A 461,373-nucleotide genomic window follows, 5' to 3' on the forward strand; every position below is an offset into this window, starting at 1 on the left:
CAGTTGCTTTTCTTTTATATAAATGTCGTGCGGTGAGCCGAAATTTGTACGATAATAGAGTGCAGAGGCGTGGTAGCGCTAACATAGATAAAGGGAGGGGCGCCGGATGAAGAAGTTTTCAAGCGTGTTTCGAAGCTTCTTAGTTTCTTATATCGTCATATTAATCATACCCAGCATTGCGGGATTCATATCTTATCGCACCTCCATCTCCGTTACAGAGAAGCTGTCCATCCAGAATAACGTTATACAGCTCCAGAAGAGCAAAGAACTGCTGGAGCGGCGGATGGCAGAGGTCGAAGGTTTCACGAGACAGCTCGCCATCAATCCGGACTTAAGCGTATTGATGAATGAGAAGAGCACAGGCGACCAAACGAATGTGTACGGGATCTGGAAAATGCTGCGCAGTGTCCTGACGTTCGGACAAACCAATGATTTTCTGCAGCAGTTTTATATTTATTTGGGCAACTATAATGTCATCCTGACGCCGGGTTCTGCCTATTTCCGACCGGAGCATTATTATGATAACTTCCGTTACACGGACCAGACGCTCGCCGAATGGAAGCAGACGGTGCTCGGGAAAACGCATCGCAGCGAAATCATGCCCCTTCGCAAATTTAATAATAAGGGTACACCGACTTCTGTTGTAACGTATTTGCAGTCTTTCCCACTCGACAGCTTTAGCGGCTCCTCGCCTGCCGTCGCCGTGGTCATTATCGACGAGAAAACGATCGCGAATTTATTAACCGGTATATCGGACAAATACGGTGGTTGGACGCAAATCAGCGATGCCAACGGACAAACGATTGCTTCGACGGGTACCGGTTTGCCAGATATGAAGGTATTGTCCAACGACCCTAAATTTGATCCGAATCAAACGAGTCAATTTTACGATGATGACCTCGTCATCACGATCCATTCGGAGACGAACGGCTGGGTTTATCGTTCCGGTATTCCGAGACATGCCTTATTGGAAAATGCGAATCAGATCAAGTTCATGACATGGTCAATTACAGGCATTGCACTTGCGATCGGTCTGCTGGTCGGCTTATTGCTGGCTTATCGCAACAGCGTGCCTATTCATAAGCTGGTTTCGGTCGTGAAGGAGCAGTTCGGCAAGGTGGAGACGGCTGAGCGGAATGAATACGATTTCCTGCACGGGAATATTGCCGAAATGATCCGGAGCAGCAATCAGCTGGAGTCTGAGCTGCACCGTCAGCTGCCGCTCATTCGGGATGCCTTCTTGAAACGGTTAATTTCCGGGGAGCTGCAGACAAGGGAGGAGATTTTCGCCGCTGCTTCTCAAGCGAATACCGGCATTTACGGCCATTCCGGGTATGTGTGCATTCTGCATGTGCAGGGTTATACCGGAATGGACAGCGTTGAAGTGCTGAATGAGCTGCATGCCGCACGTCTCATTCTGAAGCAAGCGCTGCTTGATATTGCCGGCTTTATGTTGACAACCGATTGGGGCTCCGACCGCTTCGTCATCGTGTTCGCTTGCAAAGAAGCGGAGACCGGTAATGCGCTCGGACGCCATGAAATCGCCGCGCTGCTCGAGCAGCTGTCACGGCAAGCTTTTGCAGATTACCGCATTACGTTTACGGCTGCGCTTGGCGATGAATTTGGATCGGAAACCGAAGTGAATGTCTCCTACGAGCAAGCGAAGCAGACGCTGGAGCATGCGCTGCACGCGGATCGCAAAGGTGTCGTTTGGTATGATGAAACGAGCATGGAGAGTGCAACTTATTATTATCCGCTTGAACTGGAGCTTCGTTTGATCGGGACGATCCGGGCAGGGGAAACGGACGAAGCAAGACGAATTGTCCGTTCCGTACTTTCGCTTAATACCGAACAGCGCGAGCTGTCGGTCGAGATGTGGCACCAGCTGGTTGGAGAGGTTAAGGGTACGCTCTTGAAGCTGCTCGATCAGAAGACCTTCATGGAATCCGGTATATTCGAACAGTTGAAGGATCGGGTTATTGCCATTCAAGCGCTGGATAAGCGTACCTTCCAGGCGGAAATCGAGGATATTGCCGATGCGATGTGCGCGGTAGTCGTCAGCCGCAAGAATGACAGTCACACGAGAACGGTCGACGGTATCAAAGGTTATATCGGCGAACACTTCTCCGATTCGGAGCTGACGTTATACCGGATTGCGGAGCAGGTGGAGCGGCCTGAGAAATACATTTCGCAGCTGTTTAAGGAAGTGACCGGCTCCAATCTATCCGATTATTTGGAACAGGTACGGATGGAGCATGCCATTACTTTACTGCGCGAGAATCGATATACGGTCGATGAAATATCATCCCGAGTCGGCTATAACAGTTCCCATTCGTTCCGCAGAGCATTTAAACGCGTTACAGGCGTGTCACCAAGCTCGTACCGGCAGACTGCCGAGGGTTGAAAGGAGGATTTGCATTGAAGAAGGCTGCTCGTTCTGTTTGTGCCGCAATTGCACTTTGCGCACTCCTCTTCGTACTTCCTGCCTGCGATTATATCAAGCAGCAGGACAAGTCCGCAGCTAAACCGATCCGCATCAGCGTTTTCGCGCAGCAGGATTCGGATCAAAATTTGAAAACGAATGAGTTCTCGCGAACACTGGAGCAAAAGTTTAACGTCTCCTTCGACTGGAGAACGATTCGCTATGAAGGTGCGAAGGAAAAGAGACAAATATCGCTGGCGAGCGGAAATTATCCCGATGCTTATATCCTGACGAGCTATATCGATCAATTCACGCAGGCGGACGTTCTTCGTTATGGAAAACAAGGGATCTTCTATCCGCTGAATGACCTGATCGAACAATACGCGCCGAATATCAAAGCAGCCTTCGATAAAGAGCCCGGACTTCGCGCGCTAAATACGGCGCCGGATGGCAATATCTATGGATTGGCCGCATTCAGCGACTGTTTCCATTGCTCCTATCCTTATAAACTATGGTTGAACGACAAATGGCTGAAGAAGCTGCATCTGAAGATGCCAAAGACGACCGAGGAACTCCGCGAAGTGCTAAAGGCGTTCAAGAATGGCGACCCGAATGGCAATGGCTTACCCGATGAAATTCCGCTTAGCGGCTCGACGGAGGATTTCGGTGTGCGTGTGCTTCCTTTTCTGATGAACGGCTTTGTTTATGACGACGATCGCACTTATGTCGAAGTGGCCAATGAGAAAGTCAGTTTGGCGGCGGACAAGCCGGAATGGCGCGAGGGACTGAAATACGTTAAATCCTTATATGATGAAGGCTTAATTGACGTAGGTGCTTTTACGCAAAATGCGGATGCATATAAACAGCTCGGCGAGAATGCCGGCGCGCAAATATTGGGAGCGGGGACGGCCATGCATCCGGCGATCTTTGTTGACACGGGGCTTGGCAATAAACGGGGCAACGATTATGTACCTGTTCCGCCGCTTCAAGGGCCGCATGCGTCATACGCGGTTTATTATCAGTCCGGCAGCACGCCTGGTGCTAAATTTGCCATTACGGATAAGGCGAGCCCGGAAGCGCGTATCGCACTCATTCGAATTGCAGATTATCTGTATACGCCCGAAGGCCAAGCCGGTGCGGAAATTGGCAAGGAAGGTCTCGATTGGCGAAGACCGCTGGATGGAGAACAAGCGCTTGATCCCAATATTCCGGCGAAGTTCGCGAGTATTGTCGTGAAAGAGTCCGATGCTCACCATAATACGAGATGGAGCGGGATGGGCCATTTCTATATGCCGAAGTCCTACAGGAACAGCTGGGTGCAGGATATGGACATTTATTCTCCAGCCGGATACGAGAGAAGGCTATATCAGGCGACGGAATTATACGCCGGACATGAGCCTAAAGAATTTTTCCCGATGTGGTCGGTCTGGATCGACTCTTCGAATGCAGATGAAGCAAGTCTGTTGCAATCGAATATTAAACACGAGATTGACGAGAGAGCGATGGCGTTCATAACAGGCCAATTGGATCTCGATAAGGATTGGGATGGATACGTAAACGGGCTTAAGGCACTTGGCTCGAACCGTTACGTTACGATTTTGCAGCAGGCGTACAACCGATGGATTGCTCAAGAAAATACCAAATAATCACTTTAGCCGGCCGCGGCAGATGCGGCCGGTTTTTTTGTGCCTGTTTAAGAGGTAAGGACGCTCAGATGGCCGTTTTATGGGGAAATGTCCCCCTGATTTCGGGATATCTGTACGCTAAAAGACGTAATTGTACCTTCCTCGAGGTGCCGAAAATCACCTATGATCGATTCTGTAGAAAGCGCTGTCACACATCAAGGATGGATTCATAGGAGGGGATTGTTTTGGAAGCCGCTGGCAAACGTCTCGGCGCAAGAAGAAGTTTCGCAAGACATTGGCAATTGTATCTCGTCGTCACGCCACCGCTTTTATTCTTTATTATTTTTAAATACTACCCGATGTTGAACGCTGTTCTTGCCTTCAAAGACTATTACGTGACGAAGGGGATCTGGGGCAGCCCATGGGTTGGCCTTCACAACTTCAGAATGTTCTTTGAGAACCCGGTGTTCAGTACGATCGTGAAGAATACGCTTACGCTTAGCTTCTATCTGCTGCTTGCCGGATTCCCTGTTCCGATTGTACTGGCGCTCATGTTAAATGAAGTACGCGCACAGAAGTTCAAGCGTTTCGTGCAGCTTGTCACCTTTGCGCCGTACTTTATTTCCACGGTCGTCATGGTCTCGATCATTATGCTTTTCCTAGCGCCGAGGCTTGGATTTGTAAACGTATTCATGAATCACTTAGGTCTGGAATCCGTTAACTTCCTGGGTAACCCGAACATGTTCACATCCATTTATGTATGGTCGGATATTTGGCAGACAGCCGGTTATTCCGCCGTTATCTATTTGGCAGCACTTGCTGGGGTTGATCCGACGCTATATGAAGCAGCTAAGGTGGACGGCGCATCTCGCTTCCAGAAAATTTGGAACGTGGATTTGCCGGGCATTCTGCCTACTATCTCGATCATCTTGATTCTAAATGTCGGTAACGTCATGGCAATCGGCTTCGAGAAAGTGTATCTGCTTCAAAATAAATTAAATATCGCCAGCTCGGAGATTATCGCGACATACGTGTATCAAATTGGTTTGCTGAATGCGAATTACAGCTTTGCGACGGCAGTAGGTTTGTTTAACTCTGTCATCAATCTTGTCCTGTTATTTACGGTAAACGCAATGGCACGACGGTTTTTGAAATCCAGCATCTGGTAATGAAGAGGTGTTTACGTGGCTAAGGTAGCGAATCGAATCAAAGAATCATCCGGCGATAAAGTGTTCCTAACCGTCATTTACATCATTCTGGCCCTCGTGCTGGTGGCGGTGCTCTATCCATTAATCTACATTTTCAGCAGCTCCTTCAGCAGCCCGGCTGCCGTATCGGCGGGACGTGTTTGGCTGTGGCCGGTAGATATTTCGTTTAAGGGCTACGAATCGCTGTTCAAGAATCCGCAAGTATTAACGGGCTATGGCAACTCCTTGCTGTATACCGCGGCAGGCACGTTAATCAGTGTTATGTTGACGGTCATGCTGGCATACCCGCTCTCACGGTCAACGTTCTTCGGCCGCAATGTGATTATGATGCTTATTACGTTCACGATGCTGTTCAGCGGTGGACTGATTCCAACTTATCTGGTCGTGAAGAGCATGGGCTTGATCGACACAAGATGGGCGCTAATCATTCCCAACGCGGTATGGGTGTGGCAGGTCATCATTGCAAGGTCGTTCTTCCAGCAATCCATACCTGCAGAGCTAGTGGAAGCAAGCGAAATCGACGGCTGTACGGATATCCGCTTCATTCGCAGCGTGGTGCTGTCACTGTCCAAGCCCATCATAGCCGTTCTCGTTATCATGTATGCGGTCGGCCAATGGAATGCGTACTTTGATGCCCTCATTTATCTCAAAACATCGAGTAAGTACCCGCTGCAGCTGATTCTGCGGAGTATCATCATTCAGAACAACAGCGGCAGTTCCAATATGGACGCCATGAAGCAGGTGGAACGGCAGCAGTTGGCTGAGCTTTTGAAATACTCGCTGATTGTTGTGGCAACACTGCCGGTGCTCATTATTTATCCGTTCGTACAGCGTTATTTTGTCCAAGGGATGCTGGTCGGGTCGGTTAAAGGCTAAATCTGAATGCGGTATTGAAAGGAGTGATGCCGTCTTAAGCGCATCGGTTATCAGGCTGTGCTTGATCTACATGGTGATGGTGAAACAAACCAAGCAGAACAACTAAAAGGGAGCGATTACACGTGTTAAAAAAGAGAATGGTAAGCTTGCTCGCAATTGTCATGATGACGACCATGGTAATGTCGGCTTGCTCCAAAGACAACGGAAGCAGTAATACGACTTCGAACACAGAACCTACAAATGCTGCATCGACGAATACGAACGAGCCTGCTGCAACAAACACGGCTACACCTGCAGAGCCGGTTGATATCAAGCTGTTCGCCGTTCAAGAACAGGACATCAACCTTGAAACAAACAAGTTCACGAAATTCGTAGAAGATAAATTCAACATCAAATTCACGTTCGAAGCGATCCCAGGCGACGGTGCTAAGGAGAAACGTCAAATTTCCCTAGCGAGCGGCGACTTCCCGGATGCTTACATGCTGACGGCGTACATCGATCAATTCTCGCAAGCAGATCTGATCAAATACGGCAAACAAGGCGTATTGATTCCGCTGAACGACCTGATCGATCAATATGCACCGAACATTAAAGCAGCACTAGACAGCAATGCAGACTTCAAAGCATTCAGCGTAGCGCCGGATGGCAACATCTACGGTCTGCCTGCTTACTCCCAATGTTTCCACTGTTCATACCCGAACAAAATGTGGTTGAACACAGGCTGGCTGGAGAAGCTGAAGCTTGAAATGCCGAAAACAACGGAAGATTTCAAAAAGGTTTTGGAAGCGTTTAAAAACCAAGATCCAAACGGCAACGGCAAGAAAGACGAAGTACCGCTCAGCGGCTCGACAGAAGATTTCGGTGTTCGCGTAGTGCCTTACCTGATGGACGCATTCGTTTATGACGACGACCGCAACCATTTGATGATGAAAGACGGCAAAGTGGGCTCCTCTGCTGTAACGGACGAATGGAAACAAGGTTTGACGTACATTAAATCGTTGTTCGACGAAGGTTTGATCGATCCGGGTGCATTCACGCAAAATGCTGAAGCATTCAAGAAAATCGGTGAAAACGGCGATGCGCAAATTCTCGGCGCAGGCGCAGGCATGCACCCGGCTATTTTCTTAAACATCGATCATGGCAACAAAAACTCCAAAGACTACAACCCGGTTCCACCGCTTACAGGTCCAAACGGCGTTTCGCTGGCAACACATGACGGCGGCGGTGTTTCCCCTGGTGCGAAATTCGCGATCACAAGCAAAGCAAGCAAAGAAGCACAAGTTGCACTGATTCAACTTGTTGATTACATGTTCTCCCCTGAAGGCCAAACAAACGGCGCATCCGGTATGAAAGACATTGACTGGAGAGATCCGAAAGACGGCGAAGTTGCACTTGGCGAAGGCGTGAAACCGATGGTTGCTCCGATTCCAAGAGCAGAAGGCGAAGCTCCTCGTAACGCTGGTTGGAGCGGTATGGCTCATTTCTACATGCCAAAAGAATACCGTGACAGCTACGTTCAAGGCACGGACATCTACGATTCCGCGAACTATGAGCGTCGTCTGTATCAAGCTACGCAGCTCTACCAAGGCCATGAGCCGCAGGAGCTATTCCCACTGTGGGCGATCTGGCTCGATCCGGCTGAAGTAGATGAAGCTACAATGCTGCAAACGAACATCAAAACGTACATCGATGAGAATGCACTGCAATTCATTACGGGTCACAAGAGCCTTGACAAGGATTGGGACAGCTACGTGAAAGGGCTTGAAGATTTGAAGCTCAATCGCTACCTGGAAATTTTGCAAAAAGCATATGATTCTTCCACGTTCAAGAAATAAGAATGGCAAGACAACCGGGCGCATTATCGATGCATAGGCGCCCGGTTTTTTTAATGCTAATTATGCAAAGGGGATGAATGATGTGGTTCAGGTTCGGGCAGGCAGAACATTTCGCTTATGGGTGATTGTTGTTTTGTTCATCGTTGCACAGCTTGCCGTAGTTGCACCTAAAGAAAACACAGCATATGCAGCAAACAATGGGCTCGGCGCTAAGCCTTACATGGGTTGGAGCAGTTACAGCATGCAAGTGTACAGTGGTAATTCATCGTGGATCACAGCAGCGCAGATCAAGGCGCAGTCCGATGCCATGCATACGACGCTGCAATCGCACGGCTACGAGTACATCAACATCGATGCCGGCTGGAACGGCGGTATGGACGGCTACGGCCGGCCGGTGCCGAGCACAACGCTTTATCCGAATGGTCTTGGCGAAGTTATCGATTATGTGCACAACAACGGCCAGAAGATCGGGTTATACATGATTCCGGGCTTGGCGCCGCAAGCGTATACCGCGGATCTGCCGATCTATAACGCGCCGGGCTGCTCGATGCAGGATATCGCGGTATTGCCGCTGACAACGGCGGATTACTGGGGTCTGGGCTACAAAATCGACTTCTCGAACCCCTGTGCGCAGAAGTATATCGACTCCATTGCGGATTTGCTGGATTCATGGGGCGTGGACTTCTTGAAGTTCGATAGCGTTACGCCGGGTTCCGGTCATAACGACACGACTATCGATTCCCGCGGCGATGTTGCCGCATGGTCGCAGGCGCTTGCACCGCATGGCATCTGGTTCGAGCTGTCCTGGGCACTCGACCACAATTACGTCGACACTTGGAAACAGTATGCGAATGGCTGGCGTGTCGACTGGGATGTGGAATGCTACTGCACGAATACGGCGCTGACCGCATGGCCGAACATCGCCCGGTTATTCCCGGATGCGGCGACATGGTGGCGGGATGCCGGCCCAGGCGGATGGAATGACTTCGATTCGCTCAACGTCGGTAATGGCGCCATGGACGGGTTGACGCAGGATGAACGGCGCACGGCAATGACGCTGTGGGCGATGTCTTCTGCTCAGCTGTATACCGGCAACGACCTGACGAACCTGGACAGCTTCGGCATCAGCCTGCTGACGAACGATGAGGTCATCGCCGTCAACCAGGCCGGCCGGCCGGCGCATCCCGTCTCGACGGCAACCAATCAGCAGGTTTGGTATGCCAATAACGGAGACGGCTCTTATACGGTTGGCTTGGTGAATCTCGGCAGCGCGGCAGCAACTGTGACCCTGAACTGGAGCGACATCGGCTTGAACGGCGCAGCGAGCGTCCGCGACTTGTGGACGCATACCGATCTCGGCTCGTTCAACACCGGTTATAGTTCAGTCAGTTTGCCGGCGCATGGCTCGCGGCTGCTGAAGGTGAGAGCGGCAGGCGGCTCGGTTACGGCCAATGACGACGATACAGGCGTCAAATATACGGGCAGCTGGCAGCGCAGCTACAACCGCGGACTCGGCGACTACCAAGACGATGTTCATTTTACGCAAACGAACAATGATTATTTCGAATACACGTTCAATGGAACTGGCGTGGAATTGATTACGGAGAAGGATTCTTCTCAAGGCAACATCGATATTTATATCGATAATGTCTTGAAAGGGACGATCAGTACGTTTAATGCTACTCGGCAGCTGCAGCAGACTGTATATGCAATTAGCGGCCTCGCGAACGGCACACATACGCTGAAGGCGGTCAAGAAATCGGGCACTTATATGCTCTTGGACAAATTGCGCTTCAACGTACCGTCCGACATCGCTGTCAATGACACGGATACAACGATTACTTACTCCGGCACGTGGACGTATAACGGCAGCAGAGGCTTCGGCGATTATCAGGACGACGTGCATTACACGTCGACGAATAACAACTATGCGCAGTATACGTTTAATGGTACCGGCGTTGAGCTGGTAACGGAGAAGGAAGCAGGGCAAGGGGATATCGATATATATATCGATAATGTGTTTAAAGGTACTGTAAGTACCTATAACGCAACTCGGTTGACGCAGCAGAGCGTGTATCGGATATCCGGCTTAACGAGCGGCAGCCATACAATCAAAGCGGTTAAGAAATCAGGCACGTACATGCTTATTGACGCGTTCAAGGTCATCTCCAATAAAACGCAAATCAATAATACGGACGCGGGACTTACGTATTCCGGAGCGTGGTCATTAAACGGCAACCGGGGGTTCGGAGATTACAACAACGACGTCCATTTTACACAAACGAACAATGATTATGTCCAGTATACGTTTACGGGAACAGGCATTGAGTACATCACGGAGAAGGAAGCGGGGCAGGGCGACGTTGATATTTACATCGATAACGTCTTCAAGGCGACGGTCAGTACGTATAATGCTACAAGGCTTACGAACCAAGTTGTCTATCAGACTACGGGTCTGACCTCAGGCAGCCACACGTTCAAAGCGGTGAAGAAAACAGGCACCTATATGCTGCTGGATTCACTCCGAGTTACACCTTAATAGAAAGAGGGCGGCTCTTCGCAATTGCGGAGAGCTTGCCTTGTTGGAGGATAAATAATGAATAATATGCTGAATGTAGATTCATATTGTACAGTCCGCGAGGGCTTGCCGCGTTTCCGGAAGAAGCTGAGTCAGAACGAGCCCATTACCGTCGCTTTTCTCGGAGGATCAATTACGGAAGGCTACGGCGCTTCCGATCCCGACCGCTCCAGCTGGCGGGCGCAAACGGAGCAATATTTGCAATCTGCTTATCCTGCTGTGGAATGGACCTTCGTCAATGCTGGGGTTGGAGGAACGAATTCCACGCTCGGCGCGCATCGGTTTCAGGCGCATATCAGGGACGAGCACGACATTGACCTGTTGTTCATCGAATTCGCGGTGAATGACAGTCAGCACCGGGAGCAAACCGCTGAAGGAAGAGCAGAAACGATCCGTGGCATGGAGGGAATCGTTCGTCAGTGCCGCAGGCTTTCTCCACAGGCGGACATTGTGTTCCTCTATTCCGCGGACGAGAACAATCTGAGAGAGAAGGAACCTTTCTTCATCTCTGTTCATGAAGAGGTTGCTGCACATTATGGTCTGCCATCCGTGTCGTTCTTCCGCAGGGTACGTGATTGGCTCTGGGCAGGCGGCGGGACATGGGAGCAGCTTGCGCCGGATCGCACGCATCCGAGTGATGCCGGATATGCTTTCTATGCGGATCTATTGGTGGCATTTCTGGAAGGGGCTTTGGAGGAAAATACAGCTGAAACCCTGGATGTGATTTCATCCAACCTTCCGGTGCCGTTGCTGGAAGGCTCTTATGAGTACGCTGTTATGCGGGATTTGTCCACGGCCTACGATATGAAGCTGCTCCGGAAACAGGAGAGACCGGACAACATGGTCAACTGGCGATATGCTGCCGATCACCTGGCCTCTGATGCACAAGAGGCGGCGTTCAGCTTCGACGTGAATGGGCGAGGAGCGGGATTGCTGCTCATTTGCGGGCCGGATTCCGGTATGCTGGAATTCGCCGTTAACGATGGGCCGTTCCGGATCGTGAATCCGTTTGATGAATGGTGCCCGATGTTTTGGCGTCCAGTGCCGGTGCAGTTGGCGTTGCGTTCGCAGGTGGAACCGATGCGAATTACGGTGCGCAATACGACGATGAAGGATGAGCGAAGCACCGGGACATGGCTGCGAGTGCTTGCGCTGCTGGAGCATTGATAACTATTGTTAAGAAAATATTGACTTTGCCTAAACAATTATGGTATTTTAATAAACGCCGCTTCTGATTTACTGAAGCGACGACAACTGCCAGATGCGGTCGTGGCGGAATTGGCAGACGCGCTAGATTCAGGTTCTAGTGGTGTAACAGCCGTGGAGGTTCGAGTCCTCTCGACCGCACCATCATTCAAACCACAACCCTTCGATTTATTTCGAAGGGTTTTTTTGTCGTTATTTTAGAGATTGCTTCGCGGGCGAAGCAATTACGATCGAGAACAAACTAATAGAGATGGTAGGATATGTTTTTTTTTAGTTTCCACCTGAAAATCCACCGCCATAGCAGCCCTCCGTAAACGAACTATATACCATATTTATATGGAGTAAATGAAAATGAAGTATATCTAATCGTCGAAAATGGAGCGGTTACCTCTTTTTACATCGACTATATTGTCGAATCTATTAAATATTTCCTAAAAAGATATATTCACTATTTACAATTTTGTAAATTAGTCATAAAATGAAAACGCAAACAATTGTCAGGTTATACCTATTTCACATAATCAAGGTATACCTTCAAGCAGAGCGTCCAGAGAGGAGGCCATCCATACTTTAGCAGCTCAGCAAGGGTTTAGATGCAAGTTACTACTTTTTCTAACCAAGGGGAGGACAAAACAAAATGCGTAATGGAAACAAACGTAGTTTGATGGTCTCGGCAGCAGCATTGATGGTAGCTTTTTCGGTAGCAGGATGTGGCGCTAACAACAATACGAATAACACAACGACTAACACAGCTTCCGAAGGAGCAGCAAATACAGACACGGCGGCAACGACGAACGAAACCAATGCCACGAACACAGCTGAAACTGCTCCGGCAGAGAGCGCAGGCGATCTGAAAGGCGCGACAATCAAAATCGGTCTATGGTGGGACGGCGCTGACCCGCGCCTGATGGAAGAGAAAGATCGTGGTCCTGCGGAAGACGAGCAAATCGCGTTAATCGAAGCGGCTGAGAAGAAATATAACGGCAAAATCGAATTCGTGAAGTTCGGCGATTACGGTAAATATGTTGAGAACCTGACAACGACATCGCTTGCAGGCGATCCGTTCGCGGATGTAGTCGTGCTTGAGCTGTTCTGGTCATTCCCGGGTCTCGTAAACAAGAATTTTATCCTACCAATCGACGATATGCTGGATTTGAGCGATTCCAAGTACATTCCTTGGATGAAGAACGGCGGCAGCTACCAAGGCAAGCAATACGGATTCATTGATTCTCCTCCTTCCCCATACGGTATCTTCTATAATAAGAAGCTTGTGCAACAGCTCGGCGTTGAAGATCCATACGAATTGCAGAAGAGCGGCGCTTGGACATGGGATAAATTCCGCGAGCTGGCTAAAGCTGCAACGAAAGATCAAGACGGCGATGGCAAAACAGACGTATTCGGATACATCGGCGATATGAAAGTAAGTACGGAGCAATTCGTTTACGGTAATAAAGGCTCGTTCGATAAAGACGAGAGCGGCAACATGAAGTTCTCGATGGACAGCGCAAACTCGATCCAAGGTCTTCAGTTGGTAGCGGATATGTACAATGTGGATAAATCGATCCTGCAGCCGGCTCCGAAAGACGGCAATGACAAAGCCTTTATCGCTGGAAAAAGCGTCATGTATGGCGGCTTTAGCTGGGAGCTTGGCGGCTTGAAGGACAACATGAAGGATACAGAGCTTGGGTATGTCTTCTTCCCGAAAGCGCCTAACGCGTCGGATTACACATCCTACACGCCTTACGGCAACATGTACATGGTTTCCAAATACTCCAAGAATCCTGAAATCGCTATGAAAATCATGGACGAAATCAGCTTGCACGGCAAAAACAAAGAGCTTGCCGTAGAAAGCTGGAAAAACCAATATACGCCGGATGCACTTGATACGCGTACGCAAATGTACGACAAAATCGATTACAGCGGCAGCTACATCGCCATTCCGGATGCGGACAAATTGGTCGACAGCGTACTGAAGGACATTACGGAAGGTAAAGTAGCGCCTGCTACAGCCGTAGAGAAAGTCAAAAATCAATTTGATGCAGGCATCTCGAAGCTGCAAGCGGATTCGAAGTAACGCAATCAGCATATTTCATGTAATTTGAACGGGACACCCTCAAATCGGCTTTGATTTTCAAATGAAGACGATTTGGGGGTCCGTTTTTGTGAGGGGAACTATGAGGCGATCCTATACCAAACTTATTTCGATACTCGTTATCTTATCTGCCATCATCTATTTTGCGGCAACAACGATAGGGGGCAACTCAGATCGAACGGCTTCCGCCGAAGATCGCCCGCTTGACACTGCAAGTCTAATGAAGCTGTCGTCTTCGTTTAAGAAAGGCAGCTACGATGAATATTTGTCCAAGCACAAAGACATTCCCGAGCCAGAGTCAGACATCCTGATAGAAGCCGAAAGCTTTAATCAGGTATCAGGCATGAATGCATCCGTTGTGGAGAACTACGAAGGCGAGCAAGGGAAGATGGTCTCGACGGAAGAAACGGGATCGATTTCATGGTCCGTGGACGTAGAGCAAAGCGGCTTATATCAGATCGATATGAAGTATTTTACCGTTAAGGGTAAAGATTCGGACATCGAAAGAGGTCTGAAGATCGACGGAGAGACCCCTTTTAATGAAGCGAGAAGCCTTGTCTTCAGCCGCATTTGGAAGGATGAGAAAACCGTTTTTGATCGCGATGATAATGGCAATGATTTGGCGCCTAAGCAGATCGAGGTACCGATGTGGCAGGAGTCGCTGTTTGAGGATGCAAGTGGATATTATGAGCAGCCGTATCAGTTTTATCTTAGCAAGGGGAAACATGAGCTGACGCTGACCTCGAGTAAAGAACCGCTGGTCATCGATTATCTGAAATTAACCAAGCCGAGTAAGACCATAGCCTACGATGAACTGGAGAAGCAATACAAACAGAAGGGCTACAAACCCGTCGAAGGCTCATTTTTGAAAATTCAAGGGGAAGCCTCTTCGCTGAAATCAACGCCAATGCTCCTCCCTTACAATGACCGCTCAAGCCCGGCTGTCGAGCCCTTCCACGCATCGAAGCTGCGTAACAATGCGATGGGTGGCTGGACCTGGCGTATGCCGGGACAGTGGATAGAATGGGAAGTCGAAGTGGAGCGTGACGGGTTATATCAAATCGCCTTCAAGAATCGGCAGAATTATTTGACTGCGATGTCGGCACTAAGAACACTTACGATCGACGGCCAGCTTCCTTTCAAGGAAGCGCAGCGAATCGGTTTCGCATATGACTCCAATTGGCAGATGAAGGTGCTGGGTAAGCAGAACGATAAACCTTATCAGTTTTATATGACCGCTGGCAAACACACCATCCGGCTTGAAGTAACGCTAGGCGAGTTAGCGCCTGTACTGCGGACCGTGGAGAACAGCGTATTGAACTTGAATGCGATGTATCGGAAGGTAATCAGCTTTACGGGCATTGTGCCGGATCAGTTCCGGGATTATGCGCTGGATAAGCGGATTCCTGAAATGTCTACCGTTTTCCGGGAGGAAAGCGATCGTCTCTATGCGATTGCCCGCATGATTCAAGGTCCTGATGATGGAGGGAACGACCGTTCTGCTCTATTGAATACACTTGCCTACCAGTTGAAAGACTTGGCAGACCGTCCGGATACGGTACCAAGCCGAATTGATGCTTTCAAAAGCAATGTTGGAGCACTGGGATCCTGGATGCTGATGATTAACGAACAGCCGGTTGCAATCGATTATTTGATCGTTTCGCAGCCTGGTGCGGAGCTCCCGAGTCCTGAAGCGACGACATGGGCGAAATTCAAATCAAGTCTAGCTTCGTTCACAGCCTCCTTCTATGAGAACTATGACGACTTCAGCAGCAATGACGCAGGGGATAAAGTCATTACCGTTTGGGTGACATCCGGACGTGACCAAGCGCAGATCCTGAAACGATTGGTCGATGATAATTTCACGCATGACACGGGGATTAAAGTGAACCTGAAGCTGGTATCCGCGGATATTCTGCTCCCATCCACGGTTGCGGGCAAAGGACCTGATGTTGCGCTGCAAGTCGGCAACGAGGTCCCGGTAAATTTCGCAACACGAAACGCGCTGCAGGATTTGTCCGTATTCCCTGACTTCCGTGAGATTACCGAACGGTTTAACAGCAGTGTCATGGTGCCGTACGCATATAACGAGAAGTATTATGGGCTGCCTGAGCAGCAGACGTTCCCAGTCTTGTTCTATCGAAAAGACATCATCGAAGATGAACTGCATCTGAAGGTGCCGCAGACATGGGATGATGTGTACGCACTCATTCCGGAGCTGCAGAAGCATAACCTGCAATTCGGTTTGCCGCAGAGAGGACTTAATGCGCAAGGCAATGATGTCGTCACGACGGATATCATTACGCTTCCGCCAAGCCCTACGTTTGCCATGCTGCTCTATCAGCATGATGGAGAATTCTATAAGAATAATGGTATGGCTACCGGATTGGATGAAGAAACGGCGATCGAACAGTTCAAGAAATGGACGGATCTGTATGTGAATTATAAGCTGCCGATCCAGACGGATTTCGCGAACCGTTTCCGTACCGGGGAAATGCCAATCGGTATCGTGGACTATACGATGTATAACAAGCTTTCCGTGTACGCACCGGAAATTAAAGGACTATGGGGATTCGCTCCTGTTCCCGGCACGAAGCAGCAAGGCGGGGCGATCCGCCGGGATGTCGGTACGGGAGGCACGGCGGCAGTCATGTTCGAGCATACGAAGGACAAGGAATCGGCTTGGTCCTTTATGAAATGGTGGACCAGCAAAGAGACTCAATTGGCGTTTGGCCGCGAGATGGAAGTTCGGTTAGGAACGTCCGCTCGTTATCCGACCGCGAACATTGAAGCGCTGAAGCTGCTGTCATGGCCTGTCCAGGATTTAAACACGCTGCTCGAACAAATGAAATGGACGCGGGGGATTCCAGAAGTGCCAGGCGGGTATTTAACCGGCCGGAACATTGATAATGCCTTCCGCCGTGTAGTCGTACAAGGCGAAGATCCGCGAGAAACGATGGATTTCTATGTTCGATACATGAACGAAGAGATTAACGCGAGAAGAAAAGAATTCAATCTTCCCTATGAGAAGTGAGGGGACTCCCAATTAGTGCGATAACGTTTAAGAAACTAAGCCATATCAAGACCGAATTGGTCAAGAACAAACATGCGCTTGTCTTGATGGCGCCCTATTTTCTAATATTTACCGTATTTACGGTCATACCGGTATTCATGTCGGTTATTCTCAGCTTTACGTATTTCAATATGCTGGAATTTCCGCGTTTTGTAGGCTGGGACAATTATGCCCAACTATTCGTCTCCGACGATGTGTTTCTTATTGCAGTGAAGAACACGTTCTTATTCGCCTTTATAACTGGTCCGATCAGCTATGTGGCCTGCTTCTTATTCGCATGGCTGATCAATGAATTACCGCCTAAGCTGCGCGCCGTATTGACGCTCATTCTGTATGCGCCATCCATTGCGGGGAATACCTATTTGATCTGGCAGACGCTGTTCTCGAGTGATTCCTACGGTTTCATGAACTCGTTTCTAATGAAGTGGGGCTTTATTCTGGAACCGATTCAATGGCTGCAAGATCCGCGGTATATGCTTCCGATTCTGATGGCCGTTCAATTGTGGCTCAGCTTGGGTACGTCTTTCCTTGCTTTTATCGCCGGTTTACAGAACGTGGACCGGACCTTATATGAAGCAGGAGCGATCGACGGAATCCGTAACCGATGGCAGGAGCTGTGGTTTATTACGCTTCCGGCTATGCGTCCGCAATTGATGTTCGGTGCCGTCATCCAGATTACATCGGCATTTGCGGTAGCTGAAATTTCGATTTATATGATCGGTTTCCCAAGCGTGGACTACGCCGCTCATACGATCGTTACGCATTTGGTCGATTATGGAACGATCCGTTTCCAGATGGGTTATGCATCGGCAATCGCGACGATATTGTTTGCGATTATGATGATTACGAACTTGATTACGCAGAAGCTTCTGAAAAAAGTAGGTGAGTAAGTCCGATGCCACTGAAGTTCCTATTGAGAAAACGGCTTAATCGCTCCTGGTCGGTCGATATTCTGCTCTTTATTTTGCTGGCAGGTGTCGCTGCGTTTATGGCGGTTCCGCTCGTGTACACGATTAACAGAGCTTTTATGCCGCTGGACGAAATCTTTGCATTCCCGCCAAGATTCATCGTTCGTCATCCGCAAATGAAGAACTTCACGGATTTAGTCGGCATCTTCGCCGACTCCTGGGTCCCTTTCTCGCGGTATGTATTTAATACCTTCTTTATCGCGATAACGGGAACGACGGGACATGTAATCATCGCTTCGGCTGCCGCGTATCCGCTTGCGAAAGTGAAATTCCCTTTCCGTAATGCGCTATTCAGCCTCGTGGTGATGTCGCTTATGTTCACGCCTTACGTGACCCAGGTTCCGAACTATATGACGATCTCATGGCTTGGCATGATCAATACGTATTGGGCGATCTTGCTCCCGGCATTCGGTTCCACGCTCGGTCTTTATTTGATGAAGCAGTTTATGGAACAAATTCCGGATGCATTAATTGAAGCTGCGAAGATCGACGGCGCGACGGAATACCGGATATTCTGGCAAATCGTCATGCCGATCGTGAAACCGGCCTGGATGACGCTCATTATCTTCTCGCTTCAGAGCTTGTGGACGAACGGATCCGTAACGAGCCACAAATATATATACAGCGAACAGCTTCGTACGGTGGATGCGGTCTTCGGTCAAATCGCGAGCGGGGGAATAGCAAGAACAGGACCTGTTGCGGCTGTGACGCTGCTGATGATGTCTGTTCCGATCGCGGTATTCATCTTAACGCAAAGCAAAGTCATTCAAACGATGTCCACATCGGGGCTGAAAGAGTAAGCAGGGGGGAGCCGGATTTTGACAGCCAAAAGAACGATCGTAACGTTAATGCTGGTTATGCTCATGCTCGGTGTATGCGCTCCTGCGTCCGCTGCCTCATCGGATGGGTACAACTACTCCTACTGGGGAGAGGCGGTGCCGGCGCCGGATCCATACCGCGCCGCTGAAGTCATTTACGGGCCGGATTTGAATATCGGGCCGATGGTTTCGCCGCAGGATATGTATATATCGAGCGCGGGCCATATTTATATAGCGGATACAGGCAACAGCCGTATTGTAGTACTCGACAAGAAGCTGGACGTAGAGCGCGTCATTACCGAATTTGATCATGCAGGCAAGAAAGATACGTTTAACCAGCCCGAAGGGGTTTTCGCCGACGCGAAAGGGCATCTCTTCGTGGCAGATACGCAAAATCGCCGAATTATTGAGCTGACTGGCAAAGGCGAGTTTGTTCGTCAAATCAACGAACCTAAGTCTACGCTTATCCGCGAAGGGTTTCAATTTACGCCGATCAAACTGGTCGTAGATAAAGCCCAGAGGTTATATCTAATAAGCCGCGGTTCCTATGAAGGGATCATGGAATTTGATTCAGACGGCGTGTTCAGTGGATTTATTGGAACGAATCGAGTGAAGTTCAGTCCAATGGATTTGTTCTGGAAGCGCATCTCGACCAAGAAACAGCGTGATCAGATGGAACAGTTTATTCCGCTGGAATTCAATAATATCGCCATCGACGATGACGGGTTTATGTATACGACAACGGTGGAAGAAAACTCGAACAGTCCGATCAAGAAGCTGAATCCATCCGGTGTCGATATTTTGCGGAGCAAAGGCTATTTCCCGCCTAAAGGGGATATTGGCACGATGGAAGTGGGAAGTTTCCCGGGAAGCTCCATTTTCGTCGATGTCACGCAGGATGCCGGTGGCATGTATAATGCTCTGGATTCGAAACGCGGTCGCATCTTCACGTATGACAAAGACGGGAATTTACTCTACATGTTCGGCGGATTAGGCGCGGAGCAAGGGAAATTCCGTACTCCTTCGGCCATTGGGTTGCAAGGTGATCGCGTTATCGTACTGGATAAGGATAACAATCGGTTGACTATTTTTGAACCGACCCGTTACGGAAGTTTGATTCGCGATGCGGTTACTTCGCTCTATAACGGGAAAGTGGAACAATCGACTAATGCTTGGGAGCAAGTGTTGAAGCTGAACAGCAATTTCGAGGTTGCGTACATCGGCATCGGGAAATCGCTGCTCAAGCAAGGCGATAACAAAGCAGCGATGACGTATTTCGAGCTTGGCAACAACCGGGAAAACTATTCAGAGGCTTTCAAGCGCTACCGCAAAGAAATCGTCATGGATCGCTTCGGCACAATCGTGCTCAGTCTGGCAGTTGCAATCGGTATTGTTGTTGCGATCGTTAAGTTTGCCAGAAGAAGAGCTGCGAGCGGCTATTACAAGGAAATCGGCCCGCTCAAGAACCCCTTCTACACGATGCTGCATCCGTTTAATGGCTTCTGGGAGATGAAGTTCGAGAAGCAGGGAAGAATCAAGATTGCTGGTTTCATCTTGTTTCTACTGGTCTTGCTCACCATTGTGAAGCGCCAGTACAGCGGTTTTGTTGTCAATTTCAACAATCCCGCCGACCTGAACAGCATCAATGAGCTGAAATACATCATCCTGCCGTTCCTGCTCTGGTGTGTGGCCAACTGGTCGCTCACAACGTTGATGGACGGCGAAGGTAAATTTAAAGAAATCATAATGGCTACAGGGTATTCCTTAATGCCGTTTGTCATTATTTATTTGCCGCAAACGCTGTACAGCAGGGTTATCACGGCAGATGAGAGCTCCTTCTATTATTTGCTCGATACCGTTGCGATTGTTTGGTTCATCGCATTGCTGTTCGTTGGAACGATGACGATTCATCAATACTCGGCTGGCAAGACGGTTCTAACGATGCTGCTCACACTTGTCGTCATCGGGATCATGTTGTTCCTGGGCGTTCTGTTCTTCAGTATGCTGCAGCAGATGATCAGTTTCATCCTATCGCTCTATCACGAGCTTTCGTTTAGAGTACGATGATTGCCGAGGAATCTTGTTTATTTGGAGGGGAACGGTTGTGATTCATAGAAAGCATGTCGTCATTGCTGCCCTCTGCGGATGCTTGGCAGCTGGCACTGCCATTATCAATTACGCTGATGGGGATGCGGCAAACGTCGGCGGCGCGGGAGACAAGTCAGTTAGATCAGCAGCAGCTTCCGGTGGAGAGAAGTCCCTGAAAGGCGAGGTGTCCATAGCCTCTTTGAAGCTAGCTGCGGATACGGCCGTGCACACGACGAATACATCGGAAGAGCTGGCTTTGCTTAAGCAGATGGAGCAGCTGTCGGAGACGGAAACACTTGCCTTGTTCATCAATAAAGAGACAGCAGAAATTGCGGTGAAGGACAAACGCGACGGATATGTATGGTTCTCGAACCCGGTCGGGCATGAGAAGGATTCGTTAGCATCACCGCTCTATAAATCCGAGCTTTCATCGCAGCTGCTGCTTACGTACTATAACGAGAAGGGCCAAGTCTATCATTTCAACAGCTATGATGACAGTATCCAGAAGAAACAATTCGAGATATCGGCTACTAAGAATGGTGTAAGAATCGTCTACCAATTCGGTAAGGCTTCCGGCGGTACCGATAACATTCCGGCCGTAATCAGCAAGGAACGTTTCGAGAAGCTTATCTTGGACAAGCTGCCGGATGACGATGCGCGTAAGCAGGTTACGTATAAGTTCCGTCTCAATCAAGAGAAGCAGGTCTACGAAGTCCGCAATTTGCAGGATAACGTGAAGCAGGAGCTTTCGGGTTATCTGACAGAAGCGGGTTATACGAAGGAAGATGCTGCTCAGGATAATCAAGAGAACGGCGCCGAGGTGGCAGCTTCCGATGAGCAAGCTGCATTTACAATCCCGGTTGAATACGCCTTGGACGCGGATCAATTCATTGTCTCCATTGCTGCGAAGGATGTCCAATACAGTCCGGACTTCCCGCTTGCCTCCGTCCAGGTGCTGAAGCACTTCGGGGCGGCAGATAATAAGAAACAAGGCTATATCTTCGTACCCGATGGTTCGGGTGCGCTCATTCAACTGAACAATAAGAAGTTAAGCGCCGAGCCTTTCAAAATGCCGGTTTATGGTGAGGATGGCAGCTTTGACGTGAAGGAGCGAGTGGTGACAAGCTCGCCTGTACGCTTGCCGGTGTTTGGGATGAAGCAGAATGATCATGCTTTGTTTGGTATCATCGAGGATGGCGACGCGTTGTCGAGTGTGCTTGCCGATATTAGCGGCAGACATGATAGCTATAATAGCGTCAATTCGGAGTTTCAATTTGTTGCGATGGACTATTATACGCTGAGCTCAGGGACGAAGACGAGCTCTGTCCCTATGTTCCAACAGCAAACTTATCAAGGCGATCTTCGTGTCCGGTACAGCTTCCTGTCAGGCAGCGCTGCCGATTATGTGGGGATGGCAGGTGCCTATCGGAATTATTTGACCGACAAGTACAAGCTGAAGAAGCTGGATGAGAAGGCCAATGCACCGTTCATCCTCGAGGTTGAAGGGGCGTTCCGCAAGAAGAAATCATTCCTTGGCATTCCCTATTCGGCAACGGAATCGTTAACGAGTTATGATGAGGCTAGCTCCTTGCTGAAGCTGCTGAATACACAGGGGATCGATGATATTGCGCTTCGTTATGTGGGCTGGTTTAACGATGGCATCCGTCACAGCTCTCCGAAGGATATCGAGCTGGAAGGTGCTCTCGGTGGTAAGAAGGGGCTTCAACGTCTGATCGCTTATACGGAGCAGAATGGAATCGGCCTATATCCGGACGTGGCGTTTCTTGAGAAATATAAGGGAGCCAAAGACAGCGCGGATTTGCTAGATCGCCGCAGTGCAGCCGTCTATAATTACAATCCTGTCATGTATGTGAAGGACAGCGATTCCTTCTCGCATTACAAGCTGTCCACGAACAAACTGCCAAGTACGGTAGATGCGTTTACGGGCGATTTCAAGAAGTTTGGCATAAACGGCTTGTCTTTGCGGGATATGGGGAATGAAGTGAATTCGGACTTTGACCCGGATGCATCGGTTGACCGTCAGGCTGCACGAAATACGATCTTGCATGAAACGGACAAGCTGAAGCAGGAAATCGGCCGGCTCATGGTAAGCGGAGGCAATGCTTATACACTTCCATATGCCGACATCGTCGTTAATGCACCTACATCCAGTAATCGATTGAATATTACCGATGAGGATGTCATGTTCTACCAGATTGCCCTTCACGGTTATGTGGATTTGTCAGGTGCACCGTTCAATATGGATGATTATCAGAATCCGCGCGTATCGATGCTCAAAGCGCTTGAAACCGGTTCGAATATCTATTACGCCTGGTACTATAACGAGGCATCGGTTGTTAAAGATACCGCTTATAACGATCTGTACGCGCTCCATTATGCAGATTGGTTCGATGAAGCGGCGAGCTTATACAACGAAGCAAACCCGATATTGAAACAAGTGCGGAATCAAATCATTACCGGTCATCGCACACTTGCTAATCGGGTTGTCGAGACTACGTTCGAGAACGGCATGTCCATCATTGTGAACTACAATCCAACGGCAGTACAGGTGAACGGCATGGAGATCGGCGCCGAAAGCTACCGGTTAGGCGGTGAATGACGATGTTTAAAAAACCAATGACACTAAAACAGAAAAATGCATGGTTCGGAGTTCTGTTTGCATCGCCGCTCATTTTCGGGATGATCCTGCTGTTCATTTTGCCGCTGATTCAATCGTTTCGTTACAGTTTAAGCTCGCTTGATATGGTAGAAGGCGGCTTTAAGGTTACGTACGAGGGCTTCGATAATTATACGAGCCTATTTACATCCAATCCGGATTTCCCTCGGACCTTGGCGGAATCGCTTGGCAACATGGTGGTGAACGTCCCGCTCATTCTTATATTCAGTTTGTTTGCAGCGGTGCTGCTCAATCAGAAGTTTGTCGGGCGTCCATTCGCCAGAGCCATCTTCTTCTTGCCGGTTATTCTGGCTTCGAGCGCCATTGCGAATCTGGATATCAGCAGCTTTGTCGGCGGTGGCGCAATTCCGTCTGGCAATGGAGGAGACGGGGAATCGAATGCCCTGCAGAGCTTCGAGTTAAGTAAAATGATGATCGAATCCGGGTTATCGCCGGTTATCGTGAATTATATTACAGGTGCGGTCGATCGGATTTACGAGATTATCAGCTCGTCCGGCGTGCAAATTCTTATTTTCTTAGCAGGCTTGCAGTCCATCTCGCCATCCTTGTATGAGGCTTCCAAGATTGAAGGCGCGACAGGGTACGAGAGCTTCTGGAAAATTACGTTTCCAATGGTTACGCCGCTCATTCTTACGAACATGGTCTATTCGATCACCGATACGTTCAGCAGTAACCAGATTAACTTGTTGATCTCGGAAACGGCCTTCAAAGTATTCGATTTCGGTCTTAGCGCCGCGATGTCGTGGGTGTTCTTCCTATGCGTCGGCCTGATTCTTGCCGTTTCAGTCGGCCTAATCTCACGCAAAGTGTTCTACTATGACTAAATGGGGAGGTGAGTCTATGAAATCGTCTACAGCTTATGCCGATTTATTCGTAAGACGGTACAACCCGGTGGAGAAAACGAAAGGTTTCGCGTGGAGACTGATTAGAGCCATCCTCATTCTCGGATTTTGTTTCGTAATCTTGTTTCCGCTATTCTTGCGAATCTCCATCGCCTTTCGCAGCAAGGTCGATATCTACGATCCGACGGTGCTCTGGATTCCCAGACATTTTACGCTCGATAATTTCAAAATCGCGATGGAGTCCTCGCATTACTTGACTTCCTTGCTGCATACGGTTTACATCACGTCGAGTACGACGATCATCCAGATGGCTTCCTGTACACTGGCCGCCTACGCGTTTGCGCGACTGAAGTTTAAGGGCAGCGAGATTCTGTTTGCACTCGTCATCTTCACGATTGTTGTGCCGCCGCAAACGATCATGATTCCGCTTTACCTGACGTATCGTTACTTTGATCTGTTTGGTCTCATTCACTTGTTTACCGGCAAGAAAGGGCTGAATTTGATCGATACGTTCTGGCCGTTTATTATTTCGGCCGGTACGGCAATGGGGCTGAAGAACGGACTCTATATTTATATTTTCCGTCAGTTCTTTAGAGGGATTCCGAAGGAAGTCGAGGAGGCCGCACTGGTTGACGGCGCAGGGGTGCTTCGCACATTCTCCCGCATCATGCTGCCTAACGCCATTCCTGCCATTATCACGGTGCTTCTGTTCTCCGTCGTCTGGCAATGGAACGACAGTTATTACGTCAGCTTGTTCCTGAAACAGGTGAAAGTACTCTCTACGAGCCTGATGGATATGGGCGTTGGCATTAAGGAACCGGACCCTGTGTATACGTCCATGCTGCTTAATACAGGGGTGCTCCTGACGATCGCGCCGCTTATTGCCATGTATCTGTTTGTACAACGGTACTTTGTGGAAAGTGTAGAGCGGACGGGGATTACAGGCTAGCACGTAATCCGTATAAAATCTGTTGGATTAGTAAGACAATAATAGATATACTGAAAAAAATAGAACTAATTAGGCTGAGGTGTGAATTCTGTGCTGAGCGACAATAAGCCGTTATACAGTAAAATACTCGGAGTTTTGCGCGAACGCATCTCTCAAGGGGAATATGTTACCGGTCAGCAGCTTCCGACGGAACTTGAGCTAGCGGAGCAGTTCGGCGTCAGCCGCATTACATCCAAACGTGCATTGATAGAACTCGAAAGAGAAGGTCTGATCTATCGGAGAAGGGGCAGCGGCAGCTTCGTTAAGAAACAAGATGATGTTCGTCCTGAATTGGAATTGAGGGAGGCCTCTCCTTCCAGCCGAATCGTTTCCATGATCCTTCCTTTTGTTACCGCTCACAATACGCTTGAGCATATGCAGGGTGCGGCCAAATACGTAGAATCCAAGGGGTACTACCTCAGTATCCATAATAGCGATTGGAGCAGTGAACGAGAGCGCGAGCTGCTGCATTCGCTGCCTAAGAGAGGGACATCGGGCATTATTTTGTACCCGGTCAGCACGCAGAAGAATTTGGATGTTGTCCATGCGCTTCATCTAAGCGAGTATCCGATCGTAACCGTCGACCAATATTACAGCCTGCTGACAATGGGGAGCGCCGTTTCGGATAATTATGAAGGCGGTTACCAAGCGGCATCTACGCTCATTGAGCTGGGCCATTCACGTATTGCTTTCATATCTACGATCGGCATTCAGTACCGAAGTACAGTACGTGATCGCTTCTTCGGCTATAGTAAAGCGCTAAGCGATCACGGACTTCCTGTGGATATTGAACTGATCTTCAGCGACCTGCCACGGGAAGCAGAGGGTGCTCCGGCGACTCGGCGGGAATTTTACAAGGATTTGTTAGGGAAACTGATGAAGCTGCGCGTGACGGCGATTCAAACCGAACATGACATGGTCGCTTATGATTGTATGAAAGCGGCTATCGATCTGGGGATCAAGATTCCGGAGGAACTGTCGATTGTAGGTTTCGATAACAACGATATGTCGCAGCAAGGCGATATTCCGATTACAACCGTCGAGCAGAATTACGAGGAAATCGGAAAACGTGCTGCAATGATGATCATCGATCAATTAGAGAACCATGTCATCCAACGCGAACGCGCTGTGATTCCAGTGAAATGGATTTCAAGACAGTCGATTGGACCCGGACCTGACCTGAACGATTAAGTCTCGGGTTGCTATTCGCCTCCTAGTGAGCCTAATGCTCGCAAGGAGGCTTTTTTGCGTTTAAGATATACCTTGATCTTGCAGTAATGTTATTTGTTATATCTAATATTTACATATTCTATGTGAAAACGGTATAATAGTTGTGAAAAATGGAATCTGCGTTCGAAGAAGATATAACATAATTCGAGGCTGGAGGCTGGATCAATGAATTTCAGCGGAGTACCGGAACCACACATCAAGAAGTATGCACCGGAGCATTACATGTGCCGCAGAGCGACTGAACCCCTTGTATTGGATGGCAGGTTGGATAAACCCTTTTGGGCAGATGCACCATGGACGGCTGAGTTCGTTGATATCGAAGGCGATTTAAGACCGAGGCCAAGCAAACGGACGCGAGTCAAAATGTTATGGGACGACGAATACTTCTATTTCGGCGCCGAATTGGTGGAAGATCAAATTTGGGCCACATTGACGGAACGGGACTCCGTTATTTTCTACGATAATGATTTTGAAATTTTCATTGATCCTGACGGTGATTCGCACCAATACTACGAATTTGAAATCAATGCCCTGAATACCGTATGGGATTTGCTGCTAGTGAAGCCGTACCGTGACGGCGGGCCGGCCGTTAATGCATGGGACATTGCGGGGCTGAAGACAGCGGTTCACATCGATGGAGAGCTCAACAATCCACTCGCTGCTAATCGCTCCTGGAGCGTTGAAGTGGCCATGCCTTGGAAGAGCTTACTGGAATGTGCTGCTGAGGGGCGTCGCCCGACACCGGGACAATTCTGGCGCGTTAATTTCTCCCGTGTGGAATGGCAGGCCGAAGTGAAAGATGGACGCTATGAGAAAGTAATCAATCCGGCTACCGGCAAGTCATACCCGGAAGACAACTGGGTCTGGTCGCCGATGGGAATCGTCAATATGCATTACCCGGAACTATGGGGATATGTAGTATTTGCCGGTGAAGAGAGCACCGATAGCTTCACGCTGCCGCAGGATGAAACGATCAAGTGGCAGCTGCGCAAGCTGTATTATCGTCAGCGCAATCATTTTGCGGAATTCGGTGTGTTTAGCGGGGATCTGGCCTTGCTTATGGGGGAAGACACGTGGATGATCCAGCCTCATATGGAATGGACTTCACGGCTATTTCAACTATCGGCGCCTTCCATGGATGGCAGCTCAACGTTCTATATTCGAGAAGATGGGAAGCTATGGAGGGAGTGAGGCGGCATGTCCTTAACATCTGCAAGGTTTTCATTAGATGAAGAAACACGCACGACGATCGAGCGCAAGTTCGAGGAGAAGCAGCAGCTTGCCAGTGCGAGGAAGAGAGAGCTGTTCCGTGTATTTGAGGAAGATTTGAGCGCAGAAGAGCATATGGCACTTAAGTTTCTCTACGCCTATATGCCACTGAACGACCTGGCTGATTACGATGGCAGCTTGTTTCTGAGCCACGTTCGTAAGACGTTGGAGATTCGTCGTCGGATGCCTTGGGGCAATCGAGTGCCGGATCATTTGTTCCTTCATTTTGTGCTGCCCTATCGCGTCAACAACGAGAATATCGAGGATAGCCGGGGCATTATGTTCGAGGAGCTCTTCAATCGCGTGAAGCAGCTGTCCATGGAAGATGCGATCTTGGAAACGAATCATTGGTGCTACGAGAAAGCAACATACATCGGCAATGATCCGCGAACGGTCTCGCCGCTGACGCTGATTCGTACAACGCTCGGACGATGCGGGGAAGAGTCGACTTTGGCTGTTGCAGCGCTGCGCAGCCTCTGTATTCCGGCGAGGCAGTGCTACACGCCGCGCTGGGCACATTCGGACTCGAACCATGCCTGGGTGGAAGCGTGGGCGGAAGGCAGCTGGCATTTTATCGGGGCATGCGAGCCTGAGCCGCGGCTCAATGAAGGATGGTTCAGCGCGCCGGCGCGAAGAGCGATGCTTATTAACACGCGCGTACCTTCGCAATATCCGGGGCCGGAATCGATAACCCTCGCGCACGAATGGTACACGGAAATTAATTTGCTGGATGGGTATGCACCAAGTCGCAACATAGTAGTAAGAATTCAAGACATGGATAGTCGTCCGGTATCAGGTGCTGCCGTGTCGTTTCAAGTTTATAATTTCGCGGAATTTACACCGATCGCCAAATTAACGACAGATGCTAATGGTGAAGTATCGCTTACTACAGGCTATGGAGATTTGCTAGTTCGCGCCGTAGACGGATCTATGTGGGGCGAAAGTAAACTATCCGTATCTAAGCAGGACTCGTTTATCCTTACGATTAGTACTCAAGAGCAGCAAGATGGCATCGTCGAGTTCGATATGGTTCCTCCGCCGGAGCTGCCTGCCGATGAAGCGTCAGCTGTATCGGAAGAGGCGCTTCAGCAACATCGCAACCGACTGCAGCAAGGGGCAGCCATTCGCAAAAGCTTCGAGGATACGTTTGTTAGTGAGGCACGCGCGGGTGAGATTGCTGATGAGCTTGGTCTTCCGGCAGAGCGAGTATGGCCTGTTCTTCGCAAGGCGCGCGGGAACAGTCATGAAATCGCAGCTTTTCTGCAGGAGCAGACAGCAACATATGGAGAATGGCCGCTGCGCTTGCTTGAGAGCTTAAACGATAAAGATTTGACCGATACGTTCCGCCCTGCGTTGCTCGATCATTTGAAAGGGTCGCTGCCTTATGCGGACTTATTTGAAGAAGACATGTTCTCGCGTTATGTACTGTGTCCGCGTGTTTTGTTCGAAATGATTGGCCCTTATAAACAATTTTTTCAAGAAATATTGCTTGCAGAAGAGATCGCGGACTATCAGCTGGACCCAACTAAGCTTGTCCGTCATCTGCTTCTGAAGTTTGAAGTTGTCGAGGATATGACGTACTATCAAGGGTCTGCGATGCCTTCCGGCAGCTATCGCCTTCTGAAAGGCGACCGTATCTCACGTGACATTCTGTACGTGGCGCTTTGCCGGAGCATCGGTATTCCTGCGAGGCTTCATCCCAGTGAGCGTAAGCCGCAGTACTGGCTGAATGATAGCTGGCATGATGCTCGTTTCGAACAAGTAAGCACTCTTACTCCGACTGCGGTGATCGGGGAAGTGCTGCTGAAGCGTGATCCGGAAGCTCCGGCTGATGCGGAAGAGGCAGCCTATTTCCGGAACTTCTCTTTTGCCAGACTGGAGAATGGCATGTATCAATCGTTATTTTATCCACATGGTCAAACCAATGTGTACGATCAGCCCTTTGAGCTAGAAGTGGGCCGCTATCGGATGACGGCTGGTACGAGGCAGAAGGACGGTTCCGTGCTCGTTCGCTTTACTTATTTTACAGTACTGGAAGGTGCGCGTGGGGAACTGCCTTTGTCGTTCCGGTATCCGAGTAGTGAAGTGCCGGTCATTGGGGAGGCTGACCCGACTTGGCGATTTACTCGCCAGGATGGAACATCAGCAACACTGAGCGAATTGACACAGGGCAGAAGCGCAGTGTTGGCATGGATCGAGCCGGAGCGCGAGCCTTCCAAGCATTTGCTCCGAGAAATTAAAGAGCTTGTAGGTGCTTATGATGCACTTGGCATGCCTATTATCATGGCTGACGGTGAGGAAGGCCGGACGGCATCTTTTGAACCTGCTTCCTATGAAGGATATCCGGTTGATTTCTCGTTCGTTCACGATCGTGATTTCGTCATCCACCAGGCAAGCGGAAAGCTTCTTGGGTCGGATGCGGCGTCCCTTCCATTCGTAGTGGTCGTAGATAAAGAAGGCGGCATTCGATATGTAACCGCAGGCTATAAGCTGGGGATCGGTAGAGAAGTACTTCAAATAGGGACACGTCTAACAGATGAGAAATAAGGAGGAAAACTAATTATGACATCAACATCCAACTATTATTCGGTTGGTTATGTCGGCGATTCATGGCTTCCGAAACTAACCAAAGAAAATGCATTGAAGCTGACTCATATTAATATTGCTTTCGGCCATGTAGTCAACGATGAAATCTCCATTGGCCATTTGAAGCATTTAGCCAGTCTGCAAACGATCAAGTCCTATAATCCTAAATTAACGATTTTGTTGTCCGTTGGTGGATGGAGTGCAGGCGGGTTCTCCGAAGCTGCTTCTACGCCGGAGGGCAGGAAACGGATGGCTGAAACAGCTGTAGCCATTCTGGACAGCTATGCGATCGATGGCATTGATTTGGATTGGGAATATCCGTGTTACGGCGTAGCGGGGATCGCCTCGAGCCCGGCCGACAAAAGCAATTTCACGTTACTTTTGAAAGAACTCAGAGAGGCATTAGATCAACTTGGCGCACGAAACAACCGACATTATTTGCTGACCATCGCGGCGGGAGCGGACCAATACTACATAGACGGGACCGAGATGGATCAGGTTCAGCGCTACTTGGATTACGTGCAATTGATGACCTACGACATGCGCGGCGGTTTTCAGACATTGACCGGTCACCACACGAATCTGTTTGCCTCAACAGGTGATTTGTTCCGCATTAGCGTGGAGGCTTCTGTTCGAATGTTTATTGCAGCAGGTGTGCCTCGCGAGAAGATCGTTATCGGCGCGGCCTTCTACTCGCGGATGTGGAAGGATGTTCCGAACGTCAATAACGGCTTCCTTCAGATGACTGCTGGAGCGGGTGGCTACGGGCCTGATTTCACCCGTTTGGCTAACGATTATATCGAGAAGAATGGTTATACACGATTCTGGGACGATGAAGCGAAAGCGCCATTCCTATACAATGGCAATCAGTTTATCTCGTATGAGGATGAGGAATCGCTTCATCACAAATGTGAGTTTGTTAAGAATGAAGGACTGGGCGGGGTCATGTTCTGGGAGTACTGCTGCGATACAACTTTCCGATTGTTGGATGCGATCGACAAGGGATTGGGTAAAGCCAGAACGGTTACAAAATAATGCGGTTTCATATTCATGTTTGACACTGCTATTCTATTCATGGTAAAGTATTTTTACTGCTTCAAACAATAGATTGAATCAGGAACTGCCAGATGCGGTCGTGGCGGAATTGGCAGACGCGCTAGATTCAGGTTCTAGTGGTGTAACAGCCGTGGAGGTTCGAGTCCTCTCGACCGCACCATACTTTCAAACTTACCCCAGATGATTCTGGGGTTTATTTTTTTTTTATAACAAAACAAAGTAAAACTGCCGGTTCACAATGAACCCGGCAGTTTTTTAGTTCACATAATGGATGAAACACAACTCGTCCACACCAAAGCAAAATGATTTTCATAGAATAACCTATCTGGTAGGAAAGGAGTTGATCATTCATGGTGAAAATCATTGATTATAATGTTAGTGTACCTGCAGTCGTTACGAACCAAGTGCATATTCCGGTTCCGCAAACACCTGCCAAAACGATCCTAGCAGAGCTTGGTATCTTCATCGCTCCTGAGCACCATAATAATCGTGTTGAGCTGATTGCGACAATTGGCGCAGCAGGAACTGATGGTGTTGCAGAAGTACTGTTCCGTGTATTCCGCGGCACACAAGAAATCTATTACGCGCTGCAAGGCTTCGAAACAGGCTACGAACAATTTGGCGTTGTCACGCTTCAAGTCATCGATATCAACGTGCCTACTGGTGCACACGGTTATTCGCTGTATGTGGAGAAACTTACTGCTTCTAGCGAAGCTGCTGTCGTTGGCCCAATCAATCTTAGCGCAACCGTTTACGCGGTTTAAGAAATTTCAGCATGCTTGAAGGACGAGGACAGCCTCGTCTTTCTTGTTTGGTTCTTTTACATATATTTCCCTTTATTTACAAACAATGAAGGTATGGTAACTACCTTTATGTACAAAAGGAGAAATAAAAAGGATGCAACATAAAACTATGCTGGCGGGGATTATCACAGCCGCTGCATTATTACTGGCTCCAACTACCGGTGCAGCAATGGCGTCTCCGGTAAACGAGAAAAAAGTAGAATTAAAAGGTCATCGGCAGGTAGCGATTGTCATCGATGATTTTGGCAACGGAATGACGGGCACGCCGGAGATGATGGAGCTTCCTGTACGTTTTACCGTTGCTGTCATGCCATTCATGCCGACAACGAAACAAGATGCAGAGCTCGCGTTCAAAAGAGGCGACGACGTGATCGTCCATATGCCTATGGAACCCGTTCGAGGCAAGCCGGAATGGCTTGGGCCGGGTGCGATCACGACAAGCATGAGCGATGCTGAAATCCGCAAACGGGTAGAGGCAGCTATTGCCGACGTTCCGCATGCCGTAGGAATGAACAATCATATGGGCTCTAAAGTAACAGCGGATGAACGTGCCATGCGTGCGGTGTTATCCGTCGTCAAGGAACATGGGTTGTTCTTCTTGGACAGCAGAACAACCTATAAGACGGTGCTCCCAAAGGTGACAGCCGAGCTCGGCGTGCCGCTGTTATCCAATCAAGTTTTCTTAGACGATGTATACACGACGAATCATATTTCCAAGCAGGTTGGGGTGCTTCGTAAATATCTGGAGAGCAATGACAGCTGCGTCATAATCGGCCATGTTGGACCTCCCGGAAAACTAACAGCCGCGGTGCTAAAGGATGCCATTCCGCGGCTGCAGTCTACGACCAGCTTCGTGAAGCTATCTGAGATGGTGGTGCCTTCAGCGGAGAAGGATATAATTCCGCACTCCTGATGAAATCGCCTCAGCCAATTGAAGCTGCATGCGAGGGTTCAGCAGCATACTTCGGTCGCCCTCGTGGCTTAGAAAACCCAGCTCGACGATAACGGCTGGCTGTTTCACGACATTTAGCAAATAAAACGGCGATCCTACACGGGGGAGTTGGTGCGTATTGTGCTTGCGATTTAATGCATCTTGGATGCAAAACGCGAGCAGCGCACTTTCTCCCTCGTTTTGATGAAGAACGAGCGGACCGTGCTCTGTTTTGTCCGGTGCCCAATTGACATGGATGCTGACGAGAATCTTCGTCTGAATTTCTTTCGTTAATTGGCTGCGCTGCGACAAATCGCGCCGATGCCGGGAACGTGATGGGTTCCAACGATTATCATCGCTTAAGGCATAGTCGGCGTCACGATTCATAATGGCGCGAATGCCGTTTGCGCTTAGAAGCAGATACAGCTTCTTTGCTACGGCTAAGTTAATATCTTTTTCCAGAATATCCTCATGGTGGGCGCCGCCATCAATTCCGCCGTGGCCTACATCAATAAGGACTTCGGCGCTCGGAAGCGCGCGTTGATAATTCGGCGGCGCTTCTGTTTGCAGATGGGAATCAGTCGCAGGCGCATCCAGCGGATAGGCTGCCAGTAAATCAGTCGAACCCCATGTAAACGAGCAAATGACAACAGAACAGAACATCAGGAACAACCGAGTCCGCACTCGTTTAGTTCGGCACTCCAGCATGCTGTACCATACCTCCAATTCCATAATGGCTATCGTTAGCGTGGCACAGACCAAGGAAACTCATTCATGTTTGAAGTAAATGATTAACGGGGACACTGTAGGTACACTAGAAATTGTTGAAGGAGATGAAGGACATGGCTGTTGAGAAACCCGAAGAGTACATTAAATTCATGACCGGTAAAATGATCGAAATCATTGACAGGCCGCAGGAAGCGCGGAAAGAAAGACGCAAAATAGCCAAAGCATCCAGAGAGCCTTGGCTGACACGTTGGTTTGGCATGGGAGGATTAGGTGTGATGCAGCTGTTCCGTTCTTCTAAGCCTCGAGAAGAAGGCTAACGACTCAGCCCCGTCAATTATAGAAGCGGCCTTCTTGATTAAGCAGCTCGATCGGGATATAGCGGGTGCCTACGGAATCAAAAGCGACATACAAGCTGTGATTATCCCAGTTATGGTACCCGATCGCCGGATAAACGAACAGCACCGTTTGACGGAACAGCTCAGCGGTAAAGCGAATTTGATTCCGATGGTTAAGCAAGTCAGGCAATTGTTTGATTTGCTCCTTGGACAAAGGAGATTTGGTCAGCCAAGGCAATCGCTCGTAAGGATCGAAACCTTCATTGGCTTTCGCGGCAGACAGTTTCGTAAGGGGACTTGGCGTCGTCTTCGTTGCACCGCTTAATGCAGGCTTGTCCGCGTCCATTGAAGCTATTGTCTTGAGTTGCTCTTGCCATAGCTGGTCGGTAATCGGCAAGGCTTCTCCTGTCCAGGCATCCAAATAATACGTTTCCTGATTGGCCGCCACATACTTCCAAACTGCAAGTACAGGTGATACGTAAAGCCGTTCCAAATGGAGCGGTTTTTTTATGGCTTCCGCGAAGGTGGTGAACAATCCTTGTCGCACCATGGAGCTGTACAAGGTATTAGCGTCGAAAGCGGGATGTTCGCCGGCGCCGTACTCGCCAAGGATGAACCCGCCTTCAGCGGTTGCGTGGACAATCATATAACCAACGGGCAGACGATCGAGTCGAAACGTGACCAGCCACCCATGAGTTCCCGGTCCGAGGGGGATGATGGTAGCGGTCGCTTTCTTCCAGGATTGGAATTGAGGCTGAGCCGACAAGGCATTCGCCCAGAATTGAACTTGCTGCTGGAGCTTAATCGCATGCTGCTCGCTCGGGGCTATTTTGAAAGAAAGTGCGGCTGCTGAGACCTGTGTGCTCGTCAAGAGGAACGCGGCTGCTAAGACAAAAATCGATATTAGCCTTATGTGCATCATCTGCATCACCTGCTGCTTCCTGTAGAATGGGAAAGCCGTTTCACCGTCATTGTACCTTACCTTCAGTTGAAAAGGATGTAGGAACGTGTCAAGGGATTGGGACAAGCTCCGTTCTATTTTTGCCGGATAAAGAGAGATCTTGTTAGCCAATGCCTTGGAGATAGAAAATACCGCAGTTAATGGCAGAAGCCGTGACGCGAGGCTCATATTGCCAGCGGATTTCTTCTTGTCTGCGCTCGAACTGTTCGGTAATGAGCTGCTTATTCTCTTCTTCGGCCGAGGCCAGAAGTGGTTCATAATAATGATTGATGGTCGACAGCTCATCGGCCAAACGTTCAGCTGCTGCCTGTGCCCAAGAGTAATCATAGGTGCGAAGCTTGCGTTCCAGCGTTTGCTCGGCAATCGTAGCCGCCTTATTAAGGGAGAGGGCGTTTTTGGCGGTATGCACATTAGGCGGCAGCTTCGGAGTCATCCGATGCGTCATGAGCCGATCGTGGAATTGCTCGATACATTGCCCTGTTGCCAGCGAAACGCCGAACGAATGGATTTCTTCGCGTTTCATGTCGCATGCGAACTCTACTTTCATATTAACCCCAAGCCAAGCGCTGTAAGCAGTGGAGTGAAGCGGGTGAGCGCTTCGTTTCTCCGGTTCTTGAAACAAACACAGGTAGCTGCCGCCGCTGCGGGCAGACTCGAACAGCTGATTCAATCGGCGTGAGCCATAATACAAATCCTCGCGAGGTACGCGTACATTCGTATTCAACGTGCCGTGAATATGGCCGAAGGAGCGGCTTAAAGCAGCATCTGCCGCTGTGTTCGCCGCATTAGGGGCAGGGGCAGGCGGGGCTGCTGCCTGCGCCTGCTCATATTTCTGCTTGTCGGTCACGAGCAGCATGGACATCGTTTCCGGATCGGCTCCCGTTCGATCGACGAAGCTCCAATAGTAAGGACGATTCGTTAGATCGCGATCGGCCCGCGGCGATAGCTTAACTTGAAAATGGGCCGGCGATTTCTCGACAATCTGGCAGTTGGTCGTCTCTAGATAGCGCTGAACAAACTTGTGTATTTGACGTTCATTCATGGTCTCACCTCAATTGTCTGTCCCACGGCGTTCATAACCGCGTTAATGGCGCCCATATCAATCGGCTCCTCCAATTCAACCTCGTCCCGAATGCGGCTGAGTGAATTGCCAAGCTCGTCGATCTGTTTGCGAAGCTGATCCTGATTGCCAGCGGATTCCAGCATCAGGCGGGCAAGCCGCTGTTCCAGCGTTTCGCTTTTCTCAAACCGCTCAAGAATATGATCCAGCTCCCCGATAACGAGCTCGAACAGATTGATTTTCTCATGCAGCAGACTGACGATATGCTCTTCGATTGTGCCGATCGTGCAAAGATTATAGATGCGTACGTCGCTCGTTTGCCCCAGTCGATGGACACGCCCAATCCGCTGTTCGACCCGCATAGGGTTCCAAGGCAAATCGAAATTGATCATGTGATGGCAGAACTGCAGATTGATTCCTTCACCGCCGGCCTCAGTTGCAATAAGCACCTGCGCACGTCCGCGGAACAGATCCATCATCCAATCCTTCTTGCCGCGGTTCATCCCGCCCCGGTAGGGGACGGCAACCATATTGTTAGAGCGGAAATATTGGAGCAGATATTCCTGCGTAGCCCGATACTCCGTGAAAATGATCACTTTATCGTTCATTTCACGAACAAGCTCCATCGTTTTCTCCGCTTTCGTATTCGCCTTAATGCCGCGAATAACTTCAACCAGCTCCCAAATTTTCGCGCGGAGCGGAGAATCTTCCGCCGTCTTCTTGAACATGTTGACGAGCGTTAAGAATACGGCATCACGGCTGCTGCAAACTTCTCTTTGCAACGTGACAAGGGAAAGGAGGCTCGACCAATCGCCTTGGCCTTGGCTCTCATCGACCCGATCCCGAACAAATTTGGTGACGGCATCATATAGAGCCTGCTCCTCTGTAGAGAGCGAGAGCGGTATATTCTTCACGATTCGTTTCGTGAATTGAATGCCGCCGTCGCCGCGACGATTCCGGATCATGACGGAGGATAGCGCTTCGTGCAGCTGCTCTTCGTTCTTCGGTAGACGCTTGTCCACGACGAAGTTCGCGGCAAATTCGCTCTGTCCGCCTAATTGTCCCGGTTTGAGCAGCGTAATTAAGTTATACAGCTCGTCCAAATCGTTCTGAACCGGTGTCGCAGTAAGCAGGAGACAATATTTCTTGCGAAGCAAATTCACGAATTGATAGTTGGTTGTCTTCTTATTCTTCAACTTATGCGCTTCGTCGATGATGATCATATCGTAGTCTTGTCCAAGCAGCTTCTCGCGATGCGGTTCGCGTTTCGCAGTATCCATTGAAGCTACGACAACGTCATAGGCCCAAGAGTGGTCCTTCTTCTGCGCAACTGCAGATATGCCGAATTTGCTGTTCAGCTCCCGTACCCATTGCAGCACAAGGGAAGCGGGAACGAGCACGAGCGCGCGCTTCACAAGTCCGCGCACCATATATTCCTTCAGCACTAGGCCGGCTTCGATTGTTTTGCCAAGTCCGACCTCATCGGCAAGAATGGCTCTGCCGCTCATTTCATGCAGCACCTTGCGAGCCGTGCTGATTTGATGCGGCATCGGTTCGAAAGAAGGGAGGCTGCGCAGGCATTGCAAATCATCGAAGCTCTCAACCAGCTTCGACTGTTCGGCTTCAATAGCCAATTGGTACATCGTCCACTCGTCCCAAGGACCGTTGCGGTCGACGCGTTCTTGCAATTGATGCAGCCATGTGCGATCAAATTGCAAATCTACGCTCGGGTGCAGCTTGCGTTTAACAGCAGAAGCTGAGCCCGGGCTTGAAGCGGGGCCTGAAAGATTTTCTCCGTTTACGGGATCATAGTTCGATTGCATAGGTTGGAGGAGCTCCTTTCTCTGACCGATCGGAAAGCATCGACTTACGGACTTGCAAATGGCAAATGGATATCCTTCGTAGGAAGTAGTATTTCCTTGCAGCAGCAATTTCATAAGATAAAGCTTGAAAAAGGTCGAATTTTCTGTACAACATAAAAAAGAGAAGCCATGAGCCACGGCTTCTCTAAAGATTTTGAGGAAGAATCGCGGACTAGGATTCTTCCTTTTGAATTTTGCCGGGATTGTTAATCTTGTAGGCGACGGGATGTTTCGTCAGTTTCTTGGCGACGATTTTGCATTCGAAAGTAATCGTGTCCCCAACGGCAAGCTCTAGTTTCTTCAGCGTGTTGCTATGGCTGGACCAGGCGGCGCCCAGTTCAAGAGCAGGCTCTGCAATAGACACTTCCTCGTAAATGATAACTTCGTCATCCGTATCGGAGAAATTGTTCGGAACGGTCGTGAACTCTTTAAGCGTTGCTCGCATTTTCACCTTCTCTTCAGGAAGCTCAAGCTTCGGCGCTTTCTCTTTCTTCGGTTTCTTCGCGGGTTTCTCCTCAGACTTCGCTGCCTTGGTTTCGGTTGTAGGCTCTTCAATGGCTGAAGCGGCTGCTACGGTAACAGTTGCAGCCTCGGTTATATCTTCCAGATCAGCTTCAACTGCTTGAGCGGTAACCGCGGCTGCTTCTGAGGCATCATCCGAATAAACGGTTTCATCTTCGATTGCTGTCGTTTGTCTCTGACCGAAGCTTGCCGTTTGCATCTCCTTCAAGTAGGAAGGATGAATGCAGTGCTGTTTGTCATCGAGTTCAAGGACGGCAGTCATTTTGTCGACAAAGCCAACAATGGAGCAGACGGTATGAACACCGTTATTTTTGTAGAGAAACGTTTTCGATTTGGAAGCTTTCTCGGAGAGCAGGCCCCATTCTTTCAATTTCTGTATTTGCTCTTCTTCTTTCTCGAAGGGAGTATATGTAGGGGGTGCGATCAGTTGTGCCATTTTTTCTCCGCCTTTCAAAGTGGATGCTTGTCTCATTTTAACATTTTTTCAGTGCGGGATGAAGTAAAGAAGTATTGAATAATTAAACCTATAATTGTATATTTATACTTAATTTCTTAAGGGGAGTGAGACCATACCATTGAACAAAATGATAGAAGAACTAACGCTCAATGCATGGCCGTCCTTGCAGACGGTTGTATATGACGGGTGGTTGCTTCGGTTTGCAGGAGGTTATACGAAACGATCCAATTCCGTTTCAGTGCTTAACTCTGGCGACGATTACCAATTAGAAGAGCGAATTGCAGCATGCGAAGCGTTGTATAACGAAGCCGGTCAGGATACGATTTTCAAAATAACACCTTTCGTTCCTCCGGACTTCGATCAAATTCTGGCACAGCGCGGGTATGCCATCGCAGACCCATCCCGTGTTATGATAATAGAAAGCTTAGATAACGTGCCGGCACCGGAGCTGCATGGAATTAAGAGAGAAGACGCGATGAGCGAGACGTGGCTTGCTACGATGTGCGAAATGAATAGGATCACAGACACGGATAAACAACTCGCGGCTCAAATTATTACAAGCTCGAAACAGAAGCAAGGTTATTTCGCATTAGAAGTAAACAAAGAGCAGGTCGCATGCGGACTAGGCGTAATCGAACGAGGTTACATAGGTTTGTACGATATCGTAACGGCGGAAGCGCAGCGCAATCGGGGGTATGGGGAGCAGCTGATCCGGCATATGCTTCATTGGGCGAGAGAGAATAGGGCAGCGAAAGGCTATTTGCTTGTCGTCCAGAGCAATGCGTCCGCGAACCGGCTGTACCGGAAGTTGAATTATCAAGAGAGTTATCCGTATTGGTATCGAGTTAAGAAGCGGTAAGCCGTGTTAAGGTGGGATAAGATGACGATTCAATTGCGAGGGCATCATTTATTGTGTTTATTAGGTTTTCGGGGGATGGGGTATTCGGCGGACTTCTCAGCGAATATGACGATAGTGTACAACAAGCTGCGGGATGAACCGGCTTCTCGAATTACCATTGTTAAAGGTCCCGACGATCTTTGCGCATGTTTTCCATCAGATGCGGAGCCGCATTGTCATAATGTCTCCGTTGCGAACCATGACGAGCGCATCTTGCAGAAGCTCGGGTTTGACTATGGGATGGAGCTGCTCTGGTCAGACGTTATTGAGCGGGTAAGGACGAACGTTGTACCCGAAGATATCAATACGCTGTGTTATACCTGCCAGTGGCGAAGCTACGGTGTTTGCGAAGCAGGTGTTCGATTAATTAAACAAGGGGAGTGGCTTCCGCCGCTTCCGTAAATCCACCTATACGGTCTGTTCTAAACAAACCGTTAGGTGGATTTTTTTATGTTAACGGCAGCATCGAGAGGAAGCGATTGGAGGCAGCCGAAAGCGGGACGCCTCGCAAAGTAGCGATGCCGATAAAGCGCTCAGGCAATGGCGGGTGGAGAGGGATTTCAATGAGCTCGCCGGAGGCCAATTCTTCCTCAATATAGTTGCGAATAACGAAAGCAAGTCCGAATCCTCGGATGGCGAATTGCAGAAGCAGATCAATACTGCCAAGCTCAAGCTCCGGGTGAAGCTGGATACCTTGCGCGGCAGCCCAGTCGTTGAGGTGGCGTCTTGTACTTCCTCCGGATTCTAGCATTAACAAGGGATACCGATGCAGCTCTTGCACATCTAGCGGAGACAAACCTGTTATGTCGGCGTACTTCTTGCCGCCTACCAAACAATCCTGCTGGGAGAGACTGCGCTTTATATCGATTTTGGCATTGCCTGCAGGCAGATTAATAATACCGAAGTCGATCTTGCCCTCAGTCAGCAGGTCAATCGTTTCCGGCGTAGTCCGATTGGTGACATGGATGCGTACTTGCGGGAAATGTTGATGAAATTTCTCTAAGTAAGGCATCAGGTAATGCTTGCATAACGTATCACTCGCCCCGATTCGGATTTCTCCGCTCTCTAGGTCGTGCATCTCCGCGATCCGCTTCTCGCCGGATTCGATGAAGCTGAATGCCTGCTCGATATAACGGAATAACACCTCGCCCTCTGCTGTCAGGATAACGCCTTTCGCTGAACGAAAGAAGAGCTGTCCGCCGAGTGCGCCTTCCAGCTGCTTTAAGATATGACTGACCGCAGGCTGCGTAATATGCAGCTTCTCAGCCGCGCGCGATAGACTGCCTGTCTTGGCTGTCCAATAGAAGCTTCGATACCATTCTGAATTAATAGTCATTAGTTCACCTAATATCTGATATTAGTAATATCAATTATTTTGATGCGAGTAGTTCCATTATAATCAAGTCTGCAAGGAAGGATCAACAATTGGGAGGCGTGACTCTATGACGGTAACGGCCATTGTAGGTGCAAATTGGGGAGATGAAGGCAAAGGGAAGCTAACGGATGTACTGGCAGCGCAGTCTTCGTATGTCGTTCGTTTTCAAGGAGGCAGCAATGCGGGGCATACGATCATAAACAGCTATGGGAAATTTGCATTGCACATGCTGCCATCCGGCGTGTTTTATCCGAATGTGACGAATGTGATTGGCCCGGGGACGGCCGTTGACGTGAATATGTTAATGCGAGAAATCGAAGAACTGCAAGCGCGCGGTGTGCCGAAACCGAAAGTGGCCGTATCCGAGCGGGCGCAGGTTGTGGTGCCGATCCATGTGCAATTTGATGGTTTGGAGGAAGAGCGCCTTGGCGAGCGCAGCTTTGGCTCGACTAAACGCGGAATTGCACCTTTCTACGCGGATAAGTATGCGAAGCTCGGCATTCAAGCAGCGGAGCTGTTCGATAAGGAGCGCCTCTATCGGCGCTTGGATCAAATGCTGGCTGCGAAGAACGTGACGCTGCAGCACTTATATGGGCAACCGCCTGTGCAAGCCGATGATTTCATCTCGGAGCTTATGGCGTATGGAGAGAAGCTGCGTCCCTATCTGGCGGATACGACAAGTCTGCTGCATGAAGCGTGGATGAGAGGCGAGTCCATTCTGGTCGAAGGCCAGCTTGGGGCCCTTCGCGATCCCGATCATGGCATTTATCCTTACTCGACTTCCTCTTCTACCTTATCCGGCTTTGCCGCTGTAGGAGCTGGCATTCCACCTTACGCAATCGGCCATGTCATAGCGGTCACCAAAGCTTACTCCAGCTGTGTAGGTGCCGGGCCGTTTGTAGTAGAACTAAGCGGCGATGAAGCACAAGAGCTTCGATTGCGCGGCGGCGACGCAGGTGAATTTGGTGCGACAACCGGGCGTCCGAGACGAGTGGGCTGGTTCGACGCCGTTGCGACAAGGTATGGCTGCATGGTACAGGGGGCAACCGAGGTTGCGCTTACCAACCTCGATGTGCTTGGCTATCTGGAGCAAATTCCGATCTGTACCGGTTACCTGCTGGCGGATGGGACAACGACAACGCGTTTTCCCGTTACAGCGCAGCTTGAGCATGCCAAACCGATCTGGACCTCGCTGCCCGGTTGGAAATGCGCGATATCGGATGCTAGAACCTTCGACGAATTGCCTCATGAAGCGCAGGAGTATGTCCGTTTCGTCGAAGCGTCGATTGGCGTTCGCGTGTCTACCGTGTCCGTAGGACCGCGCCGAGAGCAATTGATTCATCGTTAAGCTGGCAGCATGTGACTACGTCCGGGAGCCTGAACGAGACAAGCGGCAGGAATACTCTTCTGGGAGTCGAAATAGGTTTGAGAATAGACCATGAACATTGTAATTATGTAGTCGATTCGCATTTCATAAGCGGGAGTGTGCGTAGCTGTTATGCAGGATTTCAAAGTAACGAGCCAGCAGAAAGCGTTCTTCGACACGTTCGGGTATTTGGTATTTCGGGGGTTAATGCAAGACCGCATCATGGAGATTACGGAAGAGTTCGATGCTGTTTTTACGAAGCATGGGGGAAACTTCAACGGCAAACCGCATACCTTCAAGAAAACTTCGACGATCGTCGCATTTCTCGGTCACAGCGAGAAACTGGCTTCGCTGCTGGACGATCCGCGCGTGCACACGATTTGCTCCACGCTGCTTGGTGACGACTACAATTATTTGACGAGCGCAGGCAACAAATATGTCGGAGACACGGGCTGGCATTCCGACACCTCCATGGATAAGCATTGGCCGGGTAATCTCAAGAGCCTCAATGTTTCCTTCTACCTAGACCCGGTTACGAAAGAAACAGGTGCGCTGCGAGTCATTCCGGGAAGCCATTATATCGGCGATCAGTTTACAGAAATTTTGAAGGAGCAAATTCACACTTCTGAAATGCAGGCACAGTGGGGTATTGACCGTGCTGACCTTCCGGCGGTGCCGCTCGATATTAGACCCGGGGACTTGCTCGTTTTCAACAATTATATGAAACATGCCGCTTTTGGCGGGGGGAACAATCGGCGCGTGCTGTTGATTAATTTCTCCAGACATTACACGGAAGAACATATGGCTGAGCTGCATGAATATGTGAGTACATTCGCGCCTTATTGGGTGGAGGAGCTCCATGGGGAGGCTGTGCTAAAGGGTGCGAGCAGTGAACGGATGCGCCATCTGCGGCAAATTCAAGAGAATCAAGCGCATTTGCCTGAGCTCGCCAGACAAGCGAAAGCAGCCGCAAGCCTGCCATAATCGTTTCAAGCAAAACAGGCTTTTCCGACTTGTTCGGAAGGGCCTGTTTTGCGCTTCCGTACCTTGCGTTTGAATGTCATAAAGTGTAATATCTCCATTATTATGAACTATGGCAGAAGAGGGGAATGAAGAGGGACACATGGAAAGCAAAGCATCAATCGTCGCGATGTGGATCTCTCTGATCAGCAATGTGCTTCTGACTGGTATCAAGCTAATTGTCGGTATATTGTTTCAGAGTCAGGTTTTAATTGCGGACGGTATTCACAATGCCGGGGACGTGATCGCGACCGCCACTGCGTACAGCTCAATGCGTGTGTCGGGCAAACCGCCGGATGAGGATCATCCATACGGACATGGCAAGGCCGAGGTGCTTGGAGCGGGAATTGTTGCTTTTATCCTCATTGCAGCAGCTTTATATATGGGGTACCATGCCGTTCTCACATTCTTCGAGCCGCCGACGGAAGCGCATCTCATCGCACTTGCCGCCGCGATTGTTTCCTTGGTCGCCAAGCAGATTCTATATATCTATACGATGCGAATCGGTAAGGAATCGAAGAGTAAGGCGATGCTGGCTACAGCCTACGATCATCTTGCGGATGTTTATGCTTCCTTGGCGGCTTCGGTAGGTATTGGTCTGGGTTGGTTAGGTGAGAGAATCGATAGCAGCTGGCTCAGCTACGGCGATCCTGCCGCAGGGGTTATCGTATCGCTCCTTGTATTGAAGCTGGGTTTCGATATGGCACGCGAAACGGCTGATGTCTTAATGGACAAGAGTCTAAGCCCCGAGAAAATCGAGGATATCACGGAGCATTTGCGCGAAGTTCCCGAGGTGAAACGGATAGATCGACTGCGTGCGAGAGAGCATGGTCACTACGTATTGGTGGATGCCAGGGTCGCGGTTCTGGGGACGCTAACCATTCAAGAAGGACATGATATCATCAGAACCATTAAGAAGAAATTGATGGACGCACATCCGGAAGTGGATGAAGTGCTCGTCCACTTAAATCCATGGTATGAGGATGATAATGGATAAACGGATTCGGTCTGGACGATAGCGTCCAGATCGTTTTTTATTTTTTTCTGCAACCTTTCTGTAGATAGGCACGTCTGGAGATCATGTAGGGCCCTACAACCAATAGAATTGATCGCGAAGGGAGCACGAATTAGTGAACAAGAAGAAACTCATCATTGTAGCAACGTTAGCGGGGCTACTTGGAACCACAGCAGCAGTTGAGGCATCCGGATTTATGAAGAAAGTGAATGGATTCCTGCGCGGTGACATTGATGTTACTGTAGACGGAAAAGCAACATCTTTGGAGCCTGTCTTTATTAATGGCCAAGCCTATCTCCCAGCACGCGGCGAAGCGGCAGCGCTTGGTTACGAGCTGCACTATAACGCAAGAGACAAGGTTCTGGAACTTACCTCTAAAGATCAACCGGAGGAAGGCGAGTCGAATTTGATTAATGTGTCCGGCATTATCGAAGATGTTCGTCCTACACAAGACGGTTCTGTACAGATCAGTGTTCTTGGCAGAGGCCAAAACAACTGGATCGTGCTGACTGTCGATAAAGAAACCGTACTTACGAATCAAGAAGGCAAGCCATTTGCCGCTAAAGATTTGAAAGCAGGTTTGGAGCTTACAGCTGAATACGGCCCAATCGTTGCGATGAGCTACCCAGGTCAATCGCATGCAGCGAAGGTTGTAGTCGGTTCTGAGCGCCTGGTTAAAACAGATGTTATTCAATCCGTTGAGAAAACAAGCGACGGCTGGCAAGTGAAATTTGGCGACGGTAAAGAAACTACGCTGGTTCTTAACTCCGGTAAAGAAACAACGATCCGCGATACCGAGCGTCAACCGATTGAATGGTCGGCTTTGAAAGCCGGCATGAAAGTTACGACTTACTACGGTCCTGCAACGACGAAGAGCATTCCGCCGATCAGCGCGCTTCACTTCTTGGTCGTGACAGAGCAGTCTGCTGCATTATCCCCGGCGCAAGTAACTGAATATCGCGAGCTTGCTTGGAAACAGCTTTCCGATGATCAGAAGAAACATGTGGTAACGAAGAAAGACGAAGCAGAAGTAACAATCGTGCCTGCTTCCGATGCAGCACTCTTCCCACAGGATGACAAGAAGAAAGCATACGAGGATTATGTAGCTAAGAAAGGCAACGTAGTGCTTGTTACTTATAAAACAGACGATGACCAGCTTCTTGGGCCGCTAACACTGGGCTTTAGCTCCGATACAAAGGAATACTTCGGTAACCGTATTCGCAGATAGTTGTTGTTCAGAGGAGGATTGTCCTAAAGTCGCCGGAAGGTGACGGAGGGACAATCCTCTTTTTTGTCGAATAGAAGAGAGGAAGAAAAGGATGATTATCCATTAGGAGGAAGTAATTGTAATGCTGCAGCGAATTTGGAAGTACCGGATGGATTATTTGCTCGTAATCCCGCCGTTATTGCTTTGGTTTATTTTCAAAGGAATTCCATTCTTTATGATGCTGTACGGTTCATTCGTCAATTTTGTCATCTTTAAAGGGCTCTTCAGCAGCGACTGGGCTGGGCTGTCCAATTTCCGTTACCTCTTCAATCTGCCTATGTTTACGTCCATAGTTAGCAATACGGTATCCATGAAGCTTGCATATACGGCAGTCGGCGGCATCATCGCGCTAGTTGCGGCTCTCGCGCTAAGCAATATTAGATTTCGCAGGCTCAGAGGCGGATTCACCACCTTGCTTCTGATCCCTTACTTCATTCCATCAGCCATTATCGTCTATATTACGATGCTCTCACTATCACAGAGTCTTTCACCGTTTGGGATCCAATCCATGCCGCTCGCTCATTCGGAGCTGTTTCCAATGGTGCTTGTTGCTGTAGAAGTGTTCAAAACCTGCGGCATTCCCATACTTATCGCACTAACGGCGATCGGCGCAAGGCAAGCGGCGATGGCAAACAGCAGCATTCGCGAACGCAGCAGCTATTTGCACCGCAACGTCATCCCGGCAATGAAGGCAGTTACCGCGTTCATGCTCATGCAGCTAGGTTCGCTTCTGACGATGGATTCGGAGCTGCAGCGGCTGCTGGTCAATCCGCTAGTAGCGGAGACAGGCGAAACCTTGGATAGCTTCGGCTTTCGAACCGTGTTCATGAATGCCGATTACAATCTAGCTGGAGCGTTAGGGGTCTTTCAGTTTGTCGTTCAGTTTAGCTGCTCCTTGCTTGCCTATTTGCTCATTAGAGGGCTGTTTGCACGTGATTTATTTACATCTTCCAGTGGTGCTGCTGCCATCCAATCCACCGGAAAAGGGAAAAATATCGCGGGCATTCTCATCACCATCGTGCTTTCTTCAGCTGTGTTAATCATGTTGTACTTGCTGTTCATTTATCCGTTTACGTTCCACTTGTCCGGTTCTGCACTACATACTTTGTTATCTCCTTACCGGTATATGCTTTATATGGTAATCGACTTAATGGCGGTTATCATCTTCATGCTGATTACGGCGGCGCTTGCATTCCCGCTAACCGTCAAGGATTTGCCTGGCAGGGGGCTGTATAAGCTATTGCTGCTGGTTTTGCTGACAATCAGCAGCTCGACGTTTCATGAATTTATGTTTTATCGAAACTTACATATGAGCAATACGATCTTCCCTTTATTCTTCACGGGTTTCTTCTCGATTCTGCCGATCTTCATCTTGAAGAGCATCTTTAACAGCAAATATAGCAATCGCAGGGAAGAGGCAGCCGCGGCGGGTAGAGGGGAAGCATTCATCTTCTTCAGCGTCTACATCCCTGCGATCTGGAAGCCGCTGCTTGCTTTGGGAGCTCTTCATTTCGTCATGCTGTGGGGCTCTTTCACTCAGGCCTTCATCCACCTGACGAATCCACAGACGTTTCCGCCGCTCATGACGTATGTGAATGCAATGAATGAGATCGGCGAAGCCGGACCCGTGTATTCGCAAGCGGATCTGCTGCTATCTGGCGCCATCCTATCACTGCCACCATTGTTAATCCTGCTGCTTATGCGCAAATGGCTGACAGGCGAGGTAATGGTAGCTACGATGAAGAATTTGTAGGCCATGCAACGACAAAGGCGCTCTGATCTGCAGCTTCAAACCTGCAGCGGAACGCCTTTTATTTACGAGTGGACTGTGCGATATTCGGTCGGGCTTTGCCCTGTTTCTTTACGGAAAAACTTCGCGAAATGATTCGTTTCCTTAAAGCCGATTTGATCCGCGATTTCCTTAATGCTCTGCGTCGTACTCGACAATAGAATCTTCGCTTTATCGACGCGCTTGCGGCTGACGTACTTGAGCGGCGGTACGCCGAAATGTTTCTTGAAATAGGCGATAAAATAATTCGGATGCAAATGGGCTGCCTTCGCCATATCCTCGATTCGCAAATGGCCGGCCATATGGTTGTCGATATATTCCTGGATGAATTGAATCCGCTTCAGATCCTCCGAGCGATGCTGCAAAATCGTAATCGGCACATGCTCCAAATACCGCGCAATAATCTCCAGCATAATCGATTTCTCGCGCAGCCTTGAGATGACCGAATCGCTTTGACGCAGGCTGACCAGCAGCTTGAACAATGCGGTCATTTCTTCTTGATCCGCAAGTCCAATGCGCAAGGGAACGCCGATCCATTGGAATAAGTCGAAGGGACCGATCGATGCCGTGAAGTGGCACCAATATTTGAGGAAAGGCTTCTTTCCTTTAATAACGGAATAGGCTTGTTTAGTGAAAGCGGGCATTAAGCAGAGCTCGCCGGGGGATGGGAGCATCTCCTGGTTGTCTACCTTCAGCCAGCCTTCTCCTTCTACAATATAGTAGAATTTATTGTATTCCGGCACGTAGTCCATATCGACCCACTCGGTGGTCACCTGTGTTTTGTAAGCGGTGATGACGTCGATTTGCAACGCGCGCAAGAGATCGGTTAAGGCGTGATCGGCACGTAATATCGTCATTGGAAGTCTCCCAGCTGTAAGGCATTTGAATGATTTTCTCTTATCATAGAGCATTTCGATGGTTCATGAAACCGCAATCTTAGTTTTAGCACCTTCATTCTTATTTCTAGCCATTACAACGCAAGCGGCATCCTCCTATAATCAAGTTGAAGAAGTAATCCTATAGGAGGCTCAACAGAAATGACGACTGCGCAACCCCTTTTGTTGACAGATGAACAAATCAAATCGTTTATTACAGATGGCTTTCTTATGTTGAAAACCGATTTCCCGCGTGAATTCCACGAGCGATTAGTAGAACAACTAAATACGATTTACGATACCGAAGGCAATCCGGGAAACAACATTTTACCGCGGATCCGCGACTTGCAGCGGGTGTTTGAGAACCCGGTTATCACTGGGGCGCTGACAAGCGTGCTTGGCCCGAATTATTTGCTCCATACGCACAGACACGGTCATTATAACTCCGTACCGAAGCCGGGCGGTTGGCACAAAGACAGCTACTGGGGCTACAACCGTCTGCGCAACCATCACCCATGGTGGGCGATGATTATGTATTTCCCGCAAGATACGCCAATTGAGCTTGGACCAACCGGCGTTATGCCGGGAACGCAATATCAAGACAGCCGCAACTTTGTTTCGGATGAAACGGCAGAGGAAGCAACTGCAAACGGTGAAGCGGGTACTTTCGCGCTGATCCATTACGATATTTGGCATCGCTCGACGCCGAACTTGATCGGCAAGCCGCGTTTCATGCTGAAGTTCGAATTCATGCGCACAGAAGCTCCGCAATCGCCGACATGGGATAATCAAGAGCCGTCATGGGCAGCTGTAGCGGGGGATGAGAGCAACAATCCAATCGCAGAAGAGGTTTGGAACTGGATGTCCGGCCGTACTGCGGCGCTTGCCAACACGAAACCGGCGGAAGCAGCAGAAATTGCAAAGCTAACTGCAAGTTTGAGCGGCGACCAAGAGCCGGAAGCGCAGAATGCCGCTTACGAGCTTGCAACAAGAGGGGAAGAAGGCATTCAAGCTTTGCTTGGCGCGCTTGAGCAAGAGAAGAAAGTGTCCCGTATCGCTTCGTATGGCTTGTCCGTAGCCGGCGAAGGAGCCGTTGAAGGATTGCTTCAAGCCCTTCGCGCCGAGAATGAGGATGTCGTAAACCATGCGATCTTCGCTTTGTCGGAGCTTAGAGGTCACGCAGATCGTGCTGTGTCTCACGTAGCCGCTCAGCTGGACCATCCATCGGCGAAAGTCAGACGAACGGCAGTTGATGCGCTTGGTATCATCAGCGCAAATGCAGACCTGGTCGTTCCAGCTCTAATTAAAGGCTTGCAGGACGAAGATACACAGGTTCGCTTCACAGCAGGGCTGTCGCTTGTTCGTATCGGTAAAGATGCAGCCGCTGCCGTTCCTGCTCTGGCAGAACAGCTGTCGCATGAGAACCGTTATGTTCGCGGTCATGCACTTGAAGCACTGCGCTATATCGGCACGAAAGAAGCGCATGAAGTGCTGATTCACGAGCTGTTCAATACACGCTGGTGTTCGGATACAACGCCTGCGAGCACGTTCTAAACCAACAAAAATCCCTCAGATGAGGGATTTTTTGTTTGTTTGCATCACGATTAGGTTTTAATGCAAAAATCGATTCCCAATAACGATAGATAGCTTCTATCGTTTCATAGAAACAACGATATTGATCAATAATTTTGAATCCCATAGAATGGGGCAACAGGAGCTAGAACTGCTTCGGACGGCGGTATCACTACAGCTTAGATGGGAGGAATAAGAAATGATAGATATAGAGACCCAACAACCAAACCACGAATGGATGAATAGGCTTAGTAAGAATGTAAGGGTAACCGGATCTGAGGCTCTTGTTAGAAGCGTGCTGCTTGAAGGTGTAGAGTGTGTGTTTGGGATTCCGGGAGGGAGTGTCCTAAACCTTGCACTTATCAAAGTAAGTGCGCCGTCCAGAGTGAAACCGCTGCTTATAAGTATTGTTGAATCTTTTCGTGCTTCGATCGTCGATATGGGCATGGATAGTCTGATCGTACAGGTTATTGGTGATCAAGATAAAATTCATTCATTGATTGAACTGCTTAGACCGTATGGAATCTTGGAATTAACCCGTACCGGGGTGACGGCTATGAATCGGGAAGAGGGAAATAACAAGTAATATCGGATTTGCAAGGACATGAAGCCTAGGTGCGGGACTCTACCGAATCTAGGCTCTTTTCTTTCCACAAATTTCACAGCGATCATGTACAATAGAACTAGATTGTGTGAGAGGCGTTTATCCATAGCTGGAGGGGAAGAAGATGAGCATTGAAATCGTAGAAGCAACCATAGCCGATATGCAGGCCGCGATGGAAAACGGTGAAATCACATCCAGAGCATTAGTTCTGATCTACATGGAGCGCATTGCTGAGCACGACAAGAATGGCCTCACCATCAATGCCGTGCTCGAGCTTAATCCCGATGCGTTATTCATTGCAGATGCATTGGACGCCGAAAGAGCGCTTCGCGGGCCTAGAGGCCCGCTGCATGGCATTCCGATTTTACTCAAGGACAACATTAATACCGGCGACAAAATGCACACAAGCGCAGGCTCGCTCGCGCTTGCTGACCTTTATGCCGGTGAAGATGCTTTCATTGTGAAGCAGCTTCGCGAAGCAGGTGCAGTTATGCTGGGCAAAGCGAACATGACTGAGTTTGCGAACTTCATGACAGAGGGAATGCCCTCCGGATACAGCTCGCGAGGCGGACAAGTACTGAATGCATATAATATTTCGGCGCCAACCGGGGGGTCAAGCGCTGGTTCAGGCGTTGCGGTTTCTTGCAATTTCTGTATGGCGGCAATCGGCACGGAAACCTCAGGTTCCATCATTAATCCGGCCAATTTGAGCTCAACCGTAGGAATCAAACCGACTGTCGGACTAGTAAGCCGCACAGGGATTCTTCCGCTCTCCAATAGTCAAGATACGGCGGGACCGATGGCTCGGACGGTAACGGATGCTGTTGTGCTGCTGGACGCGCTTGTGCAGGTTGACGAGGCGGATCCGGCAATGGGGAGCAGTTTAGGGAAACGTCAAACGAAGTATGCCCCGTTTCTTCAATTAGGCGGACTGGAAGGAGCACGAATCGGCGTCCCTCGCGATTATTATTTTGAGGAATTGACGCCGGAGCAGCTGGAGATCTTCGATCAAGCGCTACATACGATGCGCGAGCTGGGTGCCGAGATCATCGATCCTGCCAATATTCCGACTGCCAGAGAAATCGCATACTCCTCTGTCATTCTTAATGAGTTCAAAGCTTCGCTTCATGCCTATCTGTCCGCGCTGCCGGCAAGTGCACCGGTACACTCCTTAGCGGAGATTATCGCATTTAATGAAGCGCATCCGGAGGAAACGTTGAAGTACGGTCAATCCTTACTGCTGCTCGCTCAAAATAACACTTCAGGCACATTAACGGAGACTCAGTATCTCAAGGACCGGCTGACTGATTTGCGGCTTTGCCAAGTTGAAGGCATCGATGCCGTTATGAAAGAGCATCGGCTGGATGCGCTGTTGTTCCCGGCCGACTTTGGCTCACGCATAACGGCGCGGGCCGGCTATCCGTCCATTATTGTACCGGCCGGCTACACTTCCGCAGGCGTCCCGTTCGGCGTGACGTTCTCAGGGAAGGCTTATAGCGAACCGAGGCTCATCCAGTTGGCCTATGCCTATGAGCAAGGCAGCAAGGTACGCAAGGCGCCTTCATTAAAGAGTTTTATATAGGGTTGGGGAGGGGCTGTCTCAAAAGTGCGCTTGGCTACTTTTGAGAGGGTCTCTTTTTTGTTGCGTGGTAGTGATGAGTTGGATTCGGGCAAAAGAGAGGTACTGGGTACCGCTCATGAGCGAGAAAGTAGCTGGTCTAGGGATCTACATTAGCGGAAATGTGGGGGAAACGTAGAAATCAGAGACATGACAAAAGGAGCTAAGCGCGCACCTAAGCCGCTTAGCTCCTTCTCATCAAACAAACTAACTTAAGTTCTGAAGCGTCGGCATGCCGTCCTGTGCGCCGAATACGGTAACGGAGTAGGAGGCAGCTTTTACGGCCAGCGGCAGCGTTTGGTCGAGCGACCAGCCGCTGGCGATGCCGAAGCACAGCGCTGCATTGAACGAATCTCCTGCACCTGTCGTGTCTACGACTTTTACAATCGGGGCAGGCACGGTGACGATGCCATCGGCAGTCGCGCACGAAATGCCATGTTTCCCGCGCGTTACAATCAAGGTTTGTCCGGGGTATTGCTTCTGCCACGCGGTCATGCGCTCGAACAGCTGCTCCTCCGACGTAATCGAAGTGCCGCAATAGAGCTCGAATTCCGTCTCATTTGGCGTAAAATAATCCGCCATCGCAATTTGCTCTTCCGTAAGCGGAAGGGCAGGGGCCGGGTTCAGAACGGTGCGAACGCTGGCTTCGCGTGCAATCCGCAGCGCCGTCTCTACAGCGGGCATCGGGATTTCCAGCTGAACGATCAGCAAATCCGATTGACGGATCAGCTCGGCATGCGCCGTGATGCTTTCGGCGGTATTTTGCCCGTTGGCGCCAGGCACGATTACGATGCAGTTATCCTCTGAGGTGTGCATGATGGTTGCCGTTCCAGTCGAAGCACCCTCCAACACGGAGATCGCCTCCGTCTGCACACCGAATTGCCGTATCCGTTCCATAATTTCCGATCCGAAGGCATCGCCGCCAACGGCTCCGATCATCTTGACCACAGCGCCGAGCCGTGCACAGCCGACGGCTTGGTTCGCGCCTTTGCCGCCGGAGATGTAGTGGATCTCATCGCCTTGCACGGTTTCGCCGACCTTTGGCATCCGCTGCATTTTCAGAACGAGGTCCATATTCAAGCTTCCTGCTACCGATATTTTGGGCTGCTTTGCCACAATGGTCATCCTTTCATGCATAGCTGATGTAAGCGTTTCTATCATTTCCTGAATATAGCATGTGCTAATTTAAAGCGTCAATGCGCTGGACCGACATAAATGCAATAAAAAAACCTTGAGCATGAGGCTCAAGGTTCTCTTCTATAACTCTATTCTATGATACATTATGTATATATGGTCGGGACGACACGATTTGAACATGCGACCCCCTGGTCCCAAACCAGGTGCTCTACCAAGCTGAGCTACGTCCCGCGGTAAGTGGTGCCGGCGATAGGAGTCGAACCCACGACCTACTGATTACAAGTCAGTTGCTCTACCAACTGAGCTACACCGGCGCGTTTTTACCGAAACACAAGACGTATCTTACCACAGAAAAAATAATTTATGCAAGTCCCTTTTTAAAAATTTTTATTGGCCCAATGGATTTTACATTGCTCATCGATTATGAAGCCGAATTTGGTGTAGAAATGACGGAGCCTGTCCAGATGCTCCTTATGTTCGGCAGCCTGCATACGTCCCTCGATATAACGAATATTCTCCTCCACAGCCCGCAGCAGCAGCTGTTCCATCATTAACGAACCGTAACCTTGATTGATTTTCTCCCCCAAGATCCGAATGTACTGTAGAAGCCAAGCACGCTGACCTTCAATCGGAGTGATGTACATATTGAGATCATTAAGATGACGCTTGGTCGCGATGCCTGATGCAAACACAATTCTCCCATGGATATCAAAACCCTTATTCGGGGAGTACAGAATGATGGAATCGCCCTGCCTCGTTTGCACAATTCGATGTACGTAACAGCCGTCGTTTGAAATGAGCTCAATCTGCCTATGAATGCAGTCCTCGATCATCATCAATGACCTCCCGGTATGGATGAGCATGAGCATTACTGTATGTACATATTATTGTCCAACTGAATAAGAAATGACAACCTGTTGCCATATCGACGAAAGAGGCCGAATAAACTGAACTAAGAAGTAGAGTGAGATGGGCGAAGGGGTGGGAAAATGAGCGGCGATCAACCGGTATCCGGCGCGGAGGAGTTGCTTTCGAAGGATCGTAAGTATGTATGGCATCATATTTCGCCTCATAATGACAACCCGCTGATTTTTGTTTCCGGGGATGGCTGCTGGATAACGGATGCAGAGGGCAAAAGGTATTTCGACGGCATGTCGGGCCTCTGGTGCGTCAATGTCGGCCATGGCAGAGAAACGATTGCGCGGGCTGCCTATGAGCAAATGAAAACGATCGCGTATTCGCCGATGATGCAGTCTCATGTTCCGGCGATCGAGCTGGCTGAGAAGATCAACGAATGGCTCGGCAGCGATTATCGTATTTTCTATTCCAATTCCGGCTCGGACGCGAACGAAGTAGCTTTCAAGATTGCTAGGCAGCATTTTCATCAAAATGGGGAGCCGACGCGCCATAAATTTATTGCCAGGCACCGTGCCTACCATGGAAGCTCCTTCGGTGCTCTCAGCGCAACCGGTCAAGCACAGCGCAAGCTGAAGTACGAACCGCTTGGTGCAGGCTTCGAGCATGTACCGCCGCCGTATTGCTATCGCTGCCCGTTTGGACAAACCTATGGCAGCTGTAAGCTGGAATGTGCCGAAGCGATTGAGGACGCGATTAATTGGGAAGGTGCCGATTCTGTCGCAGGCGTCATTATGGAGCCTGTCATAACAGGAGGAGGCATGATTGTTCCGCCGCCTGAATATTTGCCGAAGGTACGCGAAATTTGCGATAAGTACGGCGTATTGCTCATTATGGACGAGGTTATTTGCGGATTCGGCCGATCGGGTGAGCGGTTCGGTCATCACAATTACGGGGTCGTGCCGGATATCGTCACGATGGCGAAAGGGCTGACCAGCGGCTATTCGCCGCTCTCGGCAACGGCTGTGCGTGCGAGCTTGTACGACAGCTTTAAGACGAAGGAAGCGAACAGTCATTTCCGGCATGTGAATACATTTGGCGGCAATCAAGTGTCATGCGCGGTTGCATTGGCGAACTTGGCCATTTTGGAAGAGGAGAGGTTGGTGGAACGGTCGGCGCATTTGGGACGAGAGCTTGGCCGGCGGCTGCAAGTACTGCGGGCGCATCCACATGTTGGCGACATACGATTGTTCGGCTCGGCATGCGGGATTGAGCTTGTGGAGGATCAGACGTCGAAGCTCCCGGCATCCGCAGACAAGATGCTTACCGTCATTGGGGAATGCAGGCGCCGCGGCCTTCTCGTAGGGAAGAACGGCGACACCGTTCCGGGCTTCAACAACATTATTACGCTTTGTCCGCCTCTGATAACATCGGATGACGAGCTGGAATTTATCGCAGGAACCGTGATTGCTGCGATCGAGGCACTAACTTCTGCTACACCAGCAAACTTGTAAGGAAGGAGTCGAGGAAGTATGACAGCATCCGGGAGCTTGGCGATCAACAGCGAGCGATTGCAGCGCAGAATCGATGAATTGGCACAAATCGGCAAGCTTGGCGATACCGGTGTATGCCGGCTAGCGCTGTCGCAGGAGGACTTGCAAGGTGTGCTGCTTGTCAAACGTTGGATGGAGGAGGCAGGATTGCAGACCCGAATCGATGCTTTCGGCAATTTGTTCGGGCGGCTTGCAGGCAAGGATGCCGGGAAGCCGCTGCTCATGGCCGGTTCGCACATCGACTCGCAGCCCTATGGCGGAAGATTCGATGGCGTCATCGGCGTGCTTGGCGGGCTGGAGGCTGTGCAGACATTGAGCGAACAAGGCATTGTGCCGGAGATGTCCATCGAAATCGCGGCCTTCTGTGATGAGGAAGGCTGCCGATTCAATAAAGGTTTGTTTGGTGTCCGCGGCATCACAGGCAAGCTGGAAGAAGGGGAGCTTGAGCGGACAGACGCTGCAGGTGTGACTAGACGGGAGGCGCTGCTTGCTTTTGGAGGTGATCCGGATGGTTTCGAAGCGGCTCGTTATCCTGAAGGCGCTGTTGGCGCATTTCTGGAGCTTCATATCGAACAAGGCCCGGTGCTCGAAGCGATGGGTCGTCCGATCGGCATTGTTAGCGGGATATCCGGACCGCTCTGGCTGACGGTCGAGATGACGGGTTTTGCAGGACATGCCGGCTCCGTGCCGATGCCGATGCGCAGAGACGCTCTTGTTGGGGCAGCCAGCGTCATTACGGCGCTGAATGCGCTGGCTCGCTCCGAGCCGGGGGCTCCGACAGTGGGAACGGTCGGCGCATTGACCGTATTCCCGAACTCGCGCAACATCATTCCCGAGAAAGTAACGTTCACGATCGATCTTCGGGATATCGATATGGAGCGCCGGAGAGAGCGGGAATCACAGCTGCGGCGGATTCTGGAAGAGGCAGCAATGGAGCATGGTTTAACCTACACGGTGCGCGAGGATACGAACAGCGAAGCGAGATATTGTGCGGAGCGAATCAAGCAAGTGATGCATGAAGAAGCGGTTCTACTGCTTGAGCACACGCCGCCTGAGCTGATGAGCGGTCCGTTTCACGATTCGCTGGCGATGTCGCATGTTTGCGATTATGGGATGATTTTTGTCAGGTGCAAGGATGGAATCAGCCATAATCCGCTGGAGTATTCCATACCGGAGGATATCGAACTGGGCGTGGAGCTGCTGTATCGCACGATTGTGCGCATGTCTACGGTCGAAGGGGAAGGGGGATAAGCCTTGTTTATTTCTGCTGAAGCGTTAAAGCGTAATTTTGCCGAAGTTAAGGCGGGCATGCGGCCGAAGGAAGCCGTGGAAGAATCCAATCGCTGTCTCTACTGCTACGACGCCCCCTGCATTCAAGCTTGTCCGACAGGCATCAACATTCCCTCCTTCATCAAAAAAATCGCGACAGGCAATCTGACCGGCTCGGCTCGGACCATTATGGATGCGAATCCCGTAGGCGCCAGCTGCTCTCGCGTATGCCCGACAGAGGAACTGTGCGAAGGGGCATGCGTGCTTAATCATTCCTCCAAGCCGATAAGGATCGGCGATTTACAGCGTTACGCAACCGATTGGGCGATCAAGAATGAACAGCAGTTATTCACTGCCGGCAAGCGTAACGGACGGTCTGTAGCTGTCGTCGGAGGCGGGCCGGCAGGATTGTCGGCTGCGCGGGAGCTGGCTCGGTTCGGGTTTGCCGTGACGGTGTTTGAAGCGAAGGAGCAGGCCGGCGGACTGAATACGTACGGAATCGTGTCGTTCCGGCTGCCGCAGCCGATTGCTCTGTGGGAGGTTGAACAGGTGCGCCGGCTAGGCGTCGAGATCCGCACGAATACGGCCGTCGGCCGCGACATTTCCGCTGAGGAACTACTTGCCAGTTATGATGCCGTTCTGCTCTCAGCAGGTATGGCGAAGGTGCCGATGTTAGGCATCCCCGGCGAAGAACTGACAGGCGTATATGATGCCATTGAGCTGGTAGAGTTAACGAAAGTGTCGCTCACCGCAGAGCTTGGCGGCCGCAATGTCGTGGTCATCGGCGCAGGCAACACCGCGATCGATGCGGCAACCTGCTCCGTGCGAATGGGCGCCTCTCACGTGGAGATCTGTTATCGTCGCTCGCAGCAGGAAATGACGGCGTATGAATTCGAGTATGAGTTTGCCAAGAGCGACGGTGTCGCTTTTCGCTGGCTGACCGCGCCGGTCCGCATTATTGGAGACGAGCACGGTCGCGTGAAAGGAATCGAGTGTATCCGCATGCAGCTCGAGTCCGCTGAGGAAGGCGGTAGGGCGAGGCCTGTAGCCGTACCCGGAAGTGAGTTCATCATTGAAGCAGACGCGGTCGTGAAAGCGATCGGACAGTCCAGACATGTGTCGTTGATCGATCAGTTTGAACTGGCGCATAAACGTGGAATCGTGACGGTGGATCCTGCAACCTATTTAACTTCAAACCCTCGCATTTACGCGGCAGGCGATATTATTTTTGGCGATGGGCAGGGGGAAGCAATGGTCGTTTCGGCGGCTCAGCAAGGGAAGCTTGCAGCCTATGCCATCTATCGTCAGCTAGTGGTGGACAATGGTTGAATTCCTAGGAGAGGCAGGGCGATCGAATGGCTGATTTGCGGATTAATTTGGCTGGCATCGAATCACCGAACCCGTTCTGGCTTGCGTCAGCTCCGCCTACGAATACCGGGTATCAGGTGCAGCGTGCTTTCGAAGCGGGTTGGGGCGGGGCGGTGTGGAAGACACTTGGCGATCCGATTATCAATACGTCATCTCGTTTCGCCGCTGTTCATTTTAACGGACAACGGGTCGCGGGATTCAATAATATCGAGCTGATTACGGATCGGCCGCTCGAAGTGAATCTGAAGGAAATCGCGGAGACGAAGAAACTGTTCCCTGACAGGGCGTTAGTCGTGTCGCTGATGGTGGAACCGAAGCGGGATAAATGGCATGAAATCGTCAAGAAGGTGGAGGCCGTCGGCGTTGACGGTTTGGAACTGAACTTCGGCTGCCCGCATGGAATGGCCGAACGGGGGATGGGCTCTGCGTCAGGTCAGCAGCCGGACTTGGTTGAGAAACAAACCTACTGGGCGAAGGAAGCGGCACGCACGCCGGTAATCGTGAAGCTGACGCCGAATATCACCGATATCACGGCGACTGCGCTTGCGGCCGTTAGAGGCTGCGCGGATGCGATATCGCTTATCAACACGATTAACTCGCTCGCTGGCGTCGATCTCGACACGTGGAATACGATTCCGCACGTAGGCGGGAAGGGCTCGCATGGTGGATACTGCGGCCCTGCGGTAAAGCCGATCGCACTGAACATGGTAGCTGAATGTGCAAGGCATCCGCGTGTCGACGTGCCGATTTCCGGCATCGGAGGAATCTCGGATTGGCGGGATGCTGTCGAGTTTATGCTGATGGGAGCTACCGGCGTGCAGATTTGCACCGCTGCGATGCACCATGGTTTTCGAATCGTCGAAGATATGATTGACGGACTGAACAATTACCTCGACGGCAAAGGGATTGCGAGCGTCAGCGAACTGACCGGTCGTTCGGTGGAGCGCTACACAGAGTGGGGTAACCTGGATTTGAACTATGCCGTGACTGCGAAGATTGACACGGAAGTGTGTATCTCGTGCAACAAGTGTTATATCGCTTGCGAGGATACCTCTCATCAATGTATCGATCGATTAACGGATGACGCGGGCAGAAGTTACTTGAAGGTGAGGGAAGAGGATTGTGTCGGCTGCAATTTATGCGCGATCGTCTGCCCTGTCGAAGGTGCTATCGAGATGGTCGAGCAGCCTGCTTCCGGTATCTCAATGACATGGAATGAACGTCAAGCAGCCATCGCGGCGCTTGGGCGAAAGGAGGCATGAGCAGGATGGCCAAAATCATACAAAACGGCACGATCGTAACTGCAGCGGACATCAGCCGAGCGGATCTGCTTATCGAGAACGGGATCATAACCGCAATCGGCAGCGATCTGCTTCGGTTAGCGCCTCAGGCAGAAGTCATCGATGCGGCGGGCTGTTATCTGTTCCCAGGCGGCGTTGATCCCCATACGCATTTGGATATGCCTTTTGGAGGTACGATTACCGCTGATGATTTCGAGACCGGCACGATTGCTGCCGCTTATGGCGGTACGACGACGATTATCGACTTCTGCCTGACAGACAAGGGGAAGCCGCTCAGCAGCGCAATTCGTACATGGCATGAGAAGGCGCAGGCGAAAGCGGTCATCGATTACGGGTTCCATCTCATGATTAGTGAAATTACGGATGAAGTTTTGGAAGAGCTGCCATCCATCATCAACAACGAAGGAATCACCTCGTTCAAGGTGTTTATGGCTTATAAAAACGTACTTCAAGCCGATGACGGCATATTGTATCGCACATTGCTTAGTGCTAAGGAACACGGAGCGTTGGTAATGGTGCATGCGGAGAATGGCGATGTCATCGATTATTTGATCCGGCAAGCGTTGGCAGAGGGGCATACGGAGCCGATCTATCACGCTTTGACGCGTCCTTCCGTACTGGAAGGCGAGGCGACCGGGCGAGCCGTCCGGCTGACCGGATTTGCGGATTCACAGCTGTACGTTGTGCATGTCACCTGTGAGGAAGCGGTGCGGCAAATTGCGGAGGGGCGGCTGGATGGCCTTCGCATATGGGGCGAGACTTGTCCGCAATATTTGCTGCTTGATATCACATACCTGGATAAGCCGGATTTCGAGGGAGCGAAGTATGTCTGGTCACCTCCGCTGCGCGCGAAGGAGCATCAAGAGGTGTTGTGGAATGCGCTGAAGAATGGACAGCTGCAGACGGTCGGCTCGGATCAGTGCTCCTTTAATTTCAGCGGACAGAAGGAGCTCGGTTTAGGCGATTTCAGCAAAATACCAAACGGCGGTCCGATCATCGAGGATCGATTCAGCTTACTCTATTCCGAGGGAGTCGAGAAAGGCAGGCTCAGCCTCAATCAGTTCGTGGACATCATTGCGACCAGAGCTGCGAAGCTATTCGGGATCTTCCCTCAGAAGGGGACGATCGCCGTGGGCAGCGATGCGGACATCGTCATTTTCGATCCTGCCGTAAAGCGGGTTATTTCTTCCGAAACGCATCATATGAATGTCGATTACAATCCGTTCGAAGGGATAGCCGTAACAGGTGTCCCGGTATCTGTTCTTAGCCGCGGGGAGTTTATTATCCGAGAGCGTCAGTTTGTTGGCAGTCCGGGAAGCGGGCACTATCTGCGTCGCAATAAGTACGGGAGTATCAGTGAAAGCGTGAGCGAGAAAGGGTGAATCGGCACCATGTCGGAGCACAGTGAATTTCTGGCGGAGAAAGCGGCAATCGATGGATATTTAGAACAAGGGTATCACATTACTGGCGTCATCGAGGATTTAAGCGGCGACAAGCTGCTGCTTGTTCCACCGGGTGAGACAGGGAATGTCAAGCCTGCGACCCTCCACTTGCGTAATGCCAATGCACGGAAATATTGGGCCACTCTCTTACTGACCCAAAAACAAGGATAACTTGCGCAGCGTCTCGGATATTCCGAGGCGTTTTTATTGTGCTTTTTTTTCGGACGATTACGGATCCTTCAAGGAATTTGACAACCGACGATCGAAATAGATAGTTATAAGTATGTTCGCAATCATGTATCTCCGGAGAAGGTGATCGATCGTTATGGGCAACATCGACAAAAGGAATCGTCTGGATGAGGAAGTTTTCACCTATCGAGTGACAAAAGACAACAAGGTGTTCATTTCGTACAAGGGAAGGCAGGTTACGTCGTTGGCAGGTAAAGAGGCGGACAAGTTTTTGTCCCGCATCAGCGGGCAGGATTTCAAAACCGCTCAGCTCGTCATGGCAAAGGTGACAGGTAATTTCAAACACGGAAACGAGAAGGACGGCAAACGAGATTAGTTCGGAGTTCTGTCGATACGTAATCGATGTTTTGCGTAAATGTTAAAGCGGTTTCAATAAATACATTGCAGCGCCGAATTTCTATACTTACAAGTAGAAGAAGAAACGATTACGGTATCTTGGGAGGCTGCGGACATGTCGGTAAAAGTGAAAATCGGCGAATGCGAGCTGGAAATGAACGGCCCGTATTTGACGGAACTGAGAGAATCAAACGATATCCTTGACGATGAAGCAAAGCTGCGTGAAAGACTGAAAGAAGACGGCTATCTGTTCATCAGGGATTTTCATAATCGCTCGAAAGTACAGCAGGCAAGACTGGCTTTCTTACAGCGGATCAATGAGCAAGGCAAGCTGATGCCAGGCACGGCGCTGGAAGAAGGAATTATTAATGCAAACAATAAGGCTGCAGGCTTCCAAGGCAGCGAGAATCAACCACAGGAGCTGCTTGATGTCGTGAACAGCGAGTCGACGATGCAGTTCTTCGAACGGTTCCTAGGCGGAGAATGTATCACGTACGATTACAAATGGGTGCGTGCCGTAGAGACCGGCGGGTTTACGGGAGCACATTATGACATCGTCTACATGGGCCGCGGAACGAAGAACCTATATACGCTTTGGACACCGCTCGACGATATTCCGTATGAATTAGGCGGACTTGCTATATTGCTCGGGTCCCAGCATTTTGACCGCATTCGTGAAACGTATGGGCAGATGGATGTGGATCGCGACCGCGTGGATGGTTGGTTTTCATCTGATCCGCTCGAGTTGATTAACAAATACGGCGGACGGTGGGCAACGGCGGAGTTTAGAGCTGGAGATGCGATTCTGTTCGGCATGTACACGATGCATGGCTCCCTGACGAATCAAACGAACCGTTACCGGTTCAGTGCCGATACGAGATACCAGCTTAAGTCTGAACCGGTTGATGAGCGTTGGATCGGCGCTAAGCCGAAAGGTCATTATGGCTGGCATGCAGGCCCGACGGTTAGCATGGAGGATGCAAGAGCAAAGTGGGGCGTTTAGAACCACGAACTAATCTTATAAGAATGTTTTCGGGAATAGAGGAGTTAGGCAGAATAAATCTGCTTAACTCCTTTTCGGTTTGACAAGCGGAGACCGCTCCGTTTAGTATCGAAAGGAGAGTTCTCCGCTTCATACTACAATGGCAACAAGGAGTGTATAACGGATGTCAATACCGAATAAAACTGCTCTATTAGTCATGGATATGCAGAACGGCATTGTATCGCGTTTCGCGGGCAAGGAAGTAGCTCTTGATCCGTACCGAAACGCAGTGAGCGCTGCCCGTGAGCACGGTATTCCGGTCATTTATGTACGCGTCGCTTTCCGCGAGGGCTACCCCGAAATCAGCTCCAGCAACAAGACGTTCTCTGCAATCTCTGGTTATGGGGGCATGGCCGAAACGGACGAAGCGACGCAAATTCACGCCTCCGTGCAGCCGCAACCGGGCGAGCCGCTCGTGCTCGTTACGAAGCGCCGCGTCAGCGCCTTCACCGGCAGTGACTTGGAAGTGCTGCTCCGTGGCCGCCAAATTGACTCGCTCATTCTAAGCGGCATTTCGACGAGCGGCGTCGTACTGTCGACGCTGCGGGAAGCGGCGGACAAGGATTTCAAGCTTACCGTGCTTTCGGATGCATGCTTGGATGCCGATCCTGAGGTTCATCGCGTGCTCACCGAGAAAGTGTTTCCTCGCCAAGCTAACGTGATGACCGTAGGCGAATGGATCGAAGCGCTGCGAAATCGCTGATGACTCCACTTATGCGACTGTCCCTCTTTTCTTGTGTTGCGTTCCTATGGTAAATTAGGGGAAGGCTGCGAAGAGGAGTGAGTACGGTGCCGACATTGTCCTGTCCGGTTGTTAAAGGCTCACTTATCGTCCACGACAGCGGTTGGATCATGGGCGCGCATGTCCATCCTTCCTTCGAAGTCTCAGTTGTGTTGGAAGGACGAGGCAGCTTCAGCTGCGATGGAAAGCATTATCTGCTCGAAGCCGGCAATGTCATCCTCATCCCTGCGGGCTTGTCGCATGATTACACAGGAATAACGGATATTCGATTCGCGGTGCTTGAAGCATTGGATATGCCAAGCGAAACGATGACTCTGTTCCGCCGGCTTACGCCTCAAGCAGAGCCGCGGATTCTGATGCTTTCGCCAATGGTACTGGAACAGTACGAAGGCTTGTATCGGCAGTGGCTTCGCATGATCTCACAGCCGCTGCAGGATGAATCCAGATGTTATACGACATGGATGGATCTGTTGTTGTTATTCCTGCTTCAACATCAGAGCAGCGGCGGATTAAGTTTATCCGTAGCTTCTTCGGCAGATTTTATCAGGGCCAACTTAAGCTCGGAGATTTCAATTAGTGCTTTGGCGAAGCGGTGCGGATTGTCAGAATCGGCTTTTCGAGCGTTGTTCAAAGAATCGTATGGTGTATCTCCCAAACAGTACCAGCAGCAGTGTCGGATCGAAGAGGCCAAATGGCTGCTCCGGTCCACAAGTCGTTCGATTCAGCTGATCAGCGAGCAAGTCGGGTTTACGACCATCCATTCGTTTAGCGCTTGGTTCCAGAAGAAGGAAGGCGCGTCGCCGTCGGATTGGCGTAAATTGCAGCAGGGTCTGTAGGTAAAATAAACAGAGCAAAATATTTGTGAAACGAATGGATTCACTTGTCGTATTAGAGAACATGAACGCATGCGAACACCATTTTGAGGAGGAAACGAAACATGTCTGTATTTAAACGATTGCGGGACCTTACCTTGTCGAACGTATATTCACTTATTGAGAAAGCCGAGGACCCGATTAAACTGACTGATCAATATATCCGCGATATGCAAGAGGATCTAGAGGATGCGGAGAAAGCTGTTGCCTCCCAAATCGCAATCGAGAAACGGTTCAAGCAATTGTATGAGGAACAAGACGCACTGGTTAAGAAACGTGAAGAACAGGCGCACACAGCAGCTTCGTTGCAAAACATCGAGCTCGCAAGACGTGCGCTGGAAGAGAAGAAAGCCGCTGAACAGAAGCGCGATGAATACAAAGTCAGCTACGATCAGAATAAAGCATCCGCGGACAATCTTCGCTCCAAGCTGGGTGAAATGCGCGAGCAGCTGACTGAAATGAAGAACAAACGCGAAACGCTCGTTGCTCGTTACAAAGCAGCGAAAGCGCAAGCTGAGATTAACAAATCGATGGCGGGCTTCAGCTCCGATACGGCGATGTCCGGATTGAAGCGTATGGAAGAGAAGATGCTGCAAGCTGAAGCGCAAGCGGAAGCAAGCAACGAGATGAACAGCAAAGCCAAGTCGCTCGATGATGAATTCGAAGCGCTCGGCAAGAATAAAGCCGTTGATGATGAGCTCGCGGCGCTGATGAAGAAATACGAGAACAAAGAGTAACGGATGGAGCTTTATCCGCAAGTGGCTGCTTAGGGAAGAACGTCTGCCGGCCGGAATCATGCACATTGCTTGATTCCACGCCCTGCGGCGTTTTTTCTTTGCAGAAGGACTGCGGCACAATGGATGACGGAGGAATAATCGAATGACACTGAGTGAGATGGTAGCAATATTCGTATGGACCGGGGCCGGAGCAGTGCTGTTAGTTGTGCTGATGGCGGTGGATTCCTTGTTTACCCGGTATAAGGATTTGGAAGAAATCAAGAAGGGCAACGTAGCGGTGACGAGCCGTTTTGTCATGAAGCTGCTCGCTCAGGCTTATATCCTATCGCAGTCGATCTCGACTTCGAATCATCTCGGAGAAGCGCTGCTCGTATCCGTCATTTCGTTTGTCATCTTATTGCTCGTGGAGAGTATCGTTGAATTCGTACTGCGCTCCACTGCTGGACTTGACTTGAGTGAGGGCACGAAAGACAACAAACTGTCGCATGCGCTGCTGGCCGGTTCGCTCCACGTTGCAGGTGCATTGATCATCGGTTCGTGTCTGTAATCTTGAACAATAGGGAGTTATCGTCATGAGCTTATTCAAACGGATTAAGAATATAATGGCTAAACCGGAGCCGGCGAAGGCGGAGAAAAGCGTCCTGACGATTGGCCCCGGCGATGTAGTCGAAGTGTCGCTTGTTACGTACCAGGTCGTGGGCCGGTTGCATAATCGCCAGCGCAACTTGATTGTATTAACGCTTCAAGACGGATCTGCAATCCAATACTTAACCATTGAAGAGCGGGAACGTACGGAGTATGCTTTGTACAATTCCATTGATGGACGGCTCGATTCGGTTGAGGAAGTGCCAACAGAAATAGAATTGGATGACCGTGTGTTCCATTTGGAGGAGCAGTATTCCGGCCTCGTTACCGCTACCGGTAAGACGCCGTTCGTGCAAGGCGGAGAGCAATATGTATGGCAGTATCAATCTGACGATATGAAGCTGCTGCGTATTGAATGGCAGGATGGCCGATTCATGCTCTATGAAGGTGAAGAATTGCTTCCGGCCGATGTTCGCGTTCTCCGCGGCAGTTAGGAGATGATGAGTGGGATGCGCAAAGCCAGCTATTTAATCAAATTATTGCTTGTTGTAACGCTCATTGTTCCTCTTCTTGCCGCTTGCGGCATAAACAAGACGATAGAAGAGAACTATCCGCTCGAGTCCGTCAACGGCAGCGGCAATGAAACGTCCTATGTGTACCGCGCAACAGGTGTTAGCGTACCTGAAGTGGCAAAGGCGCTCATTGATGAGTCCAAGCCGCAGCAGCAATCGCCTGAGAAAACGGACCATATGTTCCTGGTCTACTCGGACCGAGTTGTCCATCTGCAGCAGGATGCAGCTAAGCCGGAAGATACACTGATCGAAGTGGATTCCAAGGAGTACGTACGCAACAACTATAGCTCCAGTTTTTTGCAAGGCTATTTGATCGCAAGCATATTGGGTGATCTGTTCGATAACGGTCGCTATGGGAATGGCAATTATCGTGGTTATACCGACCGAGATAAGTACAAGCCGAAGGGTGGCACGTATCACGCGCCGTCGGTTCAAGAGAAGAAAGCCGTCCCACCAATGACTGTTAGCCGGACGGGATCCATCTTCAAACGCTCCAAGAATGCAGATTCCAGCAAGGTGGGCGAAGGCGGGCTATTCAATAAAGCTCCCCCCAAATCCGGCAAAATTACGCGAGATTCAGGCGATAGCAAGAAATCGAGCGGTTGGCTTACGCCGCGTAAATCCTCGAAACCGAAGACGAGAGTGGGATTTGGCAGAATCTCAAGGCGACGATAAACGAAAACGAAGAGACCGGCATAAGCAGACGAATTTGGGGCTGCTTATCCGGTCTTTTTTTGCGTATTTGGCATGATCTTACTTTAATTCGATTGCGGCATTAGGTATGATGGAGAGATCATAATGGCTGTTTGTAATAGGAAGGGGAACTAGAATGAAACGTTTGCTGTCACCGCTGAATACGGTCGTACTTACCCAATTTTTGAGCGCATTCGCGGATAATTTGAATTTTTTTCTCATCGTGGGCATGGTCAAGCGACAAGGGGTCGCGAATCCGGATATCGCCGTCAATTACATACAGATCGCGTTCCTCTGCGCCTATGTTATACTCGCTCCGGTCGTTGGTGCTTTTGCGGATAAGAAGGCGAAATCGAATGTGCTGCTTCTAGGCAATGTATTGAAAGCGATCGGGATCGGGCTGCTCCTCTTCGGTCTGCCGCCTGCACTATGTTACGTGTTTGTCGGGATTGGCGCAGTTGTCTATTCACCTGGAAAATACGGTATTCTCACCGAGCTTACCTCGAATGAAAGCGAGCTGCTGCGAGCAAATGCGAAAGTAGAGGGCTCGACGATTCTCGCAATCCTTCTGGGAACAGTAGCAGGTGGTTTTCTCGCTGAAAACTCGGATCTGCCTGCTGTGCTGACATGTATGGGGGTCTATTTGCTGTCCTTGTTCATGACGTTTATGATCCCAGCCAAGGCAGGAAATAATTCCTTGCGCTACAGCAAAGAAGCCGTTCAGTTTCTGCGCGACTTCTCCTTATTGTTCCGTAACGCCCGTGCACGGTTTTCCTTGATCGGCACCGGATCGTTCTGGCTTACGGCAGCAGTGCTGCGCATTGCGCTCATTGCTTGGCTGCCGCTTAATCTTGGGATCGATGATACCGATCAACAGTCGATGATGATCGGCGTTACGGCGATCGGCGTCGTTTGCAGCGCATTCCTAACACCAAGACTGGTGCCGGCTGGCAAGCTGCATCGTGCATTTTACTATGGTCTCTTTATGGTTGCTTCCGTTATGGTGGCGTCGTTAACTTATGTGCTGTGGATGACGGTTCTTCTTCTTTTCTTAATCGGCGTCTTCGGCGGGATCTTCGTCATTCCGCTGAATACGATGCTGCAGGAGGAAGGTAAGGCGCTGATTGGCTCAGGTAAAACAATCGCGGTGCAGAACTTCGTTGAGAACATCCTTACGGTCAGCGGTCTTGTCATTTATTTAACGCTCAGCCAAATGGATGTTTCCGTTAACGGCTCCGTCATCGGGATTGGACTGGTGCTGCTCCTCTTTATTCTGTTCCTCGCAACCCAGCTTGGAGGCATTAAAGAAGTCGGAGAATCAGCTCCGTTAAAGCAACGACATGAGCATTAGGCATACTGCAGGGTCTTTCCTTTCCATGGATTGGAGGGACCCTTCTTATTTGCTGGCGGGATGTCCTACCCAAGTGGAAGTGTATCATTTGCTGATGAAGCACCTGCTTCTAGAGAAGCTTAAATCATACGCTCCGATTCTTGTAGGAACTGTACCGATCGGGATTAACATTGCAGGCAGCGATCTGGACTTGATCTGTGAAGTGACTGACTTTGATGCTTTTGAGACTGCGATGATAGCGGAGTTCGAGCAGCAGCAGCAATTTACGATCGTTCGAAGAATCGCTGCCGGACTTGAACGCATCAAGGTGAATTTCACGCTGGAGCGTTGGCCGATTGAGATATTTGCGCAATCCATTAAGACCAGCGACCAGAACGGTTACCGGCATATGGTTGTCGAGGCACGGATAATGGCATTGTTCGGTCATGCTTTTCAATCGGAGATCATACGTCTTAAAGAGAATGGTTTCAAAACAGAGCCGGCTTTCGCGATGGTGCTCGGGCTGGAAGGAAATCCCTATTTGAAGCTGCTGGAGCTCGCTGATTGGACAGACGAGCAGCTGCTTGCGTTAATAGCGGCTGACTAGATAAACATTTATCAAGAATCGTAGAAAAGATGTATCTCCATAAGCGAATGTCTGTTAAAATATACGGACTCAACACTTTTGCTAGGAGGCCTTACCTTGTCGTCCGAACCGCTGCTCACATTTCTATCTCCGCCGCTGCCTTACTTCATTGAATCCAACCGCGGCTCTTACGGGCCGGGCGGCGAACATCCTAACCGTCGGAATATCGGCGTTTTCGACTTGCTGTTTGTGCATAGCGGAACGTTATACATTGGCGAAGAATCGAATTCCTGGGCAATCGGTCCAGGGCAGATGCTGATCTTAAGACCGGATTTATGGCATTATCCAACGAAACCATGTACAGAAGAAACCGTGTTTGATTGGGTTCATTTTCAAACTGCGGGTCTTTGGGAAGAGTTAAACGACACGAACTGCGGTACGCTTCGCGGCGATTATTATTCTTACGCCATCAGGCTGCCGAAGACGATGACGTTCTCCTATCCGGATGAAGCGATTTCGCTCTTCAGCAAGCTGCATGATGCGGCAATGGGTACTTCGCATGCGGCGTTCTGGCAGCGACAGCAGTGGTTTCTTCACTTGCTGCAGCTATTCGACGAGGGCTGGCGCAGCGATGCGGCGAAAGCTCCGATTGCAGTAGCTGAAGAGGCGGCCGCTTACCTGAAGATGCATTTCCGCACGACCGTGACGAATTCGAAGCTCGGTGAAGTAATGGGCTTGCATCCAAACTATATTGCGCGCTGTATGGGCGAAGTATTTGATTGTACGCCGCAGCAGTACTTGCTTTCTTATCGGATGGACCAAGCGAAGCTGATGCTGATGAAGACCAATTGGCCGATATCCAAAATCGCGGATGAAACCGGGTTTAAACAAACGCCTCATTTCTCGCGCTCCTTTGCCGAGCACGTTGGGATTACTCCGCTTTCCTATCGGAAGCGCTTCACCGGCAGCAGCAGGGATAAGCAAACGATGCTGGATCTGCGCAATCACGCGCTCGATCGAGAGTAATAATCAAACGGCAGCCTGCCGGTCTTCGCTTAATGCGAGGGCCGGCAATTTATTTCTGTTTTGTATTCGATCCTTCGTATATAAGCAGAAAAAGGCTGTCCCGATCCACATCCGATTGGATGGAGCGTTTGGGACAGCCTTTTTGCATGCACTTTATATTACAGCGATAGCTCTAGAATTTGACGAACATCGGTTTCGTTCAGCTTCTTGAAATTGCCAAGCGGTCCGAAAAGCACCGCTTCTTTGGCCATCGTGTCTAAATTATCGCGGCCGATGTCGTAGTAAGCCAGCGTTGCAGGTGCGCCGATACGTGTGAAGAAGGCACGCGTTGCTTCGATGCCTGCAAGTGCCAGTTCCTCGTCCGATTTGTCTCCCCGTTCAATGCCCCATACTCGTTCAGCATATTGCGTGAAGCGGTCAATCCGCTCTTGATACACATACTTCATCCAGTTCGGGAACACAATGGACAGCCCTGCTCCATGCGGGATGTCGTAGATCGCGCTGATTTCATGCTCGATGCCGTGGGAAGCCCAGTCGTTCTGCGTACCGACACTGATCAAGCCGCCGTTCAAGGCCATAGTGCCGCACAGCATTAGGTTCGCACGCGCTTCGTAATTCTCCGGGTTTTCCAGAGCGAGCTCTGTATTCTCGATGACCGTGAGAAGGATAGATTCGCATAGACGATCCTGCAATGGAGCATTTGTCGTCAGCGTAAAGTACTGTTCAAATACATGCGACATAATATCGACTGCGCCGTTTACCGTTTGGTCGCGAGGTACGGAGAACGTAAGCGTCGGATCCAAAATCGAAAAACGGGGATAAGTATGTATGCTGCCGAATGCGCGCTTCTGTTTCGTTTCCCAGTTCGAGATTACGGCATTGCCGTTCATCTCAGAGCCGGTAGCCGATAAAGTCAGAATCGTACCGATTGGGAGCGCTTCGCGAATGACGGCTTTTTGCATCATGAAATCCCAAACATCGCCCTCATAGAGTGCCCCGGCTGCGATAGCTTTGGCTGCATCGAGCACGCTTCCGCCGCCGACAGCAAGAACGAGGTCAACCTTCTCACTGCGGCACAGCTCGATCCCGCGGTTAACGGAAGTCAGACGAGGGTTCGGCTCGATCCCGGACAGTTCCACGACTTTCGCATCGATCGATTTCAATTGCGCCATAACTTCATCATATAGGCCGGTTTTCTTAATGCTGCCTGATCCATAAACGAGAAGAATCGACTTGCCGTAAGCTTCCGTCAGCTTGCCTAACTGACTGACCGTACCGCTGCCGAAGACGATTTTCGTTGGGTTTTGAAAGGTAAAAGAGTTCATATCGCACCTCCATATGTTGGTTACACCATGCTTATCTTATCGATTGTAGAGGAGTGAAGTCAAGGCGACGGCAAACTGCCTGTAAAAGGGTTTGGCACGACACCGCGCGAGTATCGGATAATGTGAATTTGTCCTGATCAGCCCAATTCTGCGAATCTACTAACTGTCTCTAACGAACTGTTTTTATGTCATTTTGCGCCATATTTTTACAAAAGTTTTTCTTGACAAATATGACATCTAGATAACAGGAGGTGAGACGGAGGACGAATCAAAATTTTCTGAAAATAGGATGCCAACTTTAAAAAGAGAGTGTATAATGAAATAAAAATCGCGCCTGCGTTAGTAAACATGACAATACCTTAACAAGTAGCTACACTAGGGGAGGTGCATGCCAATTATGGCTAATGCGGCTGCAATCGGTCTTTCTATGCGCGATTTATATCTTTTTAACAAAGGAAATCTGTTTCATAGTTACCGTACTTTTGGCGCGCATCCGATCCGTCTGGGCGATGAAACCGGCGTTCGATTCACCGTTTGGGCTCCTAATGCCAAGCAAGTGCGACTTGTTGGTTCGTTTAACGATTGGAACGGGTATCTACATGAGATGGAATTAATTGGCGAAACCGGCGTATGGAGCTTATTTGTTCCGAGTATAGGACCCGGAACGGTGTACAAGTACGAAATTCAAACCGGTGATGGCGCAAAGCAGCTCAAGTCGGACCCTTATGCCTTTCAATCCGAGCTGAGGCCAAGCACGGGATCAGTTGTTGCGGAAGTATTCCATTTTAACTGGAATGATGGAGACTGGCATCAGCGTAAGCTAGAAGACAGTCCTTATCACGAAGCGATGCTCACGTACGAAGTCCACCTTGGTTCTTGGCGCAATTGGGGCAAGGAGCTGTTTTGGACTTACGAAGAGATGGCTGGCGCGCTTGTCGATTATGTCGTTGATATGGGGTATACCCATATTGAACTGCTCCCCATCACCGAGCATCCGCTCGACCAATCGTGGGGATATCAAGCGACAGGCTATTATTCGCCAACGAGTAGATATGGAACACCTGAACAGCTTATGCATCTCATCGATCGCTGCCATCAGCGCGGCATCGGCGTCATCTTGGACTGGGTTCCCGGTCATTTCTGCAAGGATGATCATGGATTGCGGCTGTTTGACGGGACACCGATTTTCGAAGGAAAGAACTGGAAGCTGGCTGAGAAACCGTTATGGGGAACGCTGGCTTTTGACTTTAGCTGCACGGAAGTGCAAAGTTTTCTCATTTCCAATGCGATCTACTGGATGGATGTATTCCATATTGACGGCCTGCGCGTAGATGCCGTTGCCAGTATGATCGATCTTCATTTTGACAAACCTCCTGAGCTTTACACCTATAACGCATTTGGCGGCACGGAGAATACCGATGCCATCCGCTTTCTGAAACGATTGAACGAAACCGTTTTTCAGTATTTTCCGGACGCCTTAATGATTGCCGAAGACTCTTCTGCTTGGCCAGCCGTTACCTCTCCAACTTACATGGGCGGCCTTGGCTTCAACTTCAAATGGAATATGGGCTGGATGAATGACATGCTGCGCTACATGGCGCTTGATCCGAATGATCGCATGCGGCATCACAACCTCATCACCTTCTCTCTCGTATATGCATTCTCTGAAAATTTCGTATTGCCGCTTTCACACGACGAGGTCGTTCATGGGAAGCGTTCGCTCTTGAACAAAATGTCCGGCACCTATGAGCAGAAATTCGCGCAACTCCGCTTATTCTATGGCTATTGGATGACGCATCCGGGCAAGAAGCTGCTCTTTATGGGCGGTGAGTGGGGCCAGTTTGACGAATGGAAAGACGCTGAGGCACTTGATTGGCAGCTTCTTGACTATCGCGCTCATGGGAGCATGCACCATTATGTAAAATCCCTTAATCATATATACGGCGAGCAGCCATCGCTGTGGGAACGGGATTGCGATCCCGGCGGGTTTGAATGGATTGACGTACACAACGCCGCGCAAAGCGTCATCGTCTTTATGCGCCGCGGACATGCGAGCAACGAGTTCACGATTGTTGTCTGCAATTTCTCCTATCATCACTACTCCGACTATCGAATCGGCGTACCGGAATCCGGTGAATACCGGATCGCACTTCACAGTGAGGCGGCAACCTTCGGCGGTGTCTTAACGGACATCCCGGAAGTTCTATATAGCAAGCCGACACCATGGCATGGAAGGCCTTGCAGCATTTCGCTTGAACTTCCGCCGCTATCTATTCAATTGCTGGTATTTGCCAAGGGGTCACTTGACCGCAATGATCGCTTTACCACGTTGCACTGATTGACAGCAATCATTACACCTACTGCAGCAAGCCGTTGCAGTAAAGAAGGAGAGTGTGTCCATGGGCAGAAAACGTATGGTGGCCATGCTTCTTGCCGGAGGAGAAGGGAAAAGGCTTGGCGTGCTGACGAAAGATGTGGCGAAGCCGGCGGTCCATTTTGGCGGGAAGTACCGAATTATCGATTTTACTTTAAGCAACTGTGCACATTCGGGCATCGACACAATCGGCGTTCTGACGCAATATCAGCCGCTGGTCCTGAACACCTATCTCGGAATCGGCACTCCTTGGGGATTAGACCGACGCGACGGCGGAATGGCAATACTTCCTCCTTATGTCAAGCAAAAGGGCGGTATGTGGTATAAAGGCACCGCAAATGCAATCTATCAAAATATGGGGTTCATCGATCGTTATGACCCCGACTATGTATTAGTGATCTCAGGCGATCACATTTATAAAATGGACTACGAGCTCATGCTGCGCGAGCATGAGGAACGCGGCGCCGATGTTACGATCGCGTGCATAGAAGTGGGCTGGAAGGAAGCAAGCCGCTTCGGGATTATGCATGTCGACGATGAGGGTGCCATCACATCATTTGAAGAGAAACCGAAAGTGCCTACTAGCAATCTGGCATCGATGGGTGTTTATATTTTCTCCTGGCCGGTGTTGCAGCAGTATTTGGTTCGTGATGAAGCGAATCGGTTATCCGGCAATGACTTCGGCAAGGACATTATTCCGGCTATGCTGCAAGACGGCGTGAAGCTTCAATCCTATACATTCAACGGCTATTGGAAAGATGTCGGCACGCTTGAAAGTCTATGGGAAGCCAATATGGATCTGCTGTCGGAGAAGCCGGCGCTCGATCTGAATGACCGCGACTGGCGCATTTACTCCGTTAACCCGAATCGGCCGGCGCATTATTCGGCGGCTACCGCAGATATCGTAGACTCGCTTATCACGGAGGGCTGCTTGGTAGAGGGACTGGTGCATCGATCGGTATTGTTCCATGGGGTGCAGTCCGGCCTCGACAGTCAAGTGCGCGAGTCCGTTATCATGCCGAACGTTAAGATTGGCAAAGGGGCTCGTATCTATCGTGCCATCATTGGCGAAGGTGCCATCATCGGCGATGGGGTCGTCATTGGAAGTCCGGACACAAGCTCGGTTACGGTAATCGGAAGTGATGAACTCGTTACGGCTACTCATTCGTTGCAGGAGGTAGAGCAGTCATGAACTCCAACATTCTAGGTGTCATAAATCTCATTCACGAATCGGACGAAATGGAGACCTTGACGACAAGCCGCTGCTTGGCAACCGTTCCGTTTGGAGCACGGTTTCGGCTAATCGACTTTACGCTCTCAAGCATGGTGAATTCAGGCATTACGAAGGTAGGCGTGTTCGCCCAAACCAAATACCGTTCGCTTATTGACCATTTGGGTTCCGGCAAGCATTGGGATTTGCATCATCGTCAGAGTGGGTTGTTCATCATGCCGCCCGTTACGGATGATGTGAACGAAGTGCGCCGCGGTGACCTGTATCACTTCTATCAGCACCGTGATTACTTCACGCGATCATCGCAAGAGTATGTTTTGGTTACACGCAGTCATATGATTTGTAATGTGGACTTCGACGCCATGTTGTCCTCACATAAAGCGAGCGGTGCAGACATCACAGTCGTTACGAAAGAACAAACGGAGTTGTTTGGGGGTAAAGCACGCAAGCTGCAAACCGACGAGAAAGGGCGCGTCACAGCTATGCAGGATCATTACGGCCGGCTGGAGAGCGATCTGATCTCGATGGAAATGTACTTAATGCGTAAGGAACTGCTGCTTGAACTCGTGGACACTTCGCTTGCACAAGGGCAGGATCATCTTGTCCGTCATGCGATTATGTCGCGAGTGAACCAGCTCCATATTCAAAGCTACGCTTATGATGGTTATCTAGGCGTTGTGAATACGCTGAACAGCTATTACAAGAACAACATGCAGCTGCTTCGTCCGGAAGTGTGGAAGAGCTTGTTCTTCGAGCCGGGCCCGATCTATACGAAGGTAAAGGATGAGCCGCCGGCTCGCTATGCAGAAGGGGCTAAGACGTCAAATTCACTCGTTGCCAACGGCTGTATCATCGAGGGAACGGTCATTAACAGCATCTTGTTCCGGGGCGTTCATGTACGCAAAGGAGCGGTCGTGCGCAACAGTATCATTATGCAGAACGGCGTTATCGGAGAGCATAGCTTCGTCGATCATGTCATCCTCGACAAAGATGTCACCGTGGAACGCAGTCGTGAGCTGCGCGGTGCCGAAGTATCGCCATTCCTAGCGGTGAAGCGGAAAGTGATCTAATCCAGGCCATTTCAGTCAAACCGTTCTATTACGAAGATAGAGAGATAGAAAGTTGAGTAGAGGTGAAACCATACGATGAATGTATTATTCGCTGCTTCTGAGGCGGTGCCGCTCGTTAAGACGGGCGGCCTCGCTGATGTAGCCGGCGCATTGCCGAAAGCACTGCGTTCTAAAGTCGGCGTGGATGTGCGCGTCATTCTGCCCAAGTACGATACGATTCCGGCTGCGATGGCGGAACAATTCGAGACAATCGCCACATTTAACGTGCGGCTTGGCTGGCGGGACCAGTACTGCGGCCTGCTCAAGGCCGAGATCGACGGCATTGTCTACTATTTGATCGATAACGAATTTTATTTTAAACGCGGCGTTCTGTACGGATATGGGGATGATGCGGAGCGTTTCGTATTTTTCTGTTTCGCAGTGATGGAGTCGCTCTACCATATGGATTTCCGGCCTGATATTATTCACTGCCATGATTGGCAGACCGGACTTATTCCGTTCCTGCTCAAGACCAGATACAAGCATGACCCGGCATGCCGCGACATCGCTTCGGTGTACACGATTCATAATTTGAGATACCAAGGGGTATTCGGCCGAGAGCTGCTGAAGGACCTGCTTGGTTCCGGTGATGAGTTGTTTGGCTCGGAAGGCATTGATTTCTATGGTGCGGGCAACTGTATGATGGGCGGTCTGCGGTATGCGGACAAGCTGACAACTGTAAGCCCTACTTATGCGGAGGAAATCAAAACGGAAGCGTATGGGGAGAAATTGGAAGGGCTGCTGCGTTATCGCTCAGGGGATTTGGTCGGTATCGTGAATGGGATCGATACGGAGCTGTTTGACCCGATGAATGATCCGGCTGTGGAAGTTCCCTACCGAGGATCATTGCCTCGCAAAAGGAAGAACAAGCTGGCGCTGCAGCGTGAGCTGGGGCTGACGGAGTCGGAGACTACTCCGCTAATCGGTATCGTTTCCAGACTGGTCGATCAGAAGGGTTTCGATTTGATTGAAGCGGTGCTCGAGCAAATCTTGAAGGAAGATGTGCAGCTGGTCGTGCTTGGCTCCGGCGATTGGCAGTTCGAGCAAATGTTCCGCCGTGCCGAGATGAAAAAGCCTGGTCAAGTGACAACCTGGTTCGGGTTTAACGATGGTCTGGCCCGAAGAATCTATGCCGGCAGCGATATGTACTTAATGCCTTCGCAGTTTGAGCCTTGCGGACTGAGTCAGCTTCTGGCGCTGCGTTATCGGTCTGTTCCGATTGTGCGCGAGACAGGCGGCTTGAAGGACACGGTGAAGGCGTATAACGAGTTTACGAGCGAAGGTAACGGGTTTAGCTTTACGAACTATAACGCGCATGATCTTCTTTATACGATCCGCAGGGCACTCCAATTCTATCGGGATGAGGAAGTTTGGCAGCGTATCGTGGCTAATGGCGCCAAAGACGATATCAGCTGGACGCGTTCAGCGAAAGCCTATATGTCGTTATATAGCGCGATTGCGCCTAATCGAAAGGAGAGTCATCCATGGCCCGTCATCTCGTAATTGGCAATGGTAAAATACTGATTAATTTGGACCGAAACAATTACATCCGTGACATCTACTATCCATTCGTCGGTCAACTGAATCATGTGGGCGGCCAATATTGTCGATTTGGGATATGGGCAGGCGGGCAGTTCTCCTGGCTGGAAGATCCGGAATGGAAGTTTGAGCTGTCCTACATCGAGGATTCCCTCGTGACTAATGTCATAGCTCGTAATGACCGTCTTGCGGTAGAGCTTCATATGAATGACGGGATTCATCAGCGGGAATGCATCTACATCAAACGCGTAGTCGTACGCAATCTAGGTAACGATCCGCGTGAGATCCGGTTGTTCTTCCACCACGATCTCATGATCGACGGCTCGGAAGTAGGGGATACGGCCGCTTATTATCCGGAGAACCATACGCTCTATCACTACAAACGTTCTTCTTATTTCATGTTTAACGGCTTCTCGGACGAAGGCGGTATCATGCAGTATACGACGGGAATCAAACGATTCCAGTCTGCGGAAGGAACTTGGCGCGATGCCGAGGACGGAACGCTGATGGGGAATTCCATCGCGCAAGGGTCTGTTGACAGTACGATCAGCTTCCGTACCGTAGTACCGGCGGGTGGAGAGAAGACGATTTATTACTGGATGTCGATCGGCAAGAACTTGGAAGAGGTCAAATCGCTTAATCAATATGTGCAGGAGAGCCATCCGGAGAAATTGCTCAGCCGGATCGTCATTTATTGGAAGCACTGGCTCCACCGTGCGGAGAATAATCTGGGCGATCTGAATGAAGAAGCGGCGAACATGTTCCGATTAAGCCTGCTGCTTGTTCGGACGCAAACCGATGAGCGGGGAGCGATCGTCGCAGCCAATGACACGGATATTCTGCAGTATAATCGCGATCATTACAGCTATATGTGGCCGCGTGACGGTGCGCTGATTGCCGATGCGATGTCTGCTGCCGGGTTCCAAAGCGTCATCTCGCCGTTCTTCCAGTTCTGCGCGCAGACGCTGTCACCGGACGGGTATTTGTTTCACAAATACAATCCCGACGGGACGGTAGGGTCCAGCTGGCATCCGTATATCGTGCAGGGCAGCCGGCGTTTGCCGATTCAAGAGGATGAAACAGCGCTGGTGCTGTTTGCCCTGTGGCGGGATTATACACGGCATCAAGTCATCGAGCTGCCGCAGTCGCTGTATAACAATCTGATTCGCAAAGGCGCAGCCTTCTTAAGCCAGTATATGGAACACAGCCTGTCGCTTCCGAAGCCTAGCTATGATCTGTGGGAAGAACGTTATGGCATCTGGACCTATACCGTTGCCTCCGTTTACGGCGGATTAATGGCTGCTGCCTTCTTTACAGAGCTGTTTGGGGATTATGAGCGCAGCGACCATCTTCGCAACACGGCGCAATCCATCAAACACGGGATGCTTACTCATCTCTGGGATGAAGAATCCGGCAGGTTCGCGCGCGGCTTAATCCAGAAGGATAACCGCTGGGTGAAGGATATGACCTTGGAGAGCAGCTTGTTCGGCATCTGGGAATTCGGTGTGCTGCCTGTTGAGGACGAACGCGTCATTAAGACGATGAATGCGATTCGCGATGGGCTGACCATCCGAACAAGCGTCGGCGGCGTGGCACGGTACACGAACGACTATTACTTCCAGCAGTCCGGGGATATCGAGAATGTGCCGGGTAATCCGTGGATTATCTGTACCCTGTGGATTGCGAACTTCGAAATCGAATCGGCGAAGCAGTTAAGCGATCTGGTCCGTCCTCGCGAAACGCTTAATTGGGTAGTTGAACACGCGTTATCAAGCGGGGTTCTGCCAGAGCAATTGCATCCGCTCGACGGCAGTCCGCTCTCCGTAGCGCCACTCACATGGTCTCATGCGACTTATGTGCAGTCGGTGACGCGATATGCAGCGAAATATGCGGAGCTCTCCGCCAAGGAATAGAACGAATGAAAACAGCAGCTATTGCGGCTCATATGCCGTCTTAGCTGCTGTTTTCTGTTTTCTTCCGGATGGGAACTTGAATTTCAAACATGACCTCGCTCGGATTATCGGTAATCGTGATGTCCACTTGCATGATTTGCAATGCATCCCCCGTTATTTCGTAATCATCCTCTTCAAGCTTGCGGCACAGGGTTTCGAGGCTCTCGCTGCGGTTCCACAGCTCCCCGTAGTAACGAATACAGGCGAATGAACCGGCTGGGATGGTTACCAGATTCCCTTTCGGAACAGAAGTTGCCCGCTTGGCAACAACGAAGATCATAGACGGCGACTCGAAACGACGAGCCTCCAAGTCCTCCTGTGACAACAAGACGCCAAGCCTGTTGCTGGCCAGTATCGGTGCGGTCTCCGTAAGCCTGTTTTCCAGCCCCAACACGCCATAGCACAGCTCTAGGTTGCTGTTAATCTTCTGATGCAGCGTGAATAGCTTCCGGCGCTTGAGCTGACGGATGGTGACGGCGGGGCTGCCTACCTCGGCAATAACCTCTCTGAGAAAAGCCAGCTTATCACGGATATTCTCCTCAAGTGCCGTCATTTCTTTCAGCTTATGGACAAGCTCATCGTGTTTGGCTGCCAAGATGTCCGTCGAGTTCTTAATATTGCGCTCATTGAAATATTGCTTCACTTCGTTCGTGTTCATCCCAAGCTGACGCAGCTCTTTGATCGTGCCCAGAACCTCGTATTGAAATATCGAATAGTACCTGTAGCCGGTGTGGGGGTCGACATGCTGCGGCTTAAACAGATCGATTCTGTCGTAATGACGCAGCGTTTCGGCAGAAATCCCTCGGAGCTGCGCCATTTCGCTAATAGACAGCCGTTCTTTCATCGGTGAATCCCCTCACTTTACTACTACTTCACTGCCCATGTTATAAAATATAACATTGCGATTGACTTTTGTGTAGCACAAAGGTTTACAATCGCTTTAAGTTAATCGAGTGGAGGGAACGAACCATGAAAAAGCGTGTATTATCGATCCTTATAACATGCATGATGGCAGGTTTGCTGCTGAGCAGCTGCGCGAGCAACAATGGCGGTGGCACGGAGAAATCCAGCGATCCGCTCAAAATCGGCCTGAATCCGTTCCCGACCTATTTTCTCTGGTATGTGGCGCAAGAGAAGGGATTCTTCGAGAAACACGGCGTTCGTGTAGAGCTCGAATGGTTCCCTAGCTACAGCGACGGCTTGTCGGCACTGAATTCCGGCAATGTAGATGCCAACAGCCAAACACTCAGTGATACACTGCCCCCGGTTGGCAAAGGAATTAAGCTGCAAATTCCGATGATCATCGATTACTCGGACGGCGCAGACGGGTTTGTCGTCGATCCCTCGGTTAAGAGTTTCGAGGATTTGAAAGGCAAGCGAATTGCGACTGAGCTCGGTACGGTGGATCATTTCTTCATGCTGACGGTTCTCAAGCAACATGGACTATCGGAGAAGGATATCAATTACTTCAATATGGCGATTGCGGACGCAGGCTCATCATTCCTGGCGGGCAAAATCGACGCCGCCGTCATCTGGGAGCCATTCCTGAGTGAAACGTTAAGCTCCGGCAAGGGGAAGCTGCTTTTCTCCTCGAAGGAAACGCCGGGACTGCTGATGGACACGATCGCATTCCGCGAAAGCATTATCAAGGATCGTCCGGAGGACGTGAAGAATGTAATGGCAGCTTGGTTCGACGCAGTAAGCTTCTTGAAGGATAGCCCGGACGAAGCCATTGCCATTATGGCGAAACATGCTGAAATTACACCGGAGGAATTCAAAGTCTCCCTTGAAGGTGTGAAAGTATACGATTTGAACGACAACTTGGCATCGCAGAAAGAAGAAGAGGCGTATACGTCCGTGAAATATAACGGCGAGCAGGTAGGGGCTTTTCTGAAGGACCTGAAGTTCATCGATGAGCTTCCGGATATGAGCAAACTGTACAATCCGTCTTTTATCAAGCAGCTGGCAGATGAGAAATAGGGAGGAATAACGAATGAATATTCTAGTAACCGGCGGTATGGGTTTCTTGGGTTCAAATCTGGTTCCGATGCTGAGAGAGCGCGGCTACCGCGTCGTCAGCTACGATCGCAGAGTGAAGGATAACGGGGGAGATGAGTCTCTCACCTATGTACAAGGCGACTTGCTGGATTTGCCTCTTATTCTGGAGACAATCCGCACGTATAAGATCGACCGAATCATTCATACGGCTGCTATCTCTCATCCTGTGACGGCCATAGATATCCCTTATCAGACGGTCATGACCAATGCCGTTGGCACGACGAATATCTTTGAAGCAGCAAGATTATCCGGAATTAAACGAGTGGTCAACCTGAGCTCCGAGTACGCGTACGGCAACAATGCCGAGCTTGGCACGGTGACGGAGGATGTCCCGCTTCATCCGAGCGGGGTGTACGGTGCCACGAAAGTATTCACGGAGAAGCTGGCCTACGGTTATCGCAATCTCTATGGTTTGGAAATCCCATCACTGCGGCCGGGCTGGCTGTACGGGCCGGGACAGTTTATGCAGTGCTACATGAAGGATCTGATCGTGAATGCGATTAAAGGAGTGCCGACGTACCTGAAGGAAGGCCGTGACTATGGGTTCCAGTATGTGCATGTGAGGGATGTGGCGCAGGCTTGCATCTGTGCGATGGAAGCAGAGGATATGAAGAGCTACGTATACAGCATAACGGCCGGCTATAAAACAACGTTCGGCGAGCTGATCGCTTTCGTGCAGGAGCTATACCCGGATGCCGTAATCGAAGTCGGGGAAGGCCGATTCTCGGAGCTGGACCATTACGGCACCTTCGATATTACGAAAGCACGCGAGGAAATCGGCTATGTACCATCGCGGCCATTCTATGAAAGTGTTCGCGAATATGCGAGCTGGCTGGAATTTAATCCTTACTAACCCACTAGAAAAGCGAGGTGCGAGACGATGAACACAGAGACAAAGGGTGCGCCGACATACAGCCACGCCAAATCGCTGCTCCGTGAAATGAGAGAGAGCTTGAAAGAAGGCATTATCCCCGTTGGCATCTTCAATGACCGCGAGCTGTATGAGCTTGAGATGGAGAAGATTTTCACGAAAAAATGGATCTACGTAGGCCACGAATCGGAGATTCCATCCGCAGGCGATTATGTTCTTCGTTACATTGGTGAAGACCCGTTCATCGTCAACCGTGACGAGTCCGGAGAGATTCGCGTCATGCTCGATGCCTGCGTCCATCGCGGCGTTCGGGTATGCCGGGCAGAGAAAGGGAATGCTTCTCATTTTCGTTGTCCCTACCATGGATTTATTTATAAAAACAATGGCAACCTCATCGGAATGCCAGCCCAGCAGCATGCTTACAACGGGCTGAACAAGAAGGATTGGGGGCTGCTGGAGGCGCGCTGCGATACGATTCATGGATTGATATTCGCCTGCTTGGATAAGGAGACGCCGCCTCTAGAGGAATATCTTGCCGACAGCAAGTACTACCTGGACCTGCTGTTCGGGTTGCAGGATGAAGGACTTGAAGTCATCGGCGAACCTCAGCGCTGGATCGTGAATGCGAATTGGAAGGTTGCAGCGGAGAATTTCAGCGGCGATGCGTATCATCTGATCTTCCTGCATCATTCCGCTTACGAAGTGGGATCCTCGCCATTCTCCATGCTGGCGAATATGAACGGTGAGCAAATTCTTGCCGGCAATGGACATTGCGTCGACATATCGCTGGATAAGACCGAACAGGTCATCGAGATGCCGTACTGGAATTTCCCGCAGGAAATCGTCGATACCTTCCGGCTGGATCGGCTCGAGCCGAAAGGACTTGAAATCGTTCGAGACTCGAAGGAAATGCTCGGCAATATTTTTCCGAACAGCTCGTTTCTGCTCATGACCGTCACACCGGAGCGGGATTTGCCTCCCGTGCCGTTCATCAGCATGCGCCAGTGGCGTCCGAAGGGTCCGGATCAAATCGAAATTTGGAACTGGTTCCTTATGTTCAAGAATACGCCGCAGGAATTCAAGGAAGCGTCCTATCGCGCCGGTTCAGCGACGTTCAGCCTGGCGGGAATCTTCGAGATGGATGATTCGATGACCTGGGAGACGATTACGCAGACGGCTGGCAATCGGTTTGCGAAGAACAATTTGAAGCTGAACTTCCAAATGGGCATGAATGGGATGGGCAAGGCCAAACGGGACGAAGAATGGCCGCTTCCGGGGATCGCCTACTATCCGCGATATGGGGAAGGCAATCAGCGCTATTTCTATGAATCGTATGTCAATACGATGCTTGACGATGAAGAATGAATCAAGCATCTGAGGGGAGGATTGGGGCTGTTATGGGAGAAGAAACAGTGATCGTTGAACGTGGGACCGAGCAGTTGTTGCAGGAGGGGCAGCATTTCCTGATCCACGAGGCTGAGCTGCTGGACAACGGAAAATACGCGGAATGGATGGCACTGCTAACGAGCGATATCCGCTATCAAATCCCGATCAGGCTGACTCGCGAACGTCATGCGCCAAGCCCGTTCAGCGATCAAGCCTTTCATATGAACGAGAACCTGGCCTCCATCCAAATGCGGGTGGAGCGGACGTTCTCGGATTACAACTGGGCGGAGGATCCTCCGTCCCGCACGAGACATTTTCTGACGAATTTCCGGTTGGCCGATGTTCGAGAGAGCCGTGAAGGTGCGGTTGAAATGGTCGTCATCAGCAATTTGCTGCTGTTCCGCAGCCGATTTGACAGCCCTGCATACGACTTGGTGTCAGGTGAACGTGAAGATACGATACGGGAATGCGGCGAACCAGGCGGCTGGAAGCTCGCGAAACGGTTCGTACGGCTGGATCATACGACGATGGGCATCAGCAGTTTAGGTATTTTCTTGTAGAAGGGGGCGGCAGGATGTCGGCAGAACAGGAGATTCGAATTGCCAATGAGTTTGCCAGTGTGACGGTTCGTAAGATTAGAACGCGCAACGGGGAGCGGCTGGAGATCATCTCCAACGGGCTAGGCATGCAAGTAAGCCTTGATCCGTTGTCACTGGAGAGCTTGACGTGGCAGCATGCGGACATGTATTCTTCGCTGCTGCAGACGCCGCTTGAACCGTATCCGTTCGGTGCGGAAGAACAGTCGACCGGCGTGAAAAGTGGATGTAAGGAGGGAAGCGAGTCATGCTAACGTATCAATCGGATGGGGTTTCCGTATTTCAAAGTGAGCTCTATCAGACGAACTGCTTTGTCATCGAGACGAAGGATCTTGTCCTGATCGTAGATCCGAATTATTTGCCTTCGGAGCTTGCGGCCATTCGGAAGCATGTGGATGAAGTGAAAGGTGATCGACCGCTGTATTTGTTTTTTACCCACTCTGATTTTGACCATATTGTCGGTTATGGCTCCTTCACGGATTGCAGGGTCATAGCGGGGACGGCTTTTGCCAATCACCCGGATAAGATGGAGCGAGTATCGGTTGTCGAGCGATTGGATGATGAGTTCTATATTAGCCGGCCGTACAACATTGTATTTCCGCGAGTGGACCATGTCATCGAGCAAGATGGCGATCAGCTCTGTATTGGCGAAACGGTACTGACCTTCCGCACAGCCTATGGACATAATAGCGATGGATTGATGTGCTTCGTTGAACCGGCCGGAGCGCTTATTACCGGTGATTATGTGTCGGATATCGAATTCCCCTTTGTATTTGATACTTTCTCGACATACCGGAGCACACTGGACAAAATCGCAGCCTATGCTAGGTCGGTTCCTAATCTGCTATTGCTCCCAAGTCACGGCAGTGTCACGTCCGATCAGGATGAAATCATGCATCGGGTCGAACTTTCAGAGGATTATCTGATGCTGTGCGAAGAGCAGCTTGAACTGGGAGAGCCTTCGAGTCGATTCGAGGACTTTATGGATCTGCAAGACTATCGGTACAAGATCGGGTTCCGGAAGCGCCATGAGGCGAATAAGGCACTGCTTGCGACAGAACATAACTTGTTGCCTAATTTGCAATAATCTGAAAATTATGCGAATACCTCTTGAACTTTGTTCGGATGGACTCTATAATATGGAACACAGCAACATAGCAGGCGAAGACCAAAGACATGATTCCCATACGTCAGGCTGCACAGAGAGAGGGGCGATTGCTGCAAGCTCCTTCTGCCTTGAGATGTGGAGTTACCCCTTTGCAGCCGTAACATTGAACCCGTCGATTCTGTGTCGCGGTTGTAAATGGCACCGATTAATCCCCGTTACCGGATGCTAAGAAGGACCCCGCGACTGATCGCGATCGGCTGGGTCGAATTAGGGTGGAACCACGAGTCTGAACGCACTCGTCCCTTGGGACATGTGCGTTTTTTTGCGTTCAATAATTTGAATGGAGGAAAAATCGTGGAGAATGGGATTAAAGTAAAGCTGCAAGACGGCGGTGTAAGGAGCTTCGAGGAGGGCCTATCGGTTGCTGATGTGGCAAAGGCCGTCAGTTCGGCGCTGGGGAAGAACGCGGTGGCAGGCAAGGTGGACGGTAAAGAGGTCGATTTATGTTATCGGCTTGAAGCGGATTGTGCGGTGGAGATGATTACGCTCGATGGTGATGCCGGAGTGGCCATTCTACGGCACAGCACAGCTCATCTGATGGCGCAAGCGATGAAGCGGATTTACGGCGATGAGGCAGTGCAGCTGGGTGTAGGGCCGGTTATCGAAGACGGATTTTATTACGATGTCGCGATTGAGCATCCGCTTATACCCGCTGACCTGCTCGCCATTGAGAAAGAAATGGAACGTATCGTGCAGCAGAATCTGCCGATTGTCCGGCGAGTAGTTGATCGGGAGGATGCACTTGCTTTTTTTGAAGCACAAGGCGAGTCCCTGAAAGTGGAATTGATTCGTGATCTCCCGGAATCGGCAGAGATTTCGATCTATGAGCAAGGGGAATTCTCGGATTTATGCCGTGGACCCCATCTGCCATCCACTGGCCGGATCAAGGCGTTTAAGCTGTTATCAGTAGCAGGCGCATACTGGCGGGGAGATGCCGAGAATGCGGTTCTTCAGCGAATTTACGGCACAGCGTTTCCGAAGAAGGCGCAGCTCGAAGAGCATCTGAGTATGCTTGAGGAAGCGAAGAAACGGGATCATCGAAAGTTAGGCAAGGAGCTCGGGCTATTCATGTTCTCGGAAGAAGCGCCTGGCATGCCGTTCTATCTGCCTAAAGGAATGACAATTCGTAATGAGCTGGAACAATTCTCGCGGGAGCTGCAGCGAGAGCGCGATTATGACGAGGTGAGGACTCCGCTTATGCTGAACCAACGGCTGTGGGAGCAATCCGGGCATTGGGACCACTACAAAGACAATATGTATTTCACTAAAGTGGATGAGACTGCGTTTGCACTCAAGCCCATGAATTGTCCGGGTCATATGTTAATTTACAAAAACAGCCTGCATTCCTATCGCGAGCTGCCGATTCGGATCGCAGAATTCGGTCAAGTGCATCGCCATGAGTACTCCGGCGCGCTGAACGGCATGATGCGTGTACGGACATTCTGCCAGGACGATGCGCATCTCTTCGTGAGACCGGATCAAATTGAAGAGGAGATTGGCCGCGTCATATCGCTCATCGATGACCTTTATGCCGTGTTCGGTTTCGAGTATCGGATCGAGCTCTCCACTCGGCCGGAGGATTCAATGGGGGAACCGGAGCTGTGGGACCAAGCGGAAGCCGCGCTGGCGCAAGTGCTGGACAATCGCGGAATTGCCTATCGCATAAATGAGGGCGATGGCGCATTCTATGGACCGAAGATTGATTTCCATATTCTCGATGCGCTGAAGAGAAGCTGGCAGTGCGCGACAATACAGCTTGATTTTCAAATGCCGGATAAATTCGATTTGTCGTACATCGGGGAGGATGGACAGAAGCATCGCCCAATCGTCATCCACAGAGCGGTCTATGGATCGATTGACCGTTTCATCGGCATCTTGGCTGAGCATTATGCTGGAGCATTCCCGCTGTGGCTGGCGCCAATTCAGGTGAAGGTGATACCGGTCTCAGGGATTGATCAAGACTATGGCTATGAATTGAAACGAAAGCTCGAACAATCCGGTATCCGAGTAGAGGTGGATATCCGCAGCGAGAAGCTAGGCTATAAGATTCGCGAAGCGCAGCTCGAGAAAGTTCCGTATATGCTGGTGCTGGGGGAAGCGGAGCGCAGTTCAAACACGGTTGCGTTAAGGCAGCGCGGGCATGGGGATATGGGCTCCATGTCAATCGACGCATTGATCGCAAGGCTGAGCGAAGAAATGGCTTCGAAGAAGTAAGTTGTGGCCCAGGGCAAGGCGTGGCGTAATGTGTGTAAGGAGAAGACCATCGGGCCGGCGAAAATAAGCTTGACGGAGCGTTTGCGGGAAGCTAGTCTATTGCTGAACACCAAAGATGGGAAGGTCTCGGCTTATCTCGTGAATGGGGGTATTCTGCTGTGAGTTCGATCGATGATGTACAGGAAGTCACGCTTCCCGAACGGCATTATGTTGGGATGGCGATCACGTCCGTTTTTGCTAATCACGATCCGAAGCGGGTGGAGCAGCACTTGAAAGCTTTTATCGCCCGCCGATTCGAGATCAAGAACCTTGTGGACGCCGGATCTTACGTCTGTCCTTCGTTCGTCAGCGATCAGCTATTCACGTATTTATCCTGTATGGAGGTTCGTTCACTGCCGGCAGTACCTGAAGGGATGATCGGGTTTACGATCCCCGCGCAGCGTTATGTAAAGGTCCGTGTCGATCAGGGTGATCCTTACGAGCTTCTTCACGCTTATATCAAGGCAAAAGGCTTAAGCAACAATAAGCGGGGGCTGGCACTCGAGGTGTATCAGGTGCATAATCCGTTATGGCCTTCTGAGGTGGATGTTTATCTTCCGTTGTTATAGCATGTATGCAAGGACCCAGAAGGGTCTGCGAAGTCACGATAAATGCAAAAACCGGTCTTGCCCGAAGGCAAGACCGGTTTTTGTTTATGGGACTAACGGGATCAATAGAAGCCGCCGCGAAGAACGATAACGAGCAAAATATAAAGTACAAGAATTACGCCTGCACTAGTCCAAAGCACGCCCGGTCCGCCACCGCAACCTACTCCTGCGCCGCCTACACCTTGCATATATCCCACTGTACATACCTCCTGAGTGGTTAATTTGTGATGTTTCATATCACATTTGTAATATATGCCTTTGAGACGGAATCGATTGGACGTTTGTACGGGGTGCATTCGTAATTACGCATTCGCCCAATTGGGACAGTAGTGGCTTCGCAGGGTAAACAGCCTTGCATGGCATCCGCCTACGTTAACATTGGTTTGGAGGTGAGGCAAGGGAGGAGTGGGTTGGCGTCGCGCGGGCATATTGGCGGATATGCTTGACCCTGGATTCCGCTCGCATCTTCAGACCGTTGCCGATCAGCACATTGGCGGCGCTGCTGACGGCTATGATTTCGATACAGCCGACACTGATGGTAGGCTTGAGGTTGGTTGTCCGAATGAAAGTAGGCACGTCATCCGTGGTAATACCAAGCGGGTCCCAGCTCGGCGTCGCACGATCGAAGATGGAATAAGACTCGAAATACACTTTGCCTGATTCGGCATGATCGGCAGCACGTTGAACGGCTAGCGCTCGAAGAGAAGCATTGACCTCGGCACGATCGCCGATCTGCACAACCGAAGCACCGCTTACACTCGTTAAGTACAATCCGCCTAACTCTGATACGCGTACGGGGTAGTCCGATATTTCTTCGCTGTCAGCCGGAAGCGGGGTGTTGCTTCTCATAACCCCAGCTCCTCCAGCTTCTCAAGCGTTTCTGTCTTGAACACATCGGGCTCGCCTTCCGCGCGGCTTGCACCTTGCGGTTCGTCAAGCGGTGCAATCGGGCCAACGATAACCGACTCCGGCGGCGTATCGAACATGGAGATGAGCGTAATCTCCTCGGTATCGCCGATTTGAAGTATCGATGCGCTCGCTACGCCGGTTAGTTGAATGCTGCCGACAGCGAGCACATGGTTCACTACATGCATCTGCATAGATTGGCGGCTCCTTCTTATGAATTTTGCAATCGGGTCAAGTAGCTGCGGAGCGCAGCATGGATGTCACGCGTCGTCTTCCCGATGATAGCCTCTTGGATTTGCGCATCGCTAAGCGTATTGCCGCCTTCAGATGTGGAACTGCTGCCTTTTCCCTCACGTTCCGCGGCTTGAATATAGAATTGGATTCTCGCGCTCATTTGCTTGCGAATATCCTCGATGATGAGTTTGCGGTGATAAGGGTCGAGCGAGATGCCGAGCTCAGCTTCAAGCTCGCTCAGTTGCTGCAGGGCATTCTGATCCAAGTAGCGATCAATCACTAAGCGGATTTCCGGATAGGGGGAATCGGGTAACACACTGCTCGGTCCACCATTAGTAGGATTTACGGGGAAAACGTTGGGCTTGAGGTTATTCACAGGCGGATTGTCGTTATTCGGCTTGTGACCGGGATCGTTGACGACAAGCGTGCTGTTCCCATTCGGCATGACAATTTGGCCGATCTCTTTAATTTGTTCTTCACTAGGAGGCTGCAGCCCGATGTTCAGCGTACCATCGAGCTTCTCGACTTTTAATTGGTCAAAATGATATTGGATCGTATCGATATGATAGCTTGGCTTGGACTCTGCGGCATCCAAGCGAACATTCAGCGCCTCGAGCTGCTTGCTAAGCCGGGTAATCACAGCCTGCTGCTCATCGAGCTGACATTGCAGCTTATGAAAATGCTGGTTAAACGCGTTCCATAGTTGCCAAGGAGTGGGCGGTGTGTTTGCCGGTTGCATACGCTCGGGGCACCTCCTTGTTAATTCGGATTTGGCAGCGGAACGAAGTTCAGCGGATTCTCCGTGCTGAGCTCTTCGTTGAGCATGGGTGCCGGTTCTTTAAATCCCCCGGAGTTGTACATTTGCGAGAGGGAGGAAATCGCTCCAGCCGTCCCAACCTGCAGGACGGAGGAGTTTGCTACGCTGTCCACACGAAGCTGGTGGATCGTAATCGTTTGATGAACAGTAAGCTGCATTAGATGTTCACTCCGTTAGCAACTTCATTTTGCGTATTGTCTTGGACATCCGGATCATTCGTATTCGTCGCACTGACAGCATTGTTCGAGTTGGTCAAACCGCCAGTGAGGAAGGAGCCGGATCCTGCATACGTTTTGGATGAGCTGGACGGAGAGATTTGAACGGAATCACCGAATTGAACGACTGCGCTGGAGCCGACACTGATTACTTTGACAAAGCCAACAATAGCGGGCATGACATCTCACTCTCCCTAGACTGGTGTTCAGCGAGCATTTGTTACATCGTATGCGGCAAACGCCCAGTTGTGACTTTGTGGCACATGTGTCCTTGCCGTTTGATTGGAAATCGCCATTCGGCAGTAGCGCCTATAAAGCTGCCCGCATAAACTAATTGCTATAACGGCGTTAGGCGGAGGTGCGCTTGCATGTCATCGAAATCAAAGTGGGAAGAACTTGAGGATTGGATGGATGGCCAGCAGCTGCCCAAAGGGTTCGACATCTTCCGCCAATCCGACTGGATCGAGAATTACGTCCGCGGCATGATGAACAAAGCACTGCCGGCAGCGACCTCGGCGCTGAATCCTACTTCATCTAATATTGTAGAAACCAAGAGATATGTAATCGTTACGTATCCGCTCGGAGAATCGGCAGATTTATCTGCCATTCGTCTGATCGTGAAGGAAGATCGCGTGAAGCTAAGCGGAATAGCCGGCAAGAGCGATGAAAGCATTAAACTGCCGAAGCTTGTGCTGCCACGTTCCTGCCATGCCGCGTATGATGGTGCAGTGCTCAAGATTAAGCTCCGTAAACGTCCGCCAAGCAAACGCGTGCATACAGCAACAATCCATGGGCTATAGCAATCAGCTTTATTAGAGCAGCCCTATCACTATATAAATGTCACGAATTTGTTCGATCTTCCTATGTTCCCCTGCTGGCTATACGCCGCAGGCTTGGCTATAATGCAAGTAAAGACTTGCATAGGGAGTGTTATTAGTGACTCTGGTTGACGTTAGTGCCATATCTGCGGCCTTGTTTATTACAGGCGCGGTGTTTATTATGCTGATATTTGGATTGCTCAGCTTCGGCATCGTGAAGATGTTCGAGCAGCGAATTCGCGCCGGCGTATACAGCTTTGCCGGAGCCGTTGTCAGTGCGATTTCATTCGGAATTATTTTGAAACAATGGTTTGTCTGACCTGGAAATAGGTGGCATAATTGTACAAAGCAGGCTGTCCCAGCGACTTGATCACCAAGTCTGGGGCAGCCTTTTTGCGTAAAAAAGTTTGTTTGTCCAATTGGGCTCGAAAAGGCGAAAAATAGTCAATAATCCAAGTTGCCAGAACATAAGATGGAGTATAAGATAATCATATGAGAGAATATTCAGAACATTTCGTCAATGAAGCCAAACGGAGGGAGGGATTGCCGATGAACAAAAGTTATGAAGTTGAATACTGCAATTTGGAGCTGCGTTTCGACAGGCGGCAAATCCAAAATCTCATTCGGGATTTGATCCAGGAGGGATATTCGCTTTATTGGAGCGAAACGGACGTCTATTTTCTCATCTCGGTACGCAGCGGGCGCAAGCTTGTGAAGCTTCGGTTTCAACGTGTTCGCAACCGATACAAAATCGTCGGTGATTATCTAATTAAGGATGAGAAGTTGTCGGATTTATTGGAGAAGCTGATTAACGATTCCCGCGGTCATGCAGTTGTCAAACGGTTCAAAGACAGGCAAATTGTCATTGAAAGCATTATGTTTGGTGAAATCATTCGACTTGTGGAGGTGTCCGGCATGGAACATCGCATCATCTATCAGAAAAAACCATTTGTTACGGTAGAGGAAGTCATTCAGGCGTTTCAGTCGAAAAGGGCTGAGGAGCGAGCGTCAGTGCTACGGTATGAGCTTGATTATGAGCTTTCGGTCCTCCATGAAGCGATCACGGAAGGGCGAGAAGAAGACATGTCGCAGTCCAAGGAAAGACTGCAATCCCTTAGAACTGAGATGATACAGCTTGAGCTTTGAAATAACCGAGATTAAAGATAGGAAATAAACCTCCGGGGTGCTAGCAAACCGGGGGTTTATTTTGTTTGTGTGGTAATATATAGGTGGGAATCGACATTTTTCTGATGAAGAAGGTTTTCATTCCTGGTTAAAAGGAGTAAAATAGGATCATTGTATCCGCAAGCGAAGGTACTTGCTTCGCCGTACTGTGTCATTACTATAACAGAGAAAAGGTGTGGAGAATCAAATGTCTAAGCAGCAAATCGGCGTTATCGGTCTTGCCGTAATGGGTAAGAACCTTGCACTTAATATTGAGAGCAGAGGATTTACGGTATCGGTTTATAACCGTTCCCGTGAGAAAACAGACGATCTCTTGAGCGAATCGGCTGGCAAAAACCTTGTCGGTACATATACTGTCGAGGAATTTGTAGCATCGCTTGAAGTACCTCGTAAAATTCTTATCATGGTTCAAGCCGGCGCAGGCACAGATGCAACTATTGATGCACTTGTACCGCTTCTGGATGAAGGCGATATTATTATCGACGGCGGCAACGCTTATTTCCCTGATACACAGCGCCGCAGTAAAGCGCTGGAAGCACGCGGTCTTCGTTTCATCGGCACAGGCGTTTCCGGCGGCGAAGAAGGCGCACTGAAAGGACCGTCCATCATGCCTGGCGGTCAAGAGTCTGCTTATAAACTTGTTGAGCCAATTCTTACTGCGATTTCCGCGAAAGTTGGCGGCGACGCATGCTGCACATACATCGGACCGGACGGAGCCGGCCACTACGTGAAAATGGTGCACAACGGTATCGAGTATGGCGATATGCAATTGATCTGCGAAGCATACGACCTGCTTAACCGCGTTTTGGGCGTAAGCACAGAAGAATTGCAATCGATCTTCACCGAGTGGAACAAAGGGGAGCTTGACAGCTACCTGATCGAAATTACAGCAGATATTTTCTCCAAATACGATCCGGAAACGAAACAGCCTATGGTTGATGTTATCCTTGACTCCGCTGGACAGAAGGGTACCGGTAAATGGACAAGCCAAAGCGCACTTGATCTTGGCGTGCCGTTGTCCATTATTACAGAATCCGTCTTCTCCCGTTTCTTGTCTGCACTTAAAGACGAGCGCGTAGCAGCAAGCAAATTGCTGAAAGGACCTCAGTCGGCTCCTTACCAAGGCGACAAAGCAGCTTTCATCGAAGCAGTTCGTAAAGCATTGTTCGCAAGTAAAATTTGCTCGTACGCACAAGGCTTCGCACAAATGCGCGCAGCAAGCGACGAGTATGACTGGAACCTGCGTTACGGCGACATCGCGATGATTTTCCGCGGCGGCTGCATTATCCGTGCGGGCTTCCTGCAGAACATCAAAGATGCGTATGACAAAAACCCAGGTTTGACTAACCTGCTTCTTGATGACCACTTCAAAGAAATCGTGGAATCGTACCAAGGCGCATGGCGCGAAGTAATCGCAACTGCAGTAACGCAAGGTATTCCGGTACCGGCATTCTCGAGCGCGCTGTCCTACTACGACAGCTACCGCACAGAGCGTCTGCCTGCGAACCTGCTTCAAGCGCAGCGCGACTACTTCGGCGCACACACGTTCAAGCGTGTGGACAAAGAAGGTTCATTCCACTTCAATTGGATTCAATCGTAAGACCCGTTATTACATCCTGTAAGCAGCTTCGCAGACGGTCGGACTCTTGGCCGCATCCGCTGCGCTGCTGCTTAAGCAGGAATAACGAGGCTTCTGCAAAGCTTTGCAATTTTTTTAATAAGAGTGGCTGAGGAAGACTGAGTAATTCAGGCGCTTCGTCAGCCATTTTCTTTTTCATATACTCTAGTGTCCACAGCACATCTTCACGGGAAAGCGGATAATCGGGATTAAAGATTCTGTCCACGCGGTACTGGGCGGAGAAAGGCTCGGGGATTGGAGCCATATCGAGGTCACTCCTTTATGAATTTGTAGGAATCGGTACTATCAACTCTACGGAAGAAACCAATTTTTTATACCCGTTAATCTGTAATAATGATATAATCACTGGAAAATGTTTTTTTGTTAACGTTCAGGTTGGGAAGGTGTTTTAGCCATGCATAAGGAACAACCGCTTCATCATGTCGTTCTCATCGGCTTTATGGGAACCGGCAAGTCGACGGTCAGCAAACAGTTAGCAGAGCTTCTGAAATGCGGAACGGCCGATATTGACGCCGAGATTGTCCGGCGTGAGGGCCAGGCGATTGCGGACATTTTCGCTCAGCGGGGCGAGGTGGAATTTAGGCTTGCAGAGACAGCTGCGCTCGCAGAAGTGCTGGGTAGTTCCGAGCCTCTCGTGATTGCGACCGGCGGCGGCGCAGTCTTGTCGGAGCGCAACCGTTCCATGATGCTTCAAGATAGCATCGTAGTTGCTTTAACTGCAGATCCGGAGCATATTATTGCCCGCGTGAGCGAAGATCCCGCACGTCCGCTGCTTCAAGGCGATGTGCGCGAGCGTGTATATAAACTGCTCGAAGACCGGAAGCATGCGTATGGGTTTGCCCATTTGACGGTTGATACGACGAATCTCAGCGTAGAGCAGGTTGTGGAGCAAATTGAGCACGGCATCAAGAGGCGTTTCTAACACTTACATATAAAGGAGACCGACTAAAGATGGATGTACTCGTAACCCCAACACCGAAGCTGCAAGGCGAGCTTCAAGCGCTATCTTCCAAGAACTACACAACACGTTACCTGCTTGTTGCCGCTCTGGCAGAAGGCACCAGCACGATTTATTACCCCGCACATAGTGAAGACAGTGACGCTATGCGCCGTTGTATTCGCGATCTTGGCGCCGTTATTGAAGAAGATGACGAGAAAATTACGATTACAGGCTTTGGTCGCAATCCCAAAGACGTGAAAGAGCTTGATGTAGGCAATGCAGGAGCTGTGCTCCGTTTCCTTATGGCGATTACTGCCCTTGCTCCGGATGTTACGTTTATTAATCGTTACCCGGATTCATTGGGCAAACGCCCGCATGATGATCTGATCGATGCGCTTGGCCAAATCGGCGTTGATGTACAACATAATAACGGCCGACTGCCAATCACCATTCGCGGCGGCGCAGCCAAAGGCGGCAAAATTCAAGTATCCGGGAATGTGAGTTCGCAGTTCCTCAGCGCGCTGCTGTTCTTGACGCCGCTTCTTGAGGAAGACAGCGAGATTGAAGTGCTGCATGACCTGAAATCCAAGGTTGTTGTGGGACAAACGCTTGAAGTTCTTGCGCAAGCGGGCATCGTGATTGAAGCAAGCGAGGACCTGATGCACTATCGCGTCGCAGGCGGACAACGTTATGAAGCGAAGAAATACGTTGTACAAGGCGACTATCCTGGCTCTGCTGCTGTACTTGCAGCTGCTGCGGTTACGCAATCCGATGTTATCCTTCATCGCTTGGAAGAGAACAGCAAGCAAGGCGAACGCGCGATTGTTGACGTACTGCGTATGATGGAAGTACCACTGACGCACGAGAACGGCATCGTTCATGTGAAAGGAAACGGCAAGCTGAAAGCCGTTGAATTTGATGGCGATAAAGCGACGGATGCGGTGCTTGCTATGGTTGCCGCAGCTGTATTCGCAGAGGGCACCTCCCGATTCTATGATGTCGAGAACCTCCGCTACAAAGAGTGCGACCGCATTACAGATTACTTGAATGAGCTGCGCAAAGCAGGCGCAAACGTCGAAGAGCGCCAGAGCGAGATTATCGTCCACGGTCGTCCGGAAGGCGTAGAGGGCGGCGTGGAAATCAATGCGCATTACGATCACCGCGTTATTATGGCTCTTACTGTCGTTGGTCTGCGTGCCAAACAACCGCTTCGTATTCGTGACGCCCATCATGTGGCGAAGTCTTACCCGATCTTCTTTGATCATTTGAAAGCACTCGGCGCGAATGTCGAATGGATTGAGTAGGAAATTGGCAGTCTAAGCTAAGAAATCGAATGTTAGAAGGGACGGTATACACATGGCCTTTACTAATCCTTCAAGAGATGAAATCAAAGGAATTCTGGAAGCAAGCTCGGTTATCGCGGTAGTCGGTTTATCCGATAAACCGGATCGTACCTCGTATATGGTTTCGGAAGCGATGCAGGCGAAAGGCTACCGCATCATTCCCGTCAACCCTGCGGGGGCAGAAACGATTCTCGGTGAGAAGAATTACGCTTCGCTAAAGGATATTCCGTTTCCGGTTGACGTCGTAAACGTCTTCCGTCGCAGCGAGCATACACCTCCTGTCGCGGAGGAAGCAGTCGCCATTGGTGCAAAGACCTTATGGCTGCAGCTCGGCATCGCAAACGATGAAGCAGCGGCAATCGCGGAGCGCGGCGGACTGCGGGTCATTATGGACCGCTGCATCAAGGTAGAGGACTCCATCTTGCTGCCGCAAGGGAAGCCCAAAGCATAACTGTTTGGCTCATAATCGAATGAAGCGGCGGACCACGGGGTCTGCCGTTTTATTTTGACAAAGACGGTTTCAACCCTTACGATCAGGAGTAGAGGTTTTTTGGGGAATGTCATATTCAAGAGAGGGGGGAACCTATGAACATAATGGGGCATCTGCAGCAGCTTGGCCGTTCATTCATGCTTCCGACGATTGTACTGCCCGGCGCAGCCATATTCCTAAGTTTGAGCGCTTTGCCTTGGGAAGCGATGGGACTTCCCAGCATCCATACGCATCTGCTGACCGCAGGGAATACGCTGTTTACGTTCCTGCCCTATTTATTTGCATTTGGCATCGCAATGGGGATGACAAGCAATGCAGGCGCGGCAGGCTTAGCCGCTATTGCCGGCATGTTTATATATACGAGCATTATAAACGCGAGTCATTATGAGCTGGAGCCGACGGTGTTTACAGGCGTAATAATCGGGATCGTGACCAGTATCTTTAATGAACGATTCAAGTCGATCAAGTTTCCGGAATATATCCAGTTCTTTGGAGGACCGCGGTTTATTCCGCTCATTGTGAGTGTATTCTCTACCATTTGGGCGATCATCATGGTGCAGCTCGCACCTTATATACATAGTGCCCTAATCGAGCTTGGCGAAATTATCGATTCCGGCGGCGGCTTCGGCGTGTTTCTGTTCGGCTTCGTGCTTCGCATTCTAGTCGTGTTCGGGCTGCATCATTTGGTCAGCCACGTCTTCTGGTTTCAAGTCGGGGGCTACAGCACCCCTGAAGGTACTGTTGTTTTCGGGGATTTGCCGCGCTTCTTCGCAGGCGATCCTACGGCCGGCGGATTTATGGCCGGCTTGTATCCGACGATGATGTTCGCGCTGCCTGCAATCGCGTTTGCGATTATTCATGAGGCGCGCGAGGATTTGAAACCGAAAATACGCAAAACGTTTACGACCGCGGCGCTAGCTTCATTCTTAACCGGCGTGACAGAGCCAATCGAATTCGCGTTTCTGTTTGTTGCACCTTATTTATTCGTTGTCCACGCGCTTCTCTCAGGCGCGATGATGTGGGTTACATACGAGCTTGGCATCCGGCATGGCTTCTCGTTCTCAGCAGGAGCGATCGACTTCCTCATTAATGAGCATCTGGCCACCAGAGGCTGGCTGCTCATCCCGATCGGCATTTTGTTCGGTTTGCTCTATTATTTCTTATTCCGCTGGGCGATTCAGCGCTTCCAAATTCCAACGCCTGGGCGGGAAGAAGGTTCACAGCTTGACGAGTGGGCAGGGGATATCCCTTATCGTGCACCGCTCATCCTGCAAGCCATCGGCGGCAAAGAAAACATCGTGCAAATGGAAGCTTGTATCACCCGGCTTCGTTTGAAGGTTTCCAGCGATAAGCTGGTCGACATTAACGCCCTCAAGCATTTAGGCGCCGCAGGCGTCATCCGGCTTGGGGGAGGCAATGTCCAGATCGTATTCGGTACCTATTCCGAGCTGATACGGGAGGAAATGGACAAAGCGATACGAAGGGATATATCTAGAGTTCTGTTTTGTTCCCCTGTTCAAGGACGGATGATGCCGCTCTCCGAAGTGCCGGATCCGATTTTTGCAGGAAAGCTTGTTGGCGATGGTGTAGCATTCATGCCTGATAAGGGGGAGCTCGTCTCTCCGGTTCAAGGGAAAATCATTCATGTGTATCCATCTATGCATGCCATAGGTATTCGCACGCAGGAAGGGCTTGAAGTGCTGCTTCACATCGGGATCGATACCTCCCAGATGAAAGGATATGGCTTCCATGCTGTCGTCCAAGAAGGGGATCAGGTGAAACCGGGGCAATTGCTCATCACCTTCGATATGCAGAAAATACGCAAAGGGAGTAAGTCTCTCGCGACTCCGATGGTGATTACAAACTCTGATTTGGTCAGTTCTTGGAGCTTCGCTCCGTTTAAAGGGGTTAAAAAGGGTCAGGCTTCCGTCATGTCAGTTGTGCTAAAAGAGAGAAGCGGTGGAGGGGAAACAGCGTGATTCAAGGTATTGGAGCATCATCCGGCATCGCAATCGGCAAAGCGTTCGTGCTGCCGAACTGGGAATGGGATCTGCCGGAGCAGAAAATCGATGTCGCTGATCTGGCGCGCGAGTTTGATCGATTATATGAAGGCATTCGCACCTCGAAGGTCGAAATCGAGCACTTGAAGGATGAGCTGCGCGAGGTTGTCGGACCTGAGGAAACGAGCATATTCGATGCCCATCTGGCGATATTGGATGATCCGGTCTTTATGAACGAGATCCAAGGCATCATTCAGCGTCAATATAAAGCAGCGGAAGTGGCAGTGAAAGAAGCCATTGACCATTTTGTAACGATGTTCGATCTATTGGATGACGAGTATATGAAAGAACGCGCGCTGGATATCAAGGACGTAGGGAACCGGCTGCTCAAGCATCTGCTAGGCGCTCCGGAAATTACGCTTCCTTCCGATACGCAGCCTTTCCTGCTCATCGCCAGAGAACTCTCACCGTCGCAGCTGGCGCATTTGAACCCCAATCATGTGCTTGGTATCGCAACGTTGGCCGGAAGCACGACCTCGCATTCCTCGATTATGGCAAGGGCGCTTGGTGTTCCGCTTGTAGTGGGCATTGAATCCAAGCTTGAAGAGACGATCCAAACCGGCGATATGCTCATTATCGATGGCGACCTCGGCGTTGTTCATATGCATCCCGAGGACTCGCTTGTCGATCATTATACAGGCATGCAGCTTCGTCAACGGGAGAAGAAGCAGCAGCTCAAACGGATTGTCAGCGTAAAGCCGGTCACGCAGGACGGGAAGGAATTCGAGCTCAGTGCCAATATCAGTTCGCTGAAGGAGCTGGATGTCGCATTAAGCAGCGGAACCAATGGCGTCGGGTTGTTTCGGACGGAGTTTCTCTATATGGACCGCAACCGGCTTCCGAGGGAAGATGAGCAGTATGATGTGTACCGCTCCGTGGCAGAGAAGCTGGATCATAAGCCGCTTATTATTCGTACGCTGGATATCGGCGGCGATAAGCAGCTGGATTATTTCGAGCTCCCTGAAGAGAGCAATCCGTTTCTGGGTTATCGGGCCATTCGGATCTGTCTCGACAAGAAGGATTTGTTCAAAACCCAATTAAGAGCGATCCTTCGGGCAAGCCACTACGGAAACGTGAAGATCATGTATCCGCTTATCTCTTCGGTCGAAGAGGTGAGCGCCGCAAATGCGCTGCTGGAAGAGTGCAAGGCGGAATTGAAGGCGGAAGGAATCGGCTTTAACGAAAATATCGAAGTCGGTATTATGATCGAGCTTCCCGCTGCTGTGCTGATCGCGGATATTCTTGCCGAGGAAGTCGACTTCTTCAGCATCGGAACGAACGATTTGGTACAGTTTACACTCGCCGTCGATCGGATGAACGAGCAAATTTCTCATCTCTATGAGCCGTATCACCCGGCGGTGCTGCGTATGCTGAAGCTTACGATTGAAGCCGCCAAACGCAGCGGTATCCACGTAGGGGTATGCGGCGAAATGGCAGGCGATCTGCATGCGCTGCCGATCTGGCTCGCCCTTGATGTCGACGAACTGAGTATGTCCGCTCATGCGATATTGCCTGTTAAAGAAAGGCTGCTCTCCTTGAAGCAGCAGGAGTGCCGGGCATTGTTTGATGAGCTGCTCCGCTGCCGAACGAGCGCTCAAATTCATGAGCTGTTGGCAGTTTCGCAGGATGCACCACTTGCAGCGGCTCGTGAACGGTCAGCCGTGACGAAGCAAGTATAAACTCGAACATAGAGAAGGGGGGGAACCCTTGGGTTGCCGCCCTTCTTCTGCGTCATCTATTATCGGACGGTAACTGCCCGAGACTTCCGGCGTACGTGAATCAGTTGCCGCGAAGCGCGTCAACGAAGGCTTTCGCGTAAGGCGGCAGATCCGGCGGGCGACGTGACGATACGATGTGACCGTCTACTACGACCGGCTCATCGATCCAAGTTGCCCCTGCATTCTCCATATCATCGCGAATGCCCGGCGTAGATGTAACCTTGCGGCCTTGCAGGATCTTCGCAGAGATCAGCACCCAGCCGGCGTGGCAGATCTGGCCGATCGGCTTCTGCGCCGTATCCATTTCTTTCACAAGCTGCAGTACCTTCGGGTAGCGGCGGAGCTTGTCCGGGGCCCAGCCTCCGGGTACGAGCAGACCATCGATCTTGCTGCCGTCGACTTCGTCGAAAGACAAGTCAGCCGTAGCAGGAACGCCGTATTTTCCAATATGAGTGCGGCCTTTCTCAGGACCTGCGAACAGGACGGTTGCACCTTCCTCGCGGACACGGTAAACGGGATACCATAGCTCCAAATCCTCGAACTCGTCGTCGAGCAGGCAAATAATTGTTTTTCCTTGTAAGGACACCTGTTTTCCTCCTTTAGCAGTTGCGTTGAAATTTGCGTTTACTAGATTCATGAAGCTCTTATCCATTGTAACGAAGGTGATAGTATGAAGCAAACGACAAAGGGATGGCTTCGATTCCTCCCGGCAGTCATGATTATGGCAACCATTTTTCTGCTTTCCTCACGTACGAACGATCAGTTGAATACGTTTCTTCCGTGGTTCCAGGAGCTGTTTCCGCAGATGACCAGCTTCGATTGGGGACATTTTATAGCTTACTTTGTGCTTGCATTGGCACTGGATTACGGATTCGCCCGTCGAGCAGAGAAATGGATTTTCAAAGTGGTGATTGTGCTCCTTTGTATGCTGTATGGCGTTACGGACGAGTATCACCAATCTTTCGTTTCCGGAAGAACGCCGGATATCGCGGATCTTCGGCATGACGGGATCGGTGCGGCTCTTGCCGTTGTTGTCGTTGCGATTCCCTTTGTCAATAAGCTTTGGCGCAGACTGGTTGCCTTATCCGAATGATGCAAAAATTACAACTAACTTAGAAGCAGGACTTTTTTTGCATATGGTCGAATATCTTTAACGTCGAGCAGCACCTATTTAACACTGTGCGGTGTTGCTGCTGTTTAAGAGAAGGAGTGGACCACTTTGCAAAAGCGCTGTTCTTGCGGCGACGACATGCCAATGAAGCTGCGTACCGTTATTTATTCGAATAAGGTTGAAATCGATAATGTTCCAATCTACTCATGCAAGTCGTGTAACCGCAGTGAAGTGTTTCCGGAAGTGAAACCGGATTTGACCGGTTTAATCGGCAAACTAGGCGCTCATCCAGTAAAACAGACGTTCTTGTTTAACGAATGGAATGAATGGGCAAATTTGTTGGTAGAGGCTTATCACGATCGTAAGCTGACCGATCCCGTTATAATGCGGCGCATGACAGAAGAGAGGATCGATATGCTTCTGGATTTGTTTGCTGTGGCGCAAGCTGCAGGCGACGAAGCATGGACTGCTGAAATACATAAGCGGCTGGCTCAATTGAGCCGTAGCATGCTGCAGTACGGAAGCCGAACCTGAAGGGAGTGAGGGAATGAAGCTGCCCCCTCCGATGACAACCGAAGCGCAGTGGGAAGAAGCGTACAATGGTTCTTTCCAACAGCCTTTGCTAGTGTTTAAACATAGTACCAGCTGTTCGATCAGCAGCGGTGCGTATGACGAATTATCAAACTGGTTGGAAGATGCGATAACGCTTACACTCCGGACGGTGATGGTTTTAGTGCCGGACAATCGTCCGCTTTCAACCCTCATTTCAGAGAAACTCAGCCTCAAACACGAGTCGCCTCAGCTTATATTAGTGATCGATGGCAAGGTGTCCTGGCATGCATCTCACTGGCGCATTACCTACTCAACATTAGACGAGCATCTCGGTACTCATTGCGAAAAGTAATATTTTGTCGTATCATTACGGTAAAGTAATGCGGCGCGAGATAAAAATTTGAACTAATGGAGAGAAGGACTGTGACGGTAACCATTTATGATGTAGCAAGAGAAGCAGGCGTTTCCATGGCGACAGTGTCGCGGGTTGTTAACAACAATCCAAACGTTAAGCCTCAGACACGGAAGAAAGTATTTGAAGCCATCGAACGTCTTGGCTATCGTCCAAATGCTGTAGCGCGCGGCCTGGCAAGTAAGAAAACAACGACCGTAGGCGTGGTTATTCCGGATATCTCGAATGCAATCTTTGCTGAAGTAGCGCGGGGCATCGAAGATATTGCTAATATGTATCACTACAATATTATTTTGTGCAATGCCGATAAGAAGAAAGATAAAGAGATTCGCGTCATTAACACCTTGCTTGAGAAGCAGGTGGACGGTTTGCTGTTCATGGGCGGGGCTGTAACGGACGAGCATTTGCAAGCATTCAAGACAGCCAATGTGCCGATCGTGCTCTGTGCAACGACAGACGAGAATGGAACGATACCTTCGGTTGATATCGATCACGAAGGCGCTGCTTTTGATGCCGTTCAAACGCTTATTAAGAGCGGACATACGCGCATCGCGATGATTTGCGGTACGCTTCAGGATCCATCGAACGGATATGCCCGTTTCCAAGGCTACAAACGCGCGCTTGAATCAGCCGGCTTGCCTTACGATGAAACACTTGTACGGATCGGTAATTATCGCTACGAATCCGGCGTAGATGCAATGAAATATTTCTTGGAGCTGGAAACCGTTCCGACAGCCGTATTCTCCGCAACAGATGAAATGGCTATCGGTGCCATTCACTGCATTCAAGATGCGGGACTTAAAGTGCCGGATCAAATCTCGGTCATCAGCGTGGATAACAGCCGCATGGCATCCATGGTTAGACCGCAGCTTACAGCAGTCGCTCAGCCGATGTACGACATCGGTGCCGTTTCGATGCGTTTGCTTACGAAGCTTATGAAGAAGGAAGCCGTCGAGAACCCGCGCGTTGTGCTTCCTCATGAAATCGTGAACCGTCAGTCGGTAGGGAGTAAATAATGACAGCTTTGTATAACAAGATTGGCATCATGGGTGCAATGGTCGAAGAGATCGAACTGCTACATAAGCATGTCGAGAAGACAGGCTCGTTTGTGAAAGCTGGGATTGAATATGTAGAAGGTACGCTGCACGGCCGCAACGTCGTGTTCTGCAAATCCGGTGTAGGTAAAGTGAATGCTGCCGTATGTACACAGCTGCTTATTGATGCAGGTGTGGATTGCGTATTATTCACAGGTGTTGCCGGTGCAGTTGAGCCTAGCTTGAATGTTGGCGACATTGTCGTTTCGACGTCATGTCTGCAGCATGATATGGATTGTACGCCGCTTGGATTCGCACGCGGTCAAATTCCGTTTCAGGATGTGTGGGAGTTTCAAGCTGCAGCTGACCTCGTAGAACTTGCGAACGATGCATGCGAGTCCTTGTTCCCGGGGCGCAGTGTGAAAGGCAAAGTGCTGTCCGGCGATCAATTTGTCGCGGATCGTGCCGAAGTGCTAAAGCTGCATGAAGAGCTTGGCGGCGCATGTACAGAGATGGAAGGTGCTTCCCTTGCGCAGGTATGCGTAATGAATAACATTCCGTTTGTTGTCATTCGTTCCATGTCCGACAAAGCAGATGGTTCCGCACATGTAAACTTTGCAGAATTTACGGTTCAAGCATCGGTCAATTCGCACCGCATTATTGACGAAATGATTCAGCACATCTAATTGGTGCACGTTAGAAAGGCAGTTCCGCATGATTTCCCGCGCACGAATGGGGGAGGTCAAGCGGAACTGCCTTTTTTGTTATAGCTGCGAGAGTGCAAGCTCCGCAGTGGCTTTATTGCGTGCTTCGATCTCGTTTCTGCGAGGCATAGGCTCCCAGTCCTTCACATGATCCAGCCAATGCGTTGGCAAAGGATCGCTGCTTTGCTTGGCCCATTTGTCCAGCCACTCTGCTGGCAGCGGCTCATTCGCGTCAGAATCGCGCAGGGCGGCTGTAAGCGGGTGATCGGACATCTCCAGCCAGACAAGCGCCCACGCCCGTGGAACGACGCGCCAGAGGTCGTAGCCGCCGCCTCCGATTGCAATCCACTTGCCTGCTGTATAGGCATGCGCTAATTGATGGATCATGGCGGGCATTTCTTGATAAATGCGCATGCTGCAGTGAATGTGCGAGAGCGGGTCATAGGCATGAGCGTCACAGCCATGCTGACTGATGATAACATCCGGTTTAAACACCTCAGCGGCTTTGGCAACGGTTTCACGAAAGCAAGCAAGCCAAGATTCGTCTTCCGTATAGGGATCGACCGGAACATTAATGCTTGTGCCATAGCCTGCATCGATGCCTCGTTCATGGACGAAGCCGGTGCCGGGGAATAGAAACTTCCCGGTCTCATGAATCGAATACGTGCAGACGTCAGGATCGGCGTAGAATGTCCACTGAACTCCGTCTCCATGATGGACATCCGTATCGATATATAAGACACGTGCGCCATACTGCTTGCGAATATGGGCGATCGCGATTGCGGCATCGTTATAGACGCAGAAGCCGGATCCCCGCTCAGGAAAAGCATGATGTAGTCCGCCCGCCATATGATAGGCGTGATCTGCTTCTCCGCGCATCACAAGATCAGCGGCAAGGACGGAACCGCCTACGATTGCAGATGCTGCTTCATGCATTCCCGGGAAGAAAGGCGTGTCTTCTGAATCCAGTCCGTACTGAGCTGCTCGTTTGACGGCTTCAGGAGCCGGTGTGTCGCGGCTTAGCTCGCGTACGGCTTCAATATAATCCGCACGGTGAACAAGCGCGAGAAGCTCGTCTGATGCTGTCTGAGAAGCGATGTAATGTGAAGCTTCGATCGCATTTACGGAGTTCAGTAAATCATGCGTAAGCGTTAAACGAATCGGGTCGAACGGGTGGTCTTTATTGAATTTATACCGTCCTGCCTCGGGATGATGTATGTATACGGTTTTATCCGCCATGATGCGTCCGATCTTCCTTTCCGCCGCTTGCTGCAGCATCATTAATACATAAACCGCTGCCTGAAACGGACACGGTCGAATTGCTCGATGGAGCTGATAGGTACTTCCTTACCGATTCTGACCATTAAACAATTCGCGGGATGGGCGCATATTTCCGGGTCATCGGTTGCTACCCATTCCATTTCGACGGATTTCATCAGCTTCTCCATCATGGCGCGATATTCCCAGACGCTCAGCTTCGTGCCTTCCAAATCCCAATGCCAATAATATTCCGTCGTATACACGATCACGTTCTCTAGCTGTTCTTGTGAGAATGCTAGACGAATCATCCGTTTACCAAGTCCAAGCGAACGATAATCATCGGACACTTCTATCGCACCAAGCTCGATGAGATCGATCATTCCGCCTTCGGACCAGCGTTCCAGCTCATCCGGATAGTGGAAGGTGACGTACCCGACTATAATTTCGCCATCGCGAGCGGTAATAATCCGTCCCTCCGGCAGCTCGGCAATCTCGATGAGTGCTTTCATTTGTTCTTCCGGTCTGCGAAATGCATCCAACTGCGGATGAAGCTTAAGCCGTTTCAGTGCATCCGCGGGCAAAGGCCCTTCCAGGACGATTTCTCGATCATGATAAGGCAATCGCTGCGCTTGCATCCTTTTGCGATGTTCCAATGATGTTGGCTCCTTTCGCGTTCTATTCTACTTATAGCAAAAAAAAGACGGGTTGAAAAGCATGGTTGAACGAGGCCCAGCGTGATATAATATGTAAGCGTATTCCTAAGAGGAAGCCGTTACGGAGGCCGACCTCGCTAGAAAATGTTGCACAATGGGCAGGAGGATGATGAAAGAATGACTAACATGCATCAAGAACGGATTCCGGCTACGGCATCCGGCTCCAACATGACAAGCTACGATGAAACATATGGTAACTTTAGTTTTGAACAGCTTGAACAACAGTTTTCATGGTCTGAAACGGGCAAGGTCAATATGGCCTACGAAGCGATCGATCGTCATGTAGCAGCGGGACGAGGCGGCAATGTCGCACTCTACTATAGCGATAACAATAGAGACGAATCGTATACGTTCCAAGAGCTGTCCAGTCAGTCGAACCGTTTTGCCAATGTGCTGCGCGGACTCGGAATCGGGAAGGGCGAGCGGGTATTTATTTTTATGCCGCGTACGCCTGAGCTTTATTTCAGCCTGCTTGGCTCGCTTAAAGTCGGCGCGGTTGTCGGCCCTCTATTCGAAGCGTTTATGGAAACGGCCGTCAGAGACCGCTTGCTTGACAGCGGTGCTACTGCAATTGTGACGACACCTGCATTGCTCTCGCGCATTCCGCGCGGCGAATTGCCGGATTTGAAGCATATCATCGTTTATGGTGAAGGCTTCGAGGCAGGGGACGGCATCGTTGATTTCAAAGAAGAGATGGCGAAGGCGGCTGATGAAGCTGAGATTGAATGGCTTGATCGCGAAGATGGCCTTCTGCTTCACTATACATCGGGCTCCACAGGTAAACCTAAAGGTATTTTCCATGTTCATAATGCGATGATTCAGCACTACTTCACGGGCAAAGTTGTACTCGATTTAAAACCGAACGATGTGTACTGGTGTACAGCCGATCCGGGCTGGGTTACCGGAACCTCTTACGGTATCTTCGCACCTTGGCTTAACGGTGCAGCCAATGTTATTCGCGGCGGTCGTTTCAGCCCGCAGGACTGGTACTCCACGATCCAGAAATATGGAGTTACGGTATGGTACAGCGCGCCTACGGCATTCCGCATGCTTATGGGAGCAGGGGACGACGTCGTTCAGAAATTCGACCTTTCCAGCCTGCGTCATGTCCTTAGCGTTGGCGAGCCGCTTAACCCAGAGGTTGTTCGCTGGGGGCTTAAAGTTTACAACCAGCGTATCCATGATACATGGTGGATGACAGAAACCGGCGCACAATTGATCTGTAACTATCCAAGCATGGATATTAAACCAGGCTCCATGGGTAAACCGATTCCGGGCGTTCAAGCTGCAATCATCGATGACAGTGGGAAGGAGCTTCCGCCATACCGGATGGGGAACCTGGCGATTCGTACACCTTGGCCTTCCATGATGCGCAAAGTGTGGAATAACCCGGCGAAATACGAAGAGTATTTCCGTATTGAGGGCTGGTACATCTCCGGAGACTCCGCTTATCAAGACGAAGATGGTTACTTCTGGTTCCAAGGCCGCATCGATGATGTAATCAATACAGCAGGCGAGCGAGTAGGTCCATTCGAGGTTGAGAGCAAGCTCGTTGAGCATCCGGCTGTTGCCGAAGCCGGTGTTATCGGTAAGCCGGATCCGATGCGCGGTGAAATCATTAAAGCGTTTGTCGCTCTTCGCGAAGGCTACACGGCATCCGATGAACTGAAGGCGGATATCGCCAAGTTTGTCAAAGAGGGCTTGTCCGCTCATGCAGCGCCTCGCGAAATCGAGTTCAAGGATAAACTGCCGAAGACGCGCAGCGGGAAGATCATGCGCCGCGTACTGAAGGCATGGGAGCTTAACCTCCCGACAGGTGATCTGTCGACAATCGAAGACTAAACTTTGAACAAACAAAAGCCGCCAAGTGCATCGGATGATGCGCTTGGCGGCTTTCTTTGTTCTTATTTAATGCCGACCGGTTTGGAGGTGCTGGATTCGCCTGTCACATTGACCGCGCTCACTTGAAAGTAGCCTGCGGACATTGGAGAGACATATTCGAATCTGGCTTCATCCGTCGAGCCGATTTTACGGTATCTGCCGTTCTCGGTTGTACTGTAGTAAACATTGTATTGGAGCACTTGCTCTGATGTTGCGTTATCAGACCAGGTGAGCTTAATTCCGATATCGGTGCTTTCCAGCTTCACATTCACCGGGACGGACGGAGCGGCTAAGCCGCTATCGCCCGTATTCGTTGTTCCCGGATCAGGAAGCAGTATGCCGCCGGTATCATCGCCTGTACCTTGAACGTCACCTTGATCCGTGAAATCCGGCGTAGGCGGTAGCGGATTGCTGCCGCTTCCGGACGCTACGATGATGCTTGGCGAGGATTCTCTGCCTGCGACATCAACGGATGTAACGTAGTAGCTAAACGTTGCCGAGCCGCTGACGTAATTGACAAAACGGCTTTCCTGTCCTGTCATAACCGGGCTGCCTGTGTAAGTGAAAGGCCCGTCATTGATAGCGCGGTACAACCGATAACCGACAATATCCTTCTCAGGTGCCGGTGCAAATACGATGCGGTAAGCATTTGACTTGCTCACCGTTTCGAGCCGCACATTGGACGGAGCAGAAGGTGCCTTACCATCTTCAACGCGCGGATCGACGATGGATGGAGCATCCTGCCCTGCATCCGGCGGCAGGTACATGTCCATCGGCCTGCGGCTGTCTTCCGGCAATTTGGCTTGTGCAGCCTCGATTTCCTGCATAAGTTCGTCAAGCGGTTTCTCGCGTTTGACGACCGTGAGTTCCTTAATCATATCCGCCGGAGTCGAAGGCTGCGGAATGTAGTTGACTCCGTTGAACGAGATAACGGCCATTTTGACAAGCGCGTCATCGGGATCCTTCGGCAGGAATTTGCTGTTGAACCAATCCGTAACCAGCTTGCCATTGCTCCGTGTAAGCTCAGTAGGGAGCTTGCCGCTAACGCTTGATACAGTCGATTTCACGATACCCGATGGCATGCTGAACTGCTTCGTAGGGAACAGCTCAGGACGTTCGTCGGTTACTTCATTCATAATAAGTGACCAGATGTTTTTGGCATGATTTCTTCCGTTTTTCGATAACGAGTAGGCTTGCTTCTCATACCCGACCCACACCCCAAGCGTGATATCGGGGGTGTAGCCCTCGAACCAAACATCGCCATAACTTTGCGTGGAGCCTGTTTTGCCGACGATAGGGATTTTGCCGTAATTCTTAAACTCGGACATGACCATATGACCGGAACCATTCGGATCGGAAATTACCGTTCTCAGCATATCCGTCATAAGGAAGGCTGATTGTTCAGAGAAGACGCGAAGCGGCGTTGCTTCATGCTTATATACGACTTCTCCGTTGGCATCGGTAATTTTGCTAATCATATAAGCATCATTGAAGACGCCGTTGTTTGCGATCGCACCGTAAGCGTTAGTAAGCTCTTCAACGGAAACCCCGACGCTAAGACCGCCGATTACGCCTGTCTGCGCAACCTCATCGATTGGTTTAAACGAAGTAATGCCGAGCTTCCTAGCGAATTTCCAAGCCTCAGGAATCGTCACGACTTGGTTGAATAGCTTAAGTGCCGGCAAGTTCAAGGAACGGTTTAGCGCTTCACGAGCTGTAACGAGACCATAGAACTTCTTATTGAAGTTCATCGGAATATGGAAGCCCTTCTGTCCGTCCTTCAGCACCATCGGCGCATCATCCAGCACGCTGGCCGGTTGAATTAAGCCTTTCTCGATGGCAGGCAAGTAAGCAGCAATTGGCTTCATCGTGGAACCCGGCTGCCGCGTCATCTGAGTGGCATGGTTCATCTGCTCGGTGTAGAAGTCACGACCCTCCAGCATACCGAGAATGGCGCCGGTCTTATGATCTAGCATAATAGCCGCTGACTGCTCCATGCCTTTCTCTTCGCTGTCCGGATCGTAGTTCTCCGGATTTGTGCCCACTTTATGCATCGCATTGTATACGCGCTTATCAATTGTCGTGTAGATGTGATACCCGCCGCGCAGCAGACGTTCCCTTGCTTCTTCGATAAGTGGTGCGTTTTCTTTCTTGCGGACATCGGCAATCGTCAGGTTGGGATCCTGCTGCATGAGCAAAATCTCTGCTCCTTGGCGTTCCGCTTCGAGCATCAGATACGGGAAGGTAGAGTATGCTTTCTCCGTAGGCTTGGCTAACGAGCCCTTAATATCGAATGCTAGTGCTTCATCATATTGATCCGCGCTGATTCGGCCCGTTTCAAGCATTCGCTTGAGTACGATGTGCTGCCGGTCGAGTGAAAGCACGAATCCGGATTCGTTGAATTTGCCTTTGCTTGTGAATGCCGTATAGGCTGACGGACGCTGAGGCAATCCCGCCAGATATGCAGACTGTGCAATGTTCAGCTGAGTGAGGTCCGTAATGTTGAAGATCCCTTTAGCTGCCGCTTTAATACCGTATAGATTATAGCCGCTGTTTCCTGTACCGAACTGTACCTTGTTCAGGTAAGCTGTCAAAATTTCATCCTTGGTCATAAATCGTTCCAGCCGCAAGGAGAGGAAAATCTCTTTCACTTTACGACTGTCTGTCTTGTCCAAGGTGAGAAACACTTGACGGGCAAGCTGCTGCGTCAGCGTACTGCCGCCTGTTTGTGTTTCTTCGTTAAGTATTTTTTGCTTTACGGCGCGTGCAAGACCATTGAAATCGACGCCGATATGTTTGTAGAAATTGTTGTCCTCCGTAGCAAGGACGGCATTCACGACTTGTGGAGGGATATCTGCCCGCTTAATGAGGCGGCGATCCTCTTGGGTACGCAATTGTCCGACAGGTGTTTGTCCATCATTGAAATAGACAAATCCGGTTATGGCGTTCTCATTAATTTTGGTTTCAATATCAGTGCGAGGGCGTACGGGTTCATCCTTGACGAAGGATGCGACGTAACCAGCGACAGTCGCTCCGGCAAACAATCCGATTAATAATCCGAAAATGAATAGCCATTTGAAGGTTACGAGCGTCACGATTCCAAAAGTCCGCCATTTGCTGTATCCTTTTGTTTTCTGTTGACGGTCTTGATTCATAAAATGATTAGCCTCCTCCGATTAACAGTGCTATTATAGCATAAATCGCCATACGGTTTGCAGGGGAGAAAGCGTTTTTGTCTAAACTTAAGCCTTCTCAGAGGGGAAGTAATGGACAAAATGCAGTCAAATTGCGGTTAAAATGGATTCCCGTTGACTTTAGCTAAACCTGTATGATATAACCTAAACCAAGAAAAGTTCATATTGAAACGTGTTGACAGGCATCAGTAGAACTGCTGATCGACGATTCCAGAGAGCCGGTGGGTGGTGTGAACCGGTACGCGCTGCAGTTTGAATTACCGCCTCGAGCTGATCGGACGAACGAGGGTCTCTTTTAAGTGTTTATTTAGAGAGACTCTGCCAGTAGTCCGTTTCCGGATAGAATCCGTTATGAAATGAAGTGAGAGCCGCCATATAGGCAGCTGCGTCAGTCCAACTGACACTGCCCAGGCGACTCTAACGAGGGTGGTACCGCGAGCAAATCCTTCTCGTCCCTTGAGGACAGAGGGATTTTTTTTATTTCGCGGAGGGAGTCGATCGTAATGGTGAAATGGGAACAGCTTACCACTGAACAGCAGCAGGAAGTAGAAAGACAAATGAACGTCATTCGCCGTGGTGTCGTTGAAATCGTGCCGGAGGATGAGCTGAAAGCGAAGGTAGCGAATGCAGTTGCTGCCAACACGCCGCTGAAAATAAAGCTTGGGCTTGATCCTTCAGCACCGGACATTCATATCGGACACACGGTTGTGCTTCATAAGTTAAGACAATTCCAGCAGCTAGGTCATACCGTTCAGCTGATTATCGGTGATTTCACCGGACGGATTGGAGATCCGACCGGTAAATCCGAGACACGGAAACAATTAAGCGAAGAAGACGTTAAGCGCAATGCTGAGACGTATAAGAAACAAATTTTCAAGCTGCTCGACCCGGCGAGAACAACCGTGTACTACAATTCGGAGTGGCTTAGCCCGCTGCATTTTGCAGATGTGGTAACCTTGTCGGCGAAAGTCACGGTTGCGCGTATGCTCGAGCGGGATGATTTTACGAAACGCTACCAATCCGGACAGCCGATCAGCATCCACGAGTTTTTCTACCCGCTGATGCAGGGGTATGACTCAGTCGCGCTGGAAAGCGATGTTGAGCTTGGGGGAACCGATCAGAAGTTTAATCTGCTCATGGGCCGCACCCTTCAGAGGGAATATGGAAAAAGTGCGCAGGTTGCTATTATGACACCGCTCCTGGAAGGCTTGGACGGCGTGAATAAGATGAGCAAGAGCCTGGGTAATTACATTGGGATTGATGAGGAACCGAACCAGATCTATGGGAAATCGATGTCGATTCCGGATGAGCTAATGGTTAAATACTACGAGCTGGCAACGGATATGAATAATGATGAACTAGTGGCGCTGCGAGTTGGACTCGAAGACGGAAGTGTACATCCTCGTGATGCGAAGATGAGGCTTGGACGTACGCTAGTCCGTATGTATCATGGCGAAGAAGCAGCTGAGGCGGCGGAGCAGCATTTTATTACCGTATTCCAGAAACGTGCACTTCCTACCGATATAGAAGAAGCGGCTCTTTCAAGCAGCGCGCTTGAGGAAGGCGCGATCAGTATTCTTAAGCTGCTTACAACTCTTGGACTTCAGGCATCCAGCAGCGAGGCTAAGAGGAGTGTGCAGCAAGGAGCTGTACGGATAAACGGAGTTAAGATTGAAGATTGGTCTGCTGCCATTTCACCGGAGAACGGCGACATCGTGCAAGTCGGCAAGCGGAAATTTGTTAAAATCGTCCTGCACTAGCAAATAATAAAGGCTCACCTTGCGAAGCGATTTCGTTGGTGAGCTTTTTCTATATTTCGACAAAGCTTGTCTGAGTTGCTGCTGTCAATCGAAACTTATGTGAAGATGCTGCGTAATAAGTACCGGATGTTCTACTAGAAAATGGTTTATTTTATAAATGAAGGGGGGAGTGCTTTGGAAGGATTATTCATGGGCTGCCTGGTTGGCGGCGTTCTATTCGCGATTGTAAGCGTCGTTCTTGGCGATTGGCTAAGCGCTTCGCTCGACGGCATGCTGGATTTCCTGTCGCTGGATGGGCATCCGGTCCTGCAGCCGATGGCAATCGTAGGCGGTATCACGGTATTTGGCGGAGCGGGCTTGCTGCTTGACAGACATACTGGATTAGACACGATAGTCATCTTACTGTTATCGGTTCTATGTGCGATAGCGGCTGCGCTGTGTGTTTATTACTTCTATGTACGTCCTATGCAGAAGACCGAGAATTCGACCGGGTATTCGATGAAAGAGCTTGCAGGGGCGATTGGGGAAGTGTCCATCCCGATTCCGGCGAAAGGGTATGGGGAAGTCATGATTCGAGTAGGCGCAGGTCTCACCAGTCATATTGCCTCAAGCCAAGATGGTGTCCTGATCCCGAATGGTTCACGTGTAGTTGTTGTTCATGTTGAAGGTCATGCCTTAATTGTTTCATTATTGGAGCTGTAATTTACAACCGAGAGGGGATTTTAAACTTGATTCCAGATTATTTGGTCATTCCTGCAGTCGTTGTTGGTGTTCTCATCGTACTTGGTCTTGCATTTTGGGCACGTTACAAAACCGTTGGACCGGATAAAGCGATGATCGTTACCGGTACTTTCCTTGGTGGCCGAAACGCGGCCATTGACGAGACCGGACGCCGAATCAAAATCGTACGCGGCGGCGGCGCATTCATTCTACCTGTATTCCAAAAAGCTGATTTCCTCTCGCTGCTCTCTCATAAGCTGGATGTATCGACGCCTGAAGTATATACCGAGCAAGGTGTTCCGGTCATCTGCGATGGCGTTGCCATTATTAAGATCGGCGGCACAGTAGAAGATGTTGCAACAGCAGCTGAGCAGTTTCTCGGCAAGCCGACAGAAGCGCTGAAAGGCGAGGCGCAAGAGGTATTGGAAGGTCATCTTCGTGCCATTCTCGGCTCGATGACGGTGGAGGAAGTGTACCGGAACCGCGACAAATTCGCGCAGGAGGTACAAGGGATTGCAGCGCTTGATTTGAAGAAAATGGGGCTGCAAATCGTTTCGTTCACCATCAAGGATGTTCGCGATAAGCATGGTTATCTGGACGCGCTAGGTAAGCCGCGTATCGCAGCTGTGAAGCGGGATGCAGACATTGCGGAAGCGGAAGCCGTTCGGGATTCGCGGATTCAGAAGGCGAAAGCAGAAGAAGAAGGACAGAAAGCCGAGCTGCTTCGGGATACGAATATCGCGGAAGCGTCCAAAGCGAAAGAGCTTAAAGTAGCTTCCTTTAAGAAAGAGCAGGATTCCGCTAAAGCGGAGGCTGACCAAGCTTACGCGATTCAAGAAGCGAAAGCGAAACAGCAAGTGGTCGAAGAACAAATGCAGGTTGAGATCGTTCGTAAAGAACGTGAGATCGATCTCGAGGGCAAAGAAATTTTACGCCGTGAGAAACAGTATGATGCGGAAGTGAAGAAGAAAGCAGATGCGGACCGCTATGCAGTAGAACAAGCCGCTGAAGCGGACAAATCGAAGCGAATGCGTGAAGCAGATGCTGCGCAGTACAAGATCGAAGCCGAAGCGCGTGCAAATGCGGAGCAGAAGCGACTTGACGGTATGGCCATTGCAGATGCTGAGCGTGCCAAAGGTACTGCTGAGGCGGAGGTTATCCGGCTCCGTGGTTTGGCAGAAGCGGAAGCGAAAGAAAAGCTGGCAAGAGCGTTCGAGCTCTTCGGCGAAGCGGCCGTTCTCGATATTATTGTAAAGATGCTGCCTGAGCTGGCTGGTAAAGTGGCCGATCCGATCCGCGCGATCGACAAGCTGACGATCGTGGATACCGGACATGGGGAAGGCGCGGCACGTTTAAGCAACTACGTGACTTCTTTGATGGCGACAGCGCCGGAAATGCTCAAGAGCGTCTCCGGAATCGATCTGAACGCCTTCGTTAGAGGGTTAACAAACAAATCGCAGCTTACTTCTGATGCTGCAGCTGCAGCAGCAACGCTGCCAGAAGCCCTAGTTCAAGAAGTGGCGGCTAAGTTAGCTAAACCGACCGAATAACGCTATAGGCATAAAAAAAGAGCGGTCCGATTATTCGGACCGCTCGATTTATTAACGGCTGTAGAACTCGACGATTTGTTTCTCGTCGATCTCTTGTGGAAGCTCAGCGCGTTCTGGAAGACGAAGGAATTTACCTTCAACCGCGCCATCGTTGAACTCAAGGTAGTTCGGTAGGAAGTTACGTCCTGCCAAAGCTTCTTTGATCGATTTCAATGCACGGCTGCGCTCGCGAAGACCGATTACATCGCCGATCGATACTGTGTAAGAAGCGATGTCGACTTTCTTACCGTTTACAGTTACGTGACCGTGGGATACAAGCTGACGAGCTCCAGCACGGGAGTTCGCGAAACCAAGACGGTAAACCAGGTTGTCCAAGCGGCTCTCAAGAAGCGCCATGAAGTTTTCACCGGCAATACCTTTTTGTTTCGAAGCTTTGTCAAACAGGTTACGGAATTGTTTTTCGTTCATACCGTACATGTGACGAAGTTTTTGTTTTTCTTGCAATTGAATACCGTAGCCGCTCATTTTCTTACGTTGACCTGGACCGTGTTGGCCTGGTGGGAATGCGCGTTTCAATTCTTTACCTGTACCGCTTAGGGAAATGCCGAGGCGACGGCTTAGTTTAAATTTAGGACCTGTATATCTTGACATGTGTCGTAAAACTCCTTCTTCAAATGGGATGTTTGAAATGGGTGTTTCGCCGAGTGCTGTCTACGCTGCATTGTACAAACAATGAAGTCCTGACAGGTATGTTCAGCCGCAGACCTGTTAGCGACAGTCTCTTGAGGGTGACACAAAACCGTTCCCATGTATTCAACTATAAATATTATATAAGTTGAGCGGTGAATGTCAAGCAAATCGGATTAGAAAAGTGCTGGGGAATTTCAAGAATCGTGCCGTTTAAATTGGCTGAATCCTAAGACCTAGATATCTAGTGCCAAAAGTAGTGCATTTCAATAATTTTTCAAGTATAGTTGTAGAATGGTAGAAGCAAATATTTACATGGACATCCAATATGGATTGAGGTGATGCTGCGGTGAAATCCATCGATTCTGATTGGACGAGTAAGATAGACAATAAGGCTGACCTTCTCTTGAATACGCAGCAGCCAATGTCATCATTTCCGCAAGGTGATATCCATGATAGTGATGATTCAGCTATCATTTCCCTATTAAAGGAAAGCTTTCAACAGTGGTTGGAAGAAGCAAGGACAATGAATTCGCCTTTGCTTGAATTTGAGCTTGCCTTACTCAGTACTGCGGGACAAGTTATTGCACAGCTTGGGGAATTCGAAGTAAACAAGGCCGATCGGATAGCGGTACCGTTGTTTAATCGATCAACTGAACCGCAATGCATAGCGACATTAGTGCTCATCAAACGTGGCACAAGCGATGTTCTTCAATCTTTGCTGCATACGACCGCGCTCCTGATCCGTCAAATGTTCTATCATCGTTTTGATGTTATGGTCGTCCGGGATCTGCACAACAGGCAGAAGCTCAGCGAGAAGGAAGCCCGGCATCAAGATACGATGTTTAATGTAGCCAAGAGGCTGCATGATCAGAATGACGTATCACTGGTGCTGCAAGTTTTACTGCAGGATATGGCTGAATTATATCCACTCGCTGATGTTAATTTATATTTGTCGCAAGACCATGTTAATAATGATCCGCGGGTCAAACCGCTTATGCTAAGGCATAGTACAGAAGATATATATGCCCGATCCTTTCTTTCCGGGCAGCCGATTGTCAGTAGGGAAGAGAACCGCACGAAGGTAGCCGTTCCGATGAGCGGTAAACAAGCCGTTTACGGTGTTCTAAGCATCGTAATGGAAACGACCCACTGGGAAGACGCCGAAATTCGGGCGCTTGTGATGCTTGCGGATACGGCCGGTTCAGCCTTTGAGAATGCCAAGCTCTTTGAACAATCCAATTTGCTGATCAGTGAATTGCAGCTTATCAATGAATTAGCGAAACGTCTGAACCAATCGCTGCGCCTCAATGAGGTATTCGATTTTGCGATGACGGAGCTGCTGCATATTTTCAAGGCGGATAACTGCCATCTGATCCAATTGACGAATGATAATCATAACTTTCAAATCGCGGCGAGCAATGTGCCTTCTGTGGTGGGGGAGAAGTGTTCCACAGCATACGGATTTTGCGGCATCATTCATAGCACGAAGGAGCCGCTCATCATTTCGGATTATTGGGCTACACGCGTTGTTGATTCCAAGCTCATGGACGAAACAGGCTCGAGGTCGCTAATTGCTGCGCCGGTTATGTCCGGTGCAGATATTTTCGGAGTGATTATGGTGTCCGACAAGAGCGCAAACTACTTTTCCTACGAGAATTACAAGCTGCTTCAGGTTCTTACCACTCACATCGGGCTTGCGATTTCGAATGCCTCCCTTCATGCCGAAGTGAGACGAATGGTCATTACGGATAACTTAACCGGTCTATATGCCCGAAATTATTTGAATGAACAGATTCAGTATCGTCAGCGGAAAGACCCTTGCGGTTCACTCGTATTGGTGGATATCGACCATTTCAAAAAAGTGAATGATACTTATGGTCATCTTATTGGAGACAGCATTCTTGTTGTCGTGAGTGAAGTGATTCGTTCCTGTATACGGGATAGTGATATCGCTGCAAGATGGGGCGGTGAGGAGCTAGCCGTGTATTTGCCTCAAATTAGATCGATGCAAGCCTATCGAATCGCTGAACGTATCCGCAGCATGGTGGAGCTGCATACGGAGCCGAAGGTGACCGTATCCTGCGGATTGTCGGAGTGGACGTTCGAGGAAGAGAAGATCAGCGTCGAATCTTTATTTTATCGGGCAGATATGGCCCTGTACGAGGCAAAAAAGAATGGACGAAATCGTATCATGATTGGATAGCTTAATTTTACGAATGAAACGGCGGCGATACATGGCTGCCGTTTTTTTGTTGTTCCGTTACATAAAGACAGTCGATGCAACAGACGCTAAGCGAGATAGGCAGAACGGTATGGGCTGGAGGCGAATCGCATGCAAGTAATGAAATGGATGACATGTTGTTTAATCATGCTTACGGTTATCGGCTGCAATTCAGCAGTAGACAATAAATCGCCGGGAGAACTGCTTTCCCTATCTGTGTCAGGCTTGTCGGGCGTTGACCGGTATGCTTTTACAGGAGATACGGGTATTGGTCTTACCGGATTATCCCCGATGAAGGCGATGACGTTTCAAGGTACGGTTGAGAACCATAACAATGTGAAGGTAAAAGCAAATAATCCGAATTCGCTGGGCGGATCCATTCATCCTCTGGAGTATCTCAGACAGCTGGAGAACAACGCACAGACTACGGAATTAGTGCCCTCAGAGTCCGGAAATCGAACCGCGGTCTTACGTATTATTTCGAATGAGGCAAAAGCGAAGGCGACGTGGGTGCAGACGTTTCGGGGCGAATTTAACGCGCTTGAGAAGAAAGTGCCTGCAACTGCTAACAGTAAGATGCAAAGCAAACGAGCAGCGGCGGGCACTGAGAGTGCGCTTGAGAAAGAGTGGAACGAAGAACTCAGCCGTTCCAAGGCACAGCTCGAAGCGATGCTGTCCACGCTTCGCGTGCAATCCAGCTGCCGCCTGGTCATCGATCGCAAGAAGCTGCTGCCTCTTCAATTGGAGGAGAAAACAACGCTGCAGTACAAAGCAGAAGGGCAGGATCGGAAGGAGTCGCGCGTTACGAAGATGGTGTTCACGCGAATGGGAGGCGGCCAATTGTAGCCTTCGTGCATCAGCGCTGGAAAAATGGTAGGATAGGTAGTGAATTTATTAACTGGAGGTTATTGAACAATGCGTGATCCTCGAATGCAGAAGCTTGCAGAAAATTTAGTCGGATACTCCATCGATGTACAACCTGGAGAAAATGTCCTTATCGATATGATTGGATCGGAGCGAGAGCTTGCGAAATGCATCATCGAAGAAGTGGCCAAGAAAGGCGGACGTCCATTCGTTGAAACGAGTGACCGTTCCGTATTGCGTTCGATGCTGATGAATGCAACGGAAGAGCAAATTAAACTGTGGGCATCGTTTGACTTGAAACGGATGGAAGCGATGGACGGTTACATAGCAATCCGCGCCGGCGAGAACATTAACTCCCTTGCCGATGTACCTAGTGACAAAATGAACCTGTACGAAAAATATTACCGCCATCCGATCCACTCCGAAGAGCGCGTGAAGCGTACAAAGTGGGTTGTTCTGCGTTACCCGAACGATTCCATGGCGCAGCTCGCTAACATGAGCACAGAGGCGTTCGAGGACTTCTACTTTAACGTGTGTAACCTTGATTATGCGAAGATGGACAAAGCAATGGACCCACTCGCGGAGCTGATGAGTAAAACAGACAAAGTTCGAATCGTTTCCCCTGGAACGGATTTGACTTTCTCGATTAAAGGGATCGGTGCCGAGAAGTGCTCCGGTCAGAAGAACATCCCGGATGGCGAAGTATTCAGCTGTCCGATTCGCGATTCCGTTCAAGGTACGATCCAGTACAACACGCCTTCGGTATATTCCGGGGTAACGTTCGAGAACATTAAGTTTACGTTCAAAGACGGCAAGATCGTTGAAGCAACCAGCAACAACACCGAGAAGCTGAACGAAATTTTGGACATGGATGAAGGTGCGCGGTACATCGGGGAATTCAGCTTAGGCTTTAACCCGTATATCCTGAACCCGATGAAAGATATTTTGTTCGATGAGAAAATCGCAGGCAGTCTACACTTTACGCCGGGACAAGCCTACGAGGAAACCGATAACGGTAATCGTTCCGCTGTTCACTGGGATCTTGTCCTTATTCAAAGACCGGAATACGGCGGCGGGGAAGTTTATTTCGATGATCGATTAATCCGTAAGGATGGACGTTTTGTTATTCCTGAACTCGAAGGCCTGAATCCGGAAAACTTAAAGTAAAATTCCCTTGAAGGAATACAAGAATCGGGTTATGATGAATGAAGCTAGCGAAAGTAACTAAATTATGGAGGGATTCCCATGTCCAATAACGCGGCAATCGTAGATATTTCCCAAACGGCTAACAAATTCCAATCGTCCATTGTACTCCAAGCCGAGAATAAATACATTGACGTTAAGAGCATCCTCGGTCTGTTCACGACACTGGTCGGCGGACATTCCTACGAGCTCCACGTCCATGGTGCTGACGCTGAAGAAGCGAAAGCGGCACTGGCAGCAGTGTTTGAGAAACATAATCTTAAAGTAAACGTAGTTGAATAGCAGTTTATCATAATCACATATAGCGCCCCGCCGAGATATCGGTGGGGCGCTTATTGTTTTGACCTTGTACATTCCGCTGTTTTCGACTAATATAAAGAATAGATAAATGGATTAGTATCACGCATTAAGGAGGAGTACGATGTCTTCATCCGATGTTCTTATTCATCTGCATCAAAAAGCGCTCAATCTCCTTCACGAGGATGCCACCAAAATCGAAAAGTTGATCGAAGTGCAAATGGAAAATTTGGCGACGAGAAAATGTCCGCTTTATGAAGAAGTATTGGACACTCAAATATACGGCTTTTCCAGAGAAATCGATTTTGCGATTCGTGCAGGACTTGTCGGTGAATCCGTCGGCAAAGAAATCATTAACAAATTAGAAAGAAATTTAGCGCAGCTGTATGAAGCGTTAAACGGGTAGCCGCGATTTTTCGCAGCTGCTCTTTTTTTTATGCAACAAAAAAGACGTACCGTCATCTGACGGTACGTCTTTTCTTATGCTAGACCAGGTAGAACGAAATGCCCAGAATGATGTAAACAATCAAGAGCAAAGCGCCTTCATACCAATTCGTCTTGCCGTCCTTCGAGATGGACTTGGCAATAAAGACCGATACGGCAATGGCTGCGAGCTCAATCGGAGTGAATACGATATCCATCGTAGGTCCGAACAGCGTACTGACAAGAATCAGAACCGGTGCAACGAATAGGGCGATTTGCAAGCTGCTGCCAACTGCAATTTCGACTGCAGCTCCGATTTTGTTCTTCATCGCGAGCATGACCGCTGCACTGTGTTCAGCCGCGTTACCGACGATTGCAATGAGGAAGGCGCCGACAAATACTTCAGAGAAGCCGAAATCAGCTGTAAACGTATGTAATGTACTTACGAGCCATTCGCTGACGAATGCTGTCATAACGGTAGCCAGGATGAGGAACAAGACGGATATATTTCTCGACCATGCGGCTTCCTCGCCGTGATCCGGCGTTGTTTCTTCGACATCCTCGAGAATGTCCTTATGCGTGACCATGGAGAAGATCAGCCAGAGCACATACGCGACGATGAGGATTATCGCTATCGTGATGCTGAGGAATTTGGTGCTTTCTACCGAGAAATGCTGATTGGAAATGAAGATCGCAGGAATACCCAGTGCTATGACAGCCAAAATCATTAATGAAGAGTTGTGGCTGGCCAGCTGCACATTGAAGTTCTGCTCTTTGAATTTCAAACCGCCCAGAAAGACGCTGGCACCTAATACGAGTAGAAGGTTACCGATAATGGAGCCGGTGATGCTGGCCTTAACCATATCGAATAGTCCTTCGCGGACAAGGAATATCGCAATGATCAATTCCGCCGCATTTCCGAACGTAGCATTCAGAAAACCGCCAAGCCGCTGACCGGCGTAGTGTGCGACGCTCTCGGTTGCTTTTCCCAAGAATCCGGCAACAAACAAGATCGCGGCCGCTGAAATAATGAATTCAATGGTCGTGCCGAAATGCGCATAATGACTAACCCCGCTTAGTACAAACAACCCGAGAAGCAATGTAAAAAACAATTTCTGATTCACAGTCAAAGGCACCTCGTTCTTCAAGTGGTAATATTGGAAATCTGTTAACACTATAGCTGAAAATGGCGAATGTGTAAACTTGGTAATCGACAATATGCAAAGATGATTGACAACTTCTCGAGCCTCTAATCATGTTGGAATACGATAACAGGTAGTGGAACAGATGAGAAGAACATCATAAGTTTTATACGTTATTCTCACGTAAAGCCGCAGGAATATGCATTGCTGCTATTATGCTGCCCGGAACGCTGCTTATTCCCGGCCACCGTTGGTTGGAATCACGATGAGAAAACGATTGTGATTACTTCCAAATCGGTTCGGAATCATACAAACTTCAAAGTAATTGCCTTGCTTCGGATGTGCCGTTACATTACAATGGAAACATAAGGTGAACGAGGAGTGAGTGGCATGACAGAAGAACTTCAAACCGGCATCATACGTATTTCAGACGACGTAGTCGCCACCATCGCGGGACTGGCTGCACTTGAGACTCCTGGCATTGCTGCTATGTCAGGAGGCATTTCCGAAGGGCTGGCGAAACGCCTAAGCGGGAAGAACGCACAAAAAGGCGTATCGGTCGAAGTGGGCCAGCTGGAAGCCGCGATCGATCTAAGAATTATCGTGAAATATGGCATTCCCATTCAAGAGGTATGCCGCCAACTGCAGGAGAATGTCCGCGAAACGGTTGCGAACATGACAGGACTTCACGTCGTTGAAGTGAACATCAAGGTTGAAGGTGTTGCTTTCAAGGAAGAAGAAGTCGAGGAGCTTGCACGGTTGAAATAAGCATTTGCAACAAGAAAGGCATGCCCCGGCGGGGCATGCCTTTTTGATTTATCTACTGCGCTGTTGCTGTTGCTTCTCTGGCTTATTATACTCACGCGAAATGCTGAGCAGGACACCCATGCTAATTAACGAAACAATGAGCGATGAGCCGCCGTGGCTGACAAACGGTAAGGTTACACCTGTAATCGGTATAGCGCCCGTTACGCCGCCGATATTGACGAGCGTCTGAACAGCGAACAATCCGACGATCCCGACCCCGACGATGGTGCCATAGCTATCCGGACATCGAACAGCAACGAGTAACCCTCGCCAGAGGAAAAATAAATAGAAGAGCAAGAAGAGCAAGCTTCCGATAAAGCCGAATTCCTCTGCGATAATGGAGAAAATGAAGTCACTATAGGGATAAGGCAAATATTTAAGCTTCTGTACGCTGTGCCCGAAGCCCGCGCCGGTAATCCCGCCGTGCCCAAGCGCTTGTAAAGAACGCGATAAGTGAAAGGTACTGTTCTGTTCATCCGAAGTCGGGTCCATAAATGCCGTGAAGCGGTTAATCCGGTATTGCCAGTTGTCATGATCGTTCATAATGGAAATACTGGCCCAGGATGCGACAACGGAACAGATAATAATCCCCGCGAGAAACAATTGCTTCAAGTTGGCGCCGCCGGCGACAATAATAATTAGGGAGCATGCGCCGATGACGATGCAAGCACCTAAATCGGGCTGCATCATGATTATTAAGCAAATGATTCCGATAATGATGAAGACCGGGACAAGCCCTTTTTTGAAATCTCTAAACTTCTCGCCTTTCTTGGCAATCAGTGAGCCTAAATAAAGGATGAGACCCAGCTTGACGAATTCGGTTGGCTGAATGCCGATCGGCCCAATGTAGAGCCAGCTCTGCGCACCGTTTAATTCTTTGCCGATGAAAGGGACCAGAATGAGCGTAATCATAACGGGGATGAAGTAGAGGATGAAGCCTTTTTTGAACACGGTATAAGGGATGTTCATGACGACGAACATCGAGATCGTTCCTAAAACGGCCCACATCAGCTGTCGTTTCGTATAATACAAGGCGTCAAAATTCGAAGCTTTCGAAATTACAGCCGTGTTGGAGCTTGCGCTGAAAACCATAACAAGACCGAATCCGACTAACAGCAGCGTGAGCACCAGAAGCAAGAAATCCGGCCTGCCGCGCAGGCCGATTGTCTTTGTTTTCGTCGATTGTGGCTTCATAGCCAACTATGCAAGCAATTTCTTCAATTCTTGCAGACGCTGAGTTGCCGCATTTAGAATCGGCTGTGGTACAGGCGATTCATAGTCTAGACCATGCGGGAACGTAGCTCGTCCGATATAAACGGATTCCACTTGCAGCACAGCGTGAGAGGACTCCAGCTTACCTTCAATTGCGCGGACATTGAAGCGCAGGAAGTATTCTTCACGGTTTGTGCGGTCTTCCAGCTTCAGGTCGTACGTAGCGCGGTAATATTCCCATTGCCAGCGAACAAAGCCAAGCTTCTCCGCCGACTCGTCAAGGTGCGCGAGGTCGCTAGTCATGCCGTTCAGGCCTGTATTCTCAATAATCATCGGGTGATCCTCCTTCAAGCTTCAGAACAGGTTTTCTTCTTATTCATGATAGTATTTTTCATGGGCCAGTGCAAGCCTAACTCCAGTAGCCACAAGGCGCAAAAAGTGACATATTTACGAAAAATGTTCCCTAAAATCGCCAAAAAACAAATTTCAGTTCACTCTCTCATTCTGGTACAATAGGGGATAAGTCAATTGTGATCGAGGGGGTTTGTAAGCGTGAGTATAACGAGCAAGATGGAGGCACAGCTGCAAACTGTCTATCCGAATATGGTACAGTGGCGCAGATATTTGCATCAACATCCGGAATTATCTTTTCATGAGAAAGAAACAGCACGGTGGATTGAGCAGCAACTAGCGGAAATAGGTTGCGAAGTGAAGACAAGAGTCGGCGGAGGATACGGGTTGGTCGCTTCTATTTATGGCGACAAGCCGGGACCGGTTATCGCGCTTCGAACCGATATCGATGCGCTTCCGATCCAAGATGAGAAACAAACGGCGTACATTTCGACAGTACCCGGTGTTATGCATGCATGCGGCCATGATGCGCATACGGCAACGATGCTTGCCATTGCCCGTTTCTATAGTGATAATAAAGCACATTTTGCAGGAGAGAGAAGATTGATCTTCCAGCCTGCCGAAGAGGTTTCTCCCGGCGGCGCAATGGGGATGATCGCAGGCGGGGCGCTCGAAGGCGTCGATGCGATCTATGGCGTACATCTGTGGACACCGCTTCCTTACGGTTTAGCAGCAACGAAGCCGGGGCCGTTCATGGCTGCGCCTGATGAAATTTATATCGATATCGCAGGCAAAGGCGGACATGGCGGTCTACCTCATGAAACCGTGGATGCCGTCGTGGTCGCTTCGGCGATTGTGCAGGCGATTCAGTCTATCGTAAGCCGAAATGTGAACCCGCTTGATCCAGCCGTTGTTTCGATCGGTTCGATCCACGCTGGTTCGACGGCGAATGTCATTGCGGAGCGCTGCCGGATGACGGGCACGGTACGTACGTTCACCGATGAGGTCCGAGCATTAATTCAGGGCAGGCTGAGAACGATCGTGACGCAGACAGCAGCCATTTATGGCGCTACAGCAGAGCTGGAGTACCGGGACGGGTATCCTCCGGTTGTGAACGATGCGGGCGAAGCGGCAAGATTTTTCAAGGTCGCACCTGAAGTGTTCGGCGCTGATGGCGTACAGGAATCTCCACTGATTATGGCTGGGGAAGACTTCACCTATTATTTGCGCGAAATTCCGGGCTGCTTCATGTTCGTAGGCGCTGGCAACGAAGCTTGTGGAGCTACCTATCCGCATCACCATCCGAAGTTCGATCTGGACGAGCGGGCCATGCTGAAAGCGGCGAAGCTAATGATTACGATGGCGGAAGACTGTGCGGCAGAAGTGGAAGGAACATCACGTTCTTAAATTCATAAAAAGTCGACAAACGGCAACCCTAGTGTTGAAGTCCATGCATGCGGCATCAGCAGCGTGTTCGTGCGATTCATCAAGGAGGGAACTGCAATCGTGACGCGACAAGTGAAGGAATTAATGTCTACCGACTGTGTGACAGCGACACTGCTTGATAATGTTTATGAGCTGGCTGTACTGATGAAGGATCATGATATTGGCTTTGTCCCGATCGTGGATGGGAAGAAATTGATCGGTGTTGTTACGGACCGGGACTTGGTTGTACGGGGCTACGCCGAGAAACATTCGGGTTCCACAGCCGTAGCGGAAGTCATCACGAAGGATGTTGTGACGATCGATGCCAAGACGACGGTGGATGAAGCCGCCAAGCTGATGGCATCCCATCAAATTCGCCGGCTGCCCGTAATCGAAGACGGAAATTTGGTCGGCATTGTTGCCATAGGCGATTTGGCGGTTCGAGAGATATTCGTCGATGAGGCGGGCGATGCTTTGAGCAGCATCTCGCAGGAGATGCTTAACGAGCAGCAATCGATTATCCATTAATGACTGAAGAAGCGATTTGGCGTTCAAGCGCCGAATCGCTTTTTTTGTATGCATAATCCTGAAGGAAACTTTAAATACTGAGGGTAGAAACATTAGGCGACATGCATGCAAAATGAGCGAGTCAAGGAGATGATGGGATGTATAAACGCGAGCTTCGCCCCTTATGCGTCCAGGTTGATTTTACCGTGCTTCTTGATGAACGGCATCAGGATGCGGAAGCAGCCAGGGAGCAGTTAAGCCGGTTTGCCGATTTAGTGAAACGGCCCGGACATCTACATACGTACCGGATCACGCCGATGTCGCTTTGGAATGCAGCTTCTACCGGGATGACACCACAGGACATGATTCAAATACTTTCCGACCAGAGCTGCTATGAAATTCCGCTTCAAGTTTCAAGCGGGATTCGAAAGCTGGCAGACCGCTATGGCAAGCTAATGCTGCAGCAAACCAAAGAAGGAGAGCTGCTGCTCCTGGGTGAGGAAGAACTGCTGAAGCTGCTTAGTGCAAACAAGACGATTGCTGCATTTCTTCTCCCTGCAAGCAGCGAAGAGAAGCGAGAAGTCCGACTGGAAGCCAGAGGATTGCTGAAGCAAGAGCTCATTCGTCTGGGGTATCCGGTAGTGGATTTGGCCGGATATCGGCATGGTGAAGCGCTCGATGTGGAGATTCGGGAGAAAGCCGCGAGCGGCAAAGCGTTTCGCTTGCGCGATTATCAAGAGCGAGCCGTAAATCTCTTCTATCGCCAAGGTCAGGCGGACGGTGGAAGCGGGGTGCTTGTGCTGCCTTGCGGTGCGGGCAAGACGATCATCGGTATTGCAGCGCTCGCACGATTACGCTGCGACACGTTAATTCTGACGTCGAATGTAACGTCGGTTCACCAATGGAAAGCGGAGCTCCTTGATAAAACGACCTTAACCGAGCAGGAAATCGGTACCTATGCGGCATCGGCCAAAGAAGTTCGCCCCGTGACGATTGCTACTTATCAAATACTGACTAACCGCAGGCAAAAGAGCGATGAATACAGCAATATGAGACTGTTCGGAGAGCGGAACTGGGGGCTGATCATCTACGATGAGGTACATTTGCTCCCTGCACCGGTATTTCGCATGACAGCCGACTTACAGGCAACGCGGCGTCTTGGTTTGACGGCAACCCTCGTTCGAGAGGACGGTAATGAGGAGGATGTCTTCTCGTTAATTGGTCCGAAGCGCTTTGACTTGCCTTGGAAGACCTTGGAGTCGCGACAGTGGATTGCTTCGTTATCTTGCACTGAAATTCGACTGCCGCTCGCACATGAGGAAATTGAACGTTATGTTGCGGGTACCGAGAAGGAGAAGGTGAGAATAGCAGGAGAGAATTCGGCCAAAATCGAAGTTGTTCGCCGGCTGCTTCAATTCCATGAAGGGAAGCCGGCTCTGGTAATTGGACAATACTTGACACAATTGCACCATCTGGCTGAGGCGCTGGGAGCCCCGGTCTTGACCGGCGAGCTGCCTCATGAGAAACGGGCTGCACTTTATGAAGCGTTCAAGGCCGGCCTAATTCCGGTTCTTGTCGTATCGAAGGTTGCAAACTTTGCGGTTGATCTACCGGATGCCGCAGTAGCGATCCAAGTATCGGGAAGTTACGGTTCGCGTCAAGAAGAGGCCCAGCGGATTGGCCGAATATTAAGACCGAAGCGCGGGGATAACCAAGCATGGTTCTATACAGTCGTTTCCCAGGGCACGAAGGAAACTGATTATGCAAGCAGAAGGCAGCTCTTCTTGCTGGAACAAGGCTACAGCTATGCACTTAAAGAATGGTCGGAGTTGGAACTGTCATTGCAAGATAATACAAAGCAGTCGATTCAAGGGCTTCGGGAGGCCGCGCTGTGAAGGTACAAGAAATCATGGATCGGCTTACTGAAGCGCAAATCGAAGAAATAAACGCTTGTCCGGTTTGGCGCATGAGTAAAGCCGGGACATGGCCGGAAGTCATGACCAGCCGAACCGAATCTGAGTTAGCATGGTCGATTTTATCGAAGGAAGCTGCGACTGCTTTAGAGGTTGTGCTCTGCGCATTCGGCCCGTTGCCGTTCAGCGAGGAACAGCTGCTGCTTGCTGCTCGCCCCGGCGTGGCGGGAGCGGAGCTGCGCTATGGACTGCTTCAGCTCATGGAAGCCGGTATTCTCTTTGCCGTACGCAAAGGCTGGGGAGAGAAGCAATATTTGCTTCCCAGTGACATATATCTCATCTGGTACGAGGCGATGATCAGCATGCAGCATAAGCGCAGAGCCGATATCATACATGTCCCGATAGAGGTTGAAGCTTGGCATATCGTCTCCATGGAAGAGAACGGTTATACACCGCCGCTAAGCCTCCAATGCTTGCATGTGATGGCAGAGCTGGTAAACACCGGAATGAAACGAACGGCCAAAGGCGTACTGACGAAGCGCACGATTATAAAATGCACGGAGCAGCTTTCAATACAAAGCAACCAGCTGAATGCAGTTGCAGAATTATCCCTTGCAGCACTCGGGGAATCTTATCCGCTGGAGCTGGCCTTTTTCCTTGATATCGCAAAGAAAAACCAGTGGCTGATTGAACTGCAGAATACATACGCACTTCAAGAGGACATTTGGGGCAGTTGGCTCGAAAGGGATCCCATGCTGAGGGAGATGCAGCTCCTTACAGAAATCATCGGCACTTTCATGGAAAGAAGCCCATCCGCTGCAGCAGGTATTGCGCTGCTGTGCATGCTGCCGCCTTACCGATGGTTTCGAATTGCCGATTTGGATGCTCAGCACATGCTTCGTCAAGAGGCTATCGCAAAACCGCTCCCATCCTCTGCCATTACTGCATGGAGCAGTTTGCTAGGTGCGCTAGGGTGGATGGAAACAGCGACAGACGAGCAAGGCGACAAGGTACTCCGTTGGCGCATTCCTCCTCATACTTTACAGCATGAAGACACAGAAGGGCTGAGAACAGACACCTATGAGGGACAAGTGCAAATTACGCCGGATGGCGATGTTTATGTTCCCAGCGATTGCTCATATCGTACGATCTGGCAGATTGAACGGCTAGTGGCTCGGAAACGTACCGACCATATGGCCGTGTATCGTCTGGATGCCCGCAGCTTCAAACAGGACGCACTGCTTCATACGACGAGCGAAGGGGTAATTGATTTCTTAGAGACCCATTCCGGGGAAACGCTTCCCGAAACTGTACAGGCTGTCATTGTCCAAGCATTCGCCACTGCTCCTGGGATCATTCCGAACAGCCAGACCGTTACGGTAGATGCCCTAAACCTAACCGAATACATAGAGCCGTTGCCGCTTATTCAAAATGGCAATGTCGTGCAGACGTATGAACTGCTAACCGAAAGACAGCCTTTAAAAGCCATGTTCGTTGGCATTGAGGATGTGCCTTCGATGTGGCTGAAGCAGTTTAGAGCCTATCACAGCTCCACACGAAGGGAACTGATGGAACTGGCTTTAAGCTGGCGAACTCCGGTTAAACTATGCTGTGAAGGCGCTGTTAAGCCGTTTGTTCCCGAACGTATTGTAGACGAGGATGGCCGATGGAGCGTCCTGGGACATTTTGTTCTTGAGGAGAGTTATGCGCCCGCAAAACTTATGCCAGAGATGTGGCAGGAAATGATGCTCGTTTTACCAACGGATATTGGGAGTTTTTAGCGTCGGGATACGGCCTTCCTCTACCTTTTTCGGTGATTGGTATGGTATGATAACAATTAGGCACTAGCCAAGTGTTCATAAAGGGGCGGATATCATGCAAACAATGCCATTATCAGACCCTATAGAGCTTGAAATGAATGATCATTCCTCGCTTGATATGGGACAGCTGTTATTAAACGCCTACGAAATTGGCGATATGGTAAACCAATCGGCTGAAGTTGCCGAATATGCATATTGGAAGACAGTAGTAGATCAAGATGAGCAGGTGCACTTGCTCGTCAAGCAATTTGACAAAGCGAAAGAGCAGTTTGTCGATTGCGAGCGGTTCGGACGTTTTCATCCGGATTTCAATGCTGCCAAAGATAAAGTGGAAGCGATTCAGCGGCAATTGAACGAGATCGAATGCGTCAGCCGTTTCAAAGCTGCTGAGCAGCAGGTGGATGATCTGCTGCACGATATTGCGAAGCAAATCGCAAGCTCAGTATCGGAAACGATCAAGGTTCCGAGCAATGATCCGCTTCCGAAAGGCGGCGGCAGCTGTGGCAGCGGCGGTTCATGCAGCTGCGGCAGCGGGGGCTGCGGGTAAGCAAAGAGAGGGAGAAACGGGGGAGCTTGCATGTTTTCGGAACGCGTCGGATATATTGTATGGGTTAGTGATCTCAAGGCTGCCCGTTCGCTGGAGAAATACGGCACAGTGCATTACATGTCCCGCAAGATGCACTATGTTGTCATGTACATGAACGCAGACCGCGCTGACGAGGTCGTTCGCAACATGGGGCGCCTGCCTTTCGTGAAGCGAATCGAACGTTCATACCGCAATGAAATTAAGACCGAATATACGCAAGGCGTGCCGGATAAGACACGATTCTATAGTTTGTAAGAGGAGGCCCTGACTGGTATTGCAGTTGGGGCTTTTTCCTATATTTAAACAACCATAAAATTACATTTTTGGGGAGACTTTATTTTAATATTGAAAAATGTGACAGGCATGCTACAATTAAATGGAAAGTACATATAGATCATAAGGCCTACTGCCGGGGAGGAGGGGTGGATCGCGATGAAAGACAAGATGACGGATAGATGGAACACATATGAATCGTTCCACGTCGTACTTGGTGACAAGAAAGTGGCTGATATCGTCATCACGAACCATGCCAAGAGCCGTTGGTCAGATCGCGTGGAAAGCGTGAAGACCGGCTTTGAAGATATTGCGGACTATATGTGGCAATGCTTGAAACAAGGAAGAATAGAGCCTTATTACCGAAATGAGCAGGATGTGTACCTCATTGACGACGATCTCGTATTCGTTGCCGAATTCGCGGTACTGGAGAAAGAAACCGATTTGACGGGGAACCCGCTGCACAAGATGATTGTAGTCACATTTCTCGGACGAATGTCTGAGACTATTGAACTACGTGATTTGAAATCATACTACTCTTGGCTCAGACATTCCAGAAGAATGACATTAATTAAAAATAGTAGGAAACGGAAATAATATTTCTCAATTATAGAAGAAGCATGGGTGCTTGCGCTCATGCTTTTTAATTTGGAAGCGAGTTTTTGCCATAGTTTGTTGTATAATGAATGGTAACAGAAAGGAAGGGATGCCCTTCATGGCGCTCAATTTTCATCAACTCCATATTTTCTATACCGTTGCAGAGCGCGGAAGCTTCTCTGCCGCAGCGCAAGCGCTGCATATGACGCAACCTGCGGTGACGATGCAGGTGCAATCGCTGGAAGACTACTTCGGCACGAAGCTGCTCCAACGATCCACGAAGCGTATTGAATTGACGGAAGCAGGGCGTGCTCTTATGCCTTACGCTCAGCGCAGCATTGATTTAATTCGTGACACGGACATCCAAATGTCCAAATTCACAACACAGCTCAAAGGAAGGCTGCAGCTTGGTGCCAGCTTGACGATCGGTGAATATATTTTGCCTCGTTTGCTTGGTCCGTTTGGACAGGAATATCCGCATATCTCCATAAGCATGAAAGTGATGAATACGGCGCAAATCATGGAAGAGATCGTCAATCATCAGCTGAATTTCGGCTTGATTGAAGCGCCTGTCAACCATCCGGACATGCATATGGAAGCGGTAATGAGCGATGAGCTGCAGCTCATCGTTGGCAAGTCTCATCCTTTGGCAGATGCGAAGATCGTCGAACTGGAGGAAGTGATGAGCTATCCGTTCGTCCTCCGTGAACAAGGCTCGGGTACTCGGCTGGTCATGGAAGAGCAGCTTCGAGTGAAGAACATGGATCTCTCGGAGATGAAGATTGTCATGGAGCTCGGCAGCACCGGAGCGGTGAAATCAGCCGTTGAAGCGGGACTTGGCATTTCCTTCGTATCTAGCTCTTCGATCAAGCACGAGGTTGCGCTTGGTTTAATCAAGGCGATTCCAATTCGGGACGTCCGGTTTAAACGGCAGTTCTATTCAATCTTCTTGAAGTCGGCGCTGCTGCCGATATCCGCGGTAACCTTCCTCAGCTTCTTGAGAGAAAGAGACTTGCGTCAATGGCTGTAATGAAGCTTCGTGCAGATTTGCACACGCATACAACGGCATCCGACGGCATGCAGCGGCCGGCGGACAATGTTGAAATGGCTAAAGCCCGTGGGCTGGGTGCCATTGCGATCACGGACCATGACACCGTGGATGGACTGGCGGAAGCAATGGAAGCGGGAGAGCGGCTGGGAATCACGGTTGTGCCGGGCGTAGAAATAAGTACTGTCGCAGAAGGACGCGACATACATATACTGGGATATTACATTAACTGGGATACGCCTTCATGGAAAACGAAATTAGCATCATTAGGCAATACGCGAGATCAGCGAAATAGTATGATTATCGCCAAGTTATGTGAACTCGGTCTCCCCATAACGATGGAAGAAGTCATGGAAGCGGCACGTGCGCAAGGGAAGGACAGCGGTTCAATCGGCCGTCCTCATATCGCTGCCGTACTCGTTACCAAAGCTTATGTCAGCTCGATGCAGGAGGCGTTCGACCGTTATCTCGGCGAAGACGGCGCAGCGTATGCCAACCCGCCGCGACTGCATCCTTTTGAAGCGTTGGCATGGATTCGAGAAGCAGGCGGAACAAGTGTTATCGCGCATCCCGGTATATACGGAAACGATGTGCTCGTAGAGTCGATCATTAAGCAAGGGGCAAAGGGAATCGAGGTCTATCATCCGGATCACACGGCCGAAGATGAAGAGCGATATCTAAAGTTGGCAGCGCAGTATAATCTGATCGTTACCGGAGGTTCCGATTTTCACGGCGAACGCCATGGCGTCGTATTTCACGGCGAAATGGGTAGCAAAACTGCCCCGATGGACGTACTGGGTCAACTCAATCCTTCACGGAGGTAGATGCCATGATTGACGGGCTTTACACAATCAAAGAAGTCTCCTTATTGACAGGGCTGTCTACGCAGCTAATCAGGAAGTGGGAGAAGAGATATGAGGCGGTGAGCCCGCTGCGTATGCCTAATGGCTACCGCGGTTATACAGCGCAGGATATTGAAATCATTCGTTGGTTAAAGTCCCGAGTCGATGAAGGCAAACCTATAGGCATGGCGGTTGCGGAGCAGAAGCGGTTTCTGGGCAGCAGCTCGGAGGAGAAGAAAGAATTCGCCCGAGGCCATTCGGCAGTTGAACGAGAAGGACCTGTCGACGTGCTTATGCACTACTTGGAACAAGTGGATTTGCGAGGCGCAGATCAGGTGTATAAGCAGGTTAAAGCCCTTCATTCCATGGAACAGCTGCTTTCACAAGTAATCAAGCCCGCGCTTCTTGAGCTCGGAGAGAAGTTCGAGCGTGGCGAATTATACGACTGCAAAGATTGCTTCGGCAGTCAATATATCCGTGAAATTGTAATGACCAGCAGAATCGGAAGAGAATAAGAAAAGGGGTTATCTGAGCCATGCCGGCGAACATGCGGCTGGTGAGATAACCCCTTTTGTTTGTCCTTCTGCAGTCTACGCCTTGATGTGGGAAGGCAGCTCTTTCAAGCGCTGCTCATCCGGCGTGATAAACAATGTTTTCTGATGATCGTAGATCACGTACCCCGGCTTGGCTCCGCTAGGCTTCTTCACATGGCGAATCAGCGTATAGTCCACGGGCACCGAGCTGGATGATTTGGCTTGGCTGAAATGAGCGGCGAGCATGGCGGCCTCTTCAAGAGTTTGATCATTGAAGGTTGTTCCGCGAATGACAACATGGGAGCCCGGAATATCTTTGGTATGCAGCCAGGTGTCATTCGGAGCTGCGGTCTTGTTGGTCAAGAAGTCATTCTGGGTATTGTTCTTGCCCACATAGATGGCTACACCTTCGGATGATGTATAGCATAACAGCGCCGGCTGCTTCGTTTTCTTCTTCTTTGCACCGCGTTTCTCACGAGCGCGCATATACCCTTGTTCGGCAAGCTCATCACGAATTTCGTCGATATCCGACAACGATGCACTTTCGAGCTGCTGAAGCAGTGAAGCCAAATATTGAATTTCCTCGCGCGTGCGCTCCATCTGTTCGGCAACGATCGTGAGGCTGTTCCGATACTTCGTATATTTCTTGAAATACCGTTGAGCATTCTGGGAAGGCGTGAGCTGCGGATCAAGCTGAATGGTGATCATCGGCTGCTCTTCTTCGTAATAGTTGATCGTTTCTATGGAACTGTCTCCGCGTTTCAAGGTATGCAGGTTCGTCGTCAGCAGCTCGCCAAGAATGCGGAGATGATCCGCCTCGCTCGCTTCCCGCAGCGTTTCTTCCAGCTTCTCCAGTTTCTTCTCATTCTTGTTACGCTCATTCTGGAGGAACCGGATAAGATCCGAAACACGCTGCTTCACCGTATCGCGGAGTGCTTTATCGCCATAGAAGGCTTCGAGCAAGGCGCTTACGTTTGGATAATCCGTCTTCTCGCCAGTTACATGGGATAGAGCAGTAACGGAGAAAGAGGCTTTGCCATTGTGCGGCAAGGTGACTAGCTGAGGCTCATACCGATGCTCGGCGAATTGCAGCATCATAGCTCGGAATGACGGCCAGAGCAGCTGCGCCGTTAGTTTCACATCTTCAGTAGGCTCGTTGAAACGGTCCGTGCTGCTGTTCAAGGCGCGATAGACAAGCTCTTTGGCCAGTAAAGGACTGATCCCGCTAAATGCAGCAACAAGCAGCTTATCAGGAGTCAGCGAGCTTGGTGAAAGCGGCTTAGGAGCCGTACCGAAGTGAATGCTGTCCTCGTCCGGAACAGGCGGGTTAAGCAGCGTATCCGCCGCGTTAACCAGCGCCTGGGTGAATCGATCAGCATCCGTGACGACGAGCGGATCTTCCTTCCCTTGTTCAGGAGGCGCTACATAGGCAGTACCCGGCATGATGACGCGGAAGCTGCTGATCGCAGGCGTAACATGATGAATGCCGTCATGGATTGTCTCCGATGCGACGTCGAGCAGAATGATATTGCTGTGACGCCCCATCAGCTCAATGACGATCCGCTTGTAGAACATATCGCCAAGCTCGTCCCGCTGCCGGATATCAAGGTGAATGATTCGCTCGTTTCCGACCTGGCGCACCGCTTCGATGACGCCGCCTTCGCAATATTTGCGAAGCAGCATGCAGAACATCGGCGCTTCCATCGGATTGAGATAGGACTGCTCGGTCCAGTGGACACGCGGATAGGTCGGGTTTGCCGATAGCAGCAGCTTGCCCTGCGCTCCGTTCCCTCGAATTTGCAAGACCAGGTCATGTGAAGTGGGCTGATGTATTTTATAAATGCGCGCACCGATTAAGGTTTGCAGGTCATGTGTGACGGCGCGAGTAACGATTCCATCTAATGCCATGATGCTCTTTATCCCCTTTGTTTCTGTTTCATTTCACTATCATGCCATATTCGAGACAAAAACTTAAGTCCCAAGCTGGGATATTTTGCAGTTTGTCCGAATACATTTAGGCCATATAGGCTGTCCGTCAGGCGGCAAGTAACAGGAGGGAGGGCGGGGCATGGAACAAGGTAAGTGGCACCAGATGGAAACAAGCGAGCTTGCTGAGGCGCTTCAAGCTTCTTTGGATACCGGTCTTGCACCAAGTGTAGCAGCAGAACGTTTGCGTGAAGTCGGTCGAAATGAGCTGACGGAGGGGAAGAAGGTTCCTCCGATTATGCTGTTCCTCGGTCAGTTCAAAGATTTTATGGTGCTAGTGCTCATGGGGGCAACGTTGATTTCCGGTTTGCTCGGCGAATATTTGGATGCGATCACGATTGTGGCCATCATTGTCATCAATGCGATACTGGGGTTTGTGCAGGAATTCAGAGCCGAGAAATCGCTTCGCGCTTTAAAAGCGTTATCCGCACCGTTGGCGAAGACATTGCGCGGAGGCGAGTCTGTCGTCGTGCCCGCAAGCGAATTGGTACCGGGAGACCTCGTTGAGCTGGAAAGCGGAGATCGTATTCCTGCCGACATTCGCTTCATTGAGGCGAACAGCTGTTACGCGGAGGAATCTGCTTTGACAGGAGAATCCGTTCCGGTAAACAAGCACTGCTTGGTGATTAAGGCAGAGGAGCTCCCGCTCGGAGACATGCGCAACTTTGGATTTATGGGAACGATGATTACTCGCGGCACGGCAAAAGGGATCGTAGTTCGAACCGGCATGAACACCGAGATGGGCAAAATCGCTAACCTCATTCAGCAGACCGAGACCATGGAAACACCGCTTCAGCATCGTCTTGAGCAGCTCGGCAAGATCCTCATCGTCGTCGCCCTGGCGCTGACCGTAATGGTGGTTGTTGCAGGTATCTTGCACGGACAACCTGCTTATGAAATGTTCCTCGCGGGCGTTAGTTTGGCCGTTGCCGCAATTCCGGAAGGCTTGCCGGCAATCGTAACCATCGCACTCGCACTTGGTGTTCAGCGGATGATCAAACGCCGCGCCATTGTACGAAAGCTGCCTTCCGTGGAAACCCTTGGCTGCGCGTCTGTTATTTGTTCGGACAAGACAGGTACGCTGACGCAGAACAAAATGACCGTAACGAAGCTGTGGATCGGCGGTCAAGGGATGGATGTTACCGGAGATGGTTACGAACCGATGGGTTCTTGCTTCGAAGGCGGCAAAGCAGTCGATCTTAAGCAGCATCAACCGCTGCGCAGGCTGCTGCAAATCGCGGCCTTGTGCAACAACGCCACTGTCACTCGTATTGATGACGAGCAGGAGGCGAAACGGAAGAAGTCCAAAACAACCTTCGTTCAGGATGAATGGGTGCTTAAGGGCGACCCGACAGAAGGGGCTTTGACAGTCCTTGCAGCCAAGCTCGGAGTCACTTTAAAGTCACTTGACGGACTGTATCAGCGGGTAAAAGAATTCCCGTTTGACTCGGATCGTAAACGGATGTCTGTGCTCGTCAGCCACCAAGGCGGCCGCCTTGTATGTACCAAAGGGGCGCCTGACGTGCTGATGGAGCAATGTTCATACATTCTGTGGGACGGCAAAGTCGTTCCGTTTACAGCAACGTTGAAGCAAAAAGTAAACAATGCCGGTGAAGACATGGCGCAAGCTGCGCTGCGTGTGTTAGGGTTCGCTTACCGTGATTTGCGATCGCATGATGCGGCAGAAGATGAAGCCGATGTGGAGAACCAACTGATCTTCGTAGGTCTCTCGGGTATGATCGATCCGCCGCGCCGCGAAGTTCGCGAATCGATTGCGAACTGCCGCCGTGCAGGAATCAAGACCGTGATGATCACGGGCGATCATCAGCTTACTGCAGAAGCGATTGCCGGCCAGCTTGGCATTATGCCGAGAGGCGGTCTGGCGATCAGCGGACAGCAATTGAACGGAATGAGCGAAGAGCAGCTGGATCGTCTGATCGACAACATTTATGTCTATGCGAGGGTGTCTCCGGAGCATAAACTACGTATCGTAAAAGCGCTGCAGCGCAAAGGCCATGTCGTCGCCATGACAGGCGACGGTGTCAACGATGCACCTGCTATTAAAGCCGCGGATATCGGAATTGCAATGGGCATCACCGGAACGGACGTATCGAAGGAAGCAGCGTCGCTTGTGCTCAGCGATGATAATTTCAGCAGTATCGTGGCAGCGATCGAAGAAGGCCGCGGTATCTATGAGAATATCCGCAAATTTATCCGCTATTTGCTGGCATCCAACGTAGGCGAAATTTTGACGATGTTCCTGGCTATGATGGCCGGACTTCCTCTCCCGCTCGTACCGATTCAAATTCTCTGGGTCAACCTGGTTACAGATGGATTACCGGCGATGGCGCTGGGCGTCGACCAAGCGGAGAAGGATCTCATGCAGCAGAAGCCGCGTTCGGCGAAAGAGAATATTTTTGCAAGGCGGTTGGGCTGGAAAATCATAAGTCGAGGTATTCTAATCGGGGTTTGCACGTTAGCCGCTTTCTGGATCACGCTCCAAATTGCGCCTAAAGATCCGGCTAATCTGATCCATGCACAGACAGTCGCTTTTGCCACACTCGTTATGGCACAGTTGATTCATGTATTTGACTGCCGCAGCTCCCGTTCGATCTTCCACCGCAATATTTTGCAAAATAAATCCTTATTGTTAGCGGTGCTGTCGTCCGTTCTGCTTATGCTCGGCGTGCTCTATATCGAAGCGCTGCAGCCGATCTTCAAGACCGTTCCGCTTGGTTTCCGCGATTGGTGCCTCGTCATTGTGGCAGCCGGCATTCCGACCTTCATGATGGGCATCGGCAGCGTACTCGGCACAACCGAGAAGAAGAAGAAATCGAATTGGCCGCTTAGCGGGCCTAAATCCGTCACTAGATAAGCGAAGGAACCGGTGGATATGCCGCCGGTTTCTTTTTTTGCGGTTAACCTTCACCTAAGGTTATAGTTTATACTTGGTGCAGGAGGCGGAGGATGAAAATCAACGACTTGGCCAAACAGCTGAATATAACACCGCGGGCGATACGATTATATGAATCGAAGGGTCTGCTTAAACCGGAACGCGGGCAAGAGAACGGCTACCGTTATTATTCCGAAAGCGAAGCGTGGCGACTGCAAACGATCTCGTCCTTGCGCGAACTGGGACTTCGCATTGAACAGATCAAAGCACTTATGTTGAGGCTGGATCAAGGGGATTCTGTCACCGTTCATCACTATCTCGAATTGCAGCGGATGGCTCTGACTTCAAAATGGGTGGAGTGGAAATATGCGATCGGCATGCTCGACGAGCTGATTGCAAGGTGCGAGCAGAAGCAGCAGTTGGACACGGAAGATTTGTTTCAATTAACCGAAGAGCTGAAGCTGATTCAGCATAGTCAAGCTACTTGGCTCGATACATGGGACTTCGATCAGCTGGCGGCAATTTATGAACGATCTGAAGCTATGCTGTCGACAGGAACTGTATTATCTCAAGCTGAATACGAATCGGCGCTGGATTTTATCGTACAGTGGGTATCTCCGAAGTCAGGTGAGCAGGGGCTCGATATCGGAACAGGAACAGGTAATTTAGCGGGTAAGATGCTGATGCTTGGAGCTAATATGTCGGCACTGGATCAATCCAAAGAAATGCTGGCCAAATGCAGGGCAAGATTTCCGGCGATGACTGCTAAACTTGGCAATGCGCTGGCGCTTCCGTTCATGGACAGGCATTTTGCATTTGTTGTGTCGGCTTTCGCACTGCATCATCTGAATGAAAAACAGCAGCTTCTCGCGCTGGATCAAATGGATCGCGTGCTGGCGCCGTGCGGGAGAATTTGTATGGCTGGGCTCATGTATGATGGTATATCGAGTCCGAAGCCGGATACCACGAAGCATCCTACGAATCGGCATGAACTGCTTGAGTGGTTCAGAGATCATGACTATATCACCGTGTCGCAAGCAATGAATCCATGGATTCATGTCGTTTACGCGGTGCGAAAACATTGATTTGACCATCACCCTGCGTCAGCCCTTAAGCTAGCGTGGAAAGTCAAATGAGGAGGGAAACGCATGCCAGACCATGATCAAATTTATCAAAGTGAAGCGGAACGCTATGACCAGCTTGTTTCGTTCGAGGATGTAGATCACAATTTGCTGCAAACCATCAAACGAATCGTACCCAATTTGTCCGAAGTGGCCGCGCTCGATATCGGTGCCGGTACAGGCCGATTAACAACGATGCTCGCTCCGATTGTCTCCTCCATTACAGCGACTGATGCATCCGGTGCCATGCTTGAAGTGGCTTCGAGCAAACTGTCAGCTCTTGGGCTATCAAACTGGCGAACCGAGGTTGCTAAGCACGATCATTTACCTCTAGCAGATGATAGTGCCGACCTCGTAACGGCAGGCTGGACCATCTGTTATTCCACTAACAGCGGAGACTCTAGCTGGAGGTCGAATTTGTCCGTGATCATGGCCGAAATCAGCAGAGTCTTGAAACTCGGGGGTACTTTAATCATCTTCGAAAACTTCGGCACGGGCTCTTCGGTCCCTAATCCACCGGACTTCTTGACCGATTATTACGCAGCACTCGAAAACGAATACGGCTTCAACCACGAAGCGATCCGCACCGATTATCGATTCGAATCCGTCGCCGACGCCGTTGCTATAACCGATTTCTTCTTCGGCGAATGGCTCAGCACCCAAGTGAAAGCCACCAACAGCCCGCTCGTCGAAGAGTGGACCGGTGTTTGGTGGAAGACGTTTGATTAGATAAGAGAAAAGAATAGAGCGGATTAGTAGTGGGATTGGCGTTAATATTGGCTTGGTTAAATGGTGTTACGCGATTAGCGTTAGTGTACAGTTGAGTTTGTTTGAGGAAGAAGGGAGTCGCTCAAATAGCGACTCCCTTCTTCATTTCAGTGCCGAGGCAGCCCGCTCATAAGCGCGGGCACTAAGATTGCCAGGCCGCATAGAGGCCGACAACGGCAATCCACCCCAACCAACTTCTCCGCCAGGAAACAGGCGGCCCCAGATTGCCTGGTCGCGAAGACGACCACTGGCAATCCATCCCCACGTCTTTCCCAGCGCCAAAAGTAAAGCGTGTCCCGAACGGGACGAAAGCGACCCTAGCACGCACCGGATCTAATGCGTCTCTAAGGCGGACCGCGTTATGATGGTCCTGTAGGGACACCAGGTGGATAGTAGGCGCCTAAAGTAAAGGCGTGTCCCGAATAGGACGAAAGCGAGGACTAGCACGCATGGAACCCGGGAGCGCTTCTGTGTTGCACAAACGTTATCCAATTCCTGGTGTCCAGAGGGCGGGAGTCCTCGGGGTCCCCCTTTCGAAGGGGGAATTAGGGGGATGCCCTTTTAGTGCAACAAAGTGATGCAATAATGCAAAGATTAAGGTACACTAAATAAATTATAATGGAGTATATGAAAAATTTTATTTGTGTTCGATCGGACAAAAGGGAGTGCGAGTAGATGAATTTTACGAAGATGCATGGACTGGGCAATGACTTTATTGTTGTCGAAGGAGAAACGAAATTACCGGATAACGCAGCTGAACTTGCAGAACAGCTTTGCAATCGCTTTTTCGGCATAGGTGCCGACGGACTTGTTTATATTTTGCCTTCAGAGAATGCCGATTTCCGGATGCGCATCATGAACTCCGATGGCTCCGAAGCAGAGCAATGCGGCAATGCAATCCGCTGCGTAGCGAAATATGTGTATGATAACGGCTTAACAAATAAAGAAACGCTGACCATTGAAACGCTTGGTGCAGGTGTGCAAGAAGTGCAATTGACGGTCGAGAACGGCAAAGCCGTGCTGGTGCGCGTCAACATGGGACAACCGATCCTCGAAGGCTTGAAAGTGCCAACAACCATCGATGCCAATCCGGTCATCAATCAATCGATCGAAGTGGATGGACGAGAGTTCAAATTCACGGCCGTATCGATGGGCAACCCGCACTGTGTGATTTATGTGGACGATGCAGTTCACTTTGATCTTGCTGCATGGGGACCGAAGCTTGAAGTGCATCCGATGTTCCCTCGCAAAATCAATGTGGAGTTCGTGACCGTTCGCTCGAAAGACTTCACGGATATGCGTGTATGGGAACGCGGCGCAGGTCCAACCCTGGCATGCGGAACCGGCGCTTGCGCAACGGTAGTCGCGTCCGTGTTGAACGGGTACACCGACCGCACGGCAACGGTATCGCTGAAAGGCGGAGACCTGTTGATCGAATGGAACGAAGAGAACAACCATGTCTACATGACCGGACCTGCAGCAGAAGTATTCCGCGGAACGATCTAAGGAATCAAAGGATAGTAAGAAGGAGTTTTGAAAATGAAACCGGATTTACGGGAAGCGCTACAAGCGCGCATCTTGACCGGGGACGGCGCGATGGGAACCTACCTCTACGGGATGGGGTTCCCTGTCGGCGTTTCATACGAAGAATTTAATGTATTGCGTCCAGAAGTCATCGCAGATGTGCACCGTCGTTATTATGAAGCGGGAGCACGGGTCATCGAGACGAATACATTCTCGGCGAACCTGGCAAGCCTTTCTCATTATGGATTGGATCATGAAGTTGAAGCGATCAACCGTGCAGGTGTCCGGATTGCAAGAGACGCAGTGGGCAGCGATGCCTATGTTGTCGGCGCTGTCGGTTCGATACGTGCAGGCAAACGCAAGAACATCGCAGCAACCGAGCTGGAGCAGCTGTTTCATCAGCAGATGAGTGCGCTGCTGGACGCAGGTGTTGACGGCATTTTGCTGGAAACGTTCTATGACTTGGAGGAAGCATTGCTGGCGCTTCGTATCGCTCGCAAGCTCTCGGATATTCCGATCATCTGCCAGTTTGCCGTCGAGAAAGAAGCGGTTACCCAAGACGGACAACCACTTGCTGTCGCGTTCGACAACCTGAAGCAAGAAGGAGCGGACGTGGTCGGCTTCAACTGCAGAAGCGGCCCGAATGGCATCATGCGTGCGATCGATTCAATCGTGGGCGACATCGTATTGCCGCTCTCTGTTTTTCCAAATGCAGGTATTCCGGATTATGTGGACGGCAAATATATGTTCTCGGCGACGCCGGAGTATTTTGCGCAATCGGCTCGTAAATTCGCGGACCGCGGCGCTCGGATTATCGGCGGCTGCTGCGGAACAACACCGGAGCATATCGCGGCCATTGCGCAATCGCTTGAAGGGTACACGCCGCAACCGGTTCAGCTGGATGCACAGCAGCTGCCCGTTCAGCAGGAACGTATCGTCGTGCAATCGGCGCCGCAACCGGTACTAACAGAAAGCAGCCCCAAACAAGCGGAACCAACGATTGTGGATTTGGTGAAAGAGCGCCATACGGTAATCGTGGAGCTTGATCCGCCGAGGGATTTAAACATTCAGAAGTTTATGGATGGTGCGAAAGCGCTGAAGGAAATTAAAGCGGATGCCGTGACCATGGCAGACAATTCATTAGCGGTCACGCGGATGAGCAACATTGCGCTGGCGTCTCTAGTACAGCATCAAGTCGGCATTCGCCCGCTTGTGCACATTGCTTGCCGGGATCGTAACTTGATCGGTACCCAGTCGCATATGATGGGGTTAGATGCACTCGGCATCGATCATGTCCTTGCCGTGACAGGCGACCCGGCTCGTTTCGGCGATTTGCCGGATTCCAGCTCTGTATATGATCTGACATCATTCGAAATGATCCGCATGATCAAGCAATTGAATGAGGGCATTGCATTCTCGGGCAAACCGCTTAAGCAGAAAGCAAACTTTATTACAGGCACCGCTTTTAATCCGAATGTCAAATATTTGGACAAGGCGATTGCGCGTCTGGAGAAGAAGATCGATTCCGGCGCAGATTACATCATGACGCAGCCGGTATATGATAAAGAACTCATCGTACGCATTGCGGATGCAACGAAGCATTTGTCGGTTCCGATCTTCATCGGCATCATGCCGCTTGCAAGCGGACGTAACGCCGAATATTTGCACAATGAAGTACCGGGAATTCAGCTGTCGGATGACGTTCGCAAACGGATGGCAGGTTTGGAAGGCGAAGAAGGACGTGCGGAAGGCGTTCGAATCGCGGAGGAATTACTGGATACAGCATTGGAATACTTCAAGGGCATTTATCTGATCACGCCGTTTATGTTCTATGAAATGACGGTGCAGCTGACAGATTATGTTTGGCGACAAACGAATGGAAAAACGGGTTAATCCCGTTTTTCTCCATATTTCAGACCGGATCCAGACCATGCTAGTCCGGCACTGAATATTCTGAAAGAAGAAACGTGCTGCATCGTTTATGAACGGCGCCGGCTGTTTCTTCTTGTGTTTATGCAATAATACTTGTTCGTATTGTAAAAATGAATTAGAATAGTCAATGGATGCACTTGCCATGCCGCTTCGGATGCGATAGAATAGGGGACCTGACTATCGGTACACATCTTGTAAGCAATCGGCTGGCCGAACGTATGCTCCGGACATTTTTCGTCAAGAATAATGCAATATTCTGTCATTAAGCATGAAGGTTCCGGCAGAAGATTCGACTCCATCATTCTTGCGCTTATCTATACATCGTGTTCAATTGCATGATCATGCACGGGAGATACCGGAGGGGAACAGAAATGGCCATTAAGCTCATTAATATCGGTTTCGGAAATATCGTTTCCGCCAATCGGATCATCTCGATTGTAAGCCCGGAATCGGCACCGATTAAACGGATTATCCAAGAAGCACGCGACCGTCATATGCTTATTGATGCAACATATGGACGCCGCACACGCGCTGTTATTATTACGGACAGCGATCACGTTATTCTTTCGGCCGTACAACCGGAGACGGTTGCGCATCGGCTGTCGACTAAGGATGACGATCACGACGAATAGTGACGGGGAGTATTATGAACAGAGGATTGTTAATCGTATTATCCGGCCCATCGGGCGTAGGCAAGGGAACGGTTTGTTCCGAACTTCGGCATAAGCAGGGTGACCTCATTTATTCCGTATCGGCAACCACACGCTCACCTCGTCAAGGTGAGATCGACGGCATTAATTATTTTTTTAAATCAAGAGAACAGTTTCAAGATATGATCGCGAAGGATGCGCTTCTGGAGTATGCGGAATATGTCGGTAATTACTACGGCACGCCGCGTGATTTTGTTGAGCGTACACTTGCTTCGGGCAAAGATATCATTCTTGAAATTGAAGTGCAAGGCGCGTTAAAAGTAAAAGAGAAGTTTCCACAGGGTGTCTTTATTTTCTTGGTGCCGCCTTCTCTTGATGTGCTCAAACAGCGCATTACCGGACGCGGAACAGAGAATGCCGATATTATTGACCATCGCATGACCGTAGCGGTGGAAGAAATGAATCTTATTCATTATTACGATTATGCAGTCGTGAATGATCAGATTGACGCTGCGTGTCATCGCATACAGAGCATCATCGTAGCAGAGCATTGCCGTCGTGACCGATTTATCGCAGAGCTTGAGGAAGTGAAAGAAGCTTCCGAGAAAGCCTAGCATGAGTGAGGTGAAGGAACGTTGTTATATCCATCGATTGATGAAATGATGAAGAAGGTCGACAGCAAGTATTCCTTGGTTGTCGCAGCATCGCGTCGCGCAAGAATGCTTCGTGACGGAAGCAAAACAGAAATTCGTTCCCCAAGATCCCACAAGTACGTCGGGATTGCCCTTGAAGAAATCTACCAAGACATTCTTGTAGTAGAGAGTACGCTGAACAAGAAGGACTAAGAAATTCATGAAGCACAACGATAACAACCCTAGCGGTTGTTATTTTTTTAACATTTTAGGATTTATCCATTCATGATGCTACAGCGTAAGAGGAGTGATCATAGGTGCTGAAAGGAAAAACAATTGTACTTGGCATCTCCGGCGGAATCGCAGCTTATAAAGCGGCGACCGTGTGCAGCCGATTGGTGCAGGCAGGTGCCAACGTACGTGTCATCATGACGGAATCGGCAACGAAGTTCATTGCGCCGCTTACGCTGCAAACACTGTCGCGTCATACCGTATACACCGACACGTTCGACGAATTCGATCCTTCGGTTGTAGCGCATATCAATGTGGCGGACAGTGCGGATTTGGTCGTGATTGCACCGGCAACAGCCAACATATTAGCGAAAATGGCTCATGGCATCGGTGACGACATGCTGAGTACGACGCTTCTGGCAACGACGGCGCCGATCCTAATCGCGCCTGCTATGAACGTCCATATGTATGACCATCCGGCTGTCGCGCATAACATGGCACTGCTCGCGGAACGCGGAGCGCGTTTCGTGGAGCCGGGAACCGGATTACTCGCATGCGGCTATGTAGGCAAAGGCCGTCTGGCAGAGCCGGAAGAAATCGTGCAGGCCGTGAAGCAATGGTTCGAACAGAGCCAAGATTTAGCGGGTAAGAACGTAATCGTTACAGCAGGCGGAACCGTGGAACGATTGGATCCGGTACGTTTCCTGACCAATGATTCATCCGGCAAAATGGGCTTTGCCCTTGCAGAAGCAGCGGCGAATCGCGGAGCGAACGTTACACTTATTGCAGCTCGTACAAGCGCGGAGCCGATACAAGGCGTGAACATCGTGCATGTTGAATCAGCGGAGCACATGCTGCAAGCCGTGCTCGAACGATATGATACGGCAGACTTGGTGATCAAAGCCGCGGCAGTCGCGGATTATCGGCCGGTTGTACGATCAAACCGCAAAATAAAGAAAAAAGAAGAGAAGCTCGTCATCGAGCTTGAGCGGACGACGGACATTCTTAAGACGCTGGGCGAAAAGAAGAAACATCAATTCCTAGTTGGTTTCGCTGCTGAAACCGATCAAGTAGCGCAGTATGCGATGGACAAACTGGTTCGCAAGCATTGCGATCTAATCGTTGCAAATGATGTATCGCAAGAAGGCGCAGGCTTTAACGTCGATACGAATATTGTGCAGCTGTTCGGTGAGGAAGGGCTTGTGGAAGCGATGCCGATGCTTCGCAAACGGGAAGTTGCGGACCGCTTAATGACAATCATTACACAGCGGATGCAAGCTAAGGCGGCAGCGGCCAAGGGGGCCGCTGAATGATTGCCAAAGTCATCGTAGATGTGCCGAGCCGCGCGACGGATCGGCCTTTTGACTATACCATTCCCGCCGGGCTGCTTGGCTGGGTAGAGGTTGGCAGTCGAGTAGGCGTTCCATTCGGGGGCCGCGTTTTACAGGGGTTCGTCATTGGGCTCGCTGATTATGCGGATGTAGATGTAAACAAGCTGAAGCCGATTGCTGAGCTCTTAGATCATATACCGCCGCTATCGCCTGACTTAGTCGAACTGGCCCAATGGATCAGCGAGAAATATTTCTGCGCGCTTACAACTGCGCTTCAAGTGATGATTCCTGCCGCGCTCAAAGGGAAAGCCGACTCTGTCGTAACGATCTCTGAGGAAGAACAGGAGATTTCTTGGCTTCAGGCAGGTGTTGGCGAAGCGCCATGGCTCGCGTTTATTCGTTCTAGCGGCGGTCCGGTTCGAATGGCCGCTTTACAGGAACGTTTTCCGGATGAAGCTGCTGCAATCAAGCAGGCTGTTAAACTGGGAATTTTGACGGAGCAGGTTACGATAAAGGACCGGCTGTCCGTTCGTAAAGTGTTGACGATCTATCCGCCGGATAATGAAGCTTTGGCCCAAGAAGCGTTATTGAATTACTCTGCACGCGCTGCCAAACAGCAAGAGGTGCTCCGCTATATGCTGGAAAACCGTGAACCGATTACAATGACTGCGCTTGTGGAGACATTGTCGACGACATCCAGCACAATTCGAGCTGTTGCAGATAAGGGCTTTATTACACTCCGCGAAGTTGAACAGCAGCGTGATCCGTACGCGGGGCGTCATTTCAAACGTACAGAGCCGCTTCCGTTAACGGAAGGCCAACAGGCTGTCTATGAAGAAATCGCGGAAGCTTTGGACGCGGAGGCGTCTCGCGTATTTTTGCTCCATGGTGTAACAGGCAGTGGCAAAACGGAAGTGTACTTGCAAACGATCGAGCGCTGCTTACAGTACGAGCGGCAGGCGATCGTCCTCGTTCCGGAGATTGCTCTCACACCGCAGATGGTTGAGCGATTCAAAGGGCGTTTCGGCGATTCCGTAGCCGTCTTACATAGTCGGCTATCTAACGGTGAGCGTTACGATGAATGGCGCAAAATTCGCGAAGGTCGCGCGCAGGTTGCGGTCGGGGCAAGATCCGCTGTATTCGCTCCATTCCAGCGTGTAGGCTTAATTATCATTGACGAAGAGCACGAATCTTCCTACAAACAAGAGGAAAGTCCGAAATATCATGCGCGGGATGTTGCTGTTAGACGTGCCAGGCAGCATGGCGCTGCGGTTGTTCTGGGTTCAGCGACACCTTCTCTCGAAAGCTACGCTGCTGCTTCACGCATACTTACCTCCACTTCGGTTTCATCTGATTCAGGAGCTAACGCGTCAGGCGGGGCGGCCCTTCTTCCCATGCCTCATCGGGTCGGCAATCGTCCGATGCCCAAGGTTCATCTGATCGATATGCGTGATGAGCTCAAAGAAGGCAATCGCTCCATGTTCAGTCGCCAGCTCCACGAGGCGCTGCTGGATCGCTTGGAGAAAGGCGAGCAGTCGGTGCTGCTGCTGAACCGCAGAGGTTACTCGACCTTCGTGATGTGCCGCTCATGCGGCTATACGGCGCAATGTCCGCACTGCGATATTTCGCTGACCTTTCATCAGAAGTCGCGCGTCATGCGCTGCCATTACTGCGGTCATGCCGAGCAGGCTCCTGAGAAATGCCCTACTTGCGAAAGCGAGCATATTCGGTTCTTCGGTACAGGTACGCAGCGGGTTGAAGAAGAACTGGCCAAGCTGTTTCCCGGCATTCGTGTCATTCGGATGGATGTGGATACGACGACCGAGAAAGGCTCGCACGAGAAATGGCTGACCATGTTCGGCGAGCGTAAAGCAGATGTGCTGCTCGGCACGCAAATGGTGGCGAAAGGGCTTGATTTTCCATACGTTACTTTAGTAGGCGTCATCGCCGCAGATACGTCGCTGCATTTGCCTGATTTCCGCGCAGCGGAGAAGACGTTCCAGTTGCTTACACAGGTTGCGGGCCGCGCTGGGCGGCATGAGCTGCTAGGTGAGGTTATCGTGCAAACCTACAATCCGGAGCATTATGCGATCGTTTCGGCGCAGCATCATGATTATTCGGCATTTGTGCAGGAGGAGCTGAAGCATCGTCGCTTCATGTCGTATCCGCCATTTTGCAGGCTGATTGTAGTGACCTTATCGGATGAACAGCTGACGCTGCTCATTACGGCAGGCGATAAGCTCGCATCCACGCTTCGGCAGCTAGCCTATGAATCCGGCGTGAAAGGCTGGATCGATAGTGATGGCAGCCGATTTATCGATATTTTAGGTCCGGTTGCGTCTCCTATTCCGCGTATGAAAGATCGCTATCGTTTTCAATGTATGATAAAATATCGTGGATACGTTGGGGCCATCGACCTGTTGAAGCAGGCGATCAGCATGATTTCGGGACCGCAGGGTCAACCGCCTGTGCAGATCAGCGTTGACGTAGATCCGCAAGTGATATTATAAGTTTAAATTTTTATTATAGGAGGTCAAATGATGGCTATTCGACTGATTGTTCAAGATCCGGATCCGGTTTTGCGCGAGCGCGCGGCAGAGGTAACGAAATTTAATGCTAATTTGCATAAATTACTTCGCGATATGGCGGAGACGATGTACGATGCGGACGGAGTGGGTCTGGCTGCACCGCAGGTAGGCATCTCCAAACGCGTCATCGTCGTGGATGTTGGCGATGATCATGGTTTGATTGAAATGGTAAACCCGGAGATTATCGAGGCTGAAGGCGAACAGCTTGGACCAGAGGGCTGCCTCAGCATTGCCAAAATCAGCGGCGATGTTAACCGTGCACAACGCATTAAACTAAGAGGGCAGGACCGTAACGGCGTAACGTTTGAGATGGAAGCGACTGATTTTTTGGCACGCGCTTTTCAGCATGAAGTCGACCATTTGAATGGCGTATTGTTTACGGATATTGCGGTATCGATCTACGATACGGCTAGCCGTCCTCCCCGAAATGAGAGTGAATAAATGCGAATCGTATTTATGGGAACGCCCGAGTTTGCCGTTCCATCATTGGAAGCCATAATTGCCGCAGGACATACCGTTGAGCTGGTGGTTACACAGCCTGATCGCCCGAAAGGTCGCAAAAAAACGTTGACGCCGCCTCCGGTTAAGGAAGCGGCTCTTCTTCGCGGCCTGCCTGTTGCGCAGCCGGAACGGCTGCGTGGATCCGATACGGTGAAGCAGATTGCCGACCTTCAGCCGGACCTGATTGTCACTGCGGCATACGGACAGATCCTGCCGAAAGCGGTGCTGGACGTTCCGCGTCTGGGCTGTATCAATGTTCACGGCTCCTTGCTTCCGCGTTATCGCGGCGGCGCTCCCATCCAGCGCTCCATTATCAATGGTGAGAGCGTAACCGGCGTTACGATCATGTACATGGCTGAAGGATTAGATACGGGCGATATGATCAGCGTAGTCGAGGTACCGATTGCGGAGGATGATACTTCCGGTACGTTGTTCGAGAAGCTTACTGTGGCCGGTGCTAGGCTGCTTGCAGAAACATTGCCGGCTTTAGAAGCGGGAACAGCGAATCGGATCGTGCAAAATCACGAAGAAGCTACATACGCACCAAACCTGTCCCGCGAAGATGAACGGATCGACTGGAGCCGTAAAGCGAGTCAAATTTATAACCAGGTTCGCGGACTTTCCCCGATGGCGGGCGGTTTTACGATCTGGAATGGCGAGCCGTTCAAAGTGTGGGGCTGCCAAGCCGTCGATCGCAGCAATGACAAAGCCTTGCCTGGCACGGTAACGAACCTGTCCGATGACGGAATTCTTGTACAAACAGGTGAGGGTTCGCTGCTATTGACGAATATTCAACCTGCAGGGAAGAAAGCGATGGATGCCGTAGAATGGCTGAAAGGGGCCAGACTTGAAGTGGGCACATTGTTCGGCGGTGGTGAAGCATGAGCGGAGGACCGAACGATCGCGGTAAAGGGTCAGGAGGCGTTGCGACCGGGCAAGGTCGCAGCGGCAAGAAACCGAACGGCGCAGTAAAAGGTGCGAAACAACAGCAGCAGAAGCAGCCGCCAAGACGTAAAACGGCGCGCGAGGTTGCGCTGGATACGCTTGTGAAGGTGGCAGAAGCCGGAGCGTACAGCAACTTGCAATTAAACCGTGCGCTGCAGGATGCGCAGCTATCGCGGCAAGATGCCGGTCTGGCAACTGAGCTGGTGTACGGCACAATCCAGCATCAGCGTCTGCTGGATGACAGGCTGAACATTCTCGTCACGAAAGGCTTTAACAAGCTGACGCCTTGGGTGCTCGTATTGCTTCGCATGAGTGCGTATCAGTTGCTGCTGCTTGATCGCATACCGGCGCATGCTGCCGTGAATGAAGCCGTCTCGATTGCCAAAAGACGCGGCCACAGCGGGATATCCGGCATGGTTAACGGTGTGCTTCGTAATTTGGAGCGCAGCTTGTCCGAACTGAAAGAGCCGATTGAGAATGCGAATCCGGTCAAGCGGATCGGCATCACGCATTCATATCCGGATTGGCTCGTCAAGCGCTGGATCGACAGCTACGGCGAGGCTGTAGCGGAGGAAATTTGCGCATCCGGCAATGAGCCTCCGCACAGCAGCCTGCGCGTGAATCCGCTGCGCTTATCTCGCGAGAAAGCCATTGGCCTCCTTACGGACAATGGGTTAGACGCAACTGCATCGAAGCTTGCCGATGCAGCCATCATCGTTAATGGAGGCGGGAACCTCGCTCAGTCAGAAGGGTATCAGTCCGGACTCTGGACACTCCAAGACGAGAGCTCCATGCTTGTTGCGGAAGTGTGCGCACCGGCGCCAGGTATGAAGGTGCTGGATTGCTGCGCAGCTCCCGGGGGCAAGACGACGCATCTGGCCGAGCTGATGGAAGATCGCGGGCAAGTGTACGCGAACGACGTCCATCCACACAAGAAACAGTTAATCGAAGAACAAGCCGCGCGTCTTGGTTTAAACGCCGTTGAAGCGATAACCGGAGATGCGCTCGAGCTGGCTTCGCGCTTCGAGCCGCAGAGCTTTGATCTGGTGCTGCTCGATGCGCCATGCTCCGGTTTCGGCGTGATCAGACGCAAGCCGGAGATCAAATGGACGAAGAGCGAAGCTGATGTTCACGCGATTGCTGCTCTGCAGACCGATCTGCTTCAAGTGGCCGCGAAGCTCGTAAAGCCGGGCGGTACGCTCGTATACAGCACGTGTACGATCGAACGGGAAGAGAATGAAGGGCAAATCGAGAAGTTTCTGGCGAGTCAGCCTGACTACAAGCTTGATGCCGATTGGTCCTCAAATATTCTGCGGCCGCTTAAAGAAGGCCAAGTTATCGATGAGAACTTCAAAGGTATGGTACAGCTGCTGCCGCAGCAGTTTGGAAGCGACGGGTTCTTTATTGCCCGGTTGAAGCGAGTTAAGTAAGCAGCTGCACAGCATGCAAACGCCCATGACAGCATCAAGTGGCCTGTTATGGGCGTTTGTGGTAAAATAATCAGGGGCACTCTTATCAAGAGGGCTCAGAACATATTTTGATAAAAGAAACAGGTGTAAAAACGATGAAACCGTTCATCTACGACTATACGTTAGATCAACTGCAAGATTGGATGAAAGAGAATGGCGAGCCTGCTTTCCGGGGAACTCAGCTGTTCGAGTGGCTTTATGTGAAACGCGTGAAGAGCTTTGAAGAGATGAGCAATCTCTCGAAGGGTCTTCGCCAGAAGCTGGAAGAACATTTTGCATTCGTTACGCTAACTGAAATTACGAAATTCGAGTCGAAGGACGGTACGGTGAAGTTCCTCTTCGGCCTGCATGACAATCATGCAATCGAAACGGTTATTATGCGTCACAACTATGGCAACAGCATCTGCGTGACGACGCAAGTCGGCTGCCGGATCGGCTGCACATTCTGCGCATCGACGCTTGGCGGTCTGAAACGTAACCTTACTGCCGGCGAAATCGTCGCGCAGGTTGTGGTGGCGCAGCAAATGCTTGATGCAACGAAAGAGCGCGTATCGAGTATCGTAATCATGGGTTCAGGCGAGCCGTTTGAGAACTATGATGCGACAATGACGTTCCTTCGTAATATGATCCATGAGAAAGGGCTGAATATCGGCCAGCGTCACATTACGGTTTCGACAAGCGGCATCGTGCCAAGCATGTACAAATTCGCCGAAGAGAACACACAGATCAATCTGGCGATTTCCATTCATGCGCCTAACGACAAGCTCCGTTCGAAATTGATGCCGGTTAACCGCCGCTTCCCGTTCGAGGAAGTGATGGAAGCTTGCCGCTACTACATTGCCAAGACAGGACGCCGGATCACGTTTGAGTATGCCCTGATCGGCAGCGTGAATGATCAAAGCGAGCACGCTCAAGAGCTGGCTGACGTACTGAAAGGCATGCTATGCCACGTGAATTTGATTCCGGTCAACCACGTGCCGGAGCGCGATTATGTGCGAACCCCGCGCGAGCAGATTTTCGAGTTCCACCGCATTCTAGAGAAGAACAATATCAATGCCACCATCCGCAGAGAACAAGGTCATGACATTGCAGCAGCTTGCGGACAACTACGTGCTAAACATATGGAGTCTACGGCGGGGTGATGAGTTGTGAAAATCGCTTATCGGAGCGATGTTGGGCGTATTCGATCCATTAATGAAGACACAGCTTGGTCGGACTCTTACGAGTTCGGCCTGACTGTGGCGATAGTTGCCGATGGTATGGGCGGTCACAAGGCAGGCGAGGTGGCAAGCCAACTGGCGGTAGACACCTTTCGGGAAGCGCTGGAGGATGTTACTGGCGGGCTGTCCTTGGAAGAGCGTAAACTGCTTATGAGGCAGGCTATTCTGCAAGCGAACGAAGTTATTTTTGACATGGCGTCCAACAACGAACAATTTCATAATATGGGAACGACCATAGTTGCCGCACTTATACAAGACGATAACGGAGTCATCGGTCATATCGGCGATAGCCGGGTTTATAAATGGAGAGAAGGCGTCATGACTCAGCTGACTGAGGATCATACGCTTGTTCAAGAACTGGTTAAATCGGGTCAGATTACGCTGGAAGAAGCGGCGGTCCATCCGAGAAGAAATGTAATTACGCGTGCACTCGGCACGGATGAAGAGGTTGAAGTCGATATCATTTGCACTTCCTGGCGAGCCGGTGATTTGCTTATGTTATGCAGCGATGGTCTAACGACTATGGCAAGCACTTCAGCAATCGTGGAGACTTTAGGGCAGGATGACCTCACATTGGATCAAAAGGCAGATCAACTCGTTCAGCTGGCACTTGATGCCGGCGGAGACGACAATATTACAGTAGTGCTGCTGCATCATGCCGAAGACACAGAGCTCGAGGGGTGATCGACATGATAGGACATGAATTAGGCGGAAGATATGAAATTATTACACGCATCGGCGGAGGCGGCATGGCGCTTGTTTATAAAGCCCATGATATTTTGCTCAATCGTAATGTAGCGGTTAAAGTGCTGCGTCAGCAGTTCGTACATGATGAGGAGTTTATTCGCCGTTTCAGACGTGAGGCGCAATCGGCAGCCTCTCTTTCGCATTCCAATGTCGTCAGTATTTATGATGTTGGACAAGAGGACGACACGCATTACATCGTAATGGAATATGTCGAAGGCAACAATTTAAACGAAATTATTAAAGAGCGTGCACCGTTGCAAACCGAGGAAGCCGTTCGAATCGCGATTCAAATTTGCGACGCGCTTGAGCACGCGCATTATAATCAAATCATTCATCGTGACATCAAACCACATAATATACTCATCGGCAAGAACGGCCGCGTGAAAGTAACCGATTTCGGCATTGCACGCGCGGTAACATCTTCGACGATTACCCAAACAGGTTCTGTGGTGGGATCCGTTCATTATTTCTCACCTGAACATGCGAAAGGCGTCGTAACCGGCGAGAAATCCGACTTGTATTCGCTTGGCATCGTGCTGTACCAGATGGTGACGGGGAAGCTGCCTTTCTTAGGGGAGAGCCCAATCAGCGTAGCGCTGAAGCATTTGCAAGAAACTTTTGCCGAGCCAAGAACGCTTAATCCGTACATACCGCAAAGTGTGGAAAATGTCATTTTGCGTGCGATGCGGAAGAATCCGGCTGAACGTTATGCATCCGCCAAGGAAATGCTCAGCGATCTCGAAACCTGCTTGCAGCCGGAGCGATTGAAGGAACCGAAGATCACATTCGCAAATTCCGATTTTGACGAGACGCGTGTTATGCCTGCGATTCGCGGCAGCATCGTCGATAAGATGACAGATACGATTTCGAATGTGAAAACCGAGCAGTCCGGCACATCGGAGAAAGTGAAAATTTCAGCCGAGCAGCCGCCCGATCAGGATCGTTGGAATTCAAATGGTCTTGAAGAGGAGCCGCGCAAGCGCAGATGGGTCAAGCCTGTCGTGACCGTGGCTTCAACGTTGATTATTATTGCTCTTGTCTATTGGGGAGCCATGACCGTTCTCAGCTGGTTTGATATCGAAGAGGTCGATGTACCGTATGTGGTCAATAAGACTGAAACGGAAGCCCGCACCATGCTGGAGAATGCAGGCCTTAAAGTGGAAGAGCCCTCGATTTATACCGATAAAGAAGGGGTTCCCAAGGACGTCGTTTATGAGCAATCCAAGCCAAATCAACGGGTGAAGGTAGGTTCATTCATTAAGCTGTACGTCAGTAAAGGGCCTAAGCTCGCGACAGCCAGCAACTATGCCGGCAAGTCCTATGAGGATACGGTGGCAGCGCTGGTTGCTCTGGGCGTAGCCCAAGACAATATTACTAAGGATGAAACCTTTAGCGATGAGACGCCGGGTACCGTATTGGAGCAGTCCCCTGAGGTTGGCGCTGAATTTGATCCGAAGACAGTAAAATTCAATTTCACGGTCAGCCAAGGGAAAGAAACCTTCCCGATGCCGAATCTGATTAATAAGACGGAGAAAGAGGCCATTTCGATCTTGAAGTCCAAGGGCCTCAAAATTAACGAAGCGGATATCGTTCGCGAACCTAGCTATAAGGAAAAAGGAACCGTAATTGCGCAGTATCCTTTCGATCCTGATGCGCCGGTTTCCGAAGGAGCACCGATTACGATCACTGTAAGCTCCGGCTTACCGGAAGAAGCCATTGAATACACGTTCAATATCGTGATATCGCCTGCTGTGGCTGGCAAAACAAGCGAAATCCGCATTACGTATACGGATGCCCGCGGTGAGAATATTGAGTGGGGCAAACGGAAAATTAAAGATACACAGTCCTTCCCGGTTAAGGTCGTGCTTGATCCAAACACGGAAGCGATGGTTACGATTTATCGAGACAATCAATTTACCGACACCTTCTCCAAAACGTATGAAGATGTAAAATCAGGTGAAACCGGAGCGCCGGAAACGGTCCCGGGCACCGAAACGCCGCCGGCAGATCAGCCGGCGCAAACTGAGGAGAATCCAACTGATGGCAATACGACCACAAACGAGACCGACCAATAACAAGACCGATTTAACAGGAAGGATCGTTAAAGCATTGAGCGGCTATTATTATGTAAGGCCGCTCGATGCTTCCTCCGATGTGGAGCCGATCCAATGCAGAGCCCGCGGCATCTTCAAGAAACGCGGCGAATCCCCGCTCGTCGGTGACGTCGTTGAATACGAAGAGACGGAGAACGGCGAAGGAGCCGTAAACCGTATCTTACCGCGCAGCTCGGAGCTGATTCGCCCGCCTGTTGTGAATATTGATCTTGCTGTTCTTGTTTTCTCGGTCACAGAGCCGGCGCTGAACTTGCAGCTTTTGGATAAGTTTTTAGTTCATATCGAGCATGCAGGCATCCAAGCAGTACTTTGCCTTAGCAAGCAGGATCTCGCCGAAGATGGCGAGGATTCCGAAGAAGCGCGAGCTGCCATGAACGATGTGCTTCGCATTTATCAACCGATCGGCTATGAGGTGCTTGTGACGAGCTCAAGGCAAGGCGATGGAACTCCGGCACTGGCAGAGCGTCTACAAGGCCATCTGGCGGTGTTCGCCGGCCAATCCGGCGTAGGGAAGTCCTCACTGCTCAACGCGCTCGTACCGGGCCTCACGCTCGAGACAAACGCGATCAGCAATCGACTTGGCCGCGGTAAGCATACGACCCGACATGTCGAGCTTGTTGATATTGGCGGCGGGTATGTTGCAGATACACCTGGCTTTAGTCAGTTGGATTTTGCCGAGCTCGGAATTGAAGAATTGGGCACTTGTTTCAGAGAAATGCGCGAGCTTTCTTCGGGATGTAAATTCCGTGGCTGTACCCATATTCATGAACCGGAGTGCGCGGTTCTGGAAGCGCTGGGACGCGGAGAAATTGCGCCTAGCCGCCATAGCAATTACGTGCTGTTCATGGAGGAAATGAAAGAGAAAAAGCGGAGGTACTGAAATGGCTATCATTGCTCCATCGATACTGTCGGCTAATTTTGCGACACTTGCAGACGAAATCAAAGACGTGGAACGTGCCGGAGCGGATTGGATTCATATTGATGTCATGGACGGTCATTTCGTCCCTACACTGACGTTCGGACCACTTGTCATTAGTTCTGTTCGGCCAGCCACGAAGCTTGTGTTCGATGTTCATTTGATGATCGAGCGTCCGGAGCTGCACATTTCGTCTTACGTAGCAGCAGGCGCTGATCGTATTACGGTGCATGCCGAAGCATGCGTTCATCTACACCGTGTTATTCACCAAATCAAAGAAGCCGGATTGCCTGTCGGCGTCGCGCTGAACCCGGCTACGCCGATTAACGTCTTGGAGAACGTGCTGGATGATCTGGATATGGTTCTAATCATGACCGTGAACCCGGGCTTCGGCGGCCAGAAGTTTATCCCTCAATCGCTTCAGAAGATTCGTCAGCTGCGCACGCTGTTTGAATCGCGCGGCCTTGGTGACATGCTGATCCAGGTCGATGGCGGGATCAATGCAACGACTGCGAAGCTTGTCAGAGAAGCGGGTGCCGATGTGTTTGTAGCCGGCAATGCCGTATTTACTGAACAGGATCGCGCAGCGGCCATAACAGCTCTGCGATAGGAGTAGGAGGACTCAAGATGCCCGAATGGTTAAAGAAAGGCTTACTATGCACACTGTTTAGTTTAGGCTGCGGCCTGATGCTGGCGATCTTTCCGAATGTAAAGACTGGCGTCAATTTTCTGTTCTCCATTCTTGCACTTGTTATTGCAATCTTCTATTTTAAGCGGTTTACATCACTGCGCTCGCGAATCGTATTTGGTGTAATGTCGTTGCTGTTCTTTCTTTTCTTTACCGTTTTGATTGCCGTTGTACTTTATGCCAGGGCGCATCCAATGACTACGGCCTAACCGCTGGCTGATGACTTCGGGTTTGGAATAGGACAATCATAGATCGCATAGGATGGTTACATGAACGAACGTTCTTGTAGCCTTTTTTTGTGTGAAAAAGGCTGAGAGGATCGTTACGGATGTTTATTCAGCATACGAAGAACGTTTTGCTCACGCACACGCACATGCAAAACTAGAGCTTATGCTTATGAACGGTTTTGCTGAGGCAAAACTCTTAGGAGGGGTGGAGCATGAAATTTTACACGATCAAGCTGCCGAAGTTTTTGGGTGGCTTCGTGAAGGCGATTCTGAATACGTTCCAAAAGAACTAGCGGCTGCTAGCAAGGTATGAAGTCGCGCTAAGGAACGGTTCGACATGCAGCATCCTGAGCACAGAGCACAGCATTTGGTCCCTCCTGTGCCTAGACATGCAAAAAAGCACCTGATGGAATCAGGTGCTTTTTGTCCATGGCTTAATGCCGTTATACACGAGTCACTTTGCCGGCTTTCAGAGCACGAGTGCTGACATAAACACGTTTTGGTTTGCCGTCAACAAGAATTCTAACTTTTTGAACGTTAACGCCCCAAGTGCGGCGAGTTTTGTTGTTAGCGTGCGAAACATGGTTGCCTACCCCTGGACCTTTGCCAGTAATGAAACATTTGCGAGACATGAAATACACCTCCCTTGAAGAATCACTGCAAATAAACAGACTCCAATATAATAACATAACAAATCACATTCATCAAGCATTTGAAGATTCCATCCCTAAGGTATATAAAGCGCTTAAAATGCAGAAAATGGTCGTAAAATGGGCATTGGGCTTCAAAATCGTCATTATTTATAGTACAATGTTATTTAGTCCATAATAATAACGGTGAAGGAGTGGTTTTCCATGCCCCTGCAGATTAATTCGGAATTAGGCAATGTATTCATAACCGACCATGTTATCTCCGTTCTTGCCGGCTCAGCGGCACTGGATTGTTATGGACTGGTAGGTATGGCTTCAAGAAAGCAGCTGAAAGACGGAATTGCTGAGTTGCTCGGTCGAGATAATTTATCGCGCGGTGTTGAAGTCCACCGAGAGAACGACTACTTACACATTGATTTGTACATCATCGTTAGCTACGGCACAAAAATTTCCGAGGTCGCACATAATATTCAGTCGAAAGTGAAATATGTGATGAATGAGGTCATCGGCGTCAAGGTAGACGTCATCAATATTTTTGTCCAAGGCGTACGGGTATCTCGGTAGGAAGGGGTAATACGTTTGATTAAACGCTTTATTAACGGCTCAGACTTTACAAGTATGGTACTGAGCGGAGCGGAAAGTTTGCAAAGAAATGTCGAGCGCATTAATGCGCTGAATGTGTTCCCGGTTCCGGACGGTGATACCGGGACGAATATGAATTTAACGATGACGTCAGGAAAACGCGAGCTGCAGAGCAAATCCTCCCCAGCAATAGGCAAAGTTGCGGAAGCGCTTTCTAAAGGATTGCTTATGGGCGCACGCGGGAATTCCGGCGTTATTTTGTCACAGTTATTCCGGGGGTTCGCCAAAAGTATCGTCAACTTGGATCAAATCGATCCGGTGCAGTTTGCTGCTGCGCTTCAGAACGGTGTAGACATGGCCTACAAGGCCGTCGTTAAACCAGTTGAAGGGACGATTCTAACCGTTGCGAAAGATACGGCTAAACATGCGGTATCAATTGCTAAGCGCACAACAGATATGACAGAGATACTGCGCGAGGTTGTAACGAAATCGAATGAATCGCTTGCACGTACACCTGATTTACTGCCTGTACTTAAACAAGTGGGTGTAGTAGATTCCGGCGGTCAAGGACTTGTTTGTATCTATGAAGGTTTTCTGCGTGCATTAACTGATAACAGCGGAACTGCGGATGAAAGTCATGTAGGTTCGGAGGCAGCCTCACCAGAGCTGTTCCCGGCGATGAAGGCTATGCCAACACCACCGGTTCCACGTCCTAACCTGGTGCCATCCAGCGCGCAATCCCGCTTGGCAACCGAGAATATTGAATTTTTATACGATATGGAATTTTTCATTAATCGGAAGCTTGCAGGCCGCAATGCGCTGCGTTTCGACGAAGCTTTGTTTAAAGGCATGCTTAGCAGAGACGGGGATTCGATTCTTGTCATTGCTGACGATGAAATCATTAAAGTTCATGTTCATACACGCAAGCCGGGGGACGTGCTTAATTATGCGCTGCCTTACGGTGAGCTAACTGAAATTCATATTCTTAACATGCGAGAGCAGCACCGTGATCTGCTACATGAAGAAGCGGCACATATGAGCGGCAGTACATCGGCAGCACCTGATGTCCTTGAGGATCCACTGAAGGAAACGGCGATTGTGGAGGAAGCGGCGCTAGGGCTTGCTGTCTCGGAAGTGCTGACAGGCACGCCTGCGGCTTCGATCACTGCGGAATCGGCTCATGAGTGGGCAGCATTCGGCATCATCGCAGTGGCCATGGGCGAAGGGGTCGCTTCGATCTTCATGGATAACAATGTGGATGTTGTGTTATCCGGCGGACAATCGATGAATCCATCGACAGAGGATTTCGTCAATGCGATCGATTCGCTGTCGGCTGAGCATATTTACTTACTGCCGAACAACGGCAATATCATCCTAGCTGCGCAGCAAGCTGCTGAGCTGTGTGAACGAAATGTAACCGTTATACAAACGAAGAATATTCCGCAGGGTCTCGCCGCTGTTCTGGCCTTTAAGGAAGACGGTACTGCGGAAGAGAACACAGAAGCGATGAGCGAAGCCGCTAAGCAGGTACGTTCGGGCCAAGTAACCAATGCGGTACGCAATACTTCGATTGACGGCATTACCATTCATGAAGGCGATTATATCGGCATCATGGAGAAGTCCATTGTGACAGCTTCCCCGAGCTTACAGGAAACTTGCCGGGAGCTGCTCGCCAGAATGCTGGAAGACGGCGGTGAGCTTGTCACCATTCTCACAGGTGAACAAGCAGACGAAGCCGTAACTGCGGAATTCGTACAATGGGCAACCGAAACCTTTGCACATGCAGAACTCGAAGTACATGAAGGCGGGCAACCGCTTTATCCATATCTATTTGCAGTGGAATAGGGGGTGCTGGAATGGGTACAATCAAGATTATTACGGACAGTACGGCGGATATTCCAAAGCGTGTCCGTGAGCAGCATAATATCGAAATGGTACCGCTTAAGGTACTTTTCGGTGAGGACACGTTTCTCGATGGAGTTACCATCACGAATAATCAATTTTATGAGCGATTGGCCAAAGCAGATATGCTGCCTACCACCTCACAGCCCTCTCCGGTAGAGTTTATGGAAGCGTACGAGCGTGTGCTCGGTTCAGGGAAGGACACATCTATTATTTCGATTCATCTGTCCTCTGCACTAAGCGGCACTTATCAATCGGCGGTTCTAGGCTCAACCTTGCTTGACGTGCCCGGCGATATCACGGTTATCGATTCCAAATCCGCCTCTTATGGCTGCGGTATGCTGGCTGTTAAAGCAGCAGAGATGGCAGCTGCGGGTGAAACCAAAGAAGCCATTGTCGCCAAAGTGGAACATATGATTAAAGATCGCCGCATGTACTTCTTGCTGGATACGCTCGAGTATTTGCAGAAGGGTGGTCGAATTGGCAAGGCAGCTGCTTTGTTTGGTTCGATCCTTAACATTAAGCCGATCTTGACGATCGACAGCGAAGGCGAAGTAACGGCAGTGGATAAGGTGCGCGGAACGAAGAAAGCGATGCAGCGCATTATCGACTTGTTCAAGAACGAATTCGGCAATGATCCGATTGAAATGACTGTCGGGTGGACACATAAGAACGAGCTGGCGCTTGAGCTTGCAGCTCTGGCGCAAGGACAGCTTAACATACGCAGCATCCGGCAAACCGAGATCGGCTCCGTTATCGGAACGCATGCCGGTCCAGGTGCCGCTGCATTATTTATTACGCGGGTGTGAGGTAATGGGGATGAAGCTGGATCAAATAACGGTCCGGCAAATGAAAGGCGTGAGTGCTCAGAAGGAATTGGAGCTTCACGCCTTTGGCGTTCATACGATCGCAGATTTGCTGGATTATTTTCCGTTTCGATATGAGGATTATCGGATTCGGAGCTTAGGGGAAACGAAGGATGGGGAGAAAGCGACCGTTGAAGGCAAGATTATGGGCAATCCGCTCCTGCAGCGACTCGGCCGTGCTAAGACTCGCTTAACTTGCAAGATAGTGATCGACAACATATTAGTGACGGCCGTATGGTTTAATCGGCATTTTCTGCAGGATCAGCTGATTCCCGGCCGGGATATCGTTCTGACGGGCAAGTGGGAGCAGCAGCGGCTGCAAATCACGGTGTCGGAATCCGAGTTCCCTGATAAAGGTGCCTCGCGCTCAGGGACTCTCCAGTCCGTCTACTCCGTTGGCGGGAGCGTGACACAGCCATGGATACGCAAAATCATGGCGCAGGCGCTGCTTCAATACGGTCCGATGGTGGAAGAGATACTGCCTGCTGAATTGGTGGACAAGCATGGCCTCATGCTGCGCCGCGATGCGGTGAAGCAGATTCATCAGCCTGAAGATATCGCGCAAGGGCAAGCAGCTCGACGCCGACTTGTATATGAGGAGCTGTTCTTGTTCCAGTTAAAGCTGCAGGCGTATCGCACGATTAACCGTAAGCGGATGGATGGCGTTGCCCATGTGGTCGATGCGGAATCGATCCGGGTTTTCGTTCGTACGCTGCCTTTTGAGCTGACGGATTCACAGAAGAAGGTTGTTAACGAGATATTGATTGATATGCGTCATCCTTCCTGCATGAACCGACTGCTGCAAGGCGATGTTGGTTCCGGGAAAACGGTCGTAGCGGCGATTGCGCTATTTGCCGCCTATAAAGCGGGTCACCAAGGGGCGCTGATGGTGCCGACGGAGATCTTAGCGGAGCAGCACTATCGCTCCTTACAGAAGCTGCTAGGCGGTGTTGGGCTGCAGGTTGCACTGTTAACGGGCAGCTTGACGGAGAAGAAACGCCGCGATGTGCTGGCAGGACTCCAGATGGGACTTATTGACGTGATCGTTGGCACGCAGGCCATTATTCAGGAAGGCGTTAATTTCCGCAGTCTTGGTTTAGTTGTAACCGATGAGCAGCACCGGTTTGGCGTTAACCAGCGGAGTGTATTGCGACGCAAAGGGATGAATCCCGACGTGCTTACGATGACTGCGACTCCGATCCCCAGAACGCTTGCGATTACGGCGTTCGGCGACCTCGACGTTTCCACGCTGCGTGAACGTCCGCAGGGCAGAAAGCCAATTCAGACGAATTGGGTCAAGCATAATATGCTGGACCGGGTGCTCGGATTCATTCGACGCGAGGTAGAGGCTGGGCGTCAGTGTTATTTTATATGCCCGCTCATCGAGGAATCGGAGAAGCTGGATGTGCAGAATGCGATCGACTTACATATTCAAATCCAGCAAGCTTTCCCGGATTTAAAGATCGGACTGCTGCATGGACGGTTAACTACCTCTGACAAAGACGAAGTAATGCGCGCATTCAGTGAGAATGAAGTACATGTACTCGTAGCAACTACTGTCGTGGAGGTCGGGGTCGACGTGCCAAACGCTACATTGATGGTCATTATGGATGCGGAGCGGTTTGGCTTGTCGCAGCTGCATCAGCTGCGCGGGCGAGTAGGCCGCGGCGGCCATCAATCCTATTGTGTTTTGATTGCCGATCCGAAATCGGAAATCGGTCGCGAGCGGATGAAAATCATGACGGAAACGGATGATGGCTTCGAGGTTTCGCGGCGAGATTTGGAGCTGAGGGGACCCGGCGATTTCTTCGGGACGAAGCAAAGCGGCGTTCCGGACTTTAAACTGGCCGACATGGCGGCCGATTTTGCAGTGCTCGAGGAAGCCCGGGACGATGCGGCTGAGATGACGGCGAAGCCGGATTTCTGGACGGCAGCGGCCTATGCCAGACTGCGTGATTTGCTGAAGAAAGAGCAACTTTTTCAAGGGGAACTCTTGGACTAGTTTTTAAAGTGGCTGTCTTAGCATATAGTACAACGAATGGCTTTAAGAAGCCGACGGAGGTGCTAGCCATAAGATGAGCTACACGAAATATGGTATCCGGCCCGAGCTGGTCGAGCGTGTGAAATTGAAGATGAAGAATCCGGTCGTGAAGGATCGTATGAAGATGCTGTTAAATGGTGTGACCAAATATGATTTACAGGATCGCACGAAAGTAAAGAAGCTAGTCAAGACGTCAGCCGGCATCTTGCAAGAGTCACTTACGGAGCAGCAAGAAGAGCAATTAATTGCCTTTATCCTCGGTCAGAAAATCGATCCTTCAAACACGATTCACCTTATCAAGCTATGGGCTATGTTCCGCTGATCCTTGGATCGGCGGTTTTTTTTGCTCTTCTGGTGCATTCAAATAGGTGCGATACATGAAGCATCGTCATTTGCCACACTGCCGACTGTTTTGCCAACGGGATACGCCTCAAGCAGCTCAGACGGGAAGGGGGTCAGCAGCGCATTCAGCTGCTGTTGATCTTGCATTGAGCGGTCAAGCCACATCGCTTCATGCTCTTCGTGGAGGATTACCGGCATCCGATTATGGATCGGGGCCATTAGCTCATTAGGCTCTGTTGTCAGAATCGTACAGGTGCTCAGTTTAATGCCTTCCGGAGAAACCCATGTATCATATAGCCCGGCCATGCTGAAGAGCTTGCGGTCGCGTTTCACGATGCGCATCGGCTGCTTGTCCTTCTCATCTTGTCGCCATTCATAGAAACCATCGGCCGGAATAATGCAGCGTTTGCGGCGAATGAGCTGCTTGAATGCCGGTTTCTCCCATACGGTCTCGGAGCGCGCATTGAGCATTTTGTTGCCAACCTTCGGGCTGTCTGCCCATGAAGGGACAAGCCCCCATTTGAGCTCGCCGAGCCGGTTCTGCGTTCCGTCGCCAACGATGGCGAACACCATTTGACCAGGGGCCACATTATATTTGGGCTGATTATAAGGCACATTCGTGGAAGAAATCCAATAACGTAACATTAGCTCTTCCAAAGATACTGTAATGGTATAACGTCCACACATCGTCTGCAGACCTCCTGCACATATTCGTCCTATTCTCTCCAGTATACTACGGGCGGCTAATTGATTGTAGAGAAGCCCATACTAAATTGTATACCCGTGGACAAGAAGAAACGGATGTCGCCCCATAATGAAAGGAGTGGCGAAGCGCATGGAGCATCAAGGCAGCACGAACCCTTCAGTGATGAAGCGAATCCTATTAGTACTGCGCAGATTGCCTGCACGAATCGTGGCTTATGTAGCGGCGAAGCGGCGGGCGAAACGAGCTTCTTCGAAGCTGGCGCAGCACGCGATTCCAGTGGAGCTCAAGCCGGAGTTCGTCCGGGAGCTGCGAGCAGCTTGGAAGTCACTTGGGGAGCAATCGACAGAATCGCCTAAAGAGCAGCTGTCCGAGTTGTATAACGAGCAGGAACGTGCATTAATCCATCGGATTCGACACGAAACAGAGATCGCCAATCAGAACAACGTGACTCGTACCGAGGCGTATCGCGCCGTTTATTTTCGGAGTCCCGAGCTGCACTGGGCGTTGCTGGCCCATCTGGTTTCCCGTAATGGCGGCTGGAATATGACGGATCTGCAGGGCGAGCTGTTGCCGCGGCTGCTTGATCGCACCTATCGCAAGCAGACGTTTCTGCTGCTGGAACGCGCGAATGCTATAATTTTTCAAGATGCTTATCCCCAGCTGTTACTCTACGAGGCTTCGCGGAAGGAAGGGCGGGAGCTCTTCTCGTTATTGCCTGCCTTTGGCGTGTCCGGTTTCATGCGTCCGGTTTGGTCGCAATTCTGGCGTCGGAAAGATGCAGCCACTCTGACCACCGCACTTATCGTGAATGAGCAGCATGTCATTGAAGAACCGCTGGTTCGCAGTACGTTCTTCAAGGAGCATGTCATTCGAAAGCCTGCCTTCCTATTGCAAACGCCGCTGCAGACGAATGCCGTATTTATGCCGTATGGCGCACCGTACGAAGGGGCTATGAAGCTTGCAGGATTGGTACTTGAGGATTTCCGCAGCTTGGAGGAGCGAATTGAATTCGGGAAACGACTATATGCCATTCTATATGGCGTTCCAGAGGTGCATCAGGGGGTACTGGCATTCGTACGTGCCGTGCATCATACAGGCTCAAGAGCCGATTATGCCCCGCATTTATTTACGAAGCAATTGCGATCCCAATCGACAAGAAGTTATGTGGAGAAGCTGGATGGCTGTAAGTTGAAGCGAGGAGCGAAGAAACTAACTAGTCCGGAGCTGACCGCAGCTTGGCAGGATGTACCTGTAGAGACAGGCAGTCGTACGGATTGGTTTCTGGAGCTAAGTGAGGTAGAGGGATATTTTGAACAGCTTCCGATCCCGGAGGTGTTTGTCATCTCCGAAGAACATTGTCTCGCGATTAACAAAATCGAGTTAGCTGTGCTGGCTGCCCAGCAGCTGAAGCCGAGCACGGCACAAGACAAAAGGCGATAAAGATAAGCTGCACGCAGCTTGCCTCTATCGCCTTTTTCATCTTACTGCTGCATCCATTAAACTTTGCGGTGCAGCAATTCCCAGCGGTATACGTATTCAAACAGAAACTCGAATGCTTCCAGATGGCGTTTCGCTTCAAAGGCATTAGCCCCCCAAGCGTAAATTCCGTGATTTCGCAGCATGATGCCCGGAATACGCGGGTCAAGTCGCTCCGTAACTTCCGGTACAATGCTTGGTATATGTGTGAAGTTAGATACGATCGGGATATCGATATGGGCGTCATCTTCCCAAATATTGAACGCTTTAATGAGTTCAACACCGTCAACCGGGATTGATTTACGCTCCCAGAACAGTTCGGAGACGATGCTGTTATAGACGGAATGGATGTGGAAAATCGCGCCGCAGCCCGTTTGACGGTAGATTTCGCAATGAATCAACGTTTCGGCCGACGGCTTAAGACGAGTTGGTTCACTTGGCTTACCGGCTTGATCGACGAACAGAAAATCCTCCGGCGTCGAGATTGACTTATCTTTGCCGCTAGCCGTAATGGCGAAATTGAATTCCTCCGGCGAGAAGTCGCCTACTCGAATCGAAAGATTGCCGCTCGTTCCCGGAAACCAGCCGCGGGAGGCGAAGAGGCTCTTCACTTCAGTTAGCTCTGCAAGCACTCGCTGCTTGTCTTCTAATGCAATCTGTGCAAATGACATCGTTAGGTAGTCGCCTCCTGCAATTTCAATACATCGATGACGTCATGGAACGTCTTGAACTCGTGATAGGAAAGTCCGAGCTCTTTGCATTTCTGCGTTAAATGAGAGCGTGCGAATACAAGATCAGCAAGCTTCGCTCCTTCAAAATCCGTCACGCTGTCGCCAATTAGAATGCGCTCGTACTGACCTTTAGGGAAGCGGCGAATTATGGTTGTTTTGCACATGCCGCAGTCGGTTTTACATTCGCCTTCACAAGGGTGAGGCCATGTAATTTCGATCTGATCGCCTGAGAAATCACTGCCGTTGCAGTAAATATGATTCTCCGGAATGTTAAACTGCGCTAGAAGCGGGTAGACGAAGAAGTCGATGCCGCCGCTAGTGACGTAGAATTCAATTTGATTCTCTTTGCAGTATTGCAGCAAATCAGCGAACCCGGCACGGATAGTAGCATTGGAAATGGCATAGTCGACAACTTCCCGTTTCATCGAAGAAGGCAGCAGTCGGAACAGCTCGCCAACGCCTTGGCGGATCGTCTTGCGTTGTCCGACGATGTCGTTCACGATCGCTTCCCAGCCGGGCGGATTGAAATGCTTGATGATCGCAACAATGTTATCGTTCTCCGTAATGGTGCCGTCAAAGTCGCAAAAGATAACGCGCTGTGATGATCTGGATGCAGCGTTGCTGTGCATGGTCATTATTCTTTGTACCCCCAGCTGTCAATCGCAGCTTGAAGCGCTTCGTTACCCGGCTTCGCTGCTGCTTCAGGAAGAGAAATGCCTGCTCTTGCGGCTTCAATGGCAATGCGGAAAGCATGTCCGCCAGCGGCTGTTCCCATTGGATGTCCGTGGATGCCGCCGCCTGCATTGACAACGACATCGGTGCCGAAGTCGCGCAGTATAAGCGGAACAAGTCCGGGATGAATGCCGGCAGACGGAACCGGGAAGCTTGGCGCAACCGGCAGCGCTGGATCGATCAGTGCTGCTTGCACCGCTAAGTTCTCTTCACGCGGCATTACAACTGAACCGTATGGTGAAGGGAACAGAACAAGATCCGCGCCGGCAAGGCGCATCAGCTTACCTAGCAGCAAAGGTGCGGCAATGCCGTAGTGCATAGAAGGGTACAATGCGCCGGCCATTGCAGGGTGAGCCGCTATAGGTACTGAAATTTCCGGATCGCTGCTTAGTTCATGCAGGACGTCGTATCCATAGGCAAGCACATTGAATAAGATTGCGTTCGCGCCTGCGTTGATCGCCTTTTTCGCCTGCGAAGCAAGCTTGGACGTTGGGCCGGTCAAGTTCACGGCATACAGCAGCTTCTGCCCTGTAACCTGTTCTGCTTGACGTGCAGCTTCCATACACGCTTCAACCCGTTTCTCAAGCGGGGTAAGCGGGTTCTCGAATAGAATCTCATCGTCCTTGATCAGGTCTACGCCGCCCAGCGCTTGTTGATAGAACTGCTCGCGCAGGTTAGGGAGATCATGTCCGATTACAGATTTGAAGATACTCATCAGCAGTGGGCGCTCGTTAGCGCCTAGCAGCTTCCGAACACCTTCGATACCGAATTTCGGTCCAGGGAAAGCTGAAACAAAATTGCTTGAGAAATCGAGGTTGAGCAGTTTGATTTTGCCATCCATGGACAGCTTACCGAATACAGTAACGAGAAGGGCAGGGAGGTCGCGGCTGAAGTTCACATCCGGATAGGCGATGCGAAGATCGGCATACCGCTCTCCCGGAGCGGAGCCTTCATGAACGTCTACGGAAATAACGCGGCCCAGATGTTTCTCCATCTCCGCTTTACGCGCTTCCGGCAGGTCCGTCCAGCTGCCGACGGTTAAGCCTACAGCAATACCTTGTGCTTTCTTATGAAAATCTGCTTTGTCATCGTAACAACGGTAGGTTGCTATACATACAGCTTGCTCACTCATGATGTCGCTTTCCTTTCAATCTCTGCTCCCATTTCAGCAGCGCGTTCAGCAGCACGTGTTATCGCACTGATAACGGCTTCCGAGAAATGGTTTGCATCTAATTTCTCAATTGCAGCTTGCGTTGTGCCGTTAGGCGAGGTCACTTTGCGGCGCAGATCGGCCGGGTTCTCCCCAGTAGCTTTCACCATATGCGCGGCTCCTAGTACGGTTTGAACGGTCAGCTCCCGAGCGGCGTCCTCAGTAAGACCAAGCTGACTGCCAGCTACAATCATAGCTTCCATTAGGTAATAGACATAGGCAGGCCCGCTGCCAGATAACCCTGTAACGACCTCAAGCAGCTGTTCTTCCACAACCGCCGTTAAGCCGACCGCTTGAAACATCGTTTCGGCCAGGTCACGCTGATTGCCCGTGACAGAGGCGGAGAAGCTGATTCCCGTCGCACCAAGTCCGATTGTGCTTGATGTATTCGGCATCGTACGAACGATCGGCATCGGTTTGCCTAGCAGCGTTTCCAATGTGCGAATAGTCATGCCGGCAATAACCGAGATGATCAGTTGACCGGGATGCAGAAGATCCCTCACTTGACTGATTGCTTCTGCAGCATCCTTCGGTTTCATCATTAGAAATACAATATCCGCTTCCTGCAGCATGACGGATTTCTCCGCTTCCAGAGAGGATGTATTCACGCCGTATCGCGACGTGAGCTCTTCCATCCGCGCAGCGTTTTGTCGATTCATCATACTGATTTGACCCGGCTCGGTCAAGCCGCGGTCCAACAGTCCGCGAACCATCGCTTCGGCAATGGAGCCTGCACCGTAGAAACACATTTTAAGCGAGCCAATTGCAGTTGAAACACTAGAAGATGAAAGTATCGTCATGATCGTGAATCCTCCTGTTCTATCCGCGAATTTGTCCGCTGCCATAAATGCGGAATTTGGTTGAAGTCAGTGCAGGTAATCCCATTGGTCCTCTGGCGTGAAGCTTCTGGGTACTGATGCCGATTTCGGCGCCGTAGCCGAATTCGAAGCCGTCCGTAAACCGGGTGGAAGCGTTATGGTAAACCGCAGCCGCATCGATCTGCTGCATGAATTGATCAGCGTGCTCTTGATTCTCCGTAACGATACATTCCGAATGCATCGTGCCGTATTGGCTAATATGGCGCATGGCTTCATCTATGCCGGAAACGATATGAATATTCATAATGTAATCATTATATTCCGTTTCATAGTCCGATTCGGTTACAGCCTGAGCCTCGGGAACGATGGCGCGCGTTCGTTCGCACCCGCGGAGCTCGACATTGGCCGCGAGGAAGCGGTCGGCCAATTCACGAAGATGACGTTCGGCGAAAGCTTCATGGACAAGCAGCGTCTCCATGGAGTTGCAGACGGAAGGGCGCTGCACTTTGGCGTTGAATGCGATATCCGATGCCATCGCAGGCTTCGCGCTGTCGTCCAAGTAAGTATGACAAATGCCGGCACCTGTTTCAATGACAGGGACGGTTGCATTTTCAACAACATTTCGAATTAATGATGCGCCGCCGCGAGGGATGACGACGTCGAGCAGGCCGTTTAATTTCAGCATTTCATCAACGGAGGCACGGGATGGATCTTCGATCAATTGAAGCGCTTCGGCAGGCATCGAAGTGGAGGCAAGCGCACCGCGAAGCACTTCCACGATACGACGGTTGGATTCAAGCGCTGCAGATCCGCCGCGAAGAACGACTGAGTTGCCAGTCTTCAGACATAAGCCGGCTGCATCGACTGTTACATTGGGACGGGCTTCATAGATCATACCGATAACGCCGAGAGGTACAGTAATTTTGTCGACGCGCAGTCCATTCGGACGTTCAAATGATTCCAGTGTAAGGCCAACAGGATCGTTTAGCTGCACAACTTGGCGAAGTCCCTCCGCAATATCTTTGACACGTGCCGAAGTAAGCGTCAGTCGGTCCAACAATGATTCACTCGTTCCGTTCTCGCGTCCACGTTCAATGTCGATCCGGTTTGCCTCAATAATTGAATCTTGATATTGAATCAAGGCATTGGCCATCTCGAGAAGGGCTTCGTTCTTCTGATTCGTTGTCAATCGGTTCATAATACCCGCAGCCTGTTTGGCAAGGGCCGCTTTCTCCCGCACTTCGCTCATATGGTCTCTCTCCCTCATAAGTCCTGTCGTTTAAGCTCTTAGTGTGACCCACTCATCACGGTGAATGACTTCTATCCGGGTTACTTCAACACGTCTGCGAACTTCTTCCGTACTTAGGCCGGCAACGGCCTGCACCTGCCAAGCGGCATAATTGACGACACCTCGGCCAAGCGATTGCTGCTGTTCATTAAACACTTCGACGACATCCCCGGGATGAAAATCACCTTCAATGGTTCGAATGCCGGCTGGCAGCAGGCTTTTGCCGCCTTCGAGCAGCGCTCGTTCTGCACCGGGATCGACGAAGATGCGGCCTTGCGGCATAGAATGGAAGCCAAGCCATTGTTTCTTTGTCGTCAGATTATGCTGACTCGTTTCGAAATACGTGCCTTTGCCGACACCGGAAACGGCTAAATTCAAATCGCCGGGCTCGACGACACGGCCGATAAATACCGGAACTCCGCCGCGCATCGCGATACGTGCTGCTTCAATCTTCGAGCGCATTCCGCCGGTTCCAACCGATGATCCTGCTCCGCCTGCGACACGCAGAATATCATCGGAAATCTGCTCAACTCGGTCATATCGAACGGCGTTCGGATTCTTGCGCGGATCTTCGGAATAAAGGCCATCCATATCGGTCAAAATAATAAGCCGCTTCGCTTTGACCAGATTGCCGACAAGCGCGGATAACGTATCGTTCTCGCTGAACTTCAATTCATCCGTTGCTACGGTGTCGTTCTCATTCACGATCGGGAGCATGCGCCGATGGAGAAGCTCTTCAATGGTCATCAGCGCATTCTGAATCCGTTTGCGGTTGGAGAAATCGGCCCGGGTAAGCAGAATTTGCGCAACGCCGACACCGCCATTATTGCCATACGACGCGAATGCCTCTTGGTAGGCTTGCATAAGCAGTGCTTGACCGACGGCCGCAGCCGCTTGCTTCTCGTGGACGAGCTTCGGACGAGTGTGATAGCCGATTTTCTTGAATCCGGCGGCGATGGCACCGGAGGTGACAAGCAGCACTTGGTAGCCTGCTTCATGGAGGGCAGCGAGCTCGTGCGCAAAGAAGGCGATTCGTTCCCGATTAATGCCGCCTTCATCGGAGGTTAAGGAGCTGCTGCCGATTTTGACTACAATGGTATCTGTCATATGTCTCCCAAACCTTTCCTGGAAAATAAAAAAAACTCTCATCCTTGTATATACAAAGGACGAAAGTTTCACTTCCGCGGTACCACCTTTATTAACGGCTATGATTGACATGCCGTTCCGCTTTCTTAGACCTGATAACAGCAGGTCGCTGTCCGACTCATCGCCGGCCGTTCCGGGGAAGGTTTCTGCAGCAATAACGGTAAATTCTCACAGCGAACGAATTTACTCTCTGGTCGCATTGCGGAGTGCATACTTGGCCCCATCAAGACGTTAATGGTTTTTAATTAAAGAGAATCATACCATGTTCTGCCTGGTACTGTAAAGCAAAGAAAAGCCCATAAAGACAGGCTTTATGGGCAAAGTGAAGATTATTTTTTGATTATTCGAACAGACCCAGTTTACCGATGCGATGAATCGCTTCTTGCAGCCGTTCTTCAGGGGCAAGAAGACCAAGGCGAACGTAATTTTCGCCATATGTGCCGAAACCGACACCTGGCGCAAGCACGACGTCAGCCTTCTCTAAGACCAGATCAGAGAAGGATGAGGAGGTATAGCCTTTAGGCACTGGCAGCCAGCAGAAGAAAGAACCGCTTGGCTTCGCAGCCTTCCAGCCAATTTCGTCCATCGCGCCGAACAAGGCGTTGCGTCTGCTCTCATAGGCAGCAGCAAGATCGATGACGCATTGCTGAGGACCAGTAAGCGCTGCAGCAGCGGCAGCTTGAATCCCACCAAACAAACTGCAATAGTAGTGATCTTGAATGAGATTGATCAATGAAATAATTTCGGGATTGCCGAGTGCAAAGCCGACACGCCAGCCGGCCATATTGTAAGTCTTCGACAGCGTATAGAATTCAACGCCGACTTCCTTGGCTCCGGGTGTCTGCAGGAAGCTTACAGGTTGTTTTCCGTCAAAACCGATCGCGCCGTAAGCAAAGTCGCTTGCAACGACGATCCCATGTTTGGCGGCGAAATCGACTGTTTGCTTGTAAAACTCCGGACCTGCTGTAGCTCCGGTTGGATTGTTCGGATAGTTGATGAACATAAGCTTTGCTTTATCCGCAATGTCTGGCGATACCGCACTGTAATCCGGCAGGAAAGCATTGTCGGCCGTCAGTGGCATATATTCCATCTTGCCGCCCGCAAGTGCAACCCCGGACCAATAATCCGGATAGCCGGGATCAGGTACGAGGCAGATATCACCGGGATTCAGTAAGCATTGGCTAATTTCGATAAGACCTGTTTTGCCGCCGAACAAGATGGCGACTTCTTTCTCCGGATCGAGGTCAACGCCATAATCTTCCTTATACCGCTGAGCGACTGCTTGCTTGAGAAAAGGATACCCGCTGAATGGCGGATAGCGATGATACATCGGGTTCGGAGCTGCCTCTTGGAGTGCAGCTACGATATGAGGCGGTGTAGGCTGATCCGGGTTACCCTGCCCCAAATTGATGACATCGCAGCCCTTGGCTGCTTGTGCATTTGCTTTGCGGACAAGTCCGGCAAAGAATTGTGCCGGCAAACCGGTCATCCGGTCCGCCGGACTGATTTGAACTGTTTTTATTCCATCCATAGTTATCACTCCACCGTTAATCTAAGCCTAAATGTAGCATAATGTTGGAATGAGTGTCGAGCGCCCGGTTCCTAAAGCGGCGAGGTGGAGTGAAGCTGAGCCGGTGCTTTGCGATTACTTACAGATCCATCGCTTTGAGGAAAGGCTTGATATTGGCTTTGAATTGCAGCAGGTAAGGCTTACGGTTCTCGTCAAAAATAAGCAGCAGCTGCGGTTTCTTCGGACAATAGAACAGGAATACATCCTGCGTCATGACCTGAAGCGCACCTGCTTTCACAGCGGTTGGCTGATCAAGCGGAATACGAAACACATAACCGCATTTGTCTTCGGCCTGCAGTTTAGGCGACATTCCGGTAACGGAATTCAGCCATGATTTCGCGTAACCTTGAAACTCGGCATTGTTCGGGACACTCTTAACAACCTTGCCCGCAACGACATCGAAAGCCTGCACTGGCCGCTGCATAGCACCGCCGTCATCCAGTGCTCCGGCACTGACCACAGCAGGAAGAACCAGAAACAAAAGCAGTGCCAGGGCTGATACAATTTTTGTGCTCCATCTTCTCATTTACGCAGTCTCCTTAATCGGTACAGGATGGTTTCCTCTTTACAGTGCCCATCTTGACAGCGAAGCATGAGACGATATGATTAGGTAAAACTGAGCAATTCAGGAGGCAATCGAATGAGTGAGAGGAAATTAAAGCTTGCAATCGTGCAGATGCACGTTGATGCGGGATATCCCGAGGCGAATTTCTCCAGGCTGGAGGAGAGGCTGAACGAAGCGGTTCAAGGACCGGTTAAGCCTGATCTGATCATGTTCCCGGAGATGTGGAACACCGGTTACGCGCTTGAGCAGATTGAGCAAATCGCAGACCAGGACGGAGAGCGCACGAAGGCGCTGTTGTCGGCATTTGCCCGTGAGCACCAGGTACAAATTATTGGAGGTTCCATTGCGGAGAAACGCGATGGCGGCGTTTATAATACGATTTATGTGTTCAATGAGAACGGCGAAGTGGTGTCGGACTATTCCAAAATTCATTTATTCCGCCTCATGGATGAAGAGAAGCATTTACAAGCAGGGGAGAAGTTGGGAACGCTCGAAGTGGCTGATTCCGATGCAGGCATGATGATTTGCTACGATATCCGTTTCCCCGAGCTGGCACGAAAGCTTGCTCTTGGCGGCGCTAAAGTGTTGTTCGTTCCGGCCCAGTGGCCAAACCCGAGATTGCATCATTGGCGGACCTTATTAACCGCTAGAGCTATCGAGAATCAAATGTTTGTTATCGCGTGCAATCGCTGCGGAACAAGCGGAACGAGTTCGTTCTTCGGTCATTCTTTAATTATCGATCCATGGGGCGAAATTGTAGCGGAAGCGGGAGAAGAGGAAGTTATTATGAGGGCGGAAATCGATCTGGATCTCGTAGACGCCGTCCGTGCCAAGATTCCTGTATTCGAAGACCGCCGTCCTTCACTTTATTAATGTAGCTTTCATCGTTTCAATAAAAGCCTCGGCCGCTCTCGACAGATAGCGGCCTTTACGGCTTGCTATGACGAGTGTGCGAATCGGTGTGGGCGCTGAAATCGGTAAATAGACAGGCGTCCTTTCATCGACTTTATCCCTTATAAGCATCTTCGGCACAAACGTGATTCCCATACCTGCAGCCACGAGGGACTGGATGGTTTCGATATTCGTGCTCTCAAATACGATACGCGGCTCGAAGCCGGCTTGTTCGCATAGTTCCAATACATTTTGCCGGAAGCCCTGGCCTTTCTTCAGTACGATAAAAGGTTCAGCGCTCAGCCTTTCAATATGAATCGGTTCACTTAACTTTGCCAGAGGATGATCAGGCGGAACTGCGAGCACGATTTCCTCTTCAATAATGGGAACCCACTCCAGCGAAGGCTCGAATAGGGGCAGTGCAAGTAAGCTAAGGTCCGTTTGGCCGCTTGCGGTCAATTGCTCCAGCTTGGAAGGCGTGTCTTCGACAAGGACGACTTCAATTTCCGGATACCTTTTATTGAAGATAGGCAGTACAGTTGGCAGCACGTGCGAACCGGTAATGGATAAACTCCCTACAACGAGCTTTCCTTTGCGCATATGAGCAAGGTCGTCGAGCTCCTGCTTCAATTGTTCGATATTGTCCAAAATGTTCTGTGCTTTATCTACAAATACAGCACCTGCATGCGTCAGTTCAACGGAGTTCGTGGTCCGCCGGAATAAGAGCACGCCGATTTCCTTCTCCAGCTTAGAGAGCTGCTGGCTGAGTGAAGGCTGTGCGATATGCAGTTTCTCCGCTGCGCGCGAGAAATTCTTTTCTTTGGCAATTTGGATGACGTATTGCAGTTGGCGAAATTCCATGATTAACCACTCCAGAACCCAGTTTTTACATGTTTTATCTTCATAGGCCGTACCTATTGCTGTTATAGATATTATATCTTAGATCAATGAAGAAAGAAATGATATGATGACTACATTGAATTATTGCTACGAGCAAATGAACTTATGAGGTGAATATAATGGCGAAAAGAACGATGTTTGAGAAAATTTGGGATAATCACGTCATTCATTCGGATGCAGGTAAACCGAGCGTAATCTATATCGATTTGCAGCTTGTCCATGAAGTAACTTCCCCGCAAGCGTTTGAAGGCCTCCGTATGACGGGTCGTAAAGTACGCCGTCCGGACCTTACTTTCGCAACGATGGACCACAACGTACCTACGAAAGATCGTTTCAACATTACAGATCCGATTTCCAAGCAGCAAATTGATACGCTGACGCAAAACTGTAAAGACTTCGGCGTAACGTTGTTCGACCTCGACAGCATCGACCAAGGCGTCGTTCACGTTATGGGACCTGAGCTTGGCCTAACGCATCCTGGTAAAACAATCGTTTGCGGCGACAGCCATACTTCCACGCACGGTGCTTTCGGAGCTCTTGCTTTCGGTATCGGTACTTCCGAGGTTGAGCATGTTCTTGCAACGCAGTGCTTGCAGCAGTCGAAAGCGAAAACCATGGAAATTCGTTTCACAGGAAGCCGTAAACCGGGCGTTACCGCTAAAGATATGATTCTTGGCGTCATTGCAAAATACGGTACGGATTTCGGTACTGGTTATGTAATGGAATTCACAGGCGAAGCGATCAGCAGCCTGTCGATGGAAGAGCGTATGACGGTTTGTAACATGTCTATCGAAGCAGGCGCACGCGCTGGTTTGATCGCTCCTGACGACACTACTTTCAATTACCTGCGCGGCCGTGAATACGCACCGCAAGGCGAAGCGTTCGATCGCGCAATCGCAATTTGGAAAGAGCTTGCGACAGATGAAGGCGCTGAGTTCGATACCGTTCTTGAGTTCGATGTTGATTCCTTGATCCCGCAAGTAACTTGGGGTACAAGCCCGGGTATGGGTACAGACATCACGAAGAACGTACCGGTACCGGCTGAGCTTCCAACTGAGAATGAGCGTAAAGCAGCTGAAAAAGCACTTGAATATATGGGACTTACTCCTGGTACACCAATGAGTGAGATCGACATCGACTACGTCTTTATCGGTTCTTGCACGAATGGTCGGATTGAAGATTTGCGCGCCGCTGCTGAGATTGCCAAAGGCTATAAAGTTAGCGACCGCGTTACAGCGATTGTTGTTCCAGGTTCAGGCCGCGTTAAGATCCAGGCTGAGAAAGAAGGCCTCGATGTGATCTTCACGGAAGCAGGCTTCGAATGGCGCGACGCCGGCTGCTCCATGTGTCTTGCGATGAACCCAGACGTTCTGCAACCGGGCCAACGCTGCGCATCGACATCCAACCGTAACTTCGAGGGCCGTCAAGGCCGCGGCGGACGTACGCACTTGGTTTCCCCGGCAATGGCCGCAGCTGCTGCGATCATGGGTAAATTCACGGATGTTCGCGACTGGAAAATCAAATCCGAAGTATTGAACTAGTAACACTGCAATTGAATCGCTCAAAATATGGGGATTCGATTGCAGTAGCAAGAGAGACGAGAGGAGTTAACGATCATGGAAGAATTTAAACAGCTAACGGGTCTTGTTGCCCCGGTAGATCGTGTAAACGTAGATACAGATGCCATTATCCCTAAACAATTTTTGAAGCGTATTGAGCGCAGCGGTTTCGGCCAATTCCTATTCTTCGAATGGCGCTGGGATGAGCAAGGTAACGTAATTGAGTCATTCAGCCTTAACCAACCTCGTTACCAAGGTTCGGAAGTTCTGATTTCCCGCGCTAACTTCGGCTGCGGCTCTTCCCGTGAGCATGCGCCTTGGGCGATTCTCGATTATGGCTTCAAAGTCGTTATCGCGCCTTCGTTCGCGGATATCTTCTATAACAACTGCTTCAAGAACGGCATTCTTCCAATTCGTCTGAGCGAAGAGCAAGTTGAAGACTTGTTCCAACGCACGGCGAAGACAGAAGGCTATAAGCTGAATGTCAACTTGGAAAATAAAACGCTGACAGATGATGCCGGACTGCACATCGACTTCGACCTCGATGAGCACCGCCGTCAATTCCTGCTCCAAGGCTTGGATGACATCGGACTGACGCTTCAACACGAAGACAAAATCTCCGCATACGAAGCAAGCCGCGTTACATTCTAAATTAAATTGGGCAGCCCCAATCATCCGTTGATGATTGGGGCTGTTTTTTTTGTTTCGGTGTCGTTGCGAGCGTGAGAGTTGTAAAACCGAACTCTCAGCAATGAAGTTACCGAAAGATTGAGTCGAGAGTTCCAAAATCGAACTCTCACCGGTAAAATCGTCGAGAATTCAGACTGATACACCTGATAGTTACAATTTTCCTGATTACGCAACTTTTTCTGACAAACTGCGTCTAATCATTGTCTACAGTCTTCGTCGAATTAGGCATGCTGGCAGGCGAAAAAATAGTTTTAGAGGTGAAAGATGAAGAAGTTTGTGTCCGCTGTGTTGCTGTTGTCACTCTTGATCTCTTTGTTCCCCAGTCTCGTGGGAGCAGCGGAAGCACCAAAGCTTTATCTGAATGGGAAACAGCTTCAAAGTGCCGCTGAGCCACGCATTGTCGGCAGTTCGACACTCGTTCCGATCCGAACGGTGACGGAAGGGCTTGGTTTTGATGTGGCATGGGAGAAGCCGAATGTAACGATCTCCAATGGCGATACGAACATGGTACTGACAATTGGCGATAAGAGTGCCATTGTGAACGACCATGAAGTCGCTCTGGACGCGCCGGCTCTCAATTCGGATGGCTCTACGATGGTGCCGCTGCGTTTTATCAGTGAGCAATTCGGGTTAAGTGTATATTGGGACAAGCTATCCCGTTCGGTTCATCTTTTCCAGCAAACGGTTGTTACACCACCGGTAGTAGATCCGCCGACTGAAACTCCTGATCCGGGAACGAACCCGGGAGATGGAAACGGGGGAGGCCCAGTAACAGATCCGCCGCCAGCAGATATTTCTGCAAGTCTCAAATCAATCGAGTATAATGGTTTAGGCAGTATTTACCTTTCCTATGAAGGCGATTTCAAAGACGTCAAAACAGAGGTGCTACATAATCCGGAGCGCGTTGTCATCGACCTGCCTTATATGAACTTTAGTTCCGCATTTACGCCTGCCTTTACGCAGTTAAACAGCTCCACGAAGCTTGGCGAGATATTGATTGATTCTCATCCTACACTTCAGAAGGTGCGATACTCGTATTATTCGGACAAGCCGGATACGGTCAGGGTGGTGTTGGACCTTCTGGCTCCGACGAATGTTCAGACGGTGAAAGAAGATCATGCCATTCGAATTGATGTCTTGGAGCAAACAGGCCCACCGCCAGTTACACCGCCGGTAACGCCGGGGGATAAGGTTTATAAAGTGGTATTGGATGCAGGCCATGGTGCCAAAGATCCGGGTGCGCTTAGTGTAAACGGCCGTCAGGAGAAAGAATACAATCTTGCAATCACATTAAAGGTAAAAGCGCTTCTTGATCAAGAAGCGAAAATCAAGCCGTATCTTACACGGTCCAACGATACATTCGTGGAGCTTGATGATCGCGCAGATTTTGCAAACAATCTGAAAGCCGATCTGTTTATCTCATTCCATGCAAATAAGACGGAAAGTGCAACGGTTACGGGCTCAGAGACGTATTACTCACGCGGGGACAGTATTGCCTTGGCGAAAGTAATGCACAAGCATTTGGTTGCTGGGACAGGCTTCAAGGATCGTAGTGTAAGACAAGCTGATTTCAGAGTTATCAAGAAGACGACTATGCCGGCGGTATTGCTGGAAGCGGGATATCTCTCCAACAGCGGAGATTCTGCCGTACTCTTCAATGATGCGAAACAGAACAAAATCGCTGCGGAAATCGTAGCGGGCATTAAAGAATATTTAAAACTAAGCTAGGAGAATGCCGATGAAACGTCATATTACTACTTCATTATTATCGGTAATCGTTGCAGCCGCACTTATCGTACCCCTTAGCGCTTGCGGCAATCGGGTTGAACCGCTGACACAAGGCGGAGCCGTTCAAGATCAGCCGGCAGATGGAACTAACAATACCTCTACTTCGGATGAACAGGAAGCTAATAAAGCTAATAATACTCCAACGGAGCCTGCTCAGCCTGAAGAGCCTGCACTTGTAAAAGAGCAGATTTCTGTATTCTATACAGACGACGATATGATGGAGCTTCATGAGCAGAAGTCTGATATCGAGTACGGCGATCCGAAGGATAAGCTGAAAGCGATGTTTACTGCACTCCAGCAGGATGGCTTAAAGGGAGAGGCTTCTTTATGGAAGCATGCCGAGCTGCTTAGCGCGAAACAAGACGGAGCTGCAGTCACTTTAGACCTTCATTTACCTGATGAAGCCAGACTAGGTGCGCCGGGCGAAATGCTTGCTATACAAGCACTTACACGCACGTTTTTCCAGCTGCAGGATGTTACGTCCATTGATCTATTGGTCGATGGTGAAGCAGTCGATAGTTTAATGGGCCATGAAGAAATCGATCATCCCATTACTAAACCATAAGGAGGAGCTCACAGAATATGCCGCAGCAGAAGAAATGGGTTAAAGTGGTTTCATCTATGTTGGTTTTCTCAGTACTTACAGGATTTTCTGCAGTAGGCGGTTCGTTAGCGTATGCGGATACAGCTTCGTCACGATTCAGCGATGTGCCTGCCGGCCATTGGGCAGAGAAGCATATCGCCAAGCTCGCCACACAAGGGATCGTCAAAGGAACGAATGGTGCGTTCAAACCAGCGGATAATGTGTCGCAGCAGGAAGCGATCGCGCTGGCCATCCGTTTTATCGGTAAAGAGCAAGAGGTTAAGGTGGATGATGCCATCGTTTTCCCGGACTCGTTCGAAGTCAGCACTTATTTCAAACCCTATATTATTCTTGCTTTTCAAGAAGGCTTGCTAAATCAGAAGGAAGAATTCGAGCTTGCAGAAGCAAATCCGGGCTCCGCATGGGGCACGCAGAAAGCAACGCGCGAATGGATTACGAAGCTGATTGTGAAAGCGATTGGAAAGCAGAAAGAAGCCGAGGCGCAAGCAAATAATCCAAGTAGCTTCTCCGATGGAAGTAAAGTTGGGGCGGATTACAAGGGTTATGTGAATGCCGCCGTATCCCTGCAGCTGATTAAAGGAATTACAGCAGATCGTTTTGATCCAAAAGGCTTCATCACACGCGCATCGATTGCGACCATCTTCAGCAGAGCCGAAACTCAATTCCCGGTAAATTATACGGGTCAACAAACGGCAGTGATGACTAGCATTGACGCAACTTCTGTTCATCTGTACCAGAACGATAAAGAATCTGCGATTGATATGACGCCGGACACTTATGTGTATCGATTCGATTCCGAGAAGCCTTCAAAGCTCGCAGATCTAGAACCGAATACGAAACTCCTTGTAATATCGAACGGAAATAAAGCACTTTATGTTGAGCAGCTTGACGCTGTCAAACAAGTGGAGAAGCTTAAAGGGACAGTGGATCGCGTCCTAGTGAACGATAGTAAGATCTGGATGTGGATTGGCGATGAGCCGGTTGCCATTACGTATAACAGTGCGACTGTCGTGACAGATGGAGCCGGCGCGGTAATTAAACCGAGTGCACTGGCGAAAGACAGCGAAGTGGAGATTACGCGCGATACATACAGAACGAAACCACAAGCGCTCTCCATTAAAGTACAATCGGCACCGATTAACAATAATGGTCAAGGTACCATTAGCGCGGTTGATACGGCTTCAGCAGCTGTGACGGTGAAAGACAGCGTATCCGGATCCGAGTACAAGTTTAATGTCTCCCCGCAAGTGGATGTCATTTGGCAGGGGCAGATTTTGGATGGCGGATTGTCTCAGCTTCGTGTTGGCGATGCCATTTCGTACGAAGTGAAAAATTCGTTAGTGACCAAAATCACCATTACGCAAACTTCGTCCAAGCTAATACGCGGAGAATTCTACTCGGCGAGCAGCGACGGCAAGACGATTCAATATGTGAAAAATGCAGGAACCGCTCAAAGCGCTCTGGAAGCAAAATTTGTATCCCTATTAGTGGATGTAACAATCGACGGTTTGACAGGCACAACAATTGCTGACCTTGTCAAAGGCGATATCCTTGATATTTCGCTGAATTCGAATGATCAAGTGGTTGCGATCAAAGTTGTAAATCGCAATGTTACGCTGCTGATTGGCGCAACCGTTCGAAATTATGAAAGTGATACGAGGATTTTGGATTTTAAAGATAAAGACGGAAATCCGATGTCGGTTTACTTGACCGATAAAACAAGAATCGATCTGAACGGATCAACGGTTGCCGTAAGTGCTGCTGGCTCACTGCTGTCGAAGAACAGGAAGCTGACCATCGGAGTAACCGATAATAAAGCGGTCCTCATTCAATTCGTATACAAATATAGCGGAACGGTCGCAGCTATTAATTCGAACCAAGTTTCACTCACGCAGAGTAACGGTTCGATCATCACGCTTCCGTTCGAGCTGCCGAATGTCATTGAAATTAACGGTAAAACATCTTCGACGATTGCAGATGTTAAAGTAGGCGATACCGTTACCGCGCTTCTGAATGCAAATCAAGATAAAGTCATCACGCTTCAGGTACAAACATCCATGCAAACGAGTGTATCCTCAACTGATGTTGCAGGCAAACGTTTGAAGGTGAAAACAACGGATGGTTCCATTCTTGATCTGAATGCGAATCTGATGGAGTTTTACAACGAACGCGGTGATAAGATTACACTGGCTGATCTAAAAGCAGGTCAAACCGGCAATGTTCAATATGTTGGCTATAGCCCAGCTTCATTTAAGCTCGTAAAAGTCACTTACGGCAAGCTGACCGCAGTAAACACGAGTTCCATGGCGATCGTTGATAATAACGGAGTTGTTACTAGCGTGACGCTGGGCGATTCTTATACCGTTGTGAAGAACGGGCTGACGGGAAGCTCTGCTGCGGTTCTTCAAGTCGGTGACCGCGTTGAAGTGAAGCAGGACGCTAAAGATCGCGTCGTTGTAACGGTAAACAGCGGGATCAGCAAGAAGTTCTGGAAGTACAACGCTGCTACCGGCGAGCTTTCTGTTAAGCGTGCTACTCTAACCGAGTTGAACACATATGCCGTAACGTCGACTACGAAAGTCACCCAAGGCGACCAGCAAATTTCGATTGCTCAATTGAAAGATGGCGATGCGATTCTGCTGTATTTCTACCAGAACGTATTGGTAGAAATCGCGAAGGTGTAAGTACAACAGGATTGACTGATGTCCCGGTGAAATCGGCCGGGACATTTTTATTTTGCAATTCTGTGAAGTCCTGCACAAATTCAGTCATTTAAGGGTCATTTGCGGTTGATTAATGCGACAATATTCGCTACACTTTGATTCGATGGTTCAAATAGGAGTGAGAGATCGGTTGAAGTCGAAAGAGAAAATGGATCATTTTTTAGGTGTCGTCGACGAGATGTTCCCTGACGCACATTGCGAGCTCCATCACCGCAATCCGTTCGAGCTGACGATCGCAGTTCTGTTGTCTGCGCAATGCACAGACGAAACGGTCAATAAAGTGACGGCGGATTTGTTCCAAAAGTACCAGACACCGGCTGATTATTTGGCTGTTCCACTGGATGAGCTTGAGCACGACATCAGACGGATTGGTCTATTTCGCAACAAAGCTCTGTTTATTCAGAAGTTATGCCGTATGCTCTTAGATGACTATGGCGGAGAAATACCGCAGCAGCATGAGGAACTGACGAAATTGCCGGGCGTGGGCCGGAAGACGGCAAATGTTGTAGTATCCAACGCGTTTGGGGTACCTGCAATTGCAGTGGATACGCATGTGGAACGTGTATCCAAGCGGCTTGGTTTTGCCAAGGCTGATGATAGCGTGCTTGAAGTCGAGAAGAAATTGATGAAGCTTGTTCCCAGAGAACTATGGACAGAGACGCATCATCGATTGATCTTCTTCGGACGATACCATTGCAAGGCTCAGAATCCGAATTGTCCGGTTTGTCCAATGCTAGATTATTGCAAAGAAGGCAAACTGCGTATGAAACCGGCTCTAAACCGAAAGGCTAAGTAATAAGACGTTTGACCCAAAACAAATGGATAAGGATGATCCCACATGAAATGCATTTCCGTATACACGAAAGACTTCGCTCTATTCTCTGATATTTATGAGCAAATCATGGAATCCCCACCGCAAGAAAATGAAGAAATTATTGTGGAAGGCGTGACAGTAAGCGGAGCAGGCGACGTACCGGATCAATATATTGAACGTATGAGACTTAAGCCTGAGTGTGTGGTCATGAAGGAGAAAGAGCGCAACATTACGATTCTTCAGCATGGCGAAGTGTTTGAGATTTGCGTACCTGCCGTACAACTGGTATAACATCTAGTACGTTCAAGTTCGTCTGAATGAGTAGGAAACAGGGAGAGAGAGAAATGAGCCAAACGATTGAAAAAGCTGCTCATTCGCTGGACACCTCGCTTGCAGAACTATCGCCGATCATGGCAGCCGCCGGGGATGCGCAAGATGCAGCGCGGCTGCTTGAGCTGCGAGATAAGCTAGGGAACGGTAAGTTGACCGTTGCCTTCTGCGGACATTTCTCAGCGGGGAAATCTACTCTCGTCAATCGGTTTTGCGGCACGCAATTGCTGCCGTCAAGTCCGATACCGACGAGCGCGAATGTCGTGAGCATTGAGAATGGGGAAGCGAATGCGACCATTAAGAAACTGGTGAACGGGCAGGAGCAAACGCTCGAAGTCCCGGTCAACGAAGTAAACGAGTACTGTAAAGACGGCGAAACCGTATTGTCCATTTCCTTGTCCTATCCGATCCCGCGTCTTGGCACGCATACTGTGCTGCTGGATACGCCGGGCATTGATTCCACTGACGACGCGCACCGGATGGCGACCGAATCGGCGCTTCATTTGGCAGACGTCGTTTTTTATGTAATGGACTACAATCACGTACAGTCTGAAATCAATTTTACGTTTGCCAAACAACTCAAGGAGTGGGGCAAGCCGCTCTATCTGATTGTGAATCAAATTGATAAGCATCGCGAGAGCGAACTGACATTCGAAGCGTATAAACAAAGTGTTGACGAAGCGTTCGGGAACTGGCATTTGGAGCCGAGCGGTATCGTCTATTTGTCGTTGCGTGAGCCGAACCATCCGCACTCGGAATGGCCCGCACTCGAAGGTTTGTTCGAATCGCTCGCTGACATCCGCGGACCGCTTGCCCTATGCAGTGTAGATGCATCCGCTCGTTATGTCGTTCGGATGCATGGGAAAGCGATGGAGGAGCAGGCAGAACCTGAGCGTGAACGTCTGCTTGCAGAAGCAGGCGGCGAAGGCGAAGCAGAGCGAGTTCGCGAGGAAATCGCCGGTCTTGAGGAGCAGCTGCGCGTTCATGCAGCTGAAGCGGAGAGTCTGCGCGTGAAAACGCGCCTCGATGTGCAAAGCATCCTCGATAATGCGAATATTACGCCGGCGGCCACGCGGGATCTGGCACAATCTTTTCTCGAAAGCCGCAAGACGGGGTTTAAAGCAGGACTTCTATTTGCCGGAGCGAAAACCGCTGCTGAGCAAGAGCGCCGGCTTCAAGCCTTCTTCAAAGATTTGTCCGATCTTGTGCAGGCTGGCATCGAATGGCATGTCATTGACCTGCTGCGACGGACTGCAGATCGGATGGGCTGGCGGGATGAAGCCCTTGAGAAGCAGTTGAAGGATACGTTCAGCGGGTTGTTAACGCCGGACCTGTTGATCTCCCTCGTTAACCCTGGCGCTGTAATGGGGAACGAGTACACGATGACTTACAGCCGCGAGCTTGCAGCGGCTGTAAAGGGGTTGTTCCGCAAGAGCGCGATGCCTCTCATCGACGCGCTCGGCGAACGCGCAGCCGCGGCTGGCGAAGCTGCCTCGGCGCCGCATCGCGTACGGCTTAGCGCGCTCGCGCTGCAAGCCGGCGCGCTCGCGCAGCTGGCCGCGCTGCAAGCGCGCGCGGCCGCGCATCTCGCGCGGCTCGCGGCGCTGCTGCCGCCGGCGCCGCCGCGTCCGGCGCTGCCGAAGCCGGTGGCGCTCGGCAGCGGGGCGCACAGCGCCCCCGGCGCCGTGCCGCCGGCTGCGCCTAGCGCCGGCACGGCCGCGGCCGTGCCCGCGGCAACAGCCGCAGCGGGCGCGACCGCCGCTGCGGCTGCCGCCGGCGGCGAAACCCCAGAAGCGCCGGCACACCCCGGCGCTTCGCAAGACGCGCTCGCGCCGCAGCGCCAAGCAGCGGAGCGGCTGAGCAAAGCGGCCGCGCTGCTGGCGCAGCATGCGTCGCTCGCCCAGGCCGTGCACGGCATGCGCGAGAAGGCGGAGCGCCTTCGCAGCAGCCGATTCACGATCGCGCTGTTCGGTGCATTCAGCGCGGGCAAATCCTCGCTCGCCAACGCCCTGCTCGGCGAGGCGGTGCTGCCTGTATCGCCGAATCCGACGACGGCTGCGGTCAATCGCATCGTACCGCCAAACGCGGAGCATCCGCACGGAACGGCTACGGTACTGATGAAGTCCCGCGAGGCGATGCTGGACGATTTGCGCTACTCGCTTAACTTACTGGGGGAAGACGCACAGGCGCTCAGCGATGATGTGCTGCTGCAAACCATTCATAAACTGACACCGGATGCCGTGCATGCCGGCGGACGCCCGCATTACAGCTTCTTGAAAGCCGCAGCCAAAGGCTGGGCAGCCCATGAAGCGCATTTGGGCCAGCGTTTGGCTGTAAGCGGCGAAGAATTCCAGCTGTATGTTGCGGAAGAGTCGCGGTCTTGTTTTGTCAGCGAAATCGAGCTGCATCACAGCAATCCGCTGACGGCGCAGGGTATCGTACTTGTGGATACGCCGGGAGCTGACTCTGTCAATGCAAGGCATACAGGCGTCGCCTTCAATTATATTAAGAACGCGGACGCGATTCTGTTTGTCACCTATTATAATCATGCCTTCTCGCAGGCCGATCGTCAGTTTCTGCTTCAGCTTGGCCGCGTGAAGGATCAGTTTGAATTGGATAAAATGTTCTTCATCGTCAACGCGGCCGACCTGGCAGCGGACGAAGAGGAACGGGACGGCGTACTCGCACACGTGGAACGGAACCTGCAGCAGCATGGCATCCGATTCCCGCGTATGTTCCCGGTTTCCAGCCTTCAGGCGCTGGACGGGAAACGCACGAATAACAAGGCACTCATGGAGCAATCCGGTATTGGCGCGTTTGAAGCCTCTTTCTTAAGCTTCACCAGCGGCGATCTCGGCGCTTTGGCGGTTACAGCAGCGGAGCAAGAGCTTGCGCGTGCACGCAGCACAATTGCGAACTGGCTGGAGGCTGCTTCCGGTGACGCACTTAGCCGCGAGCAGGCCAAAGCGGATATTATCGCCCATGCAGCACGCGCGCGCAGCCTTGTGGATGAACTGAAAGAGCCGCAGCCGAACGCGAAGCTGCAGCAAGAGCTGAAGGAACTGCTCTTCTATGTACTTCAGCGCGTACAGCTCCGATTCGGCGATCATTACAACTTCGCATTCAATCCATCGTCCCTGCAGGACGATGGAAGGGATCTGCGCAAAGCGATGTGGACGTCATGGCTGGAGCTTCAGCGTTTGCTGCAAATTGAGCTTGCTCAGGAGCTTGAAGCGACTTCGCTGCGTTTGGATAACATGTTGGGCAAGCTGGCCGTGAAGAAGTTCACGGAGGTTGCCGCAGAAGCCGGCTCGCAGCTTCAAGGCTTCGAAGCCTCTGACTTCAAGCCGGTACAGCCGGAGAGCCCAGAGGCTCAGCCGCCATGGCAAGCGAAGGAAATCGATACGAAGCTGCTTTGGAGCAAGTTCAAGTCGCCTCGCCATTTCTTCGAAGGCGACGGCAAAGCCGCGCTGCGCGGTGAACTGGAAACGCAACTGACAGCGCCCATGCAGCGCTGGCTGCAGGCTGCCGAGGAAGCGTGGAGCATCCGTTATTCGGAGCTGTGGAATCAAGCCATGATGCACTGTGCGGATACACTGCGCAAGGATTTGGATGCATTCAGTGAAGGTAAGCTTGCTTCCTTGTCCGATAATGCCGATGTAGAAGAACTGCGCAATGTTCATGCAGCGTTACTTTCCATATAAATCCATAACCAACAAGAAAAGAAGCTTATCCGGCGCTCGATCTGAGCCGGATAAGCTTCTTTATTTTGTGAAAATGAAATCCTGCAAAAACAGGGGTAAATGTGCAAAAACGGAGCAATATGCGCATGTTGGCAATGATTTACGACGATATCGGAGAATACCCCCTAAACTTTACCTGAGATGGAAGAGGAAGCGAATATTGTCAACTATATGCCCCAGCACTCTGTTTGCCGTACCGGACTCATGCTGTTAATATTCATTCATATTCATAAAAAGGTTCATAAAATTGCAACAGGGAGTGGGTTACCCATTGGACGTCTTCAGGCAACTTAAACCGTTTTACTGGGTCGAACGCAGAAATTTGATTGCTTCGATCGGCTTTTTGATCTGCGCGACCGCGCTCGGACTAGTCTATCCGAATTTACTTCGAGTACTGATCGACAAAGTCATCGTTCCCAAAACATTTGAGTGGGTGCCTGCATTATCGCTCGCTGTCGTAGGGGTCGTTACCTTAAAGGGTGGTTTTCAGTTTCTACACGGGTTTTTCGGCGGTCGGCTAGGCAACCGCGTCGCATTCAGACTTCGAAATGCGTGTTACACGAAATTGCAATCGCTGTCGTTTCAGTATTATGACACGGCGAAAACCGGCGACTTGATGTCTCGTCTAACTGCCGATTTGGAAGCGGTTCGAAATTTCATCGCATTCGGTTTCGCGCAAATTTTCAACATGTTTCTCATGATTATTTTCGGAGCCGCGATGATGTTCTCCATTCACTGGCAGCTCACACTGATTACGCTTGTCACGATGCCGTTTCTGGTCATTGTGGCACTGCGGTTCGAGAAGCTGATTCATCCGGCGTTTAGAGAAATGCGCCAAGCGATGAGCCATTTGACGACCGCCGTTCAAGAGAATATTACAGGCGTACGTACCGTCAAATCCTTTGCCCGCGAATCGTTCGAAATGGATAAGTTCTCGGCGCGAAGCGCGGCTTACAAACAAAACCAAATTGCCGCATCCGGCTTGTGGGGACGTTTCTTCCCGGTAATGGAGCTGCTGGCAAGCGCATGTGCGGTAATTCTACTTGTGGCCGGCGGAACACTCGTTATCCGGGGTTCGATTACGCTGGGTGAGATGGTTGCCTTCTTCAGTATGCTATGGTACATCATCAACCCGATGTGGGCGATGGGCTTCTTGATCAATAACTACACGCAGTCCAAAGCTTCCGGTGAACGGTTGCTTGAGCTGCTGAACGAGTATGTACATGTGAAAGATGTCGAATCTCCGACAATTTTGGATGAGAGCCAGATTGAAGGCCATGTGCAATTTCATAATGTGACATTTAATTATGCGGATAAAGCGCCTGCACTGACCAATGTGAACATTGATGCCAAACCGGGTATGGTCATTGGGATGCTCGGCGGAACCGGTTCCGGTAAATCGACCGTGATCCAGCTGCTGATGCGTGCTTATAACATCAAGACGGGAAGTATTACGCTCGACGGTGAAGATATTCGCAACATTTCGATTGAGAGCCTTCGCTCCCAAATCGCTACGGTATTCCAGGAAACATTCTTGTTCTCTTGTTCGATTCGTGACAATATCGCGTATGCGATCAAAGATGTCACGATGGATCAAATCATAGCGGCAGCGAAGCTGGCCAAAGCGCATGATTTCATTATGGAGCTTCCTGAAGGCTACGACACGATCGTCGGTGAGCGCGGAATGGGGCTCTCAGGCGGTCAGAAGCAGCGGATTGCCATTGCGCGCGCTTTGATTAAGAATCCGCGTATTCTCATTCTCGATGACGCAACAAGCGCCGTAGACATGGAAACCGAGCATGAAATTCAAGCCGGCTTCAGTGAGCTTATGGCGGGTAGAACAACCTTCATTATCGCACACCGGATTTCGTCGCTTCGTCATGCGGATGAAATTCTTGTCTTCGACAATGGTCATATCGTGCAGCGCGGGCAGCATGAGCAATTAGTTGCACAGACGGGTCCATATCAGGATACGTATAACATCCAATATGCAGACCGTCCCAGCGCCGCCACAGCCGAATTAGCAGCAGAAAGAAGGGTCGCACAGTGAGTGAGGAGCAGCAGCAGAAAGGGCAGCCGCGAGGCAGTCATGAGCGTTTCATCTACAAGGATGACGATGCGATCGAGAAACCGTTTAACTGGTCTCAAATTACCCGTTTATTCTCGTATATGAAACCTTATCGGAAACAATTACTGCCTGTCATTATCGTCATGATGGTGCTCGGAACGCTTACGCGTCTGGCCATTCCGGCCATCATCATCATGGCGATCGATGAGGCGATTCAGCCGAAGGATGGCGGAGATCCGAGTCTGAGCAAGCTTTACCTGTTTGCGGGGATTATGTTGACCCTCTATATTATTCAATGGGCAGCTAACACGTACCGGATTCGATATACGAATGTAATCGGCCAGCAGGTCATCTATGATCTGCGCGAGGATCTCTTTAAACATATTCAGAAGCTGTCATTCCGTTTCTTCGACAAACGGCCGGCAGGCTCCGTATTGGTCCGTATTACGAATGACGTCAATGCGCTTCAGGATTTGTTCACGAACGGTGTAGTCAACTTGTTGATGGACTGTGTACAGCTCGTCGGGATCGTCGTCATTTTGCTGGCTTGGAACTTCAAGCTCGGTATTGCCATCATGATTACAGTACCGCTTATGTTCGTTGTTTCTACGGCCTTGCGTAAACGGATTCGTTTCGCATGGCAGGATGTACGGATGAAGCAGTCGCGAATCAATGCGCATTTGAACGAAAGTATTCAAGGGATGCGCGTTACTCAAGCCTATACGCAGGAGAAGTCCAATTTCAGCTTCTTCACGAACATCAATAACACGAATATTAAAGCATGGAATAAAGCTTCTGCCCTTAACCAGGCATTCGGGCCGATTATCGAAGTCACCTCTGCGATCGGTACGTTGATTCTGTTCTGGTACGGCTCGCATTTGATTCAAGCCGGCGCCATTACGGTAGGGGTGCTCGTCGGATTTGCCAACTATGTCGGCAACTTCTGGGAGCCAATTAACAGGCTGGGCCAAATGTACGCACAACTCCTTATCGCAATGGCTTCCTCTGAGCGGATCTTTGAGTTTATCGATGAGAAACCGACAGTTGGCGAGCAGGAGAATGCAGCCGCACTCCCGCGTATCCGCGGTGATGTGTCGTTCGACTCCATCGTCTTCGAATACGAGAAAGGACGTCCGGCACTTCGCGGCATCTCGCTTGATGTTACAGCCGGACAAACGATCGCACTGGTTGGACATACCGGTTCAGGCAAAAGTACCATTATGAATCTGCTCTGCCGCTTCTATGATCCGGTGCAAGGTGCTGTACGCGTCGATGGCATCGATATTCGCAACGTGAGCATCGAGAGCTTGCGTTCGCAGGTCGGGGTCGTGCTGCAGGATACGTTTATTTTCTCCGGTACGATTCGCGAGAACATCCGTTTTGGCCGGTTGAACGCTACGGACGATGAAATTGTAAAAGCAGCTACTGCAGTAGATGCACATGATTTCATCATGAGTTTGCCGGACGGGTATGACACGGAGGTTCAAGAACGCGGCAACAGTTTGTCGATGGGACAACGCCAGCTGCTGTCCTTCGCGAGAGCGCTGCTCGCTGATCCGCGCGTCTTGATTCTGGATGAAGCAACGGCAAGCATCGATACGGAAACCGAGCTCAAAATTCAAGAGGCTTTGAAGAAGCTCTTGAAAGGCCGGACTTCCTTCATCGTAGCGCATCGTTTGTCCACCATTCGTAACGCAGACCGCATCGTCGTGCTGGATCATGGTCAAATCGTCGAGCAAGGCAGCCATGAAGAGCTAATTCGTCACAAAGGCACCTATAATGGTCTGATTGAAGCGCAGTATCGTTTTTTATCGGCATAATTCTTGATTTTTCGCCAAAGAACCTCCACAATGGAAGAAAACATTTCTTCCAGGAGGTTCTTTTTCTATATGTATGGATCACCGCTTTCATCTACGGCTCGTAAAATTATGCTGCTCGGTTCCGGCGAGCTTGGCAAAGAAGTTATCATTGAAGCTCAGCGCCTTGGCGTAGAAACGATTGCTGTCGACCGCTATGAGAATGCTCCGGCGATGCAGGTTGCACATCGTTCCTATGTTATCGATATGCTGGATCCGGCTGCCCTTCGCGCACTGATTGAGAAGGAGAAACCCGATCTGCTCGTTCCTGAAATTGAAGCCATCGCGACTTCCGCCCTGGTGGAGCTGGAGAAGGAAGGCTATCGCGTTATTCCTACGGCACGGGCTGCTTTGCTGACGATGGACCGCGAGGGCATTCGCCGTTTGGCGGCAGAAACACTGAGCCTGCCTACAGCGCCATACCGCTTCGCGGATACGCTGGACGAGCTTAAAGCCGCAGTGGCAGAACTGGGCACTCCTTGCGTCATTAAACCGATCATGAGCTCATCCGGCAAAGGCCAAAGCGTCTGCAAAACAGAAGGAGATGCCGAAGCTTGCTGGAATTATGCCATGGAAGGCGGCCGTGCGAAGAAAACGCGTGTCATCGTCGAAGGCTTTATCCATTTTGAATCGGAGATTACGCTCCTAACGGTACGTTCGGCATCGGGCACATCGTTCTGCGCGCCGATCGGACATGTACAGAAGGACGGCGATTACATCGAGTCCTGGCAGCCGCATGAAATGTCGGCACAGCAAATCGAAGAAGCCGAAGCCATTGCTCGTGCAGTAACGGAGGAGCTTGGCGGCTACGGTATCTACGGCGTCGAGCTGTTCTTGACGAAGGATGGCGTGCTGTTCAGTGAAGTTTCGCCTCGCCCGCATGACACAGGTATGGTTACGATGGTGACGCAGGATCTATCCGAGTTTGCGCTTCACGCAAGAGCGATTCTGGGTTTCCCGATTCCAACCATCCGTCTGCTGACGCCGGGTGCTTCGTATACGCTCAAAGCTGACCGCGACTCGGAGCATTTCCAAATCGGCGGGCTGGAGCAAGCGCTGTCGGTACCTAATACGCAAGTACGCGTGTTTGGCAAACCGGTTACGAAACCGGGCCGCCGTATGGCTGTTGCCCTCAGTTCAGCCGATGACTGCTCGAAAGCACGCGAGCTGGCTAAACAAGCAGCGCAGTCCCTCACTATCAAGTACGAATAAAATATCGTGCGATAAACTCGCCGAGTATGCTGAATCAACGCCAGCGGTTTCCTTACGGGGGCTGCCGGCGGCGCATACCGGCTTTTTTTGCATCTACAGCAATTGGTGAAATTTGCAAATTACAGCCGAAAGCATTACTTTAAACATTATAGAATTTATTGCGTTTTAAAGGGGCGTTGGAAGCATGAGAAGCGCATCATCAAGCGTGTTATGGAGAACGATTGGGATTTCGGCGCTGGTCTCGACATTGCTGATGATCGGCGGGTTTGGCTATGCGGTGAAGGACATGCTGTATCCGCATGCCGAAGCATACACAGGGGAGCAGGGAAAGCCGGCACTGCCGGAATCAAGCGACCTTGGAAGCAGTAAGGCAATCAACATTACCGCGATTGGCGACTCACTGACGAAGGGGACAGGCGACGCAACAGGCGAAGGTTATGTCAAACAGGTCGTAACGCTGCTTAAGAAGAAATATCCGCTGATTCCTGTCAAATTAAACAATAATTTGGCTGTAAACGGTCTTAGGGCGGATCAGCTCGCTCATTTGCTTAGCACGGACAAGGGTTATCGTTACGCTTTGCAGCAAGCTAATCTAATTGTTTTCACCATTGGCGGCAATGATTTGTTCCAAATCGCAAACGGTCAATCTGCCGGGGAAATGACGGGAGATATCAGTTTGGATATGGTGAAGAAGGAGCTCCCCAATGGCATCGACCGATTATCGAAAGTGATCAAGCTGCTGCACGAAATCAATCCTAACGCACAAGTGGTATACACGGGCCTTTATAACCCTTTTTACAATATTACGGACCTTAGAGACGGCAGTTTGCAGGTTCAGAAGTGGAATGAGGAAGCCTATTCGATGCTGCACCGGTATCCGAACATGACCTTGGTGCCTTCATTCGATATGTTTGAACGTTCGATTGACAGCTATCTGTCGAACGATCATTTTCACCCGAACCACGAAGGCTATGCACAAATTGCGGCACGTATCGTGCAGTCACTGGAATAGGAGACCTGTCTAATGAGTCTACAAACCCTATCGGAAACAGAAGTCGTCCTCTCCGTTAAAGATGTGAAGAAACGGATTGGCGGCAAAATGATCATAAAAAACGTCTCTTTTGAAGTGAAAAGCGGTGAAATCTTCGGTTTTCTCGGTCCCAATGGATCTGGGAAGACGACTACGATCCGTATGCTTGTGGGGCTGATCAAGCAAACTTCGGGCGAGATTCTAATATGCGGCAGCAATGTGCAGCAAGATCCGGAGAAAGCGCTCAGCCATATCGGCTGTATCGTCGAGAATCCGGAGGTTTACGGCTATATGACCGGATGGGAGAACTTAGAGCATTTTGCTCGTATGCAGCGCGGCATCGGTCAAGATCGCATTGCCGAAGTTGTTGCGATCGTCGGCATGCAGCAACGTATTCACGACAAAGTGAAGACGTATTCACTAGGCATGCGCCAGCGTCTTGGCATCGCGCAGGCGCTGCTTGGCAGACCGAAACTGCTCATTCTGGATGAGCCGACGAATGGATTGGATCCGAAAGGGATTAAAGAGCTTCGCGAGTTCGTTCGTATGCTTGCGGACCAGGGAATGAGCTTGTTTATTTCAAGCCATTTGCTAAGCGAAATCCAGCTGATGTGCGACCGCGTTGCCATTATCAGCCATGGGGAAGTGCTTGCTGTCGGTGCCGTTGACGAGCTGGTGAACCAGACCGGCAGCTATGTCGTGTGGCAATTTGACCAGACTGAAGCGGGAAGAAAGCTGCTTGAAGCAGAGGAGAACATTCGGTTAATTCGCGATGGCGAGCATCGGATCGATGAAAGCATATTGGCGGGCTTGACCGATGCCATCATCACTTCAATGGGGGCGGAACGCATTTCAGCCATCGTTGAGAAAGCCGTACATGCCGGGATCGGCGTTGTTTCGGTACAAAAGATCGCACCAACGCTGGAAGAACTATTTTTGCAAATGACGGAGGGTGAGAGCATTGGATAGATTGCTGCCGCTCATTCAGAATGAGACGCTGAAAATATGGAAGAAGAAGCGTTTCTACGTCGTCGTGCTTGTGCTGCTCGTACTTATTCCGATCTTTACGTATGCCCAAATGAAAATAGCGGAAACCAACCGTAAAAACTTTGCGGATTGGCGGAATCAGCTCGTTCAGCAGATCAATGAGTATCAAAATATGCTCTCCAGCGATCGCATTCCGGAGGAGTGGAAGCGCAATCGCCGAATTGCCGTTCAACAGCTTCAGTATTATTTGGATCACGATGTAAATCCTAACTCACCTAATGGTGTAACCTTTACTCGCAGCTTTATGTCGAATGCCGTTACGCTGTTTTATCCGCTGCTGGTGCTTGCCATTGCCTCTGACCTCGTGTCCGGCGAACGTTCGACGGGAACCATTAAGATGCTTCTCACAAGACCTGTAAGGCGTTGGAAAATTTTACTGAGCAAGCTCGTCGCTTTAACGTTCTATGTTTCATTAACCGTTGTGGTCAGCGCCATTCTCTGTTATCTTATATCAGGCGCGGTATTCGGGTATTCCGGCTGGCAAATACCGGTGTTTACAGGATTTGTCATCCAGGGCTCAACAATTGAGAGCTCGTATGTACATGCCGTTCCACAGTGGCTGTTTGTGCTCATGGAAGGTGGACTGATCTGGGTCTCATCCATGACCGTTGCCATTCTGGCGCTCATGGTATCTGTTCTTGTTCGAAGCACGGCGGCGAGTATCGTTACGATGATGGCGGCTGTCATCGCAGGTACGATCTTGTCGAGTATGTCATCATCATGGGAAAGTGCCAAATATGTTTTCGCGGTCAATTTGCAGCTAACCGATTATTTAGCAGGCTCCCCGCCGCCAATTCAAGGCATGACACTTTCATTTTCCTTGATTATCCTTGCGATTTGGTCGGCAATCGGACTTATCGTTTCATTCGGTGTCTTTACGAAACAGGACATCATGAATTAGAATAGCTTGAAGTGAGCGAATCGGCTTGAATGGAAAAAGAATGCAAGGAAGCGCAATTAAATTTATTAGGAGGACCCTATGACTGAGCAGTTAAATCTTGCGGGCGAAGCGAATTTGGGTGCCGACAGCTATGGTGCAGACGACATCCAGGTGCTGGAAGGGCTGACCGCTGTTCGTAAACGGCCCGGGATGTATATCGGCAGCACCAGCACTTCGGGCTTGCATCACCTTGTCTGGGAGATCGTCGACAACGCGGTTGACGAGCATCTGGCAAAGTTCTGCTCTGCCATCGACGTAACGATCCATAATGATGGTTCGATTACTGTAAAGGACAACGGCCGTGGCATTCCTACCGGCATGCATAAGACCGGTATTCCCACGCCTCAGGTTGTCTTTACGATTTTGCATGCGGGCGGTAAGTTCGGCGGCGGCGGATATAAGAAATCCGGCGGTTTGCACGGCGTAGGCGCATCCGTAACGAATGCGTTGTCGGAGTGGCTGGAAGTGGAGATTTACCGTGACGGTAAAATACATAAGCAGCGCTTCGAGTATTGGGTCGACAACGATGGCAAAGAGCATGTCGGCGAACCGGTAACGGGACTTGTCGTCACCGGCAATACAAACCGTACAGGAACGAAGGTAACCTTTAAACCGGATACACGTGTTTTCCACGGTAATATTTCAATCAATTATGATACGCTTTCTGAGCGGCTGCAGGAGATTGCATTCCTGAATTCCGGGTTAAAGGTAACGGTAAAGGACGATCGCAGCGGTAAACAAGACCAGTATCACTATGAAGGCGGCGCGCGGCAGTTTGTTCAGTTTCTGAACGAGGATAAAACTGTGCTGCATGATGTCGTTCATTTTGCAGGCGAACGTGATGAAATCGAAGTTGAGGTGGCTTTGCAGTACAACGACGGCTACACGGAAACCTTGGCCTCGTTCGTAAACTCCATCCCAACACGCGGCGGCGGTACGCATGAGACCGGATTCAGAACCGCGTATACGCGGGTTATGAACGATTATGCCCGCAAGAACGCAATGATCAAGGAGAAAGACAAGAATCTCGACGGCAACGACCTTCGCGAAGGCATGATGGCGGTTATCAACATCAAGATGTCCGAAGTTGAATTTGTCGGTCAAACGAAGGATCAGCTCGGCAGCTCTTCAGCCAGAAGTGCTGTAGATGCAATCGTCTCTGACAAAATGCAGGTTTTCCTGGAGGAGAATCCGCAGGTTGCACAAATGCTGTTGAAGAAAGCGGTTCAGGCATCAAGAGCGCGCGAAGCTGCACGCAAAGCGCGCGACGAAATCCGCAGCGGCAAGAAGAAGAGCGAAAGCTCCAACCTTGGCGGCAAGCTGACGCCGGCACAGTCGAAGGATGTTACCCGGACGGAGTTGTTTATCGTCGAAGGTGATTCCGCAGGCGGTTCCGCGAAGCAAGGCCGCGACTCCAAGTTTCAGGCGATTCTTCCGCTTAAGGGGAAACCGATGAATCCGGAGAAGGCGAAGCTACTCGATATTCTTAAAAACGACGAATACAAGGCGGTTATCGCGGCGATCGGCGCAGGGATCGGACCTGAGTTCGACGCGGAATCGTGTAATTATAGCAAAATCATCATTATGACGGATGCCGATACGGACGGTGCGCACATTCAAGTGCTGCTTCTGACGTTCTTCTACCGTTACATGAAGCCATTGATTGATTTGGGCCGCGTCTTTATCGCGCAGCCGCCTCTTTATAAGATTACGCGTAAATCAGGCAAGCTTGAGACCGTGCGGTACGCTTGGTCGGATGAGCAGCTCCAGAATTACTTGAAGGAGTTCGGCAAGAACTTCGAGCTGCAGCGTTATAAAGGACTCGGCGAGATGAACCCCGAGCAATTGTGGGAAACGACGATGAATTCAGAGACGCGTACGCTGCTTCAGGTTCAAATCGAAGATGCAGCCAAAGCGGAACGCCGTGTTTCCACGCTCATGGGCGACAAAGTAGATCCGCGTAAACGCTGGATCGTTGAGAATGTTGATTTTACCGAATATGTTGAATAACAGTTGAGGAGAGTTTCGGCATGAGTATCCTGGAACAGTTTTTGCCGGCGTTTCTTGAGGAGGTCGTGGGTGACCGATTCGGACGCTATTCCAAATACATCATTCAGGACCGCGCCATTCCCGATGTACGAGACGGATTGAAACCGGTGCAACGGCGTATTTTGTACGCGATGTATGATGCAGGCAACACGCCTGACAAAGGGTATCGCAAATCGGCCAAGACGGTCGGTGATGTAATGGGTAATTATCATCCGCACGGCGATTCCTCCATTTATGAAGGCATGGTCCGTATGGCGCAGCCATGGAAAATGGGGCATATGCTCATCGATGGCCATGGAAACTGGGGATCGATCGATGATGACCCAGCTGCAGCGATGCGGTATACCGAAGCGCGTTTATCGCCAATCGCGATGGAGCTGCTTCGTGATATTGAGAAACGAACGGTCTTATTCAAAGACAATTTCGATAATACGACGAAAGAGCCAGTTGTGCTGCCATCGCGGTATCCCAACCTGCTCGTCAATGGTGTAAGCGGGATTTCCTCCGGTTTCGCGACGGAAATTCCACCGCATAACTTGCGTGAAGTGATCGATGCTTGTAATGCCATGATGGACAACCCGGACATCGAGCTTGCGCAGCTGATGGAGATTGTGAAAGGTCCCGATTTCCCGACAGGCGGACTCATCATGGGTGAAGACGGTATCCGAGACGCCTACCAAAGCGGCAAGGGCCGGATTTACCACCGCTCCAAATCGATCATTGAAGACATGAAGGGCGGACGCCAGCAGATCGTCATTACGGAAATTCCGTATCAAGTCGTCAAGTCCCGCCTTGTTACAGCGATGGAGAACATTCGGATCGAGAAGAAGGTCGAAGGCATCGCTGAGGTTCGCGATGAAAGCGGACGTAACGGTCTTCGCATTGTAGTCGAGCTGAAGAAGGATGCCGATGCGCAAGGTATTCTGGCGTATTTGCTCAAGAAAACCGATCTGCAGGTCGCCTACAACTTCAATATGGTTGCGATTGTGAACAAAACGCCGAAGCAGCTTGGTCTGAAGGACATGCTGACCGCGTACATCGCGCATCAGAGAGAAGTCGTTACCGAGCGTTCTAAGTATGAGCTTGAGAAAGCGGAAGACCGCGCTCATGTACTGGAAGGTTTGGCGAAGGCGCTTAACTTGCTGGATGAAATCATCGCCACGATTAAAGCATCGAAGAATCGGCAGGATGCTCAGCAGAACCTCGTCGCGAAGTTCACGTTTACGGAGCGCCAAGCCGATGCCATTCTGACGCTCCAATTGTACCGTTTGACGAATCTGGAGATTACTTCGATTGAGAAGGAATTGAAGGATATTCAGAAAAAGATTTCGTATTTGCGTTCGATTCTGGACAGCGAGAAGAAGCTGCGTTCTGTCATCAAAGAAGAGCTGCTGGAAATTCGCGAGAAATTCGGCATCGACCGCCGTTCCGGCATTCAAGGCGAAGTCGAAGAGCTGAAGGTGAACCTTGAGGTTATCGTCGCTGCTGAAGACGTACTTGTCACACTGAGTCAAGACGGCTATATCAAGCGGACCTCGAAGCTATCGTTCACACGCTCCGGCGGCGAGCTGGGAAGTGCCGGCGTCAAGGAAGGCGACGTTATTCGCACGCTGATTGATGTCAATACGATCGACCAGCTGCTGCTCTTTACGCGCAAAGGGATGTACTATCAACTGCCTGTCCATCAAATTCCGGAGTTCAAATGGAAAGATACCGGGACAGCCGTAGTCAATGTCGTACCAATGCCGAAAGACGACAGCATTATTAGCGTCATTCCTGTGAAGGATTTTGAAGTGCCGGACCGTACGCTGGTCTTCGTTACGAAACGAGGACAAGTGAAACGGACGGAGCTGAAAGAATATAAATCATCGCGTTCCACTGCGATTGCGGCTGTGAAGCTGGCAGATGGCGATGATGTGCTGCGTGTGTCGCTTAGCGACAACAGTAAAGAGCTGCTGCTCATTACGAAGAACGGCATGAGTATCCGCTTCCCTGAGAGTGAAGTCAATCCAATGGGGCGTGTAGCTGCAGGCGTCCGTGGCATTACCGTTCGCGAAGGCGATGAAATTGTCGCCGCGGAGTGGGTGACGGGTGACGAAGGCGAAGTGCTTGTCCTAACGGAGCTTGGTTATGGCAAACGTTCCTTGCTGCTTGATTATCCGATCCAAGGGCGAGGCGGCAAAGGTGTTGCGACCTTCGAATTTAAGGAAGGCAGCAGGGTCCGCTCGAATGGAGTCGGTCTCATCGGCGGTCTTCACTGCAAAGAAGCTCGTGACTTGGTGCTGTTAACGGCAGCCGGCACGAATCAGATCGTTTCAACGGAGAAAGCGCCGATTGATGATCGAAAATCGACTGGCCGCGCGGTAACAGCGGTCGATAAGAAGGATGTATTAACGACGTTCTTCGTTCGCGCCGATTTGTAAAGCTCAATCAAATGGCTGGTGGGGAGAATCGCGTCGCTCCATCATTTCTACAATAAGTTCAAGCACGACCCACAATGGGGCCGGTTCATCTAGCCGGTCGACCCAATGTGGGTCTTTTTGTATGCCGATCTGCGATAATTTACGTACAAGTTCGAGCTTGCGCTCCTCCATATTGCGGATCACGCTCCATTCCTTATTTCGAGCCGGTACAACAGCCTATACCACCAATGTATGTCTAATCTTGTCAAATGGTTCTCTTTCGTAGCGATTAGTCAGACAAAATATTAACTGCATTAACCTTATATTCGACATTTCGGCATGGTATAATAAGGTATAAGATAAAATCGGACAGAAGGCGGGTGATGGTCATCGTTTCTGCGGAATTTGCCCGGTTGTGGATGAAGATGACGAAGGAATGGAAGTCGCATCTGGAGGAAGAACTGGCTCCCGGATTAACGGAAGGACAACTGAGTGTACTGGAGCTGCTGCTGCAGCATCAACCGATGAAACCCTCGGATTTACTCGGTTATTTGGAGACGACACCCGCTGCTATAACGACGCTGCTTGATCGAATGGAGCGTGGCGGTCTCGTCGTGCGCAATCGAGACGAGGGCGATCGGCGCATTGTATGGGTGACAGTGACCGAGAAGGGGCAAATCGAAGCTGCACGCGGTATTGCTGTTCGCGATGCTTACATCAGTGAAGCGCTCGACCGGATCTCTTCCCATAATCAACAGCTGCTGGTCTATCTGCTTGGCAAAGTAGCCAACTCGTAGGTTGTACATATGTGAACGAATCTGTGCGGTCTGAGAGGGCTGCTGTAATCGAAAGAGTCCTGTGCATCCGCATGTTCCGATGAGGAACTGCAGCGCACAGGCTTTTTTTTTGTTGCAACATTTTTGATTCTAAGCCAGTTAGTAATGGTAGCCGTTGTAGTCCTTAAGCCATGGATATAAAGAAAAAGGACTGTCCCGGAAAATGAATCCCAGTACAGTCGCTTCTTTACGTCTATCTGCCTTAGCCTGTTATTTTGAACGGCTTGCCGGACATCGATTTCAACCGTTTCATGAGCTGGTTGTACATCTGCTTGAGCGACGTGTAATCCGTTCCGGAGAGGTCTTTAAGCGATTTGGAGGCAATCACCTGCTGCAGCGGAACAACGTCGTAATTGGTCACGCCTTTGCTGGTTACCCGGTGCACCCAAGTAGGGAGCGCCTCCACATTCTGAATGGACGTTTTACCTGTTGGACCGTCTTTGTGAATGTTCACTTTATAGACGACGCCGTAATCCTTCGAATCACCGCGTTGATTGGAAATGAAATTACCCATGGAATAAATAATGAGTCCTTTTCTTACGGAGCCGTCCGGTTCAGCAGTTTCAACCATCTCGTAAGGCTGAATGACATGCGGGTGCGAGCCGGCAATGATGTCGGCTCCGGCAGCGATCAGCTTGCGCGCCAGATTCTTCTGCACTTCGTTAGGCTGGGTCTGATATTCGATGCCAAAATGCAGCACGACCGTAATGAAATCGGAGCCAGCCTCGCGGAGCTTCTTGATGTCGCTGATCATCTTAGCTTCATCGATCAAGGAGACGGCGTAGGGCTGATCTTTGGGCAGCGGAATGCCGTTTGTACCATACGTATAGGCGAGCAGTCCCATTGCAATGCCTTTACGATTTGCGATGACAATTCGGTCGGCTTCCGCCCGCGAACGTGCCGTACCTTTCGTTTCGAAGCCAAGTTCCTCGAGCTTCTGAAGCGTCAGTGCAATGCCTTTGGAGCCGCGGTCCAGAGCGTGATTGTTAGCTGTCGTAATGGTCGTAAAGCCGGCATACTTGAGCGCGTCGCCAAGCTCGGTCGGCGCATTGAAGCGCGGATAACCGGAATAGCCAAGCGACTTACCTGCAATCGGCGTTTCGAGATTGGCCAGCGTCCAATCGCCTTGCTCAAGAATCGGCTTCATCGGCTTGAAGAAATGCTCGAAATTATATTTCTTTGTTTTCTCGTTATAGGCACCGGGAAGCTGCGGCATATGCATCATTACGTCGCCAACAGCCACCCAAAGCGCGTCAACCGACTTCTCGGGCGCTGGAGGCGTGCTCTCAGCGCCTTGATTGTCAGGTTTGGATAAATTAGCATCATCACTTGGCGATTGATTAGCAGCGTCACCAGCGTCCTCTGGAGCGGGCTTCGAGTCGGTGTCCGGTGCCGGTGGATCCTCATCCGGCGTCGGCTCCTGCGCGACATTCTCCGGTTGGTTATGATTCGGCTCCAAGTGCGGACTGCTCCCGCAGCTGCTTAGAATGAGCAGGGCGAGGAGGAGTAGGCTGAACAGCAATAGTTTGCGTCTATTCATAAGCCCTACATTCCTTCCAGGGGCAGGATTGAACGTGCCCGGATGAAATCGTCATCGCGAAACCGGCTCCACGGCTCCGTCTTCGGTGGCAGGGCATGAATGGTAAGCCATTCCTTCGTAACCGGATGCGCTACTCCGATGGATGTCGACCATAGGGCAATATCTTGTTCGCCTTGAACGGCGGGAGCTCCGTATTTGCGATCGAATACGAGCGGACAGCCAATCTCGGCCATCTGAGCCCTGATCTGATGCGAGCGCCCGGTCAGCAGCTTCACGGCGATGAGGGAGAGTCCGCCTTGTTTGGCGACTACCGCATAGTCAAGTATGGCTTCTTTCGAATCCTGTATCTGCTTCTGATGCACGGTAACGATGTTTCTGCCTGCATCTTTACGCAGGAAGTGACGCAATCGGCCGGCAGCTGCCGCAGGGGAGCCATGAACAACCGCTACATACAGCTTATCGAATGAGCGACTGCGAACCGACTCCGATAGGCGGGAAGCTGCTTTGGACGTCTTTGCGAACAGCATGGCGCCGCCAACGGGACGATCCAAACGATGGACTAGTCCGACATAGACATTGCCCGGCTTCTGATAGCGGGCTTTCAGATCGTCCTTCAGCAGCGTGACCATATCCATTTCGCCCGTTTCATCGGCCTGCGAAAGGAGGCCCGGCGGCTTAATGACGGCAAGCAGATGGTTGTCCTCATACAGCACAGGCAGAAGCGGGGCCGGCGCTGTAACAGGGTCATTACCCATCTTACTTACCCTCCCAACGTCCCAAGATGCCGCAAGGCAATGTAAGCCCGGAAGCGGAAATCGGGATGCCGATCTCGCCGCAGTGGATGGAGCCGTTATGTTTGCGTCCAACCGTCATGTGCAGCATATTGTGAAGAACTGTCGGCGACAGTCCGGTCGTGTAGGAGTTCACTAGCACGAACAACGGATTCTCTGTAAGAATCGTTGTGCAGAACTCAAGGAAGGGGTAAAGATTTTGCTCCAGCTTCCAGGTTTCGCCGTTCGGTCCGCGTCCGTAGGAAGGCGGGTCCATGATGATAGCGTCGTACTTGCTGCCGCGGCGCTGCTCGCGCTGCACGAATTTGAATACATCATCCGTTATGTAACGAACCGGAGCGGTGCTAAGACCGGATAGCTCGGCATTTTCCTTGGCCCATTGCACCATGCCTTTAGCAGCATCGACATGGCACACTTCTGCGCCGGCTGCAGCGGCAGCGACAGTAGCTCCGCCTGTATAGGCAAACAAATTCAGCACGCGAATCGGACGACCGGCTTTGCGGATCTTGTCCATCATCCAGGTCCAGTTGACGGCCTGCTCCGGGAACAGTCCCGTATGTTTGAAGCTAGTCGGTTTAATATGAAACTTCAGCTCGCCATACGAGATGGACCAGCGTTCCGGCATTTTGGTGCGGAACTCCCATTCGCCGCCGCCGGAGGAGCTGCGGTGATAGTGGCCGTCTGCTGTTTTCCATAAACCGCTTTCGTTCGCGATCGGCCAAATGACTTGGGGATCGGGTCTGCGAAGCACGTAGCCGCCCCAGCGCTCGAGTTTTTCTCCGTTGCCGGTATCAAGAAGTTCGTAATCTTTCCATAAATCAGCGTTGTACATGTGTGTTGTAACCTTCCTTGGCGTTGAATTTGTAGCCTACTCCCCGAACAGTGACGATATAGATCGGGTTTGCAGGGTCGGGCTCGATTTTCTTGCGCAAATTGCTGACATGAACCATCAATGTACGAGTATCGCCCATACTATCATGTCCCCAAACGATCGTGTACAGATCATCGAGTGCAAAAGCGCGGTTCGGTGTTTTGGCCAGACGGACGAGAAGCTCGAACTCCTTGGCCGATAGGAAGACTTCTTTGCTGCCCAGATGAACGGTCCGCGCGGGCAAATCAATTCGTAAACCATCGTATTCCAGCACTTCGCCTACTGCACGGTCGATGGAATATTGACCGATCACAGATTGACGGCGCAGATGTGCTTTAACGCGAGCGACCAGCTGACTTGGACTGAACGGCTTGGTCATATAATCATCGCCGCCTACAGTAAGTCCATGTATAATGTCAGTATCATCGCTCTTACAGCTTATGAACAAAATGGGAACGTTGGAAATCGTTCGGATGTGCTTGCACACTTCGAAACCATCCAAATTCTTGAGTGAGATGTCCAGCAGGATCATATCCGGCTTTAGACCGGCTGCGAGCAGGACGGCATCTTCACCGTTGTCTGTCGTATGTACTTCAAAACCTTCTCGTTCCATATATAAAGTAATCAGCTCGGTAATATCGGCTTCATCGTCAACGACAAGAATTTTGCTACCATTCATCTCCATCTTCCCCCTCTTCCTAGGCTATTATAGCGAATCGAGGGAGGGGTGAGCAATCAACGATTTTTCAGGAGGCTGCTATGATTCGCCGATTATTCCGATCGTTTCTACTCTTTTTACTTCCCATACTCCTGCTCACAAGCTGCAGTACACAGAGCGGCGAGGAGAATCCTGCTGCGAAACAAGGTATTCTTGATCTTCGAAATTGGTCGTTTGATAGGGATGGCGAGCTCCCGCTGACAGGGGAATGGACGTTCTTCAGCGGACAGCTGCTGACCCCTGAGTTAGCCATGAGATATGAGGGTTTGCATGTAACGGTTCCTCGTTCCTGGAACAGCTACCCGGGTAACAGCGGCATTAAGAATGGACAAGGCTATGCCACCTATAAATTAACGGTGCTCATCAAACCGACGGATCATGTGCTTGCCGTGCGCATACCGAACATTTTCAGCAGCTATAAGTTCTGGATTAACGGCAAGCAGCTTGCCGAACAAGGGATCGTCGGAACTAGCAGAAGCTCTTCGAAGGCGCAGCAGTTCCCGCGGATTGTCTCGTTTAATGTAGAAGGTAAGCAGGAGCTGGATTTTATCGTGCAGGTATCCAACTTCCAGCATCGCAAAGGGGGCATCTGGGTTCCGTTCAAGATGGGCAACAGCGACACGCTTGTCGCGAATCAGATGAAAGCATCCATTCAGGAAATGCTCATCCTAGGCAGCTTGTTTATCATCGGGATCTATCACATCGGTTTGTATGCTTTCCGCAGGCAGGAGCAGTTTACGATTCATTTTGGTTTGTTATGCTTATTCATTGCGGCAAGAGCCGGCGTAACCGGCGAAAATTATATTTTACAGCTCATTCCGCTGTCTTGGGAGATTGGGATGAAAATCGAATATATCGCCTTTTCGCTAAGCGCAGTGGCGGGGTATTTGTACGTGTATCGGCTCTTTCCGATGGACGCATCCAAACGCGTGATCCCTTTCGTAATCGGAATCGGGACCACTTTGGTCGGTTTTGTGCTGTTCACACCTGCAATCGTGTACACGCAACAGATATCATGGTTTCAAATTTACGTTGTAGTTGTGAGCATCTATACGCTAATCATCCTGATTACGGCGAAGATTCGCAAACGGATTGGGTCTGCGTTTGTCTTGGCAGGGGTAGCAGTGTTTGTCGTTACGGTACTGAATGACATGCTGTTCTACAACGAATGGCTTCTATATGCACAGCTGATTCCGCTGGGATTGTTCTTCTTTATGCTGATGCAGTCTTTTATCATTTCGAAAAGGTTCTCCAGCGCCATGTATCAGGTTGAGCATGTCTCAAGTGAGCTGAGAGAGTTGAATGTGCATTTGGAGGAGCGTATCGAAGAGCGGACGACCGCGCTGAGTGAGGCGAATGAATCGCTGGCGCAGACGAATCGGGACCTGCATCGCTCGGAGTCGTCGCGAAGGCATCTGATGACGAATATTTCGCATGATCTGCGCACGCCGATTACGTTGCTGCAAGGCTACTTGGAAGCTTTTCAAGATGGAGTGGTCAAAACGGAGGAGCAGCAGCAGCGCTATCTGCGAATGATGCTGGGCAAGGTCGGCGGACTTAATCGGTTGATTCACGATTTGTTCGAGCTGACGAAGCTGGAGGCCGGACAGACGAGGTTCGACTTTGCGGATGTTCCGCTCAGTCATTGGATTCAACAGCTGCATGATCTCTACGAAATCGATGTCGTCAGCAGCGGCATGCGGTTCAGATGCGATTTTCACAGTGCGCACTCCGAACAGGAGGGGCATGCCCATGAAATGGAACAACAGAACCGCATCATTCTGCGCCTGGATCTGCCGCGAATGGATCAAGTTATTGCGAATGTCATTTACAACGCGATTAAACATACGGAGAAGGGGGGCGAGATAGCGCTTTCTTTTTTCTTCGATGAGACAGCAAAACGGACCATCGTAACCGTTAGCGATACAGGCAGCGGAATTGAGGAAGAGCATTTGCCCTTTATTTTCGACCGGTTCTACAAGAAAGAGATTTCCCGGAACTCAGCCGAGGGTGGCAGCGGCTTGGGGCTCGCGATTGCCAAAGAAATTGTGGAAGCACATGGCGGCACAATCGGTGCTGTCAGTACCTTGGATAAAGGGACAATGATCTGGTTCGCGCTGCCTGCAACCCTACGAAGCGTTAGTCAGCTTGCCTGATAACCGCCATCATCCGATCGATGGATTGCTTTCGGCGTTCCTGATCCATGCCGTTTAGAATACGGATAATTTCGATCGCTTCAGGAGTTACAGGCGTTTCTGGTCTTGCAGCCTCTCCGCCGATAATGTAGTCCAGTGATACGTTAAAAAGAATAGCGAGCTTCTTTAACGTTTCATAGACCGGCTGGCGGTTGTTAATTTCGTAATGACTGTAAGCAGAACGGGTAATGCCAATTTGCCTGGCGACTTCTTCTTGTGAAATGTGCTTTCGAAGTCGAAGTTCCCTTAATCGATCTCCCATCGTCATAGTTTCTAGCTCCTTACGTCATTCTTCGCAAACTAGTACTAGTGAAAAAGCTACACTTCGGCCCCACTAATAGTAATTTATGATACAAAGTGTATCAGTGTCAAGTGTTAAGTATAGAAACGTTAATAATTAAGTATTGAAAACAAATCTGCAGGAGCGTACAATGAGTTTGGTAGTAGTTGTACGTACAAGTTTGCAGCTGTACATACTCTGGTCTTTAGCTTGAATTTGGCGGAATTGTCTGTATGAGTACCGATGCGGTGCTTGATTTCGCTATCATGTTCGTACAAGTGATTGATGAATGCAGGATCATGAGGAGGAATATTAACGTGATACAGGTTAAACGTTATCAATTTTGGTTTGTTACCGGCAGCCAGCATCTATATGGACCGGAAACGCTGCTAGAGGTTGCAGATCATTCCCGAATCATTGCAGAGGGCTTGGATCGCGATGAAGCGATTACTTATGAAGTTGTGTTTAAACCGGTATTAACCACGCCTGAAGAAATCTATAGCTTGTGCGCGGCAGCTAATGCGGACGAGCAATGTGCGGGTCTGATCACTTGGATGCATACGTTCTCGCCTGCGAAGATGTGGATTGCCGGATTATCCGAGCTGCGCAAGCCGCTGCTTCACCTGCACACACAGTTTAACCGCGATATTCCTTGGGACTCCATTGATATGGATTTCATGAACTTGAATCAATCCGCTCACGGTGACCGAGAATACGGCTTTATCGGTGCACGCATGGGTATTGCTCGTAAAGTAGTTGTAGGGTACTGGGAGGATGCTGAGGTGCGTGGCCGTATTGCCGGCTGGATGCGCACATCAGTGGCATTCACAGAAGGCCGCTCGCTTAAAGTAGCCCGCTTCGGCGACAATATGCGTCAAGTTGCTGTTACAGAAGGCGATAAGGTAGAAGCACAAATTAAGTTCGGCTGGTCGATTAACGGCTACGGAATCGGAGATCTGGCAGCTTATATCGCGCAGGTGACGGAAGAGCAGCTGAATGCGCTGACGGACGAATACGAAGCGGCTTACGAGATTACGCCTGAAACACGTTCCAGTGCTGAGAAGTGGGAATCGATCCGGGAGCAGGCACGTATTGAGCTCGGAATGAAGGCATTCCTCCAAGAAGGCGGCTTCACGGCGTTCACGACAACCTTCGAGGATTTGCACGGCATGAAGCAGCTTCCCGGGCTTGCGGTGCAGCGTTTAATGGAGGCAGGCTACGGTTTCGGCGGCGAAGGCGATTGGAAGACAGCGGCGCTTACTCGTGTGATGAAGACGATTGCCGGCAATAAAGGGACTTCCTTTATGGAGGACTATACGTACCATCTGGAGCCGGACAATGAACTCATTCTTGGCGCGCATATGCTTGAAATTTGCCCGACGATCGCCGAAGGCAAGCCTCGTCTTGAAGTTCACCCGCTAGGCATCGGCGGCAAAGCTGACCCAGCCCGTATGACCTTCAACGGTCGCAGCGGTCAGGCCGTGAACGCATCGCTTATTGATGTGGGCAATCGTTTCCGTCTCATCGTGAACATTGTCGATGCCGTAGAAACACCGCATGATATGCCGAAACTACCGGTTGCACGTGTGCTTTGGAAGCCGCAGCCATCCCTGAAAGATTCCGCAGAAGCGTGGATCCGGGCAGGCGGCGCGCATCATACGGTGTTCTCGTATGAGGTTACGGCTGAGCAGCTGGTGGACTGGGCAGAGATGACAGGGATTGAGTGTGTGATCATCGATAATTCGACAAATCCGCTCGCATTCTGTAATGAGCTGCGTTTGAACAATATGTACTGGCGTTTGCAGCGCTAATTGAAGTTACTCTATATTTCTAAGCAGTTGCCATTTTCAAGTTACCGGCTTGTGGGACTTTCCGCCGCGCAATTACGTGCGTGCGGAATAGTCCCTTTTTTTCGCGCTTACGAGCTTTAATTGACTGAAGTCGAGCCGCCTCCAAACTTATTGCGGTAATTTGCTAGTGCGAGAAGCGGCCATACTAAAGGGTAGCTCTCATATTTCGTATAGAGATAGCCGGGCAATCCTGCTCCGGTCGGATACTTCTTTGGAAGCGGGTCCTCCGAATCTAATGCACGTAACAGAAAATCGCATGCTTGCTCCATGGCAGGGGAGGTCTGATCGTTAACGGCGACAAGCGCATCGAGCGCCCACGCGGTTTGCGACAGCGTGGAATAGGAGAGCGGGACGTATCGCTTCACATGATCACTGCGACAGGATTCGCCAAATCCGCCATCTGGCAGTTGAATACGGTGAAGCCATTCCTTGGCCTTGCGAATTTGCGGATGATTCGGTGACTCCCCGGCGGCAATCAAGCCGGTGAGCGCAGCCCAAGTGCCATAGATATAGCATACGCCCCAGCGGCCGTACCATGAGCCGTCAGCCTGCTGCGCGCTATAGAGCCAGTCTGCAGCTCGGCGCATGAAGTGACTGTGAGCGGTTGTCAGCCCGGCATGCCTGCCCAAATATTCCAGCGTTCTGCCGGTTAGATCCGGTGTTGATGGATCCGTAGCGGCATCCTCAGCGCCATCGAGCGGTACCCAGCTGATGATTTTGTTGTTCACATTGCGCTCGAATGCCGCCCAGCCTCCGTCGGCGTTTTGCATGGACAGCAGCCATTGCAGGCCGAGTTCACGAGCATGCTGATAGGGAATTTCATTGGTGAGTCCGTGAATAGCGCGCATTGCAGCTGTAGTGTCATCGAGATCCGGATTTATCGTATTCGAGTCAGAGAAGCCCCAGCCGCCTGGCAGCGGATGCTCCACGTTCAGCTTCCAGTCGCCAAGCTTTGAATGCTGGTGCTTCAATAAATAATCGCCCGCGGATCGAATGCTCGGATGATTGGCGCGTACGCCTGCTTCTTGGAGGGCGTGGCTAATTAATGCGGTATCCCATACAGTGGAGGTCGTATTCTGCACAGTGAGATCATGATTATCGCGAAGCAATAGTGACTCCAGCCCTGCAACAGCTTGCATGATAATAGGATGACCGATTTCGAATCCCAGTGCGCGAAGCGCATGAATCATTAGAATGGTCGCACTGGCATAACAGTACAGCGTACCGTCCGCCTCAATTCGATCCAGCATGTATTGCTGCGCGCGAGCTGTACCTTGCTTGTTAAGGGCCGTAAGCGGCGATATTCCTTGCAAAGAGGGGATTCGCATGGATACATGCTGCTGCCAACTGTTCTGCTGCTCTAACAGCTGCTCAAGCGAAGTATCCTCATAGTGGAAGCGAAGCGGTTCGATATGAGGCAGCGTGAAAGCAGGTTTGGTAGATCCGAGCAGCATCATCGGGGCCATGTGAACACGAGCATACCCGGAGAATTGATAGAAGTGAAGCGGCGAGGTCGGAGGCAGCAGCAGCAGTGAGAGTGGTACAGGGAACCAGCGCGGCCATTCATATTGCCCGACAACCGCAAGCAGGAACTTTGTCAACAAGCTATTGATACGTGAGAGTCCTCCGTGCTTGTCGATGCACGCGCGAGCCTGCTTCATTCGGGGATCAGAAGGTGATAGTCCGGCAAATTGTAAGGCAAAATAACATTCTGCCGTCGCGGCGAGATTACCATCCTCCTCATCGGGATAGACACGCCAAGCTCCATCAGCACCTTGCTTGGCTAAGATTCGCTCACATAAGGAAGCGATTAGCGCAGGCTTCTGAATGCCAGCGCTGGTGAACAGCATAACTGCAGCCGCATCAGTGGTCGTTCCGCTATCAATGAATCCAAGTCGCCAACTGCCATCTTGACTTTGTTTGCCAAGCAGGTGATGAACCAGACGGTCAATCCCGCGATCGATGCTGGGATCCATGAGAATCACCTCCATCTGAGACTTGTTCAAGGAATGGTACCTTTTTCACATAAAACTTGCACGTTCTTAGGAAACATTGGGCAAATAAATGGACAAGAGGCGCTGAACTCTTTATTATGGAAATGAAAATAATTCTCAATGATCGCAATCAAGCTATAGGTTTGTCATCCGTGCAAAGGTGGTTTATTTTGAAGTGGACGTTCAATCATCCTCACAAACACAGCAATTGGCCATTCATTCCCGGCCGCTCGCTGCCCTACTTATCCTTATTTTCGGTACACTTGCACTAGTTCTGACTGCAGCTATATCTATTTGTGTTGGAGCCGCTGACACATCCTTATCGACGGTATGGGATGCGCTCTTTCACTTTAATACGGATTTGACTCAGCACCAAATCATCAGGGAGCTGCGTATTCCGCGTGTATTGGCAGGTGCGCTGACAGGAGCGGCTTTTGCCGCAGCTGGGGCGATTATGCAGGGAATGACGCGCAACCCATTGGCAGACTCGGGCTTGCTGGGCATTAATGCCGGTGCAGGCGTTCTGCTGGCGGTATGTTTTGCGTTCTTTCCCGGTATGTCATTCGTGAATCTCATGTTCTTCTCATTCTTCGGCGCCGCTGCGGCTGCTGCACTTGTGTTTGGAACAGGGGCGTTTGTCAAAGGCGGCCTTACACCTGTGCGTCTGGTTCTTGCAGGCGCTGCCGTAACTGCGCTGCTGCTTGCAATTAGTGACGCGATCGCGATTCATTATCAAGTAGGCCGAGAGCTGGCCTTCTGGCTCGCCGGCGGCATGGCAGGCGTGGAATGGGCGCAAATTCGTATCATTTCGCCTTGGATATTGGGCAGTATTGTCGCTGCGATCATGATGTCGCGTTCGATAACGCTGTTAAGCCTTGGTGAAGATATTGCAATTGGTCTTGGGCAACGTACCGGGCTGATAAAGCTGATCGGAACGATCCTCGTGCTTATTTTAGCCGGAGCTTCAGTTAGCGTCGTTGGGGCTGTTGGCTTCGTAGGACTCATCATTCCGCATATCGCACGGTATTTGGTAGGCGTCGATTATCGTTGGATCATTCCGTGCTCTGCTGTCCTTGGCGCGCTCTTGCTTATCGTTGCGGACATTGGCGCCCGTATGTTCAATCCATACTCCGAAACGCCGCTGGGTGCACTTATTGCAGTCATTGGCGTTCCATTCTTCCTGTATCTGGCGATTAAAGAAAGGAGGGAGCTGTAATGAACACCTTTACAGTTACTCCTGCAGAGAAAGCACGGAAGAAGCGGGCATACACAATTATAGGGTTGATGGGCGGTCTCATTATCCTTGTATTCATTATAAGTATGAGTACAGGCACATTGAGGCTCTCGCCTAGCGACATGATACATACACTGCTTGGCAATGGGACGGCTAATCAGGAGCTGATCCTCTATCAGTTCCGCCTGCCTCGGATCGTAATGTCACTGCTGATCGGCGCCGGTTTCGCGGTGTCGGGCTGCATATTGCAAGGGGTTACGCGAAATGCGCTGGCCGATCCCGGGATCCTCGGTATTAACGCCGGGGCTGGACTGATCGTCATTCTGTATATATCCGTAACACCGATAAACCATGCCATTTTTCTGCTGCCTCTGCTTGCCATGGTTGGAGCAGGAGCTACAGCTGCACTAATCTACGGTCTCTCCTATAGACGTCATTATGGCATTTCGACCATTCGACTTCTGCTTGTCGGAATCGCGGTAGCTGCCGGGATTTCAGCCTTTATGCTCGTCTTGACGCTGAAGCTCAACCCGGATCAATTTAAATTCGTTCAGGTTTGGCTGGCTGGCAGCATGCTTGGGATGGACTGGCGTTTCGTCCTGGCGTTATTACCTTGGATCGTCGTGCTACTGCCCTTTGTCTACTACAAGGCACGCGTGCTGGACGTGCTGAATTTAGGGGATCAGACGGCTTCCGGCCTGGGTACGGCACTTAACCGCGAACGGTTGTATCTGTACGGGGCAGCCGTTGCACTAGCGGCTTCCTGTGTAGCGGTTGGCGGCGGAATCGCTTTTGTTGGGCTGATCGGACCTCATTTGGCACGCAGGCTTGTTGGTCCACAGCATACGTACTTATTGCCAGCTTCGGCAGTTACAGGCGGTCTGCTGCTCATTATCTCAGATACGCTTGCTCGTATGTACGATGTGCCAACAGGGATTGTGGTTGCCATTATCGGAGCACCGTATTTTCTATATTTGCTCACACGGGCCAAATAATCATTCATCAGCAGTATCAACAGTAAGGGAGGGTATTTCTCGCTATGCTTAAACGCTTCATGACGTACTACAAGCCCTATAAAGGGCTGTTCTATCTGGATTTCTGCTGTGCCATCTTCGCAGGCTTTCTGGAGTTGGGGTTCCCCGTTGCGGTCAATCAATTCGTAGATAAGCTGCTGCCAGGGAAAGACTGGAGCCTGATCGCTTGGGCGTGTATCGCCTTGCTTGCCATTTATGCATTTACCGCGTTTCTTAACTATGTCGTAACCTATTGGGGGCATATGCTGGGCATCAATATCGAAACCGATATGCGCCGCAAGCTGTTCGATCATATTCAGAAGCTCTCATTTCGATTCTTTGATAATACGAAGACAGGTCATTTGATGTCCCGGCTTACCAATGACTTGCTTGAAATCGGTGAAATGGCCCATCACGGGCCGGAGGATTTGTTTATTGCCGTTATGACGCTGGTGGGCGCATTCACATTAATGATGCTGATTAACTGGAAGCTGGCGCTTCTCACCTTTGTTGTTGTACCGCTCATGGTATGGCTGGCCATCGTCTTCAGCAAGAAAATGACCAGGGCGTTCCATCAGCTCTTCAGCGATATTGCGGACTTTAATGCGCGCGTAGAAGATAATGTTGGCGGCATGCGCGTTGTTCAATCCTTCGCGAACGAGGAGTTCGAGAAGGAGCAGTTTCAGGTCAACAATCAGCGTTTCCGCTTAACCAAGCTGCTTTCTTACAAAATCATGGCGGCCAACGTTTCGCTCAGCTACATGCTGAAACGTTTTGTGACCCTGTTCGTTATGGTCTGCGGCACTTGGTTCGTTATTCAGCAAGAGCTGACAATTGGGGAGTTTGTCGGATTCTTATTGCTCGCTAACGTGTTTATCGGGCCAATTGAGAAAATCAATGCGGTTATCGAGAGTTATCCGAAAGGTTTTGCAGGCTTCAAGCGATATATCGAGCTGCTTGAGACCGAACCGGAGGTCGCAGATCGGCCCAATGCAATCGTAGTAGAGAACCTGCGCGGCAATATCGAGTTCACAAACGTCAGCTTCGGTTACGAAAATGAATCTAAAGTGCTCGAGCATATCAACTTAACCATCCAAGAAGGCGAGACGTTCGCGTTCGTCGGTCCTTCCGGAGCCGGGAAAACGACGTTATGCAGCTTGCTGCCCCGTTTCTATGACGTTGATGCAGGAAGCATTACGATCGACGGCCGCGATATACGCGATATGAAGCTGAATTCACTGCGCAAAGGGATCGGTATCGTCCAGCAGGACGTATTCCTGTTCTCGGGAACGATTCGGGATAATATCAAGTATGGCAAGATGGATGGGACAGACGCTGAATTGATGCAGGCTGCGAAACGAGCACAGCTGGAGTCATTTATTCTGTCCTTGCCGGAGGGGCTGGACACGATCGTGGGCGAGCGAGGCGTTAAGCTGTCCGGCGGTCAGAAGCAGCGTGTTGCGATTGCACGGATGTTCCTCAAGAACCCGCCAATTCTTATTCTGGATGAGGCTACTTCTGCGCTCGATACCGAGACGGAGTCCGCAATCCAGCAGTCGCTTGCTGAACTGTCGCAAGGCCGTACGACGCTCGTTATCGCGCATCGTCTGGCAACAATTAAGAATGCCGATCGCATCGTCGTAGTCACTGAGGATGGCGTGTCGGAGCAAGGAAAACACGAAGAGCTTCTTGAAGCAGGCGGCCATTATAGCAGACTTCATCATGCCCAATTTCAAATGACGTAAGTTAGGAAAACACTTGAACGGTGACCCGAAGTTGGTCGGCCTTTCAGGTGTTTTTTTGCATCTGCCAATCACGCGCTGGTATAATGGGAATCGGTATCAGGGTATAGGATTTGAGGAATTACCCCTACATAAAGGAGTCGATCAAATGAAATCATTCCAACATCGTCTGGAGCAATACGCGGCACTTGCCGTAGAGGTCGGAGTTAACGTTCAGCCCGGTCAGAAGCTCTGTATTATTTCGCAAATCGCAGCAGCTGATTTCGTCAGAGAAGTGGCGAAACGTGCCTATGAAATAGGAGCAAGCTATGTACATGTCGACTGGAGCGATGAGTTAATTACTCGTACGCGCCTTGAGAAATCGCCGGAAGACGGACTATCCTATTACCCGGAATGGCATGCGAAGGGAAGAGTGGCCTTAGCGGAAGAGGGAGCAGCATTCCTCTGGGTCGTTGCCGAGAACCCGGATCTGCTGAACGGAATCGATGCATCCCGGATCGGTCTTGCGACCAAATCCCAGCAAGCTGCGCTGCAGCCGTTCCGTAAGTTTACGCTGAGCAATGAAGTATCGTGGTCGATTGTTGCCGTACCGACGCCGGAATGGGCGGAGAAGGTGTTTCCGGCACTTCCGGCTGTAGAGCGCGTAGATGCCCTATGGGAAGCGATCTTCGCAGCGACGCGGGTGGATGCAGCCGATCCGGTTCAATCATGGCGCGAGCATGCCGACAATCTTCGTTCCAAGGCTGGCCGTCTTAACGAGCGCAGATACAAAGAGCTGCGTTATCGCGGTTCGGCAGGAACCGATGTGACGATCGGACTTCCGGAAGGTCATATTTGGGTAAGCGCGGGTACACGTAACGGGCAGGGAACAACCTTTATCCCGAACATGCCAACGGAGGAAGTGTTCACATCTCCGCTGCGTACTGGCGTGAACGGAACGGTTGTCAGCAGCAAGCCGCTTAGCTATAACGGCAATCTAATCGACAACTTCTCGATCACCTTCACAGAAGGACGTATTACGGCGTATCAAGCTGAGGTAGGTTACGAGGCGCTTAAAGGGCTGGTAGAAACGGATGAAGGCTCGCACTATCTGGGCGAGATTGCATTAGTGCCTTACCGTTCGCCGATTTCGGATACGAACCTGACGTTCTACAACACTCTGTTTGATGAAAACGCAGCTTGCCACTTGGCCATAGGCTTCGCGTTCCCGTTCTGCGTGGAAGGCGGCTTGTCGATGAGTAAAGAGGAGCTTGCAGAACGCGGCTTGAATCACAGCTTAACGCATGTGGATTTCATGATCGGCACCGAGGATTTGGATATCGACGGCGTTCTCCAGGACGGCACACCAGAACCGCTGTTCCGCGGCGGCAATTGGGCATTCTAGCAGCTCAGTATTTCGAACCTCTTTTTCACTTGAACAGAGCACCCTGAATCAAGTAAGGTGGCAAAAGGGTTAAACCTTTTGCCACCTTTTTACCGTTCTAACGAGTCGCCTAGCCCCTAAATAGCCTCCCGTACAGTTACGCTGCAGCAGCCCCACGCCAAGCGATCCCAGTCAACTTCTACAGCTTTTCTCCCCTCTCGCAGCTCTAACTAACCGTAGAGGCCCCATTTTGGAGAAATGAGCACCTCTAAAATTCTAACGAACCACAGAGGTCTTATTATGGAGAAATGAGCACCTTTAAAATTCTAACGAACCACAGAGGTCTTATTTTATAGAATTAAGCAGAAAAGCACGGGCTTTGGTGCAAATAAGGCGTGTAGGATCCGTTAGAATTTCAAATTGCGTTTTTTGGGGCAAATAAGGCCCCTACGATTCGTTAGATTTATAAGGATTGTAACCTCTAGGTTGTCGCTTGATATCCCTCGGTGATAATCGCTCCCCAGCCCTAACTAAACTCCCGAAAAATCCCTTTGCAGCAGCCCCTCGTCAAGCGTCCCAGTCAACTACTTCAGCTTCTCCCAAGCCTCGCAGCTCTAACGAACCGTAGAGGCCTTATTTTGGAGAAATAGGCACCTCCCAAATTCTAACGAACCACAGAGGCCTTATTTAGCAGAATTAAGCTGAAAAGCACGGGTTTTGGAGCAAATAAGGCCTGTAGGATTCGTTAGAATTTCAAATCGCGTTTTTTGGAGCATATAAGACCCCTGCGATTCGTTAGATTAAAGGGTACGTAAGGTTTGTTAGATCTTCCAATGCCGTCATTTAGCTGGAATAAGCCCTCAAGGGTTCGTTAGCGCGAGCGTCTGGTCCTGCGTGAGGTAGAGTAAATGTTGCGGTTTGGTCAGCATTTGACCATGCTTACCAACTGAAAGGGGTGAAATGATGCCTATCCTGCAACTTTTAGTCGCCCCCAGCCGGTTCCGAGCAAAACAAAAGCTGCCTCAAAAGTGGTATACACTTTAAAGGCAGCTTTAGCATTACTAATTAGTTATAAAATTTCTCATACAAGCAGAACCCGCTAGGCGAAGTTCCTTTGTAGGTATAGCCGAGCCCGCTGTAGAACGCGTTCAGCTTCTCATTGTTTGCAATGCAATCGAGTCGGATGCGATCTTTCCCTGGGAACGATACGCCTTCCTCGGCCCAGCGAACAATGTCTGCTCCCAGGCCTTGGCCTGCGTATTCACGGTTGATCGCCAAGCGGTGCAAATAGACGATCGATTCATGGCCATCCTTGCCCCATAAGCCATGATCCCACTCTCCGGGAACTTGCATCAGCAGGACCATACCGGCAAATACATCGCCATCTTTGAAGAGGAACAGCTCGCCTTTGTCGATATGACCGACTACATTATGGTGATCGTCACCGTTTAGTAGAGCGCTCCACTGCTTGGAGCCTTTACTCTTGAGCCAGGTGGCTGCGCCGACAAGCAGTTCCATGACGGCAGGGGCATCCGCTGCTACAGCTTGGGATGCCAGAATACGTGCGTTGGCTTGATTGTTTTTCATGATGTATGAGGGCATATGCGATTCTCCGTTTTACGTTTTTGATATCATTGTAGCATCCTGCGCCAAGAGCGATCAAATAGGAGGGCGTTTGGCGTAGTAATGCATACTAAGCGGCCACCAGATGACTGCGAATATAGGATAGATCGCCCAGATATGATCAGGAGAAGTAACGGCGTTCAGTGTAATGAATAAAGCACTGGTAAGCAGTGAGGCACAGAGGGCAAACTCAAACCATCTGCGGCTGCGGCTGAAATAAATGGACATCGGCCACCAAAGGGCAGCGTAAGCAGGGAAGATGATCCATGGAAATTGCGGTGAGAGCAGCAAATTAAGCGCTCCGTACGAAACGATGATGCAGAAGCTGCCGATCAGCGCCATCCGGAGTGTCCCGGCGAAACGGCCGGCATACATAATGATCGGCCACCAAATAATAGCGAAAGCCGCATATAAGAACCATGGATGTTCAGGACTCTGCGTAATATTTTCCACGATGAGGTACAAGATAATCAGCAGGCTGGTAACTGCGGAATAGGCTTTGAGCCTGCAGGAAGCGGCAAAGTACATCGCAATCGGCCATTGAATAATGGCAAAAGCGGGGTGAATGACCCACAGATAACCGGGCGAAGTCAGATGGTTCACGAGAATGAGGAAAGCTACGCTCATCAGACTGCCCATCACGGCGAAAGCGACGCGGGGACTTGTCATCGTATGACCTCCTTATTTCCAGCCGAGCCACTTGTAGAACATCACAAGCGGCCACCAAGCGACGGCGAATGTAGGATAGACGAACCAAATCGTGCCCGGCGTGTAATATATGTTGATAAACACCATGAGGGCAACAATTAATCCGCTTCCCCAGAGCGAGAAACCCAGATGCAGTCCAAATTGCTTTCGTGCTGAAACCGGATCTTTGCTGGTGGTGCCGAATTCCAATTTAATGTCGGAGATATCGCCGAACTCTACGATGGCTTTATTGATCGCATCCTCCTCGGATTTGCCGCGGCGCATCAAATCGTACACTTTTTCCTCTAAATTTTGCGTAATTTCCTCTTGCATGGACTGCTTCTGTTCGCTGTCCGGAATATCCTGAAACCATTCCTCAACATGTGCACTAATCTTCTTCATCCTACAATCCCTCCATGAAAATATTAACGATCTCTTTGATTTCCAGCCATTCTTCAACGGTTTCCTTCAAATAAGCCTTGCCAAGCTTGGTGATCTTGTAATAACGCCGCTTGCTGCCGTGCGAAATATCGCCAACGTACGATTCGATCAGCTCTTTGCGCTCCAGCCTTTGAAAGACCGCATACAGCGTGGCTTCCTTGATTTGAAAACGATCCCCGGTCCGCAAACTGATTTCTTTGGAAATCTCGTAGCCATAGCGGTCTTCTTCATAGATCAGCCGCAAAATAATCGCATCGAGATGTCCGCGAATGATATCACTTCGAATCATGTATGGTCCTCCTGTACAAAATAAATAGATCTGTCATTTACTCTGCCACATAGTGCTCTATCTGACATAGTTCTATCTGATGGAGTAAATTTATCACAGATTACTCTACGTGTCAAAGCAATAATAAATGGTCCCTCTTAGACAAAGAAAAAAGCGTCCATATGGACGCTCTACATCGCTCTTATTTCACTAGTTTACTTAACCAAACGCCGCTCAGCCCGCTAGTCGTCCCGTTGTCCGGACGTGGCCCTTTTTGGATGTTTTTGCTGCGATTCACGGCGTTCTGACCGCCTTGGTTGGCGTTAAATCCTACGTACCTGTCAGGTAGTTGATTGCCTCAATTTATGAACGAAAAACGGGACAGCCCGCAGAGGCTTGTCCCGTTTCATTATCGATGTTATAGGCCTAGGTTAAACTGCCATGTGATGCCGAATTTATCTGTTGTGATGCCGTACAGCTTCGTCCAGAACGTTTCTTGAAGCGGCATGCTGTTCGATCCGCCTTCGCTTAGTTTCGCGTAAATACGTCTAAGTTCGTCGGCATCTTCTCCAACGATTGCAAGGCTAATGTTGTTGCCCATTGTAAATGGCATACCTGGGAATGTATCTGAGAACATGAGGTTGCTTCCGAGTACATTCATGCGGGCATGCATAATGCCATTCTCCATGCCTGGAGGCAGCGGATGATCAGGATGCGGCGGGATTTCGCCAAATGTCGTCAAATTCGTAATTTCAGTATTGAAAACTTCCGCGTAAAATTCAATAACTTCACGGGTATTTCCTTGAAAGTTCAGGTAAGCATCAACTGACATTCCATTCACTCCTTCAGTGGTTTGGATGAAGAATTTTGGTCTTCATTGCCATATTGTATCATTTACCGATGGAATAGAAAACATGAGTATATTCGAACATTTATTGAGCTTTTATGATGATGTTTGGAGGAGAACTGTGCAGAATAGATGAATCGTGTTAGAATTACGTGAAAATCGCTAATGACTTAGGAGAAAATATGAAAAAGCCTATTTTCTTTACCTTATTTGTGGGCATCTGCCTGGTTGCGTTGACAATAACGTTATATTTGATGTTATATCGTAACGACGATCTCGGTATGTCCGGCAACATGGAAAGTGCGGGCAACCAGACTGCCCCGCATATTGTCATCATATCGCAAGAGCAGGGCAGCTACGTGATGAACGAAATCCAGAAAGGCGCTCGGACGGCAGCCGCCAGTCATGGGATGTTGATTGACTTCTGGGGGGTATATCGTTCGAATGTCGAGGAGCTCATTAAGCAGGTTGATATTGCAATCGCTTCCAAAGTGGATGGCATTATTATTGAAGGCGTGGACCGGCCTGACTTTGTGCAGATCGTGAATAAAGCGACGTTTCGCGGGATACCGGTTGTGATGATTAATTCCGACGCGCCGGGGAGCTTGCGGAAAACCTACGTCGGTTCGGATCATTACCAAGAAGGCATCGTAATGGGGAAGCATATCGCCGAAGCTTTAAACGGGCAAGGGACGGTTGGCGTCATTACGAACATGGAGAGCTCGGATACGGACAAACTGCGGCAGAAGGGTCTGCGTGAGGTGCTGGCCCAATACAAGGAGATTCAATTGGTTTACGCTTCAAAGGATAACGAACATGTGCAGGCGAATGCGCAAACCAATGATATTCTGAATCATTATCCGAAGGTGAATGCTTTCATCGGACTACCGACTGATTCTGGGAAGAGCATCGTTCAAGCCGGCGACTCCCGTTCACGCATGCATGAATATGACGTATTCATGTTCGACAATTCGCCACAAACGGTCAAATTGATCAAAGAAGGACTGATCGAATCAGGACTGTCGCAGCATTATGAGGAAATGGGGCAGATGAGCGTCGATCTGATGAAACGGTGGCTGGATAGCGACAAGCTCCCGCTGAACAAGCGATACTTTACACCGATCAGTGTTGTGGCCGCTTCCGATGACGGAGGTGGGGCGAAGTGAATACGATCCGTAATAAAATGATGCTGCTGTCCATTCTCATCTGGATCATCATGGCCGTCATTTGGCTGTCGATGAGTTTGTTTAATCAGCGGACGGTGGAGAAATACAACGAGATTTTGCAGCGGTATTTATTGATGAACCAAGCCTCGGAGCAAAGCCAGCAGGCGCTTACTTCGCTTAACAACTACAGAATGTCGCTGTCCCAAGAGAGCCTTGAGCAGTATTTCGACGATAATAATAAACTGCTGCACACCAAATCGGAGCTCAATTGGCTTCGGAATTCGAACAATGCCATGCTGCTCGACAACTTTCAGCATATGTTGGAGAGCCAAACGGAAGCGATGGGGTTAGTCGTTCGGTTTCAGAAGGACAACAATGAGGACGAAGTAGCGAAGAAGTTTGATGAGGCATCCAATATTTCCAAATATATTTCGGAAGCGACCCTGACGCTGATCAGCGGAGAACAGAAGACTTATGATGCCTTCTACCGCAAAATCATTAAGCGCAGCGACGATTTGCTCAAAATGGGCTTCTGGACGCTTGCGCTTGTATCGCTCATGCTGCTCATCTTCTCCTTCCGATTCGTGAACAGCGTGACACAGCCGATCCTTAAACTGACGCAGTCGGCTAGGGAGCTGTCGCGGGGGAATTTCCACAAGCCCATTGAAATCAATAACAATGATGACATGTCGTTCCTAGCGAAAACATTGGATACGATGCGTTTGAATATTGGGAATTTGTTCGATGAAATTCAGAGCAAGGCGCAGCTGGAATATGATCTGCACAAACATAAGCTGATGCTGAAAGAGAGTGAGCTGAAGAGCTTACAGAGCCAGATCAATCCGCATTTTCTATTCAATACGCTTAATATGCTGTCGAAGGAGGCGTATTTGGCCGGCGCTGACAAAACAAGTGAGTTGATCAGCTCGGTTGCCGGGATGCTTCGCTACAATTTGCGTCGGATGGACAGCAGAGTGACGCTCGGGGACGAGGTTGAGGTGCTGGAAGAATATTTGGCGATTCAGAAGGCGAGATTCGGGGATCGGCTGAAGGTCGTGCGTGAAATTGATGAAGCCGGGCTCGATATCGACGTGCCGATTCTCATTCTTCAACCGCTTGCGGAGAATGTATTTATTTATGCCATTGAACCGTCAGAAGACGGCGGCACGCTGACGCTTCGCGTGAAGAGTCACGAGGAGCATGTCACGGTAGAAGTGTCCGATACGGGGCAAGGGATGGACGCCGAACAGATTGAACGGCTGCTGGCCGATACGGATAATTCCATCTATAAAGGTCATTCCACCGGCATCGGAATTCGGAACGTGCTGCACAGACTGCAGCTGTTCTACGGGGTTGAAGACATTATACACATTGATTCGAAGATCGGAGAAGGAACATGCATTACGTTAACGCTTCCGAGGAGGCCCAAACTATGATTCGGATATTGATTGTGGATGATGAACCGATCGAGCGTATGGCGCTCCAGCGGATCATTGAAACGAGCTTCACGGAGGTCGAAATTGTCGGACAAGCTGCCAACGGACGAGAAGCGATCGAAATGGCGGAGCTGCTCAAGCCGGATCTGATTACGATGGATATCAAGATGCCCGGCATTAACGGGCTTCAAGCGATTGAACAAATCAAGACGTTTAGTTTAACGGTTAAATTCATTGTGGTGACTGCGTTTGATACGTTTGAGTTCGCCAGATCGGCGCTGCAAATGGGCGTTAGCGACTATTTGCTGAAACCGAGCAAAACATCGGTTATCCAAGAAACGATCGGGAAAGTCGTGCAGGAAATACGTGCGAACCGGATGGAATCGGAGCATCGGCGTATGGATTCGGAGCGCTTGCGCAAAATGCTTCCCATCGTTGAGGCGGATATCGTATCTCAATTGTTATTTGACGATGCTCCGTCTGTGCATCTGAGCGAGATGATTGCGTTACTGGGGCTGCCCGCGACGAAAGGCGGCTTCGTCATCAATCTGCTGCTCTCGGAATCGGCATCTGAGGGCAGACATGAGCACGGCCGACACGAGGAGCTGGAAGGACTTCACGCCGTAATTGTGAAGCAGTTGGCCGATTGGAATGTCCACTGCTGGATCGGTAAAATTACCGGCAATCAAATCCCGGTTATTCTATTCATGGAAGGCGAGCAGTCCTACCGCAGCTACGCGGTCATTATGGGCAGGAAGCTGGTGCAGGCTGCCTTGCGTCATAGCGGCTACGAGCCTTTTGCCGGAATCGGTGGTTTATACAGTGACTTGAAAGAACTGCGTAAATCGTATCATGAGTCCATGCTTGCATCCGTTGATCTGTCATTACCTGCGCGATTCTGCCTGTATGAGGATTTGCCTCGTCATGAAAGCAAGTCCATTAGCAGACTGACGATGGATTTGGAGAAAAATGTGCTTGAAGATGTTCGCCGAGGTCACTTTGAGGCTGCGAACGATCTGGTTAGGCAGATTATTGACATTTATGAAGGAGCGGGAGAGCGCGTTGCAATGGCGCAGCAGCGCGTATTTGAAGTCTTGATCATCGTAAGCCGGATGCTGCAGGAAATGGGCGTGGATATCCAAAAGCTTTATTATCAAGGTCAAACGACTAGCTATGTGCAGCTTCGCACGGAGACGCGAGTGCTGATTACCGGCATTGCGGAGGCTGCGGCACAGAATAATGGCGAGTTGGAGTCCGGCTTGCTTCTGAAGCTGAAGCATTATATTAAGGATCACGCCCATGAGGACTTGTCTTTGGAGCGGCTGGCTGCTGTAGTGGATCGAAACCCGTTCTATGTGAGCAAGCTGTTCAAAGAACATTTTGGCATGAATTATATCGATTATTTGACAGAGTGCCGTATGGAGGCTGCCAAGCAGTTGATGCTGGAGTCGGAAATGAGCTTGAAGGAAATTACGTTCGAAATTGGGTATAATGATCCCAATTATTTCAGCCGCGTCTTCAAGAAGATTGTGGGGCACTCACCGACGGATTATCGAAAGCAGCTGCTGCGTCCGGTGAACAAGAAGCAGCCCTAGTTGAATTCGGATGAGGAGGTTAACCGTGAGGCATCGTTGGCGACGAAATCAATTTCAAGAGAAGCTGCTGTTCAGCTTATTAGGTGTTTCGCTGCTTCTGTCTGCTTGCTCACTTGGCGGAGCCGGTGCCGGTACCGGTGTCCGAACGGGAGCCGGGCAAGATCCGAAACAGCAAGTTGGCGATACGCAAGCAGCAGCCAAGACGGATAATGATCATCAAGTGGTCGTTGGCTTGTCCCTTGATACTTTAGAGGAAGAACGCTGGAAGAAGGATCGGGATTTATTTAAAGCAGCTGTTGAACGGCTAGGAGCAGAGGTAGACGTTCAAGCGGCTAATGGCGATGATGCCAAACAAATTGCCCAAGCGGAGAATATGATCTCCCATGGTGTGGATGTTCTGGTAGTCGTGCCCCATAACGCCGAAGCCGGAGCAGCTATTGTCGCTAAAGCACATCAAGCGGGCATAAAAGTAATTTCGTATGATCGGCTGATCTTGAATGCCGATGTCGATCTCTATATTTCTTTCGATAACGAGAAAGCCGGCGAACTTCAGGCCAGAGCTATCGTGTCTAAGGTGCCAAAAGGCAACTATGTGCTGATTGAAGGCGCGGATACCGATAACAATGCGCACATGTTCAAGAAAGGGCAGATGAAGGTGCTTAAGCCTTTCGTGGATCGGGGAGATATCCGCATTGTCTATGATCAATTCACGAAGGAATGGATCCCTGCAAACGCCAGAGCGAACATGGAGGAAGCGTTGAAAGCCAATCATAATGCGATCGACGCCGTTATTGCAGCCAATGACGGAACGGCAGGCGGCGTCGTCGCGGCGCTGGCCGCCCAGCAGATGGCCAGCCAAATTCCGGTCTCCGGGCAGGATGCCGAGCTCGCAGCCGCGCAGCGGATCGTGGAAGGAACCCAAACGATGACGGTCTATAAGCCGATACCGAAGCTTGCGGAGGCTGCGGCAGACCTGGCGGTTCGAATGGCGAAGGGCGAGAAGGTGAGCACGGTTAAGACGGTATTCAACAAGAAAATCGATGTGCCTGCCATCTTGCTTGAACCCATTGCGGTGGATCGCATGAACATGGATGCCACGATTATTGCCGATGGCTTCCATCAGCGGGCAGATATTTATCGGACGGAGAAATAAGAAGAAGCGGTAGATCAGCGAAGGAGCTGGTCTACCGTTTTTTTTGTACCCGAAACGATCAGGAAGTCAAAATAGTGCAGATGGTATGAAAAAAGTGCTATACGTTAGCGCTTTCATAATGTTTAAGCGGTGCTATAGTTGGCTTTGTAAACGCTTTAGTATATTGAGAGGGGAAAACAAATCATGAAAAAAGGTTTCAAATCAATCGCACTGGTACTGGTCATTATGCTCTTCGCTGCAATCGTCGCAGCCTGCGGCGACAGCAAAAAAGTAAGTGTAGGTATCGTATTGCCGACTAAGGATGAGCCGCGTTGGGTGCAGGATGAGACGCGTTTTAAAGCCGCACTGGACGGCACGGATTATTCAACGGAAATTTTGTTCAGCCAAGGTTCTTCTGCGAAAGAGAAAGAGAACGTGGAGACGCTGATCAATAAAGGCATCCAAGTCCTTATCATTTGTCCACAAGATGGCGACGCTGCCGCAGCTGCAGTAGAAGCAGCTAAAGATGCCGGCGTTAAAGTTATCTCCTATGACCGCCTAATCACGAAAACAGATGCTGTTGATTACTACGTAACATTCGATAGCATCGCAGTTGGTAAAGCACAAGCGCAATACCTGGTTGACCACGCTAAAGGAAACGGCGAGCCGCTTTACCTGTATGCGGGTGCTGCTTCCGATAACAACGCTTTCTTGTTCTTCCAAGGTGCTTGGGAAGTGCTGCAGCCTAAGATCGCTGACGGTACATTCAAAGTAGCGAACTCCAGCGAAGCTGAAGGCTTGAAGGATACAGCTGAACTGTCCCGTGATCAACTGAGCAAAATCATTGGTCAAGTAACAACGAACTGGGATGCAAACGAAGCTAAGAACAAAGCACAAACCCATTTGACTGCAGCAGCAGCTGACATGAAAGGCGACGTAGCGATCTTGGCGCCAAATGATGGTACTGCTCGTTCGATCGCTGATGTATTCGCTTCTGATAAAGCGGTTACAAGCTTCGTAGTAACAGGTCAAGATGCGGAGCAAGCTTCTGTTCAATATGTAATTGACGGCAAACAATCCATGACGGTCTTCAAAGATGTTCGTAACTTGGTTAAAGACGCAATGGGTATGGCGATCTCCATCTTGGACGGCAATACGCCTGAAACGACCGGTTCGTACAACAATGGCAAGATCGATGTACCGGCAAAACAAACGGACGTTATCGTAGTCGACAAAGCAAACGTAAAAGAGAAGCTGATCGATTCCGAGTATTACAAAGCATCAGATTTCCAAGGGCTGTAAGTTAAGCAGATCATCAGCAAGCAACGTGGAATAGTGATAGCAGCGTCTATCACTATTCCTTGCTTGTAAGCCTTGTTTGGGTAAGGAGCGACAGACATGAGTGAATTCATATTAGAAATGAATGGGATTTCCAAGGAGTTTACAGGCGTTAAAGCACTTTCGAATGTTAGCTTTAAAGTCAAGAAGGGCGAGATCCATTGCTTAATCGGAGAGAACGGTGCAGGTAAATCCACGTTGATGAAGGTGTTAAGCGGAGTTTATCCACATGGTACCTATCAAGGGGATATCATCTTTAATGGCAGTGTACAAAGCTTCTCGAAGATCAGCGACAGCGTGAAAGCCGGCATAGCCATCATTTATCAGGAGCTGGCACTATTTCCGGATTTGACGGTGTATGAGAATATTTTTGCAGGCAACGAAGTGAAGCGTGGCGCGTTCGTGGATTGGAATCAAACGATCGTCAGAGCGAAAGAAATGCTGAAAAAGGTGAAGCTGACTGTGAACCCGGAGGTTTTGATCAAAGATCTGGGTGTCGGGAAGCAGCAGCTTGTCGAAATCGCCAAAGCGTTAAGCAAAGAAGTGAAGCTGCTCATTCTGGATGAGCCTACGGCTGCACTCAATGAGGATGACAGCGAGAATCTCCTGCAATTGCTGCGTGAGCTGAAGAACCAAGGCATTACATGCATTATGATTTCACACAAGCTGAAAGAAGTTATTGCGATCGCAGACAAAGCTACCGTGCTTCGCGATGGAAAAACGATTTGCACGCTCGATGCGTCCAAAGGCGAAATTACCGAAAGCGTCATCATCAAGAATATGGTTGGTCGTGAGATCGACGATATTTATCCAAAACGGGCTGACAAGCAATTCGGAGAGCCAATACTGGAGCTGCGAGATTGGTCTGCCTATGATCCGAAGCTGGGTCGAAGCGTTGTGAAGAACGTTCATTTGCAAGTTAAAAAAGGAGAAATCGTCGGCATTGCCGGCTTGATGGGCTCCGGACGAACGGAATTGGCACAAAGCATTTTCGGTAACCCGAAGTCGTATAAATTGCAGGGCGAGATGTATCTGGACGGCAAACGAAGCGTATTCAAGCATCCGCAGGATGCCATTACTGCAGGTATCGCTTATGTGACGGAAGACCGCAAGGGGGATGGTCTCTTCCTGATTCAAGATATTAAGAGCAATATAACGGCTGCGAATCTTCATGAGATTTCATCGCGCGGATTTATCAACAGCAATGAAGAAGTGAGTATCTCGAATAGCTACAAGCAGTCGTTAAATATTAAAGCCCCTTCCATAGAGCAAATCGTCGGTAACTTAAGCGGCGGAAATCAACAGAAGGTATCGCTCGGCAAATGGCTGTTTGTCGGTCCGAAATTGCTGATCCTCGATGAACCAACTCGTGGGATTGACGTCGGTGCCAAATTTGAAATCTATACAATCATGAACAAGCTGATCAGCGAGGGAATGAGCATCATTATGATTTCTTCCGAGCTCGGTGAGGTATTGGGAATGAGTGATCGCATCTACATCATGGCAGAAGGCCGCATGAAGGGCGAGCTGTCCATAGAAGAAGCGGATCAGGAAAAAATCATGCATTTTGCAACGCAATAGGGGGAAGACTTGTGAATTTCTATAACGAAGCAAAGTCGTTAATTAAAGTAAATATTCGTGAATATGGCATGTATATTGCCTTGTTCGTCATCATGCTCACATTCTCTATCATGACAGACGGCCTATTCATGTCATCACGGAATATCAGTAATTTGCTTGATGCAACCGGCTATATCGCAGTTCTCGCTGTAGGGATGACACTAGTCATCGTCATTCGGCACATTGATCTATCTGTCGGATTTGCAGCCGGGTTTCTCGGTGCGATCGCAGCGATTTTCTTAACGCAGCTAGGCGTACCCTTCTATCTGACCATTCCGATCATCCTCGTATTGGGGATTGTAGTCGGTCTGTTTAATGGATTCCTCGTAGCGCAAATCGGTATTCCTTCCTTCGTGGCTTCTTTGGCGGGAATGTTGATTTTCAGAGGCGCACTGCTTAACGTAACCGAGAAAACCGGGACCATTATTATCAAAGATGAGCATTTCAACGCAATCGGGAACGGATTTATCCCTTCGATTGTGAAGATTAACGGACTAAACCTACTTTCCTTGATCTTCGGACTATGCATTATTCTGCTTTATATTGTGATGGAAGTTTCTAAGCGCAGAAACAAACTTAAATACAATTTTGAAGTAACCTCCAAGAACATCTTCATGGTGAAGCTTGTGTTCGTATCAGCGATCATTGCTTATATCACATGGATTATCGCGGGATATAACGGCTTCTCCTGGACCGTTATCATTATGCTGCTGGTTGTCGTTATCTATCAGATTCTAACGTCCAAAACAGTGCTCGGCCGCCATATCTATGCAGTCGGCAGCAACCCGGAAGCCGCGCATTTGAGCGGTATCAGCGTGAAGAAGATCACGTACATCGTTTTCGGTTCGATGGGAATGTTGTCCGCGCTGTCCGGTATCTTGTTCACGGCACGCTTGCAATCGGCAACGACAACGGCAGGGACATTGTTCGAGCTTGACGCAATTGCAGCAGCCTATGTAGGCGGCGTATCCGCAGCAGGCGGGGTTGGTAAAGTAACGGGCTCCATTATTGGAGCGATTGTTATGGCTTCCCTTTCTAGCGGGATGAATTTGCTCGGTGTTGGTATTTCGTATCAATATATGATTCGCGGCGCCGTACTGGCAGCAGCCGTAATATTCGATGTTATGACTCGTAAGAAGAGATCCTAGAAAGTAGTGCCGCTTGGTCCGCGAATATATCGTGGATCAGGCGGTTTTTTGCTGTTGCCGCAAGGAATTGGCGGGTATCCTATTCTTAGGAAACGCGAGCATGAACACGAGGTGGACGATGTACTTACAGAAAATAAACGAGAAATGGTCGGTGCATGCGAAGGCATACGGCATCGATGCGCAAGTGAGGATTACAAATACGACGAAACTCAGTGGCTGTCCGGGGATGTACATGGCCGAGTTCCAACATGAAGGGAATCGCTATCATCTGTATCATGACCTGGGGAAGCCGGATTACGAGCTGCGGATCGTCGATGAATCGTATGCCGTGATTAGCTTTGAGGCGGCTTTTGACTGCGGAAAAGGGCAAGACATTGTACGTATGATAAATGCTTTTATGCTGAGAAATTATGAGGGTATTCAGACATCGGTAGATTGCAGCAGTGGACTATCGAAGGCAAAGCAGGAGATTTATCGAGTCCGCGGTGCAGGCGAATGAGGAGGAGACGCATCACCCCGAAATGTGGTAAAGTCTAGGAGATTACACGCTACCCATGAGGTGATAACATGACAATCTCCGCAGTATATAAGCAAACCAACTACACGGCGCGATTTGAATGGGGATATGAAGGCGTGCGCGCTTTAGCGCCTGTCTCGGACCTCATTGTCATCATAGACGTGCTATCCTTTACAACTTGCGTAGATATCGTTCTCAGTCGCAAAGGTATTGTCTTCCCCTATCGCTTCAAGGATGCGTCTGCAGCAGAATATGCTCGTGAGAAGAACGCCTTACTTGCCGGAAAACGAGGCGAACCGATATCGTTATCGCCAGCTAAATTAACGCTCCTGGAAGAAAAAAGCCGCATTGTGCTGCCTTCGCCTAATGGCGCTACCTGTTCTTTCATCGCAAAAGACAGCCAATGTGAAGTCATCGCTGCAAGTCTACGTAATGCGAGTGCAGCTGCGCACTATATTCGTATGCGAGGCGGAATTGTGACGGTTATCGCTTCCGGAGAGCGGTGGAGCGACGGGAGTTTACGACCTAGTTTCGAAGATATGCTGGCAGCCGGCGCTATTCTTAATCAACTTGATGCACTCACGTTATCACCTGAAGCGAGAAGTGCGGCGGCGGTGTTCGAAACATGCCGCAGCGAGCTGACGGCAATGGTTATGGCATGCAGCTCAGGCCAAGAGTTGATAGCAATCGGATATGAGCAAGATGTTAAGCTGGCTTCGGAGCTTGATTCGAGTTCAGTCATTCCCATACTTGATGAACAAGGCGCATTCGTTGATCATTCTACAAGATTACATAGATAAAGCACATCCTGCATAATCGTGCACGAATAGTCGGACTGCACGTCGCTCATTCTGCTAATTTAAAGTTGTAGGAGGGAGGAACTCATGAATTTGCTAGCAGACATGAATGGTGCCATTGCCTATATAGAGGACAATCTGAAGGAGGAGATTGACTTCAAAGAGGTCGCAAGGCTGGCGATGTGCTCCGAGTTTCATTTTAAACGGATGTTTTCATTCCTGGCAGGGGTGTCGTTGTCCGAATACATTCGTCGAAGACGACTTACACTTGCGGCATTCGAGCTGCAAAGCAGCAATGAAATGAAAATCATTGATATGGCCGTTAAATTCGGGTACAACTCACCGGATGCATTCACGAGAGCATTCCAAAGCTTGCATGGTCTAACGCCGACGGAAGCGCGAACCAAAGGTCAAACGTTAAAAGCGTTTCCTAGAATGACATTTCAATTAACGATTAAAGGAGGAGATGAAATGAATTTCCGTATCGTAGAGAAAGAAGCTTTCCGCATCGTAGGGCTGATGAGAAGAGTGCCTATTATTTTCAACGGCGTAAATCCGGAAATTGCGGCGATGTGGGGCAGCTTAACCGAAGAGAAAATTCAGATGCTGAAGAGTCTGTCTAATATATCTCCACAGGGCATGCTTAGTGCATCGACGAACTTCTCAGAAGAGCGTATGGAGGAAAAAGGCGAGCTCGATCATTATATCGGCGTCGCTACAACGCTCGAATGTCCGGAAGGTATGGCGAAGCTGGAAGTGGTTCCAAGTACATGGGCAGTGTTCGAAGCAGTCGGACCATTCCCTGACACGCTGCAAAATGTCTGGGGACGGATCTACTCCGAATGGTTCCCGTCATCGAGCTACGAACAAACGCAAGGTCCTGAGCTGTTATGGAACGAAAGTAAGGATATGACGTCACCGACCTTTAGAAGTGAGATTTGGATTCCGGTGCATAAGAGACGATAACTTGAAGGTTACAGGCGGATAGCACACATGCTATTCGCCTTTCTTGTTTTCATTCGTCCTCTCAAACCATGCAACTTTTAGCTGCCCGTTCACGTACTATGTGCATGTAAAAAATTAGAAAAGAGGAGGTGGAGCAGTTGTATATACCTAAATATTTCGAAGTGACGGACATTCCGGAGTTGGTTTCGTTCATCGACGCCCATAGCTTTGGCACGTTATTCTCGCAGACGAATGGAGAACCCTATGCGACACATTTACCTTTCCTAATCGAGCAAGATGAAAACGGCCATTATTATCTTCTTGGGCATATGGCGAAGACCAATCCACATTGGACTTATATAGAAGGCCAAGTGTTAGTTGTCTTTCAAGGTCCTCATACGTACATTTCTCCGACCTGGTATCAAGAGAAACGCACCGTCCCTACCTGGAATTATACAGCTGTTCATGTGTACGGCGAGTATATACCTGTCACCCTTCAAGATGAGCTTGCTGGGATCTTGAACCGAACCATCGCCAACTACGAAGCCTCCATGGAAAAACCGTGGACCACAGATATGCAGTCCTCCTTTAATGAGCAGCTCATGACTATGATTGTCGGATTCAAGATCAGAATCACGCGGTTTGAAGGCAAATGGAAATTAAGTCAGAATCATTCAGCGGAACGAAGGACGAAAGTGATCCAAGGGTTGAGACAATCATCGGATGTAAACGCGAATCGGATCGCGGACTTGATGGAGCAAAGGTTGTAAGTCCTTACCACAATACTGGAAATGGAGCGTGGCGCTGTTGCAAAATCAATCGCGTACCTTTGAAATCTCGGAAATCGCATCATGGTTTGGACCCTATAATGTTCAGGTGCATGATAATCCTTATCCGTTCTACAATTATCTACTCGAACACGAACCGGTTCGTTATCTGGAATGGCATAACTTCTGGGTTGTTTCCCGCTATGAGGACGTCAACCGCGTCTTGAAGGATCCGCTGTTTGTCCGCGAGAATCGAAATGCGATGCCTCAGCATCAGCAAGAGGAACAGCAGCCGCAGTCGCAAAATTCGCCTTGGGAGCCCGTTAATAACCTTCTTGATAACTGGATGCTGCTTCGTGACGCGCCAACACATACTAGACTGCGAGGGCTTGTCAGTCACTCCTTCACGCCTCGTTCCATGGAGCGGCTGAAGCAGAATATCCGGTCCATTGCGGAGCATCTTGCCGAGCAGATGGCCGAAGAGGATCAACCGGACCTCATCCATTCATTCGCTTTTCCATTACCGGTTATCGTCATTGCCGAAATGCTGGGGGTACCTCCCGAAGACCGCGAGATGTTTAAGGAATGGTCGCATATATTCGCAAGAATACTCGAAGGCGGCGGTGATCAAACCCCTGATTTCGCAGAGCAAGCGGTGCGAGCGGCTGTCGAAATTACAGACTACTTCCGCTGCTTGATTGCGGAACGAATGGTTTCGCCGCGCGAGGATATGATCAGCGATCTGCTTGCCGCAAAAGAACAAGCAGATGCGCTAACGGAGCAGGAGCTGATTGCTACTTGCGTATTGCTGCTGGTAGCCGGTCATGAGACCACCGTGAATTTGATTGGGAATACGATGCTTGCGCTGTTGAACCATCCGGAACAATATGCGCGGTTAATTGAACAACCTAATCTTATTCCTTCTGCGGTAGAAGAAGGGCTGCGTTATGAAAGTCCGGTGCAGATGACTTCACGACTTGCATCTGTCGATTACCAGCTCGGCGGGCAGACAATACGTCAAGGACAGGTTGTACAAGTGATGCTTGGTGCGGCGAACCGCGATCCGGCTCAGTTCGCGAATCCGAATCAATTCGATATCGGGCGTACGCCAAATCGCCATATGGCGTTTGCTTCGGGAGCTCATTTCTGCTTAGGTGCCCCGCTTGCTCGATTAGAAGGCGAAATCGCGCTGGCTGCGATGCTGAAACATTATCCGCAGATGCGTTTTGCGGATGCTGCTCCGAATTGGCGCCATAATGTGCTGTTCCGTGGCATGGGTACGATGCATGTACGCTGAAGTGGGAGCGGGTTCACAGCATGCCCGGTATGAAAGTATACGAATAACGCTGAATGACATGTTGAAGTCAGTAGATAGCGCAGCGTTTCGGGAAGAAGCATGCACGTATTTGCATGGTGTGTCTACTTTCGCGTCAGTCCTCGCATTAAAGAGAGGGTATAATCAAGAGCTCGCTGCAATTGCAGGTCTGCTTCATCATTATTATTACTACAAAACCGGCATTTCTGACTTTCCCGGCGTTAATAGCGCTGAAGCCGTAAGGCCGTTAATTCGCGATATGGGTTTGTTTAGTCAGGAAGAGCTGCATACCATCATTCATGCGATTTGTTACCACGGCGAGTGGGGTCAGGTCCATGGACCCTATGACGAAATCGTCAAGGATGCAGTCGTATTGCAGCGGTATTTTCAACAATCAAGTCGTGCTATCTCGGGCCGGCAAGGTGGGACACGGCTTACACGGGTATTAAACGAGCTTACGCTTCCAAATGGGAATGTGGCCGTTGAGGTTGGTACGCCTATAGAAGCGGTTCTTGGCGGCGATCTGGATAAAAGAACCCTACTTGCTGATATTGCCGAACAGCTGGCTTCTCAACATGTTATCGGGGTACCGGGTGATCGAAGCTACCGGGAGATTTGCCGGTATTGGCCGGACGCGGATATTTATAACGTGCTCAAAGGCAGCTGGTGTGCGGCTTTCGTGTACCACTGCTGCAGGCTTGCCGGAATTCTGCTACCGATTCGTTACCCGAATAGTGTGTGTCGGTTCGCCGGCGTAGGGGCGTGGCTGGAATGGTCACAGCTGCCCGAGAATGAGTTTTTCTATCGCGAAGGGCAAAATGGTTTCACACCTCAGCGGGGCGATATCGTCATCTACGAGAAGCTGCTGTCTGAACATGCGCATGATCATATCGGGATTGTACTCGCATGTGATGCTGATGAAATACTTGTAGCCGAAGGGAATCGGGACAATCAGAATTACTCCTGCGTGTTCCGTAGGGATCGCGCGGTGTGCATCCTCGGTTATGTCCGAATCGATAATCGCTATTCGTATCATTATGAAGGAGAATTTGACCCTCTGGGTTTACAGAAGAAGAAAAATAATCCGATTCCGGGATAGAAGCCGTCCGGACTTCCCATTCTAAGTGTAGCTGTTTATTTCCGCGCCGGAGGCGTTACACTTAGGGGGAGCTCATTTGCACTTAACATCGGAGCAGCGCATTACGCTGCATGGCTTTAACAATTTGACCAAATCATTAAGCTTCAACATGTATGATATTTGCTTTACAAAAACGAAAGAAGAACGTGAATCGTATATCGCTTACATAGACCAGCAATATAATGCGGATCGACTGACCTCGATATTGAAAACGGTAGCCGAAATTATCGGCGCCCATGTGCTGAATGTTGCCCAGCAGGATTATGAGCCGCAAGGGGCAAGCGTAACGATGCTTGTATCGGAAGGTCCGCTCGAGCAGGCGACACATGAATCGTTCGAGGAATCGCCCGGACCGGTTCCAAATGGCGTTGCCATGCATTTGAATACAAGCCATATCACCGTGCATACGTATCCCGAGTACCATCCGGATGAAGGCATCAGCACGTTCCGTGCAGATATTGACGTCTCCACTTGCGGTGAGATTTCCCCACTTAAAGCGCTGAACTATCTCATTCGCTCGTTTGATACCGATATTATGATTATCGATTACAGAGTAAGGGGATTTACGCGCGATATCCACGGCCACAAGCTGTTTATCGACCACGAAATCAGCTCGATTCAGAGCTATATCCCGGAAGAAATTCAAGACTTGTATCAGATGATTGACGTGAATGTGTATCAGGAAAATATTTTTCACACGAAATGCAAGCTGCGGGAATTTGATCTGAACAACTACTTGTTCGGGTACACGAAGGATACGCTTAGCAAGGAAGAGCAGCTGGAAATTGAGAAAAGCGTCAAGTGGGAAATGGACGAGATTTTCTATGGGAAAAATATGGTGTTTGCTTAGCTGCAAATGTAATGGCGGGATAAATGCAGGATATGGCGCGGGGTAGTAAGGGTAAGCAGTGACTGGGCAGGTGCAGAGTAAGGCGGTTGCTGAAGCGAGGCAGAGAATAGGTGAATGCAAGCAATAGCGGAGTTGAAGCTTGCCACATAGGTGGCAGGCTTTTTTTGTTGTGGCTTGTTAAATAGCCAAATTTTGTGCTCCACAGGCTTGAGTACAAGCGATGAATGATAATGACCATTTACTAGTAATAGAGAAATTTTAGAACTAGTAGATTGTTTAGGTAAAGGGGACGGAGGGACAGAAATCATGCCAAACGGAAACTCTAAATCGGGCGACGTTTACCTAGAAAGCGCGCTGCGCAGACATTGTTCCTGCTCAGGCTCTTCTGTTTTGAGCTGCAATGGGCTCTCGAATGGAGGAGGCGGACAATGCTGCCCGATATGTCCGACAGGGGCGACAGGGGCGACAGGTGTGACAGGGGCAACGGGAGCAACAGGTGCGACTGGAGCGACAGGTGCGACTGGAGCGACTGGAGTGACGGGAGCGACGGGTGCGACTGGGGGGACAGGTGCGACAGGGGCGACGGGAGCAACGGGTCCGACGGGAGCGACGGGAGCAACGGGAGCGACGGGGGCGACAGGAGCTACGGGAGCGACAGGGGCGACAGGGGGGACGGGAGCGACAGGGGCGACTGGAGCGACGGGGGCGACAGGAGCTACGGGAGCGACAGGGGCGACAGGGGCTACGGGAGCCACGGGAGCCACTGGGGGGACGGGAGCAACAGGTGCGACGGGAGCGAATGGTGCGACGGGTGCGACTGGAGCGACAGGGGCAACGGGAGCGACGGGAGCAACGGGAGCGATGGGTGCGACAGGGGCGACTGGAGCGACGGGAGCAACGGGTGCGATGGGTGCGACAGGGGCGACAGGAGCTACGGGAGCGATGGGTGCGACGGGGGCGACGGGTGCGACAGGAGTGACGGGAGCAACGGGAGCGATGGGTGCGACAGGGGCGACAGGTGCGACAGGGGCGACGGGTGCGACAGGGGCGACTGGTGCAACAGGGGCAACGGGTGCGACGGGAGCGACGGGGGCGACTGGAGTGACGGGCGACACAGGGCCGAATTTTGCAGCAACTGGCTTTTCTGCGTTCTTAGCTACGCTTTCTATAACGACCAGTACGCAACTTACGAACTGGTCTATCGCGAGTCCTTATTATGGAAATGCAGCCTTTAACGCGACGACGGGGAATTTCACGGTGCCGGTTACGGGCAGATATGCGATCAAAGCAACCATCAACTATATTACAACTGCCGCAGTTTCCGTGACCCTTGGCGCTGGCATCAATCCTTTTTTTGCAGTGCAGCGTACTGCGCCGACGGCGACCAATTTAGTAAGCGGTCTTCTCCCCGTGCTAAATGTGAACGTGGTTTTGGTGTTAACTTTAAGAGCTGTACTCGGAAATGGTGAGATCACGCTGGCAGGCGACGTCGCGCTTACAGCCGGCGATGTCGTGGGATTATTTTACAATTCCGATGGGTTAACGATATCAATCAATATAGGAAGCGGGGCTACGCGAGGCGTTGTTTGGTCGATGCATGAACTGACCTAACAGAAAGTGGAAATAATATCTGCTTACGAATGGCAATGAGTGGAGAACAGGCATTTAATATCAGAAAGGCTTCTTAATTTAGGTTCCGGAAAGAGGGGAGTATGCTGAACAGGACATTATGTCGCAAGAAGCAGCCCTCTAACCGTATAAGAAAAAAATGTGAGCCACCCAAAAAATGCATTCATCGGCACAGAAGAAAGTGGCGATCGCACCCATCGCCTTTATGTCCGCCGCAAACCAATAATGTCATCCTTCCGCAGCCGCCTTATGTATATCCTCAGGATCCACCTACGAAGAAAACATCCTTCAGCTTAGAGAAAGAATGCTGTGGAAGCCTAATGGTCCAAGGAGAACAGCCCGAATTTCAACTATGGGAGCTGGATGTGGTCTCTTATCTTACGGTGACCCAAATAAGCATTTTCTCAAGCGCCAGCAGCACGCAAGCTCTTGAAGTCGATATTGAAGGGGTAGAGACAAAGCGCATGACCGTGCCGCCTGGCAGTACGGTTAATTATATCGGGCAAGTAATTAGAGCGGTTCGTATTCCAACACAAGGCAATGAATCCACGTATATTGAGGGGAAATATGTTATATCGACTACACTTTCGCTCTCAAGCTGACAATGAAAAAGGCGGTTCTCCAACATAAACTGGGGAGCCGCCTTAAACACGTTAGAGGTTGTAACGGATGGTGATACAAAACTCGCCGGTCGCCGCTGCTGTTGCCGTTAAGGTAATCGTATCAAAACGACCTACAGTAAATGATGTACTGCTTCCTGCAGGTATAATGATCGTTTGAATGGTAGCCGCATTTCGGAGAAAGTTGACCGTGATCGGTCCTGTACTGGATTCGATTTTGACATACCCCGTGCCCGTAATGATCTGAGATAAATTATCTGCATAAACGGTTTGGGTACCGGCAGCCGTAAACTGCCAGTTCGTACAAACCTTATCTTGCACCATGACTTTGTCCGAACAACAACTAAGTGCCGAATTGCACATTTACATATCCCTCCTCTAGTTGAAAACTCTAAACGGTATAACGGGTAGTAATACAGAATTCACCCTGATAATTACCAGCGGTTGTTCCCGGTAATGTTAGCCGGATAGAACCGAAACGGCGGTAAGTAAAAGCAAAACTCATGCCAGGAGTAAGGGTAATGGGGGTAATCATCGGCGCACCTGCGCTATTAAGTACATCTAAAACGATGTCATCCGGTCCAACATCATATTGGATATAACCGGTTCCCACCAAATTTTGACTTATATTATTGACATAGATGATGAGCAACACATCGGTTGCTACGACGGTACCGCTCCATGGGGTACATACTTTGTCTTGCACATATTCATCATTCGCACAGCAGGTTAATGCTGTTACAGAATTATCGCATGCCATAGTTAGAAACCTCCGATCCATATTTCTAACTAATTAATGCACGCTTTAGCCTGCTCGCTTGGACATTTGTCATAGGAACTTCTAATATATGGTTTATGTTCAAGAGATGAACATCACAAAAAAGCCCCCTGACCCAAGCGTCTTTACGCTTCAATCAGGGGGCTTCATGGATTAGTTCATTACCGCAGACATATGCGCTTCCGTAATGGACCAATGGGATGCAGTCCAATATTTCGCTTTATCCTTGATTAGGATTACCTGCGGGGATTCATGCTTAACCGAAGTATCTTCCGCAATTTGGTTCGACACCGGACGGGATTCAATGACCTTGACCAGAACAAAGTCCGTGTCAGCTGAAGCAGCCTCGTTATTCTTCAAGTAATTCGAGAACTCCGTGTACGCATTAGCGCTTACCGGACATGTCGTACTGTGCTTGAACACGACCAATGGACGTGAGCTGGATGCTTCAAATGCCGCATTCCACTCATCGAGGGATTGTATTTCTTTTAAATTGGACATACAGCAGTCTCCTAACGGTTATGAAGTGAATGGCCGAACAAGATCTTCAATATCATACCATACCGAGATACCGAAGTACCACTTGGCCAGTCGCTTCTACTTGAGCTGGAGGAGCATGGTCCACAAATCTGCTTGCTCGTAACCGAGACGCCATGCGGCAACGCCGGCTAAATCGTATTTCTTCGCAATGTTGACGCGTGCCTTCACGGTGTCGGCAGTTTCTGCCCAGAATACATGCGTATATCCATCTTGATCCATATATTGGTATTTCCATTGACCAGCTGTAGCATCAAACGTGCGAGTAGCGCCTTGTTCAGCGATGATACGGGGCAGCTCACTCATATAGATGGCTTTGTTGTCCACCAGTTTACCTGTTGCATCAATACGCCATTCCCGCACGTAGAACGGGATGCCGAGCATCAGCTTGCTGCGCGGAACGCCATAGGCAAGAAATTGCTTAACGCCATCCTCAACCCAAGTCAATTCAGCAACGGATCCAGCTTCATCGCTGCCTTTCCAGTGTTGGTCATAGGCCATAACCATAATCATATCTACAATTTCGGCGAGAGCACGGTGATCGTAGGCGGTTTTGGCATCCCAGCTTACGTCGCCTCTTGGCAAATCGATGGAAACCGATAAACCGGCTTTGTGCGCTGCGTTTGTAAGCGTACGAACGAATTCGGTGTATAAGTCACGATCTTTACCCGCCATGCCTTCAAAATCGATATTAACACCATCGACACCAAGTGCAGCTAGCTTACTAACGAGGGTGGTGATGAATGTATTGGTTGCTGATGCATTCCGCAGAAATGCACTTGTCAGTGCCGCGTCAAACTGATTGCTTACGAGAGGAGTCAGCTTGATTCCGGAAGCCTTCATCGTTTGAACCAATGCCGGATCCGAAGTGTCCGTAAAGGTACCATCAGCACTCGCAAGCTCAAACCATGATGGAGAATCTACATCAAGTCCTTGTGTTTTGCTGACTTGATCCAGTACGGTCGCTGTACGGGACGTTCCGTTCCACCCGACAAGCTGGAGCGCTTTCTTATTGTTCCAGATTGGTCGGAGGTCTGTTGTCATTACCGTTGAACCTGCATACGAATTGGCAAAATCGATTGCACCTTTGCGCGTGTGGAAAGCGCGCAGCTTCTGGTCGCCTTGATAAACCGCCAGATAAGGAACATTCGTCCACCATGTGAGTCCGTTTTTCACTACAGACGCGCCGGACAACGATTTGGCATACTGAATCGCACTTTGAACGCTATAGTAGGAGGCCAGAACCGGTCCGGATTGGACGACTGTAAAAGTTGGGATATTGCTATGTACGATTTGACCTGTAGTTGTATTTACCACACTGCTCCGTGATACTTTGAAAGAAGCACGGATCGCATCTAACAAGAAGCTGTAAGCCGGTGCGCTATCTTGAACGCTGTCAGTTACAATGCTGTAGGTTAGCGGCGCTTTGCGCTGAGCGGCTTTCTGTGCTTCAGTAAGGTTATCCCATACCCACTGATTGGTTGCCAGCTCGATAATATGGATGTTGCCGTAAGGTTTTGCTGCTTTCTTCGCATCGGCTAGGGTCACGAACGACCAGTTCGCCAGCGTTTTATCGCCTTGATACATTTGGTAGTTTGGATAAGTGCTTTGAATGAATCCGGGCTTCTCTAAGTCGCGGATTTGTGCAAAACGAGCTTTGCTGGCAAAGCGCTGCGCTTCAGTCAGTGTACGGAATTCCCGACCGCTTGATGTAACACCGTTCTCGTAAACCTTATACCTCGGAAGATTGTCCCAAACCCATTCCCGATTCGCGATTTTTTCCACATGTGTGTACGTAAATTGCTTAGCGTAAGCAACAGCGCTGCTCTCGGCAGCAAATTCCTTCATGGCAGCATCGTTGTGGTAGACACGAAATTTAGTCGTGTTGTCTGCGGATGCACCGGCAGCATCACTATTGGTCGTTGATATCGTCGACAAAATAGCTTGAATAGCCAGAACAGCGGCGATAATAAACGTCCATTTGTTACGAATAACCATCTGCTTATCGAACACTCCTCTCTGAATCTACTCTATTAGACGTAGAATAGGGGAGGAGGTTGCGAAGAAAATGACATTTTCCGATATTTACAAACAAAAAACGGGATTCGGCGCTTCCGCGCCAATCCCGTTTCGACTAATCCTCAATATCCGCCCAAAACTCTTCATCCGCATCCAATGTAATCTGCGATCGGAATTTACGAAGCTGATACTGCTTTAACAAATATTGCTCAATGGCTTCCAGCAAGTTCGCTTCCACCAAATATTGACTGCGTCCCTGAATCCAAACCTCCGCTGTATAACCGTATTCTTCATCCCATGACAGCTGTACTTCAACATCCGTCGGAGAGACGCCTCTACGTTCTGCCATATGGAGGCAAACAGCGTTAATAATCTCATCCGTATAGATTCTCATCGCTTAGTAAGGTCTCCGCTGATCGGGATGGGAGGGTTTGTTGCGATTCTTGAAGTAATGGAATATACCCCGTATCGCGACAATGATAATATAGATAGCTATCACATTAATGATTAATCCGAACATGTCTCCGAGGAAACCGAGATTGCCGAACATACCGCCGAACAACAAACCTGCAAGTCCGCCAATCATAAGTCCCTTCATAAAGCTGCCGCCGCTGAAGAAACCGCGTTTGCCTGTAGTGGATGCTGCCCCTGATTTCGTCGTCCCGCTTGTCCCGCCTGTACTTTTCGTAACATTGTCAGCAGGTTTGGAAGGGGTTGACGTGTAACTCTTCTTCGGTGAAGAAAACTTGCCCCGTGGCTTCGCATCAGCTGACCCTGCGCTGAACGCGAAAAAAAGCGTGAAAGCCATCAGCAATAATAAACCCTTTTTCATCTGTGTGTCTCCTCCTGATTTGCTGCTAAACAGCTTATATTGCCATTCAGTACAATTACGTCTAATATAATCAAAGGTTTCAGTTTTCATTCTCTTTTTACGAATGATTTTACGGAAATGGGGGATATACGTGCAATCGAAGCAATATCCGGCGGCATATGAGTCGTTTCTATACGAGTTTCATGCAACTCGAGATTATTTTGAATGCCATGAATTGCTCGAGGAATATTGGAAGGAGCATACCGGCGACCAGTTAGACTCGACGTGGGTTGGGCTCATTCAGATTGCAGTCGGATCCTATCATCATAGAAGGCAGAATAATCGAGGTGCGCTGAAAATCTTGCGTCAAGCCGAGCAGCGACTTAACGCGCAGCAGCTGCATGAAGTTGGTTTGAACGGCGAGCAGCTGATCGCGATGATTGTTGAAAGAATCCAGGCCATCGAAGGTTCTGAGCCGTTCGTAGATATGAATTTGCCGTTTGTTGATCCGGAATTGCACGCACGATGTGTGAGGGCAGCGGAGCGGGAAGGGTATGTGTGGGGAGCGACAAGCCGTATGGATGAAGCGCTTATTAACCGCCACACGCTTCGTGATCGTAGTGACGTAATTGCCGCGCGCGCAGCTGCAGCGAAGGAGAAGAAACGGTAGCATGCCAATAGAAAAAGCTTAGCCATCAAGCGCTGCGCATAGTGCGGCAGTCTTGGCGGCTAAGCTTTTTTGATATCGATGAATTATTCGGCAGCAGGCTCGTAGCCGTTGACAATCAGATCCAGTTTGCCTGTCTCCGGATGGATAATCAAGCCATGCACCGGGGTATGAGCAGGCAGCAATGGATGATTCTTAATGATACCAACGCTTCGCTCAACGCTCTCCTGTACGTTATCGAAGCCGGTCAGCCAGCGTTCCAGGTGCATACCCGAATTGCGAAGCGTGCGAATGGTTTCGTCGGTTACACCGGCATCAAGCATATGTGAAATCACCAGTTCGGGGTTGAGACCCGTCATCCCGCATTCGTGATGTCCGATTACGACGACCTCATCGGCGCCCAGCTCATATACGGCAACGAGAATACTCCGCATAATGTTGCCGAAGGGCTGCGTCACGATGGCACCGGCGTTCTTAATAATCTTCGCATCGCCATTACGCAAATTTAGCGCCTTCGGCAGCATCTCGGTAAGTCTAGTGTCCATACACGTTACGATGACCATCTTCTTGTGCGGGAATTTATCCGTCAAATATTTCTCGTACTCGCGATTGGCAACAAATTGCTCATTAAAGGCTAGAATGTCATTAATATTACTCATTGGTTTCCCTCCTACCCAAGATAAAAAAATGCTTTCTCTATTTGTAAATCATTTTACACTTTCATGAACCGCAAGTTGGCGGTATAAATCTGGCTGTCGCTCTTTAAGCTGAACGAATGGCGTGCTTCATTATAATCAATTTTGAGGTTGGGCTCGAAGAACACCTCATAACGGGGTTCGTACCATACGGAATAGGGAGTTCCGCTGCCTAATCGATCGTCCGGATGTGCTTGATCGAGAAGCTGCAAGGTCGGGACGCCGCTGACAACGCAGCCGCAGCCTTCCGTGTCGTACAGTAGCTTAAGATGCTTACCGCCGCCTTGCATATAAGGAGACAATTGCTCGATAGCTGATGATGTAAATGAAAATTGCATGTCAAAACTCCTTTCATAGAGGTTGCGTACAAAGCCAGGATTAGGTTGATTATACGGTTTGCAAAAAGTATGATCAAGTAGTAGCGGGTAAACGTTATGGAAAGGTGATGACAGTTTGATGACAAATAGCACAGCAGTATTGGAATTGTTTGTAGAACGGATCGGACTTATCAAAAGTTACGAGGAGTCACTTGCACTGCTCTCGTGGGATTTACGTACCGGCGCTCCGCGCAAAGGTATGGATGTTCGATCGCAATCGATCGGTAATTTGTCCGGTCAAATGTTCAAGCTGGCAACTGCTCCGGAGCTTGGCGAATGGCTGACAGCACTGGAAGAGCCAAGTGCATATGAAGGTCTGAATGAGGTTCATAAGCGTCTGGTGACTGAGACCCGTAAGGAATATGACCGCAGCGTGAAGATTCCGCCTAAGATGTATCAGGATTACGTGGTGCTTACCTCGCAAGCGGAAACTTTCTGGGAAGAGGCCAAAGCGAACAACGACTACGCGTCGTTTGAACCCTATCTGGATAAGATCATTACATACACAAATCAATTCATCGACCTATGGGGCGTTAAAGGTACACGCTACGACACGCTTCTGGATATGTATGAGCCGGGAATGACCACGGAAGAGCTGGACCGCGTGTTCGGGGGACTCCGCGAGAAGCTCGTACCGCTATCTGCCGCAATTGCCGCTTCGCCGCATCAGCCGGAAACGGGTTTCTTGAAGCAGACGTACGCGAAGGATGCGCAGAAGAAATTCAGCAAATTTATTTTAGATCAAATGGGCTTCGACTTTAACGGCGGCAGACTTGACGAAAGCGCGCATCCGTTTGCAACCGGTCTTAATCCGGGGGATGTGCGGATTACGACGCGTTATCTTAAAGATGACGTGACCAGCGCGTTGTTTGGTACGATCCATGAAGGCGGACATGCGCTATATGAACAAAATATTCGCCAAGACCTGATCGGTACAACGCTCTGCACTGGGACGTCGATGGGTATCCACGAATCGCAATCCCGCTTCTGGGAAAATGTGATCGGCCGCAGCTTAAACTTCTGGAGCCGTTACTACGGTGATTTGCAGGAGCATTTCCCGAATCAGCTTGAAGTCCCGATGGAAGATTTCTATCGCGCAACGAATGTCGTGCAGCCGTCTCTCATTCGGATTGAAGCAGACGAGCTGACGTACAACCTGCATATTATCATTCGGTATGAGATGGAGAAGCTGATCTTTAATGAAGGTGTGAAAGCATCCGAGCTTCCAAAGCTATGGAATGAGAAATATAAAGAATACCTAGGCATTGAACCGCCAACGGATGCAGAAGGAGTTCTTCAGGATGTGCACTGGTCCGGCGGGGCATTCGGTTACTTCCCATCCTATTCCCTTGGCAATATGTATGCTGCCCAAATCACAGATACTCTTGAGCGCGAAATGCCGAACTTCTGGGAAAATGTCGAGAAAGGCAATCTGCATCCGATTAAAGACTGGCTGACAGATAAAGTATATCAGTACGGTAAGCTGAGAACGCCGTCCGAGCTGATCAACGACATTACGGGTAAACCGCTTGATCCCGATTACTTGGTTAAATATTTAGAGAAAAAATACGCTGCAATTTATAAGCTGTAACAATCGGCGTAGAAGAGAGGCCGCTGCTTGCGAGAAATCGCAGGCAGCGGTCTTTTTCTATAGTGGAGCGGGTGCTATTCGGCAGATTCCTTGGCCATCAGTTGCTCTAACTTCCACTCGGTCATGGAATCCGGTGCCGGGGTATAGATGCTGCAGCGCAGGTCGGTTTCGCCATGTACCTGCAGGGACGTAAGCTGAAAGTGCATCTTGCCTGCCTTGGCATGCCGAAATTCGATTAGAACTTCCGGAGCGGCACTTACCTGGCTCTTCTCCCAAAGTGCGGCAAAGTCTGATTGGGTCTGTTTCATTCGGCTGAGGAAATGCTCATACCATTCATCGTCCACATACTGTCCGTAATATGCACGGAAAATAGCAAGAAAACCGCTGACGAAATGCTCCCAATTCCCTGCCAGCCTTCTAAATTCCTGACGTTCAAACAGAAGCGCGATCATATTGCGCTCAGAGGGAGGAAGCTGCTCGAAATTCATAAACACATGTGAGGCCGCCTCATTCCATCCGACGATCTGGCAATGCCGATCCGAAATTATAGTAGGACAGCTGCGAAGCTCCTGCAGGATGCGGCGCAGTGAAGGGCTGATTTGCGCTGTTTCTTCCAATATGCCGCTTGGACCTGTTCCGCTTTCGAGTGCTAAGGCGTATAGATATTTTCGCTCATCGGAAGTTAGGCGCAGTGCCGTCGATATTGCATCAAGCACAGACATGGACGCTTTAATATCTCGTCCTTGCTCAAGCCAGGTGTACCAGGTATGGCTAACACCTGCCAGCTGCGCGACTTCTTCTCTTCGCAAGCCCGGTGTCCTTCTGCGTCCGCCGGCTGGTAATCCTACTGCTTCAGGGGAGAGCGATGTTCGCTTTGCTTTGAGGAACGACGATAGCGCCTGGAGCCGGGATCGATTGTTCAATGTTCATCACTCCGTCTTCAAGGATGCTTCTAGTATGGTGTTAATTATACTAGGATAAACGACAACTTGTAATAGGATAACGAATATGACACCATAGCATCACAAGAGAGAAGATTCCAAGGAGGTAGGTAAACGATGGAAAGAGTAGTTGTAACCGGAATGGGGATTATTTCGCCGCTAGGGTCTGATGTGGATACTTATTGGGAGGCATTGAAGAGCGGGCAGTCCGGCATAAGGCCGATAGATCGGTTTAACGTTACGCGCCATAAGGCGAAGATTGCCGGTACCGTGGTAGATTTCGATGCGGAAGAGTTGTTTGGGCGCAAAGAAGCCAGACGTATGGATCGATTCTGTCAGTTCGCGCTGGCAGCTGCAGATCAGGCTTGGGCGGATGCCGGCCTTCAGAAGGAAGAAGTGGATGCGGAACGCATTGGCGTCTACGTGGGCTCGGGCATCGGCGGCATCGAAACCCTTCTTCAGCAGGATGCGATTCTGCAAGAACGCGGCCCGGAACGCATTAGCCCAACGTTGGTGCCGATGATGATATCGAACATGGCTGCGGCGATGATCAGCATCCGTTACGGTACTCATGGTCCGACGCTATCTCCGGTAACCGCATGTTCGATCGGCAATACAGCCATTGGGGAAGCCTTCCGACTAATCCGAAGCGGAGCAGCGGATATTGTGATTGCGGGCGGTGCAGAAGCGGCTATAACGGAAATCTCTTTAGCTAGTTTCGGCAACGCGACTTCCTTGTCGACACGCAATGAGGAGCCGCACAAAGCAAGCAGGCCGTTTGATCAAGGGCGTGACGGCTTCGTGATGGCGGAAGGTGCGGGGATTGTGATTTTGGAATCGGAAGCCCATGCGAAACGTAGAAATGCGCGCATTCATGCAGAGGTTGTCGGTTATGGTGCAAGCTCAGATGCGTATCATATGGTAGCGACTCATCCGGAAGGATACGGACCCTATCTGGCTATGAAGGCAGCACTTCGCGAGGCCGCAGTCGATTCTAATCAGGTAGATGTCATCTTTGCCCATGCAACGAGCACACATATTGGGGATTTATCGGAGACGATTGCGATTAAACGAGTATTCGGAGAGCAAGCCGGCCACATTCCGATTTCCGCGATCAAATCCATGACAGGTCATATGCTGGGCGCTGCGGGCGGCGCACAAGCGATTGCGTTGATGAAGAGCCTTCAGGAAGGCATCATCCCGCCGACGATCAATCAGGAGAATCAAGATCCGGATTGCGATCTGGATTATGTACCGAATCGTGCAAGGCAGGCTGACCTGCAAATTGGCGTGAGTAATTCATTTGGTTTTGGCGGACATAATGCCGTCGTTGTGTTCAAGTCTTATAGTTGACTCGCCTCTTAGGAGAGGGGTACGATAGTGCTAAAATAAGCTGGGACTCTCTCGTCCGCCACATCTCATCTCGTTCGTGCTGGGAGCTGCGTGAGCGTAGAATGTCAGTTATCGGCTATCGTACTAAGGAGCAATTATGGGAATCCGCGTTATCAAAACCGCTATAGCGGCGCTTGCTGCACTTTATACGGCACATTATCTCGGTCTGAACCCGCCGCTGTCTGCGGGCTTGCTCGCCATTCTGGGCGTCGAAGTCACCCGCATGAAAGGGTTGCGAAGTGCCTTCGACCGATTCATGGCCTCTGTGCTCGGTTTATTCTTTGCTTCATTATTATTTATGGTGCTCGGCTTCCATCTCTGGACGATCTCGATCTTCGTCCTGTTCGCTTTTCCGATATTATCACGGTTTCATCTTAAGGATGGTATCGTCACGAGCGCGGTAATCGTCTTTCATATTTATGCGAAGGAAGAAGTTACAACTGCGTTGATCGGCAACGAAATTATGCTGCTGCTGACCGGCTTGGGCTGGGCAACCGTCATTAATTTGCTCTATATGCCGAAGGAAGAGCATAAGCTAGTTGAACTCCGACATGTGACGGAGGAGAAGTTCGGCCGGATCTTTCAAACGATGGCTGCAACGCTGCGCTCGCCGTCACTTGTATGGAATGGAGAAGAGCTGCTCGAAGCGGGGCAGGCGATTGAGGAAGGCATCCGGCGTTCGGAGATCGCCCGCGAGAATCGGGTATGGGGGCAAGACAGTGTGTACGGCCGCTATTGGCCGAATTATTTTGACATGCGTCAGCAGCAGCTGGACTCCATCAGTTTGATGTTAACGCAATTGGCGCTAGTCTATGAATCGTTGCCGCAGGGCGAGCTTGTCGCAGAGCTGTTCGAGCATTTGGCTGACGATGTGAAATCCGAGGTGTACGAGGGAAAAGTCGATGAGATGCGATTGCAGCTGAAATCCCGCTTCCCTTCCATGCCGCTTCCCGTAACCCGTGATGAATTCGAAATGCGTGCGGCGCTATTGCATTTGGTGCATGAGCTCCAGCGCTATCTCTCGATCGCAAAACGGCTCAAAAAACAGAAAAACAGCCTGAAGGCTGCCGCGCGCGAAGCAAACGTTTAATGGAATTCTGCTAATAATATGAATTAGCCTATAAAATTTGTACATGTCAAAAAGAAATAGTCACCCTAGACGAATGTCCTGCATACACTTTAATTGAATGATTGTATGGAGGAGGTTAGATCGATGGCTTATGCAGATAAACAGCTTAAGGCTAGAGAAATTATTACCAAAGCTGTCTGCGGCAAAGGTCGTAAGTTTTCCACAGTAACTCATAACGTTACGCCGCCTCATCACCCAACTAGCATCTTGGGCGCTTGGATTATTAATCACCAATATGAGGCGGTCCGTTCCGGAGACGGGATCGAAGTTATCGGTACTTACGATGTCAACATCTGGTATTCTTACAACAAAAACTCGCAGACTGACGTAGCGAAAGAAACATTATCCTACGTCGAACATGTGCCGCTCTCCTATCTCGATCCGAAGCACCGGGCTTCGACCGAGGAAGTATCTGCGGAGTCAACGCAAGAGCCTAATTGCATTGAAGCTAACATTTCGTCCAGCGGCAACAGCGTCGTCATTCGCGTGGAGCGCGAGTTTGCGGTCGTTCTGGTTGCTGAAACGAAGGTGTGGGTAGCTACTTTGCCGGGTGGTTCGGATGACGGCAAAGATTACGATTACGGCGATGATGGTGACTTTGAAGATTTGGATCCGGAGCTGCTCGACGACGAACTGTAATTTTCGCGGGTTACAGTTAGGTTAGTGTATCGTATGCGAGAGCGGGGAAAGATTCGAGGGCGAGAGCCCTCTTTTTTTTCGAAAAATAGCGGAGTACGTTTGTTCATTGCAAAAGAGTGCGATCGGAGTGGGCGGCGATGGCTGGCAGGGTCTGGTTGAGCAGTGGAGCAGAAGTCGTCCCTTTCGGAGGTAGCACGGAAGGGGCAGGTTGGGATGGCAGCCCCGACGCCGAGGATGCCGTCCTTGTGGGGCGTAATGGGCTAGGCTTGGCTTCCAGGTGGCGCGAAATGGCCAAGCAGCCGCTTGTTATCAATGCAGGCGCTGCGGCTTTCTCCGTTTGGGACGAGGAGGAGGTGCGCAGGCGGATCGTTCGTGCTGGCGCGGCGATATGGCGAGATGAGCAGGGAGAGAATCGAATCCCTAGCTACGAAGTCTCGATGTTCCAGCTGCTGCCTATCGCTGTGGAGAGGAAACGAAAACGGCTTAGCGGCCAAGCTGACGTGCTGCTGGGTGAAGTGCATAAGGAAGTTCTGCCCGAGGACGCGAGATACAAACCTTTCGTCCGTTTAGCGGCTCGGGCACTCTATGCTTGCGGATTAGATAATGGCATCGTCGAGCTTGCTGAGGGGGAGCAGGGGCGGTGCTTTGTCGCGCGCATTACGCTTCCGTCGCTGGCTGACTATCGGCAAGGGTATTGGAAGGAAGCGGTGCTGCGATTAGAGCGTGAGTTGGGGGCAGGAGCGGGAGCAACTACTTTATCGTCCATTCTGATTGGGGCTGATCCTGAATTTCTGCTTCTTGACGGTGAGGGCAAAGTGGTGTCTGCTGCCCGCTACTTGGAGGGCGGGCATGGAGCCGGCTGCGATGCCGTTGTGGTGCGAGGGCAAATACGGTATCCAATCGCCGAGCTCCGGCCTGCTCCGGCCGCAATGCCGGATGAGCTTGCGCGGAACATCCGCATGCTATTGCAACAGGCCTCGCAGCGAATCCCGAGCGAGCCGGTGCTGCGCTGGGCGGCAGGGGGGATGCCTGCCGCAGGGTTTGCGCTAGGCGGCCACATCCACCTCAGTGGCGTCTATATGACGGGGAGGCTGTTACGCTTGCTGGACAGCTATGTAGCGTTCCCGCTTGCCATGATCGAGTCGGCTGGGGAAAAGTCGCGCCGTCCGAAATATGGCTTTCTTGGCGATTTCCGGCTTCAGCCGCATGGCGGCTTCGAGTATCGGACGCTGCCGAGCTGGCTCGTGTCGCCGCTGGCTGCGAAGGCTGCTTTTGCCTTGGCGCTGCTTTGCGCGAGTGAAACAAAAACGCTGAGCTATTGTCCCGCGGAAGAGGAGCGGTATGTCGCCGCCTATTACGCAGGCGACAGCGCTGAGCTGCGCGGCTGTTTGGAGCTGTTGGCCTCGTCGATGACCTCGACGAGTTCCTACCGGGAGCTGGAGCAATGGATTGAACCGCTGCTCATGGCGATTCGCGATGGGAAGACGTGGGACACGGAAGCGGATCTGCGTACGAAGTGGCGGATTCCACTCGGGAGTGGCGAGGATAGACGGCCAGTTACTCAGGCGAATCGTTCGGTTAGGTCACTTGAGTAGGGTGTCACTCGGACTGTAACGAACCATACAGGTCTTATTTTGGTATCAGATAGCCTTTTTCCGCTCTATTTACCTTCAATAGCGCCTCCACGGTTCGTTAGAAAAAATATTAAAGCTTTTTTCGCTTAAATAAGGCCCTGCGGGTTCGTTAGAGCTTAATCGCGACAACAAATGTACGATTGTTGTCGCGGTTAAGCAGTAGCGAGCAACACAATCTAGCGAAAGCGTGGCAGGGATGAATGTGTTGCTCTGGGAGCAATACATTTTCGCGATTAGTTTGGCAGCGATGGATGTGTAGCTCTAGGAGCAACACAATGCCGCGAAGATCGCGCCAGCGTTGGGAGTGTAGCTCTGGAAGCAACACAATCCCACGATAAGTGTGTCGGCGATGAATGTGTAGCTCTGAGAGCAACACAATCCCAAGATGAGCGCGCCAGCGATGGATGTGTAGCCCCCAGGGCAATACATTGGTTGGGATAGGGTTAGTTTAGAGAAAGAGTAGCACCCAGGGCAACACATTGGCGGAAAAAAGGTGAGTTTAGAGAAAGAGTAGCTTCTGGAGCAACACATTGGTGGTGGAACGTCGAAAAGAGCTAGAATAGCGCCAAACTATAAGAAGTATATCTAGAGGTCTACATAGCAGGAAATGCAGCAAATTTCGTACAAGTAGCGCGTCCAGTGATCTACATGGAGAGTAAAGCGGTGATTTTGGTGCAAGAAGCACATCTAGAGTTCTACAAGGTAACCAGTTCAGCAGAAGACTGCCCGAAGAGAGCAGTATTAGAGCAGCACATTGGTGGGCAAGCGACGCATGAATAAGCTATGGGAATGATTAGTTGAAGAGCAAACTTTGGAGTAACATTTGGCAGTTTTGAGAGGTAACGGTTACCGTTCATGCGTTCATGAATGCAGTGATGGATTGTGCCTCCACAATAGAGGTACGTAGTACCGCTCATGGGCAGCTAATGGTGAAATGAGGTCAATGAGAGGTATGTGGTACCGTTCTTATACCTCAAATGGAGATATTCGGGTGGAGAGCGGTACAGGGTACCGCTCTCTTCCCGGCTGAGCAGCCTGGCCGATTGAGCGGCTAGCCACTCCGCATATATGAAAAATGGCCAGACATCAACAGGATGTCGGCCATTCTCAGTTCCTAACTACCATTAATGTGAACCGCACCGGTCGGGGAGTTTTGATTGCTCGACAAGCTCTCGGAACAACACAATCCCGCAAAATTCGCTCCATCGTCGATCATGCTACCCAAGTAGCAACAAGCAAGTCAGTATGACTTACATATGTAGTTCAGACTAGGGCGCTCCAACCGGAGCGCTTTTTCTGTTATAATGAAGGTCTGTTTGTTCATAGCACGCAAATATACGTAAATTCATATAGGAGGGGTCGCATGACTGCATATACCCCGATGATTCAGCAATATTTGGGCATCAAGGAAGGCGCGAAGGACGCGATTCTGTTTTTCCGTCTGGGCGATTTTTATGAAATGTTTTTTGACGATGCGATTAACGCGTCTAGGGAATTGGAGATAACACTTACCGGCCGCGAGGGCGGGGGCGACAAGAAAATTCCGATGTGCGGCGTACCCTATCATTCCGCTGAGGGATACATAGCTCGCTTAATTGAGAAAGGTTTCAAAGTTGCGATCTGCGAACAGGTAGAGGACCCGGCCGCTGCAAAAGGGGTCGTTCGTCGCGAGATCATCCGAGTCGTAACGCCGGGTACCGTGATGGAATCGAAGTCGCTCGCCGATAAAGCGAACAACTTCATTGTGGCCGTGGCAGAGCATGGCGGCGCGTTCGGCGTTGCCGCATGTGATTTAACGACCGGTGAGCTTTATGTCACTTCGTTCTCCGCTGCACAAGAAGCATTGACGGATGAAGTGAACGTCTATCATCCTTCTGAGATTGTCGGCGATGCGGGAGCGATGGAGCAGCTTCGCTCGGCAGCAGCGGTTTGGAACCGTCCGGTCCTCTTCACGGAGCGAATACCGATGGATCCGGAGCGGCTGGCACAGCAATTCAGTCAATTGACGCTGGATGCTCTGGCACCTGCCAGACATCGGGCAGTCAGCTTGCTGACCGGTTATCTGGATGAGACGCAGAAGCGCTCGCTAGGTCATGTCAGACGTATTTCGGTCTACGAGCCGAACCAATATATGATTCTTGATCCGTTTACAAGACGAAACTTGGAGTTAGTCGAAACGGTACGCGACCGTCACAAGAAAGGCTCGCTCCTGTGGCTGTTAGATCGTACTCGCACCTCGATGGGTGCAAGGCTGCTGAGAAGATGGATCGATAAACCACTCCTGTCGAAGTCGACGATTGATGAGCGGCTTGAAGCGGTGGACAGGCTGTATGGCAATTTTATTTTGCGTGATGAGCTGCGCCGCGAATTGAATGAAATCTATGACTTGGAGCGACTGGTTGGCCGAGTTGCATACGGAAGCGCGAATGGTCGTGATTTGAATGCATTGAAGTCGTCCCTTCAGCACGTGCCTGCCATTGCTGCTCTATGTGCGGATTCAGACTCCGAGACCTTGCGTAAGCTGGTGAAGGACGTCGATCACTGCGCTGATCTGGCTGAGATGATCGAGACGGTCATCGTTGAAGAACCGCCTGTTTCTGTTCGTGAAGGCGGATTGATCCGGGCTGGTTATGACCGCTATCTGGACGAGCTTCGTGAAGCGAGCGTGAACGGCAAGAAGTGGCTTGCAGAACTGGAACGCAGAGAGCGCGAGGCAACCGGAATTAAGTCACTGAAGATCGGCTACAACAAAGTGTTCGGCTATTACTTGGAAGTGTCTAAAGCGAACATTGGAAGTCTTCCTGAAGGCCGTTATGAACGCAAACAGACGCTTACGAACGCTGAACGTTATGTAACACCGGAGCTGAAGGAGAAAGAAACACTGATCCTCGAGGCAGAGGACAAAATGGTCGACCTGGAGTATGCCAAATTTGTAGAGCTTCGTGATCACCTGAGCGCTCAACTGCACCGTCTTCAGAAGCTTGCCGAAGTGCTCGCTGCCTTGGATGTGTTTCAATCCCTTGCAACCGTCAGCGGCGAGCAGCGTTACGTGAAGCCGAAAGTGACGGAAGGGTATGATTTTGTCGTACAGGAAGGTCGTCATCCCGTTGTTGAGGCGGTTATGGACGCAGCGTTCATTGCTAATGATACATCGCTTGCGAACGGCGTAGATAAAGCTTCGATGCTGCTAATTACCGGACCGAATATGGCCGGAAAAAGCACTTATATGCGCCAGGTTGCCCTTGTCAGCATCATGGCTCAAATCGGCTGCTTCGTTCCGGCGAAATTCGCGGAAGTCCCGCTTATTGACCGCATTTTCACGCGTATTGGCGCAGCGGATGATCTGATCGGCGGACAGAGTACGTTTATGGTGGAAATGAAAGATATTCAGATCATGACGGAGAAAGCGACCGCTCAAAGTCTGGTGATTATCGATGAGCTGGGACGTGGAACATCCACGGGCGAAGGCATGGCGATCGCACAAGCGGTCATCGAGTTTGTTCATCATGAAGTGGGCTGTAAAGCGCTCGTTTCAACGCATTTTCATGAATTGGCTCATCTGGGCGATACGCTTCCGCGTTTGGCGAATGCCTGCATGGCTGTTCAAGAAACCGGCGACAATGTCACTTTCTTGCGTAAACTAGTCCCCGGAGCGGCCGGAAGCAGCTATGGGATCTATTGCGCGCAGCTGGCCGGATTGCCCGGCAGCATCATCGATCGTGCGTATTCGCTCCTTGAGCTGCACTCGGATCAAGAACACTTAGCAGCTGCGGCCGCGATTAAGCTTCCTTATGTCGCAGAGGCTGCCGCCGCTTATGCAGCACCAACAGCAATGGCGCCAACGGCGGTGGAACCGCCCATTATAAATGAACCTGTTCATGTACCCGAGCCTGCAGCAGCAGCGGGTGTCGTTCAACTTTCCATATTTGAAGAAGCAGCTCCAAGCGCAGGCAAGTCCCGTAAAGGTAATACACGCGCGGAGCAGCTGGCAGAGCAGCTTCGGAAGCTGGATCTATTTAATTTGACGCCAATGCAAGCCATGCAATGGCTGAATGATATGAAGCTCAAGCTAAACGACGAACATTGATAGCTCAGGAGGTGTATGGTCGAGATGAGCAAAATCCGTATTTTGGACGAGCAATTAGCCAACCAAATTGCCGCAGGCGAAGTGGTGGAGCGGCCATCGTCCGTTGTGAAGGAACTCGTAGAGAATGCGGTTGACGCAGGCAGCAGTGCCATCGATATCGTAATTGAAGAGGGCGGTCTAACCCTTGTGCGCGTGACAGACAACGGTTCCGGCATTGAGGGCGATGATATAGAGACGGCGTTCTACAGACATGCAACGAGTAAAATTTCGTCCAGCAAAGATTTGTTCCGCATAGCAAGCCTCGGCTTCCGCGGCGAAGCACTTCCGAGTATCGCCGCTGTAGCCCGCGTTGAATGCGTGTCATCGCCGGAGAAATCCGGACTTGGCCGCAAGCTTGTTATCGAAGGAGGCACGATTACCGCCAATGAAGAAGCGAATGCGCCGCAAGGAACGGATATTAGCGTGCGCGAGCTGTTTTATAATACACCTGCCAGGCTTAAGTATATGAAGACGATCCAAACGGAGATCGGACATATTGCGGATTATGTGAACCGCCTTGCCCTCGCACATCCCGGTATTGCCTTTACATTAAAGCATAACGGCGGTTTGCTGCTTCGCACGCTCGGGAGCGGCGATCGATTGCAAGCTTTTGCGGCAATCTACGGCACGGCGACGGCAAAGGCGATGCTGCCGGTTTCCGGCGAACATCCGGATTATGAGCTGCAAGGGTATATTTCGAAACCGGAGCAGACGAGATCGAACCGCAACGGGATTACCATTGTCGTAAATGGCAGGTACATCCGCAGCTTCGTGATCAACCAAGCGATTATGCAAGCCTATCACACGCTGCTTCCGATCAACCGTTTCCCGCTGGTTGTGCTTGAGCTTGGCATGCATCCGAGCTTGCTGGATGTTAACGTCCATCCTTCCAAGATGGAAGTGCGCTTCAGCAAAGAGGCCGAATTGCGCGAGTTTATTGAAGAAGCCGTCAAACGTGCACTCGGTAAGCAGCGGCATATCCCGGGCCCGGCTGCGTCAAATGACCGTTCGAAGCCGCTATTCGTTCAAGATCGCATCTCTTTCCACCAACCGGATGATACGTTCTCGAAAGCTGCTCCACCGGCAGCCCCATCAAGCGGGCAGTCGGTATCCGCAGCTGAAATCGCCGCGGCTCTGCAAATTGCTGAAGAAGCTATTGCGAGTACAAGTCTAAGCGGTGCTACGGCTCCAGCGCCCCAACAGCCGCAGGGGCGGCAATCATATGAGAATTCCACTATGGCGGATAAGGCGCAGTCGAACGGGAGCAGCAACAATGCCAGCTCTCGCACGCAAGGGGGGCGCGAATTTTATACCCCGGATTGGCAAGCAGGAGTCAACCGAGCTGCCATCCCTAAAGATGCGACCGAACGACTCTATGCGCCTCCAAGTGCACAGGGGGCGATTGCACGGGAATCCGAGCTGGGCTACGCGCCAAACAGCGCGGGAAGCCAAGCGGAGCAGAGCACTGTACCTGCGAATTACGTCTCTGAGCATACACTTGCTTCTAACTCAGAGGTGAACAGCTCCGTGAGCTCGTCAAATGACTTCTCCAGCGCACGTGCTGTGTCATCTAGCTATGCAGCTGAATCTCAGCCTTTGCGTGATCCTGCAACGCCGACGTTTCCCGAGCTGTACTGGATTGGCCAGCTTCACGGCACGTACATTATCGCGCAGAACGAAGAAGGACTCTTCCTAATTGATCAGCATGCCGCGCATGAACGGATCAATTATGAATATTTCTTCGAGAAATTCAGCAGGCCGGAGCAGGCTAGTCAGCAGCTGCTCGTGCCGCTGACGATGGAATTTACGCAATCGGAGGCTGCCGCCTTGAAAGGCAAGCTGCATTACATGCAGGAAGCCGGTGTAGAGCTCGAACCGTTCGGGGCGCATACGTTCCTAGTTCGCTCTTATCCGGAGTGGCTGCCTGAAGGCGAGGAGCACAATGTCATCGAAGAGATGGCAGAGTGGCTCATCAGTGAACGGGGAGCGATTGATATTGGCAAGATGCGAGAGAAATCTGCGATCATGTGCTCCTGCAAAGCCTCGATCAAAGCGAATGACAGGCTGACGCGCGAAGAAGGCGAGGGACTGCTGCGAAGACTTGCTTCCTGCATCCAGCCTTACACCTGTCCACATGGCAGACCGATTGTCGTCCATATGACCACCTATCAGCTGGAGAAGATGTTTAAGCGGGTGATGTCATGATCGTCACTACGCCTCACAAGCCAACACCAGAGCAGACAGCCTATGCCGCAAGTCTGGCAGAAGAGCTTGGAGGGCGCTACGTTCCGCGTAAACAAGACTCGCTCAGCCTACTCAAAACGAAATACAACGACAACCGCCTGCTTGTTGCAGACGACCGAGGACTACGCTATTATGAGGAATCGGAGGAGCCGCTGTATTTTCATCCCAGCATGGCTTATGTTCGCGTAAAACGAATGCGTAAAGGCGAAGCCGACCCGCTCATCTCGCTCACCGGCTGTCAGCCGGGTGATTATGTAATCGATTGTACGGCAGGTTTGGGCTCAGATGCATTGGTGTTTGCCTACGCTGTTGGTGAGGAAGGCCGCGTAACGGCGCTCGAAAGCGAACGGATGCTGTACACCGTCGTTCGCGAAGGGCTGAAGACGTACGAGACCGAGCATGCGGACGTAAACGCGGCACTGCGCCGTATAGAGATGCAATTTACGAACCACATCGACTACCTGGCCGCTTTGCCGGATAAGAGCGTAGATATCGTTTATTTCGATCCGATGTTCCGCAAGCCGATGCATGATTCGTCAGCTTTGCAGCCCTTGCGAGGACTCGCCAACAACGATGCGCTTCAGGAAGAATCGGTTCGTCAGGCCACCCGTGTAGCCCGCAAGATGGTTGTCCTCAAGGAGCACCAAGGCAGCGATGAATTTGAGCGGCTGGGCTTCGAGCGACGTCATATTAATAAAATAGCTTACGGAGTGATTCTGCCAACATGAGCTCAGCGACAACCCATACAGAGAGTAACAAGCCGAAGCTGCTTGTGCTGATTGGCCCGACAGCAGTCGGTAAAACAAGATTAAGCCTGGAGCTCGCCAAAGCGTTCAATGCCGAAATCATATCCGGCGACTCCATTCAAGTGTATAAAGGAATGGACATCGGTACCGCCAAAATCAAACCGGAGGAGCGGGAAGGAATTCCGCACCACTTGATCGATATTTGTGAGCCGACCCATTCTTTCTCAGTCGCGGAATTTCAAGAGCGCTGTGCCGTGCTCATTCCGGAGATTGAGAGCCGCGGGAAGCTGCCTTTTATCGTCGGCGGTACAGGCCTTTATGTGGAATCCGTCGCATACGGCTACGATTTTGCCGAAGTAGGCTCCGATGATGCCTATCGGGAAGAGCAGCGTCTCTATGCGGTTGCGCATGGCGCAGAAGCGCTGCATGATCGGCTTCGCGCCGTCGACCCGGAAGCAGCGGATCGGCTGCATCCAAACGACCAACGCCGCGTCATTCGCGCGTTAGAAGTGCATCATTTGACAGGTACGACGGTTTCGCAGCAGCTGGAAGGACAGAAAAAGACTTCCCCGTTCGAACTCTGTATTATTGGGCTCACAATGGACCGCGCGAAGCTGTATGAACGGATCAATGAGCGAGTCGACGCGATGATGGATGAAGGTCTTGTGGATGAAGTGAAGAGGCTGCTGGCTGAAGGTGTTCCAACCAATGCAGTGTCGATGCACGGACTCGGCTACAAGGAAATTGTCCTTTATTTAGAAGGTCATCTCACGCTAGAAGAAGCTGTGGAACTGCTGAAGCGCGATACAAGACGGTTTGCCAAAAGACAGTTGTCCTGGTTCCGTCATATGGGCGATATCCACTGGATTGACACCGATGAAAATTTTCACAAGAATTTGCAAGCAATTTATGGTATAATAGCAGGAAAGTTTAAGATCGATATTGAATATACTTTTAACCAACCTTTTGACGATGGGGGTAACGCGCAATGAACAAATCAATCAACATTCAGGATACATTTCTGAACCAACTCCGCAAAGACAGCGTGCCGGTAACCGTTTATTTGACGAACGGTTTTCAGATTCGCGGTGTCATCAAAGCATTCGACAACTTCACGATCGTCATTGACAGCGAAGGCCGTCAGCAAATGGTGTACAAGCATGCGATCTCGACCTTTACCCCGCAGCGCAATGTTTCGCTCATGCAGGTTCAAGACAACGAAGCGTAACTTCCGGAGCGCATGTTTTGAAACCTTTTCAGAACATGTAACGTTTAATTGGATAGCGGCACGACAGAGCAACCCTTGCGACGTGCAGGGTTGTTCTTTTTTTGATGGGCAGGAGAGCACGTGATGAAGATGTTTCAAACCTCCTGTTGCCGTTTACTCATATAGGGTATAAATAGAGAGAGTGCACAATTTAGGAGTGACAGAACTGGAGGGGACCTGAGCTTATGGCTGATGGACCACGCAGCACGAGGAACAAGAAGGTAGAGAAGAAAGGTAAGAAAACGAAAACCAACAAAAAACGTAAATGGGCCGTCTGGTTGTTTTTTACCGGAGCGGTTGCCATAGTATGTGGCATCATCGGTTATTTGTTGATTATTTTGAACGGCGAGCGCATTCTTGCCGAGAACCAAGATAAATTCATATTGCCGGAGTCTTCGACGGTTTATGATGCGAAGGGCAATGAAGTTACCAAGCTGTCTCAGGCTGGCGGCAACCGGGAAACGGTGGAATTCGCGGATATTCCGTTGCTTATGCGCGAAGCCGTCATTGCGACGGAAGATCGCCGCTTCGAGGAGCATTCCGGGATTGACCTGTATTCGATCGGAAGAGCGATTGTCAAGGATATCGTTGCCCGCAGCGCGGTTGAGGGCGGCAGTACGATTACCCAGCAGCTCGCGAAGAACTTGTTCCTGACGCAGGATAAAACCTTCTTCCGTAAAGCGACAGAAGCCTCTATAGCGGTAGCGCTGGAGCACAAGAAGACGAAAGACGAAATTATTACGATGTACTTGAACCGGATTTATTTCGGTAAAGGTGCGTATGGGATTAAAGAAGCGGCGAGTTTTTATTTTGACACGGATCTGAAAGATCTGAAGCTATGGCAAATGGCGACATTAGCCGCAATTCCGAAAGCGCCGGGCAATTATAACCCGATTAATAATCCGATTAACTCGCAAGAGCGCCGTTCGGTCGTTCTGCAGCTTATGTTCGACCAAGGCTATATTACGCAGGCTGAGATGGATGAAGCGAAGGCTGTCGAGTATAAGCGTCCGGAAAATCAAACGAAAACTGCGGACGATTCCAACCTAACTTTCATTGATTATGTTGTCAATGAAGCCGTCGAGAAGAGCGGATTAACCGAGGAAGAGCTGCGGGTCGGCGGTTATAAAATTTATACGACGCTGAATACGCAGGCGCAATCGGTTATGGCGCGCGAATTTGAAGACGACGACAACTTCGAGAAGAGTGTCGACGACAAGCAGGAGCAAGGCGCAATGATCATCGTTGATCACCGAAACGGTGAGATTCAAGGGATGATCGGCGGCCGCGACTATGTGAACAAAGGATTGAATCGGGTGGTTCAACCACGCCAGCCGGGTTCGGCTTTTAAGCCAATCACGGTATACGGACCGGCGATTGAGAGCGGCGATTGGTTCCCATGGTCGATTCTGCAGGATGTGAAAACATGCTATGGCTCGTATTGTCCGTCCGACTCGAACAAAGTGAAATATATCGGACCTGTCGCTATGCGTCAGTCGTTGAAAGAGTCTCGCAATGCATCTGCTGTGTGGCTGCTTAACGAAATCGGCGTGAAAACCGGTCTGAAGTTCGCGGACAAAATGGGCTTCGAGCTCGACAGCTCCAAAGACCGTAACCTTGCGATCGGCCTCGGCGGATTAACCAATGGTGTAACTCCGTTTGATATGGCACGTGCATACAGCGCGTTCGCAAATGAAGGCAAGTCAGTAGATCCACATTCTTTGACCAAAATTACCGATAAGAACGAGGAAGTACTTTACCAATATGAAGCTCCTCAATCGGAACAGCTGATGAGTCCGGAAACTGCCTATTATATGACAGATATGATGCAGGCTGTAACCGAGAAGGGCGGTACCGGTACGGCAGCACGTATCGATCGTCCGGTAGCAGGCAAAACGGGTACAACGCAGCATGGTATTCCAGGCTTGAAAACAGGTAACAATCGGGATGCCTGGTTCGCCGGCTATACGGCTGAATGGACAGCGGTTGTTTGGATGGGCTATGATATTACAGATAAGAATCATATGATCAAGAAGAGCAGCGCGCAATCCGCCGCCATGTTCGGGAAAGTCATGAAAGACGCCATTAAAGGCGTGAAGAAAGACAGCTTCGCCAAACCTTCCGATGTTCAGGAAGAGAAACCACCGGTTGGCATTACGAACTTCAACGCGATTTATGATGAGGCGGGCGCGGTTGTGAAGCTGTCATGGTCACCGATTGAAGGGGAAGGCGTACAGTATCGTGTTTATCGCAAGGAAGCGAGCGAGAAAACCTTTACCAAGCTGCTCGATTCTTTAGAATCAGTTGTTAATGACATGAGCGTTGTGCCAGGAATGAGTTACACTTATTATGTAACGGCCTACGATGCTAAGAAAGATATGGAAGGGACACCTTCCGATCAATTGACCGTAGTGATTCCTGAAGCGGAGATTACGCCGCCGCCAACGGAAGAGCCTGGCGGGGAAGTTCCTCCGGGAGATGGAAATGAAACCCCTCCGGGCGAAGAGCTGCCGGGTGATGGCACTACGCCTCCGGGAGATGGGAATAACGGTGGTCAGACTCCGGGCAATGGCGGTGAAACACCGGGTAACGGCGGCGAAACGCCTGGAAACGGCGGACAGCCGACCGAGCCCGGTAACGGGAATGGCACGAACCCCGGGAATGGCACGGGCGACTCCGGCAATACGCCTGGAGACGGTTCCGTTCCTGCGGATGGTCAGCCTGATGCCGGCAACGGGAACACGAACGGGAATGGGGCGACTAATACGCCCCCTTCCACAACGCCTTAACTGAACAAAGCAGCAAAATAATCGACGCTGACTAACATTACGCAACACTTGGAGGATTTTCAGATTATGATGAACCGGACTGCACTCGTATTCATCCTTTCAGCCATGTTAATCGTAACGGCTGGATGTGGAGCCAAAACTAATAATTCGGTTCAAGAGAACCAAGGTACGCCTACTGAAGCGGTAGGTAACAACACGAGCGGCGGTGCTGCCGAAGAAGATGAATCGCCGAAGTCTTGGTCGGAAATGCCTGCTATGGCAATCGACAAAGAGAAGACTTACAACGCGACGTTCAAGACGAACAAAGGTGAGTTTACGGTAGAGCTCTTCGCGAAGGATGCGCCGCAGACTGTAAACAGCTTTGTTTTTCTCTCGAAAGAGAAGTTCTATGATGGGGTGAAATTTCATCGGATCATCAAGGATTTCATGATTCAAGGCGGAGACCCTCTGGGCAACGGAACAGGCGGTCCCGGCTATACCATTCCCGATGAGTTTAACAACGGGCATAAGTTTGAAGCCGGTATTCTTGCAATGGCGAATACAGGTCAACCGGAAAGCGGCGGCAGCCAGTTCTTCATTTGTACCGGTGAAGGCGCTGATTTCCTAAACTCGCAGCCGAATTATACCATCTTCGGTAAAGTGACGAAGGGTATGGAGACGATAACTGCAATTGCGAATACGCCTGTTGGACCCGGTAACGGCGAAGCGACGGACAGCAAGCCGACAGAAGATGTAACGATCGAATCGGTCAGCATTTCGGAGAAATAAGGTAGTCCCATAAGGAGAGCAGCCTGTGCTGCTCTCCTTATTTTTGTGCTCGGACAAGGAGGGCTTGGTTTATTTTCCCGGGTCGCTGGAGATAGACGGTAAGTTGTGGTAAGCTTTTTTTAATGAGGTAATTCTACCCTGCTGCAAGACACTTAGACATGAAATAGTCGTGCAGTTGTACGCGTTCTGCGCCGCAATCTAAGGGCGCGATCCTAACGGAAAGGTCGTTCCGTATGAAACGAAAATTTTCTGACCGAGCCAATTGGCGCCGCATCCTGCGAAGAAGCTATACGTGCCTCGCGATGGACGCAGACGAGTTTAAAGGACTTGTAACGTTCTACCGCATTCACGAATTGCGCGAACCGCTTTGGAAAGAATACAATGGGCGGAAATTATGCCTGGCTGACCGTGGATATTTGTGGATGCAGCATTTTCCTCGCGGTGAACACTTTGTCGTAACGACGATGTTCGATGATAAGAACCGAGTCGTCCAATGGTATATCGATATTTGCAAGACACAAGGTCTGACGGATCAGCAGGTGCCTTGGTTTGATGATTTGTATCTGGATGTTGTTGTGCTGCCTAGCGGTGAGGTGTTTCTTCTTGATGAGGATGAGCTGGAGGAAGCAGTAAGCCAAGGAACGGTGACGAACAAAGACGCCGCGCTCGCGCGCAAGACGGCAGGGCGACTCTTATCCACGATACGTAACGGACGATTCCGTTATTTCACGCTGAGTCTGAAGCATCGGAAGGCACTTGCCCAGAACGGTGAGCTAAGCGAATCATGAAGCAAACGGTCATTTCTAAACGGCCTCATAAGCGCAGTGCCCGCAAACGATCGAACAAATTCGTTCTCCTGTTGCGGATCTGCGCTTGGGTTGTGGCCTTAGGCGCTTTCTGGTGTGCTTATCTGCTGTGGGTCATTAACAGCTACGATATGCCTAAGCCTGTACCCAAAGCGGATGCGGCTATTATTCTCGGTGCAGCGCTATGGTCTGATCAGCCAAGCCCTGGACTGCGCGAGCGTCTCGATTTAGGTTTTCAATTGTACAAGCAGGGCAACTTCAAGTATTTTATTCTGTCCGGCGGACATGATCATAATGGGTCAACGGTTTCAGAAGCGGAAGGCATGCGTAATTACTTGGTGGCCAAAGGGGTTCCGGCTGAACGAATGGTGCTGGAGGAAGATTCCCGAAGCACCTATGAGAACCTGCTGTTTAGCAAACCTTTGGCGATGAAGCGGGGCTGGAAGAGTCTGCTGCTGATCTCGCATGATTTTCACGCTCCGAGAGCTGCCGATATCGCTTCGTATTTGGACTACCCTGCAGCAACTACCGCAATTGGACTGAAGTCTCAAGTCTTGTCTATCACGTTCAATCAAACTCGCGAAGTACTGGCCTTTACGAAGTGGAAAATGGATGAACTGCTGCTCCGAATGGGTGTTAGGCTGCCGAATTCGTTCTAATGTTGAATAGGGTGTTGTTCCCTTTGAAAACTGTTAATATGGCTGAAATCACTAGAATACAATGGATTATACGTGCAGCTTATGCCGATGATTCAGCGAAGGATAGGTGATGAAGCAGATGGACGAACGAGTTGTATCAACAGGAGGGAACGGCAGCGGCAGACCTTCGCGGCAGATCAATGTGGTGCTGCGCAGCAGTGAGCCTTATGCATCCACAAGCAGCTCGGCGCAAGCGCTGGAGAGTGAGCCGGTAGCGGTTGCCAAGCCGTTATCTCCCAATGATCCGTTTCTCGAAATTGGGCGCGAGCTTGATTCGATGGTAGGTCTTGATAATGTAAAGCTGCTTATTTATGAAATCTATGCGCTGCTGCAGATCAGCCGGATGCGTTCAGATGCCGGATTGACAGGCGGTTCGCATGTGTATCATATGATTTTTACGGGGAATCCCGGGACGGGCAAAACTTCGATTGCGAGAATCGTTGCCAAGCTGTTTAACAAGATGGGTGTGCTCTCCAAGGGGCATATGATCGAAGTGGAGCGGGCGGACCTCGTCGGCGAATATATCGGGCATACGGCGCAGAAAACACGTGATTTGGTGCGCAAGGCGCTGGGCGGCGTGTTATTTGTGGACGAAGCGTACAGCTTGGCTCGCGGCGGAGAGAAGGATTTTGGGAAAGAAGCGATCGATACGCTCGTCAAAGCCATGGAGGATCATCGGAACCAATTTGTGTTGATTTTGGCCGGTTATCCCCTCGAAATCGAGCATTTCCTCCTGACCAATCCCGGACTTCCATCGCGTTTCCCGATACAAATCGATTTTCCCGATTACTCGATCGATCAGCTGATTCAAATTGCGGAGCTGATGGTCAAGGATCGGGATTATACGCTCATGCCACAGTCTGTATTTAAGCTGCGGCAGCATCTGATGCTAGAGAAAACGATGACCATGTTTGCGTTTAGCAATGCACGTTATGTGCGCAATGTAATCGAGAAGGCATTTCGGCACCAAGCGGTGCGTTTATTGAATCAATATCCTACAGGATCGCCGGGCAAACAAGAGCTGATGGCAGTTCGACCGGAAGATCTGAAATGGGAAAAGTAACCGGCACGTATGAAGGAGTGGCAATTAACCGATGCGGCAATCTACTTATGATACCGATACGGATTTACAGGACCGAGCGATACTCGTCAGTTTAGTGACACCTAATATTAAACGGGGCTCAAGCGATCCGGAGCTTTCTTTGCAGGAGCTTGTAAGCTTGGCTGAAACTGCAGGCGTAGAAGTGCTTGCATCCATGACGCAGAACAAAGAGAAAGTCGATACAAAGTGGTTTATCGGCAAAGGCAAAGTCGAAGAACTGAAGGCGATGTCGGAGGAGCTTGGCGCGACAACGGCAATCTTCGATCAGGAGCTTTCCGGCGCACAGGTTCGTAATCTCGAAGAAGCATTGGATTTGAAAATCATCGACCGGACGCAGCTGATTCTTGATATCTTCGCACAGCGTGCTAAGACCCGCGAGGGGATTATACAAGTTGAGCTTGCTCAGCTTAGCTATTTGCTTCCGCGATTATCCGGTCACGGCAAGAATCTGTCGCGGCTTGGCGGCGGTATCGGGACACGAGGTCCCGGTGAATCGAAGCTTGAAACCGATCGCCGTCATATCCGGGATCGGATCTCTGATCTGAAGAATGTGCTCGATGAGGTTGTGAAACATCGTACACTTCACCGTGAGCGCAGACGGAAGTCCGGCGTGCAGCAAGTGGCTTTAGTCGGTTATACGAATGCGGGTAAATCAACGCTATTGCGAGAATTAACGCAGGCTGATGTGTATGTTGAGAACCAGCTGTTCGCAACGCTTGACCCTACTTCAAGAAATTTGGAACTTCCGAGCGGCAAAGAAGTGGTGTTGACGGATACGGTAGGATTCATCCAGAATCTTCCACATGATTTGGTTGCGGCATTCCGGGCAACACTGGAAGAGGTATGCGAAGCGGATTTGGTGCTTCATGTCATTGACAGCGCCTCTGAAATGCGCGAGGAGCAGATTTCGGTCGTGAACAGCATCATGCGCGAGCTTGGCGCTGACGGCAAACCGCAGATTATGGTCTATAACAAGATCGATATGTGCTCAGGCGACGATCATCAGTTCATACGTGCAGCGGCGGGCGGTCAAGATACCCTGGTTATGAGCGCGTTCAATAAGGACGATCTGCAAAGACTGCTGCAAACGGTCCAGGATAAGCTTAGCGGAGATACACGCGTATTCAAGCTTCCGGCCGATCGGGGCGATCTGATCGCGTTAGCTTACCGCACAGGCGACGTCATTGAGCAAGCTGTCGATGGGGACATTATTAAGCTGACCGTAGAGCTGAATAAGCAAGATTTCGAAGTGCATGGACATCGGCTGGCAGCCTATGCGGAGCAAGTATAACGAATAAGTTGAGTTACATGAGGAGAGTCAGAGGAAAGTGAAACAGCAAGAGAGTGAAAATTGGCTGGAATTAACGAAGTGGGCGGAGGCTGCAGAGATGCAGGCCGCCCCTGTTTTTCGTTCTATCGATGGAATCAGCGAGCGCAATCAGTGGAAAGTTATTGATGCTTTCCAGAAGCACCGCGTAAGCGATTATCATTTTAACGGATCGACCGGATATGGCTATAACGATCGCGGACGCGAAGTGTTGGATCTGGTGTATGCAGACGTGATGGGCGCGGAGGCGGCGCTTGTCAGGCCGCATTTCGTATCGGGCACCCATACGATCAGCTGCGCATTGTTTGGGCTTCTTCGACCAGGGGACGAGCTGTTATACATAACGGGGAAACCGTATGATACGCTGCATAAAGTCATCGGCAAACCCGGTGATGGAAAAGGCTCCTTGCAGGATTTCGGCATTGGCTATGGGGAGGTAGCTCCGCTAGCTGATGGTTCTATCGATTGGGAAACCGTGGCATCGCGGATGACAGAGCGCACCAAAGTAATCGGGATTCAGCGCTCGCGCGGATATGACTGGCGTGCTTCGTACACCGTTGCTGAAATCGGAGAGATGGTCAAGCAAGTGAAGGCGTTGAAGCCCGATGTCTACGTCTTCGTGGACAACTGTTACGGCGAATTTACGGAAGAGCTGGAACCGACGGAAGTCGGCGTTGATCTTATGGCAGGTTCGCTGATTAAGAATCCCGGCGGCGGTATTGCCCCAACAGGTGGATATGTGGCCGGTACGAAGAAAGCTGTGGAGCTGACGTCGTTCAGATTGACAGCACCTGGAATAGGCGGAGAGGTTGGAGCTACGCTCGGCACGCTTCGTGCGATGTACCAAGGCTTGTTCTTGGCACCGCATTTGGTCGGACAAGCGCTTAAGGGCAGCGTCTTCGGCGCCGCAATGTTCGAACTGTTAGGTTTTGAAAGCAATCCGCGTTTCGATGCACCCCGCACAGACTTGATCCAAGCGATTCGCTTCGAGCGGGCAGAACAGCTGATTGCCTTCGTACAGGGCGTACAGAAAGCATCGGCCGTTGATGCCCACGTAGTGCCGGAACCATGGGACATGCCCGGCTACGAACACCCCGTTATTATGGCTGCGGGGACCTTCATGCAGGGCGGCAGTTTGGAGCTGTCAGCGGATGCTCCGATCCGGGAACCGTACATTGCTTATATGCAAGGCGGACTTACTTACGCGCACGTCAAATACGGTGTTCTGAATGCTTTAACGGTACTAGCTGAGCGCGAGTTGGTTGTAATTAAACCTCACACGACTTGACACGTTTTTGGCACAGCGGTACAATGGTAGCATATATCAGAAACTGGAAGGTTGATGCGACATGGGTGACGAAATACGCAGAAATATGGCGCTTTTTCCGATCGGCATCGTCATGAAGTTGACCGACTTGACCGCGAGGCAAATCCGTTACTACGAGCAGCATGAACTGATAGTGCCCGCTCGTACGTCTGGGAACCAGCGGCTGTTCTCGTTCAACGATGTGGAGAGGCTGCTAGAGATTAAATCGTTAATCGAGAAGGGTGTTAACATTGCGGGCATTAAGCAAGTAATGAACCCTGTATCCAAGGAATCCGAAGACGCGACAGTCGTCAGCGAGCTGTCGGAAGTGAAGCGTCGTGAGCTCTCCGATGCACAATTGCATCGATTGCTTAAGCAGCAGTTGCTAGAGAAGAGACCTGGCAAGGCATCGATGATTCAAGGCCAGCTGTCCCGTTTCTATAACAAAAAGTAAAATGATGCAAACCAACTAGCCTTTAAGGAGATGATTCTGTGAGCTACAACAAAGATGACATCAGACGTATTTGCAAAGAACAGAATGTCCGGTTTATTCGACTTCAGTTCACCGATTTGCTGGGAACGATCAAGAACGTCGAAATTCCGGTAAGTCAGCTGGAAAAGGCACTCGATAACAAAATGATGTTCGACGGCTCGTCCATCGAAGGATATGTGCGGATTGAAGAATCCGACATGTACCTCTATCCGGACCTTGATACATGGGTTGTATTCCCGTGGGTTGCAGAGGATCGTATTGCCCGTCTGATCTGTGACGTATATATGCCTGACGGTACGCCATTTGCCGGAGATCCGCGCGGCATTCTGAAGCGCGTTCTGAAGGAAGCGGAAGAGCTTGGCTTTACTGCAATGAACGTTGGTCCGGAACCGGAATTTTTCCTATTCAAAACAGATGAGAAAGGCAATCCAACTACAGAGCTTAACGACCAAGGTGGTTACTTCGACCTTGCTCCGATGGACCTTGGTGAGAACTGCCGCCGTGAAATCGTATTGACACTGGAAGAAATGGGCTTTGAAATCGAAGCTTCTCACCATGAGGTAGCTCCGGGCCAGCACGAAATCGACTTCAAATATGCGGATGCGATTAAAGCAGCCGATCAAATTCAAACGTTCAAGCTGGTTGTCAAAACGATTGCTCGCCAGCACGGACTGCATGCTTCGTTCATGCCTAAACCGCTATTCGGCGTAAATGGTTCCGGTATGCACTGTCACCAGTCGTTGTTCCGCGGCAACGTGAACGCGTTCTACGATGAGAGCGACAAGCTTGGCCTAAGCCAAATAGCTCGTTATTACATGGCCGGTGTATTGAACCATGCACGTGCTTTCTCAGCGATTACGAACCCTACCGTAAACTCGTACAAGCGTCTGGTTCCTGGCTATGAGGCACCTTGCTATGTAGCATGGTCCGCGAGTAACCGCAGCCCGATGATTCGTATTCCTGCCTCGCGCGGTCTAAGCACACGGATAGAAGTCCGCAGCCCAGACCCCGCGGCTAATCCATACCTGGCTCTTGCTGTTATGCTTAAAGCAGGCCTTGATGGTATCCGCAACAAAACTCCGCTGCCGGCTCCGACTGACCGTAACATCTACGTGATGACGGATGAGGAGCGTATCGAAGAGGGCATCCCTACCTTGCCGGATGACTTGAAAGAAGCATTGACAGAGCTGCTTCGCAGCGAAGTCATTTGTGAAGCGCTTGGTGATCACGCGCTTGCTCACTTCTATGAGCTTAAAGAAATCGAGTGGGACATGTACCGTACGCAAATCCACGAGTGGGAACGCGATCAGTACCTGACGCTCTACTAGAACCGACGAAACCCTTGACGCCACTCGGCGTTGAGGGTTTTTTTGCGTCTATGGGAGGAAGTGTGTCCGCACTTGTACCGCTGCTTTCGCATAGTATGCCACAATAGCCATTCATTAAGGAGGCAGCCTATGTGAGGAAGAAAGCAGCGACAAAAGAGGAGCAACCGTTTCGACTTACCGGGGCGATATTATCCCATGTAGCAGCAACGATGGTGCCGTTCTTTAAGAAAATTGTGCAGAGCTATTCCTATGCGCTGAAGTGGTCGAAGGCTATAAGAGGCGCGGATTTAGATACTTTATCAGCATTGTTTAAATCCGTGGTGCCATCTGCTGATTTGGACGGTTTCTCTACAAACGGGATTGGCTACTTCTTTGATTTCAAGTTTCCGGAACCGATCCTGCAATATTCCGTCGGCACGACGATACCGCCGGGGTCGACCCAATTTACGTTCTCCACCCCGATTCATCGCGCTATTGCTAGAGCGGTCTTGCCTTTCTATCGAGCGCTTTTATCTTCTTCAACATACGCCGCAGCGGTAGCCGCAGCTGTGAACAATAAGAATCGGACTCGATTATCCTATTTGATTCGACAAAAAGTAACGGCGTATGCGCTGAAATCCATTCAAATTGATTTCTCAGGCATTGCTTTAAACTTCAAGTACAAGAGCAGTAAATTCACTTATCGTCAGTTGTTGTTCCGAGAATTGTAGGTTAGCTGACATAACGGAGGCACATCTGCGTGGGGCAGACAGAAAAGGGGCATTTCCGATCGCTGCTGCAGCGATAAGAAATGCCCCTTTGATTCGTGTATTAGTGGATGTCGCGGAAAAGTCCGATGACTTTGCCAAGAATGGAGACGTTACGCAGACGGATCGGTTCCATCGTCGAGTTCTCCGGTTGAAGACGGATATGATCCTTCTCTTTATAGAAGGTCTTCACAGTAGCTTCGTCTTCTTCTGTCATTGCAACGACGATATCGCCGTTCGAAGCGGTTTGCTGTTGGCGGACAATGACGTAATCGCCGTTATGAATGCCTGCTTCGATCATACTTTCTCCAACGACGTTAAGGATAAACACGTTGTGGTCGCCGACTCTGTCAGCCGGAAGGGGGAAGTAATCCTCGATATTCTCTGTTGCTGTAATCGGTACACCGGCCGTTACCTTACCTACTACAGGAACCTTCGCGATGGAGAGCGGGAATGGAATCTCGTTGTCTTCGCCGTCCAAAATCTCGATTGCGCGTGGTTTGGTTGGATCGCGGCGAATAAGGCCTTTCTTCTCCAGACGATCAAGATGGCCGTGGACAGTTGAGCTGGAAGCGAGTCCGACCGCTTCACCGATCTCACGAACGGAAGGCGGATAGCCTTTCTCGCGTACTTCCGTCTTAATGAATTCTAGTATCGCCTGCTGGCGGTTTGAAAGTTTCGACACCGGAATCACTCCAAAGTTTCATTTGTGTCAAATTATAGCACAGAACCGGAGTTCGTACAAACATAAGTTCGAGAAACACAGGTTCGCATATTTTTACGAACAAATGTTCCAAAAACGCTTGACCACAAACAAGTGTTCGTGTTATTCTAAGTTTAACAAATAGAACAAACGTTTGGGGTGCTGGAGAATGATGACAACGATGTCCACTTACTCTTCTAATTATAAAGGTGAAACTCGCAATAGTCGCGCTGTGAAGCGTACTTGGCAAGATAGAAGAACAGAACGTCTATTAATGAGACTTGCTGCAGCAACACTGTTCTTCGTACTGCTCTTCACAGGACTGTCACTGATGACAAGCCAAGCGAACAGCGAACATCCGGCAGCACCTACAGCTTCGGAGCAGATCCTCGTTGTAGGCTCCGGTGACACGCTATGGAACATCGCTAGCAGTATTCGGAAAGAAGGCGAAGATATTCGCCATGTTGTATTCAACTTAAAACAACGAAACAACTTGACCTCTAGTTCGCTGCAAGCCGGACAATCCTTGATTATACCCGTTGAATAGATAGATGCACGGTTTCAGCTTCTTATAGAAGGAATACATACTTACATTACGATCCGGGTGGATCCGCATTCACAAGTCTGAGTCTTCATTGCTCAGGCTTTTTTTATTTCTACCGGCATAACGTAATAATAAGGCGAACCAGACGTGGATAAAGCACAGCCAAGACAGGTCGATTCAAGCCCCAGATAGGGCCATTTCGCCTTGACAATGGGCAATTAAAAATGTCAAAGTAAAGAATGACATGTTGGCCGAATCAGGAAAGGAGCATAATGGAAATGGAAAAGATCATTGCCCGTATTAATGAACTCTCCCGAAAGAACAAAACAGTAGGGTTATCACCGGAGGAACTGGTCGAACGCGACGAGCTTCGCCGTTTATATCTTGAGAATTTCAAGAAAAACTTCCGTAATCAACTCGATACCATTAAATATGTGGAAGATGAAGAGAACGGGGAAGGTACGATCAAGCATTAGCAGCAGTCTATTCGAAGGAGGACATGTAGCATGCAATATCGTTTACTGGGCCGCAGCGGTTTGGCCGTTTCGGAGCTTTGTTTAGGTACGATGACGTTCGGTAACACAACGAGTGAGACGGATTCGATAGAGATGATGAATCGTTTCTTCGAGAAAGGCGGCAATTTCCTCGATACAGCGAACGTATATGTATCCGGGCGTTCGGAAGAGATTGTCGGTAAGGCGATTAAAGACAGACGCTCCGAAGTTGTACTCGCCACGAAAGTGAGATTCGCGACCGCGAATCATCCAAACGGCGTCGGGGTTTCCAGAAAGCATATTATGGATGCCGTCGAAGCAAGCTTGAAGAGACTCGATACCGACTATATCGACCTCTACCAAGTGCATGTTTGGGATCACGCTACACCGATTGAAGAGACGCTTCGCGCACTCGATGATCTGGTTACTTCAGGTAAAGTGCGTTATATCGGCTGTTCCAATTTCTTCGCCTGGCAATTAATGAAGTCTTTGTCTACCAGCGATTGGAATCGGTATGTCCGGTTTATCTCCATTCAACCGCAATATAGTTTGGTTAGTCGTGAGATGGATCGCGAAATGCTATCCTTATGTTTGGAAGAGAATGTTGGCATTATCCCATGGGCACCGCTAGGCGGCGGGTTCCTGACAGGCAGGTATACGAAAGAGGAGCCTGTAAGCGGAAGATTAACGTCCAAACAGGGTGAGAGTTCATGGGCAATTCGGGCAAACGAAGGTAACTTTGCCGTGCTTGAAGCTGTGCTAAGCGCTGCAAAGGAGCTGGAGCGAACACCTGCTCAAGTCGCGCTCTCTTGGCTGCTTCAGCGCAAAGGGATTACTTCGCCAATCTTTGGTGCAAGCACTTTGGAACAGTTTGAAGATAATATGGGTGCGATCGGCTGGACGATGCCGGATTCGGTATGGAACAAGCTGGATGAAGTAAGCGCATTGCCTAGCGAATATCCGAACCGGTTTATTGCGAAATTCGCTAGACCCATTTAACTTAACGCAAGATGATTTACAGCGTGTGGAAGATTATGAAGGAGGAACACCCTTGTCAAGATCGTGGGAACGTAAAGTACAGAAGAACCAAGCTCAAATTAACAAACAACGTAAGAAACATGGAAAGGCACCGCTTATGGCTGCCAAATCAAGTGGCGAGAAGCTCGACACCTTTAAAGGAAGAAGCTATTTGATGCCGGCATTCCTGCTGCTGTTCATCCTTTTCTATGTAATCGTGACGGTTACAGCGGATACGTACAAGCAGACTGGCAACATGTTCTGGCTGACCGTAGCTTGTTATGTCATCCTAGCATTGCTATTCACGCTGCGCCGTCCGTATCTATCGGTTGGCAGTGACTTTATTCGCTCCCGCCGGTTCACCGGCGATCGCTCGATCAATGTGAACAACATAAAGGCCATTACCTCGCAGAAGGGGTACATAGTCGTTGAGCAGCATAAAGGCGGCAACTGGGTGTTCTCGCGTGTGATGAACCGTTTCCCGACGGAGCAAATGTCGGAGCGTCTGCGGACTTTCTCCGCGCAGCATGGGATTTCGTTTACTGAAAAATAATTCAGAAGTGGAGTGCAGACACGATTATGGCTAAGCAAGCAGTCTTATTTGATCTCGACGATACCCTATTATGGGATGACCGCAGTGTGCAGGAAGCATTCGATGCGACCTGCCAAACCGCGGCAGCACAAACCGGAGTAGATGCGAAAAGCTTGGAAGAAGCCGTTCGCCGCGAAGCTCGTGCGCTCTATGAGTCTTATGAAACGTTCCCATTTACCAAAATGATCGGCATCAATCCGTTTGAGGGGCTGTGGGCGAACTTTCTGGAAGGGGAACAAGATGAGTTCCGCCAGCTCCAGCAGCTCGCTCCGGCCTATCGCCGTGAAGCATGGACACGCGGCCTGAAGGCGCTGGGCGTGGACAATGCTGAGCTTGGCGCTCAGCTCGCTGAACAGTTCCCGGCTGAACGTCGCAGCCGTCCTTATGTATACGAAGAGACGTTTGCAATCTTGGATCAGCTGAAAGGAAAGTACAAGCTCCTGCTGCTGACGAACGGATCTCCTGATCTGCAACGTGAGAAGCTGGCTGGCGTTCCGGCGATCGTGCCTTATTTTGATCATATTATTATTTCCGGTGAATTTGGCCAAGGCAAGCCGGCTGCTGCGATCTTCCATCATGCCCTAGAGCGTCTCGGCGTTGAACCAGAGCATGGCATTATGGTAGGAGACAAACTCACAACGGATATTCTGGGTGCCAATACGATCGGCATGACATCCGTTTGGATTAATCGCCACGGCATGACGCGTTCCGATGAAATTATTCCTTCGCATGAAATTAAGCATCTGGAAGAATTGCTGCCTTTGCTTCTCTAATTCGGAGGCATGCAGCACTTATAGAAGCATAACAAAGAAGACCCGTCCGAGGACGGGTCTTCTTATTTCGATACAGGTTATTATGCGAAAGCAGGATCTTCGATATTGTGAGCGACCCAGCCGTCTTTCTCAATAAAGAGGCGAACAGCGATAATTTCGCGGTTGTCCATCAGCGTGAAGAAATGCGCTTTGTTCTCTGGCACAGAGATAACATCGCCAGCTTCGAGCTCAACATCGAAATAACCGGTTTCTTCGTCACCTTTAATAATGAAGATACCGCGTCCGGACACGATGCCGCGGATTTCATCTTCGGTATGGATGTGGATCTGCTCAAACTTCTTCAGCAATTCCTCGATGTTCGGAGTAGCATCGGAGAGCGAGATAACATCCCAAATTTTGTAGCCGCGACGTGCTGCAAGATCGCGGATTTCATCGTCGTATGTGCTAAGGATCGTTTGCTTCTCTTCATCATTCAAGACAAATTTGTTATGAAGTTCCGTTGGAAGCTTGCTTGCGTCCCAGTGCTCATAAAGTACTTCTTGCTTCTCTAGAAAGGCGCGGACGTTCTCTTCGCCGGAGATGCGCTCATCCGTGCTGCGAATTCGAATTTCTGCCATCGAATAATCCCTCTTTTCACAAAAATCGTAATTCCGATCAGAATAATTATAGAACAAAACGATTGACCTGAAAAGGTTCTTTGCACGCGCGGTGAATTCTGGTAGAGTATAGGGAAATGATTTTTGCTGAATCGACCACGCCTAGACTAAAAAAAGGCAGTGAGTTGGATTATCGGAAGGGAAGTGCATCTTTTGACGAAACCGACAATGCAGGACATGCTCGCAAAACGAATTCTCATCCTCGACGGGGCGATGGGCACGATGATTCAACAGGCGGATCTGGGACCGGATGATTTTGGCGGCGAAGACCTGGACGGCTGTAATGAAATGCTCGTTCTGACACGTCCCGATGTGATCCAAGGCATCCATGAAGCTTACTTAGCTGCGGGTGCAGATATTCTCGAAACCAATACGTTCGGCGCGACGAGCGTCGTTCTTGCTGAATATGATATTCCGGGGAAAGCAAGAGAGATCAACCTTGCCGCGGCTTCTCTTGCCCGTGCAGCTGCGGACAAATACTCCACTCCGGACAAGCCTCGTTACGTAGCCGGAGCTCTGGGACCTACTACGAAGACGCTGTCTGTAACAGGCGGAGTTACGTTCGACGAGCTGGTAGATAGCTATTATGAGCAAGCCATCGCACTCATCGAAGGCGGCGTTGACGCCATGCTGCTGGAAACTTCACAAGATACACTAAACGTGAAGGCCGGCACAATCGGAATTCATAAAGCTTATGAAGCAACAGGCATTACGCTTCCTCTCATGATTTCCGGTACGATTGAGCCAATGGGCACGACACTTGCCGGACAGAATATTGAATCCTTCTATATTTCGCTTGAGCATATGAAGCCAATCTCGATTGGACTTAACTGTGCGACAGGCCCGGAGTTTATGCGTGACCATATTCGTTCGCTCTCCGCGATTTCGCACGCTGCCGTCAGCTGCTACCCGAATGCCGGTTTGCCGGATGAAAACGGGAAATATCATGAGTCACCGGAATCATTGGCTAGAAAAATCGCTGATTTCGCCGAACAGGGTTGGATTAATATCGCTGGCGGCTGCTGCGGCACAACGCCGGATCATATCCGCGCCATGGCCGACACACTGGCGAATTACGCGCCGCGTACGAAGCCGGGTGAGCATCCACCGGCAGTTTCCGGTATTGAGACGGTTTATATTGAAGAAGAAAACCGCCCGATTATGATCGGGGAGCGTACAAACATTTCCGGATCACGGAAATTCAAACGACTCATTAAAGAAGAGAAGTATGATGAAGCGTCCGAAATTGCCCGTGCACAAGTAAAAGGCGGCGCGCATGTTATTGATATCAACCTGCAGGATACAGATATCGATGAAGCGAATGCCGTTCATAAATTTCTGCCTGAAGTTGTGAAGAAGATTAAAGTACCGCTCATGCTCGATTCCACCTACGACCATATTATTGAGCTGGGCTTGAAGTATTCCCAAGGGAAAGCGATCATCAACTCCATTAACTTGGAGGATGGTGAATCCAAGTTCGAGAAAATCCTCCCGCTCATACATCGCTATGGGGCAGCGGTTGTTTGTATTCTTATCGACGAGCGTGGACAAGCGGTTTCGCGCGAAGCGAAGATGGAAGTGGCAACTCGTTCGTATGAGCTGCTTACCGAGAAATACGGCATGAACCCGGAAGATATTATTTTTGACCCGAATATGTTCCCTGTTGGATCCGGTGACCCGCAATACATCGGTTCAGCAGTTGAAACTATCGAAGGCATTAAGATGATTAAAGCGAAGTATCCGAAGGCGAAGACGATTCTCGGTCTAAGCAACATCTCGTTCGGGTTGCCGGATGCTGGCCGCGAAGTGCTTAACTCTGTCTATCTGTATCACACGACGAAGGCTGGCCTTGATTATGCAATCGTGAATACGGAGAAACTGGAGCGGTATGCATCCATTCCGGAAGAAGAGCGCCGTCTGGCTGAAGAATTGATCTACAATACGAACGATGAGACGTTGGCGGCATTCGTTGCAGCCTTCCGTGAGAAGAAAGTTGTGAAGAAAGAGAAGATTTCGACATTGACGCTTGAGGAGCGCCTTGCTTCTTATGTTGTCGAAGGCACGAAGGAAGGGCTCTATCCGGATCTTGATGAAGCGTTGAAGAAATATTCACCGCTAGAAATCATCAACGGCGCGCTGATGAGAGGGATGGAGGAAGTCGGACGGTTGTTCAATGGGAATGAGCTGATCGTGGCAGAGGTGCTGCAGAGCGCCGAAGTGATGAAAGCTTCCGTTACGTATCTTGAACCGTTCATGGAGAAGAATGAAACGGCGGTTAAAGGTAAAATCATACTGGCAACCGTTAAAGGTGATGTCCATGATATCGGTAAAAATCTGGTCGAAATCATCTTATCCAACAATGGTTACAAAATTATTAACCTAGGCATTAAAGTGCCGCCTGAACAAATTATTGAAGCCTACCGCAAAGAGCCGGTAGATGCGATCGGTCTCTCGGGTCTTCTCGTGAAATCGGCGCAGCAGATGATCTTGACCGCGCAGGATTTGCGCAGTGCAGGCATTGACGCTCCGATTCTGGTTGGAGGCGCGGCACTGACTCGTAAATTCACGAAGCATCGGATCGGACCTGAATATGACGGTTTAGTGCTCTATGCAAAGGATGCCATGGATGGTTTGGACATCGCCAACAAGCTGATGGACAAAGAACATCGTCTCGTCTATGAGGAGGAAATGGCTGCTCTCAAAGCTTCCGGCTACTTGGAAGAAACGGAGAAGAAGCCGCTCCCTGAGCTGACCCGTGCAGTGAAATCGAATGTTTCCAAGGATGCGCCGGTATATATCCCGCCGGATACAGAGCGTCATGTTCTGCGCAATGTGCCGATTCCGCATATCGTGCCATATATAAATATGCAAATGCTGCTTGGCCATCATTTGGGCTTAAAGGGTAATGTGGACACGCTTCTTGCTGAAGGCAATGAGAAGGCTGTGAATTTGAAGGAAACCGTTGACGGGCTGCTCGCAGATGCTGCAAAAGGATTATTGAAAGCCAATGGCATGTATCGTTTCTTCCCCGCGCAATCATCGGGCAACGATATCATTATTTACGACCCGAGCCAGCCCGGTGTTGAAATCAAACGTTTCACGTTCCCGCGTCAGCAAGTCGAGCCCTACCTCTGCTTGGCGGATTTCTTGAAATCCGTGGAGAGCGGCGTGATGGATTACGTCGGCTTCCTCGTTGTAACAGCAGGTGAAGGCGTAAGAGAGAAAGCAACCGAGCTGAAAGACAATGGCGACTACTTGCGCTCCCATGCCCTGCAGTCTGTTGCACTTGAGGTTGCGGAAGCCATGGCAGAGCGCGTCCATCATTTGATGCGCGATACTTGGGGTTTCCCGGATCATCCGGAGATGACGATGAAACAGCGTCATGGCGCTAGATATCAAGGTATTCGCGTTTCGTTCGGTTATCCGGCTTGTCCGAATCTGGAAGATCAACAGCCGTTGTTCGAGCTGATGAAACCGGAGGATATCGGCGTGCAATTGACAGAAGGCTTCATGATGGAGCCGGAAGCATCTGTTTCCGCAATGGTATTCGCCCATCCGGAAGCGCAGTATTTCAACGTAGAGAAAGCGTAACAGATAGCATAGGTACCCTCCGAACTTGCGTGTTAAGACGCAGCTTTGGAGGGTATTGTTATAGATAGCATAAGGATGGAGATTGGAGGGAGCATGCATATGCAGCTCACGTTTCTCGGTACAAGCGCAGGAAGACCAACGAAAACACGCAATGTTACTTCCATTGCTCTATGTCTCCCTGAACCGCATTGCGGGTTCTGGTTGTTCGATACCGGCGAAGGCACGCAGCATCGGCTGCTGCACGGCGGATTGAAGTTAAATAAATTGGAACGAATCTTTATTACCCATTTACACGGCGATCATCTCTATGGATTGCCGGGCCTATTAAGCAGCAGGACGTATTTTGAAGGGGCAGGTCCGCTTCAGATCTATGGTCCGGCCGGTTTGAAAGACTATTTGAACGTTATTTTCCTCCACAGCGGAGTTCATCTTGGTTATGAGCTTGAAGTGATTGAGGTTACAGCAGGTGAGGTTGCAGCGGATGATCGATTCCTCGTGGAGGCAGCCGAGCTGGATCATCGGTTACCATGCTTCGGTTACCGGATTACCGAGCGTCCGCAGCAGGGGCAGCTTAATCTGGCGCGGCTAACAGAACTAGGCGTGCGGCCGGGGCCATTATACGGCAAACTGAAACGCGGTGAATCCATTACGCTGGAGGATGGTCGTACCATTTCTTCGGCAGATGTAGTAGGTCCGCAGCTGCCGGGACGGATTGTTACCATTCTCGGCGATACAACTCCTTGCGATAATGCGATTCTTCTGGCGAAGGATGCTGATTTGCTTGTCCATGAAGCGACCTTCGCAGGCGGGATGGAGGAGAAAGCGGCAGCTTACGGCCATTCCACGATTCGCCAAGCCGCCGAGATTGCGGCCGCAGCCGGGGTCAAGCGGTTGGTAGTCACCCATTTCAGCTCAAGGTTCGACGATGAAGCAGTAGCGGAGCTGGTTGCCGATGCACGGACAATTTTCCCTCAGACAGATGCAGCGTTTGATTATGCAGAGTTCCAAGTAAAGCGTTCCATCTAAAGCATCTATGGTGGCAAATGAAAGAAGCCGTCCGAGCGCAAGCTGCGACAGGGCGGCTTCTTTCATTTGTTAAAAATAGGGCTTTTTTTATTTGAACGCAAGCGGTTATAATGAGGGGAACAGTCGTTCTATCACGGGGGTTATGATTATGATTCGCAAGAAAAATCTTTCCGAACTTATACAGGAATTAAAAGTGAATGAGAATGTCATCAACTGGCACGAAGTTGAACCAATAGAAGCTAGAACCAAACCTATGCCCGAGAGCGTAGATCCAAGAATTAAAGCGGCTTTAGGGAAACGAGGCATTGAAGAGTTATACAGCCATCAGCACACCGCCTACGAAACCATTCGTAAAGGTGAGAATATGGTCGCGGTAACCCCGACTGCATCAGGGAAAACGCTTTGCTATAACCTCCCCGTATTACAGTCTATTGCCGAGGACGACGCCAGTCGTGCGTTATATTTGTTCCCTACCAAAGCGCTGGCGCAGGATCAGAAGAGTGAACTGAACGAAATTATTGCCGAAATGGGAATCGACATCAAAAGTTTCACCTATGACGGTGACACTTCCCCGGAAATTCGGCAAATTGTAAAGAGTGTCGGCCATATCGTGATTACCAATCCGGATATGCTTCACTCCGCCATTCTTCCGCATCATACGAAATGGATCAGCTTATTCAGCAATCTCAAATATATCGTCATTGACGAACTGCATACATATCGAGGCGTCTTCGGCAGTCATGTTTCCAATGTCATTCGAAGGCTTCAGCGAATTTGCAAGTTTTACGGCAGTGATCCGATTTTCATCTGTACCTCGGCGACAATCGCGAATCCGAGGGAGCTGGCTGAACAGCTTACAGGTAAACCGATGCGCTTGGTTGACGATAACGGTGCGCCGAGGGGAAGGAAGCACTTTGTTTTTTATAATCCTCCAATTATCAATAAACCTCTTAATCTACGAAAAAGTGCAACGGTAGAAGTGAATCAATTAGCTAAGCAATTTCTGGCCAATAAAGTGCAAACGATCGTTTTTGCCCGCAGTCGAGTAAGAGTAGAACTCATTCTAAGTCATCTTCAGGAATTAGTGAAAAATGAACTGGGCGGGAAATCCATTCGAGGATATCGAGGCGGCTACTTACCCAATCAGCGTCGAGAAATCGAACGAGGATTAAGGAACGGGGAAATCGTAGGCGTCGTAAGTACGAACGCGCTGGAACTCGGCGTAGATATCGGGCAGCTTCAAGTCTGCATCATGTCGGGTTATCCCGGCAGTGTCGCGAGCACTTGGCAGCAAGCAGGTCGTGCCGGAAGACGTCATGGCGAGGCATTGGTCGTAATGGTAGCCAGCAATACGCCGATCGATCAATATATCGTGCAAAATCCTGATTATTTCTTCGAACGATCCCCGGAATCGGCGCGCATTAACCCGGAGAATTTATTGATTCTGGTTGACCATTTGCGATGTGCGGCTTACGAGCTTCCGCTCAAATTGGGGGAAGAATTCGGGCCGCTGGAGATCACGGACATACTGGAATATTTGGTAGAAGAAAGAGTGCTTACCCAAGCCGGAGGGGCATTCTACTGGGCGAATCAATCATTTCCTGCCCACGAAGTGAGCCTGCGCTCAGCAGCACAAGAAAATGTCGTCATTATCGACCAATCCGAAAGAGGCAATGTTAAAATTATCGGCGAGATGGACAGATTCAGCGCCATGACTCTCTTGCATGATGAAGCTATTTATTTGCATGAAGGGGTACAGTTTCAAGTAGAGAAACTGGACTGGGAGCATAAGAAAGCTTATGTTCGAGAAGTAGATGTCGAGTATTATACCGACGCCAATCTGGCGGTTAAGCTAAAGGTCTTATCCATCGATTTATCGAAACAAAGGAAATCGACTTCCATCCATTACGGCGACGCGGCTGTCAATGTCATGGCTACGATGTACAAAAAAATCCGTTTATCCAGTTTCGAGAACATCGGATACGGGCCAATCAAGCTGCCTGAGGAAGAACTGCACACCAGCGCTACTTGGGTAGAGATCAATGAGGTTGACCCTACGATCGAAACGAAAACACTGGAACAGCTGCTTATGGGAATAGCCCATGTGATTAGGCACATTGTGCCAGTTCATGTCATGTGCGACCGAAGCGATATCCATGTCGTTTCTCAGATTAGGGCCGAACATTCGCAGCTGCCAACGATATTCATCTATGACCATTACCCAGGCGGTATCGGGCTAGCGGAAGACGTTTATAAGAGATTCGATGATATTAAAGCAGCCGCCAAAAATCTAATACAGAAATGCCCTTGCGATGCGGGCTGCCCTTCCTGTATTGGTACGGAAATCGTAGGCATGAATGCGAAGAAAAAATCGCTGTTCATATTGGAGGGATTATGAGCGGGCTAAGGGATCGATTGCTGCGGCTGAAGAATGCGCAGGTTGCTCAGGAAGAACGATTAGCCGGTATGGTTACGCATGCCGATATGCCTATTGTTGCTGATGGTGAAGAAGCACCTGTCAACCAAAGTGATGAGAAGGCTGAAACTGCGTCTGTCGGGGTTGTCTCAGTAGTTGACGCCGATGATGACACGCTATCTTCGGATTGGGATGAGCTAGGCGTACGCATCGTGCAATCGACGGAAGGCGCATTTCTTGTACGGGAAATCCGCTATCCCTTGACGCATAAGCATGGGCTTCATGAGTTGCTCGAACTCACCGATGCTCAGATCAACCTTGATGCATTTCGCAAACCCGATTCCGTTGACCTTGGTTATACCAATCTGCTGTTTCTTGATTTAGAAACCACCGGACTCGGTGTGGGAGCGGGAAATGTCCCTTTCATGGTAGGACTCGCTTATTTGCAGGATGATGTGTTCATTGTGGAGCAAATGCTCATTCGTCATCCGGCAGAGGAACGGGCGATGATCGGCTATTTATGCAATCTGCTTCCCAGCTTCACCCATTTAGTCACGTACAACGGTCGGACATTCGACTGGCCTGTCTTATACAATCGGTTTATCCTCAACGGCTTCCGCACCTTCAAATGGGAGCCCATCCATATTGATTTATTGCATCCCTCCAGGTCTGTCTGGCGAAACACGCTTGTCTCATGCCGCTTAAGCCATGTGGAAGAAGAACGTCTTGGCATTACCAGACTTGACGATGTGCCGGGTTCTCTTGCACCGGCAATCTATTTTCAGTATTTAGCTGACAGGAAGCCTGAGCCGCTGCTCGGCGTATTTCAACACAATGAAATCGATATGCTCTCGTTGGCTGCACTCGCGATCCGGTTTGGCCACTTGCTTGGCGGAAGAATAGGAACGGGAACGGTTCCGATGCCGGAGGAAGCGGAGGAATTGTTGCGTACAGGACTTTGGCTGGAGAAAATGGGAAAACCGGACCTTGCTGAGCCGCTGTATGCAGCCGCAGCCCAGCATCCTCGTCCAACGCTCAAAGGCTTGTGTTTACTGGCGGAACGAGACAAGAAATGTGGAAATTGGCAGCGTGCTGTGGTATTGTGGCAGAAGGCTGTAGATGAAGCGGCACAGGCCGCTTGGCCGGATTATGAAGCGCATATTGAGCTTGCGATGTATTATGAGCATAAGACGAAGCAGCTGGATGAAGCTCTTATTCTGGCTGAAACAGCATTAGCAATTGCCCAGCGACGCCTTTCAGGCTTGCGAATTAAGGGGAATCGGCGCACAGAGCTTGATGGACTTCGCAAACGGATCGACCGTTTGCGCATAAAGATAAACAAAAAACAATAACAGCAGCAAAGTAGAGGAGTGGACATCCATGAGCGTCAATTCGCTTCGCGGTCTGCTCATTGATTTGGACGGAACGATGTACCATGGCGGCATTATGATTCCGGGAGCAGATGCGCTTATCGCGGCGCTGCGTCGGCTAGACATTCAATTCTTATTCGTAACGAACAATTCATCGGCTACGCCTGAGGCTTTCGCCGATCGCCTAAGCGTGATGGGAATTCAGACGAATCCTTCTGAAGTATGTACTTCGGCGCAAGGGGCTGCGGCTTATATCGCGGAGCGGCAACCAGGTGCACGAGTGCATGTCATCGGAGAGCATGGCCTTCGAACAGCCCTTCAGGATGCAGGCTTGCAGCTGGTAGAAGAAGAGCCGGATATCGTCGTGCAGGGAATCGATAAACAGCTTACCTATGACAAAGTAGCCAAAGCGGTCTCTTTTATTCGCGGGGGCGCAAGCTATATTTTGACGAATCCGGACTTGCTTGTGCCTGCAGAACATGGTCTGGTTCCGGGGGCAGGTTCGATTGGAGCAATGCTGCGTGCGGCATCCGGTGTTGAACCTGTCGTAATCGGGAAACCATCGGCGATCTTAATGGATTTTGCACTGAAACGTTTGGGACTTCAAGCATCCGAGACGTGGATGATCGGCGATAATCCGGCTACGGATATCGCAGCAGCGCAAGCGGTAGATTGTCCGTCGATCCTTGTTTTAACCGGGCTCGCAACAGGCGACAATTATAAGGAACTGCTTGCGTCAGCCGGGTGTGAGGCAACGGTCATTATCGATAACCTACATACATTGCAGCAGTTTATAGGCGATCAGCTGGCGAGTGGTCAGCAGAGCCGTTAGGAAGGAAGAAGCACGATGCCGGAATGGCCGGAAATGGAACATTATCGCAAGATGCTGGCGGAGCGAATCTCTGGTCAGCCGATTATGAATGTGCAGGTGACGCGACAGAAGTCAATCAACGTTCCCGTGGAAACCTTCGAGCAGGAGTTGATCGGGAGAACCGTCTGGTTCGTGGAGCGTCGCGGCAAAATGTTGATCCTGCATCTGGATAACGGGAAACGTCTGCTGCTGCATCTGATGCTGGGCGGTATGATCCGCTTTGAAGCGCGCGGTATCGATCCCGAGCAACGGACGGATCGCACCGTGCAGGTTACGATTGGTTTTCCGCAAGGGGAGCTATGCTTTATTGGATTGCGCCTAGGTTACATCCATCTGCTGACCGTCAAGGAAACGATCGCGCGTTTAGCCGATCTTGGACCGGAGCCGTTCGATAAATGGCTGACGCTGGAGAAATTCAAGGAACGTTTCAAAGGGCGCAGAGGTTCCCTGAAGACAGCGCTTGTCGAACAGCGCGTCATTGCAGGGATCGGCAACTGCTATGCAGATGAAATTGCCTTTGAAGCGAGAATTCGCCCGGATGCGAAGATAGCTGCGATTGAACCTGAATCATGGGAACGAATCTACAACGCTATGCACAAGGTGCTCCAATCGGCATTAGCTCATGGCGGTTACATGGAGATGCCGCTCACGAATGAGGATACCGTAACCGGCGGTTACAATAACCAGTGTCTCGTTTACGATCGCGGCGGAGAGCCTTGCTTGAACTGCGGGGGGACCATAGTTCAAGAAGAGATTAACTCGCGTAAGATGTTCTACTGTCCCGTTTGTCAGAAGGATAGGTAGACGCCGATGCGGACCGGATTTCACGTTTCCACCAGAGGCGGTTACAAGGAAGCGGCAAGAAGAGCGGCAGCGTACGATGCTGTCGCTTATCAATATTTTCCGAAAAATCCCCGAAGCCTTTCCGTCAAAGAGATTGACTACAGTGAAGCGAAGCGGTGTGCAATATTCTGTGAGGAGCGGGGGATTGTATCCATTGCCCATTCTCCTTACCCCACTAACGTGGCGGCCGAAGATGCCGAGCATCGCGTGAGAACCGTAGAGTCGCTGCTAAATGATCTCGCTATTGCCGAAGCATGCGGTTCGCTTGGGGTCGTGGTGCATTTTGGCGTCTATAAAGGACCGGATCCATTGGAGGGCTACCGCAATGCAGTCGTTACTTTAAGCGCGGTTACTTCGCAGTGGAACGGTAAAGCAAAGCTGCTCATCGAGAACCAGTCCGGCGAGCATACCTTCATGGGCACCACGATGGAGGAGCTGGCTCAAATTCGCAACCTATGTGTAGATCCGCACAAAATCGGCTTTTGCCTGGATACCTGTCACCTCTTTGCCAGCGGAGTATGGGATGGAAGTCCTGACGCAGCGTGGATGGACAAAGCTCATGAGCTTGGTGTCATTTCAGAATTGGTTGCCATTCATCTGAATGATTCCGTCTATCCAAGCGGTGATAAGCGAGACCGCCATGCGAGAATCGGTGAAGGTTATATCGGTGAGGCTGGCCTAACTTGGCTGCTGCGTCACCCGCTGCTGAAGCAAGTTCCATTCGTGCTGGAAACGCCATCCGGGGAAGATGGTACGCACAGGGGGCAGCTGGAGCTGATCCAACGGTTAGGAGGGGAGAGCGAAGCATGATTAACGTATATTTAGACGATTATCGTCCGTGCCCGCAGGGCTTTGTCCTTGCTAAGACGGCTGCCGAATGCATCCTTCTGCTGCAGCATGAGGAAGTGGATATCCTCTCGCTTGACTTCGAACTTGGCTGGGGGCAGCCGAATGGACTAGCCGTTGCAGAATATATCGTAACGAGCGGCCGTTATCCGCGATCCTGTTACTTTCACACGTCCAGCCTTGCTGGCAGAATGCAAATGGTGCATTTATTAACCCAGCATGCGCCGCTGGATATTCAAATTCATAACGGTCCAATGCCTGCCTAGAGCAGGCAGCTCAGATCATCTAGATGTGAACTCCTGGGAGGGAAAACCATGATTACGTTGAAAGATATAACGTTTCGCCGTGAAGAAAGGCAAATCCTTGACGGCGTCAATCTTCAAATCAACAAAGGGGAGCACTGGGTTATACTAGGCCGAAACGGCTGCGGTAAAACGACGTTACTGGAAATGATGACCGGCTACCAGTTCCCTTCTTCTGGAACCGTGGATGTACTCGGCAATCGCTTCGGGGAATGCGATGTTCGGGAAGTTCGCAAGCTTGTCGGCTATATCAGTCAATCGGTTATCGAGAAGCTGACGCTGCGTGACCCGGTCTGGGAAGTAGTTGCGACAGGGGAATACGCGTTTCTGCGTTTCTACCAAACAATCGATGAAGAGGTGCGTCAGAAGGCGCTGCGACTCCTAGATGAAGTGGGCTTGCTGTACACGGCAGATCAAACATTGGCCACTCTCTCGCAGGGAGAGCGGAAGAAGGTGATGCTCGCACGTGCGCTGATGTCCAATCCGAAGCTGCTTATTATGGACGAGCCATGCGCGGGCTTAGATTTATACGAGCGTGAGAAACTGCTTCTCGATCTAAACAGACTAAGTGAGCGCGATATTACCGTTGTGTATGTTACGCATCATATGGAAGAAATCATACCGCTATTTACTCATGTGGCGTTAGTGCAGGACGGACGCATTGTAGCTGCGGGTCCGAAGAAGGAAGTGCTTAGTCCGGAGTGGCTAAGCCGTGCGTACGACTGGCCGGTGGCCGTAGAATGGGCCGATGACCGGCCATGGATTCGAGCATTATCAGGAGGCAAACAGCAGTGAGTCATTGGATTGGAACAGCTAATCATGGTTTTGCGTCGCTTGCAATGGAAGAGCTTCGTAGGCAAATTAACGGCATCAAATTTACGCAGCTTATCGCAGGCGAAGTATTCAAGATGGAGGTTCCGTTAAGCAGAGAAGAAATGCTGGATCTTATCCAGACAAATGAACCGATCTTCTTAAGGCATTTACAGCCGATTGATCGCGCATTGCCGATCCATGGAAATGCCGATGATTTGCAGGCGCTGTCGGAGCTGATGCGCAGCGCAAGAATGCGCTGTGAGGAAGGGACGACGGCTATCCATCTCAGACGAATGGATGGAACGCCGTTCATCTACTCTGCTGCTGACACGAAGGCAGTGCTGGATGCTGTGATCATGGAGCTGGGCGGAGAAACGACGATGCAATCCCCGGAGCAAATTTTCTCCATCTTTGCAGCGTCCGAGGAGCTGTATGTGGGCTGGGGTACGCCTGCCGAGCAACTGTCGGATTGGCCGGGCGGCGCGGTACGGTTTCAACGTGAGGAAGGTCAGATTTCGCGGGCGAAGTTTAAACTTCTTGAAGCGGAGCGGGCTTTTAAAGTTTACTTCGAAACGTTCCGTGAAGCGCTTGATATCGGAGCTGCGCCAGGCGGATGGACGCATCTGCTGCTTGAGCGCGGACTGCGCGTGACGGCGATTGACCCTGCAGAGCTGCACCCAACGCTGGCAGCTTACCCGCGTCTTACGAAGATGAAGAAGAACGCGTCGGATGTGAACTTCCCGGCGAACACGTTTGACTTGCTCGTGTGCGATATGAGCTGGAGTCCGATGCAGATGGCGAAGCTTGTATTGGAGAAAACGGATGCGCTCACAGATGGCGCAACGGCGATCATTACAATTAAGCTAATGCATAAGAAGCCGCTGCAGACGATTCGCGACGTGATCTCCAAGCTGGAATCGGCATTCGAGTTGAAGAAAGCGAAGCAATTGTTTCACAATCGCGACGAAATTACGTTATACTTAGTGAAACGGTAGAAGGTACGATAGATCGATGAACGATTACCGATTATCGCTCGCCGATTACCTTGTTTACAACCACACTTAAACATTTCAAGATACGGGAAAGCATCCCGAATGAACAGACCAGGTCTGTACGTTCGAGGTGCTTTTTTGTGTCTTGTCTGGGGGAGGCGATTGGATGAGCACAACAAATAGGAATCAGGATTTGCTAAAGGATGGCGTTATTATCGGAGGTCGATACCGCATTGTCAGATTAATTGGCAGAGGTGGCATGGGCGAGGTCTATGCGGCCGAGGATCTGCGTTTACATGGGAAGCTCCGTGCGCTCAAGGCTTCAACTGCTAAGCTCGAAAATGAGAGCGGAGCAGAAGAGGCGGCACTGCTGATGCGACTGAACCATCCTCATTTGCCATTAATAGTGGATTATTTTCCGTTTATTAAAGAACTGGGCTGTGAAGTTGTTGTGATGGATTACATAGACGGAATCACGCTTCAAACTTATTTGACTTCTCGCGGCGGTGAGATTCGTCTCGCGGATATCGTTGCAATCGGAAGTCAACTGTGCGACGCGCTGCACTATTTGCACAGCCAGCATCCGCCGATCATTCATCGGGATTTGAAGCCGACGAATGTGATGATGGATCGCGGAGGATTTGTGCGTTTGATTGATTTTGGGATTGCCAGAGAATTCAAGCTGGGGAAAGCACACGATACGGTCATGCTTGGAACGCCGGGCTTCTTGGCGCCGGAACAGGAAGGAGAGTATCAAAGTGATGCGCGTACGGATGTATTCGGACTAGGTGCACTGCTCTACTACCTACTAAGCGGTGGTAATCGGTACAACACGAAGGAAGGATCCGTAACGAACAGTTCATTACCGAGCTGCTTTCCCATCAAGATGTCTGAGGTGTTAATCCGCATGCTGGATCCGAATCCAATATGCAGATATAGCACAATACTTGAGGCGAAGTATGCCCTTGAAACATGCTTAGCCAACGAGCCGCCTACAGCACAACATTTCATGGTCCAAAGTATTCATCACCGGAAGAATCACCGTCGGGCCATCATGGTGGCTTCACTTTCACCCGGCGCAGGTGCGACCTTCACAACCCTTTCGCTTGCACATTTACTCGAGCACCAGGGGGTCACATGTACAGCGATCGAACATCCGGAGCTCGAGCCGGAATGGCATGCCTTGTTGTACGCACCGGAATTACAGCTTCGACTTCGGTCTACATCGCAGCAAGCATGGCAAGGCAAATACCGAACCTTCCATTCGCCAGCTCGGCAGCTCAAATGGCATGCACTTGAGCCTGAACGCCGCCCATCTGCTGATGCGGAACCCATACTTAAATATCGGCTTATGTCAGAATCAGCAGACTCGCCAGTCGTTCTTACGGATATCTCCAGCAAATGGACAACTAACTCTGAATTAGCACTGGAATTAACACAAAGTGATGACTTGATATTCGTGGTGGATCCCTCCGTCTATAAATGGACGCCGCAGCGATTGCAATCGGCTGAACGCATTTGCTTCGAACGCTTGAAGTCCGGCCGCAAGACTTACTGGGTTGCAAATAAAGACATATTGTTTCGCAATCGGAGTGAATGGCTGAATGCTATTCCCGAGAAACCGGTTTGTTCTGTTCCTCTGCTTCCGCCCGATCAACTGGCTGATTTGCTCTGGTCAGGCAAGTGGGCAACGTCCCACAAAAATTGGCTAAGCCTTCTGGAACGCGCCTTTCAGCCTATTTTGCAAGAAATAGTTGCAGTCTCCCGGCACATTCCATCACATCCTGTGATACAATGAGTTGCGAGCGCAGCAATTAAGGCGCTTAATTATCATTGGAAAGCGAGCTTGATCATGAGTTTATTGACGATAGAGGAATTATCCCATAGCTTCGGTGACCGCACTTTATTCAAAAATGTATCCTTCCGGCTGCTCGCCGGCGAACGTGTCGGACTTGTTGGCGCGAACGGTACGGGCAAGTCGACGATGATGAATATACTAACAGGGAAATTATTAAAGGACAGCGGAAAGGTCGAATGGACACCGCGCGTCAGATACGGCTATTTGGATCAGCATACGAAGCTTGTCCCCGGCAAGACTATACGTGATGTGCTGAAAGATGCATTTCTTCCTTTGCTGGAGTTGGAACGGGAGCTTAATGATATCGCGGGCCAAATGGGAGATGCCGATCCTGATCAGCTTGAAGTGCTACTCGTTCGTATGGGCGAAATTCAAGAGGAGCTTGAAATCGGAGACTTCTATCTGCTGGATGTGAAGGTCGATGAGATGGCCAACGGTCTCGGTTTGAGTGTCATTGGTCTTGATCGTGACGTCGCATCGCTAAGCGGCGGACAGCGTACGAAGGTACTACTGGCGAAGCTGCTGCTCGAGAAACCGATGGTTCTGCTGCTCGATGAGCCGACGAACTACTTGGATGAAGAGCACATTACATGGCTGACGCACTACTTGAAGAACTATCCATACGCCTTTATTCTTATATCCCATGACACGGGCTTTATGAACGAGGTCGTGAATGTGATTTATCACTTGGAGTTCACGAAGCTGACGCGTTATGCCGCTAATTACGAGAAGTTCTTGACGATGGCGGACATGAACAAAGCGCAGCATATCGATGCGTATGAGAAGCAGAAGGAATACATCAAGAAGCAAGAAGAGTTTATTCAGAAGAATAAAGCGCGTGCTTCAACGAGCGGCCGGGCTAAGAGCCGTGAGAAGCAGCTTGACCGGATTGAGCGGATCGAGAAGCCGGAGGAAGCTGCGAAGCCGACCTTTGTATTCAAAGAAGCGCGCACAAGCGGCAAAACCGTCTTCGAAGCAACAGGACTCACGATCGGGTACAGCAAACCGCTGATTCCGCCAATGAATATGCTTGTGGAGCGGGGAGATAAGATCGCGATTGTCGGCAGTAACGGCGTAGGTAAATCGACCCTGCTGAAGACGATTCTAGGCAAAATCGATGCGCTTGGCGGCACGATCTACCGCGGTGACTATTTATTCCCAGCTTATTTCGAGCAAGAGGTGAAAGCACCGAATTTAACGCCGCTGGATGATGTGTGGAACGAGTTTTCCAGCATGAATCAGCATGAAGTACGCGCGGCCCTAGCGCGCTGCGGCCTGAAGAATGAGCATATTACGCGCGCGTTGAACCAGCTCAGCGGTGGCGAGCAGGCGAAGGTTCGTCTATGTAAGCTGCTCATGCGTGAGAGCAACTGGGTTGCGTTCGATGAGCCGACCAACCATTTAGACATCCATGCGAAAGCAGAACTTAAACGTGCACTCGCGTCCTACAAAGGGACCATCATTCTCGTTTCCCATGAACCTGATTTCTATGAGGATTGGGTAACGAAGGTGTGGGATGTCGAACAATGGTCGTTGCAGCACGCAATGAACTAAACGGGTAGAGTACGAAGCCGCCAAGCTTAGGATTGGCGGCTTTGCTGCTTGCAAAGGCGCTTTTGCTTCTTTATGATAGTGGGAACGGGCTAGTCCTGATTAAGTCTATAACAAAGTGGGTGTACAGCGAGAATGAACGAACGCATTCTTGTCATCGAAGATGAGGACGGCATTGCACGGGTTCTTCAGCTTGAGCTAGAGCATGAAGGTTATTCGGTCGGTCGTGCCGCAGACGGCAGGAGCGGACTTGAACAAGCCAATAACGGCGAATGGGATATGCTCCTGCTCGACGTGATGCTGCCAGAGCTCAATGGAATCGAAGTGCTGCGCAGACTGCGGCAATCCGGCAATCAAATCCCAATTATTTTATTAACGGCGCGTGACACGATCCCAGACAAGGTAAGCGGTTTCGAGCATGGTGCCAATGACTATATTACCAAACCGTTCGCGATGGAAGAGCTGCTGGCGCGCGTTCGCAATTTGCTGCGCATTTTCCAGCAACAGCCGAAGGAGACGGAGAGTCCGGACGTGCTGAAAGCAGCCGATCTCTCGATCGAGCTGCGTACACGCAAGGTGTTCCGCAAAGATTTGGCGATCGAGCTCACCCCGCGTGAATTCGAGCTGCTTGTTTATTTGGCGGAGCATCGGAATGAAGAGAAGTCGCGAGAAGATATTTTGTCCGAAGTATGGGGCTACGATTTCATCGGCGAGACGAATTTAGTGGATGTATACATCCGTTATTTGCGCCAGAAAATCGATAAAGGGTACAGGCATAAGCTCATCCACACGGTTCGTGGTGTCGGCTATATGCTCAAGGAGCCGGATGCATGACGCTGCGTAGAAGGTTTACGTTTTTTACGATTTTTTGGCTCATTTTTATATTGATCCTGTTTAACATTTTCGTTTATTTATTTGTGATAAAAATCACGATTCGCAGTGAAGATCAGCTGCTGACGAATAAAGTGAATATTTTGCTCGAGGATCCCCGAATCGTCGACCCCACGCAGTTAGCCAATGGTGAGCTGCTGCGGGATTTCTATAACATCAGTGAGCTCATCCGCATCGTCGATCGCGGCGGGCGAATAGTGAATTCACAAGGCTCTGACTCCGAGCTGCTTGCGCTGAAGTCGGAGTTTTCCAGTCAGCATGATACCGGAATGTTCTTTCTGGAAGGGCGACGCGTGCTGTTTATGAAGGTACCGCTTTTTCACGACGGTCAAGTGATCGGTACGCTGGAGCTCTACCGGAAACTGACGCTGCTGGACAGCTATTTGCAAGTGCTCGTCATTGCGCTGACAATCACAAGCATCGGCGCGATCCTGTTCGCGATCTTCGGGACCTATTGGTTTACTTCCAGATTAACGTCGCCGATCCAGCACATGGTGCAGACGATGAGGGAAATTGACCGCAGCGGGAAGCTGCGACAGATCGAGCTCGCTCAGCGCGATCAATCGGCTGAGTTGCTTCAGCTTGCGCGTGCGTTCAATCAGATGATCGACCGGCTGGATCGTACGTTCGAACGGCAGAAGCAGTTCGTAGCCGATGCATCCCATGAGCTAAGGACGCCGGTAACGGTTATTACCAGCTATGCAGACATGCTGAAAAGATGGGGACGCGATGATGCCAACATTCGGGATGAAGCGATTGAAGCGATCAGCAAGGAATCCCGGCGATTGCAAAATTTGACCAAATCGATGCTGCAGCTGGCGCAAGCCGAGCAGGAAGATTGGCTCAACCTGGAAAACTTCAATCTCGTGCAGCTGACCGATGAAACCGCGGATATGCTTCATATCACTTTCCAGCGCATGATTCGTGTACATACAGGCAAACAAGATGTTCGCATGATCGGAGACAAGGACAAAATCAGGCAGCTGCTAGTCATCCTCATTGACAATGCAATCAAATACAGTAAAGATCCGATCGATGTTACCCTTGGCGCTAATAAAGGCGTTATTCGGATATCGGTTTCGGACAAAGGAATGGGTATACCCGAGGATGAAATTCCGCATTTGTTCGAGCGTTTCTACCGCGTAGACAGCGCCAGAAGCCGTTCAACCGGCGGTGCCGGACTTGGATTGTCCATTGCAAAACGGATCGTGGATTTGCATGAAGGTCAAATCGATGTATTCAGCAAGCCTGAACAAGGAACAACCATTTCAATTGCGCTGCCATTGCGCAAGTAATATTCAAAGCTAACAAAGGCGGGGGAGAACTATGGGGAGTTTGCGCGTCTGCGCCGTCCAGTACAAGCTGGCGGATATCGAACGCTTCGAACAATTTGCCGATCAAGTTCGGCACTACGTTCGTAATGCATCTGAATACGGGGTTCAATTTATTCTGTTTCCGGAGTTTTTCACGACGCAACTGCTCTCCATCGGGGATGAAGAGGGGCGTCCGCTGTCCATTGAAAGACTACCTGATTTTACGGAACGATACCTCGATTTGTTTAAAGCACTTGCGGCAGAATATCATGTGCACATCGTTGGCGGCACACATGTCATTGATGCCGGGGACGGAAAGCTGAACAATGCGGCGCACCTGTTCTACCCGAGCGGTCGCGTGGAGCAGCAGGCAAAGCTGCATATGACGCCGACCGAACGCGAGGAATGGAATATGTCGCATGGCGAATCCCTGCGCGTATTTGATACGGAGCATGGCACAATTGCGATGCTTACTTGTTACGATATTGAATTCCCGGAAGTGGTCCGGATGGCCCGTGCGAAAGGGGCGGACATTATTTTCTGTCCTTCCTGCACCGATGACCGGCATGGATTCTACCGCGTTCGCTATTGCTGTCATGCAAGGGCAGTCGAGAACCAGGTTTATATCGTGACGACGGGAACGGTGGGGTCCCTGCGCAAGGTTGATTTTATGCGTGCTAATTATGGTCAAGCGGCCGTTATTTCACCGAACGATATTCCATTTCCTCCTGCCGGCATCATGACGGAAGGCGTTATTAACGATGATATGCTTGTTGTCGCCGATCTTAATGTACAGCTGCTCCATGATGTGCGTGCTGCAGGGTCGGTCACGACTTGGCGCGATCGTCGCACCGATTTATACTGTGATTGGTCTTAAATAGTAGGCAATATTACCGGATGAGGGGAGGGTGAGAGATGCGTAAGCAGCTGATTGTTTACCTTATGGGCAAACCAATCGAGATTGTGATTCGCAACTACGATTTCTCTGATATTGAAGGGATGATCGCCATTCAGCGCGAATCCTTTCCACCCCCGTTTCCTTCCGAGCTATGGTGGAATGAGACGCAGCTCCGCGAGCATATCACTCGGTTTCCGGAAGGCGCTCTGTGTGCGGAAATGGACGGCAGGTTAATCGGCTCAATGACGGGACTGCGAGTGAACGAGCAGCAGTTAGAGGGCGAGCATACTTGGGAAGCTGTCACGGACAGCGGCTACATACGCAATCACGACCCTGATGGCTCGACGCTTTATGTCGTGGATCTATGCGTCATTCCGGAAATGCGTAAAGCCGGTATCGGCAAATGGCTCATGCAAAGCATGTATGAGGTTGTCGTTCATCTTAAACTGCGCAGACTGCTTGGGGGCGGTCGGATGCCTGGTTATCATCGGTATTCGGATACAGTGTCAGCCGCGGATTACGTAACAGGTATTACTACGGGGCTGTACAACGATCCCGTGATTTCGTTTCTAATGCGCTGCGGGCGTTTGCCTGTCGGCGTTACGGAGCACTATCTGGAGGATGAAGAGTCCTGTGGATATGCCGCGCTCATGGAGTGGAAGAATCCATTTATACACGAATAGAGAGGACGTTATAAGCTATGGACTACATACGCATTCAATCGATCGATCATCCATTATTCAAGAACATGCATGACTTGATGAAAACGATTTTCCCGAAGGAAGAAGTACTCGCTTATGAGAAATGGGCTGGACCTCTTGAAGATCCGGGCATTCACGTCTATGTAGCTGTTCACGAAGGCGAGGTTGTCGGCACAACAGAATATCGCTATTATCCAGGAATGCAAGTCGCGATGACGGATTTTACAATCGTCGGTCGTCCGGGGCTGGGCGTAGGTCGGTTTCTGATGCGCAACCGTGCACGTGATCTTGAACGGTTGGCACAGCAAAGCGGAACCGAACCGATCGGGATGTTTGCGGAAATTTACAATCCTACCGTAGCAGAATATGAATTTGGCGGCGTCTATCCGATGAATCCGTTTGTTCGTCGTGAAGTGTTGTCGCACATCGGCTACATGAGAATTGATTTCCCTTATGTGCATCCATCTTGGGAAGAGGATGGAGCGGCTGTCGGCGGGCTTGATCTATGCTTCTTGCCTCAAGACGAGAACCGTACTGAGCTGGACGCATCGCTCGTGGTGGCGTTCTTGACGGAATACTATTCGGCACTGCCTAATAAGCCGGATGAATGGTATGCCATGGTCGAAGGCTTGAAAGGACAATCCAAGCTTGCGCTAAAACCACTGTAGAGAGGCAATGTGTCATCAGCGCAGGTAGGAATGGGGGAATCCGTCTTGGCGACGACAATCACCTTCTGGGGAACAGGTGATGCAATGGGCGTTCCTCGCGTCTATTGTTCGTGTAAGGTATGTGAGGAGGCGAGGTCAGGCGGAGTGAATCGCAGGTTGCGTTCGCTCGTTCATCTCGCCGATGAAGAGTTTGGGACGATGCTGATCGATTGCGGTCCGGATTGGCGCGGTCAAATGGAAGCAGCAGGTCTCAAACGGATCGATACCGTACTAATTACGCATGCTCATTTCGACCATATCGCTGGCTTGCCGGAATGGGCAGATTTATGCAGGTGGCTGGGGTGCAAAGGGAAAGCATACGCGATGCCTGATGTTATTCGGGATATACTAACTCGGTTTCCGTGGTTATCTTCGCATATTGAATTTCACCCGATTACAGGACCGCTTCAATTCGGCGGTTGGGATGTGCAGACGTGGAAAGTAAACCATGGCAAGAACGGGTATGCGTACGCGTTCCGATTCACGCATGCTGAACGAGGAAAAGCATTCGCGTATTGCTCGGATTCGATTGCGCTTGAAGGCGATGAGCTGGTCCCGTTGGCGGACTTAGACTTGCTCATATTAGGGACGAGCTTCTATCAAGAGCCATATCCTTTCGAGACGCGCTCCGTCTATGATGTCGTAGAAGCATTGGCTGTGCTCGAGGAGTTAAAGCCCGCTAAGACAATGTTTACGCATATGTCGCATGATATCGATCTACGGCGAGATTACGGATTACCTGCAAATGTAGCATTTGCACATGCCGGACTCTCTGTCATTGTCTAGGCAAATGCCGCTTGACTTGGGACGAATACAGACGCTATTATAAAGTTAACTTTAAGCAGTAAGGGGAAATTTTAATGCGGGTTATGGTTCTTAACTTCTAAATTGGATAATACCCGGCGCCTGAAGCGCAGCCGGGTGCACGGCTTTTGTTAGATCTACAAGTGGACTTTCTCTAATAGGAGTAGGTTTATTTTGCTGCATCTCACAGAAGCGTGGTAACCAATGAGTTAAGAACATGACAATTTCCGCCTACTGGACGGTAAATTCGCGTGCTCTTTCGAGCACGCCTTTTTTCGTTCTACGGGAAATCCGCGTTCTGCCAGCCGGGAGCAGGTTTCTTCGTCGAATCGAAGAGTGAGTTTACTGGGAGTCCATGAACAGGGATGGGATGCGTATGCGTTCCGTCCCTGTTTTTTTGCTTTAAATACAAACACCGAAAAGGATGGGTAACCACACATGAATAACGCGTCATTAACGAAATTGGAATTCGATAAAATTAAAAACATGCTGCTCACTTATACGGTTTCTGAAGCAGGAAGAGCGCTCGCCGAGCGACATGAACCAAGCGCAGAGCCCGGCAGGGTGAAGGCGTGGCTTGGAGAAACAGAAGAGGCTGCAGCGCTGCTTGCCACCGGTGCAAGCGTTCCGATCTCTGCCATGGAGGGGATGGAAATCTTCATGGCGCTGCTAGGCAAAGGGAAAATCTACAGCGAGCAGGAACTCGGCAATCTGGCCGTTTGGCTTACCTCCATCGGACAAATGAAACGATATATGGACAGCAAACGAATGACTGCGCCGACGATCAGCAGCTACGCCGATTCGATGTATGACTGTCCGGAGCTCGCGAAAGAGCTGCAGCGCTGCATCCGACATGGCTCGCTGACTGATCAAGCCTCTCCTGCGTTGGGTGACATTCGCAGGCATCTTGCAGCCGCCGAAGAGCGAATAGAGCGCAAGCTCAATCAGCTGCTGGGGAAATACAAGAATGCGCTGCAGGATCAGTTGGTCAGCAAACGGAACGGCCATTATGTGATCCCGGTGAAGCGCGATCTGCGAAGACAGGTACCGGGTACGGTTTGGGATGAGTCGGCAAGCGGTCAAACGTTATTCGTTGAACCGGTGGATGTGGCTGATCTGCAGGCAGAGTGGCAAATGTGGAAGAGTGAAGAGGAGCGGGAACGCACATTGATCCTCTCGCAGCTCTCCGATCTGGCAGAAGCACAGGGTGAACAGTTGAAATGGAATGTGGAGGCGATGGCATCTTTTGATTTTATATTTGCCAGAGCGAAGCTTTCTCGTACGTTTAACGGCATTAAAGCTGCAATTGTCGACAAACCCTATGTGAAACTGATCGGCGCTAAGCATCCGCTGTTAGGGAGCAAAGCAGTGCCGCTAACGATTGAAATCGGAGGCGATTGGCGTCAGCTCATTATTACAGGGCCCAATACAGGAGGCAAAACCGTCGCACTCAAGACGATTGGGCTATTCGCGCTGATGGTGCAATCCGGGCTGCTTATCCCTGCCGAGGTTGGAACGGAGCTGGGGTTATTCCAGACTATCATGGCAGATGTCGGCGATGGTCAAAGTATCGAGCAATCGTTAAGCACGTTCTCTGCGCATATGGAATGCCTCAGCGACATGCTGCGCAGAGCGAATGCCCGCTCGCTTATCTTGCTGGATGAGCTGGCTGCAGGAACCGATCCCGGTGAAGGCATCGCTTTGTCCATTGCCGTTCTGGAAGAGCTCCTGAAACGAGGCTCCCTCGTGGCCGCAACGACACATTTTAACGAGATTAAACGATTTGCTTCCGTCATGAAGGGCTGCACGAATGCCCGTATGGCTTTTGATGCCGATACGCTTCAGCCGATCTATAAGCTTGAAATCGGGGAAGCAGGGGACAGCTATGCTTTTGCAATTGCGAGAAGGTTTGGATTGCCTGAGCATGTAATCAAACGAGCAGAGGGACGCGTTGTGGCAGCTAAAGCCGCTAGCTCAAACCAACAACAGCCGTTAAACGCTGGGGAGTTTGATGCTAACTCTGCCTTGCAATGGGATGAAGAACTGAAGCGGGTAAGTAACAAAGAAGAGGCAAAGGCTCAAGTTAAACGTAATGAGGAAGTTGCAAATGCAGCGGTCATCAAGAAACCATTCGAAGTCGGGGATTGTGTCTGGATTTATCCGCTCAAACGGACAGGAATCGTTTATCAAACGGCAAATGAACGTGGCGATGTGGTGGTTCAGGTGCAGAAGAACAAGATGACCTTCAACCGCAAGCGGCTGTCGCTCTACATTCCGAGTACACAGCTGTACCCGGAACTGGAAGAGGGCTATGACATGGATATCGTGTTCGATACGAAGGAGAATCGTAAATCTCGCAAGCTAATGGGGCGTAAATATGTCCCGGGATTAACCATTGTCACACCGCCGGATGAACCAAAAGCTTGATTGTGGCGAAAGAGCTTGATAGGGTGGCTTTACCGCAAGCCACCTTTAGTCCCGGCTTTGTATGACGAGCAGCATCCCTTGCTTGATGGAGATTTGACCTTCCTCGCCTAGCAGTTTGTTACTAATGCCAAGGGATTGCCCGATTTCAAGCGTTGCCTCGTGCAGCGGATATTGAAAGCCAGTCAAGGTTATCCCTGTAACACATTCAGATAAGGGCAGCAAGGATACGTAAGTGTAGCTGCCGTTAAATAGTTTTGCCCGATCCGCGGTAAGCTGAATACAGTTGTGTTCATCGACAATGGAGGCAGCGATTCCTTGCTGCTGCGCCATTCGGAGCAGGTGAACATTCGCCAGCGAGTGGTCGAACCTTGTACCGAGGGCACCTGCCATGACGATTTGCTGCGGCTGTTTAGATAGCGCAAGACGCCAGGCGAGCTCCGTATCGGTATAATCCTTGTCGATCGGATCGTAGTCATGCGTTTCACCGCTGTTCTCGCGAATGTATGCCAATTGAGCTGACGTAACGGAATCGAAGTCGCCTAGCGCAATGTGCGGCTTCAGACCGTGCTCGACGAGGAATAATGCGCCGGCATCTGCTCCGATCAGCAAGTCGTCAGGGGTAAGAAGATCAAGCGCCCACCGGCCAAGCCGTCCGCCTGTAAAAATCACTATCCGTTTAGAAATCATAGGTAGACCTGCCTTTACAATCGTTCGTGTCCATTCGAGAACCGAAGCGTTTTACGCCAGTATACTTCCAAGGAGAATCATTGACCAGACGAAATGCTTAGGAAGTGGAAAATGTAACGCTTGAAGATTCGACGAGCCGCGGCTAAAATGAGTAAGGATCATATTGAGCGGAGACACGCGGAGGCATCAAGTAATGAATCTACAGATGGACATGGACATTTTCACCGTATTCAGTATTATCGGAACGATTGCATTTGCGGTCAGCGGTGCGATTGTAGCAATGGAAGAAGAGTATGATATTTTGGGCGTGTATGTGCTCGGACTTGTTACTGCGTTTGGCGGCGGGGTAATTCGAAACCTATTGATCAACGTCCCGATTACGACGATCTGGACGCAGGGCATGCTGCTGAAGACCGCTGTAATTGCAATGACAATCGCATTTGTCATGCCGGTCAAGTGGATCAATAGATGGAAGAAGAGCGAAGCTTTCTTCGATGCCATCGGGTTATCGGCCTTTGCCATTCAAGGGGCGCTGTATGCAACGGGCAAGTACCCGCTAAGCGCGGTTATGGTTGCGGCTATGTTGACCGGTATTGGCGGAGGCATGATTCGCGATGTACTGGCAGGCCGTAAGCCGCTCGTGCTGCGCGATGAGATCTATGCCGTCTGGGCGCTTGCCGCAGGCGCTGCGATCGGGTTGGGGTTTTTCGAATCCCCGGTGGAATTATTAATACTATTCGTCATCGTTATTATTTTCAGAATGCTCTCCGTGCACTACAACTGGCGGCTGCCGAGGCGATCGTTGAAATACGCGCTCGCGCAGTCGGTTTATTCGGATAAAGAGCGCGCTGAAGCTGCCAAGATTGAGCAACAAAAAGGAGAAGAATCATGATTAGCGTATTATTTGTTTGTCTAGGAAATATTTGCCGGTCGCCGATGGCCGAAGCCGTGCTGAGGCATCAATTGAAGGCGCGCGAGCTGGAGGACCGGATCAAAGTCGATTCCGCCGGAACGGGAGATTGGCATCTCGGCAAGCCGCCGCATGAAGGTACGCGCGGCTTGCTGGATCGTTACGGTATTTCGTACGAGGGAATGCGAGCTAGACAAGTGCTTATCGACGACTATCAGACCTTCGACTATATCATCTGCATGGACAGTGCCAACGAGCGGGATGTGCATGCGCTCTTCGGAAGCCGTTCTGATCTGCATGCCAAAGTGTTCAAGTTTATGGATTTGCTGCCCGATGAGTCGAGCGATGATGTGCCAGACCCGTATTACACAGGCAATTTCGATGAGGTCTATGGCCTTGTATCGAAAGGCTGCGAGCATTTGCTGGAGCGAATTCGGCGAGAACATCAATTGTAAACGAAATAAAGAGACCGCACTCCCGTTGAACGATGGGATGCGGTCTTTTTGCATATGAAGCGTCTATTAAGCCTCAGGGTGTAGAAACGTTCGAAGAGCGTTAGGTATGTGCTGCTGCCAGAAGCCCCACACATGACCGCCATCATGCTCGCTGTAATGGGTTGCGGCTCCTTTGGCTTCAAGGATAGCTTTCATCTCTCGGTTGATCGCGACAAAATCGTACACACCGCTATCCGATTTAAATGCCGTTTCCTGCAAACCTACGATCATGAACAATTCAAGCTTGCTGAGATCGGAAGCGTTCTTGGCAATCTCGCGCGAAGCGGGATAAAACGCCCCTGACAAGGAAATAACTTGATGGAACAATTCGGGGTAGGTGAGCGCGATATGCAAGCTGACAGATCCCCCTAAGGAATCGCCTGCGAGGATTCGAGCGTCAGAATCCCGCCTAGCTGCATACTTGGACTCGATAAAGGGGATCAGTTCATCACCGAAGAAGGTGACATATCCGTGATGGCGCTCGCCATTCGGTGCGTATTCCGCTGTTCGCAGCTTAATGTCCACATCAACGCCAACAATGATGAAAGGCTCAATGCCTTCATCCAGAATGAGCTGGTTGGCAATTGTTGCAATGCGGCCAAAGTTGAAAAATTGTTCGCCGTCTTGGCAATAGACGACCGGATAACTAAGTAATTCATTATAGCCCGGTGGTAAATATACCCTTAGATCACGCGAGCCTTCCGGCAGCATTCGACTGGTAATGACATCCTTTACAATCGTTCTTTTCAAATAACGAGGATCGGTCATGAATAAAAACTCCTTTGCCCTTGCATGGTTTGGACGTGTTGTGGGTAAACAAAAGGGAGGAAACAAATGCAGCTTTTGCTAGGATTATGCCCTGTTGTACTATACTGTACTACTAGTTCGATAGTTCTGTTACATATACAATTTAGCAGGCTAATAGATCAAATGTTGCAAAATACAACGGTTTATTGTGCTTTATGCTTTGACCATTTCGGTTAAACAGGTTTATAATCATTCTATAACAGGGATACTCGTTTTTTCAAATATTCAACTGAGGTGAACAATATGAGCAAGCTGCCTTATGAAGTTCAGACGGAGCCGGTAACTCCACTTTCCGTTTTGTCTCCTGAAGGGGAAATTGTCAACGAAGCGCTTATGCCGAATTTGTCGGATGAGCAATTGAAAGAAATTATGTATCGTATGGTTTTCACGCGCACATGGGATGAGCGTGCCGTAAACTTGGGAAGACAAGGTCGTCTTGGCTTCTATGCACCTGTTTCGGGTCAAGAAGCTTCCATGATCGGAAGCGAATATGCACTTAACAAAGATGATTTCATTTGCCCGGGCTACCGCGACATGCCGCAAATCGTATGGCACGGATTGCCTCTGTATCAAGCATTCCTGTACTCCCGTGGACATCAGCACGGTGGTCAAATTCCTGCGGACGTTCATGTTCTTATGCCGCAAATCATTATCGGCGCTCAAATTCTTCATGCTACCGGCGTTGCCATGGCATTTAAGAAAAAAGGCGAGAAGCGCGTTGCTATCACGTATACAGGTGACGGCGGTTCTTCTGAGGGCGACTTCTACGAAGGCATGAACTTTGCCGGCGCATTCAAGCTCCCTGTCATTTATGTTGTTCAAAACAACGGTTATGCGATCACTACGCCATACGCCAAGCAAACCGCTGCATTGTCGGTTGCACACAAAGCAGTAGCTGCCGGTATTCGCGGCGTGCAAGTCGACGGTATGGACGTTCTTGCTGTTATCAAAGCGGTATCCGATGCTGCTGAGCGCGGCCGCAACGGCGAAGGCGCTACGCTGATCGAGATGCTGACCTACCGTTTCCGTCCGCATTCCATGGCGGATGATACAACGAAGTACCGTACGAAGGATGAAGAGGGCGAATGGAGCCTGAAAGATCCGATCACTCGTTTCGCGAAATTCCTTGAGAAGAAAGGTCTGTGGTCTGACGAAGATACAGCCCGCGTGAAAGAGGAAGCGAAAGCGACTGTAAACGAGCACATCAAGAAAGCAGAAGCAACAGAGAAAATGACTGTGAACGGACTGATTGATTCCATGTTCGAGCACACACCTGCTCACCTGGAAGCGCAAAAAGCCGATTTCCAATAAATGGGATGACTATCGAAGTTAGCTAAGGAGGAACTCGCGACAATGGCTCAAATGAATATGAAAGAAGCGATCCGCGACGCAATGCGTGTGGAACTAAAGAATGACCCGAACGTTTACATTTTCGGTGAAGACGTTGGTAAGGTTGGCGGCGTTTTCCGTGCGACAGAAGGACTGCAAGGCGAATTCGGCGAAGATCGCGTATTCGATACACCGCTTGCTGAATCCGCAATTGCAGGTATGGCAGTAGGGATGGGGCTTCAAGGCTTCCGCCCGGTTGCAGAAATTCAATTCGTAGGTTTTATCTACGAAGCAATGGATCAAATGTTTATCCAAGCAGCACGCATGCGTTACCGCTCGGGCGGACGCTACAACTCGCCAATCGTATTCCGTACGCCATTTGGCGGCGGCGTTAAGGCAGCTGAGCTTCACACCGATTCCCTTGAAGGCTTGGCGATTCAAACGCCTGGTATCAAAGTAATCGTGCCTTCGAACCCTTATGATGCAAAAGGTCTTCTGGTTGCGGCTATCCGCGACAACGACCCCGTATTCTTTATGGAGCATTTGAACCTATACCATGCATTCCGTCAAGATGTGCCTGAAGAGGCATACACGGTCGAAATCGGTAAAGCAAATGTGGTTCGCGAAGGTTCCGATGTCACGATCATTGCTTACGGTCTTATGGTTCACACCGCTGTTAAAGCGGCTGAAGAGCTTGAGAAAAGCGGCGTTAAGGCAGAGGTTATCGATCTTCGTACTCTGCTTCCGCTTGATATCGAGACGATCGTTGCTTCGATCAAGAAAACAAACCGCGCAATCGTTGTGCAAGAAGCACAGAAAACATCCGGCGCAGCTGCGGAAATCATTGCTCAAATCAACGAGAACGCAATCCTTCACCTGGAAGCGCCGGTACTGCGCGTAGCGGGTCCGGATACGGTTTACCCGTTCGCACAAGTGGAAGACGCTTGGCTGCCAAGCCCTGCTCGTATCGTCAAAGCAGTAAACCAAGTGTTGAACTTTTAATAGATAACCCCACCATAGAGCAGGTTGTGAAGACTGAGAAGGAGGTCACGGGACGTGGCAAAATTCGAGTATCGTTTCCCGGAGCTGGGCGAAGGCTTGCATGAAGGCGAAATCGTCAAAATGCATATTACGCCAGGCGCTACGGTAACGGATGAAGATATCATCATGGAAGTACAGAATGACAAGGCAATTGTTGAAGTTCCTTGTCCTGTAAACGGTAAAGTGCTTGAAGTGCTCGTAAAGGACGGACAGGTTTGCCATGTTGGCGAGCTTGTTGCCATCATCGATGCAGAAGGCGATGTGCCTGAGCAAGCAGCGCCGGCTGGCGACAGCCACAGTGCACCAGCTCCGGCGGCAGAACCAGCTCCTGCAGCAGCACCGGCACCAACAACGGCAGCGGCTCCTGCGCCGGTAGCACCTGCTGCACCTGCGGAAGCTCCGGCTCCTGCTAAAGCAGCTGGCGGTTTGGTTCTGGCAACGCCAAGCGTGCGCAAATTTGCTCGCGAACAGGCCGTTGACCTTTCTGGCGTAGCAGGCTCCGGCAAGAACGGCCGCATCACACGCGAGGACGTGACTGCAATTGCTGCAGGCGGCGGCACGGCGGCGCAAGCGGCACCTGCGGCTCAAGAAGCTGCAGCAGCACCGGCAGCAGCTGATTCGAAACCAGCAGCAGCAGCGGCTGTAGTAGTCGGCGACCGAGCTGAAGAGCGCGTGCCATTCAAAGGCATTCGCAAAGTGATTGCGAACGCGATGGTTAAATCGGTGTACACTGCACCTCACGTTACAATAATGGATGAAGTGGATGTAACCGCACTCGTTGAGCTTCGTACGAAAGCGAAGCCGATCGCAGAGAAGAAAGGCGTTAAGCTGACTTACCTGCCATTCATCGTGAAGGCTCTTGTTGCGGCTTGCCGTCAGTTCCCGATTATGAACGCGACGCTTGACGAAGAGAAGCAAGAGATCGTGTACAAGAAATACTACAATATCGGTATCGCTACCGATACGGAAAACGGTCTGATCGTTCCGGTTATCCAGGATGCTGATCGTAAGAACGTATGGATGGTTGCTGATGCAATCAAGGATCTGGCTACTCGCGGCCGTGACGGCAAGCTAACAGCTACCGAGCTTAGAGGCAGCACAATCAGCATTACAAACATCGGTTCCGCAGGCGGAATGTTCTTTACGCCGGTTATCAACTTCCCTGAGGTTGCCATTCTTGGTACAGGCCGTATCTCCGAGAAGCCGGTTGTGAAGAACGGCGAAATCGTGGCAGCATCGGTTATGGCGCTTTCCCTAAGTTTTGACCACCGTCTCATTGATGGCGCAACAGCGCAAAACTTCATGAACTACATTAAACAGCTGCTGGCTGATCCGCAATTACTTGTAATGGAGGTTTAAAACCATGGTAGTAGGAGATGCATCACTCGATATTGATTTGCTCGTCATTGGAGCAGGCCCCGGCGGCTATGTAGCGGCAATTCGCGCTGCACAGCTTGGCCAAAGTGTGCTTGTTGTAGATAAACAATATGTAGGCGGCGTATGCTTGAACGTAGGCTGTATCCCGTCCAAGGCGCTAATCTCGGCGTCTCACCAATATGAATCCATTTCTCACGCATCTTCCTTCGGTATCACAGCATCCGATGTGAAAGTGGAGTGGAGCAAGGTTCAAGAGTTCAAGAACGGCGTAGTTAAGAAATTGACCGGCGGCGTAGGGCAACTGTTGAAAGCCAACAAAATTCAATTCTTCGCCGGCGAAGTGATGTTCATCAGCGATACAGAAGCACGTGTATTCAATGAACAAGAAGCTCCGCGCTACCGTTTCAAGAACTGCATCATTGCAACAGGCTCCCGTCCAATTGAGCTGAAAGCATTCCCTTACGGCGGCCGTATCGTTTCTTCGACTGAAGCATTGTCCTTGCCTGAAATTCCGAAGAGCCTCGTTGTCATCGGCGGCGGCTACATCGGTATCGAGCTTGGTCAAATGTACGCTCGTTTCGGAACGAAGGTTACGGTAATCGAAGGCTCCGACACGATCCTTCCCGGCTTTGACAGCGATATGTCTTCGCTCGTGGCGAAGAAGCTTAAAGGCGCGAAAGCAGATATCGTAACAGGTGCTCAAGCGAAGAGCGCGGTTCAAACAGACAACGATGTAACCGTAACATACACAGTCGGTGGCGAAGACAAACAAGTTACAGCGGATTACCTGCTCGTAACGGTTGGACGCCGTCCAAATACAGATGGCGAGCTTGGCCTTGATATGATCGATGTGAAGATGACTGATCGCGGTCTGATTGAAGTCGACGAGCAATGCCGTACAAGCATTCCGCACATCTACGCAATTGGCGATATCATCGCAGGACCTGCGCTTGCGCATAAAGCGATGTATGAAGGCCGCGTTGCCGCAGAAGCAATTGCCGGACAGCCAAGCAAAATCGATTACAAGTGCATTCCGCTTGTGGTATTCTCCGATCCTGAATGCTCTAGCGTAGGCTACAGCGAGAAGGAAGCAAAGGAAAAAGGCCACAACGTGAAGGTTGGCAAATTCCCGTTCAACATCAACGGCCGCGCATTGTCGTTGGGTGTAAACGAAGGTTTTGTCAAAATTATCGCAGATGCGGATAACGGCCTTGTACTAGGCGCTCAAATCGCCGGTATTGAAGCTTCCAACATGATCGCTGAACTGGGACTTGCAATCGAAATGGGCGCAACGCTTGAAGATATCGCCCTGACGATCCATGCACATCCAACGCTCGGTGAAATCGTTCTGGATGCGGTTGAAGTGGCGCTAGGACATCCGATTCACGCAATTGCAAAATAAGAAGAACATTAATTAATAACCAAGGCTTACAGGAATGCAAGAGGTCACGCCGCAGTTGTTCTGCAGCTGGGCCTCTTTCTTCTTTAACATTTAGCCAAGGAGGCTGCCTGCAATGACGAGCGAAGTGTTGAAGAAGACCACGGACGAATCGAGATCAACGATGATGCAGCTGATCTTCCCGTCGGATACGAATTACCACGGAACGATGTTCGGCGGTAAAGTCATGGAGTACATGGATAAGATTGCGGCGATTACGAGCATGCGTCATGCACGCGGACCGGTCGTAACCGCATCGACCGATAGTTTGGATTTTGTTGCGCCAATTAAAGTCGGCGATATGATCGACGTCGTAGCTTTCGTCACATGGACTCGTAAAAGCTCGATGGAAATCTACGTGAAGGTTCAAACCGAGAATGTCTATACGGGAGAACGCAAAACAGCTGTCACCGCCTTTTTCACCTTTGTTGCGCTTGATGAGCATGGCAAGCCGACCCCTGTTCCGGGCATAATTCCGCAGAATGAGGAAGAACAAGCGCTGCATCTGTCCGCACCGGATCGCTACGAACTTAGAATGCAGCGAAAACAGGACAGACAGAAGAGCCTTTAAATGTTAAACTAATAGGAAGCGGTTTTTTTGCAGAGAGATGGAGAGGGGGGAGACGGACGTTGAAAGCTTATTTGGATTTGCTTCAGGATGTCTTGGATAACGGGGTAGTGAAAGAAGATCGCACAGGAACAGGAACAAGATCCGTGTTCGGTCGACAGCTTCGCTTCGACTTGAATCAAGGCTTTCCGCTGGTAACGACGAAACGGATGCATGTGAAATCCATTATTCATGAACTGCTCTGGTTCCTTAAAGGAGATACGAACGTTCGCTACTTGCAAGAGAATGGCGTTCGGATCTGGAACGAATGGGCAGATGAGAACGGTGATCTGGGTCCGGTCTACGGGTCGCAGTGGCGGGCTTGGGAGACACCTGATGGTCGTCGTATAGATCAGATTGAAGCAGTAGTAGAATCGATCAAGAATAATCCGGATTCAAGGCGCCATATTGTCAGTGCGTGGAATGTTGCGGAGATCGACAATATGAAGCTTCCGCCGTGTCATTTTGTATTCCAATTCTATGTGGCTAACGGGAAACTCTCATGCATGTTGACGATGCGTTCATCCGATACGTTCTTGGGGCTGCCGTTTAATATTGCGCAATACGCGCTGCTCACCCATATGATTGCCCAGCAGTGTGATCTGGGTGTGGGGGAATTTATTTACTCCGGTGCGGATGTTCATATTTACAGCAATCATATTGAACAGGTAAAACTACAATTGACTCGTGAACCGCTGCCGCTGCCGAAACTGATCATTAAGCGGAAACCGGAATCGATTTTTGACTATGTCTACGATGACTTCGAAATTGCCGATTATCAGCATCATCCTACGATTAAAGCGGAAGTAGCGATATAAGGGAGGGTGCCAATCATGACAATTGCAATGATTGCCGCAATGGCACGCAACCGCGTGATAGGGATCGACAACGGCATGCCGTGGAGTCTGCCGGCTGAGATGGCGCATTTTCGGCGATCGACATCGGGCAAAACAGTCGTGATGGGGCGTAAAACGTTCGAATCGCTCAGCGGACCGCTTAAGAACCGTCGCAATGTCATCTTGACCCGCAGCATGGATTATAGGCCGGAAGGCTGTGAGGTTGCTCATTCCGCCCAAGAAGTGATTGCTCAGTATGGCCATAATGAAGGCGAAGAGCTTGTTATTATGGGCGGCGCAGAGATCTATTCGCTGTTTATGCCTTATGCGGACAAGCTATGGTTAACGGAAGTCGAAGCGGATGTGGCAGGGGATGCCTATTTTCCGACTTTCGATATGGATGAGTGGACAGTGCAGGATCGAGAGCATTTCTCGAAAGATGAGAAAAATGCATACGATTTTACGATCGTTACATATGTCAGGAACGCTCGCTAGTGCAAACTCGATTTGTTTGGCAAATGCCTAACATTATGTGATAAAGTGCAAATGATTGTACGGAAAATCCATTTATTGCGTTAGGCCAAGTTGCTAAGATATTGTAAATAGTTATCAGGTTTTATATGGTAAAGTTTGATATTGAATTCAATGTCGATTCCCGATATAGTTTTAGAGAGATAACGAACATTCGGTAATGGGAAAATGGATGGAGGAAAAGCGATCATGTCTACACCTACTGGATTTATGGACTACAAACGCGAGCTGCCTGCTGACCGCGATCCGCTGGAACGGATTAAGGACTGGGATGAATTTCATAAGCATTTTAGTGAAGATCAGCTGAGAACGCAAGGCGCGCGCTGCATGGATTGCGGTACGCCTTATTGCCATACAGGTATCGAGCTTCCGGGAGGCGCATCGGGCTGCCCGGTGAACAATCTCATTCCGGAATGGAATAACCTCATCTATCGTGGACTTTGGCGCGAGGCACTGGATCGTTTGCACAAAACGAACAATTTCCCTGAATTCACCGGTCGTGTTTGCCCTGCTCCGTGCGAAGGCTCTTGTACGGTTGGCTTGATCGGTGATCCGGTTACGATCAAAACAATCGAGCAATCCATCATCGACAGAGGCTTCGAAGAAGGCTGGGTCGTTCCGCAGCCACCGCTTATGCGTACTGGCAAGAAGGTTGCCGTAGTCGGCTCCGGTCCTGCGGGAATGGCTTGCGCGGCGCAGCTTAACAAAGCGGGCCACACGGTAACGGTATATGAGCGTGCAGATCGCATCGGCGGCTTGCTCACTTACGGTATTCCAACAATGAAGCTCGACAAGAAAGTGGTTCAGCGTCGCGTGGATCTGATGGAAGCGGAAGGCGTAAACTTCGTTACAAATGCAGAAGTCGGCACAAACGTACCGGCTGAGCAATTGATGAACGAATTTGATGCTGTTGTCCTTTGCGGCGGTGCTACGAAAGCGCGCGAAGTTGACATTGAAGGCCGCGATCTAAAGGGCGTTCACTTGGCAATGGATTATTTGAACGGTACCATTAAGAGCTACCTGGATTCCAACTTGGAAGACGGTAATTATATTTCGGCTAAAGATAAAGATGTTATCGTAATCGGCGGCGGCGACACAGGTACTGACTGTGTAGCAACAGCGCTTCGCCACGGTTGTAAATCGGTGACGCAATTCGGTACAGTTGGTAAAGCACCGCTAGTGCGTGACCAAGAGAAGAACCCATGGCCGCAATTCCCTAACGTGTATACGCTTGACTATGCACAAGAGGAAGCTCGCGCGCTTTATGGTGAAGACCCTCGCGCATTCTCCGTACTGACGAAGAAATTCGTCGGTGACGAGAACGGCAACCTGAAAGAATTGCACACGGTACAAATCCAGCGGACAGTTGATGAAACAGGTCGCAGAATCTATACCGAAATCCCGGGTACAGAGAAAGTTTGGCCGGCTGATCTTGTTATGATTGCGGTCGGTTTCGAAGGTCCTGAGAACACGCTGATTCAGAAGCTTGGCCTTGAGCAAGACCGTCGTTCGAATGTAAAAGCCGAGTATGGCAACTACAAAACGAGCGTTGACAAAGTATTCGCTGCAGGCGACATGCGCCGTGGACAAAGTTTGGTTGTTTGGGCAATCAACGAAGGCCGCGAGGCTGCGCGTGAAGTGGACCGTTATTTGATGGGAACAACGATGCTTCCTTAATGAAGCGAATCGGAATGCAAAGCGCCTACGGGCGCTTTTATTTCGTTTAACGAAGGAGTGGAAGAAAGATGATTCAATACGGTTCCGAGCAAATTACGCAACTGCGATTTATGACGTTTATTCCTCGTATCGAACGACGCGATGAGCAATGGATCGATATCGAGCTGCATATGATTGTGGATCAAGCCACACCTGTACCTGATGGATTAATAGATTTAACGGCATTAGTGATTTGTACGCATAGCGGCGTCATTGCTCAGATTGTACCGCTGGATGAGGGCTGTGATTGCGAGTTCCAGTTCACCTCGGATGAGAAGGAACAGATCACTGCGTATATTGAATCGGCAGAAATCCAAGGGCAGATTGCAAATCTCTCTATCGGTTAAGGTAAGATGTGGTAAAATGAGCTGTAGGTTATCGTTTCTTGGTGGGAGGAGATTCGATTGCGCACCACAGCTGCAGGTGTTCTTACGCCGACGGATATTCATAAAATCAGACATTATGTTCAGCATAAGTTCGGTGACTTGCCTAGCGAACGCCGTGCTGAGATTGTAGCGGATGCGATGCAGCGTATTGTCCTGCGACAATTACCTGCGTTTCCGCAGGAACAGAAGCTGAGCGTTTCGACCGAATTGATGCGTAGCATTGCGGTGCGGAATCAAATTCCCGTTCATGAGAAGCATATTTTTGAAGCATGCCTGAGGCTCGATTATCGTGATCCTCAGCTTTTCCATGCCCTGCACGAATGGGTGGAGCAGCGACTTGGCGTGACGATCGAAACGGATGTGTTCGAAGGGATTATCGATGAAGGCATTCATATTGCGAACTCTCCCCACTTGCAAGTTGAAGCCTGGGATGCTGTTATTGGCACAGTGGCAGGCTATTATCGGGCGCCGGATCGAATGGCAGAAATCATCGCGCTTCCTGGCAGCCGTAATGGCGCTGCAAGCAGCAGAACGAAGACGAGTAGCTATCTGTTCCTTACTGTGGCGCTAAGCGCATCAACGCTGTTCTATGGCTGGTGGACCCTGCGTCCGCCAACTGCTCCTGCTCAGCTCCCTAAGCTTGGACAACCTATCGTTGTGAGTCCGCCAATCCCCCAATCGCCTAATACTATCGTGCAGAAGTATAAGAATGAGCTGCCCGGTGAGCTGAGATATGTAGAAGTAAACAAAGAAAGGCTTGTTCGGTATTTGACGGGAAAATCTTCTTTGCTCGCAGAAGAGCCTTATTTTAGTGCAATCGTAAATGCGGCCAAGGAGCATGATATCCACCCGCTATTGCTGTTTGCCATAACCGGACAAGAACAAGCTTTTGTACCGAAGACGCACAAAGACGCGAAGAAAATCGCGAACAATCCGTTTAATGTGTTTCACAGCTGGAAAGAGTTTAATACAACAATCAGCGAGTCTGCGAAGATCGCAAGCAATACCATTGTACATAAAAGTCAAGGAAGACCTGACGATGTCGACGCACTCACTTGGATCAATACGAAATATGCCGAAGACGTCAATTGGTCGAAAGGCGTTAGAGCGATATTGGATGCGATGAAACGTCAGATTATGTTGGTTAACGAACGGTAAAGAGGCGATTGCTTGAAAACATTGATTATCGCAGAGAAACCCGATATGGGCCGGACAATCGCCGCTGTCGTAGAACCGAAGGCGCAGAACAAACGCGCTTATTTGGAGGGCGAGCACTACATTATTACGTGGGCGATCGGTCATTTGGTCAGTCTCGCAGAGCCGGATCAGTACGACCCTAAGTATAAGAAATGGAATGAAGCGGATTTGCCCATTATTCCGGATCGCTTCAAGCTGTGGCCTAATGCGCGGACGAAGGATCAGCTTGCTATCATTGGCGAGCTGTCGAAGCGCTGTGATCGGCTTGTTAACGCATGCGATGCCGGGCGTGAGGGTCAGCTCATCTTCCATCTCATCCGGCAATATTTGAAAATGCCGCAGCCGACAGATCGGCTGTGGATTTCCGATTTGACCCCGGAAACGATTCGCCGCGGGTTTGACGGGCTGCGCAGCGATCAGGATTATGATGATCTGACACGCGCTGCCAAAGCCCGAAGCGAAGCAGACTGGCTGGTTGGGATGAATGCTTCGCGGGCATTTACCATCCGACACAAAACGCTGTTGTCGGTTGGACGGGTACAGACACCCGTATTGGCGCTGCTTTACGATCGGCATAAAGAAATTACGGCTTTTGACAGTGAGACGTATTTCGTCGTTCAAGCTTCATTCCGTCAGCAGGATTTTACTTATAAAGGCGTCTGGCAAGGTGATCGCATCACGAAACGCGAGCAGGCTGAAGCGCTTGCTGCGAAGGTATCGGGGAAGCCGGCTAAGATTGTCAGCTTTACCGTAACGGAATCGAAGGAATATCCTTACCGGCTCTATGATTTGACGCTGCTGCAGCGCGAAGCGAACGGCAGGTACGGTTATCCGGCGAAGAAAACGCTCGATATTGCGCAGTCCCTCTATGAGAAACATAAAGTGATTACGTATCCTCGGACAAGCTCTAACTATGTGACGGAAGAGAACCTTCCAATAATGGGAAATGTTCTTAACATGCTTAAACAAACGTCTTACGGTGATTTGGCCAATGGTGCGGATCGCAGCAGGGTGCATAAAGGCAATAAGGCCGTTTGTAATCCGGCTAAGGTTGAGGATCACCATGCGATCTTGCCGACGCCGAAGCGTCCCGGCTCCTTAAGCACGGAAGAGCAGAACATTTATGATATGATTGTTCGTCGATTCCTCTCTCATTACTATCCTCCGGCTGTCTATAACAATCATGAAGTGTTGACAGAGGTGGAAGAGGAGCAGTTCCGCACACGTGCGAAGGAACAGCTGGATGCCGGATGGCGAGTCGTGCTTGGCGATCAGGATGACGGCAGCGCGAGCAAAGCAAAGAGCAAGTCGAAGAAGAAATCCGATGATGCGACGGACGATCAAGAGGATGATCTGGTTGAGACCGATCGTCCGTTCTCGGTTGACCCCGATGCGCCGGTGCATTGTGAAGGCGCAGATGCACTTGAGAAGGCGACGAAACCGCCGAAGCCGTATACGGAAGGTACATTGCTCAAAGCGATGGAGAGTGCCGGCAAATCGATTGAGGATGAAGAGCTTCGTGATGCGATGAAGCAAACGGGGCTGGGAACACCGGCAACTCGTGCCGCAACAATCGAGCGGCTGAAGTATGTCGGGTATATCAAGCCGACAGGCAAACGGCTTGATATCACGACGAAGGGCTGCGCAGCCATCGAGCTGATTCGCGGTGCCGGCGTCGAACTGCTCGCTTCGCCGGAAATGACGGGGCGCTGGGAGCAGCGTCTGCATCAGATATCGAAAGGCGAAGCGTCGGATGAGCAGTTCATTGCGAAGGTGAAGCAGTTTGCCGAGATGATTGTCGGCAAAGTGAAGCATCAGCGACAAGCAGATGCGAGCCTGTTCGAAGAGCCTGGGCAAGCCGGCGGGGAAGCTAAAGGCCGAGGCAAGGGAGCGCGAGCATCCGCTTCGGGCGAGAAAAGTACGCGAACATCTTCGAAGGAGAAAGCTGTGAAGTCGAAAGAGGCTGGCTCGAGCTCGGGCTCGGGTCCAGCCGCAAGAGGTACAGCTTCATCTCGATCTAAGTCCGCAAGCAACTTGGCGGCTGGAAGCAGCGGCGCCCAAGCTCGTTCTGCCACAGCCACACGAGCGGCAGCAACTTCGGAATCGGCGGCAAGCACGCCGAAGGTTATTGCAACTTGTCCTCGGCCAGGCTGCGGCGGTGAACTTGTAGAAGGTAAACGCGGTTATGGCTGTATGCGATTTAGGGAAGGCTGTACGTTCGTCATCTGGAAGGAACAACAGGGACGTCTCGTTACCGCAGCTATGGCGAAGGCGCTGGCAGTTAGCGGTACTACTAGATCCTCCACGTTCAAGAGGGAAGACGGAACCAGTGACACAGGCAAACTGGCGCTAGTGAATAACACAACCGGGGCAGTGGAATTTGTACCTGCCCAGTAAGAACGAACAAGAGGCTTGTCCTCACAGGAGTCATTGACTCTTGTGCAGGACAAGCCTCTTCTTGTTTGCTGGTTAGTTGGAACCGCGTTGATTCAGGTAAGTCTGAATACTTGTCGGAACATCCCGGAGCTGGTCCAGTGTGAGGAAGGCGCCTTTCGGCTCCACATCAATTCCGACAATATTGTACGCCCACTCGGAATCAGTCTTCATGTGGATAGCGTGTATGCCCGAAGTTAGGGCGGGAATCACGTCGGTACGAATGGAGTTACCGATCATCCAAGTCGATTTGCGATCGAATTTGCCGTCTCGCAATATGTTCTCCATCGCTTCGATATTCTTCATCGAACGCACATAGATGCGCGGGCCGAAATACCTTTCCAGCTGCATTTGCTTGATTTTACGTTGTTGAATCAACATTTCGCCGCCGGTGTAAAGGTGCAGCTCATGACCTTTGGAGGCCAATTCATCGAGCGTCTCCTCCATGAAAGGATAGGGTTCAACCTCATGATCGTAAACACTTCTTCCTAATTTCCACATCATATCTACTTCTACAGGGGATATTGCTCTCCCCAGTAGATCGGAGAAATGCTGGTAAGTTCCGATAAAGGATTGCGGGAAGTGATCGCTCTTAAAGCCGGATACATGTACGCCGGCAATATCGATTTCGGTTTGTTTGTCACGGATTTCCTGAGCCGAAATTCCATAACCCCTGAACCAGTCTGTCATGAGATCTGTGAATTGATCAATGACGAAGTAAAAATACTTGTTGCAGTAAATAAGCGTATCATCGAGATCGAATAAAATACTTTGTTTCATCTTAGGCACGGCTCCTTCCCCAGATGATTTCCGCTGTGTAGATTCAATCTACCGCATCTTGGGATTCGCCGTCAAATCGAATAGTACTGGGAACATTTACAAATACTGTAGGTGGAGGTGAATGATGAATGCCAACAAATCGGAACAGCAATAAGAAAAACGGTGGAAGTGAATCGGAGGGGAGAAGTTATTCTTCCGAATTAAAGAAGCTGGAGAAATTAGCTAGCAGACCTTCAAGCTTAAACGGCATTAACAAACAGCTGCCTTAATACATACGGCAGGTTAGAAACAGGGAACAGTCTCTATATGGTCAGCAGCCAGAAGGCATCTGAGGACACATATAGAGACTGTGAGTTGTTAGGCATACTTATTTAATTTAGCAGTGAGATCCTGCTTAATATATGCGATTCTCTTACGAACATAGAAGTCGTAGCTTGCTCCTTTCAATTCGCGAGGGCTAATGACTTCATCAGCACTGTTGTCGATAATGGTCAAGGAGCCGTTGGAATAAAACTTAAAAGTTAGATCCCGGAATGGTCGATGCGTTTCGATAAATCGATAGTTTTCACAGTTATTCATGATGGTTAGCCTCCTCACAATTGGCGGGAATTTAGAACGTGTGTTCTTGTTTTTATTATAGCAAACATTTGTTCGTATGGAAACTATTATTTTTTTAACTTAAACTAGATTAATAGCTTACATAGATCACTTCGCATTCAATAGCAAATGCATTCATAAAGGAGCGCCACTCATGATAAAAGTCGATCAATTATCCAAACAAATTCCGGGCGGGCCGAAGGTGCTCTCCGGGATCAGCTTTAACATAGAACCCGGTGAATTCATCGCCATCAAAGGGGCGAGCGGAAGCGGTAAATCCATGCTGCTCCGATGCTTAGCGTTAAGAGAGTCATGGAGCGGCGGCTCCTATATCGTGGACGGCGTCGACATCCTCAAAAAAGGTCTGCTTGGCAAAATGAAAATCCGTCGCGAGATGGCTTATCTCGAAGAGAAGCCAACCTTAATCGGCAAACGGACCGCGCTCAAGAACGTATTAATCGGCACCGCGCATCAAACACCGATTTGGCGCAGGGTAACAGGCATGATCCGCAGCGATGACTATATGGGTGCCATGGATATGATCGAGAAGATGGGACTACTCGAGAAAGCGCATCAGAAGGGCGATAAGCTGAGCGGCGGAGAGAAGCAGCGTATTGCTATGGCGCGCGCTTTGGTACACGGTGCCAAGACGTTGCTCACCGATGAACCGGTATCTGGACTAGATCCGCATGCGGCAGAGCAAGTCCTCTCCGATTTGAAGAAGATGTGCCGGACGCAAGGGATTTCGGTCGTGGCAGTCATGCATCAGGGTGACTGGGCAGAACGGTTCGCAGATCGAATTATCGGCTTGAACAACGGGAAGCTCGTGCTGGATATCAAAGGCAGAAGAATGACGGAGCGGGAGAAAATGCTGCTGTGAGTACTTCCGTAACCTACGAGCTGCGTCCGATTGAACCTCATGAGCTGGATGCCGCACACAAGCTCGAGCTGGCTTGTTATTCAGTTGAAGCGGCGGCAACCCGTGAATCGTTTTCGTTCAGACAAAAACATTTCCCAGGCTATTTCTGGTCCGCTTGGCTGAACAACGAGCTAATTGGACTCTCGTGCGGTGTTCGTACAGCGGAGAGCAGCTGCGAGAGCGATGCGGTCAAGAGTGCGCACAGTGCTGTGAGCGGTGGGAACCATCTCGTGATTCTGTCCGTTGCAGTCGCTACTGAGCATCGTTCCAGCGGAATCGGGACTGCACTTATGAGAGCGCTTATCCAGCAAGCTGAAGCCGATCAGCTCGCTACAATCGTTCTTATGTGTGAACCGCATCTAATTCCTTTCTATGAAGGATTAGGGTTTGCGTATGTAGCTGTTTCGGCATCCACGCACGGGGGCATTGAATGGCACGAGATGAGAAGAGTCATCTAAATAGGAATCGGCATACAATGGAGCATTAACCTAGAATAGGCAGGTGTTCCATCATGGCATTCCAGTTTCCGGCCGTTATCCATGCTTCCCGTGTCACGTTCCCGAAAGCCGAGCTTTGGGTTCCGGTCGTAAGCGGACTTCATAATACAGCGGCCCGCAATACGATTAACGGTAAAATACGCAGAACGGTAAGCGAGCTTGTGCAAAATCAAGGCTCTCTTGAGGATCCGCGCGCTGATATGCAAGGCTATTTTGAGATTAAGACGAACGAGAAGGACATTCTAAGCTTATCGTTGTTTAATTATGCCTTTACGGGCGGAGCACATGGGCTGACGCTTCAGGAGTCTCTAACGTTCGATACGGGCAGCGGCAAGTCATACACGCTGTCTGAGCTTTTCAAACCAGGCAGCAACTATGTCGGCAGGCTTTCCGATATCATCAAGGCTCAAATCGATGAAAGACAAATCGCCACGTTAGAGCCATTCCATTCAATTCGGCCGGATCAGCCTTTTTATATCGCGGATCGCTCGCTTGTCATTTATTTTGCGTTATACGAGCTTACTCCTTATGCTTTCGGGTTTCCGTATTTTCCGATTTCCGTCTATGACCTAAGCGATATCATTAATCCGAACGGACCGCTTGGCCGAATGGATGTGAACAATTAACTGTATTAGAGGAGATCCTTATGATTTATGTTCTCATATTGCTGCTAATCTGCGTTATTCTGACTATTACCCTGATCAGACGAAGACAGCACGAGAATAATAAACCGGTCATTGACCGTAACCATCAAAGCCAGATGTATCAAGTCCAGACTCAGCAAGATCCAGCGGAGCTTAATCGGCCATCGAATGCCGAATCGGATGCGCGAGGTAGCTGGCCGACGTGCAGTATTCTCATTGTTGACGACCAAGCGGCAATCCGGATGCTGCTCCGAGAATTGTTCGAGCTTGAAGGGATGAAAGTCTATGAGGCGATCTGCGGTACGGATGCGATTGAAACCGTTCGTACGACAGCGATTGACTTCATTTTGCTTGATTTGAAGATGCAGGATATGGATGGAATAGAAGCGCTCCATGGCATTCGCCGATGGAATGAACAGGTGCAGGTTGCGATGATTACAGCATTCGGGGATCCGCTTAAAATGGAGGAAGCCAAACAGCTGGGCGTGCAATCGTTTTTCACCAAGCCGTTTGATATCGAGCAAGTAAAGAACCGGGTGTTGAACAGCTTGAGGAAAAAGGATTGCAACGTTGAGCATAACCCTCCAATTGAATAAACATGTAAGATTTAATCCGTCCGGGCAGCTTCGATGCCGGCGGATTTTTTAGTTGTGCTGATGGGATTGCCGCGCTCATAGAGTCAAGTATGGGGGTGGCGACTTTGTTTTTGCTATGGGCTGGTTGTATGATTTTCGCATGTGCATGTGGTCTCGCCCTCTTCATCGCACGGACGGCGGAGCGCGGCGCAAAGCGGTCCTTGCACCAATCCCTGCATCACTTCTCGCCCTATGTGCGCTATATGCAGGATAAGCATGATCTGAACGGAATCGGGTTTGCGCAGCAATTGACTCGGCATATGGGCGGACGATCCTTGTTTGGGCTGTCATTTAGCTCCTTATCTTTTATCGGGGGAGCGGCTCTGCTGCTTGGCCCTGCTTTAGCTGCCGGTGGTCCGGCGGTCATCGGAATCGGTTGGCCGATTCTTACTTTCCTCGGTATCGTGTCGGCAAGCTCTATTGCTGCACTTGCTTCCGCCGTGCCAACTGCAGGCGGTTGTTATCACTGGGCATTATCCGCGGGCGGACGCCGAATGGGCTTATGGTCGGGCTGGCTGCATTTCCTGGGTACGATCATCATGCTGGTGACGACAAATCTGCTGCTGGCAGATTGGATATATAATGTGATGGTTCAGCGTTTAGGTTATGCCGGCGGCGGGGAGTTGTACTATGTGCTCCTTATTGTTCTGTTTCTCACGCAAGCTCTACTGAATGTGAGAGGGGTTCATTCCCTTGGCAAACTAGCAGGAATATCTTCCGGGCTGCAGCTGTTGTTAGGGTTGATGATCCTTCTATTCTTCGTTGCAGCAGCTTGGCCGGCTAACTATCCGTTTCAGATGTTGTCCGGCACGGACCCAATTGCAGGCATCACGGCCAAAAGCCGGCCTGTGATCTTAATCGGGATGCTTATGCTGCAGCGACTGTTTCTGGGCAGCGACTTTGCAGGTCAGATGGCTGAGGAAACGAAGGACCCTCGGATTAACGTCCCGTGGTCGATTTTCTTCTCATCCGTTGCGCTTGGTTTATTTGGCTTTATATTGTTCGTGCTTGTGTTCATGTTTTTTCCGCTCGGTAATGAAGGGTTAGCCGCTTATTCAGACATCAGTACTTGGTTCGTGACGCTCTGGACCAAATGGGGAGCGCTGAGCAATGCAATCCTACTGCTGCTAATTGTTTCGTTTGTATGGATGAATGGAAATGCGTCTATGGCGGCAGCGACACGTACGTTGTTCGCCATGGCAAGGGATGAAGCCGTGCCGTATCCAGGCAGACTATCCGCGGTGTCCGTACTATATCGTACTCCGCTTCGCGCGGTGCTTGTTGTATCTATTGCTGCAGGTATATCTTCTTTGGTGCTCAAAGCGTTAGCAGCCGGTGCGATGACTCCGCAGCACACACTTGCGCAACTGATTTTATTAAGTGTAGGAACGCTGCATATCGCACTGGCATTACCAATTGGAGCTAAGCTATATGGGGAAATAACGCACAGAAATCTTTCGAAGCTAAATGGACCGTGGAACCTTGGAGCGTATGGGAAGTACGTCGATTCGATCGCGATAATATGGCTTGCAGGCAGCGCAGCATCCGCATTTGTATTTCTGGATCCCGTTCTTCTCCTATACTTAGCTTTCGCAGTGTTGATAGGCGGCCTATTCATCGAGTGGAAATACCGTGCTTTGCTCAAGAAGGTTCCGTTCAAGGTTGTGGGCTCGATTCGATTCAGCCGAAGATCGATAGATGAATGTATCAGAATTGAAAGAAAATTCCCGCAACATTAGAAATCCGCAAAGATCCGCTGCTTCACCTCATATTGCGTGGTTCGAAAATGGGGAAATATAGACGCTGTCCACGGAAAATATTTCCCCAAATGCTCGCAACTATTTCCCGGGGAAGCGCATGAAACAACATGAAAGGAGCACTTTCGACACGATCTGTAACAACATGATCGATTAGGGGAAATCGTGTCAAAAACGCTATTATTAACGGCATTAAAGATTGCAAAGCTTCCATATTCCGGCTTATAATTCGTTGTAATATACAGTTCTCGTTGAAGGAGGAGCAGGTTTGGAGCTTGGAACATTGATTTCGATTAATACGGCTTTACCGGAATCCGTACAATTCGGTAAGAAAGATATAAGCACGGGCATCAATAAGAACCCGGTTGGAGAGCAGCCTATTTATCTATCTCGTACCGGCCTGAAGGGTGATGGGCAAGGCGATCTCGTCTTTCACGGCGGCGCGGACAAGGCTGTTTGCGTATACCCGGCAGAACATTTCCCATATTGGGAAGGACGATGGGAGCGCGAAGTTCTCCCAGGTGCTTTTGGCGAAAATTTCACCGTTTCCGCACTGACGGAGCATGAAGTGTGTATTGGAGATGTTTGGAGCGTAGGCGAAACCGTGGTCCAAATCAGCCAACCGAGACAACCTTGCTACAAGCTCGGGATGAAGCATCAATTGCCGGACCTCGCGCTTGAGGTGCAGACAAACGGCTATACAGGTTTCTACTTGCGCGTGCTTACAGAAGGTCATGTAAAGCAAGGGGACAAGCTGCTCTTAACGAGGAGGCATCCGGCTGCAATTACGATTGCAGAAGCAAACCGAGTCATGCACATCGACAAACAGGACAAAGCTGGTATGCTCGCGCTGCTGGCTATCCCGGAGTTGTCGGAAAGCTGGCAGCAAACGCTGACTAAAAGGTTGGATAAACTAGCGGCCGAATAAGAGCATTTGCAGAAGGTTGTCATGGTGACCGACAGGGGGCAGCAGCTTACATGGTTCAAATCATAGAGGGCGAATATGCGGAATACTTGAAAGCTTATACGCTTAATTCCAATCGGAAGCTTGTACAAGAAGAGAGCGGGATGAACAATACAACTCGCATGGTTTACTCCGGTGCGGACAAGTTCGTGCTCCGCATATATGAGAACCATCGTGACGAAGCGCTAATTATAACGGAGCATGCGATATTAAATGAACTCGAGCGGCAGAAGTTATCATTTGAAGTACCTCGACCGGTTCTCAATCGCGCAAACAACTCGATAACGATTGGCTCGGACGGCAAGCTGGCAGCCTTATATCGGTATATTAACGGGAACAGGCCGACACCTGAGCTTGATTCGCATATAGCCGGTCTTGGCCATGCGGCCGGAGAACTTTCTAATGCGCTGGCCCATTTAACTTTGAATCCGGAAACAGTGCCTCAATATAAACCGTATTACGAGCTCGAAGAAAACCACGGCTCGATGACGCGAGATGTTCTAATGGGGTTGTGTGAACGCTCTGAACGACTCTTAAATAGCCGAGAGAAGCTGGATGAACTTCTGCGTGAGCGCGAACAATTAACGGCGTTAAGAGAACAGCTGGCTTCTCATCCGGAGCAATGGATCCACGGCGATATTGTGTTTACGAATGCTGTAGCAGTTGGAGATCAGATAACGGGTCTGCTGGACTTTGAATTTTGCACGATCGATGCAAGAGCCATGGAGCTCGCTGTTGCATTAGCCGAGTTTCCAAGTGAAGACCATGAAGAAGCCCTTCGGCGCATAAAGCTATTTTGCAGCGGCTATGGTGAAGCGGCGAAACTGACGGAAGAAGAAGTACTGATGCTTCCAGCGTTAATCAAACTGCGGATGATCGACGTCTGGCTTCATTTTGCCGGCAGGTTATTCGCAGGATTGGATTCGGACGCTATATGGCAGGAACAGATTAATCGCGCATCTTTCGTTTGCGGATGGGTCGATCGTTGGCATGAAGAGCTGATGAACTCGTTTCGTCGTCATTTGATCTCATAGGACATGTAAGGCCGATCTATCTCCGCAGCGGAGAATGATCGGCCTTGTTTTATTCATATAGATAACATTATAATGTGATATTTCGGAAAACCGGAAGCATTCATGCTGAAGCGGATGGGGAGGCATGCAAATGAAGAGTACGGCTGAGCTGCTGGGTTACGGTCCGAATGATCGATTGTTGATTATAAACGCGGATGATTTTGGCTTGTGTCACTCCAGCAATAAAGGCATTCAGAAGCTGCTTGAGGGCGGAATTGTCTCATCGGCTACCATTATGATGCCTTGCGCCTGGGCAAGAGAAGCGGGGGTATGGAGCGCCAGCCATACGCTCATGGATGTAGGCGTCCATTTCACGCTGACAAGCGAATGGGATGTGATGAAATGGGGTCCGGTTTACCGCGGCGGATCAACGGAGTCACTAGTAACGACGGAAGGGTATTTTCACCGGGATTCCAAATCGTTCGAGCGCAGGGCTGACGCGGAACAGGTGAAACAGGAGCTCATCGCACAAGTTGAGATGGCGCTGCAGATGGGCGTTAATGTGACTCACACGGATAACCATATGGGTAGCTTGTATGGACTGCAGACCGGCAGACATTTTCTGGGGGAAGTGTTTGATGTGTGTGCGGGCTATCGGCTGCCGTTTCGGCTTCCGCGGTTCTTGCAGCTGGAATCGGGCGCACCTGCGCCACCGGAGCTGGCTTTGCAGGCACTTAAACATGCAGCAGAAGCTGATCGCAAAGGAGTCGTCGTTCTGGACTATCTCGTGGCGCTGCCGTTTCAATCGAAGCCCGGGGAAACATATGCTGAGTTTAAAGCTCAGATGATTTCCCTGCTGAAACGGTTAAAGCCAGGCGTATCCGAGCTAATTATCCATCCGGCGCTTGTGACTGACGAGCTGAGCGCATTTCACTCAGAGCCGCTGAAGCGTGGGATGGAAATGGATATTTTCCGTGATAAAGAAGTACAAGATGTGATGCATCACGAGGGAATCAAACAAATCGGCTGGAAGGAATTAAGGCACTATCAGCGCCGCAATTCGCGGCCATGATTCGGGAATGCAGGGCTGTCCATGTCGGAAATGAACAGCTGCTGTGTTAGCTTTGTTTATTGAATTGGGACAAGCTGTACTAGAACAGCATCAGGAACATTCGTCTGTATTACTGTTTTTGCGGTCCTGTTTAGGAAAGAAACGCTATTCGCCACTTCCATGTAATGGTATACTGATAGTTGTGAATTATATAAGTATTCAGTTAATTCGGGAAGGGAGTGGAGCAAGTGGCGGTACTTCCAAAACAGAATGATCTTGGATTCTTTGAAATTCGATTGGAATCAATAGGCGGATTGGGCGCTAACTTGGCCGGAAAGATGTTAGCTGAAGCGGGTGTAGTTGGAAGCGGTTTCAATGGGGTCAGCTTCTCCTCCTATGGATCAGAGAAGAAAGGCTCGCCGGTAAAGGCGCATATTCGGTTCTGCGATATGGAGACGAATATCCGCGACACGACACCGGTCGAGCGCCCTCATATCGTTGGGGTGTTTCACGAGAACTTGTCCAAAACCGTTAATGTAATCAGCGGGATCTACGAGGACAGCATGGTGCTGGTGAATTCTAGCAAAACAACCGATGAATTGAAGCAGAAAATGAAATTGTCCGCTGGTACACTCGCTGTAATTGATGCTACAGGCATTTCGCTCGAAGAGAACAATCGCGTGAACATGGCGATGCTTGGCGCTTTATTCCGACTCTGCACCTTCCTGGATTTTGAGCATATGAAAGGAATTATCCGGAAGTCGCTGGAGAAGAAATATCCGCAGGCTGTCGAACCGGCACTGCGAACGTTCCAACGCGGGTTCGATGAAGTGAAGTTTCAGACGTACGTGCTTCCTGAGGGCGAGAGCATGCCTCAGCCGACACGGTGGGATGTTCCGTCACTCGGCTACGAGACGCAGCCAATGGGCGGGATGATCATTAATCCCGGGAACAGCGTGCTGAAGGATATCAGTATTTCAAGGCAAGGCATGATGCCTCATTTTGACGATGAGAAATGTATTCACTGCGCAGCTTGCGACACTGCGTGTCCGGACTTCTGCTTCGTATGGGAAGAGCAGCCGGATAAGAAGGGTCGTCCGCAAATGTTTCTGCAGGGAATCGATTACCAATATTGCAAGGGTTGCTTGAAATGCGTCGTAGCTTGTCCGACCGAAGCGCTTGCTTCTGAACGCGAGACGGATGGTTACGGCGAACAACACCGAGTGCCGCACAAGTTTGATTGGGCAAAAGCGAATTAACGTCGTGTAGGGTTTGCACGGAAGAGAGGAGCGATACAATGGCCATTGAAATCAACAAAGAAGTGAGCAGAGGTAAAGTAGAGCAGCGTATGGTCTATGAGTCAGGGAATGAGATGGCGGCGTACGCCGCACATCAAATTAACTATCACGTTATGGGCTATTTCCCAATTTCACCTTCAACCGAGGTTGCCCAATTCCTCGATCTGATGAAAGCGAACGGGCAGCATGATATTAAATTGATTCCCGCAGACGGCGAGCATGGTTCCGCAGGAATTTGCTATGGCGCGTCCGCAGCCGGCGGTCGCGTATTTAATGCGACAAGCTCCAATGGGTACTTATATATGCTGGAGCAAATGCCGGTCCAATCCGGTACGCGTTTCCCGATGGTTATGAATCTCGTATGCCGTTCGGTTTCCGGACCGCTCGATATTCATGGCGATCATTCCGATTTGTACTTCGCACTCAATACCGGCTGGCCGATCTTGATGTGCCGCGATCCGCAAGCTGTGTATGACATGAACATTATGGCGCTTAAGCTTGCTGAAGATCCGCAGGTGCGTCTGCCTGTTCTTGTCGCTTCAGACGGTTACTTCACTTCGCATCAGAAACGCCGCGTTCAAACCTTTGCTCATCGCGCCGATGTACATGCTTTCGTCGGCGAGCATTCGCCGGAAGGCTTCAAGCATGTGCTCGACCGCAACAATCCGATCACCGTTGGTCCTTACATGAACGAACCCGATTATATCAACAACTGCTATCAGCAGTCGATGGCGATGTATAACGCAGGCGAGGTGTTCGATCGTATCCGCGCCGAGTATGCGGAACTAACCGGACGCGACTATCCGATTCTGGATCAGTATCGGATGGATGATGCTGAAGTCGCGGTGTTCTTGATGAATTCCGCATCGGAAATCATTAAAGACGTCGTGGATCAGCTGCGTGCGAAAGGGATTAAAGCCGGCTCGATTGCGCCGAATATGATTCGTCCGTTCCCTGCGAAGCAAATCGCCGAAGCATTGCGAGGCGTCAAAGCGGTCACGATCGGCGATCGTGCAGATTCCTATGGCGGCCATGGCGGCAACATGACGAATGAAATTAAAGCGGCGCTGTTTACGCAAGGCGTTCGAGACACGCTCGTCATCAGCCGGATTTACGGCTTGGGCGGCAAAGATTTCTACGCGGAAGACGGGCATCACCTGTTCGAACTGGCTATCGAGGCGGCACAATCAGGCAAAGTCGATGTTCCGTTCGACTATTGGGGCCACACGCCGGGTGATCCGGATAAGGCGCCGAAGCGCGTCCTTGAACCGCTCAAGTATGAAGAGCTGAAGACAGGACTGATTACGGTTGACCGTGATGAGACTACCGGCAAGCTGAAGGTTAAGGTTCCCCCAGTACGCCAGCTGACGAAGAAACCGAAACGGCTTGCGCCGGGTCATGGAGCTTGTCCGGGCTGCGGTATCTTCTCCGGCTTGGAGTTATTCTTCAAGGGGATTGAAGGCGATATTGTCGCCCTCTACCAAACCGGCTGTGCAATGGTTGTAACGACCGGTTTCCCGTACTCTTCGCATAAAGCGACTTATATCCATAACTTATTCCAGAACGGTGCTGCAACGCTGTCAGGCGTTGTTGAGATGTTCTGGGAACGCAAACGCCGCGGCGAGCTGGATCAATACGGCTTGAAGGATGATTTCACCTTCGTCATGATTACAGGCGACGGCGGGATGGATATCGGGATGGGTCCTGCAATCGGAAGCGCGTTGCGTAACCATAAGATGATCATTCTGGAGTACGATAACGAGGGATACATGAATACGGGCGCTCAGCTGTCGTATTCCACGCCGCTTGGACACCGAACTTCTACTTCCAACGTAGGCAAACATCAAGGCGGCAAGCTGTTCCATCACAAGGATACGGCGCAAATTATGGCAGCTACGAACATTCCGTACGTATTTACAGGCTCGGAATCGCTGCCGCAGGATCTGCTCCGCAAAGCGGCTAAGGCGCAATATTATGCGCAGAATGTCGGACTTGTGTATGGGAAAATCCTCATTTCTTGTCCGCTGAACTGGCTTTCGGAGGAGAAAATCGGTCAAACCTTGATCGATGAAGCCGTTAACACATGCTTCTTCCCGATGTATGAGGTTGAAGAAGGCGTCACGACGATTACGTATAACCCGGAAGAAAAGGGGAAACGAATCCCGCTTGGCGACTGGCTTAAGAATATGGGCAAAACCAAACATATGACGCGCCCGGAATATGCCGAAGCGCTCAAGTCGTTCGAGGATGAAGTGGAACGCCGCTGGCTCCGCCTGAAAGCGAAACACGAGAATTTATACTTGTAGGATCTGATAGGCGCGGCGGCGAATAATCGGCCGCGCCTTTTGTTTTGAACTTTACCATGAGAAGGAGAGCCGGAGCACAATGCCCATCGTATTGCGTCATCGCATGACCGGAGAAATCGCATGTGGAATGCTGAGAAATGTGTATGATTTTGCATACTATGGCGCTCTCTGGTGGGAGGATATAAATGCGGCGGAACAGCTTGCCGAGCAGGCCCTTGTCGAGAGGGGTTTCATCGAACCATACGCAGACTGGGATCTTCTTGAAGTGAAGGAAGAGCGGTTAAAGCTGTTTAATGTGAAGCTGAACAATAATCCGGCTAGAAAAATAGTGCTAGAGCAAGATGGAGCCATCACGCTGCTGAAGTCATAGTGTTAGTGTAGGAGGGTAAGAGGCGAATGGATGTGACGGATCATTCCTATTTTCAGCAGATCAAAGGGCTGAGCTCTGATGTGGAAATAGAGGCGTTCGGCCTGGAGCTCAGATCGGGAGGATTCACGGCAATTCGAAGATTTCTGGATGACTTCCGGCAGTATTTACGTGCATTTACCGATGAGGAAGGTGAGTTTGCGCTAGAACTGCTGCGGCGCGGGCAGCTTGCAGTACCCGAGCCAGGCCGGACAAGCCCGTCGTGGACTTACATTTGGCGCGAATTCACAGGCATCATTCGGACTAAGCGGCATGTGTTTGAATCCATATCGGAGGACCAGCGGAGCGGGGAATGGCAGGTGCTGCTCGATAATCCGTTCAGCAATCAGAACATCACGGTTTATCCGGCATTAACCTTCATCGAAGCCGTTTATATGTTTGCGTATTTCCGAACGGAGCTGCTGCATAATGAATATATCCGGCTGCAGAAGATCGCGACGGTGATGACCTTCCAGGGTATCGATGAGGACGGCGTTCAGCCAATCGTGAGTTTATAAAGGTACCAAAAAGGCTTTGAATCTACCGAAAGCGGCTGCGCCGGTTCGGGATTCAAAGCCTCTTTCATTTGCTTAACATAGGCGTCTGTGATTACTACGATAATGCGCCTGTTCGCAAGAGATGCGCGGCGATCTTCCGACCATGGAAACGCCCGGATTCGATAAAGATCTCATTGGCTTCCCGCCGCGAAGCGACAACGCCGGCCAAATAAATACCCGGAACATTGCTCTCCATCGTCTCATCGTTGAAGGTCGGGTAACCTTCTTCCTCGATCGTTACGCCAAAGGAGGCAAGAAATGCACGATCCGGATGGAATCCGGTCAAAGCAAGCACGAAATCATTCGGCAGCTCGTCGCATCCGATGTTGCTTTCGATCGTGACGCTTCGCGGATGGATCGCAATGACGCGGGAAGCGAATCGCATCTGGATGCGGCCTTTCGAGACGAGGCTCTCGAAGATTGGGCGCACCCATGGTTTGATGCTCGAAGAATATTGCTCGCCACGATAAACGACGGTGACCTTCGCGCCAACTCGCTCAAGCTCCAGAGCCGCATCAATCGCCGAATTGCTGCCGCCGATAATGGCGACCTGCATGCCGGTGTAGGGATGGGCTTCGCGGAAGAAATGCGTTACTTTATCGGACTGCTCACCGGGAATACCAAGCTCATTCGGATGATCGAAGTAGCCGGTCGCGATGATGACGGCTTTGGCGTGATAGCGGTGTAACTCGCCGTGACGGTTGGAGCTCTCTAAGACGAAGCTGCCATCATGCTGCGGATGAATTGCCGTAACGGCTTCATACGCATTTATGCGAACCTCACGCCGCAGAGCAACGCTGCGATAGTAGTTGAGCGCTTCAACGCGAGACGGCTTCTCGTTCGCAGTCGTAAACGGTATGCCGGCGATTTCGAGCAGCTCCGGAGAGCTGAAGAAGTGCATGTAGGTCGGATATTGCGATATCGAATGAACGACATTGCGCTTCTCGATCATAAGCGGGTCGATGCCTATAGCCTGCAATTCAATAGCTGCAGCTAGTCCGCATGGACCGGCACCGACGATGATTACTTGTTCGTTATGCATAAGTTCGGGATCAACTCCAATACACATTTAACATTAGGGCAGGGACCAGTCTTATTTTAGCACAGCTTCCAAGCAGTTGCTTCCTGTAAAACAAGCATTTAGCTCTGTGTACGTGATTGGTTATGTTGTATAATAAGCTAACACTTATCAGAGAGAGTTTGACTACAGTCAAACTCCCTATTACAAGGGGGAGATAGAATGCGACGGCGATTTGTCATTGAAGCCGTAATGGTAGCAACATATGGTCATTTGCTCGTACCAAGCCGGCCTGTCGATTTTGTCTTGCCGTATTCGACAATTATGGAACTCTACGATATGAAAGCAGGAACGGATCCTGTTATGGATGATCCCGAGGACGACGCCCATGTGAAAGGTAAAATCGGCGAGCTTATTGCATTCTTCGAGGACCCGTTCAACAAGAAGAAGATTGAGCGCGCGCTACAAATGCCTTGGCGTGAGAGTTCACCGCTGCTGCTGGATGATAGGATCCAATTTACTATCGTGCATGCAGTGGATAACGCGCATTACGGCGAATATTTTGACCCGATCGAAACGGAGCTGCTGCTGACTTCCATGAAGCTTAGCGTGCCTCTGCTGTCGGATCAATTCGAGTTTCAAGATAAGCTCCTGGAGGCTGAAGTGCCTGTCCAGGTATATGATATCGAGGATTTCGAATTCGCGGTTGAACAAGGAATTACGGCTGCGGATTTCGAGCCTTCCAGCGATTTGTAAACGGCTGATACAGGGAGCATGACCGCATTTAGGCTGATTTAGACCGATAATAGGCGAAAATAAATTTCACAAGAGCCTCTTGCGCGCTGCCGGAAGTGGTGTTAAGATTTGGATGTTCCAATTAACGGAAAACGATGAAAGGAGGGCGATGGACATGGTAAACACTTTTGTTGATGTGCGCAATGAAGAATTTATCCAGGTCCATCGGCCCGACTTCTTTCACAGACTGCAGCCTTAAGTAGCTGTATACCCGTCTGTGTATAAGGAGATCTTGAGCCATGTGGCTTGAGGTCTCCTTTTTTGTTGCCGTCATGGAACCTGCGCATGTTTTGTTTAAAGGGGGAATACAACAATGAAAAATTTGGTTCGCTTATTGCGCTATTTACGTCCGAGTACGCGATGGGTCGTCATCTCGCTGCTGATGATGCTGCTCGGAACGCTGATTGATTTGATCGCGCCATGGATGCTGAAGCTGATCTTCGACGAAGGCATCGCCGATAGCAATGTGAAGCTGATCCTTGCTTTGATACTAGGTTTGGCGGGCATTCAAGTCGTAAAAAGTATCGCGATGTTCGTCCAAGGCCGAGCGCAAGAGCTTGTCGGGCAAAATGTCGTCTTTACGCTGAGGGAGCAGCTTTATAACCATCTGCAGCGGTTGTCCTTCAGCTACTACGATAAAGCGCAGACGGGACAGCTGATGTCCCGGATGACAGGCGATATCGAATCCGTGAAGAACTTTATCGGTTTCGGTGCGATGGCAATGTTTACAGGGGTCATGACCTTTGTAGGCACAATCGTCTTCATGGCGTTCATCCAGTGGCAGGTTACGCTGCTCTGTATGGCGAGCGTTCCGCTGCTGCTGCTGGCACTGTTCCAGTTTAACAAGAAGGTTGGTCCGGCTTGGGGCCAGATTAGAGAGCAAATGGGCAAGTTGACGACAACCTTGCAAGAGAATATCTCAGGTATTCGCGTTGTTAAAGCATTTGCCCGCGAGAACGTTGAACAATCCAAGTTCGAGGAACGCAACGATCAGAACTTCGAAACGAATATGGACCGGGCGAAGCTTGAGGCCAAATCGTTCCCGCTGATGAACTTCTACGGAGGTCTTGTCTTTCTGAAGATGGTGTGGGTCGGGGCTTATTTCGTGGCAAATGGTAAAATGTCGCTGGGTACGTTCATGGCGTTTCAGTGGTACACATGGGGGATTATCTGGCCGCTCAATATGCTCGGCTGGCAGATCAACATCATGCAGCAGGCGATCAAAGCCGCGCCTCGCGTGTTCGAAGTGCTGGATACGCCGGTAGATATCAGCTCGGAGTCAGGCGCGAACGAGGATACGGAACGAATCGAAGGGAATGTCAGCTTCGAAGGTGTCTCCTTCCACTTCGCCGATCAAGATCCGGAGCAAGACGCCGGTATTCTGGAGGATATCTCGCTTGGAGTAAAGCAGGGTGAAGTGATCGCCGTGCTTGGCGCAACAGGCTCCGGCAAGAGCAGCTTGATTGCTCTGATGTCGCGGTTCTATGATGTCAGCCAAGGGCGGCTGATGATTGACGGCGTGGATGTACGGGACTATGAGCTTGAAGGGCTCCGCCGCAAAATCGGCATCGTTCCGCAGGAGACGTTCCTGTTCTCTGCGACGATTCGGGAGAACATCGCATACGGGGTGCCGGAAGCGACGCAAGAGCAGATTGAATGGGCATCACGCAAAGCGCAAATTCATGGCTTCATCGAAACATTGCCGCATGGCTATGACACCATTATCGGCGAGCGCGGTGTCGGGCTGTCCGGCGGACAGCGGCAGCGTGTCGCGCTTGCGCGCGCCATTCTGATGGATCCGCCGATTCTCGTGCTGGATGAAGCAACGGCAAGCGTCGATACGGCTACGGAATCCGCTATTCACGAGGAGCTGCTTGAGGTTATGAAGGGACGCACTACGTTCATTATCGCGCAGCGACTATCCTCCGTAAAACGTGCGGATCGTATTGTTGTACTAGACGGAGGCAAGATTGTGCAGCAGGGAACGCATAAAGAACTATTCGAGCAAGAAGGGTTCTTCCGTAATCTGTTCCAGATGCAAGAGGCTGCTGCAGCCAGATAACCGTTACATTAATGGCATAAAAAAATAATCATTAACGTCATAAAGGAGGGAAACCTCAATGAGTCAAGTCGAATGGGATTCGGGCGAAGATTTAGAAGAGAAGCCGTTTAACCGTGAGTACATGAAGCGATTGTTCCGCTATGTACTCCCATATCGCAAAGTCCTTGCCATCGTCCTCGTTATTGTCCTATTCAACATGGGACTTAGTCTCGCGGAGCCGCTGCTGTTAAGGTATATCATTGACGAAGGGATCTTGAAGCAAGACTTCTTCGTCATTAATATGATTGGTTTTACCCTGCTGGGGATTAGAGTAGCAGGCTGGCTGTTTGGCTACCTGCACACCAGATTCATCAACTTTACCGGACAACGAATTTTGTTTGATCTGCGTCAGCAATTATTCAATCATTTGCAATCCTTATCGTTCCGCTTCTTCGATGGCAGACCTGCAGGTAAGATCATGTCCCGCATCACGAACGACACGAACGCGATTGGCGAGCTCATCAACGGTGGATTAATTACGCTGGTGATGGAGTTTACGCATCTGATCGGCATCGTCGTCATTCTGCTCTGGATGGATTGGAAGCTGGCCTTGTTATCCTTCATTACACTGCCGCTCCTTTACTTGGTTGTTGGCAAAATGCAATCCAAAATCGAAGGCTCCTGGTCGCGTTCCCGTAAAACGATGTCCGCAATCAACGGCAATTTGAACGAGACGCTGCAAGGCATTCGCGTCATTCAAGCGTTCTCTCGTCAATCCGAGAACAACAAGCGGTTCGAGAAGCTGAATACGCGCAACAAGAATGCGTTCATGCGGGCTGTGACGCTGGAATCGATCGTATTCCCTTCCGTTGAGATGATCGGGATGATCGGCACCTGCATCGTGCTGTGGTTCGGTGCGCAAGCTGTAATGGATAATGAATTAACGCTGGGCTTCATTATGGCGTTTATCAATTACCTGTGGCGTTTCTGGGGACCGCTCAGCGCGCTCTCCAAAGTATATAGCCAGGTACTATCCGCAATGGCTTCGGCTGAACGGATTTTCGAAATTCTGGACTCTGAGCCGGAAGTGAAGGATCGTTCGAATGCGAAGCCGATGAAGACGATCCAAGGCGAGGTTGTATTCGAGAATGTAGCGTTCCGCTATGAAGCGGATAAACCGGATGTGCTAAAGGATATCAATCTTCATATTAAACCCGGGCAGCGTGTTGCGCTTGTGGGTCCCACCGGCGCAGGAAAGAGTACGATCGTCAATCTGCTCATGCGTTTCTATGATACAACCGGAGGCCGTATTCTGATCGACGGCCAGGAAGTGAAGGATGTTACGCTGGAGTCGCTGCGACGTCAGATGGGGATCGTACTGCAGGATTCGTTTATCTTCTCCGGTACAATAGAAGAGAACCTGCGCTACGGCAACGAGGATGCATCCGATGAGGCGCTGCGCCGCGCAGCTGAGAATGTGCGCATCGACAAGTTTGTCTCTCAATATGCGGACGGTTATCAGACCCAGGTGGAGGAACGTGGTTCGAAGCTGTCCGTCGGTCAGCGCCAGCTGCTTGCCTTCGGGCGGGTGCTGCTCTCAGATCCGCGCATTCTGATTCTGGATGAAGCTACATCTAGCGTAGATACCGAAACGGAGCAGCACATTCAAGCCGCGCTGCACACGATGCTCGAAGGCCGTACAGCGTTTATTATTGCGCACAGGCTCTCCACGATCCGCGACGCCGATATCATTCTCGTCGTTAAAGACGGCCGCATTTCCGAGCAAGGCTCACACGATGATTTAATGAAGCAAAATGGTCTCTACAAGAAGCTTTATATGACGCAATTCGAGATGCAGCAGTCGCTTGCGATGCAAACGGGTGCTTAAGATTCGCTTGGACAGCAGCTCCCGACTTGGGGGGCTGCTCTTTATTTGTTGCTAGATAGGCTCTTAATCGCGAGATTGGACAGAAGTTCACGTTTCGAGCCGTTCCCGCATGGGTAAACTATATAAATGAATTGACATTCGACCGCAAATTTAATAAGCTTACAAGGAATTTTCAAATCTACAAAACAGGAGATTGATTATGAAATTCAATATGAAAATTAAAGATTTTGCAGCTGCAGACATTAATGTAGCAGATGGACTATATCATTTTGTCGTTACGATGTCCGATAACACCCAATGCCGACTGATCTTCACGAAGAAGCCGGATTGGAAATTGATTGGCGTTAACCGTCTTCTTACGGTTCCTTGCCCAATCTGCAGAAGAGATTACTATTGCAACTGCATGACCAAGTATGTAGAAGCATTTGAGCGTGAAGTGCTCGACAAAGAGCTTATTTCTTCCGTTCTGTAATTTTCCAAGCAGTCATTCATGACTGCCCCTTGCATCGCGAGTATGGCTCTGCTATACTAACGAGCAATAAGCACACAGGCCGATGATGAGCATCCAACTCGGAGGCGTTGCGTACAGAGTTTGACGGCAATTCGGTTGCCGTTCCAGGCTCTCCAAGCATTCCGGTACCGCACCGTTATCGGCGGATCTGAGAGAGTCGATCATGCGATTGGCTAATTTGGGTGGCACCGCGAGCGCGTTCTTCGTCCCATTGTTATGGGACAAAAGGAACGCGTATTTTTGTTTGTCTCCATCGACTAAACAAAACAAAGGGAGTGCTAACCATGTTAAACATCACGACGATCAGACAGCAAGCGAAGGAATATCAACAAGCCGCAGATTGGAAAAAGATATCGATATCGATCGAAGAGCTCCTAGAGGTCGATGACCGCAGGCGAGAGCTGCTTCAATTAACGGAAACGCTTCGTGCGGAGAGAAACAGACGCTCGAAGGCGATTGAGCAGTTGATGCTCGAAGGCCGTAAGGAAGAAGCGGCGCCGTTGAAACAGGAAACGACGGAGCTGCTGCAGCGGCTTAAGCAAACGGAGGCACAGTATCGGCAGACTATGTTCCGCTACGAGGATCTAATGCTGCGCGTCCCTAATTTGACTTCGGCGGATACTCCGCTTGGAGCCAGCGACGAGGACAATGTTGAGCTTCGCAGAGTTGGGGACATTCCCGACTTTGCGACTTTCCAGCCTCAAAGCCATGTGGAAATTGGGCAGCGGCTGGGAATGGTGGATTTTGCGCGCGGGGTTAAGATTGGCGGGACACGGCAATATGTGCTGGCCAATTACGGACTTCAGCTGCACCGAGCTGTTCAGCAGCTCGCGCTCGACATGCTGATGGATAAAGGCTTTGACCTGATGGATGTGCCTGCTATGGTGAAAGAGGAAACACTTGTTTCGTCGGGGTATTTTCCGGCCAATCGCGACCAGACGTTCGGCATTCAAGGGGAGGATAAGTGGTTGATTGGGACGTCGGAGGTGCCGCTTATCTCGTTGTATAGCGGGGAGCTCGTTGATCTCACGACTCCGAAACGGCTTGGAGCAGTAAGCCCGTGTTATCGCAGCGAGGTTGGATCGGCAGGTCGCGATGTGCAAGGGCTTTATAGGGTTCATCAGTTTGCGAAAGTGGAGCAGGTTGTCTTGTGTGCTGCCGATCTTCCGCTGGCGTTATCGCTGCTGGAGCAAATGACAGCGACGAGTGAGGAGCTGCTGCAGCTTCTCGAGCTGCCGTACAGAGTGGTTGCGGTGTGCGCCGGCGATATGTCGCAGAAGAATTATAAGCAGTACGACATCGAGACTTGGATGCCGAGCCGCGGCAGCTATGGGGAGACGCATTCGGCTTCGCTGCTGCTTGATTTTCAAGCCAGACGCTCGAATATTCGCTATATGGATGAGAACGGCAAACCGCAATATGCCTACACGCTTAATAACACGATGGTCGCCGCGCCGCGAATTCTGATACCGCTTCTGGAGAACCATCAGCGCGAGGATGGCTCGATCTATATCCCGCCGGCACTTCGTCCTTATATGAGGGGACTTTCGGAGCTTCGCTGACGGTCTTCAATCGGGTCTAGCCTCTCTACTAGAATGGGGGTATACTTGAGAGGATGTACTTCCATTCGCTGGAAAACGAGAGGAGCAGGCAGGATGAGTTTAAGTAAAATCAGTCAAACGGCAGATCGAATTCGTTCCAATGTCAGTAAAGTCATCGTAGGGAAAGAAGATATCGTCGACAAATTAATTATCGCTATTCTAACGTCCGGCCATGTGCTGCTGGAGGATGTACCGGGGACTGGGAAGACGCTGCTCGCCAAAGCACTCGCCAAGTCGATTGACGGCGCGTTCAAACGGATTCAATTTACGCCGGATTTGCTCCCGTCCGACCTGACGGGCATTCACTTCTATAATCAGAAGGCCGGCGAATTTGAATTTCGGCCGGGTCCGCTGTTCGCGAACATCGTGCTGGCAGATGAGATCAACCGCGCAACTCCGCGGACGCAGTCCAGCTTATTGGAGTGTATGGAGGAGCGACAAGTAAGTATCGATGGCACGACCCATACGCTTGGTCGTCCGTTTCTCGTTATTGCGACGCAGAATCCGATCGAGCAGCAGGGGACGTTCCCGCTGCCGGAGGCGCAGCTTGACCGCTTCCTGTTCAAAATCAAGATGGGCTATCCGACTACGGAGGAAGGCATCTCCATCATGAAGCGGTTTATGGCGGACAGCCCGCTTGAGCAGTTGGAGCCGGTTATCGGAGCGGACGAAATAGAAGCCGCCAAACAGCTGTACACGAGCATTCAAGTGAGCGAGGACCTGCTAGGCTATATGCTTGCGATCGTGGAAGCGACCCGTGTACATCCGGATGCGGCGCTCGGCGCAAGTCCGCGAAGCAGTCAGGCGCTGCTGCGTGCCTGCCAGGCGCATGCGGCAATCAAGGGCAGAGACTATGTCCTGCCGGATGATGTAAAGGCTATGGCAGTGCCGGTGCTCGCTCACCGTATCGCGCTGAGAAGCGTACAGCGGATGCGTCCTGAAGCCGCGGAGCAGGTTATCAGCAGCATTCTTGGATCTGTCTCGGTGCCAGCGGATTCGCCGCTTGTCGGCAGGACTTAAGGAAGTCGGCCGTGGAGGGAGATGAAGCATGGGCATTCATTGGTATATTCTAAGCGCGCTCTTCGTCATCGTGGTGCAGCGGTATATTTTCCGCTACTTCGGGATGAAAGGCGTGACGTACTCGCGGACGTTCAATGTGGCGACCTGCTTTGAGGGCGACCGCATTGAGATGGTGGAGCGGTTAGTGAATCGTAAATTAGTGCCTGTGCCGTGGCTTCGTGTCGAATCGTTGCTGCACACCGGATTGAAATTCGAAAGCGATTCCAATTTCGCGGTAAGCCACGGGCAATTTTATCAAAATCATCGCAGCTTATTCAGCCTTATGGGCAATAAACAATTGAAGCGTCGCCACACGGTTCTGGCAGCTTCGAGGGGCTGTTACCGGCTCACCAGCGCTTCGCTGACGTTTGGCGATCTGTTCGGGATGTTCAGCTCATGGCGGTCCGTACCGCTTGAAGTGGAGCTGCTCGTGTACCCGCAGCCTGCTGATCGCTCGCTAATTCAGCTTCCTTCACGGAGCTGGCAAGGCGATATCGCAGTGCGCAGATGGATCGTGGAAGATCCCTTCTACATTAGCGGCGTTCGGGAGTACCGTCCGGGCGATTCTTTCAAAATGATCAATTGGAGCGCCACCGCGCGCACAGGCTCGATGCAGGTCCACCGTCGCGACTACACGGCAGATTATCGGCTTATCGTCTTGCTGAACGTTGAGGATCATGCCGGGATGTGGGAAGCAGTCAACAATCCGGCTCTCATAGAGGAAGGCATCCGTTATGCGGCTGCGATTCTGCAATATGCGACCGAGCAAGGCGTTGAAACGGCCTTCGCGAGCAACGGCCATGAGCTGGACCATCCGGAAACAGTCATGAAGGTGGAACGAGGAAGCGGAAGCGAGCATTTGACGCATTTGTACGGTCAGCTCGCGAAGCTTGTTATTGTGCGTACGCAGCCTTTCGATGCGATGGTGGAGCAGCTCAGCTCCAAGTGGGAGGAACGCTGCGATGTCGTCATCATCTCGGCCTTCATGAGTGATCCCATCGAGCGGGAAATGGCGAAGCTTCGCAGTGACGGCCATTCGGTAGATTGGCTGCCGATTGCGGGAGTGGAGGTCGCTGCCGGATGAGTGCCCAGCATGCAAAAGGAAACGTGCTTCAGCCTATTTTCTCGCTATTCGTATCGGGTTTGATCGAATTGTTGCTGCTCATGCCGATCTATCTTGCTATTTATGTATGGAAACCGCAATTTGAATTGCCGTTGCCTGAGATGATACTTCTGCTGCTTGCAGGCTATATGGCCGGATGCGGACTTAACTTGCTGGTGAAGTTTGCGCATTCGTTTGGCAGAGGCGTCCTTGCTGTGATTCTATCGGCCGCAAGCTGCTTTCTATTGTTTGGTTTGACGGTGGATGCAATTGTTCCGTTCCTTTATTTGACGGCTGCACTGTTTCGGGGTTCGAGTTACGCGGTGACACACCCGTTATTGCGTCACCTGCCGCGAACCTATGTGATGGGGACGTCGTTTTATTTTGCGGGATCAGTCGTGTATCAATTTAAGGATGGCTTCAGCGCGTATCATACCTTTTATCTGATTGCAGGTTTGCTTACGCTTGGCCTGACGCTGTATCAGACGAATCGCAGTACGGTTAGCCGAGAGACGCTCTCCGGAGATGCGAAACCGATCGTAGACTTTACCGTGCGCAGGCATAATCGGCTCTTCGTCGGTGTTGCTGCAGCGGTATCCGTTCTCATTGTGCTCAGCTACCAGCTGCAGGCGATGTTTGGGGCTATCGGCCGAGAGGTCAAGGATCTTCTGGGGGGGCTATTAAGCGGAAGCGGGGACAAATCCGCCGCGCCGCCAACCGGGGCTGAGACTCAGCAAATGCCTGAAATGCCGCCGATCGATGGTGCGTCGAAGGGACTGCCGCTATGGGTAGAGATTATCCTGTACGGCATCGCGGCTATCATGCTTGGATTTGTACTCTGGCTCGTGCTTCGCAAGCTGAAGGAGCTGCCGGAGTGGTTGAAACAACTCCGCAATAAACTCGCTCAGCTGTTCCGCAGGGATGCAGCCCGGACGACAAGCGGATATGTCGATGAAGTGGAACGGATTCGCAGCACCGGCAATCGGTTCACATCATGGCGCAACCGTTCCAAAGAGCAGAAGCTCAAGTGGAAGGATCTTGCGGATAATGAAGCGCGCGTTCGGTACTTGTATCGCCGCTGGGTGGGAAGTTTCGTGAAGAAGGGGTATTCGTTTAAGCCGCATTTGACGCCGAATGAAATCGGTTCGGATGTGCAGTCGCTTAGCAGGATAAATGGCGCTGTTGAAACAATTCCGCTCCTTGCCGCTTACCAACGCGTGCGTTATGGAAAACAACCGATTTCGGATGAATTGCTGGAGGAGCTAGTCCGCCGTGATACAGGGCTAAAGCGCTGATTGGTACGAAATGACATAATCATCCCCGCGAAGGGGCATTCTAATGCGGAATAAGGATACCGCACAGGAGGCTCACTATGGAGATGCAAGGTCAATCGAACATAAACAGTCAACAGCTGAGTTACGAGCAGTTCCAAGAGCAGATCAAGCAAAGACAGCAGCAAGAGCAGCTTCAGGCCCAGCAGGCGCTTCGCAATGCTGGCTTGGACCCTAAATCACAGCAGGTTCAGCAGGTCGTTCAGGAGCTGTACAACATTGAGCGCGAGCTGAAGCTTGCCGAGAATCAGCTGCAAATGCAAATGGATGCGCAGAAGCGTCAGATTCAGCTCATTCAACAGAAGATCCAGCAAGCCATGGCGCAAGTGAAGAGCTCGCTTGGCTCGCAGTCGAACCAAGCCGGCTATTCTCAACCGAACCCTTATATGCAATAAGATTCGCGGATAAAATTGAATAAAACCTTCTCACTGCAACGTCTGGGACGTGCAGCGAGGAGGTTTTTTTTGCATACAATATGTAAATTAACATTACATTATTCTCTTGAATATTTTCATAGAGCATCCTATTATGTTATATAACATGACATTTATGACTAGTTGATGTTTTTCTTCATGATACCTGTATGTGAGATCGAGGAGGTGGCGGCGGTGGATATGACTCCGATATTGGTCGAACTGTCAGATAATCGAAGCGAAGAAGCAGCTGTTCTGGCCACGATTATTCGTGTAAGCGGTCACTCCTATCGCAAAGAAGGGGCGGCTATGTTGTTTCTTGCTAATGGCAGGAGGGTTGGGAGTTTAAGCCCCGGCTGCTTGGAAGAGGATCTGGATGCGAGAGTGGAAGATGTGCTGAGGAGCGGAAATCCTGTCTTAGTGAGCTACAACCTGATGTCCGAGGCGGATGTGATTTGGGGCGAAGCAGTCGGCTGCGGTGGTGAGATAACCGTACTTATGGAGGCTGTGCAAGGTGGATTGCGGCGATTGCTCCAAGAAGCGGATCGGCGCATGCAAATCGGGCAAACGATTGCACTCAGCAGACGGTGGGATGGCAAGCGAATCGAGTATACGCTCGTTGATGAAGGTGGCGTTTGTATTGGCAGTGGTATTGTGATCGTTTCTTTCGAATTAGATACTTGGCAGCGAGGAGGCAGTCTTGTCTGTGTTTGGCCGCCGAAGCCAAGGTTAATTCTATTCGGGGATGGCCAAGATGCTGCTGCAATAGCAAAGGTAGCTATAGATATTGGGTTTCGCATCGTAATTGCTGATTGGCGAGAACGGGGGCGTAACACCAATTATTGCGCTAACGTGACGGTTGTCATCGGGACTCCAAGCGAGTTAATGGATAAGCTTAAGCTCGGAAGCGAGGACTATCTGATCGTGTGCAGCCATCAATTGCGGCAGGATCGCGAAATGCTTAGCCAGGCGATTCCTTTGGGGCTGCGATATATTGGACTGTTAGGCTCGCGATCAAGGGCGGCGCGTTTACTTGAAGGGTTGGAGCGTTCGGCAAATGTGTATGCGCCTATGGGGCTGCCGATCCGTGCGGAAGGGCCGCAGGAAATTGCAATCAGTGTAGCGGCGCAGTTGATTTCAGTGCGTGCTTCAGCGCTGCTTGCCGGGCAAACCATAACAGAGGGGGCGAAACTGGGATGAAAATTGGCAGTATCTATCTCGCTGCAGGTTCGAGCAAACGGATGGGGGAGGCAAAGCTGTCTCTTGAGTTGGCCCCGGGTATCACGATGGGTAGTCGTGGATTACAGGAATTACGCAGCTGCGGATTTCACACTTTGACTGTAGTTGTGCGGCCGGATGATCCTCTTCTTTGGCTATATGATCGGAAAGAACGGCTTGGTGTACTGCCTAAATATCGGATTACTCCATGCAAAGAAGCGCAAGGCGGGATGTCGTACTCCATTCGCAGCGGCATTCAAGCGCTGTTGCCGGAAAATCCGGATGCCGTGTTAATTGCGCTTGCAGATCAGCCGTTTGTATCTGCGACGCTGCTTAGGCGATTGGTGTCGGTGTTTCAAGAAGATCCGACAGTCGATTATGTGGCCAGTGGATATGGGGACATTGCGGGTCCGCCGGTAATTTTCAACAAGTCCATGTTCCCGCTGCTGAGTGAACTTGAAGGTGATGCCGGAGCGAGGAAGCTGCTGAAATCGCCGGAGTATCGGGGGAAAGTTGTTCGATATGCCGCGGAATGGGCGTTCATCGATATTGATACCAAAGATCAGCTGGAGAAAGCAAGGCTAATATGGTCGCGGATGCAATGGAATGCGAAGTAATATACGAGTGATGTTAATGTAATATAAGTTGACGTATTCATGACGTGGACTTATAGTGGAATTACGTCCCAGGCAGAACCTGGGATGAATATAGATAAGGTTTGGGGAGGAACGGTATGAAACTTCGTAACCGGGCAATGACGTTTGGTTTGACTGCCATTCTCGCTTTTGTCATGGTGCTGGCTGGCTGCAGCAGCAAGAACGACGAAGATAAGACATCAACCTCTACTAACACGACTAAGGCAGAAGATTCGAATGCAAGCACGGCGACAAGCACGGACACGGCCACCGCGGAAACAGAAACGAAAGCACCTCGTGTCGCGTTTGTTTACATCGGACCGCCTGGTGATGGCGGCTGGACGTATCAGCATGATCAAGGGCGTAAGTATATGGAAGAACAGACGGGCATCAAAGCCGACACGGTAGAAAATGTACCGGAGAGTGCGGATGCGGAGCGAATCATTACAGAGCTGGCGCAGAACCACGATATTATTTTCACAACAAGCTTCGGTTATATGGATTACACCTTGAACGTGGCGAAGAAATTCCCGAAGGTCATCTTCGAACATACGGCTGGTTACAAAACAGCCGACAACATGGGTACTTATTTCGGTAAAAATTTCGAAGCCAGTTACTTAGCCGGCATTGCGGCAGGAAAGGTAACGAAGAAGAACCATCTCGGTTATGTAGGCGCTTTTCCGATTCCAGAAGTTATCTATAATATCAACGCGTTTGCATTAGGAGCTCAAAGCGTGAATCCGGACATTAAGGTTGATGTCGTATGGTCTAACACTTGGTTTGACCCGAATACGGAGCGCCAAGCGGCCATCAGTCTGCTGGATAAAGGTGCGGATGTGTTGATGGCTTATCAAGATTCGCCTGCTACCGTTCAAGCGGCGGCCGAACGCGGCGCGTTCGCAGGCGGCAACGACTCGGATATGAGCAAATATGCGCCGGATGCTTATTTGACCAACCCCGTTTGGAATTGGGGACCGTATTACACCAGCATCGTGAAAGCCGTGCAGGACGGAACGTGGAAGAACGAACAATTTATGGGTTCGATGGCAGACGGGATGGTCGATCTAGCTCCGCTGGGGGCGAAGATTCCTGAAGACGTAAAGAAGCAAGTGGAGGATGCGAAAGCGAAGGTATTGGACGGCTCGCTGCAAGTGTTTACCGGTCCGATTGCGGATGCAAGCGGAGCAGAGAAAGTGAAAGCCGGTGAAACCATGAGCATGGATGCATTTCTCAAAATGGATTGGTTCGTCAAAGGGGTCGTCGGCACGATTCCGAAGTAATTCGACCGTCGGGAGGCGTTTCGTCATGGAGGGAAGCTTCTCTGTTGAAATGCGAGGCATTGTGAAGCGCTTCGGAAGTGTGATCGCTAATGACGAAGTGGACTTTCGAGCAAGAGCAGGTGAAATTCACGCGCTTCTCGGTGAGAACGGGGCAGGCAAAAGCACCTTGATGTGTATGCTCTCAGGTGTGTACCAGCCGACTGGCGGCGCCATCTACCTCCGCGGCGAGCAGGTGAGAATTCGTTCGCCGAAGGATGCGATGAAGCAGGGCATCGGAATGGTTTTTCAGAACTTCAGACTCGTTCCTACGCTTTCTGCCGCGGAGAATATTGTACTCGGCGAGCAAACTTCCATCTGGCGAGGTGCCGGCTGGATGAAGAGAAAGCAGGAAGAAATCGAGGCCATTGCGGCGAGATTCGGTCTTGCGATTCATGTTGATCGTCCGATCTGGCAGCTCTCCGTTGGCGAGCAGCAGCGCGTTGAAATTATGAAAACCTTGTACCGGGGAGCGGATATCATCGTCTTGGACGAACCGACCTCCGTGCTCACACCGGGTGAGGTGGAGCTTCTCTTTCAGACGCTAGAGGCGATGAAGAAGGAAGGTAAAACCGTCATTATGACGACGCATAAGCTAGGTGAAGTGATGCAGGCTTCGGATCGGATTTCTGTCATGCGTAAAGGCAAGATGATCGTAACAATGGAAACAACCGATACGAATGAACGGGATTTAGCGAAGCTGATGGTTGGAAAGGCGCTCATCGACATGCCGCATATCGCAAACGGGCATCTGCGCGGGGAGCTGCTGCTCTCCGCGCAAGAGCTTGAAGTGATGGCTGATCATGGCCGGACGGCGTGCAAGGGTCTATCGCTTCATATACACGAAGGGGAAATCGTCGGTATCGCCGGTGTGGCGGGCAATGGACAGAAGGAACTGGCGGAAGTGCTGACTGGACTTCGTTCTCTGAGCCGAGGCTCCATCCGTTTTGCAGGCAAGGATATGCGTTCTGCTTCAGTGAGAGACTTCATCGAGGCCGGTATTGCACATATCCCCGAGAATAGGATGCGCAGCGGATTGGCCGGAAGCTTGGGATCAACGGATAATCTATTGCTGAAATCCTATCGTTCCGGTGAAAGGACGAGATTAGGTTTTCTTCGGATCAAACGCAATTTGGCTTGGTCACAGCAGCTTATTGCGCAATTCGATGTAAGAACGCCCGATGTCGACACGCCTGTAAGTCAGCTCTCCGGCGGCAATCAGCAGAAGTTGGTATTCGCTCGTGAAATCCATCAGTCCCCGAAACTGATGATTGCGGTGCATCCGACGCAGGGCTTGGATGTTGGAGCTGCAAACAGTGTGCACCAGCTGCTGTTTCGGCTTCGCAATTCAAGTGGAAGTGTCCTTCTCATCTCCGAGGACCTCGATGAGGTGCTTCGTCTATCTGACCGTATTCTGGTCATAAGCCGAGGAACGATTGTTGGGGAAATGAAGCGGGAGGAAGCTACGCGAGAGCAAATCGGTCTCTACATGGCAGGGGTCCGAGATGAGAGCGGTGAAGGGGAGGAAGTGATATGAACGACCAACCCGTTGTCAGTCATTCACTGCCGCAGCAGGTTGAAACAAAGCGTCGGTTCTCTCTTCGGCTAGTAGTGGAACCGGGAGATTCCGTTCGAAATCCTTGGTGGGTCGTCGTTGTTTCCATCGTTCTGGCGCTTATCGTGTGCGGCGTCTTCATTGCCATGAATGGGATGAACCCGCTCATCGTATATAAGAAGATGGTGACCGGCGCGTTTGGCAGCTCGTACGGCCTGTCAGAAACGCTCGTTAAAGCCATACCGCTCCTCTTATGCGGGATCGGCGTTTCCGTAGCCTACCGAATTTCGTTCTGGAATATTGGAGCAGAAGGGCAATTTGCCGCCGGAGCAATTGCAGCGACCGCGGTTACGGTTTATTTTCCGACATTGCCGATTTACTTGTCCATTCCGCTTATGGCCTTGTTCGGCATCCTAGCAGGTGGAATATGGGGCTTGCTTACGGCTTTACCTCGCATTTATTTTCGAGTTAACGAACTGATTACTTCACTAATGCTGAATTACGTCGCGCTGCTGGCGCTCGATTACGTGGTCTTCGGACCTTGGCGTGACCCGGAGGGCTTTAACTTCCCTGGTACACCCATGTTCACCGCTGCGCAATCACTACCCGTGCTCGGAAATACGCGACTCCATGCCGGCCTCATTATTGGACTCGTCGCAGCTGCACTATATGCCATTACGATTCGTTATACGAAATGGGGGTATGAGCTTAGACTGATCGGAGCGAGCCCGGAAGCGGCAAGGCATGCGGGCATTCCGCTGAGTAAGCATATCCTGATTGTCATGCTGATCAGCGGCGGCTTAGCGGGCATTGCCGGGATGAGCGAGGTGTCGGGCGTTACGCATCGGTTGATGTACGGGATCTCACCGGGTTATGGGTATACGGCGATTATCGTCGCTTGGCTCGCTAAGCTGAACCCGCTCGGCTTGGTTGTCTCTTCCGTCTTGTTCGGCGGGCTGATCGTCGGCGGCTACAGTGTTCAAACGATCGGTTTGCCGTCATCGATCTCGAATATGCTGCAAGGCGCAATTCTATTTTTCCTCATTGCCGGGGGCTTCATTGGCCGTTTACGACTGCGCCGAAACGTGTAACGGGGGAGTGTCGAGCTTATGGAAACGATGATTCAGCTGATACAGGTCGCCATCTCTTCCGGTACGCCGCTGTTGATCGCAGCGCTTGGAGGGATTCTCATTGAACGCTCCGGCATCATTCAGCTTGGGGCGGAAGGATTGATGCTGCTCGGCGCTGTGATGGCGGGGTTGACCTATTTGCATACCGAAAATCTCACATTCACCTTGCTCGCCGTCATCGGGGTAAGCGCTGTTCTTGGTTTGCTGCATGCGTCTTTTACGATATCGCTGCGGACGAACCAAATTGTGACCGGACTTGCGCTGACGTTGTTCGGCTCAGGTCTGAGCGCTTATCTGGGGAAAAGCATCAGCGGCATTCCCATCGCGCATGCCGTCCCTATAATTCGATTGCCTTGGCTTGCGCAAGTGCCGGTGGTCGGTGATGTTTTTGCCCGCTTGGACTTGTTTACTTGGCTTAGTTTCCTGCTTGTAATCGCGATGCATGTGTTCATCTATCGCACGTCTTGGGGCTTGCATTTACGCGCGATGGGCGACAGTCCGGCGACAGCGGATGTGATGGGAATCCGTGTATATGCGTTCCGTTATGGCTGCGTCATCGCGGGTTCGATGCTGATCGGGATTGCAGGCGCTGACCTGCTGCTCGTGTATACGCCAACTTGGACGGAGGGGATGACGGCAGGACGAGGCTGGATCGCCGTTGCTCTCATTATTTTTGCCAGATGGAACCCCATTCGTGCGTTATTCTGCGCGTATTTCTTCGGTTTGCTTAGTACTATCGGCTTCAGGCTGCAGCTCATTGGCGTTGAAATCCCCTCTTATTTTCTGAAAATGATCCCGTACCTCATCACCATTCTCGTACTCATGGCTTTAGGCTGGCGTAACCGCAACAAACCGTCCGGCGCACCTGAAGCGCTCGGCATGCCTTATTATCGGGAACAACGATTCTGATCCGTTTGTTGTTTGGGTAAGGAGGTGATCGAACGATGAGCATTACAGGCAATGACAAGGAGGGCTTCCGTGACAATCCTTCGGTCTGGCATCCGCTGGACGCGGCGGAAGCTTGGCGATTGAAGCAGAGCTTCGGCGATGAAGCAGTGTTTATATCCGGCGGCACTTGGCTCTCCGCGCAATGGGAGAACGGTGCGCCTAAACCGCGGCATCTCATCGATCTAAGCTGCATCCCAGGCATGAAAGGGATCACCGTCAGCTCGAAGGAAACGACAATCGGCGCGCTAACTACCTTAACGACGCTTCGGCGCGACCCGTTCTTAGGTGAGCATTACAAGAGCATCGTAGATGCCGTGACCACGATCGCCGCGCCATCTATTCGCAATGCTGCGACCATCGGGGGCAACATCGTTTGCCAAACCGGCGATATCCTGCCTGCCCTGATCGTAAGCGAAGCTGAGCTGCTCTGGCATGATGGACGAAGCATACAGCGTGAACTGCTGGTCCAGTGGCTCGAGGGGTTGGGTGACGCGTCAGCGCCGCAGGGGCGGCTGTTGACGCAGTTGAAGCTGCAGCTGCCGGAAGCGAACCCGCATGTGAGGAGATTGGAAGTCTACCAGAAGATTGGAAGACGCGAGGCTTTTACGCCATCTGTCGTGACTGTCGCTTATTCTTGCGACATCGCTAGAACGAGCGGTGAAATCGTCCGCATTCGGATGGCGGTGGGCGGAGGGCAGATGGTTCCACATCGGCTGTACGGCGCTGAGAAGCTGTTGCAAAATACCGTCATGAGCTCCGAGCTGATGGAGAAGCTGTATGAGCAGGTTTTGCTGGAGGCGCAGCCGAAGGGAGATGCATTTGTAACAGCGGCGTATCGCAAACGAACGGCTGCCGGGCTGATCTCAGCGTTGTTATGGCAGCAATGGCAGAACAGCGCGATGACTACTTCGAGCTAATAGTTCAACACAACATGACGTGAAATGCGGGAGGGTGATGAACATGCTGCTTAACCGAAGCTCCAGCAAGGAGCGGTGGCGAGTCAGGCCGGACGGTCCCGATAAAGTGACGGGCAAGCTTGCTTATCTCACGGATCGGACTGCGCCGGGCATGCTGATTGGGCGCGTGCTGCGAAGTCCCTATCCTCATGCGCGTATTCTAGCCATTCGCACCGATCAAGCGCAGCAGCTGCCGGGTGTTCATGCGGTACTGACTCATGCGGATGTCCCCGGTTTGAATGGATATGGCATTGCGGTTCAGGATCAACCCGTGCTGTGCTGGGATCGAGTTCGCTACGTTGGCGATGCGGTTGCTTGTGTTGCTGCCGAGACGGCTCAGCTGGCAGAGCAGGCTTTGGCACTGATCGAGGTCGATTATGAAGTGCTGCCGATTATGGACAGTCCTTCGAAGGCGGTGGCTGCGGATGCGGTGAAGCTGCATGCAAAGGGGAATATTTTGCATCAAACTGAATTTGCTCGCGGTGATATCGGGGAAGGCTTCGCAGGCTGCGTCCATATCGTGGAGGAGACTTACTTTTCGCCTCGACAAATGCATACGTACATGGAAACCGAGGGAGGATTGTTCGTTCCGGAAGCGGACGGACGGCTGACGGTTCATTCCCCGACGCAGCATGGGTTTATGGATCGGTTACAGCTCTCGCGCATTACCGCGATGCCGGAGACGGCCATTCGTATCTTATCCAGTCCGATCGGCGGTTCCTTCGGGGGTAAAGATGAGCTGAACGTTCAGCCGTATGGCGCATTGCTCGCCCTCAAGACGAATCGTCCCGTTAAGATTCACAATTCCAGGCAAGAGTCGGTGAAGGCCGGGCTTAAACGGCATCCGATGACGATTACGATGAAAACGGGCATTGATGGGAATGGCAGTATCCTGGCACATCAAGTATCAATAACGGCGGATACCGGGCCTTATGCGACGCTTGGAGCGGAAGTGCTTCATTTTGCCACCGAGCATGTGATCGGGCCTTATCGATATGGAACGCTCGATGTACAAAGTGTTTCTGTTTACACCAACAACGGAATGTCCGGCGAGTTTCGCGGCTTTGGCGGCAATCAGGCGATATTTGCGCTGGAAGGTCAGATGGATCGTCTGGCAGAGGCGTGCGGGATGGAGCCTTGGGCGTTCCGACTGCGCAATATGCGTAAGAAGGCTGATCCGGGGCCATTCGGTCATCCGATAGCACCAACGGACGGTGCGAAGCAGGTATGGGATGCGGTCGCGGCTTCGCCATTGTGGCTGGAAAAGCAACAGGAGCAGCGGTCTGCCCCGTCTGAACCTTGGCTTCATACCGGCATAGGGGCAGCCTTCATTATGCATGGAGCCGGTCTTGGAGCCGGCATACCCGATCCTGCAGGCGGCAGGCTGGTGCTGGCCGAAGATGGCGTCATTGAAGCGCAGTTCGGCTACGAGGAATGCGGGCAAGGGCTATTAGCTTCCCTTGAGCTGATGCTGATTGAGCAGTTTGGCTTCGCGCCGTCAGATCTGCGCCTCATTATCGGCGACACCGATGCAGTGCCGGACAGCGGTTCGACGACCGCTTCCAGAGCGACAACGATGATGTGGAAGTCGCTGCAGCAGCTGCGGCCTCCATTTGTAAGCAGCCTGCTTGGCGCGGCAGCTGAAATTCTGGCCCTTCCTGAAGAGGAGCTGCGTGTTGGCGCCGGTGGTATTTGGAGCAAGTGTGAATCCTGCGGCAACGGTAACGGTAGCGGTAAAATATTGCTCAGCTACAAAGAGCTAGCGGAGCGTGCAGGACGAGAAATCCGTGCCGAGACGAAATTCGCGTTTCCAGCCACGACGTTTCCGCGGACGGGAGCCCATTATCTATACACCTTTGCTGCGGTGGTTGCGAAGGTTGAAGTCAATACGCTGACAGGACGCGTACACGTCCTTGAACAATATCATGCCGTAGCGGCCGGTCCGGTCGTAAATCCGCAAGGGTATCTGGGTCAAATCGAAGGCGGCAGCATCATGGCGCTGGGCTATACGCTGACTGAGGAAGCGCTCATGCAGGAAGGTCGCTATATGACGGCTAACCTCGACAGCTATTTAATCCCGACAATCAAGGATGCTAACGGAGTCGTTCATGTCGAGGCGATTGAAGAGCTGCCGGAAGGAGATGTGTTCGGACCGCGCGGAGTCGGCGAAATCGGTTCGGTTGGCGTTGCTCCTGCCATATTAGCAGCGGTGCATGACGCAATCGGAAGACGTCTGAATAAACTCCCAATCGATCCGCTTGAGCTGCTGGAACGGCCTACATTCACGGTGAAGGCGGTGAAGGACCTATGAAAAATGAGTCCGAGCTTCAGCAATGGTCTTCCACTCCGCTAAGCTGTTCCGTAAATGGCGAAGAAGTGCAGTTGGATGTCCCTGAGAGTAAACGATTGTTAGCGATCATACGTGAAGATCTGGAGCTCTCCGGCACGAAAATATCCTGTGAAATCGGGCGCTGCGGCGCCTGCATGGTGATGGTGGATGGCAGAGCGGTCAATGCCTGCCTGACGATGGCTTATCAATGTAACGGGAAGTCAATTACGACCATTGAAGGCATCGCCGGCGAAGGCTTGCATCCGGTTCAGCAGGCCTTTCTCGACGAAGGAGGCTACCAATGCGGGTATTGTACGCCTGGTATGATCGTTTCGGTAACCGCGCTGCTGCAGGAGCAGCCACACCCGACGCTTGAGGAGGTTGTGGAGGCTTTGTCAGGCAATTTATGCCGGTGTACGGGCTATGGGGGAATCTTTCGCGCGGTACACCGGGTCATTGAACAAGGGAGGGATCAGCCATGAACGAGAAGGAACGGCATTTGTATTATTTGCGCAAAACCATTGAAGTGTCCAAGCAGGCAATAGCTTCAGGCAATACGCCGTTTGGCGCAATCTTGGTCGATCCGTCCGGCACCATCGTTCTGGAGCAGGGCAATGTGGAGGTGACGACGGGCAGCTGTGCCGGTCATGCGGAGACGACCCTCATGGTGAACGCCTCGCGAACATTTTCGAAGCAGCAGCTTTGGCAGTACACGCTCTACACTTCCGTTGAGCCTTGTGCCATGTGCGCAGGTGCGATCTATTGGGGGAATGTGGGCAAAGTCGTATATGGCATGTCGGAGAAACGGCTCATCGAGCTGACCGGTAATGATGAACGGAATTTAACGTTAAATTTGCCCTGCAGAGACGTCTTTGCCTGCGGTCGTAAACCGATTGAAGTGATTGGGCCATTCCCGGAAATCGATGCGGAGACAGCAGCCGTACATGCGGGGTATTGGACATGAGCATAAGTCTATGGCAGCTGAATACGCTCAGTAAAGAGATGTTCGTCGGTCAAATCGGAGGTGTGTTCGAACACTCGCCTTGGGTAGCGGAGAAGGCTTGGGAAGCAAGGCCCTTTCATTCCGTCAACGAGCTGCATGAATCGATGCTGGCTGCAGTCCGATCAGCAGCCGAAGAACAAGTAACCGAGCTGCTGCGCGCGCATCCAGATTTGGCGACTCGAATGACGATGACATCTTATTCCTCTGCTGAGCAGCAAGGGGCAGGGCTGCATGAGCTGTCCCCGGACGAGTTTAAGCGATTTGCTCAGCTCAATGCGGCTTATACGTCACAATTCGGATTTCCCTTTATTATGGCGGTACGCGGCAAAACAAAAGGCGATTTACTGGCAGCCATGCAAGAACGATTGCAGCATTCTGCCGCGCAGGAGCGCAAACAAGCGCTGCTCGAAATTCAGCGGATCACGCAGCTGCGATTGCTAGATTTAATTGAAGAATAAGTCTTGAGGTGAAAGGATGATGCATGATGAAGCTTCGAGATGGACGGACGCTTTATTATGGCAAAGGCGATGTGCTGACCTATCGAACCTATGCGGCTCCGCTTGTCGTAGCGCCGATTCCGGAATCACCGTATTGTGGGGAATCCAATATTATTTTTGCGCATAATGTGACGTTCTCGGTCAGCAGCGAGGTGCTGCTGAGCTCGTTCAGCGAAGGTGACAACACGCATGTTGTCGCTACCGACTCGATGAAAAATTTTATTCTAAGGCATGCTGCGGCGTATGATGGGAGTACGACCGAAGGCTTCCTGGCCTATGTTGCGGAAGCTTTTCTCGCTCAATACCCGCATATTACGGATCTTGAGATTGCTGCCGATCGCATTCCGTTCCAGTCCATTCAGGTTGGCGGGGATGGGGGATTTAATGAGAGCGGATTGGTGTTTCGCAGATCTCACAACGAACATGCCCATGCATCCTTGGCGATGAAGCGCTCTGTCGATGATGGAGTCGTCGTTGTCGGTCAGTCCAGCGGAATTGCGGATTTACAGCTAATTAAAGTGAGTGGCAGCTCATTCTACGGATTCATTCGAGATGAATATACGACTTTACCCGAAAGCTATGATCGGCCCTTATTTATTTACTTGAATCTTCATTGGCGGTATTCGAAGGTTACGGATGCGTTAGATGGAAGTGGCGGCGCGTATGTGGCGGCGGAGCAAATTCGTGATTTGGCTCAGCAGGTGTTCCACGCGATCCAATCTCCCTCTATTCAATATTTGGTCTGTCAAATTGGCTTACAGCTATTAACCAGATTCCCTCAGCTGGAGGAGGTTAGCTTCGAATCCAACAACCGCACCTGGGAAACGATCGTCGATCGTGATCCGGTCACGGGAGCCGGTGTATATACGGAGCCGAGGCCGCCATATGGGTTTCAAGGGTTCTCGCTGACTAGGGCGGATTTGGAGAGTGCTGATTTCCAGAAGGCGATAGCCAATAATACTGCAAAGTCGGTAGCATCGCCATGATGGGTCAATTGACTACACATGTTCTGGACACGTCACAAGGGAAGCCGGCTGCCGGGATGAAGATTCAGCTGTGGGTTCATTCCTCGCTTGGCAAAGCGCCGCAGCTGATCAAAGAAGTACAGACAAACGCGGATGGACGCGTGGATACGCCCTTGCTTAGCCGCGGCGAATTGCATAATGGCGAGTATGAGCTTGTATTTGATGTTGGAAGTTATTTTGGCGATACGCGGTTCCTAAGCCTAGTGCCCGTTCGCTTCATCGTCGAGGATTCGGGCTCCAACTATCATATCCCGCTGCTAGTTGCGCCGGGTGGTTACAGTACGTATAGGGGCAGCTGAACTGGCAGGATTTTGCAAAGCGGCTTGCGCAATGGTAGAGTATAGACTACCTACATACGTGCAAGGAGTGAGCATCGATGACAGAACCGCAGGCGGTCCAAGTCCATCCTTTTTACAAACATGCTGAAGAAGCGTTTAGGCTGCTTCCTGAAGCTGCAGAGAGTTTAGCGAAGCTGAAAGCGGCGTTCGAAGCCGCAAACGAAGAGTTTCTGGCGATTGAGCTTAAACATATGCTGGCGAGGCTGGAAGAGCTGCGCGCATTGTTCGCGGATGGTCCGACAGGTTAGATAGTGGGAAAGAGCTAAGCACTTTGATGTGCTTGGCTTTTTTTTGTAGGCCAATTATGATGAAGGCGATAGTCGGCCCGGAAAAAGCGTACCCAGGCTGATCAATTAACGAACCGTACAAGCCTTATTGGATCAAAAAGCAGGATTTTGAAATTCTAACGAACCCTACAGGCGCTATTTGGCTAAAAGCTCATGCATTTCTGCCTATTTCAACGCAATAAGGTCTCTGTGGTTCGTTAGAATAATTGAGGAGGCATTTTCGCCCCAATAAAACCACTACGGTTCGTTAGAGTAGCGAGAGATTCGGTGCAAAGCAGCTTCAAGACGGGAAGCAATTTGTCGCTTACGCATGGCTGGAACCTGGATTGAAAGCATCAGCTACTTTGTATATTTGGATTGTCACCCAGACGCCTTCATTCATAAATTAGGGATAAAGGAAGGTGATGAAATCATGCGCGTAACGATTACGATGGCATGTACGGAATGCGGGACACGCAACTACATGACGACCAAAAACAAGAAAAACAATCCGCAGCGTCTGGAGCTTCGCAAATATTGCCCGACGCATAAAAAGGTAACGCTGCACAGAGAAACGCGATAATGAGCAAGTGCAATCCGCGGTTTTGATCTGCACCTCACTTGTTAGATGAGTCTAACATATGGGGGGCAGTTTATTTCCGCGGATTTTTTGTAATTCAAATTGCCGGAGGAGGTGGAGGGATGAGAATTACAATTGCGGCAGTCGGGGATTTATTGATGAAGAAGAAAATGATTGCATCGGCCCAGCGTGAAGGCGGATTCGCCCCGACCTTTGCCAAAGTGAAGCCCTATCTGCGTAATTCCCATTTGACGATAGGTAATCTGGAGACGACCTTTTCAGGTGCCGGTTTTCGAGGGGAACGCGGGAAACTGCTGTTCAACTCCCCGGACAAATTCGCCGCTACGCTTCGGAGCTTGGGTTTCAATGTATTGGGCACGGCCAATAACCATTGTATGGACGGGAAAGTGTCCGGTCTAAAGCGGACATTGAATGTCCTCGACCGTAACGGTCTGCGGCATACGGGCACGAATCGTTCAGCTCAAGAAGCTCACAGGAAGCTGATTGTGAACGTGAAGGGAATCAAAGTCGGCATTTTGGCTTATACGAAAGGAACGAACGGGATATCAGTGCCGCAGACGTGGCTGGTTAACCGGCTAAACCGGAAGAAAATGATAGCGGATGTGCGTAATTTGAAGCGGAGATCGGATTTTATTATCGCTTGCCTTCATTTCGGGAAAGAATTTCGACATTACCCCGATCGCAGCCAAATCAGGCTTATGCAACTGTTATTTAAGCATGGCGTGAATGTAGTGCTCGGAGCGCATCCCCATGTGCTGCATCCCATAAAAATGGCTAAGGTAAAGGATATCGACGGACAAATTAGAAATCGGGTATCCGCATCGTCCTTGGGTAATTTCGTTTCCACCGAACTCCCCCAACATACCGCCAGACTACGCGGTACAATCTTGCTGTTAACCATAGCGAAAGATGAAAAAGGGAAGACGGATGTAGTGAAATTATCGCGTGTGGCAACTCGGATCAAACAAAATGTAGGGAAGAACAACGTTTATCGGGTTGTACCTGTTAGATAAATTGAATATGGAGGAAAAAGAGGTGAAGAATGGCTTCACTTCTTTTTTCATGGCAACCCGATACTGAGGGGGGGAGCTAGGGAAACTATCCGAATTCGTGCAGGCTTGCCAGATACATATGCTTCCTTCGTTAATTATTATTATGGACTGAGGGAGAACCTAACGAGCAGTAGAAAGGAGAGGATCGAACATGTCTGCACGAACTCCATCGCAATCATTACCGAACAAAGACGACTTCTCGTTGAAAAAGATAATGCCGCCACTTATGGCCATTATCGTGGGTATGATCATGGTTATTCTCGACAGTACGGTCGTCAATAACGCCATTCCGCATCTGGTGGATTATTTCGACACGGATCTGAAGACCATCCAGTGGACGGTTACCGGTTATACGCTCGCTTTGTCCGCTGTCATTCCGCTTGCGGGTTGGCTGACGGACAAATTCGGCTCCAAGCAGATCTTTCTTCTGACGATTACCTTGTTCACCATCGGTTCGCTCTTATGCGGGATTGCACAAACGCCGGAGCAGCTCATTATTTACCGAGTTATCCAAGGCTTAGGCGGAGGTATGGTATCCCCAATCGGGATGGCGATGGTGTTCAAGCTTGCGCCTCCTGAACGCCGCGGATCGATCATGGGTGTATTAGGCATCCCGATGCTGATGGCGCCGGCTTTCGGCCCAGTCTTGTCAGGTTGGTTAGTGGATTCGGTCAGCTGGCATTGGATCTTTATTCTCAATTTGCCAATCGGTATTATTGCATTCATTCTCGGCGTAAAATATTTGCCAAAGTCCGATCGTCATAAAGCACCTCATCTGGATGTCATCGGCATGCTGCTTGCGCCAATTGCATTCACGATGCTTGCTTTCGGCGTGAGCGAAGGGGGTACAAGCTGGTCATCGACTGGTGCAATTACGGGGCTAACCGTTGGCGGAATCGCATTACTTGTGTTTATATTCGTGGAATTAAGGCAGGAGCAGCCGCTTCTGGAACTGAAAGTATTCAAATCGTCGGACTTTACGCGCGGGATTATATTGACTTGGATCGTGCAGCTCGCGTTGTTTGGCGCCATGTTGATCGTACCGCTGTACCTGCAAAGCGTCAAACATTACACAGCCTTGGAGACCGGCTGGATTCTGATGCCGCAGGCGATTTGCGCAGGAATTGGGATGCCGATCAGCGGACGATTGTTTGATAAAATCGGGGCAAGGCCGCTTGCGTTCTGTGGACTAGCTGTCGTTTCCGCGGCATTGTTTATTTTATCTACGGTATCGGTCGACACCAGTCTGTGGCTCATTATCGTTTCCATATGCATGATGGGCCTTGGCATGGGCTTCTCCATGATGCCGCTGAATACACATGTACTGAACTCGGCGCCTAGGCGATTGGTTAGCCGGGTCACGCCTCTTACAACAGCTGCGCAACAAGTTGTCGTCTCGTTCGCGGTCGCCGGTCTTACCGGGTATCTGACCGCACAAATCACTTCCCATGCTGAAGGCGCAGGACAAGGAGCAAACCCGCTATCTGCAGTAGTCGCGGGCTATGGAGATACGTTCTTCCTGTCCGCATGTATCGCAACCGCGGGTGTCCTTCTTTCGTTAATTCTTCGCAAGCCAAGATTGAAGGAAGAGGATAAAAGAAGCATCGGAGATGAACCGGATGCGGCTATGATGATGGGGCACTGAAGCACCTTGTATTTAGGTTGCCGGATGTTGTACAATTACGACAATTGATACGAAGTTGTATAACCTCAATAATATGGTTTGAGGGTCTCTACCAGGAGCCGTAAAATCCTGATTACAAAAATGTGTATTTCGCTTACACGTTTTTGTGATCGGGATTTTTTGTTTTATTACAAGAACCGAGGTGTGAATGATGGTGCAAAATAGTTCAGCTTTGCGTCCGCGTATCCGAGTCGCGGCCAAACAGGATCCGGCGGATGTGGTCATCCGTAACGGACGAATTGTGAATGTTTTTACAGGTGAGGTTATGACAGGCGACATCGCGATCGTTGAGGGAATTATAGCCGGAATCGGCAAGTACGAGGGAAAAGAAATTGTCAATGCTGGGGGACGTTATATCGTGCCCGGTTTCATTGACGGTCATGTCCACATTGAAAGCTCGCTGCTTACACCGCCGCAATTCGCTCGTGTTTCGCTACTGCACGGAGTCACGACGGTCGTTACGGATCCGCATGAAATCGCCAATGTCGCGGGAACAGCGGGTATTCAGTACATGCTCGATGCTGCCGAAGGTTTGCCGATCGACAGCTACGTCATGCTGCCATCATGCGTACCGGCAACTACGTTCGAAAGTAATGGGGCACAGCTGGACGCAGGGCATCTGAAGCCTTTCTATAGCCATGCCAATGTATTGGGATTGGCAGAGGTTATGGATTTTCCATCCGTTGAACATACGGAGGAACGCATGCTGCATAAACTTGAAGCGACTCATGAGGCAGGCGCTCTAATGGACGGGCACGCTGCCGGAATAAGCCGCGAAGGGCTAAATGTATATATGGCCGCAGGCATTCGTACCGATCATGAGAGCACCAGCTTGCAAGAGGCGCAGGATCGACTCGACATGGGCATGTACTTGATGATCCGCGAAGGGACGGTCGCGAAGGATCTTGATGCGCTGCTGCCTGTCGTCACGCCGAGAAATGCAAGACGCTGCCTATTCGTCACCGATGATAAGCTGATCGACGATTTGCTCAGCGAAGGCAGCATCGATCATATTCTAAGGCTTGCAATGGCGAAAGGTCTCGATCCAATTACCGCCATCCAGATGGCGACGTTGAATGCGGCGGAGTGTTTCCGCCTTTATCGGCATGGTGCAATCGCAGCAGGTTACCAAGCCGATTTGGTGCTGCTCGACGATCTGGAACAAGTTCAAATCCATCAAGTATATAAGCGCGGCCGCTGCGTAGTGGATGCCGGCAAATTAGTGGAAGAAGCTTTCCCGCCAATAGATCGGACGATGGACAGCATGAACCGCAATTTGCCCGGAATTAATGCTAAAGAGGTCGAGCCGGCTCAATTAGCTATCCCGCTCACGGGCGATCGGTGCCGCGTCATTGAGGTCATTCCGAACTCCCTTGTAACAAATCAACTTATTGAACAAGTCATTGCGGATGAGAAAGGGATGTTCTCGCCATCCACAGCCAGCGATTTGCTGAAACTGGCTGTGATCGAACGACATCAGGCGACCGGAAATGTAGGCGTTGGGATCGTCAAAGGCTTCAAACTGCAACGAGGGGCGATTGCAACAACTGTAGCGCATGATTCCCATAACATTGTGGTGGTTGGCGTTTCCGACGAAGAAATATTGCTCGCGATCGCTGAATTGAAGCGAATCGGGGGCGGAGCGGCGGTCGTAGCCGGCCAAGAGGTCCTTTCATCGCTGCCTCTGCCAATTGCGGGTTTAATGTCCGACCGGCCCTACATGGAAGTGAATGAGGGACTCAAGAAGCTGATGACTGCAATGACCGAGATTGGGGCTTCGCAGGATTTCAATCCTCTGCTAACCTTGTCGTTCCTGACACTGCCGGTCATTCCGCACTTGAAACTGACGGACAAGGGCTTATTCGATTTCAAATCGTTCTCCCATATTGCGGTAGAGGTTTAATCAAAGCGCAAAAAAGACCGGCATTTAGCCGGTCTTTTGTATGTGAATGTAAGTGAACTTGATGAAAGGTTATACAGTCAAATCTGCATAAAATGGCGGAACTGCGCCAAGCATGCGGGCATATACGTATAGTTGTCCTTTGTGGTGCGCCTCGTGACCGATTAAGCGGTGCAGCACTTCGACAATCGGTTCCGTAACTTGAAAGGCATCAATGGTAGCGTCTTGCCGTAAATCGGATTCTGAATAGGAGGCAAGCTTCTGTTCATGTTGGGCGGTAAGCTGCTCAACAAGCTGGCGAGCTTCGGCTAGTGTCGACGGTAGCGGAGGGATCATCATGTCCCGTTTCTCGATAGCAGAGAAGAAGAAATCCGGCGTAAATGCAAGATGATGTACCAGCTCAATGGTCGTCATTCCACCATCCCAAGGACGCCAAGATCCGCCTGATTCAGGCAATACCGCGACAAGCTCGAGCAAAGCATTACGGTGCATTTTCCAACGTTTCATTACTTGTTGTCCCGCAGTGAGTTCCATTGTTTTTGTTGTTGTTGTCATTATCTATCACTCCTCGATTCGAAATATTTTTATGAAGCGCAGCGCACTATAACCAAGAACAATTCATCACTTCTGCATGACACTGCCTTGGATAATTATCGTTTCAGACAAAGAACAAAACGACGATGTAGTTGTCGTTGTTTTTGCTGTATCCATACTGTAACACCGCAGACCTGCAGATTGTACTACCGCTATGTTTGACCGGGAGTAACCAAACGTTATGAGGGATGAAGATGAGAATTGAATGGCTGGAGGCCTTTCAGCAGACGGCGGAAACGAAGAGCTTAACGAAAGCCAGCGAATCCTTGCATATCAGCCAGCCCGCTCTAAGTAAGCAAATCCGAAACTTGGAGGTTGAGTTAGGAGCCCAATTGTTGCTGCGCTCGTCCGTCGGCGTATCACTGACAACAGCCGGTCAGATCCTGCTCGAAAGAAGCAAACGTATCCTTAATGAAGTAAATGCGCTGCGACGGGAAATTACGCTTAGCCAGGATGAAGGGAAGGTCGTACTGACGATCGGTTCTTGGCCAAGTATCGCGACGATCTATTTGCCCGGCCGCATTGCAGGCAATCAGCAGGCAGAAACAAAATTGGAGATCAAAGTACGGGTGTTTTATAGCTTTTTCGAGTTGCTGACGAATTTGGAAAATGGCACGATCGATGCTGCTTTTTTCGATGACAGAGGGGTTAAGCACTCTTTCTACACGACACCTGCATTTACGGAGAGGTTCTTCCTGTTCGTGAATGTAAGCCATCCTATTTACGGAAACAAAGAAGAGGTTCAGTTTGAGGAAATTAAGGATGAAACGTTTGTCATGCTGCCTGAGGGCTGCGATGTAAGAATGTTAGTCGAGAAAGAATTTTCCGACAGAGGCAATCAGCTGAACATCGCGTTAGAAATTGAACTCGGACAAAGCATTCTTGGTTTCGTTCATGCCAACCTGGGGATTGCCATTCTGCCCGAAATCTTCATTATTCAGAAGAAGGATACGATTAAAGTCATTCCCATTACGGATTTTGCGACGATACGCCAAATCTCGATTATTACTCGCGAAGAATCCGTCAGCAAACAGTTGTTAGGCTTCATTTAATCGCATTTGCCCATCATCCGTCATAACGATTGGTTATTGCCCACCAAACAGAAACGTAGTACAATCATCCATTTTGGAGTGGTACAGTTACGAAGTACTTATCACAACCACTACCACTGCCGAGAAGCAGTTGAAGGTATAAGGGAGCATACGAATCCATGTACAATTTGTTCAACGACTTTAAAATCAAGGGTTTGGAACTGAAAAACCGAGTCGTCATGCCGCCGATGTGCCAATATGCTGTCAGGAACAATGATGGAATTCCCACAGAATGGCATTACGTGCATTATGTGAGCAGGGCAATTGGTGGAGCCGCGCTTGTGATCATCGAGATGAGCGACATCGAGCCCGACGGCCGGATTACGGACTTCGATTTAGGCGTGTGGTCTGACGAACAAATCGCACCGCTCAAACGCATCGTCGATGCATGTCATGAATACGGAGCGAAAGTGGGCATTCAAATCGCTCACGCCGGACGCAAAGCCGAGCACGCTGAAGTTCCCGTCGCACCTTCGCCGATTCCGTTCGACGAGAAGTCCAAAACGCCAAGAGAGTTAACGACGGAAGAAACGAAGGCGATGGTCGAGAAATTCCGTAAGGCGGCTGAACGCGCGATTGAAGCCGGCGTGGATACGATCGAGATTCATGGCGCCCACGGCTATTTGATTCACCAATTTCAATCGGGCTATACCAATAAACGAACCGATGAATATGGCAAGGACAAGACGTTATTTGGCTGTGAAGTCATCCGTGCTGTCAAAAGTGTGATGCCGGAAAACATGCCGCTTATCATGCGCATTTCCGCAAGAGAATACGTTGACGGCGGCTATGGCCTTGATGAAAGCATTGCATTCTCTAAGGCGTATCGCGATGCAGGCGTCGATATGTTCCACGTGAGCTCCGGCGGCGAAGGCCCGATTCTGGCGCATGGCAGGCCGGGCACGCATGTTGCTTACCAAGTACCGATGGCCAGAGCAATCAAGAATGCTCTGGATGTCCCTGTAATCGCCGTAGGCAGACTGGACGAACCTTCGCTCGCCAATGCGGTCATTGGCAATGAAGACGCAGATCTCGTCGCGGTCGGAAGAGGGATGCTGCGGAATCCGTACTGGACGCTCGAGGCTGCCAGTGTGCTTGGCAAAGAAACGTCGCTTCCGGGCGTGTACGGCATGGGTTTTAGAGGATTGACGAAATAATATGGAGTCATGATCGAGCACCGTTCGGCTGCCAACGGTGCTTTTTTTTGCGAGTAAACTAATCGATCAATAATAACGAAACAAGTGAGGTCATGCGACATGATAAACATACCCGAGAAGATCAAGCAAAATGTCATTTTCTCCAGAGTACAACTGAGTCTTGTATGTCCTCGTATCGTGCTGGAGCAAACGCCAAAGGGCATGCGATATGAATCTGATCTCACTCATCCCCTGTACAACAGTGTGATCGCGTATCAACAACCTTTGTCCGATAAAGGAACCGAGGATGACATCGCAAGCATAATTAAAGGATATAAGGCTCGGGGCGTTCCTTTCACTTGGCTGACTTGGACTCATGACGCCGATTACGGGAACTTAGCACAAACGCTCGCATCGAACGGACTTCAGAAAGTCGATAGCCTGTCAGGAATGTCGCTTTCCTTATTGGATTGGACATACATCTCGCCGGAGATTCCCGGATTGGTCATCCAACCGATCCGAACGCGAGCCGAGATGTCTTGGTTTAGAGAAATTGTGCTGCCTGTATTCGGATTTCAAGGTGAAGCCGGCGATGTCCTCGTTAAATTCAGCGAAGATACCGGTATTGGCGAGAAGGCCGCTTTCCGCCATTACATAGGCTTCATAGATGGCCAGCCGGCCGCAGCGGCAACTGCGATTCATGATGGGGAAACAATCGGAATCTATAACGTAGCCACATTGGAACCCTATCGCCGCAGAGGCATAGGAAGCGCATTGACTGCCCATGCCGCAAGCGAAGGTTATGCCGCCGGCGGAAGGCTTGCCGTGCTGCTGGCAAGCAAGATGGGACAAAGCGTGTATCAGGCGATCGGATTCGAAGAGGATGTCACGATTGACGTTTATTTGGGCTAAATGATCGGATGCAACCGAGCCTGCACAATCTACCAGCACGACATAGTGATATGTCTCGCGCCATTTTCTCTAGCATCTCATACGATAGAGGAATGGAAGAGTAGAGGAGGCGTCCCCTTTGCCGATCTTGGACACTGGACTGCTGATAAATCGAGAACGAAGACGAACGGCGAGCCTTAGAATTACGGTTATGAATCGCGGAAGACAGCAGGCCTCGGCAGGCATACAGGTGTATACGATTGCAACCGAGGCGGCGGCATCAATGGATTCGAATCTAGTAAACGGTGATCAAGTAGGAGGGGGGTACGGCAAGCTTGTTATGCGCAGGCTGGCTATCGTAGAGCTGCAGCCTGTCGGTTATTCCAGCGGCACCTTCACGGTTCAGCATGAGGTCAAAGAGCTGGACCAGTTTGGCGTTAGTATTACGGCAAACGGTCTTGCGGCGGGCGAGGTGTTTGCTACAATGGCGGAGCTCGATGAGAGGGGCGAGATGATCGATCAGCACAATTTGCAGGTGATGTCGTCGCTGATGGATGAAATGATGCACGCATATGTGGCCAACCATACCGGTCACACCGTGACGGTCATTCAGACGGCAACCAATACGAGAGTGGCAACGATCCCGTTTCCGGTTGGCAGCAGTCCGCGTCAGCTGGATTTTACCCCGAATGGGCGAGAAGTGTTAGTGACCTGCCAGGGCGATAAAACGGTCAAAATCATCAACACGCTCACGCATACCATCGCCGGTGAAATTACGTTCCCGGTAGGCGCGGTACCGCTTGCGATTGCCGTGTCGCGTAACAGCGGCAAAGCTTACGTGACGACGATGGTGGAAGATTATATTGTCGTCATCGATACGGAAACACGCTCACTCTGCAAGTTGATCCCGCTCCCACCAGGTAGTGACCCCGTTGCGGTAGCCATCGCGCCGGATGGACAGAAAGCGTACTGCTGCTTAATCAATAAAGGCTGCATCGCAGTTGTGGACACAATCACCCATGCCATTATATCAACGATCAGGCTCCCTCATGGTGCCAAACCATCCGCGATCGCTTTTACTCCGGACGGAGAGCTTGCGTATGTTACAGATGTGCAGTTTGAACGTGTATATGCGATTCGAACTTCTTCGCAAGTAATTGCGGCTACGATTAAGCTGGATACGGGCAATGATCCCCAGAAGCTAGTGATTACGCCGGACGGCGCATTGGCTTATGTGGCAAGTCGAGGTGGCGACGAGATCGTGGTCATCAATCTGTCGCGCAATGAGATCTTAACCCGTATTGAGCTGCCCGCAGGCAGTAATACGAGCGATATCGCAATAACTGCGGATGGTCTGAAGGTGTATGTGACGATACTAACTTTTGGCTACGTTGCGGTCATTGAGGTTGCGAGTCAGCTGCCGATTGCGATTTTGCCAACAGGCAGTTTCCCGTCAGGCGTAGCGATTTCGCCCATTTTACTGGATTAACCAAACCAAACAAAGCCGCGGTCGGGATAGAGCCTCCAAGCTCATCTCTTCCGCGGCTTTATTGTTATTATTCAAGCGGCAGCCACGCAAGCACATCCTGAATGTGCTTGTCCCAATAGCCCCATTCATGCTCGCCCGGTCCTTCCTGATAGGTAAGCGGCAGCCCAAGACTCCGTGCATGATCTCGGAACAGCACATTGTGGCTGTATAAGAAATCCTCGGTACCGCAGCATTGATAGAGCTTCGGAATCGGTTTTCCGGATGCGGCAAGCTGTTCAGCGGCCAGGAACAAATTGTTCGGCAGCTCGTCCACCTTTTCCGGTGAACCAAATATAAGGTTATAATCAAGAGATGAGCGATCGTTAAAGTCTTTCAAATGAAGTGCACCGGATAAACTTGCGGCAGCTGCGAAGGACTCCGGTTTATTCAGAGCGAGCTTAAACGCGCCATAACCGCCCATCGACAAGCCGGCGACGAAATTATCTTCTCTGCGGTCGGACAGCGGGAAGAAGGAGCGGGCGATTGCGGGGAGCTCTTCGCTAATAAAGGTCCAATAATTGCCGCCTAACGCCATATTCGTATAGAAGCTTCGATGTACGGCAGGCATAACAACAGCGATGCCGAGTGCTGCTACATAACGCTCAATTGACGTCCGTCTCAACCAGATCGTATGGTCATCCGACAAGCCGTGAAGCAGGAACAAAGTCTTATGTTTCTTCTGACCGGCATGGGAAGCCATCCCAATCTGTGAGGGAGCTGCCTGTGGTAAAATCACGTTCATCGACATGGACAAGCCAAGCACTTCCGAATAGAAATCACATTGAATAAGAGCCATCCTGTTTATTACCTCCGTTTTATTCGCATTTGGTATTTGGTTGGATCTGACAAGCTACTCTTATTTTACATGCAAGCAACCCATACAGCCAGTAAGAAAGGAACTACTTACACATGGATGTACTGACTTCAGCGTCATCGAATCGGTCAGAGCTCTACACGGACGAACTACGCAAACACCTGGAAACGTGGAAAATAAACGATGTCGTCATTCTCCGAGGGGGCGAGTTGCTCTGGGATTGGCATGACAAAAACATCGACCGAGTAGGCGCGATCTACTCCTGTACGAAGAGTATTCTCTCCGCCTTAATCGGCATCGCCATCGAGCAAGGCCATATCAATAGCATCGACGAGCCGATAGCCGATTACTTTCCCGCGATTATCGAAATAGATGATGAGCGCAAACGTTCCATTCGAATCAAGCATCTGCTGTCCATGACGTCCGGACTGGACTGGCCGGATTTCGATAAGCCGTATTGGAAAATGAAGCGTACAGACGATTGGATCTCCTTCATTCTCTCACAGCCGATGGTGCATGACCCCGGAGAGGCTTTTGCCTACAATTCAGGCGGCTCGCATGTATTATCAGCCATTCTGACGAAAGCGACCGGACAAACAACCTATGCCTATGCGGAGGAGCATTTGTTTCAGAAGCTGGGATTTCGCAAACCGAGATGGAACAGCCACGACGGCATTTATGAAGGCGGAGCAGGGCTTCATATGACTTCCGGGGACATGGCGAAATTCGGTCAGCTTTACTTGCAAGGCGGGCTATGGAACGGGGAGCAGGTTATTCCTCGGAACTGGGTAGAAATCTCAACCTCGGTTCATCACAAAGGACTAGCTCATTACGAGCCGCCAATATTCGGTGAATACGGGTATCACTGGTGGATATCGACGGTGGCGCATAACGGCGTGGTAGACTACTGCTTTGCCAAAGGTTACGGGGGACAGTACATTTGCATCGTACCGTCTTATGATCTTGTTGTTGCCATCCGCAAGGAGCCTGAGGGCAAGAGCAGCGCGATGGCGGCCAAACAACTGCTGTTCGAGCATATCCTCCCGTTCTGTTCATAATCTGTTCAAAAACCGCTGTTATGCTTAATGCATACTTCAGAATAGATACGCAGGGGAAGGAACTGATCACCATGAACGAACAAGCAAAAACAAGCGGCAGCTGGAAACCGCTGCTGCGATTAATCGGTCAAACAAGACCGTCTAAAGGTCTGCTAATTACAGCTATATCAATGAGTTTGATCGGGACATTGATTTCGCTGATCATCCCGTTGTTTACGAAGAATCTCGTCGACGGATTCTCGATTAGCAATCTTAGCTGGCAGCAAATCGCGCTATTCGGCGGCATCTTCGTACTGCAAGCCTTAGCCAGCGGTTTCTCCATGTATATGTTGAATGCGGTAGGACAGCGAATCGTGGCCAACTTGCGCGACAAGCTGTGGAAGAAGCTGCTGAAACTGCCCATTCCGTATTATGACAATCACCGCACAGGCGAGACGATTAGCCGAATGACCAATGACACCGGTGTCGTAAAGCAGCTTATCTCTGAGAATTTAACGAATTTCTTAACCGGCATTATCTCGGTAATCGGATCGGTTGCCGTATTGTTCTACATGGATTGGAAAATGACTTCAGTCATGCTCGGCGTGATCCCGATTGCTGCCGTTTTCCTTGTCCCGCTGGGCCGTCAAATGTACATCGTTTCGAAGGGACTGCAAGAGGAAACGGCGTCGTTCACGACTACATTAACTCAGGTTCTCTCCGAGGTCAGACTTGTAAAATCGATGAATGCCGAGAAACGTGAATATACAGCCGGCAGCACGAGAATTAGCAGTTTGTTCAACTTCGGTCTGAAAGAAGCGCGCATTCAGGCGATGATTGCACCGCTTATGATGTTCGTTATGATGATGCTGCTTGTGGTCATTATCGGTTACGGCGGGATGCGGGTGGCCTCAGGCGCGCTGTCTGCAGGTGAACTCGTTGCCTTTATTTTATATCTGATCCAAATTGTAATGCCGATGACGCAAATTACTTCTTTCTTCACACAGTTCAAGAAAACAGTCGGCGCCACGGAACGAATCATCACCATATTGGAGTCACCGGAAGAAGATCACGAAGGCGGCAAGCCGGTGGATCGTGCGGATCAAGTTATTTCCGTGAATGATCTCAGTTTTAATTATTCGAATGGCGAGCCCGTGCTGACGGATCTCAACTTCCGTGTAGAACCGGGGACTGTTACAGCGATCGTAGGGCCGAGCGGCGGCGGGAAAACAACCCTATTCTCCCTTCTGGAACGATATTATGAGCCAACTGGCGGGGCGATTAAGCTTGGCCGGCAATCCATCGACAACTACAATTTGAGGTCGTGGAGAAGCCAGTTCGGCTATGTTTCGCAGGAAAGTCCGCTGATTGCCGGAACGATTCGAGATAATTTGTGTTATGGCATGGATCAAGAAGTAAGTGACGCCTCGATCGTTCATGCGGCCGAAATGGCCTATGCCCATACTTTCATCAGCGAGCTGCCAAATGGTTATGATACGGAAGTCGGGGAACGAGGTATCAAGCTCTCCGGCGGTCAACGTCAGCGGATTGCCATTGCCAGGGCGCTGCTGCGTGATCCGAAGATCCTGATGCTCGATGAGGCCACTTCAAGTCTTGACAGTAAATCGGAGGTTGTCGTTCAAGAAGCGCTTAAGAATTTAATGGCGGGGCGAACGACGCTGGTTATTGCTCACCGACTGTCGACGGTGGTGGATGCGGATCAAATTCTGTTCATCGAGAAAGGCAAATTGACCGGAAGCGGAACGCATGATGAGCTGCTTGAAACCCATCCGCTGTACTTGGAATTTGCCACGCAGCAGCTTCGGCTCCATGAGAGAGAAACCGTAGAATTAGAGTAGTCAGCATGGACGGGCACGTGTATAGTAAAGTGTGGTAATTTTATTACAGGTATAGGTCTGAGGAGGAACATGACATGCAAACGAAGTTTTTGAAAGCATTGTGGGGAATGGAAGGCACATACCGGGACATGTTTACCCGGATTAAAGCAGCAGGTTTTGAGGGTGTCGAGACACCAATGCCCGAAGCCGATCAAGAAAATGAATTCAAGGAACTGCTGGAAGAGTTCAAATTCGACTTTATCCCGCAAATCTTCACAGGCGGCGCCGATCATGCGGCCAGCTTCGCTGAGCAAGTGGAGCGCGCGGTTTCGTTTAAACCGCTATTCGTGAACTCCCATAGCGCGCGCGATCATATGACATTCGAGCAGCAAGTTAACTTCTTCGAACAAGCTCTTGCCGTAGAACGTGCAACGGGCCTTGCGGTAGGACATGAAACGCACCGTCAACGTGCGATGTTCACGCCATGGACGACAGCTCGTTTGCTTGAAGCGCTCCCTGAGCTTAAGATCACAGCTGACTTCAGCCACTGGACTTGCGTTTGCGAGTCGCATTTGGAAGATAACAGAGCGGATATCGAGCTTGCGATTTCCCGTACGCTTCATATTCATGCGCGTGTAGGCTATGCGGAAGGACCGCAAGTACCGGATCCATCTGCGCCGGAATACGCTTATGAAGTGTCATTGTTCGAAGGCTGGTGGAAAGAAATGATCCAAAGCCGTGCGGCGCAAGGACATGCTGTTTCGACAGTTGTACCTGAATTCGGACCTCCGGGCTACATGCACACACTTCCGCACACGAACCAACCGGTTGCGGATCTGTGGGAAGTTAACGATTGGATCTACAAACGTTTCCGTGAGAACGTAAAGAACTGGCAAGCCTAAAAAATATTTGTAATTTCCATTCTCAATGATAATTATTATCACTGTTGGCTATACTACGGTATAGAGGGACAGGACGAGGACGAGCCGCCTTCTGGTCGAGGCGGCTCGTTGCTGTTTTATCCTGTTTTATTAAACAAACCAAGAACTTACCTTAGATTTTTGCTTCAAAGGTTTTGCAATCCGTCTCTTCGGAATTGTTCGCTTGTTTCCCGCGGTTACTCACCACATAAATGGAAGAAGCGTTGCAATGGTTGCCTGCAGCCCAATGCTTGCAGGAATTAACTTCGCAAAGTACATCTTTCGCCATCTGAACTCACCTCCGTTCTCATTTAGGATGGTCGTTTTGGCATGCCTTTTATACCCTGGCTGCAGAAGTTTATTGCCTGTGTAGCTGTGAAGCGGCTATGATAGGGAGCAAATAGGATGTAAGGGCTGACGATAACGATGACGATCGTGCGTAAGAATTTCATGTGGATGATGTACAGCCTGTTAACCGGGATTGCCGTCGGTTCGGCTGCCGCTTTGTTTCTGGCCGGACTGGAATATGCAACTTATCTTCAGAATTCCTTTTCTTGGATGCTGCTGCTTCTGCCAATCGCTGGAGCTGGAATGAGCTACTTATTTGTGAAGTATGGGGCGAACACCGCTAAGGGTAATAATCTCATAATTGAGCAAATACGACGGAGCGACTTACAGCTGGGCCTCTATGAACGAGTTCCGATTCGCATGGCTCCGCTCATATTGCTCGGTACGTGGATCACCCATTTATTTGGCGGCTCAGCCGGCCGTGAAGGGACAGCCGTTCAGATGGGCGGCAGTATCGCCGACTGGTTCGGAAGGATGTTTAAGGTTAGTGCAGCAGACAGACGAATCCTGCTGTTAGGTGGAATAAGTGCCGGATTCGGAGCTGTATTCGGGACGCCTTGGGCAGGTACGGTCTTTGCGCTTGAAGTGGTCATCTTGGGCAGGAAAATCTCGTATAACGCGATCCTGCCCTGTCTCATTGCAGCATTTGTTGCCGACTATACAACGCTGGCTTGGGGGATTCATCATATTGCATATAGTATGGGCAGAGGTATACCTTCATTTAGCTGGATTGTTCTGCTGAAGGTGCTGATCGCATCCATCTTGTTCGGTTGGATGAGTCTCTTGTTTACAACCGCGATTCATTTCGTGAAACGAATTGCCTCAAGATGGGTTCCACTTGGCTGGATTAGAGCTTTTGTCGGTGGTTTGCTCATTATTGGGTTAGTTTTTGCCGTTAATACCCGTGAATACCTGGGGTTAAGCTTGCCGCTTCTGGTACAATCCTTTCAGGAGCAAGTGCCGGCTTCCGCATTCTTATGGAAAACGATCTTTACGGTCGTCACACTCGGTACCGGATATTTGGGTGGAGAGGTTACGCCGCTGTTTGTTATCGGTGCCGCACTCGGTAATGCGCTCGCGCCACTCTTGCATTTAAGTGTCGCCTTTCTGGCCGGACTTGGCTTGATTGCGGTATTCAGCGGAGCGGCCAATGCACCGCTGGCTTGTGCCGTGCTAGGATTAGAGCTCTTCGGTACTTCCGGAGCCGGCTATATGCTTCTAGCTTGTATAGTCAGCTATATGTTCTCCGGACATAACGGCATTTACAGCTCGCAGTTAATCGGTGTCGCGAAGCCGCGCTATTATGTTAAGGTGCCCGGATTAAGCTTGCTGCATACGAAACTCAAAAAGGGAAGAAACACTCAGCTATGAGCGCTTCTTCCCTTTTCATTCGTTACTAGACTAGGATACGCGGCGTGCTGTAGCGTAGTGATCGCTCCACCAACCGGATTTGATGCTTGAGATCATGACGCCCGGCTTGCCATAGGTATGAATCATTTTGCCGTTACCGATGTAGATGCCGACATGGTGAATCGGTTTATAGAAGAATACCAAGTCGCCTGGCTTCAGATTGCTTTTGCTTACATAAGTACCGACTTTGGATTGGCTCTTGGACGTACGCGGCAGCGTAGTACCATGCTTCTTAAACACATATTTGGTGAAAGAAGAGCAATCGAAGTAGCGAGTTGTTGACGTGGAGACGCCATATTTATAAGGTGTGCCGAGATATTTTTTGGCGGTGCTGATAATGCTGCTTGCTTTCGCAGCTGAAGTTGCGTGAGCCGGTGTAGCTTGCAGTGCTACTGTACCGCCTGCCAGCAAAGAGAAGCTTAATGTGATACTCATAATAAATTTGCTGATTTTAGTGTTCATGATTAAAGTTCCCCCTGTGATGTAGTTCCCATGGTTCATGTTCGCATGGGACAAATGACCTAAAAACACTATAGCACATAATAAAATCCCAACATTTACTTGGAAAGCGGATTCACAAGGAATGACAAGGGTTTCAGCCGAACTATGAGAAATGCATTAGAAATTCTTCATCGAATGAATATTGACATGCGACACCGAATACTATCATGGAATGATGAGGTGACAAAGGGGCGTTCGATCGATGAATTACTTCTATTTCGGTAGCATTGTTGGGGTTGCAGGCATGTCCATCTGGTCGATAATCCGTACATATAGTAGAAGTTCGTTCCTAAGCTGCATGGCAGGAATGATGATTGCCATGACGATTGGGATGATGACAAGCGTCTCCATTGGTACGATCGCAGGCGTTTTATATCCCAAAGATTTGACGTTCCCGACTGCAGCCTCCGTGCTCCTTGGGCTTGTCTGCGGTTACCTGGCAGGGAAGCCGGTTAGTACGATGGCTGCGCTTGACGGCATGCTTGCCGGAATAATGGGAGGCATGATGGGTGCGATGCTTGGCGTCATGATGGGCAAACATGCTGCGATGATGGTGCTTTTCGTCGATGTGTTGTATGTATTCATTCATCTGGTTGTTTTACAGCTAATCCGGGAAGAATCACGAGAGGCGACCACGGAAGCGAAGGGAGACAGTAAGCAGACGCCGATTCTGCATCCGCTCGTATTCGGGCTTGGTATATTTGTGCTTGCAGCCGTGTTTCTGTACCAGGGTTAGTCGACCGAATCGTTGCATGCACGAACGAAGTTTGTTATACCCCCTGGAGGTATGATATAGTAATTGGTATGAAGAGGGGGATTGCGGGATGAACCATAGCGAGCAAGAGCAAAAACAAGAGCATTGCCACGATCACGCCGGTTCAGTTCGGCGCAGTGCACATGCCGATGAAATTAAGAACAGCCTGATTACGCGTTTGAACCGGATCGAAGGGCAAATTCGCGGGTTGAAGGGACTTATTGAGAAGGATACGTATTGCGATGATGTGCTCAATCAGATCGCTGCCGCACAGTCGGCCTTGAATGGCGTCGGGAAGCTGCTGCTCGAACATCATATGAACAGCTGCGTAATCGAACGCATCCAGCAGGGTGATCATGAAGTCGTAAAGGAACTGCTTGTGACCATGAACAAGCTGATGAAATAATAGGCCGACAGACCGAAAATGCAGGCTGTGCGGTCTTTTTTACACCTCTTGTAATACCCCCATGGGGTATGGTAAAATGATTATGAGGATATACCCTCCGGAGGTATATAGATCGAAGAAAGGAATGGATCTATAGTGGCGATTCAGAAGACTACGCTTCAGATTAGCGGTATGACATGCGCTTCTTGCGCTTCTCGAATCGAGAAGGGGCTGTCGAGACTTGAAGGCGTCACGAGTGCCAGCGTGAATTTGACGATGGAAACCGCTCGTGTGGAATATAATGAAGCTGTCATCGCTGTTGGCGATGTGATGAGCAAAGTCGATCAGTTAGGGTTTCATGCTGAGCTACATAAAGAAATGTCGCAGCTCGGCGAACAACGAGAATCCGGATTGAAGCAGCTGAAGCTGCGATTGCTTATTTCAGCGCTGCTCTCCTTGCCGCTGCTGTTAGCCATGGCGGATCACTTCGCTTTTGCATCATTTCTACACATTCCGGCCTGGTTGATGAATCCTTGGCTGCAGCTAGTCTTGGCAACACCGGTTCAATTTGTAATAGGAGCTCCGTTCTATATTGGTGCCTATAAGGCATTGCGCGGTAGAAGCGCCAATATGGACGTGTTAGTTGCGATCGGCACATCTGCGGCTTATTTCTACAGTTTGGCCCAGACGCTGGAATCCCTGGTGCAAGGCATGCATAAGGTTGAACTGTACTATGAAACGAGCGCGCTGCTCATCACCTTCCTGCTTCTTGGCAAGCTGCTCGAGGCGCTGGCCAAGGGCCGTTCCTCACAAGCGATTAGCGCGTTGATCGGGCTGGCGCCAAAGCAAGCTGTCGTTTTGCGAGAAGGAATAGAGGTTCGTCTGCCGATTGAAGAGGTGCAGCCCGGTGATTTCGTCGCCGTTAAGCCTGGGGAGAAGATCCCGGTCGATGGAGTTGTTTTAGAAGGCAGCTCGTCCGTCGATGAGTCGATGCTTACCGGCGAGAGTTTCCCTGTTCAGAAGCAGACAGGCGATCCGCTTATCGGGGCTACGATTAACGGAAACGGCGCATTGGTCATGCAAGCTACGAAGGTAGGCAAAGAGACCGTACTGGCTTCGATTATCCGAATTGTTGAGGAGGCGCAGGGTTCGAAGGCGCCGATTCAGCGAATCGCGGATGTTATTTCAGGCATTTTCGTGCCTATTGTCATCGGAATCGCTGCGGCGACATTTCTGGTATGGTACTTTGCACTTGAGCCCGGGGCATTCCCGGAGGCGCTGCGCAAAGCGATTGCGGTACTCGTGATTGCCTGCCCTTGTGCACTTGGTCTTGCGACGCCGACCTCGATTATGGCAGGCTCAGGCCGAGCGGCCGAGCTGGGCATCTTGTTCAAAGGCGGAGAACACCTTGAACGTGCGCATCTCATAGACGCCGTGCTGCTCGATAAGACGGGAACCGTGACGGAAGGGAAGCCGAAGCTGACGCGTTATCAGATCGAGCCCGGTTTTCAAGAAGAAGAGGTGCTCCGACTCGTTCTTACAGCCGAGAGCAGCTCCGAGCATCCGCTTGGCGAAGCGATTGTCGCCGGTCTTCTTGAGCAGGGCTTCGAGAAGGCAGCGGCCATGGAATCGTTCTCCGCGATACCCGGCTTCGGGATCGAGGCGCGCATCGAAGGAAAGGAGCTGCTTGTCGGCACTCGCCGCCTGCTTGCGCAGCACCATGTCGAGTTTGTGGATCAAACGCAAGTTGAACAGCTGGAGAATGAGGGCAATACGGTTGTTCTCGCAGCTGTAGATGGCGTGTACGCAGGTTACCTTGCGGTTGCGGACCGTATCAAACCGACTTCTCGCGTGGCAGTCGAGGCGCTGCAGGCACTTGGCCTGGAAGTTGTACTGATTACCGGGGACAACGCTTCTACCGCGCGGGCAATCGCTGAACAAGCAGGGATACGTACTGTCCTTGCCGAAGTATTACCGGAAGGTAAGGCGGAGGAAGTGAAGAAGCTTCAAGCGCGAGGACTTAAAGTCGCGATGATCGGCGACGGTATTAACGATGCGCCGGCGCTGGCTACCGCTGATATTGGGATGGCGATGGGGACGGGAACCGACGTTGCCATCGAGGCAGCCGATATTACGCTGATGCGCGGTGATTTAAGCAGCATTCCCGAGGCGATCGCGCTTAGCCGGAAAACGATGAGCAACATCAAGCAAAATTTATTCTGGGCTCTTGCCTATAATGCAGTCGGGATCCCGATTGCCGCAGCCGGCTGGCTCGCCCCTTGGGTGGCAGGGGCTGCGATGGCGCTGAGCTCGGTATCAGTCGTGCTCAGCGCCTTAAGACTTCAACGATTCCGCAAATAACTTTGACTAAGAGGAGCGATTTCAAATGACAACTACCATTCAAGTGAAGGGCATGTCCTGCCAGCATTGCGTGAACAGCATTGAGGGAGCGCTGAAGAAGAACGGCGTAGCAGCAAAGGTTGATTTGCCCGGCAACCGGGTTACGGTCGATTATGAGGAGAAATCGATCTCCTTGGATCGCATCAAAACACTGATTGAAGATCAAGGATTCGATGTCGTGTAAAGCTAAGTGGCAATTCTTTCATCAAGGCTAATCCACGTGATGGATTAGCCTTTTTGAGTGGAAACATGATATGATTACGGTTTGAATGTTGTTCGAAATTGAGTAATGCTGGAGGCTTTGAAACTGGTGAACAAGTACCCTTTTGACTTTGACCCGAAAGAATCCTTCGTCCAGCAAGCCAGCGATTGGATTGCGGATGTCTTCTATGAACGGCTGCCTGAAGCCGGATTTGAACTCCGAGATGAGCAGATCTATATGGCTTTTCAGCTGGAACGGGCTTATAGCGAGAAACAAACGATTTTTGCAGAGGCTGGCGTAGGGACGGGGAAAACATTCGTCTATTTGCTTTATGCCATTAACTATGCACGATATACACGAAAACCGGCCATTATTGCCTGTGCGGATGAATCGCTGATCGAGCAGCTGGTGAAGCCGGAAGGCGATATCGCGAAGCTGGCCCGTTATCTGGATTTGACGATCGATGCGCGGCTGGGCAAATCGATGGATCAATATATTTGCTTGAACAAGCTCGAAGATGCAAGAGGCGGCTTCACGGATACGGAGATTTATCGGGACATGCATGCTGCATTGCCTGATTTCGTCCATAACCCGGGCACGATGCAAGCCTTCCATCCCTATGGCAATCGTAAGGATTACCCGAACTTGACGGACGATCAGTGGAAAGCAGTTGGCTGGGATGTGTTCCAGGACTGCCTGGTTTGCTCAAGGAGACACCGCTGCGGTCAGACGCTCTCGCGGGAGCACTACCGTAAGGCAGCGGACATCATCATCTGCTCCCATGACTTCTATATGGAGCATGTGTGGACGTACGAGGCACGTAAACGCGAAGGACAGCTTCCGCTTCTGCCTGAGCATAGCTCTGTCGTATTTGACGAAGGCCATCTGCTGGAAACTGCTGCACAGAAGGCGCTCACCTATAAACTGAAGCACAACGTATTTGAATCCATCATTACGCGGCTGCTTCAAGGAGAAATCCGCGAGACGCTTGCCGTCACGATCGATGAAGCCATCGAGCAGAGCGAGCATCTCTTCAGACTGCTGGATTCCAGCAGCCGTTCCATTGCGGCGTCGGATCGACGTGAAGTGATAATGTCAGATCGGTTGTTGAAGGAAGTTACTCGCTTCGGGGCAGTGCTTGCCGCGATTGAAGAGGAGCTTGTCTTCGAAAGCGGGATGTTCACGATCGATGCGTATCAGCTCACCATTGTGGAAGAGCATATCGAGATGCTTCAGCTGGCGCTGAATTTATTTAAGAAGCCAAGCGGGTTGATCACTTGGATCGAAGAAGAGCAGGACGGCATTACGCTTGTCATTATGCCGAAGCTCGTGAAGGAGATTCTGGAGGAGCGTGTCTTCTCGAAGCACATGCCAATTGTGTTCTCTTCCGCTACGATGTCCGTCAATGATTCGTTTGATTATATCGCAGATAGTCTGGGTATCCAGAAGGCGTTATCCTTCTCGGTAGCGTCGCCTTATGATTATGAGACGCAGATGAGCGCAGCGGTCGCGCCGATTAGCAGCCAGGCTGGCAAGCTCAAGCTTGCCCTGCAGCGGCTTCAGCAATCGGAAGGACGAGCGCTTATCCTGTTCCCTTCCAAGGAAGAATTGCTGCAGTTCAAAACGGATATCGCCTCGATTCCAGGCTACGCAACTTTCCGGTTCCTATTCGAAGGAACAGCTGAAATCAGTCATCTCATCGAGTCGTTCCAGAGTGATGAAGCCAGTGTCCTATGTGCGGTCACACTATGGGAAGGGCTTGATATTCCGGGCCCGTCGCTGTCGCATGTGCTGATGTGGTCGCTTCCATATCCTCCGAACGATCCTGTTTTCACAGCTAAACGCAAAGATGCCGAGCACCCCTTCGAAACCGTGGACATGCCTCATATGCTGCTTCGGTTAAAGCAGGGCTTGGGACGTTTAATTCGAGGTCGTGAGGATACGGGGATGATTACAATGATGGGCAAAGAACTGGCAGATGCGCGGGTAATGGAGCAGGTAGAACGCATTCTTCCGGCAGGCGTTAAGCCGCAGGTTCTAAGCGTTTGAATGAATTGACATCTAGTATGTCGTTCTCTACAATTTAAATAGAATAGGCTCATAGAAAAGGATGGGAAGCAATTATGTCGCAGCCAATGAAGAAATCCACGTATAAGAGTCAACGTAAAGCCGAGCAAGAGAAATTGGAGAAGCAGCGCAAATTTATGAAGAAGCTGATGTGGGGAACAGGTATCGTTGTTATTCTGGGCATCATTGCGGCCCTGATTTTCACGCCGAAGGCAGATCCGACCGCATTTGATTACGAACAGCTGCCTATTCTGGGGAAAGCGGATGCACCGGTCAAAATTGTCGAGTTCGGCGATTATAAATGCCCGTCCTGCCAAATCTTCAGTCAGCAAATTAAGCCGCAGATCGAGAAAGATTACGTGGAGTCGGGCAAGGTTGCCATCTACTTCATGAATTTCCCGTTCATCGGAGATGATTCGACGACAGCCGCTCTGGCCGCACAATCCGTCTACCATCAGAATAATGACGCTTTCTGGAAATATTTCGATGTTCTCTATAAGAACCAGCAAGATGAGCACACACTTTGGGCTACTCCTGAATATCTGGTTCAGTTGGCCAAAGATAATGCGATCGACGTTGATCTGGATGTATTGAAGAAGGATATCGAAGAAGGCACCTATGCCTCTGAAGTCAGCAAACATAAGAACACTGCAATCGCCGCTAACGTTAATTCCACGCCAACCTTGTTCATTAACGGCGAAGAATTTAAAGGCGAATTCGGTGACTATCCAAGTATTAAGAAGGCTATCGACAACGCGCTGGCCGACGAGGGCAAATGATCCAAACGTCATCGAGACTTGGGTTCTTTAGCAAATACGCGCTCTACTTGGCGTGGATCGTATCGATTGTCGCTACGGGCAGCAGTTTATATTTAAGCGAAATCATGCACTTTATCCCATGTAATTTATGCTGGTATCAACGAATATTCATGTACCCGCTTGTGGTGCTGCTCGGAATGGCGAGCTACCGCAACGACCGCAAGCTGATCCCGTACATTTGGCCGCTTTCCCTACTGGGCGGATTGATCTCCATCTATCATTATGCGGAACAGCAAATTCCGGCTCTGGCCAAAATGCTTCCATGCACTGTCGGCGTTCCGTGCAGCGATGATTATCTCGACTGGTTTGGCGGATATGTTACCATTCCGTTCTTGGCTTTGATTGCTTTTGCCTTGATCACGATGTTGATGTTGAATGCGCGAGGAACGGCGGAAGAAGCGATTGATGATTCCGAGCAAGTCGAGGATGAAGAAGAGCTGGGTGAACGTTCCACCTTATAAAAAGAGTAGAAGTCCTTCGGGACTTCTTTTTTTTGTCGAATTTAGGTGCTAATTTACTTGCATTTCTCGGTCGTTAGTATGCATTTTCTCTGTCAACGGGGATTGAAGTCTCAAAATATGAACATTCCATGGACTTTTGCCTGTTCATTTGTCCCAACTATGATGTTTCTGCTATCATGTATGGATGGACGTACAAAGGGTTAATTAATTAAATAAGCGCATCTAAATAGTTGGAGGTAGCCTGTAATGACAGCAGAGAATAATAGTCAGAAGTCGCCATGGGAACTCTATTATGGCCCGAATTTAGGGTATATCGAGGAAATGTATGAGAAGTTCCTGATGAACCCTGAATCGGTTGAGCCAGCATTCAGAGATTCCTTTGCGAAATGGGGACCGCCGCCGTCCACATCGGCAAAGGGAATTGTGAAGGTGAATCCACCGCTCGCATCCGGCGTTTCAGGCTCTGATAGCATTAAATCGATTGATCCTGCTTTCTTGAAGAAAATCGTTGACGCCGGCAAGCTTGTACGGAATATCCGTACTTACGGTCATCTGGCAGCCGACAATGATCCGCTCGGTTTATCTGCCGCACCGGACACGCAGCTGCTCGAGCCGATGACATTTAAGCTTACATCGGAAGATCTGGACACCATTCCGGCTTCTCTCATCTGGGAGGAAGCACCGGAAACGATTCGTACAGGTGCCCAAGCTATCGCGCATTTGAAAGAAGTTTATACAAAGTCGTACGGTTTTGAATTCGGGCATATTCATGCGGAAGATGAGCGGATCTGGCTCCATCGCCAAGCTGAAATCGGCATGGCCAGCAAACCGATGAGCGCCAAAGAACGGATCGCTTTGCTTGGACGCTTAATTGATGTTGAGCAATTCGAGACTTTCCTGCATCGCTCGTTCGTAGGTCAGAAGCGTTTCTCCATCGAAGGAACGGATACGCTTGTGCCGATGCTCGACGAGATCATCCGTGAGCTCGCGCATGACGGCGCTCGTCACATTCTGATGGGTATGGCGCACCGTGGACGTTTGAACGTATTGACTCATGTTCTCGGCAAACCCTACACAGCTATTTTCTCTGAATTCCATCATTCGCCAAACAAAGAGAAGGACTTGCTGCCATCGGAAGGCGCAATGGGCATCAACATCGGCTGGACCGGCGACGTGAAATACCACTTAGGCGCGCATCGATCGCTTAAGGAGAACGAAACCGTTGAAACACGTATCTCGCTGGCAAACAATCCGAGTCACCTGGAATACGTCAATCCGATCGTAGAAGGCTACACGCGTGCAGCGCAAGATGATCGCAGCAAAGCCGGCTATCCAACACCTGATTTCGGCAGCGCAGCAGCGATTCTGATGCACGGCGACGCCGCATTCGCAGGTGAAGGTATCGTTGCGGAGACGCTTAACTTCAAGAAGCTTGCGGGTTATGAGAACGGCGGAACGATTCATATCATCGTAAACAATAAACTCGGCTTCACGACCGAGAGCAAAGATTCGCGTTCCACGCATTATGCGAGTGACCTTGCAAAGGGATACGAAATCCCAATCGTACATGTTAGCGCCGACGATCCGGAGGCGTGTATTGCTGCGGTTCGGATGGCATGTGAATACCGTCAGAAGTTCCACAAAGACTTCCTGATCGACATGGTGGGCTACCGCCGCTACGGTCACAATGAGACGGACGACCCGGAAACAACGCAACCGCTTGTTTATCAGAAGCTTCGCAACCATCCGGTAGTCGGCCGTATTTACAGCGAGAAGCTGAAAGAGAAAGGGTTATTGTCTGAGGATCAAGTTACAGCTATTAGGCAAGCTGGTCTTGCTAAGCTGCAAGCTGCACTCGATGAAGTGAAGTCGAGCGATAAATCATTCAAGCAGCCGAAAATCGATGATACGAGCAAACGCCGCAAGAAAGAAGTAGTTACTTCCGTTCCGCTTAAGAAGCTCAGCGCGATTAATGAGGAGCTGCTTAAATGGCCGGATGGCTTCAAGGTGCACGATAAGCTTGAACGTATTCTGATGCGCCGTGCTAACGCGCTGGAGAAAGGCAGCAAGGTGGATTGGGGCTTGGCCGAAACGCTTGCTTTTGCAACCATTCTATCCGACGGTACGCCAATTCGCTTGAGCGGACAAGATTCGGAGCGCGCAACCTTCGCATTCCGTAACATTGTGCTGCACGATGTAGAAACGAATGCGACGTTCTCGCCGCTTCACAAGCTGCCACAAGCCAATGCTTCCTTCGCGGTTCATAACAGTCCGCTTGCCGAAGCTTCCGTTCTTGGGTTTGATTATGGATACAACGTGTTCTCCCCGGAAACACTTGTTATTTGGGAAGCACAATACGGCGACTTTGCCAACTGCGCGCAAGTTATCATTGACCAGTTCATCACGGCAGGCCGTGTGAAATGGTCGCAGAAGTCCGGTCTGATCATGTTGCTGCCTCACGGCTATGAAGGTCAAGGTCCGGAGCATTCCAGTGCGAGACTTGAGCGTTTCTTGCTTCTGGCAGCGGAAGATAACCTGACGATTGTAAACCTGACGTCAGCGTCGCAATACTTCCATTTGCTTCGTCGTCAAGCCGCGATTATCAATACGGACGAAGCGCGTCCGCTGATCGTGATGTCGCCTAAGAGCTTGATCCGGAATCCTAGCGTCGCTTCGGACCCAGCTGAATTCAGCAATGGCTCGTTCAGACTGGTACTGGAGCAGCCGGGTCTTGGCAAGCAGCCGGCACAAGTAGAGCGTCTGATCTTCTGTACCGGTAAAGTGGCCATCGATCTGGAAGCCGCATTGGAGCTTAAGGATGGACAAGCTGAGGATAAATGGAACTGGGTTCATATCGTTCGCGTGGAGCAGCTGTATCCGTTCCCGAAATCCGATATTGAACAAATCATCAACCGTTATCCGAATGTGAAAGAAGTACTGTGGGTGCAAGAGGAGCCGCAAAACATGGGTGCATGGAACTATGTCGAGCCGCGGATCCGCGCACGTGTAACACCTAATACAACCGTCCGTTACATCGGTCGTCCTAAACGGTCGAGCCCGGCAAGCGGATTCCAATACGTACACAACATGGAGCAGCAACGTATCGTTTCCGTTGCGCTGAATCGCAGTACTCTAACAACGACGACTAAAGGGGAGAACAGCCATGAGTGAAATTAAAGTACCCGAAATGGGAGAATCGATCGTAGAAGGCACGATCTCTAAATGGCATGTCAAAGCCGGTGACAGCGTGAATGTAGGCGATGTGCTTGCTGAGCTGGAAACGGATAAAGTCAACATTGAAATCAGTGCGGAGCAAGCCGGCGTTATCGAGCAGCTTCTTCGCGGCGAAGGCGATACCGTAGCGGTAGGCGAAACGATCGGTAAGATCGGCAGCGGCTCCGGTGCAGCGGCTCCTCAGCCAATGTCGCCTAGCAGCGACCCTGCGGCAGCGCCTGCGCCGGTAGCGCCGGCAACAACGCCGGCAGCGCCTGTGGCAGCTGCGGAACCGGCTCCGGTGGCTGCTCCGGCAGCAGCGCCGGCTCCGGTTGCTTCTGATGCGAATGCCGCTGTGTTCTCTGCAACGCCTGCAGCGCGTAAGCTTGCAAGAGAGCGCGGCATTGATCTGACGCAAGTACAAGCTCAAGATCCAATGGGCCGTATCCGTCAGGAAGATATCCAAGCGCATAACACGGCTGCGAAAGCTCCTGCTGCAGTACCTAGCGCACAAGCAGCTCCTGCGGCGTCTGCTCCTGCAGCTGAGCCGGGCAAACCGGCGGAACGCCGTAAGATGTCCCGTCGCCGTATTACAATCGCGAAGCGCCTTGTAGAAGCGCAGCAAACGGCTGCAATGCTGACTACGTTCAACGAAGTCGACATGACGGCGATTCTTGAAGTTAGAAAACGCCGGAAGGACGCGTTCAAAGAGAAGCATGACATCGGTCTTGGCTTCATGTCCTTCTTCACGAAAGCCGTAATCGGCGCGCTCAAAGCTTATCCGCTGCTGAATGCGGAAATTCAAGGCGACGAGATCCTTGTTAAACAGTACTACGATATCGGTATCGCAGTATCTGCTAAAGAAGGCCTTGTTGTTCCGGTCGTGCGTGAAGCGGATCGTCTGAGCTTTGCTCAAATCGAGAAGCAAATCGCGGAACTTGCAGGTAAAGCTCGTGCCAATACACTGGCATTGAACGATCTGCAAGGCGGCACGTTCACGATTACAAACGGCGGCGTATTCGGTTCGCTGCTGTCCACGCCAATTCTTAATGCACCGCAAGTCGGTATTCTCGGTATGCACAAAATCCAAATTCGCCCTATGGCGATTGATGATGTGCGCATGGAGAACCGTCCAATGATGTACATTGCACTTTCCTATGACCACCGTATCGTAGATGGTGCAGAAGCGGTTCGCTTCCTCGTTACAGTGAAGCAATTGCTCGAAGATCCAGAATCATTGCTGCTTGAAGGCTAATCCTTCCGGCAGACAAACATCAACCTCACCTTCTGACGTCAGGGCTTCTATCCCTGAACGTCAGCTTGTGAGGTTTTTTATTTGCTATTGGCCAACATTCTACATAGAATGAGGGTAAGACAGCGAGAAACGGAGGCGAATGCAGATGAACGTACGTAAAATGCGGTTATTTGATTTCGAGAACATCCACTCCAGCGAGGATCGGGATGAGTATGAGAAAGACTATGCCAGATTAATTCAATCTCCGGCATTTCGTCGCCTGCAGGGCAAATCACAAGTTTTCGGAGCAGGCTCGGGTGACTACTACCGAACGCGACTGACGCATTCGCTTGAAGTATCGCAAATCGCGCGAGAAGTGGCCCGTAAGCTCGGGAAGAATTATTCGTTCCTGGCGAAGAAGGAACATCCGGGACTAATGCTCGACCCAGAGGTAGTGGAATGCGCATCGCTCGCCCATGACTTGGGCCATCCTCCTTTTGGCCATAAAGGGGAAGAAGTGCTCAATGAACTGCTCATGGAAGAATGCGGCCTTAAATATGAAGGCAACGCTCAGAACTATCGGATCTTAATGTTTCTGGAGAAGCGTGCAGGAAGTGACAGCGGACTCGATCTGACAGCTGCCGTGCTGCTCGCCATTAATAAATACCCGTTCTGCTTAGACGACCCCGGTCGATTGAAGGGTGTATATAGCATGGAATGGGAAGGGATTAAGGCTCTTCGCAGCGCCTGGGGGATGCCGGATGGCTGCGCAACACTTGAGGCGCAGCTCATGGATCTCTGCGACGATATTGCGTACTCGACACATGATATTGAGGATGGCATTCGGGCAGGGAAAATCCAAATGAACCCCAGCTTGTTCGAGGATGATCGTCTCGTCGCGAACGTCATGCAGGAAATCATCAACGATCCCGGTAACGCAGTCATGCACTGGGAACAGGTTGATATGAAGCTGATGGTGAAGCAGGCGCTGCATCATTATCTGGAGCAGTGGGAAAGCATTTATGTGGAATGCGGCAGGGAGCCATCGCGTACGCGCAGAGAGATGAAAGCGCGGTGGGTGAGGAAGTTTGTGAGCGGGGTCGGAATCATTGATGATCCGGCAACAGGCTGGAAAAGGGTCACCTTCGTTCGCGACGGTGTGCAGGACATGGAACTGCTGCGAACGATGGAGATCTTGAAGAAGCTGGCGTGGGTGATGCTGATTAAGGATTTTCGCGTTCAGCGGCTTCATAAACGCAGCGAGATCATCATTAAGCGTTTATGGGACAGCTTCAAGGTACAGGACTCAGGGCGGCTCATCATCCCGCCGGATTGGCTGGAAAGCTACGAGCGGCTCAAGGATGTATGGTCTTGGGAGCGGATGGTGTCCGATTACATCGCGGGGATGACGGATGCTTATGCAGAGAAGGTATATACCGAATTTTACGGAAGTGCGTCTACGACAAAAGGCGGGTTATTGTACGATCGGGATTAATAGTGGGGAGGCTGCGTGGGAAGCAGTCTCCTCTTTGTTGTGGCGCATGTGTCACTGGCAGCGATAAGCCGCATCTTGGCAATTTGCATCTGATCATGGCATTGTCAATGGTGCTCGCCGCAGATGATTAACATTCTAACGAATCGTACTAGCCTTATTTTGACGGAAACAGCCTCTATATTATTCTAACGAATCCTACGGGCCTTATTCGGGTGAAATGGAGTGAAAAGAGGCATTTCGAAGCTAAATAACACCTGTACGATTCGTAAGAATTTCAAATCCAATCATACAGCTGAAATAAGGCTTCTACGATTCGTTAGCGTTAGGATGTTTTGGTAAAGTCGAAAAAGCTGCCCCAAAAGCCAGTACATGGACTTTTGGGACAGCCTATGGTTCGATCGAATATGGAAGTTGGGAAGTTGTGCTAATTATCGATTCCAGTAATGGTGATTCGAATTGCCGGAAGTTTTCGTTGGTGTTGCGGAATCATCAGACTGCACAGGTTGCGTATCACCTACAGGACCACTGTTATTGCTATTGTCTCCGGTGTTGCCATCATCAATGGAGCCATTATCAGTATTACCGTTATCGCTGTTGCCGTTGTTGCCGGTATTCCCCGTATTATCACCTGCAATGACATGACGTGCCGTTACAAAGGTCTTATCCCAGGCGCTGCCTGAGAATTTAGAGATAGTTACGCCTACACCGACACGGTACGTTTGCAGCAGTTTGTCATCGCCAATATAAAGACTCACGTGATTGATGACGCCATCGTGATTGGTATCCGAGAACACCAAATCACCCGGCTGCAGCTGATCTTTTGTTACTTTCGTACCGACTTTTGCTTGTTGTCTGGACGAACGCGGCAGATCGATGCCATGCTGCTTAAAGATGTATTGAACAAAAGAAGAACAGTCAAATACAGATGTCGTTGTTGTTTTAGCGCCGAATTTGTATTCCACGCCTAGATATTGTTTACCTGTTGCGATGATGTCATCCACGATCGATGAATTGGCTGTCGCTGCATGTGTTGTATTTGGTGTAAAGAGCATGCCGCCGCCGCCTAATGCAATGGATAAACCTAATGTAAGGCTCAGTAGTTTCTTATTTAAACGTTTATGATTTAGTGTGTTAGTCATTTTGAATTCCTCCTGCACTGAAATGTAGTAGGGTACAGGCCGCTGTGATTGCCTAGGAACACTATAGCACAGCATTTTGTACCACCACTTTCCAATGAGGCGGTAGACCTATGAACTATCGCGAATAAACCCGATTATGAGAAAACAATTAGAAAAGACTAATGTAAACTGACTTGACTTCCGGCAATTCTACTTCCGCAGTTCAAGCATCCCCGTAGCCATCAGCTTCACTTTGACTTGCAGCTCAATCCCCGGAATGTCTTCGTTTACGGCAAGGCCTTTGCGATACCATACCTCGTTCAAGGAGTAGATATCCGTAGAGCGTTTCCTGCCTACTTCATAGGTTTTCATAATTTCGTCATATAGGCTCTTCTCGAGCAGTTTATTTATTTCAATTAGGGTGAAGCCTTTCTCCTGCTCCCGTAGACCCGCGTCCATGCTGATGTTTAGTCTTACGATTCGTTTACCATCCTTATAAGCAGGCTTTTTCTTCACCTTAAGGCTTTTAAGGTTAGCGGTTCCAACGAAATTACCTTGCTCGTCTTTAATAGGAAGAAGGCCGCGCCTGGTGTTTTTCTTTAACCATTTCATTCCGGTTGCTTCTTCGCGGCTGAATCGAGCCTCGCTCTTTCCGTACTTAAGTGCGACTAGTCCATCCACGATAGGCAATGTGAACGCCTTACTGCCTTTTTTCCAATTTTTTGAAAGTTTTATGTGGTCGACCAAAGTCGTCTCGAAGGGTTCCCTTGTAGATCGGATGAGTTTCTGATATTGAATGGGCTCAAAGGAAGATTGCAGCTGCTTAAATAACAAATTCGGCTGATAATACAGCGTGGATACATACGAGCTGCCGGTGATCGGCATCGTCGTAAGAATCTCCGCCAGATCTTCGTTGGTTGCAAACACCCAAGGGGTATAACGTTGATCGCGTGTTCGCATCAATTCGTCATGGATATCGAAAATTCCCCTGGCAAGTAGGCGATCACTGAATATAAACGCTTTATTCTGCGTCCAATCCATTCGCATTTGGCTTTCTTTCTGTAGATCGAACACCGCCATCCCGATGCTCTCGCCTTCGCCTCTTCCGATCACGACCGGTTTAGCGTTTTGGCCGCCGCCTTCTTGTTTTGCCATGGTGGTAAGGTCATTGATTTGCGCATAGACTTGATATTTGCCGTCGACGTAATCAATTCCCATCACAGTGACGAAATTAAAATATTGAATGTTCTTTACGTCCCAGCAGCCGCACAAGCATAACACGAGGCAGCTTACCAAGACCGCCTTCCAGATCCGGTTCATGGTTTTCCATCCTTCATCCTCGTATCGTCCTGTAAATGGAGGTTCTGCGGTCTCTTAGTCATGGTCTTGGCCGGTTTCTTCAGCAGCGCTCCTAAGATATCTGCCCGCGATGGCGGTGAAATCGGAGAGAGGTACGGGATACCGAATGATTTGAGATCGGACATATAGGAGACGACGAAGAAAATGGACATGAAGAAGCCGAACATACCGAGAACAGAGGAGATGATCATAATAGCGATGCGAACAATAGACACGATGCCGCTTAGCGTCGGGTTTACCAGCGTGTAGCCGGCTATCACCGTAGTTGCAACCACAACGGTAACGGTAGGAGACGTAATGCCGGCACGTATGGCGGCGTCGCCTACGATGATACCGCCGACGACGGTTACGGTTGGCCCTACCGATTTGGGAAGTCGTTGTCCCGCTTCCTTAAACAGCTCAAATAAGATGAGCACCGTTATCGCTTCGAATGGAAGTGAAAGCGGAAGTCCGATCCGATTCGATGCGATCGTAGCTAATAAAGGAAGCGGAACCTGCTCGAAATTAAAGCCGATCAACGCAATGTAGAAAGCGGGCAGGAACAGTGCCAAATACCAGCCGAAGAATCGGATCAACCGTTGAAAGGAGCTGATCACCGCCCGGAAATAGCCATCTTCCGGTGAGTTAATGAGCGATGTAAGCGTAATAGGCGCGATAATCGCTAGCGGTGAGTTGTTAAGCAAAATGACAAAACGGCCGCTAATCAGACACTCTGCGGCAAAATCCGGTCGTCCGGTATTGTCGATAAGGGGTATCACCGAATAAGAACGATCCGATATAGCTTCCTCTAGCTGCGAGCTCGTAACGAGCGCATCGATATGAATTTTCCGCAATCTTGCCCTTGCCTCATCGACAGCCTGTTTGTTCGCAATATCCTGGATGAAAAGCAATTTTATCGCGGTCTGGCTTCGAACTCCGATTGTAAAGGATTCTACTTTGAGTGTCGGGGTAGCCAATCTTTTGCGGATCAGCGCCAAATTAGTCTCGATACTCTCGGTAAATCCGTCGCGAGCGCCCTTCGTAGACGTTTCCGTAACGGACTCTTCCGTCGTTCTTTGTGGTGGGTCCGAGACGTATTGTACGTAACTGTTTGCCGTTTCCAGATCGTAAAGGAACAAGTCGCCGTTAAAAATAGAAGAGGAGAGTTCGTTCTTCCAGTGTGTTGTAAGTGTAACGGGGTGCTGCCTCCAAAGATCTGCGCCGTATGTACTGATTTCATTGATTTGCTCACGGCTTGACAGCCCTTGGCAGAAGACGAAGAGAAAACTGCCGTTCCTCTCGAAGGTAACATCGCCGCAGTCCTCGAATAAAAGCCGGATATCGCTTTCGCTGATGTTAACCATTTCGCTGCACCGCCTTCTTGTTCTTTCCTGTCCAGATGCAAATTAAGATCACGATCGTAATGACACCACAAAGTATACTGGCACTTGTGTAGTAGTTTCTCACTTGATTGTGAAAATCCACATCCGAAAGTTTAAGCAGATTGACCACAAGGAGGATCAATGAGATCACAATGAACAAAATCTCGGGATGTTTCCACCTCTTCACCCACAGTGTGTGTATGATGTAGATCCCCAATGAGATTCGGATAAAGGCGCCTGCCAGCCATTGATAAATGGACAAAAAGTCCGTTTGGCTCAGCATGCTTCCGATGGCGGCCATCCGCCACTGCTCATAGGCTGGGTATCGCAGCAGCGTAGCTTCAAAAGGACCAAACATGGCGATTACGCCAGTTAATGGCCCGAACGTCAGTTCAATCAACATGAGCACGACAAGGCTCATGTTGAGTCGTGACAGTTTCCCTTTCACTTCGTCCTTCAAGAAGAACACAAGGAAGATCTCCGTAATACCTGAGGTCGTGTACCAAGCCCCTTTCGTGATCGCATGCGCTGAATTTTTGAAGATGGGAAACAGGTAATTGTAGTCCTTGTATTGAAAGTTCACGGTCATGACGTACAATCCGGCCGCGATAATCCAAGGCAGCAGAATGCCATTGGTAATGGCGATGGCTGCCAGTCCTTTTCTGGCTGTGAAATAACTAATGCCAATGAGACACAGGCCAACGACCCACTGCGGGGTATAGGTTAAGTAGGAGGAGTTGGACCACATAATCGTATCCCGTATGCTGATGCTTGCCTGAACTAGAAAATACACGGTGAACAGGAGTGTGAATATGAGCCAAATTAACGTAGGCGCTTTCTCGAACATCCAGGTGGACAACGATGAAGGAATATGTTTGTACATATAGACAAACAGCAAGCCAAGTAGTAAAGAGGGGATAATGGCCGCCAAGACAGCAATCCATGCGTCGCGATTCGCTATATCCAGTAAAATGGGCGTCAGGATGACATGATTGGAGATGCCAATAAACGTAACCAGCAAGGTGGACAGTTGAAAAGGGGTGATTTTATCGTTCAAATCCATGATCCTCCTTTCCTTAGCGTATAGTTAAAATTACCAATTTCGCATATTTTATGCATAAAATCGGCATTCTCACGCATGAAGGCTAGGCGTTTGCTTGATGAATGTTGCCCTCGCCGAGAGGTAGCGTATAATCTAAAGTAACGAATCATACGGACATGGACGTTCATTTTGTACAATTGACCTAAAGGGGCTATAGGGATGGAAAGCGAAGCGAATACTACGGTCAAGTGCGCCATTCAACGGCTCGGGAAAGTTGTTGCCGCAGATGAAATGAGCCTTGCCATTGAAGTGAACGGCAAGGTGCTGACGTTGTCGCGCGAGAAAGCGGAGAAGGATATCGCGGCCGGCGATGTGCTGCGCTGGGACGGAGCAAAGTGGATTCGCGTCGCGCAGCAGGATAATGCCGCGGGACAATAATGAGAGAAGCTTAATCCCCTTTGCACCCTAATCGGAGCCGGCTGCTGCGAATCGTTAAGTAAGGGGTGATTAGAGGAATGGAAGTATTGGAATCGAAACGTTGTTTATTTTGTGATGAGCTTGTGAAAGTGAAACGAAAAGGTGGAAACGAGTGGTACATCGATTGTATGTGCGCACCGGGCGGATCTTATGGATTGCGCGAAGACAGCTACGAGCCATACCGCCTGTTGTCCTATTCGGAGAAACGGAATTCGTTCCCGATTCTGTCGGCTTATATCCGGGAGCAGACGGATTGTGATGAGAAGGTCGTTCTCACTTACACGGACCGGGAAACGATCCTGCAATCGCCGCAAATTCCAATTACAACGGAAGAGAAGGGGAACCGCCTTCTCCGTTATCTTCACCGGCACACAAGCGGGCCGGGTGAAGCGGTTGTTATTAATCAGTTCTCGCAAAGCTATAATTTGACATATTCTTTGAACTTGCAAGAGCTTGTCTTTATCACGGAGAAGCTGAAAGAAGACGGTTATATTGAGCGCATCGGATCAACATTTAAGCTGACGGAGAAAGGATGGGTGGAAGCAGCCAATACGGCGAGCGGTAAAGCGCTGAAGCCTTGTTACGTCCTGCTGAGCGGCAATGATGAGAACGTAAGCAGAGAATGGCTGGAGACGGTGTTCCCGAGACTGATTCAGCTTGGTTATGCACCGAAGTTTCTGGAGGAAGATCTATCGCTTCGCTTGGATCCGAAACCGATTGAAACGATGCTGCAAGAGGTGAGCGACTGCAAGCTGCTTGTGGCGGATGTGACGGAACCGAATGCGGAACTGTGGCTTCGTGCGGGGTTTGCGATAGGCAATGAGATCCCGATCATATGGACAAGCAAAGCGGCGGACCAACAGCTTCCGCAAGGGGTCAGACCGCATGTTTGGCAGGATGTGGAAGAGCTAGTAAGGGTACTGCAGAAGGTGTTAACGAAGGAATAATGGATATTTTAGGGGTTGCTCGAAGTGGTGTTCATAGGCTATAATCATTTTATACAATTTAATTAAATGCAATATACTGTGAACTCAATTCAGGAGGGACCTATCGATGAGCATTTATGATTTCACCGTCAAGACCATTACTGGCGAAGAGCAGTCGCTGTCCGCATATAAAGGCAAGACGCTTCTGATCGTCAATACGGCAAGCGCATGTGGACTTACTCCTCATTACAAAGGGTTGCAGCAAATCTATGAAGCCCATAAGGACGAGAATTTGGTCGTACTTGGTTTCCCATGTAATCAATTTAAAGGTCAAGAGCCAGGGACGAACGAAGAAATTGCGAGTTTCTGCGAGCTCAATTACGGCGTAACCTTCCCGATGTTTGCGAAAATTGACGTGATTGGCGAGGATGCTCATCCGTTATATAAATATCTAGTGGACGCAGCGCCTGCCCCTTACCATACCGGTACAATCGAGTGGAATTTCGTGAAATTCCTGATTGATCAAGAAGGCAACGTTGTGAAGCAATATCCGGCATCGACGGATCCAGCGGCAATTGAGCCGGATCTTCGCAGCTTGATCGATAATGGCAGCCTGGGAGCGGCGCCGAATACAGTTAACGATTAACTGTATCTTACCTTAAACGATGAAGCACCCCTTATGGGGTGCTTTTTGATTTTTCAATCGTGAAAGATTTGTTTCGTTGCAGGATTGCCTTTAGGGCGTCTTGTTTGCGATAGGCTTGATACAGCACACCGAGGATGAGCCAAATGAGCCCCATAATAAGTGCATCCTTGCTTAGCAGGAGAAACAAGTAGCCGATGACGCAGGCACCTGTACCCGGCAGCACCAAGTAAGCAAGCGTTCCTTTAACAGTACGCTTACGTTCCTTGACATAATAGTGGCAGATGACAGATATGTTGACAAAGAAGAAGGCGGTAAGCGCGCCAAAATTCACGAATTTGATGGCTGTATCGAGTCGAATGACCAAAGCTAACATGGAGACCATGCCAACAATCAGAATATTAACCGCAGGCGTTTTGAGCTTGGGGTGTACATAGGCGAAGATGCGCTCCGGAAGGATCGATTCGCGTCCCATTACTAACAACAGCCGTGACACGCTTGAAACGGAAGAGATTCCTTGCGTAAAGATTGCAAATAAGAGCACAATGATGAATACCGATCCAAGCATGGCTCCGCCGACCATTTTCACGATTTCCAGCCCGGCCGAATCGAGGTTGGTGAACGGGATTGGATTCGGGAATGCAAGCTGAGTTAAATAAGACGGTGCGACATATAAAACGATCGCGATCCCAATAATAATAGCGATCGCTCTCGGGATGGTTTTGCTTGCGTTCTTCGTTTCTTCGGACATTGTCGTGATGGAATCGAATCCGAGAAAGGAGAAGCAGATCATGGAAGCGCCAGACAGTATCGTTGTGAAGGGAATCTCATGTTGGAGGAGTGGCGCGAGTGGCTCGCTTATGGAAGTTAGGTCTCGGTAGAGCAAGATGCAAAACAACGCGATGAAGCCCATTTGAATAAGCACAAACCATTTGCTCAGGTTGGCTGAGAATGATGCGCCGCGCAGATTCACCAGTGTGATGAGCAAATTGATTCCGATCATCCAGAGGTAGGCAGGTATTGCCGGAAATTGTGCATGCATATAGATGCCGAACGTTAGACATGCGATAATAGGTGAGAAGAGGTAATCCAGCAGCAATGCCCACCCGACAAGGAAGCCGAGGTAGGGATGGATAGATTTCTTCACATAGGAATAGGCGGATCCTGAGCTTGAATATGCCTTCGACATATGACCATAACTATAGGCAGTGAACATGATTGCGACAAAAGCGGTTAAATACGCTTGGGTTAACATCCCGGCGGACGATTCGTAAGCAATACCGTAAATCGAGAAGTAGATCATCGGAGTCATCCAAGCAAGGCCGAGGAACACGATCTGAAATAACGATAATGTTGGCGTTAGTTTGACTTGTACGTTCATGTGCAGCACCCTTCCGTCATCCCGCGTGTAACCATCCCGATTTATAAGGGGTGGCTTGAAAATAAAAAAGCGCGGAAGGTATCCCATTATGAGATCCTCCCGGGCTTTTATCCCTCCGTGAACACAGCAACGGCTGTGCGTTCTCTCTCGGTCCAGACCAGCATGCCGGAAAGGCTGCTGCGGAACCCTAGAAAACGTATGGCATATTTAGTTACGTTGTTTTGTTAGATAATATAACATAAACTACCTGATCGTCAATTGAAAATTTAATGGCGTGCGAACTAGCTTCGTCCAGGCAGCAAGAGAAAGGATGCTTTTAAATTGTCTATGAATGAAGAGGAAAAACCGAAGTTAATCGCGACGAAGATTTGGAAGTGTAAGAATGCGGATTGCAAAGCGTGGGTTCGTGAGGAGTTTGCCGAGGCCGGCGAACAGGCTTGTCCGATCTGCAAAGGGCCGATGCATCGCAGTATGAGGCATCTTCCCGCCGTACAGAATAAGATCAAATCTCAACCGCGAAAGAAGAAAAATGAATTTGACTTTTAGCCGCCTATTGGCGGCTTTTTTATATGCTCGGGGAGGGGGAGGGTGTTGTGGAGAAGCGGTGGGGGGAGGTAGGTGCTAATAAAGAGTCCGCCAGAGGTAGAAGGTCGCATAGGCTTTCCAGTCGCCCCAGGTAGAGGAGAGTTGTTTGATTTCGGCAATGGATGGCTTATCTGGCCGTACCATGAGGTGTTTCAGCGCATTGTGAAGCCCCGCATCCTCGATCGGAAAAGCTCCGGGCATACGCAAACAGCGCATCAGTACATAGTTTGCCGTCCACGGCCCGATTCCGCGAATGCGGGTTAGTGCTTTCTCGATGGCTGTCCAGTCTTGAAGTGACATGAGCTGATCTTTGGATAAACGGCCTTCGACGATTTCGGCAGCAGTTCCGATTAAGTACTCGGCCTTGCGGGTGGTAAACTGCATTTCCGTCAGGTCGGAGACTTGGAGGGCTGCGATCGTTTCAGGTGTAGGGAAGGTAAAGTAACATCGCCCATTCCACTCCTGGGAAGAGCCGAAGCGCTCCACGAAACGTCTCTTGAGCGTATAGGCAAAGGTTAAATTAATTTGCTGACCCATAATTCCCCAGCTTAGCGCCTCGAATAAGTCATCGATACCGACTATACGCAGTCCGTGGAACTGCTTGACGGTATCTCTGAGGAGATCATCCTGCTCAGCCAATTCGTAGAATGGCAGCAAGTCGCGATCGCAATCGAACCATTCCCACACATAGCGGGCAGCAGTCTCGCGAAGCTCCTGAGAAGGTTCCTCGTTCAAAGCAGGAAACTCAATGCTTAGTGAATCGTTCTGTTCAGGCGTGATTCGTATGAGTACGGGCTTGCTCGCAGTGGGAATAAGCCGCAGTACAGCGTTATTCTCGACATGGAATAAGCATTCGTTACTGGATCGTTGCAAATAATCAATGATATGGGCACTGCTGAACGGAGCAGGTGGATGGATTGTAATGGCGTGCATCTCTCGTTCGGGGCCTCCTTTCAAATTCAGCTGGATGGGCTGCTGCGTTAGTTGTGGTACATAACTAGTTGTATCATACTTCGAGGCTTATCCGCTTTCGTAATCTTGCGTTCTCATACGGTAAAGCTTACATCAGCCCGGTAAAGAGGTTATACTTCTTCTCATGGAGGTGAAGGTGCATGCCAATGATGACAAGCGATATGTGGCTTGCTATTGCAAGCTGTGATGCTTCGTACGATGGCCAGTTCTATTATGGCGTGAGTTCGACCCGGATTTTCTGCAGACCCTCCTGCAAATCGAGAACGCCGAATCCGAAGCATGTTCACATCTTCTTGCATGCGGAAGCTGCGCTTGCTAATGATTATCGCCCTTGTAAACGGTGCAAGCCTGAGGGAAGGCGACTTCCGGAGGAAGAATGGGTAGAGTCGATTGCTGCAGTGATTGCCGAACGTTACGAAGAGCCTCTTACTTTGTCCAAATTAGCAGAGCTGGCGCATGTCAGTCCTTATCATATACAGCGAACGTTTAAGCGAATCAAGGGCGTGTCCCCTGCTTCGTATTTGCAACAGATACGTATGGAGGCGGCAAAGGAGTTGCTGTCCGGATCTGAGTTATCAATTAGTGATATAGGCGTAAGAGTGGGGTACCCGAGTGCAGCACATTTTGCAACCGTATTTCAGAAGGAGACGGGCAGCTCGCCGTCGGCTTATCGTATGACGCATAGTAATAGGGAATAGGGGAGGATGGGAGAAATGAACAATCTGTATTGGTCTGAACTAGATGATGCCTCTTGGCGGCTCATTCTTGTTGCGACGGAAGAAGGGCTTAGTTATGTCAGTTCGCCCGGCGATTCATTGGATGAAGTCGCTGAGTGGTGTGTGAAGCATTATCCGGGATGCGTGTTGGTAAGAGATGATGTGCGATTAGAGGGATATAGGAAGCAGCTTCGCGCTTATTTGAAGGGGGAGCTGACAAGCTTTCAACTGCCTTTGAGTGTGAAAGGGACGGCTTTTCAGCAGCGGGTCTGGCAAGCACTGGAGCAAATCCCGCATGGGCAAACCTGCTCTTACTCCGATATCGCGGAGCGGATTGGAAAAGCAAGCGCGGTTCGGGCTGTTGGAACTGCAATTGGCGCGAACCCGGTGCTTATCGTTGTGCCTTGTCACCGGGTTATCGGGAAGAATGGCGCGTTAACCGGGTTTCGTGGCGGGGTGGATGCGAAAGAACGTTTGCTTCGGCTTGAAGGCGGACGATATACTAACACATGAGGCATAACTTGAGGAATTTGAAGGGATGAGGCAATGATTTCGATTACAGAATTTTCGGTGGACAAAATTAAAGACCCGTTCGGCATTCTAACCGGCGATCGGTACGAGTTTAGACTGGATGTGGATTTGCCGGAGGATGATGAATTGTTCGTCGAGAATGGCGTTTATATCCGCGTCATTTATAAAGTGGACGGCGAAACCTCAAGCATCGTGAAGTATGAGCTGTATGAGCGCATGAACGATCGGTACGTGGATGCTGAGCTGGAGGATGAGGAAGAGCAGCTTATTGATAGTTTTTGTAAAGCGCATTTCTCGGAAGCCGAAGAATAGAATAAGGTGAACTGCTTAGAAATGAGCAGGCGTGTGTAATAGTTTGTACGGCCAGCAAATAGCGGGCCGAAACAAAGTGATTAAGGCGGTGTATGACATGACAGTTCATTATCTGCTCAATTGCTACAACAACCAAATTTTGGTGAAGCAGGTAGAAGGTGATGAAGGGCCATTTAATGTCAACATTCAATCCAATAACAATCCACTCAGTTTCGGTAATACGTTATATACGGCCCAAACCAAAGAACATGCCATCCGAATCGCCAATCAGCTGTGCGCGTTCTATTCGATGGCCAGAGTCAACGGCTACTATCTGGATGGCAACTGGTTCCGCAACGAGAACAGGTCCGACATTTCCGCGGAGCATGTGCTCAAGCAGGAGCGGACGAAGGACGAAATGCACGCCATGCTGACGAGTGAGTGATGAAGGATGATTGAAGGCAGCCGAGAGGTTGCCTTTTTTGTTGTTGATGGTGACTTTGGCGGCCGCTAAGTAGACCTCGACAGCCTGACCCTAGTCGGCGGTGTTTGCGCGGGGGCGGGATCTAGTCGCCGAAAGTGATGCAAGTCGGCTAGCTTCGGTGACTTTTAGCTGTTATTCCGCTTAAAGTAGCATATTGTGGTCGAAAAAGTGCGCTTAAGCGGATATACCGCTCTCAAAGTAGCTCTAACGTCGAAAACCAAGTAATTCGCCATTTCTGTTAGCGGATGTGCCGCTTACCGAGCTGCCTGTTGCCCATTGAAGTGGTGTAGTGGATTGTTGGCTTGTTGATTGTGCTGAAAGTTCGATTTTGGAACTCTCAGTGGTTTTTTAGTGAGATTTTGGAGGTGAGAGTTCGATTTTGCTACTCTCAGCAACGGTCGAATAGGTGGAGCGGTTAGTTTTGGTGTTGAGAGTTCAATTTCGGAACTCTCATCGTTTGTTTAGTGAGATTTTGGAGGTGAGAGTTCGATTTAGTGACTCTCAGCTACAGTCGAGTAGGTGGATTGATTAGTTTGCGTGCTGAGAGACGGTTTTCTCGACTCTCGGCGTCAATTCGGTATGGATCTGGCCGTGAGAGCAGGATATTCCGACTCTCAGCCTCCGCCGCGGAGGTAAGCAGCTAGTTGGATTGGTGCGAGATGGTTCAAAAAAAGCTGAACGGGATCCTAACCCGTTCAGCCTATTTTCCACCGATGATGCGAGCATAGCGCTCTTCGCGCTGCGGTGGTGTGAGTTTTGGGCAGTTGTAGCACATGTCGCCTTCTTCGCGGCAGTAGTACATGCAGCAGCCGGAACGAATCATGATTTTGCCGCCGATCTGGTAGGGGCTGTCGACGTATCTAGGCGTATGCACGAAAGGATTGCGTTTGCTGCCGAACAGGCCGGGGTCGAGCTGCTCCATGAGCACCTTGGAAGCATGAGTGAATCGACTCCGAACTTCATCAGAGGTTTCTTTTGCCTCGAAACTGGTTATCATGTTAGCCAGCATGCTGCCGAATTGCGTCCAAATAACCGCAGGCTTCAAGTTCCCGGCAGAAGCGAGGGCGTTCAGCGCTGGACCTACGACATTTCGAAAATCCGCCTCAAGCGCATCCCGCACGTACTGTCCACGGTCAGCGTCCTCAGGTATTTCCATGAAGCTGAGCTCGTTCAGCTTATAGCCATACAAATTATAAGTCCCGCAATCCTCGATTTGAAACGTTAGCTTATCGAGCGACATTGCCAGAATGGCGTTATAGTGTGACAACAAGAGAAGCCTTGCTGCGCATAGATGAAATAAGGAGCCGCCGATAAAGGAAGCAGCCAGCTCTGAGCCGGTAGCGCGTACCGTTAAACCTGCTACTTCGATTGCCTTGTGCACCGAATCTGCGCGCAGAAAATCGATCGCCGGCATCTCGAAGGAAGGATTAACAGTTCCTGTAGGCGACACGCGTATGTAGTAAGAATCGAAGAGGGAGAAATCGATGACGAGCTTGTTCATCATCATTGGCGCGCGCTCCTTTGATAACATTTCTCAATTGTATGAATAGCAATTATAAGATGCACTTGCCGATGTGTCAACGCCGAAACTGCCGTTTCCAGTGTCCTTAAGTGGACAGCTTTTGCATTGGCGATTTATAATGGAGGGTATGTTCTTGCACCGCAACCTATATTGATCGTATGAACGGGGCCTAATCGGGATGAAAAAGTTTAAGAAATTTTATATCGAAATTACGAGTGTCTGCAATCTGGCCTGTTCGTTCTGTCCGCAAACGAAACGTCAGGCGAATTTCATTAAGGTCGAAGACTTCACGAAGATATTAGATGAAATCAAACCGCATACGGACTATATCTACTTCCATCTAAAAGGCGAACCGCTGCTGCATCCGAAAATTGATCAGCTGCTCGACATCAGCCATGAGCGCGGCTTCAAGGTGAATATTACGACGAACGGAACGCTGCTCCACAAAGCCAAGCACAAGATTATGGGCAAACCGGCGCTTCGTCAAATGAACTTCTCACTGCACAGCTTTGATGGACACGAAGGCTCTGTGGATAAAGAAGGTTACGTCGGCAGCGTGCTTTCATTCGTGAAAGAGGCTGTGGCGACTTCGGACATGTTGGTTTCGCTTCGGTTGTGGAATTTGGCTGAAGACAACGAGGTAAATGTGGAGGTCAACCGCAACCACGAGATTCTAGAGCAGATAGAAGAAGCATTTGAGCTGGATTTCCTCATACAAGAGAAGTTTACGCGCGGGAATGGGATTAAGATCGCGGATCGCGTGTATTTGAACCACGAGGTGGAATTCAAATGGCCGGATCTGAAGGAGAAAGAAGACGAGGGCAAAGGCTTCTGCCATGCGCTTCGCAATCAAGCTGGAATTCTGGTTGACGGTACCGTTGTACCTTGCTGCTTAGACGGCGAAGGCGTCATCAATTTAGGCAACATTCATCAGACTTCATTCTCGGAGATTATAGAAGGCGATCGTGCGAACCGGTTGTATGACGGATTCTCGCGCAGAGAAGTCGTCGAAGAGCTTTGCCGGAAGTGTGGCTTCAGGCAACGGTTCAGTTTATAAGAAAGAAGGTACAGAAAGTCGTTATGAATCATTTTCCAATCCAACAGCGGAGGACGCTGCTTTCTCTCAATCGGGAGAAGAACGCGAGGATTCCGTTATTCTATATGGCTGTTGCACTATTCCTTGCCAAAATGCTGCTGCTGCGCTATTTCTTGTTCCAAGAAATTGACTTGACGCGGATCGTTGCAGATATCGGCGCCATCCTGGTGTTACTCAGCGTAGTCGAACTGGCAACACCGAATAAGCTGCGTACAACCGTTTACGGTGCGGTGAATCTCATTTATTCGTTCGTGTTATTCTCATCTGCTGTGTATTTTGAGCATTTTGGGAACGTTCCGACCTATACGGCGCTGTATGAGCTGCATCAGGTGACGAAGATCGGATCCAGTGTAGAATCGACAATTCAATTTAGTCATTACTTGTTTTTTGCCGATTTGGTGATTGGCTTAGCGATTTGGATATTCTCAGCTGTCCGCGGCTCGGGCCGCCGCTCAAGGAGCAGCTACGGCGGTTATAGCAAGCCGCTCGTAACGCCCGTTTACCGTGTCGTGATGACGCTAATTCTAATCCTAAGTTTTGCGCTTTCCGCTCGCGTTATTCAAGTTGGCATGCCAATCGACAATGAGCTTGTCGAAGCTGAGCAGGAAGGTTTCTTGAACTATCAAATATCCGCGGCGATTAAAGCGGCGCAGGACAATAGTGTGGCGGCTGAAGGGAATATCGATGAAATTACGCAGGAAGCAAGTGATCTTCAAGCGAGCTATCCGTATAAGGATGGGGCGAGTGGTCTTCCGGCGGCGTATTTCGCATCGCAGAAGGGCAAGAATCTGATCGTCATCCAAATGGAGGCGTTTCAGAACTTCCCGATTCATCTCTCAGTAGGCGGGCAAGAACTGACACCGGTACTGAACAAACTTGCCGATGAAAGCTTCTATTTCCCTCATGTATTCCAGCAGATCGGGCAGGGAAATACTTCGGATGCGGAGTTCATGTCCAACACCTCCATTTACCCGACCGCGAAGATCGCGATGTCGACCGGTTATGGTGATCGGGATATCCCGAGCTTGCCGAAATTACTGCAAAAAACCGGCTATGTCACAAACACGTTTCATGTGAATGATGTGACGTTCTGGGATCGGAATAAACTGTATGCGGCTCTTGGATTTAATCATTATTTTGACAAGCCTTATTACAACAACGATCATTACAACAGCTTCGGAGCCTCAGATGAGGAGCTATACCGTGTTGGAGCCGAGAAGCTGCAGGAAGTGAGCGATGCTAACAAGCCGTATTATGGGCAGTTTATTACGGTTTCGAATCACTTCCCATTCGAAGTTCCGTTGGACCGGATGAAAATGGAGCTTCCGGAGAAGCTGAAAGGAACACAGCTGGGCAACTATTTGCTAGGTGTGAACTATACGGATTATGCAATCGGCACATTGATTGATAAGCTCAAAGCAACGGGGCAATGGGACAATACCGTACTGGTGTTGTATGGAGACCACTTCGGTCTGCAGCCAAACGATAATGATCCTGCATTCGTGAGTCAAGCGCTCGGAATCAAATACGATCCGCAAGTCAGTCGGTTTAATATTCCTCTGATCATCCATGCACCCGGTCAACAAGGTAAAGTCGTCGATCAAGTAGGGGGACAGCTGGATATTATGCCGACAGTGGCGAATCTGCTTGGCGTTTCGCTGAAGGATGAACATTTTACGGCCTTCGGTCATGACCTGCTTAATGTGGACCGGAATGTGTTTGGAACGAGATACTATTTGCCGACAGGCTCATTCTACAACAATGATATTCTGTTCGTACCTGGCAAAGGCTTCGAGGATGGCAAAGCTGTAAACATCCGCACGCTGGAACCGGTGACGGATCTTGCTCCTTACCGCAGCGACTATGATTATGTGATGCAGCTCATGGATGTTTCTGACCGTTATGTAAAATCGCTTCCGAAACGTCATTAAGATGAACCCATTGCAGCCTCTCCTATGTGCGTTTAACGCAGGTAGGGGAGGTTTTTTTGTCGTTGTTTGCATTGCCTAACGAACGTTAATGTAATAATACCTTACATAAGGATTGACACTTTCCCGAAATCGCCCCTATAATACGAATCAATAGCAGGTTTTAACAATTGAATATCGGTTCTCATGTTAGCTATTGAGAACAACTAACCATCTAGGGTTCCGTTGCGTGAGCGTTTCGTTCAAGTAAGTCTGGTCCGAGAGATGGTGTGCAGCCGCGCTGCATAACACGGAAGGATAAAAGCCTGGGAGAAACCAATCTCTCAGGCTTTTTATATTTAGATCACTTTTCGAGGAGGAATATTCAATGACGACAAGCGTATGGAGCACTACCTTTGGGGCAGGGGATAAATGGTCAGCGAGAATTAGCAGAGGGAGATTACTTCGGTTTACGGCTTTGCAGGATAACGCCAATTTGTCGGTCATGATGTTTCACGCTGACGACCTGACGGAGCGCTACAATATGCCGGACACGCTGAAAGCCCAATATACTGCGCATTTGACTCGTGGAAACATTCTGATGAGCGATAATGGCCGAGCAATGGCAAGTTTCGTCGAAGATGATCTCGGCTGGCATGATACGATAACGGGCTTCATGACTCGCGCCTCAACGGATGCCAAGTATGGCTTGACGCAATATCAGCAGCTCCGAAATGAGTGGCTACGCAGCGGCTATGAGAATTTTGCGGTAGAGCTCGTTCGTAGCGGTTTGGGCATTCGCGATATGGGGCCGGTCGTGAACTTGTTCTCGAAAGTCAGCTGCGATGACGTAGGACGCATGACTTATGATCCCACGCATTGCAAGGAAGGCGCTGCCGTAACGTTGCGGACAGAGATGGATATTCTCCTCGTTGTGTCGAATACGCCGAACCCGCTGAATCCGAGCACCCATTATCCGACTGCTGCTGTTCAGCTTGAGGTATTGCCCGCACCGGCCGTCGATCTGGATACGGACTATTGCTGCAATTTTAGATCCGAGAACCGAAGAGCATTCGAGAATACGGCGGAGTACTATTTACTCGCCGGACGTTAATCATTCGATGGTCAGATAGATACGCGTAACTATTCATAAGGAGGAACTACGATGACTACTGCATTTAACCGGCACGAAAGTTTACTGCAACCGGAAACGGCTATTATAGATGAAATTGTTTTGGCAGGGGATGGCTGGATGAAAGAGCTTCAGCCGGGTCAAGTACTGCGAATCGTGGATTTAGAAGGCAACCAAGCAGCGGATACGTTGTTCTATGATGCGGATAATCCGGAAGATCACTATAGTGCGGTTGCGACGATCACTGGGCAAGGAAACATCTACTTAACGACAGGCTCCGTGCTGCGGGCTGAATCCGGCAAGGAACTGGTGAAGATCGTAGCCGATACTTGCGGCAGACACGACACGGTGGGCGGCTCTTGTTCCGCTCAAAGTAACACGGTTCGATATGCACACGAGAAGCTCCAAATGCACAACTGCCGCGATACGTTCATGCTGCAGCTTGCCAAACATGATGGCGGCTATACGAAACGTGACTTGGCGCCAAACGTGAACTTCTTCATGAATGTACCCGTTTCAGAAGATGGCGGACTGCGGTTTGCTGATGGGGTATCCGCACCTGGTTGTTATGTGGAGCTCGAATCGATCTGCCGGACGATGGTGTTGATCAGCAATTGTCCGCAATTAAATAATCCATGCAATGCCTATAACCCAACTCCGATTCGGGTGTTGATCTGGAATCCATAGAGAGAAAAGAGTCATTCAGGGAGGGAAACACCATGTCCATGTTCACTAAAGTTCTCATCGCGAATCGCGGCGCAATCGCTGTTCGAATCGAGCGTACGCTTCGCAAGCTCGGCATCCAATCCGTTGCCGTCTATACACAAGCAGATCAAGACAGTCTTCATGTCGATGGCGCAGACGAAGCGGTATTGATCGGTACGGGTCCTGCAAAAGAAAGCTACCTGGATGTGGATCGTATTCTCCAAACCGCAATCGATACCGGCGCGCAGGCGATTCATCCGGGTTATGGATTCTTGAGCGAAAATGCAGCATTCGCTCGTGCGTGCCGTGAGCGTGGCATCGTGTTTATTGGACCTACTCCGGAGCAGATGGAGATGTTCGGTCTGAAGCACTCCGCTCGCGAGATTGCAGAACGCGCTGGTGTACCGATGCTGCCCGGCACAGCGCTCATCTCGGAGCTTGACGAAGCACTCGCGCAGGCAGAAGAGATCGGGTATCCCGTCATTCTGAAGAGTACAGCCGGCGGCGGAGGAATCGGAATGCGGGTTTGCGCGGATGAGAGCGCGCTTGCTGCCGCATTTGACGGTGTTCGTTATTTGGCGGAGACGAACTTTAAGAACGGCGGCATTTTTCTGGAGAAATATATCGCAAGAGCCCGTCACGTCGAGGTACAAATCTTCGGCAACGGCTTCGGCGAAGTAGTGACCTTGGGTGAACGCGACTGCTCGATTCAGCGCCGCAATCAGAAGGTAATCGAAGAAAGCCCGGCGCCGAATTTGCCTGAGCATGTGCGTCAAGAGATGTTTGCTTCCTCGAAGCGACTTGCCGCAGAGGTTGGCTACCGCAGTGCGGGAACGATTGAATATTTGTACGATCCGGAATCATGCGCGTTTTATTTCTTGGAAGTGAATACCCGTCTGCAAGTGGAACACGGTGTGACCGAAGAAGTACTTGGCCTCGATCTCGTGGAATGGATGGTGCGGGAAGCCGCGAACGAACTGACAGGGCTGGAATCCTTGATCAAACCGGCTGTTGGCCACAGCATTCAAGCGCGTATCTATGCAGAGGATTGTCTGCAGCAATTCCGCCCGAGCGCAGGGAAGCTCGATCAAGTGAAATTCACGGAACATGCGCGTATTGAATCCTGGGTACGCGATGGTATTACGGTTACCACCTTATACGATCCGATGTTGGCGAAGATCATCGTTCACGGCGACAACCGCTGTGATGCCATCGCAAAGCTGATTCAAGCCATCGATGAGACGCGCCTCTACGGGGTCACGACAAATCTGCAATATGTCAAAGCACTGCTTAGTCATGAAGATTGCTTGAGCGGCAACGTGTATACACAACTTCTGAATACGTTTGAGCCGGCTGAGCTTGCTCTCGAAGTCATAGATGGCGGAGTGCAAACGACGGTGCAGGATTGGCCGGGGCGTACGGGGTACTGGGATGTCGGCGTTCCGCCTTGCGGTCCGATGGATCCGCTCTCGTTCCGCATGGGGAACAAGCTGCTTGGCAATGCGGATGACGCAGCCGGACTTGAGCTGACCCTTCGCGGCGGTGCTTATAAGTTCCGCGATGAGATGTGGATTTGTTTGACCGGTGCCGATATGGAAGCCGTGCTGGATGAAGCGGCTGTACCGTTGTACCAGCCGATTCTAGCCCGTAAAGGTCAAGTGTTGAGCTACGGCGAAGCAAAAGCAGGCATGAGGGGCTACTTGCTCGTAGCCGGCGGGTTCGATATGCCGCGTATTCTGGGCAGTTCCGCGACATTTACGCTTGGCAACTTCGGTGGTCACGGCGGACGTGCGCTTCGCGCAGGGGATGTGCTTGGTGTCAATCGGAGCGAGCAGCAAGTACTTCCGGCTGGAACAGCTGTGAAACTGCAAGATTGGGATTTACCGACAATGACTCGCTCATGGACCATCGGCGTAATTCCGGGACCGCACTGTACAGCCGAGTATTTACTGCCTACTTACCTTAAGGAGCTGGCAGAAACAAGCTTCGAAGTCCATTTTAACAGCTCGCGTACCGGTGTCCGACTCATCGGTCCTGCACCTCATTGGGCAAGGGAGGATGGCGGTCAAGCCGGCCTGCATCCATCCAATATCCATGACAACGCTTATGCGGTTGGGACGCTGGACTTAACGGGGGATATGCCGATTCTGCTCGGGCCGGACGGTCCAAGCTTGGGAGGCTTCGTATGTCCGGTGACGACAGCGTCGGCTGAATTCTGGAAGCTGGGCCAGCTGCATCCCGGCGATCGCGTTCGTTTCCGGCTGTTGTCGCTGGATGAGGCTGACCGTCTGCGCAAGGAACAAGAAGGCAATCTGGAAGCGATCGGACATGGAGAATGGGATCAGCTTATACCGCTTGGCTTACCGTTGGAAGAGTCCGTATTATCGCCGGAATATCCGCTATTGAAGCAAGAATCGGCGAATCGCAGGTTCCCGATTACGATTCGCTGCAGCGGGGACGAGAATATTTTGGTGGAGTACGGGGAGATGGAACTGGACTTGCTGCTTCGTTTCCAGGTGCATGCACTCATGCAGGCTATTCGGGAAACCGGCGCGATTCCGGTGCAGGATTTGACGCCGGGCATTCGCTCGCTTCAGGTGCATATCGATCCGAAACGAACCACCGTGCGAGAAGCATGCGAGCGTATTCTTGAATTGGATTCCAACTTGCCGCCGTTAGAAACGATCGAGGTTCCTTCACGAATTGTTCGTTTACCGCTCTCTTGGGATGATCCTGCTACGCAGCTGGCGATTGAGCGCTATCAACAAAATGTCCGCCCGGATGCGCCTTGGTGTCCGAGTAACTTGGAATTTATCCGCCGCATCAATGGCCTTGGCGATCTGGATGAAGTGTTTAAAGTCGTGCATGAGGCTAATTATCTGGTGCTGGGACTCGGTGATGTTTACCTTGGCGCGCCTGTTGCGACACCGATCGATCCGCGTCATCGTCTTGTCACTACCAAATACAATCCGGCTCGGACATGGACACCGGAGAATGCTGTTGGCATCGGCGGCGCCTATATGTGCGTTTACGGCATGGAAGGTCCGGGGGGGTACCAGTTCGTAGGCCGGACGATTCAAATGTGGAACTTGAACCGTCAGACGGAGAGCTTCCTCCCGGGCAAGCCGTGGCTGCTTCGCTTCTTTGACCAAATCCAATTCTACCCGGTAACGGCAGATGAGCTTCTGCGTCTTCGCGAAGACTTCACCCGCGGACGTTTCGAGGCGGATATTACGGAAACGACGTTCAAGCTAAGCGATTATCTGGCATTTCTGGGCGAGATCAAGGAGAGCACGGATGCGTTCCAATCGATGCAGCAAGCGGCTTTCCAAGCCGAGCGGGAGAACTGGAAGGCACTTGGACTCGCCGAGTTTATTTCGGAGCATGATGCGGTTAAGGAAGCACCGGAGGATGAACTGCCTGAAGGGACAATCGCGGTTCGCTGCACGATGCCCGGCAGTGTATGGAAGGTGCTTGTGACGCCGGGTCAAGAGGTGAAGAAAGGCGAAACGTTGATCATCGAGGAGAGCATGAAGATGGAGTTTACTCAGACCGCGCCATGCGACGGGTATGTGTCATCGATCTTCGTCAAACCGGGAGATGAAGTGCATACGGGGCAGTTGATTGTAGGGCTCGTGAAGGAAAGGGAAAGAGAGGCGCTGCGCATATGAGCACGATCGAATGGCCAAGTAAACTGACCGCACAATGGCTCAGAGACCAATATACCGCTAACCTTCTGAAGCCTGCTGATGTGATAGCTGAAGTTCTCCGCCGAGCTGAGGCGGACGCGCAGATGAATATATGGATTACACCGCCGTCTATGGCGTTTATCGCGCCTTACCTTGAGCGGTTGAACTCGCTGAGTCCGGAGAGCTCGCCGTTATGGGGCATCCCTTTCGCCGTCAAAGACAATATTGATCTGGCCGGTGTACCGACGACAGCCGCTTGTGCGGAATACAGCTATACGCCTAGCGCCAGCGCTATCGTCGTACAGCGACTCGTAAATGCAGGTGCAATACCGATTGGCAAAACCAATCTGGATCAGTTCGCCACAGGACTGGTCGGCACGCGAAGCCCTTACGGCGAAACGCAAAATGCGCTCCGAAGCGAGCTCATCAGCGGCGGCTCCAGCTCCGGCTCGGCCGTGTCCGTGGCGCGCGGGCAAGCGGTATTCGCGCTTGGCACGGACACAGCCGGCTCCGGCCGCGTTCCGGCGGCGCTGAACGGCTTGGTCGGCTACAAGCCGAGCTTAGGCGCCTGGCCGACGAAAGGCGTTGTACCGGCATGTGCGAGCCTGGACTGCGTCACCGTATTCGCGCATAACCTTGACGATGCGCTGGCTGTCGACATGTTTGCCCGCGGCTTGGAACAAACAGACCCATGGTCCCGCGCGATTGCGCATCCAACGGGAGATAAGATTCCATCAACCGTTTGTTTGCCTTCGGAGACGCCGACGTTCTATGGACCATTCGCGGATCAATATGCCGAAGCCTGGGCGAAAGCCGTAGGTGTAGTCGAAGCAATGGGGCTGCCTGTTGCCTATGTGGAGCTTGATCTGTTCGCGGAAGCTGCGGCTATTCTATACGGCGGACCATGGGTAGCGGAACGATGGGCTGATCTGGGTCCGTTCATCGAGAGCCATCCCGGAACCGCGTTTCCCGTAACGGAGCAGGTGCTTCGTACCGGCGCATCGCCGGACTATACCGCGGCAGCGGTCTTCCAAGCTGCGCATAAGCTGCAAGCATTCAAGCTGCAAGCGAAGCAGCTGTTGAAGGACGCCATCCTATTCCTGCCGACATGCGGCGGAACCTGGACACGTGATGAGGTGCGAGCGAATCCGATCAGCACGAACAGCGATATGGGTCGGTATACGAATCATTGTAATTTACTTGATCTGTGCGCCGTTGCGGTTCAGGCCGGAGAAGCCGATACGGATTTGCCGTTTGGCGTGACCTTGTTTGGAACTGCGGAGGATGAGTCGCTGCTATGCAGTACGGCAGAACGGTTTATCTCCGCCTTTGGCAGCGAACTGCCGGCGATAGCAGTTCAGCCATCCGTGCCGCTAGCTTCCGTTGAACCTCCGGCAACCACACTGGTTGCGGTCTGCGGTCTACACATGAGGGGCTTCCCGCTTGAGAAGCAGATGATTGCCTGCGGCGCTGCGTTTGTGCGGGAGGCTGAGAGTGCGTCGAAATATCGGCTTGTGAAGCTGCCAACCACTCCTGCGAAGCCGGGAATGATTAAGCAGAAGCAAGGCGGGGCCTCCGTTTCGCTCGAAATCTGGGAAATGCCTGTCGCTTCCTTCGGCGGCTTCACTGCATCCATTCCGGCACCGCTTGGCATCGGCAAGGTTGAGCTGAGCGATGGCACGGAAGTGCCCGGGTTTATTTGCGAAGCTTATGCGGAACTTGACGCGGAAGATATTACTGCATATGGATCGTGGCGCAACGCCGTGCTGCAATAGATTTGGTTCATATCGATGCTCGTTCGTAGTTCGTAACGCAAGCCGAGTCCTCCAATCAGGGGACCGGCTTGTATTTTTTTATCGTGGCGCTCAACGCGACAGTAGAAGGGTAAACGGAAGGGGGAGTATAATAGGAGGAATGAGATCGGAGTGAAGAGATGTGTTTAAGAAAATAGGGATCCCATTACTTGTGATGCTAGTACTCGTTATCGCTGCCGGTTTCGGTGCTGCCATGTATGTGAAGCCAACCGAGAAGCTGGATCTGAAATTTAATGAAGTGCCGCTCATGGAACGGGCATTGACGATGATTCGGAAGCTGAATACGTCGTTTGTGCTCTCGGAGGCAGACATTGATAATATCGGTAAAGCGGCAATTCGGCTAAAACCGGAGTACCAGCCGGGCGTCCTCATTACTGGGGCTAGATTCAATCTGGAGGGGGAGCGTCTTGTCGCGCATTTAAACTTGAAGCTGCGTGATCGTTTGCCGGTTGGGATCGTGATCTACTACAAGCTGGAGTGGAGCAATCCGAACTTGGTTGCGAAGGTCGATGAAGCGAGGCTGCGCGGGATTACGCTGCCGAAGGGGTATTTTGACGATATCGTCATTCCGTTCGGGTCGCAGCTGCCGGAGCTCTTGCATATTAAAGGCATTGTGATCGATAAGGGCAATGTCGTTGTGACCATACGAAAGCCGACGCTGCGCGAGCTTCGTGTTCTGATTGAACAGAAGTTAAAACGGCAGGTCGGCTGATGGTGAAGCTGAGGTTATGTTTGTTTGCGAGTTTAGCGTAGCTTCGGTAGAAGCGGACGCAGTGTAGCGATCAAGAAAGTAGCGGCAATGGCTTTGACCATGTCGCCGAACAGGAACGGGTAGCAGCCGTTAACCATCGCTTTGGCAAACGAGTAGTTGGCCTTGTATGCAAGCCACGGTACGCCGCCGACATAAGCGAGAATTACGCTAAACAGCACTAAGCTTATGAACAGCATCACATACTGGCTGCGATTGAGTTTGCTCGTACGTGCAAAGATACGGTCGCTTGCCAAACCGATCAGTAGAGCCGAAATAGGGAACATCCATATGTACCCGCCGGTTGCACCGGTGATTACTCCTAACCCTCCGTTTCCATGTAGAAGGGGAAGGCCAAATGCAGTAAGGATAACGACGATGGCGATACTCCAAAAGCCGAACCGAGCTCCAAGCAGACCGCCTGCTAACATGATGGCGAAGGTCTGAAGCGTGATTGGAACCGTTGTGAAACCGAGCGGAATGCTGACGTAACCGAAAGCGATAAAGAGTGCGGCGAACAGGGCGGTAAATACAATGCCGCGAATCCAGTAGGTGACCGCGGATTGTCCGCTGTCTGAAATCGGGGCGAGTACAGCAGAAGATGTGTTTGAGTTTGAAGTGGATTTTGAAGTCGTTTCCATTGAAAATTCTCCTCTCTAATGTTAACCTTGTTATCGTAAGTTGGTTAACAATTGAAATCATAACATGGGTTAATCCGTTTGGGAAGAGGGATTTTCATGAGTCAATCTACATACGCTGAACATTTGATCTTAAAGGATGTTTCTATAGATCGGCTGCTCGATAATGGGCATAGCAGCCCGCGTTTGCATCAAATTGATTTTGAACTGGCGCCAGGCGAATGGGTGAATTTAGCCGGAGTGAATGGGAGCGGAAAATCCTCGCTAGCCCGATTACTCGCAGGGTTAACAATAGAAGGCGTGCAAGGGACATGGAGTCGCGGTTTTGCGGGAAATCGGCCTTCGCCATATGTCATGCAGCAGCCTGATGCACAATTATTCGCGGAAACTCCGCGTGAGGAAATTCGATTTGCGTTGGAATGGCGCGGCATGCTTCCTCATGAAATTATGCAGCAGACGGAAGAAATACTCACTTTCACTGGTCTCTCCGCAATTGGGGATACACCCTGGAACCGTCTGTCCGGCGGTCAGAGGCAGCTTGCTGCCGTGGCCGCTGCATCGGCAGGCGAGACGGCGCTTCTCGTATTCGACGAAGCGACTTCCATGCTCGATGAGCAATCGATGGTGCTCGTGCATGGATTAGCTAAGAAGCTTCATCAGCGCGGCACGGCGATTGTGTGGGTTACGCAGCGTTTGCAAGAAATCGAATCCAGTGCGCGCGTTGTTGCATTACTGGATGGCAGTATCGTTTTTGACGGAATAGGCGGGGAATTCCTGTACGGATCAGCAGCACAAGTCGAGCAAGGGCCGACGCCATGCCAGACATGCGGACTTCGGTTACCCTACTTATCTACTTTAGCGCTAGAGCTGGGAAGACTCGGAAAGCTGCAGCCTCCCTATCCGGAAACACCGGAAGAATGGGATCAGGCGCTTGCTCGAATCGGGGCGGTGCTGCGATGACCTTGCATATAGTTGGTTTGAAGCATGTGCCGATAGGGGTACATAATGAGATGGTCGTCATGCAAGAGCATGAACTTCGATTGGAACAAGGATCCATCACGATTATTATTGGCGCAAATGGCGTCGGGAAAACCAGATTAATGGAAACCATCGCCGGCTTGACGAAGTCCGAAGGCATCTCCGTTTCGTATGGCTCGAATTCGCTTTGGACGGAGCGACGCTCGCGCTTAGGGCGAAAGAAAATAGAACGCAATCGAGAAGCCATGCTCGCTTATAGTTATTCGTGCCAATCGCCGGAAGAACAATTGTTTGCGCGGACGGTGCGAGATGAGCTGCAGTATGTGATGCGTCCCTATCCGCTCGATGATGAAGAACGAACACGCAGAGCGAGTAAAGCGTTGGCCGCAGTCGGATGGGACGAGTCGTGGTTGGATCGCGATCCTTACTTTATGAGTGGCGGCGAGCGGCGACGGACGGCATTAGCCTGCTTATTCGCGCCTCCGGCTTCGTGGCTGCTGCTGGATGAACCAACCGCCGGCTTGGATGCCGCCGGCCATGAGCGGCTCGGCACGCAGCTTAAACAGCAAGCAGAAGGCGGCAAAGGCGTGATTCTCATCTCGCATGAGAGTGACTGGGCGTTGCAGCTGGCTACCGCGGTAATTATCATGCACACGAATGGGAGTGTGCGGCATAGCAGCAGGGAAGAGCTGCTCGCGAATCCCCATTGGCTGGAGGAAGCCGGCATGGAGATTCCGGCTTGGCTGCGTGTTGCCCACCGGTTAGCTTGTCTTGGCGTTCCGCACAAGCAAGTTTGGGAGCCTGCGCGTTTGGCGCAAGAAGCAGCACACATCGTGAAGCCGAACGTCAAGGTGCTGCGGCAAAGCAAACCGATGACTGCGCGTGATAACAGAGTGCCGTTTGCTCTGCGAGACTCGGACAGGCATTCATCGCCATTATCATTATTCGATCCCAGATCGGTTTGGCTTACGTATATTCTTATTTCTGCCGCGATCCTCTTTCAATCCACCTGGTCCGGTTTAGGTGCTATGGCCGTGGTAGTTGCAGCTGCCATCTATCTCGGTAAAATCCCGCTGAGACGCTGGCGCAGCGCGATTATAGCACTGACTATCTTCACGTTCTCAGTCGCACTTATCGCCGGACTCGGGCCGCAGGAAGGGGGCGGCTTCTGGCGTACAGATGCTGCGCTCGTGTCGCTGCAATCCCTGCTTAGACCGCTGCTTGCGATGCTGCTGGGCTTCGGCTTGCCGCTTGCAGTTACTCCGCTTCGGCTGCGAAGGTCCTTGGAGCAGCTGCTTTCAAAAGTAGGAAAAGTGCCGCTCTGGTGCACGAAGGTAATATTAACGATTACACTGCTGCTTCGATTTATACCGGTGCTCCTATCGGAATGGGAACGTTTCGCACGTATTGCAACAGCTCGAGGTAAGCAAACGGAACGTTCTGCGCGGGGTTCGCTCAAGCGGCTGCAAGAAACGTCCATCCCGTTCATGTTGGCATTGTTCCGGCTAGGTGAACAAGTTTCCGATGCTCTCGAGAGCAGAGGCGTTGGTAAAGAGAGGCAGCCGACACTGTTGATAACGGAGCATTGGAAGGGCCGCGACACCGTTTTGGCAGTGACCGGAGCAGCCATTCTGGTCATTTTCTGGATGTGGCAATAGGCATTTGACTCCGAATCGGCTATGATAGAACAAGTGTTAACTTTTTGAAAGGAGTGTCTGGCAAGCTATGACTGAACCGCTTCAACCTCAGCTCGATCGAGCTTACATTCACCGCCTGCTGGAGCTACTACTGACAACACCGAGCCCTAGCGGATTTTGCATGACGATTATGCGCATTATTCAAGAAGAAGCAGCCAAGCTGGGTTATGCGCTGGAGCTGACTCCTAAAGGCAACGGCATTATAACGATACCAGGTTCAGACCCTCAAGATAACGAGGTTATCGCCATTACAGCCCACGTCGATACATTGGGTGCAATGGTAAGGTCCATTAAGCCGTCCGGAACGCTGCGCTTCACACCGATTGGCGGCTATTCGATGCATACGGTAGAGAGTGAATACTGTCTCATTCATACGCGGGATGGCCGCACGTATGATGGTACGGTGCTGACGACGAAGCCATCCGTTCACGTGTTCTCGGATGTTCGGGATTTGAAACGCGATGAGGCCAATATGGAAATCCGCATCGATGAGCTTGTGAAGTCCAAGGAAGATGTTCAGAAGCTGGGCATTGCTCCAGGCGATATGATCAGCTGGGATGCGCGTACGAAATTCTTCGATAATGGATTAATAAAATCACGTCATTTGGACGACAAGGCAAGTGTCGCCGCAGTATTCGGCCTGCTGGAATGGCTGAAGCGGGAAGGCAAATCACCGCTTCGTACGGTTAAGATCATAATTTCGACATATGAAGAGGTTGGTCATGGCAGCTCGAATATCCCTGCAGAAATTACGGAAATGATCGCAGTTGATATGGGGGCGATCGGCGATGATCTCTCGACAACGGAGCGCGATGTGTCCATCTGTGCGAAGGATTCATCCGGACCGTATGATTATCTCATGACTTCGAAACTGATTGAGCTTGCTGGGCGTGAGAAGATTCCATATGCGATTGATATTTATCCGCATTATGGCTCCGATGCTTCGGCCGCACTGCGCGGCGGAAGCAATATCAAAGCAGCGTTAATCGGACCCGGCGTTCATGCGTCTCATAGTATGGAGCGCACGCATAGTGATGCTGTATTGAACACAGCAGCATTGTTGTTGGCCTATTTATTGGAGCCACGTTCATAATTAGAGGATGCAATAGGAAAAATTACGAGTAGACAATTAGGAAACGAACATTATATGATGAATGATGGGTGAATTGACAATGACAACGAATAATGTATCTAATCCAAACGATACGCAAGAGCAAGCGGCTGGTATTCCTGAAGAAGAAATTCAACGTTTGATTCAAGCGCTTCACGAGAACGCGCTAAGAGCGCTTCGTTTTAAATTCGAAGAAGATCAGGTTGACGGACAAGTATTGAACCATGAAGTGTATGGGCCGATCTTCACATACAAAATCGAAGTGAAAGACGGACATAAGTATGCCTGCGGCTTCTTCATGCGCGAGCTGCTGAACACGTTCCAAAACAACGAAGATCCGGCGCTCTGGATGTCTTCGTTCTTCCTCGACCTGATGGATGCCGGCGGCGAGCGATTGCTTCCAATGCCTCCACAATCCGAGGATGAAGCGAAAGCGCTGATCGACAACGTCATCGTACCTTACTGTGCGAAGGCTATTCGCGAAGAGTTCCCGGACGAGCAGGTTCACGTGGATCTGGACTTGAACGAACAGCATGGCGCGGTGCTTGAAGCAGGCTTCACGTCCATCTCCGATGGCAACAACGTCTGCGCGCTGCCGCTTCACATGCTGATTGCGCATCACTTGCTGAATCGCGATCCAGCTGAACCGATTATCCAAGGCTTGTACCGTATTCGTGAAGAACACGGCTTGGACTAAATCTAATTTGTAAAACAAGGCTGTCTCACTAGTGCATTTATGCACTGGTGAGACAGCTTTTTGTTTTGCTTTAGCGGCAAATAGGTCCGAAAGAACTTTGGCGGCGCAATAGCGATCATTTTGGCGAAATAAGACCTCTGTGGTTCGTTAAAGTTTTTAGCAGGAGGGGACTGTGAATTGGTGCTTCGGTAATCATCAACAAAAAAAGGTGTCCCATCTGTCATCGATGATGACGATAGGACACCCTTTAGTCTTCTAAGCGCTGAGCGCTTCGTTCTTAACTTCAACCGAATGCGCTTGCTTCTCCGCTCGCATGTACAGGATGAGTCCGGCGATGACGAAGGCGCCGCCGATGAGCTGGAAGCCTGTGACCATCTCGCGGAAGAGCAGCATGCCGAGCAAGCTGGCTCCGACCGGCTCCGCAAGCACGGACATCGAAATCGTAGTCGGCTTCACGTATTTCAGCAGCCAGTTAAAGATCATATGGCCAAATACAGTTGGGACGATCGCAAGCAGCAGGAACACAATCCACTCTCGGTTTGCGTATCCGGACATCGGCGTGCTTGTGGCCACATTATAAATAGCGAAGCATATCGTTGTGACGCCAAATACGATGAAGCTGTAGAGGAAGGACGAAACACGCTTCAGAATTTGTTTGGCGATCAACATGTTCACGGCTACGGCTAAAGCCCCGAAGAAAGACAAGCTATCTCCGAAGAACGCGCGCTGCGACAGTGTAATATCTCCGGAACCGATGCTGATGGCTCCGACCAAAGCAACGATCATGCCGATAACCGCAAATTTACGCGGTTTATCCTTGAAGAAGAGAAAGGCGCCAACCATGACGAACACCGGCTCCAGCGCCAAAATAATAGTGGAGCTGGCAATCGAGGTGTAGGTCAGCGATGCCATCCATAACAGAAAGTGCAGGGCGAGGAAGAAGCCCGCAGCAATTAGAAGCAGCCAGTCTTTTCGCGAGATGGCTTTCATGCCGGGAAGCTGCTTAACGCCAAACGGCAGCATCAGAATAAATGTAAAGAGCATCCGATACATACCTTGGACGGAAACCGGCGCATTGGAGTACCTCACCAAGATTGGTGCAAACGAGATGGCCAGCATTCCGACGATAAGCGGGAACACGGGGGAAATGGACATTTTGGATGATGAAGATGAATTCACAGTGAGGTTCCTTCTTTCTGCTCCGTAATTATGCACGAAGCGACCTTTCTCATTATGCACACAAAGCCTTGTCCCCGCAAGGGAAAGAGACTATTTGGCATCTGTAATTCACGGGCTGATTGGACAAAGTATTGAACATCAGAGAATTCGGAATTCGTCAAAATGTGTTCATTTGTCTGTGCGTCGCAGTGCGTGCTTTGATGATATGATTTAGATATGAAGAGGCAGTATAGTACAGAGCATAAAGGGGAGACTGGAAATGGGTGTTCCGACAGGGGTATGGATTTCAGCTGCAATTATCGCGATCATCGTGACTTGGATGACAATATGGGTTACTAATAAAGCCTACTCCAGACGCTGGGAAGATCATAATGTGGAGAACGAGCATGGCAAGAAAGACAACTAGATTTGACATGAAAACGATAACCATTCTATAATTGAAGCGAAACCATTTGGTTTCGCTTTTTTCGCGAATAAGCTGCATGAACCGGAAGTCCGATTCCGACAAGTGGTCCGTGCTTCGGTTCCGACACGTCGACAAAGTAATTTCTAAATAATTCGTAACTATCTTTTTACACGAGGAGAATGATGGCATGGAAACAGAGAACGTATTGCCGGATATTGTACAAACGGGGATTTTCAACGCGCCGATCCAGAAGGTGTGGGCGGCAATTTCAACGGCGGAAGGTCTTTCCGTCTGGTTCATGCCAAATAATTTGCAAGCGGTCGTCGGCCATGAATTCACGATCGATGCCGGTCCGTTCGGGATGCAGCCATGCCTGGTGAAGGAAGTGGACGAGCCGAACCGGATTTCTTTTGCTTGGGGGAAGGATTGGGTCCTCACGATTACACTGCAAACGATTGGCGACAATCAAACCGAGTGCACGCTCATTCACTCCGGTTGGAAAGCCAATTATGTCAACGAACTCGGAATGCCTCATGATGTCGTCCGCGAGCGGATGAAAGGGGGCTGGGTGGGAATCCACCAAGCACTCGGCAAGTATGTAGAGGCTTAATATGGCACTTCCATCAGCGAAGCATGATGTGTTTCAAGCCATCGCCGATCCAACAAGGCGCGAGGTATTGAAGCTGCTGGTCGATCGGGAAATGCCGGTGACGGCGATTACGGGACATTTTCCGATGACACGAACTGCGGTATCGAAGCATCTGCGCATCTTGGCGGAGGCTGGGCTCGTTAAAGAACGTAAAGTCGGCCGTGAAACACGGTACCGATTGGAAACGCAGCCGCTGCAGGAGCTCAAGAATTGGCTCAATTATTATGAACGCTTCTGGGAAAATAAAATGTCAGCTCTGCAACGATTCGTTGAGTCTGACTGAGCAAATCAAAGTGACTGAACTGGCGGCGAACCGGTGCAGTCACTTTTTTTATTGCTGCCGAAGCGTAACCGCTTCCGAGGCGGTGTATTTTCTGATACGCTATTTTGAGAAGGAGGTCTTTCCAAAATGAACCATAATCAATCGACCGCATCCGTAAAGCCGCAAGCTTCCGTCCAATACATTGGACAAGTCGGTGTCATTATTCGGCGAAACGGGTTTCATGTAGCCATTGATCCTTATTTAACGGATTCTGTCGACCGTCTCTCTGGTTATCCGGATGGGTATTGGACGCGCAGCTATGCACCGCCTGTTCATCCTGCTGAGCTGAAGGATATCGATCTTGTTCTCCTTACACACGAGCATCAGGACCATCTTGATCCGGAAACGCTGGCGATTATTGCAGAAGCTTCTCCTATGTGCAAATTCGCAGGGCCGCTCGCCTGCCAGCCTCTATTAGCGGATATCGGAATTGCTCCGGATCGACTTACAGCTTTGAAATTCGGCTCACCTCTGCAAGGTGATTCGGCACTCACTATTCATCCGATCGCTGCATGGCATGAAGAACGAGAAGTTGACGCAGACGGCTGGGATCGTTATCTGGGCTACATCCTGCAGTGGGATGGCTTCACGATCTATCATGCTGGGGACACGTTGGTGCAAGAAGCGTTGATCGAGATGCTGCAGCCTTATCGGATCGACATCGGCATGCTGCCGATAAACGGTCGGGATCTTTTTCGCAATCGACTAGGAGTTGTCGGCAATATGAATGCCTATGAAGCTGCGGCTTTTGCCGATGAACTGCGTATGGGCGTTGTCATCCCCCTCCATTACGACCTCTATCCCAATAATAGCGAAGGCATCGCCGGCTTTTTGGATGCGCTGCTAGGCAAGTACAGAGGACAGAAATTCCATCTGTTTCAGCCGGGGGAAACCCGATTCTTTTAACAGAAATGAATCCGTTTACAAGTCGTGAAGGAAATCGGAAGCCGGATCCCGAATGAAGAGGAAAGATGCATTTACAAAAATACCAAAGTAAAAAATAGCTTGAAAAGCGCATCAGCACCTTATTTATAACGTATATTGGTGGTACTAGCCAAATTAATTTGGAGTAGTGTGTTCATTCGGTGCAAAGCATCCATTTGCCTTCGAAACGACTTGAGGGGGAGACGTTGATGGAGAAAGGACCGATTCTGATCCTGACCGGCGATTATGGGTCCGGGCATATTCAAGCAGCACATGCGCTCCGGAGGGCACTCGCTGTGCTTCATCCTGAAATCAAAGTAGACATCATGGATTATATGGCAGAAGCACATCCTAGGGTTCATCCTATTAGCAAATATGTTTATTTGAACGGCGTACAAACATTTCCGAAAACCTATGGTTTCTTCTATGGCAAAACACGTCATCATAATCGGTTTACGAGCAGCTTAAAGTTTATGCAGGCATTGGGGCTTGGGAAATTTCTGACGATGCTGCAAACGGTCAAACCTTCAGTTGTTGTATCCACGTTTCCGCTTGCTGCCGGGGCGATGTCGTTTATGAAAGACAACGGGCTATACCAAGTCCCAACGGTCACGGTTATTACGGACTTTACGGACCACAGTTACTGGTTATATCCGGAGACGGACTATTATGTCGTGGGCTCCATTGAGGTTGCACATAGCTTGTCCAAAGTTGGAGTAGAGCCGGAACGGATCTCGGTGACGGGCATTCCCATTCGTCCTGAATATAACGGGGCTTATGATAAATCGGCCATTTTAACGGATATCGGACTTGAACCAGAGCGCCCAACTGTCCTGGTTATGGGCGGCGGCAATGGCATGATGGGGCAAGAAATCGGGGAAGCGTTATGCCTGGCCCTGGCGCGAAAAGAACTCAACGCGCAAATGATCTTTGTTTGCGGACATAACGACAAACTCAGGCTTCAGCTTACGAGGCTGAAATTTGCACATAAGCTCCCGATTGTTGTGACGGGCTTTACGGACCGGGTGCCGGAATTGATGGCAGCAGCCGATCTACTCCTTACTAAATCAGGGGGACTAACCTCTTCTGAGGCGCTCGCTGTCGGATTGCCTATGCTGATCTATAAACCACTCCCTGGGCAAGAGATAGATAATGCCAACTTCTTGCGTAATTGCGGCGCGGCGATACACATCGAAGACGATACCGAACTCTTGACTACGATGCGCATGCTGCTGAAATCTCCGGCTCGGCTGGATACGATGCGCAGACAGGCGAAGAAAGCGAGCAAGCCGTATTCCGCTGAAGCGGCTGCCGGGCTAGTCGCGGAGCTTATCGCACAATCAAATAAACAAACCGTCTAACAGGGATGCTGTGCGGTGCGATTTGATTCACGCCGCTCTATGTGTTAGAACAGTAATGATGGAGTGGATGATTCTGATCTGCTCGTGAATTCGAATGGGAAAACGGAGGCGAAACGTAACATGAGCATGCAATATCGCAGACTTGGCAAAACCGATTTGAACGTATCGGTGATTGGACTTGGCACTTGGCAGTTTGGCGGCGAATGGGGACAGTCGTTTACTCAGGCTGAAGCGGATGCGATTCTGGACCGCGGTGCAGAACTCGGCATTAACCTGATCGATACAGCGGAATGTTATGGCGACCATCTATCAGAAGCACTTATCGGTGATTATCTATCCCGCCGCAAACGGGAGGATTGGATTGTTGCGACGAAGTTCGGCCATCATTTCCATGAGCGGTTCACGCGTACGGATGATTTCTCGGCGGCAGACGTCATCAGACAGCTGGATGCTTCACTGTCCGCGCTGAAGACGGATTACGTGGACTTGTATCAATTCCATTCCGGACCGGATGCGGTCTTTGATAATGACGAGCTATGGACGGTGTTGGACAAGCAGGTGCAAGCCGGCAAAATCAGACACCTCGGCACATCAATCGGCAGCAACCGTAATGTGCATCAGGTTGATGCGTCCACGAAGGTTGGTTCTAAGGTGATTCAAGTGGTCTACAATCGCCTTGATCAAGCACCGGAAGAGGAAGTATTCCCTTCCTGCTTGAGACAGGATCTCGGCGTTCTGGCACGCGTGCCGCTCGCTAGCGGATATCTGAGCGGCAAGTACAAGCCGGATGCGGTGTTCGATGTGACTGATGTGCGTCATCGCCACGACCGCGAGAGCACGATGCAGAAGCTGCAGGAAGTGCAGCGCATCGCGGCTGAGGAAGTGCCGGCTGGCGTCGATATAGCAGCATGGGCGCTCGCATGGTGCCTCAAGAACCCGGCAGTGACTGCCGTTATTCCAGGCTGCAAGAGCCCGGCGCAGGTCGATTCCAACGCAAGCGTCGTCGCGCTGCTGGAATCAGGGCATCCGCAGGATGTGCAGAAGTAGCGTTTGTTAGGTGGAGGTTGAGCAGGAGGTTCCTGTTCGACCTTTTTTTGTTAGGGGGCTGAAAAGCCGGAAGCCTGTAAGGCAATTGGGTGCTTGAGGGTCGGATAATCAGACTCTCAGCTGTGGACTCTCAGCGGAGTACTAGGGACAATCGATCGCAAGAGGGTGCTGGGAGTTTTAGTTTTAGTTTTAGAGCTGTAAGAGGCATATCCGCTTAAGTCAACTGCAAGAGGCTAGTTTAGGCGTAATAAGCGGTATAGCCGCTTATTGGTGACAGAAAGTGAAAGATGGGCTCGGTTTGCAGGGAATTAGGTTACTTTAAGTGGTATATCCGCTTACTGCGTCTGGAAGAAGCTTGTTTGAGGGCTATAAGCGGTATATCCGCTTATAGCCAGCCAATTGGTGATACGTAGCCGCTGTGGATGTTGTAGTATGAATACAGAATTCCAGCCAAGGACCGTATTCCATGCTAAACTAATCATAATGATCAGCTCAATCATGTGGAGGCGTGGGATGTACAAGTATACGATTTGTTTTATCGAACAAGGGGATAAGCTGCTCCTTTTGAATCGGGATCGTCCACCGGCAATGGGGCAGTGGAATGGTGTGGGTGGGAAGCTTGAAGCGGGGGAGACGCCGCTCGCAGGTGTGGAAAGGGAAGTCATCGAAGAGACAGGACTCCGTATCACGAACTTCCGGTATTGCGGAATCGTGACTTGGCGCGTGGATCGCGTAGATATCGGCGGCATGTATGTGTTCCGCGCATCAGTAGCAGAGCATATTAAGCTGAGCACTCCTCTGAGAATTGACGAGGGCTTGTTGGAGTGGAAGGAGAAGTCTTGGGTGCTGGACACAGGCAACCATGGCATGGGCATCATTATACCTAGATATTTGCCGGCTGTTTTGTCCGACGAAGCATGCTACGAGCATCGGTGTATCATCGATAATAATCAATTAACCGCATATGAAGCTATATCGATATCTTCAGATGTGGCTGCTTTACAAGTTAACATTTAGGCTCAAACGTACATAACAAAAAACTGAGAAACGGTTACCCGTGTCTCAGTTTTTTTGATGGTACTACAGGTTTGTTGACGTCGATAAGAATCGTGAGACTGACAAGGGTGACGAAGATCGTTGCTCCCATATCGGATAAGATAGCGATCCATAAGGTCAGCCAGCCCGGAATGGTGAGCAGCAGAGCGATTAGTTTCAGTCCGAGCGCACAGGAGATGTTGAAGAATATTACACGGTTCATGCGTTTGGCTACTCTTATCGCATCCGGCAGTTTTCCGAGATGATCCTGCATCAGTACAATATCGGCGGTTTCAATGGCACTGTCCGTTCCTTTGCCCATCGCGATCCCGAGATTTGCGAAGGCTAAAGCAGGAGCATCATTGATGCCATCTCCGATCATCGCGACGCGGCCGTCTCGTGCGAGTTCTTTGATTTTGTTTACTTTATCCTCCGGCAGCAGTTCTGCATGGTACTCCGTGACGCCGACGCGCTGTGCTACTTTCTGAGCAGAGATGGCATGATCACCGGTCAGCATTACGGTACGTTTCATACCGAGGCGATGCAGTGCATCGATGACGGCGGCGCTCTCCTCGCGAATCTCATCTGCGATCCCAAATAACCCAAGCACTTTCGTGTCATCTGCAACGAGCACGACGGTTAGCCCGCGATCTTTAAGCTGCCTCAAATGTTCGAGCACGTCCGATTGCAGAACCAAATGTGCGAGGCTATGTTCATTCCCGAGCCAATAGGTTTGCCCGGCAATGACAGCCTTCACGCCGCGTCCCGGTAAAGTCTCGATATCTTCTGCGTTCAGCAGCTCAGCTCCATGCTCCGTTACGGCTTTCATAATCGCTCCGGCTAGCGGGTGTGAGGAGCTGCGTTCGATCGTGCCCGCAATCGTCAAGAAGCGTTCTTCTTCATATACGACGGTTTCCTCTACGACCGGAACTCCTTTCGTGAGTGTACCTGTTTTGTCGAACGCTAGGGTGTTGATCTTGCCAAGCTGCTCGAGGTATACGCCTCCTTTTACAAGAATCCCGTTTCGAGCATTTCTGGTAATACCCGAGATAATCGCGATGGGGGAGGAGAGAATGAGCGCGCATGGACAACCGACAATGAGGACGGCCAACCCTTGATAGAGCCATTTGCTCCATGATCCATCCAACAATAGCGGCGGCACCAAAATAACAACTGCAGCAATGATCATAATGATCGGCGTGTAGATACGTGAGAAACGGTTGATGAACAGCTCCGTCGGCGTCTTCGTGTCTTGCGCTTCCGCGACCAAATGCAAAATCTTCGCCAGTGACGAGTCGTTATAGGCTTTCTCGATTTCAATATGAAGCACACCTTCGTTATTCAAGCTGCCCCCAAAAACTTGATCCCCGATGGTTTTATCTACCGGAAGCGATTCGCCTGTTATGGCTGCCTCGCTCACGGAGCTTCGACCGCTCGCGACTTTCCCGTCCGATGGGATTTGAGAGCCCGGCATTACTATAACAAGATCGCCTTTGCGAAGTGATGAGATAGGTACAAGCTTCTCGATACCGTTAACCAGCGTCCGAGCTTCCTTCGGCGCGGATTCCAGCAATGCAGACATCGATCGACGCGCCTTCTCCATGCCGAAGCCTTCCAGCCACTCGTTGATGCCGAAGAGGAGCGAAACGAAGGCAGCTTCCTTCCATTCCTGTATGCCAATCGCGCCAATCAGCGCAATGGTCATTAACGTATCGATATTGAAACGTAGTTTGATTAGGTTTCTTAGACCGCGCATGAACGTTGTGTAGCCGCTCAGAACGATGGATAGGAGATAAAGGGCAACGATAAGTCCGGACAACCAATACTCTTGTGCAAAAAAAGCAACGCCATACAGCACGGTCGCCGCGATCAGGCCTTTGTTTTCGAGCAAACTGCCGCCATGTGCATGTGAGTGGCCGTGTCCTTCATGACCGTGGCTATGGTTGTGATTATGACCTTCGTGCTGAACATGCCGACGTGAACTTCCGTTTCCATGGTCATGTTTGTGCTCGTGACTATGTCCGAGACCATTCTCATGTTCATGCTCGTGGCTATGTCCATGCTGGTGCCCATGTTCATCCGCGTGTCCATGTCCGGCTATATGATCGTGCCCATGTCCATGTTCTTCTGAATGCCCATGCCCCACATGCGTTGTCGCGCCAGCTTCGTGTACGATGAAGGCATCCTCTTCTTTAAGCAGCTTCTCCACGGCTTGCAGCGAAACGAGGGGAGGGAGCTTCAGCTTGCCGGATGTATAGCTCAGAGCGGCTTCCTGGCCGTGCTCCAGCTTACGAATCTGTCGTTCGAGCTCCAATGTACAACTCACACACGAGAGTCCTTTTACGCGATATTCATTCATAGAGACAACCCTCTCTGCACCCTCGATTTATGAAATCTTGCCTATAGAATAGGTTGAACCTGTCGGGCTGTCAAACCGATCCATCATAGCTTTTGCCAGATGCCACAAAATAATAATTGAAGTACAGCCTTTCCAGATGGTACGTTAGTAGCAGATGCAGGCTTCGAGCGTACTAGGAGGTCATTTACTGTCATGGCTCAAAACACCATTAAGCGCATAAGCGCATTGTTTCTTCTTCCACTGATCTTCTGTTTTGCTGTTCCAGTCTATGCAGAAGAGGCTGTACAGGCTCAGCCCAACTTAGCCTCCGAATCGGTGATCCTGATGGATGCCCAAACCGGAACCGTGTTATTTCAAAAGAATGCCGAGAAACAGCAGTATCCGGCTAGTATTACGAAGATCGTCACCGGCATTATCGCTTTAGAGTATGAAAGCGTTTTATCGAATTTGGTGACGGTGTCAAAGGAAGCCCGCGGTGAAGAGGGGACACGTATCTATCTGGCGGAAGGCGAGCAGGTGCCTCTGGAGAAGCTTCTATATGGAATGCTCATGAACTCCGGCAATGATGCGGCAACTGCAATCGCTGAGTATATAGACGGTTCGAAGGCGAAATTTGCTGAACGAATGAATGCTTTTGTCAAAGAGAAAGCAGGTGCGGAGCACACCAATTTCGTGAATCCGAGTGGTCTTCCAGACGAAGCTCAGGTTACAACTGCGCTCGATATGGCCCGAATCAGCAGATATGCGATGCAAAATGAAATGTTCCGTAAAATCGTCGGAACAGAGCGAATGCCATGGGTGGGGAAAGAATGGACCTCCTCGCTCATCAACCATAATCAGATGCTTAAAGACTATGAAGGAACAACGGGAATTAAGAACGGCTACACGGAAGCAGCAGGCTTCACGCTTGTTACATCGGCGAAACGCGATGGTATGGAGCTGATTGGCGTTATTTTAAAGTCCCCTTCCAAAACTGCGGTGTATAAGGACATGACAACATTGCTTGATTACGGCTTTCAACATTTTGAATTAAAGCAGCTGATCGCTGCGAATGAATCCTATCCGTTCACAAGCAGTGCACCTGCCGAATTCATTGCTGCTGAGCCGATGTGGGCGGTGCTCCCCAAAGGCGAGACACCGGCTGTTACCGTAACCTCCCAAGGAAATGTTTTGGTAACTAGCTCGATCGGAACGGTAGATGCTGGTACAATGGAACCAGTCAAGCCGGAGCTTCCTGTAACCGTTGCTTCCGTTACGCCAAGTCCGGAAGAAGAGGCGAGAATGACGGCAGACGTACAAAGCGATGAGCCTTCAGGAAGTACGAAGCTGACGATTTTTATTATATGGATGTCACTGCTCATGTATTTGGCAGTGCTTTCGTACTTGAGGCTTAAACGGCAGAAACAGGAGCGTTCCAGCGGTTTATAAGTGGATGTAGGCAAGAATTGATTCTTTGCGAACAAAGAGGTAAAAGCGGGCTGGACGGCGTATATATAACATGTAACCGTATCCAAAATGAGGAGATGGAAGCGATGAGGATAATGGTAGAACAATCGGCCGCACGCTGGTATATCAGGGAAATGGAATTGTCGGATGGCGATCAATTGCGTATTTTCGTTCGTTTAGGTGGCAGCGGCAGTGTTCAACCAGGCTATTCACTCGGCATCATGAAGGATGAACCAAGAGAACCCGGGCTTCATCAAGTAGTTGAAGGCATAACGTTCTTTATGGAAGCGGATAATTTGTGGTATCTGGAGGATCGTGAATTGCAGATTCGGTTTAACGAGCAAGAGGATGACATCTGGATGGACCTCGTGTAAAAGTTGAACAATACCGTGGAGTAGAAGGGCGGGCCTCGTGCTTGCCCTTCTTTGCGTTCACCTCTATAATGAGTCATTATGGCTTGACAAAGGCGGATTGTTCGCAATGGATTTTAAGAAATATAAGACCTTCCAAGTAGTTGCCGATACCCTTAATCTTACAAAAGCAGCTCAGCTGCTCGGCTATACGCAGCCGACCATTACGTTGCAGCTGCAATCGCTTGAGAGTGAGCTTGGCGTCACCCTGCTGAACCGAGTCGGGAAGAAGACGTATCTTACACCATCCGGTAAGCTTGTTAAGCAGTATGTCGATCAGACATTCGCGCTGATGGATGAGATGGAAGCGGAGCTCCGCAAGCTGGATAACCCGCATGGCTTGTTAACCGTTGCAGCACCTGAATTTTATTGTACGCAGTATCTATCCCTCATCATCCATTCCTATATTTCGCAAAATCCCAAAGTGAAACTGCAGCTGTTCTCTTGCGACAGCAATGATGCGATGAAGAAGGTTGCCACGAACGAAGCGGATCTTGCCATCATCGCCGGACCTTGTGATTCCCAGCAGATGGAGCTCATGCCGCTTGGCAAAGAAGATCTCGTCCTTGTCACGACCAAAGAGCTGTTCGAGAAGCACGATACGCGCACCTTGCTCGAGACTTATCCCTTTATTACATACAAATCCGGGTCCAACATTCAGCGGCTCGTAAACGAATGCTTGCAGGAGTACGGCTTCACCCCTGATAAATACATCGAATGCGTCACGGATGAAACGATCAAACGCACCGTGCTTTATCATACCGGCACCGCATTGCTCGGCTCAGCGCTCGTCGAAGACGAGCTACGCAAAGGAACACTAGCCGAAATTCACCGCTTCCCCGGCAAAATCGAAACCTCCATGGTCATCCTCAAGAAACGGATCACCGAACAAAACATCCAATCCTTCTCCGAAATCGTCCAGAGAATCTGGAAAGAGTGGGACTAATGTTTTTAATAAAAACCTTTAATTGGCCATCGCGGCACAATTAAAGGTTTTTTCGCTACTAAAAGTTGCACGGACAAGACGAAGTCGTATAGATGAGGGGATGGGTGTGGGGGAGTGGAGAAGCGCGAGCGTCCGTATTTGTACTCGAATAATATCCGCAGGGTATTGTTCAAATTAATTCGAGTACAAGAAACGGTCGGAACCCCCCACACCCAATCCCCTCCAACGCGCCGAAGCAATTCCGTGCATAATCATACATAGGTTTTCTCAATTGTAATCATTAACTATTTCAATTTTTTCTATAAAAATCCCTATGCTACAATGGACATACTTGAAGATATGGAAGGAGTGCAGCAGATGAACGCGGTGAAAAACAACAACATTTCCATTATCGGTGTGCCGCTGCAATATGGTGCAGATCGCAAGGGCGTCGACTTGGGCCCGGATGCGATTCGAGGTGCGAACCTTCATGAACGGTTGAAAGCGCTCGGTTTTAACATTGAGGATCTCGGAGATTTGAGCGTACAGCGTATGCTCGAAGCACCGCATCAAGGTGAAAAATTGAAGCACCTAAGCGAAATCGTACGCGTCAATACGGAGCTGTGCAAACGAGTTTCCGCTGAAATGGGTAAAGGCCAATTCCCGCTCGTTCTGGGCGGCGACCATAGCATTGCAATCGGAACAATTAAAGGCGTCCTGCAGCATGTGAAACGGCTTGGCGTCATTTGGTTTGATGCCCATACGGACGTCAATACACATGAAACGACGCAGTCCGGTAATATCCATGGCATGTCCTTAGCGGCTGTGCTGGGCTACGGGCATCCTGATCTTGTAGGCATCGGCGGCATCGAAACGAAGCTCCGTCCGGAGAACGTTGTCATTATCGGCGCGCGGTCGATCGACCCGGGGGAGCGTGCTTTTCTGAAGGAGAAAGGCATTCGCGTTTTCACGATGCACGACATTGACCGAAATGGCATGAAGCAGGTCATGGAAGAAGCCATGGAGATCGTGACAAACGGAACCGACGGCGTCCATCTGAGCTTGGACCTCGACGGAATGGATCCGTTTGAAGCGCCAGGTGTTGGTACGCCGGTGTCAGGCGGGATGTCGTATAGAGAGAGCCATTTTGCGATGGAGCTGCTCTTTGAACGCAATATTCTTGTATCCGCCGAATTTGTAGAAGTGAATCCAATGCTGGATCAGCACAATAAGACGGCAATGGCCGCAGTGGAATTGATCGGATCGGTGTTTGGCGAACGTATCCTATAACCGCATATTCTGTAAGAGACATCGTAAGGGAGAGTGCCAGTATGGGTACCGTGACTAATCGCATTATCGAACAAACGGAGCGCTTCGGCGCCCCGAACTATCATCCGCTGCCGATCGTCATTTCGAAAGCTGAAGGCGTATGGGTGGAAGATCCGGAAGGCAACAAGTTTATGGATATGCTGAGCGCGTATTCGGCGCTTAATCATGGACATCGCCATCCCCGCATCATTGCGGCGCTTAAGGAGCAGGCAGACAAAGTAACGCTCACCTCCCGCGCATTCCATAACGACCAGCTTGGCGAGTTCTACGAGAAGCTGACCGCGCTGACCGGGAAAAGCATGATTCTACCGATGAACACAGGCGCGGAAGCAGTTGAAACAGCACTAAAAGCGGTTCGGCGCTGGGCGTACAGCGTGAAACAGGTGCCGACGGATCAGGCCGAAATCATCGTATGCGAGGGTAATTTCCACGGCCGCACCATTACGGTTACGTCGTTCTCATCCTCTGAGGAATATAAGGAAGGCTTCGGACCTTTTACACCGGGGTTCAAAATCATTCCTTACGGCGACCTCGACGCTCTTCGGGCAGCGATTACGCCGAACACGGCGGCATTTCTGGTTGAGCCGATTCAAGGGGAAGCGGGTATCGTTATCCCAACCGAAGGTTTCCTAAAGGCAGCCGCGGATCTATGCAAGGAGAACAATGTACTCTTCGTGGCGGATGAAATCCAAACGGGATTCGGCCGTACTGGTAAGCTGTTTGCATGCGATTGGGAATCGGTTGTTCCTGATATGTATATTATGGGTAAAGCACTTGGCGGCGGAGTGTTCCCGATCTCGGCCGTTGCGGCAAACGAAGAGCTTCTCAGCGTATTCAGCCCGGGTTCACACGGTTCAACCTTCGGCGGCAACCCGCTAGGCTGCGCGGTCGCGATCGCTGCGCTGGATGTGCTTCAGGACGAAGAGCTGGTGAAACGCTCCAATGAGCTCGGTGCTTATTTTCTCGAGGAGCTTCGCCAGATTGCCAATCCGGTTATAAAAGAAGTACGCGGACGCGGTCTGTTTATTGGTTTGGAGCTGCACGGCGAAGCTCGGCCATATTGCGAGAAGCTGAAGGAATTGGGGATTTTGTGCAAAGAAACGCATGAAACGACCATCCGCTTCGCGCCGCCGCTTACGATCACGAAAGAACAGCTGGATTGGGCGCTCGCGCGGATCAAGCAGCTTTTCTAAACCGGCTGCAGCCGGCAATTAGCATGTAGACGACGAGTAGGATGGTGGGCCACGATGGCAGAAGTGAACCAAGCAGCAGAGAACAGGAAGAAACTGAGTTTGATCGCGGTGCCTTTCGGACTCGGAGCAGGACGTCCGGGCACGGAAGAAGGACCGGAAACGATGATGCAGGTCGGATTATTGCGTCAGCTCCGCAAGACAGCCTACGAGATTACAGGCGAACATAAAGTAAAATGCCCACAGAAGCCGACAGCGGCGTCTGCCAAAGATTCAAGCCTTAAGCATTTGCCCGAAGTGAAGGAAATGAGCAGGCAAGTGGCTGAGCTAGTTGCGCAAGAAGTGGGCAAGGGCAGCATTCCGCTCGTGCTCGGCGGAGACCATAGCGTAACGATCGGTGTATTGGCAGGTCTCGCGAAGGAGATCGCGAGCGTTGGCGTTATCTACTTCGATGCGCATGCGGGACTTAACACGGAAGAAAACACGCCAACCGGCAAAATGGGCGGGATGTCGCTTGCCGTCGCGCTTGGCAAAGCGAAGCTTACACTTGCCGATATTGCGGGCGGCGTATCGAAGACGGCGATTAGGAAAGAGAATGTAGTCCTTATCGGAGTCCGCGATGTTGAACCGGAAGAGCGGGCGCTCATTCTGTCCGAAGGGATCACAGTATTCACGATGCATGAGATTGATCGGATGGGCATCGAGAAGGTCATTTCGAAGGCTGTTGAAATTGCAGGACAAGGCACGGATGGCATCCATGTAAGCTTCTCCGCAGACTGCCTCGATCCGATGGAAGCACCGGGAGTAGGCATGCAAGTACCTGGTGGACTGACATATCGTGAAGCGCATTTTGCCTGTGAATTGCTGGCAGAGACGAATCGCATCATCTCCATTGATGTCGTTGAAGTGAATGGCATGATGGATGAAAGCCGCCGCACAGCTCGACTGGCTATCGGACTTATCGCTTCCTTACTCGGTAAACGAATTATATAATGCAAGCCGAAGAAAAGCCGTTACGATAACGATCCCAAGGATCGCTCGCAGCGGCTTTTCTTCGTTCGATGTCCTTATGAGTCGGTGCCAGTTTAGGTTTTTATTCCAGCCCGAATTCTTTCATCTTGTTATACAGCGTTCCTCTGGATACGCCAAGCAGCTTGGCGGCGGCGCTCTTGTTCCCGGCTGTCTTGGCAAGCGCGTCGTGAATGAGCAGCTGCTCTTCTTCGAAGTTGCTGCTTGCTTTTAACCGCTTCTCGCCATCGGAAGAGGGCGAATCGGTATCCTTGCGGGTAAGTGCCAAGCTCGGCTGTCTGGCCTGAAGCGCTGCAGGCAAATGCTCTAATGTAATCGTATCTTCATCACTTAGAATGATGCAGCGCTCAATGACATTGCGCAGCTCAAGGATGTTGCCCGGCCAATCATAGTTGGCAAAAGCCAGCATCACTTCCGGAGACAACGCAGGCAGCGGCTTCTGATAATGCAGCGAGAACTGCTTCAGATACATCTGCAGCATCGCCGGAATATCTTCCGGCCGATCACGAAGCGGCGGGATGGAGAGGGAAACGACATTCAGCGCATAATACAAATCGGACCGGAAAAGCTGCTCTGCCACTTTTGCTGCCAAGTCTGTCGTCGATGCCGCGATAATCCGCGTCCGCAGCGCAATCGGTTTGCTGCCGCCCGTGCGTGTGATCGTTTGCTGCGAAATGTAGTGGTACAGCTTAGCTTGCAGCTCTAAGGACAGTCGGTCAATTTCATTTATGAACAAGGTGCCGTCTTTCGCTAGCTCCAGCTTGCCGGCTTCCCCGGATTCAGCTCCGGTGAAAGCCCCGCCTTGGAAACCGAATAGCTCCGTTTCGAGCAGGCCCATAGGGACAATGCCGCAATTCACAGAGAGAAACGCATGATCGGCACGCGGACCGGAATTATGAATAATTTGAGCTAACTGCTCTTTCCCTACACCGCCTTCACCGATTAGAAGTACCGGAGTGTCGGTTGCTGCGACTTTCCTCGCCCACTGCATGACTTTACCGATGGCAGGCCCTTTGCCTTTCATGAGGGAGAATAATTCCTTATCGGCGGATTTCTGCATATGCGAGAAGGTGTGAGCTGAGCTTAGTTCTTCGTTCAATCTGACTAGCTGCGTAATATCCTGCTCGGCTGCGATGCCTCCAATAATCATGCCCTGCGAATCGCGAATAGGAGCGGCGTTAATGAGAACATGCGTGTCTTCGCGCGGCCGATGATACGTGTTGCGAATCATTCTGCCTTCATCGAGTATTTTCAATACCATAAGGGTTTCTGTATCAAAATGCTCCCCGATGCGCCTGCCAAGAATCTCGGCTTTGGGTAAGTTGTAGATTTCTTCCGCGACCGGGTTCCAGCAGATTACCTCGCCGCTTCGATCGACAACCGTAACGGCTTCCGTAACGGTTTCCGAGAGCGTTTTGAAGTAGGCTGACCAGCGCTGCTGCTCCGAATCGAGATAACGGACCAGATCGGATAAATGAATGTAGCCCACAATCGTACCGCTGGCATCTCGAAGCAGAACAGGGCGATTCGTCGAGTAGGTGGCTAAACGGAAGGAGTCATTCCCTGCTTCGCAAAGGACGGAACGAAACCAGGGGTTCTCGCCAAGCAGCTCCGGAGCGGAGGCTTGCTTATCCAGAAGTCCGCTCTCAAGGAGAGCCAGATCCTCGGGAATAACGAGGACAGCTTGCTCCATGTCTTCCTTAATAGCAAGCAGGACGGCTTTGTTTTCTCTTAATGGTTGCAGCAGTTGTTCCACTGTCGCTGCGCCGGGCAGAAACATCACTTGATTGTTCAACGGTAGTTGTTCAATTTTGAACATAATGGCCCTCGCTCTGGCGTAAGATGACTCAAATTTACCATACTTTGTCGAACTTATTCAACAGAATTGCCCATGGTGAAGCTTGTACAGTTGTTCAAAACATTGGATGAACACATTTATTGAACAAATACTGTTCAAAATAAAGATTAGAGTGTATAATTCTTAGTAGTGAAATGAACAACTTTGTACAACTCGGATGGGGGGACTTGATCGCATGGAAGTGATGCTTCGAAATATGTTTCAAGCATTAGGCAAGAGCCGATCTGCCAACCGTTTAGCTAAGAAATATGGTCTTCGCTTTGGCGCAGCCCGTTTTGTCGCAGGCGAGACGATTAAACAGTCGATCGATGCCGTACGTAAACTCAATGATGACGGTCGTATTGCGACGCTGGATCACTTGGGTGAATTTGTCTTTAGCGAAGAAGAAGCGCGTGAGTCCGCAGACATGTGTATTCAGACACTTGATGCGATCGCAAGCTCCGGTGTTACTTCTAATCTGTCGCTCAAGATGACCTCGCTGGGACTGGACATCAGCCGCGAACTTTGCATGAGCAACATGAGACGGATTTTGACTCGCGCACGGATGCATAATAATTTTGTCCGAATCGACATGGAAGATTACGCGCACTGCCAAGTTTCGCTCGATATTTACGAGGAGCTTCGCAAGGAATATGACAATGTCGGCATTGTTATTCAAGCGTACCTGTACCGGACAGAACAAGATATTCAGAACTTGAATGCGCTTGGCGCCAATTTGCGCCTCGTGAAGGGTGCATATAAGGAATCGCCTAACGTGGCGTTCCCGGAGAAGAAAGACGTGGATGATAATTTGAAACGGATTATCCAGCAGCATATGAAGAACGGCAATTATACCGCTGTAGCCAGCCATGATCCTGCCATTATTGATTTTACGAAAGCATTCGTGCAAGTGGAGGGCATTTCGAAGGATCGCTTCGAGTTCCAAATGCTGTACGGCATCTGCGAGGATTTACAGAAGCAGCTCGTGCAAGAAGGCTACCGTGTTCGCGTGTATGTGCCTTATGGCGTCGATTGGTTCGGTTATTTCATGCGCCGCCTTGCGGAACGTCCGGCCAATGTTTGGTTCGTTCTCAAGAACATGTTTAAGTAAATAATAGCTTTACGAATACATTAGACCCGTAACCGGGAGAGGAGCCTGACAATGATGAATACATTTACAGAAGTGAAACCATATGCGAACGAGCCGTTTACGAACTTTGCTCTGGAAGAGAACAAGAAAGCGATGCAAGCGGCAATTGCAAAGGTGAAATCTGAATTGGGTCGTCATTATCCGCTTACGATCGGCGGCGAGAAGATCGAGACGGAAGCGAAAATCACGTCGATCAACCCCGGTAACATAGACGAAGTAATCGGTTATGTGAGCAAAGCCGATCAGAAGCTTGCGGAACAAGCGATGCAAGCGGCATTGACTACGTTTGAAACGTGGAAGAAAGTTCCTGCTCGCGAACGCGCGGAATACTTGTTCAAAGCAGCTCATCTGATGCGTGAGCGTAAGCATGAATTCTCCGCGACGATGATTCTTGAATCCGGCAAAAACTATGTAGAAGCGGATGTTGATACTGCAGAAGCAATCGACTTCCTGGAGTTCTATGGTCGTGAAATGATTCGTCTTAGCAACACGAATGAAACACAGCCGCTGACGAAAATTCCGGGCGAAGATAACAAAATCACTTACATTCCGCTTGGGGTGGGCGTTGTTATTCCTCCTTGGAACTTCCCCCTTGCGATCTGTGTGGGCATGACAACAGCTGCTGTAGTTTCGGGTAACACGGTGCTGCTTAAACCCGCATCGACAACACCGGTTATCGCACATAAATTCTTCGCCCTGATGGAAGAAGTAGGTTTGCCGGCAGGCGTTATCAACTTTATTCCGGGCAGCGGCGCAGAAGTGGGCGACTACTTGACGACGCATCCGAAAACTCGTTTCATCAGCTTCACAGGCTCCAAAGAAGTGGGTCTTCGCATCAACAAGCTGGCAGCTGATACCGTTCCGGGTCAAATTTGGATCAAACGCGTCATTGCCGAAATGGGCGGTAAAGACGGCATCGTGGTCGATGAAACAGCGGATTTGGAAGCAGCGGCAGCGGCTATCGTAGCATCTGCATTCGGTTTCCAAGGCCAGAAGTGCTCCGCAGGTTCACGTGCGGTTATCGTAGAATCGGTTTACGATCAAGTGGCCGAGCGTGTTGTCGAATTGACGAAGAAGTTGAAGTGGGGTCTGCAAGAGCATGATTTTGCTGCAGGACCAGTTATTGATAAAACATCCTATGACCGCATTCTTGATTATATCGAAGTGGGCAAACAAGAGGGGACACTGCTTGTTGGCGGCGACAAAGCTGAGGGTAACGGCTATTACATCCAACCGACAGTGTTCGGCGATGTAGGCGGCAAAGCGCGGATCATGCAAGAAGAGATCTTCGGACCGGTACTGGCGCTTGCTAAAGCGAAAGACTGGCAGGAAGCTATTGCCATGTACAATGATACCGAGTTTGGTTTGACGGGTTCCTACTTCTCCACGGACGAAGATCGGATTGCCGAAGCGCTTGAAACGGTTCATTGCGGTAACTTGTATATCAACCGTAAATGCACAGGCGCGCTTGTAGGCGTTCATCCATTCGGCGGTTTCAATATGTCCGGAACGGATTCCAAAGCAGGCGGCTATGATTACCTGCTGCTCTTCACGCAAGCTAAATTGACTTCCCGCAAAATCTAATGAACTTTGCGGCCCTCTATGCTAATTGCTTGGAGGGCCTTTTCTCTTTTTCGCCGAAAGCCATGCTAAGCCAATCATTCATTCTAGTTACACATCCACCTGAGGGGGCCCTATACAGATGAATAAGGTCAAAGAAAATGTTGACGTACTTGCCAGAACGCAACAAGTCATTGAAACGGCTTTAACTAAGCTAGGTTATGAGAGCGCTTTCTATGAGCTGCTTAAGGAGCCTCTGCGTCTGCTAACTGTTCGTATCCCGGTGAAAATGGATGATGGCAAGGTGAAGGTGTTCACGGGTTATCGCGCGCAGCATAATGATGCAGTCGGACCGACCAAAGGCGGCGTTAGGTTCCACCCGGATGTCACGCAAGAAGAAGTGAAAGCGTTGTCGATGTGGATGAGCATCAAGTGCGGCGTTACGAATTTGCCGTATGGCGGCGGCAAGGGCGGCATCCAGTGTGATCCGCGTACGATGTCCTTTGGTGAGTTGGAGCGACTTAGCCGCGGTTATGTAAGAGCGATCAGTCAGGTTGTCGGACCGACAAAAGATATTCCGGCGCCGGACGTATTTACGAACTCGCAAATTATGGCGTGGATGATGGATGAGTACAGCCGCATCCGTGAATTTGACTCCCCGGGGTTCATTACAGGCAAGCCGCTGGTGCTTGGCGGCTCGATTGGCCGTGAATCGTCCACGGCGCTTGGCGTGAGTATCGTCATGAACGAAGCGGCTAAAGTGCTTGGAATCCCAATTCAGAAGGCGCGCGTTATCATCCAAGGCTTCGGGAATGCAGGCAGCTACCTGGCGAAATTCTTGCATGACGCTGGTGCAACGATCGTCGGTATCTCGGATGCGGCAGGAGCGCTCTATAATCCCGAGGGACTTGATATTGACCACTTGATGGACCGCCGCGATTCGTTCGGCTGTGTCACCAATCTATTCCCGAATCGCATTACAAACCAGGAATTATTGATTCAGGATTGCGATATCCTAATTCCGGCGGCAATTGAGAATCAAATTACGGAAGACAATGCACATCTCATCAAAGCAAAACTGCTCGTAGAAGCTGCAAACGGGCCGACGACTCATATGGCTACGCAGATTTTGACCGAACGCGGGATTATGATCGTACCTGACGTATTGGCGAGCGCCGGCGGCGTGGTTGTATCGTATTTCGAATGGGTACAAAATAATCAGGGATACTATTGGACAGAGGAAGAAGTTAACGATCGACTGAAAAAGATTCTTGTGGATGCGTTCAACAATGTGTACCGCACTTCCCAAGAGAAGAAGACAGATATGAGACTGTCCGCCTATATGGTAGGATTAAAGCGGGTAGCTGAAGCTGTAAGATGGAGAGGTTGGGTCTAAGATGGCACAAACTAGCATTATTTTCAGGTTAGAGCTGGATCACAAGAAAGTTACCTTCGGCGATGTAGCCGCAACAATCAGCAAAGCGGGCGGCGATATTACTTCCATTGACGTCATCCGCCCGGGACATGACACTTCAACACGCGATATTACAGTAGATCTCTCCGACAAAAATGAATCGGTTATGGTGGATGCGCTGCGTGGACTTGACGGCATCTCCGTTATCAACGTGTCGGACCGTACGTTCTTGGTTCACTTGGGCGGGAAGATTACCATTCAACCGACGCTGCCCATCAAGAATCGCGATGATTTGTCCAAGGTGTATACACCGGGAGTAGCGCGCGTGTGTACGGCCATCGCTGAGAATCCGCACAAAGCTTATTCGCTTACGATAAAACGAAACACAGTTGCCGTAGTCACAGATGGAACAGCGGTTCTCGGACTCGGGGATATTGGCCCGCATGCTGCGGCACCCGTAATGGAAGGGAAAGCGATGCTGTTCAAGCAATTGGCAGGCGTTGACGCATTCCCATTATGTCTGGATACGAAAGATACGGAAGAACTCATCCGGACGATTAAGATCATGAGTCCGATCTTCGGCGGCATCAATTTGGAGGATATCAGTTCTCCGCGCTGTTTCGAAATCGAAAGCAGGCTCGCCGATGAGCTTGATATTCCGGTCTTTCATGATGATCAGCACGGTACAGCCGTAGTTGTTATCGCAGGGTTGCTAAACGCCCTTAAGGTAGTCGGCAAACGAATCGAGAATATCCGTGTGGTAGTAAATGGGATTGGCGCAGCAGGCGTTTCGATCTGTAAAATGCTGCTGCAAGCCGGTGTGAAGCGGCTTGTCCCGGTTGACCGTGACGGTGCTATTATTCGCGGTGGATCCTACGAGCATCACCCGATGTGGCAATGGCTCTCCGAGCAGCCGCAGGTTGAGGCGAACAGCGGCACGTTGAAGGAAGTTATCGCAGGTGCCGATGTATTCATCGGGGTATCGCGTGCGCGCGTGCTTGGCGAGGAAGATGTGAAACGAATGGCACCGGGGAGCATCGTATTCGCGATGGCCAATCCGGAGCCGGAGATCGCACCGGAAGAGGCGCTTCCGCATGTGGCCGTATTTGCGACGGGCAGAAGCGATTACCCGAACCAAATCAACAATGTCCTCGTATTCCCGGGCTTGTTCCGCGGAGCGCTCGATTGCCGGGCAAGAAGAATCAATGAGCCGATGAAATTGGCGGCAGCAAGAGCGATTGCATCGGTCGTCTCCAGCAGCGAGTTGAATGAGCACTACATAATTCCGAGTATTTTCAACGAGCAGGTCGTCATCCAGGTTCGCAAAGCAGTCATCGAAGCGGCTATTCTGACGAATGTCGCGAGACGGACACCTCCGGAGTATCGGTAAATAGCTCGTACATGCATAAACAGCTGCAGGATTGGGTTGCTCCTTCCTGCAGCTTTATTTATGATGAAATGGTAACTATTATTTTACATCTGTGGGGAGAGGGACGTTCTGACTCATAAACAGCTGGCTTCATCATGCTTTAATAAGGTTTGGGATCTGCTGAGTAAGGAAGCGCGAACAGAGCGGGAGAACGAAGAGATGGTGCATCTCTGCCACAGCTCGTTCTGGCATTGGACACAGGTGGAGGAGCACACGCCTACGAATCTGTCTGTCGGCTACTGGCAGCTGGCTCGCGTTTACGCTGTTATTGGACAAGGCAGCCAAGCACTCGATTATGCTAACAAATGCTTGAAGGTCACCACTGATGCGGAGCTGGATGCCTTCTATATGGCTTATGGATATGAAGCGGCTGCGCGGGCTTATGCGGTGTTAGGCCAAGCCGCTAACAAAGACGAGGCGTTGGCACAAGCGGCCGATTACGCGGAGCAAGTTGTGGATGCAGAGAGCAAGAGTTGGGTAGTTGCTGACCTGGCCGCGATTTAGTCGAATAGGGGCTGTCTCAAAAGTGTAGGTGACTTTTGAGGTGGCCCTTTTTTGTTGCGCAAGTGTAGCTGGAGTTGCTGTAGCATGAGGTACAGCTTCAGGGTGAAATTGTTGAGAGTCGGATTTCCCGACTCTCAACAACAGCCAACTACTGCTTCACTTGGATCTCATCGATAAACGTCCAGGCGCTGCTGGCAGGTTCGATCTGCACCTTCACGTATCGACCAGTCACGCTGCTAAGGCCGGTTACTTTATACGTTTTCGTTTGGTCCGTGGCGCTGACAGCCGGTTTATTGACGATACCGACTTGCGTGAAGTTCACGTTATCCGGCGAAGTAAAGAACGTAACCTTCTTCGGAAGCAGGATATAGACCGATTTGACTTGAAGGAAGTTCGAAGTCACCTCTTTAATCGTCTTCGAGCTGCCGAGGTCGATTGTAAAGGAATAGGTGCTGGCCGTATTACGCCCTTGCCACGCGGCATCGGAATAGACCGTGGAGCCGAAACTGCTGTTCGTTAACTCACCGCCGCTATCCGGATAGGAAACATCAGCAGCCAGTGTTGACGTATAGGTTTTGCCGGCTGACAGATTCGTAGGGTAGCTGGTGCCGGCTAAAGTAGTGACGGATATTTGAGATGATGCGGCGGAATTGTTTCCGGCTGCGTCGAACGCTTGCACTTTATACGTATAGGTGGTGTTCGCACTTAGCTGACTGTCGTCAAAAGTGGTTCCAGCCGAATACGCCGTCCAGACAACCTCATTGTTTCGATAGATCTTATAGCCGACTACGCCGGTAGCATCCGTTGAAGCCGTCCAGCTGAGGTGCGTTGTGATTGAAGTAGTTGAAGATGAAGCGAGAGAAGTAGGGGTTGTAGGTGCTGTCCCGTCTAAGGTTCCGGAGGTTACGTAATTCTGATAAGTGGTGTAGTAGAGCGGGTTTACTTGCTGCGGACTAATAAAATGGTTAAAGCTGAAGCTGAGATAGTTCGTTACATAAGAGGAGACAGCGTTGATATCCGCTACCATCATCGATAAATCCATCGGCTGAAAATCCAGATTGAACGTCTCGGCATCATCCCAAAGCAACATGGCAGGCCGCGCATTTGTGATCGCTGCTTTCGTGGCGGAGAACCAAGCACCAAGCTGTGCAGTCGTTGCGTGACCGGCGCCGACACCGTCTTGCAGCGCCAGAATATCGAGGGAGCTGTTCGGGAGAATCGCTTCCCACATCGTTTGCCAGCCGGAAGAAGTCTGTCCGCCGGAGGTGTTGTAGAACGGGGAGATCATCACTTTCAGTGAAGGCGACAATGTCTTAATGTAACCGGCTACGGTTTGATAAAAGGTGTTCATACGGCTCCACTCCGTGGAAGTTGGGAAGTTCCAGTTATCAACTTCGAAGGAGAGATAGAACCCCTTCAAAGATGCGTTCGTCCCATATTTGGCGTAGAGATCGCCCGCCAATGTTTTGGCGAAATTTGCCTCGTTCGTAAGCCAAGTATTGTCGCTGGCATACTTGCCGAACCAGTCTTCATTGAGCTGCAAGCCGAGGTAAATGTCTACGCCATACGTATTCCCTTTGGACAAAGCTTTGGATACGACGTCAATGGACGTATTTTGCGTATAGCCCGTAAGTGCGGTCGTCGGATAGACCATCGTGTGGGATTTGCTGTTGGCCGTCCACTGCAGGACCAGTTGATTCATGCCAACATCGGTCATTTTCTGATATTCGGTGTTCCACTGCGTGTCCGTCCACGTATTGCCTAGATCGGGCTGTAGAAAGGTGCCATTAAGCTTCGTTACTCCGGATAAAGAAGCGGGGCTCACTTCCCATTCGTCAATAAATGACCAGGTGCTTGCGGCACTTGTAACGGTGATTCTCACATAACGTGCAGAGATGGTGGAAGAGGCAGAGCAGGAGTAGGGGACAGCTGCAATGTCGACGCCAGCGCCTTGCTGCGAGACTGTACAAGCTGTTGCATAGCTTGTTCCGTTCGTTGATGAAGCGTAAGTGACGAGGGTAGGAGGTTGGATCGCGGCACCGGTGTACTTGAAGAAGTTGGACTTGAAGTCTTTGAAGGATTGGGCAGTTCCGAGGTCAACGGTGAAGCTGTAGCTGGTGGCGTTAAAGCGTCCTTGCCAGTTTGCATCGGCTAGCAAAGGGGAGGCGTAAGTGCCGTTAGTCAGTTCTATGCTGCTTGTATCGGGGTAACTGGCATCCGCGATGGTGGAAGCAGTGTAGGCTTTGCCGAGAAGCAGGTTAGTGCCGGAAGCGAACGCCTCCTTAGGAACAGGTGCTGCAATGCCAACGATAGATAGTACGACGAAGAGTGAGAGCAATAATGAGAGAGTACTCCTTTTCATAAACGACCTCCTTTAAGGTGGGTGGCATGAATGGAATAAACCACATTAATTTAAATATAATGTGGAGTATTACACCACACATCGCCAGATTACTCGCATCACGCTAGGAAGTCAATCCTTTTTTAGAGTGCCGATCGTGCTCGTATTGTAAAAAATATCCTTTACATCCCCGGTAGGCCATACTATAATTGGAGGAAATAACCGTCATAATTTATAAACTTGGAGTTTAATACCGCACATTTGTATCAACCGTTTCAGCAAACCAATCGATTTACTTGCCGGGAGGTGCTAAACATTTGAGAAATGTGACTTCACATGCGGTGCGATTAGAAGATTTGAAAGGCAAATTGATCGTGTCCTGCCAAGCGTTCCCGGGCGAAGCGCTATATGGCAGTGATATGATGAGCCGAATGGCTCAAGCTGCAGAGTACGGCGGTGCATCCGCGATTAGAGCTAACTCACCTGATGATGTTGCGGCAATAGTCGAAGCCGTCAATTTGCCGATTATTGGATTATGGAAGCAGTCTTATCCGGATTCGGAGGTTTATATCACGCCTACCTACGCCGATGTAGAACAGGTTGCGCAAGCCGGCGCCTCCATCGTTGCCATGGATGCCACACTCCGGGCAAGGCCCGGAGGAGAGAAGCTTGAGGACATTGTAGCGAAAGCCAGATCACAGTTAACCTGTCTGTTAATGGCTGATGTTTCAACGATGGAAGAGGGGCTTCATGCCGAGAAGCTGGGGTTCGATATCATCTCGACAACCTTATCCGGTTATACCTCGTACAGTGAGCAATCCGAAGAACCTGACTTTGCTCTCGTTTCGGAGCTGGCTCAGCGCATCTCAGTACCCGTATTTGCGGAAGGGCGAATACGGACGCATGATCATACGATACGTCTGCTTCAAAGCGGAGCTTATGCCATTGTTATTGGAGGTGCAATAACAAGGCCGGAGCTCATTACCAGAAAATTCGTTGAAGCGATGAATAGTGTGCATTAGTAGAGCGTCTCTTTTCATTTCGATGTCCAATCTTTCACGGGAGGCGTCCATTCGTGTCGAAGTTTACGAAGACTCAGGACAGTTCGAATACGCTGCTTGTCATTTCAAGCATGTATAAATCACTAAGTCGAACCGAGCAGAAAATAGCGGATATTATACAGGAAGATCCCGAGAGTGTCGTGTATGCCACATTGACGGACTTGGCTGAGAAGGCGGATGTGGGCGATACTTCCGTGCTCCGTTTGTGCAGGAAGCTCGGCTTTCGGGGGTATCAGGAATTTAAGCTCTCCTTGGCACAGGATCTCGTAAATCCGGTGAAGAACGTACATAGCGAGATCGAGGAAAGCGACGATGTTGCGACCATTGCGAGCAAAATCACAGCGGAGAATAAAGCCTTTCTGGAGAATACGCTTGCACTGCTCGACATGCGGGAATTGCAGAAAGCGATCGATGCGATTGCGAAAGCGGACAAAATTTATTTTATCGGGGTGGGATCGTCCTCCAATACCGCCGCAGATGCGAAATACCGGTTCATGCGTCTTGGTTTTCATACCGAGCTCATCATAGATTCGCATGTGATGGCTATGACGGCCACGCTGATGACCAGCCGAGATGTAGTTTTCGCCGTTTCCACTTCGGGAAGCACAAAGGATATCGTCGATACGGTACGAATTGCCAAAGGAAACGGCGTATTCTTCGTCTGTCTCACCAGTCATGCCAAATCACCGATCACGCAATTTGCAGATGCCGTGCTGCTATCTTGCTCCAAGGAATCGCCTCTTCAAGGCGGGGCGTTCCGCTCGAAGATTACCCAAATCCATGTCCTGGATATCCTGACGACTGCTGCTGCCATTCAGTGCAGGGAGCGCGCATATCAGGCGATCGAACTGACATCTAAGGCTGTAAGCGATAAATTATATTAATGGACAACAAGATGACTTCCTCGTTCGAACAGACGTTGTAGGCAAAGCTGAGAAGCTGCTGTACGTGTTCAGACTAGGGAGTTTTTTTGCATAAAACCAATTCAACTAGATCAAACGAACAGAGTGCAGCTGATCGGTTATCTTATCCCAAGGATTGACCAAGAAAACGGAGGGGTTGAACATGGTGAAAAAAGCTAGTAAGAAATGGTATGTGTTGTTAATGCTTTCGGCAATGGGAAGTCTCGCACTCACAGGCTGCTCGTCTAACTCGAATTCGAATGCAGAGGGAGCGAATAAGCCGGCGCAAACCACTACGTCTGACGCGAACAACTCGAATGCGAGCGCCACGAACAAGACGGAAGATGACGCGAAGACGGAAACGCCGAAAGAGAAAACCGTGGTGAACTTCTGGTATTTATGGGGTGGCACGGAAGCGGAGAATTTGGAGAAGCTGATCGCCGAATTTAACGGAAGTCAGGATTTGTACACAGTCAAAGGGTTGTCTGTTCCTGACATGCAGAAGATCATCGTGGCGCTCTCCAGCGGCAGCGGTCCTGACCTTACCGACAATTTCAGCTCGAATACGGCTTCGTATGCGGAGAAAGGAATCATTGAGCCGCTTGACGAATATATCGCGAAGGACAATTACGACATGTCGGACTTCGTGCCAGGCGCGCTGAAGAGCGGTCAATATAACGGCAAAACGTATGCGCTCCCGATCAACGTAAACTTCTATATGATGTTCTACAATAAGAAGCTATTCGCAGACGCTGGCATCGCCGCTCCGCCTACTACTGACAAAGAGCTGCTGGAGGATGCCATCAAGTTAACGCAAGTGAATGATGATAAATCGATCAAAGTGATGGGATTCCCGGATTTCCCTCTCGTTTATTACGTGAATCCGATGTCCTTTGCGCTTGGCGGCGACTTTGCATCTGCAGACGGTAAGCTTACTCCTAACAACTCCGGCACGCTTGCTGCCATTAACCTCATGAAATCCTACCGCGAGAAATTCGGCGTAGACAACATCACGAAATTTAACTCCTCGGCCAAATATTTAGACGCAACCGATCCATTCATCTCAGGCAGACAGGCAATTCGATTCGATGGACCTTGGTTTGGCAACACCGTGAAGAACCAACTGAAAATCGAAGGCTTGGATTATGGCGTGGCGCCGCTCCCGGGTCCTGAAGGACAGCCGGGCTTAGCAGGCGGCGGTGAAGTCAGCGCGTCCACCTTCTTTATTGCTAAGAATGCGAAGAACAAGGATGGCGCATGGGCGTTCCTGAGCTGGCTGACATCCAAAGAGTCGATGACGAAATTCAATGCGATGTTCGGCAACCTACCGGCACGCACCTCCGTTTACGACGATCCTTCGCTGCAAGGGCTGCCAGACTTCAAGCTGTTTGCCGATGCAGCCAAGAATGCCAACTTGAAAGCATTCCCGGCCGTTTCCGTGCAGACGGAATACGCGAAGCTGATCTCCGACCAGTTCGAGCTGGCCGTGAACGGCAAGAAATCGCCTGAGGATGCCTTGAAGGAAGCGGACGAGAAAGCAAGCGTGCTTAAATAATGAAGCTTATCGTCTCTTTCGGACTCCTGCTTGATCAGGAGTCCGAAGGAGACGTAGCTGATTCAACCGCTTCGGAGGTGTGCGATGGGGAAGAATACCGTTAAAGGACTGCTGTTTGCCAGTCCGTGGCTGATTGGATTTCTCGGACTGACGCTGTATCCGATCTTGCTTTCCTTCTATTATGGATTCACAGAATTCAATGCCTTTCAACCGCCGAAGTTTGTCGGATTCGGCAATTACAAGGAACTGTTTCATGATGATCTATTCTGGATCAGCGTGCGCAATACGCTGTATCTCACCATTTTCGGTACGCCTGTGAACCTTGCGTTTGCACTGCTCGTGGCGCTGCTACTGAATGTGAAGGTCAGAGGGATGGCAGCGTATCGCACGTTATTTTATATGCCGACCATTGTACCGCTGGCTGCATCGACGCTGCTGTGGATCTGGATTTTGAACGGTCAGTACGGTTTGCTGAATGGGCTGCTAACGAAGCTCGGGTTGTATGCGCCGAGCTGGCTGGGCGATCCGGTATATACGAAACCTTCGTTGTTGATCATCGGGGTCTGGGCTGTCGGCAACGTCATCGTCATTTTCTTAGCCTCTCTTCAGGATGTATCGGCAACCTTGTATGAAGCAGCTGAGATCGACGGCGCAAGCGTACTGAGGCGATTTCTCCACATTACGCTGCCTAGCATTTCCCCGATTATTCTCTTCCAGCTGATTATGCAGCTCATTAATGGATTTCAATATTTCACGCAGGCATATTTGATCATCGGAAGCTCAGGCGGTTTGAACGGCAGCCAAATCGGCGGTCCGGAGAACTCGTTGCTCGTCTACGCGGTCTACCTCTACCACAATGCATTCTATTATCTCAAAATGGGCAAAGCGTCGGCGATGGCGTGGCTAATGTTCGTCATTGTGGGCTTAGTGACTTGGGTTGTTTTCAAAACATCTAAAAAATGGGTCACCTATGGAGGGGATTAACGTTGACGACGAGACCTCTTGCCAAAGCACTGAATCGCAGTATTCTTCCTCATATGGCGCTCATCGTACTCAGCCTGATTTTCGTCGTTCCGTTTCTCTGGCTCGTGGGCACGTCGCTCAAATCACTAAATGAAATCTCCCACTCGACGCTGTCCCTTATCCCCCAGAAGGTACATTGGGATAATTATGTCCGCGTTTTTGAACGCATTCCGTACACTCGCTATATGATGAATACCTTATTTGTCACCATATTTAGTGTAATCGGACAGCTCATTTCATCCTCATTAGTTGCCTATTCGCTGACGAAGGTAGAGTGGGATGGCAGCAAATACATATTTCCGGTCATTGTCGCCACGATGCTGCTGCCGTTCCAGGTGACGATGATTCCGGTCTACATGATTTATCAGAAGCTGGGTCTTGTAGGGAGTTATTGGCCGCTAATCATCCCTACATTCACGGGAGCGCCGTTCTATATCTTTCTGCTGAGGCAGTTTTTCATGACACTGCCGGATTCGCTCATTCAAGCCGCCAGAATCGATGGTGCGACGGAATGGACGATATTTACCCGAATTGTAATCCCGCTATGTAAGCCGGCGCTGGCAGCTATAGCAATCTTCACTTTTCTCTATACGTGGTCGGATTTTCTGGGTCCGCTCCTGTATTTGAACGATAGCGCTAAATATACGCTTACGCTTGGATTGCAGGCATTCATGGCAGAGCATTACGTGGAATGGGATTTACTGATGGCGGCTTCTGCTTTGTTCACGTTGCCCATTATCATCATGTTTTTCTTCGCGCAAAAATATTTCATCGAAGGGATTACATTAACGGGGATTAAAGGTTAATTTGCCTAGGCGGGACAAACCACACACGATCAGGGGAGTGGGAAATGACTATGACGGCTGCGCGGGTATTACCGATCTCGGGAACTTGGTTTGATTTCCATCATCCGAACCCTTATGAAGGCGACCACTGGAATGCGACAACCGATCAATTTCGAGCCGGTGACTGGGAGCTGAAGATTACGGAGATGTTCGATGCCGGGATGGACACATTGATTCTCATGTCTGTAGCCCTTCACGGCAAAACGTTCTACCCGTCTGAGGTGATCAAAGAACGCTGGAATTTAGTTTGTCCCGATCCGCTTGAGGTGGTGCTGAAAGTTGCCGATCGGCTTGGCGTTTCCGTGTTTCTTGGCCTGGGTTTCTTCTCGACGCCGATCTTCCACGGGTTCGGTCAAGGCAGCGATGCAACACGATACCGATTTGAATTTGCTTCCGAGCTCTCTCAGCGATATGGCCATCATGCCTCCTTTAAAGGCTGGTACTTCCCGGTGGAGGCGGCAATAGAGCAGTATTTTCCCGCGCCATATTTGGAATATGTCAATACACTTGCCAATCACTGCCGCAAGCATGGCCCACAGCAAGTGCTGATTGCACCTTTCGGTACGCGTTCTATAGTTGCGGATGAGCACTTCGTTGGTCAGCTGAGAGCTTTGGAAGCGGATTTCATTGCTTATCAGGACGAAGTCGGCGTAGGCAAGACCATAGTTGCAGAGCTGGACGATATTTGGGGGCGGCTTCGCGAGGCGCATAATAAAGCGGGGAAACCGCTCTGGGCGGATGTTGAAATCTTCAAATTTCATGGCAAAGTGCTGCATCCGGCTCCGTTCGAGCGCGTGAAAGGGCAGCTGGAGGTGGCATCCAAGTATGTGGATAAAATACTGTGCTATCAATATTTGGGGATGTTAAATAAACCAAACAGTCCGGTACATGCAGGTCATCCGGATTCACCGAAATTGTATCAGGATTATATGGATTACATCCAATCTGCACGATCGAAGTGAGGTGATGCCTATGAATCAAACTGCCGTTATCGGAATCGATATTGGGGGTACGAACATAAAGTCAGGCATCGTCGACAGCTCGGGCCATGCGCTTCAAGTCCATACATGGCCAACCGAAGCGCAGCTTGGGCGAGACAAATTATTGGATCGTATTACCGGGATTATTGACCAATATGGTGAATTTGCCCGTACTGAGGGGATAGGTCTTTCAGGTGCTGGTATCGGAACTGCGGGTTTCGTAAATAGAGAAGGCGTAATCGGAACCGCTACCGATAATTTGCCGGGTTGGAGCGGCACGCGGTTAAAGGCAATCATGGAGCAGCGTTGCGGTCTTCCCGTTGAAGTGGATAATGATGTCAATGCGCTGGCGATGGGAGAACTTTGGCTTGGTGCCGGGCAGCAATGGACGGACTTCCTTTGTATTTCGCTGGGTACAGGTGTAGGTGGCTGCTTAATCGTTAATCGGATGCCGTATCGCGGGAGAAGCGGCTACGCGGGAGGATATGGACATCACGTGATTCAGTCCGGCGGAGAGCCGTGCAATTGCGGTCAATGCGGTTGTTGGGAGCAATATGCCTCGGTAACGGCGCTCAAACGAATGGCAGCCGAGCATATCGGGACAAGCAAGCTTTCGCCGGAGGCACTCTTTGCCGGCGCACAATCAGGCGGGGAGTCAGAACTCGAGATCGTGGATCGTTATGCCGACTACATAGCAATCGGGCTTGGGAACCTCATTCATACCTTTAATCCCGGTGCCATTGTAATTGGCGGGGCTGTGACCGGACAGGGAGAATTCTTGTTTGATCGAATACGAAACCGAGTCCGTGCGCATACCATGAAGGCTTATGTGGATGAACCCGAACTACCGATTGTACCTGCGCAACTGGGTGATATGGCAGGCATGTTCGGATCCGCATACCTCGCAATGAGGCAGGCTTGAGACTTTTACCTTAGAAGGAGAAAAAGACAGCGGTTTTGCAAGGTTACTTGCAGACCGCTGTCTATTTGTCGTTGCGCTTCACCCTGAAACAGTCTTGTACTTAACCTGTCGACGGGCTGTTTGGTACATGCCCCTTCTGGTTGCGGTTCCGATCCGTTGAACCGGCAACATCATTCTCGGCTTGACGGGACTCCGTCTGCATGGCGTTCATTTTGCCTTGCAGCGTTTTGTTCTTATTTCTGGACAATGCTCATCCTCCTCGACGATATGTAGTTGCCTTGAGGGAGGCGGTCATAGGTTGCCCAATCTGTACGCCACCGATTCTTTTCCGCGATGCGACTTCCATTTATGTCCTGATCGCAATAGTTATTGTCCAGATCGACCATGATTCCATGCTTTAGGTTGATTATGATGAGGGAAGTAATCGTTTTCATGGTCAGTAAACAACATAGCTGAATGCTGCATGTCCGATCTTTGGATCGTACACGCAAACCAATCAGCAGTGAAGGAGAGATATGAACCCAATGATTGGAGTTGGAATCCTCGGATTTGCCCACGGGCATGTCAATGCTTATTGTGACGAATGGAAGACGGCTGATTATGGCGTGAAGGTGCTTGCCGCCTGGGATCATGATGCACAGCGATTGGAGACGGCTTGTACGGCGTATGACCTGCAAGGGTATGCGGATGCGGTCAAATTGCTTGAACGAAGCGACATTCAGGCGGTTGTCATTGCTTCTGAAACCTCAAAGCATGCTGAGCTGGCTGAGCTCGCCGCCGCTCACGGTAAAGCGATTATTCTGCAGAAGCCGATGGCGCTAACGATGGCGGAAGCCGATCGAATCGTCGAAGCAGTGCAGAAGCACCAGGTCCCGTTTACGCTGGCTTGGCAGATGAGAACGGACCCGCAGAACATCCAGATGAAGCAGTGGATCGAGAGCGGAGAGCTGGGTCAAATCTTTATGGTTCGACGCAGACATGGATTACCGGTAGGCTTGCATGCTGATTTTGCAAACAGCTGGCATGTGGACCCGGCTGCGAACCGCGATATTTGGGCAGATGATTCCGCGCATCCGACTGATTTTATCCACTGGCTGCTTGGGGAACCGGAAAGTGTAACGGCTGAGATTGCGTCGATGTTTAACCCGCGTATCCCAATGGATAACGGAATCGCCGTGTATCGTTATGCGGACGGACCGATTGCAGAGGTCAGCTGCTCGTTTACATGCACCTCGGCTCAGAATACGACTGAAATTATCGGAGAGCTTGGCACCATCGTGCAGAATTACGGGGACGCCACAAGCTGCAATGTACCTCGTCCTGACGTTGGCGCAGGGCTCATGAAATATACGACGGCAACTGGCACTTGGACCGCAAGCGACATTGCAACACCTGCGAATCACGGCTTCCGTATCCGTGGACTTGCGAAGCCGCTGGCTGAATTCCTGCGCGGCGAGCGAGCGCCAATTGCAACAGTAGAAGAAGGACGTACATCCCTTCGAATGGTTCTTGCTTCGTACGTTTCAAGCGAAGAAGGCCGCCGAGTACGGCTCAGCGATTCTAAGATCGAGAACGTTTAATAGACAACCCAATACCTATAAACCATTTCAGGAGGACTTCAACCATGGCAGTTAAAATCGGAATCGTAGGAATGAACGGCATCGGAAATTTACACGCGGTATGCCATAAAGAAGATGAGCTCGCAGATCTCGTTGCTGTATGCGACATCGTGAAGGAGCGTGCGGATGCCGCAGCCGAGAAGTATGGCGTGAAAGCTTACTACAGCTTGAAAGAGATGATTGAGAATGAGCCGGATATCGAAGTCATCGACGTAACGACCGGCGGAATCGACAACGGAAGCTGGCATTTCGAGCCTGCGATGGAAGCGATCAGCTACGGGAAGCATGTTCTCGTCGAGAAGCCGCTTTGTCATGATATTCGCGAGGCACGTGAGCTGGTTGCCTATGCAGAGAAGCAGAAGGTTTACCTGGGCTGTAACCTGAACCATTATTTCACGGAGCCGGCTGCGAAAGGCAAGCAATATATCGAGAATGGTGAAATCGGCGAGCTTGTGTATTGCTTGGCTAAGATGGGCTTTAACGGCGGTGAAGCCAACTACGGTCCTGCAGGATCCGGCAAAGTGAAAGGCCATCCCTACTTCCACATGAAGGCGTTTCTGACACATCCACTTAGCGTAATGAGACATTTCTGCGGCGATATCACCCATATTCAGACATTCTCGGATCGTCCGGGCTTCCGCAAAAGCGCAGGCGATGTGATGGCCTCGATCAACAGCATCCATCTGAAGTTTGCCAATGGCGGCGTTGGTTACCTGCTTAGTCAGCGCGGCGATGCCGTTTACGGTCTTGGCGGCTGGTGGAGTTTAGAGATGGCGGGTACAAAAGGAACGTTCTGCATCGAGAACTGCGTCGAGAAAATTTCGTACTGGAAAGCAGCGAAAGGCATTCCGGCAATCAGCGTACAGCCGGAGCCTGAAGTAACGGACTATGGCACCAACGACTTCAATACGACGTTTAATCACAGGCTGCATGCTTTCTTGGAGGATGTATCGAACAAGGTTCCATTCGAGGAGCTTCGCGCTAATGGCCGCGATGCACTTGCCGTATTGGAATATACGTTCGCGGTTATCGAGTCGTTCGAGCGCGGCGGAGAAATGGTCAGACCGCATCCCCTGCCACCGCTACATGGCGATCCGTTGTTCTTGAGATAAAAACCAACATTAACAGAACCTTGAGGAGGATATAACAATGATTCAAATTGGCGTGAACTCGGTATTATTCAAATCGTATGATTTCGCTCAAGCAGCAAAATTGATTGCGCAATGCGGGTATGACGGCGTAGAAATCTCAGCGATTCAAGGCATGTGCGAGCATCTGGACCTTAGCCGCTGGCAGGAGCAGAAGGATGAGCTGCAAGCGATTGTACAAGAGAACGGCTTGAAGTTTCTCTCCATGGAGGTAGCTTCACTGAACGAAGAGCGCTTGCTGCTTGCTTTCGAAGCGGCGCAAGCGATCGGAATTCCGGTTATTAATGTCGGTCCTGGCGGCAAATCCGGTGTAGATGAGGATTTGGCTGCATCGATTGAAACGCTGAGCCGCTTGTCAGAGATTGCCGGCACATTCGGTGTTACGCTTTGTGTGAAAGCGCATGTCGGAAGCTCGATCTACAATACGCCGACTACGCTCGCAGCAATGGAGCAAATCGCATCGTCTTCGTTCGGCATCGATATGGATCCAAGCCATATTCATCGTTCCGGCGAGAACGCGGAAGAAGCGCTTCCTGCCGTTATCAGCCGCGTGAAGCATATCCATATCCGCGACTGCAAAGGCCGCGAGCAAGGTCCGGGTCCAATCGAGCTGCAAGCTTGCGGCCGTGGGGATATTGATCTGTTTGGCTATTGCGAAGCGCTTGTAGCGGGCGCTTATGACGGCCCGGTTGTACTTGAAGTTATCGGCGCTCAGCCCACTCATACCATTGAGCAAGTGACTGCCGTTGCAGCGGAGTCATACGGCTATCTGAATGCTTGCTTCAAGAAATTAAACGCACGCTAGACGTTACGGTTAACAAACTTTCCTTCTCCCACCAAACAATTACGCTTAGGAGGCTACTGCCATGTCTGCAAAAAAACCTAATATTCTCTTCTTCGGCATCGACAGCTTGCGCCGCGACCATATGAGCGGCTATGGCTATTCGCGTCTTACGACGCCATATATCGATAAACTTGCATCACAAGGCGTAACGTTCGAGCAGCATTTTAGCCCGAGCATTCCGACTACACCTGCTTATGCTTCCATGCTTACAGGGATGGATGTGTTCGGAACGGATGTTGTGGCGCTGCGCCATGAAGGCCCGCTTGGCGGACATGTGGACACGTTGGCTGAGGTGCTGGAGGCGAATGGCTACAATACGACCTGTATCGGATTTACGGGCAATCCATCGGCACGCGGGTTTCAAAACTATCTGAATTACGAGTCTTGGCTTCCGGAGGAAGAGAGCGGCCGTGCTCCGAAAGCAGAGAACCTGAACAATGTTGCGATTCCGGAACTGGAGCGTCTCGCTGCGGAAGATAAACCGTTCTTCCTATTCCTGCGTCATATGGATCCGCATTCGCCATATCTGCCTCCGCAGCCGTTCGAGCGGATGTTCTATGGGAAAGACGAGAAGGACCCGTCCAATTCCTCGATGGAGCCGGTTTATGATTTCAAGCCCTTCGGCGATTATTTGAAATCGTGGATCGGAGAAGACGTGACCGACCATGAGTACGTAACCGCACAGTACGATGGTTCCATCGCGTATATGGACATCGCGATTCAAACGTTATTCACGAAACTTGCCGATATGGGCATCGAGGAAGATACGCTCATCGTGATTACGTCCGATCATGGCGAAACGTTGTATGAGCATGATTGTTATTTTGACCATCACGGCCTGTATGACTGTACGCTTGTCGTGCCGCTAATCATCAAATTCCCGGGACGTGTGCCAGCTGGCAAACGAGTTTCGAGCGTCAGCGTCATCTCGGACATTATGCCGACAGTGCTGGATTTGCTCCAAATTGAAACGAATATCCCGTATGACGGACGCAGTCTGAATCCGTTCATCAAAGGTGAAGCCGACAGCAGCATGGAGAAAAGCGAGCTCTACATTACGGAGTGCACCTGGATGCGTAAACACGGCTGGCGGACGCCGGAGTGGAAGCTGATCTGCTCGCTGGAGCCCGATTTCCATTACAAACCGGAGATCGAGCTGTACAATCTGATTCGCGACCCGCAGGAGAATGTGAACGTAGCTGATCAAGAACCGGAAGTTGTCGCTTTCTTGCAGCAGCGGATGAACGAATACATCGCCAAACGCGAGGAAGAAGTAAATCGGACCAATCCGATCTACACGAACACGAACTGGCACGGACAGAACAAGATTTTCACTTCCTCGCAGGAAGCGTATGACTCCCTCTATATCGGGTCGATTAACAATGCACGCAAGCTGCAGCAGAAGGACAAGGAGAAGGAACAAGAAGAAGTTAAAGAGACGGTAGAGAGCAATGATTAAAGTAGCTGTCGTCGGGGTTAACCATATCGGTAAAATCCACTGCCACGCTTACAAGCGGCATCCGGATACAGAGCTGACAGCAGTGTGCGATCTTATGCAAGAACGTGCCGAGGCGGCAGGCAAGCTGCATGGCGTCCCATTCTATACGGATTTGCGAGAACTTCTACAGCAGGAAGACGTGGATGTTGTCGTCGTGGCAACAGCCGGCGTAGAGAAGGGCAGCCATCACTTCGCACCGACAATGATTGCAATCGAGGCTGGCAAGAGCGTATTCGTCGAGAAGCCGATCTCAAACAACATTGAAGAGGCTCGTACGATGGTGGCGGCTGCCAGAGAGAAAGGCGTCCGGCTCGCGTGCAACTTGAATCATCGGTTCACGCCTGCCGCTTATAAAGCCAAGGAGCTTGTCACTTCCGGCAAGCTCGGCTCCTTGCTCTTCCTGAATATGCGGCTAACGATCCGCAATCCGCAGGAGGATACGGAATGGCTGCATATGCGCGCGCTGCATCCGCATTCAATCGACGTGATGCGTTATTTTGCAGGTGACGTCAAACGGGTGCAATCCTTCATGACCAAAGCTCCCGGCCGCCAATCGTGGTCGACCGTATCCATTAATATGGAGTTCGAATCCGGCGCCGTCGGCCATTTGACCGGCAGCTACGATATGTCGATGCGGCACCCGATTGAATATTGCGAAGTGGCAGGGAATGAAGGCAGGATCGTCGTAGATAACGTATATGAAAGTATGACGTATTACCCGCATGAATCCGATGAGCTGACGGTCGTTCGAAATCCGCTGTTTGGCGGGATGAAAGGCTTCGACGATACGTTTGATCAGCGCATCAATTGTTTCATTGAAGAATTGAAAGCAGGCGTTGCGCCTGAACAGATAACGGCATCGGGAGCAGACGCGCTTGCAGCCCAAGAAGTTATTGAAGCGGCCATTAAGTCGCATCAACTCGGCGGGGCTCCGGTGACAGTCCAACTATAGTTAGAGAAGAAACCTACCACACACCACACAAGGTGTCGTACCTTTCTTCTTGTTACCTAGGGATGCTGCAGGAGATACGGAGGGAAACAACCATGAATAACGGTTACGGCTCGGTACTATGGTTTACCGGACTATCCGGAGCAGGCAAAACAACGACAGCCAAAGCCGTAGAGAAAAAGCTGCTGGAGCGCGGAAGACGGGTAGAGCTGCTTGACGGCGATGAGCTGCGAGCCACGATTTGCAAAGGGCTGGGCTTTAGTATGGAGGACCGTTTCGAGAACATTCGACGAATCTCCTACGTTGCCAATTTGCTCTCCCGTAACGGGGTTGATGTGCTGGTCTCAGCCATCAGCCCTTATAAAGCGATGCGTGATTACGCGAAAGAGCAAATGCCATCGTTTGTGGAAATCTACGTGAAATGCCCGCTCCATGTGTGCGAGATGCGAGATGTGAAAGGGTTGTACGCTAAAGCGAGATCGGGGGAGATTACCCGTTTCACCGGCGTATCCGATCCCTACGAGGAACCGGAGAATCCCGCTATTACGCTGTGCACCTCCACGTCGACGCCGGAGCAGAATGTAGATCTGGTTCTGGCTTGGATCGATCAGAACGCGAGGACGACATACAAAGACAACCAGAAAGGACTCAGTGGGCTATGAAAATCATTCTAATATCGCTGGATACGCTTCGGGCATCTCGGTTAAGCAGTTATGGCTACACGAAGCGAACAAGTCCCCATTTGGATCAGATCGCGCGCGATGGCGTACTCTTCGAGCAGGCTTATGCAGCCGATATTCCGACGGAGGTAGCCCATACCGGCGTCTTTACCGGCAAAATCGGTCTCACTACCGGCGCCGTCTCACACGGCTCCGATTTGACGAACCTCCCTAAATCGGTGGAATGGCTCCCGAATTTGCTGCGCTCGGCCGGGTTTACCACGGCCGCCGTCGATAATATGTATCAGCTGAAGGAATGGTTTGCCCGCGGCTACAACTACTATATTAACAGCGTTGGCGGCAGCCGCTGGATTGATGGCAGCACAGTTAACAAGTTGGCTCTGCCATGGATCGATCAGCATAAGGATGAATCGTTTTTTCTGTTTCTTCATTACTGGGATGCGCATACGCCGTATTTGCCTCCTGATTCTTACATCCCGGAGTTTTATGATTCGGCGAAGGACCCGTTCGATCCGCGAAACAAAAGCATGGAGCCCGCCTATAATCATTCGGCCTATCCGTTCTTTAAGCACCATCATTACGATCTTGTCGGTCAGGTGACGGACAGCGATTATTATGATGCGCTCTATGACGCGGAAATCCGCTATTTGGATGACCGGTTGAAGGAACTCGACGATCACTTGGCGAAGCTAGGTATTCAAGAAGAGACGCTGCTCGTGCTATTCGGCGATCATGGCGAGAGCTTGACCGAGCATGATATTTATTGGGATCATTGCGGCTTATATGAGCCAACCGTCCATGTGCCTGTTATTATGAGGTGGCCAGGTCGATTGCCGGAAGGAAGACGCGCATCAGGACTCGTGCAGCAGGTTGATCTGCTTCCGACATTGCTCGAAGCCATTCGCAAGGAAGCACCGGCTGGCATCGATTTATCGAGGCTGAAAGATCCGGCGGGCCTTGATGGCAAGAGTTTATGGCAAACGATCCAGGGGCAGTCCGAAGGGACACATGAAACGGTTTACTTGAGCGAATGTGCGTGGCAGGCAGCAAGAGGAATTCGGACGGATCGTTACAAGTTTATCCGAACCTATGATGCCGGACCTTTCACGAGGCCGCCGCGTGAATTATATGATTTATCTGTGGATCCCGAGGAGAAGGTGAATCTGGCAGATACGGAGCCGGCGCTGGCCGAAGCGTTCGAGCATGAGCTGGAAGAATGGGTGCAGCAGAAGCTTCACGGAAGACAAGACCCGATGGCCGTGCAGCTGGAGGAGAGAGGTTTGCCATTCCGCAGACGGATTGAACAGATATTGGCGGGAGCGGGAATGACTTGGGACGAATGGAAGAACAATCCGGACCGGACTAAGTTTGATGAAGCAGCCAGTAAGCATTCACACAGTAAATAGCCAGATGAGCAAGTCAGACTCGTTGGTGAAGGAGGGCGTGTATGAAGGATATCCTTAGCAGTACCGGGTTTATGAAAGTAGAATTTCCCTTCTGGATTACACGCACGGTTCAAGGCTCCATTCGTGAGCATGGGCATGAATTCGTCGAGCTTGTATATGTCGTCAGGGGCAAAGGGATGCATGTCTTTGAAGGCACACATTACGCCGTGCATGCCGGTGATGTGTTTATTATCAATCCCGGTGAAACCCATGCCTACGAAGTAGAAAAGGGCGAGCAGATGGAGATTATCAACTGCTTGTTTATGCCTTCCTTCATCCCGGATGCGCTGCTGGCCGAGCTGGAAATTACCGGTTCAATGGACTACTTCTACGTTCATCCCTTCCTGAAGGAAGATGTCCGGTTTAATCACCGCCTTAATTTGCATGGTCAGGATGCCGCCCATGTACTGATGCTGCTCGAAAATATGCTGCAGGAAATGAACGGACGCTCGATTGGCCACACTACCCTCATTCGGCTGCAGCTAATTGAGCTGCTCGTCTTGCTCTCGCGTTATTACACGTTGATGCAGCAGCAGCGCGCACATCCTTCACCTCGCCAGATGGAACGAGAAATGACGGCGAAGCGCATTTATGGTTATCTCGAACGCAACTACGAGAAGAAGATTACGCTGCAATCGTTATCCTATCTGTTTAGCTCCAGCATTCGGCAGCTCAATCGTCTGATGCAGGAGGAATACAATCGGAGCGTATTTGAAGCGCTTCATGAGGTGCGGATTGAACGTGCCAAACATCTGCTGATGGAATCCGACGAGAAGGTTATCGTCATCGCGACGATGGTCGGTTATGAAGATCAATCCTTCTTCAATCGGTTGTTCCTAAGGCATGTAGGCTGTTCTCCGAGCCAATATCGTGTAAGCGGCTAACCCGAGAGGAGACAACAACCGTCATGGTACAGCGCCCTCCTAATATATTGTTAATTACAGCCGACCAATTGCGTTATGATTGCGTCGGCTACAGCCGCGTCTATCCCGTCCAGACGCCAAACCTGGATCGGCTTGCGGCGCAAAGCACGGCGTTCCACCATGCGTACTCGCATATTCCGGTATGCAGCCCTGCCAGGCAGTCGATGCTTCATGGCAGAAGAGCCGAAACAATCGGCGCGCTGTGGAACTATAATGCGTTTCTGCCGGTGGGCAGCTTGCAACCGGAGCAGTATTCTTGGAGCGCGGCACTTGCGCGGCAAGGATATCGCTCCGCCTTCCTCGGCAAATGGGGTGTCAATCCAAGCGAGGATCCCACTGCGTTCGGCTATGACTCCTATGTGAGTGAAACAGAGTATCGAGAATTTCGGAAGAATCGTTACCCGGAGCTGGCGTATACGAATGGCTATTTCGGTGAGACCAACCCGATTCCGCTTGAGGATTCGGAGACGCATTGGTTCGCGGATCGAGCAATCGAAGCGATCGATCATTTGAACACCGGGCCGGAACCTTGGCATGTGGCTGTTCACTTTGCCGAGCCGCATCTCCCATGCCGCCCAGCCGGAAGGTATACTGATATGTATGATCCGAATCAGATTCCGGAGTGGCAAGGATTTCGAGAATCGTTCCAGGGCAAACCTTATATTCAGCAGCAGCAGCTTGTAAGCTGGGGAGTAGAAAGTTATACGTGGGCTGACTGGGCACCGGTAGTTGCCCGCTATTACGGCATCATTAGCCAACTTGATGAAGCGATTGGCCGGATTCTTGAGTCGGTTGAGCAAATGGGAGCCGCGGAGAATACGGTCATTATATTTACGGCAGATCATGGCGATATGTGCGGCTCTCATCGGATGATGGATAAACATTATATTCTCTATGATGATGTGGTGCGTGTACCGCTTATGATTTCATGGCCGGGCCACTTGCAATCTGGGGCAACCAACGATGCATTCGTCTACAACTTACTTGATATGGGCCCTACCTTGTTGGAGCTTGCCGGAGTTATCGATGAGCCGCCTGTGAGGTTTCATGGTCAATCGATCGTACCTCTGTTGAATGGCAGCTTAGCGCAGCAGGGGGCGAACTGGCGGGATGAGATTGTAGCGTCCTATAACGGTCAGCAATTCGGCCTATATACGCAGCGTATGATCCGGACGAAAACCTGGAAATACATTTGGAATTTAACGGATACGGATGAGCTCTATGATCTACAGTCCGATCCGGCCGAGTTAGTCAATGTGATCGGGGATGCGGCAAACGCAGAAGTGGTGGCAGACCTGAGGAAACGTTTGTTTGACCGACTTTCTGAAGATGAGGACCCGGTCGTCTCCAATGAATGGACACGCAGACAGCTTCTAAATGGAGCAAAATTGCATAAATAAGAGAGACATGGATCGGAGTGCGAACCAGACTGGCAACAGTTTGGGCACTCCTTTTTTATGGATCCGTTTTTGGGTATAGCTTTTCCAAAGCGTTCCTTTTATAATGAATTCACATATTCTTGTTAGATTATCTGACATGGCGAAACGGAGGGAAGACGGATGCATGAACTTTGGAAACAGCGCAAATCTTGGGCAGGCTACGTAATCGTCGTCTTGGCTCTTCATCTCATGGGTTTCGTTGGGCTAATGGTGGCGGTACGCGCGGATGCAGGCTTCTGGAGCCTCGGATTATTGGCGTATACGCTTGGCATGCGTCATGCGTTCGACGTGGATCATATTGCGGCTATCGATAACACGGTGCGTAAGTTAGTTCAACAGAAACGGAATCCGCTAGGAGTAGGCTTCTATTTCTCGCTGGGTCATTCGTCGGTCGTATTCTTGATGGTGCTTGCCATTGCCTTCTCGGTGAAGTGGATTCAGAACGAAATGCCCTTCCTACAGCATACGGGCAAGCTGATCGGGACATCGGTTTCGGGTATTTTTCTGCTGTTGATCGGTATCATCAATTTACTCGTGCTCATCAATTTGTTTCAGCTGTTTCGCAGTATGCGCAGCGGCAATCATAATCAGAATGAACTGGAAGAGCTATTGGAAGCTCGGGGGGTATTCTCCAGGTTGTTTAAGCCGCTGTTTCGTCTCATTAGCCGCAGCTGGCATGTGTATCCGCTCGGATTCTTGTTCGGCCTTGGCTTTGATACCGCAACAGAAGTAGGGCTGATGGCGATTTCCGCAGGCGCGGCGCAGAGCTCCATGTCGATCTTCGGTATTCTCGCTCTGCCGCTCT

General features: G+C 50.5%; 415 protein-coding genes, 4 tRNA genes, 3 riboswitches and 1 other annotated feature (1 of these 423 running past the window's edge). Of the genes, 334 read left to right on the forward strand and 85 right to left on the reverse strand.

Annotated elements, in window-relative coordinates; genetic code table 11:
* Positions 1-106: 106 nt before the first annotated feature.
* The 23 genes from AC50Y3_RS01895 (at position 107) to AC50Y3_RS02005 (ending at position 33,174) form a co-directional block, all read left to right on the forward strand.
* Complete coding sequence (locus AC50Y3_RS01895; protein ID WP_494817078.1) at positions 107-2,404, forward strand: helix-turn-helix domain-containing protein; 2,298 nt, start codon at positions 107-109, stop codon at positions 2,402-2,404.
* 14 nt (positions 2,405-2,418) lie between these two features.
* Positions 2,419-4,068: an extracellular solute-binding protein gene (locus tag AC50Y3_RS01900; RefSeq protein ID WP_494817079.1), complete on the forward strand. Its 1,650-nt coding sequence runs from the start codon at positions 2,419-2,421 to the stop codon at positions 4,066-4,068.
* 224 nt (positions 4,069-4,292) lie between these two features.
* Positions 4,293-5,216 (forward strand): ABC transporter permease, encoded by a 924-nt coding sequence (locus tag AC50Y3_RS01905; RefSeq protein WP_494817080.1) that lies wholly within the window; start codon positions 4,293-4,295, stop codon positions 5,214-5,216.
* A 15-nt stretch (positions 5,217-5,231) separates the two neighbouring features.
* Positions 5,232-6,131: a carbohydrate ABC transporter permease gene (locus tag AC50Y3_RS01910; protein ID WP_494817081.1), complete on the forward strand. Its 900-nt coding sequence runs from the start codon at positions 5,232-5,234 to the stop codon at positions 6,129-6,131.
* 137 nt (positions 6,132-6,268) lie between these two features.
* On the forward strand, positions 6,269-7,966 hold the full coding sequence (locus tag AC50Y3_RS01915; protein WP_494817769.1) for an extracellular solute-binding protein: 1,698 nt from the start codon (positions 6,269-6,271) through the stop codon (positions 7,964-7,966).
* An 82-nt stretch (positions 7,967-8,048) separates the two neighbouring features.
* Positions 8,049-10,505 (forward strand): glycoside hydrolase family 27 protein, encoded by a 2,457-nt coding sequence (locus tag AC50Y3_RS01920; protein WP_494817082.1) that lies wholly within the window; start codon positions 8,049-8,051, stop codon positions 10,503-10,505.
* A gap of 57 nt (positions 10,506-10,562) precedes the next feature.
* The gene (locus AC50Y3_RS01925; protein ID WP_494817083.1) at positions 10,563-11,711 is read left to right on the forward strand and encodes an SGNH/GDSL hydrolase family protein; all 1,149 of its coding nucleotides are present in this window, start codon (positions 10,563-10,565) and stop codon (positions 11,709-11,711) included.
* 96 nt (positions 11,712-11,807) lie between these two features.
* Positions 11,808-11,894 (forward strand) — tRNA-Leu (locus AC50Y3_RS01930).
* Between the two features lie 493 nt (positions 11,895-12,387).
* Positions 12,388-13,824, forward strand: coding sequence for an ABC transporter substrate-binding protein (locus AC50Y3_RS01935; protein WP_494817084.1), 1,437 nt, complete (start codon positions 12,388-12,390; stop codon positions 13,822-13,824).
* 100 nt (positions 13,825-13,924) lie between these two features.
* Positions 13,925-16,876 (forward strand): extracellular solute-binding protein, encoded by a 2,952-nt coding sequence (locus tag AC50Y3_RS01940; RefSeq protein WP_494817085.1) that lies wholly within the window; start codon positions 13,925-13,927, stop codon positions 16,874-16,876.
* Positions 16,877-16,896: 20 nt separating this feature from the next.
* Complete coding sequence (locus tag AC50Y3_RS01945) at positions 16,897-17,805, forward strand: carbohydrate ABC transporter permease (RefSeq protein ID WP_494817770.1); 909 nt, start codon at positions 16,897-16,899, stop codon at positions 17,803-17,805.
* Positions 17,806-17,810: 5 nt separating this feature from the next.
* Positions 17,811-18,683: a carbohydrate ABC transporter permease gene (locus tag AC50Y3_RS01950; RefSeq protein ID WP_494817086.1), complete on the forward strand. Its 873-nt coding sequence runs from the start codon at positions 17,811-17,813 to the stop codon at positions 18,681-18,683.
* A gap of 18 nt (positions 18,684-18,701) precedes the next feature.
* Positions 18,702-20,768, forward strand: a complete 2,067-nt coding sequence (locus AC50Y3_RS01955; protein WP_494817087.1) for a YIP1 family protein — start codon at positions 18,702-18,704, stop codon at positions 20,766-20,768.
* 37 nt (positions 20,769-20,805) lie between these two features.
* Positions 20,806-23,409 carry a DUF5696 domain-containing protein gene (locus tag AC50Y3_RS01960; protein ID WP_494817088.1) on the forward strand — a complete coding sequence of 868 codons (2,604 nt, stop codon included), beginning with the start codon at positions 20,806-20,808 and terminating at the stop codon, positions 23,407-23,409.
* A gap of 2 nt (positions 23,410-23,411) precedes the next feature.
* Positions 23,412-24,311 carry a carbohydrate ABC transporter permease gene (locus AC50Y3_RS01965; protein WP_494817089.1) on the forward strand — a complete coding sequence of 300 codons (900 nt, stop codon included), beginning with the start codon at positions 23,412-23,414 and terminating at the stop codon, positions 24,309-24,311.
* A 16-nt stretch (positions 24,312-24,327) separates the two neighbouring features.
* A complete protein-coding gene (locus AC50Y3_RS01970; protein WP_494817090.1) occupies positions 24,328-25,278 on the forward strand; it encodes a carbohydrate ABC transporter permease in 951 nt (316 codons plus the stop codon).
* Between the two features lie 90 nt (positions 25,279-25,368).
* Positions 25,369-26,508, forward strand: coding sequence for a GntR family transcriptional regulator (locus AC50Y3_RS01975; protein ID WP_494817091.1), 1,140 nt, complete (start codon positions 25,369-25,371; stop codon positions 26,506-26,508).
* 204 nt (positions 26,509-26,712) lie between these two features.
* Positions 26,713-27,738, forward strand: coding sequence for a carbohydrate-binding family 9-like protein (locus AC50Y3_RS01980; protein ID WP_494817092.1), 1,026 nt, complete (start codon positions 26,713-26,715; stop codon positions 27,736-27,738).
* A gap of 6 nt (positions 27,739-27,744) precedes the next feature.
* Positions 27,745-30,363: a transglutaminase domain-containing protein gene (locus tag AC50Y3_RS01985; protein ID WP_494817093.1), complete on the forward strand. Its 2,619-nt coding sequence runs from the start codon at positions 27,745-27,747 to the stop codon at positions 30,361-30,363.
* Positions 30,364-30,378: 15 nt separating this feature from the next.
* Entirely contained in the window at positions 30,379-31,437 is a 1,059-nt protein-coding gene (locus tag AC50Y3_RS01990; RefSeq protein ID WP_494817094.1) for a glycoside hydrolase family 18 protein, read from the forward strand.
* 94 nt (positions 31,438-31,531) lie between these two features.
* A tRNA-Leu gene (locus AC50Y3_RS01995) sits at positions 31,532-31,618 on the forward strand.
* A 190-nt stretch (positions 31,619-31,808) separates the two neighbouring features.
* Positions 31,809-32,222, forward strand: a complete 414-nt coding sequence (locus tag AC50Y3_RS02000) for an exosporium protein C (RefSeq protein ID WP_494817095.1) — start codon at positions 31,809-31,811, stop codon at positions 32,220-32,222.
* Between the two features lie 133 nt (positions 32,223-32,355).
* Complete coding sequence (locus AC50Y3_RS02005) at positions 32,356-33,174, forward strand: divergent polysaccharide deacetylase family protein (protein WP_494817096.1); 819 nt, start codon at positions 32,356-32,358, stop codon at positions 33,172-33,174.
* Here the strand turns inward: AC50Y3_RS02005 and AC50Y3_RS02010 are convergent.
* Positions 33,142-33,900, reverse strand: coding sequence for an N-acetylmuramoyl-L-alanine amidase family protein (locus tag AC50Y3_RS02010; RefSeq protein WP_494817097.1), 759 nt, complete (start codon positions 33,898-33,900; stop codon positions 33,142-33,144). The two genes, AC50Y3_RS02005 and AC50Y3_RS02010, sit on opposite strands and share 33 nt — an antisense overlap.
* Positions 33,901-34,034: 134 nt before the next feature.
* Here AC50Y3_RS02010 and AC50Y3_RS02015 point away from each other — a divergent pair, with 134 nt between their 5' ends.
* Positions 34,035-34,238, forward strand: a complete 204-nt coding sequence (locus tag AC50Y3_RS02015) for a YqzE family protein (protein WP_494817098.1) — start codon at positions 34,035-34,037, stop codon at positions 34,236-34,238.
* Between the two features lie 13 nt (positions 34,239-34,251).
* On the opposite strand, the gene AC50Y3_RS02020 is transcribed toward AC50Y3_RS02015, so the two are convergent.
* The 4 genes from AC50Y3_RS02020 to AC50Y3_RS02035 all read right to left on the reverse strand — a co-directional run bounded on the left by AC50Y3_RS02020 (position 34,252) and on the right by AC50Y3_RS02035 (position 39,097).
* On the reverse strand, positions 34,252-35,178 hold the full coding sequence (locus AC50Y3_RS02020; RefSeq protein WP_494817099.1) for a hypothetical protein: 927 nt from the start codon (positions 35,176-35,178) through the stop codon (positions 34,252-34,254).
* Positions 35,179-35,320: 142 nt separating this feature from the next.
* Positions 35,321-36,259 (reverse strand): YqhG family protein, encoded by a 939-nt coding sequence (locus AC50Y3_RS02025; protein ID WP_494817100.1) that lies wholly within the window; start codon positions 36,257-36,259, stop codon positions 35,321-35,323.
* On the reverse strand, positions 36,256-38,100 hold the full coding sequence (locus tag AC50Y3_RS02030) for a DEAD/DEAH box helicase (RefSeq protein WP_494817101.1): 1,845 nt from the start codon (positions 38,098-38,100) through the stop codon (positions 36,256-36,258). The genes AC50Y3_RS02025 and AC50Y3_RS02030 overlap by 4 nt, the downstream gene beginning before the upstream one ends.
* Before the next feature lie 211 nt (positions 38,101-38,311).
* Entirely contained in the window at positions 38,312-39,097 is a 786-nt protein-coding gene (locus AC50Y3_RS02035) for a hypothetical protein (RefSeq protein ID WP_494817102.1), read from the reverse strand.
* Between the two features lie 148 nt (positions 39,098-39,245).
* Between AC50Y3_RS02035 and AC50Y3_RS02040 the strand changes: the two genes are divergently transcribed.
* On the forward strand, positions 39,246-39,977 hold the full coding sequence (locus AC50Y3_RS02040; RefSeq protein WP_494817771.1) for a GNAT family N-acetyltransferase: 732 nt from the start codon (positions 39,246-39,248) through the stop codon (positions 39,975-39,977).
* A 21-nt stretch (positions 39,978-39,998) separates the two neighbouring features.
* The gene (locus AC50Y3_RS02045; RefSeq protein WP_494817103.1) at positions 39,999-40,418 is read left to right on the forward strand and encodes a DUF1284 domain-containing protein; all 420 of its coding nucleotides are present in this window, start codon (positions 39,999-40,001) and stop codon (positions 40,416-40,418) included.
* A gap of 46 nt (positions 40,419-40,464) precedes the next feature.
* On the opposite strand, the gene AC50Y3_RS02050 is transcribed toward AC50Y3_RS02045, so the two are convergent.
* Positions 40,465-41,352 carry a LysR family transcriptional regulator gene (locus AC50Y3_RS02050; RefSeq protein ID WP_494817104.1) on the reverse strand — a complete coding sequence of 296 codons (888 nt, stop codon included), beginning with the start codon at positions 41,350-41,352 and terminating at the stop codon, positions 40,465-40,467.
* A gap of 106 nt (positions 41,353-41,458) precedes the next feature.
* On the opposite strand from AC50Y3_RS02050, the gene AC50Y3_RS02055 reads away from it, so the two are divergent.
* From AC50Y3_RS02055 to AC50Y3_RS02075, 5 genes are all read left to right on the forward strand, one after another.
* Positions 41,459-42,739: an adenylosuccinate synthase gene (locus AC50Y3_RS02055; RefSeq protein ID WP_494817105.1), complete on the forward strand. Its 1,281-nt coding sequence runs from the start codon at positions 41,459-41,461 to the stop codon at positions 42,737-42,739.
* Positions 42,740-42,889: 150 nt separating this feature from the next.
* Positions 42,890-43,741: a phytanoyl-CoA dioxygenase family protein gene (locus AC50Y3_RS02060; protein ID WP_494817106.1), complete on the forward strand. Its 852-nt coding sequence runs from the start codon at positions 42,890-42,892 to the stop codon at positions 43,739-43,741.
* Positions 43,742-43,880: 139 nt separating this feature from the next.
* A complete protein-coding gene (locus AC50Y3_RS02065; RefSeq protein WP_494817107.1) occupies positions 43,881-44,774 on the forward strand; it encodes a cation diffusion facilitator family transporter in 894 nt (297 codons plus the stop codon).
* A gap of 133 nt (positions 44,775-44,907) precedes the next feature.
* Positions 44,908-46,020: a hypothetical protein gene (locus AC50Y3_RS02070; protein ID WP_494817108.1), complete on the forward strand. Its 1,113-nt coding sequence runs from the start codon at positions 44,908-44,910 to the stop codon at positions 46,018-46,020.
* A gap of 121 nt (positions 46,021-46,141) precedes the next feature.
* A complete protein-coding gene (locus tag AC50Y3_RS02075; RefSeq protein ID WP_494817109.1) occupies positions 46,142-47,812 on the forward strand; it encodes an ABC transporter permease family protein in 1,671 nt (556 codons plus the stop codon).
* A gap of 62 nt (positions 47,813-47,874) precedes the next feature.
* Here the strand turns inward: AC50Y3_RS02075 and AC50Y3_RS02080 are convergent, their stop codons facing one another.
* The gene (locus AC50Y3_RS02080) at positions 47,875-48,705 is read right to left on the reverse strand and encodes an AraC family transcriptional regulator (RefSeq protein ID WP_494817110.1); all 831 of its coding nucleotides are present in this window, start codon (positions 48,703-48,705) and stop codon (positions 47,875-47,877) included.
* 180 nt (positions 48,706-48,885) lie between these two features.
* Here AC50Y3_RS02080 and AC50Y3_RS02085 point away from each other — a divergent pair, with 180 nt between their 5' ends.
* The 3 genes from AC50Y3_RS02085 to AC50Y3_RS02095 all read left to right on the forward strand — a co-directional run bounded on the left by AC50Y3_RS02085 (position 48,886) and on the right by AC50Y3_RS02095 (position 52,481).
* A complete protein-coding gene (locus tag AC50Y3_RS02085) occupies positions 48,886-50,277 on the forward strand; it encodes a HEAT repeat domain-containing protein (protein WP_494817111.1) in 1,392 nt (463 codons plus the stop codon).
* 217 nt (positions 50,278-50,494) lie between these two features.
* Entirely contained in the window at positions 50,495-50,881 is a 387-nt protein-coding gene (gene ilvN, locus AC50Y3_RS02090) for an acetolactate synthase small subunit (protein WP_494817112.1), read from the forward strand.
* Positions 50,882-51,023: 142 nt separating this feature from the next.
* Entirely contained in the window at positions 51,024-52,481 is a 1,458-nt protein-coding gene (locus AC50Y3_RS02095) for an amidase family protein (protein ID WP_494817113.1), read from the forward strand.
* 243 nt (positions 52,482-52,724) lie between these two features.
* Here AC50Y3_RS02095 and rbsK read toward each other — a convergent pair whose 3' ends face one another.
* The 4 genes from rbsK to AC50Y3_RS02115 form a co-directional block, all read right to left on the reverse strand.
* The gene (rbsK, locus tag AC50Y3_RS02100) at positions 52,725-53,633 is read right to left on the reverse strand and encodes a ribokinase (protein WP_494817114.1); all 909 of its coding nucleotides are present in this window, start codon (positions 53,631-53,633) and stop codon (positions 52,725-52,727) included.
* Between the two features lie 175 nt (positions 53,634-53,808).
* Positions 53,809-53,885 (reverse strand) — tRNA-Pro (locus AC50Y3_RS02105).
* 7 nt (positions 53,886-53,892) lie between these two features.
* A tRNA-Thr gene (locus tag AC50Y3_RS02110) sits at positions 53,893-53,968 on the reverse strand.
* 63 nt (positions 53,969-54,031) lie between these two features.
* Positions 54,032-54,490, reverse strand: coding sequence for an N-acetyltransferase (locus AC50Y3_RS02115; protein ID WP_494817115.1), 459 nt, complete (start codon positions 54,488-54,490; stop codon positions 54,032-54,034).
* 153 nt (positions 54,491-54,643) lie between these two features.
* On the opposite strand from AC50Y3_RS02115, the gene AC50Y3_RS02120 reads away from it, so the two are divergent.
* The 17 genes from AC50Y3_RS02120 (at position 54,644) to AC50Y3_RS02200 (ending at position 70,212) form a co-directional block, all read left to right on the forward strand.
* Positions 54,644-56,023 carry an aspartate aminotransferase family protein gene (locus AC50Y3_RS02120; protein ID WP_494817116.1) on the forward strand — a complete coding sequence of 460 codons (1,380 nt, stop codon included), beginning with the start codon at positions 54,644-54,646 and terminating at the stop codon, positions 56,021-56,023.
* An 18-nt stretch (positions 56,024-56,041) separates the two neighbouring features.
* Positions 56,042-57,313 (forward strand): M20 family metallo-hydrolase, encoded by a 1,272-nt coding sequence (locus AC50Y3_RS02125; RefSeq protein ID WP_494817117.1) that lies wholly within the window; start codon positions 56,042-56,044, stop codon positions 57,311-57,313.
* A 3-nt stretch (positions 57,314-57,316) separates the two neighbouring features.
* On the forward strand, positions 57,317-58,660 hold the full coding sequence (locus AC50Y3_RS02130) for an NAD(P)-dependent oxidoreductase (protein WP_494817118.1): 1,344 nt from the start codon (positions 57,317-57,319) through the stop codon (positions 58,658-58,660).
* Between the two features lie 26 nt (positions 58,661-58,686).
* Positions 58,687-59,961, forward strand: a complete 1,275-nt coding sequence (gene preA, locus AC50Y3_RS02135) for an NAD-dependent dihydropyrimidine dehydrogenase subunit PreA (protein ID WP_494817119.1) — start codon at positions 58,687-58,689, stop codon at positions 59,959-59,961.
* A gap of 5 nt (positions 59,962-59,966) precedes the next feature.
* A complete protein-coding gene (gene hydA / locus AC50Y3_RS02140) occupies positions 59,967-61,382 on the forward strand; it encodes a dihydropyrimidinase (protein WP_494817120.1) in 1,416 nt (471 codons plus the stop codon).
* Positions 61,383-61,391: 9 nt separating this feature from the next.
* Positions 61,392-61,613 (forward strand): hypothetical protein, encoded by a 222-nt coding sequence (locus AC50Y3_RS02145; RefSeq protein ID WP_494817121.1) that lies wholly within the window; start codon positions 61,392-61,394, stop codon positions 61,611-61,613.
* Between the two features lie 154 nt (positions 61,614-61,767).
* Positions 61,768-62,007 (forward strand): hypothetical protein, encoded by a 240-nt coding sequence (locus AC50Y3_RS02150; RefSeq protein ID WP_494817122.1) that lies wholly within the window; start codon positions 61,768-61,770, stop codon positions 62,005-62,007.
* A 135-nt stretch (positions 62,008-62,142) separates the two neighbouring features.
* A complete protein-coding gene (locus AC50Y3_RS02155) occupies positions 62,143-63,030 on the forward strand; it encodes a phytanoyl-CoA dioxygenase family protein (protein ID WP_494817123.1) in 888 nt (295 codons plus the stop codon).
* A gap of 163 nt (positions 63,031-63,193) precedes the next feature.
* On the forward strand, positions 63,194-63,772 hold the full coding sequence (locus AC50Y3_RS02160) for a cysteine hydrolase family protein (RefSeq protein WP_494817124.1): 579 nt from the start codon (positions 63,194-63,196) through the stop codon (positions 63,770-63,772).
* An 86-nt stretch (positions 63,773-63,858) separates the two neighbouring features.
* On the forward strand, positions 63,859-64,647 hold the full coding sequence (locus AC50Y3_RS02165) for a helix-turn-helix domain-containing protein (protein ID WP_494817125.1): 789 nt from the start codon (positions 63,859-63,861) through the stop codon (positions 64,645-64,647).
* A 101-nt stretch (positions 64,648-64,748) separates the two neighbouring features.
* A complete protein-coding gene (locus AC50Y3_RS02170) occupies positions 64,749-65,420 on the forward strand; it encodes a PspA/IM30 family protein (RefSeq protein ID WP_494817126.1) in 672 nt (223 codons plus the stop codon).
* 142 nt (positions 65,421-65,562) lie between these two features.
* A complete protein-coding gene (locus tag AC50Y3_RS02175) occupies positions 65,563-65,967 on the forward strand; it encodes a DUF350 domain-containing protein (protein WP_494817127.1) in 405 nt (134 codons plus the stop codon).
* Between the two features lie 25 nt (positions 65,968-65,992).
* A complete protein-coding gene (locus AC50Y3_RS02180; RefSeq protein ID WP_494817128.1) occupies positions 65,993-66,499 on the forward strand; it encodes a DUF4178 domain-containing protein in 507 nt (168 codons plus the stop codon).
* Between the two features lie 15 nt (positions 66,500-66,514).
* Entirely contained in the window at positions 66,515-67,252 is a 738-nt protein-coding gene (locus tag AC50Y3_RS02185) for a DUF4247 domain-containing protein (RefSeq protein ID WP_494817129.1), read from the forward strand.
* Positions 67,253-67,406: 154 nt separating this feature from the next.
* A complete protein-coding gene (gene lplT / locus AC50Y3_RS02190) occupies positions 67,407-68,621 on the forward strand; it encodes a lysophospholipid transporter LplT (protein ID WP_494817130.1) in 1,215 nt (404 codons plus the stop codon).
* A 25-nt stretch (positions 68,622-68,646) separates the two neighbouring features.
* On the forward strand, positions 68,647-69,207 hold the full coding sequence (locus tag AC50Y3_RS02195) for a DUF4269 domain-containing protein (protein WP_494817131.1): 561 nt from the start codon (positions 68,647-68,649) through the stop codon (positions 69,205-69,207).
* Positions 69,208-69,303: 96 nt separating this feature from the next.
* Entirely contained in the window at positions 69,304-70,212 is a 909-nt protein-coding gene (locus AC50Y3_RS02200; protein WP_494817132.1) for a helix-turn-helix transcriptional regulator, read from the forward strand.
* Positions 70,213-70,370: 158 nt separating this feature from the next.
* Here the strand turns inward: AC50Y3_RS02200 and AC50Y3_RS02205 are convergent, their stop codons facing one another.
* A complete protein-coding gene (locus AC50Y3_RS02205) occupies positions 70,371-71,537 on the reverse strand; it encodes an iron-containing alcohol dehydrogenase (RefSeq protein WP_494817133.1) in 1,167 nt (388 codons plus the stop codon).
* Positions 71,538-71,934: 397 nt separating this feature from the next.
* Between AC50Y3_RS02205 and glgB the strand changes: the two genes are divergently transcribed.
* From glgB to AC50Y3_RS02230, 5 genes are all read left to right on the forward strand, one after another.
* Entirely contained in the window at positions 71,935-73,875 is a 1,941-nt protein-coding gene (gene glgB / locus AC50Y3_RS02210; RefSeq protein ID WP_494817134.1) for a 1,4-alpha-glucan branching protein GlgB, read from the forward strand.
* A gap of 61 nt (positions 73,876-73,936) precedes the next feature.
* On the forward strand, positions 73,937-75,103 hold the full coding sequence (locus AC50Y3_RS02215) for a glucose-1-phosphate adenylyltransferase (protein ID WP_494817135.1): 1,167 nt from the start codon (positions 73,937-73,939) through the stop codon (positions 75,101-75,103).
* Entirely contained in the window at positions 75,100-76,212 is a 1,113-nt protein-coding gene (gene glgD, locus AC50Y3_RS02220) for a glucose-1-phosphate adenylyltransferase subunit GlgD (RefSeq protein ID WP_494817136.1), read from the forward strand. Before AC50Y3_RS02215 ends, glgD begins: the two co-directional genes overlap by 4 nt.
* A gap of 75 nt (positions 76,213-76,287) precedes the next feature.
* Positions 76,288-77,754, forward strand: coding sequence for a glycogen synthase GlgA (gene glgA, locus AC50Y3_RS02225; protein WP_494817137.1), 1,467 nt, complete (start codon positions 76,288-76,290; stop codon positions 77,752-77,754).
* Positions 77,736-79,703, forward strand: coding sequence for a glycoside hydrolase family 15 protein (locus tag AC50Y3_RS02230; RefSeq protein WP_494817138.1), 1,968 nt, complete (start codon positions 77,736-77,738; stop codon positions 79,701-79,703). The genes glgA and AC50Y3_RS02230 overlap by 19 nt, the downstream gene beginning before the upstream one ends.
* A 40-nt stretch (positions 79,704-79,743) precedes the next feature.
* On the opposite strand, the gene AC50Y3_RS02235 is transcribed toward AC50Y3_RS02230, so the two are convergent.
* On the reverse strand, positions 79,744-80,586 hold the full coding sequence (locus AC50Y3_RS02235) for a MerR family transcriptional regulator (protein ID WP_494817139.1): 843 nt from the start codon (positions 80,584-80,586) through the stop codon (positions 79,744-79,746).
* 125 nt (positions 80,587-80,711) lie between these two features.
* On the opposite strand from AC50Y3_RS02235, the gene AC50Y3_RS02240 reads away from it, so the two are divergent.
* The 8 genes from AC50Y3_RS02240 to AC50Y3_RS02275 all read left to right on the forward strand — a co-directional run bounded on the left by AC50Y3_RS02240 (position 80,712) and on the right by AC50Y3_RS02275 (position 88,643).
* Positions 80,712-81,722 (forward strand): ABC transporter substrate-binding protein, encoded by a 1,011-nt coding sequence (locus tag AC50Y3_RS02240; protein WP_494817140.1) that lies wholly within the window; start codon positions 80,712-80,714, stop codon positions 81,720-81,722.
* A gap of 13 nt (positions 81,723-81,735) precedes the next feature.
* The gene (locus AC50Y3_RS02245; RefSeq protein ID WP_494817141.1) at positions 81,736-82,653 is read left to right on the forward strand and encodes an NAD-dependent epimerase/dehydratase family protein; all 918 of its coding nucleotides are present in this window, start codon (positions 81,736-81,738) and stop codon (positions 82,651-82,653) included.
* Between the two features lie 27 nt (positions 82,654-82,680).
* On the forward strand, positions 82,681-84,036 hold the full coding sequence (locus AC50Y3_RS02250) for an aromatic ring-hydroxylating oxygenase subunit alpha (RefSeq protein ID WP_494817142.1): 1,356 nt from the start codon (positions 82,681-82,683) through the stop codon (positions 84,034-84,036).
* Between the two features lie 32 nt (positions 84,037-84,068).
* On the forward strand, positions 84,069-84,617 hold the full coding sequence (locus AC50Y3_RS02255; protein WP_494817143.1) for an aromatic-ring-hydroxylating dioxygenase subunit beta: 549 nt from the start codon (positions 84,069-84,071) through the stop codon (positions 84,615-84,617).
* A 14-nt stretch (positions 84,618-84,631) separates the two neighbouring features.
* Positions 84,632-84,907 (forward strand): dihydrodiol dehydrogenase, encoded by a 276-nt coding sequence (locus AC50Y3_RS02260; protein ID WP_494817144.1) that lies wholly within the window; start codon positions 84,632-84,634, stop codon positions 84,905-84,907.
* Positions 84,901-85,740: an MBL fold metallo-hydrolase gene (locus AC50Y3_RS02265; protein WP_494817145.1), complete on the forward strand. Its 840-nt coding sequence runs from the start codon at positions 84,901-84,903 to the stop codon at positions 85,738-85,740. The genes AC50Y3_RS02260 and AC50Y3_RS02265 overlap by 7 nt, the downstream gene beginning before the upstream one ends.
* A 375-nt stretch (positions 85,741-86,115) precedes the next feature.
* Positions 86,116-88,035 carry a threonine--tRNA ligase gene (gene thrS / locus AC50Y3_RS02270; RefSeq protein ID WP_494817146.1) on the forward strand — a complete coding sequence of 640 codons (1,920 nt, stop codon included), beginning with the start codon at positions 86,116-86,118 and terminating at the stop codon, positions 88,033-88,035.
* Positions 88,036-88,193: 158 nt separating this feature from the next.
* A complete protein-coding gene (locus tag AC50Y3_RS02275) occupies positions 88,194-88,643 on the forward strand; it encodes a GyrI-like domain-containing protein (protein WP_494817147.1) in 450 nt (149 codons plus the stop codon).
* A 101-nt stretch (positions 88,644-88,744) separates the two neighbouring features.
* Here AC50Y3_RS02275 and AC50Y3_RS02280 read toward each other — a convergent pair whose 3' ends face one another.
* The 6 genes from AC50Y3_RS02280 to AC50Y3_RS02305 form a co-directional block, all read right to left on the reverse strand.
* Positions 88,745-88,870: a sporulation protein YjcZ gene (locus AC50Y3_RS02280; protein WP_143111642.1), complete on the reverse strand. Its 126-nt coding sequence runs from the start codon at positions 88,868-88,870 to the stop codon at positions 88,745-88,747.
* 184 nt (positions 88,871-89,054) lie between these two features.
* Positions 89,055-89,531, reverse strand: coding sequence for a spore germination protein GerPE (locus AC50Y3_RS02285; protein WP_494817148.1), 477 nt, complete (start codon positions 89,529-89,531; stop codon positions 89,055-89,057).
* Positions 89,528-89,782, reverse strand: coding sequence for a spore germination protein GerPD (locus AC50Y3_RS02290; RefSeq protein WP_494817149.1), 255 nt, complete (start codon positions 89,780-89,782; stop codon positions 89,528-89,530). Before AC50Y3_RS02290 ends, AC50Y3_RS02285 begins: the two co-directional genes overlap by 4 nt.
* Positions 89,783-89,799: 17 nt before the next feature.
* Positions 89,800-90,561: a spore germination protein GerPC gene (gerPC, locus tag AC50Y3_RS02295; protein WP_494817150.1), complete on the reverse strand. Its 762-nt coding sequence runs from the start codon at positions 90,559-90,561 to the stop codon at positions 89,800-89,802.
* A 20-nt stretch (positions 90,562-90,581) separates the two neighbouring features.
* Positions 90,582-90,797, reverse strand: coding sequence for a spore germination protein GerPB (locus tag AC50Y3_RS02300; RefSeq protein WP_091215337.1), 216 nt, complete (start codon positions 90,795-90,797; stop codon positions 90,582-90,584).
* On the reverse strand, positions 90,797-91,033 hold the full coding sequence (locus AC50Y3_RS02305; RefSeq protein WP_494817151.1) for a spore germination protein: 237 nt from the start codon (positions 91,031-91,033) through the stop codon (positions 90,797-90,799). The genes AC50Y3_RS02300 and AC50Y3_RS02305 overlap by 1 nt, the downstream gene beginning before the upstream one ends.
* A 189-nt stretch (positions 91,034-91,222) precedes the next feature.
* Between AC50Y3_RS02305 and AC50Y3_RS02310 the strand changes: the two genes are divergently transcribed.
* The 4 genes from AC50Y3_RS02310 (at position 91,223) to gnd (ending at position 94,457) form a co-directional block, all read left to right on the forward strand.
* Entirely contained in the window at positions 91,223-91,654 is a 432-nt protein-coding gene (locus AC50Y3_RS02310) for an Hsp20/alpha crystallin family protein (protein WP_494817152.1), read from the forward strand.
* A 136-nt stretch (positions 91,655-91,790) separates the two neighbouring features.
* On the forward strand, positions 91,791-91,991 hold the full coding sequence (locus AC50Y3_RS02315; protein ID WP_494817153.1) for a hypothetical protein: 201 nt from the start codon (positions 91,791-91,793) through the stop codon (positions 91,989-91,991).
* A 230-nt stretch (positions 91,992-92,221) separates the two neighbouring features.
* Entirely contained in the window at positions 92,222-92,818 is a 597-nt protein-coding gene (locus AC50Y3_RS02320) for a YkzI domain-containing protein (RefSeq protein ID WP_494817154.1), read from the forward strand.
* 226 nt (positions 92,819-93,044) lie between these two features.
* Positions 93,045-94,457 (forward strand): NADP-dependent phosphogluconate dehydrogenase, encoded by a 1,413-nt coding sequence (gene gnd, locus AC50Y3_RS02325; protein ID WP_494817155.1) that lies wholly within the window; start codon positions 93,045-93,047, stop codon positions 94,455-94,457.
* Here gnd and AC50Y3_RS02330 read toward each other — a convergent pair.
* Positions 94,438-94,740 carry a hypothetical protein gene (locus AC50Y3_RS02330; RefSeq protein ID WP_494817156.1) on the reverse strand — a complete coding sequence of 101 codons (303 nt, stop codon included), beginning with the start codon at positions 94,738-94,740 and terminating at the stop codon, positions 94,438-94,440. The two genes, gnd and AC50Y3_RS02330, sit on opposite strands and share 20 nt — an antisense overlap.
* Positions 94,741-94,890: 150 nt before the next feature.
* Between AC50Y3_RS02330 and AC50Y3_RS02335 the strand changes: the two genes are divergently transcribed.
* The 5 genes from AC50Y3_RS02335 to ptsP all read left to right on the forward strand — a co-directional run bounded on the left by AC50Y3_RS02335 (position 94,891) and on the right by ptsP (position 101,008).
* The gene (locus tag AC50Y3_RS02335) at positions 94,891-95,418 is read left to right on the forward strand and encodes a shikimate kinase (protein WP_494817157.1); all 528 of its coding nucleotides are present in this window, start codon (positions 94,891-94,893) and stop codon (positions 95,416-95,418) included.
* A gap of 29 nt (positions 95,419-95,447) precedes the next feature.
* Positions 95,448-96,740, forward strand: a complete 1,293-nt coding sequence (gene aroA / locus AC50Y3_RS02340) for a 3-phosphoshikimate 1-carboxyvinyltransferase (RefSeq protein ID WP_494817158.1) — start codon at positions 95,448-95,450, stop codon at positions 96,738-96,740.
* 52 nt (positions 96,741-96,792) lie between these two features.
* Positions 96,793-97,230, forward strand: coding sequence for a CoA-binding protein (locus AC50Y3_RS02345; protein ID WP_494817159.1), 438 nt, complete (start codon positions 96,793-96,795; stop codon positions 97,228-97,230).
* 134 nt (positions 97,231-97,364) lie between these two features.
* Positions 97,365-99,248, forward strand: a complete 1,884-nt coding sequence (locus AC50Y3_RS02350) for a glucose PTS transporter subunit IIA (RefSeq protein WP_494817160.1) — start codon at positions 97,365-97,367, stop codon at positions 99,246-99,248.
* Positions 99,245-101,008, forward strand: coding sequence for a phosphoenolpyruvate--protein phosphotransferase (gene ptsP, locus AC50Y3_RS02355; RefSeq protein WP_494817161.1), 1,764 nt, complete (start codon positions 99,245-99,247; stop codon positions 101,006-101,008). The genes AC50Y3_RS02350 and ptsP overlap by 4 nt, the downstream gene beginning before the upstream one ends.
* Before the next feature lie 100 nt (positions 101,009-101,108).
* Here the strand turns inward: ptsP and AC50Y3_RS02360 are convergent, their stop codons facing one another.
* Positions 101,109-101,633, reverse strand: a complete 525-nt coding sequence (locus AC50Y3_RS02360) for a type 1 glutamine amidotransferase domain-containing protein (RefSeq protein ID WP_091215368.1) — start codon at positions 101,631-101,633, stop codon at positions 101,109-101,111.
* 84 nt (positions 101,634-101,717) lie between these two features.
* Between AC50Y3_RS02360 and AC50Y3_RS02365 the strand changes: the two genes are divergently transcribed.
* From AC50Y3_RS02365 to AC50Y3_RS02385, 5 genes are all read left to right on the forward strand, one after another.
* On the forward strand, positions 101,718-102,140 hold the full coding sequence (locus AC50Y3_RS02365) for a VanZ family protein (RefSeq protein ID WP_494817162.1): 423 nt from the start codon (positions 101,718-101,720) through the stop codon (positions 102,138-102,140).
* 126 nt (positions 102,141-102,266) lie between these two features.
* On the forward strand, positions 102,267-102,692 hold the full coding sequence (locus AC50Y3_RS02370) for a hypothetical protein (RefSeq protein ID WP_494817163.1): 426 nt from the start codon (positions 102,267-102,269) through the stop codon (positions 102,690-102,692).
* 13 nt (positions 102,693-102,705) lie between these two features.
* A complete protein-coding gene (gene ytxJ / locus AC50Y3_RS02375) occupies positions 102,706-103,062 on the forward strand; it encodes a bacillithiol system redox-active protein YtxJ (RefSeq protein ID WP_494817164.1) in 357 nt (118 codons plus the stop codon).
* A gap of 71 nt (positions 103,063-103,133) precedes the next feature.
* Positions 103,134-104,138: a catabolite control protein A gene (ccpA, locus tag AC50Y3_RS02380; RefSeq protein WP_494817165.1), complete on the forward strand. Its 1,005-nt coding sequence runs from the start codon at positions 103,134-103,136 to the stop codon at positions 104,136-104,138.
* Positions 104,138-104,842, forward strand: coding sequence for a 5'-methylthioadenosine/adenosylhomocysteine nucleosidase (locus AC50Y3_RS02385; RefSeq protein WP_494817166.1), 705 nt, complete (start codon positions 104,138-104,140; stop codon positions 104,840-104,842). The genes ccpA and AC50Y3_RS02385 overlap by 1 nt, the downstream gene beginning before the upstream one ends.
* Before the next feature lie 78 nt (positions 104,843-104,920).
* Here the strand turns inward: AC50Y3_RS02385 and AC50Y3_RS02390 are convergent, their stop codons facing one another.
* Both AC50Y3_RS02390 and AC50Y3_RS02395 read right to left on the reverse strand, forming a co-directional pair.
* Entirely contained in the window at positions 104,921-106,141 is a 1,221-nt protein-coding gene (locus tag AC50Y3_RS02390; RefSeq protein WP_494817167.1) for an acetoin utilization protein AcuC, read from the reverse strand.
* Positions 106,141-106,773, reverse strand: coding sequence for a GNAT family N-acetyltransferase (locus AC50Y3_RS02395; protein WP_494817168.1), 633 nt, complete (start codon positions 106,771-106,773; stop codon positions 106,141-106,143). The genes AC50Y3_RS02390 and AC50Y3_RS02395 overlap by 1 nt, the downstream gene beginning before the upstream one ends.
* Before the next feature lie 177 nt (positions 106,774-106,950).
* Between AC50Y3_RS02395 and acsA the strand changes: the two genes are divergently transcribed.
* The gene (acsA, locus tag AC50Y3_RS02400; protein ID WP_494817169.1) at positions 106,951-108,675 is read left to right on the forward strand and encodes an acetate--CoA ligase; all 1,725 of its coding nucleotides are present in this window, start codon (positions 106,951-106,953) and stop codon (positions 108,673-108,675) included.
* Positions 108,676-108,737: 62 nt separating this feature from the next.
* On the opposite strand, the gene AC50Y3_RS02405 is transcribed toward acsA, so the two are convergent.
* Entirely contained in the window at positions 108,738-111,869 is a 3,132-nt protein-coding gene (locus tag AC50Y3_RS02405; RefSeq protein ID WP_494817170.1) for a transglycosylase domain-containing protein, read from the reverse strand.
* Positions 111,870-112,074: 205 nt separating this feature from the next.
* Positions 112,075-112,368: a binding site (T-box leader), on the forward strand.
* 46 nt (positions 112,369-112,414) lie between these two features.
* On the opposite strand from AC50Y3_RS02405, the gene tyrS reads away from it, so the two are divergent.
* From tyrS to floT, 3 genes are all read left to right on the forward strand, one after another.
* Positions 112,415-113,668 (forward strand): tyrosine--tRNA ligase, encoded by a 1,254-nt coding sequence (gene tyrS, locus AC50Y3_RS02410; protein WP_494817772.1) that lies wholly within the window; start codon positions 112,415-112,417, stop codon positions 113,666-113,668.
* A gap of 174 nt (positions 113,669-113,842) precedes the next feature.
* Positions 113,843-114,370 carry an NfeD family protein gene (locus tag AC50Y3_RS02415; protein WP_494817171.1) on the forward strand — a complete coding sequence of 176 codons (528 nt, stop codon included), beginning with the start codon at positions 113,843-113,845 and terminating at the stop codon, positions 114,368-114,370.
* A 29-nt stretch (positions 114,371-114,399) separates the two neighbouring features.
* Entirely contained in the window at positions 114,400-115,938 is a 1,539-nt protein-coding gene (gene floT, locus AC50Y3_RS02420; protein ID WP_494817773.1) for a flotillin lipid rafts scaffold protein FloT, read from the forward strand.
* A 51-nt stretch (positions 115,939-115,989) separates the two neighbouring features.
* Here floT and rpsD read toward each other — a convergent pair whose 3' ends face one another.
* Positions 115,990-116,589: a 30S ribosomal protein S4 gene (gene rpsD / locus AC50Y3_RS02425; RefSeq protein ID WP_494817172.1), complete on the reverse strand. Its 600-nt coding sequence runs from the start codon at positions 116,587-116,589 to the stop codon at positions 115,990-115,992.
* A 385-nt stretch (positions 116,590-116,974) separates the two neighbouring features.
* On the opposite strand from rpsD, the gene AC50Y3_RS02430 reads away from it, so the two are divergent.
* From AC50Y3_RS02430 to AC50Y3_RS02450, 5 genes are all read left to right on the forward strand, one after another.
* Complete coding sequence (locus AC50Y3_RS02430) at positions 116,975-118,831, forward strand: sensor domain-containing diguanylate cyclase (protein WP_494817173.1); 1,857 nt, start codon at positions 116,975-116,977, stop codon at positions 118,829-118,831.
* Between the two features lie 129 nt (positions 118,832-118,960).
* Entirely contained in the window at positions 118,961-119,695 is a 735-nt protein-coding gene (locus AC50Y3_RS02435) for a hypothetical protein (RefSeq protein WP_494817174.1), read from the forward strand.
* Positions 119,696-119,764: 69 nt separating this feature from the next.
* Positions 119,765-120,880 carry an aminopeptidase gene (locus AC50Y3_RS02440; RefSeq protein ID WP_494817175.1) on the forward strand — a complete coding sequence of 372 codons (1,116 nt, stop codon included), beginning with the start codon at positions 119,765-119,767 and terminating at the stop codon, positions 120,878-120,880.
* Between the two features lie 78 nt (positions 120,881-120,958).
* Positions 120,959-121,198, forward strand: a complete 240-nt coding sequence (locus tag AC50Y3_RS02445) for an HPr family phosphocarrier protein (protein WP_091215406.1) — start codon at positions 120,959-120,961, stop codon at positions 121,196-121,198.
* A gap of 139 nt (positions 121,199-121,337) precedes the next feature.
* Positions 121,338-121,619: an Fpa/YlaN family protein gene (locus AC50Y3_RS02450; protein ID WP_475780457.1), complete on the forward strand. Its 282-nt coding sequence runs from the start codon at positions 121,338-121,340 to the stop codon at positions 121,617-121,619.
* A gap of 79 nt (positions 121,620-121,698) precedes the next feature.
* On the opposite strand, the gene cax is transcribed toward AC50Y3_RS02450, so the two are convergent.
* On the reverse strand, positions 121,699-122,760 hold the full coding sequence (cax, locus tag AC50Y3_RS02455; protein WP_494817176.1) for a calcium/proton exchanger: 1,062 nt from the start codon (positions 122,758-122,760) through the stop codon (positions 121,699-121,701).
* A 408-nt stretch (positions 122,761-123,168) separates the two neighbouring features.
* On the opposite strand from cax, the gene AC50Y3_RS02460 reads away from it, so the two are divergent.
* Complete coding sequence (locus AC50Y3_RS02460; RefSeq protein ID WP_090978210.1) at positions 123,169-123,546, forward strand: Asp23/Gls24 family envelope stress response protein; 378 nt, start codon at positions 123,169-123,171, stop codon at positions 123,544-123,546.
* Positions 123,547-123,594: 48 nt separating this feature from the next.
* Here the strand turns inward: AC50Y3_RS02460 and ftsW are convergent, their stop codons facing one another.
* Positions 123,595-124,779: a putative lipid II flippase FtsW gene (ftsW, locus tag AC50Y3_RS02465; protein ID WP_494817177.1), complete on the reverse strand. Its 1,185-nt coding sequence runs from the start codon at positions 124,777-124,779 to the stop codon at positions 123,595-123,597.
* 6 nt (positions 124,780-124,785) lie between these two features.
* Entirely contained in the window at positions 124,786-125,130 is a 345-nt protein-coding gene (locus tag AC50Y3_RS02470) for a YugN family protein (protein ID WP_494817178.1), read from the reverse strand.
* A gap of 237 nt (positions 125,131-125,367) precedes the next feature.
* Between AC50Y3_RS02470 and AC50Y3_RS02475 the strand changes: the two genes are divergently transcribed.
* The 10 genes from AC50Y3_RS02475 to AC50Y3_RS02520 all read left to right on the forward strand — a co-directional run bounded on the left by AC50Y3_RS02475 (position 125,368) and on the right by AC50Y3_RS02520 (position 134,674).
* Positions 125,368-126,555 (forward strand): amidohydrolase, encoded by a 1,188-nt coding sequence (locus tag AC50Y3_RS02475; protein ID WP_494817774.1) that lies wholly within the window; start codon positions 125,368-125,370, stop codon positions 126,553-126,555.
* Between the two features lie 99 nt (positions 126,556-126,654).
* Positions 126,655-127,101, forward strand: a complete 447-nt coding sequence (locus AC50Y3_RS02480) for a CBS domain-containing protein (RefSeq protein WP_494817179.1) — start codon at positions 126,655-126,657, stop codon at positions 127,099-127,101.
* Positions 127,102-127,238: 137 nt separating this feature from the next.
* Positions 127,239-128,975: a DNA repair helicase XPB gene (locus AC50Y3_RS02485; protein WP_494817180.1), complete on the forward strand. Its 1,737-nt coding sequence runs from the start codon at positions 127,239-127,241 to the stop codon at positions 128,973-128,975.
* Positions 128,972-130,774 carry a hypothetical protein gene (locus AC50Y3_RS02490; protein WP_494817181.1) on the forward strand — a complete coding sequence of 601 codons (1,803 nt, stop codon included), beginning with the start codon at positions 128,972-128,974 and terminating at the stop codon, positions 130,772-130,774. The genes AC50Y3_RS02485 and AC50Y3_RS02490 overlap by 4 nt, the downstream gene beginning before the upstream one ends.
* Before the next feature lie 94 nt (positions 130,775-130,868).
* Complete coding sequence (locus AC50Y3_RS02495; RefSeq protein ID WP_494817182.1) at positions 130,869-131,360, forward strand: YlbF/YmcA family competence regulator; 492 nt, start codon at positions 130,869-130,871, stop codon at positions 131,358-131,360.
* Between the two features lie 30 nt (positions 131,361-131,390).
* Complete coding sequence (locus AC50Y3_RS02500; protein WP_090635781.1) at positions 131,391-131,654, forward strand: YlbG family protein; 264 nt, start codon at positions 131,391-131,393, stop codon at positions 131,652-131,654.
* Between the two features lie 177 nt (positions 131,655-131,831).
* Complete coding sequence (locus AC50Y3_RS02505; protein WP_494817183.1) at positions 131,832-132,269, forward strand: hypothetical protein; 438 nt, start codon at positions 131,832-131,834, stop codon at positions 132,267-132,269.
* 118 nt (positions 132,270-132,387) lie between these two features.
* Entirely contained in the window at positions 132,388-133,299 is a 912-nt protein-coding gene (locus tag AC50Y3_RS02510; RefSeq protein WP_494817184.1) for a selenium metabolism-associated LysR family transcriptional regulator, read from the forward strand.
* Entirely contained in the window at positions 133,290-134,141 is an 852-nt protein-coding gene (locus AC50Y3_RS02515; RefSeq protein ID WP_494817185.1) for a PHP domain-containing protein, read from the forward strand. The genes AC50Y3_RS02510 and AC50Y3_RS02515 overlap by 10 nt, the downstream gene beginning before the upstream one ends.
* A gap of 5 nt (positions 134,142-134,146) precedes the next feature.
* A complete protein-coding gene (locus AC50Y3_RS02520) occupies positions 134,147-134,674 on the forward strand; it encodes a MerR family transcriptional regulator (RefSeq protein ID WP_494817186.1) in 528 nt (175 codons plus the stop codon).
* 75 nt (positions 134,675-134,749) lie between these two features.
* Here AC50Y3_RS02520 and AC50Y3_RS02525 read toward each other — a convergent pair whose 3' ends face one another.
* A complete protein-coding gene (locus AC50Y3_RS02525; protein ID WP_494817187.1) occupies positions 134,750-136,600 on the reverse strand; it encodes an Rqc2 family fibronectin-binding protein in 1,851 nt (616 codons plus the stop codon).
* 160 nt (positions 136,601-136,760) lie between these two features.
* Between AC50Y3_RS02525 and AC50Y3_RS02530 the strand changes: the two genes are divergently transcribed.
* The 20 genes from AC50Y3_RS02530 (at position 136,761) to spoVM (ending at position 159,468) form a co-directional block, all read left to right on the forward strand.
* Complete coding sequence (locus AC50Y3_RS02530) at positions 136,761-139,553, forward strand: calcium-translocating P-type ATPase, SERCA-type (RefSeq protein WP_494817188.1); 2,793 nt, start codon at positions 136,761-136,763, stop codon at positions 139,551-139,553.
* A gap of 92 nt (positions 139,554-139,645) precedes the next feature.
* Complete coding sequence (locus AC50Y3_RS02535) at positions 139,646-140,656, forward strand: MerR family transcriptional regulator (RefSeq protein ID WP_494817189.1); 1,011 nt, start codon at positions 139,646-139,648, stop codon at positions 140,654-140,656.
* A 63-nt stretch (positions 140,657-140,719) separates the two neighbouring features.
* Positions 140,720-141,421: a class I SAM-dependent methyltransferase gene (locus tag AC50Y3_RS02540; protein ID WP_494817190.1), complete on the forward strand. Its 702-nt coding sequence runs from the start codon at positions 140,720-140,722 to the stop codon at positions 141,419-141,421.
* 714 nt (positions 141,422-142,135) lie between these two features.
* A complete protein-coding gene (dapF, locus tag AC50Y3_RS02545) occupies positions 142,136-142,966 on the forward strand; it encodes a diaminopimelate epimerase (protein ID WP_494817191.1) in 831 nt (276 codons plus the stop codon).
* A gap of 33 nt (positions 142,967-142,999) precedes the next feature.
* Positions 143,000-144,877 carry a bifunctional homocysteine S-methyltransferase/methylenetetrahydrofolate reductase gene (locus AC50Y3_RS02550; RefSeq protein ID WP_494817192.1) on the forward strand — a complete coding sequence of 626 codons (1,878 nt, stop codon included), beginning with the start codon at positions 143,000-143,002 and terminating at the stop codon, positions 144,875-144,877.
* A 410-nt stretch (positions 144,878-145,287) separates the two neighbouring features.
* A complete protein-coding gene (gene remA, locus AC50Y3_RS02555) occupies positions 145,288-145,548 on the forward strand; it encodes an extracellular matrix/biofilm regulator RemA (protein WP_020615370.1) in 261 nt (86 codons plus the stop codon).
* A 14-nt stretch (positions 145,549-145,562) separates the two neighbouring features.
* Positions 145,563-146,180, forward strand: coding sequence for a guanylate kinase (gene gmk, locus AC50Y3_RS02560; protein WP_494817193.1), 618 nt, complete (start codon positions 145,563-145,565; stop codon positions 146,178-146,180).
* Positions 146,181-146,201: 21 nt separating this feature from the next.
* Positions 146,202-146,411 carry a DNA-directed RNA polymerase subunit omega gene (gene rpoZ / locus AC50Y3_RS02565; protein WP_090978245.1) on the forward strand — a complete coding sequence of 70 codons (210 nt, stop codon included), beginning with the start codon at positions 146,202-146,204 and terminating at the stop codon, positions 146,409-146,411.
* Between the two features lie 104 nt (positions 146,412-146,515).
* Positions 146,516-147,742: a bifunctional phosphopantothenoylcysteine decarboxylase/phosphopantothenate--cysteine ligase CoaBC gene (gene coaBC, locus AC50Y3_RS02570; protein WP_494817194.1), complete on the forward strand. Its 1,227-nt coding sequence runs from the start codon at positions 146,516-146,518 to the stop codon at positions 147,740-147,742.
* Positions 147,739-150,270: a primosomal protein N' gene (priA, locus tag AC50Y3_RS02575; RefSeq protein WP_494817195.1), complete on the forward strand. Its 2,532-nt coding sequence runs from the start codon at positions 147,739-147,741 to the stop codon at positions 150,268-150,270. Before coaBC ends, priA begins: the two co-directional genes overlap by 4 nt.
* A gap of 30 nt (positions 150,271-150,300) precedes the next feature.
* Entirely contained in the window at positions 150,301-150,789 is a 489-nt protein-coding gene (gene def, locus AC50Y3_RS02580; RefSeq protein ID WP_494817196.1) for a peptide deformylase, read from the forward strand.
* Entirely contained in the window at positions 150,790-151,734 is a 945-nt protein-coding gene (gene fmt, locus AC50Y3_RS02585; protein WP_494817197.1) for a methionyl-tRNA formyltransferase, read from the forward strand.
* A complete protein-coding gene (rsmB, locus tag AC50Y3_RS02590) occupies positions 151,731-153,224 on the forward strand; it encodes a 16S rRNA (cytosine(967)-C(5))-methyltransferase RsmB (RefSeq protein ID WP_494817198.1) in 1,494 nt (497 codons plus the stop codon). The genes fmt and rsmB overlap by 4 nt, the downstream gene beginning before the upstream one ends.
* A gap of 134 nt (positions 153,225-153,358) precedes the next feature.
* Complete coding sequence (gene rlmN, locus AC50Y3_RS02595; protein ID WP_494817199.1) at positions 153,359-154,405, forward strand: dual-specificity RNA methyltransferase RlmN; 1,047 nt, start codon at positions 153,359-153,361, stop codon at positions 154,403-154,405.
* Between the two features lie 6 nt (positions 154,406-154,411).
* Positions 154,412-155,167 carry a Stp1/IreP family PP2C-type Ser/Thr phosphatase gene (locus tag AC50Y3_RS02600; protein WP_494817200.1) on the forward strand — a complete coding sequence of 252 codons (756 nt, stop codon included), beginning with the start codon at positions 154,412-154,414 and terminating at the stop codon, positions 155,165-155,167.
* Positions 155,168-155,172: 5 nt separating this feature from the next.
* Positions 155,173-157,305 carry a Stk1 family PASTA domain-containing Ser/Thr kinase gene (gene pknB / locus AC50Y3_RS02605; protein ID WP_494817201.1) on the forward strand — a complete coding sequence of 711 codons (2,133 nt, stop codon included), beginning with the start codon at positions 155,173-155,175 and terminating at the stop codon, positions 157,303-157,305.
* Complete coding sequence (rsgA, locus tag AC50Y3_RS02610; protein ID WP_494817202.1) at positions 157,271-158,224, forward strand: ribosome small subunit-dependent GTPase A; 954 nt, start codon at positions 157,271-157,273, stop codon at positions 158,222-158,224. Before pknB ends, rsgA begins: the two co-directional genes overlap by 35 nt.
* Position 158,225: 1 nt before the next feature.
* The gene (rpe, locus tag AC50Y3_RS02615; protein WP_494817203.1) at positions 158,226-158,870 is read left to right on the forward strand and encodes a ribulose-phosphate 3-epimerase; all 645 of its coding nucleotides are present in this window, start codon (positions 158,226-158,228) and stop codon (positions 158,868-158,870) included.
* Between the two features lie 17 nt (positions 158,871-158,887).
* Positions 158,888-159,157 carry a hypothetical protein gene (locus AC50Y3_RS02620; protein WP_494817204.1) on the forward strand — a complete coding sequence of 90 codons (270 nt, stop codon included), beginning with the start codon at positions 158,888-158,890 and terminating at the stop codon, positions 159,155-159,157.
* Positions 159,158-159,387: 230 nt separating this feature from the next.
* Positions 159,388-159,468 carry a stage V sporulation protein SpoVM gene (gene spoVM, locus AC50Y3_RS02625; protein ID WP_010345573.1) on the forward strand — a complete coding sequence of 27 codons (81 nt, stop codon included), beginning with the start codon at positions 159,388-159,390 and terminating at the stop codon, positions 159,466-159,468.
* 150 nt (positions 159,469-159,618) lie between these two features.
* Here the strand turns inward: spoVM and rpmB are convergent, their stop codons facing one another.
* Complete coding sequence (gene rpmB, locus AC50Y3_RS02630) at positions 159,619-159,807, reverse strand: 50S ribosomal protein L28 (RefSeq protein WP_091215486.1); 189 nt, start codon at positions 159,805-159,807, stop codon at positions 159,619-159,621.
* Between the two features lie 222 nt (positions 159,808-160,029).
* Here rpmB and AC50Y3_RS02635 point away from each other — a divergent pair, with 222 nt between their 5' ends.
* The 5 genes from AC50Y3_RS02635 to AC50Y3_RS02655 all read left to right on the forward strand — a co-directional run bounded on the left by AC50Y3_RS02635 (position 160,030) and on the right by AC50Y3_RS02655 (position 165,538).
* Positions 160,030-160,389, forward strand: coding sequence for an Asp23/Gls24 family envelope stress response protein (locus tag AC50Y3_RS02635; RefSeq protein WP_210654399.1), 360 nt, complete (start codon positions 160,030-160,032; stop codon positions 160,387-160,389).
* A 15-nt stretch (positions 160,390-160,404) separates the two neighbouring features.
* Entirely contained in the window at positions 160,405-162,252 is a 1,848-nt protein-coding gene (locus AC50Y3_RS02640) for a DAK2 domain-containing protein (protein WP_494817205.1), read from the forward strand.
* 11 nt (positions 162,253-162,263) lie between these two features.
* The gene (locus AC50Y3_RS02645) at positions 162,264-163,118 is read left to right on the forward strand and encodes a DegV family protein (protein WP_494817206.1); all 855 of its coding nucleotides are present in this window, start codon (positions 162,264-162,266) and stop codon (positions 163,116-163,118) included.
* A gap of 4 nt (positions 163,119-163,122) precedes the next feature.
* On the forward strand, positions 163,123-165,177 hold the full coding sequence (gene recG / locus AC50Y3_RS02650; RefSeq protein WP_494817207.1) for an ATP-dependent DNA helicase RecG: 2,055 nt from the start codon (positions 163,123-163,125) through the stop codon (positions 165,175-165,177).
* Positions 165,178-165,250: 73 nt separating this feature from the next.
* Positions 165,251-165,538 carry a stage VI sporulation protein F gene (locus AC50Y3_RS02655; protein ID WP_494817208.1) on the forward strand — a complete coding sequence of 96 codons (288 nt, stop codon included), beginning with the start codon at positions 165,251-165,253 and terminating at the stop codon, positions 165,536-165,538.
* A 38-nt stretch (positions 165,539-165,576) separates the two neighbouring features.
* On the opposite strand, the gene AC50Y3_RS02660 is transcribed toward AC50Y3_RS02655, so the two are convergent.
* Positions 165,577-166,245 carry an SOS response-associated peptidase gene (locus AC50Y3_RS02660; RefSeq protein WP_494817209.1) on the reverse strand — a complete coding sequence of 223 codons (669 nt, stop codon included), beginning with the start codon at positions 166,243-166,245 and terminating at the stop codon, positions 165,577-165,579.
* A gap of 148 nt (positions 166,246-166,393) precedes the next feature.
* On the opposite strand from AC50Y3_RS02660, the gene AC50Y3_RS02665 reads away from it, so the two are divergent.
* A complete protein-coding gene (locus AC50Y3_RS02665; protein WP_494817210.1) occupies positions 166,394-167,704 on the forward strand; it encodes a DUF2515 family protein in 1,311 nt (436 codons plus the stop codon).
* 56 nt (positions 167,705-167,760) lie between these two features.
* Here AC50Y3_RS02665 and mtnB read toward each other — a convergent pair whose 3' ends face one another.
* The 8 genes from mtnB to AC50Y3_RS02705 all read right to left on the reverse strand — a co-directional run bounded on the left by mtnB (position 167,761) and on the right by AC50Y3_RS02705 (position 175,761).
* Positions 167,761-168,411, reverse strand: coding sequence for a methylthioribulose 1-phosphate dehydratase (mtnB, locus tag AC50Y3_RS02670; protein WP_494817211.1), 651 nt, complete (start codon positions 168,409-168,411; stop codon positions 167,761-167,763).
* Between the two features lie 2 nt (positions 168,412-168,413).
* Positions 168,414-169,106, reverse strand: a complete 693-nt coding sequence (locus AC50Y3_RS02675) for a 2-hydroxy-3-keto-5-methylthiopentenyl-1-phosphate phosphatase (protein ID WP_494817212.1) — start codon at positions 169,104-169,106, stop codon at positions 168,414-168,416.
* On the reverse strand, positions 169,106-170,335 hold the full coding sequence (locus AC50Y3_RS02680; protein WP_494817213.1) for a 2,3-diketo-5-methylthiopentyl-1-phosphate enolase: 1,230 nt from the start codon (positions 170,333-170,335) through the stop codon (positions 169,106-169,108). Before AC50Y3_RS02680 ends, AC50Y3_RS02675 begins: the two co-directional genes overlap by 1 nt.
* The gene (gene proC / locus AC50Y3_RS02685) at positions 170,332-171,213 is read right to left on the reverse strand and encodes a pyrroline-5-carboxylate reductase (protein ID WP_494817214.1); all 882 of its coding nucleotides are present in this window, start codon (positions 171,211-171,213) and stop codon (positions 170,332-170,334) included. The genes AC50Y3_RS02680 and proC overlap by 4 nt, the downstream gene beginning before the upstream one ends.
* A gap of 19 nt (positions 171,214-171,232) precedes the next feature.
* Complete coding sequence (locus AC50Y3_RS02690) at positions 171,233-172,480, reverse strand: glutamate-5-semialdehyde dehydrogenase (protein WP_494817215.1); 1,248 nt, start codon at positions 172,478-172,480, stop codon at positions 171,233-171,235.
* Between the two features lie 30 nt (positions 172,481-172,510).
* The gene (gene proB / locus AC50Y3_RS02695; protein ID WP_494817216.1) at positions 172,511-173,626 is read right to left on the reverse strand and encodes a glutamate 5-kinase; all 1,116 of its coding nucleotides are present in this window, start codon (positions 173,624-173,626) and stop codon (positions 172,511-172,513) included.
* A gap of 379 nt (positions 173,627-174,005) precedes the next feature.
* Positions 174,006-175,196, reverse strand: a complete 1,191-nt coding sequence (locus tag AC50Y3_RS02700; RefSeq protein ID WP_494817217.1) for a pyridoxal phosphate-dependent aminotransferase — start codon at positions 175,194-175,196, stop codon at positions 174,006-174,008.
* Positions 175,197-175,314: 118 nt separating this feature from the next.
* Positions 175,315-175,761 carry a hypothetical protein gene (locus AC50Y3_RS02705; protein WP_494817218.1) on the reverse strand — a complete coding sequence of 149 codons (447 nt, stop codon included), beginning with the start codon at positions 175,759-175,761 and terminating at the stop codon, positions 175,315-175,317.
* 114 nt (positions 175,762-175,875) lie between these two features.
* On the opposite strand from AC50Y3_RS02705, the gene AC50Y3_RS02710 reads away from it, so the two are divergent.
* Entirely contained in the window at positions 175,876-176,673 is a 798-nt protein-coding gene (locus AC50Y3_RS02710; RefSeq protein WP_494817219.1) for a carbon-nitrogen family hydrolase, read from the forward strand.
* Here AC50Y3_RS02710 and AC50Y3_RS02715 read toward each other — a convergent pair.
* Positions 176,662-177,552 carry a LysR family transcriptional regulator gene (locus AC50Y3_RS02715; RefSeq protein WP_494817220.1) on the reverse strand — a complete coding sequence of 297 codons (891 nt, stop codon included), beginning with the start codon at positions 177,550-177,552 and terminating at the stop codon, positions 176,662-176,664. The genes AC50Y3_RS02710 and AC50Y3_RS02715 overlap by 12 nt on opposite strands.
* Positions 177,553-177,710: 158 nt before the next feature.
* Between AC50Y3_RS02715 and leuC the strand changes: the two genes are divergently transcribed.
* The 17 genes from leuC (at position 177,711) to AC50Y3_RS02800 (ending at position 203,243) form a co-directional block, all read left to right on the forward strand.
* The gene (gene leuC, locus AC50Y3_RS02720) at positions 177,711-179,132 is read left to right on the forward strand and encodes a 3-isopropylmalate dehydratase large subunit (protein ID WP_494817221.1); all 1,422 of its coding nucleotides are present in this window, start codon (positions 177,711-177,713) and stop codon (positions 179,130-179,132) included.
* Positions 179,133-179,207: 75 nt separating this feature from the next.
* A complete protein-coding gene (leuD, locus tag AC50Y3_RS02725) occupies positions 179,208-179,801 on the forward strand; it encodes a 3-isopropylmalate dehydratase small subunit (protein WP_494817222.1) in 594 nt (197 codons plus the stop codon).
* 303 nt (positions 179,802-180,104) lie between these two features.
* Positions 180,105-181,568 carry an N-acetylmuramoyl-L-alanine amidase gene (locus AC50Y3_RS02730; protein WP_494817223.1) on the forward strand — a complete coding sequence of 488 codons (1,464 nt, stop codon included), beginning with the start codon at positions 180,105-180,107 and terminating at the stop codon, positions 181,566-181,568.
* A 10-nt stretch (positions 181,569-181,578) separates the two neighbouring features.
* Positions 181,579-182,193, forward strand: a complete 615-nt coding sequence (locus AC50Y3_RS02735; protein ID WP_494817224.1) for a GerMN domain-containing protein — start codon at positions 181,579-181,581, stop codon at positions 182,191-182,193.
* 17 nt (positions 182,194-182,210) lie between these two features.
* Positions 182,211-184,916 (forward strand): S-layer homology domain-containing protein, encoded by a 2,706-nt coding sequence (locus tag AC50Y3_RS02740; protein ID WP_494817225.1) that lies wholly within the window; start codon positions 182,211-182,213, stop codon positions 184,914-184,916.
* A gap of 187 nt (positions 184,917-185,103) precedes the next feature.
* The gene (nth, locus tag AC50Y3_RS02745) at positions 185,104-185,751 is read left to right on the forward strand and encodes an endonuclease III (RefSeq protein ID WP_494817775.1); all 648 of its coding nucleotides are present in this window, start codon (positions 185,104-185,106) and stop codon (positions 185,749-185,751) included.
* A 42-nt stretch (positions 185,752-185,793) separates the two neighbouring features.
* A complete protein-coding gene (locus tag AC50Y3_RS02750; RefSeq protein ID WP_091215539.1) occupies positions 185,794-186,060 on the forward strand; it encodes an NAD/NADP transhydrogenase alpha subunit in 267 nt (88 codons plus the stop codon).
* Positions 186,061-186,113: 53 nt separating this feature from the next.
* Positions 186,114-189,803 (forward strand): dynamin family protein, encoded by a 3,690-nt coding sequence (locus AC50Y3_RS02755; RefSeq protein ID WP_494817226.1) that lies wholly within the window; start codon positions 186,114-186,116, stop codon positions 189,801-189,803.
* A gap of 310 nt (positions 189,804-190,113) precedes the next feature.
* Positions 190,114-191,892, forward strand: coding sequence for an ABC transporter ATP-binding protein (locus AC50Y3_RS02760; RefSeq protein WP_494817227.1), 1,779 nt, complete (start codon positions 190,114-190,116; stop codon positions 191,890-191,892).
* Positions 191,889-193,730: an ABC transporter ATP-binding protein gene (locus tag AC50Y3_RS02765; protein ID WP_494817228.1), complete on the forward strand. Its 1,842-nt coding sequence runs from the start codon at positions 191,889-191,891 to the stop codon at positions 193,728-193,730. The genes AC50Y3_RS02760 and AC50Y3_RS02765 overlap by 4 nt, the downstream gene beginning before the upstream one ends.
* 69 nt (positions 193,731-193,799) lie before the next feature.
* Positions 193,800-194,978, forward strand: a complete 1,179-nt coding sequence (gene purT / locus AC50Y3_RS02770) for a formate-dependent phosphoribosylglycinamide formyltransferase (protein WP_494817229.1) — start codon at positions 193,800-193,802, stop codon at positions 194,976-194,978.
* Between the two features lie 184 nt (positions 194,979-195,162).
* A complete protein-coding gene (locus tag AC50Y3_RS02775; RefSeq protein WP_494817230.1) occupies positions 195,163-195,990 on the forward strand; it encodes a GDSL-type esterase/lipase family protein in 828 nt (275 codons plus the stop codon).
* Between the two features lie 12 nt (positions 195,991-196,002).
* Complete coding sequence (locus AC50Y3_RS02780; RefSeq protein WP_494817231.1) at positions 196,003-196,977, forward strand: ABC transporter ATP-binding protein; 975 nt, start codon at positions 196,003-196,005, stop codon at positions 196,975-196,977.
* Complete coding sequence (locus AC50Y3_RS02785) at positions 196,970-197,956, forward strand: ABC transporter permease (protein WP_494817232.1); 987 nt, start codon at positions 196,970-196,972, stop codon at positions 197,954-197,956. The genes AC50Y3_RS02780 and AC50Y3_RS02785 overlap by 8 nt, the downstream gene beginning before the upstream one ends.
* A 78-nt stretch (positions 197,957-198,034) precedes the next feature.
* Positions 198,035-200,005: a DNA topoisomerase IV subunit B gene (parE, locus tag AC50Y3_RS02790; RefSeq protein ID WP_494817233.1), complete on the forward strand. Its 1,971-nt coding sequence runs from the start codon at positions 198,035-198,037 to the stop codon at positions 200,003-200,005.
* A gap of 20 nt (positions 200,006-200,025) precedes the next feature.
* Positions 200,026-202,467, forward strand: coding sequence for a DNA gyrase subunit A (gene gyrA / locus AC50Y3_RS02795; protein WP_494817234.1), 2,442 nt, complete (start codon positions 200,026-200,028; stop codon positions 202,465-202,467).
* 368 nt (positions 202,468-202,835) lie between these two features.
* Positions 202,836-203,243, forward strand: a complete 408-nt coding sequence (locus tag AC50Y3_RS02800; protein WP_494817776.1) for a MarR family winged helix-turn-helix transcriptional regulator — start codon at positions 202,836-202,838, stop codon at positions 203,241-203,243.
* Positions 203,244-203,484: 241 nt separating this feature from the next.
* Here AC50Y3_RS02800 and AC50Y3_RS02805 read toward each other — a convergent pair whose 3' ends face one another.
* From AC50Y3_RS02805 to AC50Y3_RS02820, 4 genes are read right to left on the reverse strand one after another with little or no spacing between them, the layout of a single operon-like run.
* Positions 203,485-204,822: a CapA family protein gene (locus tag AC50Y3_RS02805; RefSeq protein WP_494817235.1), complete on the reverse strand. Its 1,338-nt coding sequence runs from the start codon at positions 204,820-204,822 to the stop codon at positions 203,485-203,487.
* A 5-nt stretch (positions 204,823-204,827) separates the two neighbouring features.
* Positions 204,828-205,577, reverse strand: a complete 750-nt coding sequence (locus AC50Y3_RS02810) for an RluA family pseudouridine synthase (protein ID WP_494817236.1) — start codon at positions 205,575-205,577, stop codon at positions 204,828-204,830.
* A gap of 1 nt (position 205,578) precedes the next feature.
* Entirely contained in the window at positions 205,579-206,445 is an 867-nt protein-coding gene (locus AC50Y3_RS02815; protein WP_494817237.1) for a class I SAM-dependent methyltransferase, read from the reverse strand.
* Complete coding sequence (locus AC50Y3_RS02820; RefSeq protein WP_494817238.1) at positions 206,432-207,163, reverse strand: response regulator; 732 nt, start codon at positions 207,161-207,163, stop codon at positions 206,432-206,434. The genes AC50Y3_RS02815 and AC50Y3_RS02820 overlap by 14 nt, the downstream gene beginning before the upstream one ends.
* Positions 207,164-207,243: 80 nt before the next feature.
* Here AC50Y3_RS02820 and AC50Y3_RS02825 point away from each other — a divergent pair, with 80 nt between their 5' ends.
* Positions 207,244-209,358, forward strand: a complete 2,115-nt coding sequence (locus AC50Y3_RS02825; protein WP_494817239.1) for a sensor histidine kinase — start codon at positions 207,244-207,246, stop codon at positions 209,356-209,358.
* Here AC50Y3_RS02825 and AC50Y3_RS02830 read toward each other — a convergent pair.
* On the reverse strand, positions 209,342-209,665 hold the full coding sequence (locus AC50Y3_RS02830; protein WP_091215574.1) for a helix-turn-helix domain-containing protein: 324 nt from the start codon (positions 209,663-209,665) through the stop codon (positions 209,342-209,344). The two genes, AC50Y3_RS02825 and AC50Y3_RS02830, sit on opposite strands and share 17 nt — an antisense overlap.
* 332 nt (positions 209,666-209,997) lie before the next feature.
* Here AC50Y3_RS02830 and araA point away from each other — a divergent pair, with 332 nt between their 5' ends.
* Entirely contained in the window at positions 209,998-211,488 is a 1,491-nt protein-coding gene (gene araA, locus AC50Y3_RS02835; protein ID WP_494817777.1) for an L-arabinose isomerase, read from the forward strand.
* A gap of 116 nt (positions 211,489-211,604) precedes the next feature.
* On the opposite strand, the gene AC50Y3_RS02840 is transcribed toward araA, so the two are convergent.
* Positions 211,605-213,503 carry a terpene cyclase/mutase family protein gene (locus AC50Y3_RS02840; protein WP_494817240.1) on the reverse strand — a complete coding sequence of 633 codons (1,899 nt, stop codon included), beginning with the start codon at positions 213,501-213,503 and terminating at the stop codon, positions 211,605-211,607.
* 193 nt (positions 213,504-213,696) lie between these two features.
* Between AC50Y3_RS02840 and AC50Y3_RS02845 the strand changes: the two genes are divergently transcribed.
* From AC50Y3_RS02845 to AC50Y3_RS02860, 4 genes are all read left to right on the forward strand, one after another.
* Positions 213,697-214,737: a FecCD family ABC transporter permease gene (locus tag AC50Y3_RS02845; RefSeq protein ID WP_494817241.1), complete on the forward strand. Its 1,041-nt coding sequence runs from the start codon at positions 213,697-213,699 to the stop codon at positions 214,735-214,737.
* A complete protein-coding gene (locus AC50Y3_RS02850; protein WP_494817242.1) occupies positions 214,737-215,750 on the forward strand; it encodes a FecCD family ABC transporter permease in 1,014 nt (337 codons plus the stop codon). The genes AC50Y3_RS02845 and AC50Y3_RS02850 overlap by 1 nt, the downstream gene beginning before the upstream one ends.
* A gap of 44 nt (positions 215,751-215,794) precedes the next feature.
* A complete protein-coding gene (locus tag AC50Y3_RS02855; protein WP_494817243.1) occupies positions 215,795-217,513 on the forward strand; it encodes an ABC transporter ATP-binding protein in 1,719 nt (572 codons plus the stop codon).
* A 145-nt stretch (positions 217,514-217,658) separates the two neighbouring features.
* Positions 217,659-218,894, forward strand: a complete 1,236-nt coding sequence (locus AC50Y3_RS02860) for an aminopeptidase (protein ID WP_494817244.1) — start codon at positions 217,659-217,661, stop codon at positions 218,892-218,894.
* Positions 218,895-219,938: 1,044 nt separating this feature from the next.
* Here AC50Y3_RS02860 and AC50Y3_RS02865 read toward each other — a convergent pair.
* The 5 genes from AC50Y3_RS02865 to AC50Y3_RS02885 all read right to left on the reverse strand — a co-directional run bounded on the left by AC50Y3_RS02865 (position 219,939) and on the right by AC50Y3_RS02885 (position 222,724).
* Positions 219,939-220,475 (reverse strand): GNAT family N-acetyltransferase, encoded by a 537-nt coding sequence (locus AC50Y3_RS02865; RefSeq protein ID WP_494817245.1) that lies wholly within the window; start codon positions 220,473-220,475, stop codon positions 219,939-219,941.
* A gap of 57 nt (positions 220,476-220,532) precedes the next feature.
* Positions 220,533-221,165, reverse strand: coding sequence for a hypothetical protein (locus AC50Y3_RS02870; RefSeq protein ID WP_494817246.1), 633 nt, complete (start codon positions 221,163-221,165; stop codon positions 220,533-220,535).
* 12 nt (positions 221,166-221,177) lie between these two features.
* On the reverse strand, positions 221,178-221,585 hold the full coding sequence (locus AC50Y3_RS02875; protein WP_494817247.1) for a permease prefix domain 1-containing protein: 408 nt from the start codon (positions 221,583-221,585) through the stop codon (positions 221,178-221,180).
* Position 221,586: 1 nt separating this feature from the next.
* Entirely contained in the window at positions 221,587-221,913 is a 327-nt protein-coding gene (locus tag AC50Y3_RS02880) for a PadR family transcriptional regulator (protein ID WP_494817248.1), read from the reverse strand.
* A gap of 397 nt (positions 221,914-222,310) precedes the next feature.
* Positions 222,311-222,724 (reverse strand): VOC family protein, encoded by a 414-nt coding sequence (locus AC50Y3_RS02885; RefSeq protein ID WP_494817249.1) that lies wholly within the window; start codon positions 222,722-222,724, stop codon positions 222,311-222,313.
* A 197-nt stretch (positions 222,725-222,921) separates the two neighbouring features.
* Between AC50Y3_RS02885 and AC50Y3_RS02890 the strand changes: the two genes are divergently transcribed.
* The 16 genes from AC50Y3_RS02890 to AC50Y3_RS02965 all read left to right on the forward strand — a co-directional run bounded on the left by AC50Y3_RS02890 (position 222,922) and on the right by AC50Y3_RS02965 (position 240,734).
* Positions 222,922-223,905 carry a substrate-binding domain-containing protein gene (locus tag AC50Y3_RS02890; RefSeq protein ID WP_494817250.1) on the forward strand — a complete coding sequence of 328 codons (984 nt, stop codon included), beginning with the start codon at positions 222,922-222,924 and terminating at the stop codon, positions 223,903-223,905.
* The gene (locus tag AC50Y3_RS02895; protein ID WP_494817251.1) at positions 223,902-225,341 is read left to right on the forward strand and encodes a sensor histidine kinase; all 1,440 of its coding nucleotides are present in this window, start codon (positions 223,902-223,904) and stop codon (positions 225,339-225,341) included. The genes AC50Y3_RS02890 and AC50Y3_RS02895 overlap by 4 nt, the downstream gene beginning before the upstream one ends.
* Positions 225,338-226,936, forward strand: a complete 1,599-nt coding sequence (locus AC50Y3_RS02900) for a response regulator (RefSeq protein WP_494817252.1) — start codon at positions 225,338-225,340, stop codon at positions 226,934-226,936. Before AC50Y3_RS02895 ends, AC50Y3_RS02900 begins: the two co-directional genes overlap by 4 nt.
* A 25-nt stretch (positions 226,937-226,961) precedes the next feature.
* Positions 226,962-228,089: a D-xylose ABC transporter substrate-binding protein gene (gene xylF, locus AC50Y3_RS02905; RefSeq protein WP_494817253.1), complete on the forward strand. Its 1,128-nt coding sequence runs from the start codon at positions 226,962-226,964 to the stop codon at positions 228,087-228,089.
* 183 nt (positions 228,090-228,272) lie between these two features.
* Positions 228,273-229,370: a sugar ABC transporter substrate-binding protein gene (locus AC50Y3_RS02910; protein WP_494817254.1), complete on the forward strand. Its 1,098-nt coding sequence runs from the start codon at positions 228,273-228,275 to the stop codon at positions 229,368-229,370.
* A gap of 96 nt (positions 229,371-229,466) precedes the next feature.
* Entirely contained in the window at positions 229,467-230,987 is a 1,521-nt protein-coding gene (locus AC50Y3_RS02915; protein ID WP_494817255.1) for an ATP-binding cassette domain-containing protein, read from the forward strand.
* Between the two features lie 11 nt (positions 230,988-230,998).
* Positions 230,999-232,174 carry a sugar ABC transporter permease gene (locus tag AC50Y3_RS02920; RefSeq protein WP_475780548.1) on the forward strand — a complete coding sequence of 392 codons (1,176 nt, stop codon included), beginning with the start codon at positions 230,999-231,001 and terminating at the stop codon, positions 232,172-232,174.
* 100 nt (positions 232,175-232,274) lie between these two features.
* Positions 232,275-232,673: a hypothetical protein gene (locus tag AC50Y3_RS02925; RefSeq protein WP_494817256.1), complete on the forward strand. Its 399-nt coding sequence runs from the start codon at positions 232,275-232,277 to the stop codon at positions 232,671-232,673.
* 68 nt (positions 232,674-232,741) lie between these two features.
* A complete protein-coding gene (locus AC50Y3_RS02930; RefSeq protein WP_494817257.1) occupies positions 232,742-233,491 on the forward strand; it encodes a 2-phosphosulfolactate phosphatase in 750 nt (249 codons plus the stop codon).
* 84 nt (positions 233,492-233,575) lie between these two features.
* The gene (locus tag AC50Y3_RS02935; protein WP_494817258.1) at positions 233,576-234,454 is read left to right on the forward strand and encodes an AraC family transcriptional regulator; all 879 of its coding nucleotides are present in this window, start codon (positions 233,576-233,578) and stop codon (positions 234,452-234,454) included.
* 137 nt (positions 234,455-234,591) lie between these two features.
* The gene (locus AC50Y3_RS02940) at positions 234,592-235,203 is read left to right on the forward strand and encodes an FMN-binding negative transcriptional regulator (RefSeq protein ID WP_494817259.1); all 612 of its coding nucleotides are present in this window, start codon (positions 234,592-234,594) and stop codon (positions 235,201-235,203) included.
* Positions 235,204-235,240: 37 nt separating this feature from the next.
* On the forward strand, positions 235,241-236,497 hold the full coding sequence (locus AC50Y3_RS02945) for a cytochrome P450 (protein WP_494817260.1): 1,257 nt from the start codon (positions 235,241-235,243) through the stop codon (positions 236,495-236,497).
* Positions 236,487-237,614 carry a CHAP domain-containing protein gene (locus tag AC50Y3_RS02950; protein ID WP_494817261.1) on the forward strand — a complete coding sequence of 376 codons (1,128 nt, stop codon included), beginning with the start codon at positions 236,487-236,489 and terminating at the stop codon, positions 237,612-237,614. Before AC50Y3_RS02945 ends, AC50Y3_RS02950 begins: the two co-directional genes overlap by 11 nt.
* A gap of 76 nt (positions 237,615-237,690) precedes the next feature.
* Positions 237,691-238,503: an adenosylmethionine decarboxylase gene (gene speD, locus AC50Y3_RS02955; protein ID WP_494817262.1), complete on the forward strand. Its 813-nt coding sequence runs from the start codon at positions 237,691-237,693 to the stop codon at positions 238,501-238,503.
* 306 nt (positions 238,504-238,809) lie between these two features.
* A complete protein-coding gene (locus AC50Y3_RS02960) occupies positions 238,810-240,114 on the forward strand; it encodes a hypothetical protein (RefSeq protein ID WP_494817263.1) in 1,305 nt (434 codons plus the stop codon).
* A gap of 338 nt (positions 240,115-240,452) precedes the next feature.
* On the forward strand, positions 240,453-240,734 hold the full coding sequence (locus AC50Y3_RS02965; protein ID WP_494817264.1) for a hypothetical protein: 282 nt from the start codon (positions 240,453-240,455) through the stop codon (positions 240,732-240,734).
* Positions 240,735-240,785: 51 nt separating this feature from the next.
* Here the strand turns inward: AC50Y3_RS02965 and AC50Y3_RS02970 are convergent, their stop codons facing one another.
* From AC50Y3_RS02970 to AC50Y3_RS02995, 6 genes are all read right to left on the reverse strand, one after another.
* Positions 240,786-241,115 (reverse strand): DUF3992 domain-containing protein, encoded by a 330-nt coding sequence (locus AC50Y3_RS02970; RefSeq protein WP_494817265.1) that lies wholly within the window; start codon positions 241,113-241,115, stop codon positions 240,786-240,788.
* Between the two features lie 28 nt (positions 241,116-241,143).
* Positions 241,144-241,512 (reverse strand): DUF3992 domain-containing protein, encoded by a 369-nt coding sequence (locus tag AC50Y3_RS02975; protein WP_494817266.1) that lies wholly within the window; start codon positions 241,510-241,512, stop codon positions 241,144-241,146.
* A 171-nt stretch (positions 241,513-241,683) separates the two neighbouring features.
* Positions 241,684-242,031: a bacillithiol system redox-active protein YtxJ gene (gene ytxJ, locus AC50Y3_RS02980; protein WP_210658480.1), complete on the reverse strand. Its 348-nt coding sequence runs from the start codon at positions 242,029-242,031 to the stop codon at positions 241,684-241,686.
* 96 nt (positions 242,032-242,127) lie between these two features.
* Positions 242,128-244,065, reverse strand: coding sequence for a glycosyl hydrolase family 18 protein (locus tag AC50Y3_RS02985; RefSeq protein WP_494817267.1), 1,938 nt, complete (start codon positions 244,063-244,065; stop codon positions 242,128-242,130).
* A 136-nt stretch (positions 244,066-244,201) separates the two neighbouring features.
* Complete coding sequence (locus AC50Y3_RS02990) at positions 244,202-244,480, reverse strand: YxcD family protein (RefSeq protein WP_494817268.1); 279 nt, start codon at positions 244,478-244,480, stop codon at positions 244,202-244,204.
* A gap of 3 nt (positions 244,481-244,483) precedes the next feature.
* Positions 244,484-244,918: a hypothetical protein gene (locus AC50Y3_RS02995; protein WP_494817269.1), complete on the reverse strand. Its 435-nt coding sequence runs from the start codon at positions 244,916-244,918 to the stop codon at positions 244,484-244,486.
* 130 nt (positions 244,919-245,048) lie between these two features.
* Here AC50Y3_RS02995 and AC50Y3_RS03000 point away from each other — a divergent pair, with 130 nt between their 5' ends.
* Positions 245,049-245,567 carry a DUF309 domain-containing protein gene (locus AC50Y3_RS03000; RefSeq protein ID WP_494817270.1) on the forward strand — a complete coding sequence of 173 codons (519 nt, stop codon included), beginning with the start codon at positions 245,049-245,051 and terminating at the stop codon, positions 245,565-245,567.
* Positions 245,568-245,650: 83 nt separating this feature from the next.
* Here the strand turns inward: AC50Y3_RS03000 and AC50Y3_RS03005 are convergent, their stop codons facing one another.
* Positions 245,651-246,223, reverse strand: coding sequence for a beta-class carbonic anhydrase (locus tag AC50Y3_RS03005; RefSeq protein WP_494817271.1), 573 nt, complete (start codon positions 246,221-246,223; stop codon positions 245,651-245,653).
* A 53-nt stretch (positions 246,224-246,276) separates the two neighbouring features.
* Entirely contained in the window at positions 246,277-246,597 is a 321-nt protein-coding gene (locus AC50Y3_RS03010) for an iron-sulfur cluster biosynthesis family protein (protein ID WP_494817272.1), read from the reverse strand.
* Between the two features lie 118 nt (positions 246,598-246,715).
* Here AC50Y3_RS03010 and AC50Y3_RS03015 point away from each other — a divergent pair, with 118 nt between their 5' ends.
* Positions 246,716-248,227: a carboxypeptidase M32 gene (locus tag AC50Y3_RS03015; protein WP_494817273.1), complete on the forward strand. Its 1,512-nt coding sequence runs from the start codon at positions 246,716-246,718 to the stop codon at positions 248,225-248,227.
* 74 nt (positions 248,228-248,301) lie between these two features.
* On the opposite strand, the gene AC50Y3_RS03020 is transcribed toward AC50Y3_RS03015, so the two are convergent.
* A complete protein-coding gene (locus AC50Y3_RS03020; protein ID WP_494817274.1) occupies positions 248,302-249,150 on the reverse strand; it encodes a helix-turn-helix transcriptional regulator in 849 nt (282 codons plus the stop codon).
* Between the two features lie 135 nt (positions 249,151-249,285).
* Here AC50Y3_RS03020 and fabF point away from each other — a divergent pair, with 135 nt between their 5' ends.
* The 19 genes from fabF (at position 249,286) to AC50Y3_RS03115 (ending at position 273,672) form a co-directional block, all read left to right on the forward strand.
* Positions 249,286-250,521 (forward strand): beta-ketoacyl-ACP synthase II, encoded by a 1,236-nt coding sequence (gene fabF / locus AC50Y3_RS03025; protein ID WP_494817275.1) that lies wholly within the window; start codon positions 249,286-249,288, stop codon positions 250,519-250,521.
* A 136-nt stretch (positions 250,522-250,657) separates the two neighbouring features.
* Complete coding sequence (locus tag AC50Y3_RS03030) at positions 250,658-251,650, forward strand: aromatic acid exporter family protein (protein ID WP_494817276.1); 993 nt, start codon at positions 250,658-250,660, stop codon at positions 251,648-251,650.
* A gap of 123 nt (positions 251,651-251,773) precedes the next feature.
* Positions 251,774-252,328 (forward strand): outer spore coat protein CotE, encoded by a 555-nt coding sequence (locus AC50Y3_RS03035; RefSeq protein ID WP_090978422.1) that lies wholly within the window; start codon positions 251,774-251,776, stop codon positions 252,326-252,328.
* A gap of 137 nt (positions 252,329-252,465) precedes the next feature.
* Complete coding sequence (locus AC50Y3_RS03040; protein WP_494817277.1) at positions 252,466-253,923, forward strand: putative amidoligase domain-containing protein; 1,458 nt, start codon at positions 252,466-252,468, stop codon at positions 253,921-253,923.
* A 1,402-nt stretch (positions 253,924-255,325) separates the two neighbouring features.
* Positions 255,326-258,049: a DNA mismatch repair protein MutS gene (mutS, locus tag AC50Y3_RS03045; protein ID WP_494817278.1), complete on the forward strand. Its 2,724-nt coding sequence runs from the start codon at positions 255,326-255,328 to the stop codon at positions 258,047-258,049.
* Between the two features lie 24 nt (positions 258,050-258,073).
* Positions 258,074-260,293: a DNA mismatch repair endonuclease MutL gene (mutL, locus tag AC50Y3_RS03050; RefSeq protein WP_494817279.1), complete on the forward strand. Its 2,220-nt coding sequence runs from the start codon at positions 258,074-258,076 to the stop codon at positions 260,291-260,293.
* Positions 260,290-261,060, forward strand: coding sequence for a class I SAM-dependent methyltransferase (locus AC50Y3_RS03055; protein ID WP_494817280.1), 771 nt, complete (start codon positions 260,290-260,292; stop codon positions 261,058-261,060). The genes mutL and AC50Y3_RS03055 overlap by 4 nt, the downstream gene beginning before the upstream one ends.
* A complete protein-coding gene (miaA, locus tag AC50Y3_RS03060) occupies positions 261,057-262,070 on the forward strand; it encodes a tRNA (adenosine(37)-N6)-dimethylallyltransferase MiaA (RefSeq protein WP_494817281.1) in 1,014 nt (337 codons plus the stop codon). The genes AC50Y3_RS03055 and miaA overlap by 4 nt, the downstream gene beginning before the upstream one ends.
* Positions 262,067-262,306, forward strand: a complete 240-nt coding sequence (gene hfq, locus AC50Y3_RS03065; protein ID WP_090635997.1) for an RNA chaperone Hfq — start codon at positions 262,067-262,069, stop codon at positions 262,304-262,306. Before miaA ends, hfq begins: the two co-directional genes overlap by 4 nt.
* A gap of 224 nt (positions 262,307-262,530) precedes the next feature.
* The gene (locus AC50Y3_RS03070; protein WP_494817282.1) at positions 262,531-265,134 is read left to right on the forward strand and encodes a transglycosylase domain-containing protein; all 2,604 of its coding nucleotides are present in this window, start codon (positions 262,531-262,533) and stop codon (positions 265,132-265,134) included.
* A gap of 66 nt (positions 265,135-265,200) precedes the next feature.
* Entirely contained in the window at positions 265,201-265,902 is a 702-nt protein-coding gene (locus AC50Y3_RS03075; protein WP_494817283.1) for a peptidylprolyl isomerase, read from the forward strand.
* Between the two features lie 233 nt (positions 265,903-266,135).
* Complete coding sequence (locus AC50Y3_RS03080; RefSeq protein ID WP_090985338.1) at positions 266,136-266,690, forward strand: ribonuclease FAU-1 family protein; 555 nt, start codon at positions 266,136-266,138, stop codon at positions 266,688-266,690.
* Positions 266,687-267,367, forward strand: a complete 681-nt coding sequence (locus AC50Y3_RS03085; RefSeq protein WP_494817284.1) for a YdcF family protein — start codon at positions 266,687-266,689, stop codon at positions 267,365-267,367. Before AC50Y3_RS03080 ends, AC50Y3_RS03085 begins: the two co-directional genes overlap by 4 nt.
* Before the next feature lie 118 nt (positions 267,368-267,485).
* Positions 267,486-268,469, forward strand: coding sequence for an AAA family ATPase (locus tag AC50Y3_RS03090; RefSeq protein ID WP_494817285.1), 984 nt, complete (start codon positions 267,486-267,488; stop codon positions 268,467-268,469).
* A 31-nt stretch (positions 268,470-268,500) separates the two neighbouring features.
* On the forward strand, positions 268,501-269,799 hold the full coding sequence (hflX, locus tag AC50Y3_RS03095) for a GTPase HflX (RefSeq protein WP_494817286.1): 1,299 nt from the start codon (positions 268,501-268,503) through the stop codon (positions 269,797-269,799).
* A 37-nt stretch (positions 269,800-269,836) separates the two neighbouring features.
* Positions 269,837-271,123, forward strand: coding sequence for a methionine gamma-lyase family protein (locus AC50Y3_RS03100; RefSeq protein ID WP_494817287.1), 1,287 nt, complete (start codon positions 269,837-269,839; stop codon positions 271,121-271,123).
* Between the two features lie 61 nt (positions 271,124-271,184).
* Positions 271,185-271,595, forward strand: coding sequence for a MerR family transcriptional regulator (locus tag AC50Y3_RS03105; RefSeq protein ID WP_090985346.1), 411 nt, complete (start codon positions 271,185-271,187; stop codon positions 271,593-271,595).
* Positions 271,596-271,633: 38 nt separating this feature from the next.
* Complete coding sequence (gene glnA, locus AC50Y3_RS03110; RefSeq protein WP_210658436.1) at positions 271,634-272,962, forward strand: type I glutamate--ammonia ligase; 1,329 nt, start codon at positions 271,634-271,636, stop codon at positions 272,960-272,962.
* Positions 272,963-273,093: 131 nt separating this feature from the next.
* A complete protein-coding gene (locus AC50Y3_RS03115) occupies positions 273,094-273,672 on the forward strand; it encodes a hypothetical protein (protein ID WP_494817288.1) in 579 nt (192 codons plus the stop codon).
* A gap of 100 nt (positions 273,673-273,772) precedes the next feature.
* Here the strand turns inward: AC50Y3_RS03115 and lexA are convergent, their stop codons facing one another.
* Positions 273,773-274,393 carry a transcriptional repressor LexA gene (lexA, locus tag AC50Y3_RS03120; protein WP_475780581.1) on the reverse strand — a complete coding sequence of 207 codons (621 nt, stop codon included), beginning with the start codon at positions 274,391-274,393 and terminating at the stop codon, positions 273,773-273,775.
* A gap of 187 nt (positions 274,394-274,580) precedes the next feature.
* On the opposite strand from lexA, the gene AC50Y3_RS03125 reads away from it, so the two are divergent.
* The 5 genes from AC50Y3_RS03125 (at position 274,581) to AC50Y3_RS03145 (ending at position 277,831) form a co-directional block, all read left to right on the forward strand.
* The gene (locus tag AC50Y3_RS03125) at positions 274,581-274,958 is read left to right on the forward strand and encodes a LysM peptidoglycan-binding domain-containing protein (protein ID WP_494817289.1); all 378 of its coding nucleotides are present in this window, start codon (positions 274,581-274,583) and stop codon (positions 274,956-274,958) included.
* A gap of 269 nt (positions 274,959-275,227) precedes the next feature.
* Entirely contained in the window at positions 275,228-275,431 is a 204-nt protein-coding gene (locus AC50Y3_RS03130) for a DUF896 domain-containing protein (protein WP_494817290.1), read from the forward strand.
* 30 nt (positions 275,432-275,461) lie between these two features.
* On the forward strand, positions 275,462-276,448 hold the full coding sequence (locus AC50Y3_RS03135) for an aldo/keto reductase (protein ID WP_494817291.1): 987 nt from the start codon (positions 275,462-275,464) through the stop codon (positions 276,446-276,448).
* A 52-nt stretch (positions 276,449-276,500) separates the two neighbouring features.
* Positions 276,501-277,019: a hypothetical protein gene (locus tag AC50Y3_RS03140; RefSeq protein ID WP_494817292.1), complete on the forward strand. Its 519-nt coding sequence runs from the start codon at positions 276,501-276,503 to the stop codon at positions 277,017-277,019.
* A 26-nt stretch (positions 277,020-277,045) separates the two neighbouring features.
* Positions 277,046-277,831, forward strand: a complete 786-nt coding sequence (locus AC50Y3_RS03145) for an HAD family hydrolase (RefSeq protein WP_494817293.1) — start codon at positions 277,046-277,048, stop codon at positions 277,829-277,831.
* An 80-nt stretch (positions 277,832-277,911) separates the two neighbouring features.
* Here the strand turns inward: AC50Y3_RS03145 and AC50Y3_RS03150 are convergent, their stop codons facing one another.
* Positions 277,912-278,448: a 1,2-dihydroxy-3-keto-5-methylthiopentene dioxygenase gene (locus AC50Y3_RS03150; protein ID WP_091215710.1), complete on the reverse strand. Its 537-nt coding sequence runs from the start codon at positions 278,446-278,448 to the stop codon at positions 277,912-277,914.
* A gap of 192 nt (positions 278,449-278,640) precedes the next feature.
* Here AC50Y3_RS03150 and metH point away from each other — a divergent pair, with 192 nt between their 5' ends.
* The 19 genes from metH to AC50Y3_RS03245 all read left to right on the forward strand — a co-directional run bounded on the left by metH (position 278,641) and on the right by AC50Y3_RS03245 (position 302,707).
* Positions 278,641-282,078, forward strand: coding sequence for a methionine synthase (gene metH / locus AC50Y3_RS03155; RefSeq protein ID WP_494817294.1), 3,438 nt, complete (start codon positions 278,641-278,643; stop codon positions 282,076-282,078).
* Between the two features lie 99 nt (positions 282,079-282,177).
* Positions 282,178-283,104, forward strand: a complete 927-nt coding sequence (gene rnz, locus AC50Y3_RS03160) for a ribonuclease Z (protein WP_494817295.1) — start codon at positions 282,178-282,180, stop codon at positions 283,102-283,104.
* 151 nt (positions 283,105-283,255) lie between these two features.
* Entirely contained in the window at positions 283,256-285,502 is a 2,247-nt protein-coding gene (locus tag AC50Y3_RS03165; protein ID WP_494817778.1) for a DEAD/DEAH box helicase, read from the forward strand.
* Entirely contained in the window at positions 285,499-286,872 is a 1,374-nt protein-coding gene (locus AC50Y3_RS03170; protein WP_494817296.1) for a ribonuclease H-like domain-containing protein, read from the forward strand. The genes AC50Y3_RS03165 and AC50Y3_RS03170 overlap by 4 nt, the downstream gene beginning before the upstream one ends.
* 28 nt (positions 286,873-286,900) lie before the next feature.
* Positions 286,901-287,722, forward strand: coding sequence for a TIGR01457 family HAD-type hydrolase (locus AC50Y3_RS03175; protein ID WP_494817297.1), 822 nt, complete (start codon positions 286,901-286,903; stop codon positions 287,720-287,722).
* Between the two features lie 15 nt (positions 287,723-287,737).
* Complete coding sequence (locus AC50Y3_RS03180) at positions 287,738-288,565, forward strand: Fpg/Nei family DNA glycosylase (RefSeq protein ID WP_494817298.1); 828 nt, start codon at positions 287,738-287,740, stop codon at positions 288,563-288,565.
* A gap of 6 nt (positions 288,566-288,571) precedes the next feature.
* Positions 288,572-289,414, forward strand: coding sequence for a deoxyribonuclease IV (locus AC50Y3_RS03185; protein ID WP_494817299.1), 843 nt, complete (start codon positions 288,572-288,574; stop codon positions 289,412-289,414).
* Positions 289,411-289,716, forward strand: a complete 306-nt coding sequence (locus AC50Y3_RS03190) for a cyclic-phosphate processing receiver domain-containing protein (RefSeq protein WP_494817300.1) — start codon at positions 289,411-289,413, stop codon at positions 289,714-289,716. Before AC50Y3_RS03185 ends, AC50Y3_RS03190 begins: the two co-directional genes overlap by 4 nt.
* A gap of 48 nt (positions 289,717-289,764) precedes the next feature.
* A complete protein-coding gene (locus AC50Y3_RS03195; protein ID WP_494817301.1) occupies positions 289,765-290,547 on the forward strand; it encodes an ABC transporter ATP-binding protein in 783 nt (260 codons plus the stop codon).
* Positions 290,544-291,560: an SAM-dependent methyltransferase gene (locus AC50Y3_RS03200; protein ID WP_494817302.1), complete on the forward strand. Its 1,017-nt coding sequence runs from the start codon at positions 290,544-290,546 to the stop codon at positions 291,558-291,560. The genes AC50Y3_RS03195 and AC50Y3_RS03200 overlap by 4 nt, the downstream gene beginning before the upstream one ends.
* Before the next feature lie 163 nt (positions 291,561-291,723).
* Entirely contained in the window at positions 291,724-293,355 is a 1,632-nt protein-coding gene (locus AC50Y3_RS03205) for a serine/threonine protein kinase (protein WP_494817303.1), read from the forward strand.
* Positions 293,356-293,409: 54 nt separating this feature from the next.
* Positions 293,410-294,969 (forward strand): ABC-F family ATP-binding cassette domain-containing protein, encoded by a 1,560-nt coding sequence (locus tag AC50Y3_RS03210; protein ID WP_494817304.1) that lies wholly within the window; start codon positions 293,410-293,412, stop codon positions 294,967-294,969.
* A 132-nt stretch (positions 294,970-295,101) separates the two neighbouring features.
* Positions 295,102-295,800, forward strand: coding sequence for a response regulator transcription factor (locus AC50Y3_RS03215; RefSeq protein WP_091215739.1), 699 nt, complete (start codon positions 295,102-295,104; stop codon positions 295,798-295,800).
* Positions 295,797-297,152 (forward strand): HAMP domain-containing sensor histidine kinase, encoded by a 1,356-nt coding sequence (locus AC50Y3_RS03220; RefSeq protein WP_494817305.1) that lies wholly within the window; start codon positions 295,797-295,799, stop codon positions 297,150-297,152. The genes AC50Y3_RS03215 and AC50Y3_RS03220 overlap by 4 nt, the downstream gene beginning before the upstream one ends.
* Before the next feature lie 31 nt (positions 297,153-297,183).
* Positions 297,184-298,047 (forward strand): carbon-nitrogen hydrolase family protein, encoded by an 864-nt coding sequence (locus AC50Y3_RS03225; protein ID WP_494817306.1) that lies wholly within the window; start codon positions 297,184-297,186, stop codon positions 298,045-298,047.
* Positions 298,048-298,085: 38 nt separating this feature from the next.
* Positions 298,086-298,751, forward strand: a complete 666-nt coding sequence (locus AC50Y3_RS03230; RefSeq protein ID WP_494817307.1) for a GNAT family N-acetyltransferase — start codon at positions 298,086-298,088, stop codon at positions 298,749-298,751.
* Positions 298,752-298,768: 17 nt separating this feature from the next.
* On the forward strand, positions 298,769-299,437 hold the full coding sequence (locus AC50Y3_RS03235; protein WP_494817308.1) for a GNAT family N-acetyltransferase: 669 nt from the start codon (positions 298,769-298,771) through the stop codon (positions 299,435-299,437).
* A gap of 45 nt (positions 299,438-299,482) precedes the next feature.
* Entirely contained in the window at positions 299,483-300,262 is a 780-nt protein-coding gene (locus AC50Y3_RS03240) for an MBL fold metallo-hydrolase (protein WP_494817309.1), read from the forward strand.
* Positions 300,263-300,718: 456 nt separating this feature from the next.
* Complete coding sequence (locus AC50Y3_RS03245) at positions 300,719-302,707, forward strand: endonuclease MutS2 (RefSeq protein ID WP_494817310.1); 1,989 nt, start codon at positions 300,719-300,721, stop codon at positions 302,705-302,707.
* 45 nt (positions 302,708-302,752) lie between these two features.
* Here AC50Y3_RS03245 and AC50Y3_RS03250 read toward each other — a convergent pair whose 3' ends face one another.
* On the reverse strand, positions 302,753-303,394 hold the full coding sequence (locus AC50Y3_RS03250) for a thiamine diphosphokinase (protein WP_494817311.1): 642 nt from the start codon (positions 303,392-303,394) through the stop codon (positions 302,753-302,755).
* A gap of 211 nt (positions 303,395-303,605) precedes the next feature.
* Between AC50Y3_RS03250 and AC50Y3_RS03255 the strand changes: the two genes are divergently transcribed.
* Together AC50Y3_RS03255 and AC50Y3_RS03260 are read left to right on the forward strand one after the other, a co-directional pair.
* Complete coding sequence (locus tag AC50Y3_RS03255) at positions 303,606-304,286, forward strand: trimeric intracellular cation channel family protein (protein WP_494817779.1); 681 nt, start codon at positions 303,606-303,608, stop codon at positions 304,284-304,286.
* Positions 304,283-304,759, forward strand: a complete 477-nt coding sequence (locus AC50Y3_RS03260; protein ID WP_494817312.1) for a low molecular weight protein-tyrosine-phosphatase — start codon at positions 304,283-304,285, stop codon at positions 304,757-304,759. The genes AC50Y3_RS03255 and AC50Y3_RS03260 overlap by 4 nt, the downstream gene beginning before the upstream one ends.
* Before the next feature lie 66 nt (positions 304,760-304,825).
* On the opposite strand, the gene AC50Y3_RS03265 is transcribed toward AC50Y3_RS03260, so the two are convergent.
* Positions 304,826-305,566 (reverse strand): alpha/beta hydrolase, encoded by a 741-nt coding sequence (locus tag AC50Y3_RS03265; protein ID WP_494817313.1) that lies wholly within the window; start codon positions 305,564-305,566, stop codon positions 304,826-304,828.
* A 282-nt stretch (positions 305,567-305,848) separates the two neighbouring features.
* Here AC50Y3_RS03265 and pdhA point away from each other — a divergent pair, with 282 nt between their 5' ends.
* From pdhA to AC50Y3_RS03320, 11 genes are all read left to right on the forward strand, one after another.
* A complete protein-coding gene (gene pdhA / locus AC50Y3_RS03270) occupies positions 305,849-306,916 on the forward strand; it encodes a pyruvate dehydrogenase (acetyl-transferring) E1 component subunit alpha (RefSeq protein ID WP_091215764.1) in 1,068 nt (355 codons plus the stop codon).
* Between the two features lie 42 nt (positions 306,917-306,958).
* Entirely contained in the window at positions 306,959-307,936 is a 978-nt protein-coding gene (locus AC50Y3_RS03275; RefSeq protein WP_494817314.1) for an alpha-ketoacid dehydrogenase subunit beta, read from the forward strand.
* 54 nt (positions 307,937-307,990) lie between these two features.
* Positions 307,991-309,334 carry a dihydrolipoamide acetyltransferase family protein gene (locus tag AC50Y3_RS03280; protein ID WP_494817315.1) on the forward strand — a complete coding sequence of 448 codons (1,344 nt, stop codon included), beginning with the start codon at positions 307,991-307,993 and terminating at the stop codon, positions 309,332-309,334.
* A 4-nt stretch (positions 309,335-309,338) separates the two neighbouring features.
* On the forward strand, positions 309,339-310,754 hold the full coding sequence (lpdA, locus tag AC50Y3_RS03285) for a dihydrolipoyl dehydrogenase (protein ID WP_494817316.1): 1,416 nt from the start codon (positions 309,339-309,341) through the stop codon (positions 310,752-310,754).
* A 112-nt stretch (positions 310,755-310,866) separates the two neighbouring features.
* Positions 310,867-311,361: an acyl-CoA thioesterase gene (locus tag AC50Y3_RS03290; protein WP_494817317.1), complete on the forward strand. Its 495-nt coding sequence runs from the start codon at positions 310,867-310,869 to the stop codon at positions 311,359-311,361.
* 59 nt (positions 311,362-311,420) lie between these two features.
* Entirely contained in the window at positions 311,421-312,215 is a 795-nt protein-coding gene (gene thyA, locus AC50Y3_RS03295) for a thymidylate synthase (RefSeq protein WP_494817318.1), read from the forward strand.
* A gap of 15 nt (positions 312,216-312,230) precedes the next feature.
* Positions 312,231-312,728 carry a dihydrofolate reductase gene (locus tag AC50Y3_RS03300; RefSeq protein WP_494817319.1) on the forward strand — a complete coding sequence of 166 codons (498 nt, stop codon included), beginning with the start codon at positions 312,231-312,233 and terminating at the stop codon, positions 312,726-312,728.
* Positions 312,729-312,953: 225 nt separating this feature from the next.
* Positions 312,954-314,441 (forward strand): glutamate synthase subunit beta, encoded by a 1,488-nt coding sequence (locus AC50Y3_RS03305; RefSeq protein ID WP_494817320.1) that lies wholly within the window; start codon positions 312,954-312,956, stop codon positions 314,439-314,441.
* Positions 314,442-314,509: 68 nt separating this feature from the next.
* Positions 314,510-314,827 carry a hypothetical protein gene (locus tag AC50Y3_RS03310; RefSeq protein WP_494817321.1) on the forward strand — a complete coding sequence of 106 codons (318 nt, stop codon included), beginning with the start codon at positions 314,510-314,512 and terminating at the stop codon, positions 314,825-314,827.
* A gap of 57 nt (positions 314,828-314,884) precedes the next feature.
* On the forward strand, positions 314,885-316,024 hold the full coding sequence (locus tag AC50Y3_RS03315; protein WP_494817322.1) for a hypothetical protein: 1,140 nt from the start codon (positions 314,885-314,887) through the stop codon (positions 316,022-316,024).
* Between the two features lie 12 nt (positions 316,025-316,036).
* Positions 316,037-318,460, forward strand: a complete 2,424-nt coding sequence (locus AC50Y3_RS03320; protein WP_494817323.1) for a DNA topoisomerase 3 — start codon at positions 316,037-316,039, stop codon at positions 318,458-318,460.
* A 72-nt stretch (positions 318,461-318,532) separates the two neighbouring features.
* Here the strand turns inward: AC50Y3_RS03320 and AC50Y3_RS03325 are convergent, their stop codons facing one another.
* Positions 318,533-319,276 (reverse strand): HAD family hydrolase, encoded by a 744-nt coding sequence (locus AC50Y3_RS03325; RefSeq protein ID WP_494817324.1) that lies wholly within the window; start codon positions 319,274-319,276, stop codon positions 318,533-318,535.
* Positions 319,277-319,404: 128 nt separating this feature from the next.
* Between AC50Y3_RS03325 and AC50Y3_RS03330 the strand changes: the two genes are divergently transcribed.
* A complete protein-coding gene (locus AC50Y3_RS03330) occupies positions 319,405-319,545 on the forward strand; it encodes a hypothetical protein (RefSeq protein ID WP_494817325.1) in 141 nt (46 codons plus the stop codon).
* A gap of 88 nt (positions 319,546-319,633) precedes the next feature.
* Here the strand turns inward: AC50Y3_RS03330 and AC50Y3_RS03335 are convergent, their stop codons facing one another.
* Positions 319,634-319,855 (reverse strand): hypothetical protein, encoded by a 222-nt coding sequence (locus tag AC50Y3_RS03335; RefSeq protein ID WP_091215788.1) that lies wholly within the window; start codon positions 319,853-319,855, stop codon positions 319,634-319,636.
* A 172-nt stretch (positions 319,856-320,027) separates the two neighbouring features.
* On the opposite strand from AC50Y3_RS03335, the gene AC50Y3_RS03340 reads away from it, so the two are divergent.
* The 12 genes from AC50Y3_RS03340 to AC50Y3_RS03395 all read left to right on the forward strand — a co-directional run bounded on the left by AC50Y3_RS03340 (position 320,028) and on the right by AC50Y3_RS03395 (position 331,881).
* The gene (locus AC50Y3_RS03340) at positions 320,028-320,753 is read left to right on the forward strand and encodes a phosphonate ABC transporter ATP-binding protein (protein ID WP_494817326.1); all 726 of its coding nucleotides are present in this window, start codon (positions 320,028-320,030) and stop codon (positions 320,751-320,753) included.
* Complete coding sequence (locus tag AC50Y3_RS03345; protein WP_494817327.1) at positions 320,750-321,250, forward strand: GNAT family N-acetyltransferase; 501 nt, start codon at positions 320,750-320,752, stop codon at positions 321,248-321,250. The genes AC50Y3_RS03340 and AC50Y3_RS03345 overlap by 4 nt, the downstream gene beginning before the upstream one ends.
* Positions 321,251-321,303: 53 nt before the next feature.
* Entirely contained in the window at positions 321,304-321,915 is a 612-nt protein-coding gene (locus AC50Y3_RS03350) for a DUF3298 and DUF4163 domain-containing protein (protein ID WP_494817328.1), read from the forward strand.
* 20 nt (positions 321,916-321,935) lie between these two features.
* Complete coding sequence (locus AC50Y3_RS03355; RefSeq protein WP_494817329.1) at positions 321,936-322,529, forward strand: response regulator; 594 nt, start codon at positions 321,936-321,938, stop codon at positions 322,527-322,529.
* A 104-nt stretch (positions 322,530-322,633) separates the two neighbouring features.
* Positions 322,634-324,307 (forward strand): APC family permease, encoded by a 1,674-nt coding sequence (locus AC50Y3_RS03360; RefSeq protein WP_494817330.1) that lies wholly within the window; start codon positions 322,634-322,636, stop codon positions 324,305-324,307.
* 286 nt (positions 324,308-324,593) lie between these two features.
* Entirely contained in the window at positions 324,594-325,253 is a 660-nt protein-coding gene (locus AC50Y3_RS03365) for an MOSC domain-containing protein (protein WP_494817331.1), read from the forward strand.
* Between the two features lie 50 nt (positions 325,254-325,303).
* On the forward strand, positions 325,304-326,323 hold the full coding sequence (locus tag AC50Y3_RS03370) for a phosphotransferase (RefSeq protein ID WP_494817332.1): 1,020 nt from the start codon (positions 325,304-325,306) through the stop codon (positions 326,321-326,323).
* 130 nt (positions 326,324-326,453) lie between these two features.
* Positions 326,454-327,374 (forward strand): polysaccharide deacetylase family protein, encoded by a 921-nt coding sequence (locus AC50Y3_RS03375; protein WP_494817333.1) that lies wholly within the window; start codon positions 326,454-326,456, stop codon positions 327,372-327,374.
* Positions 327,375-327,601: 227 nt separating this feature from the next.
* Positions 327,602-328,612, forward strand: a complete 1,011-nt coding sequence (locus AC50Y3_RS03380) for a 2-oxoacid:acceptor oxidoreductase family protein (protein ID WP_494817334.1) — start codon at positions 327,602-327,604, stop codon at positions 328,610-328,612.
* A gap of 38 nt (positions 328,613-328,650) precedes the next feature.
* Positions 328,651-330,957, forward strand: coding sequence for a thiamine pyrophosphate-dependent enzyme (locus AC50Y3_RS03385; RefSeq protein WP_494817335.1), 2,307 nt, complete (start codon positions 328,651-328,653; stop codon positions 330,955-330,957).
* Between the two features lie 79 nt (positions 330,958-331,036).
* Positions 331,037-331,327, forward strand: a complete 291-nt coding sequence (locus AC50Y3_RS03390; protein ID WP_494817336.1) for a hypothetical protein — start codon at positions 331,037-331,039, stop codon at positions 331,325-331,327.
* A gap of 26 nt (positions 331,328-331,353) precedes the next feature.
* A complete protein-coding gene (locus AC50Y3_RS03395) occupies positions 331,354-331,881 on the forward strand; it encodes a hypothetical protein (RefSeq protein WP_494817337.1) in 528 nt (175 codons plus the stop codon).
* Positions 331,882-331,975: 94 nt separating this feature from the next.
* Here AC50Y3_RS03395 and AC50Y3_RS03400 read toward each other — a convergent pair whose 3' ends face one another.
* Entirely contained in the window at positions 331,976-332,962 is a 987-nt protein-coding gene (locus AC50Y3_RS03400) for a YpdA family putative bacillithiol disulfide reductase (RefSeq protein WP_494817338.1), read from the reverse strand.
* A gap of 198 nt (positions 332,963-333,160) precedes the next feature.
* On the opposite strand from AC50Y3_RS03400, the gene AC50Y3_RS03405 reads away from it, so the two are divergent.
* Positions 333,161-333,694 (forward strand): ADP-heptose synthase, encoded by a 534-nt coding sequence (locus AC50Y3_RS03405; RefSeq protein ID WP_494817339.1) that lies wholly within the window; start codon positions 333,161-333,163, stop codon positions 333,692-333,694.
* A gap of 121 nt (positions 333,695-333,815) precedes the next feature.
* Here AC50Y3_RS03405 and AC50Y3_RS03410 read toward each other — a convergent pair whose 3' ends face one another.
* Positions 333,816-333,974, reverse strand: a complete 159-nt coding sequence (locus tag AC50Y3_RS03410; RefSeq protein ID WP_494817340.1) for a hypothetical protein — start codon at positions 333,972-333,974, stop codon at positions 333,816-333,818.
* A gap of 72 nt (positions 333,975-334,046) precedes the next feature.
* On the opposite strand from AC50Y3_RS03410, the gene AC50Y3_RS03415 reads away from it, so the two are divergent.
* The 26 genes from AC50Y3_RS03415 to ade all read left to right on the forward strand — a co-directional run bounded on the left by AC50Y3_RS03415 (position 334,047) and on the right by ade (position 362,135).
* The gene (locus tag AC50Y3_RS03415; RefSeq protein WP_494817341.1) at positions 334,047-335,795 is read left to right on the forward strand and encodes an ABC transporter ATP-binding protein; all 1,749 of its coding nucleotides are present in this window, start codon (positions 334,047-334,049) and stop codon (positions 335,793-335,795) included.
* Between the two features lie 58 nt (positions 335,796-335,853).
* Positions 335,854-337,662 carry an ABC transporter ATP-binding protein gene (locus AC50Y3_RS03420; protein WP_494817342.1) on the forward strand — a complete coding sequence of 603 codons (1,809 nt, stop codon included), beginning with the start codon at positions 335,854-335,856 and terminating at the stop codon, positions 337,660-337,662.
* A 199-nt stretch (positions 337,663-337,861) separates the two neighbouring features.
* Positions 337,862-338,134, forward strand: coding sequence for a hypothetical protein (locus AC50Y3_RS03425; protein ID WP_210658353.1), 273 nt, complete (start codon positions 337,862-337,864; stop codon positions 338,132-338,134).
* A 323-nt stretch (positions 338,135-338,457) separates the two neighbouring features.
* On the forward strand, positions 338,458-339,735 hold the full coding sequence (gene serS / locus AC50Y3_RS03430; protein ID WP_494817343.1) for a serine--tRNA ligase: 1,278 nt from the start codon (positions 338,458-338,460) through the stop codon (positions 339,733-339,735).
* 93 nt (positions 339,736-339,828) lie between these two features.
* A complete protein-coding gene (locus AC50Y3_RS03435) occupies positions 339,829-340,794 on the forward strand; it encodes an AAA family ATPase (RefSeq protein WP_494817344.1) in 966 nt (321 codons plus the stop codon).
* A gap of 28 nt (positions 340,795-340,822) precedes the next feature.
* The gene (locus tag AC50Y3_RS03440; RefSeq protein WP_494817345.1) at positions 340,823-341,917 is read left to right on the forward strand and encodes a DUF58 domain-containing protein; all 1,095 of its coding nucleotides are present in this window, start codon (positions 340,823-340,825) and stop codon (positions 341,915-341,917) included.
* The gene (locus tag AC50Y3_RS03445) at positions 341,914-343,230 is read left to right on the forward strand and encodes a DUF4129 domain-containing protein (RefSeq protein WP_494817346.1); all 1,317 of its coding nucleotides are present in this window, start codon (positions 341,914-341,916) and stop codon (positions 343,228-343,230) included. Before AC50Y3_RS03440 ends, AC50Y3_RS03445 begins: the two co-directional genes overlap by 4 nt.
* A gap of 77 nt (positions 343,231-343,307) precedes the next feature.
* The gene (locus AC50Y3_RS03450; RefSeq protein WP_494817347.1) at positions 343,308-343,661 is read left to right on the forward strand and encodes a hypothetical protein; all 354 of its coding nucleotides are present in this window, start codon (positions 343,308-343,310) and stop codon (positions 343,659-343,661) included.
* A 219-nt stretch (positions 343,662-343,880) separates the two neighbouring features.
* Positions 343,881-344,879 (forward strand): XdhC family protein, encoded by a 999-nt coding sequence (locus AC50Y3_RS03455; protein WP_494817780.1) that lies wholly within the window; start codon positions 343,881-343,883, stop codon positions 344,877-344,879.
* Positions 344,876-345,514 (forward strand): nucleotidyltransferase family protein, encoded by a 639-nt coding sequence (locus tag AC50Y3_RS03460; RefSeq protein WP_494817348.1) that lies wholly within the window; start codon positions 344,876-344,878, stop codon positions 345,512-345,514. The genes AC50Y3_RS03455 and AC50Y3_RS03460 overlap by 4 nt, the downstream gene beginning before the upstream one ends.
* 116 nt (positions 345,515-345,630) lie before the next feature.
* Complete coding sequence (locus AC50Y3_RS03465) at positions 345,631-346,812, forward strand: BMP family ABC transporter substrate-binding protein (RefSeq protein WP_494817349.1); 1,182 nt, start codon at positions 345,631-345,633, stop codon at positions 346,810-346,812.
* Between the two features lie 25 nt (positions 346,813-346,837).
* A complete protein-coding gene (locus AC50Y3_RS03470) occupies positions 346,838-348,385 on the forward strand; it encodes an ABC transporter ATP-binding protein (RefSeq protein WP_494817350.1) in 1,548 nt (515 codons plus the stop codon).
* Positions 348,382-349,494, forward strand: a complete 1,113-nt coding sequence (locus AC50Y3_RS03475) for an ABC transporter permease (RefSeq protein ID WP_494817351.1) — start codon at positions 348,382-348,384, stop codon at positions 349,492-349,494. The genes AC50Y3_RS03470 and AC50Y3_RS03475 overlap by 4 nt, the downstream gene beginning before the upstream one ends.
* Positions 349,495-349,512: 18 nt before the next feature.
* The gene (locus tag AC50Y3_RS03480; protein ID WP_494817352.1) at positions 349,513-350,442 is read left to right on the forward strand and encodes an ABC transporter permease; all 930 of its coding nucleotides are present in this window, start codon (positions 349,513-349,515) and stop codon (positions 350,440-350,442) included.
* A gap of 35 nt (positions 350,443-350,477) precedes the next feature.
* Positions 350,478-351,398, forward strand: coding sequence for an FAD binding domain-containing protein (locus tag AC50Y3_RS03485; protein WP_494817353.1), 921 nt, complete (start codon positions 350,478-350,480; stop codon positions 351,396-351,398).
* A 43-nt stretch (positions 351,399-351,441) separates the two neighbouring features.
* Positions 351,442-353,748, forward strand: a complete 2,307-nt coding sequence (gene pucD, locus AC50Y3_RS03490) for a xanthine dehydrogenase subunit D (RefSeq protein ID WP_494817354.1) — start codon at positions 351,442-351,444, stop codon at positions 353,746-353,748.
* Complete coding sequence (locus AC50Y3_RS03495) at positions 353,745-354,248, forward strand: (2Fe-2S)-binding protein (RefSeq protein WP_494817355.1); 504 nt, start codon at positions 353,745-353,747, stop codon at positions 354,246-354,248. Before pucD ends, AC50Y3_RS03495 begins: the two co-directional genes overlap by 4 nt.
* Positions 354,245-354,730 (forward strand): nucleoside deaminase, encoded by a 486-nt coding sequence (locus tag AC50Y3_RS03500; RefSeq protein WP_494817356.1) that lies wholly within the window; start codon positions 354,245-354,247, stop codon positions 354,728-354,730. Before AC50Y3_RS03495 ends, AC50Y3_RS03500 begins: the two co-directional genes overlap by 4 nt.
* A complete protein-coding gene (uraD, locus tag AC50Y3_RS03505) occupies positions 354,727-355,227 on the forward strand; it encodes a 2-oxo-4-hydroxy-4-carboxy-5-ureidoimidazoline decarboxylase (protein ID WP_494817357.1) in 501 nt (166 codons plus the stop codon). Before AC50Y3_RS03500 ends, uraD begins: the two co-directional genes overlap by 4 nt.
* 23 nt (positions 355,228-355,250) lie before the next feature.
* On the forward strand, positions 355,251-356,252 hold the full coding sequence (gene pucL / locus AC50Y3_RS03510) for a factor-independent urate hydroxylase (protein WP_494817358.1): 1,002 nt from the start codon (positions 355,251-355,253) through the stop codon (positions 356,250-356,252).
* On the forward strand, positions 356,249-356,590 hold the full coding sequence (gene uraH / locus AC50Y3_RS03515) for a hydroxyisourate hydrolase (protein WP_494817359.1): 342 nt from the start codon (positions 356,249-356,251) through the stop codon (positions 356,588-356,590). Before pucL ends, uraH begins: the two co-directional genes overlap by 4 nt.
* A 77-nt stretch (positions 356,591-356,667) precedes the next feature.
* Complete coding sequence (locus tag AC50Y3_RS03520) at positions 356,668-356,877, forward strand: hypothetical protein (RefSeq protein ID WP_494817360.1); 210 nt, start codon at positions 356,668-356,670, stop codon at positions 356,875-356,877.
* A 451-nt stretch (positions 356,878-357,328) separates the two neighbouring features.
* Positions 357,329-357,478 carry a 50S ribosomal protein L33 gene (rpmG, locus tag AC50Y3_RS03525; protein WP_494817361.1) on the forward strand — a complete coding sequence of 50 codons (150 nt, stop codon included), beginning with the start codon at positions 357,329-357,331 and terminating at the stop codon, positions 357,476-357,478.
* A 119-nt stretch (positions 357,479-357,597) separates the two neighbouring features.
* A complete protein-coding gene (locus tag AC50Y3_RS03530) occupies positions 357,598-358,509 on the forward strand; it encodes a CapA family protein (protein ID WP_494817362.1) in 912 nt (303 codons plus the stop codon).
* Between the two features lie 190 nt (positions 358,510-358,699).
* A complete protein-coding gene (locus AC50Y3_RS03535) occupies positions 358,700-360,193 on the forward strand; it encodes an MDR family MFS transporter (protein WP_494817363.1) in 1,494 nt (497 codons plus the stop codon).
* 35 nt (positions 360,194-360,228) lie between these two features.
* Positions 360,229-360,328: riboswitch (purine riboswitch) on the forward strand.
* Positions 360,329-360,383: 55 nt separating this feature from the next.
* The gene (gene ade, locus AC50Y3_RS03540; protein WP_494817781.1) at positions 360,384-362,135 is read left to right on the forward strand and encodes an adenine deaminase; all 1,752 of its coding nucleotides are present in this window, start codon (positions 360,384-360,386) and stop codon (positions 362,133-362,135) included.
* Between the two features lie 69 nt (positions 362,136-362,204).
* Here the strand turns inward: ade and AC50Y3_RS03545 are convergent, their stop codons facing one another.
* A complete protein-coding gene (locus AC50Y3_RS03545) occupies positions 362,205-362,687 on the reverse strand; it encodes a DinB family protein (RefSeq protein WP_494817364.1) in 483 nt (160 codons plus the stop codon).
* 233 nt (positions 362,688-362,920) lie between these two features.
* On the opposite strand from AC50Y3_RS03545, the gene AC50Y3_RS03550 reads away from it, so the two are divergent.
* The 4 genes from AC50Y3_RS03550 to AC50Y3_RS03565 all read left to right on the forward strand — a co-directional run bounded on the left by AC50Y3_RS03550 (position 362,921) and on the right by AC50Y3_RS03565 (position 367,333).
* Complete coding sequence (locus AC50Y3_RS03550) at positions 362,921-363,778, forward strand: LysR family transcriptional regulator (protein WP_494817365.1); 858 nt, start codon at positions 362,921-362,923, stop codon at positions 363,776-363,778.
* Positions 363,779-363,936: 158 nt separating this feature from the next.
* Complete coding sequence (locus AC50Y3_RS03555) at positions 363,937-364,974, forward strand: NADH:flavin oxidoreductase/NADH oxidase (protein ID WP_494817366.1); 1,038 nt, start codon at positions 363,937-363,939, stop codon at positions 364,972-364,974.
* A 99-nt stretch (positions 364,975-365,073) separates the two neighbouring features.
* Positions 365,074-365,865 carry a GNAT family N-acetyltransferase gene (locus AC50Y3_RS03560; RefSeq protein ID WP_494817367.1) on the forward strand — a complete coding sequence of 264 codons (792 nt, stop codon included), beginning with the start codon at positions 365,074-365,076 and terminating at the stop codon, positions 365,863-365,865.
* Between the two features lie 118 nt (positions 365,866-365,983).
* The gene (locus tag AC50Y3_RS03565) at positions 365,984-367,333 is read left to right on the forward strand and encodes a beta-propeller fold lactonase family protein (protein WP_494817368.1); all 1,350 of its coding nucleotides are present in this window, start codon (positions 365,984-365,986) and stop codon (positions 367,331-367,333) included.
* 67 nt (positions 367,334-367,400) lie between these two features.
* Here AC50Y3_RS03565 and AC50Y3_RS03570 read toward each other — a convergent pair whose 3' ends face one another.
* Positions 367,401-368,168, reverse strand: a complete 768-nt coding sequence (locus AC50Y3_RS03570) for an alpha/beta hydrolase (RefSeq protein WP_494817369.1) — start codon at positions 368,166-368,168, stop codon at positions 367,401-367,403.
* 113 nt (positions 368,169-368,281) lie between these two features.
* Here AC50Y3_RS03570 and AC50Y3_RS03575 point away from each other — a divergent pair, with 113 nt between their 5' ends.
* The 3 genes from AC50Y3_RS03575 (at position 368,282) to AC50Y3_RS03585 (ending at position 371,963) form a co-directional block, all read left to right on the forward strand.
* On the forward strand, positions 368,282-369,244 hold the full coding sequence (locus AC50Y3_RS03575) for a serine hydrolase domain-containing protein (RefSeq protein WP_494817370.1): 963 nt from the start codon (positions 368,282-368,284) through the stop codon (positions 369,242-369,244).
* Between the two features lie 65 nt (positions 369,245-369,309).
* Positions 369,310-371,082, forward strand: coding sequence for an ABC transporter ATP-binding protein (locus AC50Y3_RS03580; RefSeq protein ID WP_494817782.1), 1,773 nt, complete (start codon positions 369,310-369,312; stop codon positions 371,080-371,082).
* 74 nt (positions 371,083-371,156) lie between these two features.
* Entirely contained in the window at positions 371,157-371,963 is an 807-nt protein-coding gene (locus AC50Y3_RS03585) for a sugar phosphate isomerase/epimerase family protein (protein ID WP_494817371.1), read from the forward strand.
* A gap of 151 nt (positions 371,964-372,114) precedes the next feature.
* Here AC50Y3_RS03585 and AC50Y3_RS03590 read toward each other — a convergent pair whose 3' ends face one another.
* On the reverse strand, positions 372,115-372,270 hold the full coding sequence (locus tag AC50Y3_RS03590) for a DUF1540 domain-containing protein (RefSeq protein WP_090983801.1): 156 nt from the start codon (positions 372,268-372,270) through the stop codon (positions 372,115-372,117).
* 137 nt (positions 372,271-372,407) lie between these two features.
* On the opposite strand from AC50Y3_RS03590, the gene AC50Y3_RS03595 reads away from it, so the two are divergent.
* Complete coding sequence (locus AC50Y3_RS03595) at positions 372,408-373,700, forward strand: voltage-gated chloride channel family protein (protein ID WP_494817372.1); 1,293 nt, start codon at positions 372,408-372,410, stop codon at positions 373,698-373,700.
* Between the two features lie 30 nt (positions 373,701-373,730).
* Here AC50Y3_RS03595 and AC50Y3_RS03600 read toward each other — a convergent pair whose 3' ends face one another.
* Positions 373,731-374,201 carry a C40 family peptidase gene (locus AC50Y3_RS03600; protein ID WP_494817373.1) on the reverse strand — a complete coding sequence of 157 codons (471 nt, stop codon included), beginning with the start codon at positions 374,199-374,201 and terminating at the stop codon, positions 373,731-373,733.
* 241 nt (positions 374,202-374,442) lie between these two features.
* Between AC50Y3_RS03600 and AC50Y3_RS03605 the strand changes: the two genes are divergently transcribed.
* The 10 genes from AC50Y3_RS03605 (at position 374,443) to AC50Y3_RS03650 (ending at position 387,269) form a co-directional block, all read left to right on the forward strand.
* Complete coding sequence (locus AC50Y3_RS03605) at positions 374,443-374,976, forward strand: hypothetical protein (RefSeq protein ID WP_494817374.1); 534 nt, start codon at positions 374,443-374,445, stop codon at positions 374,974-374,976.
* A gap of 88 nt (positions 374,977-375,064) precedes the next feature.
* Positions 375,065-375,400 carry a metal-sensitive transcriptional regulator gene (locus AC50Y3_RS03610; protein WP_494817375.1) on the forward strand — a complete coding sequence of 112 codons (336 nt, stop codon included), beginning with the start codon at positions 375,065-375,067 and terminating at the stop codon, positions 375,398-375,400.
* A gap of 111 nt (positions 375,401-375,511) precedes the next feature.
* Positions 375,512-377,740, forward strand: coding sequence for a heavy metal translocating P-type ATPase (locus AC50Y3_RS03615; protein WP_494817783.1), 2,229 nt, complete (start codon positions 375,512-375,514; stop codon positions 377,738-377,740).
* Between the two features lie 25 nt (positions 377,741-377,765).
* Positions 377,766-377,963, forward strand: a complete 198-nt coding sequence (locus AC50Y3_RS03620; RefSeq protein ID WP_475780663.1) for a cation transporter — start codon at positions 377,766-377,768, stop codon at positions 377,961-377,963.
* A gap of 126 nt (positions 377,964-378,089) precedes the next feature.
* Positions 378,090-380,030 (forward strand): ATP-dependent DNA helicase, encoded by a 1,941-nt coding sequence (locus AC50Y3_RS03625; protein WP_494817376.1) that lies wholly within the window; start codon positions 378,090-378,092, stop codon positions 380,028-380,030.
* 74 nt (positions 380,031-380,104) lie between these two features.
* Positions 380,105-380,827 (forward strand): DsbA family protein, encoded by a 723-nt coding sequence (locus AC50Y3_RS03630; RefSeq protein WP_494817377.1) that lies wholly within the window; start codon positions 380,105-380,107, stop codon positions 380,825-380,827.
* Positions 380,824-381,327 carry a disulfide oxidoreductase gene (locus tag AC50Y3_RS03635; RefSeq protein ID WP_494817378.1) on the forward strand — a complete coding sequence of 168 codons (504 nt, stop codon included), beginning with the start codon at positions 380,824-380,826 and terminating at the stop codon, positions 381,325-381,327. The genes AC50Y3_RS03630 and AC50Y3_RS03635 overlap by 4 nt, the downstream gene beginning before the upstream one ends.
* 246 nt (positions 381,328-381,573) lie before the next feature.
* Positions 381,574-384,498, forward strand: a complete 2,925-nt coding sequence (locus AC50Y3_RS03640; protein ID WP_494817379.1) for a 2-oxoglutarate dehydrogenase E1 component — start codon at positions 381,574-381,576, stop codon at positions 384,496-384,498.
* Positions 384,491-385,795, forward strand: a complete 1,305-nt coding sequence (gene odhB / locus AC50Y3_RS03645) for a 2-oxoglutarate dehydrogenase complex dihydrolipoyllysine-residue succinyltransferase (RefSeq protein WP_494817380.1) — start codon at positions 384,491-384,493, stop codon at positions 385,793-385,795. The genes AC50Y3_RS03640 and odhB overlap by 8 nt, the downstream gene beginning before the upstream one ends.
* A 145-nt stretch (positions 385,796-385,940) precedes the next feature.
* On the forward strand, positions 385,941-387,269 hold the full coding sequence (locus tag AC50Y3_RS03650; RefSeq protein WP_494817381.1) for a deoxyguanosinetriphosphate triphosphohydrolase family protein: 1,329 nt from the start codon (positions 385,941-385,943) through the stop codon (positions 387,267-387,269).
* A gap of 428 nt (positions 387,270-387,697) precedes the next feature.
* Here the strand turns inward: AC50Y3_RS03650 and AC50Y3_RS03655 are convergent, their stop codons facing one another.
* The 4 genes from AC50Y3_RS03655 to AC50Y3_RS03670 all read right to left on the reverse strand — a co-directional run bounded on the left by AC50Y3_RS03655 (position 387,698) and on the right by AC50Y3_RS03670 (position 392,164).
* Positions 387,698-388,408 (reverse strand): C40 family peptidase, encoded by a 711-nt coding sequence (locus tag AC50Y3_RS03655; RefSeq protein ID WP_494817382.1) that lies wholly within the window; start codon positions 388,406-388,408, stop codon positions 387,698-387,700.
* A gap of 189 nt (positions 388,409-388,597) precedes the next feature.
* A complete protein-coding gene (locus tag AC50Y3_RS03660) occupies positions 388,598-389,707 on the reverse strand; it encodes a Ger(x)C family spore germination protein (RefSeq protein ID WP_494817383.1) in 1,110 nt (369 codons plus the stop codon).
* On the reverse strand, positions 389,704-391,089 hold the full coding sequence (locus AC50Y3_RS03665) for a spore germination protein (RefSeq protein WP_494817384.1): 1,386 nt from the start codon (positions 391,087-391,089) through the stop codon (positions 389,704-389,706). The genes AC50Y3_RS03660 and AC50Y3_RS03665 overlap by 4 nt, the downstream gene beginning before the upstream one ends.
* Entirely contained in the window at positions 391,082-392,164 is a 1,083-nt protein-coding gene (locus AC50Y3_RS03670) for a GerAB/ArcD/ProY family transporter (protein ID WP_494817385.1), read from the reverse strand. Before AC50Y3_RS03670 ends, AC50Y3_RS03665 begins: the two co-directional genes overlap by 8 nt.
* 204 nt (positions 392,165-392,368) lie before the next feature.
* Between AC50Y3_RS03670 and AC50Y3_RS03675 the strand changes: the two genes are divergently transcribed.
* The 3 genes from AC50Y3_RS03675 (at position 392,369) to AC50Y3_RS03685 (ending at position 394,198) form a co-directional block, all read left to right on the forward strand.
* On the forward strand, positions 392,369-392,587 hold the full coding sequence (locus tag AC50Y3_RS03675; RefSeq protein ID WP_494817386.1) for a hypothetical protein: 219 nt from the start codon (positions 392,369-392,371) through the stop codon (positions 392,585-392,587).
* A 77-nt stretch (positions 392,588-392,664) separates the two neighbouring features.
* Positions 392,665-393,573 carry a hypothetical protein gene (locus AC50Y3_RS03680; protein WP_494817387.1) on the forward strand — a complete coding sequence of 303 codons (909 nt, stop codon included), beginning with the start codon at positions 392,665-392,667 and terminating at the stop codon, positions 393,571-393,573.
* Positions 393,574-393,679: 106 nt separating this feature from the next.
* A complete protein-coding gene (locus AC50Y3_RS03685) occupies positions 393,680-394,198 on the forward strand; it encodes a glutathione peroxidase (RefSeq protein WP_494817388.1) in 519 nt (172 codons plus the stop codon).
* A 31-nt stretch (positions 394,199-394,229) separates the two neighbouring features.
* Here AC50Y3_RS03685 and AC50Y3_RS03690 read toward each other — a convergent pair whose 3' ends face one another.
* Positions 394,230-395,576, reverse strand: coding sequence for an APC family permease (locus AC50Y3_RS03690; RefSeq protein ID WP_494817389.1), 1,347 nt, complete (start codon positions 395,574-395,576; stop codon positions 394,230-394,232).
* A gap of 94 nt (positions 395,577-395,670) precedes the next feature.
* Positions 395,671-395,778: riboswitch (guanidine-I (ykkC/yxkD leader) on the reverse strand.
* A gap of 125 nt (positions 395,779-395,903) precedes the next feature.
* On the opposite strand from AC50Y3_RS03690, the gene AC50Y3_RS03695 reads away from it, so the two are divergent.
* Entirely contained in the window at positions 395,904-396,122 is a 219-nt protein-coding gene (locus AC50Y3_RS03695; protein ID WP_240548057.1) for a cold-inducible protein YdjO-related protein, read from the forward strand.
* A 75-nt stretch (positions 396,123-396,197) separates the two neighbouring features.
* On the opposite strand, the gene AC50Y3_RS03700 is transcribed toward AC50Y3_RS03695, so the two are convergent.
* A complete protein-coding gene (locus AC50Y3_RS03700; RefSeq protein ID WP_494817390.1) occupies positions 396,198-397,094 on the reverse strand; it encodes a DNA-3-methyladenine glycosylase family protein in 897 nt (298 codons plus the stop codon).
* A 179-nt stretch (positions 397,095-397,273) separates the two neighbouring features.
* On the opposite strand from AC50Y3_RS03700, the gene AC50Y3_RS03705 reads away from it, so the two are divergent.
* From AC50Y3_RS03705 to AC50Y3_RS03720, 4 genes are all read left to right on the forward strand, one after another.
* Positions 397,274-397,831, forward strand: coding sequence for a bifunctional transcriptional activator/DNA repair enzyme AdaA (locus AC50Y3_RS03705; protein ID WP_494817391.1), 558 nt, complete (start codon positions 397,274-397,276; stop codon positions 397,829-397,831).
* A 15-nt stretch (positions 397,832-397,846) separates the two neighbouring features.
* The gene (locus AC50Y3_RS03710; RefSeq protein ID WP_494817392.1) at positions 397,847-398,362 is read left to right on the forward strand and encodes a methylated-DNA--[protein]-cysteine S-methyltransferase; all 516 of its coding nucleotides are present in this window, start codon (positions 397,847-397,849) and stop codon (positions 398,360-398,362) included.
* A 33-nt stretch (positions 398,363-398,395) separates the two neighbouring features.
* On the forward strand, positions 398,396-398,692 hold the full coding sequence (locus AC50Y3_RS03715) for a DUF6509 family protein (protein ID WP_494817393.1): 297 nt from the start codon (positions 398,396-398,398) through the stop codon (positions 398,690-398,692).
* Between the two features lie 97 nt (positions 398,693-398,789).
* Positions 398,790-399,116, forward strand: a complete 327-nt coding sequence (locus AC50Y3_RS03720) for a hypothetical protein (RefSeq protein WP_494817394.1) — start codon at positions 398,790-398,792, stop codon at positions 399,114-399,116.
* 739 nt (positions 399,117-399,855) lie between these two features.
* Here AC50Y3_RS03720 and AC50Y3_RS03725 read toward each other — a convergent pair.
* Positions 399,856-400,662: a hypothetical protein gene (locus AC50Y3_RS03725; protein ID WP_494817395.1), complete on the reverse strand. Its 807-nt coding sequence runs from the start codon at positions 400,660-400,662 to the stop codon at positions 399,856-399,858.
* A gap of 193 nt (positions 400,663-400,855) precedes the next feature.
* On the opposite strand from AC50Y3_RS03725, the gene AC50Y3_RS03730 reads away from it, so the two are divergent.
* From AC50Y3_RS03730 to AC50Y3_RS03760, 7 genes are all read left to right on the forward strand, one after another.
* Entirely contained in the window at positions 400,856-401,734 is an 879-nt protein-coding gene (locus AC50Y3_RS03730; protein WP_494817396.1) for a radical SAM/SPASM domain-containing protein, read from the forward strand.
* A gap of 23 nt (positions 401,735-401,757) precedes the next feature.
* Positions 401,758-403,704, forward strand: a complete 1,947-nt coding sequence (locus AC50Y3_RS03735) for an LTA synthase family protein (protein WP_494817397.1) — start codon at positions 401,758-401,760, stop codon at positions 403,702-403,704.
* Between the two features lie 200 nt (positions 403,705-403,904).
* Positions 403,905-404,015, forward strand: a riboswitch (guanidine-I (ykkC/yxkD leader).
* A gap of 53 nt (positions 404,016-404,068) precedes the next feature.
* On the forward strand, positions 404,069-404,794 hold the full coding sequence (locus AC50Y3_RS03740; protein ID WP_494817398.1) for an urea amidolyase associated protein UAAP1: 726 nt from the start codon (positions 404,069-404,071) through the stop codon (positions 404,792-404,794).
* Positions 404,795-404,845: 51 nt separating this feature from the next.
* Positions 404,846-405,499 (forward strand): urea amidolyase associated protein UAAP2, encoded by a 654-nt coding sequence (locus tag AC50Y3_RS03745; protein ID WP_494817399.1) that lies wholly within the window; start codon positions 404,846-404,848, stop codon positions 405,497-405,499.
* A 38-nt stretch (positions 405,500-405,537) separates the two neighbouring features.
* Positions 405,538-409,188 carry an urea carboxylase gene (uca, locus tag AC50Y3_RS03750; RefSeq protein ID WP_494817784.1) on the forward strand — a complete coding sequence of 1,217 codons (3,651 nt, stop codon included), beginning with the start codon at positions 405,538-405,540 and terminating at the stop codon, positions 409,186-409,188.
* Positions 409,185-410,981 (forward strand): allophanate hydrolase, encoded by a 1,797-nt coding sequence (gene atzF, locus AC50Y3_RS03755; RefSeq protein ID WP_494817400.1) that lies wholly within the window; start codon positions 409,185-409,187, stop codon positions 410,979-410,981. The genes uca and atzF overlap by 4 nt, the downstream gene beginning before the upstream one ends.
* A gap of 160 nt (positions 410,982-411,141) precedes the next feature.
* Complete coding sequence (locus AC50Y3_RS03760) at positions 411,142-411,732, forward strand: hypothetical protein (protein ID WP_494817401.1); 591 nt, start codon at positions 411,142-411,144, stop codon at positions 411,730-411,732.
* Between the two features lie 32 nt (positions 411,733-411,764).
* Here AC50Y3_RS03760 and AC50Y3_RS03765 read toward each other — a convergent pair whose 3' ends face one another.
* Positions 411,765-412,409 (reverse strand): biotin transporter BioY, encoded by a 645-nt coding sequence (locus AC50Y3_RS03765; RefSeq protein WP_494817402.1) that lies wholly within the window; start codon positions 412,407-412,409, stop codon positions 411,765-411,767.
* A gap of 96 nt (positions 412,410-412,505) precedes the next feature.
* Between AC50Y3_RS03765 and AC50Y3_RS03770 the strand changes: the two genes are divergently transcribed.
* The 4 genes from AC50Y3_RS03770 to AC50Y3_RS03785 all read left to right on the forward strand — a co-directional run bounded on the left by AC50Y3_RS03770 (position 412,506) and on the right by AC50Y3_RS03785 (position 416,889).
* On the forward strand, positions 412,506-413,366 hold the full coding sequence (locus AC50Y3_RS03770; RefSeq protein WP_494817403.1) for an ATP-binding cassette domain-containing protein: 861 nt from the start codon (positions 412,506-412,508) through the stop codon (positions 413,364-413,366).
* Positions 413,363-415,042, forward strand: a complete 1,680-nt coding sequence (locus AC50Y3_RS03775; RefSeq protein ID WP_494817404.1) for an ATP-binding cassette domain-containing protein — start codon at positions 413,363-413,365, stop codon at positions 415,040-415,042. The genes AC50Y3_RS03770 and AC50Y3_RS03775 overlap by 4 nt, the downstream gene beginning before the upstream one ends.
* A 67-nt stretch (positions 415,043-415,109) precedes the next feature.
* Positions 415,110-416,174 carry a M42 family metallopeptidase gene (locus AC50Y3_RS03780; RefSeq protein ID WP_494817405.1) on the forward strand — a complete coding sequence of 355 codons (1,065 nt, stop codon included), beginning with the start codon at positions 415,110-415,112 and terminating at the stop codon, positions 416,172-416,174.
* A 79-nt stretch (positions 416,175-416,253) separates the two neighbouring features.
* Entirely contained in the window at positions 416,254-416,889 is a 636-nt protein-coding gene (locus tag AC50Y3_RS03785) for a hypothetical protein (protein WP_494817406.1), read from the forward strand.
* Positions 416,890-417,144: 255 nt separating this feature from the next.
* On the opposite strand, the gene AC50Y3_RS03790 is transcribed toward AC50Y3_RS03785, so the two are convergent.
* A complete protein-coding gene (locus AC50Y3_RS03790) occupies positions 417,145-418,068 on the reverse strand; it encodes a DMT family transporter (protein ID WP_494817407.1) in 924 nt (307 codons plus the stop codon).
* A gap of 259 nt (positions 418,069-418,327) precedes the next feature.
* Between AC50Y3_RS03790 and AC50Y3_RS03795 the strand changes: the two genes are divergently transcribed.
* The 7 genes from AC50Y3_RS03795 to AC50Y3_RS03825 all read left to right on the forward strand — a co-directional run bounded on the left by AC50Y3_RS03795 (position 418,328) and on the right by AC50Y3_RS03825 (position 423,794).
* Positions 418,328-418,474: a hypothetical protein gene (locus tag AC50Y3_RS03795; protein WP_494817408.1), complete on the forward strand. Its 147-nt coding sequence runs from the start codon at positions 418,328-418,330 to the stop codon at positions 418,472-418,474.
* Between the two features lie 187 nt (positions 418,475-418,661).
* Positions 418,662-419,084 carry an SRPBCC family protein gene (locus tag AC50Y3_RS03800; RefSeq protein ID WP_494817409.1) on the forward strand — a complete coding sequence of 141 codons (423 nt, stop codon included), beginning with the start codon at positions 418,662-418,664 and terminating at the stop codon, positions 419,082-419,084.
* 1 nt (position 419,085) lies between these two features.
* Positions 419,086-419,406 carry an ArsR/SmtB family transcription factor gene (locus AC50Y3_RS03805; RefSeq protein WP_475780698.1) on the forward strand — a complete coding sequence of 107 codons (321 nt, stop codon included), beginning with the start codon at positions 419,086-419,088 and terminating at the stop codon, positions 419,404-419,406.
* A gap of 126 nt (positions 419,407-419,532) precedes the next feature.
* Positions 419,533-420,351 carry an MBL fold metallo-hydrolase gene (locus AC50Y3_RS03810; protein WP_494817410.1) on the forward strand — a complete coding sequence of 273 codons (819 nt, stop codon included), beginning with the start codon at positions 419,533-419,535 and terminating at the stop codon, positions 420,349-420,351.
* Between the two features lie 227 nt (positions 420,352-420,578).
* The gene (locus tag AC50Y3_RS03815; RefSeq protein WP_494817411.1) at positions 420,579-421,730 is read left to right on the forward strand and encodes an MGDG synthase family glycosyltransferase; all 1,152 of its coding nucleotides are present in this window, start codon (positions 420,579-420,581) and stop codon (positions 421,728-421,730) included.
* Positions 421,731-421,856: 126 nt separating this feature from the next.
* The gene (locus AC50Y3_RS03820; protein WP_494817785.1) at positions 421,857-422,777 is read left to right on the forward strand and encodes an aldo/keto reductase; all 921 of its coding nucleotides are present in this window, start codon (positions 421,857-421,859) and stop codon (positions 422,775-422,777) included.
* Positions 422,778-423,290: 513 nt separating this feature from the next.
* Positions 423,291-423,794, forward strand: a complete 504-nt coding sequence (locus AC50Y3_RS03825; protein WP_494817412.1) for an NUDIX hydrolase — start codon at positions 423,291-423,293, stop codon at positions 423,792-423,794.
* Between the two features lie 34 nt (positions 423,795-423,828).
* Here the strand turns inward: AC50Y3_RS03825 and AC50Y3_RS03830 are convergent, their stop codons facing one another.
* Entirely contained in the window at positions 423,829-426,171 is a 2,343-nt protein-coding gene (locus AC50Y3_RS03830) for a heavy metal translocating P-type ATPase (protein ID WP_494817413.1), read from the reverse strand.
* 192 nt (positions 426,172-426,363) lie between these two features.
* Between AC50Y3_RS03830 and AC50Y3_RS03835 the strand changes: the two genes are divergently transcribed.
* The 6 genes from AC50Y3_RS03835 to rocF (AC50Y3_RS03860) all read left to right on the forward strand — a co-directional run bounded on the left by AC50Y3_RS03835 (position 426,364) and on the right by rocF (AC50Y3_RS03860) (position 432,464).
* Entirely contained in the window at positions 426,364-427,599 is a 1,236-nt protein-coding gene (locus AC50Y3_RS03835; protein ID WP_494817414.1) for a D-alanyl-D-alanine carboxypeptidase family protein, read from the forward strand.
* A 104-nt stretch (positions 427,600-427,703) separates the two neighbouring features.
* Entirely contained in the window at positions 427,704-427,991 is a 288-nt protein-coding gene (locus AC50Y3_RS03840) for a HesB/YadR/YfhF family protein (protein WP_494817415.1), read from the forward strand.
* A gap of 106 nt (positions 427,992-428,097) precedes the next feature.
* Positions 428,098-428,973 carry a LysR family transcriptional regulator gene (locus AC50Y3_RS03845; RefSeq protein ID WP_494817416.1) on the forward strand — a complete coding sequence of 292 codons (876 nt, stop codon included), beginning with the start codon at positions 428,098-428,100 and terminating at the stop codon, positions 428,971-428,973.
* A 357-nt stretch (positions 428,974-429,330) separates the two neighbouring features.
* Positions 429,331-430,242, forward strand: a complete 912-nt coding sequence (gene rocF / locus AC50Y3_RS03850; RefSeq protein WP_494817417.1) for an arginase — start codon at positions 429,331-429,333, stop codon at positions 430,240-430,242.
* Positions 430,243-430,283: 41 nt separating this feature from the next.
* Positions 430,284-431,474 (forward strand): ornithine--oxo-acid transaminase, encoded by a 1,191-nt coding sequence (locus AC50Y3_RS03855; RefSeq protein ID WP_494817418.1) that lies wholly within the window; start codon positions 430,284-430,286, stop codon positions 431,472-431,474.
* Between the two features lie 54 nt (positions 431,475-431,528).
* Complete coding sequence (gene rocF / locus AC50Y3_RS03860) at positions 431,529-432,464, forward strand: arginase (protein WP_494817419.1); 936 nt, start codon at positions 431,529-431,531, stop codon at positions 432,462-432,464.
* 100 nt (positions 432,465-432,564) lie between these two features.
* On the opposite strand, the gene AC50Y3_RS03865 is transcribed toward rocF (AC50Y3_RS03860), so the two are convergent.
* Positions 432,565-434,319: a sigma-54 interaction domain-containing protein gene (locus AC50Y3_RS03865; RefSeq protein ID WP_494817420.1), complete on the reverse strand. Its 1,755-nt coding sequence runs from the start codon at positions 434,317-434,319 to the stop codon at positions 432,565-432,567.
* A 214-nt stretch (positions 434,320-434,533) separates the two neighbouring features.
* Here AC50Y3_RS03865 and AC50Y3_RS03870 point away from each other — a divergent pair, with 214 nt between their 5' ends.
* The 5 genes from AC50Y3_RS03870 (at position 434,534) to AC50Y3_RS03890 (ending at position 440,394) form a co-directional block, all read left to right on the forward strand.
* Complete coding sequence (locus AC50Y3_RS03870) at positions 434,534-435,448, forward strand: proline dehydrogenase family protein (RefSeq protein ID WP_494817421.1); 915 nt, start codon at positions 434,534-434,536, stop codon at positions 435,446-435,448.
* A 54-nt stretch (positions 435,449-435,502) separates the two neighbouring features.
* On the forward strand, positions 435,503-437,071 hold the full coding sequence (pruA, locus tag AC50Y3_RS03875; protein WP_494817786.1) for an L-glutamate gamma-semialdehyde dehydrogenase: 1,569 nt from the start codon (positions 435,503-435,505) through the stop codon (positions 437,069-437,071).
* Positions 437,072-437,189: 118 nt separating this feature from the next.
* Positions 437,190-438,443, forward strand: coding sequence for a Glu/Leu/Phe/Val family dehydrogenase (locus AC50Y3_RS03880; RefSeq protein ID WP_494817422.1), 1,254 nt, complete (start codon positions 437,190-437,192; stop codon positions 438,441-438,443).
* 1 nt (position 438,444) lies between these two features.
* On the forward strand, positions 438,445-439,851 hold the full coding sequence (locus tag AC50Y3_RS03885; protein ID WP_494817423.1) for an NAD-dependent malic enzyme: 1,407 nt from the start codon (positions 438,445-438,447) through the stop codon (positions 439,849-439,851).
* Positions 439,852-440,049: 198 nt separating this feature from the next.
* Positions 440,050-440,394: a hypothetical protein gene (locus tag AC50Y3_RS03890; protein ID WP_494817424.1), complete on the forward strand. Its 345-nt coding sequence runs from the start codon at positions 440,050-440,052 to the stop codon at positions 440,392-440,394.
* A 148-nt stretch (positions 440,395-440,542) separates the two neighbouring features.
* Here the strand turns inward: AC50Y3_RS03890 and AC50Y3_RS03895 are convergent, their stop codons facing one another.
* Positions 440,543-442,756 (reverse strand): DUF4434 domain-containing protein, encoded by a 2,214-nt coding sequence (locus AC50Y3_RS03895; protein WP_494817425.1) that lies wholly within the window; start codon positions 442,754-442,756, stop codon positions 440,543-440,545.
* A 305-nt stretch (positions 442,757-443,061) separates the two neighbouring features.
* Between AC50Y3_RS03895 and AC50Y3_RS03900 the strand changes: the two genes are divergently transcribed.
* From AC50Y3_RS03900 to AC50Y3_RS03930, 7 genes are all read left to right on the forward strand, one after another.
* Positions 443,062-443,757 (forward strand): N-acetylmannosamine-6-phosphate 2-epimerase, encoded by a 696-nt coding sequence (locus tag AC50Y3_RS03900; RefSeq protein ID WP_494817787.1) that lies wholly within the window; start codon positions 443,062-443,064, stop codon positions 443,755-443,757.
* Between the two features lie 53 nt (positions 443,758-443,810).
* Positions 443,811-444,680: a MurR/RpiR family transcriptional regulator gene (locus AC50Y3_RS03905; RefSeq protein WP_494817426.1), complete on the forward strand. Its 870-nt coding sequence runs from the start codon at positions 443,811-443,813 to the stop codon at positions 444,678-444,680.
* Between the two features lie 181 nt (positions 444,681-444,861).
* Positions 444,862-446,253: an ABC transporter substrate-binding protein gene (locus AC50Y3_RS03910; protein WP_494817427.1), complete on the forward strand. Its 1,392-nt coding sequence runs from the start codon at positions 444,862-444,864 to the stop codon at positions 446,251-446,253.
* 84 nt (positions 446,254-446,337) lie between these two features.
* Positions 446,338-447,237 (forward strand): carbohydrate ABC transporter permease, encoded by a 900-nt coding sequence (locus AC50Y3_RS03915; protein WP_494817428.1) that lies wholly within the window; start codon positions 446,338-446,340, stop codon positions 447,235-447,237.
* A gap of 2 nt (positions 447,238-447,239) precedes the next feature.
* The gene (locus AC50Y3_RS03920) at positions 447,240-448,082 is read left to right on the forward strand and encodes a carbohydrate ABC transporter permease (protein WP_494817429.1); all 843 of its coding nucleotides are present in this window, start codon (positions 447,240-447,242) and stop codon (positions 448,080-448,082) included.
* Positions 448,083-448,126: 44 nt separating this feature from the next.
* The gene (locus tag AC50Y3_RS03925) at positions 448,127-449,083 is read left to right on the forward strand and encodes a DUF4434 domain-containing protein (protein WP_494817430.1); all 957 of its coding nucleotides are present in this window, start codon (positions 448,127-448,129) and stop codon (positions 449,081-449,083) included.
* 10 nt (positions 449,084-449,093) lie between these two features.
* Positions 449,094-450,023, forward strand: a complete 930-nt coding sequence (locus tag AC50Y3_RS03930; RefSeq protein WP_494817431.1) for an ROK family protein — start codon at positions 449,094-449,096, stop codon at positions 450,021-450,023.
* 100 nt (positions 450,024-450,123) lie between these two features.
* On the opposite strand, the gene AC50Y3_RS03935 is transcribed toward AC50Y3_RS03930, so the two are convergent.
* The gene (locus tag AC50Y3_RS03935) at positions 450,124-450,270 is read right to left on the reverse strand and encodes a hypothetical protein (RefSeq protein WP_494817432.1); all 147 of its coding nucleotides are present in this window, start codon (positions 450,268-450,270) and stop codon (positions 450,124-450,126) included.
* 277 nt (positions 450,271-450,547) lie between these two features.
* Here AC50Y3_RS03935 and AC50Y3_RS03940 point away from each other — a divergent pair, with 277 nt between their 5' ends.
* From AC50Y3_RS03940 to AC50Y3_RS03985, 10 genes are all read left to right on the forward strand, one after another.
* Positions 450,548-451,603 carry a Gfo/Idh/MocA family protein gene (locus AC50Y3_RS03940; protein WP_494817433.1) on the forward strand — a complete coding sequence of 352 codons (1,056 nt, stop codon included), beginning with the start codon at positions 450,548-450,550 and terminating at the stop codon, positions 451,601-451,603.
* A 44-nt stretch (positions 451,604-451,647) separates the two neighbouring features.
* On the forward strand, positions 451,648-452,754 hold the full coding sequence (locus AC50Y3_RS03945; protein WP_494817434.1) for a Gfo/Idh/MocA family protein: 1,107 nt from the start codon (positions 451,648-451,650) through the stop codon (positions 452,752-452,754).
* 37 nt (positions 452,755-452,791) lie between these two features.
* Positions 452,792-453,595 (forward strand): sugar phosphate isomerase/epimerase family protein, encoded by an 804-nt coding sequence (locus AC50Y3_RS03950; protein ID WP_494817435.1) that lies wholly within the window; start codon positions 452,792-452,794, stop codon positions 453,593-453,595.
* Between the two features lie 61 nt (positions 453,596-453,656).
* On the forward strand, positions 453,657-455,093 hold the full coding sequence (locus tag AC50Y3_RS03955) for a sulfatase family protein (protein ID WP_494817436.1): 1,437 nt from the start codon (positions 453,657-453,659) through the stop codon (positions 455,091-455,093).
* Complete coding sequence (locus tag AC50Y3_RS03960; RefSeq protein ID WP_494817437.1) at positions 455,086-456,084, forward strand: Gfo/Idh/MocA family protein; 999 nt, start codon at positions 455,086-455,088, stop codon at positions 456,082-456,084. Before AC50Y3_RS03955 ends, AC50Y3_RS03960 begins: the two co-directional genes overlap by 8 nt.
* Before the next feature lie 92 nt (positions 456,085-456,176).
* Positions 456,177-456,743, forward strand: a complete 567-nt coding sequence (gene cysC, locus AC50Y3_RS03965; protein ID WP_494817438.1) for an adenylyl-sulfate kinase — start codon at positions 456,177-456,179, stop codon at positions 456,741-456,743.
* Positions 456,740-458,167 carry a sulfatase family protein gene (locus tag AC50Y3_RS03970; RefSeq protein ID WP_494817439.1) on the forward strand — a complete coding sequence of 476 codons (1,428 nt, stop codon included), beginning with the start codon at positions 456,740-456,742 and terminating at the stop codon, positions 458,165-458,167. The genes cysC and AC50Y3_RS03970 overlap by 4 nt, the downstream gene beginning before the upstream one ends.
* Before the next feature lie 41 nt (positions 458,168-458,208).
* Positions 458,209-459,090: a helix-turn-helix domain-containing protein gene (locus AC50Y3_RS03975; RefSeq protein ID WP_494817440.1), complete on the forward strand. Its 882-nt coding sequence runs from the start codon at positions 458,209-458,211 to the stop codon at positions 459,088-459,090.
* Positions 459,091-459,113: 23 nt separating this feature from the next.
* Positions 459,114-460,529, forward strand: coding sequence for a sulfatase family protein (locus tag AC50Y3_RS03980; protein ID WP_494817441.1), 1,416 nt, complete (start codon positions 459,114-459,116; stop codon positions 460,527-460,529).
* Between the two features lie 159 nt (positions 460,530-460,688).
* Positions 460,689-461,373: the 5' portion of a HoxN/HupN/NixA family nickel/cobalt transporter gene (locus tag AC50Y3_RS03985; protein WP_494817442.1), read on the forward strand. 326 nt of this gene lie beyond the right edge of the window; 685 of the gene's 1,011 nt are visible here — the first part of the coding sequence; its start codon is at positions 460,689-460,691; the stop codon falls past the right edge of the window.

The sequence above is a fragment of the Paenibacillus sp. J22R98 genome (genome assembly GCF_059383835.1).

Excerpts from the sequence above, each read along its gene's own strand:
- AC50Y3_RS01895 (WP_494817078.1), top strand. The coding sequence starts at position 107 with ATGAAGAAGTTTTCAAGCGTGTTTCGAAGCTTCTTAGTTTCTTATATC.
- AC50Y3_RS01915 (WP_494817769.1), top strand. The coding sequence starts at position 6,269 with ATGGTAAGCTTGCTCGCAATTGTCATGATGACGACCATGGTAATGTCG.
- AC50Y3_RS01925 (WP_494817083.1), top strand. The coding sequence starts at position 10,563 with ATGAATAATATGCTGAATGTAGATTCATATTGTACAGTCCGCGAGGGC.
- AC50Y3_RS01935 (WP_494817084.1), top strand. The coding sequence starts at position 12,388 with ATGCGTAATGGAAACAAACGTAGTTTGATGGTCTCGGCAGCAGCATTG.
- AC50Y3_RS01940 (WP_494817085.1), top strand. The coding sequence starts at position 13,925 with ATGAGGCGATCCTATACCAAACTTATTTCGATACTCGTTATCTTATCT.
- AC50Y3_RS01950 (WP_494817086.1), top strand. The coding sequence starts at position 17,811 with ATGCCACTGAAGTTCCTATTGAGAAAACGGCTTAATCGCTCCTGGTCG.
- AC50Y3_RS01965 (WP_494817089.1), top strand. The coding sequence starts at position 23,412 with ATGTTTAAAAAACCAATGACACTAAAACAGAAAAATGCATGGTTCGGA.
- AC50Y3_RS01970 (WP_494817090.1), top strand. The coding sequence starts at position 24,328 with ATGAAATCGTCTACAGCTTATGCCGATTTATTCGTAAGACGGTACAAC.
- AC50Y3_RS01980 (WP_494817092.1), top strand. The coding sequence starts at position 26,713 with ATGAATTTCAGCGGAGTACCGGAACCACACATCAAGAAGTATGCACCG.
- AC50Y3_RS01985 (WP_494817093.1), top strand. The coding sequence starts at position 27,745 with ATGTCCTTAACATCTGCAAGGTTTTCATTAGATGAAGAAACACGCACG.
- AC50Y3_RS01990 (WP_494817094.1), top strand. The coding sequence starts at position 30,379 with ATGACATCAACATCCAACTATTATTCGGTTGGTTATGTCGGCGATTCA.
- AC50Y3_RS02000 (WP_494817095.1), top strand. The coding sequence starts at position 31,809 with ATGGTGAAAATCATTGATTATAATGTTAGTGTACCTGCAGTCGTTACG.
- AC50Y3_RS02005 (WP_494817096.1), top strand. The coding sequence starts at position 32,356 with ATGCAACATAAAACTATGCTGGCGGGGATTATCACAGCCGCTGCATTA.
- AC50Y3_RS02010 (WP_494817097.1), bottom strand. The coding sequence starts at position 33,900 with ATGCTGGAGTGCCGAACTAAACGAGTGCGGACTCGGTTGTTCCTGATG.
- AC50Y3_RS02015 (WP_494817098.1), top strand. The coding sequence starts at position 34,035 with ATGGCTGTTGAGAAACCCGAAGAGTACATTAAATTCATGACCGGTAAA.
- AC50Y3_RS02020 (WP_494817099.1), bottom strand. The coding sequence starts at position 35,178 with ATGATGCACATAAGGCTAATATCGATTTTTGTCTTAGCAGCCGCGTTC.
- AC50Y3_RS02025 (WP_494817100.1), bottom strand. The coding sequence starts at position 36,259 with ATGAATGAACGTCAAATACACAAGTTTGTTCAGCGCTATCTAGAGACG.
- AC50Y3_RS02030 (WP_494817101.1), bottom strand. The coding sequence starts at position 38,100 with ATGCAATCGAACTATGATCCCGTAAACGGAGAAAATCTTTCAGGCCCC.
- AC50Y3_RS02035 (WP_494817102.1), bottom strand. The coding sequence starts at position 39,097 with ATGGCACAACTGATCGCACCCCCTACATATACTCCCTTCGAGAAAGAA.
- AC50Y3_RS02040 (WP_494817771.1), top strand. The coding sequence starts at position 39,246 with ATGATAGAAGAACTAACGCTCAATGCATGGCCGTCCTTGCAGACGGTT.
- AC50Y3_RS02045 (WP_494817103.1), top strand. The coding sequence starts at position 39,999 with ATGACGATTCAATTGCGAGGGCATCATTTATTGTGTTTATTAGGTTTT.
- AC50Y3_RS02050 (WP_494817104.1), bottom strand. The coding sequence starts at position 41,352 with ATGACTATTAATTCAGAATGGTATCGAAGCTTCTATTGGACAGCCAAG.
- AC50Y3_RS02055 (WP_494817105.1), top strand. The coding sequence starts at position 41,459 with ATGACGGTAACGGCCATTGTAGGTGCAAATTGGGGAGATGAAGGCAAA.
- AC50Y3_RS02060 (WP_494817106.1), top strand. The coding sequence starts at position 42,890 with ATGCAGGATTTCAAAGTAACGAGCCAGCAGAAAGCGTTCTTCGACACG.
- AC50Y3_RS02065 (WP_494817107.1), top strand. The coding sequence starts at position 43,881 with ATGGAAAGCAAAGCATCAATCGTCGCGATGTGGATCTCTCTGATCAGC.
- AC50Y3_RS02075 (WP_494817109.1), top strand. The coding sequence starts at position 46,142 with ATGCTGCAGCGAATTTGGAAGTACCGGATGGATTATTTGCTCGTAATC.
- AC50Y3_RS02080 (WP_494817110.1), bottom strand. The coding sequence starts at position 48,705 with ATGACGATATTACGTGCCGATCACGCCTTAACCGATCTCTTGCGCGCG.
- AC50Y3_RS02085 (WP_494817111.1), top strand. The coding sequence starts at position 48,886 with ATGACGACTGCGCAACCCCTTTTGTTGACAGATGAACAAATCAAATCG.
- ilvN (WP_494817112.1), top strand. The coding sequence starts at position 50,495 with ATGATAGATATAGAGACCCAACAACCAAACCACGAATGGATGAATAGG.
- AC50Y3_RS02095 (WP_494817113.1), top strand. The coding sequence starts at position 51,024 with ATGAGCATTGAAATCGTAGAAGCAACCATAGCCGATATGCAGGCCGCG.
- AC50Y3_RS02115 (WP_494817115.1), bottom strand. The coding sequence starts at position 54,490 with ATGATGATCGAGGACTGCATTCATAGGCAGATTGAGCTCATTTCAAAC.
- AC50Y3_RS02120 (WP_494817116.1), top strand. The coding sequence starts at position 54,644 with ATGAGCGGCGATCAACCGGTATCCGGCGCGGAGGAGTTGCTTTCGAAG.
- AC50Y3_RS02125 (WP_494817117.1), top strand. The coding sequence starts at position 56,042 with ATGACAGCATCCGGGAGCTTGGCGATCAACAGCGAGCGATTGCAGCGC.
- preA (WP_494817119.1), top strand. The coding sequence starts at position 58,687 with ATGGCTGATTTGCGGATTAATTTGGCTGGCATCGAATCACCGAACCCG.
- hydA (WP_494817120.1), top strand. The coding sequence starts at position 59,967 with ATGGCCAAAATCATACAAAACGGCACGATCGTAACTGCAGCGGACATC.
- AC50Y3_RS02145 (WP_494817121.1), top strand. The coding sequence starts at position 61,392 with ATGTCGGAGCACAGTGAATTTCTGGCGGAGAAAGCGGCAATCGATGGA.
- AC50Y3_RS02150 (WP_494817122.1), top strand. The coding sequence starts at position 61,768 with ATGGGCAACATCGACAAAAGGAATCGTCTGGATGAGGAAGTTTTCACC.
- AC50Y3_RS02155 (WP_494817123.1), top strand. The coding sequence starts at position 62,143 with ATGTCGGTAAAAGTGAAAATCGGCGAATGCGAGCTGGAAATGAACGGC.
- AC50Y3_RS02160 (WP_494817124.1), top strand. The coding sequence starts at position 63,194 with ATGTCAATACCGAATAAAACTGCTCTATTAGTCATGGATATGCAGAAC.
- AC50Y3_RS02170 (WP_494817126.1), top strand. The coding sequence starts at position 64,749 with ATGTCTGTATTTAAACGATTGCGGGACCTTACCTTGTCGAACGTATAT.
- AC50Y3_RS02175 (WP_494817127.1), top strand. The coding sequence starts at position 65,563 with ATGACACTGAGTGAGATGGTAGCAATATTCGTATGGACCGGGGCCGGA.
- AC50Y3_RS02180 (WP_494817128.1), top strand. The coding sequence starts at position 65,993 with ATGAGCTTATTCAAACGGATTAAGAATATAATGGCTAAACCGGAGCCG.
- AC50Y3_RS02185 (WP_494817129.1), top strand. The coding sequence starts at position 66,515 with ATGCGCAAAGCCAGCTATTTAATCAAATTATTGCTTGTTGTAACGCTC.
- lplT (WP_494817130.1), top strand. The coding sequence starts at position 67,407 with ATGAAACGTTTGCTGTCACCGCTGAATACGGTCGTACTTACCCAATTT.
- AC50Y3_RS02195 (WP_494817131.1), top strand. The coding sequence starts at position 68,647 with ATGGATTGGAGGGACCCTTCTTATTTGCTGGCGGGATGTCCTACCCAA.
- AC50Y3_RS02205 (WP_494817133.1), bottom strand. The coding sequence starts at position 71,537 with ATGAACTCTTTTACCTTTCAAAACCCAACGAAAATCGTCTTCGGCAGC.
- glgB (WP_494817134.1), top strand. The coding sequence starts at position 71,935 with ATGGCTAATGCGGCTGCAATCGGTCTTTCTATGCGCGATTTATATCTT.
- AC50Y3_RS02215 (WP_494817135.1), top strand. The coding sequence starts at position 73,937 with ATGGGCAGAAAACGTATGGTGGCCATGCTTCTTGCCGGAGGAGAAGGG.
- glgD (WP_494817136.1), top strand. The coding sequence starts at position 75,100 with ATGAACTCCAACATTCTAGGTGTCATAAATCTCATTCACGAATCGGAC.
- glgA (WP_494817137.1), top strand. The coding sequence starts at position 76,288 with ATGAATGTATTATTCGCTGCTTCTGAGGCGGTGCCGCTCGTTAAGACG.
- AC50Y3_RS02230 (WP_494817138.1), top strand. The coding sequence starts at position 77,736 with ATGGCCCGTCATCTCGTAATTGGCAATGGTAAAATACTGATTAATTTG.
- AC50Y3_RS02235 (WP_494817139.1), bottom strand. The coding sequence starts at position 80,586 with ATGAAAGAACGGCTGTCTATTAGCGAAATGGCGCAGCTCCGAGGGATT.
- AC50Y3_RS02240 (WP_494817140.1), top strand. The coding sequence starts at position 80,712 with ATGAAAAAGCGTGTATTATCGATCCTTATAACATGCATGATGGCAGGT.
- AC50Y3_RS02245 (WP_494817141.1), top strand. The coding sequence starts at position 81,736 with ATGAATATTCTAGTAACCGGCGGTATGGGTTTCTTGGGTTCAAATCTG.
- AC50Y3_RS02250 (WP_494817142.1), top strand. The coding sequence starts at position 82,681 with ATGAACACAGAGACAAAGGGTGCGCCGACATACAGCCACGCCAAATCG.
- AC50Y3_RS02255 (WP_494817143.1), top strand. The coding sequence starts at position 84,069 with ATGGGAGAAGAAACAGTGATCGTTGAACGTGGGACCGAGCAGTTGTTG.
- AC50Y3_RS02260 (WP_494817144.1), top strand. The coding sequence starts at position 84,632 with ATGTCGGCAGAACAGGAGATTCGAATTGCCAATGAGTTTGCCAGTGTG.
- AC50Y3_RS02265 (WP_494817145.1), top strand. The coding sequence starts at position 84,901 with ATGCTAACGTATCAATCGGATGGGGTTTCCGTATTTCAAAGTGAGCTC.
- AC50Y3_RS02280 (WP_143111642.1), bottom strand. The coding sequence starts at position 88,870 with ATGCAAGGTGTAGGCGGCGCAGGAGTAGGTTGCGGTGGCGGACCGGGC.
- AC50Y3_RS02285 (WP_494817148.1), bottom strand. The coding sequence starts at position 89,531 with ATGAGAAGCAACACCCCGCTTCCGGCTGACAGCGAAGAAATATCGGAC.
- AC50Y3_RS02290 (WP_494817149.1), bottom strand. The coding sequence starts at position 89,782 with ATGCAGATGCATGTAGTGAACCATGTGCTCGCTGTCGGCAGCATTCAA.
- gerPC (WP_494817150.1), bottom strand. The coding sequence starts at position 90,561 with ATGCAACCGGCAAACACACCGCCCACTCCTTGGCAACTATGGAACGCG.
- AC50Y3_RS02300 (WP_091215337.1), bottom strand. The coding sequence starts at position 90,797 with ATGCAGCTTACTGTTCATCAAACGATTACGATCCACCAGCTTCGTGTG.
- AC50Y3_RS02305 (WP_494817151.1), bottom strand. The coding sequence starts at position 91,033 with ATGCCCGCTATTGTTGGCTTTGTCAAAGTAATCAGTGTCGGCTCCAGC.
- AC50Y3_RS02310 (WP_494817152.1), top strand. The coding sequence starts at position 91,223 with ATGTCATCGAAATCAAAGTGGGAAGAACTTGAGGATTGGATGGATGGC.
- AC50Y3_RS02320 (WP_494817154.1), top strand. The coding sequence starts at position 92,222 with ATGAACAAAAGTTATGAAGTTGAATACTGCAATTTGGAGCTGCGTTTC.
- gnd (WP_494817155.1), top strand. The coding sequence starts at position 93,045 with ATGTCTAAGCAGCAAATCGGCGTTATCGGTCTTGCCGTAATGGGTAAG.
- AC50Y3_RS02330 (WP_494817156.1), bottom strand. The coding sequence starts at position 94,740 with ATGGCTCCAATCCCCGAGCCTTTCTCCGCCCAGTACCGCGTGGACAGA.
- AC50Y3_RS02335 (WP_494817157.1), top strand. The coding sequence starts at position 94,891 with ATGCATAAGGAACAACCGCTTCATCATGTCGTTCTCATCGGCTTTATG.
- aroA (WP_494817158.1), top strand. The coding sequence starts at position 95,448 with ATGGATGTACTCGTAACCCCAACACCGAAGCTGCAAGGCGAGCTTCAA.
- AC50Y3_RS02345 (WP_494817159.1), top strand. The coding sequence starts at position 96,793 with ATGGCCTTTACTAATCCTTCAAGAGATGAAATCAAAGGAATTCTGGAA.
- AC50Y3_RS02350 (WP_494817160.1), top strand. The coding sequence starts at position 97,365 with ATGAACATAATGGGGCATCTGCAGCAGCTTGGCCGTTCATTCATGCTT.
- AC50Y3_RS02365 (WP_494817162.1), top strand. The coding sequence starts at position 101,718 with ATGAAGCAAACGACAAAGGGATGGCTTCGATTCCTCCCGGCAGTCATG.
- ytxJ (WP_494817164.1), top strand. The coding sequence starts at position 102,706 with ATGAAGCTGCCCCCTCCGATGACAACCGAAGCGCAGTGGGAAGAAGCG.
- AC50Y3_RS02385 (WP_494817166.1), top strand. The coding sequence starts at position 104,138 with ATGACAGCTTTGTATAACAAGATTGGCATCATGGGTGCAATGGTCGAA.
- AC50Y3_RS02390 (WP_494817167.1), bottom strand. The coding sequence starts at position 106,141 with ATGATGCTGCAGCAAGCGGCGGAAAGGAAGATCGGACGCATCATGGCG.
- acsA (WP_494817169.1), top strand. The coding sequence starts at position 106,951 with ATGACTAACATGCATCAAGAACGGATTCCGGCTACGGCATCCGGCTCC.
- AC50Y3_RS02405 (WP_494817170.1), bottom strand. The coding sequence starts at position 111,869 with ATGAATCAAGACCGTCAACAGAAAACAAAAGGATACAGCAAATGGCGG.
- rpsD (WP_494817172.1), bottom strand. The coding sequence starts at position 116,589 with ATGTCAAGATATACAGGTCCTAAATTTAAACTAAGCCGTCGCCTCGGC.
- AC50Y3_RS02435 (WP_494817174.1), top strand. The coding sequence starts at position 118,961 with ATGCAAGTAATGAAATGGATGACATGTTGTTTAATCATGCTTACGGTT.
- AC50Y3_RS02440 (WP_494817175.1), top strand. The coding sequence starts at position 119,765 with ATGCGTGATCCTCGAATGCAGAAGCTTGCAGAAAATTTAGTCGGATAC.
- AC50Y3_RS02445 (WP_091215406.1), top strand. The coding sequence starts at position 120,959 with ATGTCCAATAACGCGGCAATCGTAGATATTTCCCAAACGGCTAACAAA.
- AC50Y3_RS02450 (WP_475780457.1), top strand. The coding sequence starts at position 121,338 with ATGTCTTCATCCGATGTTCTTATTCATCTGCATCAAAAAGCGCTCAAT.
- AC50Y3_RS02460 (WP_090978210.1), top strand. The coding sequence starts at position 123,169 with ATGACAGAAGAACTTCAAACCGGCATCATACGTATTTCAGACGACGTA.
- ftsW (WP_494817177.1), bottom strand. The coding sequence starts at position 124,779 with ATGAAGCCACAATCGACGAAAACAAAGACAATCGGCCTGCGCGGCAGG.
- AC50Y3_RS02470 (WP_494817178.1), bottom strand. The coding sequence starts at position 125,130 with ATGATTATTGAGAATACAGGCCTGAACGGCATGACTAGCGACCTCGCG.
- AC50Y3_RS02475 (WP_494817774.1), top strand. The coding sequence starts at position 125,368 with ATGGAGGCACAGCTGCAAACTGTCTATCCGAATATGGTACAGTGGCGC.
- AC50Y3_RS02485 (WP_494817180.1), top strand. The coding sequence starts at position 127,239 with ATGTATAAACGCGAGCTTCGCCCCTTATGCGTCCAGGTTGATTTTACC.
- AC50Y3_RS02495 (WP_494817182.1), top strand. The coding sequence starts at position 130,869 with ATGCAAACAATGCCATTATCAGACCCTATAGAGCTTGAAATGAATGAT.
- AC50Y3_RS02500 (WP_090635781.1), top strand. The coding sequence starts at position 131,391 with ATGTTTTCGGAACGCGTCGGATATATTGTATGGGTTAGTGATCTCAAG.
- AC50Y3_RS02505 (WP_494817183.1), top strand. The coding sequence starts at position 131,832 with ATGAAAGACAAGATGACGGATAGATGGAACACATATGAATCGTTCCAC.
- AC50Y3_RS02510 (WP_494817184.1), top strand. The coding sequence starts at position 132,388 with ATGGCGCTCAATTTTCATCAACTCCATATTTTCTATACCGTTGCAGAG.
- AC50Y3_RS02515 (WP_494817185.1), top strand. The coding sequence starts at position 133,290 with ATGGCTGTAATGAAGCTTCGTGCAGATTTGCACACGCATACAACGGCA.
- AC50Y3_RS02520 (WP_494817186.1), top strand. The coding sequence starts at position 134,147 with ATGATTGACGGGCTTTACACAATCAAAGAAGTCTCCTTATTGACAGGG.
- AC50Y3_RS02525 (WP_494817187.1), bottom strand. The coding sequence starts at position 136,600 with ATGGCATTAGATGGAATCGTTACTCGCGCCGTCACACATGACCTGCAA.
- AC50Y3_RS02530 (WP_494817188.1), top strand. The coding sequence starts at position 136,761 with ATGGAACAAGGTAAGTGGCACCAGATGGAAACAAGCGAGCTTGCTGAG.
- AC50Y3_RS02535 (WP_494817189.1), top strand. The coding sequence starts at position 139,646 with ATGAAAATCAACGACTTGGCCAAACAGCTGAATATAACACCGCGGGCG.
- AC50Y3_RS02540 (WP_494817190.1), top strand. The coding sequence starts at position 140,720 with ATGCCAGACCATGATCAAATTTATCAAAGTGAAGCGGAACGCTATGAC.
- dapF (WP_494817191.1), top strand. The coding sequence starts at position 142,136 with ATGAATTTTACGAAGATGCATGGACTGGGCAATGACTTTATTGTTGTC.
- AC50Y3_RS02550 (WP_494817192.1), top strand. The coding sequence starts at position 143,000 with ATGAAACCGGATTTACGGGAAGCGCTACAAGCGCGCATCTTGACCGGG.
- remA (WP_020615370.1), top strand. The coding sequence starts at position 145,288 with ATGGCCATTAAGCTCATTAATATCGGTTTCGGAAATATCGTTTCCGCC.
- gmk (WP_494817193.1), top strand. The coding sequence starts at position 145,563 with ATGAACAGAGGATTGTTAATCGTATTATCCGGCCCATCGGGCGTAGGC.
- priA (WP_494817195.1), top strand. The coding sequence starts at position 147,739 with ATGATTGCCAAAGTCATCGTAGATGTGCCGAGCCGCGCGACGGATCGG.
- def (WP_494817196.1), top strand. The coding sequence starts at position 150,301 with ATGGCTATTCGACTGATTGTTCAAGATCCGGATCCGGTTTTGCGCGAG.
- fmt (WP_494817197.1), top strand. The coding sequence starts at position 150,790 with ATGCGAATCGTATTTATGGGAACGCCCGAGTTTGCCGTTCCATCATTG.
- rsmB (WP_494817198.1), top strand. The coding sequence starts at position 151,731 with ATGAGCGGAGGACCGAACGATCGCGGTAAAGGGTCAGGAGGCGTTGCG.
- rlmN (WP_494817199.1), top strand. The coding sequence starts at position 153,359 with ATGAAACCGTTCATCTACGACTATACGTTAGATCAACTGCAAGATTGG.
- pknB (WP_494817201.1), top strand. The coding sequence starts at position 155,173 with ATGATAGGACATGAATTAGGCGGAAGATATGAAATTATTACACGCATC.
- rsgA (WP_494817202.1), top strand. The coding sequence starts at position 157,271 with ATGGCAATACGACCACAAACGAGACCGACCAATAACAAGACCGATTTA.
- rpe (WP_494817203.1), top strand. The coding sequence starts at position 158,226 with ATGGCTATCATTGCTCCATCGATACTGTCGGCTAATTTTGCGACACTT.
- AC50Y3_RS02620 (WP_494817204.1), top strand. The coding sequence starts at position 158,888 with ATGCCCGAATGGTTAAAGAAAGGCTTACTATGCACACTGTTTAGTTTA.
- spoVM (WP_010345573.1), top strand. The coding sequence starts at position 159,388 with ATGAAATTTTACACGATCAAGCTGCCGAAGTTTTTGGGTGGCTTCGTG.
- rpmB (WP_091215486.1), bottom strand. The coding sequence starts at position 159,807 with ATGTCTCGCAAATGTTTCATTACTGGCAAAGGTCCAGGGGTAGGCAAC.
- AC50Y3_RS02635 (WP_210654399.1), top strand. The coding sequence starts at position 160,030 with ATGCCCCTGCAGATTAATTCGGAATTAGGCAATGTATTCATAACCGAC.
- AC50Y3_RS02645 (WP_494817206.1), top strand. The coding sequence starts at position 162,264 with ATGGGTACAATCAAGATTATTACGGACAGTACGGCGGATATTCCAAAG.
- recG (WP_494817207.1), top strand. The coding sequence starts at position 163,123 with ATGGGGATGAAGCTGGATCAAATAACGGTCCGGCAAATGAAAGGCGTG.
- AC50Y3_RS02655 (WP_494817208.1), top strand. The coding sequence starts at position 165,251 with ATGAGCTACACGAAATATGGTATCCGGCCCGAGCTGGTCGAGCGTGTG.
- AC50Y3_RS02660 (WP_494817209.1), bottom strand. The coding sequence starts at position 166,245 with ATGTGTGGACGTTATACCATTACAGTATCTTTGGAAGAGCTAATGTTA.
- AC50Y3_RS02665 (WP_494817210.1), top strand. The coding sequence starts at position 166,394 with ATGGAGCATCAAGGCAGCACGAACCCTTCAGTGATGAAGCGAATCCTA.
- mtnB (WP_494817211.1), bottom strand. The coding sequence starts at position 168,411 with ATGTCATTTGCACAGATTGCATTAGAAGACAAGCAGCGAGTGCTTGCA.
- AC50Y3_RS02675 (WP_494817212.1), bottom strand. The coding sequence starts at position 169,106 with ATGACCATGCACAGCAACGCTGCATCCAGATCATCACAGCGCGTTATC.
- AC50Y3_RS02680 (WP_494817213.1), bottom strand. The coding sequence starts at position 170,335 with ATGAGTGAGCAAGCTGTATGTATAGCAACCTACCGTTGTTACGATGAC.
- proC (WP_494817214.1), bottom strand. The coding sequence starts at position 171,213 with ATGACGATACTTTCATCTTCTAGTGTTTCAACTGCAATTGGCTCGCTT.
- AC50Y3_RS02690 (WP_494817215.1), bottom strand. The coding sequence starts at position 172,480 with ATGAGCGAAGTGCGGGAGAAAGCGGCCCTTGCCAAACAGGCTGCGGGT.
- proB (WP_494817216.1), bottom strand. The coding sequence starts at position 173,626 with ATGACAGATACCATTGTAGTCAAAATCGGCAGCAGCTCCTTAACCTCC.
- AC50Y3_RS02700 (WP_494817217.1), bottom strand. The coding sequence starts at position 175,196 with ATGGATGGAATAAAAACAGTTCAAATCAGTCCGGCGGACCGGATGACC.
- AC50Y3_RS02705 (WP_494817218.1), bottom strand. The coding sequence starts at position 175,761 with ATGAGAAGATGGAGCACAAAAATTGTATCAGCCCTGGCACTGCTTTTG.
- AC50Y3_RS02710 (WP_494817219.1), top strand. The coding sequence starts at position 175,876 with ATGAGTGAGAGGAAATTAAAGCTTGCAATCGTGCAGATGCACGTTGAT.
- AC50Y3_RS02715 (WP_494817220.1), bottom strand. The coding sequence starts at position 177,552 with ATGGAATTTCGCCAACTGCAATACGTCATCCAAATTGCCAAAGAAAAG.
- leuC (WP_494817221.1), top strand. The coding sequence starts at position 177,711 with ATGGCGAAAAGAACGATGTTTGAGAAAATTTGGGATAATCACGTCATT.
- leuD (WP_494817222.1), top strand. The coding sequence starts at position 179,208 with ATGGAAGAATTTAAACAGCTAACGGGTCTTGTTGCCCCGGTAGATCGT.
- AC50Y3_RS02730 (WP_494817223.1), top strand. The coding sequence starts at position 180,105 with ATGAAGAAGTTTGTGTCCGCTGTGTTGCTGTTGTCACTCTTGATCTCT.
- AC50Y3_RS02735 (WP_494817224.1), top strand. The coding sequence starts at position 181,579 with ATGAAACGTCATATTACTACTTCATTATTATCGGTAATCGTTGCAGCC.
- AC50Y3_RS02740 (WP_494817225.1), top strand. The coding sequence starts at position 182,211 with ATGCCGCAGCAGAAGAAATGGGTTAAAGTGGTTTCATCTATGTTGGTT.
- nth (WP_494817775.1), top strand. The coding sequence starts at position 185,104 with ATGGATCATTTTTTAGGTGTCGTCGACGAGATGTTCCCTGACGCACAT.
- AC50Y3_RS02750 (WP_091215539.1), top strand. The coding sequence starts at position 185,794 with ATGAAATGCATTTCCGTATACACGAAAGACTTCGCTCTATTCTCTGAT.
- AC50Y3_RS02755 (WP_494817226.1), top strand. The coding sequence starts at position 186,114 with ATGAGCCAAACGATTGAAAAAGCTGCTCATTCGCTGGACACCTCGCTT.
- purT (WP_494817229.1), top strand. The coding sequence starts at position 193,800 with ATGTATGGATCACCGCTTTCATCTACGGCTCGTAAAATTATGCTGCTC.
- AC50Y3_RS02775 (WP_494817230.1), top strand. The coding sequence starts at position 195,163 with ATGAGAAGCGCATCATCAAGCGTGTTATGGAGAACGATTGGGATTTCG.
- AC50Y3_RS02780 (WP_494817231.1), top strand. The coding sequence starts at position 196,003 with ATGAGTCTACAAACCCTATCGGAAACAGAAGTCGTCCTCTCCGTTAAA.
- parE (WP_494817233.1), top strand. The coding sequence starts at position 198,035 with ATGACTGAGCAGTTAAATCTTGCGGGCGAAGCGAATTTGGGTGCCGAC.
- gyrA (WP_494817234.1), top strand. The coding sequence starts at position 200,026 with ATGAGTATCCTGGAACAGTTTTTGCCGGCGTTTCTTGAGGAGGTCGTG.
- AC50Y3_RS02805 (WP_494817235.1), bottom strand. The coding sequence starts at position 204,822 with ATGAATAGACGCAAACTATTGCTGTTCAGCCTACTCCTCCTCGCCCTG.
- AC50Y3_RS02810 (WP_494817236.1), bottom strand. The coding sequence starts at position 205,577 with ATGGGTAATGACCCTGTTACAGCGCCGGCCCCGCTTCTGCCTGTGCTG.
- AC50Y3_RS02815 (WP_494817237.1), bottom strand. The coding sequence starts at position 206,445 with ATGTACAACGCTGATTTATGGAAAGATTACGAACTTCTTGATACCGGC.
- AC50Y3_RS02820 (WP_494817238.1), bottom strand. The coding sequence starts at position 207,163 with ATGAATGGTAGCAAAATTCTTGTCGTTGACGATGAAGCCGATATTACC.
- AC50Y3_RS02825 (WP_494817239.1), top strand. The coding sequence starts at position 207,244 with ATGATTCGCCGATTATTCCGATCGTTTCTACTCTTTTTACTTCCCATA.
- AC50Y3_RS02830 (WP_091215574.1), bottom strand. The coding sequence starts at position 209,665 with ATGACGATGGGAGATCGATTAAGGGAACTTCGACTTCGAAAGCACATT.
- AC50Y3_RS02840 (WP_494817240.1), bottom strand. The coding sequence starts at position 213,503 with ATGGATCCCAGCATCGATCGCGGGATTGACCGTCTGGTTCATCACCTG.
- AC50Y3_RS02850 (WP_494817242.1), top strand. The coding sequence starts at position 214,737 with ATGAACACCTTTACAGTTACTCCTGCAGAGAAAGCACGGAAGAAGCGG.
- AC50Y3_RS02855 (WP_494817243.1), top strand. The coding sequence starts at position 215,795 with ATGCTTAAACGCTTCATGACGTACTACAAGCCCTATAAAGGGCTGTTC.
- AC50Y3_RS02860 (WP_494817244.1), top strand. The coding sequence starts at position 217,659 with ATGAAATCATTCCAACATCGTCTGGAGCAATACGCGGCACTTGCCGTA.
- AC50Y3_RS02865 (WP_494817245.1), bottom strand. The coding sequence starts at position 220,475 with ATGCCCTCATACATCATGAAAAACAATCAAGCCAACGCACGTATTCTG.
- AC50Y3_RS02870 (WP_494817246.1), bottom strand. The coding sequence starts at position 221,165 with ATGACAAGTCCCCGCGTCGCTTTCGCCGTGATGGGCAGTCTGATGAGC.
- AC50Y3_RS02875 (WP_494817247.1), bottom strand. The coding sequence starts at position 221,585 with ATGAAGAAGATTAGTGCACATGTTGAGGAATGGTTTCAGGATATTCCG.
- AC50Y3_RS02880 (WP_494817248.1), bottom strand. The coding sequence starts at position 221,913 with ATGATTCGAAGTGATATCATTCGCGGACATCTCGATGCGATTATTTTG.
- AC50Y3_RS02885 (WP_494817249.1), bottom strand. The coding sequence starts at position 222,724 with ATGTCAGTTGATGCTTACCTGAACTTTCAAGGAAATACCCGTGAAGTT.
- AC50Y3_RS02890 (WP_494817250.1), top strand. The coding sequence starts at position 222,922 with ATGAAAAAGCCTATTTTCTTTACCTTATTTGTGGGCATCTGCCTGGTT.
- AC50Y3_RS02900 (WP_494817252.1), top strand. The coding sequence starts at position 225,338 with ATGATTCGGATATTGATTGTGGATGATGAACCGATCGAGCGTATGGCG.
- AC50Y3_RS02910 (WP_494817254.1), top strand. The coding sequence starts at position 228,273 with ATGAAAAAAGGTTTCAAATCAATCGCACTGGTACTGGTCATTATGCTC.
- AC50Y3_RS02915 (WP_494817255.1), top strand. The coding sequence starts at position 229,467 with ATGAGTGAATTCATATTAGAAATGAATGGGATTTCCAAGGAGTTTACA.
- AC50Y3_RS02925 (WP_494817256.1), top strand. The coding sequence starts at position 232,275 with ATGAACACGAGGTGGACGATGTACTTACAGAAAATAAACGAGAAATGG.
- AC50Y3_RS02930 (WP_494817257.1), top strand. The coding sequence starts at position 232,742 with ATGACAATCTCCGCAGTATATAAGCAAACCAACTACACGGCGCGATTT.
- AC50Y3_RS02935 (WP_494817258.1), top strand. The coding sequence starts at position 233,576 with ATGAATTTGCTAGCAGACATGAATGGTGCCATTGCCTATATAGAGGAC.
- AC50Y3_RS02950 (WP_494817261.1), top strand. The coding sequence starts at position 236,487 with ATGTACGCTGAAGTGGGAGCGGGTTCACAGCATGCCCGGTATGAAAGT.
- AC50Y3_RS02960 (WP_494817263.1), top strand. The coding sequence starts at position 238,810 with ATGCCAAACGGAAACTCTAAATCGGGCGACGTTTACCTAGAAAGCGCG.
- AC50Y3_RS02965 (WP_494817264.1), top strand. The coding sequence starts at position 240,453 with ATGGTCCAAGGAGAACAGCCCGAATTTCAACTATGGGAGCTGGATGTG.
- AC50Y3_RS02970 (WP_494817265.1), bottom strand. The coding sequence starts at position 241,115 with ATGTGCAATTCGGCACTTAGTTGTTGTTCGGACAAAGTCATGGTGCAA.
- AC50Y3_RS02975 (WP_494817266.1), bottom strand. The coding sequence starts at position 241,512 with ATGGCATGCGATAATTCTGTAACAGCATTAACCTGCTGTGCGAATGAT.
- ytxJ (WP_210658480.1), bottom strand. The coding sequence starts at position 242,031 with ATGTCCAATTTAAAAGAAATACAATCCCTCGATGAGTGGAATGCGGCA.
- AC50Y3_RS02985 (WP_494817267.1), bottom strand. The coding sequence starts at position 244,065 with ATGGTTATTCGTAACAAATGGACGTTTATTATCGCCGCTGTTCTGGCT.
- AC50Y3_RS02990 (WP_494817268.1), bottom strand. The coding sequence starts at position 244,480 with ATGAGAATCTATACGGATGAGATTATTAACGCTGTTTGCCTCCATATG.
- AC50Y3_RS02995 (WP_494817269.1), bottom strand. The coding sequence starts at position 244,918 with ATGAAAAAGGGTTTATTATTGCTGATGGCTTTCACGCTTTTTTTCGCG.
- AC50Y3_RS03005 (WP_494817271.1), bottom strand. The coding sequence starts at position 246,223 with ATGAGTAATATTAATGACATTCTAGCCTTTAATGAGCAATTTGTTGCC.
- AC50Y3_RS03010 (WP_494817272.1), bottom strand. The coding sequence starts at position 246,597 with ATGCAATTTTCATTTACATCATCAGCTATCGAGCAATTGTCTCCTTAT.
- AC50Y3_RS03015 (WP_494817273.1), top strand. The coding sequence starts at position 246,716 with ATGACAAATAGCACAGCAGTATTGGAATTGTTTGTAGAACGGATCGGA.
- fabF (WP_494817275.1), top strand. The coding sequence starts at position 249,286 with ATGGAAAGAGTAGTTGTAACCGGAATGGGGATTATTTCGCCGCTAGGG.
- AC50Y3_RS03030 (WP_494817276.1), top strand. The coding sequence starts at position 250,658 with ATGGGAATCCGCGTTATCAAAACCGCTATAGCGGCGCTTGCTGCACTT.
- AC50Y3_RS03035 (WP_090978422.1), top strand. The coding sequence starts at position 251,774 with ATGGCTTATGCAGATAAACAGCTTAAGGCTAGAGAAATTATTACCAAA.
- AC50Y3_RS03040 (WP_494817277.1), top strand. The coding sequence starts at position 252,466 with ATGGCTGGCAGGGTCTGGTTGAGCAGTGGAGCAGAAGTCGTCCCTTTC.
- mutS (WP_494817278.1), top strand. The coding sequence starts at position 255,326 with ATGACTGCATATACCCCGATGATTCAGCAATATTTGGGCATCAAGGAA.
- mutL (WP_494817279.1), top strand. The coding sequence starts at position 258,074 with ATGAGCAAAATCCGTATTTTGGACGAGCAATTAGCCAACCAAATTGCC.
- AC50Y3_RS03055 (WP_494817280.1), top strand. The coding sequence starts at position 260,290 with ATGATCGTCACTACGCCTCACAAGCCAACACCAGAGCAGACAGCCTAT.
- miaA (WP_494817281.1), top strand. The coding sequence starts at position 261,057 with ATGAGCTCAGCGACAACCCATACAGAGAGTAACAAGCCGAAGCTGCTT.
- hfq (WP_090635997.1), top strand. The coding sequence starts at position 262,067 with ATGAACAAATCAATCAACATTCAGGATACATTTCTGAACCAACTCCGC.
- AC50Y3_RS03070 (WP_494817282.1), top strand. The coding sequence starts at position 262,531 with ATGGCTGATGGACCACGCAGCACGAGGAACAAGAAGGTAGAGAAGAAA.
- AC50Y3_RS03075 (WP_494817283.1), top strand. The coding sequence starts at position 265,201 with ATGATGAACCGGACTGCACTCGTATTCATCCTTTCAGCCATGTTAATC.
- AC50Y3_RS03080 (WP_090985338.1), top strand. The coding sequence starts at position 266,136 with ATGAAACGAAAATTTTCTGACCGAGCCAATTGGCGCCGCATCCTGCGA.
- AC50Y3_RS03085 (WP_494817284.1), top strand. The coding sequence starts at position 266,687 with ATGAAGCAAACGGTCATTTCTAAACGGCCTCATAAGCGCAGTGCCCGC.
- AC50Y3_RS03090 (WP_494817285.1), top strand. The coding sequence starts at position 267,486 with ATGGACGAACGAGTTGTATCAACAGGAGGGAACGGCAGCGGCAGACCT.
- hflX (WP_494817286.1), top strand. The coding sequence starts at position 268,501 with ATGCGGCAATCTACTTATGATACCGATACGGATTTACAGGACCGAGCG.
- AC50Y3_RS03105 (WP_090985346.1), top strand. The coding sequence starts at position 271,185 with ATGGGTGACGAAATACGCAGAAATATGGCGCTTTTTCCGATCGGCATC.
- AC50Y3_RS03125 (WP_494817289.1), top strand. The coding sequence starts at position 274,581 with ATGATGACAACGATGTCCACTTACTCTTCTAATTATAAAGGTGAAACT.
- AC50Y3_RS03130 (WP_494817290.1), top strand. The coding sequence starts at position 275,228 with ATGGAAATGGAAAAGATCATTGCCCGTATTAATGAACTCTCCCGAAAG.
- AC50Y3_RS03135 (WP_494817291.1), top strand. The coding sequence starts at position 275,462 with ATGCAATATCGTTTACTGGGCCGCAGCGGTTTGGCCGTTTCGGAGCTT.
- AC50Y3_RS03145 (WP_494817293.1), top strand. The coding sequence starts at position 277,046 with ATGGCTAAGCAAGCAGTCTTATTTGATCTCGACGATACCCTATTATGG.
- AC50Y3_RS03150 (WP_091215710.1), bottom strand. The coding sequence starts at position 278,448 with ATGGCAGAAATTCGAATTCGCAGCACGGATGAGCGCATCTCCGGCGAA.
- rnz (WP_494817295.1), top strand. The coding sequence starts at position 282,178 with ATGCAGCTCACGTTTCTCGGTACAAGCGCAGGAAGACCAACGAAAACA.
- AC50Y3_RS03170 (WP_494817296.1), top strand. The coding sequence starts at position 285,499 with ATGAGCGGGCTAAGGGATCGATTGCTGCGGCTGAAGAATGCGCAGGTT.
- AC50Y3_RS03175 (WP_494817297.1), top strand. The coding sequence starts at position 286,901 with ATGAGCGTCAATTCGCTTCGCGGTCTGCTCATTGATTTGGACGGAACG.
- AC50Y3_RS03180 (WP_494817298.1), top strand. The coding sequence starts at position 287,738 with ATGCCGGAATGGCCGGAAATGGAACATTATCGCAAGATGCTGGCGGAG.
- AC50Y3_RS03185 (WP_494817299.1), top strand. The coding sequence starts at position 288,572 with ATGCGGACCGGATTTCACGTTTCCACCAGAGGCGGTTACAAGGAAGCG.
- AC50Y3_RS03190 (WP_494817300.1), top strand. The coding sequence starts at position 289,411 with ATGATTAACGTATATTTAGACGATTATCGTCCGTGCCCGCAGGGCTTT.
- AC50Y3_RS03195 (WP_494817301.1), top strand. The coding sequence starts at position 289,765 with ATGATTACGTTGAAAGATATAACGTTTCGCCGTGAAGAAAGGCAAATC.
- AC50Y3_RS03205 (WP_494817303.1), top strand. The coding sequence starts at position 291,724 with ATGAGCACAACAAATAGGAATCAGGATTTGCTAAAGGATGGCGTTATT.
- AC50Y3_RS03210 (WP_494817304.1), top strand. The coding sequence starts at position 293,410 with ATGAGTTTATTGACGATAGAGGAATTATCCCATAGCTTCGGTGACCGC.
- AC50Y3_RS03215 (WP_091215739.1), top strand. The coding sequence starts at position 295,102 with ATGAACGAACGCATTCTTGTCATCGAAGATGAGGACGGCATTGCACGG.
- AC50Y3_RS03220 (WP_494817305.1), top strand. The coding sequence starts at position 295,797 with ATGACGCTGCGTAGAAGGTTTACGTTTTTTACGATTTTTTGGCTCATT.
- AC50Y3_RS03225 (WP_494817306.1), top strand. The coding sequence starts at position 297,184 with ATGGGGAGTTTGCGCGTCTGCGCCGTCCAGTACAAGCTGGCGGATATC.
- AC50Y3_RS03230 (WP_494817307.1), top strand. The coding sequence starts at position 298,086 with ATGCGTAAGCAGCTGATTGTTTACCTTATGGGCAAACCAATCGAGATT.
- AC50Y3_RS03235 (WP_494817308.1), top strand. The coding sequence starts at position 298,769 with ATGGACTACATACGCATTCAATCGATCGATCATCCATTATTCAAGAAC.
- AC50Y3_RS03245 (WP_494817310.1), top strand. The coding sequence starts at position 300,719 with ATGAATAACGCGTCATTAACGAAATTGGAATTCGATAAAATTAAAAAC.
- AC50Y3_RS03250 (WP_494817311.1), bottom strand. The coding sequence starts at position 303,394 with ATGATTTCTAAACGGATAGTGATTTTTACAGGCGGACGGCTTGGCCGG.
- AC50Y3_RS03255 (WP_494817779.1), top strand. The coding sequence starts at position 303,606 with ATGGACATTTTCACCGTATTCAGTATTATCGGAACGATTGCATTTGCG.
- AC50Y3_RS03260 (WP_494817312.1), top strand. The coding sequence starts at position 304,283 with ATGATTAGCGTATTATTTGTTTGTCTAGGAAATATTTGCCGGTCGCCG.
- AC50Y3_RS03265 (WP_494817313.1), bottom strand. The coding sequence starts at position 305,566 with ATGACCGATCCTCGTTATTTGAAAAGAACGATTGTAAAGGATGTCATT.
- pdhA (WP_091215764.1), top strand. The coding sequence starts at position 305,849 with ATGAGCAAGCTGCCTTATGAAGTTCAGACGGAGCCGGTAACTCCACTT.
- AC50Y3_RS03275 (WP_494817314.1), top strand. The coding sequence starts at position 306,959 with ATGGCTCAAATGAATATGAAAGAAGCGATCCGCGACGCAATGCGTGTG.
- lpdA (WP_494817316.1), top strand. The coding sequence starts at position 309,339 with ATGGTAGTAGGAGATGCATCACTCGATATTGATTTGCTCGTCATTGGA.
- AC50Y3_RS03290 (WP_494817317.1), top strand. The coding sequence starts at position 310,867 with ATGACGAGCGAAGTGTTGAAGAAGACCACGGACGAATCGAGATCAACG.
- AC50Y3_RS03300 (WP_494817319.1), top strand. The coding sequence starts at position 312,231 with ATGACAATTGCAATGATTGCCGCAATGGCACGCAACCGCGTGATAGGG.
- AC50Y3_RS03305 (WP_494817320.1), top strand. The coding sequence starts at position 312,954 with ATGTCTACACCTACTGGATTTATGGACTACAAACGCGAGCTGCCTGCT.
- AC50Y3_RS03310 (WP_494817321.1), top strand. The coding sequence starts at position 314,510 with ATGATTCAATACGGTTCCGAGCAAATTACGCAACTGCGATTTATGACG.
- AC50Y3_RS03325 (WP_494817324.1), bottom strand. The coding sequence starts at position 319,276 with ATGAAACAAAGTATTTTATTCGATCTCGATGATACGCTTATTTACTGC.
- AC50Y3_RS03330 (WP_494817325.1), top strand. The coding sequence starts at position 319,405 with ATGCCAACAAATCGGAACAGCAATAAGAAAAACGGTGGAAGTGAATCG.
- AC50Y3_RS03335 (WP_091215788.1), bottom strand. The coding sequence starts at position 319,855 with ATGAATAACTGTGAAAACTATCGATTTATCGAAACGCATCGACCATTC.
- AC50Y3_RS03340 (WP_494817326.1), top strand. The coding sequence starts at position 320,028 with ATGATAAAAGTCGATCAATTATCCAAACAAATTCCGGGCGGGCCGAAG.
- AC50Y3_RS03350 (WP_494817328.1), top strand. The coding sequence starts at position 321,304 with ATGGCATTCCAGTTTCCGGCCGTTATCCATGCTTCCCGTGTCACGTTC.
- AC50Y3_RS03355 (WP_494817329.1), top strand. The coding sequence starts at position 321,936 with ATGATTTATGTTCTCATATTGCTGCTAATCTGCGTTATTCTGACTATT.
- AC50Y3_RS03370 (WP_494817332.1), top strand. The coding sequence starts at position 325,304 with ATGGTTCAAATCATAGAGGGCGAATATGCGGAATACTTGAAAGCTTAT.
- AC50Y3_RS03375 (WP_494817333.1), top strand. The coding sequence starts at position 326,454 with ATGAAGAGTACGGCTGAGCTGCTGGGTTACGGTCCGAATGATCGATTG.
- AC50Y3_RS03385 (WP_494817335.1), top strand. The coding sequence starts at position 328,651 with ATGGCCATTGAAATCAACAAAGAAGTGAGCAGAGGTAAAGTAGAGCAG.
- AC50Y3_RS03390 (WP_494817336.1), top strand. The coding sequence starts at position 331,037 with ATGCCCATCGTATTGCGTCATCGCATGACCGGAGAAATCGCATGTGGA.
- AC50Y3_RS03395 (WP_494817337.1), top strand. The coding sequence starts at position 331,354 with ATGGATGTGACGGATCATTCCTATTTTCAGCAGATCAAAGGGCTGAGC.
- AC50Y3_RS03400 (WP_494817338.1), bottom strand. The coding sequence starts at position 332,962 with ATGCATAACGAACAAGTAATCATCGTCGGTGCCGGTCCATGCGGACTA.
- AC50Y3_RS03405 (WP_494817339.1), top strand. The coding sequence starts at position 333,161 with ATGCGACGGCGATTTGTCATTGAAGCCGTAATGGTAGCAACATATGGT.
- AC50Y3_RS03410 (WP_494817340.1), bottom strand. The coding sequence starts at position 333,974 with ATGGCTCAAGATCTCCTTATACACAGACGGGTATACAGCTACTTAAGG.
- AC50Y3_RS03415 (WP_494817341.1), top strand. The coding sequence starts at position 334,047 with ATGAAAAATTTGGTTCGCTTATTGCGCTATTTACGTCCGAGTACGCGA.
- AC50Y3_RS03420 (WP_494817342.1), top strand. The coding sequence starts at position 335,854 with ATGAGTCAAGTCGAATGGGATTCGGGCGAAGATTTAGAAGAGAAGCCG.
- AC50Y3_RS03425 (WP_210658353.1), top strand. The coding sequence starts at position 337,862 with ATGAAATTCAATATGAAAATTAAAGATTTTGCAGCTGCAGACATTAAT.
- serS (WP_494817343.1), top strand. The coding sequence starts at position 338,458 with ATGTTAAACATCACGACGATCAGACAGCAAGCGAAGGAATATCAACAA.
- AC50Y3_RS03435 (WP_494817344.1), top strand. The coding sequence starts at position 339,829 with ATGAGTTTAAGTAAAATCAGTCAAACGGCAGATCGAATTCGTTCCAAT.
- AC50Y3_RS03440 (WP_494817345.1), top strand. The coding sequence starts at position 340,823 with ATGGGCATTCATTGGTATATTCTAAGCGCGCTCTTCGTCATCGTGGTG.
- AC50Y3_RS03445 (WP_494817346.1), top strand. The coding sequence starts at position 341,914 with ATGAGTGCCCAGCATGCAAAAGGAAACGTGCTTCAGCCTATTTTCTCG.
- AC50Y3_RS03450 (WP_494817347.1), top strand. The coding sequence starts at position 343,308 with ATGGAGATGCAAGGTCAATCGAACATAAACAGTCAACAGCTGAGTTAC.
- AC50Y3_RS03455 (WP_494817780.1), top strand. The coding sequence starts at position 343,881 with ATGACTCCGATATTGGTCGAACTGTCAGATAATCGAAGCGAAGAAGCA.
- AC50Y3_RS03460 (WP_494817348.1), top strand. The coding sequence starts at position 344,876 with ATGAAAATTGGCAGTATCTATCTCGCTGCAGGTTCGAGCAAACGGATG.
- AC50Y3_RS03465 (WP_494817349.1), top strand. The coding sequence starts at position 345,631 with ATGAAACTTCGTAACCGGGCAATGACGTTTGGTTTGACTGCCATTCTC.
- AC50Y3_RS03470 (WP_494817350.1), top strand. The coding sequence starts at position 346,838 with ATGGAGGGAAGCTTCTCTGTTGAAATGCGAGGCATTGTGAAGCGCTTC.
- AC50Y3_RS03475 (WP_494817351.1), top strand. The coding sequence starts at position 348,382 with ATGAACGACCAACCCGTTGTCAGTCATTCACTGCCGCAGCAGGTTGAA.
- AC50Y3_RS03480 (WP_494817352.1), top strand. The coding sequence starts at position 349,513 with ATGGAAACGATGATTCAGCTGATACAGGTCGCCATCTCTTCCGGTACG.
- AC50Y3_RS03485 (WP_494817353.1), top strand. The coding sequence starts at position 350,478 with ATGAGCATTACAGGCAATGACAAGGAGGGCTTCCGTGACAATCCTTCG.
- pucD (WP_494817354.1), top strand. The coding sequence starts at position 351,442 with ATGCTGCTTAACCGAAGCTCCAGCAAGGAGCGGTGGCGAGTCAGGCCG.
- AC50Y3_RS03495 (WP_494817355.1), top strand. The coding sequence starts at position 353,745 with ATGAAAAATGAGTCCGAGCTTCAGCAATGGTCTTCCACTCCGCTAAGC.
- AC50Y3_RS03500 (WP_494817356.1), top strand. The coding sequence starts at position 354,245 with ATGAACGAGAAGGAACGGCATTTGTATTATTTGCGCAAAACCATTGAA.
- uraD (WP_494817357.1), top strand. The coding sequence starts at position 354,727 with ATGAGCATAAGTCTATGGCAGCTGAATACGCTCAGTAAAGAGATGTTC.
- pucL (WP_494817358.1), top strand. The coding sequence starts at position 355,251 with ATGATGAAGCTTCGAGATGGACGGACGCTTTATTATGGCAAAGGCGAT.
- uraH (WP_494817359.1), top strand. The coding sequence starts at position 356,249 with ATGATGGGTCAATTGACTACACATGTTCTGGACACGTCACAAGGGAAG.
- AC50Y3_RS03520 (WP_494817360.1), top strand. The coding sequence starts at position 356,668 with ATGACAGAACCGCAGGCGGTCCAAGTCCATCCTTTTTACAAACATGCT.
- rpmG (WP_494817361.1), top strand. The coding sequence starts at position 357,329 with ATGCGCGTAACGATTACGATGGCATGTACGGAATGCGGGACACGCAAC.
- AC50Y3_RS03530 (WP_494817362.1), top strand. The coding sequence starts at position 357,598 with ATGAGAATTACAATTGCGGCAGTCGGGGATTTATTGATGAAGAAGAAA.
- AC50Y3_RS03535 (WP_494817363.1), top strand. The coding sequence starts at position 358,700 with ATGTCTGCACGAACTCCATCGCAATCATTACCGAACAAAGACGACTTC.
- ade (WP_494817781.1), top strand. The coding sequence starts at position 360,384 with ATGGTGCAAAATAGTTCAGCTTTGCGTCCGCGTATCCGAGTCGCGGCC.
- AC50Y3_RS03545 (WP_494817364.1), bottom strand. The coding sequence starts at position 362,687 with ATGACAACAACAACAAAAACAATGGAACTCACTGCGGGACAACAAGTA.
- AC50Y3_RS03550 (WP_494817365.1), top strand. The coding sequence starts at position 362,921 with ATGAGAATTGAATGGCTGGAGGCCTTTCAGCAGACGGCGGAAACGAAG.
- AC50Y3_RS03555 (WP_494817366.1), top strand. The coding sequence starts at position 363,937 with ATGTACAATTTGTTCAACGACTTTAAAATCAAGGGTTTGGAACTGAAA.
- AC50Y3_RS03560 (WP_494817367.1), top strand. The coding sequence starts at position 365,074 with ATGATAAACATACCCGAGAAGATCAAGCAAAATGTCATTTTCTCCAGA.
- AC50Y3_RS03570 (WP_494817369.1), bottom strand. The coding sequence starts at position 368,168 with ATGGCTCTTATTCAATGTGATTTCTATTCGGAAGTGCTTGGCTTGTCC.
- AC50Y3_RS03575 (WP_494817370.1), top strand. The coding sequence starts at position 368,282 with ATGGATGTACTGACTTCAGCGTCATCGAATCGGTCAGAGCTCTACACG.
- AC50Y3_RS03585 (WP_494817371.1), top strand. The coding sequence starts at position 371,157 with ATGCAAACGAAGTTTTTGAAAGCATTGTGGGGAATGGAAGGCACATAC.
- AC50Y3_RS03590 (WP_090983801.1), bottom strand. The coding sequence starts at position 372,270 with ATGGCGAAAGATGTACTTTGCGAAGTTAATTCCTGCAAGCATTGGGCT.
- AC50Y3_RS03595 (WP_494817372.1), top strand. The coding sequence starts at position 372,408 with ATGACGATCGTGCGTAAGAATTTCATGTGGATGATGTACAGCCTGTTA.
- AC50Y3_RS03600 (WP_494817373.1), bottom strand. The coding sequence starts at position 374,201 with ATGAACACTAAAATCAGCAAATTTATTATGAGTATCACATTAAGCTTC.
- AC50Y3_RS03605 (WP_494817374.1), top strand. The coding sequence starts at position 374,443 with ATGAATTACTTCTATTTCGGTAGCATTGTTGGGGTTGCAGGCATGTCC.
- AC50Y3_RS03610 (WP_494817375.1), top strand. The coding sequence starts at position 375,065 with ATGAACCATAGCGAGCAAGAGCAAAAACAAGAGCATTGCCACGATCAC.
- AC50Y3_RS03620 (WP_475780663.1), top strand. The coding sequence starts at position 377,766 with ATGACAACTACCATTCAAGTGAAGGGCATGTCCTGCCAGCATTGCGTG.
- AC50Y3_RS03630 (WP_494817377.1), top strand. The coding sequence starts at position 380,105 with ATGTCGCAGCCAATGAAGAAATCCACGTATAAGAGTCAACGTAAAGCC.
- AC50Y3_RS03635 (WP_494817378.1), top strand. The coding sequence starts at position 380,824 with ATGATCCAAACGTCATCGAGACTTGGGTTCTTTAGCAAATACGCGCTC.
- AC50Y3_RS03640 (WP_494817379.1), top strand. The coding sequence starts at position 381,574 with ATGACAGCAGAGAATAATAGTCAGAAGTCGCCATGGGAACTCTATTAT.
- odhB (WP_494817380.1), top strand. The coding sequence starts at position 384,491 with ATGAGTGAAATTAAAGTACCCGAAATGGGAGAATCGATCGTAGAAGGC.
- AC50Y3_RS03650 (WP_494817381.1), top strand. The coding sequence starts at position 385,941 with ATGAACGTACGTAAAATGCGGTTATTTGATTTCGAGAACATCCACTCC.
- AC50Y3_RS03655 (WP_494817382.1), bottom strand. The coding sequence starts at position 388,408 with ATGACTAACACACTAAATCATAAACGTTTAAATAAGAAACTACTGAGC.
- AC50Y3_RS03660 (WP_494817383.1), bottom strand. The coding sequence starts at position 389,707 with ATGAACCGGATCTGGAAGGCGGTCTTGGTAAGCTGCCTCGTGTTATGC.
- AC50Y3_RS03665 (WP_494817384.1), bottom strand. The coding sequence starts at position 391,089 with ATGGTTAACATCAGCGAAAGCGATATCCGGCTTTTATTCGAGGACTGC.
- AC50Y3_RS03675 (WP_494817386.1), top strand. The coding sequence starts at position 392,369 with ATGGAAAGCGAAGCGAATACTACGGTCAAGTGCGCCATTCAACGGCTC.
- AC50Y3_RS03680 (WP_494817387.1), top strand. The coding sequence starts at position 392,665 with ATGGAAGTATTGGAATCGAAACGTTGTTTATTTTGTGATGAGCTTGTG.
- AC50Y3_RS03685 (WP_494817388.1), top strand. The coding sequence starts at position 393,680 with ATGAGCATTTATGATTTCACCGTCAAGACCATTACTGGCGAAGAGCAG.
- AC50Y3_RS03690 (WP_494817389.1), bottom strand. The coding sequence starts at position 395,576 with ATGAACGTACAAGTCAAACTAACGCCAACATTATCGTTATTTCAGATC.
- AC50Y3_RS03695 (WP_240548057.1), top strand. The coding sequence starts at position 395,904 with ATGAATGAAGAGGAAAAACCGAAGTTAATCGCGACGAAGATTTGGAAG.
- AC50Y3_RS03700 (WP_494817390.1), bottom strand. The coding sequence starts at position 397,094 with ATGCACGCCATTACAATCCATCCACCTGCTCCGTTCAGCAGTGCCCAT.
- AC50Y3_RS03705 (WP_494817391.1), top strand. The coding sequence starts at position 397,274 with ATGCCAATGATGACAAGCGATATGTGGCTTGCTATTGCAAGCTGTGAT.
- AC50Y3_RS03710 (WP_494817392.1), top strand. The coding sequence starts at position 397,847 with ATGAACAATCTGTATTGGTCTGAACTAGATGATGCCTCTTGGCGGCTC.
- AC50Y3_RS03715 (WP_494817393.1), top strand. The coding sequence starts at position 398,396 with ATGATTTCGATTACAGAATTTTCGGTGGACAAAATTAAAGACCCGTTC.
- AC50Y3_RS03720 (WP_494817394.1), top strand. The coding sequence starts at position 398,790 with ATGACAGTTCATTATCTGCTCAATTGCTACAACAACCAAATTTTGGTG.
- AC50Y3_RS03725 (WP_494817395.1), bottom strand. The coding sequence starts at position 400,662 with ATGATGATGAACAAGCTCGTCATCGATTTCTCCCTCTTCGATTCTTAC.
- AC50Y3_RS03730 (WP_494817396.1), top strand. The coding sequence starts at position 400,856 with ATGAAAAAGTTTAAGAAATTTTATATCGAAATTACGAGTGTCTGCAAT.
- AC50Y3_RS03735 (WP_494817397.1), top strand. The coding sequence starts at position 401,758 with ATGAATCATTTTCCAATCCAACAGCGGAGGACGCTGCTTTCTCTCAAT.
- AC50Y3_RS03740 (WP_494817398.1), top strand. The coding sequence starts at position 404,069 with ATGACGACAAGCGTATGGAGCACTACCTTTGGGGCAGGGGATAAATGG.
- AC50Y3_RS03745 (WP_494817399.1), top strand. The coding sequence starts at position 404,846 with ATGACTACTGCATTTAACCGGCACGAAAGTTTACTGCAACCGGAAACG.
- uca (WP_494817784.1), top strand. The coding sequence starts at position 405,538 with ATGTTCACTAAAGTTCTCATCGCGAATCGCGGCGCAATCGCTGTTCGA.
- atzF (WP_494817400.1), top strand. The coding sequence starts at position 409,185 with ATGAGCACGATCGAATGGCCAAGTAAACTGACCGCACAATGGCTCAGA.
- AC50Y3_RS03765 (WP_494817402.1), bottom strand. The coding sequence starts at position 412,409 with ATGGAAACGACTTCAAAATCCACTTCAAACTCAAACACATCTTCTGCT.
- AC50Y3_RS03770 (WP_494817403.1), top strand. The coding sequence starts at position 412,506 with ATGAGTCAATCTACATACGCTGAACATTTGATCTTAAAGGATGTTTCT.
- AC50Y3_RS03775 (WP_494817404.1), top strand. The coding sequence starts at position 413,363 with ATGACCTTGCATATAGTTGGTTTGAAGCATGTGCCGATAGGGGTACAT.
- AC50Y3_RS03780 (WP_494817405.1), top strand. The coding sequence starts at position 415,110 with ATGACTGAACCGCTTCAACCTCAGCTCGATCGAGCTTACATTCACCGC.
- AC50Y3_RS03785 (WP_494817406.1), top strand. The coding sequence starts at position 416,254 with ATGACAACGAATAATGTATCTAATCCAAACGATACGCAAGAGCAAGCG.
- AC50Y3_RS03795 (WP_494817408.1), top strand. The coding sequence starts at position 418,328 with ATGGGTGTTCCGACAGGGGTATGGATTTCAGCTGCAATTATCGCGATC.
- AC50Y3_RS03800 (WP_494817409.1), top strand. The coding sequence starts at position 418,662 with ATGGAAACAGAGAACGTATTGCCGGATATTGTACAAACGGGGATTTTC.
- AC50Y3_RS03805 (WP_475780698.1), top strand. The coding sequence starts at position 419,086 with ATGGCACTTCCATCAGCGAAGCATGATGTGTTTCAAGCCATCGCCGAT.
- AC50Y3_RS03810 (WP_494817410.1), top strand. The coding sequence starts at position 419,533 with ATGAACCATAATCAATCGACCGCATCCGTAAAGCCGCAAGCTTCCGTC.
- AC50Y3_RS03815 (WP_494817411.1), top strand. The coding sequence starts at position 420,579 with ATGGAGAAAGGACCGATTCTGATCCTGACCGGCGATTATGGGTCCGGG.
- AC50Y3_RS03820 (WP_494817785.1), top strand. The coding sequence starts at position 421,857 with ATGCAATATCGCAGACTTGGCAAAACCGATTTGAACGTATCGGTGATT.
- AC50Y3_RS03825 (WP_494817412.1), top strand. The coding sequence starts at position 423,291 with ATGTACAAGTATACGATTTGTTTTATCGAACAAGGGGATAAGCTGCTC.
- AC50Y3_RS03830 (WP_494817413.1), bottom strand. The coding sequence starts at position 426,171 with ATGAATGAATATCGCGTAAAAGGACTCTCGTGTGTGAGTTGTACATTG.
- AC50Y3_RS03835 (WP_494817414.1), top strand. The coding sequence starts at position 426,364 with ATGGCTCAAAACACCATTAAGCGCATAAGCGCATTGTTTCTTCTTCCA.
- AC50Y3_RS03840 (WP_494817415.1), top strand. The coding sequence starts at position 427,704 with ATGAGGATAATGGTAGAACAATCGGCCGCACGCTGGTATATCAGGGAA.
- AC50Y3_RS03845 (WP_494817416.1), top strand. The coding sequence starts at position 428,098 with ATGGATTTTAAGAAATATAAGACCTTCCAAGTAGTTGCCGATACCCTT.
- rocF (WP_494817417.1), top strand. The coding sequence starts at position 429,331 with ATGAACGCGGTGAAAAACAACAACATTTCCATTATCGGTGTGCCGCTG.
- AC50Y3_RS03855 (WP_494817418.1), top strand. The coding sequence starts at position 430,284 with ATGGGTACCGTGACTAATCGCATTATCGAACAAACGGAGCGCTTCGGC.
- rocF (WP_494817419.1), top strand. The coding sequence starts at position 431,529 with ATGGCAGAAGTGAACCAAGCAGCAGAGAACAGGAAGAAACTGAGTTTG.
- AC50Y3_RS03865 (WP_494817420.1), bottom strand. The coding sequence starts at position 434,319 with ATGTTCAAAATTGAACAACTACCGTTGAACAATCAAGTGATGTTTCTG.
- AC50Y3_RS03870 (WP_494817421.1), top strand. The coding sequence starts at position 434,534 with ATGGAAGTGATGCTTCGAAATATGTTTCAAGCATTAGGCAAGAGCCGA.
- pruA (WP_494817786.1), top strand. The coding sequence starts at position 435,503 with ATGAATACATTTACAGAAGTGAAACCATATGCGAACGAGCCGTTTACG.
- AC50Y3_RS03880 (WP_494817422.1), top strand. The coding sequence starts at position 437,190 with ATGAATAAGGTCAAAGAAAATGTTGACGTACTTGCCAGAACGCAACAA.
- AC50Y3_RS03885 (WP_494817423.1), top strand. The coding sequence starts at position 438,445 with ATGGCACAAACTAGCATTATTTTCAGGTTAGAGCTGGATCACAAGAAA.
- AC50Y3_RS03890 (WP_494817424.1), top strand. The coding sequence starts at position 440,050 with ATGGTGCATCTCTGCCACAGCTCGTTCTGGCATTGGACACAGGTGGAG.
- AC50Y3_RS03895 (WP_494817425.1), bottom strand. The coding sequence starts at position 442,756 with ATGAAAAGGAGTACTCTCTCATTATTGCTCTCACTCTTCGTCGTACTA.
- AC50Y3_RS03910 (WP_494817427.1), top strand. The coding sequence starts at position 444,862 with ATGGTGAAAAAAGCTAGTAAGAAATGGTATGTGTTGTTAATGCTTTCG.
- AC50Y3_RS03915 (WP_494817428.1), top strand. The coding sequence starts at position 446,338 with ATGGGGAAGAATACCGTTAAAGGACTGCTGTTTGCCAGTCCGTGGCTG.
- AC50Y3_RS03925 (WP_494817430.1), top strand. The coding sequence starts at position 448,127 with ATGACTATGACGGCTGCGCGGGTATTACCGATCTCGGGAACTTGGTTT.
- AC50Y3_RS03930 (WP_494817431.1), top strand. The coding sequence starts at position 449,094 with ATGAATCAAACTGCCGTTATCGGAATCGATATTGGGGGTACGAACATA.
- AC50Y3_RS03940 (WP_494817433.1), top strand. The coding sequence starts at position 450,548 with ATGATTGGAGTTGGAATCCTCGGATTTGCCCACGGGCATGTCAATGCT.
- AC50Y3_RS03945 (WP_494817434.1), top strand. The coding sequence starts at position 451,648 with ATGGCAGTTAAAATCGGAATCGTAGGAATGAACGGCATCGGAAATTTA.
- AC50Y3_RS03950 (WP_494817435.1), top strand. The coding sequence starts at position 452,792 with ATGATTCAAATTGGCGTGAACTCGGTATTATTCAAATCGTATGATTTC.
- AC50Y3_RS03955 (WP_494817436.1), top strand. The coding sequence starts at position 453,657 with ATGTCTGCAAAAAAACCTAATATTCTCTTCTTCGGCATCGACAGCTTG.
- AC50Y3_RS03960 (WP_494817437.1), top strand. The coding sequence starts at position 455,086 with ATGATTAAAGTAGCTGTCGTCGGGGTTAACCATATCGGTAAAATCCAC.
- cysC (WP_494817438.1), top strand. The coding sequence starts at position 456,177 with ATGAATAACGGTTACGGCTCGGTACTATGGTTTACCGGACTATCCGGA.
- AC50Y3_RS03970 (WP_494817439.1), top strand. The coding sequence starts at position 456,740 with ATGAAAATCATTCTAATATCGCTGGATACGCTTCGGGCATCTCGGTTA.
- AC50Y3_RS03975 (WP_494817440.1), top strand. The coding sequence starts at position 458,209 with ATGAAGGATATCCTTAGCAGTACCGGGTTTATGAAAGTAGAATTTCCC.
- AC50Y3_RS03980 (WP_494817441.1), top strand. The coding sequence starts at position 459,114 with ATGGTACAGCGCCCTCCTAATATATTGTTAATTACAGCCGACCAATTG.